The 461,373-nt window shown below is 67.9% G+C and carries 384 protein-coding genes, 5 tRNA genes, 1 other RNA gene, 8 pseudogenes and 1 riboswitch (1 of these 399 only partly in view); of the genes and pseudogenes, 229 read left to right on the plus strand and 169 right to left on the minus strand.

Annotation, left to right across the window (positions count from 1 at the left end; translation table 11 throughout):
- The first annotated feature begins 258 nt into the window (after positions 1 to 258).
- From ASF52_RS15965 to ASF52_RS15975, 3 genes are read left to right on the plus strand one after another with little or no spacing between them, the layout of a single operon-like run.
- Positions 259 to 957, plus strand: coding sequence for a response regulator transcription factor (locus ASF52_RS15965; protein WP_056174931.1), 699 nt, complete (start codon positions 259 to 261; stop codon positions 955 to 957).
- A complete protein-coding gene (locus ASF52_RS15970; protein ID WP_056174182.1) occupies positions 957 to 2,414 on the plus strand; it encodes a HAMP domain-containing sensor histidine kinase in 1,458 nt (485 codons plus the stop codon). The genes ASF52_RS15965 and ASF52_RS15970 overlap by 1 nt, the downstream gene beginning before the upstream one ends.
- On the plus strand, positions 2,411 to 5,311 hold the full coding sequence (locus ASF52_RS15975) for a bifunctional [glutamine synthetase] adenylyltransferase/[glutamine synthetase]-adenylyl-L-tyrosine phosphorylase (RefSeq protein WP_056174183.1): 2,901 nt from the start codon (positions 2,411 to 2,413) through the stop codon (positions 5,309 to 5,311). Before ASF52_RS15970 ends, ASF52_RS15975 begins: the two co-directional genes overlap by 4 nt.
- A 54-nt stretch (positions 5,312 to 5,365) precedes the next feature.
- Here ASF52_RS15975 and ASF52_RS15980 read toward each other — a convergent pair whose 3' ends face one another.
- On the minus strand, positions 5,366 to 7,741 hold the full coding sequence (locus ASF52_RS15980; protein ID WP_056174185.1) for a PAS domain-containing sensor histidine kinase: 2,376 nt from the start codon (positions 7,739 to 7,741) through the stop codon (positions 5,366 to 5,368).
- Positions 7,742 to 7,934: 193 nt separating this feature from the next.
- Positions 7,935 to 10,574, minus strand: a complete 2,640-nt coding sequence (gene pepN / locus ASF52_RS15985; RefSeq protein ID WP_056174188.1) for an aminopeptidase N — start codon at positions 10,572 to 10,574, stop codon at positions 7,935 to 7,937.
- A gap of 165 nt (positions 10,575 to 10,739) precedes the next feature.
- Between pepN and ASF52_RS15990 the strand changes: the two genes are divergently transcribed.
- Entirely contained in the window at positions 10,740 to 11,180 is a 441-nt protein-coding gene (locus tag ASF52_RS15990; RefSeq protein ID WP_056174190.1) for a VOC family protein, read from the plus strand.
- A 44-nt stretch (positions 11,181 to 11,224) separates the two neighbouring features.
- Here the strand turns inward: ASF52_RS15990 and ASF52_RS23000 are convergent, their stop codons facing one another.
- On the minus strand, positions 11,225 to 11,401 hold the full coding sequence (locus ASF52_RS23000; RefSeq protein ID WP_200937406.1) for a hypothetical protein: 177 nt from the start codon (positions 11,399 to 11,401) through the stop codon (positions 11,225 to 11,227).
- 185 nt (positions 11,402 to 11,586) lie between these two features.
- Between ASF52_RS23000 and rnpB the strand changes: the two genes are divergently transcribed.
- From rnpB to ASF52_RS16070, 16 genes are all read left to right on the plus strand, one after another.
- An RNA gene (gene rnpB / locus ASF52_RS18375) (RNase P RNA component class A) lies at positions 11,587 to 11,989 on the plus strand.
- 378 nt (positions 11,990 to 12,367) lie between these two features.
- The gene (rsmH, locus tag ASF52_RS16000; protein WP_056174194.1) at positions 12,368 to 13,411 is read left to right on the plus strand and encodes a 16S rRNA (cytosine(1402)-N(4))-methyltransferase RsmH; all 1,044 of its coding nucleotides are present in this window, start codon (positions 12,368 to 12,370) and stop codon (positions 13,409 to 13,411) included.
- Complete coding sequence (ftsL, locus tag ASF52_RS16005) at positions 13,408 to 13,839, plus strand: cell division protein FtsL (RefSeq protein WP_056174196.1); 432 nt, start codon at positions 13,408 to 13,410, stop codon at positions 13,837 to 13,839. Before rsmH ends, ftsL begins: the two co-directional genes overlap by 4 nt.
- Before the next feature lie 53 nt (positions 13,840 to 13,892).
- Positions 13,893 to 15,716: a peptidoglycan D,D-transpeptidase FtsI family protein gene (locus tag ASF52_RS16010; protein ID WP_244472939.1), complete on the plus strand. Its 1,824-nt coding sequence runs from the start codon at positions 13,893 to 13,895 to the stop codon at positions 15,714 to 15,716.
- Entirely contained in the window at positions 15,713 to 17,182 is a 1,470-nt protein-coding gene (locus ASF52_RS16015; protein ID WP_056174198.1) for a UDP-N-acetylmuramoyl-L-alanyl-D-glutamate--2,6-diaminopimelate ligase, read from the plus strand. The genes ASF52_RS16010 and ASF52_RS16015 overlap by 4 nt, the downstream gene beginning before the upstream one ends.
- Before the next feature lie 8 nt (positions 17,183 to 17,190).
- Entirely contained in the window at positions 17,191 to 18,651 is a 1,461-nt protein-coding gene (locus ASF52_RS16020; protein ID WP_056174936.1) for a UDP-N-acetylmuramoylalanyl-D-glutamyl-2,6-diaminopimelate--D-alanyl-D-alanine ligase, read from the plus strand.
- Positions 18,652 to 18,734: 83 nt separating this feature from the next.
- Positions 18,735 to 19,820: a phospho-N-acetylmuramoyl-pentapeptide-transferase gene (gene mraY, locus ASF52_RS16025; RefSeq protein ID WP_056094024.1), complete on the plus strand. Its 1,086-nt coding sequence runs from the start codon at positions 18,735 to 18,737 to the stop codon at positions 19,818 to 19,820.
- Positions 19,820 to 21,181, plus strand: coding sequence for a UDP-N-acetylmuramoyl-L-alanine--D-glutamate ligase (gene murD, locus ASF52_RS16030; protein WP_056174200.1), 1,362 nt, complete (start codon positions 19,820 to 19,822; stop codon positions 21,179 to 21,181). The genes mraY and murD overlap by 1 nt, the downstream gene beginning before the upstream one ends.
- A gap of 92 nt (positions 21,182 to 21,273) precedes the next feature.
- The gene (locus ASF52_RS16035) at positions 21,274 to 22,377 is read left to right on the plus strand and encodes an acyltransferase family protein (protein WP_056174201.1); all 1,104 of its coding nucleotides are present in this window, start codon (positions 21,274 to 21,276) and stop codon (positions 22,375 to 22,377) included.
- A gap of 116 nt (positions 22,378 to 22,493) precedes the next feature.
- Positions 22,494 to 23,777, plus strand: a complete 1,284-nt coding sequence (locus ASF52_RS16040) for an O-antigen ligase family protein (RefSeq protein ID WP_082515352.1) — start codon at positions 22,494 to 22,496, stop codon at positions 23,775 to 23,777.
- A 334-nt stretch (positions 23,778 to 24,111) separates the two neighbouring features.
- The gene (locus tag ASF52_RS16045; RefSeq protein WP_056174203.1) at positions 24,112 to 26,259 is read left to right on the plus strand and encodes a sodium-translocating pyrophosphatase; all 2,148 of its coding nucleotides are present in this window, start codon (positions 24,112 to 24,114) and stop codon (positions 26,257 to 26,259) included.
- Positions 26,260 to 26,496: 237 nt separating this feature from the next.
- Positions 26,497 to 27,588, plus strand: a complete 1,092-nt coding sequence (locus ASF52_RS16050; protein WP_056174206.1) for an alkene reductase — start codon at positions 26,497 to 26,499, stop codon at positions 27,586 to 27,588.
- Between the two features lie 187 nt (positions 27,589 to 27,775).
- On the plus strand, positions 27,776 to 29,674 hold the full coding sequence (locus ASF52_RS16055) for a PAS domain S-box protein (protein ID WP_056174208.1): 1,899 nt from the start codon (positions 27,776 to 27,778) through the stop codon (positions 29,672 to 29,674).
- Complete coding sequence (locus tag ASF52_RS16060) at positions 29,671 to 30,318, plus strand: HAD hydrolase-like protein (RefSeq protein WP_056174210.1); 648 nt, start codon at positions 29,671 to 29,673, stop codon at positions 30,316 to 30,318. The genes ASF52_RS16055 and ASF52_RS16060 overlap by 4 nt, the downstream gene beginning before the upstream one ends.
- A gap of 100 nt (positions 30,319 to 30,418) precedes the next feature.
- Positions 30,419 to 30,643 carry a hypothetical protein gene (locus ASF52_RS16065; protein WP_056174213.1) on the plus strand — a complete coding sequence of 75 codons (225 nt, stop codon included), beginning with the start codon at positions 30,419 to 30,421 and terminating at the stop codon, positions 30,641 to 30,643.
- A 219-nt stretch (positions 30,644 to 30,862) separates the two neighbouring features.
- Positions 30,863 to 31,960, plus strand: a complete 1,098-nt coding sequence (locus ASF52_RS16070; protein ID WP_056174215.1) for a GGDEF domain-containing protein — start codon at positions 30,863 to 30,865, stop codon at positions 31,958 to 31,960.
- A gap of 112 nt (positions 31,961 to 32,072) precedes the next feature.
- On the opposite strand, the gene ASF52_RS16075 is transcribed toward ASF52_RS16070, so the two are convergent.
- Complete coding sequence (locus ASF52_RS16075; RefSeq protein WP_056174216.1) at positions 32,073 to 32,570, minus strand: outer membrane protein assembly factor BamE; 498 nt, start codon at positions 32,568 to 32,570, stop codon at positions 32,073 to 32,075.
- Positions 32,571 to 32,779: 209 nt separating this feature from the next.
- Here ASF52_RS16075 and ASF52_RS16080 point away from each other — a divergent pair, with 209 nt between their 5' ends.
- The 10 genes from ASF52_RS16080 to ASF52_RS16125 all read left to right on the plus strand — a co-directional run bounded on the left by ASF52_RS16080 (position 32,780) and on the right by ASF52_RS16125 (position 42,797).
- Positions 32,780 to 33,349 carry a ubiquinol-cytochrome C chaperone family protein gene (locus tag ASF52_RS16080; protein WP_056174218.1) on the plus strand — a complete coding sequence of 190 codons (570 nt, stop codon included), beginning with the start codon at positions 32,780 to 32,782 and terminating at the stop codon, positions 33,347 to 33,349.
- Positions 33,346 to 33,855, plus strand: a complete 510-nt coding sequence (locus ASF52_RS16085) for a YceD family protein (protein WP_056174220.1) — start codon at positions 33,346 to 33,348, stop codon at positions 33,853 to 33,855. Before ASF52_RS16080 ends, ASF52_RS16085 begins: the two co-directional genes overlap by 4 nt.
- Before the next feature lie 167 nt (positions 33,856 to 34,022).
- Positions 34,023 to 35,057, plus strand: coding sequence for a phosphate acyltransferase PlsX (gene plsX, locus ASF52_RS16090; protein WP_056174222.1), 1,035 nt, complete (start codon positions 34,023 to 34,025; stop codon positions 35,055 to 35,057).
- 28 nt (positions 35,058 to 35,085) lie between these two features.
- A complete protein-coding gene (locus ASF52_RS16095; RefSeq protein ID WP_056174224.1) occupies positions 35,086 to 36,063 on the plus strand; it encodes a beta-ketoacyl-ACP synthase III in 978 nt (325 codons plus the stop codon).
- A gap of 95 nt (positions 36,064 to 36,158) precedes the next feature.
- Positions 36,159 to 36,482, plus strand: coding sequence for an integration host factor subunit alpha (locus ASF52_RS16100; RefSeq protein ID WP_056174941.1), 324 nt, complete (start codon positions 36,159 to 36,161; stop codon positions 36,480 to 36,482).
- A gap of 8 nt (positions 36,483 to 36,490) precedes the next feature.
- The gene (locus ASF52_RS16105; protein ID WP_056174226.1) at positions 36,491 to 37,015 is read left to right on the plus strand and encodes a MerR family transcriptional regulator; all 525 of its coding nucleotides are present in this window, start codon (positions 36,491 to 36,493) and stop codon (positions 37,013 to 37,015) included.
- A gap of 143 nt (positions 37,016 to 37,158) precedes the next feature.
- Entirely contained in the window at positions 37,159 to 37,602 is a 444-nt protein-coding gene (locus ASF52_RS16110) for a hypothetical protein (RefSeq protein WP_056174944.1), read from the plus strand.
- Positions 37,603 to 37,804: 202 nt separating this feature from the next.
- Positions 37,805 to 39,757 (plus strand): PrkA family serine protein kinase, encoded by a 1,953-nt coding sequence (locus ASF52_RS16115; RefSeq protein WP_056174228.1) that lies wholly within the window; start codon positions 37,805 to 37,807, stop codon positions 39,755 to 39,757.
- Positions 39,758 to 39,850: 93 nt separating this feature from the next.
- Positions 39,851 to 41,152, plus strand: a complete 1,302-nt coding sequence (locus ASF52_RS16120; RefSeq protein ID WP_056174231.1) for a YeaH/YhbH family protein — start codon at positions 39,851 to 39,853, stop codon at positions 41,150 to 41,152.
- A 73-nt stretch (positions 41,153 to 41,225) separates the two neighbouring features.
- Positions 41,226 to 42,797, plus strand: a complete 1,572-nt coding sequence (locus ASF52_RS16125) for a SpoVR family protein (RefSeq protein ID WP_056174233.1) — start codon at positions 41,226 to 41,228, stop codon at positions 42,795 to 42,797.
- Positions 42,798 to 42,933: 136 nt separating this feature from the next.
- On the opposite strand, the gene ASF52_RS16130 is transcribed toward ASF52_RS16125, so the two are convergent.
- The 5 genes from ASF52_RS16130 to ASF52_RS16150 form a co-directional block, all read right to left on the minus strand.
- Positions 42,934 to 43,010 (minus strand) — tRNA-Pro (locus tag ASF52_RS16130).
- 196 nt (positions 43,011 to 43,206) lie between these two features.
- Positions 43,207 to 46,416: an efflux RND transporter permease subunit gene (locus tag ASF52_RS16135; protein ID WP_056174235.1), complete on the minus strand. Its 3,210-nt coding sequence runs from the start codon at positions 46,414 to 46,416 to the stop codon at positions 43,207 to 43,209.
- A gap of 292 nt (positions 46,417 to 46,708) precedes the next feature.
- On the minus strand, positions 46,709 to 47,863 hold the full coding sequence (locus ASF52_RS16140) for an efflux RND transporter periplasmic adaptor subunit (RefSeq protein ID WP_056174237.1): 1,155 nt from the start codon (positions 47,861 to 47,863) through the stop codon (positions 46,709 to 46,711).
- Positions 47,864 to 48,000: 137 nt separating this feature from the next.
- Positions 48,001 to 48,324: a rhodanese-like domain-containing protein gene (locus ASF52_RS16145; RefSeq protein ID WP_056174239.1), complete on the minus strand. Its 324-nt coding sequence runs from the start codon at positions 48,322 to 48,324 to the stop codon at positions 48,001 to 48,003.
- A gap of 29 nt (positions 48,325 to 48,353) precedes the next feature.
- Positions 48,354 to 49,658 (minus strand): glycosyltransferase family 4 protein, encoded by a 1,305-nt coding sequence (locus ASF52_RS16150; protein WP_056174241.1) that lies wholly within the window; start codon positions 49,656 to 49,658, stop codon positions 48,354 to 48,356.
- Between the two features lie 191 nt (positions 49,659 to 49,849).
- Here ASF52_RS16150 and ASF52_RS16155 point away from each other — a divergent pair, with 191 nt between their 5' ends.
- Positions 49,850 to 50,719, plus strand: coding sequence for an MBL fold metallo-hydrolase (locus tag ASF52_RS16155; protein ID WP_056174243.1), 870 nt, complete (start codon positions 49,850 to 49,852; stop codon positions 50,717 to 50,719).
- Between the two features lie 3 nt (positions 50,720 to 50,722).
- On the opposite strand, the gene ASF52_RS16160 is transcribed toward ASF52_RS16155, so the two are convergent.
- Together ASF52_RS16160 and ASF52_RS23545 are read right to left on the minus strand one after the other, a co-directional pair.
- Positions 50,723 to 51,427 carry a glutathione S-transferase N-terminal domain-containing protein gene (locus ASF52_RS16160; RefSeq protein ID WP_056174245.1) on the minus strand — a complete coding sequence of 235 codons (705 nt, stop codon included), beginning with the start codon at positions 51,425 to 51,427 and terminating at the stop codon, positions 50,723 to 50,725.
- Between the two features lie 108 nt (positions 51,428 to 51,535).
- On the minus strand, positions 51,536 to 52,093 hold the full coding sequence (locus tag ASF52_RS23545; RefSeq protein WP_274533801.1) for an ATP-binding protein: 558 nt from the start codon (positions 52,091 to 52,093) through the stop codon (positions 51,536 to 51,538).
- A gap of 448 nt (positions 52,094 to 52,541) precedes the next feature.
- Between ASF52_RS23545 and ASF52_RS16165 the strand changes: the two genes are divergently transcribed.
- Complete coding sequence (locus ASF52_RS16165) at positions 52,542 to 53,708, plus strand: YncE family protein (protein WP_056174247.1); 1,167 nt, start codon at positions 52,542 to 52,544, stop codon at positions 53,706 to 53,708.
- Between the two features lie 49 nt (positions 53,709 to 53,757).
- On the opposite strand, the gene ASF52_RS16170 is transcribed toward ASF52_RS16165, so the two are convergent.
- A complete protein-coding gene (locus ASF52_RS16170; protein ID WP_156467603.1) occupies positions 53,758 to 54,003 on the minus strand; it encodes a hypothetical protein in 246 nt (81 codons plus the stop codon).
- A gap of 465 nt (positions 54,004 to 54,468) precedes the next feature.
- Here ASF52_RS16170 and ASF52_RS16175 point away from each other — a divergent pair, with 465 nt between their 5' ends.
- The 8 genes from ASF52_RS16175 (at position 54,469) to ASF52_RS23005 (ending at position 63,266) form a co-directional block, all read left to right on the plus strand.
- Positions 54,469 to 54,558: a K(+)-transporting ATPase subunit F gene (locus tag ASF52_RS16175; RefSeq protein WP_056174250.1), complete on the plus strand. Its 90-nt coding sequence runs from the start codon at positions 54,469 to 54,471 to the stop codon at positions 54,556 to 54,558.
- 14 nt (positions 54,559 to 54,572) lie between these two features.
- Complete coding sequence (gene kdpA, locus ASF52_RS16180; protein WP_056174252.1) at positions 54,573 to 56,288, plus strand: potassium-transporting ATPase subunit KdpA; 1,716 nt, start codon at positions 54,573 to 54,575, stop codon at positions 56,286 to 56,288.
- A 1-nt stretch (position 56,289) separates the two neighbouring features.
- Positions 56,290 to 56,514, plus strand: a complete 225-nt coding sequence (locus ASF52_RS16185) for a hypothetical protein (protein ID WP_056174253.1) — start codon at positions 56,290 to 56,292, stop codon at positions 56,512 to 56,514.
- A 67-nt stretch (positions 56,515 to 56,581) separates the two neighbouring features.
- Positions 56,582 to 58,675, plus strand: coding sequence for a potassium-transporting ATPase subunit KdpB (kdpB, locus tag ASF52_RS16190; RefSeq protein ID WP_056174256.1), 2,094 nt, complete (start codon positions 56,582 to 56,584; stop codon positions 58,673 to 58,675).
- A gap of 34 nt (positions 58,676 to 58,709) precedes the next feature.
- A complete protein-coding gene (locus ASF52_RS16195; RefSeq protein ID WP_056174258.1) occupies positions 58,710 to 59,315 on the plus strand; it encodes a K(+)-transporting ATPase subunit C in 606 nt (201 codons plus the stop codon).
- A gap of 10 nt (positions 59,316 to 59,325) precedes the next feature.
- On the plus strand, positions 59,326 to 62,055 hold the full coding sequence (locus ASF52_RS16200) for a sensor histidine kinase (RefSeq protein ID WP_056174261.1): 2,730 nt from the start codon (positions 59,326 to 59,328) through the stop codon (positions 62,053 to 62,055).
- The gene (locus ASF52_RS16205) at positions 62,052 to 62,741 is read left to right on the plus strand and encodes a response regulator (RefSeq protein WP_056174263.1); all 690 of its coding nucleotides are present in this window, start codon (positions 62,052 to 62,054) and stop codon (positions 62,739 to 62,741) included. Before ASF52_RS16200 ends, ASF52_RS16205 begins: the two co-directional genes overlap by 4 nt.
- 183 nt (positions 62,742 to 62,924) lie before the next feature.
- The gene (locus tag ASF52_RS23005; protein ID WP_200937407.1) at positions 62,925 to 63,266 is read left to right on the plus strand and encodes a hypothetical protein; all 342 of its coding nucleotides are present in this window, start codon (positions 62,925 to 62,927) and stop codon (positions 63,264 to 63,266) included.
- A gap of 194 nt (positions 63,267 to 63,460) precedes the next feature.
- Here the strand turns inward: ASF52_RS23005 and ASF52_RS16210 are convergent, their stop codons facing one another.
- Genes ASF52_RS16210 through ASF52_RS16220 form a run of 3 tightly spaced genes read right to left on the minus strand, consistent with a single transcriptional unit; the run spans position 63,461 to position 68,716 of the window.
- The gene (locus tag ASF52_RS16210; RefSeq protein WP_056174264.1) at positions 63,461 to 63,820 is read right to left on the minus strand and encodes a hypothetical protein; all 360 of its coding nucleotides are present in this window, start codon (positions 63,818 to 63,820) and stop codon (positions 63,461 to 63,463) included.
- A gap of 32 nt (positions 63,821 to 63,852) precedes the next feature.
- A complete protein-coding gene (locus ASF52_RS16215; RefSeq protein ID WP_056174266.1) occupies positions 63,853 to 66,993 on the minus strand; it encodes an efflux RND transporter permease subunit in 3,141 nt (1,046 codons plus the stop codon).
- Positions 66,994 to 67,006: 13 nt separating this feature from the next.
- Positions 67,007 to 68,716, minus strand: coding sequence for an efflux RND transporter periplasmic adaptor subunit (locus ASF52_RS16220; RefSeq protein ID WP_056174947.1), 1,710 nt, complete (start codon positions 68,714 to 68,716; stop codon positions 67,007 to 67,009).
- Between the two features lie 792 nt (positions 68,717 to 69,508).
- Here ASF52_RS16220 and ASF52_RS16225 point away from each other — a divergent pair.
- A pseudogene (locus ASF52_RS16225) lies at positions 69,509 to 69,748 on the plus strand (transcriptional regulator); the annotation flags it as partial.
- 21 nt (positions 69,749 to 69,769) lie between these two features.
- Here ASF52_RS16225 and ASF52_RS16230 read toward each other — a convergent pair.
- Complete coding sequence (locus ASF52_RS16230) at positions 69,770 to 70,903, minus strand: aldo/keto reductase (RefSeq protein ID WP_056174269.1); 1,134 nt, start codon at positions 70,901 to 70,903, stop codon at positions 69,770 to 69,772.
- Positions 70,904 to 71,001: 98 nt separating this feature from the next.
- Between ASF52_RS16230 and ASF52_RS16235 the strand changes: the two genes are divergently transcribed.
- Positions 71,002 to 71,904 carry a LysR family transcriptional regulator gene (locus ASF52_RS16235; protein WP_056174271.1) on the plus strand — a complete coding sequence of 301 codons (903 nt, stop codon included), beginning with the start codon at positions 71,002 to 71,004 and terminating at the stop codon, positions 71,902 to 71,904.
- 115 nt (positions 71,905 to 72,019) lie between these two features.
- Here ASF52_RS16235 and ASF52_RS16240 read toward each other — a convergent pair whose 3' ends face one another.
- Positions 72,020 to 72,877: an alpha/beta fold hydrolase gene (locus ASF52_RS16240; RefSeq protein ID WP_056174272.1), complete on the minus strand. Its 858-nt coding sequence runs from the start codon at positions 72,875 to 72,877 to the stop codon at positions 72,020 to 72,022.
- A 245-nt stretch (positions 72,878 to 73,122) separates the two neighbouring features.
- On the opposite strand from ASF52_RS16240, the gene ASF52_RS16245 reads away from it, so the two are divergent.
- From ASF52_RS16245 to ASF52_RS16255, 3 genes are all read left to right on the plus strand, one after another.
- On the plus strand, positions 73,123 to 74,091 hold the full coding sequence (locus tag ASF52_RS16245) for a LysR family transcriptional regulator (RefSeq protein WP_056174274.1): 969 nt from the start codon (positions 73,123 to 73,125) through the stop codon (positions 74,089 to 74,091).
- A 90-nt stretch (positions 74,092 to 74,181) separates the two neighbouring features.
- Positions 74,182 to 74,652 (plus strand): (2Fe-2S)-binding protein, encoded by a 471-nt coding sequence (locus ASF52_RS16250; RefSeq protein WP_056174276.1) that lies wholly within the window; start codon positions 74,182 to 74,184, stop codon positions 74,650 to 74,652.
- Positions 74,653 to 74,667: 15 nt separating this feature from the next.
- Positions 74,668 to 76,917 carry a xanthine dehydrogenase family protein molybdopterin-binding subunit gene (locus ASF52_RS16255; RefSeq protein ID WP_056174278.1) on the plus strand — a complete coding sequence of 750 codons (2,250 nt, stop codon included), beginning with the start codon at positions 74,668 to 74,670 and terminating at the stop codon, positions 76,915 to 76,917.
- A gap of 19 nt (positions 76,918 to 76,936) precedes the next feature.
- On the opposite strand, the gene ASF52_RS16260 is transcribed toward ASF52_RS16255, so the two are convergent.
- Both ASF52_RS16260 and ASF52_RS22170 read right to left on the minus strand, forming a co-directional pair.
- Positions 76,937 to 78,616: a methyl-accepting chemotaxis protein gene (locus ASF52_RS16260; protein ID WP_056174280.1), complete on the minus strand. Its 1,680-nt coding sequence runs from the start codon at positions 78,614 to 78,616 to the stop codon at positions 76,937 to 76,939.
- Positions 78,617 to 78,995: 379 nt separating this feature from the next.
- Positions 78,996 to 79,950 (minus strand): IS630 family transposase gene (locus tag ASF52_RS22170; protein ID WP_156630183.1). Its coding sequence is split into 2 segments (ribosomal slippage): positions 78,996 to 79,611 and positions 79,610 to 79,950, totalling 957 coding nucleotides; the frame shifts between segments, so codons are not numbered across the junction.
- 377 nt (positions 79,951 to 80,327) lie between these two features.
- Here ASF52_RS22170 and ASF52_RS16275 point away from each other — a divergent pair.
- Positions 80,328 to 81,755: pseudogene (locus ASF52_RS16275) on the plus strand (IS1182 family transposase); the annotation flags it as partial.
- A gap of 333 nt (positions 81,756 to 82,088) precedes the next feature.
- A complete protein-coding gene (locus tag ASF52_RS23760; RefSeq protein ID WP_443136689.1) occupies positions 82,089 to 82,307 on the plus strand; it encodes a DUF6538 domain-containing protein in 219 nt (72 codons plus the stop codon).
- Here the strand turns inward: ASF52_RS23760 and ASF52_RS16280 are convergent.
- The 3 genes from ASF52_RS16280 to ASF52_RS16290 are packed head-to-tail and all read right to left on the minus strand — an operon-like array spanning position 82,274 to position 84,953.
- Positions 82,274 to 83,710, minus strand: coding sequence for a TadE/TadG family type IV pilus assembly protein (locus ASF52_RS16280; protein WP_056174285.1), 1,437 nt, complete (start codon positions 83,708 to 83,710; stop codon positions 82,274 to 82,276). The genes ASF52_RS23760 and ASF52_RS16280 overlap by 34 nt on opposite strands.
- Positions 83,692 to 84,408, minus strand: coding sequence for a TadE/TadG family type IV pilus assembly protein (locus ASF52_RS16285; RefSeq protein ID WP_056174287.1), 717 nt, complete (start codon positions 84,406 to 84,408; stop codon positions 83,692 to 83,694). The genes ASF52_RS16280 and ASF52_RS16285 overlap by 19 nt, the downstream gene beginning before the upstream one ends.
- Positions 84,408 to 84,953: a TadE/TadG family type IV pilus assembly protein gene (locus ASF52_RS16290; RefSeq protein ID WP_056174289.1), complete on the minus strand. Its 546-nt coding sequence runs from the start codon at positions 84,951 to 84,953 to the stop codon at positions 84,408 to 84,410. The genes ASF52_RS16285 and ASF52_RS16290 overlap by 1 nt, the downstream gene beginning before the upstream one ends.
- A gap of 197 nt (positions 84,954 to 85,150) precedes the next feature.
- Between ASF52_RS16290 and ASF52_RS16295 the strand changes: the two genes are divergently transcribed.
- Positions 85,151 to 91,060, plus strand: a complete 5,910-nt coding sequence (locus tag ASF52_RS16295; RefSeq protein WP_056174291.1) for a DUF3320 domain-containing protein — start codon at positions 85,151 to 85,153, stop codon at positions 91,058 to 91,060.
- Positions 91,061 to 91,079: 19 nt separating this feature from the next.
- On the opposite strand, the gene ASF52_RS16300 is transcribed toward ASF52_RS16295, so the two are convergent.
- Positions 91,080 to 92,153 carry a DUF808 domain-containing protein gene (locus ASF52_RS16300; protein WP_056174951.1) on the minus strand — a complete coding sequence of 358 codons (1,074 nt, stop codon included), beginning with the start codon at positions 92,151 to 92,153 and terminating at the stop codon, positions 91,080 to 91,082.
- A gap of 142 nt (positions 92,154 to 92,295) precedes the next feature.
- A complete protein-coding gene (locus tag ASF52_RS16305; protein ID WP_056174294.1) occupies positions 92,296 to 93,642 on the minus strand; it encodes an L-serine ammonia-lyase in 1,347 nt (448 codons plus the stop codon).
- 373 nt (positions 93,643 to 94,015) lie between these two features.
- Here ASF52_RS16305 and ASF52_RS16310 point away from each other — a divergent pair, with 373 nt between their 5' ends.
- Entirely contained in the window at positions 94,016 to 95,050 is a 1,035-nt protein-coding gene (locus tag ASF52_RS16310; RefSeq protein ID WP_056174296.1) for a cysteine synthase A, read from the plus strand.
- A 127-nt stretch (positions 95,051 to 95,177) separates the two neighbouring features.
- Positions 95,178 to 95,702, plus strand: a complete 525-nt coding sequence (locus ASF52_RS16315; protein ID WP_056174297.1) for a hypothetical protein — start codon at positions 95,178 to 95,180, stop codon at positions 95,700 to 95,702.
- 496 nt (positions 95,703 to 96,198) lie between these two features.
- Here the strand turns inward: ASF52_RS16315 and ASF52_RS22175 are convergent, their stop codons facing one another.
- The 16 genes from ASF52_RS22175 to ASF52_RS16395 all read right to left on the minus strand — a co-directional run bounded on the left by ASF52_RS22175 (position 96,199) and on the right by ASF52_RS16395 (position 113,629).
- Entirely contained in the window at positions 96,199 to 96,933 is a 735-nt protein-coding gene (locus ASF52_RS22175) for a Crp/Fnr family transcriptional regulator (protein WP_082479408.1), read from the minus strand.
- 639 nt (positions 96,934 to 97,572) lie between these two features.
- Positions 97,573 to 97,833 (minus strand): hypothetical protein, encoded by a 261-nt coding sequence (locus ASF52_RS16325; protein WP_056174301.1) that lies wholly within the window; start codon positions 97,831 to 97,833, stop codon positions 97,573 to 97,575.
- Positions 97,834 to 98,217: 384 nt separating this feature from the next.
- The gene (locus ASF52_RS16330) at positions 98,218 to 99,474 is read right to left on the minus strand and encodes a Zn-dependent hydrolase (protein ID WP_056174302.1); all 1,257 of its coding nucleotides are present in this window, start codon (positions 99,472 to 99,474) and stop codon (positions 98,218 to 98,220) included.
- Between the two features lie 93 nt (positions 99,475 to 99,567).
- Positions 99,568 to 100,596 (minus strand): ABC transporter ATP-binding protein, encoded by a 1,029-nt coding sequence (locus ASF52_RS16335; protein ID WP_056174304.1) that lies wholly within the window; start codon positions 100,594 to 100,596, stop codon positions 99,568 to 99,570.
- 175 nt (positions 100,597 to 100,771) lie between these two features.
- On the minus strand, positions 100,772 to 101,827 hold the full coding sequence (locus ASF52_RS16340; RefSeq protein ID WP_056174307.1) for an ABC transporter ATP-binding protein: 1,056 nt from the start codon (positions 101,825 to 101,827) through the stop codon (positions 100,772 to 100,774).
- Positions 101,824 to 102,744, minus strand: coding sequence for an ABC transporter permease (locus ASF52_RS16345; protein WP_056174309.1), 921 nt, complete (start codon positions 102,742 to 102,744; stop codon positions 101,824 to 101,826). Before ASF52_RS16345 ends, ASF52_RS16340 begins: the two co-directional genes overlap by 4 nt.
- A complete protein-coding gene (locus tag ASF52_RS16350) occupies positions 102,744 to 103,697 on the minus strand; it encodes an ABC transporter permease (RefSeq protein ID WP_056174311.1) in 954 nt (317 codons plus the stop codon). Before ASF52_RS16350 ends, ASF52_RS16345 begins: the two co-directional genes overlap by 1 nt.
- 184 nt (positions 103,698 to 103,881) lie before the next feature.
- Positions 103,882 to 105,432, minus strand: coding sequence for an ABC transporter substrate-binding protein (locus ASF52_RS16355; RefSeq protein WP_244473862.1), 1,551 nt, complete (start codon positions 105,430 to 105,432; stop codon positions 103,882 to 103,884).
- A gap of 364 nt (positions 105,433 to 105,796) precedes the next feature.
- Entirely contained in the window at positions 105,797 to 108,886 is a 3,090-nt protein-coding gene (locus tag ASF52_RS16360) for an efflux RND transporter permease subunit (RefSeq protein WP_056174314.1), read from the minus strand.
- A gap of 81 nt (positions 108,887 to 108,967) precedes the next feature.
- A complete protein-coding gene (locus tag ASF52_RS16365; protein WP_056174317.1) occupies positions 108,968 to 110,194 on the minus strand; it encodes an efflux RND transporter periplasmic adaptor subunit in 1,227 nt (408 codons plus the stop codon).
- Positions 110,194 to 110,823: a TetR/AcrR family transcriptional regulator gene (locus ASF52_RS16370; RefSeq protein ID WP_056174319.1), complete on the minus strand. Its 630-nt coding sequence runs from the start codon at positions 110,821 to 110,823 to the stop codon at positions 110,194 to 110,196. The genes ASF52_RS16365 and ASF52_RS16370 overlap by 1 nt, the downstream gene beginning before the upstream one ends.
- Entirely contained in the window at positions 110,820 to 111,083 is a 264-nt protein-coding gene (locus ASF52_RS16375) for a hypothetical protein (protein WP_156630184.1), read from the minus strand. Before ASF52_RS16375 ends, ASF52_RS16370 begins: the two co-directional genes overlap by 4 nt.
- A 108-nt stretch (positions 111,084 to 111,191) precedes the next feature.
- Complete coding sequence (locus ASF52_RS16380; RefSeq protein WP_056174320.1) at positions 111,192 to 111,839, minus strand: DUF938 domain-containing protein; 648 nt, start codon at positions 111,837 to 111,839, stop codon at positions 111,192 to 111,194.
- 222 nt (positions 111,840 to 112,061) lie between these two features.
- Complete coding sequence (locus ASF52_RS16385; RefSeq protein WP_056174322.1) at positions 112,062 to 112,793, minus strand: alpha/beta hydrolase; 732 nt, start codon at positions 112,791 to 112,793, stop codon at positions 112,062 to 112,064.
- Positions 112,790 to 113,167: a YybH family protein gene (locus tag ASF52_RS16390; RefSeq protein ID WP_056174324.1), complete on the minus strand. Its 378-nt coding sequence runs from the start codon at positions 113,165 to 113,167 to the stop codon at positions 112,790 to 112,792. The genes ASF52_RS16385 and ASF52_RS16390 overlap by 4 nt, the downstream gene beginning before the upstream one ends.
- 36 nt (positions 113,168 to 113,203) lie before the next feature.
- Positions 113,204 to 113,629 carry an OsmC family protein gene (locus ASF52_RS16395; RefSeq protein WP_056174957.1) on the minus strand — a complete coding sequence of 142 codons (426 nt, stop codon included), beginning with the start codon at positions 113,627 to 113,629 and terminating at the stop codon, positions 113,204 to 113,206.
- 368 nt (positions 113,630 to 113,997) lie between these two features.
- Here ASF52_RS16395 and ASF52_RS16400 point away from each other — a divergent pair, with 368 nt between their 5' ends.
- The 3 genes from ASF52_RS16400 (at position 113,998) to ASF52_RS16410 (ending at position 117,162) form a co-directional block, all read left to right on the plus strand.
- Positions 113,998 to 114,471, plus strand: coding sequence for a PAS domain-containing protein (locus ASF52_RS16400; RefSeq protein WP_056174326.1), 474 nt, complete (start codon positions 113,998 to 114,000; stop codon positions 114,469 to 114,471).
- Between the two features lie 100 nt (positions 114,472 to 114,571).
- Positions 114,572 to 115,822: a formyl-CoA transferase gene (frc, locus tag ASF52_RS16405; protein WP_056174328.1), complete on the plus strand. Its 1,251-nt coding sequence runs from the start codon at positions 114,572 to 114,574 to the stop codon at positions 115,820 to 115,822.
- 161 nt (positions 115,823 to 115,983) lie between these two features.
- A complete protein-coding gene (locus tag ASF52_RS16410) occupies positions 115,984 to 117,162 on the plus strand; it encodes an HPP family protein (RefSeq protein ID WP_056174330.1) in 1,179 nt (392 codons plus the stop codon).
- A gap of 283 nt (positions 117,163 to 117,445) precedes the next feature.
- Here ASF52_RS16410 and ASF52_RS16415 read toward each other — a convergent pair whose 3' ends face one another.
- Positions 117,446 to 121,174 (minus strand): vitamin B12-dependent ribonucleotide reductase, encoded by a 3,729-nt coding sequence (locus tag ASF52_RS16415; RefSeq protein ID WP_056174332.1) that lies wholly within the window; start codon positions 121,172 to 121,174, stop codon positions 117,446 to 117,448.
- Between the two features lie 474 nt (positions 121,175 to 121,648).
- On the opposite strand from ASF52_RS16415, the gene ASF52_RS16420 reads away from it, so the two are divergent.
- Together ASF52_RS16420 and ASF52_RS16425 are read left to right on the plus strand one after the other, a co-directional pair.
- Positions 121,649 to 122,065 carry an NADH:ubiquinone oxidoreductase subunit NDUFA12 gene (locus ASF52_RS16420; RefSeq protein ID WP_056174334.1) on the plus strand — a complete coding sequence of 139 codons (417 nt, stop codon included), beginning with the start codon at positions 121,649 to 121,651 and terminating at the stop codon, positions 122,063 to 122,065.
- Positions 122,066 to 122,165: 100 nt separating this feature from the next.
- Positions 122,166 to 122,843, plus strand: coding sequence for a DUF2155 domain-containing protein (locus tag ASF52_RS16425; RefSeq protein ID WP_082483538.1), 678 nt, complete (start codon positions 122,166 to 122,168; stop codon positions 122,841 to 122,843).
- A gap of 386 nt (positions 122,844 to 123,229) precedes the next feature.
- Here ASF52_RS16425 and ASF52_RS22180 read toward each other — a convergent pair.
- The 3 pseudogenes from ASF52_RS22180 to ASF52_RS16435 all read right to left on the minus strand — a co-directional run.
- Positions 123,230 to 123,861: pseudogene (locus tag ASF52_RS22180) on the minus strand (IS3 family transposase); the annotation flags it as partial.
- A 1-nt stretch (position 123,862) separates the two neighbouring features.
- Positions 123,863 to 124,063: pseudogene (locus tag ASF52_RS23325) on the minus strand (transposase); the annotation flags it as partial.
- Between the two features lie 67 nt (positions 124,064 to 124,130).
- Positions 124,131 to 124,753: pseudogene (locus tag ASF52_RS16435) on the minus strand (aldehyde dehydrogenase family protein); the annotation flags it as partial.
- A 387-nt stretch (positions 124,754 to 125,140) separates the two neighbouring features.
- Here ASF52_RS16435 and ASF52_RS22185 point away from each other — a divergent pair.
- A complete protein-coding gene (locus ASF52_RS22185; RefSeq protein WP_443136690.1) occupies positions 125,141 to 127,864 on the plus strand; it encodes a PAS domain-containing protein in 2,724 nt (907 codons plus the stop codon).
- An 85-nt stretch (positions 127,865 to 127,949) separates the two neighbouring features.
- Here the strand turns inward: ASF52_RS22185 and ASF52_RS16450 are convergent, their stop codons facing one another.
- Genes ASF52_RS16450 through ASF52_RS16460 form a run of 3 tightly spaced genes read right to left on the minus strand, consistent with a single transcriptional unit; the run spans position 127,950 to position 132,396 of the window.
- Positions 127,950 to 130,085 (minus strand): peptidase domain-containing ABC transporter, encoded by a 2,136-nt coding sequence (locus ASF52_RS16450; RefSeq protein ID WP_056174338.1) that lies wholly within the window; start codon positions 130,083 to 130,085, stop codon positions 127,950 to 127,952.
- Positions 130,085 to 131,512, minus strand: a complete 1,428-nt coding sequence (locus tag ASF52_RS16455; RefSeq protein ID WP_056174340.1) for an HlyD family efflux transporter periplasmic adaptor subunit — start codon at positions 131,510 to 131,512, stop codon at positions 130,085 to 130,087. Before ASF52_RS16455 ends, ASF52_RS16450 begins: the two co-directional genes overlap by 1 nt.
- Positions 131,509 to 132,396, minus strand: coding sequence for an LpxL/LpxP family acyltransferase (locus ASF52_RS16460; RefSeq protein ID WP_056174342.1), 888 nt, complete (start codon positions 132,394 to 132,396; stop codon positions 131,509 to 131,511). The genes ASF52_RS16455 and ASF52_RS16460 overlap by 4 nt, the downstream gene beginning before the upstream one ends.
- Positions 132,397 to 133,065: 669 nt before the next feature.
- Between ASF52_RS16460 and ASF52_RS16465 the strand changes: the two genes are divergently transcribed.
- The 7 genes from ASF52_RS16465 to ASF52_RS16495 all read left to right on the plus strand — a co-directional run bounded on the left by ASF52_RS16465 (position 133,066) and on the right by ASF52_RS16495 (position 141,338).
- Positions 133,066 to 133,461, plus strand: a complete 396-nt coding sequence (locus tag ASF52_RS16465; RefSeq protein WP_244473837.1) for an acyl carrier protein — start codon at positions 133,066 to 133,068, stop codon at positions 133,459 to 133,461.
- A complete protein-coding gene (locus ASF52_RS16470; RefSeq protein ID WP_056174343.1) occupies positions 133,458 to 134,651 on the plus strand; it encodes a beta-ketoacyl-[acyl-carrier-protein] synthase family protein in 1,194 nt (397 codons plus the stop codon). Before ASF52_RS16465 ends, ASF52_RS16470 begins: the two co-directional genes overlap by 4 nt.
- A gap of 30 nt (positions 134,652 to 134,681) precedes the next feature.
- The gene (locus ASF52_RS16475) at positions 134,682 to 135,206 is read left to right on the plus strand and encodes a MaoC family dehydratase (RefSeq protein WP_056174345.1); all 525 of its coding nucleotides are present in this window, start codon (positions 134,682 to 134,684) and stop codon (positions 135,204 to 135,206) included.
- Between the two features lie 263 nt (positions 135,207 to 135,469).
- Positions 135,470 to 136,822, plus strand: coding sequence for a TolC family protein (locus tag ASF52_RS16480; RefSeq protein WP_082503017.1), 1,353 nt, complete (start codon positions 135,470 to 135,472; stop codon positions 136,820 to 136,822).
- 203 nt (positions 136,823 to 137,025) lie between these two features.
- A complete protein-coding gene (locus ASF52_RS16485) occupies positions 137,026 to 137,421 on the plus strand; it encodes a hypothetical protein (RefSeq protein WP_244473838.1) in 396 nt (131 codons plus the stop codon).
- A 144-nt stretch (positions 137,422 to 137,565) separates the two neighbouring features.
- Entirely contained in the window at positions 137,566 to 139,098 is a 1,533-nt protein-coding gene (locus ASF52_RS16490; protein ID WP_082515356.1) for a DUF2252 domain-containing protein, read from the plus strand.
- A gap of 77 nt (positions 139,099 to 139,175) precedes the next feature.
- Positions 139,176 to 141,338, plus strand: a complete 2,163-nt coding sequence (locus ASF52_RS16495; protein WP_056174350.1) for a helicase-related protein — start codon at positions 139,176 to 139,178, stop codon at positions 141,336 to 141,338.
- On the opposite strand, the gene ASF52_RS16500 is transcribed toward ASF52_RS16495, so the two are convergent.
- The 4 genes from ASF52_RS16500 to hemB form a co-directional block, all read right to left on the minus strand.
- A complete protein-coding gene (locus ASF52_RS16500; protein ID WP_056174352.1) occupies positions 141,307 to 142,053 on the minus strand; it encodes an arginyltransferase in 747 nt (248 codons plus the stop codon). The genes ASF52_RS16495 and ASF52_RS16500 overlap by 32 nt on opposite strands.
- A gap of 107 nt (positions 142,054 to 142,160) precedes the next feature.
- A complete protein-coding gene (locus ASF52_RS16505) occupies positions 142,161 to 142,643 on the minus strand; it encodes an RDD family protein (protein WP_056174354.1) in 483 nt (160 codons plus the stop codon).
- A gap of 89 nt (positions 142,644 to 142,732) precedes the next feature.
- On the minus strand, positions 142,733 to 143,107 hold the full coding sequence (locus ASF52_RS16510; RefSeq protein WP_056174356.1) for a hypothetical protein: 375 nt from the start codon (positions 143,105 to 143,107) through the stop codon (positions 142,733 to 142,735).
- Positions 143,104 to 144,162 (minus strand): porphobilinogen synthase, encoded by a 1,059-nt coding sequence (gene hemB, locus ASF52_RS16515; protein WP_056174358.1) that lies wholly within the window; start codon positions 144,160 to 144,162, stop codon positions 143,104 to 143,106. The genes ASF52_RS16510 and hemB overlap by 4 nt, the downstream gene beginning before the upstream one ends.
- Before the next feature lie 194 nt (positions 144,163 to 144,356).
- Here hemB and ASF52_RS16520 point away from each other — a divergent pair, with 194 nt between their 5' ends.
- The 3 genes from ASF52_RS16520 to ldtR all read left to right on the plus strand — a co-directional run bounded on the left by ASF52_RS16520 (position 144,357) and on the right by ldtR (position 146,579).
- Positions 144,357 to 145,421: an enoyl-CoA hydratase/isomerase family protein gene (locus ASF52_RS16520; protein ID WP_056174360.1), complete on the plus strand. Its 1,065-nt coding sequence runs from the start codon at positions 144,357 to 144,359 to the stop codon at positions 145,419 to 145,421.
- A gap of 13 nt (positions 145,422 to 145,434) precedes the next feature.
- Entirely contained in the window at positions 145,435 to 145,902 is a 468-nt protein-coding gene (locus tag ASF52_RS16525; protein WP_056174363.1) for a DUF6163 family protein, read from the plus strand.
- Positions 145,903 to 146,066: 164 nt separating this feature from the next.
- Entirely contained in the window at positions 146,067 to 146,579 is a 513-nt protein-coding gene (gene ldtR, locus ASF52_RS16530) for a transcriptional regulator LdtR (protein WP_056174365.1), read from the plus strand.
- 139 nt (positions 146,580 to 146,718) lie between these two features.
- On the opposite strand, the gene pqqA (ASF52_RS16535) is transcribed toward ldtR, so the two are convergent.
- Together pqqA (ASF52_RS16535) and pqqA (ASF52_RS16540) are read right to left on the minus strand one after the other, a co-directional pair.
- Entirely contained in the window at positions 146,719 to 146,808 is a 90-nt protein-coding gene (pqqA, locus tag ASF52_RS16535) for a pyrroloquinoline quinone precursor peptide PqqA (RefSeq protein WP_056092902.1), read from the minus strand.
- 60 nt (positions 146,809 to 146,868) lie between these two features.
- Positions 146,869 to 146,958 carry a pyrroloquinoline quinone precursor peptide PqqA gene (gene pqqA / locus ASF52_RS16540; protein WP_055952695.1) on the minus strand — a complete coding sequence of 30 codons (90 nt, stop codon included), beginning with the start codon at positions 146,956 to 146,958 and terminating at the stop codon, positions 146,869 to 146,871.
- Positions 146,959 to 147,481: 523 nt separating this feature from the next.
- On the opposite strand from pqqA (ASF52_RS16540), the gene mgtE reads away from it, so the two are divergent.
- The 13 genes from mgtE to ASF52_RS16605 all read left to right on the plus strand — a co-directional run bounded on the left by mgtE (position 147,482) and on the right by ASF52_RS16605 (position 159,236).
- Complete coding sequence (mgtE, locus tag ASF52_RS16545) at positions 147,482 to 148,852, plus strand: magnesium transporter (protein ID WP_056174367.1); 1,371 nt, start codon at positions 147,482 to 147,484, stop codon at positions 148,850 to 148,852.
- 241 nt (positions 148,853 to 149,093) lie between these two features.
- Entirely contained in the window at positions 149,094 to 149,636 is a 543-nt protein-coding gene (gene petA, locus ASF52_RS16550) for a ubiquinol-cytochrome c reductase iron-sulfur subunit (RefSeq protein ID WP_056174967.1), read from the plus strand.
- Between the two features lie 48 nt (positions 149,637 to 149,684).
- Entirely contained in the window at positions 149,685 to 150,971 is a 1,287-nt protein-coding gene (locus ASF52_RS16555) for a cytochrome b (protein WP_056174369.1), read from the plus strand.
- Positions 150,972 to 150,993: 22 nt separating this feature from the next.
- Positions 150,994 to 151,890, plus strand: coding sequence for a cytochrome c1 (locus tag ASF52_RS16560; RefSeq protein WP_056174371.1), 897 nt, complete (start codon positions 150,994 to 150,996; stop codon positions 151,888 to 151,890).
- Between the two features lie 107 nt (positions 151,891 to 151,997).
- Complete coding sequence (locus ASF52_RS16565) at positions 151,998 to 152,873, plus strand: S-methyl-5'-thioadenosine phosphorylase (RefSeq protein WP_056174373.1); 876 nt, start codon at positions 151,998 to 152,000, stop codon at positions 152,871 to 152,873.
- Positions 152,874 to 153,010: 137 nt separating this feature from the next.
- Positions 153,011 to 153,598: an imidazoleglycerol-phosphate dehydratase HisB gene (hisB, locus tag ASF52_RS16570; protein WP_056174374.1), complete on the plus strand. Its 588-nt coding sequence runs from the start codon at positions 153,011 to 153,013 to the stop codon at positions 153,596 to 153,598.
- A gap of 28 nt (positions 153,599 to 153,626) precedes the next feature.
- Positions 153,627 to 154,112, plus strand: a complete 486-nt coding sequence (locus ASF52_RS16575; RefSeq protein ID WP_056174377.1) for a DUF2628 domain-containing protein — start codon at positions 153,627 to 153,629, stop codon at positions 154,110 to 154,112.
- Positions 154,109 to 154,771, plus strand: coding sequence for an imidazole glycerol phosphate synthase subunit HisH (gene hisH / locus ASF52_RS16580; RefSeq protein ID WP_056174379.1), 663 nt, complete (start codon positions 154,109 to 154,111; stop codon positions 154,769 to 154,771). The genes ASF52_RS16575 and hisH overlap by 4 nt, the downstream gene beginning before the upstream one ends.
- A 47-nt stretch (positions 154,772 to 154,818) precedes the next feature.
- Entirely contained in the window at positions 154,819 to 155,565 is a 747-nt protein-coding gene (hisA, locus tag ASF52_RS16585; protein WP_056174970.1) for a 1-(5-phosphoribosyl)-5-[(5-phosphoribosylamino)methylideneamino]imidazole-4-carboxamide isomerase, read from the plus strand.
- 23 nt (positions 155,566 to 155,588) lie between these two features.
- Positions 155,589 to 156,365 carry an imidazole glycerol phosphate synthase subunit HisF gene (gene hisF, locus ASF52_RS16590; protein WP_056174381.1) on the plus strand — a complete coding sequence of 259 codons (777 nt, stop codon included), beginning with the start codon at positions 155,589 to 155,591 and terminating at the stop codon, positions 156,363 to 156,365.
- Between the two features lie 97 nt (positions 156,366 to 156,462).
- Positions 156,463 to 156,786 carry a phosphoribosyl-ATP diphosphatase gene (locus ASF52_RS16595; protein ID WP_056174383.1) on the plus strand — a complete coding sequence of 108 codons (324 nt, stop codon included), beginning with the start codon at positions 156,463 to 156,465 and terminating at the stop codon, positions 156,784 to 156,786.
- Positions 156,783 to 157,802, plus strand: a complete 1,020-nt coding sequence (coaA, locus tag ASF52_RS16600) for a type I pantothenate kinase (RefSeq protein ID WP_056174385.1) — start codon at positions 156,783 to 156,785, stop codon at positions 157,800 to 157,802. The genes ASF52_RS16595 and coaA overlap by 4 nt, the downstream gene beginning before the upstream one ends.
- Positions 157,803 to 157,976: 174 nt before the next feature.
- Positions 157,977 to 159,236: a hemolysin family protein gene (locus ASF52_RS16605; protein ID WP_056174972.1), complete on the plus strand. Its 1,260-nt coding sequence runs from the start codon at positions 157,977 to 157,979 to the stop codon at positions 159,234 to 159,236.
- Between the two features lie 12 nt (positions 159,237 to 159,248).
- Here the strand turns inward: ASF52_RS16605 and thpR are convergent, their stop codons facing one another.
- Together thpR and ASF52_RS16615 are read right to left on the minus strand one after the other, a co-directional pair.
- Positions 159,249 to 159,791 (minus strand): RNA 2',3'-cyclic phosphodiesterase, encoded by a 543-nt coding sequence (gene thpR / locus ASF52_RS16610; RefSeq protein WP_056174387.1) that lies wholly within the window; start codon positions 159,789 to 159,791, stop codon positions 159,249 to 159,251.
- Entirely contained in the window at positions 159,791 to 160,420 is a 630-nt protein-coding gene (locus ASF52_RS16615; RefSeq protein WP_056174975.1) for an arylesterase, read from the minus strand. Before ASF52_RS16615 ends, thpR begins: the two co-directional genes overlap by 1 nt.
- A gap of 182 nt (positions 160,421 to 160,602) precedes the next feature.
- Here ASF52_RS16615 and ASF52_RS16620 point away from each other — a divergent pair, with 182 nt between their 5' ends.
- The 3 genes from ASF52_RS16620 to ASF52_RS16630 all read left to right on the plus strand — a co-directional run bounded on the left by ASF52_RS16620 (position 160,603) and on the right by ASF52_RS16630 (position 164,879).
- On the plus strand, positions 160,603 to 161,322 hold the full coding sequence (locus ASF52_RS16620) for an ABC transporter ATP-binding protein (RefSeq protein ID WP_056174979.1): 720 nt from the start codon (positions 160,603 to 160,605) through the stop codon (positions 161,320 to 161,322).
- A 2-nt stretch (positions 161,323 to 161,324) separates the two neighbouring features.
- Entirely contained in the window at positions 161,325 to 163,907 is a 2,583-nt protein-coding gene (locus tag ASF52_RS16625) for an ABC transporter permease (protein WP_056174389.1), read from the plus strand.
- 204 nt (positions 163,908 to 164,111) lie between these two features.
- Complete coding sequence (locus ASF52_RS16630; RefSeq protein WP_056174391.1) at positions 164,112 to 164,879, plus strand: Bax inhibitor-1/YccA family protein; 768 nt, start codon at positions 164,112 to 164,114, stop codon at positions 164,877 to 164,879.
- Positions 164,880 to 164,953: 74 nt separating this feature from the next.
- On the opposite strand, the gene ASF52_RS16635 is transcribed toward ASF52_RS16630, so the two are convergent.
- Positions 164,954 to 165,328 carry a DUF2794 domain-containing protein gene (locus ASF52_RS16635; RefSeq protein ID WP_056174393.1) on the minus strand — a complete coding sequence of 125 codons (375 nt, stop codon included), beginning with the start codon at positions 165,326 to 165,328 and terminating at the stop codon, positions 164,954 to 164,956.
- Between the two features lie 442 nt (positions 165,329 to 165,770).
- On the opposite strand from ASF52_RS16635, the gene bluB reads away from it, so the two are divergent.
- Together bluB and ASF52_RS16645 are read left to right on the plus strand one after the other, a co-directional pair.
- Positions 165,771 to 166,403 (plus strand): 5,6-dimethylbenzimidazole synthase, encoded by a 633-nt coding sequence (gene bluB, locus ASF52_RS16640; protein ID WP_244473125.1) that lies wholly within the window; start codon positions 165,771 to 165,773, stop codon positions 166,401 to 166,403.
- A 246-nt stretch (positions 166,404 to 166,649) separates the two neighbouring features.
- Positions 166,650 to 167,099: a L,D-transpeptidase gene (locus ASF52_RS16645; protein ID WP_443136696.1), complete on the plus strand. Its 450-nt coding sequence runs from the start codon at positions 166,650 to 166,652 to the stop codon at positions 167,097 to 167,099.
- A gap of 18 nt (positions 167,100 to 167,117) precedes the next feature.
- Here the strand turns inward: ASF52_RS16645 and ASF52_RS16650 are convergent, their stop codons facing one another.
- Entirely contained in the window at positions 167,118 to 167,345 is a 228-nt protein-coding gene (locus ASF52_RS16650) for a DUF1674 domain-containing protein (RefSeq protein WP_244473839.1), read from the minus strand.
- 88 nt (positions 167,346 to 167,433) lie between these two features.
- Here ASF52_RS16650 and ASF52_RS16655 point away from each other — a divergent pair, with 88 nt between their 5' ends.
- The 4 genes from ASF52_RS16655 to ASF52_RS16670 all read left to right on the plus strand — a co-directional run bounded on the left by ASF52_RS16655 (position 167,434) and on the right by ASF52_RS16670 (position 172,944).
- Complete coding sequence (locus ASF52_RS16655) at positions 167,434 to 168,804, plus strand: RsmB/NOP family class I SAM-dependent RNA methyltransferase (protein WP_056174398.1); 1,371 nt, start codon at positions 167,434 to 167,436, stop codon at positions 168,802 to 168,804.
- 254 nt (positions 168,805 to 169,058) lie between these two features.
- On the plus strand, positions 169,059 to 170,597 hold the full coding sequence (locus tag ASF52_RS16660; protein ID WP_056174399.1) for a DUF4153 domain-containing protein: 1,539 nt from the start codon (positions 169,059 to 169,061) through the stop codon (positions 170,595 to 170,597).
- A 38-nt stretch (positions 170,598 to 170,635) separates the two neighbouring features.
- Positions 170,636 to 171,337 carry a response regulator transcription factor gene (locus ASF52_RS16665; RefSeq protein ID WP_056174982.1) on the plus strand — a complete coding sequence of 234 codons (702 nt, stop codon included), beginning with the start codon at positions 170,636 to 170,638 and terminating at the stop codon, positions 171,335 to 171,337.
- The gene (locus tag ASF52_RS16670) at positions 171,334 to 172,944 is read left to right on the plus strand and encodes a sensor histidine kinase (protein ID WP_244473840.1); all 1,611 of its coding nucleotides are present in this window, start codon (positions 171,334 to 171,336) and stop codon (positions 172,942 to 172,944) included. Before ASF52_RS16665 ends, ASF52_RS16670 begins: the two co-directional genes overlap by 4 nt.
- Positions 172,945 to 173,069: 125 nt before the next feature.
- On the opposite strand, the gene ASF52_RS16675 is transcribed toward ASF52_RS16670, so the two are convergent.
- Positions 173,070 to 173,145: transfer RNA gene (locus tag ASF52_RS16675), tRNA-Ala, on the minus strand.
- Between the two features lie 122 nt (positions 173,146 to 173,267).
- Between ASF52_RS16675 and ASF52_RS16680 the strand changes: the two genes are divergently transcribed.
- Positions 173,268 to 173,570, plus strand: coding sequence for a YggT family protein (locus ASF52_RS16680; protein WP_056174402.1), 303 nt, complete (start codon positions 173,268 to 173,270; stop codon positions 173,568 to 173,570).
- A gap of 133 nt (positions 173,571 to 173,703) precedes the next feature.
- A complete protein-coding gene (locus tag ASF52_RS16685; protein ID WP_056174404.1) occupies positions 173,704 to 174,750 on the plus strand; it encodes a MaoC family dehydratase in 1,047 nt (348 codons plus the stop codon).
- A gap of 15 nt (positions 174,751 to 174,765) precedes the next feature.
- Here ASF52_RS16685 and ASF52_RS16690 read toward each other — a convergent pair whose 3' ends face one another.
- Together ASF52_RS16690 and ASF52_RS16695 are read right to left on the minus strand one after the other, a co-directional pair.
- Positions 174,766 to 175,569 (minus strand): TSUP family transporter, encoded by an 804-nt coding sequence (locus ASF52_RS16690; protein WP_056174405.1) that lies wholly within the window; start codon positions 175,567 to 175,569, stop codon positions 174,766 to 174,768.
- Between the two features lie 99 nt (positions 175,570 to 175,668).
- Positions 175,669 to 176,238: a L,D-transpeptidase gene (locus tag ASF52_RS16695; protein WP_056174407.1), complete on the minus strand. Its 570-nt coding sequence runs from the start codon at positions 176,236 to 176,238 to the stop codon at positions 175,669 to 175,671.
- A 1,143-nt stretch (positions 176,239 to 177,381) separates the two neighbouring features.
- Between ASF52_RS16695 and ASF52_RS16705 the strand changes: the two genes are divergently transcribed.
- Together ASF52_RS16705 and ASF52_RS16710 are read left to right on the plus strand one after the other, a co-directional pair.
- Complete coding sequence (locus ASF52_RS16705; protein ID WP_443136697.1) at positions 177,382 to 178,647, plus strand: efflux RND transporter periplasmic adaptor subunit; 1,266 nt, start codon at positions 177,382 to 177,384, stop codon at positions 178,645 to 178,647.
- A gap of 3 nt (positions 178,648 to 178,650) precedes the next feature.
- Entirely contained in the window at positions 178,651 to 181,815 is a 3,165-nt protein-coding gene (locus ASF52_RS16710; protein ID WP_056174411.1) for a multidrug efflux RND transporter permease subunit, read from the plus strand.
- A 75-nt stretch (positions 181,816 to 181,890) separates the two neighbouring features.
- Here the strand turns inward: ASF52_RS16710 and ASF52_RS16715 are convergent, their stop codons facing one another.
- The 7 genes from ASF52_RS16715 to ASF52_RS16745 form a co-directional block, all read right to left on the minus strand.
- Positions 181,891 to 182,694 (minus strand): succinate dehydrogenase iron-sulfur subunit, encoded by an 804-nt coding sequence (locus tag ASF52_RS16715; protein WP_056094958.1) that lies wholly within the window; start codon positions 182,692 to 182,694, stop codon positions 181,891 to 181,893.
- 64 nt (positions 182,695 to 182,758) lie between these two features.
- Positions 182,759 to 184,573, minus strand: coding sequence for a succinate dehydrogenase flavoprotein subunit (sdhA, locus tag ASF52_RS16720; RefSeq protein WP_056174413.1), 1,815 nt, complete (start codon positions 184,571 to 184,573; stop codon positions 182,759 to 182,761).
- A gap of 31 nt (positions 184,574 to 184,604) precedes the next feature.
- On the minus strand, positions 184,605 to 185,009 hold the full coding sequence (sdhD, locus tag ASF52_RS16725; protein WP_056174415.1) for a succinate dehydrogenase, hydrophobic membrane anchor protein: 405 nt from the start codon (positions 185,007 to 185,009) through the stop codon (positions 184,605 to 184,607).
- Positions 185,010 to 185,020: 11 nt separating this feature from the next.
- Positions 185,021 to 185,422, minus strand: coding sequence for a succinate dehydrogenase, cytochrome b556 subunit (gene sdhC, locus ASF52_RS16730; protein ID WP_056174417.1), 402 nt, complete (start codon positions 185,420 to 185,422; stop codon positions 185,021 to 185,023).
- A gap of 169 nt (positions 185,423 to 185,591) precedes the next feature.
- Positions 185,592 to 186,911 carry an SLC13 family permease gene (locus tag ASF52_RS16735; protein ID WP_056174419.1) on the minus strand — a complete coding sequence of 440 codons (1,320 nt, stop codon included), beginning with the start codon at positions 186,909 to 186,911 and terminating at the stop codon, positions 185,592 to 185,594.
- 126 nt (positions 186,912 to 187,037) lie between these two features.
- Entirely contained in the window at positions 187,038 to 189,260 is a 2,223-nt protein-coding gene (locus ASF52_RS16740) for a glycosyltransferase family 2 protein (protein WP_244473842.1), read from the minus strand.
- 71 nt (positions 189,261 to 189,331) lie between these two features.
- A complete protein-coding gene (locus tag ASF52_RS16745) occupies positions 189,332 to 189,832 on the minus strand; it encodes a hypothetical protein (RefSeq protein WP_056174421.1) in 501 nt (166 codons plus the stop codon).
- A gap of 195 nt (positions 189,833 to 190,027) precedes the next feature.
- Between ASF52_RS16745 and argC the strand changes: the two genes are divergently transcribed.
- Together argC and ASF52_RS16755 are read left to right on the plus strand one after the other, a co-directional pair.
- Positions 190,028 to 190,966, plus strand: coding sequence for an N-acetyl-gamma-glutamyl-phosphate reductase (gene argC, locus ASF52_RS16750; RefSeq protein ID WP_056174423.1), 939 nt, complete (start codon positions 190,028 to 190,030; stop codon positions 190,964 to 190,966).
- A gap of 89 nt (positions 190,967 to 191,055) precedes the next feature.
- Positions 191,056 to 192,099 carry a cytochrome-c peroxidase gene (locus ASF52_RS16755; RefSeq protein WP_056174425.1) on the plus strand — a complete coding sequence of 348 codons (1,044 nt, stop codon included), beginning with the start codon at positions 191,056 to 191,058 and terminating at the stop codon, positions 192,097 to 192,099.
- 102 nt (positions 192,100 to 192,201) lie between these two features.
- Here ASF52_RS16755 and ASF52_RS23010 read toward each other — a convergent pair whose 3' ends face one another.
- Positions 192,202 to 192,363 (minus strand): hypothetical protein, encoded by a 162-nt coding sequence (locus ASF52_RS23010; RefSeq protein ID WP_200927171.1) that lies wholly within the window; start codon positions 192,361 to 192,363, stop codon positions 192,202 to 192,204.
- Between the two features lie 290 nt (positions 192,364 to 192,653).
- On the opposite strand from ASF52_RS23010, the gene ASF52_RS16760 reads away from it, so the two are divergent.
- Entirely contained in the window at positions 192,654 to 193,691 is a 1,038-nt protein-coding gene (locus ASF52_RS16760) for a hypothetical protein (protein WP_056174427.1), read from the plus strand.
- Between the two features lie 61 nt (positions 193,692 to 193,752).
- On the opposite strand, the gene ASF52_RS16765 is transcribed toward ASF52_RS16760, so the two are convergent.
- Positions 193,753 to 194,094: a hypothetical protein gene (locus ASF52_RS16765; RefSeq protein ID WP_056174429.1), complete on the minus strand. Its 342-nt coding sequence runs from the start codon at positions 194,092 to 194,094 to the stop codon at positions 193,753 to 193,755.
- 207 nt (positions 194,095 to 194,301) lie between these two features.
- On the opposite strand from ASF52_RS16765, the gene ASF52_RS16770 reads away from it, so the two are divergent.
- Positions 194,302 to 197,169, plus strand: coding sequence for an EAL domain-containing protein (locus ASF52_RS16770; protein WP_082483954.1), 2,868 nt, complete (start codon positions 194,302 to 194,304; stop codon positions 197,167 to 197,169).
- Between the two features lie 16 nt (positions 197,170 to 197,185).
- Positions 197,186 to 199,192, plus strand: a complete 2,007-nt coding sequence (locus tag ASF52_RS16775; protein ID WP_056174433.1) for a matrixin family metalloprotease — start codon at positions 197,186 to 197,188, stop codon at positions 199,190 to 199,192.
- A 59-nt stretch (positions 199,193 to 199,251) separates the two neighbouring features.
- Here the strand turns inward: ASF52_RS16775 and ASF52_RS16780 are convergent, their stop codons facing one another.
- Positions 199,252 to 200,091: a glycosyltransferase family 2 protein gene (locus tag ASF52_RS16780; protein WP_056174434.1), complete on the minus strand. Its 840-nt coding sequence runs from the start codon at positions 200,089 to 200,091 to the stop codon at positions 199,252 to 199,254.
- A 326-nt stretch (positions 200,092 to 200,417) separates the two neighbouring features.
- Here ASF52_RS16780 and ASF52_RS22190 point away from each other — a divergent pair, with 326 nt between their 5' ends.
- The 3 genes from ASF52_RS22190 (at position 200,418) to ASF52_RS22195 (ending at position 203,533) form a co-directional block, all read left to right on the plus strand.
- Positions 200,418 to 201,548 (plus strand): glycosyltransferase family 61 protein, encoded by a 1,131-nt coding sequence (locus ASF52_RS22190; protein WP_082515380.1) that lies wholly within the window; start codon positions 200,418 to 200,420, stop codon positions 201,546 to 201,548.
- A 111-nt stretch (positions 201,549 to 201,659) separates the two neighbouring features.
- The gene (locus tag ASF52_RS22710; RefSeq protein ID WP_156630185.1) at positions 201,660 to 202,544 is read left to right on the plus strand and encodes an acyltransferase; all 885 of its coding nucleotides are present in this window, start codon (positions 201,660 to 201,662) and stop codon (positions 202,542 to 202,544) included.
- A 299-nt stretch (positions 202,545 to 202,843) separates the two neighbouring features.
- The gene (locus tag ASF52_RS22195; RefSeq protein ID WP_244473843.1) at positions 202,844 to 203,533 is read left to right on the plus strand and encodes a class I SAM-dependent methyltransferase; all 690 of its coding nucleotides are present in this window, start codon (positions 202,844 to 202,846) and stop codon (positions 203,531 to 203,533) included.
- A 14-nt stretch (positions 203,534 to 203,547) separates the two neighbouring features.
- Here the strand turns inward: ASF52_RS22195 and ASF52_RS16785 are convergent.
- A tRNA-Thr gene (locus ASF52_RS16785) sits at positions 203,548 to 203,623 on the minus strand.
- Between the two features lie 221 nt (positions 203,624 to 203,844).
- Between ASF52_RS16785 and ASF52_RS16790 the strand changes: the two genes are divergently transcribed.
- Genes ASF52_RS16790 through ASF52_RS16800 form a run of 3 tightly spaced genes read left to right on the plus strand, consistent with a single transcriptional unit; the run spans position 203,845 to position 205,435 of the window.
- Positions 203,845 to 204,312 carry a tellurite resistance TerB family protein gene (locus tag ASF52_RS16790; protein ID WP_056174436.1) on the plus strand — a complete coding sequence of 156 codons (468 nt, stop codon included), beginning with the start codon at positions 203,845 to 203,847 and terminating at the stop codon, positions 204,310 to 204,312.
- Between the two features lie 14 nt (positions 204,313 to 204,326).
- Positions 204,327 to 204,722, plus strand: a complete 396-nt coding sequence (locus tag ASF52_RS16795; RefSeq protein ID WP_056174438.1) for a CidA/LrgA family protein — start codon at positions 204,327 to 204,329, stop codon at positions 204,720 to 204,722.
- Positions 204,719 to 205,435, plus strand: a complete 717-nt coding sequence (locus ASF52_RS16800) for an LrgB family protein (RefSeq protein WP_056174440.1) — start codon at positions 204,719 to 204,721, stop codon at positions 205,433 to 205,435. The genes ASF52_RS16795 and ASF52_RS16800 overlap by 4 nt, the downstream gene beginning before the upstream one ends.
- A gap of 7 nt (positions 205,436 to 205,442) precedes the next feature.
- Here the strand turns inward: ASF52_RS16800 and ASF52_RS16805 are convergent, their stop codons facing one another.
- Both ASF52_RS16805 and ASF52_RS16810 read right to left on the minus strand, forming a co-directional pair.
- Complete coding sequence (locus ASF52_RS16805; protein ID WP_443136691.1) at positions 205,443 to 207,593, minus strand: ABC transporter ATP-binding protein/permease; 2,151 nt, start codon at positions 207,591 to 207,593, stop codon at positions 205,443 to 205,445.
- Positions 207,594 to 207,678: 85 nt separating this feature from the next.
- A complete protein-coding gene (locus tag ASF52_RS16810; protein ID WP_056174442.1) occupies positions 207,679 to 208,017 on the minus strand; it encodes a hypothetical protein in 339 nt (112 codons plus the stop codon).
- A gap of 132 nt (positions 208,018 to 208,149) precedes the next feature.
- Between ASF52_RS16810 and ASF52_RS16815 the strand changes: the two genes are divergently transcribed.
- A complete protein-coding gene (locus tag ASF52_RS16815) occupies positions 208,150 to 208,782 on the plus strand; it encodes a 2OG-Fe(II) oxygenase (protein ID WP_056174444.1) in 633 nt (210 codons plus the stop codon).
- A 263-nt stretch (positions 208,783 to 209,045) separates the two neighbouring features.
- Here ASF52_RS16815 and groL read toward each other — a convergent pair whose 3' ends face one another.
- Positions 209,046 to 210,701, minus strand: a complete 1,656-nt coding sequence (gene groL / locus ASF52_RS16820) for a chaperonin GroEL (protein ID WP_056174446.1) — start codon at positions 210,699 to 210,701, stop codon at positions 209,046 to 209,048.
- Between the two features lie 99 nt (positions 210,702 to 210,800).
- Positions 210,801 to 211,088 carry a co-chaperone GroES gene (gene groES / locus ASF52_RS16825; RefSeq protein ID WP_056094907.1) on the minus strand — a complete coding sequence of 96 codons (288 nt, stop codon included), beginning with the start codon at positions 211,086 to 211,088 and terminating at the stop codon, positions 210,801 to 210,803.
- 213 nt (positions 211,089 to 211,301) lie between these two features.
- On the opposite strand from groES, the gene ASF52_RS16830 reads away from it, so the two are divergent.
- The 4 genes from ASF52_RS16830 (at position 211,302) to ASF52_RS16845 (ending at position 216,717) form a co-directional block, all read left to right on the plus strand.
- Entirely contained in the window at positions 211,302 to 212,312 is a 1,011-nt protein-coding gene (locus ASF52_RS16830; RefSeq protein ID WP_056174448.1) for a magnesium transporter CorA family protein, read from the plus strand.
- Between the two features lie 103 nt (positions 212,313 to 212,415).
- On the plus strand, positions 212,416 to 213,906 hold the full coding sequence (locus ASF52_RS16835) for a lipopolysaccharide biosynthesis protein (protein WP_056174450.1): 1,491 nt from the start codon (positions 212,416 to 212,418) through the stop codon (positions 213,904 to 213,906).
- A 59-nt stretch (positions 213,907 to 213,965) separates the two neighbouring features.
- A complete protein-coding gene (locus tag ASF52_RS16840; protein WP_056174451.1) occupies positions 213,966 to 215,168 on the plus strand; it encodes an FAD-binding protein in 1,203 nt (400 codons plus the stop codon).
- A gap of 193 nt (positions 215,169 to 215,361) precedes the next feature.
- A complete protein-coding gene (locus tag ASF52_RS16845) occupies positions 215,362 to 216,717 on the plus strand; it encodes a heterodisulfide reductase-related iron-sulfur binding cluster (protein ID WP_056174453.1) in 1,356 nt (451 codons plus the stop codon).
- Between the two features lie 9 nt (positions 216,718 to 216,726).
- On the opposite strand, the gene ASF52_RS16850 is transcribed toward ASF52_RS16845, so the two are convergent.
- Positions 216,727 to 217,704 (minus strand): MBL fold metallo-hydrolase, encoded by a 978-nt coding sequence (locus ASF52_RS16850; RefSeq protein ID WP_443136692.1) that lies wholly within the window; start codon positions 217,702 to 217,704, stop codon positions 216,727 to 216,729.
- A gap of 82 nt (positions 217,705 to 217,786) precedes the next feature.
- Between ASF52_RS16850 and ASF52_RS16855 the strand changes: the two genes are divergently transcribed.
- Entirely contained in the window at positions 217,787 to 218,545 is a 759-nt protein-coding gene (locus ASF52_RS16855) for a helix-turn-helix domain-containing protein (RefSeq protein WP_056174455.1), read from the plus strand.
- Between the two features lie 5 nt (positions 218,546 to 218,550).
- On the opposite strand, the gene ASF52_RS16860 is transcribed toward ASF52_RS16855, so the two are convergent.
- From ASF52_RS16860 to fumC, 3 genes are read right to left on the minus strand one after another with little or no spacing between them, the layout of a single operon-like run.
- Entirely contained in the window at positions 218,551 to 218,775 is a 225-nt protein-coding gene (locus tag ASF52_RS16860) for a ribbon-helix-helix domain-containing protein (protein WP_056174456.1), read from the minus strand.
- 13 nt (positions 218,776 to 218,788) lie between these two features.
- Positions 218,789 to 218,977 (minus strand): DUF4169 family protein, encoded by a 189-nt coding sequence (locus ASF52_RS16865; RefSeq protein WP_056174459.1) that lies wholly within the window; start codon positions 218,975 to 218,977, stop codon positions 218,789 to 218,791.
- 11 nt (positions 218,978 to 218,988) lie between these two features.
- The gene (fumC, locus tag ASF52_RS16870) at positions 218,989 to 220,416 is read right to left on the minus strand and encodes a class II fumarate hydratase (RefSeq protein ID WP_056174461.1); all 1,428 of its coding nucleotides are present in this window, start codon (positions 220,414 to 220,416) and stop codon (positions 218,989 to 218,991) included.
- 139 nt (positions 220,417 to 220,555) lie between these two features.
- On the opposite strand from fumC, the gene ASF52_RS16875 reads away from it, so the two are divergent.
- Positions 220,556 to 221,953 (plus strand): cytochrome P450, encoded by a 1,398-nt coding sequence (locus ASF52_RS16875; RefSeq protein ID WP_056174463.1) that lies wholly within the window; start codon positions 220,556 to 220,558, stop codon positions 221,951 to 221,953.
- A 52-nt stretch (positions 221,954 to 222,005) separates the two neighbouring features.
- Here ASF52_RS16875 and ASF52_RS16880 read toward each other — a convergent pair whose 3' ends face one another.
- On the minus strand, positions 222,006 to 222,680 hold the full coding sequence (locus ASF52_RS16880) for an SspB family protein (protein WP_056174465.1): 675 nt from the start codon (positions 222,678 to 222,680) through the stop codon (positions 222,006 to 222,008).
- Between the two features lie 299 nt (positions 222,681 to 222,979).
- On the opposite strand from ASF52_RS16880, the gene ASF52_RS16885 reads away from it, so the two are divergent.
- The 6 genes from ASF52_RS16885 to ASF52_RS16910 all read left to right on the plus strand — a co-directional run bounded on the left by ASF52_RS16885 (position 222,980) and on the right by ASF52_RS16910 (position 229,313).
- Positions 222,980 to 223,789: a CPBP family intramembrane glutamic endopeptidase gene (locus ASF52_RS16885; protein ID WP_244473844.1), complete on the plus strand. Its 810-nt coding sequence runs from the start codon at positions 222,980 to 222,982 to the stop codon at positions 223,787 to 223,789.
- 90 nt (positions 223,790 to 223,879) lie between these two features.
- On the plus strand, positions 223,880 to 224,674 hold the full coding sequence (locus ASF52_RS16890) for a thymidylate synthase (protein WP_056174467.1): 795 nt from the start codon (positions 223,880 to 223,882) through the stop codon (positions 224,672 to 224,674).
- Complete coding sequence (locus ASF52_RS16895; RefSeq protein WP_056174469.1) at positions 224,674 to 225,171, plus strand: dihydrofolate reductase; 498 nt, start codon at positions 224,674 to 224,676, stop codon at positions 225,169 to 225,171. Before ASF52_RS16890 ends, ASF52_RS16895 begins: the two co-directional genes overlap by 1 nt.
- Before the next feature lie 374 nt (positions 225,172 to 225,545).
- Positions 225,546 to 226,706 (plus strand): FtsH protease activity modulator HflK, encoded by a 1,161-nt coding sequence (hflK, locus tag ASF52_RS16900; RefSeq protein WP_056174470.1) that lies wholly within the window; start codon positions 225,546 to 225,548, stop codon positions 226,704 to 226,706.
- On the plus strand, positions 226,703 to 227,650 hold the full coding sequence (gene hflC / locus ASF52_RS16905) for a protease modulator HflC (protein WP_056174472.1): 948 nt from the start codon (positions 226,703 to 226,705) through the stop codon (positions 227,648 to 227,650). Before hflK ends, hflC begins: the two co-directional genes overlap by 4 nt.
- Before the next feature lie 136 nt (positions 227,651 to 227,786).
- A complete protein-coding gene (locus ASF52_RS16910) occupies positions 227,787 to 229,313 on the plus strand; it encodes a DegQ family serine endoprotease (protein WP_082515360.1) in 1,527 nt (508 codons plus the stop codon).
- Between the two features lie 58 nt (positions 229,314 to 229,371).
- On the opposite strand, the gene serB is transcribed toward ASF52_RS16910, so the two are convergent.
- Entirely contained in the window at positions 229,372 to 230,268 is an 897-nt protein-coding gene (gene serB / locus ASF52_RS16915) for a phosphoserine phosphatase SerB (protein ID WP_056174473.1), read from the minus strand.
- Between the two features lie 17 nt (positions 230,269 to 230,285).
- Between serB and miaA the strand changes: the two genes are divergently transcribed.
- Positions 230,286 to 231,248, plus strand: coding sequence for a tRNA (adenosine(37)-N6)-dimethylallyltransferase MiaA (miaA, locus tag ASF52_RS16920; protein WP_056174475.1), 963 nt, complete (start codon positions 230,286 to 230,288; stop codon positions 231,246 to 231,248).
- Here the strand turns inward: miaA and ASF52_RS16925 are convergent.
- Both ASF52_RS16925 and moaA read right to left on the minus strand, forming a co-directional pair.
- The gene (locus tag ASF52_RS16925) at positions 231,226 to 232,092 is read right to left on the minus strand and encodes an NAD(P)-dependent oxidoreductase (RefSeq protein WP_056174477.1); all 867 of its coding nucleotides are present in this window, start codon (positions 232,090 to 232,092) and stop codon (positions 231,226 to 231,228) included. The two genes, miaA and ASF52_RS16925, sit on opposite strands and share 23 nt — an antisense overlap.
- Before the next feature lie 77 nt (positions 232,093 to 232,169).
- The gene (moaA, locus tag ASF52_RS16930; RefSeq protein ID WP_056174478.1) at positions 232,170 to 233,249 is read right to left on the minus strand and encodes a GTP 3',8-cyclase MoaA; all 1,080 of its coding nucleotides are present in this window, start codon (positions 233,247 to 233,249) and stop codon (positions 232,170 to 232,172) included.
- Positions 233,250 to 233,408: 159 nt separating this feature from the next.
- On the opposite strand from moaA, the gene ASF52_RS16935 reads away from it, so the two are divergent.
- The 7 genes from ASF52_RS16935 (at position 233,409) to ASF52_RS16965 (ending at position 239,099) form a co-directional block, all read left to right on the plus strand.
- Complete coding sequence (locus ASF52_RS16935) at positions 233,409 to 233,900, plus strand: gamma-butyrobetaine hydroxylase-like domain-containing protein (protein ID WP_056174480.1); 492 nt, start codon at positions 233,409 to 233,411, stop codon at positions 233,898 to 233,900.
- Positions 233,901 to 233,924: 24 nt separating this feature from the next.
- Complete coding sequence (locus ASF52_RS16940) at positions 233,925 to 235,301, plus strand: MATE family efflux transporter (protein ID WP_056175004.1); 1,377 nt, start codon at positions 233,925 to 233,927, stop codon at positions 235,299 to 235,301.
- 198 nt (positions 235,302 to 235,499) lie between these two features.
- Positions 235,500 to 236,072: an iron transporter gene (locus tag ASF52_RS16945; RefSeq protein WP_056175007.1), complete on the plus strand. Its 573-nt coding sequence runs from the start codon at positions 235,500 to 235,502 to the stop codon at positions 236,070 to 236,072.
- Positions 236,073 to 236,074: 2 nt separating this feature from the next.
- Complete coding sequence (locus ASF52_RS16950; RefSeq protein WP_443136693.1) at positions 236,075 to 236,416, plus strand: cupredoxin domain-containing protein; 342 nt, start codon at positions 236,075 to 236,077, stop codon at positions 236,414 to 236,416.
- Positions 236,417 to 236,445: 29 nt separating this feature from the next.
- Positions 236,446 to 237,846, plus strand: a complete 1,401-nt coding sequence (locus ASF52_RS16955) for a 4Fe-4S binding protein (RefSeq protein ID WP_056175014.1) — start codon at positions 236,446 to 236,448, stop codon at positions 237,844 to 237,846.
- A 40-nt stretch (positions 237,847 to 237,886) separates the two neighbouring features.
- Entirely contained in the window at positions 237,887 to 238,711 is an 825-nt protein-coding gene (locus ASF52_RS16960; RefSeq protein WP_056174482.1) for an FTR1 family iron permease, read from the plus strand.
- 16 nt (positions 238,712 to 238,727) lie between these two features.
- Complete coding sequence (locus tag ASF52_RS16965; protein ID WP_056174485.1) at positions 238,728 to 239,099, plus strand: tRNA-binding protein; 372 nt, start codon at positions 238,728 to 238,730, stop codon at positions 239,097 to 239,099.
- 1 nt (position 239,100) lies between these two features.
- Here ASF52_RS16965 and ASF52_RS16970 read toward each other — a convergent pair whose 3' ends face one another.
- Both ASF52_RS16970 and ASF52_RS16975 read right to left on the minus strand, forming a co-directional pair.
- A complete protein-coding gene (locus ASF52_RS16970; RefSeq protein WP_056174486.1) occupies positions 239,101 to 239,436 on the minus strand; it encodes a DUF167 domain-containing protein in 336 nt (111 codons plus the stop codon).
- On the minus strand, positions 239,433 to 239,822 hold the full coding sequence (locus ASF52_RS16975; protein ID WP_056174488.1) for a tautomerase family protein: 390 nt from the start codon (positions 239,820 to 239,822) through the stop codon (positions 239,433 to 239,435). The genes ASF52_RS16970 and ASF52_RS16975 overlap by 4 nt, the downstream gene beginning before the upstream one ends.
- A gap of 202 nt (positions 239,823 to 240,024) precedes the next feature.
- Between ASF52_RS16975 and ASF52_RS16980 the strand changes: the two genes are divergently transcribed.
- The gene (locus ASF52_RS16980; protein WP_056174490.1) at positions 240,025 to 240,909 is read left to right on the plus strand and encodes an HpcH/HpaI aldolase/citrate lyase family protein; all 885 of its coding nucleotides are present in this window, start codon (positions 240,025 to 240,027) and stop codon (positions 240,907 to 240,909) included.
- A gap of 25 nt (positions 240,910 to 240,934) precedes the next feature.
- Here the strand turns inward: ASF52_RS16980 and ASF52_RS16985 are convergent, their stop codons facing one another.
- Positions 240,935 to 241,240, minus strand: coding sequence for a hypothetical protein (locus ASF52_RS16985; RefSeq protein WP_056174491.1), 306 nt, complete (start codon positions 241,238 to 241,240; stop codon positions 240,935 to 240,937).
- Positions 241,237 to 243,534 (minus strand): FdhF/YdeP family oxidoreductase, encoded by a 2,298-nt coding sequence (locus ASF52_RS16990; RefSeq protein ID WP_056174493.1) that lies wholly within the window; start codon positions 243,532 to 243,534, stop codon positions 241,237 to 241,239. Before ASF52_RS16990 ends, ASF52_RS16985 begins: the two co-directional genes overlap by 4 nt.
- A gap of 237 nt (positions 243,535 to 243,771) precedes the next feature.
- Here ASF52_RS16990 and ASF52_RS16995 point away from each other — a divergent pair, with 237 nt between their 5' ends.
- Positions 243,772 to 244,062, plus strand: a complete 291-nt coding sequence (locus tag ASF52_RS16995) for a hypothetical protein (protein WP_056174495.1) — start codon at positions 243,772 to 243,774, stop codon at positions 244,060 to 244,062.
- Here ASF52_RS16995 and ASF52_RS17000 read toward each other — a convergent pair.
- A complete protein-coding gene (locus ASF52_RS17000) occupies positions 244,059 to 245,138 on the minus strand; it encodes a quinone-dependent dihydroorotate dehydrogenase (RefSeq protein ID WP_056174497.1) in 1,080 nt (359 codons plus the stop codon). The genes ASF52_RS16995 and ASF52_RS17000 overlap by 4 nt on opposite strands.
- Positions 245,135 to 245,488, minus strand: coding sequence for a DUF952 domain-containing protein (locus ASF52_RS17005; RefSeq protein ID WP_056174499.1), 354 nt, complete (start codon positions 245,486 to 245,488; stop codon positions 245,135 to 245,137). Before ASF52_RS17005 ends, ASF52_RS17000 begins: the two co-directional genes overlap by 4 nt.
- A gap of 212 nt (positions 245,489 to 245,700) precedes the next feature.
- On the opposite strand from ASF52_RS17005, the gene ASF52_RS17010 reads away from it, so the two are divergent.
- The 4 genes from ASF52_RS17010 to ASF52_RS17025 all read left to right on the plus strand — a co-directional run bounded on the left by ASF52_RS17010 (position 245,701) and on the right by ASF52_RS17025 (position 251,612).
- The gene (locus ASF52_RS17010; RefSeq protein ID WP_056174501.1) at positions 245,701 to 246,333 is read left to right on the plus strand and encodes a S24 family peptidase; all 633 of its coding nucleotides are present in this window, start codon (positions 245,701 to 245,703) and stop codon (positions 246,331 to 246,333) included.
- Between the two features lie 170 nt (positions 246,334 to 246,503).
- On the plus strand, positions 246,504 to 247,619 hold the full coding sequence (locus tag ASF52_RS17015) for an ATP-binding protein (protein ID WP_056174503.1): 1,116 nt from the start codon (positions 246,504 to 246,506) through the stop codon (positions 247,617 to 247,619).
- A 112-nt stretch (positions 247,620 to 247,731) separates the two neighbouring features.
- A complete protein-coding gene (locus ASF52_RS17020) occupies positions 247,732 to 248,766 on the plus strand; it encodes a TIM44-like domain-containing protein (RefSeq protein WP_056174505.1) in 1,035 nt (344 codons plus the stop codon).
- 527 nt (positions 248,767 to 249,293) lie between these two features.
- Positions 249,294 to 251,612, plus strand: a complete 2,319-nt coding sequence (locus ASF52_RS17025; protein ID WP_244473845.1) for a bifunctional diguanylate cyclase/phosphodiesterase — start codon at positions 249,294 to 249,296, stop codon at positions 251,610 to 251,612.
- Between the two features lie 35 nt (positions 251,613 to 251,647).
- Here ASF52_RS17025 and rsmA read toward each other — a convergent pair whose 3' ends face one another.
- The 5 genes from rsmA to lptF all read right to left on the minus strand — a co-directional run bounded on the left by rsmA (position 251,648) and on the right by lptF (position 258,530).
- Positions 251,648 to 252,523 (minus strand): 16S rRNA (adenine(1518)-N(6)/adenine(1519)-N(6))-dimethyltransferase RsmA, encoded by an 876-nt coding sequence (rsmA, locus tag ASF52_RS17030; protein ID WP_056174509.1) that lies wholly within the window; start codon positions 252,521 to 252,523, stop codon positions 251,648 to 251,650.
- A complete protein-coding gene (gene pdxA / locus ASF52_RS17035) occupies positions 252,520 to 253,542 on the minus strand; it encodes a 4-hydroxythreonine-4-phosphate dehydrogenase PdxA (RefSeq protein ID WP_056174510.1) in 1,023 nt (340 codons plus the stop codon). The genes rsmA and pdxA overlap by 4 nt, the downstream gene beginning before the upstream one ends.
- Positions 253,543 to 253,614: 72 nt before the next feature.
- The gene (locus ASF52_RS17040) at positions 253,615 to 256,287 is read right to left on the minus strand and encodes an LPS-assembly protein LptD (protein WP_056174512.1); all 2,673 of its coding nucleotides are present in this window, start codon (positions 256,285 to 256,287) and stop codon (positions 253,615 to 253,617) included.
- Complete coding sequence (lptG, locus tag ASF52_RS17045) at positions 256,287 to 257,381, minus strand: LPS export ABC transporter permease LptG (RefSeq protein ID WP_056174513.1); 1,095 nt, start codon at positions 257,379 to 257,381, stop codon at positions 256,287 to 256,289. Before lptG ends, ASF52_RS17040 begins: the two co-directional genes overlap by 1 nt.
- A 3-nt stretch (positions 257,382 to 257,384) precedes the next feature.
- Positions 257,385 to 258,530: an LPS export ABC transporter permease LptF gene (gene lptF / locus ASF52_RS17050; protein ID WP_056174515.1), complete on the minus strand. Its 1,146-nt coding sequence runs from the start codon at positions 258,528 to 258,530 to the stop codon at positions 257,385 to 257,387.
- Between the two features lie 272 nt (positions 258,531 to 258,802).
- On the opposite strand from lptF, the gene ASF52_RS17055 reads away from it, so the two are divergent.
- From ASF52_RS17055 to msrP, 4 genes are all read left to right on the plus strand, one after another.
- Positions 258,803 to 260,296 (plus strand): leucyl aminopeptidase, encoded by a 1,494-nt coding sequence (locus tag ASF52_RS17055; RefSeq protein ID WP_056174517.1) that lies wholly within the window; start codon positions 258,803 to 258,805, stop codon positions 260,294 to 260,296.
- A complete protein-coding gene (locus ASF52_RS17060) occupies positions 260,293 to 261,009 on the plus strand; it encodes a hypothetical protein (RefSeq protein WP_056174519.1) in 717 nt (238 codons plus the stop codon). Before ASF52_RS17055 ends, ASF52_RS17060 begins: the two co-directional genes overlap by 4 nt.
- Before the next feature lie 85 nt (positions 261,010 to 261,094).
- Complete coding sequence (locus ASF52_RS17065; RefSeq protein ID WP_244473846.1) at positions 261,095 to 262,804, plus strand: AMP-binding protein; 1,710 nt, start codon at positions 261,095 to 261,097, stop codon at positions 262,802 to 262,804.
- A gap of 122 nt (positions 262,805 to 262,926) precedes the next feature.
- A complete protein-coding gene (gene msrP, locus ASF52_RS17070; RefSeq protein ID WP_056174521.1) occupies positions 262,927 to 263,877 on the plus strand; it encodes a protein-methionine-sulfoxide reductase catalytic subunit MsrP in 951 nt (316 codons plus the stop codon).
- A gap of 19 nt (positions 263,878 to 263,896) precedes the next feature.
- Here msrP and ASF52_RS17075 read toward each other — a convergent pair whose 3' ends face one another.
- The 6 genes from ASF52_RS17075 to carB all read right to left on the minus strand — a co-directional run bounded on the left by ASF52_RS17075 (position 263,897) and on the right by carB (position 271,687).
- A complete protein-coding gene (locus tag ASF52_RS17075; protein WP_056175021.1) occupies positions 263,897 to 264,787 on the minus strand; it encodes a LysR family transcriptional regulator in 891 nt (296 codons plus the stop codon).
- A gap of 206 nt (positions 264,788 to 264,993) precedes the next feature.
- Positions 264,994 to 265,968: a thioredoxin-disulfide reductase gene (trxB, locus tag ASF52_RS17080; protein WP_056174523.1), complete on the minus strand. Its 975-nt coding sequence runs from the start codon at positions 265,966 to 265,968 to the stop codon at positions 264,994 to 264,996.
- A 14-nt stretch (positions 265,969 to 265,982) separates the two neighbouring features.
- A complete protein-coding gene (locus ASF52_RS17085) occupies positions 265,983 to 267,017 on the minus strand; it encodes a mitochondrial fission ELM1 family protein (protein WP_056174525.1) in 1,035 nt (344 codons plus the stop codon).
- 60 nt (positions 267,018 to 267,077) lie between these two features.
- A complete protein-coding gene (locus ASF52_RS17090) occupies positions 267,078 to 267,578 on the minus strand; it encodes a hypothetical protein (RefSeq protein WP_056175024.1) in 501 nt (166 codons plus the stop codon).
- 20 nt (positions 267,579 to 267,598) lie between these two features.
- Positions 267,599 to 268,075 carry a transcription elongation factor GreA gene (gene greA / locus ASF52_RS17095; RefSeq protein WP_187272944.1) on the minus strand — a complete coding sequence of 159 codons (477 nt, stop codon included), beginning with the start codon at positions 268,073 to 268,075 and terminating at the stop codon, positions 267,599 to 267,601.
- A 126-nt stretch (positions 268,076 to 268,201) separates the two neighbouring features.
- A complete protein-coding gene (gene carB / locus ASF52_RS17100) occupies positions 268,202 to 271,687 on the minus strand; it encodes a carbamoyl-phosphate synthase large subunit (protein WP_056174528.1) in 3,486 nt (1,161 codons plus the stop codon).
- Positions 271,688 to 272,005: 318 nt separating this feature from the next.
- Between carB and ASF52_RS17105 the strand changes: the two are divergent.
- Positions 272,006 to 272,451, plus strand: a pseudogene (locus ASF52_RS17105) (pseudoazurin).
- A gap of 51 nt (positions 272,452 to 272,502) precedes the next feature.
- Here the strand turns inward: ASF52_RS17105 and ASF52_RS17110 are convergent.
- Together ASF52_RS17110 and carA are read right to left on the minus strand one after the other, a co-directional pair.
- Positions 272,503 to 272,880: a hypothetical protein gene (locus ASF52_RS17110; protein WP_056174531.1), complete on the minus strand. Its 378-nt coding sequence runs from the start codon at positions 272,878 to 272,880 to the stop codon at positions 272,503 to 272,505.
- Positions 272,881 to 273,071: 191 nt separating this feature from the next.
- The gene (gene carA, locus ASF52_RS17115; RefSeq protein ID WP_056174533.1) at positions 273,072 to 274,319 is read right to left on the minus strand and encodes a glutamine-hydrolyzing carbamoyl-phosphate synthase small subunit; all 1,248 of its coding nucleotides are present in this window, start codon (positions 274,317 to 274,319) and stop codon (positions 273,072 to 273,074) included.
- Between the two features lie 203 nt (positions 274,320 to 274,522).
- Between carA and ASF52_RS17120 the strand changes: the two genes are divergently transcribed.
- The 3 genes from ASF52_RS17120 (at position 274,523) to rpoD (ending at position 279,189) form a co-directional block, all read left to right on the plus strand.
- Complete coding sequence (locus ASF52_RS17120; RefSeq protein ID WP_056174535.1) at positions 274,523 to 274,984, plus strand: GatB/YqeY domain-containing protein; 462 nt, start codon at positions 274,523 to 274,525, stop codon at positions 274,982 to 274,984.
- An 80-nt stretch (positions 274,985 to 275,064) separates the two neighbouring features.
- Positions 275,065 to 276,990 (plus strand): DNA primase, encoded by a 1,926-nt coding sequence (dnaG, locus tag ASF52_RS17125; protein WP_056174537.1) that lies wholly within the window; start codon positions 275,065 to 275,067, stop codon positions 276,988 to 276,990.
- Positions 276,991 to 277,188: 198 nt separating this feature from the next.
- Positions 277,189 to 279,189: an RNA polymerase sigma factor RpoD gene (rpoD, locus tag ASF52_RS17130; RefSeq protein ID WP_056174540.1), complete on the plus strand. Its 2,001-nt coding sequence runs from the start codon at positions 277,189 to 277,191 to the stop codon at positions 279,187 to 279,189.
- 103 nt (positions 279,190 to 279,292) lie between these two features.
- Here rpoD and ASF52_RS17135 read toward each other — a convergent pair whose 3' ends face one another.
- Complete coding sequence (locus ASF52_RS17135) at positions 279,293 to 280,429, minus strand: hypothetical protein (RefSeq protein ID WP_056174541.1); 1,137 nt, start codon at positions 280,427 to 280,429, stop codon at positions 279,293 to 279,295.
- Positions 280,430 to 280,733: 304 nt separating this feature from the next.
- Between ASF52_RS17135 and ASF52_RS17140 the strand changes: the two genes are divergently transcribed.
- The 5 genes from ASF52_RS17140 (at position 280,734) to ASF52_RS17160 (ending at position 285,068) form a co-directional block, all read left to right on the plus strand.
- Positions 280,734 to 281,984: an adenylate/guanylate cyclase domain-containing protein gene (locus tag ASF52_RS17140; protein ID WP_056174543.1), complete on the plus strand. Its 1,251-nt coding sequence runs from the start codon at positions 280,734 to 280,736 to the stop codon at positions 281,982 to 281,984.
- 47 nt (positions 281,985 to 282,031) lie between these two features.
- A riboswitch (TPP riboswitch) is annotated at positions 282,032 to 282,161 on the plus strand.
- A gap of 76 nt (positions 282,162 to 282,237) precedes the next feature.
- Complete coding sequence (thiO, locus tag ASF52_RS17145; RefSeq protein ID WP_056174544.1) at positions 282,238 to 283,446, plus strand: glycine oxidase ThiO; 1,209 nt, start codon at positions 282,238 to 282,240, stop codon at positions 283,444 to 283,446.
- Positions 283,443 to 283,655: a sulfur carrier protein ThiS gene (gene thiS, locus ASF52_RS17150; RefSeq protein WP_056174546.1), complete on the plus strand. Its 213-nt coding sequence runs from the start codon at positions 283,443 to 283,445 to the stop codon at positions 283,653 to 283,655. Before thiO ends, thiS begins: the two co-directional genes overlap by 4 nt.
- A 4-nt stretch (positions 283,656 to 283,659) precedes the next feature.
- On the plus strand, positions 283,660 to 284,439 hold the full coding sequence (locus ASF52_RS17155; RefSeq protein ID WP_056174548.1) for a thiazole synthase: 780 nt from the start codon (positions 283,660 to 283,662) through the stop codon (positions 284,437 to 284,439).
- Positions 284,436 to 285,068 (plus strand): thiamine phosphate synthase, encoded by a 633-nt coding sequence (locus ASF52_RS17160; protein WP_056174550.1) that lies wholly within the window; start codon positions 284,436 to 284,438, stop codon positions 285,066 to 285,068. The genes ASF52_RS17155 and ASF52_RS17160 overlap by 4 nt, the downstream gene beginning before the upstream one ends.
- Before the next feature lie 67 nt (positions 285,069 to 285,135).
- Here the strand turns inward: ASF52_RS17160 and ASF52_RS17165 are convergent, their stop codons facing one another.
- From ASF52_RS17165 to map, 6 genes are all read right to left on the minus strand, one after another.
- On the minus strand, positions 285,136 to 285,891 hold the full coding sequence (locus ASF52_RS17165) for a hypothetical protein (RefSeq protein WP_056174552.1): 756 nt from the start codon (positions 285,889 to 285,891) through the stop codon (positions 285,136 to 285,138).
- Positions 285,892 to 285,928: 37 nt separating this feature from the next.
- Entirely contained in the window at positions 285,929 to 286,756 is an 828-nt protein-coding gene (locus tag ASF52_RS17170) for a transglutaminase family protein (RefSeq protein ID WP_056175029.1), read from the minus strand.
- A gap of 143 nt (positions 286,757 to 286,899) precedes the next feature.
- Entirely contained in the window at positions 286,900 to 287,844 is a 945-nt protein-coding gene (locus tag ASF52_RS17175) for an alpha-E domain-containing protein (RefSeq protein WP_056174553.1), read from the minus strand.
- A 127-nt stretch (positions 287,845 to 287,971) separates the two neighbouring features.
- The gene (locus ASF52_RS17180) at positions 287,972 to 289,426 is read right to left on the minus strand and encodes a circularly permuted type 2 ATP-grasp protein (protein WP_056174555.1); all 1,455 of its coding nucleotides are present in this window, start codon (positions 289,424 to 289,426) and stop codon (positions 287,972 to 287,974) included.
- A gap of 181 nt (positions 289,427 to 289,607) precedes the next feature.
- Complete coding sequence (radC, locus tag ASF52_RS17185) at positions 289,608 to 290,345, minus strand: RadC family protein (protein ID WP_082503035.1); 738 nt, start codon at positions 290,343 to 290,345, stop codon at positions 289,608 to 289,610.
- A gap of 9 nt (positions 290,346 to 290,354) precedes the next feature.
- Positions 290,355 to 291,185 (minus strand): type I methionyl aminopeptidase, encoded by an 831-nt coding sequence (map, locus tag ASF52_RS17190; RefSeq protein ID WP_056174557.1) that lies wholly within the window; start codon positions 291,183 to 291,185, stop codon positions 290,355 to 290,357.
- A gap of 240 nt (positions 291,186 to 291,425) precedes the next feature.
- On the opposite strand from map, the gene ASF52_RS17195 reads away from it, so the two are divergent.
- From ASF52_RS17195 to ASF52_RS17205, 3 genes are all read left to right on the plus strand, one after another.
- Complete coding sequence (locus ASF52_RS17195) at positions 291,426 to 291,680, plus strand: zinc-finger domain-containing protein (protein WP_056174559.1); 255 nt, start codon at positions 291,426 to 291,428, stop codon at positions 291,678 to 291,680.
- Between the two features lie 5 nt (positions 291,681 to 291,685).
- Positions 291,686 to 292,873 (plus strand): FAD-dependent monooxygenase, encoded by a 1,188-nt coding sequence (locus ASF52_RS17200; RefSeq protein ID WP_056175033.1) that lies wholly within the window; start codon positions 291,686 to 291,688, stop codon positions 292,871 to 292,873.
- 52 nt (positions 292,874 to 292,925) lie between these two features.
- Positions 292,926 to 293,012: transfer RNA gene (locus tag ASF52_RS17205), tRNA-Leu, on the plus strand.
- A gap of 234 nt (positions 293,013 to 293,246) precedes the next feature.
- Here the strand turns inward: ASF52_RS17205 and ASF52_RS17210 are convergent.
- The 7 genes from ASF52_RS17210 to ASF52_RS17235 form a co-directional block, all read right to left on the minus strand.
- A complete protein-coding gene (locus ASF52_RS17210; RefSeq protein ID WP_338011713.1) occupies positions 293,247 to 294,116 on the minus strand; it encodes a DUF4336 domain-containing protein in 870 nt (289 codons plus the stop codon).
- A gap of 94 nt (positions 294,117 to 294,210) precedes the next feature.
- The gene (locus ASF52_RS17215; protein WP_082515361.1) at positions 294,211 to 295,038 is read right to left on the minus strand and encodes a WecB/TagA/CpsF family glycosyltransferase; all 828 of its coding nucleotides are present in this window, start codon (positions 295,036 to 295,038) and stop codon (positions 294,211 to 294,213) included.
- A gap of 83 nt (positions 295,039 to 295,121) precedes the next feature.
- Positions 295,122 to 296,609, minus strand: a complete 1,488-nt coding sequence (locus ASF52_RS17220; RefSeq protein WP_162241031.1) for a GumC family protein — start codon at positions 296,607 to 296,609, stop codon at positions 295,122 to 295,124.
- A gap of 269 nt (positions 296,610 to 296,878) precedes the next feature.
- Positions 296,879 to 297,721 carry a polysaccharide deacetylase family protein gene (locus ASF52_RS17225; protein ID WP_056174564.1) on the minus strand — a complete coding sequence of 281 codons (843 nt, stop codon included), beginning with the start codon at positions 297,719 to 297,721 and terminating at the stop codon, positions 296,879 to 296,881.
- Positions 297,708 to 297,857 carry a hypothetical protein gene (locus ASF52_RS22885; protein WP_162238659.1) on the minus strand — a complete coding sequence of 50 codons (150 nt, stop codon included), beginning with the start codon at positions 297,855 to 297,857 and terminating at the stop codon, positions 297,708 to 297,710. Before ASF52_RS22885 ends, ASF52_RS17225 begins: the two co-directional genes overlap by 14 nt.
- 201 nt (positions 297,858 to 298,058) lie before the next feature.
- Positions 298,059 to 299,015, minus strand: coding sequence for a DUF6492 family protein (locus ASF52_RS17230; RefSeq protein ID WP_056174566.1), 957 nt, complete (start codon positions 299,013 to 299,015; stop codon positions 298,059 to 298,061).
- Positions 299,016 to 299,092: 77 nt separating this feature from the next.
- A complete protein-coding gene (locus ASF52_RS17235; protein ID WP_056174568.1) occupies positions 299,093 to 300,454 on the minus strand; it encodes a lipopolysaccharide biosynthesis protein in 1,362 nt (453 codons plus the stop codon).
- Between the two features lie 248 nt (positions 300,455 to 300,702).
- Here ASF52_RS17235 and ASF52_RS17240 point away from each other — a divergent pair, with 248 nt between their 5' ends.
- Genes ASF52_RS17240 through ASF52_RS17250 form a run of 3 tightly spaced genes read left to right on the plus strand, consistent with a single transcriptional unit; the run spans position 300,703 to position 304,132 of the window.
- Complete coding sequence (locus tag ASF52_RS17240; protein ID WP_244473848.1) at positions 300,703 to 301,764, plus strand: endo-1,4-beta-xylanase; 1,062 nt, start codon at positions 300,703 to 300,705, stop codon at positions 301,762 to 301,764.
- The gene (locus ASF52_RS17245; RefSeq protein WP_056174571.1) at positions 301,761 to 302,717 is read left to right on the plus strand and encodes a glycosyltransferase family 2 protein; all 957 of its coding nucleotides are present in this window, start codon (positions 301,761 to 301,763) and stop codon (positions 302,715 to 302,717) included. The genes ASF52_RS17240 and ASF52_RS17245 overlap by 4 nt, the downstream gene beginning before the upstream one ends.
- On the plus strand, positions 302,714 to 304,132 hold the full coding sequence (locus ASF52_RS17250) for an O-antigen ligase family protein (protein WP_244473849.1): 1,419 nt from the start codon (positions 302,714 to 302,716) through the stop codon (positions 304,130 to 304,132). Before ASF52_RS17245 ends, ASF52_RS17250 begins: the two co-directional genes overlap by 4 nt.
- Positions 304,133 to 304,247: 115 nt before the next feature.
- On the opposite strand, the gene ASF52_RS17255 is transcribed toward ASF52_RS17250, so the two are convergent.
- From ASF52_RS17255 to ASF52_RS17265, 4 genes are all read right to left on the minus strand, one after another.
- The gene (locus tag ASF52_RS17255; protein WP_244473850.1) at positions 304,248 to 305,435 is read right to left on the minus strand and encodes a hypothetical protein; all 1,188 of its coding nucleotides are present in this window, start codon (positions 305,433 to 305,435) and stop codon (positions 304,248 to 304,250) included.
- A gap of 53 nt (positions 305,436 to 305,488) precedes the next feature.
- Positions 305,489 to 306,442, minus strand: a complete 954-nt coding sequence (locus ASF52_RS17260; RefSeq protein ID WP_244473851.1) for a hypothetical protein — start codon at positions 306,440 to 306,442, stop codon at positions 305,489 to 305,491.
- 557 nt (positions 306,443 to 306,999) lie between these two features.
- Entirely contained in the window at positions 307,000 to 307,455 is a 456-nt protein-coding gene (locus ASF52_RS22715; protein ID WP_156630189.1) for a hypothetical protein, read from the minus strand.
- 270 nt (positions 307,456 to 307,725) lie between these two features.
- Positions 307,726 to 308,145 (minus strand): hypothetical protein, encoded by a 420-nt coding sequence (locus ASF52_RS17265; RefSeq protein WP_056174573.1) that lies wholly within the window; start codon positions 308,143 to 308,145, stop codon positions 307,726 to 307,728.
- 182 nt (positions 308,146 to 308,327) lie between these two features.
- Between ASF52_RS17265 and ASF52_RS17270 the strand changes: the two genes are divergently transcribed.
- The 3 genes from ASF52_RS17270 to ASF52_RS17280 all read left to right on the plus strand — a co-directional run bounded on the left by ASF52_RS17270 (position 308,328) and on the right by ASF52_RS17280 (position 310,353).
- The gene (locus ASF52_RS17270) at positions 308,328 to 309,443 is read left to right on the plus strand and encodes a sensor histidine kinase (RefSeq protein WP_056174575.1); all 1,116 of its coding nucleotides are present in this window, start codon (positions 308,328 to 308,330) and stop codon (positions 309,441 to 309,443) included.
- The gene (locus ASF52_RS17275) at positions 309,440 to 309,913 is read left to right on the plus strand and encodes a response regulator (protein WP_056174577.1); all 474 of its coding nucleotides are present in this window, start codon (positions 309,440 to 309,442) and stop codon (positions 309,911 to 309,913) included. The genes ASF52_RS17270 and ASF52_RS17275 overlap by 4 nt, the downstream gene beginning before the upstream one ends.
- Positions 309,914 to 310,077: 164 nt before the next feature.
- Positions 310,078 to 310,353 (plus strand): hypothetical protein, encoded by a 276-nt coding sequence (locus ASF52_RS17280; RefSeq protein ID WP_156398822.1) that lies wholly within the window; start codon positions 310,078 to 310,080, stop codon positions 310,351 to 310,353.
- A gap of 54 nt (positions 310,354 to 310,407) precedes the next feature.
- Here ASF52_RS17280 and ASF52_RS17285 read toward each other — a convergent pair whose 3' ends face one another.
- The 4 genes and pseudogenes from ASF52_RS17285 to ASF52_RS23330 all read right to left on the minus strand — a co-directional run bounded on the left by ASF52_RS17285 (position 310,408) and on the right by ASF52_RS23330 (position 314,873).
- Complete coding sequence (locus ASF52_RS17285; protein WP_056174581.1) at positions 310,408 to 312,186, minus strand: ABC transporter ATP-binding protein; 1,779 nt, start codon at positions 312,184 to 312,186, stop codon at positions 310,408 to 310,410.
- A gap of 315 nt (positions 312,187 to 312,501) precedes the next feature.
- Positions 312,502 to 312,945, minus strand: a complete 444-nt coding sequence (locus ASF52_RS17290; protein WP_056174583.1) for a hypothetical protein — start codon at positions 312,943 to 312,945, stop codon at positions 312,502 to 312,504.
- A 98-nt stretch (positions 312,946 to 313,043) separates the two neighbouring features.
- Positions 313,044 to 313,553, minus strand: coding sequence for a CinA family protein (locus ASF52_RS17295; protein WP_056174589.1), 510 nt, complete (start codon positions 313,551 to 313,553; stop codon positions 313,044 to 313,046).
- Positions 313,550 to 314,873: pseudogene (locus ASF52_RS23330) on the minus strand (bifunctional 2-C-methyl-D-erythritol 4-phosphate cytidylyltransferase/2-C-methyl-D-erythritol 2,4-cyclodiphosphate synthase). Before ASF52_RS23330 ends, ASF52_RS17295 begins: the two are co-directional and overlap by 4 nt.
- Before the next feature lie 142 nt (positions 314,874 to 315,015).
- Here ASF52_RS23330 and dusB point away from each other — a divergent pair.
- The 6 genes from dusB (at position 315,016) to ASF52_RS23550 (ending at position 320,768) form a co-directional block, all read left to right on the plus strand.
- The gene (gene dusB, locus ASF52_RS17310) at positions 315,016 to 316,092 is read left to right on the plus strand and encodes a tRNA dihydrouridine synthase DusB (protein ID WP_056174595.1); all 1,077 of its coding nucleotides are present in this window, start codon (positions 315,016 to 315,018) and stop codon (positions 316,090 to 316,092) included.
- Positions 316,089 to 317,228 (plus strand): two-component system sensor histidine kinase NtrB, encoded by a 1,140-nt coding sequence (locus tag ASF52_RS17315; protein WP_056174596.1) that lies wholly within the window; start codon positions 316,089 to 316,091, stop codon positions 317,226 to 317,228. Before dusB ends, ASF52_RS17315 begins: the two co-directional genes overlap by 4 nt.
- Positions 317,229 to 317,237: 9 nt before the next feature.
- Positions 317,238 to 318,698 (plus strand): nitrogen regulation protein NR(I), encoded by a 1,461-nt coding sequence (gene ntrC / locus ASF52_RS17320; protein WP_056174598.1) that lies wholly within the window; start codon positions 317,238 to 317,240, stop codon positions 318,696 to 318,698.
- A gap of 198 nt (positions 318,699 to 318,896) precedes the next feature.
- The gene (locus ASF52_RS17325) at positions 318,897 to 320,243 is read left to right on the plus strand and encodes an adenylate/guanylate cyclase domain-containing protein (protein ID WP_082515366.1); all 1,347 of its coding nucleotides are present in this window, start codon (positions 318,897 to 318,899) and stop codon (positions 320,241 to 320,243) included.
- Positions 320,244 to 320,388: 145 nt separating this feature from the next.
- Positions 320,389 to 320,646 carry a hypothetical protein gene (locus ASF52_RS17330; protein WP_056174601.1) on the plus strand — a complete coding sequence of 86 codons (258 nt, stop codon included), beginning with the start codon at positions 320,389 to 320,391 and terminating at the stop codon, positions 320,644 to 320,646.
- Entirely contained in the window at positions 320,640 to 320,768 is a 129-nt protein-coding gene (locus ASF52_RS23550; protein WP_274533802.1) for a hypothetical protein, read from the plus strand. The genes ASF52_RS17330 and ASF52_RS23550 overlap by 7 nt, the downstream gene beginning before the upstream one ends.
- Positions 320,769 to 320,852: 84 nt before the next feature.
- Here ASF52_RS23550 and oxlT read toward each other — a convergent pair whose 3' ends face one another.
- From oxlT to ASF52_RS17345, 3 genes are all read right to left on the minus strand, one after another.
- Positions 320,853 to 322,127 (minus strand): oxalate/formate MFS antiporter, encoded by a 1,275-nt coding sequence (gene oxlT / locus ASF52_RS17335; protein WP_056174602.1) that lies wholly within the window; start codon positions 322,125 to 322,127, stop codon positions 320,853 to 320,855.
- A 73-nt stretch (positions 322,128 to 322,200) separates the two neighbouring features.
- The gene (locus ASF52_RS17340) at positions 322,201 to 323,073 is read right to left on the minus strand and encodes a class I SAM-dependent methyltransferase (RefSeq protein ID WP_056174604.1); all 873 of its coding nucleotides are present in this window, start codon (positions 323,071 to 323,073) and stop codon (positions 322,201 to 322,203) included.
- Between the two features lie 58 nt (positions 323,074 to 323,131).
- Positions 323,132 to 324,730, minus strand: a complete 1,599-nt coding sequence (locus ASF52_RS17345; RefSeq protein ID WP_056174607.1) for a gamma-glutamyltransferase family protein — start codon at positions 324,728 to 324,730, stop codon at positions 323,132 to 323,134.
- Between the two features lie 131 nt (positions 324,731 to 324,861).
- On the opposite strand from ASF52_RS17345, the gene ASF52_RS23765 reads away from it, so the two are divergent.
- The 6 genes from ASF52_RS23765 (at position 324,862) to hflX (ending at position 331,655) form a co-directional block, all read left to right on the plus strand.
- Positions 324,862 to 325,128 (plus strand): FitA-like ribbon-helix-helix domain-containing protein, encoded by a 267-nt coding sequence (locus ASF52_RS23765; protein ID WP_056174609.1) that lies wholly within the window; start codon positions 324,862 to 324,864, stop codon positions 325,126 to 325,128.
- The gene (locus tag ASF52_RS17355) at positions 325,125 to 325,547 is read left to right on the plus strand and encodes a type II toxin-antitoxin system VapC family toxin (RefSeq protein ID WP_082515367.1); all 423 of its coding nucleotides are present in this window, start codon (positions 325,125 to 325,127) and stop codon (positions 325,545 to 325,547) included. Before ASF52_RS23765 ends, ASF52_RS17355 begins: the two co-directional genes overlap by 4 nt.
- Before the next feature lie 118 nt (positions 325,548 to 325,665).
- Positions 325,666 to 328,014 (plus strand): sensor histidine kinase NtrY-like, encoded by a 2,349-nt coding sequence (locus ASF52_RS17360; RefSeq protein WP_056174611.1) that lies wholly within the window; start codon positions 325,666 to 325,668, stop codon positions 328,012 to 328,014.
- On the plus strand, positions 328,011 to 329,381 hold the full coding sequence (ntrX, locus tag ASF52_RS17365) for a nitrogen assimilation response regulator NtrX (protein WP_056174613.1): 1,371 nt from the start codon (positions 328,011 to 328,013) through the stop codon (positions 329,379 to 329,381). Before ASF52_RS17360 ends, ntrX begins: the two co-directional genes overlap by 4 nt.
- Positions 329,382 to 329,631: 250 nt before the next feature.
- Positions 329,632 to 329,895: an RNA chaperone Hfq gene (hfq, locus tag ASF52_RS17370; RefSeq protein WP_056174614.1), complete on the plus strand. Its 264-nt coding sequence runs from the start codon at positions 329,632 to 329,634 to the stop codon at positions 329,893 to 329,895.
- Positions 329,896 to 330,242: 347 nt separating this feature from the next.
- The gene (gene hflX, locus ASF52_RS17375) at positions 330,243 to 331,655 is read left to right on the plus strand and encodes a GTPase HflX (protein ID WP_056174616.1); all 1,413 of its coding nucleotides are present in this window, start codon (positions 330,243 to 330,245) and stop codon (positions 331,653 to 331,655) included.
- A gap of 32 nt (positions 331,656 to 331,687) precedes the next feature.
- Here hflX and ASF52_RS17380 read toward each other — a convergent pair whose 3' ends face one another.
- The 3 genes from ASF52_RS17380 to uvrA form a co-directional block, all read right to left on the minus strand.
- The gene (locus ASF52_RS17380) at positions 331,688 to 333,970 is read right to left on the minus strand and encodes a fused MFS/spermidine synthase (RefSeq protein ID WP_443136698.1); all 2,283 of its coding nucleotides are present in this window, start codon (positions 333,968 to 333,970) and stop codon (positions 331,688 to 331,690) included.
- Between the two features lie 243 nt (positions 333,971 to 334,213).
- Entirely contained in the window at positions 334,214 to 335,185 is a 972-nt protein-coding gene (locus ASF52_RS17385; protein WP_056174619.1) for a transporter, read from the minus strand.
- A gap of 529 nt (positions 335,186 to 335,714) precedes the next feature.
- Positions 335,715 to 338,693, minus strand: a complete 2,979-nt coding sequence (gene uvrA, locus ASF52_RS17390) for an excinuclease ABC subunit UvrA (RefSeq protein ID WP_056174621.1) — start codon at positions 338,691 to 338,693, stop codon at positions 335,715 to 335,717.
- 428 nt (positions 338,694 to 339,121) lie between these two features.
- Here uvrA and ASF52_RS17395 point away from each other — a divergent pair, with 428 nt between their 5' ends.
- The 5 genes from ASF52_RS17395 to ASF52_RS17410 all read left to right on the plus strand — a co-directional run bounded on the left by ASF52_RS17395 (position 339,122) and on the right by ASF52_RS17410 (position 343,598).
- A complete protein-coding gene (locus ASF52_RS17395; protein ID WP_056174622.1) occupies positions 339,122 to 340,279 on the plus strand; it encodes a Gfo/Idh/MocA family protein in 1,158 nt (385 codons plus the stop codon).
- 22 nt (positions 340,280 to 340,301) lie between these two features.
- Positions 340,302 to 342,164, plus strand: a complete 1,863-nt coding sequence (locus ASF52_RS17400) for a glycoside hydrolase family 15 protein (protein ID WP_082515368.1) — start codon at positions 340,302 to 340,304, stop codon at positions 342,162 to 342,164.
- Positions 342,165 to 342,339: 175 nt separating this feature from the next.
- Positions 342,340 to 342,837, plus strand: coding sequence for a YciE/YciF ferroxidase family protein (locus ASF52_RS17405; RefSeq protein WP_056174624.1), 498 nt, complete (start codon positions 342,340 to 342,342; stop codon positions 342,835 to 342,837).
- 178 nt (positions 342,838 to 343,015) lie between these two features.
- Positions 343,016 to 343,165 (plus strand): hypothetical protein, encoded by a 150-nt coding sequence (locus ASF52_RS22720; RefSeq protein WP_156368854.1) that lies wholly within the window; start codon positions 343,016 to 343,018, stop codon positions 343,163 to 343,165.
- 31 nt (positions 343,166 to 343,196) lie between these two features.
- Positions 343,197 to 343,598 (plus strand): STAS/SEC14 domain-containing protein, encoded by a 402-nt coding sequence (locus tag ASF52_RS17410; RefSeq protein ID WP_056174626.1) that lies wholly within the window; start codon positions 343,197 to 343,199, stop codon positions 343,596 to 343,598.
- 54 nt (positions 343,599 to 343,652) lie between these two features.
- Here the strand turns inward: ASF52_RS17410 and ASF52_RS17415 are convergent, their stop codons facing one another.
- Positions 343,653 to 343,901 (minus strand): hypothetical protein, encoded by a 249-nt coding sequence (locus ASF52_RS17415; protein ID WP_056174627.1) that lies wholly within the window; start codon positions 343,899 to 343,901, stop codon positions 343,653 to 343,655.
- A gap of 713 nt (positions 343,902 to 344,614) precedes the next feature.
- Here ASF52_RS17415 and ASF52_RS17420 point away from each other — a divergent pair.
- Positions 344,615 to 346,666, plus strand: a complete 2,052-nt coding sequence (locus tag ASF52_RS17420) for a methyl-accepting chemotaxis protein (RefSeq protein WP_056174628.1) — start codon at positions 344,615 to 344,617, stop codon at positions 346,664 to 346,666.
- Positions 346,667 to 346,926: 260 nt separating this feature from the next.
- Here ASF52_RS17420 and ASF52_RS17425 read toward each other — a convergent pair whose 3' ends face one another.
- From ASF52_RS17425 to ASF52_RS17440, 4 genes are all read right to left on the minus strand, one after another.
- Positions 346,927 to 347,889: a hypothetical protein gene (locus tag ASF52_RS17425; protein WP_156630193.1), complete on the minus strand. Its 963-nt coding sequence runs from the start codon at positions 347,887 to 347,889 to the stop codon at positions 346,927 to 346,929.
- A gap of 303 nt (positions 347,890 to 348,192) precedes the next feature.
- A complete protein-coding gene (locus tag ASF52_RS17430) occupies positions 348,193 to 349,074 on the minus strand; it encodes a hypothetical protein (RefSeq protein ID WP_056174630.1) in 882 nt (293 codons plus the stop codon).
- Positions 349,052 to 349,846, minus strand: coding sequence for a 2OG-Fe(II) oxygenase (locus ASF52_RS17435; RefSeq protein WP_056174632.1), 795 nt, complete (start codon positions 349,844 to 349,846; stop codon positions 349,052 to 349,054). Before ASF52_RS17435 ends, ASF52_RS17430 begins: the two co-directional genes overlap by 23 nt.
- Positions 349,847 to 349,912: 66 nt before the next feature.
- Complete coding sequence (locus ASF52_RS17440; protein WP_156630195.1) at positions 349,913 to 351,106, minus strand: glycosyltransferase; 1,194 nt, start codon at positions 351,104 to 351,106, stop codon at positions 349,913 to 349,915.
- A 177-nt stretch (positions 351,107 to 351,283) separates the two neighbouring features.
- Here ASF52_RS17440 and ASF52_RS17445 point away from each other — a divergent pair, with 177 nt between their 5' ends.
- From ASF52_RS17445 to ASF52_RS17465, 5 genes are all read left to right on the plus strand, one after another.
- Positions 351,284 to 352,261, plus strand: a complete 978-nt coding sequence (locus ASF52_RS17445) for a hypothetical protein (RefSeq protein ID WP_156630197.1) — start codon at positions 351,284 to 351,286, stop codon at positions 352,259 to 352,261.
- Between the two features lie 271 nt (positions 352,262 to 352,532).
- Positions 352,533 to 354,437: a beta strand repeat-containing protein gene (locus ASF52_RS17450; protein ID WP_056174637.1), complete on the plus strand. Its 1,905-nt coding sequence runs from the start codon at positions 352,533 to 352,535 to the stop codon at positions 354,435 to 354,437.
- A gap of 195 nt (positions 354,438 to 354,632) precedes the next feature.
- Entirely contained in the window at positions 354,633 to 356,372 is a 1,740-nt protein-coding gene (locus tag ASF52_RS17455; protein WP_056174639.1) for a type I secretion system permease/ATPase, read from the plus strand.
- Between the two features lie 220 nt (positions 356,373 to 356,592).
- On the plus strand, positions 356,593 to 358,020 hold the full coding sequence (locus tag ASF52_RS17460; protein WP_056174641.1) for an HlyD family type I secretion periplasmic adaptor subunit: 1,428 nt from the start codon (positions 356,593 to 356,595) through the stop codon (positions 358,018 to 358,020).
- Between the two features lie 138 nt (positions 358,021 to 358,158).
- Positions 358,159 to 359,109, plus strand: coding sequence for an FkbM family methyltransferase (locus ASF52_RS17465; protein WP_162241033.1), 951 nt, complete (start codon positions 358,159 to 358,161; stop codon positions 359,107 to 359,109).
- 92 nt (positions 359,110 to 359,201) lie between these two features.
- Here ASF52_RS17465 and ASF52_RS22200 read toward each other — a convergent pair whose 3' ends face one another.
- Together ASF52_RS22200 and ASF52_RS17475 are read right to left on the minus strand one after the other, a co-directional pair.
- Positions 359,202 to 360,140 carry a glycosyltransferase family 61 protein gene (locus ASF52_RS22200; RefSeq protein ID WP_162241034.1) on the minus strand — a complete coding sequence of 313 codons (939 nt, stop codon included), beginning with the start codon at positions 360,138 to 360,140 and terminating at the stop codon, positions 359,202 to 359,204.
- A gap of 81 nt (positions 360,141 to 360,221) precedes the next feature.
- Positions 360,222 to 360,887 carry a class I SAM-dependent methyltransferase gene (locus tag ASF52_RS17475; RefSeq protein WP_056175053.1) on the minus strand — a complete coding sequence of 222 codons (666 nt, stop codon included), beginning with the start codon at positions 360,885 to 360,887 and terminating at the stop codon, positions 360,222 to 360,224.
- A 685-nt stretch (positions 360,888 to 361,572) separates the two neighbouring features.
- Between ASF52_RS17475 and ASF52_RS17480 the strand changes: the two genes are divergently transcribed.
- A complete protein-coding gene (locus ASF52_RS17480) occupies positions 361,573 to 365,406 on the plus strand; it encodes a glycosyltransferase (protein WP_082515372.1) in 3,834 nt (1,277 codons plus the stop codon).
- Positions 365,407 to 365,641: 235 nt separating this feature from the next.
- Here ASF52_RS17480 and ASF52_RS17485 read toward each other — a convergent pair whose 3' ends face one another.
- The 6 genes and pseudogenes from ASF52_RS17485 to ASF52_RS22725 all read right to left on the minus strand — a co-directional run bounded on the left by ASF52_RS17485 (position 365,642) and on the right by ASF52_RS22725 (position 376,503).
- Positions 365,642 to 366,802, minus strand: coding sequence for a sulfotransferase family protein (locus ASF52_RS17485; RefSeq protein ID WP_056174647.1), 1,161 nt, complete (start codon positions 366,800 to 366,802; stop codon positions 365,642 to 365,644).
- A 192-nt stretch (positions 366,803 to 366,994) separates the two neighbouring features.
- Positions 366,995 to 367,510, minus strand: a pseudogene (locus ASF52_RS17490) (IS3 family transposase); the annotation flags it as partial.
- A 246-nt stretch (positions 367,511 to 367,756) separates the two neighbouring features.
- Positions 367,757 to 368,899 (minus strand): GNAT family N-acetyltransferase, encoded by a 1,143-nt coding sequence (locus tag ASF52_RS17495; protein WP_056174649.1) that lies wholly within the window; start codon positions 368,897 to 368,899, stop codon positions 367,757 to 367,759.
- A gap of 575 nt (positions 368,900 to 369,474) precedes the next feature.
- On the minus strand, positions 369,475 to 375,369 hold the full coding sequence (locus ASF52_RS22205; protein ID WP_210166787.1) for a glycosyltransferase: 5,895 nt from the start codon (positions 375,367 to 375,369) through the stop codon (positions 369,475 to 369,477).
- Between the two features lie 244 nt (positions 375,370 to 375,613).
- Positions 375,614 to 375,904, minus strand: a complete 291-nt coding sequence (locus ASF52_RS17515) for a hypothetical protein (RefSeq protein ID WP_056174657.1) — start codon at positions 375,902 to 375,904, stop codon at positions 375,614 to 375,616.
- A 245-nt stretch (positions 375,905 to 376,149) separates the two neighbouring features.
- Positions 376,150 to 376,503: a hypothetical protein gene (locus ASF52_RS22725; protein ID WP_156368857.1), complete on the minus strand. Its 354-nt coding sequence runs from the start codon at positions 376,501 to 376,503 to the stop codon at positions 376,150 to 376,152.
- A gap of 217 nt (positions 376,504 to 376,720) precedes the next feature.
- On the opposite strand from ASF52_RS22725, the gene ASF52_RS17520 reads away from it, so the two are divergent.
- From ASF52_RS17520 to ASF52_RS17535, 4 genes are all read left to right on the plus strand, one after another.
- Positions 376,721 to 378,172, plus strand: coding sequence for a flagellar hook protein FlgE (locus ASF52_RS17520; protein ID WP_056174658.1), 1,452 nt, complete (start codon positions 376,721 to 376,723; stop codon positions 378,170 to 378,172).
- 183 nt (positions 378,173 to 378,355) lie between these two features.
- Complete coding sequence (flgK, locus tag ASF52_RS17525; RefSeq protein WP_056174661.1) at positions 378,356 to 380,212, plus strand: flagellar hook-associated protein FlgK; 1,857 nt, start codon at positions 378,356 to 378,358, stop codon at positions 380,210 to 380,212.
- Between the two features lie 50 nt (positions 380,213 to 380,262).
- Positions 380,263 to 382,293: a hypothetical protein gene (locus tag ASF52_RS17530; protein WP_056174663.1), complete on the plus strand. Its 2,031-nt coding sequence runs from the start codon at positions 380,263 to 380,265 to the stop codon at positions 382,291 to 382,293.
- A 573-nt stretch (positions 382,294 to 382,866) separates the two neighbouring features.
- Positions 382,867 to 384,483 (plus strand): FAD-dependent oxidoreductase, encoded by a 1,617-nt coding sequence (locus tag ASF52_RS17535; protein WP_056174664.1) that lies wholly within the window; start codon positions 382,867 to 382,869, stop codon positions 384,481 to 384,483.
- Positions 384,484 to 384,820: 337 nt separating this feature from the next.
- On the opposite strand, the gene ASF52_RS17540 is transcribed toward ASF52_RS17535, so the two are convergent.
- Positions 384,821 to 385,141: a DMT family transporter gene (locus ASF52_RS17540; RefSeq protein WP_056174667.1), complete on the minus strand. Its 321-nt coding sequence runs from the start codon at positions 385,139 to 385,141 to the stop codon at positions 384,821 to 384,823.
- A 643-nt stretch (positions 385,142 to 385,784) separates the two neighbouring features.
- Between ASF52_RS17540 and ASF52_RS17545 the strand changes: the two genes are divergently transcribed.
- The 3 genes from ASF52_RS17545 to ASF52_RS17555 form a co-directional block, all read left to right on the plus strand.
- The coding region (locus tag ASF52_RS17545; RefSeq protein ID WP_244473852.1) for a Crp/Fnr family transcriptional regulator at positions 385,785 to 386,429 on the plus strand (645 nt) is incomplete at its 3' end.
- Positions 386,430 to 386,443: 14 nt separating this feature from the next.
- Entirely contained in the window at positions 386,444 to 386,743 is a 300-nt protein-coding gene (locus tag ASF52_RS22730) for a Crp/Fnr family transcriptional regulator (RefSeq protein ID WP_056174669.1), read from the plus strand.
- A 117-nt stretch (positions 386,744 to 386,860) separates the two neighbouring features.
- Positions 386,861 to 387,097, plus strand: a complete 237-nt coding sequence (locus ASF52_RS17555; RefSeq protein WP_338011716.1) for a hypothetical protein — start codon at positions 386,861 to 386,863, stop codon at positions 387,095 to 387,097.
- A 119-nt stretch (positions 387,098 to 387,216) separates the two neighbouring features.
- Here the strand turns inward: ASF52_RS17555 and ASF52_RS17560 are convergent, their stop codons facing one another.
- Complete coding sequence (locus ASF52_RS17560) at positions 387,217 to 387,789, minus strand: sigma-70 family RNA polymerase sigma factor (RefSeq protein ID WP_244473853.1); 573 nt, start codon at positions 387,787 to 387,789, stop codon at positions 387,217 to 387,219.
- Between the two features lie 307 nt (positions 387,790 to 388,096).
- Between ASF52_RS17560 and ASF52_RS17565 the strand changes: the two genes are divergently transcribed.
- From ASF52_RS17565 to ASF52_RS17605, 10 genes are all read left to right on the plus strand, one after another.
- Positions 388,097 to 389,557: a helix-turn-helix transcriptional regulator gene (locus tag ASF52_RS17565; protein WP_056174675.1), complete on the plus strand. Its 1,461-nt coding sequence runs from the start codon at positions 388,097 to 388,099 to the stop codon at positions 389,555 to 389,557.
- Between the two features lie 305 nt (positions 389,558 to 389,862).
- On the plus strand, positions 389,863 to 390,366 hold the full coding sequence (locus ASF52_RS17570; RefSeq protein WP_056174677.1) for a CsbD family protein: 504 nt from the start codon (positions 389,863 to 389,865) through the stop codon (positions 390,364 to 390,366).
- Positions 390,367 to 390,494: 128 nt separating this feature from the next.
- Positions 390,495 to 391,415 carry a hypothetical protein gene (locus ASF52_RS17575; protein ID WP_056174679.1) on the plus strand — a complete coding sequence of 307 codons (921 nt, stop codon included), beginning with the start codon at positions 390,495 to 390,497 and terminating at the stop codon, positions 391,413 to 391,415.
- A 68-nt stretch (positions 391,416 to 391,483) separates the two neighbouring features.
- Entirely contained in the window at positions 391,484 to 391,687 is a 204-nt protein-coding gene (locus tag ASF52_RS17580; RefSeq protein ID WP_056174681.1) for a CsbD family protein, read from the plus strand.
- A gap of 67 nt (positions 391,688 to 391,754) precedes the next feature.
- Positions 391,755 to 392,138 carry a CsbD family protein gene (locus ASF52_RS17585; protein WP_056174683.1) on the plus strand — a complete coding sequence of 128 codons (384 nt, stop codon included), beginning with the start codon at positions 391,755 to 391,757 and terminating at the stop codon, positions 392,136 to 392,138.
- 194 nt (positions 392,139 to 392,332) lie between these two features.
- Positions 392,333 to 392,779, plus strand: a complete 447-nt coding sequence (locus ASF52_RS17590; RefSeq protein ID WP_056174685.1) for a BA14K family protein — start codon at positions 392,333 to 392,335, stop codon at positions 392,777 to 392,779.
- Between the two features lie 230 nt (positions 392,780 to 393,009).
- Complete coding sequence (locus tag ASF52_RS17595; RefSeq protein ID WP_082478809.1) at positions 393,010 to 393,288, plus strand: hypothetical protein; 279 nt, start codon at positions 393,010 to 393,012, stop codon at positions 393,286 to 393,288.
- A gap of 730 nt (positions 393,289 to 394,018) precedes the next feature.
- Positions 394,019 to 394,264: a hypothetical protein gene (locus ASF52_RS22735; protein ID WP_156630199.1), complete on the plus strand. Its 246-nt coding sequence runs from the start codon at positions 394,019 to 394,021 to the stop codon at positions 394,262 to 394,264.
- Positions 394,265 to 395,332: 1,068 nt separating this feature from the next.
- A complete protein-coding gene (locus ASF52_RS17600) occupies positions 395,333 to 395,632 on the plus strand; it encodes a hypothetical protein (protein ID WP_056174689.1) in 300 nt (99 codons plus the stop codon).
- A 1-nt stretch (position 395,633) separates the two neighbouring features.
- Positions 395,634 to 396,917 (plus strand): App1 family protein, encoded by a 1,284-nt coding sequence (locus tag ASF52_RS17605; RefSeq protein ID WP_056174691.1) that lies wholly within the window; start codon positions 395,634 to 395,636, stop codon positions 396,915 to 396,917.
- A 255-nt stretch (positions 396,918 to 397,172) separates the two neighbouring features.
- Here the strand turns inward: ASF52_RS17605 and ASF52_RS17610 are convergent.
- A tRNA-Glu gene (locus ASF52_RS17610) sits at positions 397,173 to 397,247 on the minus strand.
- A gap of 336 nt (positions 397,248 to 397,583) precedes the next feature.
- Between ASF52_RS17610 and rlmB the strand changes: the two genes are divergently transcribed.
- A complete protein-coding gene (rlmB, locus tag ASF52_RS17615; protein WP_056174693.1) occupies positions 397,584 to 398,381 on the plus strand; it encodes a 23S rRNA (guanosine(2251)-2'-O)-methyltransferase RlmB in 798 nt (265 codons plus the stop codon).
- A gap of 10 nt (positions 398,382 to 398,391) precedes the next feature.
- Here the strand turns inward: rlmB and ASF52_RS17620 are convergent, their stop codons facing one another.
- A complete protein-coding gene (locus ASF52_RS17620) occupies positions 398,392 to 399,945 on the minus strand; it encodes a CYTH and CHAD domain-containing protein (protein WP_056174695.1) in 1,554 nt (517 codons plus the stop codon).
- Positions 399,946 to 400,189: 244 nt separating this feature from the next.
- On the opposite strand from ASF52_RS17620, the gene ASF52_RS17625 reads away from it, so the two are divergent.
- From ASF52_RS17625 to ASF52_RS17670, 10 genes are all read left to right on the plus strand, one after another.
- Positions 400,190 to 400,936, plus strand: coding sequence for a TlyA family RNA methyltransferase (locus tag ASF52_RS17625; RefSeq protein WP_056174697.1), 747 nt, complete (start codon positions 400,190 to 400,192; stop codon positions 400,934 to 400,936).
- The gene (locus ASF52_RS17630) at positions 400,933 to 402,195 is read left to right on the plus strand and encodes a class I SAM-dependent RNA methyltransferase (RefSeq protein WP_056174699.1); all 1,263 of its coding nucleotides are present in this window, start codon (positions 400,933 to 400,935) and stop codon (positions 402,193 to 402,195) included. Before ASF52_RS17625 ends, ASF52_RS17630 begins: the two co-directional genes overlap by 4 nt.
- A gap of 41 nt (positions 402,196 to 402,236) precedes the next feature.
- Positions 402,237 to 402,683 carry a hypothetical protein gene (locus ASF52_RS17635; protein ID WP_056174701.1) on the plus strand — a complete coding sequence of 149 codons (447 nt, stop codon included), beginning with the start codon at positions 402,237 to 402,239 and terminating at the stop codon, positions 402,681 to 402,683.
- 236 nt (positions 402,684 to 402,919) lie between these two features.
- Positions 402,920 to 403,324 (plus strand): hypothetical protein, encoded by a 405-nt coding sequence (locus tag ASF52_RS17640; RefSeq protein ID WP_056174703.1) that lies wholly within the window; start codon positions 402,920 to 402,922, stop codon positions 403,322 to 403,324.
- Positions 403,321 to 403,725: a hypothetical protein gene (locus tag ASF52_RS17645; protein ID WP_056174705.1), complete on the plus strand. Its 405-nt coding sequence runs from the start codon at positions 403,321 to 403,323 to the stop codon at positions 403,723 to 403,725. Before ASF52_RS17640 ends, ASF52_RS17645 begins: the two co-directional genes overlap by 4 nt.
- A 47-nt stretch (positions 403,726 to 403,772) precedes the next feature.
- Positions 403,773 to 404,033 carry a hypothetical protein gene (locus tag ASF52_RS17650; protein ID WP_056174707.1) on the plus strand — a complete coding sequence of 87 codons (261 nt, stop codon included), beginning with the start codon at positions 403,773 to 403,775 and terminating at the stop codon, positions 404,031 to 404,033.
- Between the two features lie 73 nt (positions 404,034 to 404,106).
- Complete coding sequence (locus tag ASF52_RS17655; RefSeq protein WP_056174709.1) at positions 404,107 to 404,586, plus strand: DUF2934 domain-containing protein; 480 nt, start codon at positions 404,107 to 404,109, stop codon at positions 404,584 to 404,586.
- A 197-nt stretch (positions 404,587 to 404,783) separates the two neighbouring features.
- Positions 404,784 to 405,068 (plus strand): hypothetical protein, encoded by a 285-nt coding sequence (locus ASF52_RS17660; RefSeq protein ID WP_056175060.1) that lies wholly within the window; start codon positions 404,784 to 404,786, stop codon positions 405,066 to 405,068.
- Positions 405,069 to 405,190: 122 nt separating this feature from the next.
- The gene (locus ASF52_RS17665) at positions 405,191 to 405,865 is read left to right on the plus strand and encodes an HAD family hydrolase (RefSeq protein WP_056174711.1); all 675 of its coding nucleotides are present in this window, start codon (positions 405,191 to 405,193) and stop codon (positions 405,863 to 405,865) included.
- Between the two features lie 190 nt (positions 405,866 to 406,055).
- Positions 406,056 to 406,265 carry a hypothetical protein gene (locus tag ASF52_RS17670; RefSeq protein WP_056174713.1) on the plus strand — a complete coding sequence of 70 codons (210 nt, stop codon included), beginning with the start codon at positions 406,056 to 406,058 and terminating at the stop codon, positions 406,263 to 406,265.
- Positions 406,266 to 406,329: 64 nt separating this feature from the next.
- On the opposite strand, the gene ASF52_RS17675 is transcribed toward ASF52_RS17670, so the two are convergent.
- The 4 genes from ASF52_RS17675 to ASF52_RS17690 all read right to left on the minus strand — a co-directional run bounded on the left by ASF52_RS17675 (position 406,330) and on the right by ASF52_RS17690 (position 407,990).
- Positions 406,330 to 406,572, minus strand: a complete 243-nt coding sequence (locus tag ASF52_RS17675) for a hypothetical protein (protein WP_056174715.1) — start codon at positions 406,570 to 406,572, stop codon at positions 406,330 to 406,332.
- 115 nt (positions 406,573 to 406,687) lie between these two features.
- Entirely contained in the window at positions 406,688 to 406,990 is a 303-nt protein-coding gene (locus ASF52_RS17680; protein ID WP_056174717.1) for a hypothetical protein, read from the minus strand.
- Positions 406,987 to 407,448, minus strand: a complete 462-nt coding sequence (locus ASF52_RS23015; protein ID WP_200918686.1) for a hypothetical protein — start codon at positions 407,446 to 407,448, stop codon at positions 406,987 to 406,989. The genes ASF52_RS17680 and ASF52_RS23015 overlap by 4 nt, the downstream gene beginning before the upstream one ends.
- A gap of 44 nt (positions 407,449 to 407,492) precedes the next feature.
- Positions 407,493 to 407,990, minus strand: a complete 498-nt coding sequence (locus ASF52_RS17690; protein ID WP_056174719.1) for a peptide deformylase — start codon at positions 407,988 to 407,990, stop codon at positions 407,493 to 407,495.
- A 149-nt stretch (positions 407,991 to 408,139) separates the two neighbouring features.
- Between ASF52_RS17690 and ASF52_RS17695 the strand changes: the two genes are divergently transcribed.
- Positions 408,140 to 408,328, plus strand: a complete 189-nt coding sequence (locus tag ASF52_RS17695; RefSeq protein ID WP_056174721.1) for a hypothetical protein — start codon at positions 408,140 to 408,142, stop codon at positions 408,326 to 408,328.
- Positions 408,329 to 408,350: 22 nt separating this feature from the next.
- On the opposite strand, the gene ASF52_RS17700 is transcribed toward ASF52_RS17695, so the two are convergent.
- Positions 408,351 to 412,718, minus strand: coding sequence for a translocation/assembly module TamB domain-containing protein (locus tag ASF52_RS17700; RefSeq protein ID WP_056174723.1), 4,368 nt, complete (start codon positions 412,716 to 412,718; stop codon positions 408,351 to 408,353).
- Positions 412,718 to 414,655 carry an autotransporter assembly complex protein TamA gene (locus tag ASF52_RS17705; protein ID WP_244473854.1) on the minus strand — a complete coding sequence of 646 codons (1,938 nt, stop codon included), beginning with the start codon at positions 414,653 to 414,655 and terminating at the stop codon, positions 412,718 to 412,720. The genes ASF52_RS17700 and ASF52_RS17705 overlap by 1 nt, the downstream gene beginning before the upstream one ends.
- A gap of 791 nt (positions 414,656 to 415,446) precedes the next feature.
- Here ASF52_RS17705 and ASF52_RS17710 point away from each other — a divergent pair.
- Both ASF52_RS17710 and ASF52_RS17715 read left to right on the plus strand, forming a co-directional pair.
- Positions 415,447 to 415,656, plus strand: coding sequence for a cold-shock protein (locus tag ASF52_RS17710; RefSeq protein WP_056174725.1), 210 nt, complete (start codon positions 415,447 to 415,449; stop codon positions 415,654 to 415,656).
- Positions 415,657 to 415,861: 205 nt separating this feature from the next.
- Positions 415,862 to 416,236, plus strand: a complete 375-nt coding sequence (locus ASF52_RS17715) for a DUF6481 family protein (RefSeq protein ID WP_056174727.1) — start codon at positions 415,862 to 415,864, stop codon at positions 416,234 to 416,236.
- Between the two features lie 76 nt (positions 416,237 to 416,312).
- Here the strand turns inward: ASF52_RS17715 and ASF52_RS17720 are convergent, their stop codons facing one another.
- Positions 416,313 to 416,564: a hypothetical protein gene (locus ASF52_RS17720; protein ID WP_056174729.1), complete on the minus strand. Its 252-nt coding sequence runs from the start codon at positions 416,562 to 416,564 to the stop codon at positions 416,313 to 416,315.
- Between the two features lie 175 nt (positions 416,565 to 416,739).
- Here ASF52_RS17720 and ASF52_RS17725 point away from each other — a divergent pair, with 175 nt between their 5' ends.
- Entirely contained in the window at positions 416,740 to 416,913 is a 174-nt protein-coding gene (locus ASF52_RS17725; protein WP_056094491.1) for a metallothionein, read from the plus strand.
- A 31-nt stretch (positions 416,914 to 416,944) separates the two neighbouring features.
- Here the strand turns inward: ASF52_RS17725 and ASF52_RS17730 are convergent, their stop codons facing one another.
- Positions 416,945 to 418,822 carry a cation:proton antiporter domain-containing protein gene (locus ASF52_RS17730; RefSeq protein WP_056174731.1) on the minus strand — a complete coding sequence of 626 codons (1,878 nt, stop codon included), beginning with the start codon at positions 418,820 to 418,822 and terminating at the stop codon, positions 416,945 to 416,947.
- Positions 418,823 to 419,069: 247 nt separating this feature from the next.
- On the opposite strand from ASF52_RS17730, the gene ASF52_RS17735 reads away from it, so the two are divergent.
- Both ASF52_RS17735 and ASF52_RS17740 read left to right on the plus strand, forming a co-directional pair.
- Positions 419,070 to 420,290: a hypothetical protein gene (locus tag ASF52_RS17735; RefSeq protein WP_056174733.1), complete on the plus strand. Its 1,221-nt coding sequence runs from the start codon at positions 419,070 to 419,072 to the stop codon at positions 420,288 to 420,290.
- The gene (locus ASF52_RS17740) at positions 420,287 to 420,937 is read left to right on the plus strand and encodes a hypothetical protein (RefSeq protein WP_056174735.1); all 651 of its coding nucleotides are present in this window, start codon (positions 420,287 to 420,289) and stop codon (positions 420,935 to 420,937) included. The genes ASF52_RS17735 and ASF52_RS17740 overlap by 4 nt, the downstream gene beginning before the upstream one ends.
- 6 nt (positions 420,938 to 420,943) lie before the next feature.
- Here ASF52_RS17740 and ASF52_RS17745 read toward each other — a convergent pair whose 3' ends face one another.
- Together ASF52_RS17745 and ASF52_RS17750 are read right to left on the minus strand one after the other, a co-directional pair.
- Entirely contained in the window at positions 420,944 to 421,390 is a 447-nt protein-coding gene (locus tag ASF52_RS17745) for a PIN domain-containing protein (RefSeq protein ID WP_056174737.1), read from the minus strand.
- Positions 421,387 to 421,689 (minus strand): hypothetical protein, encoded by a 303-nt coding sequence (locus tag ASF52_RS17750; RefSeq protein WP_056174739.1) that lies wholly within the window; start codon positions 421,687 to 421,689, stop codon positions 421,387 to 421,389. Before ASF52_RS17750 ends, ASF52_RS17745 begins: the two co-directional genes overlap by 4 nt.
- Positions 421,690 to 421,804: 115 nt before the next feature.
- Between ASF52_RS17750 and ASF52_RS17755 the strand changes: the two genes are divergently transcribed.
- The 8 genes from ASF52_RS17755 (at position 421,805) to ASF52_RS17790 (ending at position 428,875) form a co-directional block, all read left to right on the plus strand.
- Positions 421,805 to 422,656 carry an AAA family ATPase gene (locus tag ASF52_RS17755; RefSeq protein WP_056174741.1) on the plus strand — a complete coding sequence of 284 codons (852 nt, stop codon included), beginning with the start codon at positions 421,805 to 421,807 and terminating at the stop codon, positions 422,654 to 422,656.
- A 50-nt stretch (positions 422,657 to 422,706) separates the two neighbouring features.
- Positions 422,707 to 423,036: a ribbon-helix-helix domain-containing protein gene (locus tag ASF52_RS17760; RefSeq protein WP_056174743.1), complete on the plus strand. Its 330-nt coding sequence runs from the start codon at positions 422,707 to 422,709 to the stop codon at positions 423,034 to 423,036.
- Positions 423,026 to 423,373 carry a type II toxin-antitoxin system RelE/ParE family toxin gene (locus tag ASF52_RS17765; protein WP_156630201.1) on the plus strand — a complete coding sequence of 116 codons (348 nt, stop codon included), beginning with the start codon at positions 423,026 to 423,028 and terminating at the stop codon, positions 423,371 to 423,373. Before ASF52_RS17760 ends, ASF52_RS17765 begins: the two co-directional genes overlap by 11 nt.
- A gap of 42 nt (positions 423,374 to 423,415) precedes the next feature.
- Positions 423,416 to 424,396, plus strand: coding sequence for an aldo/keto reductase (locus tag ASF52_RS17770; RefSeq protein WP_056174745.1), 981 nt, complete (start codon positions 423,416 to 423,418; stop codon positions 424,394 to 424,396).
- A 10-nt stretch (positions 424,397 to 424,406) separates the two neighbouring features.
- On the plus strand, positions 424,407 to 424,931 hold the full coding sequence (locus tag ASF52_RS17775; RefSeq protein WP_056174747.1) for a SixA phosphatase family protein: 525 nt from the start codon (positions 424,407 to 424,409) through the stop codon (positions 424,929 to 424,931).
- Positions 424,932 to 425,009: 78 nt separating this feature from the next.
- Positions 425,010 to 426,269 (plus strand): hypothetical protein, encoded by a 1,260-nt coding sequence (locus ASF52_RS17780; RefSeq protein WP_056174749.1) that lies wholly within the window; start codon positions 425,010 to 425,012, stop codon positions 426,267 to 426,269.
- Positions 426,270 to 426,369: 100 nt separating this feature from the next.
- A complete protein-coding gene (locus ASF52_RS17785) occupies positions 426,370 to 427,809 on the plus strand; it encodes a YcjX family protein (RefSeq protein WP_056174750.1) in 1,440 nt (479 codons plus the stop codon).
- A gap of 7 nt (positions 427,810 to 427,816) precedes the next feature.
- Entirely contained in the window at positions 427,817 to 428,875 is a 1,059-nt protein-coding gene (locus tag ASF52_RS17790) for a YcjF family protein (RefSeq protein ID WP_056174753.1), read from the plus strand.
- On the opposite strand, the gene ASF52_RS17795 is transcribed toward ASF52_RS17790, so the two are convergent.
- From ASF52_RS17795 to ASF52_RS17825, 7 genes are all read right to left on the minus strand, one after another.
- On the minus strand, positions 428,859 to 429,410 hold the full coding sequence (locus tag ASF52_RS17795) for an RBBP9/YdeN family alpha/beta hydrolase (protein ID WP_056174755.1): 552 nt from the start codon (positions 429,408 to 429,410) through the stop codon (positions 428,859 to 428,861). The genes ASF52_RS17790 and ASF52_RS17795 overlap by 17 nt on opposite strands.
- Before the next feature lie 40 nt (positions 429,411 to 429,450).
- Positions 429,451 to 430,500 (minus strand): biotin-dependent carboxyltransferase family protein, encoded by a 1,050-nt coding sequence (locus ASF52_RS17800; RefSeq protein WP_056174756.1) that lies wholly within the window; start codon positions 430,498 to 430,500, stop codon positions 429,451 to 429,453.
- On the minus strand, positions 430,497 to 431,219 hold the full coding sequence (gene pxpB / locus ASF52_RS17805) for a 5-oxoprolinase subunit PxpB (RefSeq protein ID WP_056174758.1): 723 nt from the start codon (positions 431,217 to 431,219) through the stop codon (positions 430,497 to 430,499). The genes ASF52_RS17800 and pxpB overlap by 4 nt, the downstream gene beginning before the upstream one ends.
- A gap of 100 nt (positions 431,220 to 431,319) precedes the next feature.
- The gene (locus ASF52_RS17810) at positions 431,320 to 432,018 is read right to left on the minus strand and encodes a DUF883 family protein (protein WP_082515377.1); all 699 of its coding nucleotides are present in this window, start codon (positions 432,016 to 432,018) and stop codon (positions 431,320 to 431,322) included.
- A gap of 46 nt (positions 432,019 to 432,064) precedes the next feature.
- Positions 432,065 to 432,460 (minus strand): DUF3618 domain-containing protein, encoded by a 396-nt coding sequence (locus ASF52_RS17815; RefSeq protein ID WP_056174760.1) that lies wholly within the window; start codon positions 432,458 to 432,460, stop codon positions 432,065 to 432,067.
- Positions 432,457 to 432,852, minus strand: coding sequence for a phage holin family protein (locus ASF52_RS17820; protein ID WP_056174762.1), 396 nt, complete (start codon positions 432,850 to 432,852; stop codon positions 432,457 to 432,459). Before ASF52_RS17820 ends, ASF52_RS17815 begins: the two co-directional genes overlap by 4 nt.
- Positions 432,853 to 432,862: 10 nt before the next feature.
- A complete protein-coding gene (locus ASF52_RS17825; protein WP_443136699.1) occupies positions 432,863 to 433,441 on the minus strand; it encodes a hypothetical protein in 579 nt (192 codons plus the stop codon).
- Positions 433,442 to 433,823: 382 nt separating this feature from the next.
- Between ASF52_RS17825 and ASF52_RS17830 the strand changes: the two genes are divergently transcribed.
- The 7 genes from ASF52_RS17830 (at position 433,824) to glgB (ending at position 453,601) form a co-directional block, all read left to right on the plus strand.
- A complete protein-coding gene (locus tag ASF52_RS17830; protein ID WP_056174763.1) occupies positions 433,824 to 435,245 on the plus strand; it encodes an alpha,alpha-trehalose-phosphate synthase (UDP-forming) in 1,422 nt (473 codons plus the stop codon).
- A gap of 76 nt (positions 435,246 to 435,321) precedes the next feature.
- On the plus strand, positions 435,322 to 437,418 hold the full coding sequence (gene glgX / locus ASF52_RS17835) for a glycogen debranching protein GlgX (protein ID WP_056174765.1): 2,097 nt from the start codon (positions 435,322 to 435,324) through the stop codon (positions 437,416 to 437,418).
- A 185-nt stretch (positions 437,419 to 437,603) separates the two neighbouring features.
- Positions 437,604 to 439,415, plus strand: a complete 1,812-nt coding sequence (gene treZ / locus ASF52_RS17840) for a malto-oligosyltrehalose trehalohydrolase (protein ID WP_056174767.1) — start codon at positions 437,604 to 437,606, stop codon at positions 439,413 to 439,415.
- Positions 439,415 to 444,322, plus strand: a complete 4,908-nt coding sequence (locus tag ASF52_RS17845; RefSeq protein ID WP_056174769.1) for a malto-oligosyltrehalose synthase — start codon at positions 439,415 to 439,417, stop codon at positions 444,320 to 444,322. The genes treZ and ASF52_RS17845 overlap by 1 nt, the downstream gene beginning before the upstream one ends.
- A gap of 170 nt (positions 444,323 to 444,492) precedes the next feature.
- Entirely contained in the window at positions 444,493 to 447,876 is a 3,384-nt protein-coding gene (locus ASF52_RS17850; protein WP_056174771.1) for a maltotransferase domain-containing protein, read from the plus strand.
- A 169-nt stretch (positions 447,877 to 448,045) separates the two neighbouring features.
- Entirely contained in the window at positions 448,046 to 451,303 is a 3,258-nt protein-coding gene (gene treS, locus ASF52_RS17855; protein WP_056174773.1) for a maltose alpha-D-glucosyltransferase, read from the plus strand.
- Positions 451,304 to 453,601, plus strand: coding sequence for a 1,4-alpha-glucan branching protein GlgB (gene glgB, locus ASF52_RS17860; protein WP_056174775.1), 2,298 nt, complete (start codon positions 451,304 to 451,306; stop codon positions 453,599 to 453,601). It begins immediately after the preceding gene.
- A 75-nt stretch (positions 453,602 to 453,676) separates the two neighbouring features.
- Here the strand turns inward: glgB and ASF52_RS22740 are convergent, their stop codons facing one another.
- From ASF52_RS22740 to ASF52_RS17880, 5 genes are all read right to left on the minus strand, one after another.
- Positions 453,677 to 454,369: a hypothetical protein gene (locus tag ASF52_RS22740; protein ID WP_156368858.1), complete on the minus strand. Its 693-nt coding sequence runs from the start codon at positions 454,367 to 454,369 to the stop codon at positions 453,677 to 453,679.
- Positions 454,370 to 454,433: 64 nt separating this feature from the next.
- Positions 454,434 to 454,730: a hypothetical protein gene (locus ASF52_RS22745; RefSeq protein WP_156630203.1), complete on the minus strand. Its 297-nt coding sequence runs from the start codon at positions 454,728 to 454,730 to the stop codon at positions 454,434 to 454,436.
- Positions 454,731 to 454,797: 67 nt separating this feature from the next.
- On the minus strand, positions 454,798 to 455,295 hold the full coding sequence (locus ASF52_RS17870; RefSeq protein ID WP_156630205.1) for a hypothetical protein: 498 nt from the start codon (positions 455,293 to 455,295) through the stop codon (positions 454,798 to 454,800).
- Positions 455,296 to 455,596: 301 nt separating this feature from the next.
- A complete protein-coding gene (locus ASF52_RS17875; protein ID WP_056174782.1) occupies positions 455,597 to 456,628 on the minus strand; it encodes an aspartate-semialdehyde dehydrogenase in 1,032 nt (343 codons plus the stop codon).
- 246 nt (positions 456,629 to 456,874) lie between these two features.
- Positions 456,875 to 457,885, minus strand: coding sequence for an LLM class flavin-dependent oxidoreductase (locus ASF52_RS17880; RefSeq protein ID WP_056174783.1), 1,011 nt, complete (start codon positions 457,883 to 457,885; stop codon positions 456,875 to 456,877).
- 265 nt (positions 457,886 to 458,150) lie between these two features.
- Between ASF52_RS17880 and ASF52_RS17885 the strand changes: the two genes are divergently transcribed.
- The 4 genes from ASF52_RS17885 to ASF52_RS17900 form a co-directional block, all read left to right on the plus strand.
- Positions 458,151 to 459,023 (plus strand): hypothetical protein, encoded by an 873-nt coding sequence (locus ASF52_RS17885; RefSeq protein ID WP_244473856.1) that lies wholly within the window; start codon positions 458,151 to 458,153, stop codon positions 459,021 to 459,023.
- Positions 459,024 to 459,128: 105 nt separating this feature from the next.
- Positions 459,129 to 459,530: a hypothetical protein gene (locus ASF52_RS17890; protein WP_056174784.1), complete on the plus strand. Its 402-nt coding sequence runs from the start codon at positions 459,129 to 459,131 to the stop codon at positions 459,528 to 459,530.
- 172 nt (positions 459,531 to 459,702) lie between these two features.
- The gene (locus ASF52_RS17895; protein ID WP_056174785.1) at positions 459,703 to 460,536 is read left to right on the plus strand and encodes a TVP38/TMEM64 family protein; all 834 of its coding nucleotides are present in this window, start codon (positions 459,703 to 459,705) and stop codon (positions 460,534 to 460,536) included.
- A 347-nt stretch (positions 460,537 to 460,883) separates the two neighbouring features.
- Positions 460,884 to 461,373, plus strand: the start of a protein-coding gene (locus ASF52_RS17900) for a sensor histidine kinase (RefSeq protein WP_082515378.1). Its footprint extends 959 nt past the window's final position; 490 of the gene's 1,449 nt are visible here — the first part of the coding sequence; it begins with the start codon at positions 460,884 to 460,886; the stop codon falls past the right edge of the window.

Raw genomic sequence — 461,373 nt, forward strand, 5'->3', positions numbered from 1 at the left:
ATGGTACTGTGTCTCAAGACACGGGAGAGTCGGTCGCCGCCAGACCTGCACAGCACATCATCATCCCCTCTCAACGATCACCCCGAATAGGCCGCCCCACAAAAGGGCGGCCTGTTCGCGTTCGCGGGGCGGTCGATGACCAAATCGTCCTGCAGGCGCCAAAATCCGCTCATGGGTGCCATCCTCTCCTCAATCGAAGAGGGTAGGGGCATGGGATACGCTTCACCGTCGCATCGCGAGACCGTATCGTTCGACGCCATGCGACTGCTCATCATCGAGGACGACCGCGAGGCAGCGTCCTATCTTGTCAAAGCCTTTCGGGAAGCCGGTCACATGCCGGATCTTGCCCACGACGGCCTTGACGGCTACGCCCTTGCCCGCGAGGGCGATTACGATATGCTCATCGTCGATCGGATGCTTCCAAAGCTCGACGGTCTGTCCCTGATCCGGTCCCTGCGCGAACAAGCCGTGACGACGCCGGTGCTGATTCTCTCGGCCCTCGGTCAGGTCGATGATCGGGTGAAGGGCCTGCGGGCCGGCGGCGACGATTACCTTCCCAAGCCCTACGCATTCTCCGAACTCCTCGCCCGCGCCGAGATCCTGGCACGTCGTCGATCGGCGCCGGCCGGAGCCGTCGAGGTCACTCATTACCGGGTCGGCGATCTCGAACTCGATCGCCTGTCGCATCGCGTCGCCCGCGCCGGTCAGGAAATCATCCTACAACCGCGTGAATTCCGGCTGCTCGAGTACCTCATGCGCCATGCCGGTCAGGTGGTGACCCGGACGATGCTGCTCGAACATGTCTGGGACTATCACTTCGATCCGCAGACCAACGTCATTGATGTTCACATCTCGCGCCTGCGCGCCAAGATCGACAAGGATTTCGACCGGCCCATCCTCCACACCGTACGCGGCGCCGGCTACGTCGTGCGTGCCGACGAGGCACGCGGCGCCTGATGGCGGATGACGTGGCACGGTCCGGGTGTTCGGCCGGGCGGCGCGACCATGGCCGGCTCCAGAACCTATTCCGGACCACGGCCTTCAAGCTGTCCTTCGCCTACCTGCTCATCTTCACCACTTTCGCCTTTCTGGCTCTCGGCTACGTCGCCTGGAACGCCAGCCGGGTTCTCGACGATCAGATGGTGTCGACCATCGAAGCCGAGATCAGCGGCCTTTCCGAGCAGTATAAGTCCGGTGGATTGCGGCGCTTGATCTCGGTGGTCGAGCGCCGCGCCGGCGAGCCGGGGGCTTCCCTCTACCTCGTGACGACGCCCGCCGGGGAGCATGTGGCCGGTAACGTCGGTGCCTTGCCGGCTGGTCTCCTCGCCGAACCCGGGCAGACCGAAGCGGCCTACGCCCGTGGTGGCTCATCCAGCCTCGATCACCGCGCGATCATGCGGATCTTCACCCTGCCGGGGGGCTTTCGCTTGGTCGTCGGTCGCGATGTCGAGGAGCGTGACCGCCTGCGCTCGGTCATCGGCGGCACCTTCGGAACCTCGCTTCTGCTGGTGATCCTTCTCGGTGTCGTCGGTGGCTGGTTCGTGGCGAGCCGCGTGCTAAAGCGCGTCGACGCCATGACGGAGACCACCCGGCGGATCATGGCCGGCGACCTCGGCGGTCGCTTGGCGGTGGCCGGCAACGGTGATGAACTCGACCGTCTGGCTCGCAACCTCAACGAAATGCTCGAGCGGATCGGCGAGCTGATGCGGGGCCTCCGCGAGGTCTCCGACAACATCGCCCACGATCTCAAGACGCCCTTGACCCGCCTACGCAACCGCGCCGACGAGGCGCTGCGTTCGCCCGCGAGCGCCGCGGACCTGCGTCTCGCCATGGAGGGCGTGATCGAGGACAGTGACGGCCTGATCAGGGTTTTCAACGCCCTGCTGATGATCGCCCGCCTCGAGGGCGTTTCCGCCCACGAACTCATGGCCGAGTTCGACGTCGGCACGACGGCCCGCGAAGTCGGGGAACTCTACGAGGCCGTGGCCGCCGACGAGGGCCTGTCCCTCGACATCGTCACGACGGGGGACTTGCGGCTCATGGGCAGCCGCGAACTCATCGGGCAAGCCCTCGCGAATCTCATCGACAATGCGGTCAAGTATGGAGCGATGAAGGAATCGGTTCCGAACCGGGATGGCGGGTGCATCCGCATCTCCGCGGAGCGCATCGGCTGTGCGATTCGCGTTGTCGTCGCCGACCGAGGGCCAGGCATCCCGGCGGAGGCGCGCGGCCGCGTCCTCGATCGCTTCGTCCGCCTGGAGGATGCGCGGTCCCGGCCCGGATTCGGCCTCGGGCTCAGCCTCGTCGCTGCCATCGTGCGCCTGCATCAAGGGACGCTGGTGCTCAACGACAATGCCCCCGGCCTCGCCGTCGTGGTAACGCTTCCGGCCCTCGCCGTGGGAGACCCCGCATGACCGAGCCTGGCAGCCTCCATCATCGCTTGCGACGGGCGCCGCCCTTGATCGACCCGGAGGCCGCCGCCGGGCGCCTCGCCGATATCGAGGACGCGTTTCCGGCCGGATTCCTCGACGTGCCCCTGCGGGCCCTCGTCCTCGCGCTCGCCGAACAATCCCCGTTCCTGTGGCAGGCCGTGGCGCGTGACCCGGTCCGGTTCGCCGATCTGGTGTCGCGGGCGCCCGAGGCCGCGAATTCCGATCTCGTCGCCCGCCAGCGCGCCGCCGGTGACGGCGGCGACCTCGCCGCCATCGCCCGCGCCCTGCGGGTGAACCGCACCGAGCACGCCCTCCTCGTGGCATTGGCCGATCTCGGCGGGCTCTGGCCCCTCGCCACGGTGACGGCGGCGTTGTCCGACTTCGCCGACGCGTCGGTCTTGGCCGCCACCGATGCGCTCCTCGCTGAGGCGGCGGCCGCCGGGCGCTTCCTGCCCATCGATCCGGGCGACCTCCAGGCCGGGTCCGGCCTCGTCATCCTGGCGCTCGGCAAGCACGGCGCGGGCGAGCTGAACTACTCGAGCGACATCGACCTCGTGGTGTTCTTCGATCCCACCGTCGCCCCTCTCATGGGAGGGCTCGCGCCGACGTCGTTCTTCACCAAGCTGGCACAGGGCATCGCCAGGCTCCTGCAGGAGCGCACGGCCGATGGCTATGTGCACCGCGTCGATTACCGCCTGCGCCCCGATCCGGGCTCGACGCCGACGGCCGTATCCCTCAACGCGGCGTACCTCTACTACGAGAACCTCGGGCAGAACTGGGAGCGGGCGGCCTACATCAAGGCCCGGCCCATCGCCGGCGACCTCGCCCTGGGCCAGCGCTTCCTCGACGACCTGCGCCCATTCGTCTGGCGAAAGTACTTCGACTTCGCCTCCATCGCCGACGTCCACGCCATGAAGCGCCAGATCCACGCCGTGCGCGGGTACGACACCCTCGCGGTGGCCGGGCACGACATCAAGCTCGGGCGGGGCGGCATCCGCGAGATCGAGTTCTTCGTCCAGACTCAGCAACTCGTCTTCGGCGGACGCCGGCCTGCCTTGCGCGGGCGGCGTACGGTCGAGATGCTCAGGGTCCTCACCGACGAGGGCTGGATCGACGCCACCGCCCGCGACGAGCTCGCGGAGGCCTATGAGTTCCTGCGTACCGTCGAGCACCGCATCCAAATGGTGCGTGACGAGCAGACTCAACGCCTGCCGTCGGAGCCCGGCGAACTCGAAAGCTTCGCGCGCTTTGCCGGGTTCGCGACGCTCGCGGGCTTCGAAGCGTCGCTGCTGCATCATGCCCGCCGGGTCCAGGCCCATTACGCCTTGCTGTTCGAGGCCGAACCAGACCTGTCGTCGGCGGTGGGCGATCTCGTGTTCAGCGGAACGGGCGACGATCCCGCCACCCTCGCGACTCTGCGCGCCCTCGGGTTCCGCGGGCCCGAACGCGCCGTCGAAACCGTACGCGGCTGGCATTTCGGGCGGCGGCCGGCCGTGCGTACCGCCCGGGCCCGCGAAGTCCTGACCGAGCTTGTGCCGGCGCTGATGCAGGCGCTCGGTGGAACGACCGATCCGGATCTGGCCCTCGATACCCTGGACCGGGCCTTCGCCCGTATGCCTGCGGCGCTCGAACTCCTCACCATCCTACGCTCCAACGAACGCTTGCGCCTCCTGTTCGCCGATCTCCTCGGCACCGCACCGCGCTTGGCCGAGACCGTCTCGTTCAGTCCGCATGTGCTCGATGCCGTGCTGGAGCAGGATTTCTCGGCGCCACCGCCTGAGCCTGGCGGCATCGCCGCGCATTTTCGGACCTTGCTCGGGCAGCCGAGCGACCACGAGGATTTCCTCGATCGCAGCCGAGATGCGGCGCGGCACCTGCGCTTCCTCACCGGCGCGCGTCTCCTCTCCGGCATTCTCGCGCCGGTGGAGGCGGGACGGGCCTACACCGCCATCGCCGACACGGTGGTGGGGACTGCGTTCGACCGGGTGTCGCAAGCCTTCTTCGCCGAGCACGGGGCGGTACCAGGGGGACGCCTCGCCGTGTTGGGGCTTGGGCGCCTCGGGTCGTGTCAGCTCACGGCGGAATCCGACCTCGACCTCGTCGTGGTCTATGACTTCGACCCCGAGTCCCGCATGAGCGCCGGGCCGCGCCCCCTCGATGCGGCGGTCGCCTACAATCGGCTGACGCAACGCCTCGTCGCCGCGCTCACCGTGCCGACCCGGCGCGGACATCTCTACGAGGTCGACCTTCGTCTGCGGCCCGGTGGCGGGCAGGGGCCGGTGGCGGTGCAGCTGCGCAGCATCCGGGGCTACTACGATACCGAAGCTGAGCTTTGGGAGCACATGGCCCTGACCCGTGCCAGGATGATCGCGGGTGATGCCGAACTCGGCGCAGAGTTGATCGCGATGATCCGATCCATGGTGACACGGCCGCGGGATCCGTCCGAAGTTTTTGGCGCCGTGCGATCCATGCGGTGGCTCGTGGCCGAGGAGAAAGGTGATGCGGGGCCCCTCGATCTCAAGCTCGCCCCGGGTGGCCTGCTCGACCTCGACTTCCTGGCCCAGGCCCTCGTCCTTGCGCACGGCAGCCGGTTTCCGGATCTCGCCGGCCCCGCTGCAGGCGATGTGCTGGTGCTGGCAGCGGGGCATGGCCTTCTGAAGCAGGCCGAGGCCGAGCGCCTGCGGACCGCCTACCGCCAGTTCGACGATGTCCTGCATTGGCAGAGGCTGATGGTGGCGGGCGACCCGGCCCAGGGTTCCGGGGTCGCCCTGACGCGCCTGGCCGTGGCGCTGGGCATGCCGGACGCCGCACATCTGATGGTTCAGCTCGACGAGCGGCGCGCCGATGTGCGCAACCTCTTCGATCGGCTTCTCGCCTGACGCAGAGGCCCGAGGCGTAGCCGCGATCGTCGAACGACGCGCGCCCTCAATGGGTCAGCTCGCGGCTGGCTCCATCCAGCCCCGGCGCGGCGTCGCCCCCGCAGCGTCCCGCAAGGATGCGACCGTTTCCTGCGAAGCTTCGAAGGCCACATCGCGTAGGCGCTCGGGCGTCGGCATGGGCAGGCGCACGAACACGATGGTGCCGAGACCCTCCTGGGAGCGCAGGCGAAGGGAACCCCCGTGCAACTCGGCCATGGACCGGGCGATGGCGAGGCCGAGGCCCGAGCCCTTGTAGGTGCGGGTCAGGTTCGTCTCGACCTGCTGGAACGGAGCGCCGAGGCGGCGCAGGGCTGCCTTGGGGATGCCGATGCCCGTATCCTCGATGAAGATGTTCACGGCATCCCCCATCGGCCGGGCCTTCACGACGATCCGCCCATCGCCTTCCGGCGTGAACTTCACCGCGTTCTGAACGAGGTTGAGCAGGATCTGGTGCAGGGCGCGCTCGTCGGCCAGCACCGAGAGGCCCTCGACCAGGTCGACATGGATGCTGAGGGATTTCGCCCGCGCCGGCTCGGCCACGAGCTTCAGGGCCGCCTCGATGGCACCCGGCAAGCCGATCTCGCGGCGTACCAGTTTCACCCGGTGCGATTCGATGCGCGACATGTTCAGGATGTCGTCGATGACCGACAGGAGGTAATCTCCACTCGCACGGATGTCCTGGCAGTAATCCGTGTAACGCGACGAGCCAAGGGCTCCGTACACCCCGGTTTCCATGAGTTCGGCGAAGCCCATGATCGCGTTGAGCGGTGTGCGAAGCTCGTGGCTCATATTGGCGAGGAACTCGGATTTCGCCTGGTTGGCCGTCTCGGCCTGGGCCTTCTGATCGAGGTAGCGCTCGGCGAGGTCGGCGAGTTGCTGAGTCTGGAGTTCGAGGGTGCGGCGCGACCGCTTGAGGTCCTTCACGGTCGCGATGAGTTCGCGCTCGGAGGCCACGAGTTGTTCCTGGTGGCGCTTCAGACTGGTGATGTCCGTACCGACGGAGACGTAGCCGCCATCCTTGGTGCGGCGTTCGCTGATCTGGAGCCAACGGCCGTCCGTGAGTTCGGCCTCGAAGGTACGGGCGGTTGCGCCCGAATGCTCGAGTTCGCGCATCTCGCGACGGATCGGCGGAAGCACACCGCGGCCCATGATCTCGGCGTAGCGCCGCCCCGGAACAGCATCCTCGTGACTCAGGGCATGGAGATCGCGGAACTTCGAATTGCACAGGACGAGACGGTTGCCGGTGTCCCAGAGGACGAACGCCTCGGAAATGGCCTCGACGGCGTCGCGCAGGCGCATATCCGCGGTGGCGTTCAGTTCAGCCAGGTTGCGTTGCTCGGTGACGTCGAGGGCGATGCCGACGAGATGGCGACCGCCGGCCACCGTGTCCGGTACGATCTCGGCCCGCATCCGCATCCAAGTCCAGACGCCCGAGGCGGACCGGATCCGGAACTCGTGGTCGACGGTGGACTGGCTCGCGGCGAGGTGGCGCGCCAAGCTGTACAGGTCACCGTCATCGGGATGGACCAGGGCATTGACGTCGCCGAAGGACAGGAACTCGCGCTCGCGGCGATAACCCAGCAGGGCGTACATCGAGTCCGACCAGTAGATCCGCCCACGGGGGATGTCCCAGTCCCACAATCCGCACCGGCCGCGTCCGAGCGCCGTATCGAGGCGTTGCTTGATCTGCTCGCACACTCGATCGACCGCATAGGCCCGCCGAGTCTGCAGGACGTATGCGATGCCGGTCCCGACGATGACCAGGGCCGCCGCCCCAAGCAGAATCACGTGGTTGCGCATCCTGGCGTTCCAGGCCGCGGTCACCGCTGCGATGGGTTGCAGGACGGCGACCTGACCGCGTCCGTTCGGCAGACTGCGAAGCGCAGCGAGGGCCGGGGCGCGGTCGGCGAGATCCACCGTCATCACCCCCGCCCGCTCCCCGAGGGTCGTGAGCGCCTGCATCTCTCCGAGGTGCTCCGTGAGCGTGCGGCTTCCGGCCCAGGGGGGGGCGGACGCGACGATGCTGTCGTCGGTGCCGACGATGAGGATCTGTCGGCCGAGCGGCAGGAGATGCGGCGGCAGAAGTGCTGCGAGACGACCCTTCATCGCGGCCTCGTCCGTGTCGCCCTGGCCGAGGGACGCCGCGACAAGCCGGGTCAGTGCGTCGATCTCAGTGACCGCACGCCCGAGAGTATCCTGGCGCTGTGCATTGAGATGGAGGCATTCCACCGTCGCCAGGCAAGCGAGGAAAGCCGCCAGCAGGGCCGGAAGGGCGACACGCAGCCAGGTTTCCGCCCGCACGAACCGGATGTGCGTCGTGGTCTGTGGGCGATGGATGCCGAGGATCGTATCCGCACGCGCGGAGAGGGAAGCGGAATCCGCCTCCAGCATGATATGTCTCCGCAGCTATGGTGAAACGTCTGGGAAGCGTGACCGTGTCGCGCTTCGAATCGCATTCATAACACCATTTTCACGGCCGAGTTGTCCACGCTTTTTTATGCTTCTGTTAATCCTGACAGGGGACGCATCTGCGTGCAGAGAAGCTTGGTAAGTACTGGAATACCTGTTTCCCTACAACGGCTTGTCAGTTGTCAAGCATCCGGCCGACGATGTCGGAAACATCGCGGGACAGGTTGGCAAGTGAGCCGATTGCCGCAAGCGAGCGTTCCGCCTTGGCGTGGCGTTCCGGTTCCAGCATTCGCCAGGAGCCGAAGCCTGTGAGCAGCTTCGCCGCGATCTGCGGATTGGTCGCATCGAGGGTTTCGACCACCTCGGCCAGGAACGCATAGCCGGCCCCGTCCGGCCGGTTGAACTGGGTCGGATTGCCGACGCTGAAGCTGCCGACGAGGGAGCGCACCCTGTTGGGATTGGTCATGGCGAAAGTCGGGTGCGCCTGCAGGCGGCGGACCCGTTCCAGCGTGGTGTCCTCGGGGATCATCGCCTGGATCGCGAACCACTTGTCGAGCACCAGGGGCTCGTTCCGGTAGCGCTCGGCGAAGGCCGCGAATGCGTCCTCCCGAGCCGAGCCTGGGATCAGCGCCAGCACGGAGAGGGCGGCGAGGCGGTCGGTCATGGTCGTCGCGGCCTCGATCTGGGCCTGCGCGAGGCCGATCCCGGACTGCGGGTCGGCGACCGAGATGAGGTCGAGGGCGACGTTGCGCAGGGCCCGGCGTCCGGCTGAGACCGCATCCGGTGAGAACGGCGTACCGGCCGGGTCAGCGAGCGCGTCGCGCAGGCTTGTCAGGTGCGGGTACAGGCCCTGCCCGAGCTGCAGCCGCAGGGCCGTCCGCGCCCGGTGGATCGCATCCGGGTCGATGGCTTCGCCGATTGCGTTGGCGATGTCGCCCTCGCTCGGCACGGTGAGCACGAGGGCCGCATAGGCCGGATCGGTCAGGGCTTCCCCGTCGAGGAAGGCGGCGAGGGCCGCGACGAGACCATCCTGCTCCGGCGGCGGCACCGGGGAGTCGGCCCGTGCGTCGGCGACGAGGCGAGCCATGGCGACATCTTGCGCCGCCTGCCACCGGTTGAACGGGTCGGTGTCGTGCGCGAGCAGAACGAGGCGGTCCGCATCGGTGATAGTCTGAACCAACCGCACGGGTGCGGAAAAGCCTCGGAACAGGGACGGAACCGGAGCCTCCGACACACCCGTGACGGTAAGACTGTCGTCGGCTCGCTCCAGGATGAAGACCCCGTTCTGGACGCGGTCGCAGGCCGCCGTGTCGAGGGGGCCGCCAGCTCCGACCAAGCCCAGCGCCACCGGAATGACGAGCGGTGGGCCCTCGCGGTCGCCGCGGAGTTCCTGCCGGAACCTTAGGGTGTAACTGCGGGCTGCCGCGTCGTAGGAGCCCTCGACGGTCACCACTGGGGTGCCGGGCCGATCGTACCAGCGCGCGAAGGCGCTGAGGTCGCGTCCAGAGACCGTCGCGAAGGCGCCGAGGAAATCTTCCACCGTCGCCGCGGTGCCGTCGCACGCCGCGAAGTAGTGATCCATCCCCTGGGCGAACGTATCCGTGCCAAGCAGCGTGCGCAGCATCCGCACGATCTCCGCACCCTTCTCGTAGACGGTGGCCGTGTAGAAGTTGTTGATCTCGGCGTAAGCTTGCGGGCGCACGGGGTGGGCGAGCGGTCCGGCATCCTCGGGAAACTGCCGGGCCCGCAGGGTGCGGACCTCGCCGATGCGGTGCACCGCCCGCGAGCGCATGTCCGACGAGAATTCCTGATCACGGAAGACCGTCAGGCCCTCCTTGAGGCAGAGCTGGAACCAGTCCCGGCAGGTGATGCGGTTGCCTGACCAGTTGTGGAAGTACTCGTGCGCGATGATCGCCTCGATGGCGGCGTAATCCGCGTCGGTGGCGGTCTCGGGGCTGGCGAGAACGTAGCGATCGTTGAAGATGTTGAGGCCCTTGTTCTCCATGGCGCCCATGTTGAAGTCCGACACGGCGACGACGTTGAACACATCGAGATCGTAGGCACGGCCGAACGCCGTCTCGTCCCAGGCCATGGAGCGGATGACGGCATCGAGGGCGTAGGCGGCGCGGTCCGCCTTGCCGGGCTCGACATAGATTCCGAGGTCGACGGTCCGGCCCTCGCTGGTCGTGAACCGGCCGCCGAGCCGGTCGAGGCGTCCGCCGACGAGGGCGAACAGGTAGGCGGGCTTGCGGTGGGGATCGTGCCAGACGGCGTAGTGCCGACCCAGTCCCGCTTCCCCGGCCTCGATGGGGTTGCCGTTGCCGAGCAGCACGGGCGCGTCGACCCGGTCAGCTTCGATTCGGGTTGTGTAGACCGCCATCACGTCGGGGCGGTCGAGGAAATAGGTGATCCGCCGGAAGCCGTCGGCTTCGCATTGCGTGCAGTAGACGCCGTTCGATCGATAGAGACCCATGAGCCGGGTGTTGGCGGTCGGATCGATCCGCGTGCGGATCGTCAGGGTGAAGGGTTCCTGCGGCGGCTGCGCCAGGATCAGGGCGGTTTCCGTTATCCGGTACGCGTCCGGCGCGAGGGCGACCCCGTCGAGATCGAGGGACAGCAGCGTCAGATCCTCGCCGTCGAGCACCAGTTCGGCCCCTGCTCGGCCGGCCGGGTTGGGCCGGAGCGCAAGGGTCGCCCGAACCTCCGTCGCGTGGGGGTGCAGGAGGATGTCGAGGCCGACCCGGTCGATGAGGTGATCGCTCGGCCTGTAGTCGGCGAGCCGGATCGGGATCGGGATCGGGGTTTCGGTGCGCATGGAAGCCTCGCCTGTCGCAGGCCTCCCTCTTGAATCGCTTCCGTCCCGGGCGCAACGCGCGGTCGGTGCAAAGAACCGTTGCGCGAGAGACCAACGCAGATGCGTGGCGTTGACGGGACTCGCACGGCCACCACATAGGCCGCACCCTCAGGAGAATTCACGACGATGCGTTTTCTGCACACCATGGTCCGCGTTGCGGACCTCGACCAGGCGCTCGCCTTCTACGTCGATACGTTCGGCCTCACGGAGGTCCGCCGCGTGGACAACGAGAAGGGACGCTTCACCCTCGTCTTCCTTGCAGCGCCCGGCGACGCGGCGACAGCCCGCGAGACCCAGGCACCGGTGATCGAACTGACCCACAACTGGGACCCGGAGACCTATTCGGGGGGGCGCAACTTCGGCCACCTCGCCTACGAGGTCGACGACATCTACGCCTTCTGCACCAAGCTGCAGGAGGCGGGGATCACCATCAACCGGCCGCCGCGCGACGGCAACATGGCTTTCGTGAAGTCCCCCGATGGGATTTCCATCGAGCTGCTGCAGAAGGGTGACGCCAAGCCGCCGCAGGAGCCATGGGTCTCCATGGAGAACACCGGGTCCTGGTAGGTCCCGGAAGCCCGCGAGGCCGATGGCCTCGCGGCACCCCGATGTCAGTCGGCGCCTGCCTCGGGGGCGGGCGTAATACCGAGTTCGGCGAGTTTGGCCGACACGGTTTCGATGGGCCGCTTAAGCCTGAGGCTGATCACCGAGATCGGCACGCGTTCTTGGGCCAGACTCCGCAATTCCTGAACCTTCTCCAGTGTCCAGGCCGTCTCGTCGGTCGCCATGGTCACCTCCATCTGGTGAAGCCAAGTGGTCCGGGGCCGGCCGCGCGGAGGCGGCGAGCGCCTGTCTTGGGATTTAGCGCCCGCGTCCGGATGCGCAACCGCTCCCCGTAAATCCAAAGTCGGCGTTCCCGAATGCCGCCGGGCGCTTGACCTCATGACGGTCCGCGGCGCACATCCGCCTCGGATCAGTCGGCCGGGCGGCCGCTCCGGACCTCGCGTCCGGGGAGGAAAGTCCGGGCTCCATGGAGAGACGGTGCCGGATAACGTCCGGCGGGGGCGACCCCAGGGACAGTGCCACAGAGAGCAGACCGCCCTGTTTCACACAGGGTAAGGGTGAAAGGGTGCGGTAAGAGCGCACCGCGGACGCGGCAACGCGGACGGCACGGCAAACCCCACCGGGAGCAAGACCGAATAGGGGCGACACGATGGGCTTTGCGGCCCGTCAGGCTTCTCTCCAGGCCCGTCGCCCGGGTTGGTTGCTCGAGGCGCATCGGCAACGATCGTCCCAGAGGAATGGCCGCCACGTCAGGGGGACCCTCACGGGTCGTCCGGGCCCTACAGAACCCGGCTTAAAGGCCGACTGATCCACGCTGGTTCTGAGTTGTGGCACCCGGCAAAACACGAACACGCGGCAACGAAAAACTTACCGTCGGTTAACCTTGCTGAGGTCTGATCGGACAGGGCCAATGCGTTGCGGCCCCGTTCGTTGACGGCGCTCAGAGGCCCATGGTACCCCGATTCATCCCGTCAACGGCGATTTTCGGATCGACGGACGCAACCCGAGACTTTCGGGGCGGCGTCCCTGCAAGCGGTCGCGCTGCGCGCCGATCCGGCGATGTCCCGTCTCTCCGCGCCGCTTCACGGCGGCTCAGACTCTTGGAAGGGACGCATGCGCGGCCTCATCCCCGTCGCGTCTTCGACGCCCCCGTTTCCCGTGCTCCGCACGTTGGTCGAAGAGGCCGGGCGATGAAGCGCATGCGCGAACCCAGACCTCCCAACGACGGGACGCCCCACGTCCCGGTGCTGCTCGCCGAAGTGCTCGCCGCCCTCGATCTGGCGGACCGGGCACTCGCGGTGGACGGCACCTTCGGGGCCGGCGGCTACACACGCGCCATGCTGGAGGCCGATCCGTCGGTTCACGTGCTTGCCATCGACCGCGATCCCGGCGCCATCGCGGACGGAGCGCCCCTGGTGGCTTCCTCGGGAGGGCGCCTGACCCTGGTGCCGGGCCGCTTCGGCACCCTCGATGGGAGTGTTCGTGATGCCGGTTGGGGGCAGGCCGATGCCGTCGTCCTCGATATCGGCGTCTCGTCCATGCAGATCGATCAGGCCGAGCGCGGCTTCTCGTTCCGCCACGACGGTCCCCTCGACATGCGGATGGAGCGCACCGGGCGCAGCGCCTCCGACATCGTCAACGACGCCGAGGAAGCCGATCTCGCCGACATCATCTACCATTACGGCGAGGAGCGCCGCTCCCGCGCCGTCGCCCGTGCCATCGTCGAGGCGCGTCGCAAGGGGCGGATCGAGACCACCGCAGCCCTGGCCGAAGTGGTCGCCAGCGTGGTCTGGGCCGATCCGGCGAGCGGCATCAACCCGGCGACGCGGACCTTTCAGGGCCTGCGCATCGCGGTGAACGACGAACTCGGCGAACTCGTCCAGGCGCTGCACGCCGCCGAGCGCATCCTGCGCCCCGGCGGGCGCCTCGCCGTGGTCACCTTCCATTCCCTTGAAGACCGCATCGTCAAGCAGTTCTTCTCCGCTCGCAGCGGTCGGGCGGCACAAGGCTCGCGCCACCTGCCGAGCCTGGAGGTGCCGGCACCCCGCAGTTTCATGGCCGTGACCAAGGGCCCTGTGCTGCCTTCCGATTCCGAAATCCATGCCAACCCGCGCGCCCGTTCGGCCAAGCTGCGCGCGGTGGAACGCACGGACGCGCCTGCGCCCGCGCCCCTGGCCGCCATCGAGGCCCTCGCTTCCCTGCCGGAGCGGACAGTCAGGAGCGCACGCCGGTGATCCGTCTGCTGAACGTCATGGCGGTCCTCGGGCTCATCGGCTCGGCGATCTACGCCTACTCGATCAAGTACGACACCCTGTATCAGGCCGGGCAGGTCTCCAAGGCCCGCAGCCAGCTCCACCGCGAGCGCCAGGCCATCGCGGTCCTGCGGGCCGAGTGGCAGTTGCTGACCCGGCCCGACCGGCTTCAGGCGGCGGTGGCGCGCCATCTGGCGCTGGAGCCCATCGGCACGTCCCATCTCGGGCGCCTGTCGGACCTCCCGGCGCGTCCCGAGCGCGGCGACGAGATCGGTCGCCTGCTCGCGGCGACCGCGACGCCGAAGGAGAAGCCCGGCCTGAACGAGCCGCGCACCACCGGCTCGATTACGACCCGCACCGTGACCACCCGTACGACGACGACCAGAACCCCGACAACGGCTTCGAGGTAGCACCCGTGTCGCAAGACGTTATTCCGGACGCCGCTCCGCCCGAGGCCGAGTCGATGCGAGAGCACGAGTCGCTGCCAGGGGCCCTGGTCGAAGTCCCCGTGGCGGAGCCGCCTCCTCCAGCGCCGCGCGGAAACCGCGTCGTCGCCCTGGCGCGGGCGATGTTCCATCTCGCCATCGAGCGGAGCTATGCCCGCGTCGGTCTCGTCGGCCTCGGCTTCGCCGCCGTGTTCGCGACCATCGGCGTGCGCCTCGTCTATCTCGCGGCGTTCCCGGAGACGGACAACTCGGACAAGCGCGTCGCCGCCTCCGCCACCACGGCGATCCGGCCCGACATCGTCGACCGCAACGGCGAAATCCTGGCCACCGATATCCGCACGGTGTCGGTCTTCGCCGAGCCGCGCAACATCGTCGACAAGGACGAGGCGGTGGAACTGCTCACCGCCGTCCTGCCCCAACTCAACGCCAACGACCTGCGTACCAAGCTCTCGGCCCGCGTCGGATCGACCGGCAAGGAGAAGGGCTTCGTCTGGGTCAAGCGCGAGATCACCCCGAAGCAGCAGGCCGAGGTCCACCGCCTCGGCATCCCCGGCATCGGCTTCCTGCCCGACCACAAGCGTGTCTACCCCAACGGGGTCGCGGCGGCCCACATCATCGGCATCACCAACCTCGACAACCTCGGCATCGCGGGCATCGAGAAATACATCGATACGCAGGGCAACAAGGCGCTCAACGAGTTCGGCCTCGTAGCGAAACAGACCGACCTCAAGCCGGTGCAGCTCTCCATCGATCTGCGGGCGCAGTTTGCCCTGCGCGACGAGCTCGCCTGGGGTGTCGATCACTTCAAGGCCAAGGCTGCCGCCGGCATGATCCTGGATGTCACCACCGGCGAGGTGATCGCGCTGGCATCGCTCCCGGATTTCGACCCCAACGACCCGGCAGACGCCCTGTCGTCCGACCGCATCAACCGCATGAATGTCGGCGTCTACGAGATGGGGTCGACCTTCAAGGCGATGACCCTGGCCATGGCGCTCGATTCGGGCAAATACAACGTGAATTCGACCTTCGACACCCGGGGCGGCGTACTGACCTGGGGCCGGCAGAAGATCCACGAATATCACGGCACCAACCGCACCATCACCATGCCGGAGGTGTTCACGCACTCGTCGAACATCGGCTCGGCCAAGATGGCCCTCGGCGTCGGCGTGCCCGGTCACAGAGCGTTCCTGAAGAAGATGGGTCTCACCGACCGTATGCGGACGGAACTGCCGGAGAGCGCCGAACCCATCGTTCCCCAGCGCTGGACCGAGATCAACACCATCACCATCGCGTTCGGCCACGGCCTCGCGGTGGCGCCGCTCCAAGCGGCCGCGGCGGTGGGTGCCATCACCAATGGCGGCAACCTCATCGTGCCGACCTTCCTCAAGACCACCGAAGCCGAGGCCCTGAAGAAGGCGACCCGGGTGCTGAAGCCCGAGACCAGCGAGGCCATGCGCTTCATCATGCGCCTCAATGCTGTCGAAGGTTCGGCCAAGAAGGCCTCGATTCCGCTGTACTACGTCGGCGGTAAGACCGGCACCGCCGAGAAGGTCATCCACGGGCGCTACGTGAAGAACCGCCTGTTCACCACCTTCATGGCCGCCGCGCCCATGAACGCTCCGAAATACCTCTTCGTGACCATCATGGACGAGCCCCAGGGCCTCCCGGAATCGGGCGGCTACGCCACCGCCGCCTGGAACTCTGGCGTGGTCACGGGCCGCGTCATCGAGCGCGTTGCCCCGATCCTCGGCCTGCCGCCGCAATTCGATCCGCCGGTGAAGCCGTTCCCCCTGATGGTCAAGCTCGGTGCCTATCACGCCACCCAGGTGGACGGACGATGACAGGGGCCACCCTCGGCAGCCTGTTCCCCGAAGCGGCCGGCGATGCAACGCCGGTCTCCGGAGTGACGGCGGATTCCCGCAAGGTCGAACCAGGCTTCGTGTTCGTGGCCGTGCCCGGCACGGTGGCCGATGGACGTCGCTTCGTCGCCGGCGCCGTCGCGGCGGGCGCCGTCGCGGTGGTAGGGGAGGGCGACCGCCCGGCCGGTCTCGACCTGGCCTGTCCTTACGTCGCCGTCGACGACGTGCGGCGGAGCCTGGCCCTTGCGGCGCGCAACTTCTCCGGCCAGCAGCCGACCCGCATCGTGGCCGTCACCGGCACCAGCGGCAAGAGTTCGGTCACGGACTTCGTCCGTCAGATCCTGTCGCGGCTCGGATGTGAATCGGCCAGCCTCGGCACGGTGGGCATCGTCACCAACCGGGGCGCCACCTACGGCTCCCTGACGACGCCGGACCCCGTGACCCTGCAGGCGACGCTGGCGCGGCTGGCGGCCGACGGCATCACGGACCTCGCCGTGGAGGCCTCCTCCCACGGTATCGAGCAGCGCCGCCTCGACGGCGTCGAACTCTCCGCCGTCGCGTTCACCAATCTCGGGCGCGACCATCTCGATTATCACGCCACCCTCGACGATTACCTCGCGGCCAAGCTGCGGCTGTTCACGACACTTGCCCAGCCCGGCATTCCGGCGGTGGTCAACGCCGACGGCGCCTACGCCAAGGTGGTCATCGCGGCCGCCCTGGCGCGGGGCTTGAGCCTGCGCACGACCGGACGGGCCGGCGAATCCGTTCGGCTCCTCGCCGCGCGGACGGAGGGCTTCTGCCAGCACCTCGACGTGCTCGCTCCAGGCCTTGGCGGACAGACTCAGTATGCGGTGCGCCTTCCCCTTGTCGGAGGGTTTCAGGTCGAGAACGCCCTCCTCGCCGCCGGTCTCGCCCTGGCGACCCCGGCCGGCGAGGCCGATCCGGCCGGCGTGATCGCAGCGCTGGAACATCTCACGGGCGTGCCCGGCCGCATGGAGCGGATCGGCGAGGCGAACGGCGCCCTCTGCCTCGTCGACTACGCCCACAAGCCGGAAGCCCTCGAAGGCGTCCTCACGGCGTTGCGTCCGTTCGCGACGGGGCGCCTCGTCTGTGTGTTCGGCTGTGGCGGAGACCGCGACCGGGGCAAGCGCCCGATCATGGGCGCCATCGCGGCCAAGGGCGCCGACTGGACCATAGTGACCGACGACAACCCGCGCTCCGAGGATCCGGCTGCGATCCGCGCCGAGATCCTGGCGGCTGCGTCCGACGCGACGGAGATCGGCGACCGCGCCGAGGCGATCCGTACGGCCGTCCGGGGTCTGTCGCCCGGCGACGTCCTCGTGGTGGCCGGCAAGGGCCATGAAACCGGCCAGATCGTCGGCACAACCGTCCTGCCGTTCTCGGACCACGACGTGCTCCGGGCAGCCATCGCGGAGCGTGCGGCATGAATTCCTCCCTGTCCGACGTGCCCCTCTGGACGGGGCAAGCCCTCGAGGCCGCCACCGGCGGGACCCTGCACGGTGACCCGAAGCCCATCACGGGCGCCTCCATCGACACGCGCAGCCTGCAGCCGGGCGACCTGTTCTTCGCCATTCGTGGGGAGGCCCGCGACGGCCACGACTTCGTGCGCGATGCCCTGTCGCGCGGGGCCGCCGCCGCCGTGGTCGCGGCCGACCGCGCGGCGGAATTCGGCGGAGCCGGTGCGGTGCTGGCCGTCTCGGGCGCGAGCGACGACCCCGTCCTCGACGCCATGCGGGCGCTCGGCCTCGCCGGCCGCGCCCGTACCAAAGCCGGTATCGTCGCGGTGACGGGGTCGGTGGGCAAGACCGGCACCAAGGAGGCCCTGCGCCACGTGCTGTCGGCGCAGGGGCGCACCCATGCCTCCATTGCGTCCTACAACAACCACTGGGGCGTGCCCCTGACGCTCACACGCATGCCGGTCGACGCCGATTACGGCGTGTTCGAGATCGGCATGAACCACCCCCGGGAGATCGTGCCGCTCGCCGCCATGGTCCGGCCGGACATCGCCCTGGTGACCACCGTGGAGCCCGTGCACATCGAGCACTTCGCCTCGCTGTCGGCCATCGCCGACGCCAAGGGCGAGATCTTTTCCGGGCTGCGCGCCGGCGGCACCGCGATCCTCAACCGCGACAACCCGAGCTTTTCGCGATTGCTGGCGCACGCGCAGGCGTCCGATGCCGGCCGGGTCGTCAGCTTCGGCGAGCACCCCGAGGCCGATGTCCGGGCGCTCCGCATCGTCCTGCGGCCCGACCTCTCCGTGGTCGACGCCGTGGTGATGGGGATTCCGGTGACCTACCAACTCGGCACCCCGGGACGGCACACGGCGATGAATTCGCTGGGCGTCATGGCGGTGGTCCACGCGCTCGGGGCCGACCTCGCCATGGCCGCCCTGTCGCTGGCGGCACTCCGGCCGCCCGTGGGGCGCGGCGAACGCACGGCCTTACGGATCGGGGAAGGCGAGGCCTTCCTTGTCGATGAGAGCTACAACGCCAATCCGGCCTCCATCCGGGCGGCTCTGGCCACCCTTTCGGCCATCGAGACCGGCCCGCGCGGACGCCGCATCGCTGTTCTGGGCGACATGCTGGAACTCGGGCCCGCCGGGGCGGACCATCACCGCGACCTCGCCGACGCCGTCGAGAAAGCGAACGTCGACCTCGTCTTCACCGCCGGCCCGCTCATGCGTCACCTGTTCGAGGCGCTTCCCTTGAGCCGACGCGGCACCTGCGCGGCGACCTCGGGCGAACTCCTCGATTCCGTGCTCGGCATCCTGCGGACCGGAGACGCCGTGATGGTGAAGGGATCCAACAGCATCCGCATGGGCCGGATTGTCGAAGCTCTCAAAGCCCGGTACGCGAACCCCGGACAAGCTGCGACGGCTCAGACGATCGCTCGCTGAGACCCCCGCTCACGGCCGGGAGGGCGGGGTCCGCGGCCCCGCCTGTCCGGAATTGATCCTCGAAAACCGCGGCCAGGTGCTGGATGCTGTATCTTCTGTCGGACTTGAGCGGCACCCTGTCGCCGCTCAACGTCTTCCGCTACATCACCTTCCGCACCGGCGGCGCGCTGTTCACGGCGGGCCTGTTCGTGTTCTGGTTCGGGCCGCTCATCATCTCGCTCCTGCGCCTGCGCCAGGGCAAGGGCCAGCCCATCCGCGAGGATGGACCGCAATCGCACCTGCTGACGAAGCGCGGCACGCCCACCATGGGCGGTTTGATGATCCTGGCCGGCGCCATCGTGGCGATCCTGCTCTGGGCCAACCCGCGCAACCACTACGTCTGGGTGGTGCTGGCCGTGACCCTGGGGTTCGGCGCCATCGGCTTCTACGACGATTACCTCAAGGTGACGAAGCAGTCGCACAAAGGTTTCTCGGGCCGCTTCCGCCTGCTGCTGGAAGCGGCCATCGCGCTCGCCGCCTGCACGGTCATCGCGGTGTACTCGCCGGCCGCCCTGCAGAACCACCTCGCGTTTCCGGTGTTCAAGGACGCGCTGCTGAACCTCGGCTGGTTCTACGTGCTGTTCGCCGCCTTCGTCATCGTGGGCGCGGGCAATGCCGTGAACATGACCGATGGCCTCGACGGCCTCGCCATCGTGCCGGTGATGATCGCCTGCGGCACCTTCGGGGTCATCGCCTACCTCGTCGGCAACGTCTTCACCGCCGGATACCTCCAAGTGAACTACGTCCGCGACACCGGCGAACTCGCGGTGGTCTGCGGTGCGGTGATCGGGGCGGGCCTCGGCTTCCTGTGGTTCAACGCGCCGCCGGCCCAGATCTTCATGGGCGATACCGGCTCGCTGGCGCTCGGCGGTCTGCTCGGCACCGTGGCGGTCGCCACCAAGCACGAGATCGTCCTCGCCATCGTGGGTGGCCTGTTCGTCCTCGAGATGATGTCGGTGATCATCCAGGTCGCGTCGTTCAAGCTCACCGGTAAGCGGGTCTTCCGCATGGCGCCGATCCATCACCATTTCGAGCAGAAGGGCTGGAAGGAGCCGCAGGTCGTGATCCGGTTCTGGATCATCGCCGTGATCCTGGCACTCGCCGGTCTCGCTACCCTGAAGCTGCGCTGATGACGCCCGCCTTCTGCTTCGCCGGCCGCAAGGTCGCCCTGTTCGGCCTCGGTGGCTCCGGCCTCGCCACCCTGCGGGCTCTGCGGTCCGGCGGGGCCGATGTGCTGGCCTGGGACGACAGCCCGGAAAGTGCGGCGCGGGCTCGCGAACAAGGGTTCTCCGTCTCGGACCTGCACGCGGCCGACTGGACGGAGTTCGCGGCCCTCATTCTCGCTCCCGGCGTACCCCTGACCCATCCGGTCCCGCACTGGACCGTGGACAAGGCGCAGGCCGCCGGCATCGAGATCATCGGCGACATCGAGCTGTTTTGCCGCGAGCGGGCCCGGATCGCACCCGCCGCTCCCTTCGTGGCCATCACGGGCACGAACGGCAAATCGACGACCACGGCTCTCATCGCGCACATCCTCGGCCGAGCCGGCCGGGACGTGCAGATGGGCGGCAACATCGGCACCGCCATCCTGTCTCTTGCGCCGCCCGCGCCGGACCGCATTCACGTCATCGAGCTGTCCTCGTTCCAGATCGACCTGACGCCGTCGCTGAATCCCGGCATCGGCGTGCTCCTCAACGTCACCCCCGACCACCTCGACCGCCACGGGACCCTGGAGCTCTACGCCGCCATCAAGGCACGCCTGATCGCCGGCTCGGCCCTCGCCGTCGTCGGCATCGACGACGCCCCGAGCCGGGCCATCGCCGATGGGGTCACGGGCGCTATCGTGCGGGTGCACGTGGGGGAGGGGATGCCGGAAGGAAGCCTCGCAGCCCGCGACGGATGCGTGTTCGGGGCGGACGGCACGGTCCTCGCCGATCTCGACGGGATCGGCACCCTGCGCGGCGCCCACAATTGGCAGAACGCCGCCGTGGCCATCGCCGTGGTCCAAGCCCTCGGCCTCGACGCCGAGGCCATCCTGGCTGGTTTGAAGACCTTCCCGGGCCTGCCCCACCGCATGGAGGAGGTCGGCCGCCGCGGTCGGGCGCTGTTCGTCAACGATTCCAAGGCAACCAACGCCGACTCGACGGAAAAGGCGCTCACCGCCTTTCACGACATTCACTGGATCCTCGGCGGCAAGGCCAAGGCGGGGGGCATCGAACCGCTCGTGCCGCTGTTCGGCCGGGTCGCCCACGCCTACCTCATCGGCGCGGCGAGCGACGCCTTCGCCGCCACCCTGGAGGGGCGGGTGCCCTACACCCGCTGCGGCACCCTCGACGTCGCCACCGCGAAGGCTGCGGACGCGGCAGCGGCGTCCGAGGCGGCCGAACCCGTGGTGCTGCTCTCCCCGGCCTGCGCCTCCTACGACCAGTTCAGGAGCTTCGAGGATCGGGGCGACCAGTTCCGGGATCTCGTGCGCCGCCTCACCCAGTAGAAGGACGGCGTTCGGCTTTATCGAGGCTTAACCGCTGCGGTCGCATGGTCCATCTCCAGTCGGCATCCTGCCGCCTTCGAGACCGCGCCAAGATGAAGCAGATCGTCTCCGTGCAGGTTCTGCGGGGTCTCGCCGCCCTCATGGTCGTCTTCGGACATACTCAGCATCACGCCTTCGTGCAGAGCGGGAAGCTCGGCGGATCCTTCGAGCGCGTGCACCTGCTCCCCTGGGGCGCGGGCGTCGACATCTTCTTCGTCATCTCGGGCTTCATCATGGTCTACGCCTCCGAGAAGCTGTTCGGACGGCAGGGGGCTGCGATCGAGTTCCTCGGCCGGCGTGTGGCCAGGATCGTCCCGCTCTACTGGATCTTCACCACCCTCTACGTGGCGGTTGTTAGCATCGGACTTGCCGGCACCACCAAGGAGGCCGCTGGTCCCACCACCATCCTGGCGTCGTTCGGCTTCTGGCCGGCCTACGCGCCCGGACAATCCGTTCCGTTGCCGGTCCTGGAACTCGGATGGACCCTCAATTACGAGATGTTCTTCTACCTCCTGTTCGCCGTGTTCATCGGTCTGCGGCGCGAGCGGGCGGTGATGGCGGCCGCAGCCACTCTCGGCGCCCTCGTTGTCGTGGGGCTGGTGATGCAGCCGAGCGCGGCGGCGCCGTTCTTCTGGACGCGCCCGATCATCCTCGAGTTCGGGTTCGGAATGGGCCTCGCCCTCCTGCTTCGCACCGGCGTCTTGCTTTCGGGCCTCGCCCGGAGCGTCCTGCTCGCCGGCGGCTTCGCGATCCTGTTCGTCGACCCCATCGACTCGGCCCATCAAGCCATGGGATGGACGACACCGAACGATATCGCACGGGTGATCGGCTGGGGTCTCCCCGCCGCCCTCATCGTCGCCGCCGCCGTGCTCGGTCGCCAAGCCGGTCCGTCGCCGCTGGCGAGGCTCGGCCTTCTCCTCGGCGATGCCTCCTACGTGCTGTACCTCAGCCACCCCTTCGTGATCGTCGGAACCCGCAAGGCGGCGCAAGCGGCCGGCCTGGAAGAGCCATCAACCCTTTGGCCCATCGTCGCCGTCACGCTCGTGGCGTCCTGCGTCGTCGCGGTGATGATCCATCGCTGGATCGAAAGGCCGGTGACCGGCTTCGTTCAAGGGCTCCTCGTCCGCCGAGGGGCGCCGACGCCACTCACCGCCTGAGGCACGGGACGATTATCGCGGAAAAATCCGGACGGGCGCGTCCTTAAGGCTTCGCTGACACGCCTGTTCCATACTGAGGGGCAGCCGCACGCCTCGCGGCGGATTGGACGAAGACGATGGCAGCGGGCTGGGCAGGGAGCACGTTCGATGGCGGCGCGGCGACGCCAGCGCGCCACGCCATATCGGCTCCCCTCGAGTCCCTCGGTTACCTCCTCTTCGCGCTGTTCATCTTCTTCACGTGCTTCACGTTCATGAAGCCGTCGCCCTATGATTTTCTTGCGCCGCCGACCATTCTGCTCTGGTTTCTGCTGGATATCAGGCTCTATCGCGCAACGATCATCATTGTTGCGCTGCTTCTGATCTATCTCGCCGCGATCCTCGTCTCGCTGATCCCCTATCTCGATGAAGCCCTTCCGGTCGAGTGGACCTATCAGACCGTCTATCTCGGGATCACGGGCATCTTCTTCGTGATGTTCTTCTCGGACGACACCGCCAAGCGCGTGACGTTCGGGCTCAAAGCGTATCTGGCCGGCTGCCTGTTCGCCGCGATCTGCGGCATCCTCAGCTATTTCGACATTATCGGCGAAGCCATCCTGTACAAGATGGACGGTCGGGCCTCAGGGGTCTTCCAGGATCCAAACCTCCTGGGGTCGTTCCTCATCCTGTCGGCTCTGTATCTCATCCGCGGATTGCTGGTCGGAGAAACGCGACGGGTCTTCCTGTCCGTGGCGGCCCTGCTGGTCATTCTCGCCTGTGTCTTCCTCTCGTTCTCGCGCGGGTCCTGGGGCGCTTGTGTCATCGGCATCGCGCTGACCGTCGGGCTGACCTGGGCGACTACCCCTTCCCGGATCGTCCGTCGGCGCATTGCACGCCTGTCGGCCCTGGCGATGGTCGTCGGCGCCCTACTGATCGGGGGCCTCCTCTCCGTCGACAGCATTGCCGAACGCTTCACCGACCGGGCCCAGGTCACGAAGAGCTACGACGAAGGCGAGACCGGGCGGTTCGGCAATCAGCGCCGGGGCATCCCGATGCTCATCGACCGTCCCCTCGGCTTCGGTCCCCTGCGGTGGCGGCTGGTCTTCGATCTCGACCCGCACAACACCTATATCGGCGGGTTCGCCAACGGAGGCTGGATCGGCGGATTCGCCTTCCTGGGCATCGTATTGACGACGACGTTCGTCGGGTTTCGCCTTTGCCTCCAGCCCTCGCCATATCAGGGGCTGGGCCAGGTCGTATTTCCGGCGCTCCTGATGTTCTTCCTCCAGGCGTTCCAGATCGACATCGAGAAGTGGCGCCACGTCTACATGATGCTCGGGATGGTGTGGGGCCTCGAAGCCGCCCGCCTGGCCTGGCGTGCCGGCCGCCACGACGCCGACGCGCAGCTTCCCGGAGTTTCATAAGTTTCATGCCCCGAACACAGCCCGCGCGGACCAGCAGCAAGGCTTGAAACCTGCCGAATGCAGGTGATCCTGCACGAAATCTTCGCGCAATGGTGCGATGCACAAATATCCGTAGCTTAAAACGTGATCGGACGTTTGCGCTTCACGGCGAAGTTTGGCACTCAGGGAGAGCAATTCCGGGGAGGAATGCGATCACACCATCGGGCGTCACGTCCCATGCGCGCCAATCACGAGGCAAGCCAGGACGACGAACCAGGACCACACGGCAAGCCAAGCCCATAAACCGCGCCCGACGGCTGAGGGATCATCTCGCGATCACCCAAGGACGGTACGAATGACCGCATTGCTGCTGATCATCCTGGGCGGGCTCTGCGCCGTCGCCTACGGCATCGTCACGATCAACGACGTCCTGCGCCGAGACGCCGGCACCCAGCGCATGCAGGAGATCGCCGGTGCCATCGCGGAGGGCGCCCAGGCCTACCTGCGCCGGCAATACGCCACCATCGCTGCCGTCGGTCTCGTACTGTTCGTCGCCCTGGCTTTCTTCCTCGGCCTCAAGGTCGCGATCGGCTTCCTCATCGGCGCGGTGCTCTCGGGCGCCGCCGGCTTCATCGGCATGAACGTGTCCGTGCGCGCCAACGTCCGCACGGCCCAGGCCGCCTCGACCTCGCTCGGGGCGGGCCTCGACGTGGCGTTCAAGTCGGGCGCCGTCACCGGGATGTTCGTCGCCGGCCTCGCGCTCCTCGGGGTCGCCCTGTACTACGGCTACCTCACCCGCATCGCCGGGCTGGCGCCCGCCAGCCGAGAGGTCATCGACGCCCTGGTGGCCCTCGGCTTCGGCGCCTCGCTCATCTCGATCTTCGCGCGCCTCGGCGGCGGCATCTTCACCAAGGGCGCCGACGTCGGCGGCGACCTCGTCGGCAAGGTCGAGGCCGGGATTCCGGAAGACGACCCGCGCAACCCCGCCACCATTGCCGACAACGTCGGGGACAATGTCGGCGATTGCGCCGGGATGGCCGCCGACCTGTTCGAGACCTACGCAGTGACCGTGGTCGCCACCATGGTGCTGGCGGCGATCTTCTTCGCCGGGCAGACCGACGTCGCCGGCCGCAACGTCCTGGAGGCGATGCTGCTCTATCCCCTGGCCATCGGCTCGGCCTGTATCCTCACCTCTATCGCGGGCACCTACGCGGTCCGGCTCGGCGCCAACCAGTCGATCATGGGCGCCCTCTACAAGGGCCTGATCACCGCCGGCGCCCTCTCCATCGGCGCCATCGCGCTCGTGAACTTAGCCCTGTTCGGCAGCTTCTCCACCACCTTCACCACCAATGCGGGGGTGAGCTTCACCTCCGGCGGCCTGCTCGGCTGCGCCGTCATCGGCCTCGTCATCACGGCGCTCATCGTGGTGATCACCGAGTACTACACCGGCACCAACTTCCGGCCGGTCAAATCCATCGCCGATGCCTCGGTGACGGGCCACGGCACCAACGTGATCCAGGGCCTGGCGGTCTCGCTCGAATCCACCGCCCTGCCGGCCCTCGTCATCGTGGCGGGCATCATCGGCACCTACTCGCTCGCGGGCCTGTTCGGCATCGCCATCGCGGTCACCGCCATGCTGGCGCTCGCCGGCTTCATCGTGGCGCTCGACGCCTTCGGACCCGTGACCGACAATGCCGGCGGCATCGCCGAGATGGCGGGCCTGCCCCCGGAGGTCAGGAAATCCACGGACGCCCTCGACGCGGTCGGCAACACCACCAAGGCGGTGACCAAGGGCTACGCCATCGGCTCGGCCGGTCTCGGCGCCCTGGTGCTGTTCGCCGCCTACACCTCGGACCTGAACTACTTCATCGCCAACGCGAGCCCGACCCAGTACCGCTTCTTCCAAGGCGTCACCGTCGATTTCTCGCTCTCAAACCCCTACGTCGTCGTCGGCCTGCTGCTCGGCGGCCTGATTCCGTTCCTGTTCAGCGGCATGGCGATGACGGCGGTGGGCCGTGCCGCCGGCGCCGTGGTGGAGGAGGTCCGCCGCCAGTTCCGCGAGAAGCCCGGCATCATGCTCGGGACTGACCGGCCGGATTACGGCCGGGCCGTCGATATGCTCACCCGGGCGGCGATCAAGGAGATGATCCTGCCCTCGCTCCTCCCGGTGCTGTCCCCCATCGTCCTGTTCTTCGCGATCCAGGCCATCGCCGGCAAGAGCCAGGCTTTCGCCACCGTTGGCGCCTCGCTCCTCGGCGTGATCCTCACGGGCCTCTACGTCGCCATCTCGATGACGTCGGGCGGCGGCGCCTGGGACAACGCCAAGAAGTACATCGAGGACGGGCACCACGGCGGCAAGGGTTCGGAGGCCCACAAGGCGGCGGTGACGGGCGACACCGTCGGCGACCCCTACAAGGACACCGCCGGCCCCGCCGTGAACCCGGCGATCAAGATCACCAACATCATCGCCCTCCTGCTCCTGGCTGTGCTGGCGCATTACTGACGGCCCCACCGGCCGCGAATCATCAGAGGGGGTCGGTGCCGCAGGGTTCCGGCCCCTTCGTCCATCGCGAGTGGTGTCGCGATCCGGCGTGTGCGATGCCGCACCGGCGCGGTGGGCCGTCGTCGCGCCACCCCTGACATCGTATCGCGCGCAATCCAATTACGGGTCTCGAAGCCTCGACATCTTACGGGATGCTGTCCGCTTCCGTTCGTCCTTGAAACAACGCGAGAGCCTGCAATGCCGAGCCTGTCCGACCCGATCCGCATCGGCGCGATCGAAGCCAAGAATCGCGTCTTCATGGCCCCGCTCACCCGCGGCCGCGCCACCCGCGCCCACGTGCCGACGCCCATCATGGTGGAGTATTACACCCAGCGCGCCGCGGCCGGCCTCATCATCACCGAAGCCACCGGCATCAGCCAGGAAGGCCTCGGCTGGCCCTACGCTCCGGGCATCTGGTCGGACGAGCAGGTCGCGGCCTGGAAACCGATCGTGAAGGCCGTGCACGAGGCCGGCGGCCGTATCGTCTGCCAGCTCTGGCACATGGGCCGCATCGTCCACCCCGACTTCCTCGGCGGTGCCAAGCCGATCTCGGCCTCGGCCACGACGGCGCCGGATGCCGCCCACACCTATTCGGGCAAGAAGCCCTATGCCGAGGCGCGCCCGCTGCCCGTCGAGGAGATTCCGCGCCTCCTGGCCGATTACGACCGCGCTGCTCGCAACGCCATCGCGGCCGGCTTCGACGGCGTGCAGATCCATGCGGCCAACGGCTACCTCATCGACCAATTCCTGCGCGACGGCTCCAACTTCCGTGACGACCGTTACGGCGGCTCCATCGAGAACCGTATCCGCCTGCTGACCGAGGTGACCCGCACCGTTGCCGATGCCATTGGGGCCGACCGCACCGGCGTACGCCTGTCGCCCAACGGTGCCATCCAGGGTGTGGACGATTCCGACCCCGACACCCTGTTCGCCGCCGCCGCCGCGGCCCTGTCGGAGATCGGCATCGCCTTCCTCGAACTGCGTGAGCCGGGCCCCGAAGGGACCTTCGGCAAGGCAAATCATCCCCCTGTCGCCCCGACCATCAAGGCGGCCTTCGGGGGCCCGCTTGTGCTGAATTCCGATTACGACGGCCCCAAGGGGCAAGCCGTGCTCGATGCCGGGCACGCCGACGCCATCGCGTTCGGGCGACCGTTCATCGCCAACCCGGATCTGCCCGCCCGTATTGCCGAAGGCGCTCCCCTCACCAAGGACGAGCAGAAGACCTGGTACAGCCAGGGCCCCGAGGGCTACGTCGATTACCCGATCCGGTCCGGTGCGAAGGCCGCCTGACGCGCGAAGGCTCTGAGATACGGGCGGCCTGCCGACATGGCCGCCCGACGCGACGTTCGGTGCCAGATCTCCGATCGGGCGCCGGATGTGACACGGACGGGGAAGGAAGCGCGGCCATCGTTCCGAAACGAGCTTTGACGGATCTCTTAGGCGCCCTATCTGAAGACGCTGACGAGGACGCTCCCTTTTGACCGTAATCACCTCCTGCGATGGCCCGGGTACCGACTGGACCGAGGCCGAACGGCTCGAAGCCCTGCGTGATACGACCATCCTCGATAGCGGCCAGGATCCGGCCTACGACGATCTCGTTCGCATCGCCGCGATCGTCTGCGCCGCTCCCGTCGTCCTGATCAGCCTCGTCGATGAGACGCGCCAATGGTTCAAGGCGCGCCTCGGCTTCGAACCAACGGAGACGCCGCGTACCCTGTCGATTTGCGCCCACGCAATCCAGAATGGTCCGCTTCTGGTGATCCCCGACCTGACGGCCGATCCGCGTACCGCGGACAATGCCCTTGTTCAGGGCGAGCATCGCCTGCGCTTCTATGCCGGTGCGGTGATCCGTTCCAAGGGTGGTCTTCCGCTGGGAAGCCTGTGCGTTCTCGACAAAGTCGCTCGGCCGGACGGCTTGACCTCGCTTCAGACCGAGACCCTCGAGGCCCTGGCGCGTCAGGTCGCGACCTTGATCGAACTGCGACAGGCCCGGGAGGCGGTCGCCGTGCGCGAAGCGGACCTCGCCGCGAGCGAGCGTCGGTTCCGTGTCATGACCGCCGCCATGCCCCAGATGGTGTGGACCACGCAGCCGGACGGATTCCACGATTTCTACAACGACCGCTGGTACGAGTTCACCGGCGTGCCCTACGGCTCCACCGATGGCGAAGGCTGGAACGGCATGTTCCATCCCGACGATCAGGCCCGAGCCTGGACGCGCTGGCGGCACAGCTTGGCCACCGGAGACCCCTACGAGGTGGAGTACCGCCTCCGACACAAATCGGGCGTCTACCGCTGGACCCTCGGCCGCGCGATGCCCCTGCGCGATGCGGAAGGTCGCATCGAGCGTTGGTTCGGGACCTGCACGGATATCGAAGATCTGAAGCGCGCCGAGGAAGAGGCGCGCAAGCTCGCGGCCATCGTCGAGCATTCCAAGGACTTCATTGGCATCGCCGACGAGGACGGCCAGGTCCTCCATATCAACGCGGCCGGCCGGCGGCTCGTCGGCCTCGCCGATGCCGATGCGGTTCTTAGGACCGCCGTACCCGACTACTTCGTCCCGGAATGCCAAACGACCGTGACGGAAACCGTTTTACCGGCCGTGCGGCGGGACGGGTGGTGGGAGGGGGAGCTCACCTTCCGTCATTTCGCGACGGGGGAGGGAATCCCCGTGCTGTATAGCGTTTTCCCCGTGAGCGACACGCGTGGTGCCCTCATCGGCTATGCGACCGTGACCCGCGACCTGCGCGAGCGCAAACGGGCCGAGGAAGCCCGCGATCTGCTGATCAAGGAACTCTCCCACCGCATCAAGAACATCTTCGCCGTGGTCGAGGGGATCGCAGCCCTCTCGGCCCGGACCGATCCGGCGGCCCGTCCCTTCGTCGCGGCCTTCCGCCAGCGCCTCGGTGCCCTCGCCAACGCACACGAGTACGTGCGCCCGCACTCGCCTGCGAGCGCGCCGAAGGTGAAGGGCCAGACCCTGTTCGGCCTCATGCGCCTCATCATGGCGGCCTACGTCCAGGACGGCCGCGCGCGCATCGTGCTGCAAGGCGACGATATCGCCGTCGGCGACCGGGCAGCGACCGCGTTCGCCCTGATCATGCACGAGCAGGCCACCAACGCGATGAAGTACGGTGGCCTGTCCACGGAAGCAGGCACCGTGCGGCTCACCGGACGCCGCGACGGCGACACGTATGAACTCGTCTGGGCCGAATCCGACGGCCCACCCGTCTCCGGGCCACCGACGCGCCGCGGGTTCGGCACCGTGCTGGCCGAGCGCAGCGTCGCGGGGCAACTCGACGGCACCCTCGAGCACGCGTGGAACAGCGACGGACTCGTGATGCGCCTTACCGTGCCGGCCGCCAACCTGACTACATGAGCCGCGGCCCCTATCGGCTCGTCGTCTTCGACTTCGATGGGACCCTCGCCGATAGTTTCCCGTGGTTTGCCCGTGTCATCAACGATGTGGCCGATCGCTATCGCTTCCGGCGGATCGCTCCGCATGAGACCGAGGTCCTGCGCGGCCTCGATGCCGCGGGTATCGTCCGCCATCTCGGAATCGCCCCGTGGAAACTCCCGTTCATCAGCCGTCACATGCACGCGTTGGCGGCCCGTGACATCGCTGAGATCTCGCTGTTTCGCGGTATTCGGACGATGCTGGCCGACCTCGCTGCGGCGGGTATGCCGCTCGCGATCGTCAGTTCCAACACCCGGGCCAATATCGAGGCAGTACTCGGGCCGGATGCCCGGCGCTTCCGGCGCTACGCCTGCGGTGCGTCGCTGTTCGGAAAGGCCAAGCGCCTGAGAGCCCTGGTCCGCGACGCAGGTTTTACCCCCGGTTCGACCCTCTACGTCGGCGATGAGATCCGTGACCACGATGCGGCCCGGTCGGTCGGATGCGACTTTGCCGCCGTGGCTTGGGGCTACACCCGTATCGAAGCCTTGCGGGCCACGGGTCCGGTGCTGATGCTGACTCATCCGAGTGCCATCGTACCCGCCGTCGTTGGGCGCGTGTCTGCATAGACACATAGCGTCCGAAAGTAGATCGAACCGAGTGCGGCGGATTGCGCGCGCTGTCTCAGGCGCGCACGACTCGCCCCCGGATATTGAATGCGGAATCGCCATGTCGATGCAGAGTCAACGCGGTGGCGGGGATGGGATGTCCCACCTTTCTCAAGAGACCGCCTACGGCTCCAGGCCGGACCCGCAGGGACTATCTCCCAATATCGTCGCCAGTCTCGCCTGCGGCTTGCGGGCCGTCTACGAAGCCCGGCCGGAGACCGATGTTGCGGATGCTTTCGCCGATCTACTCATGCGGATCGAGGCCGCCGAGCGCGCACGGGGCTGAGACCGTCGGACGGCGTACGCGCGGGCCGAGCCGGCCTTTCGCCGACATCGTGTCCAAGCTCCCCAGTCCGACACCGTAGAGCGATGGTTTCCTCCGGCATGCATATGCCGCATCGGGGTGTTCGAGACGCGGGTCGCCACAGGTCTGCCGTTCGCCCACACAATCCGTAAGGCTTTCGCGGTAGCATCTCGGGCCTGCGCTCGCCTCCAAGTCGATCCGATGCTCTCGATCCCCGACGTGCCGACCCTTCGTCTCTGCAGCATTTTGGCGAGCGCGGCGTTCGTTGTCGTCTATCTGTCCCTGTGGCGTGCGAGAACCGGCCAATCCTATCTGCTGGATTGGGCGGCGAGTTTCGCCCTCTACGTGGTGACGCTTCTGGGATATGCGCGCTTCGGATACCACCCGGTCATCGCGGGGATCCTGTGCGGCCTCCTCGGCCTCGGCAACGTTCTCATCCTGACCGGGGTGTACCGGTTCGACGGCGTGAAACCGTTCCGGCCCTGGATGGCCCTGGTGATCCTCCTGCCCTGCGCCGGCTATCTCGGTCCCGCCCTCCTGGGGTATCCGGTGGCCGCCCAGATCGGTGCGACGCTCGGCCTCGTCTTCGACATGCTCGCCGTCGGCACGATCCTGATCGGCGGCCGGAAACTGACCTCGACCGGAGGACGACGCATCGCCGGATTCGCGCTGCTCGGCTACGTTCCGGGGTACGTCGTTGCGATCCTCATCCTGGCGACCGACGGCGCGATTCCCGATGTCGTGGGGCTCGTGCCGATGCTGTCGGACCAGATGCTGCTGGCGATCCTGAATCTGGGGCTCACCGCCATGCCGGGTGAGCGCGCTCAGAGCGCCCTGCGCCGGATCGCCCTGCGCGACGCTCTCACGGGTGCCCTGAACCGCGCCGGCCTCACGGCCCATGGCCCCACGACCGTGTCCGCGGACACCGCCGTGGTCGCCATCGATATCGATCACTTCAAGGCCATCAACGATCGGTACGGGCATGCGGCCGGCGACGCGGTCCTGGTGCACCTGGCGACCGTCGCCATGCGCCGCGTCTCGGGGCGCGACCTCGTGGTGCGTCTCGGCGGGGACGAGTTCGTCGTCGTTCTGGCCTACGCCACCCGGGGTACCGCCTTGGCGTTCGCCGACGATCTACGGCGGAGCTTCGGAACGGTCCCCGATCTGCCCGCCTGGACCGCAAGCATGGGGGTCGCGATGGTCGCATCCGGAGAAACCAGCCTCCTCCCGGCCCTCGCACGGGCCGACCGGGCGCTGTACGACGCCAAGGCCTCGGGCCGCGATCGCGCCGCCGCCTGAGCCGATTCTCGCGCAACGCTCCGCCGCCCCTTCGTTCAGTCCAGCGAAAAGGCCGCCTCCGTGGTGCGGAAGCGGCCTCGATGGAAGCGTGACAGCGAGGTCGAAGGCGCTCTTACTGCCCGGCGCGTGCGCCCGGGACGACGCTGGCGCCCTTCCCGCTGCCGAAGGGCTCGTACCGGGTCAGACCGCGGAAGAGTTGCGAGATGAAGGCTCGGTCGGCACCGCTCGTCGGGGTCGAGCGCTCGATGAAGTCGAACACCTTGCCGTCCTGCAAACCGTAGAGCGCCACGCGCTCGACTTTGAAGGCCGGGGTGAAATACACGGCCGTGACCTTCTGGTCCTCGATCTGCTCGCCGAGGAACAGCACCGTACGGCGGGTGTTCTGGCTGATGTAGTACCAGCTCTTGTTGCCCACCGTGGACACCGTGGAGGGGGTACCGAGGATCGTCAGCACCTGCTCGGCGCTCATGCCGGGCTTCACCGTCGCCAGGGCGGCCTGATCGATCTGATAGCCGTGGCGCAGATCCTCGCCGATGCAGCCGGCGAGCCCGGTACCGATGAGGCCCAGGACGGCAAGGCGCGCGAGCGACGGAACGAAACGGCGCGACATCGACCACCCTTGATCTTGCTGAAGAACTGAACGCGTCTGCGGCCTCGAGCCCGACACGGCGACGGATCGCCCGCGGAAGCCGCAAGACGGTTGCACCTTGACCATGCGTTGCCGTACCCCGGGGTTATGGTTTTGACAAGGCAAGCGGGGCCACACCCGGCCCTTCCGCAGCGTCCGCGGCGCGCTGTCCACACGGGAAGGGGAGGCGCATGATCGGCCGTCTGTTCGGGCGAACCAGCCCCCGCGAACGCATGATCCGTGACCTTCACGTGCGCATCAACGCCGCCGCGCGGGTTCCAGCCCTCTACACCGCCCTTGGCGTGCCCGACACGGTAGAGGGGCGCTTCGAGTGCTTGAGCCTGCACGTGATCCTGGTGCTGCGGCGGCTCAACCGGCTGCCCGAGCCCGCGGCGGACGTGGCGCAGGACCTCATCAACGCGATCTTCCTCCAGCTCGATTCGTCCTTGCGGGAGAGCGGGATCGGTGATTTCGGAGTGCCCAAGCGCATGAAGAAGCTCGGTGCCGCCTTCTACGGCCGAGCGGCCGGCTACGATGCGGCCCTCGATGCGGGCGATGGGGACGCTCTCGCGGGGGCACTGGCCCGCAACGTCCTCGGTGGTGCTGCACCGGCTGACGCCGCGGACCTCGCACGCTACGTGACGGCGAGCGACCGGCTGCTCGCGAGCCTCGACCTCGACGCCCTCGTGGACGCCGGGCCACGCTTCGCCGCCATCGAATCCGCCGCCCAACCGGCGAACCAATCGGGAGTTTCGCGATGACACGGGATCAGGCGGTCGGACCGCTTTCACGCTCGATCCGGGTCGACCGCATGGCGCGCGCCCAGGGCGACTTCATCGTGACGGCGACGCCGGAGGAATGCGCGGCGCTCGCCGCCGATTTCGGTATCCCGGGGATCCGCGACCTCGTCGGACGCTTCCGCGTCGGCGGCACCCTGGAGAACCTGTCGGTGACGGGTTCCGTCGAGGCAGTGGTGACCCAGATCTGCACGGTGAGCCTCGACGAGTTCGAAGCGCCCGTGCACGAAACCGTCGATGTGGCGTTCACCGATGGCGAGATCCCGACGGGACACGACGCCGAGGAGATCGACGTGCCCGATCCGATCGTCAACGGACGCGTCGATTTCGGGCTGCTGACCGCCGAGTTCCTGGCCATGAGTCTCGATCCGTATCCGCGGAAACCCGGTGTCACGTTCGCCGAACCCGAGCCCGACGCCGACGGAGCGCCGCTCGCGGGCCTGCGGGCCCTGCAGGGCGGCAAGGACTGAGCAGTCCTTTAGGCGGCTCAATCGACCGCTTTGCCTCCATCGGGGCAGATTTCGTTTGCCCGGCGGGCGCGAGTCGCTATTTTCCGCCGCGCCGTGACCGAGGCCGCCCCGATCCGGCCCTCGTCCGCGCGCGCTTTCTCGTTCACGAGGCCTTCGGCGAACTTCATATGTCTCAGAGAGTGTGCATCTCGCTCGACGCCATGGGCGGCGACCACGGCCCAACCACGGTGGTACCGGGCGCCGCCATCGCCCGCGAGCGCCATCCGGAGATGACGTTCCTGATGTTCGGCGACGAGGCGATCCTGGCCCCCCTCGTCGAAGCCGAGCCGCGCCTGAAGGGCGCCGTCGAGATCCGTCACACGGCCCTGGCGATTGCGATGGACGAGAAGCCGAGCCAGGCCGTGCGCACCGGGCGTGGAAAATCCTCCATGTGGAAGGCGATCCAGGCGGTGAAGGACGGCGAGGCCGATGCCGCCGTCTCGGCCGGCAACACCGGCGCCCTCATGGCCATGTCGAAGATCTGCCTCAAGACGCTCGCCGGCATCGAGCGCCCGGCCATCGCCTGCCTGTGGCCCACCGTGCGCGGCGAGAGCGTGGTGCTCGACGTCGGCGCCACCATCGGGACGGATGCCGACCACCTCGTGGAGATGGCCCTGATGGGCTCGGCCATGGCCCGCATCGTCTTCGATATCGACCGGCCCACCGTCGGCCTTCTCAACGTCGGCACGGAGGAGATGAAGGGCAACGAGGCGGTGAAGGAAGCGGCCCGCCGCCTGCGCGAGGCCGACCTGCCGAATCTGAGCTATCACGGCTTCGTCGAGGGCAACGATCTCGGCCGCGGCACCGTCGACGTGGTGGTGACGGAGGGCTTCACCGGCAACATCGCCCTGAAGACCGCCGAGGGCACGGCCAAACAGATCGGCACCTACCTGCGTGCGGCCATGAGCCGGACCCTGTCGGCCAAGATCGGATACTTCTTCGCCCGCCAAGCGTTTAAGGCTCTGCGCGAGAAGATGAACCCGAGCCGGGCCAATGGCGGCGTGTTCCTCGGCCTGGAGGGCATCGTGATCAAGAGCCACGGTTCGGAGGACGCGCACGGCTTCGCGGCCGCCGTCGACCTCGCCCACGACATGGCCCGGCACGACCTCATGCGGACCATCCGCGACATGCTCGAACTGACACCGGCGGGGGCCTCGGCATGAGGCTTCTCGGGTGGTCGAGGACACAGCGATGACGTGCCTGCGCTCCGTCGTGGTCGGCTGCGGCTCCGCCCTGCCGGCCCGATGCGTCACCAACGACGAGCTCGCCAAAACCGTCGAGACCTCGGATGACTGGATCGTCCAGCGCACGGGCATCCGCCAGCGCTACCTGTCGGACGCGTCAGAGACGACCTCGCTGCTCGGCACCCGCGCGGCGCAGGCGGCCCTGGACGACGCCGGTCTCACGGCGGCCGACATCGACCTCGTGATCTGCGCCACCTCGACGCCGGACCACACCTTCCCGTCGACGGCCACGCAGATCCAGGCCGGCCTCGGCATGACGGGCGGCGTCGCCTTCGATCTCCAGGCCGTGTGCGCCGGCTTCGTCTACGCCGTCACCACGGCCGACAAGTTTCTCGTCACCGGCGCGGCCCGCCGTGCCCTCGTGGTCGGGGCCGAGACCTTTTCGCGCCTACTGGATTGGGAAGACCGCACCACCTGCGTGCTGTTCGGCGACGGTGCCGGCGCCGCGGTCCTCGAAGCCCGCGAAGGCGAGGGCACCAGCGCCGACCGCGGGGTACTCACCGCCAGTCTGCGTTCCGACGGACGCCATCGTGAAAAGCTCTACGTCGATGGCGGCCCCGGCTCGACGGGCACCACCGGGCACCTCCGCATGACCGGCAAGGAGGTGTTCCGTTTCGCCGTGGGTTCCGTCACGGATGTCATCGACGACGCGTTCCGGGCGTCCGGCACAACGGCCGAGGACCTCGACTGGTTCGTGCCGCACCAGGCCAACCGGCGGATCATCGAGGCGTCGGCCGACAAGCTCGGTATCGCCCGCGACAAGGTGGTGCTCACCGTCGACCGGCACGGCAACACCTCGGCAGCCTCGATACCCCTCGCCCTCGACGTCGCCCGCAAGGATGGGCGGATCAAGGATGGCGACCTCGTGATGATCGAGGCCATCGGCGGCGGCTTCACCTGGGGTGCGGCCCTGATCCGCTGGTGAATCACCCGCACGGTTGACCCCGGCACCAACGCCGATTAGCGTGCCCTCTCAGACAGATAAGCAATAAAACACGAATCGATGCCGGGGGTATGCGCATGTCGGGAAAGACGGTCACACGCGCCGATTTGAGCGAGGCCGTCTATCAGCAGGTCGGCCTCTCGCGCACGGAATCCTCGGCTTTGGTCGAGACGGTGCTGTCTGAAATCTGCACGTGTCTTGCCAGTGGCGAGACGGTGAAGCTGTCGTCGTTCGGGTCCTTTGTGGTTCGCAGCAAAGGGCGGCGTGTCGGCCGCAATCCGAAAACCGGTGTCGAGGTGGCCATCGAGCCGCGTCAGGTCATGGTGTTCAAGCCGTCGAACGTGCTCAAAGCCCGCATCAACGGGCTGAATGGCGCCGGTGATCACGACGACGACGAATGAGGACTCCGATGTCGTTGGCCGCCGCCGACCCCCGCGACACGCCGGACCGGGCCGCTCAGGAGAAGAGTGCGACCGCCTTCCGCACGATCAAGGAAGCGGCCGACGAGCTCGAAGTTCCTCAGCACGTTCTACGCTTCTGGGAGACGCGGTTCGCGCAGGTCCGCCCGGTCAAGCGGGCCGGCGGACGGCGCTACTACCGACCCGACGACATCGACCTCCTGAAAGGCATCCGCAGCCTGCTCCACGGGCAGGGCTACACCATCAAGGGGGCTCAGGCGATCCTACGCGAGAAGGGGCTCCGCTTCGTCCAGAGCGTCGGGCGTGGCGAGGCCGAAATCGCTGCGGCGTCCCCACCCGAGAACGACGGACCCGAGGAGCTGGATGCGCCTGGGATCGACGGATTGCCCGATGATGCCCGTCCGGTTCTCGAAGCCGTCCTCGACGACCTCTATGCCTGCCGGTCGATCCTGAACGATCTGCAACGCCTATCCGACATGGACGCGTCGACCGACGAGCCGGGGCCCCACCCCTGACGGCCCGCGACGGTCCCGGGACGGACACTGCCAAGTCCGATCGGGACCCTCGACGCGTCGCCTCCGCATCCCCACATCGCATGGACGCGTTCGCCCGCCCGATGCCCTCGCACGGGGACGCGGTCCGCGCCGGAGTGTTCTCGATGCTGCTTGCCCGTTCGACCGCCGCCCTCGTCGCCGGTCTGTTTCTCACCGCACCCGCCTTCGCGCAGACGACCGTGACCCGCAGCGAGACGGCCGCGCCCGGCAAGTCCGTGCGTCTCGCCATCGTGCCGAACCTGAAGAAGGACTGCACGGCCGGGCCGATGCCGGAGATCCGCGTCAGTGGTGCGCCGAAGAACGGGTCTCTCATCACCAAGGTCGGCAAGATCAAGACCCCGGCCAAGTACCGCTGCCCCGGCAAGGAAGCGGCCGTGCAGGCGCTCTTCTACCAGAGCAAGGACGGCTACACCGGTACCGACGAGGTGACCGTGGACGTCAAGGATTCCGACGGAAACGTGCAGACCCAGAACATCCGCATCACCGTCGACGGGTCGAAGAAGGATGCGCCCGCCAAGGATGCGACGAAGGCCGGCACCGACCTCTGAGGCGGACGGAACGCCCACGAGCCGCGCCGTCGCGCATGGTCTGGCTCGGGATCGCCGGGCGCTCGACGATCCCCTGGAACGAGCGGCGTGACACGCGACACAGGCTGGCCCCGTGCGATGATCGCACTGCGACAAAACTGGGCCTGTCAGTTGCATCTCAGCCGAGACAGGATGAAGCTGTCGCTGTCGTGAGGGGATCGGAATGCCTATGCCGTCGACGAACGACCTGTTCCAGAGCTTCGCCCGTGGTTACGAGGCGCGCCGCGATACGGAGATGAGCCTCTCCGAATTTCTCGAAGCGTGCCGCGACGAACCGCTGATGTACGCTACGGCGGCCGAGCGCATCCTCGATGCGATCGGCAAGCCGGAATTCGTGGACACCGCCAAGGACCCGCGCCTCGGCCGGGTGTTCATGAACCGCACGATCCGGGTCTACCCGGCCTTCTCCGAGTTCTACGGCATGGAGGAGACCATCGAGCGGATCGTCTCGTTCTTCCGGCACGCCGCACAGGGCTTGGAGGAGCGCAAGCAGATCCTCTACCTCCTCGGCCCCGTGGGTGGCGGCAAATCCTCCCTCGCCGAGCGTCTGAAAGCCCTGATGGAGGTTCACCCCATCTATGTGCTGAAGGCCGGCAATGAGGTGTCGCCGGTGTTCGAGAGCCCGCTGGGGCTGTTCGACCCCGAGGTGATGGGGGCCGAGATCCAGGAACGCTACGGCATCCCGCGCCGTCGTCTCACCGGGCTCATGAGCCCCTGGGCGCTGAAGCGCCTGGACGAGTTCAACGGCGACATCTCGCAGTTCAAGGTGATTAAGGTTCGGCCCTCGCGCCTGCGCCAGATCGGTATCGCCAAGACCGAACCAGGCGACGAGAACAACCAGGACATCTCCAGCCTCGTCGGCAAGGTCGATATCCGGCGCCTGGAGACCCTGAGCCAGGCCGATCCCGATGCCTACTCGTATTCCGGCGGCCTCAACCGCGCCAACCAGGGCGTCCTCGAATTCGTTGAGATGTTCAAGGCGCCGATCAAGATGCTGCACCCGTTGCTCACGGCGACGCAGGAGGGCAATTACGTCGGCACCGAGAATATCGGCGCAATCCCGTTTACGGGCATTATTCTGGCCCACTCGAACGAATCCGAGTGGCAGACCTTCAAGGGCAACAAGAACAACGAAGCCTTCATCGACCGCATCTACGTCATCAAAGTGCCGTACTGCCTGCGGGTAACGGAAGAACAGCGGATCTACGAGAAGCTAGTCTCCGGCTCCGAGCTGTCGCAGGCCGCCTGCGCGCCCGGCACCCTCGAGATGCTGGCCCGGTTCTCGGTACTCTCGCGCTTGCGCGAGCACGCCAACTCCAACGCCTTCTCGAAGATGCGGGTCTACGACGGCGAGAGCTTGCGCGAGGTCGATCCCAGAGCCCGCTCGATGCAGGAGTACAAGGATTCGGCCGGCGTCGACGAGGGCATGGACGGGATCTCGACCCGCTTCGCCTTCAAGGTGATGGCCGCGACTTTCAACCACGACACCACGGAAGTCTCCGCCGACCCCGTGCACCTCATGTACGTGCTGGAGCAGGCCCTGCGCCGCGAGCAACTCCCGCCCGAGACCGAGAAGCGCTACCTCGAATTCATCAAGACCGAGCTGGCGCCGCGCTACGCCGAGTTTATCGGCCACGAGATCCAAAAAGCCTACCTCGAATCGTATCACGATTACGGTCAGAACCTGTTCGACCGCTATATCGACTATGCTGATGCATGGATCGAGGATCAAGACTTCAAGGATTCCGAGACGGGCCAATTGTTGAACCGTGAGCTTCTCAATCAGGAGCTTACGAAGATCGAAAAGCCGGCCGGCATCGCCAATCCCAAGGACTTCCGCAACGAGGTGGTGAAGTTCGCCCTCCGGTCCCGGGCGCAGCATGGTGGTCGCAACCCGTCGTGGACGTCTTACGAAAAACTGCGGGAAGTCATTGAGCGGCGGATGTTCTCCCAGGTCGAGGAGCTGCTGCCCGTCATCTCCTTCGGTTCGAAGAAGGATGGCGACACCGAGAAGAAACACGGTGAGTTCGTCGATCGGATGGTGGCGCGCGGCTACACCGAGCGGCAGGTTCGCCGACTGGTCGAATGGTACATGCGGGTGAAGCAGGCCGGATAGGACGATCCCGCGACGAAGGCGGCCGCCGTCAGGCGGCCGCTTCCGGCCCGTCGAAACCCGCGAGACTCTTGAGGGCGAAGGCAAACACACCGGATGCACATCGTCGACCGTCGCTTGAATCCCGGGGGCAAAAGCCTCGCTAACCGCCAGCGCTTCCTGCGCCGCGTGAAGGACATGGCCCAGCGCGCCGTGCGGGAATCCGCCCGCGAGAAGGACATCAAGGATCTCGGCAAGGACGGGCGCGTGTCGGTGCCCCTGGACGGGGTGCGGGAGCCGCGCTTTACACGCCAGGCCGGCACGGGACTGCATGACCACATCCTGCCCGGCAACAAGACCTACGTGGAGGGAGACCGCATCGAGCGCCCGCCCGGCGGCGGGGGCGGCAGGGGCTCCGGCGAGGGCGGGGAGGGCCAGGAGAACAGCGAGGACGCGTTCCGCTTCGTCCTCACCCGCGACGAATTCCTCGAACTTTTCCTCGAAGACCTCGAACTGCCGGATCTGGCCAAGCGCCGCCTCTCGGTGGTGGAGACGGAAGGGTTGCGGAGGGCCGGCTACACCGTGTCGGGCTCGCCCGCGAACCTCGCGCTCACCCGCACGCTGCGCAATTCCATGTCCCGGCGCATCGCCCTCAAGCGCCCGAAGCCCGATGAACTGGCGGCGTTGGAAGCGCGCATCGCCGAGACGCCGTCGAGCCATCCCGACCTGCCCGACCTGCTCCTGGCCCTGGCGGCCATGCGCGAGCGCACCAAGCGCATTCCCTACGTCGACCCGCTCGATCTGCGCTACCGCCGCTTCGAGGCCTATCCGCGCCCCGTGGCGCAGGCGGTGATGTTCTGCCTCATGGATGTGTCCGGCTCCATGACGGAGCACATGAAGGATCTGGCCAAGCGCTTCTACATCCTGCTGCACATCTTCCTGACCCGGCGCTACCGCCACGTCGAGATCGTCTTCATCCGCCATACCGACAAGGCGACGGAAGTGGACGAGGAGACGTTCTTCGGCTCGCGCGAGACCGGGGGCACCCTGGTCTCGTCGGCGCTGGTGGAGATGAAGCGCGTCATCACCGAGCGCTACGACCCCAACGACTGGAACATCTACGCGGCGCAGGCCTCGGACGGCGACAACGTCTCGTCGGACGGGCCGACCGCCACGGAGTTGCTCCGTGCCCATATCCTGCCCGCCTGCCAACACTTCGCCTATCTCGAGGTCGGCGACGAGAACGGTCCCCGCGCCGGCTTCGTCGAGCACCGCACCACCCTGTGGCGCACCTACGAGGGCTTGGCCAAATCCGGCGGCGCCATCGCCATGCGGAAGGTCAACCACCGGCGCGACATCTATCCGGTGTTCCGCGAGCTGTTCGGGCGCAAGGACGCGCGGGCGGAAGCGGAAGCCTGAGGCGACGACGGCTTTCTCCTCCCCGTCGCGGGGAGGGGAGGCGAGACGAACCGCTTGGGATCAGAGGACGACCATGGTCGGCAGCATCACCCGCCCCACGTTCGATCCGGTGCCGGGCGCCCGGACGCCCCTTTTCACCGGCAACGACTGGGACTTCGACACGATCAAACGAATCCACGACGCCTGCGAGGCCGAGGCGCGTGAACTCGGCCTCTCGTGGTACCCGAACCAGATCGAGATCATCACCGCCGAGCAGATGCTCGATGCCTATGCCTCCATCGGCATGCCGCTGTTCTACAAGCACTGGTCGTTCGGCAAGCACTTCGCCCAGCACGAGGCCAGCTACCGCCGCGGCATGATGGGGCTCGCCTACGAGATCGTCATCAATTCCAACCCGTGCATCTCCTACGTGATGGAGGAGAATACGGCGACGATGCAGACCCTGGTGATCGCCCACGCGGCGTTCGGCCATAATCACTTCTTCAAGAACAACTACCTGTTCAAGCAATGGACCGACGCCGACGGCATCCTCGACTACCTCGATTTCGCTAAGGGCTTCATCACCCGATGCGAGGAGCGCTACGGCCACGGGGCGGTGGAATCGGTTCTCGATGCCGCCCACGCCCTCATGAACCAGGGTGTCCACCGCTACCCGCGTAAGAAGCGGCCCGATCTGGCGTCCGAGCAGCGGCGCGAACGGGAACGGGCCGAGCACGGCGAGCAGGTCTACAACGACCTCTGGCGCACGCTGCCACAGAAGATCGCCGGCGTGCGCCCCGACCTCGCCGTCGAGCGCCGCAAGGCGCTCCTCGAACTGCCCCAGGAGAATCTGCTCTACTTCCTCGAGAAGGCCGCCCCACGCCTCAGGCCGTGGCAGCGCGAGATCCTGCGCATCGTGCGCCTGGTGGCGCAGTACTTCTACCCGCAGCGCCAGACCAAGGTGATGAACGAGGGCTGCGCCACCTACTGCCACTATCGGATCATGAATTCCCTCTCGCAGAGGGGCCTCATCGGGGAGGCGGCGTACCTCGAATTCTTGACCTCGCACACCAACGTCATCCGCCAGCCGAACTACAACGAGCGCGGCTACGGCGGCCACAACCCCTACGCCATCGGGTTCGCCATGATGCAGGACATCGCCCGCATCGTGGAGCAGCCCACCGAGGAGGACCGGGCCTGGTTCCCCGACATCGCCGGCACGGGCGACGCCATGGCGACCCTGCGCGACATCTGGGCGAACTACCGCGACGAGAGCTTCATCGCGCAGTTCCTGTCTCCGAGGCTCATGCGCGAGATGCGGCTGTTCCATGTGGTCGACGATCCCGACGAGGCGGAACTGCGCGTCGAGGCGATCCACGATGAGCGCGGCTACCGCAAGATGCGTCGCTCCTTCGCCCGCCAGTACGACGTCGCCTGGCTCGATCCGGATATCGAGGTGATGGATGTGGATCTCGAAGGCGACCGCCGCCTCATCGTGCACCACAAGGCGCTCAACCGCATCACTCTGCAGAAGGACGACGCACGGCGGGTGCTCCAGCACCTTGCCGACCTGTGGGGCTATGACGCCATCCTCAGGGAGATCGATCCGGCAACGGACGACGTGCTGGCCGAGCACCACGCCAGCGCCCGGCCGACCTTCTTCTGATCGACCCGTTGCCGCGCGCATTGGCGGCGGGCGGCGGTGAAACGAGAGACGCGACATGAAAAAGGCCGAGGTGCGATGCACCTCGGCCTTTTCTCGGAGCGGCAGATCCAGCCTTCGGCTGTTTCCGTGCTTTGATTGGTCGGAGTAGCAGGACTTGAACCTGCGACCCCCTGTCCCCCAGACAGGTGCGCTACCGGGCTGCGCTATACTCCGTCAGATCGCTCCGAAATACGCCGTTCCCCTCTCCCGAACCCATAACACGCATCTCTGGGGGAGGTGCGATCGACCGGGCCGGTGGCGAGTGCGACGCCCCTTGCGGGGTGGAGGCGTCTTAGCTTTCCGCCCTCCGGGACGCAACCCCTAAGGTGGCTTCGAACGTCGGATGAGGGCGTTCGAAGCCATAGGTTTCTCAGGCGTGCGACGGGGTCGCGTGGGGATCGTGCTTATCGGGCGTGGTGTTGTCCGGGTTCTTGCCACGCTTCTTTGCGATCCAAATCAACAGGTTCCGGATCACGACATAGAACACCGGGGTGAGGAACAGGCCGAACAGGGTCGCGCCGATCATGCCGAAGCACACGGCGGTTCCGAGGGCCTGACGCATCTCGGCGCCCGGACCGGTGGCGATCACCAGGGGCACCGTGCCGAGGATGAACGCGAACGCCGTCATCAGAATCGGGCGTAGGCGCAGGCGGCAGGCCTCGACGGCGGCCGCCACCGGCCCCTTGTGCTCCGTCTCCTCGAGCTGATGGGCGAACTCGACGATCAGGATGGCGTTCTTGGCCGCCAAGCCGACGAGAACGATCAGCCCGATCTGCGTCAGGATGTTGTTGTCCTGGCCGCGGAACTGCACCGCCGCGAGGGCGGCGAGCACGCCTGTCGGCACCACCAGGATGATGGCGAGCGGCAACGCCCAGGATTCGTACTGGGCGGCCAGCACGAGGAACACGAGGAGCACGCCGAGCGCGAAGACATAGACGGCCGTGTTGCCCGTGGCCTTCTGCTGGAACGCGATCTCGGTCCAGTCGTAGGAATACCCCTCCGGCATGGTCTGGGCGATCTTCTCCATGGCCTCCAGAGCCTGTCCGGTGGAGATCCCCGGCTTGGCGTCGCCCTGGATCGGCACCGAGTAGAACAGGTTGAAGCGCTGGACGATCTGCGGTCCGCTGATCTCGCGGATGGAGGCCAGCGTTCCCATGGGCACCAGGGCGCCCGTGGACGAGCGGACCTTCAGTTGCTCGATGTCGCGCTTCTCCAGGCGGAACGCCGCGTCGGCCTGCATCCGGACCTGGTAGATACGGCCGAAGGCGTTGAAGTCGTTGACGTAGGCACCGCCGAGATTGGATTGCAGGGTCGCGAACACCGACGCCAGGGGTACGTTCAACATCCGCGCCATGGTGCGGTCGATGTCGATGAAGAGCTGGGGCGTGTCGTTGCCGAAGGTGGTGAAGACGCGCTGCACCTCCTTGCTCTGGTTGGCCTGGGCCAGAACCTCGTTGGCGGCCGCCAGCAGCGGGCCGATGGCCGAGCTCTGCCGGCTCTCGATCTGCATCTTGAACCCGCCGCCGTTGCCGAGGCCGCGTACGGGGGGGGGCGGGATGAACAGGACGCGGGCTTCCTGGATACCGGCCGTGGCCTTGAACACGTCGCCGGTGATGACGGCGGCGGTGCGTCCCGTCGCGGCCCGCTCCTTGGCTCCCTTCAGGGTGAGGAACATCACCGCGCCGTTGGTTGTGTTGGTGAAGGTCGCGCCGTCGAAGCCCGAGATGATGACGGCGTTGGCGACGCCATCGACCTTGCGGGCGAGTTCGGCGGCATGCCGCACCACCGCCGTCGTCCGCTCGAGGGCGGAGCCGGCGGGAAGCTGGACCACGCCGATGAGGTAGCCCTGGTCCTGCTGCGGGATGAAGCCCGTCGGAACGGTGGTGACGAGGTGGAGCGTACCGGCGAGCACGCAGCCGTAGACGATCAGCATGCCGATGAGGCCGATCACCCGCCCGGTCAGGAACTGGATGATCCGGGCGTAGCCGTTCGACAGAGCGTCGAAGCCGCGATTGAAGGTGTTGGCGCACCACGCGATGAAGCGCGCGAGGAAGAACTTCGGCGGCTTGTGCTCGTGGTGGGGCTTGAGGAGCAGCTTGCAGAGCGCGGGGGATAGGGTGAGCGAGTTGAACATCGAGATGATGGTCGACGCCGCGATGGTGAGGGCGAACTGCTTGTAGAACTGCCCCGAGATGCCTGGGATGAACGCGGTGGGGATGAACACCGCCGACAGCACGAGGGCAATGGCGACCACGGCGCCGCCGACCTCGTCCATGGTCTTGTGAGCGGCGTCGCCGGGCGAGAGCCCCTCGGCCATGTTGCGCTCGACGTTCTCCACCACAACGATGGCGTCGTCGACCACGATGCCGATGGCGAGCACGAGGCCGAACAGGGTGAGGTTGTTCACCGAGAAGCCGAAGGCCGCCATGGCCGCGAAGGTACCGATGAGCGACACGGGAATCGCGATCACCGGGATCAGCGCCGTGCGCCAGCTCTGGAGGAACACCAGCACCACGATGACCACGAGGAGGACGGCCTCGAACAGGGTCTTGTAGACCTCGTGGACGGATTCCTCGATGAACTCCGTCGGGTTGTAGGCGATCTTGTACTCGACGCCGGGGGGGAAGTTCTTGGCGATGACGTCCATGGTCTGGCGCACCTGGCTCGCCGCCTCGAGGGCATTGGTCCCGGGCCGCTGGAACACGCCGACGCCCACCGCCGGAGTCGCGTTGAGGAAGGACTGGGTGGTGTAGTCCTTCTGGCCCATTTCCGTGCGGCCGATGTCCTTGATACGCACGAGGCGGCCGTCGGCGGCCTTGACGATGACCTCCGTGAACTCCTCAGGGGTCTGGAACCGTCCCTGGGACTGAACCACGAGCTGGAACGCGTTCGACGCCGGAGCTGGGGGCGCGCCGAGGGCGCCGGAGGCGACCTGCACGTTCTGCTCCTGCAGCGAGGTCAGCACGTCGGTGGTCGAGAGGCCATAGGCGGCGAGCTTGTTGGGGTCGAGCCAGATGCGCAGGGCGTACTCGCTGCCGCCGAACACCGTGATGTCGCCGACGCCGTCGAGGCGCAGCAGCTCGTCGCGTATCCGCAGATAGATGTAGTTCGAGAGGTAGTTCTGGTCGTAGGTGTTGTCGGGCGAGAGCACGTGCACGACGAGCATCAGGTCGGGCGAGGCCTTGCGGACGGTGACGCCGAGGTTGCGTACGTCCGGCGGCAGGCGCGGCTGGGCCACCGAGAGGCGATTCTGCACCAGCACGTTGGCGATATCGAGGTTGGTGCCGACCTTGAAGGTGACGGTGAGCTGCATGTTGCCGTCGTTGGTCGACAGCGACGTCATGTAGAGCATGTTGTCGACGCCGTTCACCTCCTGCTCGATGGGGGTGGCGATGGTGGCGGCGACCGTCTCGGCATTGGCGCCCGGATAGGAGGCGCGCACCACCACGGTGGGCGGTACGATCTCAGGGTACTGCGAGACCGGCAGGGAGGCGTACGAGACGTAGCCGATGATCAGGAACAGGATCGACGTCACGGACGCGAAGATCGGTCGATCGACGAAGAAGTGGGCAAAACGCATGGGGTGAACCTCTCGCCGCTCCAGGGTGGTTCACCCCGGACGGGACCGTCTTGTCGTCAGCGGACGGGCGCACGGATCACGGACGATCCGGGTGCACGCTCTCCTCAGGTCTTACCGGCGATGGGCCGGACGTTCGTCTCGCGAGGCACCTTGCCCCCACCCGGCGCGCCGCGAAACGGGCGTGTCGTGCGACGACCCGGGGGCCGCGGCACGACACGTGATCTTGCCGGTGCCCGTCGATCCTGCGCAAGCGGACCGGTCGACGGACACGGGAACGGGGAATCGCTGTCCGTCAGCTCTTGCGGGGCGGCAGCGTCGACGATTCGGCCGTGACCTTGGCGCCGGGGCGCACGCGGGACAGGCCGTTGACCACGACGTTCTCGTCGCCCTTCAGCCCGTCGCGGATCACCCGGTAGCCGTCGACCTTCGGACCGAGTTTGACTTCGCGCGAGGCGACCGAGCCGTCGTCCGCCACAAGGTAGACCACACGCTTGTCCTGGTTGGCCGAGACCGCGTCGTCCGGCAACAGAATGCCCTGGTACGGCTTTGTCGCGGGCAGCGACACGATACCGAACAGGCCCGGCTTGATGAAACCGTCGGGGTTCTCGACGGTGGCGCGCAGGAGCACGGTTCCGGTGGCGTTATCGACGCGGTTGTCGACGAAGTCGAGGACGCCCTTGCGGGTCGGCTTCTCTTCGCCCGTGAGCGCAATGAGGATCGGAACGCCCTTGCCCCGCTGGGTCTGACCCATGCCGATCCCGAGGGATCCCTGGTACTTCAGGAACGAGCGCTCATCGACTGTGAAGCCGAAGAAGATCGGGTCGAGGGACACGATGGTGGTCAGCAGGGTCTGGTCGGTGATGACGATGTTGCCCTCGGTGACGAGGCGCCTGCTGATGCGGCCCGAGATCGGGGCCTTCACCTCGGTGAAGTCGTAGTTGAGCTGGGCCTGGCGCAGCTGCGCGTCGGCGCTGTCGACATCGGCCTGCGCGGTCTGCGAAGCTTGGCGGCGCTGGTCCGTGACCTGCTCGGAGATGTTGCCCGAGCGGCTCAAGGTCTGGGCGCGATCGAGGTCGGTCTGCGAGAAGTTCAGCCGCGCCTTGGCGGAGACCAGGGCGGCCTGGGCCTGATCGAGGGCGGCCTTGTAGGGGCGCCGGTCGATGACGAAGAGCAGGTCGCCCTTCTTCACGTTGGCGCCGTCCTGAAAGTTGAGCTTCTCCAGGTAGCCCGTGACCCGGGCACGGACATCGACGATCTCCACGGGATCGAACCGGCCCGTGTACATGTCGGTCTCGACGATCTCGCGAACCACGGGCTTGGCCGTGGTCACCTTCGGCGGTGGACCGCCCGGCGCCTGGGCCAGGACCGGAAGGCCCGCCCCAACTGGAAGCCCAGCCAGGGCGAGACCGAGGGCCGGAAGAAAACGGAAGAGCGGACGCCTGCGCATATCGATAATCCCTATGCCCTTCGAGCTAGAGGTACGGTGCCGCCCATGGAGTGCGCTGCCGCACATGGTCGCTCGTCCGCCTGAAACCGAACGCGGTGTTCGCGAATACGGCCTGATCCGGTGGTCGAGCCGCGAGGCTATCGCGTGATCGGCTCGCCGGCGCCGTACCAATCCTTGAAGCCGCCGATGTAATGGGCGTCGATGGCGAGCCCCGCCCGCTGTGCGGCCGCCAGGGCGTGCACGGAGCGGACGCCGGCAGCGCAGGAGAACACCGGACGCCTGCCATCCTCCGACACCAGGGCGGCGATGGCGTCCGGATCGAAGGTCGAGAGCGGGTGCGTGACCGAGCCCGGGATGTGGCCGCTGGCATATTCATGCGGCTCGCGCACGTCGATAAGCAGGATCGTCCCGTCGGCGAGCCCCGTCTTGACCGTATCCCGGTCGAGATCGACCACGTTCATTGATCCATCCTCGTTCGTCCGCTGTTGTTTTAAGCGCGTGGGGAGGTGGCCGCAACGCGCTCGGCCAGAACCGCGTCGACGCCGGCGAAATGCCCTGTCCAGTCGGGCGGTGCGTAGCCGTCGAGGCGCGACTTCAGGTCCGCCCGCAGGGGGGAGGCGGGAGCGCTCAGCGCCTCGATGGCTTCGCGCCAGCCCGGACCGTCGAGGGGGTCGAGGAGGTGGGCGAAGCCGCTTCCGATCTCGCGATGCACGGCAAGATCCGAGGCGACGACGGGCAGGCCGCAGGCTGCGGCTTCCACAACCGGCAGGCCGTACCCTTCTGCGAAGGAGGGCATCAGGAGTGCGGTGGCCCCCTGAAGCAGGCGGGCGAGGCCGTGGCTCGATAGACCGCCGACCTCGATCACGTGCGCCCGCATGGCCGGGCAGCGCTCCAGCATGTCGATGATGTTCTCCGCCTCCCAGCCCCGGCGTCCGACGAGGACGAGGCGCGGCGTCGCCGGGCCGTGGCGCTGGGCGAGGTCGCGCCAGAGGTTGAGCAGGCCGAGATGGTTCTTACGCGGCTCTATGGTGCCGCAGGCCACGAAGGTCGGACGGTCGGGCACCAAGTTCGGGGCGCCTGAGGCCGGCTGGAACACCGGTTCGACGCCGAGCCAGGCCACGGTCGTCGGGCGTTGGGGAAGGCCACGGGCCGCGAGATACCCCGAGAGATGCGCCGCGACGTCGGCCGAGTTCACGAGGATATGGGCCGCATGGGCCGCGATGGTCCCCATTCGGGTGGCGTGGCGCTCGGCTTCGCCGGGTCGGCCGTATTCCGGATAGGCGATGGGGATGAGGTCGTGGACGAAGAACACCGGGCGGATGTCGCGGCGGTCGTAGAGCCAGTCGAACCGCTCCGGCCTGTCGAGGCGCAGGTGCGAGGTGTGGAGGTAGACCGTCCCCTTCGGCAGGCGGTCTGGGCCGCGTGCGCGCAGCACCGTCCAGGCCGTGCGGGCCTGGAGGCGTCGGCGTGCGGCGGTGTCCGGGCGCCGCGGCGGGCTCGATGTCTCGCGCACGGGTGAGCCGAGGGCTCCGGCAAGGCGGCGATAGACCGGATCGTCCTCCGCCGCGCGATCTTCGACCCAGCCCGCCGCCACAGCCTCGACGATCGCGGCGGCCTCGGCCCGATCCAGCACCTTCGGGCCGAGAGCCGTGGATACGAGGCCGAAGCGTGCGCCCGTCTGCCCCAGGACATGACGGGCGTAGGCGAGGTCGACCCGGTCGATTCCGCTCGGCGAGGCGTGACGAAGCCGGGTGATGAGGCGGGTGAGGTCGAAGGCGATCGAGGAGACGGGCATGATCCTCCGGTTGCGTTCAGGCGCGGCGCCGTATCGAGGCGCTTGTCTCGGCATCGACTTTTCCGAAAGCCGGCAACCACCTTTCGGGCCGATGCCCTATATGCGTGCCACAGCCCCGCGCCGATCCCTTAGTTAAAGGGATCGATCAACGCCACCCGCAACGCCGTCTGGCCAACCCGAGCAACGCCCCCGTGTCTCCCGGTTACCTGCCCTTCGCGGGCGCCCTCGATCTGCCCGCCTACACCTGCGACAATTGCGGGTTCTGGCAGCGCCACTTCACCGCTCCGGCCGGTTGCCCCATGTGCCTCGACGCGCGCCACGTGGTGCCGCAGAACGGATGGCAGTTCTGGACGGAGGCGGAGGCGCAGGCGCGCTTTCCCTGCCACTGGGAGGAGCTGGAGCCGGGTGTCTGGCGGTTCTGGAACGACCCGGTCTCGGGAATCGGGCCGAGCGCGTATCTGATTCAGACGCCACACGGCAACATGGGCTTCGAGGCCTGCCCGGTCTTCAGCGAAGCGGCGCTCAAGCACATCGCGAACCTCGGCGGCATGCAGGTGCTGTCGTCGTCCCACCCGCACGCCTACGGCGCTCTGGTGCAACTGCAGGACCGGTTCGACCCGGAATTGTGCCTGCCGGCCGCCGACTTCGTGTGGAGCGCAGCGCTGCAGGTGTCGTGGCCCTACGACGATTTTCTCGAGCCCCTGCCGGGACTCGAACTCCACCGCACCGCCGGTCATTTCGACGGCCACGCCGTGCTGTTCGACCGATCGCGAAAAATCCTGTTCTGCGGCGACGCCCTGAAGTTCGAGCTCGACCCGAAGGATTTCCGCCGGGCCGTCACGATCTCGGCTCACAAGGCGTTCGTGCGCGGGGTGCCGCTCACCACGAACGAGTTGCGGCGCTACCGCGACGTGTTCGCCCAGCTCGACTTCACCCAGACCTGGACGCCGTTCGAGCCGGCCGCCAATTGCGGCCGGGCCGAGGTTCTGGCGCTCCTCGACGGCATGCTGGCGACCCGCCCGCATGCCGCCCCGGTCGCCCTCGATTCGCTCCGCGGTTGAGGATCAGGCACGCCCCTTGGCGGTCTGACCGAACATCACCTTCTTGGCGTCCTCGCTCATGGTCTTGCCGAAATCCGGGTTGACCTCCGGTGCACGGGCATAGGCCGCCTTTGTGGCCGGGCGCTCCGCGATGGTCGTGAACCATCGCGCGAGGTTCGGGAAATCCGAAAGGGTCTGGCCCTGCTTCTCGTAGGGCACGATCCACGGATAGGCGGCCATGTCGGCGATGGAATAATCCGCACCGGCCACGAACGCGCGGTCGGCGAGGCGCCGGTCGAGGACGCCGTAGAGCCGATTGGTCTCGTTGACGTAGCGGGTGATGGCGTACGGGACCTTTTCTGGGGCGTACTGGGTGAAATGATGGTTCTGGCCGAGCATGGGCCCGAGGCCGCCCATCTGCCAGAATAGCCATTGCAGCACCTCGGCGCGGCCACCCAGGTCTCGCGCGATGAACCGACCGGTCTTCTCGGCGAGGTACAGCAGGATCGCGCCGGACTCGAAAAGCGACACCGGTTCGCCACCGCCCTCGGGCGCGTGATCGACGATGGCCGGCATACGGTTGTTGGGGGAGATGGCAAGGAAGTCGGGCTTGAACTGCTCGCCGGTGCCGATGTTCACGGGCTTGATCGTGTAAGGCAGACCGGTCTCTTCGAGGAACAGCGTCACCTTGTGGGCGTTCGGCGTTGGCCAGTAATACAGGTCGATCATGGAGCATCCTTGATTCGTGCGCGAAGGCGATGGGCGCAACGCACGGGTACGCGCGCCGACCGTCGAACGGTTCACGCAGGCCCCATTGATCCCAGGACATGCCGGCGATCAATGGGTTTGCGGTTCGCCGGGATTCGGCTGCGATGCCCAACCGATTTGGCCGGGATCTCTTGCGGGTACAGATCGGCGCGCGTCAGCGTCATGGGAAGATCGAGGGTGATGACGGCTCCCACCGGCGGTCCTGGCAATCTCGATCTGCCCCTGTACGCTCGTTGCGACGAGGCTGAAGACAATGTGTAGGCCGAGGCCGCCCTGGTCGCGCCCCGTCGTAAAGAACGGATCGAACACCGTCCCGAGGTTCTCAGACGGGATACCGGCGCCGTTGTCGGAGCGGGATGATCGACGATGGTCAACAGAATGGTCCCCGAGACCGGCAAACGAACGATCGGGTTGAACATCGTCTGTCGCCCAACGCGACCGTCCGGTACCGTCGCCCTCGACAGCCTGTCTGCGTTGGCCAAGCAGAGCCCCCCGAAAGCGCTGGTCGTTCGCATGACGGACTGCGCTGTCACACGCGATCAGGACCGGCCGCAGCCGGATGCCTCGCCGTCCGGCCAAGGGGAATTGAGCTGGCGTGTCCGCTCGCGGCCCGGCCGCTCGCCGCACGGGGTGCAGCTTCGCGCTTCGGCCTCACGCACGAGGCGCTCGGCCATGGCCCGCACCGCGTCCTCGCTGTCGGCGACATGACCGAAGGTGACTTGTCGAATTTAAAGACGTGGTCGGGGCCATAGCGGAAGCCCTTGGGCCTGAGACCGAGCAAGTGATCGAGCGGTGACGATCAGGAGGCCAAAGCCGTAACCTACGTTAGCTCTTGATGCCAACCAGACCTGAGAAATAGTTTAATCACATGATAAAATCAACATAGATGACTTGCTTAAGGTTGGAATTGGTCGTGATGCAACACTGAATTATTTTCAAATACATGAGGGTGGCTTCCTCGGCCCTATGCACGAGGGGCAACGACGGAAACGGCCAGGCGTCGCAGGACGGGGCCGGCCGCAAAGCGGCGTTGCAACGGACGGGCTTTCCGGCTGATGTCCCCTATGTCGGGGTCATGAGACGAACCCTCACAAACGCCGTCCGGGCGATCGCGCTTCTCGTCGTCACCAGCGCATCCGCGGCCGGGGCGCCACCCTTCATCCTTGTCGGCCTCGACGGTAAGACCTTCTTCGATCCCGCAGGCGGCCGCAACGGCCCGAATGGCCACGATTCCGTCGGCATCCTCGATGTCAGCGACGAGGCAAGACCTCGCCTCGTTCATACCCTGCCCCTCGACAATTCCGTCTACGGACCACCGACCAACCTCGGAATCACCCCGAACGGTCGGCTCGGCCTCGTCGCGAGTTCCGTCCTGATGCGGCAGGAGGGGACCGCCTGGTACGCGCAGCCCGACGACCGGCTCCATGTCATCGATCTCGCTGCCGTGCCGCCCCGTCTTGTCGAGACGGTCAAGGTCGGTCGTCAGCCATCCGGGATCGCCATCGACAGGTCCGGCGGCCTGGCATTGGTCGCCAACCGCGAGGGTCGCAGCGTCACCGTCCTGACCATTGCCGGGACCACGGTGCGCACGGTCGCCACCATCGATGTCGGCGACGAAGCGGCGGCGGTGGCCTTCGCGCCGGACGGGCGCCGGGCCTTCGTCGCGAAGAACAAGGCCGCCAAGCTCGGTGTCCTGTCCATCGACGGAACGCAGGTGCGCTCCGAAACCAGACTCGATCTGCCCGTCGGCCCCGGCGTCTACGGTCTCGCCGTCACGCCGGACGGGGCCGTCGCCCTCACGGCCAATACCGGGCCCGAGCCAAGCGACGGCCATGCCGACACCGTGAGCGTGATCCGTGCCGATGGGACTCGTCCCGTCGTGATCGATCATCTCGGCATCGGCGACACGCCCGAAGCCCTGGCCATCGCCCCTGACGGACGCCACGCCGCCGTCTCGGTCGTACGCGGGGCGAGCGCACCGCACGGCAGTCCGGGCTACACGCCAAACGGGGCCGTGGCGCTGCTTTCCATCGCGCCCGACGGTCAGGTCCGGCGCGTCGCCGAAGCCCCAGCCGGGGCTGTGACGCAGGGCATCGTCTTCAGTCCGTCCGGTGATTACGTCTACGTCGGCAACTACGTCGACCGGACGCTCGGCGTCTACCGAGTCGTGGGGGATACCCTCACGGACACCGGCCACCGGGTGACCCTTCCGGGACAACCGGCCTCCCTCGGCGGGCGATAGGCGGCCCTCCAGCTACTCTCGGGCGACGCCCGTCGGCGGCGGGTCCGCCTCAATCGCCCATCGGGAAGTGCTCGATGAAGCGCACGCCCTGCCAGAGCTCGATGGCGTGGCCATCGACGAGCGCTTTCGCACGTGCGCAGGCCTCTTCGTCGTTCCGCGAGTCGAGGCGGACCGACCCGACGAGCGAGCCATCCTTCCCGAGAACCAGAGCGCGGTAAGCGGGCTCGATCTCCGGGTTCGTCTTGCCGCGGCTTCCCGAGCTATTCTTCGCCATAGGGATGTAGGGCTCCGGCATGGAAGAAGGCAGCCGTCACCGCGGCGCAACCCGACCGCTCGCGCGAGGTCGGCGTCCTTTCTCGGCGTGTGGATCGACGGCGTAATTAACTTGGATCAATTGGCTGTAAAAAGGTGTCTCGTGCACCCGGATCGGACTCCGGGCGGCCGGTGCCCGTTGGGTTCGGCCCTTCGCGCTGCGGACGGCTCTCGGCGCGTAATCCTCAGGGGGCTTCCCCTCGAACGAGCACGACACACAGTCTGGCGATCCTGATGGGATCCTTATGAAATCGCCCGCGCTTCCATCTCGAACCCTCATGCGGAACGCGTCCACAAGGGTCAACGAGCACGGCCAGTCCCGACACCGGCTCGCCGAACCGCAACGGACGCACCATGCCGGACATCACGTTCATCGCCCTCGGGCTCGCTTTCTTCGGCCTGGCCGCCGGCTACGCCGCGCTCTGCGAACGCCTCTGAGCCCCGCGCCATGACCCTCGACCTGACACTCGGCGCCCTCACGGCCCTAGGGCTGTTCGGATATCTCACCTACGCCCTCGTCCGCCCCGAGCGGTTCTGACGGAAACCCTCCCCATGACCCTCAATGGCTGGATTCAGATCGCGTTGTTCTGCGCGGTCGTGGTGGCGCTTGCCCGCCCCCTCGGTGGCTACATGACCCGCGTCTTCGCGGGGAAGCACACCCTCCTGTCGCCCGCGCTCGGCCCCATCGAGCGCGGCCTCTACCGCGCCGCCGGCATCGATGCGCGGCAGGAACAGCACTGGCTGGCCTATGGGCTATCGATGCTGACCTTCCACGTCCTCGGCTTCCTCGCCCTCTATGCGCTCCTGCGCATCCAGGCCGCGCTGCCGCTGAATCCGGACGGCCAGACGGCGGTCGCGCCGGACCTCGCCTTCAACACCGCCGCGAGCTTCGTCACGAACACGAACTGGCAATCCTATGGCGGCGAGACGACGTTGTCGTACCTCACGCAGATGCTGGGCCTGACCCACCAGAACTTCCTCTCGGCGGCCACCGGCATCGCCCTGGCGGTGGGGCTGGTGCGCGGGTTCAGCCGGGCTTCGAGCCGCACGATCGGCTCGTTCTGGGTCGATCTCACACGCACCACCCTCTACGTGCTGCTGCCGCTCTGCATCGTCTACACGCTGTTCCTGGTGTCACAGGGGATTCCCCAGACCCTCGGGGCGGCCGTGGAGGCGACGACCCTGGAGGGCGCCAAGCAGACCCTCGCGGTCGGCCCCGTGGCGAGCCAAGTCGCCATCAAGATGCTCGGCACCAACGGCGGCGGGTTCTTCAACGCCAACGCCGCGCATCCGTTCGAGAACCCGACGGCCCTCGCGAACTTCGTCCAGATGGTCTCGATCTTCGCCCTTGGCGCGGCGATGACCAACGTGTTCGGCCGGATGGTCGGCGACGAGCGCCAGGGCTGGGCCATCCTCGCCGCCATGGCCGTTCTGTTCCTCGCCGGTACCGCCATCGTCTACGGAGCCGAGAGCGCGGGCAGCCCCGTCCTCAACGGACTCGGGCTGACCGGCGGCAATATGGAAGGCAAGGAGGTCCGGTTCGGGATCCTGGCCTCTGCGTTGTTCGCCACCATCACCACGGCGGCGTCCTGCGGCGCGGTCAACGCCATGCACGACAGCTTCACAGCGCTGGGCGGCATGGTTCCGCTCATCAACATGCAGCTCGGCGAGATCATCGTCGGCGGCGTCGGGGCGGGCCTCTACGGCATCCTGGTCTTCGTCATCGTGACGATCTTCGTCGCCGGCCTGATGGTCGGACGCACCCCCGAATACCTCGGCAAGAAGATCGAGGGCCGCGAGGTCAAGATGGCGATGCTCGCGATCCTGTGCCTGCCACTGATGATGCTCGGCTTCACGGCCCTGGCGACGGTGGTCGCGGCCGGCCTCGCCGGACCCGCCAATGCCGGCCCGCACGGCTTCTCGGAAATCCTCTACGCCTTCACCTCGGCGGCGGCGAACAACGGGTCGGCCTTCGGGGGCCTGACGGCGAACACGGCCTTCTACAACACCACGCTTGGCCTCGGAATGCTGTTCGGCCGCTTCTTCGTCATTGTCCCGGCGCTCGCCATCGCGGGTTCGCTCGCGGCGAAGAAGACCGTGCCGGCCTCGGCCGGGACATTCCCGACGGACAGCGGCCTGTTCGTCGGGCTCCTCGTCGGCGTGATCCTCATCGTCGGCGGCCTGACGTTCTTTCCGGCACTGGCGTTGGGTCCCATCGTCGAGCACCTCGCCGGCGGCCTGGGCCAGACCTTCCCGTCGGGCGGCTGAGATGCGTCACATCACGCTGCCCCGCCGCACGCCGACCCGCCGCACGCCGACCCGGCGCGCCCTCGCCAAGCACCGGCCCCGCCCGCGGACGTGGAGCCGGGTCGACCGGCACCGATCCGCCCTTCGCATCTCGGACGTCGTCCTCGTCCTCCTGGGGCTGGCCCTGCTCGGCGCCCTCTGCCTCGGGGCAGCGGTGACTCTGCTCGGGCGAGCGCTCGCACCCTGACTGTCCCGATCCGCGCGGCGCTCCGGCGCTTCGGCCTCCTCAGAATCCCCCGCTCCGGATAGACGCCATGACTCGCCCAAACGCCACAAGCCTGTTTCAGGCCGCCCTCGTCGGGCCGGCCCTCGTCGGCGCCCTGACCAAGCTCGACCCCCGTACGATGGTCCGGAACCCGGTCATGTTCGTGGTCGAGGTGGTCGCCGTCCTGACCACGATCCTGTTCGTCCGGGACGTCGTCACGGGCGGCGCCAACCTCGCCTTCTCGGCCCAGATCGTCCTGTGGCTCTGGTTCACCCTTCTGTTCGCCAACTTCGCCGAGGCCATCGCCGAGGGACGCGGCAAGGCCCAGGCCGACAGTCTCCGGCGCTCCCGCACCGAGACCATGGCGAAGCGCCTCACCGGACCCGGACGGGATCACGAGATGGTGCCGGGGAACAGCCTCACGGTCGGCGACGTGGTGCTGGTCGAGGCGGGCGACATCATCCCTTCCGACGGAGAGGTCATCCTCGGCGTGGCCTCCGTGAACGAGGCCGCCATCACCGGCGAATCCGCCCCCGTCATCCGCGAATCCGGCGGCGACCGCTCGGCCGTCACCGGCGGCACCCAGGTGCTGTCCGACGAGATCCGGGTGCGGATCACGGCCGCCGCCGGCTCGACCTTCGTCGATCGGATGATCGCCCTCGTGGAGGGCGCGGCGCGGCAGAAGACCCCGAACGAGATCGCCCTCAACATCCTGCTCGCGGGGCTCACCCTCGTCTTCGTCTTCGCCGTCGCCTCGATCCCGAGCTTTGCCGCCTATGCGGGCGGCACGATTCCCGTCATCGTCCTCGTTGCCCTGTTCGTGACCCTGATCCCGACCACCATCGGAGCGCTCCTCTCCGCCATCGGCATCGCCGGCATGGACAGGCTGGTGCGCTTCAATGTCCTCGCCATGTCGGGCCGCGCCGTGGAAGCCGCCGGCGACGTCGATACGCTCCTTCTCGACAAGACCGGCACCATCACGCTCGGCAACCGGCAGGCGACGGAGTTCCGCCCCGTGCGCGGCGTGTCGGAGCGGGATCTGGCCGACGCCGCCCAGTTGGCATCCTTGGCCGACGAGACCCCCGAGGGTCGGTCCATCGTAATCCTGGCCAAGGACCGCTACGGGATCCGGGCCCGCGACATGGCGAGCCTGAGCGCGACCTTCGTGCCGTTCACGGCGCAGACCCGAATGAGCGGCGTCGACCTCGACGGATCCTCCATCCGCAAGGGTGCCGTGGAATCGATCATCGAGTCGGTGAACCGGCAGCCCATGGCGACCCACGGCTCGAGCGTCGCCCTGGACTACGGCCCGGGCGCGGCCCCGGAGACGATCCGAGAGATCCAAGCCATCGCCGAGGACGTCGCCAAGGCCGGCGGCACGCCCCTCGCCGTCTCCCGCGACGGCCGACTGCTCGGCGTGATCTATCTCAAGGACATCGTGAAGGGTGGCATCCGCGAACGTTTCGCCGAGCTGCGCCGGATGGGCATCCGCACGGTGATGATCACCGGCGACAATCCCATGACCGCGGCCGCCATCGCCGCCGAGGCCGGTGTCGACGACTTCCTCGCCCAGGCGACCCCGGAGGACAAGCTCGCGCTGATCCGCCGGGAGCAAGCTCAGGGCAAGCTCGTCGCCATGTGCGGCGACGGCACCAACGACGCCCCGGCCCTGGCCCAGGCCGATGTGGGCGTCGCCATGAACACCGGCACCGTGGCGGCCCGCGAGGCCGGCAACATGGTCGACCTCGACAGCGATCCGACCAAGCTCATCGAGATCGTTGGCATCGGCAAACAGCTTCTCATGACGCGGGGCGCCCTGACCACGTTCTCCATTGCCAACGATGTCGCCAAATACTTCGCGATCATCCCGGCGATGTTCCTCGGGCTCTATCCTCAGCTCCAAGGCCTCAACGTCATGGGGCTCGCCTCTCCCGAAAGCGCGATCCTATCGGCCATCGTCTTCAACGCCCTGATCATCGTCGCGCTGATCCCCCTGGCCCTGCGCGGCGTGTCCTACCGGGCGGTCGGGGCGGGCGCTCTGCTCGGCCGGAACCTCGCCGTCTATGGGGTCGGCGGCATCCTTGTGCCGTTCGTGGGCATCAAGGCCATCGATCTGACGATCACCGCCCTGCACCTCGTCTGAGCCGCGCCTCCCTGCTACCGTCGAGAACTCCGTCATGTTGAATCAGCTTCGCCCCGCCCTCGTGCTCCTCATCGCCCTCGGGGTGATCACCGGGCTCGCCTATCCCCTGGCGATGACCGGCCTCGCGGGCGCCCTCTTCCCGGCGCAGGCCGCCGGGAGCCTGATCGAGCGCGACGGACGGATCGTCGGCTCCCACCTGATCGGGCAAGCCTTCACCACCGAGCGCTACTTCCAGGGCCGTCCGTCTGCGACCAGCGCCGCCGACCCGGCCGATGCGGGCAAGACCGTCCCGTCGCCCTACAATGCGGCGAACTCCTCGGGCTCGAACCTCGGCCCGACCAGCGCCGCCCTGGCCGAGCGCGTGCGCGCCGACCTTGCGGCGCGCCGGGCCGAGAACCCGGGAAGGAGCGTGCCCGTCGACCTCGTCACTGCGAGCGGTTCCGGCCTCGATCCGGACCTTTCCCCGGACGCTGCCCTGTTCCAGGTGCCGCGCGTCGCGCGGGCGCGCCGCCTGCCCGAGGACCGGGTTCGGGATCTCGTGCAGGCCCGCGTCCAGGGTCGCCTGGTCGGAATCTTGGGCGAGCCGCGGGTGAACGTGCTCGCCCTCAACCTCGCCCTCGACGACCTGAGGCCGGAGTGACCAGAGCCGGATGAGCCGCCCCCCGAAGAAGGTCCCCCCGCGCGACCCCGACCGGCCCTGGCCCGACGCACTGCTGGAAGCCGCGCGCCGGGAGGAGGGCCGCCGCGGCCGCCTCAAGATCTTCCTCGGGGCGGCGCCCGGCGTCGGCAAGACCTACGAGATGCTCACCGTCGGTCGCGCCCGGCTCAGGGCCGGTACCGACGTCGTCGTCGGCCTCGTCGAGGCACATGGACGGGCCGAGACCGAAGCCCTCGTGGCGGGCTTCGAGGTGGTGGCGCGCCGGGCGGTCCCGTATCACCGCACGGTCCTGAAGGAGCTGGATCTCGACGCACTCCTCGCGCGCCGGCCGGGCCTCGCCCTCGTGGACGAGCTCGCCCACACCAACGCGCCGGGTTCGCGCCACCCGAAGCGCTACCAGGACGTGGAGGAACTCCTCGATGCCGGGATCGATGTCTACACCACCCTCAACATCCAGCACGTCGAAAGCCTGAACGACGTCGTCGCTCAGATCACCCGCATCCGCGTCCGAGAGACGGTGCCCGACGGCATTCTCGACCGCGCCAACGACATCGAGGTCATCGATCTCAATCCGGACGACCTCATTCAGCGCCTGAAGGACGGCAAGGTCTACGTGAAGGCCAACGCCGAGCGCGCCCTGCGCCACTACTTCTCCCGCGGCAACCTCACGGCCCTGCGCGAGCTGGCACTGCGCCGCACCGCCGACCGGGTCGACGACGAGCTTCTCAACCACATGCGGGCCAACGCCATCGCGGGTCCGTGGGGGGCGGGCGAACGGGTGCTCGTCTGCGTCAGCGAGGATCCGCGCTCCGCCGGCCTCGTGCGCCACGCCAGGCGCCTGGCCGACCGGCTGCACGCCCCCTGGACCGCCCTCACGGTGGAAGGTCCGCGGAGCCTTGCCCTCGACGAAGCGGCGCGCGACCGCATCGCCGACACCCTGCGGCTGGCCGACCGCCTCGGGGGCGAGACCGTGACCCTACCGGGCGGACGCCGGATCGCCGACAGCATCCTCGCCCATGCGCGCTCCGCCAACGTCAATCACATCATCCTCGGCAAGTCCGACCGCTCGCCACTGTTCGAACTCCTCAACGGCTCGGTGGTGCACGACCTCGTCCGACGCTCCGGGACCATCAGCATCCACGTCATCGCGGGCGAAGCGGCCGCGCCGGTTCCGGTCACGACCGTCGCAACTGAACCGACGAAGCGCCCGTTCGAGTTCGTGCCCTACGGAGTCGGGCTCCTCGCGACCGCCGCGTCCCTCGCCCTCGCGCTCGTGGTCGAGCCGTATCTCGGCGTGGAGAACGCCGACCTGATCCTGCTCACCGCCATCGTCGCCGTCGCCGTACGCTTCGGACTCGGGCCCTCCCTCGCCGCCGTCGTCGCCGCCTCACTGTCGTACAACTTCTTCTTCCTGCCGCCGGTCTACACCCTCACCATCGCGGACCCGACCAACATCGCCGCGTTCCTGCTGTTCACTGTAGTCGCCGTGGTGGTCTCGAACCTCGCCTCCCGTTCGCGGCGGGACGCCCTGGTCTCGCAGGGGCGGGCCCGCGCCACGGAGCGCCTCTACGGCTTCAGCCGCACGCTCGCGGGCTGCGGCACCCTCGACGACGTGCTATGGGCGACGTCGGCCCAGGTGGCGGCGATACTGAAGGTCCGGGTCGTCATCCTGCTACCCCAGGACGGGGCGGTCACGGTCCGGGCCGGCTTTCCGCCCGAGGATACCCTCGATGCGGCCGATCTCGGCGCCGCGACCTGGGCCTTCGACAACGAACGCCCGGCGGGCCGGGGCGCGGATACTTTGCCGGGCGCGCGACGGCTGTTCCTGCCCATGCGCACCGGCCGCGGCGGCATCGGGGTGATCGGGCTCGACGCCGATGGCGGCGGGCCGATCCTTTCGCCCGAGGGACGGCGACTGTTCGATGCCCTCGCCGACATGGCGGCCCTCGCCATCGAGCGCGTCCGGCTGGTGGAGAGCCTCGACCGGGCCGAGCGCGCCGCGGAGACCGACCGGCTGCGCCATGCCCTGCTGACCTCCATCTCGCACGACCTCCGCACGCCGCTCGCCTCGGTGCTCGGAGCGGCCACGACCCTGCGCGACCTCGACGATGCGCTCCCGCGCGACGCCAAGGCGGACCTTCTCGAAACCATCATTGCCGAATCAGAGCGACTGAACCGCTTCATCGTCAACCTGCTCGACATGACCCGCCTGGAAGCCGGGGCGGTGGCCGCGAGCCTGACGCAGCAGGACCTCGGCGAACTCGTCGACACCGCCCTGCGCAGGCTCGGGCTGACCCTGGCCGGACACCGCGTGATGCTCGATGTGCCAGCCGCCCTGCCTGCCCTCCGGCTCGATCCCGTCCTGTTCGAGCAGGTGATGGTAAACCTCCTCGACAATGCCGCCAAATACGCACCGGAAGGGTCCGCGATCACGGTCGCGGGTTCGGTCGAAGGGGAACGGGTGCGCCTCCAAATCCTCGACGAAGGCGACGGCATGCCCGAGGCCGAGGTCGAACGGGTCTTCGACAAATTCTACAGGGTCCGGAAATCCGACAGTGTCCGGGCCGGAACGGGGCTCGGACTCGCCATCGCACGCGGCTTCGTCGAAGCGATGGGTGGGACGCTGACGGCCGCCAACCGGCGCGACCGGCTCGGCGCCGCCTTCACCATCCTGCTGCCCGTTCTACCGTCGGACCGCGCGAAGGACGACCACCCGGCATGAGCGTGAACATCCTGGTCATCGACGACGAACCGCCGATCCGGAAGCTCCTGCGCATGGGCTTGGCGACGCAAGGGTACGCCATCTGCGAGGCGCCGAACGCCCGTACCGCCCTCGACATCCTGGCCCGCGAGACGGTGGACCTGATCATCCTCGACCTCGGCCTGCCCGACATGCGGGGGCACGATCTGCTCCGGACCATTCGCAAGGATCACCGCGATCTGCCCGTCGTGGTTCTTTCGAGCCGCGACGACGAGGGTGGCAAGGTCGAAGCCCTCGATCTCGGCGCCGACGATTACGTGACGAAGCCCTTCGGCATGGGCGAGTTGCTCGCACGCATCCGTGCGGCCCTGCGCCACCAGCTCGCCGTCCAGGGCGAGCGCGCCGTGTTCGAAATCGATGGCCTCAGCGTCGACCTCGTGCGCCGCATCGTCCGCGTGGGGGGCGCGGAGGTGAAGCTGACGCCGCGCGAGTACGATTTCCTGCGGGTCCTGGTTCAGCATGCCGGCAAGGCACTGACCCACGCCCAGCTCATGAACGCGGTCTCGACCTCATCCGACCCGCAATATCTGCGCGTCTACATCCGCCAGCTTCGCCAGAAGCTGGAGGCCGATCCCGAGCGGCCACGCATCCTTCTGACCGAGACCGGCGTCGGCTACCGCCTGCGGGCCCCCGATGATTCCGCCTGACGATTCCGATGCGCGTCCCCCTCCCTGTCCGCATCGCCTCGGTCCGTGGCGGGTGGGTGTCGGCGGTGAAGTGCCGGTGCCGGTTCGCGCTATCGCAGACGCAGCGATCCCTGCCTCGACACGGCCGCCCGGCACTTCGGTGCTTCTTCGGCGTCGGCTGAAGGAGGCATGAGGACGACTGCGATGTCCAAGCTCGAAAGAGCGGATCGGGAGACGTTGCCCGAAAAGAAAATCGCTCTGCCGGACGAGCGCAAATATCCGCTTGAGGACAGGTATCTGATCGAGGACAAGACCCACGCGCGGAACGTCAAGGCTTGTGCGGCTCAGCAGGAAAAGTGCGGCAACCTCTCGGTCGCCGGCCATAGGCGGGTCTATGCGAGGGGCGACGCGGTGCTCGGCCAAGGAGTAGCGCGGCGAGTGGCCGGCTCTCGTCTGGCCTTCCGGTGGTCATCGCAGTCGCAACAATGGGGGCGCTTCAAACCATCGTGTCGCGCGAACTCGCCATACCCGATGGCGCGGTCGTGACGGTTGGATCGATACAGGGCGGCCCCCAACAGCACATAGTTCCGAAAGAGGGCCCAACGCCCGCCCGCCATGCGTCGCTTCGTCGATGGGGTGCTTGTGTCGGTGAGACGCGTCGTCGGTGGCGGGGCGACGAGCTTCGGTACCCTGAAGCCCCCTCATCCGCAGGATTGAACGCCGTCGATGCGATCGCGCCGCTATTTCTCGAAGCGTGCCTGCAGGTTGTGGCCATGCAGCTTTGCCGACAGGGTGACTTTCGCGCCGGCCGCCAGGGGGGCCGTCAGAGGGCCTATGAGTTTGTTCGGCGCGGCTCCCTTCAGCGTCACGGTCTCGGTCTTGCCGCTCCGCAGCACGAAAGCCTTGGCCGTCAGGCCCGCCGTGTCCACGGGCCTGCCGTCTTCGTCCGAGATGAAGAAGGTCAGATCCGTGTCGGAACTGACGAACTCGATGGGGTGGCCGTCCACGACGGTGGTGGGTCCCCCGTTCGGACCGGCGGCCCGTGCGGGGAGGGAAACGGCCAGGAGCGCGGCAAAGGTCGTGGCGATGAGGGGGCGCATGAAGTTCTCGCTGTCTCGTGGAGGTGGCGGATTCAGAAGGCCTCGACCGGCTTACCCCGGGGGGCGACCGTGGAACTCCGTGCGGCATGGGCTTCGGCACGCAGGCGTTCCAGCGGCTTACGGCCGAAGGTCAGGAACAGGATCGGGGTCAGGATCGTGTCGAGCAGGGTAGCGCTGATCAGGCCGCCGAAGATCGTGACGGCGACCGGATGCAGGATTTCCTTGCCCGGCGCATCCGCACCGATGAGGAGCGGCGCCAGCGCGACCCCTGCGGAGAGCGCGGTCATGAGCACCGGCGTGAGCCGCTCAAGGCTGCCGCGGATGACGAGGTCCGGCCCGAAGGGCAGTCCCTCCTGGATCGCCAGGTTGAGCCAGTGGCTGATCTTCAGGATGCCGTTGCGCGTCGCGATACCCGTGAGGGTGATGAACCCGATCATCGAGGCGACCGACAGGGGCTGCCCGGCAATCCAGAGGGCGGCCACCGAACCGATCAGGGCGAGCGGAATGCTGCCCAGGATGATCAGCGTAAGGACGACGGAGCGATAGCGGCTGAACAGGAGCGTGAAGACCAGCGCCAGCGAGAGCAGCGAGAGCAGGCCGATGGTGCGGCTCGCCTCCGCCTGGGCCTGGAACGAGCCTTCGAGATGGGTGACGTAACCGTCGGGCAGGTTGGCGGCACCGATCTGCTCCCGGATGCCGGCAACGACCTTGCCCATGTCGGCGCCGTCCGCCGTGTTGGCCTGCACGACGATGCGGCGGCGCGCATTCTCGCGCAGGATCTGGTTCGGTCCGTCCGTCTCGCGGATATCGGCGATCTGCCGCGCCGGGACCCAGCCGGACGGGGTCTCGATGAGGAGATCGCCGAGGCGCTGGGTGGTGCGCTGCGTGTCGGACAGGCGCATCACCACGTCGAAGCGGCGATAGCCGTCGACGACCCGCGAGACGACCTGGCCGTTCGACAGGCGGCTCAGCTGCTCCACCAGGGCCGCGGGCTGCACCCCGTAGAGGGCGGCCCGGGCGTAGTCGACGCGGATTTCCAGCTGCGGGATCAGCACCTGCTTCTCGACCTGCAGGTCGGCAATGCCGGGGATGCCGGACATTCGCCGGCGCAGGTCTTCGGCGACCGTGCGAAGGGTGTCGAGGTCCTCTCCGAACACCTTGAGGGCGATCTCCGCCCGTACCCCGGAGAGCATGTGGTCGAGGCGATGCGAGATCGGTTGACCGACATTGACGTTGACCGGCAGGACCGCGAGCCGGTTGCGGATATCGGCGACGAGCTCCGACTTCGAACGGGCACCGGGCTTCAGGTCGATCTCGAGATCCGACGAATGGACGCCCTCGGCATGTTCGTCGAGCTCGGCCCGGCCGGTGCGCCGGCCAACGGAGAGCACGTCCGGAATGTCCAGGAGCATGCGTTCGGCCAGGAGCCCGACCCGGTTGCTCTCGGTGAGCGAGATGCCCGGGTTGAAGGTCATGTTGACGGTGAACGAGCCTTCGTTGAACGGAGGCAGGAAGGCCCGGGGCAGGAACGTCGCGGCAATTCCGGACAACGCCACGGCGAGGGCCGCGAGGACCATGATCGGGCGGCCGTTGCCCAAGGCCGGGCGGAGCAAAGCGGCGACGCCGCGCTTGAGACCCCGGATCAGGCCGCTCTCGTGTTCGTCGAGGCGCTTCAGCCCCGGGAGCAGGTAATAGGCCATCACGGGCGTCAGGGTGATGGAGACGACGAGGCTCGCGAGAATCGAGATGATGTAGGCTTGGCCCAGCGGCGCGAACAGACGCCCCTCGATGCCCGACAGGGCGAATAGGGGCACGAACACCAGCACGATGACCATCGTCGCGTAGACGATGCCCGAGCGCACCTCCTGCGAGGCCGAGACCACCACGTCGAACACCGAGCGCGGGTTGCCCTCGGCCCGGTTCTCCCGAAGGCGCCGGAAGATGTTCTCGACATCGACCACGGCGTCGTCGACGAGTTCGCCGATGGCGATGGCGAGTCCGCCCAGCGTCATCGTGTTGATGGACAGCCCGGCGAAGTGAAAGATCACCGCGGTGGCGAGAATCGAGACCGGGATCGCCGTGAGAGAGATCGCCGTGGTCCGGACGTTGAGCAGGAAGGCGAACAGCACCAGAGCCACCACGACGATGGCCTCCATCAGGACCGTTTCGACGTTGCGGATCGAGGTCTCGATGAAGTTCGCCTGCCGGAAGATGAGCCGGTCGGCCCGTACGCCCTTGGGCAGGGAGGCGGTGATATCCTTCAATGCGCTCTCCACGGAAGCGGTCAGCTGCACGGTGTCGACACCGGGCTGCTTCTCGACGGAGACCACGACGGCGGGGGCACCCATGTAGCCGGCGTCCCCGCGCTTCACCTTGGCGGCGAACGACACGTCGGCGACCTGGCGGAGGAAGACCGGCTTCTTCTCGACCGTCGCCACGACCATGTTGCGCAGGTCGTCGAGGTTCATCGTCCGGCTGAGGTTGCGGATGAGATATTCGCGGGCGTACTGGTCGGTGAAGCCACCGCCTGTGTTGATTCCGAACTGAGCGAGCGCCGTCTCGAGCTGGCCGTGAGTGACTCCGAGCGCTCGCAGGGCCGTTGGCTGGGGTGCGACCCGGAACTGACGTACCTCGCCGCCCATCGGGATGACTTGAGCGACACCCGGAATGGACAGGATGCGCGGCCGGATCGTGAAGTCGGCGATCTCGCGCAGCTGCATGGCCGACACGGTGTCGCCCGTCACCGCCACCATCACGATCTGCCCCATGATGGACGAGATCGGACCCATCATCGGATTGACCGTAGGCGGCAGCTGGGTCCGCGCCATCGCGAGGCGTTCCGAGACCTGCTGGCGATTGCGATAGATGTCCGTGTTCCAGTCGAACTCGACGTAGATGACCGACAGGCCGACCCCGGAGACGGAGCGGACGCGGGCGACGCCCGGAAGCCCGTTCATCTGCGTCTCCAGCGGGAAGGTGACGAGTTGCTCGACTTCCTGCGGGGCGAGGCCTTCCGCCTCGGTCATGATGGTGACGGTCGGACGGTTGAGGTCCGGGAAGACGTCGACGGGAAGCCGGATCGCGGTGAACGCGCCGTAGACGACCAGCACGGCGGCGACGGCCAGAACGACCAGGCGGTTTCGCAGGGATTGCGTGACGAGGAAGGTGAACATGGCGCCGGCTCCTTCAACGAACCTGATTGAGGAGTTCGGCGCCCTGGGTCACGATCCGCTTGCCCGGACCCACCCCCGACACCACCAGCAGGCGGGTGGCGTCGAGGGGCTCGACCTGGACCTCACGCGGCTCGAATCGCTCGGGCTGCGTGTGCTCGTAGACGATGTTCTGCCCGTTCGAGCCACGGACGACGCTGGCGCGGGGCAGCGCCAAGCCCTTCTGCTGCGTATCCGTCGCCGCCAGCACCGTCACGAACTGGCCCGTGCGCAGTTCGGCCGGCGCATTCTGAACGGCGAAGTGCATGGGCACCGCCTGACTGCGGTCGGCAAGTCCTGCGCCCATGTATTTCAGCGTCAGAACCCGGCCGTCCGCGAGGCGGGCCGTGGCGTCCTGGGTGCTCGCGAGGGCGTCGAAGCTCAGCGCTTCGACCCAGAGCCGCGCGGGATCGACGATATGGAACACCATCGCGCCCGGGCTCGCCATCTGCCCGGCGACGGCATTGGCTTCCGCGACGACGCCGGAGACCGGCGCCACCAGCGCCTCGGGCTGCTGACGGACGCCGTCGAGGGCGACGCGGCGGTCCGTCAATCCCTTCAGTTCGGCCTGCGCGTCGTCGAGCTGAACCTGTGAGACCGAGCCGCCCGGCGCCAGCTTGCGGAAGCGATCGACCCGCCGTTCCATGATGGTGATCTGCTGATCGAGTTCGCCCTGACGCTGGCGCATGTCGGAGACGTCGACCGCCTGGACCGGCGGGGTCACGGTCGCCAGCACCTCGCCCTTCTTCACCCGCGTGCCGAGACGCGGAAAGGCCTCCGAGGCCGGCGGCGACAGGCGGCCCCCGACGGACGACTGGACCACGCCGCTGCCGTTCGGATCGGCGATGATCCGACCGGGCAGCTCGGTCGTCCGGGCCAGGAGGTCGGAGGCCGTGACGATGGTCCGGACGGTCAGGATGCGCTGGGTGGGTTTGGGCACGAACACCGAGCCGTCGGGCATGCGCTGGGCCAGATCCTGGGCGCCGGCCGACGCCATGGGCATCCCGGTCGCGGCGCTCTCGCCATGGTCGTGCCCCTCATGCGCGAAGGCCGGCGGACCGAACAGCAGACCGGCTGCCAGCACGAGGATGCCGAGGGCCGGAGCGAGCCGCCGGCCTCGGACCAAGAGAGTCACCACCACGCCGAGGAGGAACCCGGCGCCGCCGATGATCATGGGGAGTGGATCGGCCTGCCCGAGGTGCTGGCGAAAATCGTGAGCCACGGCGAGCCCCGCCGCCCAGGCCGGGGTGCCTGCACCGGCCGGGGGGACCGGCGGTACGGGAACGGTCAGGGTGACGGGGAAGATGTCCGAGGCACCGTTCGTCGTGACGGTGAACGGGACATCGTACTCGCCCGGCTTCTCGCTCCAATGCGCGTCGAGGCGGTAGCTCCCATCGGCAGCGGCCGTCACCGTCGCGGTTCCCTCCGGAGTCTCCGCCGTCACCGAAGCGTCCGTCACCGGCTCGTTGGTCGACACCCGGTCGACGAACACGGTCACGGTGCCGTTTCGGGCAACCGCGACCAGCTCGAGGCCATCCGTCGATGAGGTGCCGCGGGGCGCCTGGGCGGCGGGCGCGGACTTTCCCGCATCGCCGTGGTCGTGCCCCTCATGTGCCCGGGGCGTCGCCGACCAAAGGCCGAACGTCAGAACCGCCGCCCCGAGGGCAGCCGGAAGCCGAATTGTCATCGTGTCGAAACCTTGCAGGATGGGACGGTCGCCGCGCCCCAAAGGGAGGCGGCGTCAGGCGCGTCTCACACGAAGGATCGAGGTGGTTCCGCCAGAGCCTCCAGCACCGCGCTGGGATGCGCCCGATCCGTTGCCGGCATCACGCGCCCTGACTTTCCCCAGACGCCATCCACCGTGCCGGAGGCTTGAACAGCCAGGACCGGGCAGGAACAGCAGCCCGGGCAGGTCTCCGGCGCCGCGGCTTTGCCTTCGTGCCCGGCCGCCGGAATTTCGGACGAAGCGTGGTGCCGGGTCGGGTGATCCGGATCAGCCTGTCCTAAGCCTACGGCGGATGCCGCCGCACTTGCCCCGCCCGGCGGATGGGTGTGTCCGGCATGGCCCAGGACCATACCCATCACCATGACGGCGAGAACCGCGACCCGAAGGATCGTGGTGAGCAGCCGCGAGGGGAGTGAAGGAAGGTGCATGGCGGAAGGAGGCTAGCACATCGCGTTCTTGGACACAGCTCCCGTGTCGACGGATCACGCGATGGTCGGCAGACGCCTCTTCAGAAATCCGCGTGATGCGGGTTGGAATGCGAAAGCCGATGATCGGATCGGCACCCGCGAGACCGAATTTTCGCGGACCCGCGGCCGACGCCCGGCATATGGGCTGGCCTAGCGCATCGGGGCGGCCTTGGCGGCCTCCATTTACCAGGGCCCATCGCGGTGATGCCGGCATCCGGGTTCCGTCATCGTCTTCGATCAGGAGATATGCGTCGCGGCGGGTGGCCGGACATCTTCGATCGGCCCGGGGTGCGTGGAGGCCTGCTCCGCCGTCTCCGCGGTGGGAAATCGCGTCGTTCCGCGCTCATCGCTGTCCAATCACTTCAAGGTGCTCCGCGAGGTAGGCGTGATCCGCAGCGAGCGTCACGACGTCGAGATGCGGGGTCACTCGCGCTGGCGCGAAGTCGAGGCGCGATTTCCCGGATTGCTCGCCGCCCTCATCAACGCCTACGCCGCCGAGGGGGGACCAAGCCTGACCGGCGCGTGACCGGGAACGTGCGCGATTTCGTCAGTCCCGTCGCAACGTCGCTTCGGTCGATCCCTCGACGCGGCTCCCGCCGAAGATCACCTGCTGCCGGAGCGGGGGCCGTGCCAAGCGATAGATCAGGCGCGGCTCAGCAGGCGCACTCACGGCATCGAGACCGGCGCGATGCTCGGAGGACAGCGCGAGTTCGAGGGCCGCTATATTGTCGGCGACCTGAGCCGCCCGGCCGACGCCCATCAGGGTCGAAGTGACGCCGGGCCGGCCCACGACCCAGGCCAGGGCGACCCGCGCGGGTGATTGGTCGATTTCGTTCGCCACCCGGCGCACCGCCTCGACGATCTCCCAGTTGCGAGGCGTGAACAGGCTGTCGCCGAACGGGTTGGCACCATCGAGGCGCCTGTCGTCGGCCGGACGGACTTCTCCCGCCTTCGCCGCGTCCCTGGGCAGGCCAGACCCACGCGATGACGCCGCAGCGACGGTTGCGCGATCGTATTTGCCCGTCAGGAGCCCGTAGGCGAGGGGCGACCAGGGCACCATGCCCATGCCGAACTCGGCCGCGAGGGGAATATGCTCGTCCTCGACGTCCCGGTTCACCAGGGAATAGAAGTACTGGAGCCCGATCGGCCCGGGGAGGCCACGCACGGAAGCGAGTGTCGCGAGCTTGGCTGCGTACCAGGCGGGGGTGTTCGACACGCCCCAGTGGCGGATCTTGCCCACCCGAATGAGGCCACTCATCGTCTCCAGCAGTTCCTCGGCCGGCGTGATCCCATCCCACACGTGGACCCAGTACAGGTCGATGAAATCCGTCTCGAGACGTCGTAGGGACCCATCGATCGCCGTGTGGATGTGTTTGGCTCCGCAACCCCCCGCATGCGGTCCGTTTCCCGCAGCGAATCCGAACTTGGTCGCAACGACGATTCGGTCGCGCAGGCGGCGCTCCTTGACGAAGCGACCGACCATCGCCTCGCTGGTGCCGTTCGCGTAGACGTCGGCCGTATCCACGAAATTGCCGCCCGCCTGGACATAGGCATCGAACACGGCGCGGCTGCTGTTCTCGTCGAGGCCCCATCGCGCGGTTCCGAAGGTCATGGTGCCCAGCGCCAGCGGGCTCACTGCCAGCCCCGATCGACCGAGTGCCCGGTAATGCGTCAGATCCATTTTTATGCTCCCCCGATGAAGTCACCGAGCATTAGCGCCACGTCGTGGGGGGCGATAAGCCGGATCGAACGGCATGGGTCTGTGAACGGGATGCAGCAATGCGACGCGGTGAACTCGATGATCTCGCGGCCTTCGCGGCAGTGGCGCGCACCCGCAGTTTCACCCGGGCGGCGGCCGAGATCGGGCTGTCGCCCTCCGCCCTCAGTCATGCGATGCGCGGACTGGAAACGCGTCTCGGCCTACGCTTGCTCGCACGGACGACACGCAGCGTCGCTCCGACGCCCGCGGGCGAACGATTGCTGCGCTCCCTCGGGCCGGCATTGGATGAGGTCGCGCGCGGCCTCGCGGCCCTGGCCGACTGGCGTGGTGAGCCGTCCGGCACTCTCCGATTGACCACGTTCGCCTTCGGCGCCCGAACGGTGCTCGAACCGTCCCTTCCCGGCTTTCTCCTCGCCTATCCGGCGGTCTCCGTCGAAGTGGTCGTCGATGATCGTCTCGCGGATCTCGTCGCGACGGGCTTCGACGCCGGAATTCGTTTTGGGGATTCGGTGGAGCGCGACATGGTCGCGGTCCGCGTCGGCCCGGACCTGCGCACGGTCGTGGTCGGAACACCTGCCTACTTTGCGGATCACGCCCGCCCTGCGGTCCCGTCCGACCTCGAGGCGCATCGTTGCGTCAACTACCGGCTCGTCGGCGGCGGCGGCCTCTTGCCGTGGGAGTTCACCCAAGGCGGACGCGAGGTCCGCGTGCGCGCCGGCGGACAGTTCGTCGGGAACGACGGTGCGCTGGCCGGCGCGGTGGTGCGGGCGGGCGCAGGCCTCGGCTACATGCTGGAATGCGACGTGGCCGCCGATCTCGCCTCCGGCGACCTCGTGCAGGTGCTGGACGATTACTGCCCGCCGTTTCCCGGCTGCCATCTCTACTACCCGAACCGGCAAGTGACGCCTGCCCTGCGTGCTCTGGTCGAGACACTCCGCTGGACGGGCGAAACATCCGCTTAAGCGAAGTCGGGGGGCGTGCGAACGGGGCCTGCGCGTCGGTTCGCCCCGGCAAGACGGGATCAGACGATCGTCTCCGCCGAACCACGGTACGTTTCGGCAAACGGTAACCCGGGCGTCAAATCACCCGGCGCGCGAGGAAATCCAGCATCAGCGATGCGACTTCGCGGTGGTGCGTCTCCAATGCAAAATGCCCCGTGTCGAGCAAGTGGATCTCGGCATCGGGCAGGTCGCGTCGGTAAGCCTCCGCGCCGGCAGCCAGGAAGAACGGGTCGTTGCGGCCCCAAACCGCCAGGAGCGGCGGCCTGTGGGTGCGAAAATACGCCTGGAACGCCGGGTAGAGCACGACGTTCGTGCGGTAATCCAGAATCAGATCGAGCTGGATCTCCTCCGCACCGGGGCGTCGCATGTAGTGCAGATCGAGGGTCAGACCGTCGGGACCGATGCGACCGGCCGGCGTACCGTGCTCGTACTGCATATGGATCGCTGCTTCCTCGAGGGCGGCGCGGCACGCGATGCGGTTCGCCGGGCTCGGATCCCGCCAATAGGCCTGCCAAGGTTCCCACGCCGCGCTCAGACCCTCCGCATAGGCGTTGCCGTTTTGGGTGATGATGGCGCTGATCCGTTCCGGGTGATCCATCGCCAGACGCAGACCGGTCGGCGCCCCATAGTCGAAGATGTAGAGAGCATAGCGGGTCAGCCCCAACGCAGTGACGAACCCCTCCATGATCTCGGCCAGGTGGTCGAACGTGTAGGCGAATGTGGCGCGGGACGGGGCGACCGTGTTGCCGAAGCCGGGCAGGTCTGGGGCGACGATCCGATAGCGATCGGACAGGAGCGGGATGAGATCGCGGAACATGTGACTCGCGGTTGGGAAACCGTGAAGCAGGAGCAGCACGGGTGCGTCCCCAGGGCCCGCTTCGCGGTAGAACACCTCGACGTCCCCGACTTGTTGCTTACCGTAGCGTACCGACATTCGATCCTCCTGCCTGCCGAGTTCAGGAAAAGCCCGAATGCGGCCGAGAGGGCAGGGGCGGCCCGCTACGGCGCCCATGACGAGCCCCGATCCGAACCGCTTGACCATGCTGCATCGGTTCCGTGCCCGTCCGCAGCTTCGACAGCGCCGCTGGCATCCGTGCTTTTCCTGTCGAAGAGGTAGCGTCCATCGCCTGCCGGAATAATATCGGATCTCTGCAAAGCTGTGTTTCAGGATCTGCAACGATGGATCGCCTCGATGCCATGGCGCTGTTCCTCGGCGTCGTCGACGCCGGCTCGTTCGCGCGCGCGGCCCGCCATTCGGGCGTCTCACCGGCCAGCGTGACGCGCGCGGTCGCGATGCTGGAGGAGCGCCTCGGCGATCGCCTCCTGCACCGCTCGACCCGGGGACTTCGCCTCACGGAGGTCGGCGAGCGTCAGGCCGTCGTGTACCGGAGCGTGCTGGCAGAGCTGGCGGAAGCTGAGGGAACGGCCAGGATAGCGGACCGGTTGGAAGGCAGGATCACCCTCACCGCGCCGGAGCTCTTCGGCCGTGAAAAGCTGATGCCCGTCGTCGAAGACTTCCTCGCCATGCATCCGGGCGTGGCGATGCGTGTGCTCCTGGTCAATCGCGTGGTCAACCTGACCGAGGAGGGGATCGACGCGGCCCTGCGCCTCGCGGACCTGCCCGATTCGGGCCTTACAGCGGTAGGTCTCGGCGCCATGCGCCGGCTCGTCTGTGCAGCGCCCGCCTACCTGGCTGCGCTAGGCCAACCCGCCCGTCCCGAGGATCTTCGGACGCACCGCTGTCTCGGCGCGGAGGGGACGGAGCACGAACTCTGGCACTTCACCGAGCGGAATCCCGCGCGGTCTCGTCCCATCACGGTGGCGCTGGAGCCACGTCTGGTCCTGAACAGCGCCAGGGCCTCCATCGATGCCGCGGTCCGCAGTCATGGCGTCTGCCGGGCCATGGCCTACCAGGTGGTCGAACATCTGGCGCACGGGCGCCTCGTTCCGGTACTCGCAGCGTTCGAGCCACCGCCGAATCCGGTTCACCTCGTCTTCCATCCCATCCCCCGCCGGAACGCGGCGCTGCGGGCCTTCGTCGATCACGCGGTGCCGAGGCTGAGGGCTGCGGTCGCGGCCGTTTCAATCGCCATGGAGTCGGCGCATGCCGCGCTCCACCCATCATCCGCGACCGAGGCACGATCCTGATGCGGGACCCCGTGTCCGGTTGACCGGCTCGGCGAAAGGTTGATACCCCTGCACTAGAACGGTTCCAAAAAATACAATTCGAGGCACGCCATGGCGCAACCGGTCTCCCTCCACGTCAACAGGCGCGCGGTGAGTGTGCGAGTCGACGATCCCGAGACGCCGCTGCTCTACGTGCTGCGCAACGATCTGGAACTGCACGGGCCACGCTTCGGCTGCGGGCTCGGACAATGCGGCGCCTGTACGGTGCACATCGACGGGGCGGCCGTCCGCTCCTGCATCACCCCACTCTCCAGCCTGAAACCCGGCCAGGCCATCGTCACCCTGGAAGGGCTCGGCTCGCCGGAGGGGCCGCACCCGGTGCAGGCGGCCTTCATCGCCGAGCAGGCGGCGCAATGCGGTTACTGCATCAACGGCATGGTGATGCAATCGGCGGCACTCCTGAGCCGGAACGCGAAACCGAGCGACGCCGAGATCAAGCAGGAACTCAGCGCCAACCTGTGCCGCTGCGGCACCCATGCCCGGATCGTACGCGCCGTGAAGCGCGCCGCGTCCGCGATCTGACCCGGGAGGCTGCCCATGTCCCGCATCACGACGCCCGATACGACGCTGTCCCGCCGCGCGCTGCTCCAGGGCGGCGGTGCCCTGGTGGTGAGCTTCGCGCTTCCGCCGCGAGACGCCTCGGCGCAGACACCGCCGCCGATTCCGCCCGCGCTCCCAACCAAGGGATTCGCCAAGTCCGTGGCCGGCGACGAGGTCGACGGGTTTGTCGCCATCGGCGCGGACGGCCGCGTGACGGTGTTCTCCGGCAAGGTCGATCTCGGCACCGGGGTGCGCACGGCGCTGACGCAGATGGCAGCCGAGGAACTCGACCTGCCCCTCGAGTCCGTCACGGTGATCCAGGGCGATACCGGCGTGACGCCGGACCAGGGCCCGACCTACGGCAGTCTGTCGATCCAGAACGGCGGTGCCCAGATCCGCCAGGCCGCGGCCACCGCCCGCCAAGCCCTGATCGGACTCGCGGCCGAGCGCCTCGGGGTGACCCCGGGATCGCTTCTGGTCAAGAACGGCACCATCCAGGCGAAGACGGGCGGTCCGGGCATCGCCTTCGGCGACCTCCTCAGGGAGAAGCGTTTCGCCCTCAAGGTCGACAAGGACGCCAAGCCCAAGGATCCGGCCCTCTACACCCTCGTCGGGACATCGGTGGCGCGCCTCGACCTGCCGGCCAAGATCACCGGGACCTTCACCTACATGCAGGATTTCCGGGTTCCCGGAATGGTGCACGGACGGGTGGTTCGCCCGCCCGCCATCGGGGCGACCCTGGAGGGGGTGGACGATGCCGATGCCCTTTCGCTGCCCGGCGTGATCAAGGTGGTTCGGGAGGGCAACTTCCTCGCCGTGGTGGCGGAGACCGAGTGGGGCGCCGTCAAGGCCGCCGCGGCCCTGAAGCCGCGCTGGTCGCCCTCAGCGACCCTGCCGGACCAGGCCCGGCTCTGGCAGCACGTGCGCGGCTCGAAGGTCAGCAAGGACGACGTCACGAGCAACGTCGGCGATGCCGCCGCGTCCCTGAAGGGAGCGGCCCGGGTGCTCGCGGCGACCTACGATTTCGCGATCCACACCCACGGCTCCATCGGTCCCTCCTGTTCCGTGGCGGAGTTCAAGGATGGGGCGCTCACCTGCTGGACCGCCTCGCAGATGACCCACGCCCTCCGGCGGCAGCTCGCGGCGATGACCCGGATGTCCACGGAGGACGTGCGTTGCGTCTATCTCGAAGGCTCGGGCTGCTACGGCCGAAACGGGCACGAGGATGCGGCGGCGGATGCGACGCTGCTCGCCCGTGCCGTGGGCCGGCCGGTCCGGGTGCAATGGTCGCGCGCCGACGAGCACGGCTGGGACCCCAAGGGGCCGCCGACTCTCATCGACCTCGAAGCCGGCCTCGATACGGACGGCGCGGTGGTGGCCTGGTCGTCGCAGTTCTTCGTCCCCGAAGGGGGTGCCGGCAACGTGCCGCTCGTGGCCGCCGATCTCGCCAACCTGCCGCACGAGACGGCGCTCGCACCCGGCAACATCGTTCAGAATTCGGCGATTCCCTACACGATCGCCAACGTGCGGACGGTCTGCCACCGCTTGGCCGACACGCCCCTCCGGCCGTCCTGGATCAGAACGCCGGGCCGGATGCAGAACACCTACGCCAATGAGGCCTTCCTCGACGAACTCGCCGCCGCGGCCGGCGTGGATCCGGCGGCGTATCGCCTGCGGGCGCTCAAGGACCCGCGCGGGACGGAGGTGATCGAGCGTGTGATGGCGCTGGCGAAGTGGGAGAACCGCCCGTCCCCCAAGGCCGAGCGGGACGGCGACGTCCTGCGCGGGCGCGGAATTTCCTACGTGCGCTACGAACTCTACCGGACCTATGTTGCCGGTATCGCCGAGGTGGAGGTCGAGCGCAGGACGGGAGCGATCCGGGTTCCCCGCTTCTTCGTGGTCCAGGATTGCGGGCAGATCATCAACCCGGACGGGGTGCGCAGCCAGATCGAGGGCAACGTGATTCAGACGGTCAGCCGCGTGCTCAAGGAAGAGGTGACCTTCGACCGCAGCGCGGTGACGAGCCTGGACTGGGCGAGCTATCCGATCCTCACCTTTCCCGAAATCCCCGAGGTGGTGATGGAGTTGATCGACCGACCCACCGAGAAGCCCTGGGGCGCTGGCGAGCCCTCCGCGGCCATCGTGCCGTCCGCGATCTCCAATGCGGTCTTCGACGCCACCGGTGTGCGGATGCGCTCGGTGCCGTTTTCACCGGTGAAGATGCAGGCCGGCCTGCAGGCGACCTGAGACAAACCGTGCGGGCCGGTCAGGCCGCCCGCACGGTCGCGAGGAAGTGGGCGACCTCGGCACTCAGGTGTTCGGATTGGCGCGACAGCTCGGAGGCTGCCCCGAGCACCTGACTCGCTGCGGCGCCGGTCTCCTCGGCGGCCCCGGCCACGCCCGCGATGTTGCCGGTGACTTCGCCCGTGCCCGCTGCCGCCTGAGCGACGTTGCGGACGATCTCCTGCGTTGCCGCCCCCTGCTGCTCCACCGCCGCGGCGATGGAAGTGGCGACGGTGCTGATCTCGCGGATGCGTCCGGTGATGCCGCCGATCGAGTCGACCGCCTGGCCCGTCGAGGCCTGGATCCGCAGGATCTGGCCCGAGATCTCGTTCGTCGCCTTGGCGGTCTGTTCGGCCAGGGCCTTCACTTCGGCAGCGACGACGGCGAAGCCCTTGCCGGCCGTACCCGCACGGGCTGCCTCGATGGTGGCATTGAGGGCGAGAAGGTTCGTCTGTCCGGCGATGTTCGAGATCAGCCCGACGACATCGCCGATCCGGGCGACGGCGGCGCTGAGCTCCCGCACCAGCGCACCGGCCTGATCGGCTTCGGCGACGGCGTGGCGCGCGAGGTCCGCCGAGCCGTCGACCTGCCGGCCGATCTCCTGCACCGACGAGCCGAGTTCCTCGGCCGCCGCCGCGACGGTGTTGACGTTCGTGGCGGCCTCCTCGGCCGCGGCTGCCACGGCGGAGGATTGCAGGGCGGTCTCCGCCGCCGTGCCGCTCATCGCACCCGCCGTCGCCTGCAACTCGGTCGCGGACGACGAGACCATGCCGATGACGCCGCCGACGGCCGCCTCGAACCCATCCGCCAGTTCGCGCATCGTGCGCTTGCGCTGTTCCTCGGCGGAGGCCCGCGCGAGTGCGGTCTCCTCTTCGAGCCGACGGGTGCGGATGAGGTTGTCCTTGAACACCTGGACGGCGGCGGCCATCGCACCGATCTCGCTGCGCTCGCCCGCGTTGGGCACGGCGATCGCGGTGTCGTTGTCTGCCACGCGCTTCATCACTCCGGCCATGCGCTGGACGGGCGCCGAAATCGTGAACACGGACATCCAGCCGATCGCCAGCGTGGTCAGGACGACGACCGCGAGCACCGCGGCGATCCCCAGCCGAGCACTGTCGCCGAGCGCACTCGCGATCTGGACGCTCTCCTTGCCATGGATGTCGTTGAAGTCGAGATCGGCCTTGAGGGCCGTGCGGGCGGCGTTGAGCGCCGGCAGCATCCCATCGAGAAGATAATCGGTGGCGGCCTTCATGTCGCCGGCCTGCATGCGCTGCAGGAACTCTTCGCCCATGGCCGAGTACGCCGGGACGGTCTTCTTGATCGCCTCCCAAAGCGCCTCCTCGCCGTTGCTCACATAGGCGACGTAATCCTTCAGATCGGCCTCGATGTCGGCCATGCTGGCCCGCAGGCGGGGAAGGGATTGCGGACGGCGTTCCTCGCGGGAGACGAGATAGGCGAGTTGCCGGCTCCGGAGGGTCTCGAAGTTCGTGGCCAGGCGTCCGATGATCCGTGTCGACGGGAGGGCATTGCCGCCGAGCGTAGCCGTCGCTGCCGTCAAGGCAGACAAGCGCCCGTAACAGAAGGCACCCAACCCGAGATTGAGGGCGAGCAGCAGCAGGAGAGAGCTGATCAGGCGGGTTCGAATAGATAGATTGGCGATCAACTTGATCTCTCCGACATAGTAATATTATTCGAGAGAGACTTAAGCTCAAATTCGTTAAGCGATCCCGACTGCTGTGTCAGTGTACGCCGCCCCTGCGGCCGATCGGGGCAGGAGCAGACTGAATTTACATCTTTCGGTTGTGTTCGATTCAGATTCCTAACTCGCGATCGCCACCAATACCGAGCGCGGACGTCCGGTCACTGGTCGGGATACGCACCATCTGCGCGGGTCGATCCGAACCCCAGGAAGGCCGGTCGAAGGCCACCCCGCGTGTAGGGGGTGCAACCGCCCAAGCTACTCTGGCCCGAGCATGCCGGCATGATCGTACAGGAATGCCGATGCGAATCGCCCTTTCGCTTCCGCCTTGAGCGGCATCCGATCAGATGGGATCGAAGGTTTCGTAGCCTGCGGCCACGAGGTGGTTGCGGCACTCATTCGGTGTGAAGCGCCCGAAGGCCTGTTTGAGCGTGTCGTAGTCGTCCACAAGCGTGCGGGCGCCCTGGGCTCGCAGACGGACCTTGAGCTTGGCAGAGGCAAGTTCGATCGGATTGAAGTCGGGCGAGTAGGCCGGCAGGTAGAGCAGGCGGGCGCCGGCCGCCTCGATGCGCTCGCGGATGCCGCTGACCTTGTGAGCGGGCAGGTTGTCGAGCACGACCGCGTCACCCTGCTTCAGGGTCGGCACCAGGGTCTCCTCGACATAGCGGCGGAAGCGGATCCCAGTCATGGGGCCGTGGAAGAGCGCGGTCGCCGTCAGGCCGCTGGCCCGCAGTCCCGCCGTGACCGTGATGGTCTTCCAGTGCCCGAACGGCACGACCACCCGGCAGCGTTCGCTACGCGGCGCCCATCCGTAGCGACGCGCCATCTTCGTGTTGGTCGCGGTCTCGTCCAGGAACACGAGCCTGCCCGGATCGAGGTCGGGCTGGCGCTCGAACCAGGCCAGGCGCGCCGCCTTTACATCCTCCCGATCCTGCTCGGCGGCGTGCCTAGTGTTTTTTACGCGTGATGCCGTGGCGCTTGAAGAAGCGGGACAGGCGGCTGACCCCGACCTTCAAGCCGTATTCGGCGAGTTGCGCGCGCAACTCGTGCAGGAACAGTTCGGGCCTGGCCTCGTCGGTCTGACGGATCAGGTCGGCCTGGGCCTCGCTGAGGTGTGAATGCTGATCGCTGCCCATCGGCTTGGCCCATGTGCGTCCTTCCCGCACGAAGGCCTCGTACCGGCGCACGGCGCTGGCAAGGCTGACCTTGAACCGTCTGGCGGCTTCCCGGCGTGAGGCGCCTGCCTCGATCGCCACCACGACGCGTTCACGCAGATCGGCTGACAGGCCTGAGGGCATCCAGCTCTCCTCCTTGGAAAGCCGCGCATCGAATTACATCTGCGCCGCCCTCGAAACCCCAGTCGATCCAAGCCGATCGGACACCGCTCTAGAAGCTGCCACCCATCCCGCGAAAGCGGGTTCGTTGACCGAACGAGGCTGTGTGAAAAGCGGACGCCACGCTGCGGCTGTCCGGCCGTTTCGGAGAGCGGCGGACAGGCTTTTTTGACCACCTCCATCCTGGTCGTTGCAAGATCGCAAGGAAGCTCAATGAAACCTGCGTCGTTGCTCGTTCGACCTCTTACGCTCAAACATCGAACGATGATCAGCGATTTCTAGCTATATAAATTTGATCTGATGCGCTTCGTCTTAGACTTATTCTCCAACGGAGACTTGGGATAACACGCTTTTTCGAAGCTGCAGATCGTCACAAAGTTGACCGACTTCCTGATTGCCTGGACGATTACGTCACGCACGATAACCCGACCCGCGTCATCGATGCGTTTGTCGACGAATTGGATCTCGCAGCCCTCGGCTTTGCCGGCGTGAGGCCCGCCGCGACCGGCCGACCGGGCTATCATCCCGCGACGCTGTCGAAGCTCGACCTGTACGGTACCTGGACCAGATCCCGTCGAGCCGGCGCTTGGAGAGGGAGGCCGGCCGCAATGTCGAGCTGATGTGGCTGATCGGCCGCCTTGCACCCGACTTCGATGCGATCGCGGACTTCCGGCGCGAGAACGGGGACGCGCTTCGCGCCACCTGTCGGCACTTCGTGATGTTCTGCCGGCAGGTCGGCCTTCTGGCCGGAGGCGCCGTGGCCGTTGACGGCAGTCGGTTCAAGGCCGTGAACACGCGCGACCGAAATTTCACCCCGGCCGCGGTCTGAAGGCCCTTCGAGCAGGTCGAGACGCGCATCGTGCGCAACCTTGCGGCCCTCGATACCACCCACCGTCAGGAGGCCGATGTGGCGCAGATTCGAACCCCAGGCCTGAAGGAGCGGCTTCCCGCACTCCGGGATCGGTTGCGCACGCTGCAGGCGATGGAGACGCTCGTGGAGGTCGCGCCGGACCGACAGATCCCGCTGACCGACCCCGATGCGCGGGCCATGGCGGCGAACGGCAAGGGCACCGGGCTCGTCGGCTACAACGTTCAGGCCGCGGTGGACACGAGGCATCACCTCGTCGTCGCCCATGAGGTGACGAACGTCGGCCACGACCGCATCCAACTCGCCAACATGGCAGGCCAGGCGCAGAGCGCCATCGACCAGGAAACCGTCCAGGTCCTGGCGGATCGCCGGTACTTCTCCGGCGAGGAGATCCTGGCCTGCGACCGAGCGGGGATCGCGGTCACGCTGCCAAAGCCGATGACATGCGTGCGAAGGCCGAGGGCCGCTTCAGCAAGCAGGACTTCGTCTACCGGGCGAGCGACGACACATACCGCTGTCCGGCAGACCAGACGCTGACCTGCCACTTCGAGGGGATTGAGAACGGGATGACCCTGCGGCGCTACTGGATGTCGGCCTGTCCTGCTTGCCCGATCGAAAACCTTTGTACACCCGCCGAGCAGCGGCGCGTCACACGTTGGGACCATGAGCACGTGCTGGAAGCCTTCCAGCGCCGGCTCGACGAGAACCCGAACGCGATGCGTGACCGGCGCCAGACGGTCGAGCGCGTCTTCGGCACCCTCAAAGCCTGGATGGGGGCGACCCGCTTCCTGACCCGGGGGCTGAAGAACGTGGCGGTGAGATGAGCCTGCAGGTTCTCGCCTACAACATGAAGCGAGTGATCGCGATCCTCGGTGCCGGTCCGCTCATCGCGACCATCCGGGGGAAAGCCCGGCTTCTCTGCGGAACGGGTGGTCAGGTCCTTCCCGACCTCCGATGCGTTCTCACACAGCCTCCAGCCCGAATGGACGCTCATGACAACACACGAACTGAGGCACCACCCCGCCTTGAAGACGGCGCCCTGATTGGTATTTTACATATGAACGTAGCCAGTAATGGCGTGTGGAACGTTCGCGAGAGGGCGTACGGCCTGTTTTCGAAAAATGTGGTGGATTACCCACCCTTTCCGCCGGTTTCGATAAAAGGTCAGTAATTACGGTAGGTTGCTGACACGCAACGGCTTCGTACGCCCCGGCTGGTACATATGCCTCCACCAATGGCTCGTCCCTGGAAGAATCACAGCAGCGATGTCTACTACGTTCGGAACGCTGTACCGGCCCGGCTGCGTGGCCTCGTGGGCAAATCACGCGAAAAGGTTAGCCTCGGGACACACTATCCGGGGGAGGCCCGTCGGCGTCATACTGAGGCCGTCTTCGAGATCGAACGGCGGTCGCTCAATAATCAACGGGTCAGGCGGGCGACCTGGAGAGCTTGATCGAACATGGCGTTGAGCGACGCCGTGATGTCAGCGGGGGTGTTCGCCGTGTAGAAGAATCCGGGAGACGCGCAGCTCCGCAATGGTGTCGCGAGACCAGGGCTGAATCCGTTCACTAGATTGTTTTCTCTGGCGACATCTCCTCCGAAGTCCTGGAACTTGATGATATTGTACGGAATATAGAGCACCGACACGGTCGCGCCGGCATTCTTCAAGTCGGTGCACTTCGATGGGTCGATCTGCTTCGGCTTCGATCCATCCCAACGTGCATTGGGATACAGGAGAAATTTTGACGGATCGCCAGGGTAATAACGCTTGATTCCAAGCAGCAGGGAGTGGTTCTGATCATTCTGCATTCCATCCGTGATCAGGAACACAAACGGTTTGCGAGAGGTCGCTGCCGTGCCGTCGCCGAATGTCGCGATCGTGGATTTCATTTGGGGCAACACCGTTTCGAAATGCGTTCCCCCGCTCCCAGTCCCCGTGCTCGGATCTCCGTTAATGAACAGTTGCGTGCTGCCAGTGTCGAGAAGGTTCGTCAGAGCGAGAGGCCAGGGTTTACTGCATTGAGCGGTTGTGCTGAGGGTCGCAAGGTCGCTCGTAACCCCTGCCAACGTCGCCATTTGATTGATGAACGGATACAGGCCGACCCGGTACTGGTTGGGAACGAGGGGTAGGGCGGCTCTCCTGATGAGTGAACAAACGGCATCGTTGACCGCGTCAGAGCGCAGCTGAATCTTGCCCGCGGCAAGATCCCATCCGACACGGCCAGGAAAGTGGCAGGCGAATTGGCAGCCCTGCCTGTAGTTGTCTTCCTTCAGGTCGTTGTTTTTGAGTGCTAGCTTTTCCATTCCCTCGTCCGAGGTCGGCAACCCCATCGAGCCGGACACATCAAGGAGCAGGTAGAAATCGAGATAGCTCGCGATATCCGCCGAGGCCGTCACCGTGTTTGAAATCAGCGTCGTAGGCGTCCCAAAAATCGGCCCGATGGTATTCTTGACGGTGGCCGAATAGCTCACCACTGCGGTCAGGGTTTGCGCATTGCGGCTTACCTGAGGTGTTGCAAGTGTGACTTGACCGAAGGTGATATTGCCCATGTTGGCGTTGAATGCGTTGACCGCTTTGGTGGTGCCGGCTGCGAGTGCGTTGGCCGAGACATTGGTCTGGCCGGCATTGCTGGAAATGTAGGCCTTGGCCGTGACGACCGCCGCGATGGCGGCGGCGTCGGCGGCCATGTCGAGCTTGGTCTTGTTGCTGGTTGCGATCCCGTAATCGACTCCAAGACCGATCATGCCGATGATGGGGATCAGGCTGAGGCCGAACAGAACCGGGATACTGCCTCGACGCGAAGCAACGAGGGCCGCTCCGTGACCGCGAAGCCTGTTCACAGGAAGCCAGGACATTTCACAGCGATCCCATCGTCATTCGTGATGTCGTACTTGATCTGCGTGGCGTAGCGCGGCTGCAGATAAATGGAGCGTGCAATGCGCACAGGCGCGATGAACGTGGCGCCGAACGTCGGGCGGAATAGAAACACGACGTCGACGGCGATGATGGAATCGGGTCCGAAGACGGATCGCGGAAGAGAGGTCCTCGAGGGCGCTGCGGCATCGGCGGCGGGACTCTGCGGAATCGCGCAGGGGCGATAATTCCCGCCGGCGGTCCCCATGCTCGTCCAGGCGACATTGGCCTGATAGCAGACGGTCGGATCGGAATTCGCCAAGCACGTCAGGATTTTCGGCGTGAAGACGATGCTGGCGAAGTTGATCGAGATATCCTGCCACCATTCCAGATTTTGCTGAGGTGCATCCGTCATGAGATAGGGAAACAGGACCAGTGCCGCGTCGAAGCTGAAGTGCAGGTCGAGGCTGTTCACGGTGGCGATCGTCGACCCTTGGGGTGGGGCGGTCTGAGCGATCATCTGGCTGATCGAACTCGCGATCAGGTCGATCTTTCGTGATGCGTTCACATAGGTGATCAGCTGGATGCCGCCGGCCATGATGGCCAGGAAAACCGGCAGGATGAGTGCGAATTCGATGGCCGAGACAGCGCGCCGGTCACCCAGGAAGCGCCGCGTGGCGTGGAGTGGCCCGCGGCTCATCAGAATTGCTCGTTGCGGAACGCCGCCGATGAGACGGCGAGATAGGCCGGCGCGCCCCTGTAGACCGTCCCCCCGCTCAGCCAGGAGATGACCGCGACGGTGGGGAGCGTGATCGGATAGATAACCTGAAGATACTGAAAGTCGCCCCGAACACCGAGGGTGTAATTACCAGAACCGCTGGACAAATCGGGGATCAGCAAACCGCTCTTGTCCGGCTTCACGAAGGTATAATAGCCCGCTGGGCCGCCGGCCTTCGGAACCACATACAAATTGATGACGATGTTCTCGCAAGGAATCGGCTTCGGGAGATAGCTGCACAAGCTGGTCCGGAATGCCGAACTGCCCATCGATTGGGCCTGCGCAGAACCGGTTATGATCTGCCGGCTCGCCTGAGCCGTCGCGTAGTCGAGGACTTGGTTGAGATAAAGCACAAGGGCCGCACTCAGGATGAAGACGATCACCAGAATTGCGATAAGCGATACGATGGCGAACTCGACTGCCGTCGCGCCACGTTCGTCATACAGATATTGCTTCACCGTCCGCATGCGAGATTCTGGACTTACATATGTGAAGATCCGGTGAAAACCGTCGGCATCCGCCCCGCATCGTGCCCAATCCGCTTTTGAAACGCAGCGAAGCCGCGTGATCTTCTAAACCGCCCCTTCACCGAGAACGGTGTAAGGTACCGCTTGCACAACCTCAGGATGAGCCCCAAAAGACGTTTCCGAGGAGGGAGCGGACGGTGTCTGACGGGTTCATCGAGATCGGATGCGAGGGCGCAGAGCACGTCAGCCTTGCCGCTCATGCGAACGCGATCCCCGTGCTGCGGGAGATCGTCGTCCGCAACGGCCTTGCGGCGGATCTGAGCGAGATCGCGCTGCGGATCGAGAGTCGTCCGCCGGTTGTGCGACCCCTGATCCTGAGAATCGACCGGGTCGCGGCTGGCGCCAGCCACACTGTTTCGACATCCGACATGCGTCTCGACGCGGCCGCCCTCGCCGGCTTCACCGAGGCGAGCCACTTCGATCTTGTCGTGAGCCTGACGGAGGCCGGCGGCGCCGTGGCCGAGACCGTGCGGACCCTGCGTTTACTGCCGCCGACCCATTGGGGCGGCGCGGCCAGCGCCCCGGAGCTCCTCGCCGCCTTCGTCCGTCCCAACGACCCGGCCGTCGACGGAATCTTACGGGACGCCGCGACGAAGCTCCGGGCGGCCGGCCGCGACCCTGCGCTGAACGGTTACGCGGATGGCACGAAGGCGCGGGTCTGGGAAATGGCGGAGTCGATCTGGGCGGCGCTGGCCGACCGGCGCCTCGCCTACGTGCTGCCGCCGGCGAGTTTCGAGCAGACCGGGCAGAAGGTTCGGGGGCCATCCGACATTCTGGAGCGCCGGGTCGGCACCTGTCTCGACCTGTCGCTCCTCTACGCGGCGTGCCTGGAACAAGCCGGCCTCGGCCCCCTCGTCGTCCTGACGACGGGGCACGCCCTGGTGGGCCTGTGGCTGACGGATACGGCGCTGCCGGGCGCCGTCCTCGACGACATGCAGACCTTGCGCAAACGGCGGGATCTCGAGGACATGATCCTCGTGGAGCTCACCCTGCTGACCCGAACGCCGCCGGCTCGGTTCGAGGCGGCCGTGAAGCATGGCGCTGGCCAGGCGGAGGAGGGCGCGCCCGCCGACCTCGATGTCGCTCTCGACATCAGGCGCTGCCGCCGACACGGCATCCGTCCCCTCGATCTCGGCGGCGCCCGGCCGATCGATCCGCCGCCCGTCGAATTCGCGTCCCTGGACAGGGGGCTGTCCGATCCGCCGCCGTTCCGGGACGAGGAGATCCGCCGGGTCGAACCTACGCCCGCCGGGCCCGTCGACCGCCTCGAACTCTGGAAGCGCCGGCTCCTCGACCTCACCCTGCGCAACAAGCTCCTGAACTTCAGACCCGGCAAGGCTTCCGTCACCCTCGCATGCCCGGATGCGGACACACTGGAAGATCGCCTCGCCGCCGGGCACGCCCTTCGGTTCATGCCCGCGCCCGGGCCCCCCGAGGGTCAAAGCACGAATGCGGCGCCGAGGTTTCGGTCGGACGACGCCCAGCGCCAGGAGGTTGCCACGGCCCTCGCCGGCGACGATGTCCACACGACGTTAACGGCGGACGAACTCGATCGGCGTCTCCTCGATCTCTATCGCCTTGCCCGCAACGGCTTCGAGGAAGGCGGGGCCAATGTTCTGTTCCTCGCCGCGGGCTTCCTGTCCTGGACGCGCAAACCCGGCGAGGCGGCTCACCGCGCGCCCCTGCTTCTCATCCCCGTCGCCCTCCAGCGGTCGAGCGCGCGGGCAGGGTTACGCCTTACACTGCATGACGACGAGATTCGCATCAATCCAACGCTGATCGAATTGCTGCGCCAGGATTTCCGTCTGTCGCTGCCCGAACTTGAGGACGACCTGCCGCGCGACGGCGCCGGCATCGATGTCGCCGCGATCATCCGAACCGTGCGCGGCCACGTCCGTGACCTCAAGGGCTGGGAGGTCGTGCCGGACGTCGTCCTGTCGACCTTCTCGTTCACCAAATTCCTGATGTGGAAGGATCTCGTCGACCGAGCCGACCTCCTCAAACGCAACCCGGTCGTGCGCCACCTCCTCGAGACACCGAAGCACGCCTATGGCGACGGTACACCGTTCCCAGAGCCGGGTCGCCTCGACGCCGAGCACCCGCCCGATACGGTGTTCGCGCCGCTCTCAGCGGATTCCTCGCAGCTGTCCGCCGTGATCGCGGCGGGCCAGGGCAAGGATTTCGTGCTGTTCGGCCCGCCCGGCACCGGCAAAAGCCAGACCATCGGCAACATGATCGCCCATTGTCTGGCACAGGGGCGCACGGTGTTGTTCGTCTCGCAGAAGACCGCCGCCCTGGAGGTGGTGCGCCGCCGCCTGCAGGAGATCGGGCTCGGCGATCACTGCCTCGAAGTTCATTCGACCAAGGCGCAAAAATCCAGCGTGCTCGCGCAGTTGCGAAAGGCCTGGCACGAGCGCGCGGCGCCGTCCCGGGCCGAGTGGGGCGCCGCCACGGGCGAACTCGGCATCCTGCGTACCGAACTCAATCGCCTCGTCACTGCGCTGCATCGTCGGCGCGAGAACGGAATGAGCGCCTACGAGGCCTTCGGCCGGGTCGTCTCCATGGGAACCACCGCCCCGCCCGTCACCCTGGCGTGGCCCGAGCACCGTGCTCACGATGCCACCACCCTCGCGCAGCTTCGGACCGCCTGCCGCGACCTGCGGCCCGTCCTGGCCGCCCTCGGTTCGCCCGTCGGCCATCCCCTGCTGGGCCTCGCGGCGAAGGACTGGTCGCCGGCCTGGCGGGATGCCACCGCGGCGGCGATCATAGCGCATTCGGACGCCCTGATCGCCCTACGGGCCAGTGGCCAAACCTTCGCGCGAGACCTCGGCCTGTCGGAGCTGCTGTCTACGGTAGCCGGAACGCGGGGTCTCGTCGTCCTCGGCGCTTATCTCGTTCGCCCGGAGGCGGCGTGCGGCGTCGCCTTCCTGGCCGATGCCACGGGCGACCTGCGCCGGGCCGTCGCCGCGCGCGCACGGTTCCAAGCCGCACGGGACGCGGGGCTGGCGCGGCTCACGGCCCACTACCGCACGGGCCTCCTCGACGCAGACCTGCCGGCGCTCCTCGACGATTGGGTAGCGGCAGAGGGCGCCAACTTCCTCATGCGCGGCGGCCGGCTCAGGCGCGTCGAGGCGCGGGTGAAGCCGTACGTGGATGGTCCGATGCCGACCGATCTCGGCGCCGACCTCGCCGGCCTCATCGCCGTCGCCCGCCATTTCCGGGCCGGGTGCCCAGAGGACGCTCAGCTTGCCGGCCTCGAGCCTCCCTGGAACCGGCCCGAGACCAACGCGGACGCGTTTCAGGCGCCCCTCGATTGGGCGGAGAAGATCGAGAAGCTCGTGGCGGTTCTCGGTCCGCAGACTCTCGGACCGCAGACCGCCGGGCGCGATGCCCTGCGCGACCACCTTGTGCGGTTCGTTCGGGGCGAGGGGCGGGGGCTTGCCGAGGGGGGCGGCATCGCCCGGGCTTACCGGGCGTTCGGCCGCGACCGGGCTGCCGTCACGCGGACCGGAGCCGCACTGGCACGCCTCGCCGGCCGCAACGACCCCCAGGAGCCCATCGAGCCGGGGCCGAACTGGATCGACGCCACCCTGAGGCGGATCTCGAATTGGGCCGGTGGGCTCGGCCGAGCGCAGGCGTGGTGCGCGTGGCAGGCCGCCTCCGCGACCGCCCGTGCCGCCGGCCTCGCCCCGCTCGTCGATGGACTGGAAACCGGCCGGCTCACGCCCGACGCGGCCGAGCCGGCGTTCGAGGCCGCCTACGCGCGCTGGTGGATCGACCGGGTGGTCTCCGATGATCCCGTCCTCGCCCGTTTCCTACCCGAGCGCCACGAGGATGCCATCGCACGCTTCCGCGCCGCCGACATCCGGGTGGCCGATCTCGCCAAGCGCGTGGTCCGCGCCCGGCTCGCCGACGGCGTCCCGGCCCCCACTGCCTTCGGCGCGGATCCCGAATGGGGCACCCTCTCGCGCGAGCTGACGAAGAAGGCGCAGCACATGCCCCTGCGCAAGCTGTTCGCGAAGATGCCCAGGGCGCTGACCCGGCTGACTCCCTGCGTGATGATGAGCCCGCTCTCCATCGCCCAGTACTGGCCGCCGGATTCGACGCCGTTCGACGTGGTGATCTTCGACGAGGCCTCGCAGATCGCACCCTGGGACGCCATCGGGGCCATCGCGCGCGGCCGGCAGGCGGTGATCGTCGGCGATCCCGAGCAATTGCCGCCGACCAACGTCGGCGACCGGGGCGTCGACACCATCGAGGACGGGTCCGACGTCGCCGACCAGGAATCGATCCTCGACGAGTGCCTCGCCGCCAACATCCCGCGGCGTAACCTCGACTGGCACTACCGCAGCCGTCACGAGAGCCTCATCGCGTTCTCCAACGCCCGCTATTACAGCGGGCGGCTCGTCACCTTCCCAACGCCCGTCACCGACGATCGTGCGGTTCGCCTCACCCTGGTGCCGGATGGACTCTACGAGCGCGGCGGAGCTCGTGTGAACCGGCCCGAGGCGCGGGCCGTCGTCGCCGAGATCGTCCGGCGCCTGCGCGAGCCAGCCTTCGCCGTCGAGCGCCGGTCGCTCGGCATCGTCACCTTCAACGGCGAGCAGCAGCGCCTCATCGAGAACCTGCTGGACGAGCAGCGCCGGGCGCACCCCGACCTCGAACCGTACTTCGACCGTGACCACTGGCACGAGCCGGTCTTCGTGAAGAACCTCGAGAATGTGCAGGGCGACGAGCGCGACGCGATCCTGTTCTCCTTGGCCGTGGGACCCGATGCGACCGGCCGGGTCGGCAGTACCGTTTCCTCCCTCAACCGGGAGGGCGGGCACCGGCGCCTCAACGTCGCGATCACCCGGGCGCGCCGCGAACTCGTGGTCTTCGCATCCCTTCGTCCCGAGCAGATCGATCTCGGCCGCAGCGGTGCGCGCGGGGTGCGCGACTTCAAGCATTTCCTCGAATTCGCCGAGCGGGGCCCAAGGGCGCTCGCCGAGGCGTTCGCCCCGACCGGCGGCGACGTGGAATCGCCCTTCGAGGCCGCCGTGATGGCGGCGCTGGCGGCCAGGGGCTGGACCGTCCACACCCAGATCGGAGTCTCGGGCTTCCGGATCGACCTCGGCGTCGTCCACCCCGACGCGCCGGGCCGCTATCTCGCCGGCATCGAGTGCGACGGCGCCACCTATCACCGCTCGGCAACGGCGCGGGACCGGGACCGTCTGCGCGAGCAGGTGCTCGTCGACCTCGGCTGGCGCATCCGCCGGGTCTGGAGCACGGATTGGTGGATGGATGCGGGCGGCGCCCTCGAAAAGCTCCACGCACGCCTGACGGACGATCTCAGTGCCGACCGCCGGCAGGCCGCCGAGGTTGCGGCGGCCGCCGAACCGCCCGTTCCCACGGTTTCCGAACCCTCGAGTCCTTCGCCGGCCGAGGCGTCGACCGGTGGCTCCGCCGATGCCTCGCTGCCCGAATCCGACGATGCTCCACCGGCGCGGCTCTATGCCGACCGCGCGACTTCGCCCGACCCGGCGCCATCGACCCAAGTGAGCTATCGCCTCGCCGATCCGGCCGCTATCGGCGTGCCCATCGAACCGGCCCGATTCCACGAACTCGCCTACCGGCCAGTCCTGGCAGCGGCGATCGCGCACGTCCTCGCCGTCGAAGCACCGATCTACGAGGATGTCCTCGTGCGCCGCGTCAGTCGCGCCCATGGGATCGCCCGCGTCAGCCCGCCCGTCCGCGACGCGATCCTCGATGGCATCGACCGAGCCATCGCCCGCACGGACGACGAGGGCCGCGCCCTGCTGTGGCCACCGGGCGAGGCGCCAAGCGTGAGCCGGCCCCATCGTCCGGCCGATCCGGCCGTGCGCGGCCATTCCGAGACGCCGATGCCCGAGCTCGTCGGCCTCGCCGAAGCCGTGCCCGTCGGGACCCCGGACACCGACCGAGTCCGCCTCATGGCGCGCGCCCACGGCCTCTCCCGGGTCGAGGCCACGACGCGCGCCCGCTTCGAGCGGGCCATCGCGTTCATCGAACGCCCTACGCCCGACTGAGGCCGGTTGGAGCCTCGCCTCAATGCCCAGCCGACGCCGGCTCCGTCTTGCCCGACCCGAACAGAGCGCGGACCCACCGGACGAGGGGTGCCAGGACGAACTGCGCCACGGGAATCGTCAGGCCCCCGGCAACGAGACCGATCAGGCCCGACAGGGTTGCGGTGGTGAGCCATTCTGCGGCGGCGGCAACGCTCGGAACCGCTGTGGCCATCCACTTCGCCGCATCGTGGACGAGGTGGGCGGGGGCGGTGACGCCGAAATGCTCCAGGCCGTGTAGCAGGATGCCGCCGCCGACCCACAGCATCGCGGCGGTACCGAGGATGGCAAGGCCGCTGAGGAAGTACGGCATCCCGACCACGAGGGCGCGCCCGAACCCGCGTGTCACCGGTCGCAGGGCGCGGTCCGGGCCGGAGGCGGCCCCCGGTCCCGCGTCGCGCAGGCCCAGCAGCGTCGAGGCCGGGCGGTCGTTGGCGGCCAGCGCCACGCCCGCATCGTCCGCCTTCACGATGAGGGCGACGGCGCCGTAGACGAGGAGGGTCACGCCGATGCCCACCACGGCGAGGATCGCCGCCTGAGTCACCGTCGATTCCGTGGTGAGGGAGGCCAGCGTGAGGGCCATCACCTCGGCCGAGAGGATGAAGTCGGTCTGGATCGCGCCGCGCACGCGCTGGTCTTCCTGCGCCTGAGCATCCTGCGGGCCGGTGGCGACCGCCGCCGCGGGGGCATGATCGGAGGCCGGCACGAAGGCATGGAGGATCTTCTCGGCGCCCTCGTAGCAGAGGTAGAGTCCACCCAGCATGAGCAGGGGCGTGATCACCCACGGCACGAGGTAGCTGAGCAGCAGGGCGCCCGGCAGCAGGAACAGGAGCTTGTTCTTGAGTGACCCCACGGCGATGCGCCAGACGATGGGCAACTCGCGCGCGGCGGCGAAGCCCACGACGTAGCGCGGCGTCACGGCGGCATCGTCGATGACGATGCCGAGCGCCTTGGTGCCGGCCTTGCCGGCCTGGGCGACCACGTCGTCGAGGGAGGCCGCCGCCACCCGGGCCAGGGCCGCAACGTCGTCGAGTAATGCCAGAAGTCCGAAGCTCACGGTCGTCCATCCCCGGTCCGGCGCCATCCGCGTCGCGCCCCGGACAGAGGCATGACACGGATCGTCGCATCCGCAAGCCGAAGCGTGCCGATCGCAACCGACAAAGCACTGTATCCTTCCGCAACCGGCGGGTGGCCCGACCTCAACAGGCCGCGACGTTCACCGCGAGGCCCCCCAGGGACGTCTCCTTGTACTTGTCCTGCATGTCGGCACCGGTCTGGCGCATGGTCTCGATGACCTCGTCGAGGGAGACGCGGTGGATACCGTCGCCCCGTAGGGCCAGGGAGGCGGCCACCACGGCCTTGTTGGCCCCGAAGGCGTTGCGCTCGATGCAGGGGATCTGGACCAGACCGCCGATGGGATCGCAGGTCATGCCGAGATGGTGTTCCATGGCGATCTCGGCGGCGTTTTCGACCTGCTCCGGCGACCCGCCGAGGAAAGCCGCGAACCCGGCGGCCGCCATGGCGGCGGCGGAGCCGACCTCGCCTTGGCACCCGACCTCCGCGCCGGAGATCGACGCACGGGTCTTGATCAGCCCGCCGACAGCCGCGGCCGTCAGCAGATAGTCGCGCCCCCGTGCCTCCGACCAGTCGGGGCAGAAATCGCGGGCGTAGCGAAGGACGGCCGGCACGATGCCGGCCGCCCCGTTGGTGGGTGCCGTGACCACGCGACCGCCCGAGGCGTTCTCCTCGTTCACCGCGAGGGCGAACAGGCTGATCCAGTCGACGATCTCATGGGCCGGGCGCAGGTTGCGCAGGCGCCCGGCCGTCAGGTCCTCGTGCAGGCGTCGCGCCCGGCGCCGGACCTTGAGGCCGCCGGGCAGTTCACCGCCCTGGCGCAGGCCGCGCTCGATGCAGGCGAACATGGCCTCCGCGATGGCATCCAGGCCCTGATCCACGGCTTCGGGCGAGCGGGTCGCGCCCTCGTTGGCCCGCTGCACGGCGGCGATGGACAGGCCGGTGCGGGAACAGACCGCCAGGAGTTCCGCCGCACTGGCGTAGGGCAGGGGAAAGGCCGCCTCCGGTCCCGGCTCGGGCCCGGCTTCGGACACCACGAAGCCGCCGCCCACGGAATAGAACACCTGGGCGAGGCGGGAATCGTCCGCCGCATCGAGGGCCGTGAACCGCATCCCGTTGGTGTGGAGCGGAAGCACTTCGGTGAAATTGAACACGAGGTCGTGGGCGGGATCGAAGGCCGGGCCGCCGAGCCACAGGCGCTTGTCCCGGGCCAGATCCGCCACGAGACCCGCAACGGCGTCGGGATCGATCCGGTCCGGCGCATGCCCGAGGAGGCCGAGGGCCACGGCCACGTCGGTGCCATGGCCGCGCCCGGTCCAGGCCAGGGACCCGAACAGTTCGGCCCGGATGCGCGCGACGTTCGTCATGCCCCGGACGCGCTCGCGGAACCGCAGGGCCGCCACCATGGGGCCGACCGTGTGCGAGCTCGACGGGCCGATGCCGATCTTGAAAAGGTCGAAGGCACTGATCATCGGCGTGGGAATCCGGGTGGGTGACGGGGGCCGATGCGCGCGTCCTACGCCGTTTCGCGGACCCTCACAAAGCGAGACGGCGAGGCGGGGAGCAGGAAACGGGCCGCTCGCACGCCCGGCGCGGATCGTGGGCACGGAACGTATCTTCCCCGGGCGGCCGGGATCGGAGAACGGCCGCCTCCCGCCGCGGCGCCGGGACGGTCATTCCTCCAAAGATGAAATGCCGCCCGGGAAAGACCGCCCCGGCGCTTGAGATCGGGGCGGGAATCCTCGATTCCTTCCCATGCGCGCGTCGCGCCGGCCGGCTGTCGTGGGCGAGGGCGGATGGCGGCGAGTCGACGCGCGACGGATCTCCTACGGAACGGCACGCCCCATGACGCGGCATCAAGACATCCTCTCGGCCATCGGCGGCACGCCGCTGATCCGGCTGGCGCGCGCTTCCGAGGAGACCGGGTGCACGATCCTCGGCAAGGCCGAGTTCCTGAATCCAGGCCTGTCGGTGAAGGACCGCGCCGCCCTCTCCATCGTGCGGGACGCGGAGGCGCGCGGGCTCGTCCGCCCCGGCGGCACCATCGTGGAGGGCACCGCCGGCAACACCGGCATCGGGCTCGCCCTCGTCGCATCCGTGCGCGGCTACCGCACGGTGATCGTGATTCCCGAGACGCAATCGGCCGAGAAGAAGGAAACCTTGCGGCTCGCGGGCGCCCGTCTCGTCGAGGTGCCGGCGGTGCCGTTCTCGAACCCGAACAACTACGTCCACGCCGCGCGCCGCCTCGCCGAGGCGCTCAGTGCCACCGAGCCGGCAGGCGCGTTCTTCGCCGACCAGTTCGACAACGTCGCCAACCGGCAGGCCCATGTAGAGACCACCGGCCCGGAAATCTTCGCCGCCACGGACGGCGCCGTCGACGGATTCGTCTGCGCGGCCGGCACCGGCGGGACCCTGGCCGGCACGGCGCAGGCCCTGCGCGCCCTGAAGCCCAGCATCCGCATCGCGCTCGCGGACCCGGAGGGCTCGGCGCTGCACGCCTACTACACCGACGGCACCCTGAAGGCCGAGGGCTCCTCCATCACAGAGGGCATCGGCCAGGGCCGGGTGACCCGCAACCTCGAAGGTTTTCGGCCGGACCATTCATTCCGCATCCCCGACCGCGAGGCCCTCGACCACGTCTTCGGCCTCATGCGCGAGGAGGGCCTCAGTCTCGGGGGCTCATCGGGGATCAACGTCGCGGGAGCGATCCGGCTGGCGCGGGAACTCGGTCCGGGCCACACCATCGTGACGATCCTGTGCGACGGTGCCGCCCGGTACGCCTCGAAGCTGTTCAACCCAGGCTTCCTGAGAGAGCGCGGCCTGCCGATCCCGGGCTGGCTCGAAGGGACGCCCGAAGCGCTCCCGGATTGGCGGGCGTAGGAATTCTTCGAGCGCGTCGTCCCTTCAAGAGCGCCGAACAGAACCGTCTGCTCTAAGCCGGAGCTGAAGGGACCTACCGAAGGCGAGCCGTGATGCCGGACCGTCGGTAGAAAGAAAGAGGTGTAGCATGGTGGATCGCAGATCGTGGCTCCGGGCCGGCGCGTTGTCGATCGTTGCGCTATGGACCTGCTTGCCGGCCTTCCCGGCGACGGCACAGGGGATCAGCCTGCCCGACGGCGCCGAGGCCGCGGCAAGGCTTCCTCCGGGCGACGTGATGGCGAAGGCGCAGGCCCTTCTCGAGGTGGGTCGCGGAGACGAGGCGGCATTCTGGTTCTATGCTGGACAGTTGCGCTATCGTAGCTATCTGGCAGCGCATCGCGATCTTGATCCGACGGGGCACCCGGCTCTTTTCGCCGCGCTTATCGAGACGATTGGGCGGCCGGTGAACGAGTACGCCTTCGGCGACGTCACGAAGCTGGCAAGTACGATCTCGATGGTTCTGGAATGGGATCGGCGCTACCCCGATCCGTCGCTGGCTGGCGCTGGGCACGAAAAGACGCGAAACGGTCTCGAAGGCCTTCGAGAGCAGATCATGGCCCAGGCCGATAGCATCCGCCGCGAGCGGCAGCAGCGGGGATTGCCAAACCGGTAGGAGCCGCCGACGGGGCCACAGCGATGCCGTTCTGTCAGGCATTCTAAGCTTGGCGGACTTCATCGGGCCAGCGCGACCAATCCGATCGTGACGCGCCGACCTCGGACGCCCGACCTCGAAACGTCCGCCAACAGGTTTGCATTCACGCCGTCACAACCTCGCCCGAGGCGGCCACACGAATTCGGGGGATGGAACACACCTGCGAACCGGCGCATCCCTTGCCCCGGAGCGCCGAGTGTTGACCACGACACCACCATTCCCAACCGGTGACGGCGAAAAAGGTGGACGCATGAGCGGCCACGACTGGTCGGGCTCGCCGCTCCGACCTCCCGAGACTTGGCCCGTGCCCTCGGTGTGGTCGCCGGCCTGATGTTGGGATCGGCCTTTCCCGTGTTCGCCGCGTGGGAAGCGGCTGTCGAGTTCTTCGCCGAAAGCGGAACCCACGGGTTCGAATTGTTGCACAAGTCGTGTTGTGTCGAGGCTCCGGCGCGAACCCTCAAGCGGCGCGCGCCTCCGACACGCCCGGCATGACGTCGGCGTACACGGATTCGGGTAGCCCGTACGCACCCGCTGCCGTGCCGAGCAGTAGGGCGCGATCGCGGATCACGATCATGCCGCGATGGATCGCGACGGCTCCCCGGGCTACGAGGCCGTGCAGAGCCATCGTCACGCCGGCGCGGCGCACGCCGAGGATCAGGGACAGGAACTCGTGCGTCAGTGTGATGTCCTCGCGACCGAGGCGGTCGTGGCTCATGAGCAACCAACGGGCCAGGCGCTGTTCGATGGGAAAGCGCCCGTTGCACAGAGCCGTCTGCGCCACTTGGATCGAAAAGGCATAGGCGTAGCGCAGCAGATGCAGATGCAGGATGCGGTTCGCGGCCAAAGCCTCCTGAAAGTCTGAGGCCGGGATACGTAGAACCCGACATGGGATCTGCACGAAAGCATCGTACGGCGCCTGCTCGACTCCGTAAAGAAGCGGAAGGCCCGTCATACCCTCCGGGCCAACCAAACCCGTTTCCATTCCGATATCGCCTGGCGTTCGAGCGACAATAGAAATGATACCCGGGCCAGGAAAACACACATGCGAGATCGTCTCGAGGGACGTTTCGACGACATGATGCTGGTCCAGCGATACGGACGTGAGATGTGGAGCGAGCGCCTCGAATAGATCCGGCCGCAGATTGGCCAGAAGTCTATTCTGTAAACCGGTTTGATCGAGATGCGGGGGCATGGCGGGGCCTGTATCGAAAGGACTGTTTCATTTGCCTGTCGGGTACTGGGTTTGACCGTTTGAGCCAGATTCGGTATCCTTACTTAGATACAATTTAGAAAATTAATTCAAGTTAGAAAGTAGGAGGAATTTCATAGTAATTATTTCTTATTGAAAGGCTCGGTCCCGCAGCCTTGCAATGGAAATTGTCCACGTTTTACGCGCTTGCTGAACTTCCTACGCGAAATCTTGACGCTACTTGCCGCGCTGCGTGTGTGAGTGATCCGAACCGTACAAATGACGTTCGGCGATTGGACGCGGGCGTTCAGCCAGTCACGCGGAAAGATTCTATCGCGGGCGAATTCAGTCGATCGGAGAGGTCCGAGTCGCGAGGCCACCGGCGCCGCTCCGTCGCATGGAATGCGATCCGCACCATCGAAGCCGCACAGCTTTCGTTAAACCGACGATGCGGGTGCAGGGCAGAGATGAGCACCCGCAGAGGCGACGCTCCAATCCAATGAGGCGAAACCGATTCGATGGAAACCCCGCCGGCCACGTGGCCCGGCTTCATCGATGCCTCCTCCACAGGCTTACTTCGCCAGTGGCTGGACTTCCGGATACTGGTTAGCCTTTCTGAAGCCCGTAAACTCCTGCGTGCGGTCAATTGCAGCCGATGCAGATGCCCTTGGTGATCTCGTTGTCTTTCTTCTGCTGATTCGTGAGCCGATCGGCATTCCGGTCGACTTCTCCACCCGCTGCGGCGCTGGGAGGCTTGGTCTGGCCGACCGAGGTGGTGTTGGCGGCGCGCGATGTCGTCGTGACATCCCCGCCAGTACCAGTTTCGGCCGGAGATTGTGCCACGGCGGCGCTGACGGTTCCGAAGGAGAGGATGAGGGCGCCGACGAGGAGTTTCGGTGTCACGGGCGTGGTCCTTGGCGAGGTGGAGCTGCTCCCTTCCAACGGGTACGGCGCAGGCCGGTTCACGAGCGTATGCGCGTTTCCGTGTGACACCACACACGGACCGATTGCATTTCCGGATCTAGCCCGAGGAAGGCAGGCAATGCTGTCGCGGCTACGATGCCACGACCGTAGTCGGATCGCTACCGACCCCAGTGATCCGCGCTAGTAATCGCTGTCAGCGCGATCGCCCCCTAACGCAATTACGCCGGATCGGCCCGGGGGAGCGACGGCACGAACTGCCGGGGTTAGAAGCTGGCGCTTGTCAATCTGCACCTTGGAGCTTCGGCACGCGGCAGGGGGCGGCGGAGGGAAAGCGCGCCGCCGGTTCGTCGGTCCTCCAAGGCGTCAAGGCGCCGCCGGTGAACTCGCGAGGGTCAGAACCGTCTGGAGCAGGAGGTCGGCCCCGGCGGTACAGTCGGCCTGCGTCGCCGACTCGGACTCGTTGTGACTGATGCCATCCTTGCACGGCACGAAGATCATCGCGGTGGGCACCCGGAGAGCGAGGTTGCAGGCGTCGTGCGAGGCGCCCGAGACCATGCGGCGGTGGGGCAGGCCGAGGCTCTCGGCGCCCCGCTCCACGAGGGCGACGAGGCGGGGATCGAACGGCACCGGCTCCTGGCGCCACACGGCGTCGAGGGTGATGGCGAGGTTGCGGCGTGCGGCGATCTCGGCGAGCGCCGCGCGCAGATCCGTGTCGATGGCGTCGAGGGTCGCGGCATGGGGATCACGCACATCGAGGGTGAAGCGGACCCGGCCGGGGATCACGTTGCGGGACGGCGCGCCGATCACCGCTTCGCCCATGGTCGCGACAGCGCTCGGGCCGTGCGCGTGGGCGATGCGCTCGACGGCCAAGGCCACTTCGGCGAGGCCGGTAAGCGCGTCGCGTCGGCGTGGCATCGGCGTGGTGCCCGCATGGCTCTCGAATCCCGTCACCGTGCCGTCGAACCAGATGATGCCCTGGCCGCCCTCCACCACCCCGATGGTCTTCTGCTCCGCCTCCAGGATCGGCCCCTGTTCGATGTGAAGCTCGACGAAAGCGCCGATGGCCCGTGACCCCGTAGGTTCCGTGGCGACGATGCCGAGGCGGGCCAGGGCCTCCGCCACGGTGGTCCCATCCGCATCCGCCCGGGCGAGGATGTCGGCCACCGTGAAGGTGCCCACATGGGCGGCCGACGCCATGGTGGCGGGGGCGTAGCGGGAGCCCTCCTCGTTGGTCCAGTTGACGAGCAGAATCGGCGCCTCCGTCTCGATACCCGCATCGTTGAGGGTGCGGACCATCTCCAGCCCCGCCAGGGTGCCGAGGATGCCGTCGAAGCGCCCGCCCGTCGGCTGGGTGTCGAGGTGCGAGCCCGTGGCGATGGGCCGCCGGCTCATGTCCCGGCCCGGCCTGAGGGCGAACTGGGTGCCGAGTTCGTCGGTGCCGACGGTCAGCCCGGCGGCCTCGCAGGCGTTGCGGAACCAGTCGCGGACCTGCCCGTCCTCCAGCGACAGGGTGAGGCGGTTGATGCCGCCCGCCGGGGTTCCGCCGAACGCCGCCGTCTCCATGAGGGTGGACCAGAGGCGCGCGCCGTCCACGCGCAGGTTGTGCCGTGCCGTGCCCATGCGGGCTCCTTGTTCGCTGATCGATGAGGGCTCCCCCACGAAGGGAGACGCGCGCACCCGTGGCCCCCGTCCGAAGGCCAAGGACCGGCCGGTCTAGTGAGCCACTTCGAGGACCCGTGCCCGGTCGCCCTGGAACGCGGCCTGCGCCGTGTCCGTACGCCAGCACGCCGCCCGGTGTCCCGGCGCGACGGCAACGTCCGGGGGGGCGTCGACGTGGCATCTTTCCTCCGCGAGGAAGCAGCGCGGGGCGAAGGGGCAGCCAGGCGGGCGGTTGGCGAGATCCGGGGGCGAGCCCGGGATCGTCTTCAGACGCGAGCCCTTGGCGAGCGCCCCGTCGGCGCGGCTGCGCAGGAGGCCGATGGTGTAGGGGTGGTGGGGGTTGAGCACCACGTCGCGGGCGGAGCCCTCCTCGACGATCCGGCCGGCATACATCACGGCGATGCGGTCGGCGACCTCCACGGCGGCGCCGAGGTCGTGGGTGACGAAGAGCGTCGAGAGGCCGAGTTCGGCCTGCAGCTCGCGCAGGAGCAGCAGGATCTGGATCTGCACCGTGGCGTCCAGCGCCGTGGTCGGCTCGTCGGCGAGCAGCACCTGCGGCCGGCAGGCGAGCGCGAGGGCGATCATAGCGCGCTGGCGCATGCCGCCCGACATCTCGTGCGGATAGGCGTCGAGGCGCCGTTCCGGGGACGGAATGCGGACGCGTTCGAACAGCTCGAGGGCCCGCCGGCGTGCGGCCTCGGCACCGATGGTCTCGTGCTGGCGGATCGCCTCGGTGATCTGCTTCCCCACCGTGTAGACCGGATCGAGGGCGAGGAGCGGCTCCTGGAAGATCATCGCCACCGCGCGTCCCCGCAGGGCGCGGAGCGCTTTCGGGGACAGCCTCATGACATCATGGCCGGAGACCAGGATCTCCCCTTCGATCCGCGTCTTGCGTTCGGGGTTGAGCCGCATGATGGCACGCAGGGTCACGCTCTTGCCGGAGCCCGATTCGCCGATCAGCGCCACGGCCTGGCCGCGCTCCAGGGTGAGATCGACCCCGTCCACGGCCTCGACCACGCCGCCGAACACCACGCGGAGGCCCCGGATGGCGACGGCGGGCTCCTTTGCGAGTCCGCTGCTCATGGGCGAGCCCTCCGGGCTATCGTGCGGTGCAACCGGCTCCCTCTCCTGGAAGGAGAGGGTTGGGATGCGGTGTGAGCCATCTCCGAAGAGGTCACACACCTCACCCTGTCCCTCTCCTTGCAGGAGAGGGGACCCGCGCTCGATCCGGTCAGTCTTCGGTGATGAGGAGGCCGGCTCATGCGGCCACCGACAGGGTGGGGGCGGCGGAGTGGCCGGAGCCCGGCTGGCGGGCGAGGCAGGCAACGCGGTGCTGGGGATCGACGGGGGCGAGGGACGGTGGTCGCGTCCGGCACACCTCCTCCAACAGGGTGCAGCGCGGGTGGAAGCGGCAGCCCGGCGGCGGATCGATGGGGTTGGGCGGGTCGCCAGCCAGCGGTGCCACCTCGGTGCGCGCGTCCGGGTCCATGGAGGGCATCGAGGACAGGAGGGCCGCCGTGTAGGGATGGGCCGGGTCGGCCAGAACGGTGTCGGCGGGGCCGATCTCCACCACCTGACCGAGATACATCACCGCCACCCGGTCGCAGATGAAGCGCACGACGTTGAGGTCGTGGGAGATGAACAGGTAGGTGAGGGCGAATTCCTGCTTAAGATCCATGAGCAGGTTCAGCACCTGCGCCTCCACGGACTTGTCGAGGGCCGAGACCGCCTCGTCGAGGACCACGAGGCGCGGCTCCAGGGCCAGCGCGCGGGCGATGTTCACGCGCTGGCGCTGCCCTCCGGAAAGTTCGTGCGGATAGCGCGCGGCGAAGCGCGAGGGCTCCAGGCCGACGCGGGCGAGGAGCGAGCGCGCCCGCTCGATGGCCTGGCGTTTCGGCACGCCGTGCACCCGCGGCCCGAACGCCACGGAGCCCTCGATGGTCATGCGCGGGTTGAGGGAGGCGTAGCTGTCCTGGAACACCATCTGGGTCTGGGCGCGGAACTCCCGCCAGGGGAGGGCGCGCCCGCCGATGCGCTCGCCGTCGAACAGCAACTCGCCGGCATCGTGCGGCATCAGCCCCATGATGAGCCGCGCCGTCGTTGACTTGCCGCAGCCGGATTCGCCGACGATCCCGAGGGTCTCCCCTTTCAGGATGTTGAAATCGACGCCGTCTACGGCGCGGACCACAGCCTTCTTGCCGCCGATCCCCTTCTTGACGGGGAAGTGCTTCACCAGCCCGTCGATGGAGAGCAGGGGCTGGGCCGGGCCGCCCCGGTCGCGGTCGTGCGGAACGGTGCCTGTCAGGACGCTCACGACTTCACCTCCATGGCGGACCTGAGCCCGTCCGAGAACAGGTTGAACGAGATCGACACGATGAAGATGGCGAGCCCCGGCAGCGCCGCGACCAGGGGGTTCACGTAGATCGCCGTGCGCAAGGTGTTCAGCATCAGGCCCCATTCGGGCTCCGGCGGCTTCACCCCGAGGCCGAGGAACGACAGGCCGGAAGCGAGGATCATCGACACGCTGATGAGGCTGGTGGCGTAGACGAAGATCGGCCCCAGCACGTTGCCGAGCACCTGCACCCGGAGGATCGTGAACGTCGAGGCACCCGACAGCCGGGCGGCATCGACGTAGTCGCGCGAGCGGATCTGCGTGGTCACGCTCTCGGCCACGCGGGCGATCTGGGGCACGAACACGCAGGTCAGCGAGACGATGGAGTTGAACACACCGGCCCCCAGCGCGCCCGAGAGCGCGATGGCGAGGAGCACGGACGGGAACGCGAAGAACACGTCGACGGTCCGCATCAACACGGTATTGACCCAGCCGCCGACGTAGCCGGCGAGGATCCCGATCCCCGAGCCGATGACGAAGGCCAAGATGACCGGGGTGACGCCGATGAACAGCGACAGGCGCCCGCCCATCATCAGGCGGCTCAGCATGTCGCGGCCGAGCTCGTCCGAACCGAGGATGTAGGTGGCGTCGCCGATGGGCTTGAGCCGGCGCAGCATCGAGCCGCGATACGGATCCATGGGGGTGATCCACGGCGACAGGATCGCCACGGCCACGATGGCGAGGATGATGCAGGCCGCCACCATCGCCACGGGATCGCGGACGAGCTTGTGGCCGACCTGCCCCCAGAAACCCCGCGAGGCCACGAAGGCGTCGGGGGTGGACGAGGCGGGAGAAGCCCCGCCTGCGATGTCGATGGCCGGTGCGATCGTGTGTGCCATCAGCCCCTCTCGATGCGCGGGTCGAGCGCCGTCTGCACGACGTCGACGATGAGGTTGAGGGCGACGAAGAACATCGCCAGGACGAGGATCGAGCCCTGCAGCAGGGGCAGGTCGCGCTGGAAGATCGCGGCGTTGAGGAGGAAGCCCGTGCCCGGCCAGGCGAACACCGTCTCGATGAGGATCGAACCGCCGAGCAGGTAGCCGAGCTGCAGGCCCATGATGGCCAGCGCCGTGGGGGCCGCGTTCTTGACGACGTGCCGGAACACGCCGAACTCGCTCATGCCTTTGGCCCGCAGCGCCCCGACGAAATCCTGGGCCAGGATGTCGCCCACCAGGGCCCGGACCGTGCGGGCGATGACCCCCATGGGGATCACCGACATGGTGAGGGCCGGCAGGATGATGTAGCGCAAATGCTCGAAATCGGGCCGCCAGTTGCCCGAGCCGTCCGGGCCGGCGCCGGTGGGCGGCAGCCAGCCGAGCTGGGCCGAGAACACGATCACCAGCACCATGCCGAGCCAGTAATGCGGCACGCTGACCCCGAATACCGACACGGCGGAGGCGAAGCGGTCGAGGATCGAGTTGCGGAAGTATCCGGCGACGAAGCCGAAGACCATGCCGAAGGTGAAGCCGATGAGCGTCGCAACGGAGGCGAGGATCAGGCTGTTGACCACGGCGCGGCCGACCTCCTGTGCCACGGGCCGCCCGGTGGCGATGGAGATGCCGAGATCCCCCTGGAGCACGTGCCAGAGCCAGATCACGTACTGGACGGGCAGCGGTTTGTCGTAGCCGTAGGCCGCCCGCATGGCGTCGATGGTCTCCTGCGTGGCGTCCACCGGAAGCACGGCGCTCAACGGGTCGCCGGGGGCGAGGTGGACGAGGAGGAAGCACACCACGCTGACGCCCAGCGCCACGGGCGTGACGGTGAGGAGGCGCTGGAGGATGAATCTCAGCATGGGGACACCTCAGTGAGTGGGCCGTCCCGCCCGTAGCCCTCATCCCGAGGTGACCGCGAAGCGGGCCTCGAAGGATGGTTCCAATAGCCTCGGCAGAGGCTGGAGGCCTCCTTCGAGGCCTCCGCTTCGCTCCGGCGCCTCAGGATGAGGTGATCGGGTGGGGGCGACATGGATGCGCCTCCGGTCACTTGCCCATGGAGATCGGCGAGAAATCCTGGAACCAGTTCTGCGCCTGGACGAAGCCCTTCACCTTCGGACTCATGGCCCGGGGATTGGTGTCGTGCGCCACCATCAGGAACAGGGCCTCGTCGACGTACTTCTCGTGGACCTTCTCCAGAACCTTGGTCTGCTCTGCCGGATCGAAGGTGGTGCGCACCGCGTCGAACAGCTTGTCCATCTCGGGGTCGCAGTAATGGCCCCAGTTGGTGCCGTTGGGCGCAGCAAGATTACATTGGAGATGGCGGATGAACCCCGTGAAGGGGTCCTGGATGAAGTACGAAAAATTCATGCCCGTGGCGTTGCGGGACATGTCCGCCTTCGCGCCGCCGCGCCACAGGTTGATGAGGGTGTTCCACTCCACCACCTCGAACTCGACCTTGATGCCGATATCGGCGAGATTCTGCTGGATGAGTTCGTTCATCGGCAGGGGCTGCATCTGGCCCGATCCGGACGGCGCGATGAGGATCTTCGTGACGATGGGCTTCTTCGGCCCGTAGCCGGCCTCCGCCAGGAGCTTCTTGGCGGCTTCCGGATCATAGCCCGGTTTGAAGGTCGGCTTGCCGAACCAGGCCGAGCCCGGCGGCATGAAGCCCTGCGCCGGGATCATCAGGCCGTTGAGCATCTCCTTCATGCCTTCGCGGTCGACGGCGAGGTTGGCGGCCTTGCGCACGCGGATGTCGTTCCACGGCGAGCCCTCGACGCGCGACAGATGCCAGGTCCAGTTGTGCGGATAGGCGTTGGTGACGATGGAAAAGCCGGCGCCTTTCAGCGACGCCACGGCGTCGGGCGGCGGCGCCTCGATCCAATCGACCTGGCCCGAGCGGAGCGCGGCCACGCGGGCGTTGGCTTCCGGCAGGGGCACCAGCACGAGCTTGTCGAGCTTGGGCACCCGCGCCGTGTCCCAGTACGCCTTGTTCGGCACCATCTCGGCGCGCTCGCGCGGCGCGAACAATGTCATTTTCCACGGACCGGTTCCAGATGGGGCCTTGGCGAAGGCATCCCAGCTCTTGCCCAGCTTCTCCCACTGGGCCGGCGACGAGATCATGATCCAGGCGATCTGGTAGGGCAGGGTGGCATCGGGATTCTTGGTGATCACCTCGAGGGTGGTCGGATCGACGGCGCGGTAGCCTGCCACCGCCGGGATGCGGGAGCGCCCCTGCGCGGATTGGCGCGGATCGAAGTGCGGCGCGTCTGTCTTGAGGAGCTTGTCGAGGTTCCACACCACCGATTCGGCGGTGAAGGGCGAGCCGTCGTGGAAGGTCACGCCCTCCCGCAGCTTGAACGTCCACTTGGTCTTGTCGACCGGGTCCACGGTCCAGCTCGTGGCGAGGCCCGGCGCCAGCACCGAGGGCTTCGTCGCCGAGGACAGGTCCCAGTTGATGAGGCCGTCATAGACCGTATAGCCGGTGAACCGCATACCCTCGCCGCCATTGTCGGCCTGACCGGTGGTCAGCGGAATGTCGGAGGCGGTCATCCCGATCTTGAGGACGCCCTGCGCGAGGGCCGCCGGCATCATCAGACCCGACAGCAGGGTGATCGCGAGAAGGCGTCCTTTGGCGTGGGCGGGCGTGGTCCGACGCGTCGTTGAATCGATCATGCGCACACAGGTTCCTTCGGTGGGCCGAGCCCGGACGAGAAACTGTATGCAAACTGTCGGCCAGCCCGACCGGACTGGAGAAAGGAATCCCCCCAGTCGGCGCTGACCTATCCGAACGGTCTCTTTCCGAGAATCGCAACCACCGGCGTGGTGAACCGCCGCGCTCCCGCTCCTGACAGCGGGAGGAACCCGCGCCACTCGTGCGAGGGTTCATGCCGAAGGCGAGCGGGGCGAGGAACCCCGCGAAGGCGCGTTGTTCGTTCGAGACGCGTCGTCCGTCTCCTCACACCCCGTGGGAGACGGAGCTGTCCGGGGCCTCGTCGCGGGCCCCGACGATACGGCCAAGGAGGCGGCCGAGGACGTTGCCGAGGCTGTCCATGAGCAGGAACACCGCCGGCACGAACACCAGGGACAGCAGGGTCGAGACGATCAGCCCCGAGATCACCGCTACCGCCATGGGCGCGCGGAACTCGCCGCCGACGCCGAGGGCCATGGCGGAGGGCACCATGCCGGCCGCCATGGCGAGGGTCGTCATGATGATTGGGCGGGCGCGCTTGCGGCCGGCATCGACGATGGCGGTGACCCGGTCGACGCCCCGGGCCATCTCCTCGACGGCGAAGTCCACGAGCATGATGGCGTTCTTCGTCACCAGACCCATGAGCATCAGGATGCCGATGACCACCGGCATGGAGATGGGCATGTTGAGCAGGAGCAGGCCCAGGATGGCGCCCCCGATGGAGAGCGGCAGGGAGAACAGGATGGTGAGGGGCTGCAGGAACGAGCCGAACAGCAGCACGAGGACGGCGTAGACCATCATGATTCCGGCGCCCATGGCCATGAGAAACCCCGAGAACACCTCGCCCATGATCTCGGCGTCGCCCGTCTGGCGGATGGTCACGCCGGGCGGGAGGTTCTTCGCCGTCGGGGTATCGAGAGCCTGGGCGATGAGGGAGCCCAGCGCATCCGACCCCTCCATGTTGGCCTCCACGGCGACGCGGACCACGCGGTCGTAGCGGTCGATGGCGCCCGGCCCCTGGCCGAGTTCGATGTCGGCGACGGCCGCCAGGGGCACGGCGGCGTTGTTCTTGGCCGGAACCTTGAGGGTCTCCAGGCGCGCGACGGTGCCGCGCGCGCTCTCGGGCAGTTGCACCCGGATCGGCACCTGCCGGTCGGCGGCGTTGAACTTCGCGAGGTTCAGGCCGATGTCCCCGATGGTTCCCACCCGCACGGTCTCCGCTATGGCATCGGTGGAGACGCCGAGATCGGCGGCAGAGCCCTCCTTCGGGCGGATGCGGACCTCTGTGCGGTTGAGGGGCGCCGTCGACATCACCGAGACGAGGTGGGGGATCGCCGCCATGTCGCGCTGCAGCCGGGCGGCGACCTCCGAGACCACCGCCGTGTCGGGGCCGCCGACCACGAGGGCGAGATCGCGCTGGCCCGAATCGCGAAGCACCCACGAGCGGATGTCCGGCTCCTCGGCGATGAGGGCCGAGATCTCGGCCTCCACGGCGCCCTGCTTCTTCGTGCGCTGGTTCTTCGGCGTCAGGTTGACGATGAAGGTCGCGAGGCGCGTCTCCTTCTTACCGCCGACCTGCCGCCCGCCGTCGACGAAGACCGAGACCACCTCCGGCAGGGCGCGGATGCGCGCCGCCACCCGGTCGGAGGCCGCGATGGTGTCGGCGAGGCGCGCGCCGGGGGCGAGTTCGACCATGAGCAGGGTGCGGGCCATGTCCTGCTTCGGCACGAACCCGGAGGGCAGCAGGCCCGTGGAGGCGAGGGAGCCGGCGAACAGGGCCAGACCGACGATCAGGGTGATGAAGCGGTGGCGCACGGACCAGCCGACGAGGCGGCCGTAGGCCCGCATCACCGGGCCCTCCGCTTCCTCCGCATGGCCATGATCGCGCAAAAGATAGGCAGCCAACATCGGCGTGATCAGGCGTGCCACCAAAAGCGACATGAAGACCGACACCGCGATGGTGAGGCCGAACTGGATGAAGTAGCGTCCGGCGATGCCGCCCATGAACGAGACCGGCGCGAACACCGCGATGAGGGTCGCCGTGATGGCGATGACCGCGAGGCCGATCTCGTCGGCGCCGTCGATGGCGGCGCGGTAGGGCGATTTACCGAGCCGCATGTGCCGGACGATGTTCTCGATCTCCACGATGGCATCGTCGACGAGGATGCCGGTGACCAGGGTGATGGCCAGCAGGGAGATGCCGTTGAGGGTGAACCCCATGGCGTCCATGGCCCAGAAGGTCGGGAACACCGAGAGCGGCAGGGCAACGGCCGCGATGAGCGTCGCGCGCCAGTCGCGCAGGAACAGGAACACCACGATGACGGCGAGCACCGCGCCCTCGATGAGGGTGTGCATGGCCGAATCGTAGGAGCCGATGGTGGCCGAGACCGAGGAATCGATCTGCTCGAACACGAGGTCGGGGTAGGTGGTGGCGAATTCGGCGATCTTCTTCTCCACCGCCGCCGCCACCTCGGCGTCGCTGGCGCCCGAACCGCGCGAGACCGTGAACGCCACCACGGGATTGCCGTTGAAGCGCGCGAAGGTGCGCGGCTCCTCGTTGGAATCCTCCACGGTGGCGAGGTCGTCGAGGCGCACCTTGCGGCCGCCGGGCAGGACGATGGAGGTGGCCTTGAGGTCTCGCAGGGTGCGGGAGGCGGCAAGCGTCCGGATCGATTGTTCACGTCCGCCGACCTCGCCGCGCCCGCCCGCCATGTCGGCGGAGGTGATGCGCAGCTGCCGATTCACGTCCGCCGCCGTGATGCCCAACGCCAAGAGCCGGTCGGGCTGGAGCACCACGCGCATCTCGCGGGCGACGCCACCGACGCGCTCGACGCCGCCGACCCCCTTCACCCCCTGGAGGGTGCGGGCGATCTTGTCCTCCACCAGCCAGGACAGGTCGGCCGGCAGCATGGCGGGGGCGGTGACGCCGTAGACCAGGATCGGCAGACCGGCGATCTCGACGCGACTGATCACCGGCTCGTCGATGGTGCGCGGCAGGTTGATGCGGATCTTGGAGATCGCGTCCTTGACGTCGTTGACGGCCCGGTCGGTGTTCACCTCGAGGCGGAACTCGACGGTGGTGACGGACGAGCCCTCGGTGATCGACGAGGTGATGTGCTTGACCCCGCGCACGCCCGCGATGGAATCCTCGACCCACTTCGTCACCTGAGTCTGCAGCTCGGAGGGCGCCGCGCCGGCCTGCGTGATCGCCACGGAGACGATGGGTACGTCGACGTTGGGCATGCGCGTGACGGCGAGGCCTCGGAAGCTGAAGAGGCCGAGGACGATGAGCACGAGGAACAGGACAAGGGGGCCGATGGGCTTGCGGATCGCGTAAGCCGAGATGTTCAGGCGCATCGGTCAGGGTGCTTCTGCGAGAGAATACGGCATGCGTTCAGGCAGGTTCGTGTTCGCAGGCCGGATCGAGGTATTGCGACCCTACGGAACGCCGGCCTCAGCGGTGGCCAGCGGCGAAGGCGTCGCCGCCACGAAGGCGGCCGGGCCGGCGACCGCGATGGGGCGCACGCGGTCGCCGTCTCGCAGGAAGGAGCCGGCGCGGGCGACCACCTGCTCGCCTTCTGCGAGGCCCTGGCGGACCTCGATGCTGTCGTCGTCGGACAGGCCCGTGCGGACCAGGCGGGACTCGACCCGGTCGCCAGTCACGACCAGCACGGTACTGCGCCGATCGGCGCCGTAAAGGATGGAGGCCTGGGGCACGGTGACGTCGCGGGTGCGGGCGAGTTCGACGCCGCCGCGCGCGAAGGTGCCGATGCGCAGGCGCGAGTCGGCGTCGAGGCGCACCCGAACCTTGCCGAGCCGGCTCGCCTTGTCGACCTCCGGATAGATGGCGCGCACGCTGCCCTCCACCCGCTCGCCGTCGCCGAGTACGATCCAAGCGGGCTTGCCCTCCAGGATCTGCGGCAGCCTGGTCTCGATGACCTCGCCCTCGAGCTCGATCTCGCCGCGGGCGATGAGGCGGAACAGGGGCTCGGCCGTCCCCGAGGCTGCCATGCCGACGCGGGCCGTACGACGGCTGACGATGCCGGCCTCCGGGGCACGGATTTCCGTTCGGGCAAGGCGCAGCTCGAGCTCGTCGCGCACGGCCTGCGCCTGGGCGAGTTCGGCCTTGGCGATGATGAGGCCGTTGCGGGCGAACGCGAGCTTGCCCTCCGCCTGGCGCAGCACGGAGGTGCGGCCTTCCAGGATCACGGCGGTGCCATTGCCCGTCTGGAGCAATTGGCGGGCGCGGTCGTGGGACAGGCGGGCCTCCGTCTCGGCGGCCTTGGCCTGCTCGATGGTGCTCTGGGCCTGGGGCACGGAGGCCGCCGCCTTGTCGATGAGCGCCTTCTGCTGGGCGAGTTGCCGGTCGATGAGGTCGCGGGACAGGCGTGCCAGGACCTGGCCGCGCTCGACCCGCATGCCTTCCTCCGCGAGCACTTCGGTGATGCGGGTGCCGTCGATCTCCGGCGTCACCAGGATTTCGTCGCGCGGGACCAGAGTTCCGGTGACCGTCACGGTCTCGACGATCTCGCGACGCTGGGCCTCGACCACACTGACGGCGGGGAGGGGCGGGGCCTTCACGGGGGCCACGTCGGCGGATGCCGGGCCGGCAGCGGACAACGACAGGAGGACGGCGCCGAGGGTCCGTGCGCGCAACGGGATCATCAGGTCGGCTCCGAGGGGGATGGGGCAGGGAGGCGGCCGGCAAGACCGGCCTCGATGGTGGCCCGGAGATGCGCCGCCGCAGCGGCCGTATCGAAGCCCGGGATCAGGGCCCGGCTGACGACGAGCCCCTTCATCAGGGGATCGAGGATTGCGTAGACCGCGTGCGGATCGAAGGCCGGGTCAGTGGCCAGCGCCGCAAGGGTTTCGATGAACCAGTCGCGGGCCTCGGCGTCGGCGCTCTTCGTCATGGCGGCGATGGCCGGGTTGCGCGTTGCTTCCGACCAGATGTCGAGGCGCAGCACCGCCGCTTCGCGCGTGATCCGCTGGAAATACTGCGTGATGACGCCCAGGAAGGCCGCGCGCCGGTCGCCCGCCCGCTCCAGGTTCTCGACCAGGACGACGCCGCGCTCGCGCTCGCGCTCGGCCCACCCGAGGATCAACGCCTCCTTGGATTCGAAGTAGCGGTAGAAGTTGCCCGGGCTCATGGCCGCCTCGCGGGCCAAATCCTGCATGGTGGTGCGGTGGAAGCCATTGCGAACGAAGCAGGCTTCCGCCGCGTCGAGGATGTGCTCGCGCCGCGCCGCCTGACCGCTCCTCGCGTCGATGACGGTGCCGAGGGCCGCGCTCACGAGGCCGTCCCGGAGGACTGAACCATGGCGCAGGCGCGGGGCTGAAGGTCGAGGTCGGCGCAGACACGGGCCTGCCAGCTGTCCGGCCCGGCGCCGGTCCAGCCGATGAGGGCGAGCCAGCCGAAGGCCAGGGTGCCCATCACCACGAGGTTCGCCGGGGTGAAGACCGCGCGGAGGAGCGCCACGGGGCGCCCGGAGGACGGGGCCTCGGTCTCCACGGCGTCGAATTCCGGCCAGCGGCCACGATGGGGAAGGACCATCACCAACTCCTGCTTGTCCCATCTGTATAATGAACGTTCATTCTCACGTCAATGAACGTTCATTCTACCTCGAGGGCGAGGGTGCGATCCGGCACGTATCCAGGCGCTTCATCGCGCCGGATCAGCCTTGCGAAACACCACGAACAGGTTGTTGGCCGGCATGGCGACATGCTGGGAGGGGGCGAGGCCGTGGGCTTCGGCAGCACGGATCACGGCCGAAAGGTCGCGCAGCCCCCAGGCCGGATCGCGGGCGCGCAGGTCTGCGTCGAAGGCGGCGTTGCTGTCCGCGAGCCGTACTCCGTGCTCTCGGAACGGACCGTACAGGACCAGTACCCCGCCCGGCGGCAGCAAGCGGACGGCGCCGGCCATCAACCCTGGCGTCGCGGCCCAGGGTGCGATGTGAATCATGTTGATGCACACGATGGCATCGGCGCGGGGTATCGGCCAATGCGGCATGGACACGTCGAGGTCCAGCGGGGGACGGAGATTGGCGAATGCCGCCGCGCGGGTGTGGGCGACGATGCTGCGCCGTGCCACCGGGTCCGGATCGCTCGGCTGCCAGATCAGATGGGGAAACGTCGCCGCCCAGTGGAGGGCATGCTCACCCGTGCCGCTCGCCACTTCCAGCACGGTGCCGAAGCGCGGCAGAACGCTAGCCAAAGCCGCGCCGATGGGCTCCCGGTTGCGTGGGACCGCTGGCGCATACAGTGCATCGTCATCCGACATCGCCAAACCTCCCATGACGCCGCCGATCATGCGCGTCTGGTCTCAGCATCGCCTGACACCGCTGCTGAAATGAATCTCCTATTTGAAATGATATAACAGTCGATCTAGAAGTCGTATGTTATACGTTGGTGTTCTGCCGTCCCGACCCGGCTCCCTTCCCCGAGCCGCTCGATGCCGTCGCACCAGCCGACCTCGCCGGCCTACGGGCGGAGGAGGCCGTTTCACGGTTGCGGTCCTGACGAGCCTAGCAGCTCAAGTTTCCACCGTTGCGCGAAGGAAAGCCACCGCCTGGGCGACGATCTCCGGCTGGTGGGCGTGCGGGCCGTCATACTCGACCGCCGTCACGGCGTAGCCGGCGGCACGCAGGCGTGCGACGTGGACGCGGGCGCTGCGGTCGATGGGGATCTGTTCGTCGCGTGTGCCGTGGGAAACGAAGATCCGGGGCGCACCGACCTGCAGGTGTACGGACAGGAACCCGGCCGAGGATGCGACGACGTGGGTGACCACGTCGCCGTTGGCGAGGCCGAGGGACAGGGCGTAGCTGCCGCCGTCGGAATGCCCCGCGAAGACGAGCCGCGCCGGATCGAGGGGAAACCGCGCCGCCACCGCCGCCAGGGCCACGGACAGGCGCTCCCGATCCGGGCCGTGGCCGCCGATCACGAGATCCCAGGTCGGGAACAGCGATTGGGGCGCCAGCAGCAGGAACCCCTCCGCCGCCGCATGGGCCTCAAGCATCGGCAGGATCCGCTCCGCGCTGCCGCCGCCGCCGTGGAACAGCACCACCAACGGCACGGGTCGGCCGGGCGCCAACCCCTCGGGCACCACTAGGACAGCGTCACGATTGTCGAACAGGCCGAGGGCGTGCCGGCCGGGCGGCAGGGGCGTCGTCGTCGGCAGGCGATGGGCGAAGCCGAGTCGCCCTGTGAGCTCCGGCGCGAGGGCGACGGCGTCGGGTTCCGTCGGGCCGGCGAGAGTCCGGGTCATGCGGCGTCCGCCGGGGTGAAGGGTTTGATCTTGAGCTGGTCGATCACCCAGAGCCAGCCGCCATCGGCCTGCAAGCGCGCCGTCTCCACGGAGATCTGCCCATTGGGCAGGCGCGCGAAGGTCATGGCGAGGTCGCCGTTGCGCAGAGCCGGCAGGGCCTCGACGGCCGGAAAGTTCGATTTGCGCGCAAGCAGGTCGGCGTAGAACGTCCGGATCTCGGCATGGCCCGTGGCCACGACGGCGCCGGCCGCCACGACGGCCTCGGGTTCGTAGAGGGCGACCAGACCCTCGACATCACCCGCATTGGCGCGGGCATGGAAGAGGCGGGCGAGGTCTTCGGGTGCCTCGGCGCGTGAGCGGTCGGTCTCGGGCATCGCTGATGTTCCCTTCGCTGTGATCTCGATTCGGTGTCAGCGCAGGCGCCGCCCGGTGCCGTCCGCGACGGTCACCGCCACGGGAATTCCGGCCTCGACGCTCTGCGACACGGTGCAGAAGCGCTCGAACTGCTCCAGCACCCGGTCGAGGCGAGGCATAGCCTCGGCCGATGCGCCCAGCGCGATGGCGACCTCGATTCCGCCGATCCGCAGGCGCCCTTCGGCGTTTCGCACGATCCGGCAATGGGCATCCGCCGTCACGCCGCCCGCCTCCTGGCGGAACTTGCCGAGGGCGAACACCATGGAGGCGCACAGGCAGTTCGAGACCGCCGCCACGAGGAGCTGTTCCGGGCAAGGACCGAACCCCTCACCGGCGGGGGGCGCCTCGTCGACGGACAGGACCGCGGCGAGGCCGCCGAAATCCACGGTGAAGCGATAGGCCGCGTCCTGGGTGATCCGAATGCCTGGACCACGGCCGGCCGCCGCGTCGACGGCGGCCGAACCCGCTGACGCTGCCGGACCGAGCGGCGCTTTGGCGCCCGCGAGTGGCGGAGAGCAGGACAGCTCCTCCGAGGCGGGCAGGCTGGTCGGTTGACAGTCCGAAATGCTTGGCATACCAAATACCAACAACGGGCGGACAGAAAAAGCAAGTCCTCGTCACGCCCAGGAGACTGGCGTTGCGGCTCTCGTTGCCGTCGATGTCGAATCAAAGCCCGGAGGAAGCGATCATGCGCGTGACGATCCCTCGACGCCACTTCGTTCCGTCCTTGCTGCACTTGCGAACGTCTGTGGTGCTGCGCAGCGAAGACACCCTGAGCACGCGCTGAACGATGGTTGATCCCGGTGGAGCCCCCGCACAGGCGTTCGACGTCCTCGGTCTGGTGGAAGCCATCGGCGATGCCGTGGTGGTGTCCGATCCGTCGGGCGCCATCGTGGTCTGGAACGCCGCCGCCACGCGTATCTTCGGCCACACGGCCGCGGAGGCGATGGGCCAGTCCCTCGATCTCATCACCCCGGAGCGCCAGCGCCGGCGCCATTGGGACGGCTACTTCGAGACCATGCGGACCGGCATCACCAAGTACGGCGCCGACGTTCTGCGGGTTCCGGCGATCCACAAGGACGGCCATGCGCTCTCCATCGCCTTCACGGTGGGGCTGTTGCACCGCCCCGACGGCGCGGTGACGGGCATCGCCGCCATCATCCGCGACGAGACGCGGCGCTGGACCGAGGAGCGCGACCTGCGCCGCCGCGTCGCCGAACTGGAATCCCGTGTCCTGCCCCAGGGCGCGGTGGAGACGGCCTGACCGGGCCACAAGCCGCCAAGGCCAACACCAGACCCGCAGCAAAGCGGGCCTTTCAACAGACCAGCGTGTCCGTCACCGACCGATCAGGGAGAACGCCACCATGAGCAAGCCGCTCGAGGGTATCAAGATCATCGACTTCACCCACGTCCAGGCCGGACCCGCCTGCACGCAATTGCTCGCCTGGTTCGGCGCCGACGTGATCAAGGTCGAGCGGCCGGGCTCCGGCGACGTGACCCGCACGCAGTTACGCCACGTCGAGGATGCCGACGCCCTCTACTTCACCATGCTGAATTCGAACAAGCGTTCGCTCACCCTCGACACCAAGACGCCCGAGGGCAAGGAAGTCCTGGAGACGCTGATCCGGCAGTCGGACGTGATGGTCGAGAATTTCGGCCCCGGTGCCCTCGATCGCATGGGCTTTTCCTGGGCGCGCATTCAGGAACTGAACCCGGGCATGATCCTCGCCTCGGTGAAGGGCTTCTCGGACGGTCACCATTACGAGGACCTCAAGGTCTACGAGAACGTGGCGCAGTGCGCCGGGGGTGCTGCCTCCACCACGGGCTTCTGGGATGGGCCGCCCACCGTCAGCGCCGCCGCGCTCGGCGATTCCAACACCGGCATGCATCTCGCCATCGGCATCCTCACGGCGCTCCACCACAAGAACAAGACCGGCACCGGCCAGAAGGTCGCCGTGTCGATGCAGGATTCGGTGCTCAACCTCTGCCGGGTGAAGCTGCGCGACCAGCAGCGCCTCGATGCCCTGGGCTACCTCGAGGAATACCCGCAATATCCCCACGGCGAATTCACCGACGTGGTGCCGCGCGGCGGCAACGCCGGCGGCGGCGGCCAGCCCGGCTGGGTGCTCAAGTGCAAGGGCTGGGAGACCGACCCCAACGCCTACATCTACTTCACCATCCAGGGTCATGCCTGGGCGCCGATCTGCAAGGCCATCGGCAAGGAGGAGTGGATCGATGATCCGGCCTACAACACCGCCCGCGCCCGCCAGGACAAGATTTTCGACGTGTTCGCGGTCATCGAGGCCTGGCTCGCCGACAAGACCAAGTTCGAGGCCGTCGACATCCTGCGCAAGTTCGATATCCCGTGCTCGCCAGTCCTGTCGATGAAGGAACTGTCCGTCGATCCGTCGCTCCGCGCCAGCGGCACCGTCGTCGAGGTGCAGCACCCGAAGCTCGGCTCGTACCTGACCGTCGGCAGCCCGATCAAGTTCTCGGACATGAGTGTCGACATCAAGGCCTCGCCGCTGCTCGGCGAGCACACCGACGAAGTGCTGCTCGACCTCGGCTACACCCAGCAGCAGATCGAGCACCTGCATCAGGCTCGCGCCGTCTAGGATCGGCCTCCGCCTGACAACCAATCGGCGCGCCCCGGGGCGCGCCGTGCGCGTCGTGATCACACCGGTCACGCTCGGCCCCGATTGCCGCGCCACGCTCTCCTGCTACGAATCGGTCGGCAGCCTTCCGCCTAAATAGAACGCCGAGGCCCGCTCCGACGATGCGACTGTTCCTGCGTCAGCTCCTGCCGGACACTCCGCCGCCGAGCCGGCGCGAGCGCCTGCGTGCGGCGGCAGGTGCCCTCGTCGGCATCCTGGTCACGGGGCTGATCGCCCGCCTCGCCCTGGGAGCCGACGCGGTGCTGCCGGTGCTCATCGCCCCCATGGGCGCTTCGGCGGTTCTGCTCTTCGCCGTCCCGGCGAGCCCGCTCGCCCAACCCTGGTCGATCCTCGGCGGCAACGGCGTCGCGGCCCTCGTCGGCGTCACGGCCGCGGCCGCGATCCCGGATCCCCTCGCGGCGGCGTCGGTGGCGATCGGCACTGCCATCGCCCTGATGACGACCCTGCGCTGCCTTCACCCGCCGAGCGGCGCCGTCGCCCTCACGGCGGTACTCGGCGGCCCGGCCATCCACGACCTCGGCTACGGTTTCGTCCTATGGCCCGTGGGCGCCAATTCGGTCGCGATCCTCGCCGTCGCGATCGTGTTCAACAACCTCACCGGACGGGCCTATCCGCACCGGGCCGCCCCCGGGCACGGCACCGCCGATCCAGCGCCGTCCACCCGGAGCGTCACCCACGCAGATCTGGACGCGGTCCTCGCCGCGTATGATGGCGTCCTGGATGTGGCACGCGACGACCTCGCGGCGATCCTGGGGCGAGTTCAGCTCGAAGGGTATCGGAGGCGTGCCGCCGGCCCGATCACCTGCGCGGCCATCATGTCCCGCAACGTCATCGCCGTGGCGCCGCAAGCGCCCCTGCACGAAGCCCTCGGCCTCCTGCGCCACCACCGCGTCAAAGCGCTGCCGGTGACCGACGAAGGCGCTCGCATCCTCGGGATCGTCACGCAGACGGACCTCCTCGACAAGACCGTGTGGGAGCGGCCCGGCCCGCGGCTCGGGGTCGCGCGGCGCCTCGCCCTCACCCTGGCCCGTGGCCGCGCCCCGCACGGCAGCGTCGAGGACATCATGACCAGCCCCGTCCGGTCCGTCCGCGCCGACACGCCTATCGCCGACCTCGTGCCGTGGATGTCCGATGACGGCCTATCACACCTGCCTGTCGTCGGTCCGGACGATCGGCTCGTCGGCATCGTCTCCCAGGCCGACCTCGTGGCCGAACTGCTGGCGGAGGCCGTGGGCGTACGCGACCGGGCTGTGACCGCATCCGAACCTGCCCTCACGTGAGAGCTGAGGGCTGAAGGCATCGCACGCCTCCCTCAGACGCCGATCCCCTGAATCACACCCGAACCACACCGCCTACCCCAAACGATCGAACCCGAGAGGGCACTGTTCCGATATTGGTCTCGGCGGTGTTTGGACTCACACGTTTCCCATTCAGGCCGTCCGACCCGGACGGCCTGCCTTGTCATGGTTGCAGCGGACACACATCGCTCACCGTCGCTGACACCGTTCCTGGTAACGCGGACGAACATCGATTCCTTCCGCACCAGTCATGTCCGTCATGACGTCACGAGCAACCCGTGGTCGAGCCGCACGTGTCGCATTTGAGGCAGGTTCCGTTTCGCACGAGGGTGAAGTTCGCGCATTCGGGGCAGGCCTCGCCGACATAACCCTTCATTTTCGCCTCCGCGCGGCGGTCGGAGACCGTACGCTCCGGTTTGGCGAAGGGTAGTGCCTCGACCAATGTCTCTGCGATGCCGGCCGGGATCGGTTCGGACTTCAACGCCGTGGCACCGCGCATTGCATGGACCACGCCGCCTGCCGGAGTTGTGACGCCGGCCGAGGACGCTCCCACCCCGACCGCGCCGCCGGCCGGACCGCCCTGGATCAGGGTGAGCCGATCGGCCGATCCACGCAGGAGGCCTCGGGAGACCACGTTGGCCGCGACGGCGTCGGGCTTGTCGCCGCGCGCACCCTCGCCCTCGCCCTTGCCCATGACCGTGTTGCCGATCTCGGACGGGTCGACATGGGCGAGATCCATGCGGCCGAGATACGAGATGGCGAGCTCGCGGAAGACGTAGTCGAGGATCGAAGTGGCGTTCTTGATGGCGTCGTTGCCCTGCACGAAGCCCGCCGGCTCGAATCGGGTGAAGGTGAAGGCGTCGACGTATTCTTCCATGGGCACGCCGTACTGGAGGCCGATGGAGATCGCGATGGCGAAATTGTTCATCAACGAGCGGAAGGCGGCGCCCTCCTTGTGCATGTCGATGAAGATCTCGCCGATGCGGCCGTCATGATACTCGCCAGTGCGCAGATAGACCTTGTGGCCGCCGACCACCGCCTTCTGGGTGTAGCCCTTGCGACGGTCGGGCAGCTTTTCGCGCGACCGGATGCGCTCGACGCGCTCGATGACCCGCTCGACGATCTTCTCCGCGAGCTGCGCGGCCTTCGCCGTAGCCGGCTGGGCGACGAGCGCTTCGATCACCTCCTCAGCATCCTCCTCCTCGTCGGCGATGAGGGCCGAGTTCAGGGGCTGGGACAGCTTGGAACCGTCGCGGTAGAGGGCGTTGGCCTTCAGGGCCAGGGTCCAGGACAGCTTGTAGGCGTTCTTGCAATCCTCGACGGTGGCGTCGTTCGGCATGTTGATGGTCTTGGAGATGGCGCCCGAGATGAAGGGCTGCGCCGCCGCCATCATGCGGATGTGGCTCTCCACGGAGAGGTAGCGCTTGCCGATGCGGCCGCACGGGTTGGCGCAATCGAACACCGCGTAGTGCTCGACCTTGAGGAACGGGGCGCCCTCCAGGGTCATGGCACCGCAGATATGGGTGTTGGCCGCCTCGATGTCCTTCTTCGAATAGCCGAGGAACGGCAGGATCTCGAAGGTCGGGTCGGAGAGCTTATCAGCCGGGACCTCAAGCACGTCGGTGAGGAAAACGTCGCCCAGCGTCCAACGGTTGAACACGAACTTGATGTCGAAGGCCTGCTTCAGCCCCGCCTCTATGGCCGAGAGCTTCTCGTCGGTGAAGCCCTTGGCGCGCAAGCTGCCCGGGTTGATGGCCGGGGCCTGGCCCATGGAGCCGTGGCCGACGGCGTAGGCCTCGATCTCGGCAATCTCGGATTCGCGGTAGCCCAGGGTCCGCAAGGCGTCCGGCACGGCGCGGTTGATGATCTTGAAGTAGCCGCCGCCGGCGAGCTTCTTGAACTTCACGAGGGCGAAGTCGGGCTCGATGCCCGTCGTGTCGCAATCCATGACGAGGCCGATGGTGCCGGTGGGCGCGATCACCGTCGCCTGCGCGTTCCGATACCCATGCTCCTCGCCGAGCTTGAGGGCGCGGTCCCAGGCGTGGCGGGCACGCTCCGCAAGATCGGCTTGGGGGATGTTGGCGAGATCCAGGGGCACCGGGGCGATCGACAGGAACTCGTAGCCCTCGGCCTCGCCGTAGGCGGCGCGGCGATGGTTGCGGATCACCTTGAGCATGGCGTCGGCGTTCTCCTCGTAGGCCGGGAAGGCCCCGAGTTCGCCGGCCATCTCGGCCGAGGTCGCGTAGGATACACCCGTCATGATCGCGGTGAGCGACCCGGCGAGCGCCCGGCCCTTATCCGAGTCGTAGGGCAGGCCCATGCTCATCAGCAGGCCACCGATATTGGCGTAGCCCAGACCCAGCGTCCGGTAGCGGAACGAGAGCTCGGCGATTTCCTTCGAGGGGAACTGCGCCATCATCACGGAGATCTCGAGGACCACCGTCCAGAGGCGGTTGAGATGCTCGAAGGCGGCAACGTCGAAGTGGTTCGTGGCGCGGTCGTACATCGTCAGCAGGTTGGCCGAGGCCAGGTTGCAGGCGGTGTCGTCGAGGAACATGTACTCCGAGCACGGGTTCGAGGCGCGGATGCGCCCGCCCGCCGGGCAGGTGTGCCAGTCGTTCATGGTGGTGTTGAAGTGCAGGCCCGGGTCGGCGGAGGCCCAGGCGGCCTCGCCGATCTTGTCCCACAGCTCACGCGCCGGCAGGGTTTTCGTGGTCTTTCCCGTCGTGCGGGCCTTCAACTCCCAAGGGGCATCCGCTTCAACCGCGCGCAAAAAGTCGTCGGTGAGGGAGACGGAGTTGTTCGAGTTCTGGCCGGCCACCGTGAGGTAGGCCTCCGAGTCCCAATCGGTGTCGTAGACGGGGAACTCGATCTTGGTGAAGCCTTGGCGGGCGAACTGGATCACCCGCTTGGTGTAGGAATCCGGCACCATGTCCTTGCGGGCGGCCCTCACGGCCTTCTTCAGGACCGGGTTGCGCTCGGGATCGAAGCAGGCGTCGCCCTCGGCCTCGCACTGGGTGCAGGCCTTCATCACCGCGGTGAGGTGCTTGGAGACGATCTTGGAGCCGGTCACCAAGGCGGCGACCTTCTGCTCCTCCTTCACCTTCCAGTCGATGTAGGTCTCGATATCCGGGTGGTCGATGTCGACGATGACCATCTTGGCCGCGCGCCGCGTGGTGCCGCCGGACTTGATGGCGCCGGCCGCCCGGTCGCCGATCTTCAGGAACGACATCAGGCCCGACGACTTGCCGCCGCCGCCGAGCTTCTCGTTCTCGCCGCGCAGCATGGAGAAGTTCGAGCCGGTGCCGGAGCCGTACTTGAACAAGCGGGCTTCGCGGACCCACAGGTCCATGATCCCGCCCTCGTTGACGAGGTCGTCCTGCACGCCCTGGATGAAGCAGGCGTGCGGCTGCGGATGCTCGTAAGACGAGGCGGATTTCGTCAGCTCACCGGTGCGATAATCGACGTAATAATGACCCTGCGCCGGACCATCGATGCCGTAGGCCCAATGCAGGCCGGTGTTGAACCATTGCGGCGAGTTCGGCGCCACCATCTGGCGGGCGAGCATGAAACGCAGCTCATCGAGAAACGCGGAGGCGTCCTCTTCGGAGGTGAAGTAGCCGCCCTTCCAGCCCCAATAGGTCCAGCAGCCGGCGAGGCGATCGAAGACCTGCGTCGACGACACTTCCGTGACGTAGCGCTCGGCCTCGGGCACCTCGGTCAAAGCCGCCTCGTCGGCCACGGAACGCCATAGGAAGGACGGGACGTCGTTCTCCTCGACCTTTTTCAGGCGAGCCGGCACGCCGGCCTTGCGGAAGTACTTTTGAGCCAGCACGTCGCTGGCGACCTGGCTCCAGCTCTCGGGCACCTCGATGCCCTCCAGGCGGAACACCACCGAGCCGTCCGGATTGCGGATCTCGCTCAGGGTCTTGCGGAATGGAATCGTGGAGTAGGGGGATTGCCCGGCCGTGGTGAGGCGACGCTCGAACCGCATGAAACCTGTCTCCCGCCAAGCGCGCGATGGCGCCAGGGTTGTGATGCTGGGCTGGCGAGGACAAGCGACCGCGAACGCCCGCGCCACGCTGTTCAAACCAGACAAAATCGATGAACCGCCGAGGGACCGGATCGCTTCGGCGACATCCGAAAGCTAGCGCGTCGAGGACCCTCACGTCAACAACTTGTGTGCGTCGGCTATGTTCCTGACTAGATGTTGTGTCCGCACCCTAAATCCTGTGGATATCCGCGGCTTTCGGATAAGTGCTCTTTGGCGCTCGCGGAATCGCCGCGAGGATTCTGATGGCGCACAGGTTGGGACGAGCCGGGCCGGGCATACGCAATGGTTAACGCCGCCGGGGTGTGACAATCCGGGCGCAGGCGGGTACCCCGACTGGACTTGGGGGCAGCGCCTCACCATAGTCCCGCGCGAATGACGGACCGGCGGCCCCTAAGGCCCTTTCAGGCGAACGCGATGGCTCTCAAGGACACGCTCCTGCGGATTTTCACCTGGTGGAACGGGCAGACCATGTCGCTTGCCCTCTACACGGCACGCAAAGGGCAGTTCGTCGGCACGGACGAAGGCGGCAACACCTATTACCGGGCGCTTGGGCCCCTCATCGACCGGTCGGTGGGGCCGGAGCGGCGCTGGGTGGTCTATAACGGCTACGCCGACGCCTCGAAGGTGCCCCCCGGCTGGCGCTCGTGGCTGTGCCACAACGCCGACGTGCCGCCGAGCGAGGAGGCCTACACTCCGCGCGAATGGCAGAAGCTGCATGTCGAGAACCTCACGGGGACGCTCGGCGCCTACCGCCCGAAGGGCTCGCAACTTAGTACCGGCCAGCGCCCTCCGGCCACCGGTGATTACGCACCCTGGAATCCGGGCGCGTGAGCTTCGGGCCGGACACGGCCCTTTTTCCACCAATGTTGCACGCTTAACCGCGGGTCGCGTCGTCATCGCCTCGTGGCGCGCCGTCACAAGGGAGCGAGCCGTGAGCCGCAGCACCGCACGCGTTTCGCGATCCGGCCTCCTCGCCGCGCTCTTCGCCATTCCGGCCCTGACCTTCTCCGCGCTCCCGGCCGGGGCCGACAAGATCAAGAACCCGACCGCGGTGTTCTCGGGCCTCGACAAGATCACCGGCCGCATCGTGTCGTTCGAGGTGGCGGTGGACGAGACCGTGCAGTTCGGCGCGCTCCAGCTCACCCCGCGCGTCTGCTACAGCCGGCCGCCGACGGAAAGCCCGAAGACCACGGGCTTCCTCGAAGTCGACGAGGTCACCCTGGACAGCAAGTACCGCCGCATCTTCACCGGCTGGATGTTTGCGGCGAGCCCCGGCCTGCACGCCATCGAGCACCCGATCTACGACGTCTGGCTCGTGGATTGTAAAGGCGGCTCCGACGTGATCGCCGAGGCGAAGGAGCAGGAGGATACGCCAGTTCTGGCGTCGAAACCTGAAAAATCCCGGCGCCAGCGCGGTGGTCAGGACGCGACGCGGACGGCCCAGCAGGTCAACCCCAACGGTCAGGTGGACGTCGAAGCGCCGCGCGGCGTGCCGGTCCAGCCGAAGCAGAAGCCCTCGCGAAAGTTCTTCCCATCGAACGAAGGCCCGGCACCGGCCCCCCCGTCGCCGCCGCCGCCACAGAACCTGTTCGACGCACTGTTCCGGTAGGGTGAGACGGAATGGCGTGAGGGGCCGCCCCCTCCACCGGAGCGCTAACGCTGCATCCTATTCGAACGGGCGGATAGCTCACTGCGTGCGGTTCGGAAGGTCTTTGATCCCGCGATTTGGCGATACGGTCGAGCACCCTATCGCGAGGGATAGGCTGTGGGGGCGGGTTTTCCATGGAAGCGCCACCGCCACGGCGGCAGTCCGCTGCGCGATTCAGACACGTGCAGAGAGCGTAAGGGCGCTGGCGCGGCGCAAAGACGTCTGCCCGATGACGGTGCTGCGCGGCGCAAGCGGACGAGCACAGCCCTCGCGGCGCCAGTGATCCTCCCCCGTTTCGACGGACGTGGGTTTATCTCGCGTTCCGCTCGGCCTGCTCGGGTGTGGTCGGTGATGTCCGCCAGCCAGACCGTGTTGGGCAGGGCAGCCGAGAAGAGCTGCTTCAGGAGGTCGGGTGCGACCGGCAGATCGTGACGGCTGTCGGTCGTGCAGGGCCGGAACCGACGCCCAGCCAAGGCCCGGATGCCTTGGCGGCGCATGAGGCGCTCCACGCGTCCGCGACTGGCTGTTCGGCCCTCCGCGCGCAAGGCAGCGTGCACCCGAGGTGAGCCGTAGCGCCTATGATGCTCGGCATGGATCCGCCGGACGTCGTCGAGGAGTTGATGGTTCGACGTTGACGGTTCGACACCGACCGGGCGCTCTCGGGGCGTGACCGCCAGCCGTAGTCGCCGCTGGGGGAGACTTCGAGCACGCGGCACATGAGACGCACTGGCCAGGTGCTCGCATGCTGCTCGATGAGGGCAAACGTCACTTGGGCATCTGCGCGAAGATGCCGATCGCTTTTTTTAGGACGTCGCGCTCCATGCGCGTCCGGTCGAGTTCACGCCGCAGACGGGCGATCTCAGCGGCTTGGTCGGAGGGGGACGCCACCGGGCTCGCAGGCGCGGCTCCCGGTGACCCTGCTCTCCGCGGTGGTGGGGAGCCACCCATCAGCGCCGAGCGCCACGGCCTCAGCATCGAGNCGCAGGCGCGGCTCCCGGTGACCCTGCTCTCCGCGGTGGTGGGGAGCCACCCATCAGCGCCGAGCGCCACGGCCTCAGCATCGAGGGTTGGATCCCGAACTCGGCTGCGATCTGCATCTGCGGCCGGCTGCTACTTTCCAGCAGGGCCACCGCCGCGCGTTTGAACTCGGGGGTGAACTCGCGTCTCGTCTTGGCCCTCAAACACCTTCCCAGCCCGCAAGGAGCGTATCAGAGGTGTCCGTGAAAGCGGGGGAGGATCAAACTCGGTCTCCATGTCGCCGTGGACGACGGAGAACACACCGTCCGGCAAGCCCGCCTCCTTGAGCCAGGCGGCGACCAGGAGTGCCAGTGAGGGATCGCGCTCGGAGGGCTTCAGCACGAAGCGATTGCCGCAGGCGAGCGCGCCGGGAACATCCACATCGGTACCATGACGGGGAAGTTGAACGGGGTGATGCCGGCGACCACGCCGAGGGGCTGGCGCAGGGAATGACTGTCGACGCGGGTGCCGACATTCTCCGTCACTTCGCCCTTGAGGAGCTGTGGCGCTGCGGTGGCGAACTCAACCACTTCGAGCCCGCGCTGGATCTCGCCCTCGGCGTCGGACAATACCTTGCCGTGCTCTGCGGTGATGAGGGCCGCGAGCTCGTCGATGCGCTCCTCGGCGATGCGCAGGAATGCGTTGAGGATGCGCGCCCGGCGAAGCGGCGTGGTATGGGCCCAGTCGCGGGCGACCGCCTTCGCGGCCGCCACCGCATCGTTCACATCCGCCGCGTCGGCCAGCGCGACCCGGCCGGTCTCCTCGCCGGTGGCGGGATTGTAGACGGGGGCGGTTCGCGTACCGGTGCCGGGAACGGTCCGGCCGCCGACGAAGCGGTGGATTGCGGTGGGCATGGCTGTCTGGTGTCCTGTTCCTGGGAGATACGCGAACCGGCGGATCGAGAGCAAAGGGAATGCCTTCGACGGAACGTCGCGACATCCGCGTCAGGAAATGTTCATGTCCCTGCGCGGCCGCGGGGCAGGCGGCGTGCCGAAGACGGTTGCCACGGACCGAAACGGGTGGCGGTGGTTTCCGCTCGTGGGCGTGCCGAGCTTTCCCTCCCCCGATGGCTACCGCCGCGAGGCGGCGGAGTTCACCCCGGGCGATTCCAAGCGGCGGCGTCGCCAGAATGTCATGGCTCGCATCATCGCCGGTAATCGTGCCGGACGCCCTCGCCCATAACACAATCACCGGCTAACCCGGTCCGCATGCAGGCCCTATCCCTTCCGGACCCCGAAACCTTGTCCCGCGGGCAGCTCGAAGCCGAAGTGCGCCTGCTGCGTGCCCAGTCGGGCTCGCTCGCACAGATGTTCGAGCAGGCCCCGAGCTTCATCGCCCTGCTCAGTGGCCCGGAGCACCGCTTCACCCTCACCAACGCCGCCTATCAGCGGGCCATCGACCACCGCGACGTGGTCGGTCGCACGGTGGCCGAGGCCTTGCCGGACGCGGCGGCGCAGGGCTACGTCGATCTCCTCGACGACGTGTTCCGCACCGGCCGGATACACAAGGCGACGGGCGCGCGGTTCGATGTCCAGGCCACGGCCGACGGTCCGGTCAACGAACGCTACCTCGACTTCGTCTACCAGCCGATCACCGACGCGCAGGGCACCGTCGTCGGCATCTTCGTCGAGGGGCACGACGTCACCGAGCGCACCTTGGCGGAGACCGCCTTGCGGGCGAGCGAGGCGCGCTACCGGACCCTGTTCGAGAGCATCGAGGTCGGCTTCTGCATCGTCGCGATGAAGTTCGCGGGCACCCACGCCGTCGATTACCGAATCGTCGAAGCCAATCCCGCCTTCGTTCGGCAGACGGGGGCCGATGTCGCCGGCCGGTGGGTGAGCGAGTTCGCCCCCGACCTGGAACGCCACTGGTTCGACACCTACGGCCGCGTCGCCCTCACGGGCGAGCCAGAGCATTTCGAGCATTACGCGGACGTGTTCGGACGCTGGTTCGACGTGCGCGCCCTGCGGACCGGCGATCCGGCCGCACACCACGTTGCCATCTTCTTCTCCGACATCACGGAGCGCCGGAACGTCGAGACCCGCGCGGAAGCCGGTGAACGCGAATTGCGTCTCATCACCGACGCGCTGCCGGTCCTGATCTCCTTCATCGGCGCGGACCACGTCTATCGCTTCGCCAACCGGGCATACGAAGACTGGTTCTCGATGCCGGCGGGGGACGTGGTCGGACGGGACGTCAGGGACCTCCTCGGACCGGACGCCTATGCCACCCGCAAGCCCTACATGGACCGGGCGCTGGGCGGCGAATCGGTGACCTTCGAACTCGACTGGCCGCAACGCGACGGGCGGCATCGCGTCGCCGAGATCCGCTACCTGCCGCGGTGGGACCCGGCCGGCACCGTCGACGGTTTCCACGTGTTCGTGCACGACGTGACCGCACGCAAGCAGACGGAATCCGAACTCGCGCGCCAGGTCGCGCTGCGGACCGCGGAGCGCGATCAGGTCTGGCAGGCCTCCTCGGACCTGCTCTGCGTCGCCACCCTCGACGGGTACTTCGTCAGCCTCAACCCGGCCTGGCCACGGACGCTGGGATGGAGCGAGGCCGAGATGAAGGCGCGCCCGTTCCTCGACTTCGTGCATCCGGACGACGTGGCATCCACCCTCGCGGCGGCAGCCGGCTTGGCGCGCGGCGAGCCGCAACTCACCTTCGAGAATCGCTACCGCCACCGGGACGGCACGGACGTGTGGCTGTCCTGGAACGCGGTGCCTCGCGACGGCCTGATCTACGCCTCCGTGCGCGACGTGTCCGAGGCCAAACGTCAGGCCGAGATCCTGGAACGAACCGAGGAGGCTCTCCGGCAATCGCAGAAGATGGAGGCGGTCGGCCAACTCACCGGCGGCTTGGCACACGACTTCAACAACCTGCTCGCAGGTATCTCCGGCTCCCTGGAGCTGATGCAGACCCGGATGGCACAGGGGCGGCTCACCGAGGTCGATCGGTACATGACGGTGGCGCAGGGAGCCGCCAAGCGCGCCGCCGCGCTCACCCACCGGCTCCTCGCCTTCTCCCGGCGCCAGACCCTCGACCCGAAGCCGACGAGCGTGAACCGTCTCGTCAGCGACATGGAGGAACTCGTCCGGCGCACGGTCGGCCCCGCGATCCAACTCGAGGTCGTGGGTCTCGCGGGCCTATGGCCGGCGCTGATCGACCCGGGCCAGTTGGAGAATGCGTTGCTCAACCTGTGCATCAACGCCCGGGACGCGATGCCGGACGGCGGCCGCATCACCATCGAGACCGCCAACAAATGGATGGACGAGGCCGGGGCCCGCCAGCACGACATGCCGCCGGGTCAGTATCTCAGCGTCTGCGTGACGGACACCGGAAGCGGCATGTCCGCCGACCTCATGGCCAAGGTGTTCGAACCCTTCTTCACCACCAAGCCCATGGGGGAGGGCACCGGGCTCGGCCTGTCGATGGTGTACGGCTTCGCCCGCCAGTCCGGCGGACAGGTCCGGCTCTATTCGGAGGTCGGACAGGGCACGACGGTCTGCCTCTACCTGCCGCGCCACTACGGTGAGGCCGACGAGGCCGACGTCACGCGACGCCCCCCCGAAATCGAGCGTGCGGGCCAGGGCGAGACCGTGCTGATCGTCGACGACGAGCCGTCGGTGCGCATGCTGGTCACGGAGGTGCTGGAAGATCTCGGCTACACCGCCATCGAGGCCGGCGACAGCATCGCCGGTCTGAAGATCCTGCAGTCGGATGTCCGGATCGACCTGCTGGTGACGGATGTCGGGCTACCGGGTGGCATGAACGGGCGCCAGATGGCGGACGCGGCCCGTGATCGGCGGCCCGACCTGAAGGTGCTGTTCATCACCGGCTACGCCGAGAACGCGGTCCTGGGAAACGGATACCTTCGCCCGGGAATGCAGGTTTTGACAAAGCCGTTCGTACTGGAGACGCTTGCATCCCGCATCAGGGATCTCATCGCCAGGACCGTCTGACCCCGGGCATTTCACGATGCCATGCGCAGCACCCGCCGGAGATTCCATTAGGTCCCGGGGGGGCAAGCCGTGCGGGCGTTCGGCGTCACGCCGCCCGCTTCAACCCATCGATCTGCTGCAGCCGCCCGTCCTTCACCTGCAGGATGCGGTCGGCGAACGGCAGCAGGTGAGCGCTGTGGGTCACGAAGACCTTCGACACCGGGATCGCCATCAGGGCGCGGATCAGGGCCTCTTCCGACACGGGATCGAGGTTGGCCGTGACCTCGTCGAGGAGGAGCAGCCGGGGCTGGCGGCACAAGGCGCGGGCGAGGATGAGCCGTCGGCGCTGGCCGGTGGAGAGCAGGGGGCTCTCGTCGGAGAGGAGCGTGGCGAAGCCCTGGGGGAGGGACTGGATCTCCTCCAGCAGCCCCACCACCGACAGCGCGGCCTTCATCTGCTTGTGGGTGACGTCGGGCGAGAACAGGGACAGGTTCTCGATCACGGTGCCGGCAAGCACGCGGTCGTCGGCGAAGACGCAGCCGATATTGGCGCGATACTCGTGGATGCCGAACTCCTCCAGGGGGCTGCCATCCACCATCATCCGGCCGGTCGCACGGACGTTCAGGCTGGACAGGACCTTGAGCAGGGACGACTTCCCGCAGCCCGACGGCCCCACGATGGCGATGGTCTCGGGCTTGTCGATGCGGATGGTCAGATCGAACGGTTCGATGAGCGGCCGGCCGCGGCGGCCGAACTGGATCGACACCTCCTCGAGGCTGACGCTGCGCCGGATCAGACGGTCGATGCGCAGGCCGGCGCTCGCCGGTTCCGGGCTCTCGTTCAGCACGTCGTCCAGGCGGGCGAAGTGGACCCGCATCACCGAAATCTGCAGCAGGCTCATGATCAGAGTGTTCATGGCGGTGAAGAACGACGCCCGCAGGGCGAAGAACGCGTACAGCACACCCACCGACAGGGTACTCTTCATCACCTCGGTCACGCCCATGAACAGGGTCGCGACGGTGCCGAGCATGAAGATCAGGTGCAGGAACAGATCCGCGTCGATGGAGAGCTTTTTCGCGCGGTAGCCGTAATTGGCGAACCGCGTGAAGTTCTCCAGCCATTTCAAGCCGAAGAAGTTCGTGGTGTTGCCGACCTTGAGGGCGCGGATCTGGGCGAGGCCGTCGAGCAGGCGGGCCTGCTCCTCGGAGCGAGATTCGAGGGTGAGCGCCGTGCTACGGGCGATACCCGGATAGGTGGCGAAGCGCACGAGGATGGCGGCCGCCAGGGTCACCACGGAAGCGAACGCCATAGCGGGCGAGTAGTAGTACATCATCCCGACGAGCAGGATCGACATCGTCCCGTCGGCGATGGACGAGACGAAACCGCCGACGAGGAAAGTCTTGATCTGGTCCACCGACGAGACGCGGGTGACGAAGTCTCCGGGATGCCGGGCCTCGAAGAACGTCATCGGCAGGCGAAAGGCGTGGGAGACGATGTTGCGGGTGAAGTGAATCTCGAACAGCGTCGCCGAGCGCAGGGCCACGAGGTCGCGAAGCCAGCGCGACAGGGCATCGAGGGCGCTGAAGAGGATGAGGCCGATGACCACGACGGTGAGGAGGTCGAGGTCGTATTGCGGGATCACGCTGTCGACGGCGGTCTGCAGGAAGATCGGCGTCGCCAGGGCGAACAGGGTCGCGGAGAACGACAGCACCGTGATGAGGGCCAGGGTGTGCTCGATGCCCCGACACGAGCGCAGGACCGCCCAGAACAGGGACTTTCGCGACGTCTTCACCGCCTCGAAATCGACCCGCCGCTCGAACTCGAGGGCGATGCCGCCGAAATGGTGCTCCATGTCCTCGCGGGCGTAGAGCCGCTCGCCGAAGGCCGGATCGTGAACGTGGAACGTGCCGCGCACCACCTTCTCGAGCACCACGAAGTGGTTGCCGTTCCAGTGCAGGATCGCCGGGCAGGCGAGCTTCGACAACTCGCCGGTGTTGGAAATGGCCAAGCCCTGCGCGTCGAGCCCGATCTGGCCGGCGACTTCGACGATCTCCGCGAACGTCATGCCCTCCTGCGACGGCGGGAACAGCGCACGCAGGTAGGGCAGGTCGATGTCGTGGCGGTGCGCGTTGGCGACCATCGCCAGGCAGGCGAGCCCGCATTCCATGGTTTCGTTCTGCAGAACGGTCCGGACGGCGCGTTTGCGCTCGCCGAACCCGCCGAACACCGATTGGCCGAACATCAGCGTCCCCTCAAGGCTCGGATCGGATCGAGGACCCAATCGAGCAGGCGGCGGCGCTCCACCACGATATCGGCCGAAAGAGTCGAGCCGATCTTCACGGGAATGCGCTCGCCATAGGCGTCCACGTCGGGCCGGTCGGGCCGGATCTCGATGCGGTAGGCGGATTGGCGCTCCACTGGGCGCGGATCCAGGCCGATATCGGGCTTGTCCTCGCCCGCGAGGCCGCGCACGGCGGCGGTGGAGATGTAGGTGATGGTCCCGTGCTGGATGCCGAAGGTCTTGAACGGGAAGGCATCGTACTTGATGATCACCCGCTGACCGACCTTGGCGAGGCCGACGGCGCGGGCCGGGGCCTCGACGACGACGAGGGGGGCGGCGTTCGGCTCGCCGGTGGCGGCCACGAACTGGCCGGGCTTGACCGAATCCCCGACCTTGGCGGCGAGCGCCAGCACGGCGCCCGCGCTCTGGGCCTGAACCTCGACGGCGGTCTCCGTGCGCAGCATCGCGAGCCGGCTGTCGGTGGATTCGATCTGGTTCTGGGCGCTCGCCTTCTGCGACACCTTGGTGGCGACGAGGAGGTCGAACTCGCGGCGCCGCTCCGAATCCTGGCGCTGCACTTCGAGGCGCTTCAGGCGCAGGTCGGAGAGCTGGCGCTCCAGGTCGAAGGTTCCGCGCTCGTGCGATTCGAGCATGTCGCGGGTGGCGTAGCCGTCGCGCATGTAGGCGGCGATCCGGCGCACCACGGCGCGGCTCTTCTCCGTCGCGGCGGCATGGCGCTGCGCCTGCTCGGCGAGGCCGGCATAGAACACCTCCTGGTCGGCCGCGATCTGCGCCTGCTGCTTCGTCGCGCGGGCAATGAACGCGTCGGCCCGCTCCACCTCGTCCTGCAGGCCCTTGCGGGAGAGTTGGAGGTTGCGCATCTCGGCCTCCACGGCCGATTCCCCACCGGAACTCGCAGAGCCGATGCGCAGGGCGTAGACCGCTTGGCCCGCTTTCACGGGATCGCCCTGGTTGAGGAAGATCCTGGTGATCACGCCGGCCCGGGGCGCGTCGAGGCGGGCGAAACCGCCCGTGGCCGCGACCGTGCCGCGCACGGTTTCGGTCTGGGCGAAGTGACCGAACCACAGGCCGCCGATCACCGTGCACACCGTCAGCGCCACGAGCCCCGTCGCCAGAGTCGCGGTTCGGTTCTGACGCAGATCGATGGTCTGGACGATGCGGGGATTCTGGGCGATGCCGGGCATCGGCCCGTCATCGGGATTCCCGGAGGTCTCCTCCGGCTGTGCCTCCGGCGGATCATCGTCGACGGAACGCGCATCGGACTCGGCCCGGACCATATGGCGGGCGGCAGCGGCCTCGACGCTCCGAGCCGGGGATTGCGTCGTGTCGTCCTCGGGTGGGCCGGCCCGGGTCACGTCGAAGGTCATGCCTGTCCGCCCTCGTGGAGAAACTCGTGCAGGCGCGGCCACATGAACCATTGGGCGGGGGCCGTCAGCACCGAGGTCTCGATGTGGCGGCGAACCAGACTCGTCACCCGTGCCTTGGTCTCCGGACCGCTATCGGCGACCTCGAAGGGCTGCCCGCAACGAACCGTGTCGCCAGCGCAATCCGACGTGATGGAGAGCGGCAGGACCGCCGCCTCCGTCAGGCGGGCGAGGCTGTCGATGCCCATGGCGAGGCGGATCGGTCGGCCGAACAGGGTGGTCTCGACGGGTCCACCGTAGCTCGCCGGCAGGTCGACGAACGACACGATGACGGACCCGGTGCGGGCGAACCGGATCGCATCGATGTAATCCTGCTTGTCGCGGACGTTCAGGAACCGCATCTCCATGCCCATCTCGGAGATGCGCTGCATGACGCGGGTCTCGACGGCGCGGTCCTCGCGCGCCCGCAGGATCAGCATCCGCCGATCGCGGAAGAAGTCGTGGATCAGGCGAGCGAAGGGCAGGGCGAAGCAGCCCATGTGGAGCGGCGCCAGGATCACCGGCTTCCCGCTCGACGCCACCCGGCGGATGAGCTCCGGATCGGCGAACCGCACCGATTGCCAGTCGGCGACGATGTCGGCGTGCGAGCGGGTCACCAGGGACAGCCACTCGAGGCCGTAGAGGTCGTCCGAAAACGCGGTTTCGGCATCGAGGCGACTGGCTTCGGCCCGGGGCAGGCGCAAGGTCTGGCGTAGGATCGGCGCGACGCCGCGTGCGGGCAGCCGGCGCGTCACCCGCTGGGCGAGCCACAGGGTCCGAAGGGCGCGGCGGCGCAGCCTCAGCGGCAGGGCGGCGACCCGCAACTGTAGAGGGGTGACGTCGTTCATCGCCGGGTCCAGTCCATCCACGGGCAATAGACTGATTTGCGTTGACAGTTCTTTAAGTGCGAACGCCGCCCGGGCATCCCGGGCGGCGTTCCATCAATATTCGTGATCGAGGCTTCGGCGGCGAGGCCCGATTTGATCCCGACCGAGACCGGTCCGAGCCGCCCTTACGAGCAGTCTGCGCCCTTGGACGGCGGGCAGTTCGGGGCCGGGGCCGGCTTGCAGTCGACGGGCTTGGTACCGCCGGAGACCTTCTTGAGATCAGTGAGAGCGAGCTTCTTCATGGGATGCATGTCCTGAATGAGAGGGTAGCGAAGTCAGTCGACCGGGCGGGCCGGCGAGTCGGCTTAGGAGCAGTCGGCGCCCTTGGACGGCGGGCAGTTCGGGGCCGGGGCCGGCTTGCAGTCGACGGGCTTGGTACCGCCGGAGACCTTCTTGAGATCGGCGAGATTGAGCTTCTTCATGGGGCTACTCCAGATCGAACCCGGCCTGACCTTGAGGCTGCCGGCTGGCTGCTGTTCAGCCATGGACAAACCGTACCCAGCACCCGGGGCCGCATCAATGCAGTCAAACTACGGTGCCGGGCCAATGGTTACCACCCGAGACTATTTCCGGAATTTACCATCAAGAGGGATAGATTTTGTAGAATACGAACCGCGACTTGCGGATTGAATGACCGGATTGATATTTGAGCCTCCTTCAGAGTTGCGAGGCCCACCAATGGTAACGCAGTTATCCACCCCCGCCGCTGCCCAAGACGAGATCGAGACCACCCTGCTCGAAATCTTCCGCACCCATTTGAAGACCGAAGGAACAGGTTGGGACGCCAACACCACCATGGCGGAAGCTCAGGTCGACTCCTTCGATCTGGTCGAATTGGTCTTCGAGATCGAGGACCGGTTCGGAATCGAAGTCAGCTTCAACGCCAATTCGGGCGAGACCGGTACGCTCACCGTCGGACACGTCGCCGAGATGATCCGGGCCGGACTGGCGGCGAAGAAATCCCAGGCCGCCAAATCCACCACCGCCGCCGACATCGCTCCGATGTCCAAGGTCCAGCTGGCATGACCGCCGTCGTGGTCTCGGGCCTCGGGGTCGCGGCCCCCGGCGGGCTCGATACGGAAACGTTCTGGACGAGCCTCGTCTCGGGACAGAACGTGTTCTCGGCGAGCCGCGCCCTGCCGGATTCGGGGATCGTGGTCGCGCAGATCGACGAGACCGCGGATTTCTCCCGCCTGCCGCTCGCCTCGCAGGCGGCCTGCGACCGCAGCGCGATCCTCGCCGTCGCTGCCGCACAGGCCGCGATGGCGGACGCGAAGCTGAGCCTCGACGCGGTGGCGCCGGAACGCGTCGCCGTCATCCTCGGCAATGGCGGCGGCGGCCTGACCAGCCTCGACGCGCAATACTCGCGCCTGTTCAAGGACGGCAAGCGCCCGCACCCGTTTTCCGTGGTGCGGGCGATGACGAGTTCTTCGGCGAGTTGGGTCTCCCTCGCCTTCGGCGCCAAGGGACCGTGCTTCGTCATCGCCAGTGCCTGCGCGTCGGCAACCCACGCCATTGGGCTCGCGGCGCAGATGATCCGCGCCGGCATCGTCGACATCGCCATCACGGGCGGGACAGAGGCGCCGCTGTCGCACGGCACCCTGATGGCCTGGGATGCCATGAAGATCATGAGCCGGACCCGGTGCCGCCCGTTCTCGCGTGGCCGCGACGGCCTCGTCGTCGGGGAGGGAGCGGGGATCCTCGTTCTGGAGCGCGCCGACCACGCCCGTGCGCGGGGGATCACCCGATCGGTCGCGCTCGCGGGTTTCGCCTCCAACGCCGATGCGGGCGACATCGTCGCGCCGACCGTCGATGGAATGGCCCGAGCCATGCGCTCCGCCCTCGCGGATGCCGGCCTCGCGCCAGACGACGTCGCCTACATCAACGCCCACGGAACGGGCACGCGCGCCAACGATCTCACCGAAGGCAACGCCATGGCGGACGTGTTCGGGCCGGGGCGCATCCCGCCGGTCTCGTCGACCAAAGGCGCCACAGGACACGCCCTCGGTGCGGCCGGGGCCCTGGAGGCCGTCGCCACGATCCTGGCCATGGAACGCGGGATCGCGCCGCCGACGGCGAACCTCGTCGAACTCGACCCGGCGCTGGATTTCGACGCCATCCCATGTGTGGCCCGGCCGATGCCCATCCCCGTCGCCATGTCGAATTCCTTCGCCTTCGGAGGTCTCAACGCCAGCCTGATCTTCCGGACGGCCTGAGCCTTTCGCCCGCCATCGGACCAGACAGCCATGAACGCGCACGTGACTCCGCCGGAAACGCTTTCACCCGACCCTGCGGCCTACCTCGACGCCCTGAGGGCGCGGGTCAAAACAACCATCGGCATCTCCGACTGGGTGGTGATCGACCAGACGCGGATCGACCGGTTCGCCGAGGCGACGGGGGATTTCCAGTTCGTCCATGTCGATCCCGTCCGGGCCGCCGCAGAGACGCCGTTCGGCGGCACCATTGCGCATGGCTACCTGACCCTCGCCATGGTGGGGACGTTCGCGGCGGCGGCACTTCCACCCCATCCGGCGGTGCGCCTCATGATCAACCTCGGTGCCGACAAGGTTCGCCTGCTGGCCCCCGTCCGGGTCGACCACGCGATTCGCGGCGTGTTCACCCTCGCGGGTGTCAGCGTCCTACCGGAGGGAAGGGCCGCCCTGCGGATCACGGTCGCCATCGAGTGCCGGCTGCCGGGTCCCTCTGCGACCGATCCGGTATTCGCACTGACCGCCGACCTGTCCATCATGCTGATACTCAACGAGGCATGATGGACAGTCGAAAAATCATCTTGTCCACTTGTCGACCGGACGAGACTTCAGCCCGACCACCGGTAGAAAACCGCTTCTGCGCAGGGACAATTTCTAGAACGAAATTACTTTATATCTTTCACAGTATGATTTTTATGAAAAGACTTAGTTGATTATCTTGACTGGATTACGCGCCTGTGAACGGTATGAGTTTCATCGCCGGTTAACCTTGACGGTCTATTCACGACCGACACGCAGCGCATGTCGGGCGACTGGATTTCAACATGGATCGGACGGAGCGGGCAGGGGCGGACGGCGGCCCGTGCGGCACCCATGGTGGCGGGGTGCGCCGCTCAGTGCGGTACGGCATGCTCGGCGTTCTGCTCCTCGCCGGTCCGGCGCCCGCGGAAACCCTCGACACATCGATGCACTGGGCCCTGCGCGACAGCTACGACCGCAAGGCCGACGATGCGCGTCAGGCAGCGGCGGAGGCCCGGGTTCTCGGCGGCTACGAAGCCTTCCTGCCGACGGCGGCCTACGTCGTCACCCACCGCCTCGACAGCAACATCCGGTACTCGCCGGACTTCACCAGCACGCCCGAAGCGCCCATCGGGATCGACACGGTGCCGCGGCGCCAGCCCGAGGTCGAGGCGTTCCAGCTTTCCCTGCCCCTGTTCGACGGCCTGCGACGCTACCACGATCTCGAGTCCGCACGAAGCGCTGCCGCCGCCGGCCGGGAGCTCCAGAACGACAAGACTCAGCAGATCCTGTACGACACGGCGAGCGCGTATCTCGCCGTCCTGCGTGACCGCACCATCCTGCGTCTGCGCCAAGTCGCCATCGCGGACGTGGCAAAGGTCGCCAAGAGCGTCGCCGTGAAGCTAGAGGTCCACGACGCCACCCTGGCGGACTCGGCCCTGGCCGAATCGCGGGTCACCGCCGCCATCGCTGCGCACGAACAGGCGAAAGCCAACCTGCTCGCCTCGGAACTCGCCCTGGCGCGCCTCGCCGGTCCGACGGCGAACCCGTCGGGCCTGCCTCGCATCCCGAGCGCGTTGCTGCCCCGGTCCCTCGATGAGTTGCGCGACACCCTGCTGCAGACGAATCCGCGGCTGCTCGCTGCCCGTCTCAATGCGGATTCGGCTGCCTCCAGCGCCAAGGTCGCCTATGCGCGCTTCTCGCCGCAACTGAACTTCGTCTTCGCGCATACGCGCCAGGGCGCCGTCTCGAACTATCCCTACAAGGTCCGTGATACGTCGGCGATGCTGCAGGCGCGCATCCCGATCTACGACCCCGGTGAGTTCGCCGACGTGGCGCGCGGCCACGCCCTCGCCGATCAGAGGTCCTTCGAAGCCCTCGATCTCGAGCGGACCGTCCTGACCCAGGCCTCCACCGCCTTCGTCCAGCGCACCTCGTTGATCGTCCAGACGAAGCTTGCGGCCAAACGCGTGCGCAGAATCGAGGACGCCGTGCTCGGCCGGAAGATGGAGCTCCGCCTCGGCTCCATGACCATCGTCGATCTGTTGAACACCCTGGCGGAATTGACCGAAGCCAATGTCGCCAAGATCAACATCGAATTCGAGCGCGACAGGATCACGTATTCCCTCGCCTCCGCCATGAACCGGCTTCGGGTTTAACGACTGCGGGCGCGAGACGCGCGGGCGCAGGATTCGCGCCGCAGAACCTGGGCCACGCGGCCCCGGCGGGAAGGCGTCGCCAGAGAGGGCCGGGCTCTTCCGGCGCGTGGACCTCGGTGTATCCTCGCTCGGCGGACGAAGCGGAGCCGGGAGATCGAATGCGGGGGCGCGAGCAGGTCGGGACGGGTCGTTCGGTCCGACGCGTGACACGGGAGTTGCGCCGCCTGGAGGCGCTGGCGGCCCGCCGGCGCCTACGGGTCCGACTCCTGCGCGGCCTGCGCGGCACCCTCGGGACGGGAGCGACCCTCGTGGCCCTGTTCAAGTTCAAGCTCGCGGCCTCCCTTGGTCTCAAGGTCGCGCTTGCCGTCCTCGTGGGAATCGGCCTCGCCTGGCCCGTCCTCGTCTTGGCGGTCCTGACCCTCATCGGCCTGGTTCTGGCCCTTGTCAGCGTCTTCGAGGGTGGTCATGCCGGGTCCCTCGATTGCCCCGATGGCTCGGGCTGCGAACGCCGGGAGAAGCGTGCCGAACGGCTCAAGCATCTCATCGCGACGCGAAGGGAATGGCTCGACGCTCAGGCCGTGCCGCCGACACCACCCTGATCTGTGCCGTCGAAGCGATACCCCTACGGATGCGACATCGCGGACGGCCACCCATACGGATTGCGGCCGCGCTTTAATCCCCCTGGGGGCAACGATGTGCCGAGGCTCCGGTTGTCCTCGGCACAGCGAGTACGGGTTGCGAACATGGAACGGTCGAACGACTTCATCGAGCGGCATCACCCGCAGGCCGAAGCCTTCGCAGGGCCCGAAGTCCGGGCGGCGGAAGAGCGCGTGCCCGACGCGGAAGCGGCCGAGGATGTCGTCCTCGAACCCCTGGCCGACTACCCCCGGATCGATCTGCGCGGTGCCGGCGAGCCCTGGGAGAAGCGTCGTGCCGCCGGCAAGGTCCTGCGGGATAACGTGCCGCACGAGAGCCATGCACCGCTCTTCCTCCCGGAGAATCGGCCCGATCCCGTGGCCCTCATCGAGGCCGCGCACGAGGGGCGCCAGCCCCATCTCGTCCCCTTGCGCGTGGCGCGCATGGCGAGCTCGCCGTTCGCCTTCCTGCGCGGGGCCGCGCACGTGATGGCCTGGGATCTCGCCCAGTCGCCTCGCAGCGGCATCATGGTGGCGATGAACGGCGACGCCCACATCTCGAATTTCGGTCTGTTCGGCACGCCCCAGCGCGACGTGGTGCTCGACCTCAACGATTTCGACGAAGTCACCATCGGCCCGTGGGAATGGGACCTGAAGCGCCTCGTCGCCAGCATCGAGGTGGCGGCCCGCGGCGATCACGTGGCCCCGGCCGAGCGCCGCGCCGCGGTCGTGGCGGCGGTGGGCGGGTACCAGCACACCATGACGGAATTGGCGCCCCAGGGCCCCCTCGACGTCTGGCAGCACGCCGCACGCGCCGACAACCTCGACTTCTCGGGCATCCGCATCGACGGCGAATCGCAGGGTGTCGTGCGCAAGGCCGTGGAGAAAGCCCGCAAGCGCACCAACCAGACCCTGCTCGCACGGGTCGGCGAGCGCCGCGTCGATGGCGGCTGGCGGTTCCGCGAGGACCCGCCGATCCTCACCCGCGTCGACGACGAGACCCGCGAGGCGATCATCAGCGGGCTCGAGCACTACGCCGACACCCTACCGCGCGAGCGCCGGTTCATGCTGAGCCGCTACCACGTGGTCGACGTCGCCCACCGGGTGGTGGGCGTCGGCAGCGTCGGCACCCGCGCCTACGTGGCCCTGCTGTGTGGCAACTCGGACCAGGACGTGCTCTTTCTGCAGGTGAAGGAGGCCGTGCGCCCGGCGCATGCCCCCTACTTGCCCGGCATGCCCGAGCCCTATGCCAGCCACGAGGGCGAGCGGGTGATCTACGGCCAGCGCCTGCTCCAGGCGGTGGGCGACCCATTGCTCGGCTGGACCAGTATCGCCGACCGGCCGTTCTACGTGCGGCAGATGAAGAACATGAAGGGCGAGATTCCGGTGTCGTGCATGACCGGTCAGCCGCTCCTGTACTTCTCCTGGGCCTACGGCGCGCTCCTCGCCCGCGCCCATGCCCGGACTGGGGATGCCGCCGCCATCGCGGGTTATTGCGGCAAGGACCGCCACGCCGACCTGCGCGAGGCCTTGGCCGACTGGGCCAGCGCCTACGGCGAGCGCAACCAGGCCGACTACGAGACTTTTCTCGCGGCCATCGCGGACGGCCGCCTCGAGGCGGCACCCGATCCGCATCTGTGACGATCCGTCGGGCTTTAGCGGTGGGCGGGGCGGTACGGAGCGCTTGATTCTCGGGCGCCCCGCCGGAAGGGTGGAGCATGGCGCGCCGCATTCACCGGACCACTGACTTTCTCGCCGACGCCCTGCACCGGCTCGGCATCGCGGCGGGCGCCGTGGACCGGGAGGCCCTGCGCGAGCGCCTCGGCCTGCCCGAACGCGGCGGCGTCTGCGAAGACGCGGCCGTCGCCCATGCCCTCCAGGCGTCCGATGCGCGCCGGACCTTCGCCCGCGAAGGCGTGCCGCGCCTGACTCAGGCGATCCCGGCCCTGCGCGCGGAGGCTGATCCGGACGGAGCCCTGCGCTGGCGGATACGGGTGTTGTGCCCGCTCCTCGACGACAACCGCCTGGATCTGCGAATCGACACGGCGCCGGATGCCGCGGCCGCCGAGATCCTCGACGAGATGGCCCTCGGGAACGATCCGGATTGGGCGCTCGACACCCTGCGCGCACAGGTGACCCAGGTCGCCGGCCGTACCCGTGGGGCACTGAACCGGACCATCCTGCGCCTGCGCGACCAGATCCGCGCCGACATGACGGAGACCGGGGCCGACGCCGTCACCTACATCGCCCATCTCGACCGGTCCCTGCGCTCGCGGGTCTTCGCCGATGGGCCGGATGTGGCGTCCCACATCCTCGACACCCTGAAGGTCGTGCGGGCCCGCGGGCGGGTAGTGGCGCAGGAAGCCTCCGGGACCCGGCGCCTGCGCGACCGGGCGGGCTTCGGCTCCTACATCGACAAGTTCGCCGCCGCCCGGCGTCTCGGCCGCCGCATCGTCTTCCACATGGGGCCGACGAATTCCGGCAAGACCTACGCGGCCCTGGAGGCTCTCACGAAAGCCGCAACCGGTACCTACCTCGCACCCCTCCGGCTCCTGGCCCTGGAGAATTACGAGGCCCTCGCGGCGCGCGGCCTGCGCGCCGGCATGGTGACGGGCGAAGAGATCCTGGGTGAATCCGACCCGACCCATACGGCACGCACCATCGAGACCGCGGATCTCCGCCGGCCCATCGAAGTGGCGGTGATCGATGAGATCCAGATGCTGTCCGACCCCGACCGTGGCTGGGCCTGGACGAACGCCCTGTTCGGCATCCCCGCCCGCCTCGTCATCGTCTGCGGCGCTGAAGACGCCCTCTCGGCCGTGCGCCGAGCGGCGGAGGCGGCCGGCGAATCCCTCGACGTGGTCACCTTCACGCGCAAGACGCCGCTGGTCGCCCTCGACGCGCCCGTACCCCTGGAAGCCGTCGAACCGGGTGACGCCGTCGTGGCGTTCTCGCGCCGGGCCGTGCACGAGAACCGGGAGATCCTGGTGGCCGCCGGGCGGTCCGTCGCGACCATCTACGGCGCCCTGTCGCCGGAGGTGCGCCGCGCCGAGGCCGGGCGCTTTCGCGATGGCGAGGCCGAGGTGCTGGTCACCACGGATGCCATCGGGATGGGCCTCAACCTCGGCCCCCTGAAGCGCGTGATCTTCGCGTCCGTCCGCAAGTGGGACGGCACCGAGGAGCGTGCTCTGACCAACGCCGAGATCCGCCAGATCGCCGGCCGCGCCGGCCGCTTCGGCCATCAGGAGGCAGGCTACGTCGCCGCCACCGACGAGGACGGCCTCGGACCGATCCGCGATGCCCTGTCGGGAGCGCCGACGGCCCCGGCCGCCGACACCCGCTTCTTCGTGCGGCCGGATCTCGCCGCCATCGAAGCCGCGGCCAGCGAACTCGGCACCGATTCCTTGAGCGCCGTGATGGCGCATTTCTCCCGCGCGACGTTCTACGACGGTTCGCCGTTCCAGCCCTCGGCGTTCGAAGAGTTCCTGGGCGCGGTTGAGGCGGTGGATCGCGCCGCACTCCCGATCCGCGAGAAGTTTGCCTTCGCGGTGACGCCCATAGACCGGCGCGACCCCATCGCCGTGGGGGTCGTCGAGCGCTGGGTTCAGGCCCGAACCTTGAACGCCACGGTGCCGGCCCTGCGTGCCGACCCGCACGGGGACCTCGCCTATCAGGAACGCACCGTGCGGCTCGCCAGCGCCTACCTGTGGCTCGCCCGGCGCTTTCCCGAGACCTTCGACGATGGTGCCGCCATTCGCGGCGTGCGCGAGCGTGCGAATGCGTCCATCGAGCGGACATTGCGGGAGACGGCGACCTTGAAGGTCACGCAGCGCGCGCAGAACAAGGCGCTCAGTCCACCCGCTGCCAGCCAGGGCCGGTGAGGCGTTCCTGGGGCAGGAACTTCGCCTTGTAGTCCATCTTGCGCGAGCCCTCGACCCAGTAGCCGAGGTAGAGGTAGGGCAGGCCGAGGTCCCGGGCGCGGCGGATGTGGTCGAGGATCATGAAGGTGCCCAGCGACCGCGGCGCCTCCTGCGGATCGTAGAACGAGTAGACCATCGACAGACCGTCGGAGAGCACGTCCGTGAGACAGAGGGCGACGGTGGGGCCGATGCCGCGCCCGTTGATCGCCGTGTCGGGCCCGCGTCGGCGATAGGCCACCAGGTGGGTGTCGACGTGGCTGTCCTCGATCATCATGGCGTAGTCGAGGACGGTCATGTCCACCATGCCTCCATCGCCGTGACGGGCATCGAGGTAGCGCCGAAACAAGGCGTATTGCTCGGACGCCGGGCGATTCGGCTCCGGGGTCCCGACGAGGTCGGCGTTGCGCTGGAGAATGCGGCGCTGGCTCGCCGAGGGGGTGAAATCGTCCACCACCACCCGAACCGAGATACAGGCGCGGCAGGTCTCGCAGGCCGGGCGATAGGCGATGGTCTGCGAGCGACGGAAGCCGCCCTGGGTCAGGATTTCATTGAGATCGCGGGCGCGGCGCCCGACGAGGTGCGTGAACACCTTCCGTTCCTCCTGCCCCGGCAGGTAGGGGCAGGCGGACGGCGCCGTCAGGTAGAATTGCGGTGTGTCGCGGGAATGACTCGTCACGCTGTGGGTCGCTCGCGGCCTCGCGGCGCGTCATGCGCCCCGAACGTCGAGTGTATCGACAACATCGGCCGGCTCAACACCCGGAAACGCTCCCGCGCGGAATTTCCTCAGGCCGGACGCACCACGGCGAGGCCGAGGAGGATGTCATGGCCGAGCCGGCGGTCGGGACGCACCAGACCGACGACGATGTCGAGGGCCCAGAGCAGAAAGGTCGAGATCGCCACGTAGAACAGCAGGGCATGGATCGCCGCCGTGATCATATCCACCCGCGTGCCCGTCTGGTTGACCACGCGCAGGCCCATCATCCGCATGCCCCAGGTGCCCTGGCCGGCGCCGCCGACCGTCACGGCGCTGTAGAGGATGCCGCTCGCCGGCAGCACCGCGAACAAGGTCCAGCCGAGGCCGAACGTGAGGGCGCCCACGACGGTGATCAGGAGGGTCAGGAGGGCCGTGAACCCGAAGATGAACAGGATGTCGAGCAGGTAGGCGACCGCGCGTGCGCCGAGGCTCGCCCGCACCACAGGCAGAGCCATGGGTGAGCCATAGGGGGTCTCGGGGCGGGTGGCGTAACCGGTGGGGGAGTCAAGCATGAGGCGCTCCTCGGGCGGGGCGGCGTTCGGTGATTTCCAAGTGGGCGCGGGACTACCGAATCTCAAGATCAACCGGTCCGAGAGACGTGTCAGGGAGCCGACGCCCCTGGATCGGCGGCGGCGGCCTCCGGCGTGTTCAAGTAATACTGCTTCAGCAGGTAGAGCGCTGCGCCGTTCAGGGGTCCATGCTCGGTGATGACGGTCAGGAGTTCGGCCCCCTGTCCGAAGCCGCACACGATCCAGCGCTGGCGCGCGGCCTGGGTGGCCTGCCCGGTGACGGCGTAATCGACCCGGAGATCGGCGGGCGTCGGCCCGCTGCCGACCCGCAGGATCTTCGGAACGGTGCCCTGTGGCGCCAGGGCCGGGACCGCCCGGCGGCAGAGGGTGGCCCGCTGCCGGTCGACGGAACTCTCGCAGGCCGCGAGAAGAGCGAGAGCGGCGAGTCCGAAGCCGACCCGTCTCACGCCCCGGCGCGCAGCCGCTCGGCCACGCGGGGCGCGTAATACGTCAGCACGCCATCGGCACCCGCGCGCTTGAACGCCAGCAGGCTCTCGACCATGGCGCGCTCGCCGTCGAGCCAGCCGTTGCGGGCCGCAGCCTCGATCATCGCGTACTCGCCCGACACCTGATAGGCGAAGGTGGGCACCCCAAATTCGTCCTTCACCCGCCGGATGATGTCGAGGTAGGGCAGACCGGGCTTCACCATCACCGAATCGGCCCCCTCCGCGAGATCGAGGGCGACCTCGCGTAGCGCCTCGGACGAGTTGCCCGGATCCATCTGGTAGGTACGCTTGTCGCCGATCAGGGCCGCCTGGGTGCCGATGGCATCGCGGAAGGGGCCGTAGAAGGCGGAGGCGTATTTCGCCGCGTAGGCCATGATCTGAACATCGCGGAATCCCGCCCGGTCGAGACCGGCCCGGATGGCGCCGACGCGCCCGTCCATCATGTCGGACGGTGCGATGATGTCCGCCCCCGCCTCCGCTTGGATCAGGCTTTGCTCGACGAGGAGCGCCACGGTCTCGTCGTTGAGGATGGCGCCGTCCTGAAGGAGGCCGTCGTGACCGTGGCTTGTGTAGGGATCGAGGGCGACATCGGTCATCAGGCCGAGCTCGGGCACCGCCTTCTTGACCGCCCGCACGGCCCGGCACACGAGGTTGTCCCGGTTGAGGGATTCGGACCCCGTGGGGTCGCGCAGGCTCGGCTCGGTGTAGGGAAAGAACGAGATCGCCGGGATGCCGAGCCGCGCGGCCCCCTCGGCCGCGCGCACGATCTCGTCGACGCTGAGCCGCTCGACGCCCGGCATCGACGCGATGGGCTCGCGCCGGCCGGAGCCTTCGATGACGAAGAGCGGCCAGATCAGGTCGTCCACCGTGAGGGTATGTTCGCGCACGAGGCGGCGCGACCACGCGGCCTTGCGGTTGCGGCGCGGGCGCTGGGTGATGCCGAGGCCCGTGGGGCGGGCGCTCTCCGCCGCGGCTTCGACGGCGAGGGGACGCGGGGTCGGCAATTCGTCGGGCATGGGCTTTGGAACTCGGGCTTTGCAACTCGCGGCGTCGCCGGAACGCGGGGTCAGCCGGACTACCACATCCGCAAAAGCCTCCGAAACCCGGCCCATTGCCACAAGCGCGATCGGCACGCGGTTTCACCCGGCGATTGACGCACAGGGCCGAAACTCCGTTAAAGCGACCCGACCGGAAACAGAGAAGGCGGACGATGGCGGGCGAAGGCGAGGCGGACATTCTGTTCGAGCGGCACGGGGCGGTAGGCCTCGTGACCCTGAATCGACCGCGCGCCCTCAATGCCCTGACGCTCGACATGATCCGGGCGATGCATGCGCAGTTGAGCGTCTGGGAGACCGACGACGCCGTCACCAGGATCGTCCTGCGCGGCGCCGGCAAACGCGCTTTCTGTGCCGGCGGCGACGTACGCGCCGTCTACACCTCCGCCAAAGCCGGGGGACACACGGAGGTCGATGCCTTCTGGCACGGCGAGTACGGCCTCGACGGCTTCATCCAATCCTACCCGAAGCCCATCGTCTCCCTCATCGGGGGACTCGTCATGGGCGGCGGCAACGGGCTTTCCGTCCATGGCAGCCACCGGGTCGCTTCGGACGGGTACGGCTTCGCCATGCCGGAAGTCGGCATCGGCTTCTTCCCCGATGTCGGCATGACCTACGTTCTGCCGCGCCTGCCCGGCCGGACCGGAACCTACCTTGCGCTCACCGGAGCGACCATCGGGGCTGGCGACGCCCTCGCCCTCGGCCTCGCCACCCACCATGTCCGCGCGGACGGGTTCGATGCCATCGTGTCAGCGCTCGGCGAGGGAGACAGTATCGATGCGGTCCTCGGGGCGCACGCGGATGCGCCGCCTCCCACGGGACCGATGGTCGTCGAGCGCGCCCTCATCGACGCCTGCTTTGGCGCACCGAGCGTGGCCGATATCCTCGCCCGTCTCGACGGTGCGGCGGCACAGGGCTCGACCTTCGCGGCGGACACTGCCGCTCTGCTGCGGAGCCGTTCCCCCACCAGCCTGTGCATCGCCCATGCGCAGATGCGGCGCGGCGCGACCCTGAGCTTTGCCGAGTGCATCGCCGCGGAGACCCGGCTCGCCGCGTTCCTGATGCACGGACACGACTTCTTCGAAGGCGTACGCGCCGCTCTCATCGACAAGGACGGCGCGCCGGCCTGGCAGCCGGCCAGCCTCGACGCCGTCGATCACGCGGCCATCGCGCGCGCGTTTGACCCTACCGGCGGCCCTGCGCCGCGAACCGAACCATAGGGATAGACCGGCCGTGCGGAGCTTGACGAAGGTAGGCGCGACGCGGGATGGCCGTGGGCGCGCGAGCGAGGTCGGCGGCGACCGGATCGAGCGTTCGCCGCGCCCGCACCAGACCGGATGGGACGTGGTGCTGGTGTGGTTCATGCGCTTGACCGCCCTGGTCTGGCTCGCAAAGGCGGTGGCGACCTGGGCGTCGATCCTCGACGTGCTGCCGGGCGCGCGGCCCTTCGAGGCCGAGCCGGTGACCCGCCAGACGGTGATCGTCTACTTCGCCGTCATCGACGCCATGGCGGCGGTGGGCCTGTGGCTGACGAGCGCGTGGGGCGGCGTGGTGTGGCTACTCGCGGCCAGCAGTGCCCTGACGCTCGCAATCCTCACACCGCATCTACTGCCGATGTCGGTGCCTTATCTTGGACTTCAGGCAAGCATCGTGGTGATCTACTTCATCTTGTCCTGGCTGGCCGCGCGGGAAATCCGGTAAACGAGACCTTACGACAATCACTTCATCTTGCATTTACCGACAGAGGTAAATCGCAAATTCATCCTATCGCTTAAACCGTCTTTCATCCGTGGCGCCTAGGTTGGGTTCATGAGCGGTGGCAACGAACACCGGCCCTGCACCCCGAACATCTGACGAGGCCCGCGATGAAGTCCCAGGCAGCCAAGGTTATCGACACCAATACTGCTTCCGAAGCCGGCTCCGTCCACGGCTCGTACCTCGAAGCCCTCCACCTCGTCGAGCGCCTGCACCGCCGCCTCCTCGACGTGATCAAGGACGAGTTCGAGCGCCGCGATCGTGAGGACGTCAACAGCGTCCAGGCCCTGTTGCTCTACAACATCGGCGACAAGGAGCTCACCGCGAGCGAGCTGCGCACCAAGGGCTACTACCTCGGCTCCAACGTCTCCTACAACGTCAAGAAACTCGTCGAGGCCGGCTACCTCCACCATGCCCGCTCGACCACGGACCGCCGCTCCGTTCGCATCAGCCTGACCGACAAGGGCCGGCAGATCCACGACATCATCCAGAGCCTCTACGACAAGCACGCCCGCACCATCCAGCCCATCGGCGGCATCTCGGACGACGATTTCGGCCGGATGAACGTGGCTCTGAGCCGGCTCGAGCGTTTCTGGACCGACCAGATCCGCTACCGCCTCTAGGCGAGACCCCGCGGACGCTGCAAGAGACACGAAAAGGCCCGGACCGCATACGGTCCGGGCCTTTTCGTCATGGCGTCCGACGCAATGAAAAAGGGGTGCCGCTTTCTCGAGCGGCACCCCCTTCCGGGCGACGACCTTCTTAGTTGAAGGTGTCGATCTCGGCGGACTCGTAGCTGGTGACTTCCATGCCGACGCAGATTTCCTGGACGATGGGGGCAGACCACTTCATGGTGTTTCTCCTAGTTGAGGTTGGGCGGGTTTAGCTGACACCCCGAGGGGCGCCGATCCCTCAGTTGAAGGGATCGATTTCTGCCGACTCGTAGCTGGTGACTTCCATGCCGACGCAGATCTCTTGAACGACGGGGGCGGACCACTTCATGGCTGAACTCCTTCGTGTTCGACGCCCTTGATATGCCGTTACATTGGGCGCAATACAAGTGGGCGCTACACTTATATTTCTCATAGATCGAGACCGGGAGCCCTGGGATCGCCCAGCCCGCCGGCGAAGCGGCAGCCCCGGCGATATGGTGCCACAATGATGCGCGTCCCTGTCCGCGATCCGCGGCCAAATCGCATCGCAACCGGTTCCGGTGAGATTGTATCTCGGTCGAAAGTGTTGGAGCGCCTCGCATCTTCGGCTTGACGGCTGGGGCTCGCGGGCGCACTCACGCGCCGCCCACCGGTCGTGCCGGGACGCGCGACTCGTCGCATCCCGGCCGAGCTGATCGGGCACTCCTTCAAGCCAGCCAATGCCCAGCGACACTCCACGACGATCTTCCGCGCCCTGCGCGGCCGCGAGCGGGGTCTCCCCAGAATCCTGAACGGGATCCGGGGCGGCTCACCGACCCTGGTCGTCCAGGGCTGTGTGCCCTTGGCCGTGCGCCCCCGCGCGAGGTGAGCCCATGAACGCGATCCTTTTCGCTCCACCCAACGTCGACCCCTCGGTGCTCGCCGCCCGCCTGTCCGACGAGCGCGCGCCCGACATCGTCGAGGCCCTGAACGAAGAGGCGCCCGAAGTCGCCGCCGCGATTCTGTTGGGGCTGCCGCACGACCGCGCCGTCGAGGTTCTCGATCAACCCGAACTCGACTGCGCCGCCGACATCATCGAGATGCTGCCGCGCGACCGCGTCGCCTCCTACCTCTCGGGCATGTCGGCCGACCGCATCACCGACATCTTCCGCGAGATCGAGGAGCCCGGACGCTCGGACCTGCGCGCGCGTCTCGACGCAGAGACGCGCGGCGCCGTCGACCGCCTCAGTGCCTACGGCGAGGAGAGCGTCGGCTCGCTGATGACCACCGAATTCGTCACCGTGCCGGGCGACTGGACGATCGGGCAGACCCTCGACCACGTTCGCCACGTCGAGAAGACCCGCGAGACCATCTACGCGATCTTCGTCCTCGATCCGCGCACCCGCGCGCTGACCAAAGCGGTGCCCCTGCGCCGTCTCATCTCGGGCGATCCGCAGGACAATGTGCTGTCCGTCGCCCCTGATCGGCGCCCACTCGCGGTCTCACCAACGGCAAGCCGCGAAGAGGCGGCCCGCCTGATCTCCAAATACGATCTGCTCGCGCTACCCGTCATCGACGCGGTGGGCCACCTTATCGGCATCGTCACCGTGGACGACATGATCGACGCCATGGTCGAGAAGCAGACACAGGACGTGCAGCGCTTCGGCGGCATGGAAGCCCTGCCCGAGCCCTACATGGATATCGGCTTCTTCACGATGATCCGGAAACGGGCCGGCTGGCTCTGTGCCCTGTTCCTCGGCGAGATGATGACCGCCACCGCCATGCAGGGCTTCGAGGGCGAACTCGAGAAGGCCATCGTCCTGACCCTGTTCATCCCCCTCATCATGAGTTCGGGCGGCAATTCGGGCAGTCAGGCGACCTCGCTCCTCATCCGCGCGCTGGCTCTCCGTGAGATCCGCCTGCGCGACTGGTGGCGGGTGGCGGCCCGCGAGTTGCCGACGGGCCTCGTCCTCGGGGCGATCCTCGGCCTCATCGGTATCGTCCGAATCGTCGTGTGGCAGAAGACCGGCCTTTACGATTACGGCGTGCATTGGCCCCTCGTGGCCGCCACCGTCGGCGCGGCGCTGGTCGGCATCGTCACCTTCGGATCGCTGACGGGCTCGATGCTGCCGTTCCTGCTCCAGCGCCTCGGCTTCGACCCGGCGACGGCCTCCGCCCCCTTCGTCGCCACCCTCGTGGATGTGACCGGACTGGTCATCTACTTCTCGATGGCGATGCTGATCCTCAAGGGCACGCTTCTGTGACAAATCCCGTCCGGTGAACTTCCGGTGACGCGGGGTCGCATTGCAAAAAATTGCCGGAGGGTGCTTGCCTCCGGCGGGCTGACTTTCCTTCGAAAGCCTCTAATGTCCCGGCCGGCCAGGGTCCGCTCAACGGGCGGTGGCCGCACCCGTATCCTTGCTCGGAGTCCGACACTTGGCGAACCACTCGGCGACCCCCTTGGCGAACCCCTCGGCGAACCCGGTCGTCAATGCCGACGGGACCGTGCCGGGGACGGACGGCACGCGGCGCGACTTCATGTTCCTCGCTACCGGCGCGGCCCTTGCCGTCGGCGCCGGCGCCCTGGCCTGGCCCTTCGTCGCCTCCATGGCGCCCGATGCGGAGACCATCGCGGCCGGCGCCCCCCTCGAAGTCGACCTGTCGCCGATCCAGGAGGGCCAGATCGTCAACGTATTCTGGCGCGGCAAGCTCATCTTCGTGCGTCACCGGACGGAGAAGGAGATCAAGGAGGCCGCCGCCGTGCCGATGGCCGATCTCATCGATCCGCAGGCCGACGCCGCCCGGGTCAAGGAGGGTCACGCCAAGTGGCTCGTGGTCTACGGCAACTGCACTCATCTGGGTTGCGTGCCGATCGGCCATCAGGGCCAGTACGAGGGTTGGTCGTGCCCCTGCCACGGGTCCCTCTACGACACCTCCGGCCGCGTCCGCCGCGGTCCCGCTCCGACGAACCTGCCGGTCCCGCCCTACGCCTTCGAGACGGACGCGAAGATCCGGATCGGCGAAGAGGGTGGCAAAGCTGCGGCCTGACGAAGGGCGACGGAATTTCATGCAACAGTTTTCGAAGCGGGTAGCCCCATGAGCGCACACGCCAACACCTACGTTCCGAAGAGCCGCGTGGCGAAGTGGTTCGAATCGCGGCTCCCCCTGGTCGGGCTGGTGCATTCGTCGTTCGTCGCCTTCCCGGTGCCACGCAACCTCAACTATTTCTGGACCTTCGGCGCGATCCTCATCGCCATGCTGATGTCGCAGATCGTCACCGGCATCTGGCTGGCGATGCACTACGATCCGTCGGCCGCCAACGCCTTCAATTCCGTCGAGCACATCATGCGTGACGTGAATTACGGCTGGCTCCTGCGCTACATGCACGCCAACGGCGCGTCGATGTTCTTCGTCGCGGTCTACATCCACATGTTCCGGGCGCTGTACTACGGCTCGTACAAGGCCCCGCGCGAGATCCTCTACATCCTCGGCGTGATCATCTATCTGCTGATGATGGCCACCGCCTTCCTCGGCTACACCCTGCCGTGGGGCCAGATGAGCTTCTGGGGCGCCACCGTCATCACCAGCATCCTCGGCGCGATTCCGATCGTCGGCGAGACGGTGCAGAGCCTGCTCTGGGGCGGCTACTCGGTCGGTAGCCCGACCCTCAACCGCTTCTTCTCGCTACACTACCTTCTGCCGTTCATGATCCTCGGCGTCGTCGTGCTCCACGTCTGGGCGCTGCATGTCACCGGACAGAACAATCCCGCCGGCATCCCGATCAAGTCGAGCAAGGATGCGGTCCCGTTCACGCCCTACGCCACCGTGAAGGATGTGTTCGCCACCGTGGTGTTCGGCATCTTCTTCGCCTACTGGATCTTCTACCAGCCGAACTACCTCGGCCACGCCGACAACTACGTCCCGGCCAACGCCGCCGTGACCCCGGCCCACATCGTGCCGGAATGGTACTTCCTGCCGTTCTACGCGATCCTGCGCGCGGTGCCGGACAAGCTCGGCGGCGTGATCCTGATGTTCAGCGCGGTGATCATCCTGGCCTTCGCGCCGTGGCTCGACACCTCGCGGGTGCGCTCGGCCAATTACCGTCCGATCTACCGTCAGTTCTTCTGGCTGTTCGTGGTGGTCACGATCCTGCTCGGCTGGCTCGGCGCCAAGCCGCCGGAGGGTGGCTACGTCATCGCCGCACGCCTGTGCACGGCCTACTACTTCCTTCACTTCCTGGTCGTGATGCCCCTCGTCGGCCTCTTCGAGACACCCGACCGACTGCCGGACTCGATCCTCGAGAGCGTCACCGGTCCGGGCAAGCAGGTCTCCGGGTCCGGCATGCCGGCCGGGGCCACGGCCGCACCGTCGTCCAAGGGTTGAGGGCAGGGGACTTTTGAGAACCATGAAAACGACCCGCCTCCTCGCCGCGACCCTCGTCGCGGCCACCCTCGGCATCACCATGGCTTCGGCGGAAGAGGAGCATGGCGCTCCGCAGCCGGCGCGTCAGACGTGGAGCTTCGCCGGCATGTTCGGCCGGTTCGATCAGGCGCAGTTGCAGCGCGGCTTCCAGGTCTACCGTGAAGTCTGTTCGAGCTGCCACGGCATGAGCCTCGTACGGTTCCGCAACCTTGCGGAGCCGGGCGGACCGGGCTTCAGCGCCAGCCAGGTCAAGGCGCTGGCGGCTGAGTACAAGGTCAAGGAACAGAACGATTCCGGTGAGGATGCCGAGCGCCCCGCCCGGGCCGCCGATGCCTTCCCGTCGCCGTTCCCCAACGAGAAGGCGGCCGCGGCCGCCAATGGCGGCAAGGCGCCGCCGGATTTCTCGGTGCTCGCCAAGGCCCGCACCTTCGAGCGCGGCTTCCCGAAGTTCCTCACCGATGCTCTGCCCGTCGTCGGCTACACCGAACACGGCGTCGACTACATCCATGCCGTGCTCGACGGCTACGAGGACCCGCCGGCCGGCAAGGAAGTTCCGGCGGGCACGTACTACAACAAGTACTATCCTGGACATCTCATCGCGATGCCGAAGCCGTTAAGCGACGGGCAGGTCACCTACGCGAAGACCGACAAGGGCGAGCCGGTGGTACCCGAGACGGTCAGCCAGTACGCCACGGACGTCGCCGCGTTCATGGCCTGGACCGCCGAGCCGCACATGATGGCGCGCAAGGCACTGGGTCTACGGGTGATCCTGTTCCTTATCGTGCTTTCCGGCCTGCTCTACTACGTCAAAAAGAAGATCTGGGCGAAGGTCGGCGGCGAGGTTCACGGCCTCCAGCCGGAACTGCACAAGACCTACTAGCCACGCGCGCCGACCGGGGCTCGACACGAGCCTCGTTCCCACCGAAACACCACAGCGCCGGCGTCCCCCTGGGGGGCGACCGGCGCTCGCTGTATGGAGCCATGAGAATGTCGCAAGCGGTACTCGGCGTGATGGGCGGGTCCGGGGTCTATGATCTGCCGGGTCTGGAAGACGTGCGCGAAGAGGCGGTGCAATCCCCCTGGGGCGAGCCCTCTGATGCGCTCCGCATCGGCCGGATCGGCGAGACCCAGGTGGTGTTCCTCGCCCGCCACGGACGCGGCCACCGCCTGTCGCCCTCCGGCATCAACTACCGCGCCAACATCGACGCCATGAAGCGCGCCGGCGTCACCGACCTCGTGTCGCTCTCGGCCTGCGGCTCGTTCCGCAGCGAACTCCACCCGGGGTTGTTCGTCCTGGTCGACCAGTTCGTCGACCGTACCCATGGCCGCGCGTCCTCGTTCTTCGGTAACGGCTGCGTCGCCCACGTGTCCCTGGCCCACCCCGTCGGCCCGGCCTTGCAGAACCGCATCGCGGAGGCGGCGCAGGCGGAAGAGATCGCGGTCCATCGCGGCGGTACCTACGTCTGCATGGAAGGCCCGCAATTCTCGTCCTACGCCGAATCCACCACCTACAAGGCGCAGGGCTACGACGTGATCGGCATGACCAACATGCCGGAAGCCAAGCTCGCTCGTGAGGCGGAGATCACCTATGCGACCATCGCCATGGTGACGGATTTTGACTGCTGGCATCCGAGCCATGATGCCGTGGACGTCGCTGCCGTGGTCGCCGTCGCGCGTGCCAACGCGGACAAGGCCGCCCGCCTCGTCGCGCGGCTCGCCCGCGACTTTCCACAGGAGCGCGAGGCCTGCCCCATGGGCTCCGACCATGCCCTCGACGGAGCCATCATGACCGCACCGGCCCAGCGCGATCCGGCCCTGCTCGCCAAACTCGACGCCGTCGCGGGCCGGGTATTGAACGGCTGATCCGCCCTCGGGTCCGGGGCGCATTCGATCGAATCGCCCGATGAATCGCGAGCCCGCTCCCTTCACAGGCGGGCCTCGTTGGCTCTAGAAGGCGGGTTCGTTCCCAAGATCCGACGTCACAAGAGCAAATTTCAGGCATGCGCGCCGCCAGTATCGACCGCCGCACGGCGGAGACCGACGTCCACGTCGCGGTCAATCTCGACGGGACCGGCCGCGCCACCATCGCGACGGGCGTCGGCTTTCTCGATCACATGCTAGAATTGCTGGCGCGCCACGCCCTGTTCGACATCGAGGTCCGTGTGACGGGCGACCTCCATGTCGACCAGCACCACACCACCGAGGATGCCGGCATCGCCCTCGGACAGGCCTTCGCCCAGGCGCTCGCCGACAAGCGCGGCATCGCGCGCTACGCGGACATCCACCTGCCCATGGACGAAGCGCTGACACGGGTCGCCGTGGACATCTCCGGGCGGCCGTTCCTCGTCTTCCGCACCGCCTTCCGGGTCGAGAAGATCGGCCAGTTCGACACCGAACTCGTGCGTGAGTGGTTCCAGGCCTTCGCCATGAATGCCGGCATCACCCTCCACATCGAAACGCTGTACGGCGACAACGCCCATCACATCGCCGAAAGCTGCTTCAAGGGTCTGGCCCGCGCCTTGCGGCAGGCCGTCTCCATCGATCCGCGCGAGGGCGGCCGCGTCCCCTCGACCAAGGGCTCGCTCTGACCGGTCAGGTCGCAGGAGAGGACACGCCATGCGCACCTACACGCTGCACCTTGACCGGGACGCCCAGACGGGTGAGGCCCATGGTCTCGAGCGCGCGCATCTCGTGCCCGATGGCTTCTCGTGGACGGCCTTCGCCTTCGGACCGCTGTGGTTTCTGTTTCATCGGCTGTGGCTGGCGGCGCTCGGCGTCTTGGTCCTCCTCGTCGCCACGGCCTATCTCGGCCGCATGGCCGCCCTGAACCCATTCGCCGGCCTGGTGGTCACCCTGCTGGTGCTGCTTCTGATCGGGCTGGAAGCCTCGTCCCTCCGTCGCTGGACCTACGCCCGCAGGGGCCGACCCGTGCGTGACGCCGTCCTGGCCGCAAGCTTGGAAGAGGCCGAGATGAAGGCCGCGAACCGTTGGTTCGACGGTGTCGTCCCGCCGCGTCCGGCGCCGGTCCCTTACGCGAACGTCACCTCCCGCCCGAGCGAGGTCGCCATCGGGATGTTCCCCACGAGTGAGGGCCGGCGGTGAGCGGACAAACCGTCGCGATCATCGATTACGGCTCGGGCAACCTGCATTCGGCGGCGAAGGCCTTCGAACGCGCCGCCCGAGAAGCTGGCCTCGACGACACCCGCATCGTGTTGACCTCGCAAGCCGAGATCGTCGCGGGCGCCGACCGCGTCGTGCTGCCGGGCGTGGGCGCCTATGCCGATTGCCGCGCCGGCCTCGACGCCGTGCCGGGCATGGTCGATGCCATGACACATGCGGCCAAGGTCCGCGCCCGACCGTTCCTCGGTATATGCGTCGGCATGCAGCTCTTGGCGACACGGGGGCTCGAATACGCCACCACGCCCGGGCTCGATTGGATCTCCGGCGATGTCGGCCCGATCCGCCCGTCCGATCCGGCGCTGAAGGTGCCGCACATGGGTTGGAACACCTTGGCGCCCGACCGCGACCACCCCCTGCTGTCCGGTATTCCCCTCGGCGAGAACGGCCTGCACGCCTATTTCGTCCACAGCTTCGCATTGCATCCGGCGCAGGCGTCCGACACCGTCGCCCACAGTGATTACGGCGGCCCGGTGACCGCCATGGTGGCACGGGACAACATCGCCGGCACCCAGTTCCATCCCGAGAAGAGCCAGCACCTCGGCCTTGCCCTTCTGGCGAACTTTCTGGCGTGGCGTCCCTGATCGGGGACCGCCCTCATCCACCGAACGATTCGAAAGCGAACCGACGCGTGATCCTGTTTCCGGCCATCGATCTCAAGGAAGGGCGCTGCGTTCGCCTCGTACAGGGCGACATGGCCCAGGCCATCGTGTTCAGCGACGATCCGGCCGCCCAGGCGGCCGTCTTCGAGGAGCAGGGTTTCCCATGGCTCCACGTGGTCGACCTCGACGGGGCGTTCGCCGGCGCGCCGATGAACGCCGACGCCGTGGATGCGATCCTCGCCCGGACCAAGCTGCCTGTGCAGCTCGGCGGCGGCATCCGCGAAATGAAGACCCTGGAGGCCTGGCTCGCCAAGGGCGTCAGCCGGGTCATCATCGGAACGGCGGCCGTGCGCGATCCCGCTTTCGTCCATGAGGCGGCCCGGCTCTATCCGGGCAGGATCGCCGTCGGCATCGACGCCAAGGACGGCCGCGTCGCCGTCGAGGGGTGGGCCACCACCTCCAGCATGACCGCGGAGGAACTCGGGCGCCGGTTCGAGGATGCCGGCGTCGCGGCGCTCATCTACACGGACATCGCCCGCGACGGCATCCTCAAGGGCCTCAACATCGAGATGACCCTCGGCCTTGCCCGCGCCGTGACGATTCCGGTGATCGCCTCCGGAGGCCTCGCCTCCATCGACGATGTCCACCGCATCCTCGAGCCGGATTGCGCTCTGCTCGCGGGGGCCATCACCGGCCGTGCGCTCTACGATGGCCGGATCGACCCGCGCGAGGCCCTGGCCGCCATCGCGAAGGCCAAGGGAAGATCGGCGGCCTGACCGCACCGTCAGGAGGGACGCCCATGCTCAAGACCCGCATCATCCCCTGCCTCGACGTCAAGGACGGCCGGGTGGTGAAGGGCGTCCAGTTCCTCGAACTGCGCGACGCCGGCGATCCCGTCGAAGCGGCGAAGGCCTATGATGCGGCCGGAGCCGACGAGCTCTGCTTCCTCGACATCACCGCGAGCCATGAGGATCGGGGCACGCTCCTCGACGTCGTCAGCCGCACGGCCGAAGCCTGCTTCATGCCCCTCACCGTCGGCGGCGGCATCCGCACGGTGACCGACATCCGCACCCTGCTGCTGGCCGGGGCCGACAAGGTCTCCATCAACACGGCCGCCGTCAACGACCCCGATTTCGTCGCACGCGGGGCGGAAAAATTCGGCAGCCAGTGCATCGTCGTCGCCATCGACGCCAAGCGTACGTCGGCTCCAGGCGAACCCGACGCCTGGCAGATCTTCACCCATGGCGGCCGCAAGCCCACGGGGCTCGACGCCATCGCGTTCGCCCGCACGGTGACGGCCCTCGGGGCCGGCGAACTCCTGGTCACCTCCATGGACCGCGATGGGATGCGCTCGGGCTACGATCTCGCCCTGACCCGTGCCATCGCGGATGCCGTGAGCGTGCCGGTGATCGCGTCCGGCGGCGTCGGCAGCCTCGACGACCTCGTGGCCGGAGTGCGCGACGGCCATGCCAGCGCGGTCCTGGCCGCTTCGATCTTCCATTTCGGGCAGCACAGCGTCGGTGAGGCCAAGGCCCATATGGCGGCGGCAGGTCTTTCCATGCGCCGCGACGCTTGACGCGAGGCCTGGAAGCGGCTCTTGCCGCATGATCAGGAATGCAACCGCCCGCCGTCGGGTGGAACGATAAGTCCGGCCCGCCGGAATCCAGGACCGTATGACCCAGTTCACCCTCGCCGATCTGGACGCCCTCGTCGCGGCCCGCGCCGCGGCCCCGGCCGACCAATCCTACACCGCCAAGCTCCTCGCTGGCGGGCCGGCCAAGCCCGCCAAGAAACTCGGCGAGGAAGCCGTCGAGGCGGCCATCGCTGCGGTGCAGGGCGACCACGCCGGTCTCGTGAGCGAGGCGGCGGACGTGCTCTATCACCTCGTCGTGCTGCTGCGGGCCGGTGGCGTCGCCCTCGACGAAGTCATGGCCGAGCTGGAACGGCGCACCGCACAGAGCGGGATCGCCGAGAAGGCGGCCCGGAGGCACACGTGAGCGAGAATGCTGCCGTGGGGCCCTCGCCTGAGCGTGATCCGGCCGTTGGGCAGGACCCCGTCACCGGCTTCGGTCCCGAGCGGCTCTCGCCCTACCGCCTCTTCACCCGCGAGGAATGGGCGCAGCTGCGCGCCGACACGCCCCTCACACTCACCGCCGAGGACGTGACCCGCCTGCAATCCCTCAACGATCCGATCTCGGTGGAGGAGGTCGAGGCGATCTACCTGCCGCTGTCGCGCCTGCTCTCCCTCTACGTCGCGGCGACGCAAGGCCTGTTCAAGGCGACCCAGCGCTTCCTCATGGCCGAGCGCGAGGCCAAGGTCCCGTACATCATCGGGGTCGCCGGTTCGGTCGCGGTCGGCAAGTCCACCACCGCCCGGGTGCTGAAAGCCCTGCTGGCACGCTGGCCCAATACGCCGAAGGTCGACCTCATCACCACCGACGGCTTCCTGCTGCCCAACGCCGAGCTGAAGGCCATGGGCGCCATGGAGCGCAAGGGCTTCCCGGAGAGCTACGACACCGCAGCACTCCTGCGCTTCCTCACGGATATCAAGGCGGGCAAGAAACGTGTCGCCGCCCCGCTCTACTCGCACCTCGTCTATGACGTCGTACCGGGCGAGGAACGGGTTGTGGAATCCCCCGACATCCTCATCGTCGAGGGCCTCAACGTCCTCCAACCGGCGCGCCTGCCCCGCGACGGCACCGCGATTCCGTTCGTCTCCGACTTCTTCGACTTCTCGATCTACCTCGACGGCCACGAGGACGACCTCCACCGCTGGTACGTCAACCGCTTCCTGCGCCTACGCCAGACCGCGTTCCGCGATCCACTGTCCTACTTCCGGCGCTACGCCGAGGTTACGGAGGCCGAAGCCCTGGAGATCGCCGACAATCTCTGGACGACCATCAATTTGCCGAATCTCCGCGACAATATCCTTCCGACCCGCCAGCGTGCGAGCCTGATCCTCGCCAAGGGCGCCAGCCACCGCATCGAGACCGTGGCACTGCGCCGCCTGTAGGGTCGGCACCCGGGGGAGCTACCGTGCCTCATATTGCTGCGGGTGGACTGTCCGGGGCGATTGGCCCCGTGCGGCACAAATGTTAGATCTCCCGCCACGACCCGAGCGGTGGAGACGACGATTTCCGATCAAGTGTGGGCAACCGGCCTCGGCCTTGTTGCCGTCCTCGTCCTCGTGCTGGCCAACGGGTTCTTCGTGGCCGCCGAGTTCGCCCTCGTTTCCGTCCGCAGGAGCAGGGTGACTGAACTGGTCACCGAGCGCCGGACCAACGCCACCGCCCTGCAGCGCGCCACCGATCAGCTCGATGCGCATCTGGCCGCGACGCAGCTCGGCATCACCATCTCGTCCCTGGCGCTCGGCTGGGTCGGCGAGCCGGCGTTGGCCCACCTCATCGAACCCGCTCTGTTCTGGCTGCCGGACTCCGTAAGCGCGGTGGCCGCCCACACCATCGCGGTCGCGATCTCGTTCGTCATCATCACCGCGCTGCACATCGTTCTCGGCGAACTCGCTCCGAAGAGCCTCGCCCTTCAGCGCAGCGAGCGCACGGCGCTGGCCGTGGTGCGGCCCCTCAGCCTGTTCCTGTTCATCTTCCGTCCGGCGATCCTGTTCCTCAACGGGCTCGGCAACGGCGTCGTGCGCCTGTGCGGCCTCAAGGCCGGGCATGGCGAGGGGTCGCTGCATTCGACGGCGGAACTGAACCTCCTGATCCAGGCGAGCCAGGAGGCGGGCCTCATCCGCGAGGCGCAGCAGGAGGCGGTGGAGCGCATCTTCTCCATCGGCGAGCGCAAGGTGCGGGACATCATCACCCCCCGTCACGAGGTCGAATGGGTCGATGCCGACGACGACCGCGAGGCGATCCTGAAGGCCGTGCGCGAGTGCGACCACGCCCAGATCGTGGTCAGCCGAACGCAGGTCGACGAGATCGTCGGTGTGGTGCGCAAGCAGGACCTCCTCAATCAGGTTCTCGATGGGAACGCCATCGACGTTCTGGCCGCGACCCAGCCGCCCATCGTGGTGCACGAGAGCCTGTCGATCCTGGCGGTCCTGGAGATCTTCCAGGCCCAGCCCGTCCGCATGGCCATCGTGGTGGACGAGTACGGCAGCCTGGAGGGCATCGTCACGCAGACCGACCTCCTGGAGGCCATCGCGGGCGACATCCCGGAGATCGGCGACGAGCCGGCGGTGGTCGAGCGCGAGGACGGCTCGCTCCTCATCGACGGGATGATGCCGGCAGGGCAGGCTTTCGAGCGGCTTGCCTTCGCCGAACACCCGGACACAGAGGATTTCGCCACCCTGGCGGGCTTCGTGATCTTCCAGCTCGGGCGCATTCCGTCGGCCGGCGATCATTTCGAAGCCCATGGCTGGCGATTCGAAGTGGTCGACATGGATGGCCGACGCATCGATAAGGTGCTGGCGACACCCCGCCCGGCCTGACCGGCCGGACGATCATCCGTCGAGGGGGTAGGCCGCCTCAACGAGGTAGGGTCCGCCGCCCTTGGAGGCGCGGGCCGAGAACAGAGCCACCCGCTTCACGGTGAAGCGAAGGGGCGGGAAACCGCCCGTTTCCGTCAGATACTGCGCCACCGCGAACGCATCCGCCTGCCGGTTGAGGCGAGCCAATGTCACGTGTGGCGTAAACCGCCGGGTGTCGGGCGCTGCATCCGCATCCCGGGCGATTCGTTCATGCTCGGCCTGAAGTTCAGCAAGGTCCGGATTCGCTGCGACATTCGCCAGGATCGAACGGGGTTTCGCGCCCCCGAACACCCCGAGCCCATCGAGGACGAGATCGAGGGGCGGGCGCGCCCGGGCTTCGACGAGGCCATCGTGGAAGGCTTCCGCCACGGTCTCGTCCACGTCGCCAAGGAACCGAAGGGTGATGTGATAGTCGCCCGGCTCGATCCAGCGTGAGCCCGGCAGGGCGGCGCGCCGCAGGGCCAGCGTTTCGGCGATGTCGGCCGGGATTTCCAGACCGGTGAACAGCCGCGGCATCAGCGGCCCGCGGCCTGTACCCGGTCGAGAAAGGTCTCGACGCTCGGCAGGATGCCGGTGACGATGGTCTCGACACCCTTCGCGTTGGGGTGGAGCTTGTCCTCAAGGTTGTAGGCCTTGTCGCCGGCGATGCCGGCAAGGAAGAACGGGTAAAGGACGAGACCGTGATCCCGGGCGAGGTCCGGATAGATCGCGTCGAAGCGCGCGACGTAGTCCGGCCCGAGATTCGGCGAGGCCCGCATGCCCGCGAGCATCACCGGAATGTTGCGCGCCCTCAGCCGCGTGATGATGGTCTCCAGGGCCTTGCGGGTCACGGCCGGGTCGGTGCCGCGCAGCATGTCGTTGGCGCCGAGCTCCAGGATCACCCCATCAGTTCCGTCGGGCACGGACCAGTCGAGGCGATCGAGACCGCCTGTGGTGGTGTCGCCGGAGACCCCTGCATTGGCGACGGTGACGGCGCGGCCCTTGGCCTGCAACGCCCGCTCCAGCACGGCGGGAAACGCGGCCGAGCCGGGCAGCCGGTAGCCTGCCGTGAGACTGTCGCCGAACGCCACGAGAGTGACGGGCCGCTCGGCCGGGGCGGTCCGTGCCGGGGCTCCAGCCAGTCCGAGTGCGGCAAAGAGTGTCATCAGGACGACCTGCAGAGGGCGGATGTGGCGCCGCGCGACCCAACGGACCATATCGGCGAAACGTGACCGCTCGGCTCCGGGAGCCATTTCGGTGGTACGTGACAATGAGCACCGACGCATTCCGGCTGAACCTCGACCCTGACGCTTTCGACCCCAACTCCCTACAGATCGGTTTCCCATCGATGTCCGGCAAGGCCGACCCCGTCCGCGACCCGCACGCCATCGCCCATGCCATTTCACTGGCTGACCTCGATCTCAGCCTCGGACGCGGCGCGGCGCGCGTCCATGTCCTGCGCGGCATCTCCCTCGATGTCGCAAAGGGCGAGGCGGTGGGCCTCGTCGGTCCCTCGGGTTCCGGCAAGTCGACCCTTCTCATGGTGATGGCGGGCCTCGAACGGCCGGATTCCGGCTCCATCGTGGTGGAGGGCACCGATCTCGGACGGCTCGACGAGGACGCCCTGGCGCGGTTTCGCGGCCGGCGCATCGGCATCGTGTTCCAGGCCTTCCACCTCGTTCCCACCATGACGGCCCTGGAGAACGTGGCCCTGCCCCTCGAACTGGCCGACAAGCCGGACGCCCATGCACGCGCCAAGGCCGAACTCGAGGCGGTCGGCCTTGGCCACCGGCTTCACCATTACCCGGCGCAGCTCTCGGGCGGCGAGCAGCAGCGCGTCGCCATTGCCCGCGCCATCGCGCCGGACCCCGCGATCCTCGTCGCCGACGAACCCACGGGCAACCTCGACGAGGCGACCGGCCGCCAGATCGTCGACCTGCTGTTCGCCCTGAAGCGCGACCGGGGCGCCACCCTGGTCCTCGTCACCCACGATCCGGGCCTGGCCCGACTGTGCGACCGGACCGTGAGCCTGCGCTCTGGCCGGGTCGAAGCGGCCCTGGCGGCCTGACCATGCACGGAACCCTCGTCCCCGCGCAGCCCGCGAAGCGCAATTCCGGCTTGGCCTTTCCTCTGACCCTGCGGCTCGCACTGCGCGAATTGCGCGGCGGTCTCGCGGGCTTTGCCGTGTTCCTCGCCTGTATCGCGCTCGGTGTCGCCGCCATCGCGGGCGTCGCCTCCATCGCCCGGTCTCTCACGGACGGGCTCGGGCGCGAGGGCGCGCGGATCCTCGGCGGGGATCTGACCTACAGCTTGATCAACCGCGAGGCGACGCCGGCCGAGCGCGACGCGTTGACAGCGCAGGGCCGCGTCAGCGTGGTGACGACGCTGCGGGCCATGGCGCTCGCCGGCGACAAGGGCGCGGCGCTGGTTGAACTCAAGGCCGTCGACGACGACTACCCGGCCACTGGGGAACTCGTCACAGATCCAGTCGCTCCCCTGGCCAGCCTGGTGGCCCAGGGGGAGGGGGCCTACGGCGCCGTGGTCGATCCGGTGCTGCTCACCCGCCTCGACCTCAAGATCGGCGACCGTATCACCGTGGCGGGAACGCCCATCGTGCTCCGTGCGACCCTGGTTTCCGAGCCGGACCGCATCGCCAACGGTATCGGCTTCGGCCCCCGGATGCTGGTCTCCCGCGCGGCCCTCGATGCCACGGGCCTGATCCAGCCTGGCAGCCTCAACCGGTGGAGCTACCGCCTTCAGTTGCCGGACGCGAGCGATGCCGACATCGAGCGCCGGGCCGCCGACATCGCGGCCGCCGCGCCCGAGGCCGGCTGGGAGATGCGGGCGCGGTCCAACGCCGATCCGCGTTTCGCCAAGAGCATCGAGCGCTTCACCCAGTTCCTCACCCTGGTGGGTCTCACCGCCCTCATCGTCGGCGGTGTCGGTGTCGCCAACGCGGTGGCGGCCTTCGTCGAGCGCAAGCGCGGTTCCATCGCCACCCTCAAGAGCGTCGGTGCGCCGGGCGGGCAGGTGGTCGCCCTGTACCTGACCCAGGTGATGCTCATCGCCGGCCTCGGCACAGCCATCGGCCTCGGCCTCGGCGCGGGTCTGCCCTTCGTCATCGATGCCCTGTTCCACACGTCCTTGCCACTGCCCCTCAACCCCACTTTGGCGCCGGGCGAACTCGTGCTCGCGGCCGCCTATGGTCTGCTGACCGCACTCACCTTCGCGATCCTGCCCCTGGGTCGCGCCCACGATATCCCGGTCTCCGGGCTGTTCCGCGACGTGGTCGATCCCGGCTCGGTGAAGACACGCCGGCGTTACAAGCTGATCCTCGCTGCGGCCCTCGCGGGACTCGTCGGGCTGGCACTCGCCACGGCCTTCGACCGGCGCCTCGCCCTCATCTTCATCGCCGCGGCCGCCATCGCGTTCGGCCTCCTGCGCATCGTCGCCTTCGGTCTGATGGCGCTGGCCCGGCGTTTGCCGCGCCCGCGCTCGGCCGCGCCCCGGATGGCGCTCGCCAACCTGCACCGGCCCGGCGCGCTCACGCCCGCTATCGTCCTGTCCCTCGGACTCGGAGTGACGCTGCTCGTCACCCTGAGCCTCATCGACGCCAATGTCCGCAACACCCTCAGCAACTCTTTGCCGGCGCGGGCCCCGAACCTGTTCTTCCTCGACATTCCAGCGGCCGATTCGGAGGGTTTCCACGCCTTCCTCGGAACCCAGGCACCGGGGGCCAAGATCGAGCGCGTGCCGATGATGCGCGGGCGCATCACCGCCATCGACGGCGTCCCCGCCGCATCGATCAAGCCGCCGGAGGACGCCGCCTGGGTTCTCGACGGCGACCGGGGCATCACCTACGCGGAGGATATCCCGGAAGGCTCCCGCCTCGTCGCCGGAACCTGGTGGAATGCCGAGGATGCCCGCACGCCGCTGGTCTCTTTCGACGCCGAACTCGCCCGCAGCCTCAACCTCGCCGTCGGCGGCACCGTCACGGTCAACGTGTTGGGCCGGACCCTGACGGCCAAGGTCGCGAACCTGCGCAAGGTCGAGTGGCGGTCCCTCGGCATCAACTTCGTCATGGTGTTCTCGCCCGGCACCTTCCGGGGCGCGCCGCACTCGGACCTCGCCACCCTCACCCTGGCGGGTGGTCCGGACATGAAGGCCGAGGCAATCATCCTGCGCGATGTCGCGCGCGCCTACCCGTCGGTGACCAGCATCCGGGTCAAGGAGGCCCTGGAGGCGGTCAACGATGTCGTGGGCAAGCTCGTGCTCGCCATTCGCGGCGCCAGCGGCATTGCCGTGGTGGCGAGCCTGTTCGTCCTCGCCGGCGCCCTCGCGGCCGGCCACCGCGCCCGGCTCTACGACGCCGTCGTCCTGAAGACCCTCGGTGCCACCCGCGGGCGCCTGCTCGCCGCCTACACTCTGGAATACGGAGCGCTCGGTTTCGCCACGGCGGTGTTCGGGCTGCTGGCCGGTACGCTCGCCGGTTGGGTCATCGTCACCCGAGTGATGAAGCTCGAATTCACCCTCGACCTTACGGGCGCGCTCGTCGCGGCCGCACTCGCCGTGGTGTTCGCCGTCGTGCTCGGGCTTGCCGGCACCTGGCGCATCCTCGGGCAGAAGCCGGCGCCCTATCTACGCCAGTTCTGACGAGCTTGGTTTTAATCCCGAAAAACGCAAATAAAATCAGCCCCCCGGGGGTCGAGATTCCCACGGGTGAAGCTCAGCCGGCCTCTTGTGCGAAGCGGGAGGACGGAACATATTTGTGTCCGAGGCACTCATGGTGCCAGAGGTCCCGTGCGTGAGCCTCCTTCTTGAAATCACACGCTGAGAGAGCTTCCAAAGGAAACTCCCATGGCATTCGACAACAGCCCCTTTCGGGTCGGCGCCCAGCCGACAGGGTATACCGGCACCCAGGTCGACATCGACCAGGGCCTGCGTACCTTCATGCTCGGCGTCTACAACAACATGGTCATCGGCCTCGGGATCTCCGGTCTCGTGGCGCTCGGCCTCAACATGGCCGCCGTCGCGCAGACGGCGACGGGCCGCGTAGCCCTGACCCCGTTCGGTCAGCTTCTCTACACGAGCCCGCTCAAGTGGGTGATCATGCTGGCGCCCCTCGCCTTCATCTTCATTTTCTCCATGCGTATGGACCGCATGTCGGCGGCCTCCGCCCGCATGACCTTCTTCGCCTTCGCGGCGGTGATGGGGGCGTCCATGTCGTCGCTGCTTCTCGTCTTCACGGGCGCCAGCGTGGTGCGGGTTTTCTTCATCACGGCGGCCACCTTCGGCGGACTCAGCCTCTACGGCTACACGACGAAGCGTAGCCTGTCGGGCATGGGCTCGTTCCTGATCATGGGCCTCATCGGCCTGATCATCGCGTCGGTGGTCAACATCTTCATGGCCTCGTCGGCCCTGCAGTTCGCGATCTCGGTGCTCGGCGTGCTGATCTTCGCAGGCCTCACCGCCTACGACACGCAGAAGCTCAAGGAGATGTTCCTTTACAGCGGCCTCGACGCCGAGGGTGCAGCCAAGATGTCCGTCAACGGCGCCCTGACCCTGTACCTGGACTTCATCAACATGTTCCAGATGCTGCTCTCGTTGCTCGGCGACCGCCGCTAAGTCGAGTGGATCGAGCATAAGGAAGGCCCCGGCGGGTAACCGCCGGGGCCTTTTTGTTGCGGGCCTCCAGCCCCCTATACGGCGCGCAGGGGCGGTTCCAGCACGGCGAGCACGCGGGCGAGGTCCTGGCCGCGCTTCAAAACCAGCCCGGACGCCGACAACACCGCGTAGGCGCCCTGGCGCCGGGCGAGCTTGGGGTCCTTCTCGACCCGATAGAGGGGCATCTCGGAGCTGCGCCGGTAGATCGAGAACACCGCCTTGTCGCGCCGGAAGTCGAGGGCGTAGTCGCGCCACTCGCCCGCCGACACCATGCGGCCGTAGAGATTGAACAGCACGCGCAACTCCGCCCGGTCGAACGCGATCTGAGGAGGGACGGGCGCCGAGGGAAAAGGGACGACCCGGGCCGCAGGCTCGGACGATCTGGGTTCGGCGCTTGTCCTCTCGCTCATCGTCGCTCCTGTTTCCGGCTGGCCCAAACCCCGATGATGGTCCTGCGTCCGTGCTCCCGCAAGAGTCGCGGCACCATCATCGGGGTCCGGGTAAACCGGCAGAGCGGACGGGACCCGACGTCACGCCCGATGCCATGCCGAACTTGCCGCAGTACGGTGCGCCGGCGCACCACCACCATTCCGCCGCGAAGATGCCCTGCCCATGCCGCGTTGGAAGGGCAGACCTGTTGCCGAACCTCGTCGCATCCGCCGGTCGACGCGGTACCCGAAACTTACGCTCCCCAGCGCTCGGGTACCGCCCGACCTCCGCGAATCGACACTCCAGAGGTTTCGAGACCCAAGGACTTCAGGCCGCCTCTCCGGAGCGCGGCCTTTTTTTCGCCCGTCCTCCGGTTGCCCGGTCTATGACGGACCCACGCACTCCGCCGTGGGACGATCGGTCGTGGTCCAGTTCGATGCCGATTTCCGTCAGACCCTCGCGGACCTGTTCGCGTGGCGCCGCGACGTGCGCCGCTTCCGAACCGATCCGGTGGACGACGCCGTCCTGCGCCGCTGCCTCGATCTCGCGGCCCTGAGCCCGTCGGTTGGCAACAGTCAGCCCTGGCGGTTCGTCCGGGTGGCGGACCCGGCCCGGCGCGGAGCCGTTACGGCGAGCTTCGAGCGCTGCAATGCGGCGGCGGCGACGGACTACGCCGCCGAGCGGCGCGACGCCTATATCCGCCTCAAACTCGCCGGGCTCACCGAAGCGCCGGTGCACCTCGCGGTATTCTGCGACGAGGGAACCGAGACAGGCCACGGCCTCGGCCGGGCCACCATGCCCGAGATGCTGCGCTACTCGGTGGTGAGCGCCGTGCAGACGTTCTGGCTCGCCGCTCGCGCCCACGGCCTCGGGGTGGGATGGGTGTCGATCCTGGAACCCGAAACCGTGTGTACGGTCCTCGACGTGCCCTGCGCCTGGCACCTCGTCGCCTACTTGTGCGTCGGGTTCCCCGTCGAAGAGCATGCCGATCCCGAACTCGTCCGCCACGGCTGGCAGGATCGGATCGCGACGGCGGCGGATCTTATCGAGCGCTGAATTCGTCAAGGTTGATCGAACCTTGCGAGAGCCCGTTGCTTCGCGTCGAAACGGCAGGAACGATCCTTTACCGTGACGGCAAGTCCTTCGCAGTTATCCCCCAGCGCTGGCAGGCGTTAAGCGGAACGGCAACCTTGGCCGTCGATTGTCGTCGTCAGCAAAGTCAAGCTGACGGGGACGAGATTCATGATCGGATTCGAAAAGGTTGTATTCGGGGTGCTGGCCGTGGCCGGTGCGCTCGCGGCGATGCCGGCCGCGGCACGGGAAGTCGTGGCGTTCGACGAAGGCATGAGTCCCGGCACCGTCGTGGTCCGCACGGCCGAGCGCCGGCTCTACCTCGTCAACGGCGACGGGACGGCGATCCGCTACCCCGTGGCCGTGGGCAAGCCGGGCAAGCAATGGACCGGCGCGCGCCAAATCGACGGCAAGTACGTGGAGCCGGCCTGGTCGCCGCCCCGCGAGGTCAAGCGCGACAACCCGCGCCTGCCCGACGTCATCGCCGGCGGCTCGCCCCACAACCCCATGGGTTCGGCGGCCCTGACCCTCTCGGGCGGGGAGTACGCCATCCACGGCACCAACCGGCCGAACTCCATCGGCTCCTACGCCTCGTATGGCTGCATCCGCATGTACAATCAGGACGTGGTCGATCTCTACAGCCGCGTTTCCGTCGGTACGCCGGTCTACGTGGTTCGCTGATCCGGCCTTCCGGATCGCTTAGAAGTCGACCGCGATGCCCTTGATCTCCCAATCGTCGTAGCGAACCGGCTCCAGACCGCCGCGGCCCTGGCGCTCGCGCGCGACGGCGATCTCGGCGGCTCGCGCGTCGATGTCCTTCCGACGCGCTTCGGCCTCGGCCAGGGCCCGGCGAGCGGCGGGGGAGAGGGGCGGGCGCGGCGCCGGATTCGGGGTTTCCGGCTCTCCCTGCATCGGCAAAACTGGCATCACGACTTGCATCTCGGCGGTGAGGGGTGAAAGGGCTGTCTCGAAGATACCCGGCCGGGCCGGGCACCGTGTTGGGAAAGTGGGACTCATGGCGATACGCCGCAATGCGGAGGGGCCGACGACGGCCATCGATCGCACCGTCGCGGGCCTCGCCGCCCGGCAAGTCGCCCACGGCGCCGTGGCCGATCTCCTGGCGAACACCCACGCCTTCGCCCTCGAAGACGCCCTGGCCCAGGCCGGGCGCCACGCCGAACTCGACGCCGCCGACACGGCCCTGGCCCGGGCCATCGCCACCGCCACCTTCCGTCGCCTCGGCTTCCTGCGGACGATCCTCGCCGCGCGTCTGTCGCAGGGCCTGCCGGAGGACCAGCCGCGCCTCGTTGCCCTGCTGGCGACGGGGGCGGCCCAGATCCTCGACCTCAACGTGCCGGACCACGCCGCCGTCGATCTCGGCGTCCGCATCGCCAAGGGCGACCCGCAACTCCTGCACCTGTCCGGCCTCGTGAACGCGGTCCTGCGCCGGATCGTGCGCGAGCGGGCCGAGATCCAGGCCGAGATGAGCGATCCCCTGGCGCAGAACACGCCGGCCTGGCTCGCCGGCCGTTGGCGGGACGCCTACGGCGAGGACACGGCGCGGGCCATCGCCGCCGCCCATCTGGCGGGCGCGTCCCTCGACATCACCGTGAAAGGCGCGGCGGCCGAATGGGCGGACCGCCTCGGCGGCGTCGTGCTGCCGACGGGCAGCGTGCGCCTGCATGATATCCGCTCCCCCGTCGCCGACCTGCCCGGCTACGCCGAGGGCGCGTGGTGGGTGCAGGATGCCGCGGCGGCGATTCCCGCTCGGCTCCTCGCCGTGAAATCCGGCGAGCGGGTGGCGGATCTCTGCGCCGCGCCGGGGGGCAAGACCGCGCAGCTCGGCGCAGCCGGTGCGGACGTGGTCGCCGTCGACCGGTCCGTCCCCCGCCTGGAACGCCTGCGCGAAAACCTCGGGCGCCTTGGCTTGGAGGCGGAGATTCGCGTCGGCAACGCCCTCGAAGTGGACGAGCCGGGTGGGTTCGACGCCGTGCTGCTCGACGCGCCGTGTTCGGCGACCGGCACCCTGCGCCGGCACCCGGACGTGGCTTGGACCAAGGCCGGCAACGACATCCTGCGCCTTGCCGCCCTGCAGCGCCGCCTGTTCGACCGGGCCGCGATGCTGGTGAAGCCCGGCGGCCGGATCGTCTACTGCACCTGCTCCCTGGAGCCGGAGGAGGGTGAGCGCCAGGTACGGGATTTCCTCAAGCGCACCGACGAGTTCGAGCGCGTGCCTGTCACCCCTGAAGAACTCGGCGGCTTGTCCGAGCCCATCGACGCCCAGGGCGACCTGCGCACGCTGCCCTCGCACCTCGATGGCACCACCCCCGAGCAGCGGGGGGGCCTCGACGGCTTTTTCGCGACACGTCTGCGCCGGAAGATCTGACGGAGGCCTACGGCGCTTGCGAGAGTGTGTCGTCGCGCCAGCGGGCCGGGCACGATCTGCAGAGATTCTGCACGCGATTCCTGATCGGCTGCACAGGCTGCCCCTCGGGGCTGCACCGTACCGGTTCAGCTTGCGCAGATGAGCACGAACGGGTCCGATCCCGGCGGCCCGGTCTTCCGGATCGCCGGGGCTGGCGCGGCGGCTCTGTCGTGGGTGCGCCAGCCCCGCGGCGGCTCCCACCGGGAATCCTGCCCATGGCTGAGATACGCTCGCCCACCTCGTCCGTCCCCGACATCCTCTGGGCCGATGCCCCCCCCGCCGTGGCGCATCCGGCCCCGAAGCTCCTCCTCGCCGCCCTCGTCGCAATCGTCGGCGACCAGCTGCTCTATGAGCGCAACCTCGGCATCTCCGTCGCGCTCTTTCTCGGACTCCTCGGCCTCGCCGTGGCGGTTGCCAATCCTTTGCGCGCCCCGCTGCGCGACCGGTGCGGCGCCATCCTGATCCTGCTTGCCGGGATGCTGCCTCTCGTCGAGGGTGTCGGGCTCCTGTCGGTCACGTCCGGCATCTTCGGAACGGCGCTGTTCGCTGCGGGGATACGAGGCGCATTCAGCCAGGGCGTCCGATCCACAGGGCTGACGGTCGGGAATCTCCTCGTGGTCGGGCCGTTCCGCCTCATTCCGGATCTCGCCACGATTTCGCAGCGGATCCCGCTGCGGCGCCTGACGGAGCGCCTCCAGGCCTCGCTGTTGGGCTGGCTCGTGCCGCTGCTGCTCTGCTGCCTCTTCGCGAGCCTGTTCGCCTCGGCCAACCCGATCATCGACGCGTGGCTGGCGGACCTGGAATGGTCGATCCCCGCCGCCGACCTCGATACGCTGCGCCTGCTTGCCTGGGGTATCCTGCTCTCGGTGGCGTGGGCCTTCGTCACCGCCCGCCGCGTCATGGCTCGTGGACAGGGGCCTGGAAATTTCGTCCCGGCTTTGCCCCCGACGGTTGCGACGGGTCTGAACCGGTGGATCGACGCGTCCCTCGTCCTGCGCAGCCTGATCCTGTTCAACCTGCTGTTTGCCCTCCAGAGCGGCCTCGACCTCGCCTACCTCTGGGGCGGCGTCGCCCTACCGTCCGGCATCACCTACGCGTCCTATGCCCATCGCGGGGCCTACCCGCTGATTCTCACGGCGCTGCTCGCCGCCGGCTTCGTCCTCGTGGCCCTCCGTCCGGGCGGTCCCGGCGAGGGGTCCCGCACGATCCGCGGCCTGGTCTATCTCTGGATCGGACAGAACGTGCTGCTCGTGGTCTCGGCGCTCCTGCGCCTCGACCTTTACGTCGCGACCTACTCGCTCACCCTGCCGCGCGCCGCCGCCTTCGTGTGGATGGGGCTGGTCGGGGCCGGGCTGATCCTCATCCTCGCCCGCATCGCCCTGCGTCGCACGAACACCTGGCTGATCGCCGCCAATGGCCTGATCCTGGCCGCGACCCTCTACGCCTGCGCCTTCGTCAACGTCGTCGGGTTCGTCGCCGACTACAACCTCGCTCACAGCCGACGGGCGGGAACGCCGTTCGACGCGTACTACGCCTTGAGCCTCGGTCCCCAGGCGATCCCGGCCGTCGACCGCTGGCTCGTGGATGAGACAACGCGGCAGAACGGTGTAGTCGCCTGGCGCAACGAACTCGCAGCGGCACAGATCGGCCGGATGGCGGATTGGCGCGCCTGGACGTTCCGCGACGGACGCCTTCTGGGCTATCTACAGGGGCACCGGTACGCCCCCACCCCCGGGGGCGCCGGCACGCCGTGATACGCGACCGAAGCGACCCGGCTGAAATGAGCGAGGCGATGACCCCCAGTATTCTCGTCGTCGACGACGACCCCCACATCCGCGAGGTGATCTGCTTCGCCCTCGGCAAGGCGGGGCACGTGACGCGGGTCGCGGGCGACGGGGAGGAGGCCCTCGCCCGGATCGCCGAGGACGCGCCCCGCCTCGTCGTCCTCGATGTCGGGCTGCCTGGGATCGACGGCCTCGAAGTGTGCCGGCGCGTCCGCCGGACCTCGGAGGTCCCGATCCTGTTCCTGTCATCCCGGGACGAAGAGATCGACCGGGTGCTCGGCCTCGAGATCGGGGGCGACGATTACGTCACCAAGCCCTTCAGCCCGCGCGAACTCGTGGCCCGGGTCGGGATCATCCTGCGCCGGATGGAGCAGCGCCCGATCGCGGCAACGGAGCCGGACGTCCTACGGCAGGGCGGCCTCGTGCTGGACCCGCCGCGCCGCGCCGCCGCTTTCGCCGGAGCGGCCGTGCAACTGACGGCGGTGGAATTCGCGATCCTGCGGGGTCTCGCGGTCCGGCCCGGCATCGTCCTCACCCGCGATCAGCTCATGGACGCGGCCCATGGCGGACGCGTCCACGTCTCGGATCGGACCATCGACAGCCACGTCCGCAACATCCGGGCGAAGCTCGCCGTCGCCGGATGCTCCGACGCCGTCGAGACCGTACACGGCGTCGGTTTCCGGCTCGGCCCGTGCAGGCCCCCGTCGTGAGCGCACGCCGTGGCTCCCGGAAATGGCGGCCGACCCTCGGCCTCGTCGTCCTGACGATGCTGGCGACCGTCGCGGCGCTGCCGCTCCTCGGCCTATCTTTCGTGCGCCTCTACGAGAACCAACTGGTACGCCAGACCGAGGGCGAATTGATCGCCCAGAGCGCCGTTGTGGCCGCCTTCGTCGCCCGTGACCTCGAAACCGATCCGGCCCGGGCCGATCTGCTCGGCGCCGCGGCACCGGACGCATCGCTCCCGATCATCGAGCCGGCCCTCGACCTCACCGTCGACCACAGCCTCGACAGGCGGCCCGACGCCCAGGAGGCCGCGAAGGCCGCGAGTCCCACCGCCCTGGCCCTCGGCGAGCGGCTCGCCCCCGTGCTGGCGCGGGTGAAGGCGACAACCCTCGCGGGCTTCCGGATCGTCGACCGGGACGGGACGATCATCGCGGGCGGCGATGAAGTCGGCCGCTCCCTCGCCGGGGTCGAGGAAGTCGCCGATGCCCTGCGGGGCCGCTTCCGAGCCGTGTTGCGCGCCCGCGTCTCGAAGCACGCCGTGCCGCCGCTCTACTCCCTCAGCCGCGGCACCAGCGTGCGGGTATTCACTGCGCTGCCGATCCTCGTGGATGGCCGCGTCGCCGGAGCCGTCTACGCCTCGCGGACGCCGAACAACGTCATGCGCCAGCTCTACGGAGAGGGGGGCAAGGTCGCGACGGCCGTGCTCGTGGTGCTGGTGGCCACCCTCGGCATCGCTCTCGTCTTCACCCGCGCCATCGCCCGGCCGATCCACGCGCTGGTGGCCCGCGCCGTCGCGCTCGGTCAGGGCGCGCCCGTCGACCCGGACCCCGATGCGCGGTTCGGGACGCGGGAGATCGCGCTCCTCGGACTCAGTCTCGACGCCATGGCCTTGCAGTTGCGGGAGCGATCCGACTACGTCGCGACCTTCGCGAGCCACGTCTCCCACGAATTGAAGACGCCGCTAACGGCGATCCGGGGAGCGGCCGAACTCCTGCGGGACGATGGCCTCGAGCCCGGCGCAGCCATGAGCGCGGCGGAGCGGAGGCGCTTCCTCGACAACATCGTCGCCGACACGGCGCGGCTATCCGCCCTGCTGGGGCGGCTGCGCGAACTCGCCCGCGCGGAGCGTCCGGGGGCCGTCGGCATCGCGTCGCTCGCCGCAATCGTGTCGGACCTTCGCCTCAGGTTTCCCGATCTCGATGTTCGAACCGAGAATGCCGACGCGTGGACTCTGGGCCTGTCCGACGAGAAGGCCGGCATCGTGTTCGGGCATCTGGCCGACAACGCCACTCGTCACGGTGCGGCTGTGCTGCAGATCACCGCCAGGGCCACGGCCGGGCATCTGCACGTCCATGTCGTCGACGACGGCACGGGCATCGCCGAGCGGGATCGGGCGCGAGTGCTCGAGCCGTTCTTCACCACCCGCCGCGTGGAGGGCGGCACCGGCATGGGCCTGGGTATCGTCCAGGCGGTCCTGCGCGCCCAGGGCGGCACCCTCGAACTCGCGGCGGCCGGTGGCGTGTCGAGCCTCGGCGGCGCCCGGTTCGAGATCACCCTGCCCCTGGCGAGGGAGGGTGAAACGGAGCACGCGTGAGCGGCGACCATCACAGGATTGTTGGGGATCTGGTCCGGATACCACCCTGGTCCCGTCGGGACCCACTCAGGGCGATGGACCTGATAAACTCTTGACCTCACACACCAATTCCAAGCGGGAAGTGGTGGTGGAGCTGAGCGGGATCGAACCGCTGACCTCCGCAGTGCGATTGCGGCGCTCTCCCATCTGAGCTACAGCCCCGTTCCGGGGTGCGGGCCTTTTAGGCGTGCGCACGCCGGCCTGTCAATTCCGGAAATCCTGCTGCTTTGCGTGCGCGTGACCCGTGCCCGAGGCGCTGGACCACGAGGACATCGATCCCGCGCATGAATGCCTTCATCTGGCTCTTCGACACCGTCGTCCAGCTCTACATCTACGTGCTCATCGCCAGCGCCGTCCTGAGCTGGCTGGTGGCGTTCAACGTCGTGAACGTCCGCAATCCCATCGTCTCCCAGATCGGCGAAGTGCTCTACCGGCTCACCGAGCCGGTGCTGCGGCCGATCCGCAACATCCTGCCGAACCTCGGCGGCGTCGACCTGTCGCCCATCGTGCTGGTGCTGCTGCTTCTGTTCGCAAGCCGCCTGCTCCACGAATTCGTGCCGGTGCAGCCCACGGTCTACGTGCGCTGAGCGCTCCATCTACCGGGCCGTCTCGTGTCGGTGAGCCGCCGTGGGACAGCCCGGATCTCCGATGCCTCACGGAGGCGCGCGCGCCAACCTGAGCGCCCTCCCGCGAACCCCGATGCGAGGACGATTCGCGCCCATGAAGACCAATCCCGGCCGCTTCTTCGAGGATTATCGCCTCGGCGAGACCATCCGCCATGCCACCCCCCGCACGGTCACCACCGGCGACGTGGCCCTGTACACGGCGCTCTATGGACCGCGTTTCGCCGTGCAGGCGTCCGACGCCTTTGCCAAAGCGCTGGGCTATCCCCAGAGCCCGCTGGACGACCTGCTCACCTTCCACGTGGTGTTCGGCAAGACCGTCCCGGACATCTCGCTCAACGCGCTGGCGAACCTCGGCTACGCCGAGGGTGGCTTCCGCCGGCCGGTCTATCCGGGCGAGACCCTCTCGACGGTCTCGGAGGTGATCGGTCTCAAGGAGAGCTCCAACCGCCAGACGGGAGTCGTCTACGTCCGCTCCACCGGATCGGACGCCAACGGCGAGACCGTGCTGAGCTATTGCCGCTGGGTGCTCGTGAAGAAGCGCGACCCCGAGGCGAAGATCGAGCAGGAGCACGTGCCGACCTTCGCCAAGGTGGTGAACCCGGCCGACCTCGCCGGCGCCCTGCCGCCCCTCGATGTCGGCGCCTACGACCTCGAACTCGCCGGCTCGCCGCACCGCTTCGGCGACTACGTGGTGGGTGAGAAGATCGACCACGTCGACGGCATGACCGTGGAGGAGGCCGAGCACCAGATCGCCACGCGCCTCTACCAGAACACAGCCAAGGTACATTTCGACGGGTACGCGGCGAAGGACACCCGCTTCGGCCGCCGGCTCATCTATGGCGGGGTGGTCATCTCGCTGGCCCGTGCGCTCAGCTTCAACGGCCTGGGCAACGCCTTCGCGCTCGCGGGCATCAATGCCGGACGCCACGTCGCTCCGCTGTTCGCCGGAGACACGGTCTACGCCTGGAGCGAGGTGCTGGAGACGGCCGAACTGCCGGGCCGGTCCGATGTCGGCCTCCTGCGCCTACGCACGGTGGCGACGAAGAACCAGCCGTGCGGCGCACACCCGGACAAGGCCGGTGAAGGCTACGATCCGTCGGTCATCCTCGACCTCGACTACTGGGCGTTCATGCCCCGCTGACATTTGCCCCGGTGATCAGGGGCCGACGAAGAGACGGACCACGGCGTGCCGAAGCGGGTTCGCCGGGTCGGAGAGCAGGCGGATCGCCATGGCGCATGCGATGGTGACCAGCAGCGGGCGGATGAGGCGCGCCCCGAGGCGGATGGCGAGGCGAGCGCCGATCTGCGCCCCCAGGATCGCGCCCACGGCCATGACGAGGCCGATCGCCCAGACAACGTGCCCCCCGAGCGCGAACAGGGCGAGGCTGCCGAGGTTGCTCGCCGCGTTGGCGAGCTTGGTGTGGGCTGTCGCCCGCACCACGCCGAGCCCCAGCAGGGTCACGAACCCGATCATGTAGAACGCGCCCGCACCGGGCCCGAACACCCCGTCGTAGAAGCCCACCGCCGGCGCCCAGGTCAGGGCGAACAGTGCCGGCGTCATCCGTGCCGTGGCGTCCTCGGCACTCATGCGCCGGGCCGTGGCGAAGTACACGGCGATGCCGATGAGCAGGATCGGCACGCCGGCATCGAGGACGGGGCGCGGCAGCAGGCTGACGCACAGGGCACCGGCAATGGACGCGATCCCGGCCGAGACGGCGATCTTCCAGGCTGCCGGCCAATGGATCAGGCCGCGCCGCGCGAATGCCACGGTGGACGAAACCGCACCGGCAGAGCCCTGGAGCTTGTTTGTCGCGATGGCGCTCACCGGATCGAGGCCGGCCAGCAGAAGCGTCGGGAGGGTGAGAAGCCCGCCACCGCCCGCGATGGCGTCGACGCAGCCCGCCGCGACCGCCACGGCGAACAGGCCCGCAAGCAGGCCGGGATCGACACCGAAGATCATAGGCCCTCTGGCGGTTGGATCAGATCAAGCCAACCAGAGGCGGGCAGGGGAAGTCGGGCGGTGCGCGCGAGCTCGCGGCGCGCAACGGCCCGGAGGGGGTCAGTTGCGGACGACGACCTTGGTGCCGACCTTCACCCGGTCGTAGAGGTCGACGACGTCCTTGTTGGTCATGCGGATGCAGCCCGACGAGACCGCGGCGCCCATGGTCTCGGGTTCGTTCGATCCGTGGATGCGGTAGAGCGTGGAACCGAGATACATGGCGCGAGCCCCGAGCGGGTTGTCCTGGCCGCCGGCCATGAAGCGTGGCAGGTCCGGCCGGCGCGCCAGCATCTGGGCCGGGGGGCGCCAATCCGGCCATTCCTTCTTCGCGGTGACGGCCTTCTGGCCGGACCAGGAGAAGCCTTGGCGCCCGACGCCGACGCCGTAGCGCACGGCCTGCCCACCGGGGAGCACGTAGAACAGGCGCCGCTGGCTCGTCGAGACCACGACCGTGCCGGGCTTCTCCGCGCCCTTCCACGCCACCGTCTCGCGCGGGATCGCCTGCTCGCGGAAGATGTTCATGAAATCGGCGATGGGGCCGCTGTCGAACGGGTTGCCGGCCTGGGCACCGGGCGCCGTCGCGAGGGTGAGGGCGATCGCGAAAGCGGATGCGGCGAAGCGCGTCTGCATGATGTGGTCCTTCAGCCGAGGCGAGCCCCGTGCCTGCGCGGCGCCGGGTCCGATGGGCAGTTGGTCGAACGGGGGGCCGTGAATCCTCGGATTCGCGATCCCCGAAATCGAAGGGCCGAGCCTTGGCCGCCCGGGATGGACCGGTCAACGGGCGCGAGACCGATGGGGATACCCCTGTGTGATCCCGGCAACGCCCAAGGGACTGCCTCCACCGGGATGGGAGCGAAAGCGCGGAGGACGGCAGAATGCCGCAGGAACTTGTCACGCGCTCCCTGAAACACCAGTCTTGGTGGTGTGAGAGGTTCCGCACAGCACCCGAAGTCGCCCGTGGGCGTAGACGAGACGCGCTCCCGCGGGCGCGCCCTTGGGTCGCTGCCCGGTCGGAATTGGCTCTCTGCCCTGCCGTGCCTTCTCCATCTCATGGTGATGCTTCTGATCTCCTGGCCGTCCGTGACGGACCCGGGACCGAAGATGCCGGCGGCGTCCTTCGCAGAGCACTCCGCGTACGCTTCCGGCGACAGCGCGGCCTCCTCCGACGTTCCGAAGGTGGTACGGGTCGGCAATGACGCCGACGACCTGCGCGAGGACCTTGTAGTGGCCAGCCCCCGGCTGCTGCCGATTTCGCACGCCTCGGCGGCGGTTGCTCTCACTGGCGCCGGCAAGCCGGATACCCGCGACGATCATCCACCGGACCGGCCTCCAAGGCTTGGCGCCTGAGACTATCGCACGAAGCGATCGCCGCATCGGGGGCCGGTCGAAAGAGCCGGCGTCGATCGTGAGCTTCGTCGGGCGCGTCGAGCTGGTCACGCCTTCACGGTTTCTTGTGTCGTGTGCTCCAGGCTAGCGGCCGAGGCGAGGTCCGTCCCGATTGTTGGGTTGTCGTCGGATCGCCAAGATCGTCCGTCAGACAGCCCTGATGACAGCCAAGCCGTCCGGCCCTCCGCCGCTGTTCCCATCGATGCCCTGCGCATCTCTCCGTCCGGGCGTGCTCTCCGTGGCCCGGCGCTTGCCGCGCGATCCCTCCGTTCCACGGGGCGGGCCGGCGTGGTCCTTTGAACACAGCGAGAGCGGTCCGCCCCTGGCGGCCGCCCATCGACCGAATTCCGCAGGAGCGAAGTGATCGTGACGTCCCCCTCCCTACGCGTGTTCTGGGCTCGGCCGGCTTCCGTTGCCGTCGGCATCGTCCTCGTCACCCTGTCGGCTTGCAATCAGAAGCAGCAGGCGGCAGCGCCGGTGCCCGTCCCGCCGCCGGAGGTGAGCATCGTCACCGTGCGCGAGCAACCGATTCCCTACGTGCGGGATCTTCCCGGTCGCGTCGCGCCCATGCGGATCGCCGAGGTGCGCTCGCGGGTCTCGGGCCTCGTCATCAAGCGGACCTTCGAGCAGGGCAGCTTGGTCAAGGAAGGCGACATTCTCTACAAGATCGACCCGGCGCCGTTCGAGGTGGAATTGCAGAGTGCCGAGGCGGTGCTCGCGCGCACGGAGGCCGCTCAGGTCCTGGCCGGCCAGCAGGCCGACCGCCTGGAGCAGCTCCTGACACGCCAGACAGCGAGCCAGGCCCAGTACGACAGCGCCTACGCGGCCCTGAAGCAGGCCGAGGCCGAAGTCGCAGGCGCCAAGGCCGCTCGCAACCGGGCACGGCTGAACCTCGGCTACACCGATGTCCGCGCTCCGATCTCGGGCCGCATCGGCCGGGCCCTCCTCACGGAAGGAACCCTGGTGGAGCAGGGCGCCACCTCGAACCTCGCGACCATCCAGCAGCTCGATCCGATCTACGTCGACATCACCCAGTCGGTGGGCGAGCTGAACAAGCTGCGCCGGGATCTCGCCAGCGGCGAACTTTCGCGCCTGTCCGGCGATACCGCCAACGTGCACCTCATCATGGACGACGGGTCGCTCTACGGTTCGGCGGGCCGGCTCCTGTTCTCGGACGTCACCGCCGATCCGAGCACCGGGCAGGTGACCCTGCGCGTTCAGTTCCCGAACCCGCACGACGAGTTGTTCCCCGGCATGTACGTGCGCGCCCGCATCAAGCAAGGCATCGATTCCGACGCCCTCGCCGTTCCGCAGCAGGCGATCCAGCGCACCAGCGACGGCAAGCCCGAGGTCTGGGTGGTGCGCGAGGACGACAAGGTCATGCTCCAGCCCATCGAGGTCGGTCCCGTGGTCGACAGCCAGTGGATCGTTCGCGAGGGTCTGAAGGTCGGTGACCGCGTGGTCGTCGAGGGCGTGCAGAAGATCTCCGCCGGCCAGCAAGTGAAGACCGTCGAACTCCATCCGGTCTCGGCGGACACGACGCCGAAGCCCCGCGACACCGATGTGGTCGAGCCGGCTCCGAAGGTGGACGCGAGAGCGGAGACGAAGCCGGAGGCCAAGCCTACGCCCCGCTCCGCCGCGCAGGTGCGCTGACCCATGGCTCGTTTCTTCATCGACCGGCCGGTTTTCGCCTGGGTCGTCGCCCTGTTCATTATCCTGGGCGGCGTGCTCTCGATCCCGATGCTGCCGGTGGCGCAGTACCCGGTGATCGCGCCCCCCTCCATCGCCCTGTCGACGGCTTTCCCGGGCGCGTCGGTGGAGAGTCTCTACACCGGCACGACGCGGCTCATCGAGGATGAGCTCAACGGTGCCGCCAACATCATGAGTTTCGAATCCACCACGGATTCGTTCGGCTCCATCAACATCACGGCGACCTTCCAGCCGGGCACGGACCCAGCGCTCGCCTCCGTCGAGGTGCAGAACCGCCTCAAGCGCGTCGAGGCGCGTCTGCCGGCGGAGGTGCGCCAGCAGGGCATCCTCGTCGAGGAAGCCTCGGCCGCGACCCTGAACATCATCACCCTCATCTCCACCGACGGCAAGATGGACGAGATCGGGCTCGGCGACTTCCTGATCCGCAACGTCATCAACGAGATCCGGCGCGTGCCGGGGGTCGGACGCGCGACGCTCTACTCGACGGAGCGGTCGCTTCGCGTCTGGGTCGACCCCGACAAGCTGCGCGGCCTGTCGCTCAGCCCCGACGACGTCGCCGACGCCATCCGCGCCCAGAACGTCCAGATCGCTTCGGGCGCCGTCGGCGCGCAGCCGAGCCCGGTGAAGAACGCCGTGTTCGCCCCGATCATCGTCAAGGGTCAGCTCAACACCGTCGAGGATTTCGGCGCCATCGTCCTGCGGGCGAATTCCGACGGCTCGAACGTGCGCCTGCGCGACGTCTCGCGGATCGAACTCGGCGGCGACGCCTACCAGTTCTCGACCCGGCTCAACGGCGGCGAGGCGGCCGGCATCTCGGTGACCCTGGCCCCCGACGGCAACGCCCTCGAGACCGCCCAGGCGATCCGCGCCAAGATGGAGGAGCTGTCGCAGTTCTTCCCGCCCGGCCTGAAGTGGGACATTCCCTACGATATCACCCCGGCGGTGCAGGCCTCGATCAAGAAGGTCCTGATGACCCTCGTGGAGGCGGTGATCCTCGTCTTCGTGGTGATGTTCCTGTTCCTGCAGAACATCCGCTACACCCTGATCCCCACCATCGTCGTGCCCATCGCCCTCCTGGGAACGGTGACGGTGATGCTGCTCGCGGGCTTCTCCATCAACGTGCTGACCATGTTCGGCATGGTGCTGGCCATCGGCATCCTCGTCGACGACGCCATCGTGGTGGTGGAGAACGTCGAGCGCATCATGAACGAGGAGGGGCTGCCGCCGAAGGAAGCCACCGCCAAGGCCATGGAGCAGATCACCGGCGCCATCATCGGCATCACCCTGGTGCTGGTGGCCGTGTTCATCCCGATGGCGTTCTTCCCCGGTTCGGTCGGCATCATCTACCGACAGTTCTCCATCGCCATGGTGACCTCCATCGGCTTTTCGGCGCTGCTCGCCCTATCCCTGACCCCGGCCCTGTGCGCGACCCTGCTGAAGCCCGTCGAGAAGGGCCATGCCCACGCCAAGGGTGGGTTCTTCGGCTGGTTCAATCGCATCGTCGACCGGGAGACCGCCCGCTACGGACGCGGCGTCGCCTGGTTCATCAAGGCGTCCGGCCGGATCATGGTGGTCTACCTCGCCCTGCTGGCGGGCGTGGCCTTCGCCTTCATGCGCCTGCCCGAAGGCTTCCTGCCCATCGAGGATCAGGGCTTCTTCACCGTCGACATCCAGACGCCCCCGGGCGCTTCGTTCAACCGCACGCAGACCACGGTCCGCAAGGTCGAGGAACATCTGCTGGCCCAGCCGGGCGTCGCCACGGTGACGATGCTCAACGGCTTTTCGTTCTCGGGCCAGGGTGCGAACCTGAGTCAGGCCTTCGTCACGCTGAAGCCGTGGAGCGAGCGCGACGCGTCGAGTTCCGCCGCTGCCCTCGTGGCGGGCACGAACACGGCGCTCGCGGGCTACCGCGACGCCATCGTCGACGCCCAGGAGCCGCCCCCGGTGGACAACCTCGGCAACGCGGCGGGCTTCTCGTTCCGCCTGCAGGACCGGGCGCAGCGAGGCTACTCCGCCCTCACCGCGGCGGAAGCCCAGCTTCTGTCGCTCTCCAGGAAGAGCCCGATTCTCCAGAAGATGAAGATCGAGGGTCTGCCGCCGGCGCCCCAGGCGGAACTGATCATCGACCGGGAGAAGGCCGCCGCCCTCGGAGTGAAGTTCGAGGACATCAATACGACGATCCAGGTCAACCTCGGTTCGGTCTACACCAACGACTTCCCAAACCAGGGCAAGATGCAGCGCGTCTACGTCCAGGCGGAGCAGCTCCAGCGCATGCAGGCCACCGACCTCCTGAGCTATGCCGTGAAGAACGCGCAGGGGGCGATGGTGCCGATGTCCTCCTTCGCCGATCTGAAGTGGGGCATGGGACCGAGCCAGATCGTCGGCTTCAACGGCTACCAGTCCGTGCGCATCACCGGCGAGCCGAACCCGGGCTACACCTCGGGCGATGCCATCGCCGAGATGGAACGCCTGATGCAGCAGCTGCCCAAGGGCTTCGGCTACACCTGGACCGGGCAATCGCTCCAGGAGAAGCTCGCCGGCAGCCAGGCGAGCCTGCTCCTCGCCCTGTCGGTGATCATCGTGTTCCTGTGCCTCGCCGCCCTGTACGAGAGCTGGACGATCCCGCTCTCCGTGCTCCTCGTGATCCCGCTCGGCGTGATCGGGTCCGTGGCGGCGGTGTATCTCCGGGGGCTCCCCAACGACGTCTACTTCAAGATCGGCCTCATCACGATCATCGGACTGTCCGCGAAGAACGCGATCCTCATCGTGGAATTCGCCAAGGACCTGTGGAAGCCTGGCAAGAGCCTCGTCGATGCCACCATCGAGGCTTCGACCCTGCGGTTCCGCCCCATCGTGATGACGTCGCTCGCGTTCATCCTCGGCGTGGTGCCGCTCGCCATCGCCACCGGTGCCGCCTCGAAGAGCCAGCAGGCCATCGGCACGGGCGTGCTGGGCGGCATGATCTCGGCGACCATCCTGGCGGTGCTGTTCGTGCCGGTGTTCTTCGTCGTCGTGATGCGCCTGTTCCGGCGCAAGGACGCGACGGAGGGCATCCAGCCCGAAAACAAGGTCGCCGCCCCCGTGGCGCACCATCCCGCGCCGGCCGAATAGGCCGGCCGGCCCACGAAAAAGGGGCGCGCGGTTCACACCGCGCGCCCCTTTTTCGTTTGGTTCGGTCGGAAGTCCTCAGACTTCGCGGGCGACCATCATCTTCTTGATCTCGGCGATCGCCTTGGCCGGGTTCAGGCTTTTCGGGCAGGCGTTGGCGCAGTTCATGATCGTGTGGCAGCGGTACAGGCGGAACGGGTCGTGCAGAGCGTCGAGGCGCTCGCCGGTGTTCTCGTCACGGCTGTCGATCAGCCAGCGGTAGGCCTGGAGCAGGGCGGCCGGGCCGAGGAAGCGGTCGCCGTTCCACCAATAGCTCGGGCACGAGGTGGTGCAGCAGGCGCACAGGATGCATTCGTAGAGGCCATCGAGCTGGGCCCGGTCCTCCGGGGTCTGCTTCCACTCGCCTTCCGGCGCCGGGGTCTCGGTCTGAAGCCAGGGTTCGATGGAGGCGTGCTGGGCAAAAAAATTCGTCAGGTCGGGGACGAGGTCCTTCAGCACCGGCATGTGCGGCAGCGGGTAGATCCGCACCGCGCCGGTCTTCTTGCCCTTTGCGTGCTCCTGGCACTCGTCGATGCCCATGGTGCAGGCGAGCGCGTTCTGGCCCTCGATGTTCATGGCGCAGGAGCCGCAGATGCCCTCGCGGCAGGAGCGGCGGAACACCAGGGTCGAGTCGACCTTGCTCTTGATCCACAGCAGGGCGTCGAGGACCATCGGTCCGCAATCGTCGCGATCGACCTGATAGACGTCGACGCGCGGGTTCTTCCCGTCATCCGGGTTCCAGCGATAGATCCGGAATTCCTGTAGGTTATTGGCGCCGACCGGACGGGGCCAAGTCTTGCCCTCGGTCATTTGAGAGTTCTTGGGAAGATTGAACTGAGCCATGATTTGGCGTGCCTAATTCCGTCTCAAGAGAATCATCATCGAAAGCAAGTCTGCGACTGCCTCCTCAATACACACGCGCCTTCGGCTCGATGTACTGGATCTCGTTCGACATGGTGTAGGTGTGGACCGGACGATAATCGATGCTGACCTGCTTGGACGTGTCATCCATCCAGGCGAGTGTGTGCTTCATCCACTCCTTGTCGTCGCGATCGGGGAAGTCCTCTCGGGCGTGGGCGCCGCGGCTCTCCTTGCGGTTGGCCGCCGATTCCATGGTGACGACGGCCTGGCCAATGAGGTTGTCGAATTCCAGGGTCTCGAGCAGATCGGTGTTCCAGATCAGCGAGCGATCGTTGACGTGAATGTCAGCGACGCCAGAGGCGACCTTGTGGATCAGGGCCTTGCCCTCTTCCAGAACTTCGCCCGTGCGGAACACCGCGCAGTTGTTCTGCATGGTCTTCTGCATCTCGGCGCGCAGCTCCGAGGTCGGGGTTCCGCCATCGGCATAACGGAACCGGTCGAGGCGGCTCAGGGCCTTGTCGGCGGAGTCCTTGGGCAGATCCATCTGGCGGCGGCCCGGCTCGACGATCTCGGCACAACGGAGACCGGCGGCCCGGCCGAACACCACGAGGTCGATGAGTGAGTTGGAGCCGAGTCGGTTGGCGCCGTGCACCGAGACGCAGGCCGCCTCGCCGAGCGCCATCAAACCCGGTACCACCGTGTCGGGGTTGCCGTTCTTCAGGGTCAGCACCTCGCCATGATAGTTCGTCGGGATGCCGCCCATGTTGTAGTGCACCGTCGGCAGCACCGGGATCGGCTCCTTGGTGACGTCGACGCCCGCGAAGATCTTGGCGGATTCCGAGATGCCCGGAAGGCGCTGGTGAAGGATCGCCGGGTCGAGGTGGTCGAGGTGCAGGTAGATGTGATCGTTGCCCTTGCCGACGCCGCGCCCGGCCCGGATCTCCATGGTCATGGACCGCGAGACCACGTCGCGGGAGGCCAGGTCCTTCGCCGAGGGGGCGTAGCGCTCCATGAAGCGCTCACCCTCGGAATTCGTCAGGTAGCCGCCCTCGCCGCGCGCGCCCTCGGTGATGAGGCAGCCGGCGCCGTAGATGCCCGTGGGGTGGAACTGCACGAACTCCATGTCCTGCAGGGGCAGGCCGGCGCGCAGCACCATGGCGTTGCCATCGCCCGTGCAGGTGTGGGCGGAGGTGGCGGAGAAGTAGGAGCGGCCGTAGCCGCCCGTGGCCAGGATCGTCTGCTGGGCACGGAAGCGGTGGATCTCGCCGGTGGCCTGGTCGATGGCGATGACGCCGAGGCAGCGGCCGTCCTCATCCATGATGAGATCGAGGGCGAAGTACTCGATGAAGAAGTTGGTGTTGTTCTTCACCGCCTGCCCGTAGAGCGTATGCAGCATGGCGTGGCCGGTGCGGTCGGCGGCGGCGCAGGTGCGCTGGGCGGTGCCCTTGCCGTAATCGGTGGTCATGCCGCCGAAGGGCCGCTGGTAGATCTTGCCCTCTTCCGTCCGGGAGAAGGGCACGCCCCAGTGCTCGAGTTCGTAGACGGCGGCCGGCGCGTTGCGGACGAGGTACTCGATGGCGTCCTGGTCGCCGAGCCAGTCCGAGCCCTTCACGGTGTCGTACATGTGCCAGCGCCAGTCGTCGGGGCCCATGTTGCCGAGCGAGGCCGAGATGCCGCCCTGCGCCGCGACCGTGTGCGAGCGGGTCGGGAACACCTTCGAGATACAGGCCGTACGCAGGCCCGCCTGGCTGCAGCCGACCGTGGCGCGCAGGCCCGCGCCGCCGGCTCCGACGATGACCACGTCGAAGGTGTGGTCGTTTATGGTGTAGGCGGGCGCGCCGTTCGATCCGTTGCTGGCCATGGACGATGTCCTTATCGGTTTGCGGATGCGGTCAGACGAGGCGGGCGAGGCTCACGCGCAGGATCGCGTAGAGACACGCCACCGCGACGGCGACGGCGTAGGTCGTGTTGGCGAACAGGGCCGCGAACTTCAGGCCCTTGTCGTGGACGTAATCCTCGATGACGACCTGCATGCCGATGCGCATGTGCAGGGTCACCGAGATCACGCCGCCGATGAGGATGAGGGCCGCGGCCGGATGCGACACGAGGGCAATGGCCTCGGGGTAGGGCCGCCCGGCCATCAGGGCGATGATGACGATGAAGCCGATCATCAGCGGCACGTTGGCGGCGGCGGTGACGCGCTGCTGCCACCAGTGTCCGGCCCCGTGCCCGGAGGCGCCGAGCCCCTTCACGCGGGAGCGGGCGGTGCGGAGCGAAGTCTTTGCGGTCTGGGCCATGGGTTCGGTCCTCAGCGCACGAGAAGGGCGACGGCCCAGATCGCGACGGTGGCGATCACGGAAGCGATGAGGGTTCCGCGCGCCAGCCACATCCGCCGCTCGCGGTCGAACCCGTGGCCGACATCCCACACGAAGTGGCGCAGGCCCCCGAGCATGTGGTGCATCAGGATCCAGGTGTAGACGAACAGGACGAGCCTCCCGATGAGGGAGCCGAAGAACCACGCCACCCAGCCGTAAGCCGCCGGGCCGGACGCCAGGGCTACGAGCCAGATCGCCACGAGGGCGGTGCCGCCGTACAGCGCCGTGCCGGTGATGCGGTGGAACACCGACATCGCCATGGTCCAGGTCCAGCGGTAGATCTGGAGATGGGGCGAGAGGGGCGCTGTGACCGTGGGTCGGACGGTGGGAGCCATCGTGTTCCGAATTCCTCGATGGTGGGTTGAGGCGCCGCCTTGGCGCTGCAGTGCAAAAAGATTTTGGATCGTCTCTAATCTGCCCGCGGCCCGGCGCCAATGCGCAACCCGCGACGGCGGAACGGGAGTGGCGACATTGTCCTCGGATCGTAAGTCGGGCGCGAAGCCCTCATGGCAACCTCCCGAGGGCCCGCCACCAGAGGTAATCCAGCGGTGCGACGATGAGCAGCGATACAACCCCGAGCGTAAGGGTCAGCTTCGTCGCGGCGCGCAGGGGCACCCGGCCGAGATCCATCGCCACCACGATGGGCGGTGCCTGGTACGGCAGGAACAGGGTCGCGTAGCCGATCACCTGGATCATCACCACGCTGTAGAGATCGAGGCCGCTGACGCGCGACATCTCGCCGGCCAGAGCGGTGTAGAGGGCCGGTGCGCCGTTGGCCGTGACCACCAGGGCCAGAGCCGCGCTGATGCCGGTCAGGATGCCGAAATTGTAAGCGGGCGCGTCGGGCGCCAGGGGCGCCACGGCCAGGAGCGCATGGCCGAGGCTGTCTCCAAGGCCGGTGGCATTCACCGTGGCGACGAGACCGAGCAGCGCCGCGACGTAGAAGCAGGTGCGCAGGTTCACGGAAGCGAAGGCTTCGGCCGGCATCACGCCGATCCGCGGCATCAGGCAGATCACCGCCGCCGTGAGACCGATCCAGGCCGGCGCGATGTGGTGCAGGCTGTCCGTGACCCAGAAGCCGAGGGTGGCGAGGAGAATGACGGCGAGGCGTCGCGCCTCCGGCGTCATCGGTGCGACGGCGAGGGCACCGGCATCCACGGCCGTGAGCCGATCCGGAAACAGCCGAACGATACAGGCGACCAGGATCGCGCCCTTTACCAGGGCCAGCACCGGGGCGTGCAGGAGGAGGTAGGGCAGGTAGGCGAGGTGCAGGCCGTATTGGGCCTCGGCCGTCCCGGCCATGACGAGGTTCGGCACGTTGGCCGGCAGGATCGCGGCGGACAGGATCGGCGTCGCGACGCCGACGGCCAGAACCGCGCCGTGGCGTCCGGGCCGCCCGGGACCGAGGCCGTAGGCATCGCACAGCGCGAGCACCACCGGGACCAGCAGGGCGACGCGTCCGAGATTGGACGGCATGACGAACGCGATCCCGAAGGCGAGCGCCACGAGGCCTGCGATGAAGCCGGTGTAGGATCCCGACAGGTGTCCCGAGAGGCTTCGCGCCAGACGATCCCCGAGGCCGGTACGGGTCATGGCGAGGCCCACCACCATGCCGCCAAGCACGAGCCAGAACGCGGAGGAGGCGAAGCCCGAGAACACCACGTTCGGGGGCGCCAGGCGGAACAGCATCGCCAAGGCGAAGAACAGCAGGGCGGTGACGATCTCGGCCACGCGACCGGTGGCCCATAGGCCCATGCAGATCACGAGCAGGGCGCCGGTCAGCCAGACCGTCGCATCGCCCCCCAGGGTGTGAAGTATCTGCATGCCGAACTTCCGGTGGCGGGACGCACGCCACGCGTCGCCAGCCGGCGAACAGAACCGCGAATTAGACTGGTTCGCAATTCGGGAGTCCGGGACCGAGCCTTCGCGCCAGCCGAAGGCCAAACGCAGTCAGAACCGTGCTGGGTCCAGCTCGAAGGTCGGCGGCAGCGCCTCGAACCACGGGCTGTAGAACGGATCCTGCGGGATCTTTCTCGCCCAGCGGGTGCGAAACCGTTCGTGCTCGGCCGGATCGACGGTGCGGGCGCGATTGCGGCTCTCGTAATGGTAGAGTTCGGCCTGAGCGCAGTACACGATCCGCCGGCCCTGCTCCCACAGGCGAAGGCACAGATCGATGTCGTTGTAATTGACGGCGTAGGCCTCATCGAAGCCGCCGAGCCCCGCGAACGCATCCTGCCGCACCATCAGGCACGCGCCCGTCACCGCGAGGTAGTTGCGGTTGCCCACCGTCGAGAAGAAGTGCCCGGGATCGTCGCCAGGGTAACCGCGACGGACATGGTCGGGCGTGGCGTCGACGATGGAAACGCCGGCGTGCTGGATCTCGCCGGTCTCGAACAGCAGCTTCGGTCCCACCGCGCCGACGCCGTCGATCTGGAGCAGCGCCAGCATCGCTTCGATCCAGTCGGGGGTGATCACCGCGACGTCGTCGTTGAGAAACACGAGGATTTCCCCCGTGGCGACGCTGGCCCCGAGGTTCATCTTCGCCGCGACGTTGAAGCCGGGCTCCGCGTAGGTGATCCGCCGCGCGTCGTACCGCTGCAGGGCCGCCAGGGTCGCGGGGCGAAGGTCGCCGTTGTCCACGACCACGATTTCGATGTCGCCGTAGGTGCTCGTTCGGCGGATGCTGGCGAGACATTCGGCCAGGAGATCGACGCTGCGGCCGCCGACGGTACTGTCGCGCCCGGCGCTCGGGATCACGAGGGAGACGCGCGGCGCGCCGACGATCTTGCGGCGCAGGAAGAAGCAGCCGGCATAGGGGGAGGGGCGGACGTGATCGAGGGTGCCGGTGCGGCGCGCCCGGTCTTCGAGACCGCGCACGGCCGCCGCGATGACGTAGTCCTTGTTGTCCATGGTCTGGGCGGTGGAGCCCGGAATGGCGCGCCAATGGTAGAGCACCTTCGGCACATGACGGACGTTTCGGACGTGTTCGGTGTAGCGCAGTGCGAAGTCGTAATCCTGGGCGCCGTTGCACTCGTCGCGGAACCCGCCGATGCGCCCGACGATGTCCATGCGGTAGAGGGCGAGGTGTGCCGTGTACATGCACGCCTCCAGGGCCTCGGGCGACCAGTCGGGCTTGAAGAAGGGATCGTAGCGGACGCCCTCGACGGAGATCTTGTCCTCGTCGGAGTAGAGGAAGTCCACGCTCGGGTCCTCGTTGAGGACGCAGACGAACTCGTAGAGCGCGTTGTCGGGGATCGCGTCGTCGTGGTCCATGAGCGTCATGTACGCGCCCGTCGCCAGGGCCATGGCGTCGTTGGAGGCCGCCGCGATGCGCCCGTTGTACCGGCGCCGGTGGAGCTTGATCCTGGGATCGGCGTCGGCGAAGGCCTGCAGCATCGGCCAGACGTGCGCGCTCGGCGAATTGTCGTCGCAGAGGCAGAGTTCCCAGTTCTCGTAGGCCTGCGCCCGCACGGAGGCGATGGCGGCTTCGAGCCAGACCTTCGGTGTGTCGTAGACCGGCATGACGATGGAGATGCGTGGTGCGAACCCGAACCCGGTGACGGCCGCCCGCATGGCGGGCACGGACAGGCGACTCGGCGTCTCGACCGCCTCGATCCAGGCGGCGTAGGAGGCCGGCACCGGGCGCGGCTTCGCGCTGTCGAGGAAATCGCGCCACAGGGCACGGGCCGGGCGGCGCCGGATCAGTTCCACGACGCGGGCGACGAGGCGGGGGAGGGGACGCTCGGCGGCCGGCAGACGGGCCACGAGACGCCGGATGATCTCCGCGTAGGCGGCCGGCACGCCGAGGTGGTCGAAGGTCACATGGCCGAGGGTGAATCCGCCGGCCCCGCTCAGGGGGTCGAGACGCAGGCCGCGCACTCGGCGCGGCAGCCGCACGAGGTTGTCGATCCCGGCCTCGCCCCGCTCGAGGGGAATGGTCAGGCTTTCCCGAAATCCCTTGCCGTCGTCGACATAGAGGAGCGGCACGAGCTTGGTACGGCCCAGCGGAGCGAGGTCGGCCCGGATGCGGACCCAACCGCCGCGATGGCGACGCCGGCCGGCGGGGGGCAGGATGCGAAAGTAAGGGTCCGAGCCGACAGCACGCCACGCCCCGGCCGCGTCGGACACGATCTGATGGACGGGGTCGAGGCGGCAGCGCACCGGTCGCGACACGTGAGGAGCCTTTCCGCGGGCGATGAAATCGCCCGTGGTCTAGGCGCCGCATGCCGGTACGGCAATCGGGCTCAGGCGTGGAGCGCCCGCGCGAGTTCGTCCTTCGACATCTTGGAGCGACCGGGGATGTTCTTGTCCCGGGCCTTTGCGAGGAGATCGGCCTTGGTGTGCCCGCCGGCGTCACGCGCCGTCGCGGCCTTCTTCGCCACGTCGGCGGGCTGCTTCGAGTGCTGCCGGCCTTTCGCCGAGTCCGCGCGCTTCTTCTCCGTCGACCGGGCGTACTCGCCGTCCGACAGCTTTTCCCGGGCCGCCTTCGGCAGGTAGCGCTCGCCGGTCTCGCCGCTCTTCCTGCCGGATTTCGTGTCCCACTCCTCCTCGGTCCACTCCTTGAGATGGTTGTCCGACGATTTCTTGCCGGCATAGCCGCCGCCGGCGTCCTTGTAGGCTTTCGTTGCGGCCTGAGCCTTGCGGGCCGACCATTGGCCCGGCTTGCCGCCCTTGTCGGATTCGGTGACCTCTTTCTTCACCTTTTCCCACAGGGCGGGATCGGTCTTCTTGGCGGTGGCGGACATGGTCGCATTCCGAATGACTGGATTCCGAAAACCAACCGGATGGGCAGCCTTGCGTTCCGTGCAGGGCAGCGCATCCACAACTGTCATGAAACCGTCCTTTGGCCCGGCGATAGCATCGCCTCGACAAGGCGGCCGCCAAGTCGCATCACGCGTGGCGACGGACCGGACGGACCGACGGTGAGGAACGAGACGGCAATGAGCGAGCGCGGCGCGGAGCACAAACCCACGGTCTTCATCGACGGCGAGGCTGGCACCACCGGTCTCGGCATCCGCGAACGCCTGGAGCGCGAGGGCCGCGTCGCCCTGAAGAGCATTCCGCACGAGAGCCGGAAGGACATCGCCGTCAAGCGCGCGCTGATGGAAGCCGTCGACCTCGTCGTGCTGTGCCTGCCCGACGACGCGGCGCGCGAGACCGTGGCGCTGGCCGATGCCATGCCGAGCGGCGGACCGCGCATCCTCGATGCCAGTACCGCCCACCGGGTCGATCCGGCCTGGGCCTACGGGTTTGCCGAACTCACCCCCGACCAGCCTGCGCTGATCCGGCGATCCCGCCGGGTGGCGAATCCCGGCTGTTATCCCACGGGCGCCATCGCGCTGATCCGGCCCCTGGTGGAGGCCGGACTGATTCCCTCCGACACGCCCCTGAGCATCAATGCGGTCAGCGGCTACAGCGGCGGCGGCAAGGGCATGATCGAGACCTACGAGGCGGGGGAGGGCGCGGCGTTCCAGCTCTACGGACTCGGCTTCGCGCACAAGCACCTGCCGGAGACGCAACGCTACGGTGGACTGACCCGGCGGCCGATCTTCATTCCGTCCGTCGGCAATTTCCGCCAGGGCATGCTGGTGAGCATCCCGCTCCACCTCGACACGATCCCCGGCAAGCCGCGGGCGGCTGCCCTCGAGGCGGCGCTTCAAACCTACTACGCCGGATCCGACTTGGTCACGGTGATCCCGGGGCCTCATGCCGAACGCCTGGAGCCGGAAGACCTCAACGACACCGATCGTCTCGAATTGCGAGTGTTCGGCGCCGAAGCCCATGCACACGCGGTCCTCGTCGCGCGCCTCGACAATCTCGGCAAGGGTGCGTCCGGCGCCGCGGTCCAGAACATCGGGCTGATGCTGGGGCTCGACTGAGATCGGCCCCCGAGACAACGGCTGGCGGCCAACCGGAGACGTTTTGTTTACTTCCGCGCGGTAGCCTGTCGCGGGCTCAGGAGATTCCAATGCGTTGGAAGGTCGGCGGTGCCTGCGCGGTCGCGGCGCTGGCCGCCTATATGGTGAATCAGGCGACGGGCACAATTCCCGTGCCGGCCCAGGCCGTTGCGGCCCCGGCGGATGCGCGCGCTGCGTTCCAGACCCGGGAGGCAGTGGTTTTCCCCGCCTCCAATCCGTACAGCGCCGAGAAGGCTGCCCTCGGCCAGCGCCTGTTCTTCGATCCGATGCTGTCCGGCGCCGGATCGATGTCCTGCGCCTCGTGTCACGATCCGCAGAAGGCGTGGGGCGAGAACCGGCCGCGCGGGATTGGCGAGGTCGGCATGCCGATGAAGCTGCGGACGCCAACCCTGCTGCACGTGGCGACGGCGCCAATTCTCGGTTGGGACGGAAAATTCCGCTCCCTGGAGAACGTCACGTTCACGCCGATCAGTTCGCCCGTGGTGATGAATTTGCCTGAAAGCGTCCTGATCCAGCGCCTGCGCGGCGACGCCGGTTACGTACAGGACTTCGCAGCGGCCTTCCCCAATGGGGCGATCACCCGCGCCACCATCGAGCAGGCCCTGGCCACCTACCAGCGCACGATCCAGCCCGGCCTCTCGGCCTTCGATCGCTGGATCGCCGGGGATGCGCGCGCGATCTCGCTCCGGGCCCAGGACGGGTTCCGGCTCTTCACCGGTAAGGCGCGCTGCGCCGAGTGCCATAGCGGGCCGGCCTTCACCGATGCATCGTTCCACGATATCGGCGTCGGTCAGGGTGAGGATATCGGACGCGGCGCCTTCTTTCCGTCGTCGCGCATGCTGCGCTACGCCTTCAAGACGCCGACCCTCCGGGATGTCGCCATCCGCGCGCCCTATATGCACGACGGCTCGGTGGCGACCCTCGAAGCTGTGATCGACCTCTACGACCGCGGCGGCATCGATCGGCCGAGCCGGGCGGCCGATGTTCGGCCCCTCAACCTGACGGCGTCCGAAAAGGCCGATCTGCTCGCCTTCCTCAAGACGCTGACGAGCACCGACCCGGCCCCGAAGTTCGAGCCTTCCCCCCGCAACTGATCCGCCCGCCGTGGATCGATCCCACGAGCCTCGCGTCGGCCCGTCGGGTACGACCATGCCTGTGTGAGCGCGCGCCGGCGGGAGAGCATGGGTGAGCGTGCGTCAGCGCGCGAGCGGTAGACCCGATCCGATCAGAACGAGGCCCGCGAGCAACAAGCGACCGCTCCACAGTTCGTAATGGTCCGTCCGGTCGGGCGTCCGGGTGGACGCGTAGGACAGGGCTCCCCCGGCGAACAGGCTCGCGGCACTCAGGATGGCGATCATCGGCAGGGGTCTCCGGCTGTCACGACCCCGACACGCTGAACCAGGGCCGGTTACCGAACCTTAACGGCCAAGCTCCGTTCCCAAAAGCATCGTCACGAATGGTTTCCGAGTCACCCCGGAACGTCTGTCGATTCTCCACCGAATACCGGCGGCGGCGTTAACCAATGGGTCATGTTTATTAACAAAATCCTTCCACCCTCCATCGAAACTACGTAAGTTCGCTCTTGCCGGGGCCGACCTCCCCCGTGCCCTTCCTTAACTTCCCATATTGTTCGCAAGGGTGTTTCTCCATGCGTATTGCGAGTGCACGGTTGCCGCGCCCGGCAGCCTGGACGGCTGCATTTTGTCTGAGTCTGACGGGCGTCGGCGCGGCCGAGGCGCACGTGAAGTGGTTCTGTGCCTACGACGTCGTCGGAGCACCGCGCGGCCTCGAGACGGTTCTGTGCGAGAATTTCGAGAAGCTCGCGGCTCTCTCCATCCTCGCCCTCGTGGTGGGGGGCCTTTTCGAGGGCACCGTTCTCGGGGCGGCCCTGACCCGTTCCCTCGACCGGGTCACGGCCTGGGCGCGAGCGAACACCGAATTGATGTTCCGGGCGGTGGGCGGTGGGTTCTTCGTTGCCCTCTGGGCCCTGGGCGGCATCATTCTGACGCCTGAACTCACGACCACGAATCCGATGCTGTCGTGGCTGCAACTAGCCATCGCGGTAGGTTTCCTGTGGCGCGCCACCCTGCCGTTCTCGGCCGCCGGCATCGTTGCGCTGTTTGTCATCGCGGCGAGCCAGTACGGCGCGTTCCACCTCGCCGATTATCCGGTCTTCCTCGGGTTCGCGGCCTATCTCGCCCTCACGGCCTTTCAGCGCGATCTGTTCGGCCTGCGCCCCCTCGACGTCCTGCGCTACGCCGCCGCCATCACCCTGATGTGGGCGTCCGTCGAGAAGTGGGCCTATCCCCACTGGACCTTCCCGCTCTTCATCGAGCACCCGGCCATGACCATGGGTTTCGACGGCGAGTTCTTCATGAAGGCCGCCGGCGCGGTGGAATTCGTCCTCGCCTTCGCGCTGATCTGCACACCCCTCGTGCGCCGGATTTCCGCGATCCTGCTGGCCGCAGCCTTCGTCTCGGCAATCTTCGAGTTCGGCAAGATCGACGCCATCGGGCACGCCCCGATCATCGTCGCCATGGTCGCCATCGCCGCCGACAACGTGACCGCCCCCCAACGCCTGCGCAACCTGGTGATCATGCCGGTGGGCTACGCCGCTGCCCTCGCGGGTTTCATCGGACTCTATTACGGCGCTCACGCCGTCCTCTACGGATCGACCATCCTCTGAAGCACTGACACTGCCCGAACGACATCGTGCCGGCGCCTTTCCTCAGGCGTCGGCCTCGGCGTCAATCGACCTGCACCGTGAGTTTCATCTTCGGATGGATGCCGCATAGAACCGCAAAGGTTCCGGCGACGGGAAACACGATCCTGGCCTTCTCGCCGGGCTCCTGGTCGCCGGAGTCGAAGGTGAACTCGGGCGAATCGACATAAGCGTGATGGAGTAGGTCGGCGTCGTCGTTGAGGACTTGTACGGTCTCGCCGCGCTTGATCACGAGGGCGGCCGGCTGGAAGGCGCGCCCCTTCTGCGACACCTCGTGGACGCGCGCACCGATAGCCGTGACCGCGATCGCAGTCGTCCCCACGCCGACCATGGCCATTATTGCAGCCAAGCGAAGCAGTGCGTGCATAAGGTCTCCGATCAAGCAGGCGGCAAACCGCTAGAAAAAACGGGCATTGGGAAGTGGAAAGTGAAGCAGCACACTCCCACGGGGGCGGTAAAAACGCGGTTAAGAATTTAAGCGAAACGGATCTTCGCAAGGTGACCTTAACCTGTGGCTGCCAGAGCTTCAGTCTCCATGCCGAGACCCGTAACTTCGGCGACCGGAAACCTGTCGATGAGTCCCCCTCCGAACGCTTCTGCTCACCGGCGCGTCCGGTCGCCCCGAGCCGCATTCGAACGCGTCGGGCAGATGCTCGGGACCATCCGTGGCCGCATCACCGTCGCGTTCATCATCACCAGTACGATCACGGCGGTCCTCGGCCTGTCCGCCGCGTCCAGTATCCGGCGCGCGGACGAACTGGTCACCCGGACCTTCGACAACTCGCTCATGTCGATCAACTATGCACGCGCCGCCGCCGCGGACTTCGCCGGGATGCGTGCTGCGGATGCGCGCCGCTGGACGACAACCGATGTCGCCATGCGCAACGCCCTTAATCAGCGCGTCGCCGCCCTTCGACAATCCTACACGGAAAGCCTCGAGATCGCCGTGGACCGGGCCCAGTCGGTCCGCGCGAGCCGGGCCGCCGTCGCGGTGGCGGGCGCCGTCGAGGAATGGCTCGACGCGCGCCTGAAACTCTCGGACGGTCCGGGACAGACGATGGCTTGGGCGACCCTCGATCGGCACGCCGTGGCGGCGGAAGAGAACTTCGATCTCCTCATCAACTACACCGCCGGCGATGGCTTCACCTATCGGCAGGAGGCCCGGGCCGTCGTCGCGCGCGAGACGATGCTCAACCTCATCGGGACCTTCATCGCCATCCTGTTGTCCGGGACGGTCTCCTATGCCTTGGGCCGTCGCATCATCCGTCCCCTCGCCGACGCATCCCAGGTCGCATCCCGCATCGCGGCGGGCGATCTCAGCGGTGCCATTCCCGCCGGCAGCGCCGACGAGGTCGGTCGTCTCCTCGCCTCCATGGGCGTGATGCGCGACAACATCCGAAGCGCCATGGAGCAGGAGGTCGCCCAGCGCCTGACCGCCGAAGCCCATCTCGCCGATGCGCTCGAAACCTCGAAGGAGGGGATCGTGGTGGTCGATGCGGACGGGCGCGTCACCCTCACCAACGGTCAAGCGGAATCGTATCTCGGCGTCGCGCCCGGTTCGCTCCCGCCCGGCACAACCGTGGCGCAGCTCGCCGCGGCATCCCCGGACCCGGCCAACCTCGCCCGCGCCTTGCTGCATCCCTCAGACGAACACGGCGAGCACCGCCTCGGCGACGGCCGCTGGCTGCGGATCGGCCGAAGCCGGACCCTGGACGGCGGATTCATGGCCGTACTCAGCGACATCACCCTGCTCAAGGATCAGGAATCCCGCCTCGTCTCGACGAACCTACGCCTGGATACGGCTCTCGACAACATGTCGCATGGCCTGTGCATGTTCGACGCCGACGGGCGGCTGACGGTGGTCAACCGCCGCTATTGCGAGATCTTCGATCTGCCTCAGGATGCCGCGATCCTCGGCCTCCGGCACGAGGCCCTCGTCGCCCTGGGCGGCGTCGCCGCCCTCGGTCAGGAAAGCGCACTGAGCAGCGAGGTCGGGACGATCCGGGGGAGGGATCTGAAGCATCTCAAGAACGGCCGGATCATCGCGATCTCGCACAAGGCCGTCGCCGGCGGCGGGATCGTTGCGACCTACGAGGATGTGACCGAGCGTCGTCAGGCGGAAGCGCGCATCGCCTTCATGGCCCGTCACGATGTGCTAACAGGCCTGCCGAACCGTTCGGTCTTCGTCGAACGCATCGACGAAGCCCTGGCCCATCTCGGACGCGGCAGCCGATTCTCCGTGCTCTGCCTCGACCTCGACCGGTTCAAGGAGGTCAACGATACTCTCGGGCATCCGGTGGGCGACGCGCTTCTGCGTGCCGTCGCCGAGCGCTTGAGCGCCTGCGTGCGCGAGGTCGACACGGTGGCGCGCCTCGGCGGCGACGAGTTCGCCATCATCCTCTGCGACATCCGTCGCCCGGACGATGCGACGATCCTTGCCCGCCGCATCGTCGAGGTGCTCAGCGCACCCTACACCCTCGACGGGCATCAGGTCAGCGTCGGCGTCAGCATCGGCATCTGCTTCGCACCGGGCGACGGCACCACCTGCGACAAGCTCCTGAAGAACGCCGATGTCGCCCTGTACCGCGCCAAGGCCGATGGCCGGGGGACGTGGCGGTTCTTCGAGATCGACATGGACATCCGCCTCCAGGCGCGGCGGGCCCTCGAACTCGACCTACGCGAAGCCCTGGCCAACGGCGAGTTCCAGCTGCACTACCAGCCGATCTACGATTTCCGGGCCGGGCGCATCGGCGGGTTCGAAGCCCTGGTGCGCTGGATCCATCCGACGCGCGGCCTCGTCTCCCCGGGCGAATTCATCACGATCGCCGAGGAGATCGGTCTCATCGTGCCGCTCGGCGCCTGGTGCCTGAAGACCGCCTGCGAGGAGGCCATGCGCTGGCCCGACGGCATCAAGGTCGCGGTCAACGTCTCGGCGGTGCAGTTCCGCGACGAGATCGTCGTCGCCTCCGTGCGCGAGGCTCTGACCGCAAGCCGGCTTCCCCCGGCGCGCCTCGAACTCGAGATCACCGAATCGGTCCTGCTCAAGGACAACGTCGCGACGCTGGCGACCCTGCACGCCCTGCGCCGCCTCGGCGTGCGCATCGCCATGGACGATTTCGGGACCGGCTACTCGTCCCTGAGCTACCTGCGCAGTTTCCCCTTCGACAAGATCAAGATCGACCAGTCCTTCGTGCGCGACATCACCCCCGATTCCGATTCCGGCCTCATTGTCAGGGCAGTGATCGGGCTCGGCGCGAGTCTCGGCATGCGCACGACCGGCGAAGGCATCGAAACGCAGACGCAGTTCGATCGCCTCAAGGCTGAAGGGTGCGACGAGGGACAGGGTTACCTCATCGCCAAGCCCGGCCCGGCCGCCACCGTGCCCGAGGTGATTGCGCGATGGTCGGATACACGCTCGCGCTCCGCTCGGGCCGTGGCCTGAGGCGAGACGGGACGAGATGGCGAACTATGTGCTCGAAGGGCCGAAATTCGGCTCGCCCACCCTCGGGACGACGGGCGGGACGGTGACCTGGGCGGTGGATGCCACCGTGCCCGCCGCCTTCGTCGAGACGCTGACCCGGGCCTTCGCGGACTGGTCGGCCTACGCCAACATCCGGTTCACCCAAGTCGCCTCCGTGGCGAGCGCCACCATCGACGTCGGCTTTGCCGCCATCGACGGTCTGTCCAACGTTCTCGGCGACGCGAACTACAGCTTTCGCGGGCCCCAGATGCTCTCGGCCGCGATCCGCTTCGACAGCGGCGAGGGGTGGCACGCCAGCGGAAGCGGCGTCGTCAGTCAGAGCAACGTCAGCTTCTTCGTCGTCGCGGTCCACGAGATCGGCCACGCCATCGGGCTCGGCCACTCCGACGCGACGCCGTCGATCATGAACACCTACGTGAATCGCACGGTCGCGGACCTGCAGGCCTCCGACATCGACGGCATTCGGGCACTCTACGGCCCGGCGGGCCGGGTCTTCGACGGGACCGCCTCCATGACGGTTGCCCGCGACGAGCCCGTCACCCTGGCGGTGAGCCCCGGAACCTTCGTCGCCGCCACGGAGGCGGGCGGCGCCGTGACCCTGACCTTCGCGGAGGGCCGAACCCTCACGGTGGGCGGCACGAGCCTCGTCCCGGCGGGCCTGGCCGAACTCGCCTTCGCCGACGGCGACGTGCGCGTCGGCGGCGATGGGGTCGCGGTGAGCAGCGGCAAGGCGAATGCCCTGATTCTCGGTGGCGCCGGCGGCGGATCGATCAGCAACGTCGTCGATCCGGCCCTGGCGCCCGGCACGCACATCCTCTTCGGCGGCTTCGGCTTGGCCGACCCGAACGACGGGGCCGACACCATCACGTTCGGCGGCAAGGGCTCCTGGGGGGTCTTCGGCAATGCCGGGGCCGACAGCCTGCAGCAGGGCTCGGCCGCCTTCGATGCGCAGAGCTACGTCTCGGTCTTCGGCGGGCGCGACGACGACACCCTCCGCGTCGCCGACACCCGCAACCTCGACGCCAAGATGGCGATCTACGGCGGCGAGGGCACCGACACGATCCGGGTCTTCAACACCGGGGCCAACGCCGCCACCGCCATCTTCGGCGGGCAGGGCGCGGCCGACCCCACGGACGCGGCCGACACCATTGCGTTCGCGGGCGGCGGCCGCGTCACGATCTTCGGCAATGGCGGCGACGATTCCATCACCGTCGGAACGGGCGCCGACCTCGACACCACCACCGTGGCGGCGGTCTACGGCGGTGCCGGAACCGACACCCTCGTGTACGATGCCGGCCAGACCCGCACCGTGGCCTCGCTGTTCGGCGGTGAGGGCGGCGACGGGATCCGGGTGCACAACACCGGCACCACGGTGATCTACGGCGACACCGCCGCCGCCGACCCGGCCGGCGGCAACGACACCATCGCGTTCACGGGTTCGGGGATCGTGACGATCTACGCCACCGGCGGCGACGACACCGTGGCGGTTTCGGTCGAGCGCGCCGACGCGGCCAACGCCTTCGCCATCCACGGCGGCTCCGGCAACGACAGCCTCAGCCTCGCGGCCGCCGCGCCCGGCAGCCTCGCGCAGGGGAGCTTCACCCTCGCGACGGGCGCCGGCGCCGATACCGTCACGCTGCGCACGGACGTGACCGCCGGCGCGGGTGCCATCGTGACCATCGCCGACTTCACCCTCGGCGAAGACCGCCTCGTCCTCATCGGTGCCGGTGCGGCTGGCCCCCTGCACGTGTCCCTCACGCTGCCGGGCTCCCTCCAGGACGCCCTCGACCGCGCCGCCGCAGCGGCGTCGGCCAACGGCGCGAGCGCCAACGGTTTTGGGGTGGTCGTCTATGCCGGCGACGCGTATCTCGTGCACAACGTTGCCGCCGACACGCGCTTCACCGTATCGGTCGATCAGGTGATCCGCCTGATCGGGGTGACGGACCTGCCGGGGCTGGCGGGTGCGACGAGTATCGCGGCGTGATCTGATCTGCCTGCCTTAGCCGACTGAGGTTGGCGGGGCCGGATCACCGGCTCCGGCTTTCAGGCAGGCAGATGGGCCTGAACAGTCCTGGCGCGCGCCATGATCTCGCGAACAGCGGGCGCGAAACGTAGCGCGCTGTCATCGAAGACTTCATTACGATCGTGCGCCGCGAACATGCTCTGGAAGCGTTGCTCGGAGGCCAACTTCTCATCGTCGACTCCAAAGTAACCCCGTCCCGCTTTCACCCGATACTCCGCTGCCGAGCGTGTATGGTAATGGTTGATCCGCAGGCGGGTGTGACTCGCCGTCTTGTGCTCGAAAAAGCCGTAGGGCGGATCGAGATGGAGAGGACACTTCGCGTCGTCGACCATTCCGGCAGCCGGCGCCACGAGATGGGAGGAGTAGACCTTGACGATCTTCGCCGCGCGGACGACGCTCTTGATATGCCGGTTGAATGTAAAGTTGTCTTCCGCCCGGCGCTGATAGGCCTCGATCACGAGCCCCGGTTGGCCCTCGATATGCCCTGACGAACCGTAGATGTGCCAATGCACGCCGATCCCATCGACATCCGGCATCGCCGCCAGCGTCTCGCGCAAGTCCATTCCGTCAGTGGGGTACAGGAACTCATCGGCATCGATGAAAGCCAGCCACTCGGTGCGGTCGCGGTATCGGGTGGCCACATGCTCGTACATCGCCACCTGCGTGCCGGGGCCGGGCCAATCGATCAGATCGACCTTGTCGGCCGCCCCAAACCCCCGGATTATGTCCGCGGTCCCATCCGTGCTGCCGTTGTCGATGATCACCAACCGATCGAAGCCCGCCGCAATGTGGAAGGCCATCCACTCATGGATGATGGGCGCCTCATCCTTTACGGTGCAGCAGGCGGTGAGGTAATCCATCGAGCAGGCTCCGAAGGCGCCCTTATGGCGCTCAATCCAGTACGCCGACCATAGCCCGCACTTGGCCGATTGTCAGGCCTTGAAAGACGCTTCGCTTAGATAAAGCTGGGTCGCAAAGAGCTGATAAATGTGATCCCGCATGAGATCGAAAGCTTAAAGGAGATATTTTGTTATTTTCGAAGTTGATACGCTCCTGGCAGAAAAAACTCGTCGATGACCACAGAAAGCATGTTTGGGTCCGCTATGTAACTTCCTCCTTACCCGCCAATCAATTATCATAGGCAATCAGCGACGCCTTTCTACGTAGTTTGAAAGTTTTCCATACGATGTCCGCCTTAAGTAAATGCAGCGCCATTCACGGCAATATTTTCTACTCTGCAATAAATCCTCTTGCGGTTGCCTTCGAAAACGCGCTCGTTTCTCCAAGAAACCCGTTAATTTCATTTGACGACGACCATAAATGGGGCGTCTATACGAGTAGTGGCGCCAATATATCATTAGCAGCTTACCGTCGAGGCCCCCATCAAGATAGAGTTGGACAATCACAGACGATCAATTTGGCCGCCGAATCAACTGTCAATACCGGTGAATGTATGCATATCTACATCGGTCCACAAATATTTCACCATGGGCATTTTTTATTAACAAGTCTATCTAGACTTTGGCCTTTATTAAAAATTCCGCATAGAAATTTCAAGCTGATTTATCATGGTGATCATGACATAAAGACAATTTGCGATCACATACCAATTGCAAATGCAACCCTAAAAGCGTTTGGCCTAAGTCCAGAACATTTCATTCGACCTATAGCACCAACCGTCTTTGAGCAGCTATTCATTCCAGCGCCGAGCTTTGAAGAAACAAATAGTGCTCATCAAATTCATAGTGATGTGGGTACAAAAATTGGCAAATTTCTCAAATCTGGCCAGTCACTTCGAGCATTCATGCGTCCAGTCATGCTGTCAAAAACAAAATTAGCGTCTGGTGTTGGGAGATTTTCGAATGAAGATGAAATCACCAATGTTCTTTCGCGAAAAGGCGTAGAAATTATTTATCCAGAAACTCTTTCATTAGCCGAACAAATAAATGTTTTTGAAACGGCGCCTGCGGTAGTATCCTATGCAGGGTCAGCGTTACACACATCCTTATTAACTGAAAAATCCGCAACAATTATTGGTTTGAATTTAGGTGAAGTTATGGGATCGAGCCAAATTCTAGTCGATGCTCTTAAAGGAAACAATGCCGAATATTTTTATCCAACTCATACGAGGAAATCTTTCTCCGGGACGACCTTCGCCGCAACGCTACGGGTGGATGATCCGATCGGTGTCGCAGACGCAATTTTGCGCGAAATTGATCTGAAAACTAATTGGCGAGCGCGTCTGAAAAATTTCAATCGTAAACTCGATCCATTAAAAAGCCTGGCTTACCCAGGCGTTCAATCTTTATGGCCATGAATTTGTCTTCGAGTTAGAACATGAGAAGCAGGATCGCAAACCAGGAACACTGCTAAGCGACCAAATAGCAGTCGCAAGCTCGTTGAACAAAGAGGATGTGAGGTTGTTAAAGTGAAAGTCGAAGACGTTATCAAACGACATACAAAAGTAAAAATGATTGGATCTCCGGGATTTCCCCTCCCATTGGGAGAGTACGTTGAGTACTCATCAGAAAAAACCGAAGATCTTGAAGCGTTGAGATCCCTCGGGATCAATGTTTCTGGATCTGGCGGTCACAACACCGTATGGGTAGAGAGCGGCTTTCGAACAAATTCGTTTGAAATAGGGTTTCACAGTAATTCTGAAAATTACATCGTCATTGGGTCAGGATTCACCCTTGGCGGCAGGATAGATTTTCTGTGCAATCGGAGCACTGCCTTTATTGGAGGCGGAAATGTGCAGCGTATCACTATACTATGCGATGGAAGCGATTCTGTATTCTACTGTGGACCAAACTCGTATATTGGCGACATGACGTGTTGGATTCAGGGACAGTACCGAACTTTGTCGATTGGAGAAGATTGTATGTTTGGATGGAAGATAGCCATCCGAACTGGTGACTTTCACGGAATGTATGATTTAGAAACAAAAAAAATACTAAACCCCCCCGATGATACAACTATAGGGCCACATGTATGGCTTACAAACAGTATTCAAATCATGAAGGGAATTACCATTGGTTCTGGCGCCGTAATAGGTGCGGGTTCGATTGTAACAAAAAACATTGCGGGATCATGCCTCGCTGCCGGATCTCCGGTGAAAATACTACGCCGGAACATTGGCTGGTCGCGTGATGCAAACCCGTCGCTTGATTATATGGCCGAGCTTGGATCCCGCCTATACATGGTTACTGCAAAACAGAGTGAAACGACTAAGTTAGCTCGTCCGCTTGGCGTAACAAAGATTATTGCTGCTTTGAAGAAACTTGCTTTTTTTAGAAAAACAGACGTGGCCTAAAATCACTTATTGCTATATCAGACCTATCAAACTAAATAAATTTTACTAAGAACAAGAATGATATAAAATACCACGCAAAAGTAAGCTGTCCAATATTCTCAGACAGAAATTTCATATGAAATAAGTCAACACACATTTTCTTCATAAGCACGCGCTTGAACGCGCTCATGCAGCAACCGTTAAACGGTAAATTTTCGAAGGCAAGCGAGGTTGCCTTATCATTCAAAATCGACTGAGATGTCGGACAGTCGCAACGATATGCGGCAGGTTCTGTGAATTGTCTATTTCAAGGAAACTTCATGTCCGAAAAGCCGGCAAATATGCGTCAGCATTTAATCGATACTCTTTGGCGTGGCCAGGATCCATTCGCTGGTTTTCCTCGGCGTCTGTATGCAGATACACCTAACGAGTTGGCTCATGGTCCGCATCCCTATCTCTTGGAAGCTATCGACAACGCCAAGCCAACGGTTGCAGTTGAAATCGGCGTCTGGAAGGGCGCTTCCTCAATCGCAATGGCAAAACGTATGAAGGAGATTGGACTAGTTGGCGGAGTAATGCTGTCTATTGATACTTGGCTCGGTGCCTGGGATCACTGGTTCAACGACGATTGGTATCCTGGACTTGCTTTTGAGCATGGGCAGCCCATGCTTATGCGAACTTTTATGGCAAACGTTCTAGCAACAAATACCGAGGACGTGATTCTTCCGATTCCACTCGATAGCGTCAATGCAAATGAAGTTTTTCGGCGCTCAAATCTTCAGGTAGATGTCATCCATATTGATGGCGGCCATGATTATCGAGCTGTGATGTCCGATCTGGAGGCTTGGTGGCCATTAGTACGCCCCGGCGGTTGGGTAGTCGGAGACGACTACGTTCACGACGGAAACTGGCCCGGGGTACGGCAAGCCTTCGATGAATTCTACGAAAAGAGGGGGTTGTTTCCATTTGAGCACGGCGGCGCCAAATGTCGAATACAAAAGCCAGTTTGAAAAAGAGAAATTAGTGGTGCCGCAAGAGGGATTCGAACCCCCGACCCCCTCATTACGAATGAGGTGCTCTACCAGCTGAGCTATTGCGGCACGAGGCGGTGCGGACCTGAGGGCCGGCGCGGCGTCGTTGAGAGGGGTCATATCCGGCCGGTCCCGGATTGGCAAGACGCTCCGTCTCGCATGGCGCACGCCGCCGCGACGCGATGCAGGGGCGCCACGGTGGGGCGGCATCGTCGTCCGGGGGGAGCGGCGTTGCTTGACGGGGGCGGAGGCGACCTCGAAGGGTGGCGCATCGTGTCCGAAGGATCGTCATGTCGCTCATCGCCCGCCTGCGTGCCTATGCCGCCGACGCCTTCGGGCTCGGGCAGCCCGCCGATGCCGCGGAAGGGGCCGACGAGCGCCTCGCGGCCATCGCCCTTCTCGTCCATGTCGCGCGCGCCGACGGCATCCTGGCCCCGGAGGAAACCGAGCGCCTCGCGCATCTCGTCGAAGGGCGCTTCGCGCAGACGCGGGCCGAGGCACAAGCCCTGATCGCGCGGGCGGCCGCCTTCGACGCCCAGACCCGGGACATGGCGGCCCTGGTGGAGATGATCGGCCACGAGGCCGGTCGGGAACAGAAGGCGCGCCTCCTCGCCATGGCGTGGTCGGTGGCCGGGGCGGATGGCGACGTCCACGAGTTCGAGGAGGCCCTGGTGTGGCGTCTCGGCGGGCTCCTCGGGATCGACGAGGCCGGCATCGTCCTCGCCCGCGCCGGCGATCCCCTGGCGACCGTTCCGTAGCACCGGGTCCGCCCATGATCATCGGTCTGACGCTGATCCTCGCGGCGCAGCTTCTCGGCGAGGCCCTGGCCCGCGCCTCCGGAATCCCGGTGCCGGGGCCGGTGATCGGGATGGCGCTGCTCCTGGTGTTCCTCGTGGTGCGCGACCGCTACGCCCGTGCCGCCGCCCGTGTCCTGCCGCCGCCCCTCGTGAACGGGCAGCTCGAGGGGGCGGGGCGCGGCCTCCTCGCCAACCTCTCCCTCATGTTCGTGCCGGCGGGCGCCGGCATCGTCGGGCGCCTCGATGTGCTCGCGGCGCACGGGGCGGCTCTGGGCGTCATCGTGGTGGTCTCGACCGTGACGACGCTCGCCGCGACGGCCCTCACCTTCGTCGCCGTGTCGCGCTGGCTGCGCGCGGGCGAGGGGGCATGACCGGCGATTTCGCCGTCTGGGTCTACCTGTCCCGCACCCCGCTCCTGTGGCTCACCGTGACCCTGGTCGCCTACGCGGTCGCCGACCGGATCGCCACGGCGACGAACCGCCACCCGCTGGCGAACCCGGTGCTCGTCGCTATCACGATCACGGCCGCGGTGCTGGAGGTGACGCGCACGCCTTACGCGACGTACTTCGAGGGCGCGCAATTCGTGCATTTCCTCCTCGGGCCGGCCACCGTCGCCCTGGCGTTCCCGCTCTACGAGTACCGCGCCACGGTCCTGCGCGCGCTCGCGCCGATGCTGGCCGCCCTCGTCGTCGGCTCCGTGGTCGCCCTGTCGTCGGCCCTCACCCTCGGGCATCTGCTCGGGGTGCCGCGCGACGTCATCGTGTCCCTGGCGCCGAAATCCGTGACCACCGGCGTCGCCATGGGTATCGCCCAGACCCTCGGCGGCGATCCGACGCTCGCCGCCGTCATCGTCATGCTCACCGGCATGACGGGGGGCATCCTGGTCACGCCCCTCATGAACATCCTGCGCATCCGCGACATGCGGGCGCGGGGCTTCGCCGCCGGCCTCGCCGCCCACGGCGTCGGCACGGCCCGCGCCTTCCAGGTCGATGTGGTTGCGGGCGCCTTCGCGGGCATCGCGCTCGGGCTCAACGCGTTCCTCACGGCGATGCTCGCCCCCATCGCCGTGAGTTTCCTGCGGTAGGTTCGACCTACCCGGCCGCCACGGGCGTCGGTACGAAGCGGCCGTCGGGGCCGGGCTTCATGTCGATGCGCCGGTCGTGCAGGGCGTGCAGGGTCGAGCGGTGGCCGATGGAGACGATGGTGGTCTCCGGCAGGCGCTCGCGCAGCATGCGGTACAGGGCGGCCTCGCTCGGCTCGTCGAGGGCGGCGGTGGACTCGTCGAGGAACAGCCACTGGGGTTTCGCCAGCACCGCGCGGGCGATGGCCAGGCGCTGCTGCTCGCCGCCCGAAAGGCGCTGGTCCCAGGCATCGACCTCGTCGAGGCGGTCGGCCAGCTGCGGCAGCTGCGCCGCCACCAGGGCCTCGCGGATCGCCTCGTCCGAGAACTGGTCGGTGGTGGCCGGATAGACCACGGCGCCCCGCAGGGTACCGAGCGGAATGTAGGGCCGCTGCGGCAGCACCAGGGCCGACTGACCCGGCGGCACCGCGATGCGCCCCTTGCCGAACGGCCAGATGCCGGCGATGGCCCGGAACAGGGTGGACTTGCCGGAGCCCGACGGGCCGGTGACCAGAGTGGCGCCGCCGCGCGTGAGGGTGAACCGGTCGGCACTGACGATCTCGCGGCCGTCCGGCAGGGCGAGGGTGATGTTCTCGGCGGTGACGTCGCGGCCCGAGGCGTCGGACTGAGCGAGGCCGTAGCCGGCGCCCGCCATGGCCTCGGCCTTGGTCATCGCCCGCTTGAACGACGACAGGCGGTTGGTGTTGGCCTTGTAGGCCGCGATGGTGGTGTAGGCGCTGATGAAGAACGACAGCGACGACTGCACGTTGCTGAAGGCGTTCACGGTCTGCTGCAGGGCGCCGAAGCTGAGCTTCTTCGCGAAGTACGAGGGTGCGGCGATGACGAGCGGCACCATGGTGCTCGCCTGGGAATAGCCGAACGAGAAGGCGATGAGCTTGATGCGCCGGAAGATGATCTGCACATAGTTCGCGATGATCTCGTCGAACAGCGACCGGAGGCGCACGGTCTCGGCACGCTCGCCGCGCAGGAGCGCGATCTGCTCGCCGTAGATGCGGCTGCGGGCGAGCGAGAACCGGAAATCCGCCTCCACCCGCTCCTGGCGGAAATCGAGGCCGATGAGCGGGCGGCCGATGAGGTGGGCGAGCCAGGTGCCGACGACCGCGTAGGTTATCACGGCCCAGACGAGGAAGCCCGGCACCACCGTGTCGGTGAACGGCAGCACGAAATCCCGCGACAGGGTCCACAGGATGACCATGAACGAGACGAGCTGGGCCGCCTGCGACAGCAGCCGGATCGACAGGCTCGCCGTCTGCGAGATGAAGGCGTTGACGTCGGCCTGGATGCGCTGATCCGGGTTGTCGGCGTGCTCGTCCGTGAAGGGAATGCGGTAATGCGTGCCGTCCCCGAGCCAGCGCTGGTAGAAGCTCCGGGTCAGCCACGTGCGCCAGCGGATGTGCAGGGACTGGTCGACGAACAGGTCGAACATGCCGATGCAGACGTTGAGGATCGCGAGGGGCACGAAGACCCAAAGGATCTGGTACCAGAATACATCGAGATTGTATTCCTGGATCGCGTTGTAGAGATCGCGGTACCAGAAGTTGAACCGTAAGGTCAGGGCGACATCGGCGAAGCTGACGAAGATCGACAGCGCGACGAGGCGCTGACCGATCTTGCCCTCCGTCCGGCCGAACCAGCGGAACAGGCCGATCTCGCGGGTCGGCTCGTCACGGTTCGCGAAGTAGGGATCGGCGATGAGGGTGATCGCCCGAATCGGCTTCAGGTGCGAAATGCCGAGCACGATGGCGGCGAACACCACGGCACCCGTGGCGGCGAAGGCCGGCGGCAGCAGGGCGGCGAGCGTCGGGGGCAGCGCGCCCAAGGCCGCCAGCAGCTTGGCCCCGGAGAACAGGAGATAGCCGACGCCGTAGACCGAGATGAAGATCTTCAGGTAGGCCGAGATCTTGCCGGAGGCGAGCAGGATGCCCGCCATGGCGAGCCCGCTCAGGGACACGTAGAGGGGCGGTGCGGCCTCGCCGGGAAATGCCAGCAGGACGAGGGCGAACAGCGCCGTCACGGCGGCTTGCAGGCCGAGGCCCGTCCTCAATACGGCCACGTGCGTCTTCTCCCCGTGCTGATCGTCGAGGCACCGCTTCCGCGGCATGCCGGAGCCCGGGAGTGACGGCGGGTCGTGGCGAGATCGTGGCCGGACGGGTGCCTGAGCGGACGAAAATCCTGGCCCGCGTGTTCTATTGCCAATCCCAGTCGCCGTAGCCCGGCTCGCGGCAGCGATAGCCGATGGGGCATTCCGGGTTGTCGCGGGTCGGCACGAAACGCAGGTCGGCGATCTCCGAGAGCTCGCAGAAGCTGCGGTCGCGCACGAAGCGCTGGAAGGTCTGGTTGCCGGTGTCGAGGAGGATCGCCCCCTGGCGCTTCACCAGCGCCATGGCGTCGGCGCAGGCCATGCGGGCGGTCGTCCCGGTGGTCTGGGCGCTCGCCGGCGTCGCCAGGACGACGCAGAGGGCGAGGGCGAAACATCTCGTCACGATGGCGGGGCGCCGTTCCGGTGATTTGCTGAGCCCAAGCATGGCAGTTTCCGCCGGGCGCGAAAAGGGCCGCGCCCCGCCTTGCCGTCCGGTTGCCGCAATCGGGCGCTCTATCCACCGCTGTTGCGCCGGAGCGCGCGCCGATCATCGGACGGAACGGGTACAGAGGCAGCCATGTCGGGACTTTCGATCCTCAACCTCGAAGCCGTGCGCGCCGCGCCCGTGTCGCGCGAGCCCTACACGTTCTTCCTCGGCAACGACGTCCTCGACCGCGCGGCCATCGACGAAATCCGGCAGGACTTCCCGGCGATTGCCAAGCCGGGTTACCTCACCGTGGACGAGGTGGCGCTCAAGGGCCGGTTCAAGGCGCTCATCGACGAATTGGAGAGCGACGAGTTCTCCCGCATCATGGGCGAGAAGTTCGGCATCGACCTCGTCTCGTGCCCGCGCCTCACCACCATCATGAAGAAGAGCCAGCCGAAATACGGATCGATCCACACCGACGGGCCGTCGAAGGTGATGACGATGCTGATCTACATGAACGATGCCTGGGACGCGCCCGCCGCCGGGCGCCTGCGGGTGCTCTACGACGGCCGGAACTACGAACCCTTCGCCGTCGAGGTGCCGCCCACCATGGGCACGATGTTCGCCTTCCTCCGGTCCGACAATTCCTGGCACGGCCACGAGCCGTTCGAGGGCGAACGCCGGGTGGTACAAGTCGCCTGGGTCAAGGACGCGGCCGAACTCGAGCGCAAGAAGAAGCGCAACCGGACGGCGCAGTTCCTGAAGGGCATCTTCGGGCGCTGAAACCCGGGCGGCCGGACACCGGTCGCATCGGACATCGTCTTCCTGGCTCGGACCGCTTCAGGGCGATCCGGGCCATTTTCATGGGTAGGGGGGGATCGGCGATACGACAGCCGACGTCGCCCCGCGATCACCATGCTCCCGGCGTGGGGGCGGAGTGGCGACGCCCGAGACTACCAAGGGTGTGTCCCACGCTCTCGGCCACGAAAAAGGGGCCGCCTCTCGGCGACCCCCTCTATCAAGTTCGGCTCAAAAGGCTCGGACTTTTAGAAGTCCATGCCGCCCATGCCGCCGCCCATGCCGCCGCCGCCCGGCATACCGCCGCCGGCGCTGTCCTTCTTCGGAGCATCGGCGATCATGGCTTCCGTGGTCACCAGCAGGCCGGCGATGGAGGAGGCGTCCTGCAGGGCGGTCCGCACGACCTTGGCCGGGTCGACGATGCCGGCCTGGATCATGTCCACGTACTCTTCGGTCTGGGCATTGAAGCCGTAGGTGATCGAAGAGGTGTTGTCGGTGATCTTGCCGACGACGATGGAGCCTTCGACGCCGGAGTTGGCAGCGATCTGACGGATCGGCGCCTCGAGGGCCTTCAGCACGATCTTGATGCCGGCCTGGACGTCCGGGTTGTCGCTCTTGAGGGCGCGGACGGCCTCGCGGGCGCGGAGGAGGGCGGTGCCGCCGCCGGGGACGATGCCCTCTTCCACCGCAGCGCGGGTGGCGTTGAGCGCGTCGTCGACGCGGTCCTTCTTCTCCTTGACCTCGACCTCGGTCGCGCCGCCGACGCGGATGACCGCGACGCCGCCGGCGAGCTTGGCCAGACGCTCCTGGAGCTTCTCACGGTCGTAGTCCGAGGTGGTCTCCTCGATCTGCGCCTTGATCTGGGCGACGCGGGCCTCGATGTCCGACTTCTCGCCGAGACCGTCGATGATCGTGGTGGTCTCCTTCTCGATGCGGATGCGCTTGGCGCGGCCGAGCATCGGCAGGGTGACATTCTCGAGCTTGATGCCGAGGTCCTCGGCGATCATCTGGCCCTGGGTCAGGATCGCGATGTCCTCGAGCATGGCCTTGCGGCGATCGCCGAAGCCCGGAGCCTTGACGGCCGCGACCTTGAGGCCGCCGCGCAGCTTGTTCACCACGAGGGTGGCGAGCGCCTCGCCCTCGATGTCCTCGGCGATGATGACGAGGGGCTTGCCCGTCTGCACCACGGCCTCGAGAACCGGCAGCATCGCCTGGAGCGACGAGAGCTTCTTCTCGTGGATGAGGATGTAGGGGTCCTCGAGCTCGGCGACCATCTTCTCCGCGTTGGTGATGAAGTACGGGGAGAGGTAGCCGCGGTCGAACTGCATGCCCTCGACGACGTCGAGTTCGGTCTCGGCGGTCTTGGCCTCCTCGACGGTGATGACACCCTCGTTGCCGACCTTCTGCATGGCATGGGCGATCATCTCGCCGATTTCCTTGTCGCCATTGGCCGAGATGGTGCCGACCTGGGCGACTTCCTCGGACGAGGCGACCTTCTTGGCGCGGCTCGTGATGTCCTCGACGGCGGCCTTCGTCGCGAGGTCGATGCCGCGCTTGAGGTCCATCGGGTTCATGCCGGCGGCGACGTACTTGGCGCCTTCCCGGACGATGGCCTGGGCCAGGACGGTGGCGGTGGTGGTGCCGTCGCCCGCGATGTCGTTGGTCTTCGAGGCCACTTCGCGCACCATCTGGGCGCCCATGTTCTCGAACTTGTCGGAAAGCTCGATCTCCTTGGCGACGGTGACGCCGTCCTTGGTGATGCGCGGCGCACCGAAGCTCTTCTCGATGACGACGTTACGACCCTTGGGGCCGAGGGTCACCTTCACTGCGTCGGCCAGGATATCGACGCCGCGCAGCATCTTCTCGCGGGCGTCGGAGCCGAAACGGACTTCTTTCGCTGCCATGTTCAAATCCTCATGCGGTGGGAAGCCCCGAGGCGCTCAGAATAGAAGCGCGCTCAAAGGGCTCGGGTAGGGGGACGAAGGAAGAGGGCAGATCGCCGTTCAGGCGACGACGCCCATGATGTCGGATTCCTTCATGATCAGGAGATCCTGACCGTCGATCTTGACCTCGGTACCGGACCACTTGCCGAACAGCACGCGGTCGCCGGCCTTGACGTCGAGGGGGTTGATGCGGCCGGCCTCGTCGCGGGCGCCGGGGCCGACGGCGACGATCTCGCCCTCTTGCGGCTTCTCCTTGGCGGTGTCGGGGATGATGATGCCCCCCTTGGTCTTCTCTTCGCCTTCGATACGGCGAACGACGACACGGTCGTGCAGCGGACGGAACTTCATGAGCTGCCCTCTTGCTCTAAATTCATGGATGGCGTTGATGCGGCGCGGCAGCGCGCTCAACCCAGGCCGTTAGCACTCTCGATCGGTGAGTGCCAACGATGCCGCGGAGGTAGGCGCATGCCTTGCGTGAGTCAAGACTGTCGCAGGTCGGCGCGACGGTTGCGCGACGGCAATTCTCTCTCGATCCGCTCCGCCACGGACCAATCATCCCCGATGATCAGCCTTCATGGACCACAGGGTGCGGTCGGGTCCCCCGCCACCGACGGCGCCGGACCGATGCCTGCCGCCACGGTGTGGATCGACCTCGACGACCCGAGCGCCGAGGAGGCGCAGCGCATCGAGGACGCGACGGGCATCCGCGTCCCATCGCGAAAAGCCCTCAGCGAGGTGGAGAATTCGAGCCGGCTGCGGCGTCTCAAGAACGGCTTCTCGCTGTCGACGCCGATGATCACCTTCGACAAGGTCGATTCGTTGTTGAAGCCCCTGGGGTTCGTCCTGACCAAGGACCACCTCGTCACCGTGCGGTTCCACGATCTGCGCGCGTTCGCGGAGGTGAAGAAGCGCATCGCCGAGGGCGACGGCCCGTCCACCACGAGCACGGAGATCTTCCTCCTGCTCATGGAGGAGTTGGTCGACAGCCTCGCCGATTCCCTGGAGGACATGGGCGCCGATCTCGATGCCCTCTCGACCCGGATCTTCGACTTCGACGTGCGGGGCGGCGCGCCCGCCAGCGACGACAAGCTCAAGACCCAGACGCCGCGACGGCGCGATCTGGCGCTCCGCCGGATCCTGCGCGGCATCGGCCGGCGCGGCAAGGCGCTCGGCAAGATCCGGTCCAGCCTGCTGGGTCTCGAACGCATCGTCCCCTTCGTCGCCAACGAGTGCGAGCACCTGCTCGGCGCCGAGCAGGTGCCGCGCTTCGAGGCCGTGCGACGGGACATCGCCTCCCTCGACGAGTTCGAGATCCGTCAATCGGAGAACGTCCAGTTCCTCCTCGACGCCACCCTCGGCCTCATCAACATGGAGCAGAACAACACCTTCCGGGTGCTGACCGTGGTCTCGGTCGTGGGCATTCCGCCGACCCTCGTGACCTCACTCTACGGCATGAATTTCAAGCACATGCCCGAACTCGATTGGGCCTACGGCTATCCCTACGGCCTCGCCCTCGTGGTTCTCAGCGCCCTCGTGCCGATCGTGTTCTTCCGCATGCGGGGGTGGTTCTGAGGATCGTCACGCCGGGCGGTTGACGGATTCTTTGCGCACCTCCGCTTAGGGTCCAGCCAAAGGCGCGAGCGCCCCGCTCGGCGCAAGGCTGCCCGTTCCCACCATGGCCGTGATCTGCGCCTTCGTCCTCAACGCCGGGCTGAACTTCGTGCTCGGCCTGCTCATCGCGAAGCTGCTGGGCCCGGCGGATTTCGGTCTGTTCGCGCTGGCCACCGCCGGCGCCATCGTGGCCAACACGGTGCTGTTCGAATGGCTGCGCCTGTCGGCGACGCGGTTCTACTCGGCCCGCGTCCGCGATCAGGAGCCGTGGATCCGCCAGGGTCTCGACCGGGCCTACGCCGTACTCGGCGCCGGGCTCCTCGCCGCCGCCCTGGTCTGCGCCGGATTCGGCGTGGAGGCGGGGCCCGAGAGCCGCGCGGCCATCACGGCGGGCGCGGGCGTGGCCGCCTTCGGGATCGGAGTGTTCGACTACCACGCGGCGCTCGCCCGCGCCCGCTTCGACGGTGGCCTCTATTTCCGGCTGGTGGCGATCAAAAACGCCTTGGCCTTCGTGCTCATGGCCGGCACGGCGTGGCTCCTGCCCCAGCCGGCCTGGGTGCTCGCCGCGGCGGGCCTGAGCCAGTTCCTCGCCGCCGCGATCCTATGGCGGCCCATGCGCGATCCCGTGAGCCCGCGCCTGCGCGTGCGCCTCGCCGAGACCTGGCGGCTGTTCCTCGCCTACGGCCTGCCCTTGATCGCCGCCAACGCCATCTATCAGCTGCTGCCGTTCCTCAATCGCGGCACCATCGCGGCCCAGGCCGGGCTGGCCGAGGCCGGCTACTTCGCCCTCGCGGCCGACGTCACCACGCGCAGCATCGGCACGCTGGGCACCGCCCTCGACCTCCTGCTGTTCCAGCTCGCCGTGCGCGTCGAGGAGGAGGAGGGCCGCGCGGCCGCCGAGGCCCAGGTCGGGCGCAATGTCGGCGTGGTGGTCGCCCTGCTGCTGCCCTGCGCCGTCGGGTTCTGGGCGATCCTTCCCGCCCTCCAGGCCCTGGTGGTGCCGGAGGCCTATCGCGGCCCATTCGCGAGCTATGCCGGGCTGATGATCCCGGGCTTCTTCTGCCTCGCCATGATGAACTTCGCCCTCAATCCGATCTTCCAGATCCGCCGCAGGACCCTGCCGGTGATCGCCGCCGCCCTGGTGGGCCTCGCCGTCGACGCCCTCGGCCTGTGGCTGCTGCCGCCGCTCATGGGACCGGAAGGCATCGCGGCGGCGCAGACGGCGGGTCTCGCCGCCGCCACCGGGTTCCTGGCGCTCCGGGCGCTCACGGGGCCGCAGCGCCTGCGCCTGCCGTGGCGCGATCTCCTGATGGCCGGTATCGCCTGTGCGGCCATGGCCCTGTGCCTCGTACCCCTGCGCCATCTCGAGCCCGTGCGGGCCCTCGCGGTCAGCCTGCCCCTCGGCTTCCTCGTCGTCGGAGGGTTCACCTGGGTCCTGGACATCGCCGGCCTGCGCACCCTCATCGCAGCCCGCTTGGCGGCGCGGCGCGCAGGACCGTCGAAAGCGGGAACCGGACGCACCGGACCGGATGCAATCGCGAACGATTCTCATTAGGATCGGAGCACAAAACACGAAGACGGACCGGGCGCGCCGCCCGGCCAGGGCGGGAAACGATGCGGTCATACGAGCCTCACGACGCGGATGCGGCGGCGGACATCGTCCGCGCGGCCGCCGACCGGACGGAGCGCCTGCGCCTCGTCGGCGGCGGCACCAAGGCCGGGATCGGCCGCCCGGCCGGGAATCCCGCATCCGAGGACGAGGCGACGCTGTCCACCGCCGGATTGTCGGGCATCACCCTCTACGAACCGGCCGAGATGGTGGTCTCGGCGCTCGCCGGCACACCGCTCGCCGAGGTGCAGGCCCTGCTCGCCGGGCGCGGCCAGATGCTGCCCTTCGAGCCCATGGACCATCGCGGCCTGATGGGGACGCACGGCACGCCGACCTTCGGCGCGGTGGCATCCACGAACAATTCCGGCCCCCGCCGCATCAATGCCGGGGCGGCCCGCGACAGCCTCATCGGCGTGCGCTTCGTCAACGGACGCGGCGAGATCATCAAGTCCGGCGGTCGGGTGATGAAGAACGTCACCGGCCTCGATCTCGTGAAGCTCATGGCCGGCGCCTGGGGCACCCTCGGGCTGCTCACGGAGGTCACCTTCAAGGTGCTGCCGGTGCAGGAGCGAGTGTCGACCCTGGTGTTCGCAGGCCTCGACGATGACCGGGCCGTCGCCGCCCTCTCGGCCGCCCTCGGCTCGCCGTTCGAGCTCACCGGCGCCGCCCACCTGCCGGCCGGGATCGGCGGCCCCGAAGCCCGCACCGCCATGCGGGTCGAGGGGTTTTCGGATTCGGTCGCCTATCGGCTCGGTGAACTGACGAAGCTGCTCAAGCGCTTCGGTGCGCCCGAGATCGTCGAGGGCGACACCGGCACCGCCCTGTGGACCGGTATCCGCGACGCCGCCCTCCTGGCCGAGCCGGCGGATGCCGCCATCTGGCGTCTCTCCACGGCTCCGACCCACGGCCCCGCCCTGGCAGCCGCCATCGCGGCGGAGCGCGACGCGCGGTGGTTCTACGATTGGGGCGGCGGCCTCATCTGGCTCGCGACCGCGGCCGAGGGCGATGCCGGGGCTGCGACCGTGCGGGCGGCGGTGAAGGCGCAGGGCGGCCACGCCACCCTGGTGCGCGCGCCCGACGCCGTGCGCGCCGCCGTGCCGGTGTTCGAGCCTTTGTCCGAGCCGCTGATGCGGATCACGGCGGGTCTCAAGGCGGCGCACGACCCAATGGGCGTGTTCAATCCGGGCCGGATGTACGCGGGGATCTGACGTCGCCGCGACATTCTTACCCGCAGGCATCGGCCTCGGGTTCCGACTATCAAGAACCCGCCGGCCAGTATTTGGAGCAGTTCCAAAGGCTCGGCAGACCGCCCGTTCCGCTCTAAGGTCCGGGCGAAGACGACGGGGCCGCCATGCCGATGGTGTGAAGCGGCACCGCGATGGGTGGATTCAGGAACACGCCGTGCAGACCAGTTTCAGCCTGACGCAGCTCGCCGATCCCGCCATGGCGGCCTCGGAAAAGATTTTGCGGACCTGCGTCCATTGCGGTTTCTGCACCGCCACCTGCCCGACCTATCTGCTGCTGGGCGACGAACTCGACAGCCCGCGTGGCCGCATCTACCTCATCAAGGACATGCTGGAGGGCAACAAGCCCGCCGTGCCCGAGGTGGTCAAGCACATCGACCGCTGCCTGTCGTGCCTGTCCTGCATGACGACATGCCCCTCGGGCGTGCACTACATGCACCTCGTCGATCACGCGCGCGCGCATATCGAGGAAACCTATACGCGGCCCTTCGGGGACCGGGCGCTCCGGGCGGTGCTGGCCTTCGTGCTGCCCTATCCCAACCGTTTCCGACTGGCTTTGCTCGGCGCCAAGCTCGGGAGCCCGTTCCGCCCCCTGGTGGCGCGGGTGCCCGGCCTCGGCAACCGGCTCGCCGCCATGCTGGATCTCGCCCCGGCCGAATTGCCGAACCGCAACCGCACCGACCGGCCCGGCACCTTTCCGGCCGAGACCCGTGCGCTGGAGGCCAGCGCCGCCCTTCAGGGCACCACGGCCCCGGCCCGCACGGGCCGCGTCGCGCTGCTGCGCGGCTGCGCCCAGAGCGTCCTGCGGCCCGACTTCAACGAGGCGGCGATCCGGCTGCTGACCCGCCACGGCGTCGAGGTGGTGCAGGCCAGGGGGGAGGGCTGCTGCGGCGCGCTCACCCACCATATGGGCAAAGCCGAATCCTCCCATGCCCAGGCCAAGCGCACCATCGACGCCTGGATCGCCGAAATGGACGGCGAAGGCCTCGACGCCATCGTGGTCACGGCGTCGGGCTGCGGCACCACCATCAAGGATTACGGCTTCATGTTCCGCGACGACCCGGCCTACGCCGAGAAGGCCGCGCGGGTTTCGGGGATCGCCAAGGACGTGACCGAGTACATGGCCGGTCTCGGCCTGATGCCGACGCTCATCGAGAGCGACCTCGTGGTCGCCTACCACTCCGCCTGCTCGATGCAGCACGGCCAGGGCATCCGCACGGAGCCGAAGAACCTCCTGAAGCGTGCGGGCTTCGCTGTGAAGGACGTACCCGAGGGGCATATCTGCTGCGGCTCGGCCGGCACCTACAACATCCTCCAGCCCGAGATCGCCGGCCGCCTCCGGGACCGCAAGGTCGCCAACATCGAGCGGATGCGCCCCGACGTCATCGCCACGGGCAACATCGGCTGTGCGACGCAGATCGGGAAGGGCACCGCCATCCCCATCGTCCACACGGTGGAGTTGCTCGACTGGGCCACGGGGGGCCCGAAGCCGGCGGCGCTGGCGTCGGCCTGACGCCCCGGCTCACGGATCGAGTTGGTCGGTGAGGGGGATCCAGCGATAGCCGCTCCCCTGCCGCACCACGTAGCCGAGCGACGGGAAGGCGGCGTGATAGGCCGACACGAGGATCCCGTCCGTGGCGGCCATGTCGTAGATGTGCCGGCGCGTGGCGGCCCCTTGCGCCTTGTCCATGTCGAAGACGGCGTGCCACTCCGGGTGGGCCAGGGACGCGACCTCGTGGTGGGCGCAATCCCCCCAGACCAGCATGCGCTGGCCGGCGCTCTCCAGATGGAAGGCGAGATGTCCCGGTGTATGCCCGAAGGCCGCGAGGGCGGTGATCCCAGGCGCCACCGCATCGCCGGGTTTCACGAAGCGGGTGCGGTCGGCGAGGGGAAGCAGGTGGCTGCGAAACACCCGGGCCGATCGGGCCTCGTTGCTCTCCATCGGCGCCGATAGGCGCGACCCGTCGCGCCAGAACGAATCTTCGGTGACACCGACCACGTAGCGCGCCCGCGTGAAGACCGGTCGCCCGTCCTCCATGAGGCCACCGATGTGGTCGGTGTGGCAGTGGGTCAGCACGACGACGTCGATGGTGTCCGGTGCGAGGCCGGCGCGGGCCAGAAGGTGGGCGAGTTGCCCGCCGGCGGGCCTGGGCACGAACCCGACCGCGCCATTGCCGGTATCGAACAGGATGGTTTCACGGCCGGTCTGCACCAGGGTGGGGGTGAAGCCGGGCTTGAACCGGTTCGGACGCAGGCGATTCTCCCGCATCAGGGCTTCGACCGCGGCTTGCGGGCGATCCTCCCCGACGATGGGCCAGGGGCCGTCGATCGTCGCGCTCGCATCGAGCAGGGTCGTCACCGTGAAATGCCCGAGCCGGATCCGGTGAATCACGGACTGGGCATCCTCCGGGCAAACCTGCGCTGTGGCGGAGCCGGGCAGCGCCAACGCGAGGGTGGCGGCCGCGAGACTGCGGCGGGTGAGATCGGTCATGATGGGCATTCCCCCGCCGGGCCCAATGCGCCAGGATGTTCCCGGGTCGCCGGCTGCAGGGCAGGGCTAGCATCGTGACGGAGGGCGGCGCTTGAACGAACCTGCTACGCTCGGCCCGCTCTGGCACGTGGAGGGCCCGCAGACGTTCTTCGCCGGGCCGCTCGCCTACAATGCCAGCCACCAGCACGGCGCGCCGGTCTATCTCGCGGGGCTCTACGGTCGCTTCCGGATCCGCTTCCCGGACACGGACTGGATCACCTGCCGAACCGCCTTCGTGCCGGCCGGCCTGGCGCACGAACTCGATTGCGGCGGCGACCCCCTGGCGGTGCTCTACCTCGAACCCGAGGTGTCGCCGCAGGCCCTGACGGGTCTAATGCGGGGCGCATGCTCCATCGTGGGCGCTCGCGTCGGGGCAGGCGGCGAGATCAACGCCCTGCGGGCCCTCTACGAGGATCGCGAAGCCTGCGCCTGGGCCGGCGCGGCTCTGGCCGATCTCGCACGGTTCTCCCTCCGGCGTGCCGACGAGACGCTGGACCGCCGCATCGCCGCAATCGTCTCGCGCCTCGGGACCCACCCGCATCCCGAGCTGTCGGCCGGCACGCTGGCGTGCTCCGTGGGCCTGTCCTCGTCGCGGCTGCAGCACCTGTTCACCCAAGAGATCGGCGTGCCGTTCCGGCGCTACCGCGCCTGGCTCCGCATGCGGCGGGCCATCGCCACCATCGTGGCGGGTGCGAACTTCACGGGCGCCGCCCACGCGGCGGGCTTCGCCGATCAGGCCCACTTCGCCAATGCCTTTCGCCGAACGTTCGGGGCGCCGGCCTCGCGCAGCCTCCTGGGCGTTCGCCGCTGAGCGGCTCAGGTGGGCGCGGACGGACGCAATGCCGCCAGCACGAACACCCGGATCGCGGACGACAGGTTCTGCCCGTCCCGGCCCGCATCGATGTCACCGATCAGCGCCTGCACCGACTTGCCACGCGCTTCTGCGATCTCCCGTAGGGCGTCCCAGAACGGGTCCTCCAGGGACACGCTGGTGCGGTGCCCGGCGATCATCACCGAGCGCTTGGTGATGCCGCCGGTCACGGGTTGCGCCCCTTCACTCCGAGTCCGGCCCCATGAGCTTGTGGCCCTCGTGGCGCGAGACCTCGATGGCCTTCTTGGCGTCCGCCAGGGTCCTGGCCTTCTTCGGGCGGCCGAAGGCGATGCGGTTGTCCGCCGCCTTCGCCTCCTTCTCGGACCGCGCCTTCGCCTTGCGGGCGTCGCGCAGGTTGATGATCTCCGCCATGCGCGTCCCCGTCAGTCGGCGCTGGGTGCCAGCATGGTCTCCGGGCGCACCACGCGCTCGAACTCCTCTTGCGTGACGTAGCCGAGCCGCAGGGCCTCCACCTTCAGGGTGGTGCCGTTCTTGTGCGCGGTCTTCGCGATCTCGGCGGCCTTGTCGTAGCCGATGGAGGGGGCGAGCGCCGTCACCAGCATCAGCGACCGGCTCATGAGGTCGGCGATGCGGTCCTCGTTGGCCTTGATGCCCACCACGCAATTGTCAGCGAAGCTCACGGCCGCGTCGGCGAGGAGCCGGACCGATTGCAGCACCGCGTTGGCGATGACGGGCTTGAACACGTTCAACTCGAAATGGCCCTGGCTGCCGGCGAAGCTCACGGTGGTGCCGTTGCCGATCACCTGGGCGCAGACCATGGTCAGCGCCTCGCACTGGGTCGGATTGACCTTGCCGGGCATGATCGAGGAGCCGGGCTCGTTCTCGGGCAGCGACAGCTCACCGAGGCCGGAGCGCGGTCCGGACGCCAGCAGGCGGATGTCCTGCGCGATCTTGAACAGGCCGGCGGCGAGCGCCGACAGCGCCCCTTGGGTGAACACCAGGGCGTCGTGGGTGGCCAACGCCTCGAACTTGTTCTCGGCCGAGGTGAACGGCAGGCCCGTCAGCTCGGCGACCTTGGCGGCGAATTTCTCCGCGAAATCCGGGTGCGCGTTGAGGCCGGTGCCGACCGCGGTGCCGCCCTGGGCCAGGGCCAGCACGCCCGGTACGGTCGCCTGGACGCGGGCGCTGCCCAAAGCCACCTGCGCGACGTACCCCGAAAATTCCTGACCGAGGGACACCGGCGTCGCGTCCTGCAGGTGGGTGCGGCCGATCTTGACGATGTCGGCGAAGGCCGTCGCCTTGGCGTCGAGGGCGTCGTGCAGGTGCTTCAGGGCCGGCATCAGCCGGTCGTTGATCTCGCGCGACACCGCGATGTGCATGGCGGTGGGGAACACGTCGTTGGACGACTGGCCCCGGTTGCAATGGTCGTTGGGGTGCACCGGCGACTTGCCGCCGCGCTTAGCCCCCAGCAACTCGTTGGCGAGGCTGGCGATCACCTCGTTGGCATTCATGTTGGACTGGGTGCCGGACCCCGTCTGCCACACCACCAGGGGGAATTCCTGGTCGTGCTCGCCCGCGACGACCTCGGCGGCCGACGCCGCGATGGCCTGGGCGACCTTCGGGTCGAGGCCGCCGAGATCCTGGTTCACCAGGGCGGCGGCCTGCTTGACGAGGCCGAGCGCGTGGACGAGGGGCGCCGGCATCCGCTCGGTGCCGATCTTGAAGTTCTGGATCGAGCGCTGGGTCTGAGCCCCCCAGTAGCGATGCGCCGGAACCTCGATGGGGCCGAACGTGTCGGATTCCGTGCGGGTGGCGGGGGTCTCTTCGCTGTGCGTCTCGGTCGGCGACATCGTGGCCTCTTCGTGTGGCTGCGGCGCACCCTACTTAGACCGGGCGGGTCGAAACCGCGATGGTGCCGCGTGACGGTGCCGTGGATGTCTCAACGCTTTTCGAGCGACCGGCCCCGGACCGAGGATCGATGACACGCCGATGATGGATGCCGCCGCCCCGTGCCCGCCCGACGCCCCCGCGCGCTTCCGCCCGGCCGTGCCGCGCCCCCTGCGCCGGCCCATGGGCCTCCTCGCCTTCCTGAAGGCGGCGCGGGCCAACCCGATCACCACCTGGCTCGACGACCATTTCGAGAAGCCCGTGATGGCCGGTGACGGCGCCTTGGGCCGCGTCACCGTGGTGAGCGACCCGGCGCTGATCCGCTATCTCTACGTCGAGAACGCCGCCAACTACCGCAAGGACGACCTGCAGCGCCGGGTGCTGGCGCCGGGCCTCGGCAACGGCCTGCTGACGGCTGAGGACGAGGAGTGGAAGCTTCAGCGCCGCACCCTGGCGCCGATCTTCTCCGCCCGCCACGTGCTCGGCTTCGCCGAACCCATGAACGCGGCCGGCGCTCGCATCGCCCGGCGGCTCGCGCGCCGGGACGGGACCACCATCGACGCCGCCCTGGAGATGACCCGCGTCACCCTCGACGTGCTGGAGCGGACGATCTTCACCCAAGGCCTCGCGAGCGACCCGGATGCGTTGGGCCGGGCGATCACGCGGTTTCTCGAAGCCGTCGGGCCCATCGATCCCCTCGACGTGTTCGGGATCCCGAGCTTCGTGCCGCGCATCGGGCGCCTGCGGGCACGCCCCGCCGTGCGGTTCTTCGCCGAGGTGGTGGACGCGCTCATCGACAAGCGCCGCGCCCTCATCGCGGCCGATCGTGCGCCGGCGGACCTCCTGACCCTGCTGCTGAAGGCGCAGGACCCGGAGACCGGTAAGGGCCTGACGGACCTCGAAGTGAAGGCTAACATCGTCACGTTCATCGCGGCCGGCCACGAAACCACCGCCAATGCCCTGACCTGGGCGCTCTACTGCCTGTCACAGGACGACGGTGCGCGGGCGCGAATCGAGGCCGAGGTCGATGCCGTGCCGGCGGGCGAAGGATTCGATGCCGAGGCGCTACCCTTCACCAAGGCGGTCATGGAGGAGACCATGCGGCTGTTCCCGCCGGTGCCGTTCCTCAGCCGCCAGGCCATCGCGGAGGATCGTATCGGCCGGGTGAAGATTCCCCGGGGCTCCCTCGTGATGGTGGCACCCTACGTGCTTCACCGTCACCGCACCTTGTGGGACGATCCCGCCGCGTTCGTGCCGGATCGGTTCCTCGGCGAGGCCCGCAAGGACATCCCGCGCTTCGCCTACCTGCCGTTCGGGGCCGGGCCGCGCGTGTGCATCGGCCAGAGCTTCTCCGTGCAGGAAGCGGTGATCGTCCTCGCTCACATCATCCGGGCCGTGCGCCTGCGGATGGCGGCGGATCACCCGCCGGTCACGCCCCTGCATCGGGTCACCCTGCGGCCGGAGCATGGCCTTCGCATGGGCGTGGAACGGCGAGCCTGAATGCAGCACCGACGGAAAACACCGGCCTCCGAAAGGCCGGCATTCCGGTGGTTCAGCTCTTCTTGCGGAACGCGTCGAGGCTGACGACCTCGGCGCTGGCCTCGGTGCCCTCACCCTCGGCCTTCTTCGAAGCGGACGCCTTGCCGACGGACAGCTTGGCGGCGGGCTTGTCGGCTTCGTCCGCGTCCTTGTCGCTCTGCGCCGGCGCGGTGGCGGGACCGATCTTCGGCACGCTGGAGCCGATGGCCGCCAGACCCGTGCCCTTGGGCTTCAGCTCGCTCGGCTCGGAAGCGGCGCCGCGCGGGGCGGTCTTGCCGGTGGCGAGCGGTGTGACGTCGTCGTCGACGGCCTCGACGGCCTCCTCCATGCCCTCGGTCAGGTCGAACTTCAGGCCGAACTGGACGGAGGGGTCGAAGAAGCCCGAGAGCGCGTCGAACGGCACCAGTAGACGCTCGGGCACGCCCGAGAACGACAGCCCGACCTCGAAGGTGTGCTCGTTGACGCCCAGATCCCAGAACTGGTGCTGGAGCACGATGGTCATGTCCTGCGGGTACTTCTCGCGCAGGCGCTGCGACATCCGCACGCCGGGCGCTTCCGTCCGGAAGGACACGTAGAAATGATGCTCGCCCGCGAGCCCGTCCCGGGCCGCGTCGGTGAGCACCTTGCGCACGACGCCGCGCAGGGCGTCCTGCACCAGAAGATCGTAACGGATCAGATCGTCTGCCATCTGCGGTCGCTTATACCCGGTGCCTGGCCGCCGTCGCGCGCCCAAAAGCGCACCGGGGTCGGATGAAAATCGAGCGGAGCGCCGTTGCCGGGTCACTCCGATAATGCCTGTACCCCTCGACCTTCCGCTGGAACCCGGAGCCTGTCCAGACCGCATGCGATGCGTCCAAAGGCCCATGGTTCTGATGGAGGGTGGCGGGTACCGTCGCGCGGTCGGAACGCCCCTCCGACACGGGGACCACGGCGCGCCATCGCTGACGCGTCGTCTGTCCCCTGAACATAGAGAGAGTCAGGCCGCTTTTGAAGCCCGATCCGCGCGTCCTCGCCGAACCCGACGACCCGGCCGCCATCGGGCGGTGGCTGGCGATCGGGCGGGCCGGGCTCGCGATCGCCGCCATGGTGCTGTGGGTCGCCTTCCTCCTCGGCGCCGCGAGCGTGATCGCCCTGGTGATCGTCCGGGTCGGCGCCGATTGGATCGACGGGCTCGATCCGTTCTCGGCCGCCGGACGCAGTCCCCTGCGCCCGCGCCAGTTCGCCGTCCGGGCCCTCGCCCTCGATGCGGTCCGCCAGGGCATCCTCGCCCTCCTCGTCCTCGCCGCCGCCCGCTGGGCAGCCGGCCCCGACTGGCGCCGGATCCTGGCCCTGTCGGCCCCGCGCGATGCGCGCCTGCCGCGGCGGACCTTCGGGTGGCTCCTCGTCGCCTGGCCCATCGTCCATATCACCTGGGTCACGGGCACCGGGGCGCTGTTCGGCGCGCCGGTGGCCCGCCACGCCACCCTGTCGCCGTCCCTGCTCGCCGTGGGCATCGTCCTGTGGCTCGCCACCGTGGTGGTGGTGGCGCCCGTGGCGGAGGAACTGCTGATGCGGGGCTTCGTCTTCGCCCGCGGTCTGACCCGCGCCGGTCCGGTCCTCACCATCCTCACAACCGCCGGGCTGTTCGCGGGTGCGCACATCAACGGTTTCGGCCTCGCCCGGCCGATCTCGCTCCTGCCGCTGGCGCTGATACTGGGCTGGCTGCGCTGGCGTGGCGGCCGGCTGTGGCCGTGCATCCTCCTCCACGCCTGGAGCAACCTCGCCATGATCGCCTGGGTGCTCTGGCCCGAGGGATGAGAATCGTTAGGGACAATCCGCGCGGACGGCGCGGATGATCTCGCCTCGACGACCGGGACCCGTTATTCGAGAACCACAGTCGGAGCCGCGATGCACGCCTATCACCAGCTTCTCCAGCGCATCCTCGACGAGGGCGTCCGCAAGGACGACCGCACGGGCACCGGAACCCTTTCGGTGTTCGGCCATCAGATGCGGTTCGCTCTCGCGGACGGCTTCCCCCTGGTGACGACGAAGCAGCTGCACCTGCGCTCCATCATCCACGAATTGCTGTGGTTCCTCACGGGCGACACCAACGTGCGGGCGCTTCAGGCCAATGGCGTCACCATCTGGGACGAGTGGGCCGATGCGCAGGGCGACCTCGGTCCAGTCTACGGCCGGCAATGGCGGTCCTGGGCCAAACCCGACGGGGGCAGCGTCGACCAGATCGCCTGGGTGCTCGACGAAATCCGCCGCAACCCGGATTCGCGCCGCCTCGTCGTCTCGGCCTGGAACCCGGCGGACCTCGACCGGATGGCGCTGGCGCCCTGCCACTGCCTGTTCCAGTTCTACGTCGCGGAGGGGCGGCTCTCGTGCCAGCTCTATCAGCGCTCGGCCGACGTGTTCCTCGGTGTCCCGTTCAACATCGCCAGCTACGCCCTGCTGACCGCGATGATCGCCCGGGTCACGGGACTGGAGCCCGGCGACTTCATCCATACGCTGGGCGACGCCCACCTCTACGTGAACCACCTCGATCAGGCCCGCCTGCAGCTCACCCGCGAGGAACGCCCCCTGCCACGCCTCGTGCTGAACCCGGAGGTGACCAGCCTGTTCGATTTCCGCTTCGACGACATCGCCATCGAAGGCTATGCGCCGCACCCCGCCATTCGTGCGCCGGTGGCGGTCTGATGGCGCGGCCCCGCATCACCCTCCTGGCCGCGGTCGCGGAAAACGGTGTCATCGGCCGCGACAACGCCTTGATCTGGCGCCTGCGCAGCGACCTTCAGCGGTTCAAGGCGCTCACCCTCGGCAAGCCCGTGGTGATGGGCCGCAAGACCTACGAGTCCATCGGCCGCCCCCTGCCGGGCCGGCGCATCCTGGTGCTCACCCGCGATCCGGGCTTCACCGCACCCGGCATCGAAACCGTGGGGAGCTGGGAGGAGGCCGTGGACGCCGCCGTCCCGGCCGGGGAACTGATGGTGGCCGGGGGCGGCGAGATCTACCGGCTCGCCCTGCCGCAGGCCGACCGCATCCACCTGACGGAAGTCGCCCTGGCGCCGGAGGGCGACACGGTGTTTCCGCCCTTCGACCGCGCCGCCTTTCGCGAGACCCTGCGCGAGGCGCATCCGACGGGCACGCACGACGCCTGCGCCTTCAGCTTCGTCGATCTGGAACGGATCGCGTGAGGCCGGCGGACCGGATCTCGCCCCGCAAAGGCCCGCGATCCCAGACCCCGAGCCCCGCGACCCCGAGCCTCGCGACCCGCGACCCGCGACCCAATGCGCAAAGGTTCCCCCGGCGGTTGTCTTTCGGATCGGCGATGCCCAAGTGCCGTAGAGGTCCGTAACGGCATCGTTCGACCGCCTTCGGTCCAACCTTGACAGGACGGCGGGCGGGCTCGCAGGTGGTGCGGGTCGATCGGGGCCGTCCGACACTCCTGTCCACGCGATGGAGTAGAGTTCGCGCTGGGTGACAGTGTGAACGAACGGCGCGAGTGGGCTTCGTGCCAGGTGAGCTTTGTGCGGCGAACACGCTGCTGGAACGGGAGATATCGGCGAGCATGCCTTGGAGCAATCAGAGCGGCGGCGGTAGCGGCAACGGGGGAGGGCCCTGGGGCCGGGGCAGCGGCGGCAATGGCGGCGGGGGTGGCCCGTGGGGAAGCGGCGGCGGGGGCGGCGGCGGCAAGACGCCCCAGGACCTCGAGGAGTTGCTCCGGCGCGGCCAGGATCGCCTGCGCGGCGTGTTGCCGGGTGGTTCGATGGGTGGCGGACGCGGCATTCTCATCGCGGCCGGACTCGTTGCAGCGGCATGGCTCGTCACGGGCTTTTACACGGTGGCCCCACAGCAGGTCGGCATCGAAACCATGTTCGGGCGCTATACCGGCACCACCGGTCAGGGCCTGAACTACGTATTTCCCTATCCCATCGGGGCCGTGACCAAGCCGAATGTCGGACAGGTCAACAGCATTCAGATCGGTTACCGGGCCGGCCCGCAGGGTCGCAGCACCGATAAGGCCGACGAGAGCCTGATGCTCACCGGCGACGAGAACATCGTCGACCTCGACTTCGAGGTGCAGTGGCGGATCAATCCGCTGAAAGCCTCTGACTTCGTGTTCAACCTCGAAAACCCCGAGGGCACCATCAAGGCCATCGCGGAAAGCGCCATGCGCGAGGTCATCGGCCGCCGCAACATCCAGGCGATCCTGACGAACGAGCAGTCGAGCGTCGCCCAGGAGGTCAAGGAGCTGACCCAGAAGGCGCTGGACGAGTACGGGGCCGGCGTGCGCATCGAGGTGGTGCAGCTCGTGGCCGTGAACCCGCCGCCGGAAGTGCGTCCCGCCTTCATCGACGTCAACGCCGCTCAGCAGGACGCCGAGCGCGCCCAGAACGAGGCCCGCACCTACGCGAGCCGCGAGCTGCCGCAGGCCAAGGGTAAGGCCGCGCAGATCGTCCAGGCCGCCGAGGCCTACAAGACCCAGGCCACCGCCGAGGCGACCGGTCAGGCCGCCCGCTTCCAGCAGGTCTACGATTCCTACAAGGTCGCCCCGGTCATCAGCCGCGAGCGCATCTTCCTCGAAACGATGGAGCGGGTCCTGGGCTCGGTCAACAAGGTGATCATCGATCAGAACGGCACCGGCGTGAACAATGCCGGCGCCGGCGTCGTCCCCGTCCTGCCGCTCACCGAGTTCGGCGCCCGCAGCACCGGTGGAGCCGCACGATGAACAACCCCGCAATCCGCACCGGCCTCATGATCGCGGCGGCGGCCGTCTTCGTCCTGCTCTACGCCTCGGTCTTCACCGTGGGCCAGATGCAGCAGGCCCTCGTGCTTCAGTTCGGCCGCGTGCGCGCCGTGCTGAACCAGACCGGCACCGACAAGCCGGGCCTGTATTTCAAGGTGCCGTTCTTCGACAACGTCGTCCTGTTCGACAAGCGGGTCCTCGACCTCGACCTGCCCGTGCAGACCCTCCTCACGGCCGATCGCCAGAACCTCGAAGTGGACGCCTTCGCCCGCTACCGGATCATCGATCCGCTCAAGTTCTACCAGTCGGCCAACAACATCCTGCGCGCCAACACCCTGCTCGCCAGCTTTACCAACTCGGCCCTGCGCAACGTGCTCGCCCGCTCGACCCGGGACGCCATCGTGCGGACCCAGCGTTCGGACCTGATGAACCAGATCCAGGGCGACGTGAACCGGCAGGCCAAGGAGCTCGGCGTCGAAATCGTGGATCTGCGCATGACCCGCGTCGATCTGCCGGCGCAGAACAGCACGGCCGTCTATCGGCGCATGACGACGGAGCGCAACCGCGAGGCCGCCGACATCCGCGCCAACGGCGACCAGATCGCCGCGACCATCAAGGCCAAGGCCGACCGCGACGTGACCGTGCTGATCTCCGAAGCCAACCAGACTTCCGAGACCCTGCGAGGCCAGGGCGACGCCGACAAGAACCGCATCCTCGCCGCCGCCTACGGCAAGGACGCCGACTTCTTCAGCTTCTACCGGTCGATGCAGGCCTACGAGACCGGGCTGAAGGGCTCCGACACCCGCCTCGTGATCTCGCCGTCCTCGGACTTCTTCCGCTACTTCAGCGATCCGCAGGGGCGGTCCCCGGCCACCGCCGCGCGTGGTGCGACCGATGCGGGCGCGACGGGTTCGGTCGGGCGCTGAGCCTGCCGATCTCTCGTCAAAGAACCATCGAGCGGCCGGCACCTCAGTGCCGGCCGTTTTCGCAAGGGCACAAGCCCCCTTGATCGTCGGGTCCGGGGGACGATCTAAGAGCAACGTTTCAGCCAAGAGGTCGATCATGGATTCCGTCGCGCGCGCTGCTCCCGCGCCCCGCCTGCGAGCGCTGCGCCGCTTCCTGTGCTCGGTCCTCGTCGCCGTCAGCCTGGCGACCCCGCTCGGCGTCACCGGCCTGTCCCAACCCGCCTATGCCAAGGGCCCCGAATCCCTGGCCGACCTCGCCGACCAAGTGACGGACGCCGTGGTGAACATTTCGGCCTCCACCACCGTCGAGGCCCGGCCCAACACCCGCAGCGGCCCGCAACTCCCGCCCGGAACCCCGTTCGAGGACCTGTTCGAGGAGTTCTTCAGCAAGCGCGGCGGTCGCGGTGGTGACGGAGAGGCGCCGCGCCAGCAATCGCGCAAGTCGAACTCGCTCGGCTCCGGCTTCATCATCGACGCGTCTGGTATCGTGGTGACGAACAACCACGTCATCGGCGACGCCAACGACATCCAGGTGATCCTGCACAACGGCACCAAGTTGAAGGCCGAGATCATCGGCAAGGACCCGAAGATCGATCTCGCGGTACTCCGGGTGAAGCCCGATGCCGACAAGCCCCTGAAGGCCGTGCCTTTCGGTGATTCCGAGAAGATGCGGCCGGGCGACTGGGTCATCGCCATCGGCAACCCGTTCGGCCTCGGCGGCTCGGTCTCGGCCGGCATCGTCTCGGCGCGCGGACGCAACATCGAGTCCGGTCCGTACGACAATTACATCCAGACCGACGCGGCCATCAACAAGGGCAATTCCGGCGGACCGCTGTTCAACATGAACGGCGAGGTCATCGGCATCAACACGGCGATCCTGTCGCCCACGGGCGGCTCCGTCGGCATCGGCTTCGCCGTGCCCTCGGCCACGGCGTCCCAGGTCATCGATCAGCTGCGCGAGTTCGGCGAGGTCCGGCGCGGCTGGCTCGGGGTGCGCATCCAGAACGTGGACGACGCCACCGCGGAGGCCCTCGGCCTCAAGGGCGGCGCCCGCGGCGCCCTCATCGCCGGCGTCGACGAGAAGGGACCGGCGAAGGTCTCGGGCCTCGAAGTCGGCGACGTGATCACCAAGTTCAACGGCACGGCGGTGAAGTCGTCGAGCGATCTGCCGCGCATCGTCGCCGCGACCCCCGTCGGCAAGGTCGTCGAGGTGATCGTGGTGCGCAAGGGCGCCGAGACGACGAAGTCCGTCACCCTCGGCCGCCTGGAGGACAACGAGAAGCCGCAGCTCGCCAATGCCCGCCAACCCGAGGCCGAGAGCGCCGTGCGTCAGGCGCTCGGACTGAACCTCTCGAACCTCACCGACGATCTGCGCCGCCGCTACGGCATCAAGGACAGCCTCAAGGGCGTCGTCGTGATGCGGGTCGATCCGAATTCGACCGCCGCCGACAAGCAGATCAAGCCCGGCGAACTCATCGTCGAGGTCGGTCAGGAGCCGGTGAACAGTCCGGCCGAGGTGACGAAGCGCGTCGAGCAGCTGCGCAAGGAGAACCGGAAGTCGGTCCTCCTCATGGTGGCGAGCGCGTCCGGCGACGTTCGCTTCGTGGCCCTCGGCCTCGAATAACCCTCGACGCGGCAAGCCCTCCGAGAGAGGCCGTCGTCCCCCCGGACGGCGGCCTTTTTCAGTTCACGAACTCGCTCGCACCATACCCTTGCAGGTACAGGAGGGCGGTGAGGTCGCCGTGGTCGATGCGGACATGAGCCGCGGCCGCGACGGCGGGCTTCGCCCGGAACGCGACCCCAAGACCCGCCTCGCCGAGCATGTCGAGGTCGTTTGCGCCGTCCCCCACGGCCAGGGTTTCGGCCGGGTCGAGGCCGAAGCGGCTGCGCAAGTTGATAAGGGTGGCCCGCTTCGTCGCCTTGTCGACGATGGGCTCTTGGACGGAACCCGTGAGCCGGCCGTCCGCGACACCGAGCGTCGTCGCATGGGCCTCGTCGAACCCGATTTTTTCCGAGATCGGCCCGGTGAACAGGGTGAAGCCGCCAGAGACGAGGCAGGTGTGGGTGCCGTGCGCCTTGCACGTCTGCACCAGGGTCCGGGCGCCGGGCATGAGGGTGATGTGCTCGGCGATCAGGCTGTCGATGACACCGACCGGCAGATCCCGCAGGAGCGCGACCCGCTCGCGCAGGGCCGGGGCGAAGTCGATCTCCCCCCGCATGGCCCGTTCGGTGATGGCCGACACCTGATCCCGCAGGCCCACGGTGTCGGCGAGTTCGTCGATGCATTCCTGCTGGATCATGGTGGAATCCATGTCCGCGAGGAACAGGCGCTTACGCCGGTGCGGGCCGGCGGGCAGGACCGCGACGTCGAAGGGCTCGGACGCGAAGGCCGCACGCAGGCGCCGGGCGAGGGCGGGCGCATCGGCGGCGGCGCCCGGCACCAGCACCTCGGCGGCGACCTCACCGTGGAGGATGCGCGGCTGATGTTCCGTGCGCAGCACCCGGCGGGTCTCGGCCAGGACCGCATCGGTGATGGCGGGACGCGCCGCGTTTGCTATCAGGATCGCGACGAGGGACATCCGGGAGCTTCCACGCCTTGCCGCCGGTCACGGACACAACACACGCGCACGGCCGGCCGGCGGCCATCCTCATCGCAGGGCCGACCGCCTCCGGCAAGTCGGGCCTCGCCACCGCCCTGGCGCGCCGGTTCCGGGGCGTGGTGATCAACACCGATTCCATGCAGGTCTATGGCGATCTCAGGCGCCTCTCGGCCCGGCCGAGCGAGGCGGAGGCGGCCCTGGCGCCCCACCGCCTCTACGGCCATGTCGATGGCGCGACCAACTATTCGGCCGGACATTTCGCCAGGGAGGCGGCCGCGATTTTCCGTGCGGTGTGGGCGGAAGACCGCCTGCCGATCTTCGTCGGCGGCACCGGACTGTACTTCCGCGCCCTGGAAGAGGGGCTGTCGGAGTTGCCGGCCGTGCCCGACGCCGTGCGGACCGCGATCCGGGTCGAAGCCGAGGGCCGGGCGACCGAGGCCCTGCACGCGGATCTCGCCGCCGGCGATCCCGTCGGCGCCGAAGCCCTGCGGCCGAGCGACCGGGCCCGGATCATGCGGGCCCTCGAAATCCTCGCCGCCACGGGAAAACCCATCGCCAGCTTCCAGGGCAGCCGAACGCCCGGTCCGCTGGCGGGCCTGCCGCTCCTGAAGCTGTTCCTCGCCCCCGAGCGCGCGGCGCTCCGCGCGGCCATCGACGCCCGGTTCGCCGCGATGCTCGCGGACGGCGCCCTCGACGAGGTCGCGGCGTTGCGAGAACGCCGCCTCGACCCGCTCCTGCCGATCATGCGTGCTCACGGCGTACCGGGCCTGATCGCCCACCTCGACGGGGTCATCGACCGGGCCGAGGCGATCCGGCGCGGACAAGCCGACACGAGGCGCTACGCCAAGCGTCAGTTCACCTGGTTCCGCCACCAGATGGGACCGGACTGGGACTGGACTGCCCCGGAGGCGGCCCTGCCCCACGCCGAGGCACGGCTTACTTTTCCAGACGGGCGATGAGGCTCGACGTGTCCCAGCGGTTGCCGCCCATGCCCTGGACGTCGGCGTAGAACTGGTCCACCAGGGCCGTCACCGGCAGCTTCGCGCCGTTGCGGCGCGCCTCGGCCAGCAGGATGCCGAGATCCTTGCGCATCCAGTCCACGGCGAAGCCGAAATCGAATTTCTCCGCGTTCATGGTCCGGCCGCGATTCTCCATCTGCCAAGAGCCGGCGGCGCCCTTGGAGATCACGTCGAGGACGGCGTCGACGTCGAGTTCGGCGCGCTTGGCGAAGTGGATCGCCTCCGACAGCCCCTGCACCACGCCCGCGATGGCGATCTGATTGACCATCTTGGTGAGTTGGCCCGAGCCCGACGGGCCCATGAGGCGGCTCGCCTTGGCAAAGCACAGGATCGCGGCCTCGACGCGGGCGTAGGTCGCGGCGTCGCCGCCGCACATCACCGTGAGGGCCGCGTTCTCGGCTCCCGCCTGACCGCCGGACACGGGAGCGTCGATGAAATGAAGGCCGGCGGCGCTGGCGATCTCGGCGAGTTCACGGGCGACTTCGGCGGAGGCCGTGGTGTGGTCGACGAAGACCGCGCCCTTCGTCATGCCGGCGAACGCGCCGTCGTTCCCGAGGGTCACGCCGCGCAGGTCGTCGTCGTTGCCGACGCAGGCGAAGACCACCTCCTGGCCCTCGGCAGCCTGACGCGGGGTCGGCGCCGCCGCACCGCCATGGGCCTTCACCCAGGCTTCCGCCTTCGATGCCGTCCGGTTGTAGACGGTGACGTGATGGCCATGCCGGGCGAGGTGCCCCGCCATCGGGCCGCCCATCACACCGAGGCCCAGGAACGCGACCTTCGCCATCAACCGTCTCCACCGTTCGAACGCACGCTGGACGGGGGTCTAAGTGGGCGGGGGCGAGGGGTCAAACCCGTCTGTCTTCAGCCGCCGGTGACGCTCATGTGGCGCGGCACCGCCGCCGGCCGCGCGCGCTCGATGACGAAGTCGTGGCCCTTCGACTTGCGGGCGATGGCATCCACCACAGCCTGCGTGACGAGGGCATCGTCCGGAGAGGCGCGGAGCGCCGCGCGGAGATCCGCCGCGTCCTCCTGGCCGAGACACATGTAGAGCTGACCGGTGCAGGTCAGGCGTACGCGGTTGCAGCTCTCGCAGAAATTATGGGTGAGGGGCGTGATGAAGCCGAGGCGCCCACCGGTCTCCTCCACGCGCACGTAGCGCGCCGGACCACCGGTGCGGTCCGGCAGGGGGGTCAGGGTGTAGCGATTCTCGAGGCGCGCACGGGCCACCGACAGGGGCAGGAACTGATCGGTGCGGTCGCCCTCGATCTCGCCCAGCGGCATGACCTCGATCAGGGTCATGTCCATGCCGTCGCCGTGCGCCCAGGCGATCATATCGGCGATCTCGTCCTCATTGACGCCCTTGAGCGCCACGGCGTTGATCTTGACCTTGATGCCGGCGCGCCGGGCCGTCGCGATGCCGTCGAGCACCACCTTGAGATCGCCGCGACGGGTCACGGCCTTGAACTTGGCGGGATCGAGGGTGTCGAGGGAGACGTTGACGCGCTTGACCCCGAGGTCGGCGAGTTCGGGCGCGAAGCGGCCGAGCTGCGTTCCGTTCGTGGTCATGGTCAGCTCCTCCAGCGCGCCCGTGCCGAGATGGCGGGACAGGCGGCGGAACAGATGCATGATGTCACGCCGCACCAGGGGCTCGCCCCCGGTGATGCGCAGCTTCCTCACCCCGCGCCCGATGAACACCGCGCACAGGCGATCGAGCTCCTCGAGGCTGAGAAGGTCGCGTTTCGGCAAGAAGCTCATGTCGTCGGACATGCAGTAGACGCAGCGCAGGTCGCAGCGATCCGTCACCGAAATGCGCAGGTAGGTGATCGCCCGCTGGAACGGGTCGATCAAGGGCGCGGGCGCGGACAAGGGCGCAGACGCAGGCTTGGACAAGGGCGCGAGGACAGGCGTCACAGGCGCGTCGTCGGTGCGTGGACCCCACATGCGAAACTCTGAACCCTGGTCTGGGGAAGGCACTGGCGTTTGGTCGCGTGACGAACCTAGCATGAAGAAGCATATGAGGTCTTGCACCCGCGCGGGCAAGCGCGCACCGGGGCGACGTGTCCGCACGTGGAACCACCTCTTCCACAAGGAGACTGCCACATGGACCAGCAGACCCCCGATCAACGAACCCCCGCACCCGCTCCGGCCGCATTGGAGCGCTGGCCGACGGAGATCCGGCTGTCGGGCGACAAGCGCAGCCTCATCGTCGCCTTCGAGGATGGCGGGCGCTTCACCCTGCCGGCGGAATACCTGCGGGTGTCGAGCCCGTCGGCCGAGGTCCAGGGCCACTCCCCGGCGGAGCGCAAGGTGATCGGCGGCAAGCGCGAGGTCGCGATCCTCAAGGTCGAGCCCATCGGCAACTACGCCGTGAAGCTCACCTTCGACGACATGCACGACACCGGCCTGTTCGGCTGGGGCTACCTCTACGACCTCGGCCGTGAGTACCGGAACCGCTGGGCCACCTACCTGTCGGAGCTGGACGAGCGAGGCCTGACGCGCGATCCCGCCATGCGGCCGGCGAAGAAGCCGGCCGGGACTCCGACGGAGAGTTCGGGTGGCGGCAGTTGCGGCACCGGGTGCGGCTGTCATTGAGAGCATATCGATGAGGGCATGCCGATGAGCGTCCGCGGAGCCCATCCCGCACCCGCCACGAACCGGCGCGTCCTGTCCCTCGCCCTGCCGATGACGGTCGCCAACGTCACGACGCCGCTCCTCGGCTTCGTCGGTGCGGCGGTGATCGGGCGGCTCGGCGATGCGGCCCTGCTCGGCGCCATGGCGCTCGGCGCCGTGATCTTCGACGCGATCTTCTGGTCGTTCGGCTCACTGCGCATGGCGACCGCCGGCCTGACGGCGCAGGCGGTGGGCGCCCGCGACGGCGCGGAGGTCGACCGCACCCTGGCGCGGGCGCTCGCCGCAGGTCTCCTCGTCGGCCTCGTCATCGTGATCCTGCAAGGGCCCATCGGCCAGGGCGCCTTCGCCATCAGCGGCGCGAGCCCGGCGGTGATCGCCGGCCTGTCGGACTATTTCCATATCCGCATCTTCGCGGCGCCCTTCACCCTGGCGAACTACGCCATCCTGGGGTCCGTGCTCGGCCGCGGCCGTACGGATCTCGGGCTCGTGCTCCAGATCGCCATCAACCTCGTCAACATCGCCCTGACCCTCGCCCTCGTGCTCGGCGCGGGCATGAGCGTCGCGGGCGCGGGCCTCGCCACCCTGGTGGCCGAGGCGGTCGGAACCGGGCTGGGGCTCCTCGTCCTCGCCCGACTCGGCTCCTATCCGTTCGGCGTGCCATGGCGGATCGTCGCCGATCCCCTGGCGCTCGCCCGGATGCTCAGCGTCAACGCCGACGTCATGATCCGCACCCTCCTGCTCGTCGCCTGCATCGCGGCGTTCTCGGCCCTCGGCGCACGCTCCGGCGACGTGGTGCTCGCCGCCAACGCCGTCCTGTGGAATCTCTTCATGATCGGCGGCTTCTTCCTCGACGGCTTCGCCACCGCCGCCGAGACCCTGTGCGGACAGGCCGTGGGCGCCCGCGACGAGGCGGGCTTCCGCCGCGCCGCGCGCCTGAGCCTCGCCTGGTGCCTCGCCTTCGGGGCCGCCATCGCGGGCCTGTTCCTCGTGACGGGTGGGGCTTTCATCGACGCGGTGACGACGAACCCCGAGGTCCGCGAGACGGCGCGGACCTACCTCGTCCCGGCGGCCCTGGCGCCCCTCGTCGCCGCGCTCCCCTTCGCCTTCGACGGCATCTACATCGGCGCCACCTGGACCCGCGCCATGCGCAACCTGATGATCGGGGCCAGCGTCACCTATGGCCTCGCCCTGCTGGCGTTCCACGCGCTGGATCTCGGCAATGCCGGCTTGTGGGCCGCGTTCCTACTGCTGCTGGGCGGCCGTGGCGTCGGTCAGGCCCTGGCCTATTCGGGCCTGACGGCGCGGACGTTTTCCCCAGCGGTCAAGCCGGGACTGCCCGCGCCGGTACGGCAGGTTGCGTGACCGTAATCGCCCCTCGGGCTGAAAGACCAGGAACCAATAGATCGGACGCGAGCACCCACTTTGTTTCGAAAAGATCCAACCACCGTCGAATTAGAATGATTCCGATGTAACAATGTGACGAAGAAGCCTCTTTGCTTGCTTGTGTGGCTGGTCTACGCGCTCGATACCCTGCGCGAAGCTCCGATGTGCGAGAGATCCATGACCGCCCGCTCCATCACCGCCCGATGCTTGCCGTCCCTCCTCGTCGCCGGCTTCCTCGCCGCCGGTGCGGTCCTTCCCGCTCACGCGAAGGAGACGCCCATCGGTCCGCACGTGATCCAGAACGGGCTCGAAGTCGCCGCCGTCTACCTCCAGCCCATCGAGATGGACCCGCCGGACATGATGCGCGCCGCCGCGCAATCCGACCTGCATCTCGAAGCCGACATCCGCGCCGCCAAGGACAACCGCAACGGCTTCGCGGAGGGGGATTGGGTGCCTTCGCTCGCCGTCTCGTTCGAGCTGACGAAGCTCGACGGCGAGGCCGCCACGGGGCCGAAGGTGTCCGGCACCCTCATGCCCATGGTGGCCAACGACGGCCCGCATTACGGCGACAACGTCAAGCTGTCCGGGCCCGGCCGCTACCGCCTCAAGCTCACGGTGGCGCCCCCCGGGGCCGGTCAGCATTTCGGCCGCCACGTCGACAAGGAGACCGGGGTCGCCGAATGGTTCAAGCCGTTCGACCTGATCCAGGACTTCACCTTCGCGGGCATCGGCAAGAAGGGCGCGTACTGACCGTGGCCCGGCTGCCGAACCTCCTCGCCGCCGCAGCAACGGCCACCACCCTCGCGCTCGGGCATCCGGCCCGCGCCGAGGACCTGCCGGTCATCAAGGTCGAGATGCGCGACGGGGCGATCATCCCCGAAATCATCGAGGTGCCGGCCAACACCCGGTTCAAGCTCGAGATCACCAACACGGGCAAGAGCCCCGTCGAGTTCGAGAGCACCGAACTGAAGCGCGAGAAGGCGCTCGCCGCCGGCGCCACCTCGTCCATCGTGTTCCGCACCATCGATCCCGGTCGCTACGACGTGTTCGACGACTTCCACCCGGATTCCAAAGCCACTCTCGTGGCGAAGTAGGCAGCGAAACGGACCGAATGGCGAACCCCATGGCGGCATCGGCCTCCATTTCACCGGGCGAGGCCTGGGTCGATGCCAAGCTGGCCGGCCTCGGCCAGTGGCTCCAGCGCAACGGCGGCATCATCCGCACGATCCAATGGGTCGTCGTGGCGATCTACCTCGTCCTCGTCGCGGTCCCGGCCTTCCTGCCGCTCCCTGGACGCACGGCGCACCTGTGGAACGACCTCACGGTGTTCGCCCAGTTCGCGTTCTGGGGCATCTGGTGGCCGTTCGTGCTGGTCAGCATGGTGGTGGTCGGGCGCGCGTGGTGCGGCATCCTCTGCCCCGAAGGCGCCCTCACGGAATTCGCCAGCCGGTGGAGCCTCGGCCGCGCCGTGCCGCGCTGGCTCACCTGGGGCGGCTGGCCGTTCGTGGCGTTCGCCGGCACCACGGTCTACGGCCAGATGGTCAGCGTCTACGGCTACCCGAAACCGGTATTGGCCGTGCTCGGCGGTTCCACGGTGGCGGCCATCGCCGTCGGCCTGCTCTACGGCCGCAACAAGCGGGTGTGGTGCCGCTACCTCTGCCCCGTCAACGGCGTCTTCGCGGTCCTTGCCAAGCTCGCGCCGGTGAGCTTCCAGGTCGATCACGCGGCGTGGAGCGCATCGCCGAAGCCGAAGGGCGAGAGCTTCAACTGCGCGCCCCTGGTCCCGGTCAAGACCATGAACGGCGCCGGCGCCTGCCACATGTGCGGACGCTGCAGCGGCTATCGCGGGGCCGTGCGCCTCGCCCGGCGGTCGCCCACCCACGAGATCGTCAACGTCGCCGGCAACGAGCCGAGCCTCGACCAGACCGCCCTCATCCTGTTCGGCATGATGGGCCTCGCGGTGGGCGCGTTCCAGTGGTCGTCGAGCCCGTGGTTCATCGACGCCAAGCAATGGCTCGCCACGATCCTGATCGAGCGCGGCATCTCCTGGCCCCTGGAGACGACACTGCCGTGGTTCGTCCTCACCAACTACCCCGAGCACAACGACGTGCTCAGCCTCCTCGACGGCGTGCTGCTGCTCGCCTACATCGTCGCCTCGGCCCTCATCCTCGGATCGTCCCTGTCGGGCTTCGTGGCCCTCGGCACCCGCGCCCTCGGGGCGTGGTCGACCCAGCGGTTCCACCACCTCACCCAGACGCTGATACCGGTCGCCGGCTGCGGCGTCTTCCTCGGCCTCTCGGCCCTCACCGTGACGTTCCTGCGCGGCGACGGTCTCGTCATCCCCTATGTCTCCGAATTGCGCGGCGGTCTCCTCCTCGGCAGCAGCCTGTGGAGCACCTGGCTCGCCTGGCGGGTGTCGGGGCTCTACGCGGCCGGCGCGCGCCGGATCGCCGCCACCCTTGCCATCGCGGCGGCCTGCGGCCTCTCGGTGTTCGGCTGGGTGCTGCTGTTCTGGATCTGGTAACCCGCGCGGCCCTTCGGCGCGCACACAAGGATATCCCCGCATGATCGGCGCTTTCGTCATCGCCTTCCGCGAGGTCATCGAGGCCGGCCTCATCGTCGGCATCGTGCTCGCCGCGACACGCGGGATCAGTGGGCGCGGCCGCTGGATCGCCCTGGGTATCGTCGGGGGACTGGCCGGCGCCGCCCTCATCGCGCTGTTCGCGGAAAAAATCTCCGACGCCTTCGAGGGCGCGGGCCAGGACATCCTCAACGCCGCCGTGCTCATCGTCGCCGTGCTCATGCTGATCTGGCACAACACCTGGATGAGCAAGCACGGTCGCGAACTCGCCGGGGAGCTCCGCGCGGCCGGCGACAGGGTCCGCACCGGACAGACCACGGCGGCCGCCCTGGCCCTCGTGGTCGGCGCCGCGATCCTGCGCGAGGGCGCCGAGCTCGTGCTGTTCCTTTACGGCCTCGTCGCATCCGGCACCTCCGGGATCGACATCCAGCTCGGGGCGCTCGCGGGCGTCGCCACTGGGGCCGCCCTGTCGGGGGTGAGCTATTTCGGTCTCGCCGCCATCCCGACCCGCTACGTCTTCTCGGTGACGAGCGCGCTGATCATCTTCCTCGCCGCCGGCCTCGCCTCGCAGGCCGCTCAGTTCCTGGTGAACGCGGGCGTCGTCACCGTGCTCGATCGCCCCCTGTGGAACACCACCGCGATCCTGCGGGAGGACAGCCTCGCGGGCCGCGTGCTCCACGCCCTCGTGGGCTACACCGACCGGCCGAGCGTCCTCCAGGGCCTCGTCTACCTCGGCACCATCCTGGTCATGGTCGCCCTGATGCAATGGTCGTCGGCGGACAAGCGCCGGCAGGTCCGCACGGCCTGAGGCGCCCGAGGTCGTCATGCACGTCAGCCCCACGCCCGACGCCCCGGCGGCCGAGACCATCGGATTCGACGCGTTCCTCGCCGTAGATATCCGGGTCGGCACCATCGTGTCGGCCGAGCCGTTCCCGGAGGCTCACAAAGCCGCCCTGAAGCTCGTCATCGATTTCGGCGGCAGCATCGGCCGGAAGCGGTCGAGCGCCCAGATCACCGAGCATTACCGGGCCGAGGACCTGCCCGGCCGTCAGGTCGCCGCCGTGGTGAATTTTCCACCCCGGCAGATCGGGCCGTTCCGGTCCGAGGTGCTGACCCTGGGCTTTCCCGACGCCGACGGGGCGGTGGTGTTGTTCGCGCCGGACAAACCCGTGCCGAACGGCGGGCGCCTGTTCTGACTTATCGGCGCAGGGGCGCGGCCGCGATCCACTCGCCGATGCGGCCGCTCAGAACGACGGGATCGCCCGCGAGCGCCACCACCTTCCGACGAGCCGTCTCGCCCGAGACGATGCGGATCTCGCTGCGCCGCAGCTCCAGGACCTCGGCAAGGTAGCCGATCAAGGCCGCGTTGGCGGCGCCCTCCATCGGCGGAGCAGCGACGCGCAGCTGCACGGCAATCCGTCTGTCAGCCCCGGCGACGAGACCGTCGAGGCCGGACCGCGCGGCGCGGGGGGTGAGCCGGACGGCGAGGCGCACGCCGTCCGCATGGGCGGTATAGGGGAGGGCCGGCGTCACAGCTCGCCCGTGAGGAACTGCGCCCGGCCGTGGCCGAACGACCAATCGGCGTCGCTGTTGACCATGCAGGACACCATCACGTCGGCCGGAGCGATGCCGCAGGCGGCCTCCAACTTCTCCGTGAGCAGGCGATAGAAATCCTGCTTCATCTCCTGCGAACGCGGGCGGGTGAACACCTGCACCACAACCACGTCCTTCGTGCGCGGGATGCCGAGGCCGGTATCCTCGACGATCATCCGCGACGTCTTGTGCTCGGTGACGATCTGGTAGCGGTCGCCGGCCGGCACCCGGAAGGCTTCCAGCATGGCCTCGTGGGCCGCATCGAGCAGGGTCTTCAGCTCGGCCTCGGTACGGCCTTCGATGAGATCGAAGCGGATCAACGGCATGGCACTCTCACTCTTCGGGATCGACGAGCCGCGGCAGAACGGCTGCCTTGCTTGGTTTCGTCGGCGACGTCGGGCGAGATCATAGCAGTCCCTGTCCGCCCGCGTCCCGATTCGGGGAAGGAACTGCCATTCGCGGGGCCGTGCGGGGTGCCCAGGCGCCGATGTTGCATTAAGGTGCGCGGCGATTTCACAGGAACCCGCGATGTCCGACCTCCGCCTCCGCCGCAGCGTGCTGTATATGCCCGGTTCGAACCAGCGTGCTTTGGAAAAGGCCCGGACCCTCGCCGCCGATTCGCTCATCCTCGACCTCGAGGACGCGGTGGCGCCCGACGCCAAGGAACTCGCGCGCGAGCAGGTCTGCGCGGCGGTCAAGGAAGGCGGCTACGGCAAACGCGAGATCGTCATCCGGGTCAACGCGCCCCAGACGCCCTGGGGTGAATCCGACCTCAAGGCGGCGATCCAGGCTCGACCCGACGCGATCCTGATGCCGAAGGTCTCCTCGCCCGCCGTGCTGGAGAGCATCGCCAACCACCTCGAAGCCCTGGAGGCGCCCGACAGCATCGCCGTCTGGGCCATGATCGAGACTCCGGCGGCCATCCTCAACATTCAGGACATCGCGAAAGCCCGGCGCGACCGGCGCACCCGGCTCACCGGTTTCGTGCTCGGCACCAACGATCTCGCCAAGGACACCTGGGCCCAACTCGTGCCCGGCCGCGTGCCGATGCTGCCGTGGATGATGTTCACCCTCGCGGCCGCCCGCGCCGAGGGTCTGATCATCCTCGACGGCGTCTGGAACGACATCGGCGATGTGGACGGCTGCCGCGCCGAGTGCCAGCAGGCGCGCGACCTCGGCTTCGACGGCAAGACCCTGATCCACCCCAACCAGATCGAGCCGGCCAACACCTGCTTCGCCCCCACGGAGGAGGAGGTGCGCCGCGCCCGCATCGTCATCGAGGCGTTCGACAAGCCCGAGAACCTCAAGCGCGGCGCCATCAAGATCGAGGGCCGCATGTACGAGCGGCAGCATATCGGCATGGCCCGCCGGGCGGTGAACTGGTCGGAGGCCATCGCGGCCAAGGGGCAGTAGGGGCGCCTCGCGACGGCCGGGCCACTCAACCGTGAAGGTGGTCGAGGAGCGCCCGGCCCGCTTCGGTGACCGCGTAGTGCGTGCGCTGGGTGCGGGGGGCGCGCTCGATCACCGTCAGCAGCGCCGCCTCGCCGACCAGGACTTCGACGGCCCGCAGCACGAGGGCGTGCTCGACGCCGAACACGCGCGAAAAGCTGCGGCTGTCGGCGGCGAGGGCGAGGTGCAGGGCCGCGAGCACGCCCGCTTCCAGGGTCGAGAGCCCAGGCTGCAGGGCGGCGAGGGAATCCGTCACCGCCAGGAAGGTTTCGGCGTCGGCCGGGGGTTCGCTCACGCGGCGGCCGGCGCGCGGAGGTGGACGAGCACCGACTTCGAGGTCGGCGTGTCGCTGCCCTCGCCGAAGGTCGAGAGCGGCACGAGGACGTTGAGCTCAGGGTAATAGCCCGCGAGCGAGCCGCGCGGCATGTCGAAGGGCACGAGGCGGAAGCTCTCCGCCACCCGGGTCACGCCGTCGTCGTGGTTGCCGACGATATCGACCCGGTCGCCCATGCGCGCGCGGATCTCCGCGAGGTCGTCGGGATGGGCGAAGACCACCCGGCGTTCGCCGTAGACGCCGCGATAGCGGTCGTCGAGGCCGTAGATGGTGGTGTTGTACTGGTCGTGGCTGCGGAAGGTCTGCAGCACGAAGGTGCCGGGCGTCGTGCTGGCGCGCTGGTGCTCCGTCGTCTCCGGCAGCACGTCGGCCGAGAAGTTGGCGAGCCCCGTCTCGGTCTCGAAGTTGCGCTCGGCGGCGAGGTTTCGGAGCATGAAGCCGCGCGGACGCCGCACCCGGACGTTGTAGCCCGCGAACCCCGGGATCGTGCGTTCGATGAGATCGCGAATCCGGTCGTAATCCTCCGTGAGCGACGCCCAGTCGACCCGCTCCGAACCGACGGTCGCCGCCGCCATGCCGGCGATGATGGCGATCTCGGACAGAAGCTCCTTCGAGGCCGGCTTGTTGATGCCGCCCGAGCCGTGGACCATGCTCATGGAATCCTCGACCGTCACGATCTGGGTCTTGCCCCGGGCGTTGCGGTCGATCTCCGTGCGGCCGAGGCACGGCAGCAGGTAGGCGACGCGGCCCGGCACGAGGTGCGAGTGATTGAGCTTCGTCGCGATATGGACGGTGAGCTCGCACGATGCGAGGGCCTTCGCGACGAGGGCCGTGTCCGGCGTGGCGCGGGCGAAGTTGCCGCCGAGCCCGATGAACGCCTTCGACGAGCCGTCCAGCATGGCGCCGATGGCGCCGATGACGTTGTGGCCGTGACGGCGCGGCGCGGTGAAGCCGAACGTGGTCTCCAGGGCGTCGAGGAGGGCGGCGGAGGGCTTTTCGTTGATGCCCACCGTGCGGTCGCCCTGCACGTTGGAATGGCCGCGCACGGGGCACAGGCCGGTGCCGGGCCGCCCGACATGGCCGCGCAGGAACAGCACGTTGGCGAGTTCGCGAACCGTTGCGACGGAATGGCGGTGCTGGGTCACGCCCATCGCCCAGGTGCAGATCACCTTGTCGGCCCCGAGATAGACCTGCGCCGCGACCTCGATGTCGGCACGGGACAGGCCGGACTGATCCTCGATGGCCTCCCAGGTGGTGGCGTCGACGACGGCCCGGTATGCGTCGAGCCCGGCGGTGTGATGGGTGAGGAATGCGCGGTCGAGGACGGACGGCTTGCCGGCGTCGAGCGCCGCGTCGTCGGCGGCGAACACCGCCTTGGCGATGCCCCGGAAGGCCGCCATGTCGCCGCCGAGGCGCGGCTGGTAATAGTGGCTCGCCACGGGCGCGCTCGCGCCGCGCAGCATCTCGACGGTGTTCTGCGGATCGGCGAAGCGCTCGAGGCCGCGCTCGCGCACGGGGTTGAACACCACCACGCGGGTGCCGCGCTGGGCGGCCTTGCGCAGGTCCCCGAGCATGCGCGGATGGTTGGTGCCGGGGTTCTGGCCAACGACGAAGATCGCGTCGGCCTTCTCGAAATCTTCCAGCAGCACGGTGCCCTTGCCGATGCCGATGGCCGCCTGGAGGGCGATGCCGCTGGCCTCGTGGCACATGTTCGAGCAGTCGGGGAAGTTGTTGGTGCCGTAATGCCGGGCGAACAACTGGTAGAGATACGCGGCCTCGTTGGAGGCGCGGCCGGAGGTGTAGAACTCGGCCCGATCGGGTTGGTCGAGGGCGTTGAGAGCAGCGCCGATGGCCGCGAAGGCCTCGGGCCAGGTGGTCGGTACGTAGCGGTCGCTGGTGGCGTCGTAGCGCATGGGATGGGTGAGCCGGCCCTCGCCCTCGAGGGCGTAGTCGGTCCAGCCGCGCAGCTCGCTCACGGTGTGCTTGGCGAAGAACTTCGGCGGGGTGCGCTTGTCGGTGGCTTCCCACGACACCGCCTTGACGCCGTTCTCGCAGAACTCGAACGAGGAGCCGTGCGCCGGGTCACCCCAGGCGCAGCCCGGACAATCGAACCCATCGGGCTGGTTGGCCTTCAGCATGGCGCGGGCGCCCGAGAGCGGTGCGCGGCTGCCGAGGAGATGCTTGCCACAGCTTTTCAGCGCACCCCAGCCGCCGGCGGCGGACGAACGCTTGGGAGACGCGACCGGGTGATCCATGGACGATCCTGATGGGAAAGCTTCTGAGGTCGTATCGACCTGCTTGCGTGAGGGATTACCGCACCGCACAGCGGCGCCTCAATCGGTCAAAAACGCAGGCCTGTCATGCGCTTGCACGGGGAAAGGTTTTACCCGGCTGGGTTTCGCCCGGGTTAAGGCACTGCGCTGCCGCACGCAGGTGGGGTATGCGTCGGCGAGGGGGCCTGCGGGCCTGGAACGGGCGAGGAGATCACCAGGATGCGAACCCCCGTACGGGTCAGCGCGGCCGTCGTCGTGGGCATCGTCGTCGCCGTCGCGATGATGGCGCACGATCGCCAGATGGACGCCGAATGGGCGATCTCGCCGGCGCAGATCGCGGACGCGCGAGGGGCGGGCAAGCCCGGCGTCGAGACCGCCCCGGGCCGGTTCGCGCGCCAGCCCGTGGCGAGCGAGGGCGCCGACCTCCTGCCGGTGAAATGGGGGCTGATCGGCCTGTTCGCCGCCTGCGTGGTCCTGGCCGGAACCGGCCGGCGGCGGTCGCGTCCCTAACCCGGCAGCGCCGCGAGAGCTTCGGCGTCCCGCCCGACGAACCCGGCCAAGCTGCCCGCGCCCTCGGCCGCCATCCGGGCGACGAGGCCGGCCTTGATCGACCCGATCAGGGCCGGCCCCTGATAGACCAGGGCGGAGTAGAGTTGGAGCAGGCTCGCACCCGCCAGGATCTTGGTCCAGGCCGCCTCGGCCGAATCGATGCCGCCGACACCCACGAGGGGGATCCGGCCGCCGACGCGCAGGTAGGTCTGCGCGAGCAGCCGCGTCGCGGGCTTGAACAGGGGTCGGCCGGAAAGGCCGCCGGTCTCGCGGGCGAGCGCCGTCTCGGCGAGGGTCGCGGGTCGCGCGATGGTGGTGTTGGAGACGACGAGGGCCTGCACGCCACGCTTCAGGGCGGTGGCCGTCATGGCGTCGAGGGCCGCGAGGGTGATGTCGGGGGCGATCTTGAGCAGGATCGCCGTACCGGGATGGACCGCGTCGCGGGCTTCCACAACCCGCGCCAGCAGGTCGTCGAGGAAGGCCTCGCCCTGAAGGTCGCGCAGGCCCGGGGTGTTGGGGGACGACACGTTGACGGTGACGAAATCGACGAGGGGCGCGAGGGCGCGGGTGCAGGCGACATAATCGGCGAGGCGGTCCGTCGCCTCCTTGTTGGCCCCGATGTTGACGCCGATCCGGCCGGGCTTGTCCCGCCGGGCCGCGAGCCGGCGACGCACCGTGTCGAGGCCTTCGCTGTTGAGGCCGAACCGGTTGATCACGGCACCGTCGGCCTTCAGGCGAAACACGCGCGGGGTGGGATTGCCCGCCTGCGCCTTCGGCACCACGCCGCCGACCTCGACGAAACCGAAGCCAAGGCCGAGGAGCGCGTCGGGCACCTGGGCGCCCTTGTCGTAGCCGGCGGCGAGGCCGACGGGGTTGGGGAAACTGCGGCCGAGGATCTCCACGGCGAGGCGTGGATCGTCGGGCGGCGGGCGGCGCGGCGGCAGCAGGGACAGGCCCCGGATCGTGAGGTTGTGGGCCGCCTCGGCATCGAGACTGTGCAGCAGGGGTTTGGCGAGGGGAAACAGCGCGCCGATCATGCGGCGTCTCCGAAACGTTCCGGGAAGATGTGGTTGCCGTCGGGCCCGACCGGCAGGTCGTGAACCGCCCGCACGGCCCCGAGTGGGAGGTCGCCGTAGAGGTGCGGGAACAGGTCGCCGCCGCGCGAGGGCTCGAAGCGGAGCGCCGCCCCCAGGGCCTCGGTGTCGACGGCGACGAGTAGGAGGTCGTGCACGCCGGAGAAATGCCGCGTCGCCGTCTCGGCCGCCTGGGGCGCGGTGGAGAAGTGGATGAAGCCGTCGGCGACGTCCACGGGCGCGCCGGTGAAACGTCCTTGCGCCTCCGCCGTCGCCCAGAGATCGCGCGGGCAGATCTTGTAGACGAGGGGCATCGGGTCTCCTTCGCGCGAGGGTCGCTCGCGTCCGGCGATAGAGCGCAGGCCGGCCCGCCGCAACCGAATCCGCTCGGCCGCCCCCGATCCTTCGGCGGCTCGAGGGCGGGGCGAAACCCGCGGGGGACCATGCCGTTGCTTTCTGGGTATTTTAGTTCTACTTTCCTACACGTAGGCTGAGCGTCTTACACACTTTCCGTCGCGAGCCTCTCATGCTGTCGCACGAGCAGATCTGGACCGCCATCGATCGATTGGCCGAGCGCCACGGCTTCTCGGCCTCCGGCCTCGCGCGCCGTGCCGGCCTCGACGCGACAAGCTTCAACCGCTCGAAGCGCATCGGCCCGGACGGGCGCAAGCGCTGGCCCTCCACCGAATCCATCGCCAAGGTCCTGACCGCCACGGGCGCCAGCCTCGACGAGTTCCTGCGCCTCATCGAAGTCCGGACCGGACCGACCCGATCGATGATCCCCCTCGTGGGCATGACCCAGGCGGGGTCCGGACGGCTCTTCACCGACGAGGGCATGCCCACCGGCGGTCCCGGCTGGGAGGAGATCGAGTTTCCCGATCTCGCCGACGACCGGGCGTTCGCCCTGGAAGTGCAGGGCGATTCCATGGCGCCGCTCTACCGCGACGGCGACGTGCTCATCGTCTCGCCCTCGGCCAGCGTACGCAAGGGCGACCGCGTCGTGGTGCGCCTGAGCGCAGGAGAAGTCCTGGCCAAGGAACTCAAGCGCCGCACCGCCCGCACCATCGAACTCGTATCGCTCAATCCCGACCATGCCGACCGGGTCGTCAACGTGGCCGAGATCGCCTGGATCGGCCGGGTGATGTGGGTGCGGCAGTAGCGGCCCGTACGAAGCTTTGCCGCTCCGCCGGATCGGTTTATGCCTGAGATCCCGAAGGCGGAACGTGCCTCGCGGAACGCCCGGTCACCCGCGGTTCTCGTGTCGAACCCCGATGGGCCGAGGGCGTTTCGTGAAGAGGCGCCGAGAAGCCTCGCACGCGCGGACAGGCCATGGCATCGCCCCCACCGGACGATCAGGCGCCGGACGACCGGCCGGATGCGGCCCCGCAGGCCTACCTCGCGGCGTCGCGGGTGCCGGCACTGCTCGTCGAGGCCGGCCCGGACGGCGAACGGATCGTCTTCGCCAACCCGGCGTTCCTGACGCTCACCGGCTACGGCGCCGAGGCGGTGACCGGCCGCAGCACCCATTTCCTCCTCGGACCGGATACGGACCGGGCGGCGCGGATCGCCCTCGCGACGGCGCTCACCGATACGCCGCCCGAGGGCGTCGAGTTCCTGGCCTATACCCGCGCCGGAGCCGCGTTCTGGGCGCAGATCCTGGTGGCGCCGGTGCCCGGCACCGATCGGCGGCTCGTCCAGATCGTCGACGTCTCCCGCCGTCGCGATGCCGAAGGGGCCCTCAGCCTGTCGCGCCAGCGCGAGGCGCTCGGCCTCCTCACCAACAGCGTGGCGCACGAGTTCAACAATTTCCTCCAGATCCTCATCGGCTACATCGACGGCCTGAAACGGCGTCTGAGCGACCGCGACGAGCCCTTCATCCAGCGCGCCATCCTGCGCTCCACGGATGCGGCGGAGCGGGCGACGATCCTGACACGCCAGCTCCTCGCGTTCTCGCGTCGGATCGCCCCGGACGTCCGGCCCGTGGACCTCAACGCCCTGATCACCGAGTTCGGCGCACGCATGGGTCCGAGTCTGCCGGTGCGGATCAGCCTCGACATTCGCACCACGCCGGGCCTCGCCTGCGGCCTGAGCAACCCGCGCCAGGTGGAACTCGCCCTCAACCACATCGTGGCCAACGCGTGCGAGGCGATGCCGGGAGCGGGCCGCATCACCATCGCGACCTTCGCGGTACCGGTGGGGGATCGCGCCCTGCAGCGCCCCGGGGACGGCGCCGTCGGCATCACGGTGACGGATACCGGCCACGGCATGTCGCCCGAGATGGCGGCGCGCGCGCTCGCTCCGTTCATCACCAGCCGTGAGGCCGGGCGCGGCACCGGCCTCGCCATCGTCCATGGTCTGGTCAAGCGCCAGAACGGCACGGTGAACCTCGAGAGCAAACCCGGCGAAGGCACCGTGGTCCGCCTCGTCTTCCCGGCCGTGGCTTGAGGACGGAAAAAAAGCGCGGGGCGAGATGGACTAAAACCGCGCCTCGCCCGTCACCATATAGTGACTGGCGCTTCCGCCAGACTCTCAAACGAACCGCATCAGGGGCGAATCCATGCTCACCACCCCCACGCGCCGCAAGCGCGCGGCCACCATCCTCACGCTCGCCGCCACGCTGGCACTGGCGGCGCCCTTGGCGGAGGCACGTCCGGGCGGCAGCAGCGGCGGCATGGGTTCGCGCGGCTCGCGCACTCACGATGCCCCCTCGGCCACCACCACGGCCCCCTCGACCGCAGCGCCGATCCAGCGCACGCAGACCCAGCCCGGTCCGGCCATGGGCAATCCCGGCATGAACCCGGCTGCGGCCCAGCGCCCGCGCTTCGGTGGCGGCTTCATGGCGGGCCTTCTCGGCGCCGGCCTCCTCGGCGCGCTCCTCGGCAGCGGCTTCTCGGGCGGGCTCGGCGGCATCGCGTCGTTCATCGGCCTCCTGCTCCAGGTCGGCCTCCTCGTCCTCATCGTCTCCTTCGCCGTGCGTTGGTTCCGCCGTCGCCAGGCGAGTCCGGCCGCGGCCGGTCACGCTCGCTCGGACCTGAGCGGCAACGGTGCGAACGGGACCGGCGCGAATGGGACCGGGATGGGTGGGACCGGCATGGGCGGTGGCCTCGGCGGCAATGCCGGCCGCGGCCCCGTGGGTGGCGCTCTCGGCGGAATGGGTCGCGGTCCTGCGCCCGTGCAGCCGGTGCAGGCGCGTCCGGTCCAGATCGGACCGGGTGACTTCGAGAGCTTCGAGATCGCCCTGAACGGGGTTCAGGACGCCTACGGCCGTGAGGACGTGCCCGCCCTGCGCAACCTCGCGACCCCCGAGATGGCCGGCTACTTCGTCGAGGAGCTCCGTGCCAACGAGGCCAAGGGTGTCGTCAACCGCATCTCCGACGTGAAGCTCCTTCAGGGCGACCTGTCGGAATCGTGGGGCGAGGGCAACGCCGAGTACGCCACCGTGGCCATGCGCTACGCCATCAAGGACGTCACCCTGGACCGTCGCACCAACCGCGTCGTCGAGACTGGTGCACCCGAGGCCGTAGAGCTCTGGACCTTCGTGCGCGAGCGCGGCGGTCGCTGGGTACTCTCGGCGATCCAGCAGGGTCACTGAAGCCTTCACCATCCGAATGAAAAGCGAGGGCCGCCCGGGAAACCAGGCGGCCCATTTCGTTTGGATCGATGGGTCCCGGACGCCGAACGGGTACGTCGGTCCATCGTCGTGGCATCACGCTTTGACGGACGCACAAGACTTACAGGGTCTCATTATGGATTTAATATGCAGGTCAATACTCGCGAATTGCTGATTCCTATATGCCCGAATTTTGGCGGGCCTCGATATTTGCGTCGCGACGCTAAAACCTACAAATAAAAACAAGACATTTGTAATTTATACAGAGCCCTATAGGCTAAAAGCAAACATGTAAATTCGTTAACCATCCTATTAAGCCACGGGTTTGTGAAGAAACGCCGTTTCGACTTGGAAATAATTATCGCAGATCAAGAAAGGACGCAGCTGGAACTCGCTTGGTCATCGCAATGCTGACAACTCAAGGTTGCATATTCTACGAGCATGACTATCGCCTCGTCGGATTGTCCGCCGTCATTTGTATCCTCGGTTGTTTTGCTGCGACGACGACGATGGCTCAGGTGGAACTGTCGGGTCAGCGCGCCTTCTCGCGCTGGATGCTCGCCTCGGCGGCCGTCTTCGGCTGTAGCGTGTGGTCGCTGCACTTCGTCGCCATGCTGGCGTTCACACCCGCGACCGAGATCGCCTACGAACTCGGCCTTACGGGCGCGTCGATCCTGGTGTCCGTCCTCGGAACCTTGCTCGCGCTCCTCGTGCGGCACCGCCTGCTCGGCACCCCCATGGCCGCAGCGCTCCCCGGAACGATCCTGGGTCTGAGCGTCGCCGGCATGCATTACCTCGGCGTCAGTGCGATGCGGGCCTCCAGCCTCGTCGTGCTCGATCCTTCCTACGTCATCGCCTCGGTGGCGCTCAGCGTGGGGTTCGGGATCGTTGCCCTGACCCGAGCCCAGGCGCTTCTCAGCCTCGCGCGGCGCGTCGAGGTGGCGATCTGGCTCACCCTCGCGATCTGTGGCCTACACTTCACCGGTATGGCCGCCGTGTCGATCACCCCCCTGGAGCCCCTGGAGGGGGCCGACCTTCTTCTCGGGTCGACGCAGCTCGGCTTCGCGGTCGGGTCCATCAGCCTGCTCGTCCTCGTCGCCGGCCTGACGGCCCTGCTGCTGCAGCAGCACCTGTCGCGTCGCAACCTCGACGAGATCAGCCGGATGCGGTTGCTCAGCAACCTGGCCTACGAGGTCCTGCTCATTCATCGTGACGGAAAGGTACTTGAGGTCAACAGCGCCGGAACGCGCCTGTTAGGCATGCCGGTCGAGGACATCATCGGCAAGCCGGTCCTCGATCTCTTCTCCCGGTCCGACGCCCCAGCCCTGATCCGGCGCGCGACCCGGCGGTTGGAGGACCTGCATCCCGAGGAGTTCGAGGCGCGTACGGGGGCGGGCGTCCTCGTTCCCGTGGAACTGTCGTGCCGCATCATCGAGTTCGGCGGTCGACCGGCGACCGCGGTCGCCCTGCGCGATCTCACGGCGCTCAGGCGTGACGAAGCCCGCATCCGTCACCTCGCCCTGCACGATGCCCTGACGGATCTGCCCAACCGCTACCTGATGGAGCAGCGCATCGATCACGCGATCGCGACCGCGGCACAGGTCGGGAGCGGTCTGGCGGTGCTCTATCTCGACCTCGATCGTTTCAAGCCGATCAACGACCTGTACGGACATGCGGCGGGCGACGAGCTGCTGGTTCAGGTGTCCCGGCGTCTCCTCGGCGAGCTGCGCCCGACCGACACCCTCGCGCGGATCGGCGGTGACGAGTTCATCGTCGTCCTACCCCAGGCCGCGACGCCGGCGCATGTCTCGGAGGTGGCGACCCAGCTCCTCGCCGAACTCGCCCGGCCGTTCCGGATCGATAGCCACACCGTCGAGATCGGTGTCTCGGTAGGCATCGCGCTCTACCCGGACGACGGTACCACGGTGGAGAGCCTGCTGCGCGCCGCCGACACGGCGCTGTACCGGGTCAAGGACGAGGGACGCGGTGGCCTGCGCTTCTTCGAAGCGTCCATGGATGCGCAGCTCCACGCCCGGCGCACCCTCGAGCACGAACTGAGCGGCGCCCTCGCCCGCGACGAGTTGCAGCTGTTCTACCAGCCCATCGTGAACGCCCGCACCGGCGAGATCGAGACCTTCGAAGCCCTGATCCGCTGGCAGCACCCGGAGCGCGGCCTCGTCTCACCGGCCGAATTCATTCCCCTGGCCGAGCAGGCCGACCTCATCGCGTCGATCGGGCGGTGGGTGATCGACACGGCCTGCGCCACGGCGGCGACCTGGCCGAAAGCGTGGCGCGTCGCCGTCAACGTCTCTCCGAGCCAGTTCCGGCAATCGGACGTGCCGGCCATCGTCGCCGCGGCCCTCGACCGGAATGCCCTCGACGCGAGCCGCCTCGTCGTCGAGATCACCGAGAGCGTCTTCATTCAGGACGCAACGAACGCGGTGGACGTACTCTCGCGCCTGCGCCAGCAGGGCGTTCGCCTGGCCCTCGACGATTTCGGATCGGGCTATTCGAGCCTGAGCTACCTGCAACAGTTCAAGTTCGACAAGATCAAGATCGACCAATCCTTCGTGCGCCGGCTCGGGCAGGACGCCGACACCCTGACGATCATCGGCGCCATCGTGAATCTCGGGCACAACCTCGGCCTCCACGTCACCGTCGAGGGGGTGGAGACGGCCGATCAGCTCGAAATTCTGCGGGGCCTCGGCTGCGACCAGATGCAGGGCTACCTGTTCGCGCGGCCATCCCCCACGATCACCGGCCGCGAGCTGGAACAGGCCCGTTTGCGCGCGATGTTCGCGGAGACGTTCGTCAGGGCGCGCGCCTGAACGGCGTGCGCCGGCGGGACTACACGCCCGCGGGACTAGGTGCCCGACGCCAGGGCCTGCGCCATGGCGACGAACCCGGCCACCGGCACCTCCTCGGCCCGCGCGGTCTCGGGAATGCCCGCGGCCGCCAGCAGGCGTGCGGGATCGGGGGTCGCGGCCTTGAGGCTCTGGCGCAGCATCTTCCGGCGCTGGCCGAAGGCCGCGCGGGTGACGCGCTCCAGGGTCTCGACGGCGCAGGGCAGGGGAGAGAGCCTGGGCGTCAGCCGCACCACGCTCGACGTCACCTTGGGCGGCGGCACGAAGGCGGACGGGGCGACGTCGAACAGGATGTGGGCTTCCGTGCGCCAGCCGCACAGGACGCCCAGGCGACCGTAATTCGCGCGGTCGGATTCGTCCGCCACGATGCGCTCGGCGACCTCGCGCTGGAACATCAGGGTGAGGCTGTCCCACCACGGCGGCCACACCGGCGCGGTGAGCCAGCCCGTCAGCAGGGGCGTTCCGATATTGTAGGGAAGGTTGGCGACGATCCGCACGGGCCCGGTGCCCAGACCCGCTCCAATGAGGGGCACGGGATCGAAGGTGAGGGCGTCGGCATCCACCACGTCGAGGCGGCCCGGGTAATGCGCGGCGATCTCGGCCAGCGCCGGCAGGGCGCGCGGATCGCGCTCGACGGCGATCACCCGGGCGGCGCCGGCACTCAGGAGCGCGCGGGTGAGGCCGCCGGGGCCGGGGCCGATCTCCACCACGGTGACGCCCTCGAGGGGGCCGGCCGACCGGGCGATGCGACCCGTGAGATTGAGATCGAACAGGAAGTTCTGGCCGAGCGCCTTCTTCGGCTCCAGGCCGTGCGCGCGCACGACGTCGCGCAGGGGCGGCAAGCCGTCGTCGGCGCGGTGGTCGATATCGCTCATGACTTGGGGCTTTTCGCGAGGCGGGCGGCGAGGCGCAGGGCCGCCATCAGGCTGTCCGGACGGGCGATGCCCCTTCCGGCGATGTCGAAGGCGGTGCCGTGGTCCGGCGAGGTCCGGATGAACGGCAATCCCAGGGTCACGTTGACCCCGTCGTCGAACGCGATGGTCTTGATCGGGATCAGGGCCTGGTCGTGGGTCGGGGTCAGGGCCACGTCGTAGGTCGCTCGCGCCCGCGGGTGGAACAGGGTGTCGGCCGGAAGCGGACCGCGGATGTCGATGCCCTCGCCCTGGAGCTGCGCCACCGCCGGCTCCAGCACGTCGCGATCTTCCAGGCCCATGGTGCCGTTCTCGCCCGCGTGCGGATTGAGGCCCGACAGGACGAGGCGGGGGTTCACGAGGCCGAAGCGATGGCGCAGGTCGTGGGCGACGATGCGGGCGGTGGCGACGACGAGCTCCCGCGTGAGCAGCTCGGGAACCCGGCGCAGGGCCACGTGGATGGTCACCGGCACCACCGCGAGGGTCTCGCTCCACAGCATCATCACCGGAAGCGGTACCGCCTCGCCGGGCTCGACGCTCAGCGCCGCGAGGAACTCGGTATGCCCCGGATGGGCGAAGCCGACCTGGGTCAGGACGTACTTGGCGATGGGGTTGGTCACGAGCGCCGTGGCGATCCCGGCGCGCACCAGGGCGACGCCCGCGGTGATGGATTCGAGGGTCGCGCCGGCGTTGGCCGAGTCCGGACGGCCCGCCACGGCGCCGATGCGGGCGCCGCTCGGCAGGGGCATCACCGGGAGCGCGCGGGGAAACACCTCGGTGGCGTAATCCGGGCCGACCTCCGCGATGGGGATCGAGAACCCGAGTTCGCTCGCGCGCCGCTCGACGAAATCCGGGTCGCCGATGAGGAAGAACGGCGGCAGACCGGGGCCTTCGTCGCGGTCCCGCCACGCCATCAGGGCGAGTTCCGGCCCGATCCCGGCCGGATCGCCGAGGGTGAGGGCGATCGGTTGGTGATCGGTCACGCGGCGGTCCGTCCTTGCGCTGTCATACCGACCGCGTCGCAGGTCGGGGCCGACAAGGCAAGGCGGCCGGGCTCACCGGATGGTGGCGATCCCGTCGGACGTGGTGGCGGTGCCGAGGTTCTGGCGCAGGTCCGCCTCGCCGAGGGTCTTGAGTTCGACGCGCAGCAGCACCGTGCGGTTGCGCTCCGCCGTGCCCAGCGCCGTGGCGATGGGCGAAACGATGTAGTTCAGGGACACCGTGGTGCACTCGTCCTGATAGCCGGCCCCGAGGCTGATGCCCGAGAGGTAGGACTTGCCGGGATTCACATAGATCGGCGACGGGCCGACGGGGTTCTGCAGATAGGCGGTGTAGGCGTCGGCGAAGTTGTCGCGCACGTCGAGGTAGTGGCTGAGGTCCACCAGGGCCGAGCCGGTGACGAACCAGTTCGGCGTTACATGGTAGGTGGCGGACGCGGTCACGCCCTCGCGCCGATGTACGAAGCCGAGGGCCGGCTGGGCCTCGTAGTAGGAATAGAACACCGACAGGTCGAGGGGCAGGAACGGGGCGAAGCGGGCCGTCACGCCCGTCTCGAACCGGTTGACGGCAAAATCCCGCTGGTCGAACCGCGCCCGCGAAATGAAGCTGATGTTCTGGTTCGGCGAGAGCTGGAACCGGCCGACGAAGTCGGACCGGCGGTTCTCCAGGCCCGAATCGAGGCCCACATTGGCGATGTCGCCGCGGCGGAACGAGTTGACGCCGGCGATCTGGATCGACTCGCCGAACATCACGTTCGCGTACCAGCCGGCGGGCGTGACAACGGAATATTGCCCGCCGATGTTGGTCCGCAGGCCGCCCTCGACCCGGTCGTACCCTGAGAACTTGTCCCACTGGAACAGGGAGGTGTCGTCGAAGACGAGGCTCTGCGCGTCCTCGTTGGGCAGGCGGCCGATGCGGGTCTCGCTCGGGCGGGCGATGACCTGGACGATGGGCTCCAGGGTGTGGACGCCCAGCGGCCCGAAATTCGAGACGAACGGGTAGCGGTAATCGAGGCCGATGGCCGGCATCACCCGGCCGGAAATGTCGGAATCCTGGGTCGTCAGGTTCTGCGCCAGGGCGTTCTGGTAGCCGGAATTGCGCGGGTCGACGAAGAACGCGTCGGTGCGCAGGTAGGCGAACGGGGTGAACACCTGACCGGCGTCGTCGATGAAGGTCCGGCGCCACGACACCTGCGCCGAGGCGCGGGTCGTCGTGCCGGCCAGGCCCCGGATCAGGCAGGTGCTGCGGGTGAAGGTCAGGCAGGTCTCGTAGAGCGGGAAGCTCTGGCCGTTGGCGCTCGGGCTCAGCAGGTACGCGCCCGTGCGGGGAATGCCCTGGAAGTCCGTGGCCTCGCGGGTCAGGCTGGTGATGTTGGATTCGAATCGGACCTCGCCGCCGAGCGGGGCCGGCCCGTTGATGCGCTTGTCGTAGTCGATGACCGGCGCAACGATGGGCTGTTCCTTCTGCCAGTCGAAGCTCGACAGGCCCTTGAAGTAGTAGCCCCGCGCCTCGAACCACGAGCGGTCGCCCTGTCCGATGAGGTAGGCCGTCGAGACCGCCTCGCGGAAATAGTCCGTCGTGATGCTCTGGTTGCGGATGCGGTAGTTGTCCAGGAACCACTTGTCGGTGACGCCGACGAGGTCCCAGCCCGTGCGCCAGCGGTCGTTGATGTAGAACTGGCCCTTCGACTCGACGGCGCCGCGGAAATCGCGGTCCCCGGCGCCCAGCGGCCCGGGCAGGAACGCGCTCGGCGTCGTCTGGAAGATGCCCGAGAGACGCAGGTTGTATGAACCCGTCTCGAGGCGCTGGCGGAACTCGGCCTGGCCCAGCACACCCTGGTTGCTGAGGAAAGCCGGCGACAGGGTCAGGTCGTAATCCGGCGCGAGATTGAAGAAGTACGGCACGGCGAGGCCGCTGCCGAGCGCCGTGGACGAAATGAAACGCGGCGTGAGGAAGCCGGATTTGCGCTTCACGCTCGGATCGGCCGTCTCGAAATACGGCAGGTAGGCGAGCGGGATGCCGGCGATCTCGAGGGTCGATTCCTCGAACGCGATGGTATGGGTCTCGTTGTTGTGGATGATCTTGGTGGCGCGGATCTGCCACAGCGGCGGCGTCTCCGGGTTGTTCTTGCACGGCTCGCAGGCCGTGTAGGTGCCGTACTCGAAGCTCGTGCGGTCGCCCTCGATCCGCTCGGCGCGGGGCGCCGAGAACCGGGTGCGGACGGGCTGGCCCTTCACCTCGATGGTCTGCTGGATGCGCAGGGCGTCGATGAAGCCGTTCTTGAAGTCGTCCGTCAGCTCCATCTTCGCGCCGGTCAGCACCGCCCCGGTCTCGTCGGTGAGGCGGACGTTGCCCTCGGCGAAGACCCGGCTGGTGTTGCGGTCGTAGAGGACGCGGTCGGCCTGCAGGGTGCGCGGACCGTAATGCAGCTCGGCGTTGCCGCGCGCCGCGACGGTGTTCTTGTCGTTGTCGTAGACGAGCTCGGCCGCCTCCACGAGAAGGCGCTCGGCGGGCTTGTTCGAGGCGGGCTTGCCCGAAGCCGGCTTCGCCTTGGCGTCCGTCGTCTTGGCGTCCGTTTGCGCAGCCGGACGGGCATCGGCCGCGGTGGAGACCACGGCCGGGAGCAGCGCCAGCAGACCGGCGGCGAGTGCGATGTCGGCGACCTTACGCAACGCGAGTCCCAACTCCTGCCACGACCCCACCCCGTTTCCCGATCCGGAGATCAGCATCAGCCGTCCTCCTGGTAGAGAAGCGTGAGCGTACCGAGAAGACTTCCTACCACAGCCGGGAACCACGCCGCCACCGCCGGCGTCACGATCCCGGACGCACCCAGTCCCTCGAGGAGCTGCCGGGCGACGTAGAGCGCGAACCCGGCCGCCACGCCGCCGAGCACGAGCTTTCCCACGCCACCAAAGCGGAAGAACCTTAAGGAAACGCTGGCCGCCACGAGCACCATGGCGACGAAGAGAACGGGGCGCGCCATGAGCACGTCATACTGGAGACGGTAGCGCGTGGCATCCAACCCCGCCCGCTCGTTGCGTGCGATGGTCTCGGGAAGTTGCCAGAAAGGCACAGATTCCGGGGGTGTGAAGCGCTGGCGCACCTGTCCGGGGTCGAGGGTGGAGGCGATGAGATATGTGGAAAAGCCCTCCGGCGGCGCGTCCGGGGTGAGGAGGCGGGCCTCCTGCAGCTCCCAGTACCCGTCTTGGAGGATCGCCCGCGCGGCATCGATCTCCGACACGAACGCCCCGGCCTCGTCGAAGGTATAGGCCGAGACGCCCGCCAGCGTCGTGGTGCCCTCAATGGCCGTCTCGGCCCGCAGGATCGCCTGCCCGTCGACGCTGCGCTGGCGGATCCAGATGTCCTTGCCCGAGCCCGCCTTGGTGGAGCGCGCGAAGATCTTCGCCTCGATCTCGGTGGAGCGCTGCTTCAGCAGGGCCGAGACCGGATTGTATACGCCCACCGTGAAGGCCCCGATGGCGAGCGCCACGAACAGTCCGGGCTGGAGGAACTGCCACGCCGAGATCCCGGCGGCCCGCGCCACCACGAGTTCCAACTTGCGCGAGAGCTGCAGCAGCGAGGCCATCGATCCGAACAGGATCGCGAAGGGCAGCACGCCCTCGGCCACCGCCGGGGTGCGGAACAGGGCGAGCTGGGCCATCAACCCCGTGGACGCGCCCTCGGCGTCGCCGGCGCGGCGCAGGAGCTCGACGAAATCGAGGGTGTAGACCAGGGTGAAGACCGTGAGGAACACGCCCAGGATGGTGCGCAGGAACCGCAGCGCGAAGTAGCGCCCGAGGGTGAGGCCGATGAGTGCGCTCACGGCTCAGGCCCGTCCGAGGCGTCGGCGGCGCAGCAGCCCGGCGAGGCGCGCGTTCCAGGCCCGGACCGCGGGCCCGTGGAAGATCACGACGCTGGACAGCGCGATGGCCAGCAGCGGCACGGCGTAGATCGCCACGACGGCGCCCTGGCTGCGGGTGGCGGCACTGGTGGCGGCGAACCCTGCGATGCGCAGCACCACCACCGCCAGCACCGCCCCGGCGACGGCGAGCCCCCGGCCCTGGCGGGTGGTGCGGGGATCGCCGAGCGCCGCGAAGGCGATGAAGGTGAGCGCCAGCGGATAGAGCCACGACGACAGGCGGTCGTGCAGCTCGGAGCGGAAGCGGCCCTTCTGGAGCTGGTAGTAGCCCTCCGCCCGATCGGGAAAGAACAGCTGCGTCGTCGAGCGCTCGCGCGGCTTGTAGGTCACCTCCGAATCCGGAGGCGTGAAGGCGGCCAGATCCACGGTGTAGCGCTCGAAGGTGATGATCGAGGAGTCGCGCGAATCCTTCTGCTGCCGGTGCACGCTGCCCTTCTCCAGGGCGAGGTAGCTCTGGCCGCCGTAATCCACCGCCTGGCCGCGCTCGGCGAGGTAGACCACGCTTTTTCCCGCCTCGCGCTTGTCCTGGATGAAGATGCCGAGCAGCGATCCGCCCGGTCCACGCTCGCGGAAATGGAAGGTGATGCCGCTGTCGAGGCTGGTGAACTGGCCTTCCTTGACCACGTTGGCGATGAAGTCGCCCCGCACCCGGGTAAGCACGTCGCGCAGTTCCTGGAACGAGGACGGCATCACCTGGATCGTCAGGAACGCCACGGCCAAGCTGACGGCGAGGCCGAGGGTAAGGAACGGGCGCAGTATGCGGCGTGGCTTCATCCCCGCCGCCGACATGACGATGAGCTCGGAATCGCCGTTGAGCTTGTTCAGGGCGTAGACCACGGCGATGAACAGGGCCACCGGCGAGATCACGGTGACCAGGGTCGGCAGGGACAGGCCGGTGATGAGGAAGAAGATCACCAGGGTCTGGCCCTTGGCGGTGATGAGGTCGAGTTCCCGTAGGGCCTGCGTCACCCAGATCGTACCCGTGAGGCCGACGAGGCAGGCGAGGAAGGCTCCGAACGCGATTCGGAAGATGTAGCGCTCGATCTGCGTCATCGGTTCTCGCGGACGGATCTCCCGGGGGACGTTTGGCCGGGTCACCGATGCGGCGACCCGCCGATGTAGCGCAGGCCCGCAGGTCGCGTCGAGCCACCCCTGAAGCGCACCAAACCGGGCGGTTTGACGGCGTTTTCCGCCGCCGCGCCATCGCGTTGCGTTCTGACGCTCGTCGGGTACACAGGAAACCGATCCGGCGCCGCCCGTCCTTCGCGTGCCGCGCCGCACACACTCGACGCGCGACCTTGGCGCGCCCATGGAAAGCTGCAGGCATGGCGGACGGTATCACGATCGCATTCGAGGCCCTCGGACCGGTGGGCCGGGGCGACCTCGTCGTCTTCGTCGGCGACGATCTCGCCCTCTCACCCGAGGTAGCCCAGGCCGTCGGGCGCGGTGCCGCCGACCTCGTCGCCCGCGCCGCCGCGAGCGAGCGCTTCAAGGGCAAGTCCCTCTCGGCCCTCACCCTGCCGGCCCCCGCCGGCCTCGACGTGGACCGCCTGGTGGTGGTCGGCCTCGGCTCCGAGAAGGACCGGGCCAAGCTCGACTGGCCGGCGCTCGGCGGCTTTGCCGCCAGCAAGGTCACGGGCCGCACCGCCACCCTGGCGCTGGTGCTCCCGGGCGTGACGGTGACGCCCGAGAACGCCGCCGACATCGCGCTGGGCGCCCGCCTGCGTCACTACAGCTTCGACCGCTACAAGACCAAGAAGAAGCCCGAGGGCGAGGAGACCCGCGGCACGACGCTCACCCTCATGGTGACCGATCCGGCCGCCGCCGAGGCCGCCGTCAGGACCACCGATGCGGTGGCCGAGGGCGTGATCCTGGCGCGTGAACTCGTCAACGAGCCGCCGAACGTCCTCTTCCCGGCGGAGTTCGCCCGCCGCGCCGAGGACCTGACGAAGCTCGGCGTCGAGGTCGAGGTGCTCGGCCCCGGCAAGCTCGAAGCCCTCGGCATGGGCGCACTCCTCGCCGTGGCCCGCGGCTCGGTGCGCGAGCCCCGCGTGGTGATCATGCGCTGGAACGGCGGAGCGGCGGACGAGGCCCCCATCGCCCTCGTCGGCAAGGGCGTGTGCTTCGATTCCGGCGGTATCTCCATCAAGGGGGCGGCCGGCATGGAGGATATGAAGGGCGACATGGGGGGTGCGGCCTGCGTCGTCGGCACCCTGCACGCCCTGGCGTCCCGCAAGGCGAAGGTGAACGTGGTAGGTGCCATCGGCATCGTGGAGAACATGCCCGACGGCGACGCCTTCCGCCCCGGCGACATCGTTACCTCCATGTCGGGCCAGACCATCGAGATCATCAACACCGACGCGGAGGGACGCCTCGTGCTCGCCGACGTGGTCTGGCACGTCCAGGGCGCCTACAAGCCGAAGTTCATCATCGACCTCGCCACCCTCACGGGCGCGATCATCGTGGCGCTCGGCCAGGACATCGCCGGCCTGTTCTCCACCGACGACGACCTCGCCGCCAAGCTCACCGCCGCCGGCGAGGCGACCGGCGAGGCCGTGTGGCGGATGCCGCTGATCCCGGCCTACGATAAGGCCATCGACTCAAAGTTCGCCGACATGAAGAACACCGGCGGTCGCCACGGGGGTGCGGCCACCGCCGCGTCCTTCATCAAGCGCTACACCAACGACGTGCCGTGGGCGCATCTCGACATCGCGGGCGTCGCCATGTCGTCCTCGTCGTCGGAGATCAACCGGAGCTGGGGTGCGGGCTGGGGCGTGCGCCTCCTCGATCGCCTCGTGCGCGACAACTACGAGGCGTGAGCCGCGTATCCGCCACCGCCTGGGCGCTGGCCCCGGCGGCGGCCGCGATCCTCGGCGTGGGCCTGGCCTGGGCGACGGGGTTCAGCCAGCGCACGGTCCTGCCGGGGGTGGTCGAGGCGCGATTCTACGGCTTCTTCCTCGACCGGTACCCGCTGTTCGCAGCCGCCATCCTATACGGGCTCGCCGCCCTCCTCGTGACGATGATCCGGCCGGGGCCGGGCCGACCCGTCCGGCGCCTCGCCGGCGGCGCGGTCGCGGTCGCGATGCTGCTCGTCGCCGGCCTGTATCCGACTTTCGGCGGCCCAACCCTGCGGTCGGGCTTCGCCACGGGCGGCGTCGCCTTCCTCAACGGGCAGACCATGACGGTGGCCTACGGCCTCGGCGCGGCCTCGGCCGCGTTCGTGTTCGGCCTCGCCTTCGGTTTCGGCAGCCTGCTCATGGCCGGCACCGTCCGAAGGGGTGGAGGCTGGGGCCGATGGCTCCTGGCGGCGGGCGGGCGCGTGCTGGTGCGATACCTGTCGCTCTGGTTCGCCCTCGCGATGCTCGGCCTCGCCCACGCCGCCGGGCTCGGCGCCTGGCCGCGCCGCCCGCTCACGGGCGGGGAGGCGGCCCTCGCCGCCGCCCTCGTCCTCCTCGCCTTCCTGCCCCATTCGGCGCTCGCCTGGCTCGACAACCGGGCGCGCCATCGGCCACCATCCGGCGCGGTGGCTTGATCCGGGCCGGCAAATCCGAAAAGATGGTTCAGATGTGAACGAAAGCGGCACCAAGCCGCTGCGCCGCATCACAGGGAGGTTCGCAATGCCCCAGGATCGGGTGGCCCCTCGTCGTGGCGCCGAGCGTCCGTGGCTGTCCGCCTACCCGCGGGGAATGCCGGCGGAGATCGACGTGGCGGCCCTCGGCACCCTCGTCGACCTGTTCGAGGACACCCTGCGGCGCCATCCCGACCGGCCGGCGGTGCAGTGCTTCGGCTCCCGCATCACCTACGGCGCGCTCGGCGAATCCGCGCGGGCGGTGGCGGCGTGGCTCGCGGCGCAGGGCTACGGCAAGGGCGACCGCATCGCGATCATGATGCCCAACGTGCCGGCCTACCCGGTGGCGATCCTCGGGGTGTTGCTCGCCGGCTGCACCGTCGTCAACGTCAACCCGCTGTACACGCCGCGCGAACTTACCGCGCAGCTCGCCGATTCCGGCGCGCGCGCCCTCTTCGTCCTCGAGAATTTCGCCCACACGGTGGAGACGTCCCTTGCCGAGGTAAGCCTGGAGCGCATCGTCGTCGCCGGGCCGGGCGACGGCCTCGGCCTCAAGGGGCGGGCCATCGGCTGGGCCAGCCGCACCCTGAAGAAAGCGGTGCCGGCCTATGCCCTGCCGCCCGAGCGGACGGTCCGGTTCGAGCAGGTCCAGCGCCTCGGCCGGACCCTGCCGCGCCCGGTCGTCGCCCTCGCCCCCGACGACCTCGCCTTCCTGCAATACACCGGCGGCACCACGGGGGTCGCCAAGGCGGCGATGCTGACCCACCGCAACATCGTCGCCAACGTCGCCCAGTGTCAGACCTGGTTCTGCATCGACGGCGACGACGGCCGCGAGCGGGTGATGATCACGGCCCTGCCGCTCTACCACATCTTCGCCCTGACCTGCTGTTTCTTCCTGTTTGTGAAGCTCGGCGGGTGCTGTCTGCTGATCCCAAACCCGCGCGACGCCGACGGCTTCGTGAAGACCCTCAAGGGCAACCGCTTCACCCACCTTTCCGGGGTCAACACCCTGTTCAACCTGCTGGTGAATCATCCGGGCATCGGGGCGGTGAATTTCGGCCACGTCGATTTCGTCATCGCCGGCGGCATGGCGGTGCAGGCCCCCGTGGCGGCCAAGTGGAAGACCATCACCGGCACCACCATCGTCGAGGGCTACGGCCTGTCCGAGACCTCGCCCGTGGTCTGCGTGAACCCGCCGAGCCTCGTCGAATGGTCCGGCACCATCGGCTTCCCGCTTCCGTCGACGGACGTCGCCATCCGCACCGTGGACGGGCGGAGCGCCGGCCCCGGCGAGCCCGGTGAATTGTGCGTGCGCGGGCCCCAGGTCATGGCCGGCTACTGGAGGCGCCCCGACGAGACCGCGCGGGCCACCACGCCGGACGGATACTTCCGCACGGGCGACGTCGCGGTGTTCGAGCCCGACGGGCAGGTCCGCATCGTCGACCGGATGAAGGACATGATCCTGGTCTCGGGGTTCAACGTCTACCCCAACGAGATCGAGGAGGTTCTGGCCGGCCATCCCGGCGTCCTCGAATGCGCCGTGGTGGGCGCGCGCCACGACGAGACCGGCGAGATGGTGGTGGCCCACGTCGTCCGGCGAACCGACGAGACCACGCCCGATCTCCTGCGGGCCTTCGCCCGGACCCAGCTCACGGGCTACAAGGTGCCGCGCCGGGTGGTGTTCCACGAGGCCCTGCCGAAGACCAATGTCGGCAAGGTCCTGCGCCGGGCCCTGCGCGACGATCCGCCCGCTTCGTGAGATCGCGCCGCGTGTAACCAAACGGGCCGCCGGTCCGTATGGTGGGCATCGGGCGGATGCCGAGAATCGACGCCGGGCGTCGAAGTGAAGCGTTCCGGCCGGCATCTGCGAAGGAGCCTCACATGCACATCAAGCGTCCGCGCGGCTGGGAAATCCCGGAGCACCTCGCGACCCCCGAGAGCGTCTTCCTCGACCGCCGCGCCCTGCTCGGTGCCGGGGCCGGTCTGGCTGCATCGGCGCTCCTGGGCGCCCGCGGCGCGCACGCCGCCGCCGAGCCCGGCCTGTACCCGGCGCCCCGCAACGAGGCCTACGCCCTCGACCGCGCCGTCACGGCGGAGAAGTACAGCGGCGACTACAACAACTTCTACGAATTCGGCATGTCGAAGAGCGTGCTGCCGGCGGCCAACGCCCTCAAGACCAAGCCCTGGACCATCAAGATCGACGGCCTCGTCGAGAAGCCGTTCGAGATCGGCTTCGAGGACCTCCTGCGCAAGGTGACCCTGGAGGAGCGGCTCTACCGCCACCGCTGCGTCGAGGCGTGGTCCATGGCCGTGCCGTGGACGGGGTTTCCCCTCTCGAAGCTGGTGGCGCTCGCCAAACCCGCCTCGGGTGCGAAGTACATCCAGATGCAGACCTTCCTCGACCCCGCCATGGCGCCGGGCCAGCGCTCGTTCCTGTACCCCTGGCCGTACATCGAGGGGCTGACCATGGCGGAGGCGGCCAACGACCTCGCCTTCGTGGTCACGGGCATCTACGGCAAGGCCCTGCCGAACCAGTTCGGCGCGCCGATCCGCCTCGCGGTGCCGTGGAAGTACGGCTTCAAGTCGGTGAAATCGATCACCAAGATCTCGTTCGTCGCCGAGCGGCCCAAGACCTTCTGGGAAGGCCTGCAATCGGCCGAGTACGGCTTCTGGGCCAACGTCAATCCGGCCGTCTCGCACCCACGCTGGAGCCAGGCGACGGAGCGGGTGCTGGGCACCGACCAGCGCGTGCCGACCCTGATCTACAACGGCTACGGCGAGCAGGTCGCGGGTCTCTACAAGGGCCTGGAGAAGGAACGCCTGTTCGTGTGACGGAGCCCAGGCGCGGCGCTCAGTAGATCCAGCGCTGCGCCTTGGCGACGAGGAAGTCCCGGAACGCCTGCACGCGGGCCACGGTGCGCATCTCCTCGGCGTAGACGAGGTAGCTCTCCATGTGCGGCATCTCGCTGTCGCGCATGACCTGGACGAGGCCGGTGCCGCTCTCGACGGCGTAGTCGGGCAGGATGCCGATGCCGGCGCCCGTCTCCATGGCCTGCTGCAGGGCCGTGATGTTGTTCACCGTGAAGTGGATCGGCCGGCGCTCCTGGCCCTCGCGCCCGACGGTGGCGAGCCAGTGGGTGGCGAGCAGGTAGGACGGCTCGTTGCCGCCGAACGAGATCAGCCGGTGGTTGTCGAGGTCGGCGATGCTCTTGGGCTCGCCGAAGCGCTTGACGTAGTCGGCCGCCGCGTAGGCGTGGTAATGCACCGTGAACAGCCGCCGCTGGATCAGGTCGGGCTGGGCCGGCCGCCGCATGCGGATCGCGACGTCGGCCTCCCGCATGGCGAGGTCGAGTTCCTCGTTGGTGAGGATCATCTCGACGCGGACGTCGGGGTAGAGGTCGAGGAACTCGGCCACGCGCTGAGCGAGCCACGAGGTGCCGAGCCCCACGGTGGTGGTCACCTTGAGGTCGCCGGACGGGCGCTCGCTGGTTTCGACGAGGCGCGCGCGGGTGTTCTCCAGGCGCAGCTTCATGTCCCGCGCGGCGCGGAACAGCAGGTCGCCCTGCTCGGTGAGGATGAGCCCCCTGGCGTGGCGGTGGAACAGAGGTGCCTTCAACTCGCGCTCGAGGGCGCTGATCTGGCGGCTGACGGCCGATTGGCTCAGGCCGATGTCGTCGCCGGCGCGCGTGAAGCTGCCGGCCTCGGCGACGTTGAGGAAGATGCGGATCTTGTCCCAGTCCACGGCGTCCACTCCCGTACGCACCCCGGTGTCGTCCCGTTCGCCGTTGCCGGCCCGGACCCTGACACGCGCCGCGCGGTGACCCACGGATCACAGTGTGGGTCGTCCATGCGAGAAGCGCCGACGGCCCATGCCGTCAGCGCTCAGGTTAGGACTTCGATCTTGCGATTGTGTTGCGGCCGGGCGCAAGCCGCGGCGGACAAAAATCGCTATTCGGCCGCAGCTTGCTGTGGGGTCTCGCCGACTTCGAGGGCGGCGATGAACTTTTCGGCGTCGAGGGCCGCCATGCAGCCCATGCCGGCCGCCGTGATCGCCTGGCGGTAGATGTCGTCGGTGACGTCGCCGGCGGCATAGACGCCGGGAATCGCCGTGTGGGTCGTCCCCGGCTTGGTCTCGATGTAGCCGCCGTCGCGCATGGCGAGCTGACCCTCGAAGATCGCCGTCGCGGGCTGGTGCCCGATGGCGATGAACACGCCGTCGGTCTTGCGTTCGACGATCTCGCCCGAGCGCACGTCCTTGAGGCGCAGGTGCGTCACCGACGGGGGCTTCTGCGTGCCGCAGACTTCCTCGACGGCGTGGTGCCACAGCACCTCGACGTTGGGATGCTTGAACAGGCGCTCCTGCAGGATGCGCTCGGCCCGAAACTCGCCCCTGCGGTGGACCACCGTCACCTTGGAGGCGAGGTTGGCGAGATAGAGCGCCTCCTCCACGGCGGTGTTGCCGCCGCCGACCACCACGACCTCCTTGCCCCGGAAGAAGAAGCCGTCGCAGGTGGCGCAGGCCGAGACGCCGAAGCCCTGGAACGCCGCTTCGGAGGGCAGGCCGAGCCACTTCGCCTGGGCGCCCGTGGCGATGACGAGGGCGTCGCACGAGTAGGTCTCGCCGGAATCGGCTTCCAGCCGGAACGGCCGGACCTTGAGATCGACCTTGGTGATGTACTCGGACACGATTCTGGTGCCGACATGCTCGGCCTGGGCGCGCATCTGCTCCATGAGCCACGGCCCCTGGATCGCTTGCGCGAAGCCCGGATAGTTCTCCACATCCGTGGTGATCATGAGCTGGCCGCCGGGCTGGAAGCCGGAGATCATCAGGGGCTCGACCATGGCGCGGGCGGCGTAGATGGCGGCGGTGTAGCCGGCCGGCCCCGAGCCGATGATGACGAGCTTGGAATGGGTGTGCGCCATCGGATTCGTCTCCTTCAGGATGGGTCGGCGGAGGCCAGGCGCGCGACATGCGCGTCGTAGGCCCGCGCCATCGCCTGCGCGATGGCCGGCGTCGCGTCGAGGGGTTCGTAGCGCAAGGTCTCCAAACGACCGATGAAGGGCTTCAACGCGCCCGCCATGGCGAGGCCCGCGAACAGCCGCCTGTGACGGATATAGGTCTTCGGCAGGTCGAACAGGAGGACCGGGGCGCCCGTGCTCACGGCCTCGCCGACCATGTTCGCCGAATCCGACGTGACCACGATGGACTCGGCGAGCGCCAGCATGGCGACGTAGGGGTTCTCGCCCGTCCCGTCCCAGAAGAACCCGCCCTTGGCCGCGACCAGGGCCTCGAGGGCGTCGCGCAGGTCCGGCGGGGTGCGGCGCGAGACCGTCAACATCAGCGAGCAGCCACCCTCCGAGAGCTTGGTCAGATCGCGCACGAGGCGGCGCATGTCGGCGTTGCGGTAGGTGAGATGCCGGCTGTCGCCGCCGATGAGCACGGCGATGCGCGGCCAGGGCAGGCCGGCGAGGCGCGGATCGGGCCGGGCGCGCGCGGCGGCGAGGCGCTTGGCGGACACCTGATGCGGCGCGGTGAGGGTGGTGAAGACGTTCTCCCCCCGCAGGTCGTCGTAATCCGGCACCCAGACGAAGTTGGCGGTCTGCGGTCCCGTGCGCGGGTCCTTGAGGAACGCTGTGAAGGTTCGTCCCCCCGAGGCTTCGCGGACGGCCCGCAGGTACGGTACCGACCGCCGACCCGAGGCGACGAGGATGTCGGGCAGCGGCCCCGACAGGGCGCCGCGCGCCCGGCCCGGCCGATCGCCCGGGTCCACCGGCCCCCACGGCGCCATCCAGCCGAAGGGCGGGCGCGGCGTGATGCGCCGGGTCTCGAAGGCGAGGCCGAGGGTCTCGGCGAGGCCGAGGCACTGGTTCTCGTCGCCGGCCTTGCCGTCGGTGACGATCCAGGTCCTGGCCTGGGCGATCTCGCGCGGAGGGGAGGGGGTCGTTGCCGGACGGCCGGACGGTGCATGCATCCGGGACGCTTTCGACATCGGCGCCGCCACGTCAATCCCGCCGGTCGGTTCGCCCGACGATCACTGCGACGGCAGGGCCCGCCGAAGCCAGCCGGCGTAATGCGCCGCGATGGCGGTCACCCGCCGACGCTCCGATTCGGGATCGTACCAGGCCCCCCCGGAACTCGCCGGGACGACGGACAGCTGGGGATGCCGGGCCAGCACCTCGCCACGGCGACCGACGAGGAGGGCCTCCCCGTCGAGATAGTCGGAATCCATGCTGCCGCCGAAGCCGCTCCGGCCCTGGTTGCCGACATAGGGGTTCATCGACAGGCTGCGCAGGCGCACCACCAGGGTCGGGCCGCGCCCACCGGAAACATCGGCGAACTCGGCGCGCAGGGCCTGGGTAAGATCGTCCTGAAGCGCCCGGGCGCGGGGACCGTCCCCCTGGGCGAGGAGGGGTCCGACATCGACGCGGATGCCGGACAGCCGCTCGCCCCCGAGGCTCGGCAGACCCTGGGCCGAAGCCGGGGCGGCGAGGGAGAGGAGGCCGAGAAGGCCTCCCGTCCCGGCCCAGCGCAACAGGCGGCGCACGACGACGCTCAGGCGCCGTACTGGACGGCGACGACCTCGTAGGACTTGCCGCCGCCGGGCGTCGTCACTTCGACGGTGTCGCCCACACCCTTGCCGATGAGGGCGCGGGCGATGGGGGAGGTGATGGACACGAGGCCCGAGCGCACGTCGGCCTCCGGCTCGCCGACGAGCTGGTAGGTCTTCTCTTCCTCGGTGTCCTCGTCGACGAGCTTCACCGTGGCGCCGAACTTGATCTTGGTCCCGGAGAGCTTGGTGACGTCGATCACCTCGGCGCGCGCGATCATGCTTTCGAGTTCCATGACGCGGCCCTCGTTGTGGGACTGCGCCTCCTTGGCGGCATGGTACTCGGCGTTCTCCGATAGGTCGCCGAGGGCTCGTGCCTCGGAGATCGCCTGGATGATGCGCTGGCGCTCCACCTGCTGGCGGTGCTTCAACTCCTGCTCCAGCGCCGCGTAGCCGCGCACCGTCATCGGAACCTTGTCTATGGTCATCGTCTCGCGCCACAATGAAGAGGCCCGAAGGGAGCGCAATCGCTCCCCCCGGGCCAGAATAAGATCGTCCAGAACCTAATGCGTCGCGGCCGTGACGCAAGTCACCCGCAACGCGATGATTCAGGCCGCGAAGTATTCCTGCAAGGCGCGGACTTGGAGATCGCCTTCCAGATAGGCCTTGATCCCCTCGGCCGCCGCCATCGCACCCGCGAGAGTGGTGTAGTACGGCACTTTATGCAAGAGGGCCGCGCGGCGGAGCGAGCGGGAGTCGGAGAGCGCACCCGCCCCCTCGGTGGTGTTGAACACGAGCTGGATGTCGCCGTTCTTGATGGAATCGACCACGTGCGGCCGGCCTTCCAGAACCTTGTTCACCCGCTCCGTCGGTACGCCCTGTTCCGCGAGATAGCGCTGGGTGCCGCTGGTGGCGATGATGGTGAAGCCGAGTTCCGCGAGCAGGCGGATCGCCGGCAGGATCCGGGCCTTGTCGGCATCGCGCACGGAGACGAACACCGCCCCGCCCTTCGGCACCTGGGTGCCGGATCCGAGCTGGCTTTTCGCAAAGGCGACGCCGAAGCTCGAATCGAGGCCGATGACCTCGCCGGTGGAGCGCATCTCGGGGCCGAGCAGCACATCGACGCCGGGGAAGCGCGCGAACGGGAACACCGCTTCCTTGACGGCGATGTGATCGAGCACCTTGGCCTTGAGGCCGAAGCTCGCCAGCGGCTCTCCGGCCATGACGCGGGCGGCGATCTTGGCGATGGGCTCGCCGATCACCTTCGCCACGAACGGCACCGTGCGCGAGGCGCGGGGGTTCACCTCCAGCACGTAGATGGCGCCGTCCTTGATGGCGTACTGCACGTTCATCAGGCCGCCGACCTTGAGCGCCAGGGCCATGGCCTTCGTCTGCCGCTCCAACTCCGAAATGATCTCGGGCGAGAGCGAGCGCGACGGCAGCGAGCAGGCCGAATCGCCCGAATGGATGCCCGCCTCCTCGATGTGCTCCATGATGCCGGCAATGAACACGTCCGTGCCGTCGCAGATGGCATCGACGTCGATCTCGGTGGCGTCCGACAGGTAGCGGTCGAACAGGAGCGGGTTCTTGCCCAGCACCGTGTTGATCTGCCCCGTCTTGTCGTTGGGGTAGCGCGCCTTGACGTCGGAGGGGATCAGGCTCGGCAGGGTGTCGAGGAGATAATCCGCGAACTGGGTCTCGTCGCGGATGATCGCCATGGCGCGCCCGCCGAGCACGTAGCTCGGCCGCACCACGAAGGGCAGGCCGAGATCGGCGGCCACCAGCCGGCTCTGCTCGACCGAATAGGCGATGCCGTTCTTCGGCTGCTTCATCCCGAGCTTGTCGAGGAGGCGCTTGAACTGGTCGCGGTCCTCGGCGAGGTCGATGGCGTCGGGCGAAGTGCCGAGGATCGGCACCCCGGCGGCCTCCAGGGCGCGGGCGAGCTTGAGCGGGGTCTGGCCGCCGAACTGCACGATGACGCCGTGCAGCGTCCCGGCCTGACGCTCGGTCTCGATGATCTCGAGCACGTCCTCCTCGGTCAGGGGCTCGAAGTAGAGCCGGTCGGAGGTGTCGTAATCCGTCGAGACCGTCTCGGGGTTGCAGTTGACCATGATGGTCTCGTAGCCGGCCTGGGTCAGCGCGAAGCAGGCGTGACAGCAGCAATAGTCGAACTCGATGCCCTGGCCGATGCGGTTCGGGCCACCGCCGAGGATGATGACCTTCTTCGCCTCCGTCGGCTGGGCCTCGTCGACGACCGTCCCGGCGAAGGGCGCGACATAGGTCGAGTACATGTAGGCAGTGGGCGCCTTGAACTCGGCCGCGCAAGTGTCGATGCGCTTGAACACCGGGCGGACGCCCAGCGCCCGGCGGTTCCTACGCACCGACTCCTCGTCGGTCTTCGCCAGCACGGCGAGGCGCGCGTCGGAGAAGCCGGCGGCCTTGAGCTGGCGCAGCGCTCCCGGCGTCGTCGGGATGCCGTGCGCCTTGACCCGGTTCTCGAGGTCGATGATCGCCTGGAGTTGCTCCAGGAACCACGGATCGATCTTGCACGAGGCGTGGACCTCCGCGTGGCTGACGCCGAGGCGCAGGGCCTGGCCGACCTTGAGGAGCCGGTCCGGGGTCGGGGTGCCGAGGGCCGCCTTAATGGCGTTGTGGTCGTCGCCCTTGCCGAGGCCTTCGATCTCGATCTCGTCGAGGCCGGTGAGGCCGGTCTCGAGGGAGCGCAGGGCCTTCTGCAGGGATTCGGCGAAGCACCGGCCGATGGCCATGGCCTCGCCCACCGACTTCATGGCGGTGGTGAGCGTCGGCTCGGCGCCGGGGAACTTCTCGAAGGCGAAGCGCGGAATCTTGGTGACGACGTAGTCGATGGTCGGCTCGAACGAAGCCGGGGTCGCCCCGCCCGTGATGTCGTTTGCGATCTCGTCGAGGGTGTAGCCGACGGCGAGCTTGGCCGCGACCTTGGCGATGGGAAAGCCCGTGGCCTTCGACGCGAGCGCCGATGAGCGCGAGACGCGCGGGTTCATCTCGATGACGATCATCCGGCCGGTGGCCGGGTCGATGGCGAACTGGACGTTGGAGCCGCCGGTCTCGACGCCGATCTCGCGAAGCACCGCGAGCGACGCGTCGCGCATCACCTGATATTCCTTGTCGGTCAGCGTGAGCGCCGGAGCGACGGTGATGGAATCGCCCGTGTGGACGCCCATTGGGTCGATGTTCTCGATGGAGCAGACGATGATGCAGTTGTCGTTCCTGTCGCGGACGACCTCCATCTCGTACTCCTTCCAGCCGAGCACGCTCTCCTCGATCAGGACCTCGTTTGTGGGCGAGGCATCGATGCCGCGCTCGACGATGTCGAGGAACTCCTCCCGGTTGTAGGCGATGCCGCCACCCGTGCCGCCCATGGTGAAGGACGGCCGGATGATCGCCGGCAGGCCGACATCGGCGAGCGCGATGAGCGCTTGCCCGATGGCGTGCTCGCCGTAGCGCTTGCGCCGGTCGGATTCGCCCCGGTGCCAGGTCTTTTCGAACGCGGCCAGCGCGGGCGCGCGGGCGTCGCCCTCGGTGGCGGTCTCGATCCGGGCGATCTCGGCGAGGTACTTCTCGCGGTCGACCTTCTTGGCCGCCGACGCGTTGGCCACCGCCGATTTCGGCGTCTCCAGGCCGATCTTGGTCATGGCGTCGCGAAACAGCTGGCGGTCCTCGGCCTTGTCGATGGCCTCGGCGGTGGCGCCGATCATCTGGACGTCAAACTTTTCGAGGATGCCCATCTTCTTGAGGGACAGGGCGCAGTTCAGCGCGGTCTGGCCGCCCATGGTCGGCAGCAGGGCGAAGCCCCCCGGCACCACGTGACGCTCCTTCTCGATGATCTTGGCGACGATCTCCGGGGTGATCGGCTCGACATAGGTGGCGTCGGCCATGTCCGGGTCGGTCATGATCGTGGCCGGGTTCGAATTGACCAGCACGATCCGGTAGCCCTCCTCGCGGAGCGCCTTGCAGGCCTGGGTGCCAGAATAGTCGAACTCGCACGCCTGTCCGATGACGATCGGGCCCGCACCGATGATGAGGATCGTGGAGAGATCGGTGCGTTTCGGCATCGGGGGCCCTGGCTTGCGGGCACGCGCCCAGGCACACGCGGCGCCACCATCGGGGGCTGCCGTGTGCGGGCGCGAGCGGCGTGGATTGTCGTTAGGCTTCGCGTCTACACGCCGCCGCCCGGTTTTGGAAGGGCGGAGCGGTGGGCGCCGTCAGCCATACGCAGGAACCATGCCCGCCGCCGGCCCCCAAGATCTTCTTACGAATAGAACTGTTTGAATTCGTAAGTATCGGCGAATTTGCCCGACATTGTGCGTTGCTATATTTGCGCAAGATCGACGAAACGCGTCGATATTCTTCAGAATCATTCGAGGAAACGCATGACGAAGCTCACCCTGCTCGCCGGAACGGTCACCCTGTGCGCGACCCTCGGCACGGCCGCGATGGCGGCCGAGTTCACGGTCAAGACCCTCGACAGCGGCGCGGACGGCATGATGGTGTTCGAGCCCGCCCTGGTGAAGCTGCCGGCGGGCGACAGCATCCGCTTCACCCCAACGGACAAGGGGCACAACGCCGAGCTGATCAAGGGCATGGCGCCCGAGGGCGCGGCGACGTTCAAGACCGTGGTCGTCAAGGAGGAGGAGAGGTGGTGACCTTCGACAAGCCGGGCGTCTACGGCATCAAGTGCGCGCCGCACTACATCATGGGGATGATCGGCCTGGTGGTGGTGGGGGACCAGACGGCGAACCTCGACGCCGCCAAGGCCGTTCCGCATGACATAATCGCAACGAAGCGGTTCGAGCCGCTGTTCGCGAAGGTGCAATAGGCACGCTCGCGGGCCGGAGGTGATCGTCCGCCTCCGGCAGGTTCGCTGAACTTAAAGGCCGGCGTAGAGTGCGGCCACAGCCCGGTCGATGGACAGGGTGAACACCCCGAAGGCCACGACGGCGGCGGCGGCGAATTCCAGGGCGGCGCTGGATAGCGTCTGGCTGCGGCGCAGGAGTTCGCGGCCGAAGAACAGGCTCACCCAGGCGATGGTGAGAACCGCCGGCAGGACGAACAGGAAGGACAGGGTGCTCTCGACGCGGTCGAGCCCGGCGGCGGGGTCGATGAGGGCCCGGATGTTGCGCACCCACGGCGCGTAGCAAGCCGCGTACAGGGTGGTCATCCAAGACAGGCCGACACCGACGCCGAGATGGAAAGTGAAGAGGCGATGCAGGCGCGAGAAGTCGTCGCGCGCGTCGTCGAAGGTCATGTGGAGATCCCCGCCATCGGTCCGGTTCGGGCCCGCGCGACGAAGCTTCGAGCGTCGTCCTTAGCGGGCCGTTAACGGTGCGGGGATGCCCGGCAATGCCGGACATTTTGTGACGCGCTCCGGTCCATATCGGGGCAGGTGGCTCGCACAGACCGGACTGGAGCGACCCCCGACGCGGCCGGCCGCCGACCTCACTCCGCCACGGCGTGGAGCGTCTCGGGCTTGCCCGCCCGCATCAGGGCGACGAAGCGCTCGAACAGGTAGTGGCTGTCGCGCGGCCCCGGCGAGGCCTCGGGGTGATGCTGCACCGAGAAGGCCGGGCGGTCGGTGAGCGAAAGGCCGCAATTCGAGCCGTCGAACAGCGACACGTGGGTCTCCACCGCGGTTGCCGGCAGGCTCCCCGGATCGACGGCGAAGCCGTGGTTCATCGACACGATCTCGACCTTGCCGGTGGTCTTGTCCTTCACCGGATGGTTGGCGCCGTGGTGGCCTTGCGCCATCTTCACCGTGCGGCCACCGAGCGCCAGGCCCATGAGCTGGTGCCCGAGGCAGATGCCGAAGGTCGGCACCTTCTCGGACAGGAGTTCGCGGATCACCGGCACGGCGTATTCGCCCGTCGCCGCCGGGTCGCCGGGGCCGTTCGACAGGAACACGCCGTCGGGCTTCATCGCCATGATCTCGGCCGCACTCGTGGTGGCGGGCACGACGGTGACGTCGCAGCCGGCTTGCGCCAGCAGGCGCAGGATGTTGCGCTTCACGCCGTAATCGATGGCCACGACCTTCAGGCCCTGGCCGGCCGGGCGGTCGCCGTAGCCGGTCTTCACGCCCCAGGTGGTCTGCGACCAGGCGGAGGTCTCGCGGCTGGTCACCGGCGGCACGAGGTCGAGGCCCTCCATGGGGGCCAAGGCGGCGGCGCGCGCCTTCAGCGCCTCGCGGTCGAAGCTGCCGTCCGGAGCGTTGGCGATGACGGCGTTGGGCATGCCATGGTCGCGGATCAGGGCGGTGAGCGCGCGGGTGTCCACCCCGGTGATGCCCACGATGCCGCGCGCCTTCAGCCAGGCGTCGAGGTGGCTCGACGAGCGCCAGCTCGACGGGTTGGTCACCGCCGAGGCGATGACGGCGCCGCGCACGCCCGAGGCCGGGGCGGCGTCGAGGCTTTCCAGATCCTCGTCGTTGGTGCCGGTGTTGCCGATATGGGGAAACGTGAAGGTGACGATCTGTCCGGCATAGGACGGGTCGGTCAGGATCTCCTGATAGCCGGTCATCGCCGTGTTGAAGCAGACCTCGCCGTCGGCGGCCCCGGTCTGGCCGATGCCGAACCCTTCGAGGATCGTGCCGTCGGCGAGAACCAGGAGGGCGGTGGCGACGGGCTCGGCCCAGGGGGCCGGGGAGGGTGCGGCGGTGGCGGGGTGCGCGCGGGCGCCTTCATCTTGCAGCATCGGCGTGATCTCGCTTATGTCCGGCCGATCCCGGCGCCGTGCGACACGGCGCAAGCCGTGCGACACGGCACACGCGGGTGGCTTGTCGTGCGGCGCTCATACCGAGCGGGCGGCGATGGGGTCAATGTGGCCCCACGCACCCACCGGCTCAAGACGCGCGATCCACTCAGCAATTCACAGACCAGCCCGATCAGGAGACTTCCATGCTGCGCGCCCGCCTCACCACCGAGATGAAAGAGGCCATGAAGGCCGGCGACAAGGCGAAACTCGCCACCGTGCGGATGATCCAGGCCGCCCTGAAGGACAAGGACATCGAGGCGCGAGGGCTGGGCAAGGAACAGCCCACCGACGAGGAGATCCTCGCGCTCCTCCAGAAGATGATCAAGCAGCGCAACGAATCGGCCGGCGTCTACGATCAGGGCGGCCGCCCGGAACTCGCCGAGAACGAGCGCGCCGAGGCTGCGATCATTGCCGGGTACCTGCCCCAGCAGATGGACGAGGCCGAAACCCGCGCCGCCATCGAAGCCGCCGTCGCCGAGACGGGCGCCGCCGGCCCCAAGGACATGGGCAAGGTCATCGCGTCCCTGAAGGCGGCCTATGCCGGCCGGATGGATTTCGGCAAGGCGAGCGGGCTGGTGAAAGAGGTGCTGAACGCCAAGGCGTGAGGCGAGGCGGCAGGCCGCGACGCTCGGCGTTCGGGACTCCTTAAGTCCCTTCGGCTAAACTGGACGGCCGCAGAGGTCCCATGCGCTATCCGCCCCACATCCTCGAAGAGATCCGCGCGCGCCTGCCCGCCTCCGACGTGGTCGGGCGCCGCGTCCGGCTGAAGAAGGCGGGGCGCGAGTGGCGCGGCCTGTCGCCGTTCAACGCCGAGAAATCGCCGTCGTTCTACGTCAACGACCAGAAGCAGTTCTACCACTGCTTCTCGAGCGGAAAACACGGCGACGTGTTCACCTTCCTGATGGAGACGGAAGGGCTGAGCTTTCCCGAGGCCGTCGAGCGCCTGGCCTCGGAGGCCGGCGTCAGCCTGCCGACCCCGAGTGCCGACACCCGGGAAATGGAGACGAAGCGCGCCGGCGCCCTCGACATCATGGAGATGGCGGCCGCGTTCTACGAGGCGCAGCTCGCCGGGAGCGCCGGGATCGAGGCCCGGGCCTATCTCGACCGGCGCCAGCTCGGACTCGACACCCGCGCGCGGTTCCGCCTCGGCTACGCGCCGAACGACCGCTACGCTCTTCGCGATCATCTGGCCGCCAAGGAGGTGTCCAAGGAAATGATGGCCGAGCTCGGCCTGATCGTGACCGGCGACGACATCAAGGTGCCGTACGACAAGTTTCGCGACCGGGTGATGTTTCCCATCACCGATTCGCGCGGACGCGTCATCGCCTTCGGCGGCCGGGCGATGCAGAAGGACGCCAAGGCGAAGTACATGAACTCGCCGGAGACGCCGCTCTTCCACAAGGGCCAGCTCCTCTACAACCTGCACGGCGCGCGGAAGGCGGCCCACGATCGCGGTACCATCATCGCCGTCGAGGGCTACGTCGACGTCATCGCCATGACGCTGGCGGGCCACCCGAACGCCGTGGCGGGCCTCGGCACCGCGCTGACGGAGGAGCAGGTCGCGCTGCTGTGGCGCCACGGCGACGAGCCGATCCTGTGTTTCGACGGGGACGGCGCCGGTCAGCGCGCCGCCTTTCGGGCGCTGGACGTCGCCCTGCCGGGCCTGACGCCGGGCAAATCCCTGCGCTTCGCCATGCTGCCCGAGGGGCAGGACCCCGACGACCTCCTGCGCTCCGAGGGCAAGGCCGCCATCGACCGGGTGCTGGAGGGCGCGCGCCCCCTGGTGGAAGTGCTGTGGTCGCGGGCGACCGAGGGCGCGCCCCTCGACACGCCCGAGCGCCGGGCAGGCCTCGCCAAGATCCTGCGCGAGATGGTGGCGGGCATCCGCGACGAGACCGTGCGGGGGTTCTACCGCGACGAGATCGAGGGCCGCCTGCGCGCGCTCTCACCCCAGTCGAACCAGGGCCGACGCGGCCCGTGGGAGCCCCGACAGGGCGGCGGCGGGGGCCGGCCGGCCTACCAGCGGACCCCGCGCCCGGGCGATCCGCCGCCGTCGCCGCGCATCACCACCAAGTTCAACCCGCTCTATGCGGGCGAGACCAACGCCGCCGGCCCCGTGGCGTTTCGCGACCGCGAGGCGATGATCGTGTCGAGCCTCCTCGTCCACCCGGAACTCCTCGGCATCGAGGCGGAGGATCTCGCCGAACTCGAACTCGGCGATTCCGACGCGCAGGCCCTGCGCTCGCTGCTCCTCGACAGCCACGCCGATGCCGGACAGCCCGGCGTCGAGGTCCTGGAGGCCCGCCTGCGGCGCACCGGACTGGTCGAGGCGTCGGAACGACTGGCCACTCATGTGCGCCCCGGGGACCGATGGACCCTTGACGCGCATGCCGATCCCGTGCGTCTCGAAGACGCATTGCGTCAGGCCGTGATCTTGCACCGCAAGTCCGGCGCGCTAAATAGCGAACTTCGCTTGGCGGAACACGCCCTGGCCGAGGACTTCACGGAGGCGAACTTCGCTTGGCTGTGTGACGTGAAGCAACGTATGGCCGTGGTCGCCGGAGCGGAGGCGGAGGAGGACGGGTCCGACGCCGATGCGGCAGCGGGCTAGGCCTTCGAAGGAATGGAATTCTCGCGCCGAAGGCGGCGCATGGTTAACAATCGGTCAAGCGTCTCGCTTGCATACCGGGATCTGAGATCGACGCGGGCGCTTTTCGGCGTTCCGCACACCATATGCATTGCAACGTCGTAGACGCGGAGTGAGCCACACACTCCCGCGCGACATTGCCACGACAACCATAGGCGGACCATGGCGACGAAGGCAACGGAACGGGACGAGACGGATGCTGCCCCCGAGGCACAGACGGACGGGCCGCTTCTCGATCTGACGGATGCCTCCGTCAAGCGGATGGTGAAGCTCGCCAAGAAGCGCGGCTACATCACCTACGAGGAGATCAACGAGGTCCTGCCCGACGGCCAGTCCGATCCCGACCAGATCGAGGACGTACTGTCCCAGCTCTCCGAGATGGGCATCAACGTCGTCGAGGCGGAGGAGACCGAGGAGACCGCCGGCGAGACCAAGGCCAACGGCGAGGCCGGCGAGGACGAGGACGGCGCGGAGGGGACCGAGGTCGCCGAGATCGCGCCGACCAAGGCGCCGGCCGTGCGCGAGACCACGACCAAGGAGCCCACCGACCGTACGGACGATCCCGTGCGGATGTACCTGCGCGAGATGGGCTCCGTGGAGCTGCTGTCGCGCGAGGGCGAAATCGCCATCGCCAAGCGCATCGAGGCGGGCCGCGAGGCGATGATCGCCGGACTGTGCGAGAGCCCACTGACCTTCCAGGCCATCATCATCTGGCGCGACGAACTCGTCGACGGACGGGTGCTCCTGCGCGAGATCATCGACCTCGAAGCCACCTACGCGGGTCCCGACGCCAAAAACGCGATGCAGATCGCGGAAGGCGGCGAGGAAGCCGAGGAGACCGAGGCCGAAACTCCGGCGGCGCCCGAGGGCGACGACGAGGACGACATGGAGAACAACGTCTCCCTGGCGGCCATGGAGACCGAGATCAAGCCGCGCGTCCTCGAGACGTTCGACAACATCGCGAACAACTACAAGAAGCTGCGCAAGCTGCAGAGCGAGCACGCCGAGGTGAAGGCCTCGGGCGGGACCCTGACGGAGGCGCAGGCCGCCAAGCGCGACGAGTTGAAGGACATCGTCGTCACCGACGTGAAGTCCCTCTCGCTCAACGCCAACCGCATCGAGGCCCTGGTCGAGCAGCTCTACGACATCAACAAGCGCCTCATCTCGCATGAGGGCCGCCTGATGCGCTACGCCGAGACCCACGGCGTCGCCCGCGACGAGTTCCTGCGCCACTACCAGGGCTGGGAGCTCGACCCGAACTGGATGGAACGCGTCGGCAGCCTCGGCGGCCGCGGCTGGAAGAACCTCGTCGAGAAGGGCCAGAAGGAGGTCGTGCGCCTGCGCGAGCAGATCCTGACGCTCGCCTCCGAGACGGGCCTGGAGATCGGCGAGTACCGCAAGATCGTCAACATGGTCCAGAAGGGCGAGCGCGAAGCCCGTCAGGCCAAGAAGGAGATGATCGAAGCGAACCTCCGCCTCGTGATCTCCATCGCCAAGAAGTACACCAACCGCGGCCTGCAGTTCCTGGACCTGATCCAGGAGGGCAACATCGGTTTGATGAAGGCGGTGGACAAGTTCGAGTACCGTCGCGGCTACAAGTTCTCGACCTACGCCACCTGGTGGATTCGCCAGGCGATCACCCGCTCCATCGCCGATCAGGCGCGTACCATCCGCATCCCGGTGCACATGATCGAGACGATCAACAAGATCGTCCGCACCTCGCGCCAGATGCTGCACGAGATCGGCCGCGAGCCGACCCCCGAGGAACTGGCCGAGAAATTGGCCATGCCCCTGGAGAAGGTGCGCAAGGTCCTGAAGATCGCCAAGGAGCCGATCTCCCTCGAAACCCCCATCGGCGACGAGGAGGACAGCCACCTCGGCGACTTCATCGAGGACAAGAACGTCGTCCTGCCCATCGACGCGGCGATCCAGAGCAATCTGCGCGAGACCACGACGCGCGTCCTCGCCTCGCTGACCCCGCGCGAGGAGCGCGTATTGCGCATGCGCTTCGGCATCGGCATGAACACCGATCACACCCTCGAGGAGGTCGGCCAGCAATTCTCGGTGACCCGCGAGCGCATCCGCCAGATCGAGGCCAAGGCCCTGCGCAAGCTCAAGCACCCGAGCCGGTCGCGCAAACTGCGCAGCTTCCTCGACAACTGAAGTCGTAAAAAGGCGGCCCGGTAGGCCGCCTTTTTCGATTCAATGCATCGCCGTACGTTCAGTCAGCGGCCTTCGGCATGTTGCGCCAAGTCGAACTGTCTCGTCATGCTTTCCGGATGTAACTGATGGCGGCGACCACTCCGCCACGCGGTTCGTTCACCGAGGATTGCAGGAAGTAACCGTCCTTAGTGACTTGCATCGATACTTTCCGGGCATCGTAGAGTCCGCGGAAAACGCTTTCTGGCGTCACGTCGCCGATAACGTCCATGTTTGTTCCATTGTCGTTCGTATAGGGGCTCGCGAAGAACAGGGCTATCCGCTTCTTTGTCACCGAGGTGCTGAAAACCATGACGCCCTCGGCGCCGCGTAGCCCGAATTTCTTGTCCGAAAAGTAGATCCCGGCGGAAATGAAATTGTCCGGGTCGTCCTTGCCGAAGATGGTGCGATGATTGACCTGCACTTCGGGTGAACTCAAGCCCGACGGATGGTCGGCCATGAAGCTCTTCATGTCGCCATGCGCCATGTAGAGATCGCCTTGGTTGGCACCGGTCAGACCATCGCGCCACTTGTTAACCGTCAGGTTCTCGTCCGTATCGTTCATGACGATTCCGAGGACCTTCTTCGGGTTTTCCAGAAACAGGAACAGGAGCAAACCGACGAGTGCGAAGACGATGACCGAGATGGCAGTCTTCATGCCGAGGCCGGCGATTCCCGCTCGTGCAGCACCGAGGAACGTCGTCCCACCGGCACGATAGGCGTCGATAGCGAGCTTCGTGGCTGCGAGACCGACGCTGAGCACGCCGCCGCCGATGATTTCACCGGCCGCCTGCCCGGGCGTCTTCGCGTTCGAGGCGTTCTCGAACCGCTTCGTCAGCATATAGACATAATCTTTGACGTCGTTCCCCCTGTAACTCAGGATTGTGGGGACGTCCGTGGGTACGATTGTGAAGTTGGGCTCGATGTCCACGTCACTCGCGAGCATCGCGTCCAGGAGCGCGTCTTCGGCTTCGCGGTTGGGGCTGCCCTGATGCCAATCCTCAAGGTAGCCCTCACGCTTCGCCTTATCGAAGATCGCATCGAGCAGTGCCCCGGCGGCACGCTTCTTCTTCTCGGCATATGGGAGATGCGAACGAAGGATAGGTGCGAGGTCGACGTTGAACTGCTTTCGCAGATTGCCGATGACCTCCTCGGCGAACGCAACTTCAGAGAGTTCGAGTAAACGGCTTTCCAATCGAATCATCACACGCTTCCTTACGTTGAGGTTGCGCTATCGAGATGCAATACAACCTGAAAGAAAACAATCTTAGATTTCATTTCACGTGAGGATTCGACACCGTCGTGATTCGAGGCCTTTCGGGATCGTGCCCATCTCCCCCACCGGAGGTCCTGGGGGAGGCGAGGCGCGGAATTCGAATGGAATTGCAACCGGGGTCCGCAGATTTCACGTTGATCCAACCATCGTTTCCCGGTTGATGGCGGTTCGGAGAGCCGCGCAAAGCGAGCGTCCGGTTGCCGAAGCGCGATCCTTGACCCAACTAGGCCATATGCTCGATCGAGGTCCGCCCCAGTCGCCGCCCACCGCCGAAGCCGACGGATCGGAAGCGAACGACGTTCCGTTCGGCGCCCTGCAGCAATGCGTGGCCCTGCGCGACTGGCTGCTGAGCGAGGGCGCCCGGATGCCCAACGCCGAGGACCTCCTGGCGGGGTTGGCCGAGCGGCTCATCGACCTCGGGGTGCCGGTGGACCGGGCGACCACGGCCATCGACGCCCTGCATTCCGAGTATTCCGGCGTCGGCCGTTTCTGGACCCGCGAATCGGGCTCGACGGTGCGGCTGTTCCCCCACGGCGACGCCTCCGACAAGGCCTACCGCGAGAGCCCGTTCCAGACGGTCCACGAGACCGGGGAGTGGCTGATCCTCGATCTTTCCGAGACGCCGTCCGACGCCTACGCGGTGATTCCCGACCTGAAGGCCGAGGGCTACCGCCACTACATCGTGGCGCCGCTGTTCTTCACCAACGGCACCCGCAACGGCATCACGTTCGCCACACGCAGCGCGGATGGATTTCGCGATGAGGACGTGGCGATCCTGCGCTTCGTCATCCCGACGCTCGCCGCCGTGATGGAGATGCGCAGCATCAACAAGCAGCTCGACCACGTGCTGCGGATCTATGTCGGCGACGAACCGCACAAGGCGATCCTGGCCGGATCGATCCGGCGCGGCCACGTTCAGCGCATCCGCTCGGCGATCCTGTTCGCCGACATGCGCGACTACACCCGCATCTCCGCCGAGATGACCCCGGAAGAAGCGGTGGACCTCCTCAACATCTTCTTCGACTGCCTCGTGCCGGCCATTGAGCGCGAGGGCGGCGAGGTGCTGAAGTATCTCGGTGACGGCCTGCTGGCGATCTTTCGCGAACGCGGCGACGACCTCGGCGGGGCGGCCAAGGGGGCGTTGACGGCGGCCCAGAGCGCGCTCGCGGCCCTCGACGAGGCCAACGGCCTCGGGCGCTTCGCCCAGCCCGTGGCGGCCGGCATCGCGCTCCATCACGGCGAGGCCGCCTACGGCAATGTCGGCTCGGGCGCGCGCCTCGACTTCACGGTCATCGGCCGCGACGTCAACCTCGCGAGCCGCCTCGCCCGCCTCAACAGGACGCTCGGCGAGCCCCTGCTGATGTCCAAGCCCTTCGTGGATTTCCTCTGGGGCGATCCGGTCTCCCTCGGCACCCACGCCCTCGACGGGTTCGCCGAGCCCATGGGGGTGTTCCGCCCCGGACGGCCGGCCGCGACGGTGTGACGAGGCGCGCGGGGTGTTGACCGGAGGGCCGTCCCGGCCCACATCGGTGGTGTTCCAGGGAGATCCCCGGCAAGGGGCTGAGAAACCGATGAGCGGCCTGCGTGCGGGCGGCGGCGCGGAAATCCTTCGAACCTGAACCGGTTCATACCGGCGTAGGGATTGGACCGCCGTGTTTGCCCGCCCGAGTTCGGCGGGCTCCGCTCAGAAGCGCACAGGCCCCACACCCCCTGCGTCCGTCGCGGAGGTTGTCCAGGTGCTCGATCCCAGCCGACCCATCGATCTCAGGCGCTCACCCGCCGCCGCCCGGGCGCAATCCGCCCTGCCGGCCCGCTGCGATGTCGCCATCGTCGGCGGCGGCCTCATCGGCCTGTCCATCGCCTGGCGCCTCGTGGAACGCGGACGCGCCGTCACCGTCGTCGAGCGCGAGACCGTCGGCGCGGGGGCGAGCCTCGCCGCCACCGGCATGCTGGCGCCGGCCGCCGAGCACGAACCCGGCTCCGACCCGCTGCTGCCCTTGGCCCTGGAGAGCCTGTCGCGCTGGCCGGGGTTTCGCGACGCCCTGCAGGCGGCGTCGGGCGTCGACATCGACTACCGGGAGGAGGGCACCCTGGTGCTCGCCATCGGCCGCGACGAGGTCGAGCGCTTGCGCTTTCGCCACGACCTGCAGGTCCGCTCGGGCCTCGAGGCCACGTGGCTGTCCGGGCCGCAGGTGAGGGCCCGCGAGCCGGCCCTGCGCCCGGCCGTCACCGCCGGCCTCTACTGTCCCCACGATCATCAGGTCGATCCGAGCCGGGTCATGGCCGCCCTGGTGCGGGCCTGCACGGCCGCGGGCGTCACCATCGTGGAGAATTGCTCCGTCGAAGCCCTGGACTGGGCGGGCGACCGGGTCACGGGGCTCCTGACCGGCCAGGGCCGGCTCGCGGCCGAGACTGTGATCCTCGCCGCCGGCGCCTGGAGCGGGCAGACCGGGCTGCTCCCCGATGCCCTAGCGCTGCCGGTGCGTCCCCTGAAGGGCCAGTCGCTGGCGCTGCGCACCACCGCCCGCACCGGAACCCTCACCCACATGGTCTGGACCGAGCAGGTCCACATGGCCCCGAAGAGCGACGGCCACCTCATCGTCGGGGCGACGGTGGAGGATTGCGGCTTCACCCCCGGCGTCACGGCGGGCGGCCTCTACGCGCTGCTGGAAGGGGCGCGCCGTGTCCTGCCCGGTATCGAGGAGATGGCCGTCGAGGCCGTGTGGAGCGGCTACCGCCCGACCTCCGACGACGACGCGCCGATCATCGACACCCTGGCCCCCGGCCTCGTCGCGGCGACGGGCCACCACCGCAACGGCTACCTCCTGGCGCCCGCCACCGCCGACGCCGTCGCGGCCCTGCTGACGGACGGCGCCGTGCCGGACTACGCCAGCGCCTTCGGCCGCGCCCGCTTCGCCCCGGCCGAGACGAGGGCGCGCGCATGAAACTCATCCTCAACGGCCGGCCCCACGAGAGCGCGGCGCGCGACCTCGACGCCCTGTTCCGGATCGAGGCCGAGGAGACCGGGATCGAGAGCCCACAGGGCATCGCCATCGCCCTCAACGGCGCGGTTATCCGCCGCCGGGACTGGGAAACGACGCAACTCGAAGAGGGCGACCGCGTCGAGATCGTCCGCGCCATGCAGGGAGGCTGAAACCATGACCGAACCCCACGACGATCCCCTCGTCATCGCCGGCATCACCCTGGGCTCGCGCCTGTTCATCGGTACGGCGGGCTATCCCACCCAATCCATCATGGCCGAATCCGTGGCGGCGTCGGGCGCCGAAGTGGTGACCGCCTCGATCCGCCGGGTCTCGCTCCAGGGCCACGGCTCGGACACGGTCAGCAAGCTCAAGGGCTACCGCTTCCTGCCCAACACCGCCGGCTGCGAGACGGCGCGCGACGCGATCATGACCGCCGAACTCGCCCGCGAGGCCCTCGACACGACGTGGATCAAGGTCGAGGTCATCGGCGACCGCGAGACCCTGTACCCGGACGTCGCTGAATTGCTGGAGGCCTGCCGCCACCTCGTGGAGGACGGCTTCACGGTGCTTCCCTATTGCAACGACGATCCGGTGGTGTGCCAGCGCCTGGCCGACATCGGCTGCGCCGCCGTGATGCCCATGGGCTCGCTCATCGGCTCCGGCATGGGTGTGGCGAACCCGGCCAACCTCGAACTGATCTGTCGGCGCTCGCCCGTGCCCGTCATCGTCGATGCCGGCATCGGCACGGCGTCGGACGCCGTCATCGCCATGGAGCTCGGGGCCGCCGGCTGCCTCCTCAACACGGCGGTGGCGAAGGCCGACGATCCCGTGCGCATGGCCCGCGCCATGGGCCACGCCGTCGCGGCCGGCCGCCTCGCGCACCGCGCCGGCCGCATTCCTCGGCGCGGCCGGGCCGAACCGTCGAGCCCGCAGCTCGGCCTCGTCGGCTCGTGAGGGCGCTGCCGTCGCCGCTCCTCGTGGTGACGGACCGGACCCTGGTCCTTGGTGGGGAGCAGGACCTCGTCGCCCGGATCGACGCGCTTCTCGCGGGCGGCGCCCGCTGGGTCTGGTTTCGCGAGCGCGACCTGGCGCCGGCCCCGCGCGAAACCCTGGCGCGCACGCTGCTGGAGCGGGTGCGCGCCCGGGGCGGTGTCCTGAGCATCGGCGCAAGCGCGGCCCTCGCGGCGGGTCTCGGGGCGGACGGCGTCCACCTGCCCGGCGGGGCGACACCGGCCGATTTCGCGGCGGCGCGGGGTCGGTTGCCCGACGGCTTGATCGGAGTCTCGGCCCATTCGATCGGGGAGGTCGAGGTGGCCGCGCGGCATGGCGCGGACTACGCCACCCTGAGCCCGATCTTCGCGACGTCGAGCAAGCCCGGCTACGGCCCGGCCCTGGGGCCGGAGGCCATGCGGGCGGCGAAAGCGTGCGGGCTGCCGGTCATCGCCCTCGGGGGTATCATGGGCGAGAGGGTCAGGCCCTGCCGGGCGGCAGGGGCCGCCGGGATCGCCGTCATGGGCGGCCTGATGCGCAGCCGCGACCCGGCGGGCGACGTGGGCGCTTTGCTCGGAGCCTGGAAGACCTGACGCGTCGGGGAGCGTCTCCCACCCCCTCGTGGGGGAGGGCCGAACGCGATGCGAAACTCGAAAAAATCTACTTCGGGTCGGCGGCCGGGCCGTAGGGCGGACGCGGGATCGCCCGGTGAGCGGCGCGCAGGGCCGCCGACCAGCGTTCGCGCAGATCGTGGAAGTAGCCTTCGCCCGCCTCGATGCGGTGGTTGACCTCGAGGGTGAGGGCGTCGCGGCGGACCAGGGCGATGTCGATGGGCAAGCCGACGCCGAGGTTGGACCGCATGGTCGAATCCATCGAGACGAGGCCGACCTTGAGGGCGTCGTAGAGATCGGTCTCGTATTTCACCGCCCGGTCGAGGATCGGCTTGCCGTACTTGTGCTCGCCGATCTGCAGGAACGGCGCGTCGCCGCTGCATTCGATGAAATTTCCGGCGGCGTAGATGAGGTACAGCTTCATCGGGTCGGTGCCGATCTGGCCGCCGAACAGCAGCGAAACGGAGAAGCGCAGGTTCGCCGCCTCGAACCCGGCCTTCTCGATCTCGCGCACCCGGCGGATGGCGCGGCCGACGAGCTGGGCGGCCTGGAACATGGTCGGCGCTTCGACGAGCTTCATCTTAGCCTCGCCGGCATCGCCCTCGACGCCCTCGGAGAGCAGGCTCAGAACCGACTGGGTGATGGAGAGGTTGCCGGCGGACGCGAGCATCATCACCCGCTCGCCCGGCACGTTGAAGTGGTGGAGCTTGCGATAGGTGGAGATGTCGTCGAGGCCCGCGTTGGTGCGGGTATCGGCGATCATCACCAGGCCGTCCTCGACCAGGACACCGACGCAGTAGGTCATCGTTTCAGCTTTCTTCGTGCCCGAACGCCCCGTATCGTCAGGACTGGACCGTCGCCTGTGATTGCTCGACGCGGAGCTTCACGTCGAGGGTTTCCGTACCGCCACCCATGCGGCTGCCGCGGATCGGAGCCGCGCCGAGGTAGTCGAGCCCCACGGCGACGCGGATATGCGCCTCCGTGGTGGCGATGCCGTGGGCGGGGTCGAAGCCGACCCAGCCGAGGTTCGGCACTAGGGACTCGACCCAGGAATGACCCGCCTCCTGGTCGACCATCCCGTCGTCCCGGTGGAAGTAACCCGAGACGTAGCGGGTCGGGATCTCGAGGTGGCGTGCCGCGGCGATGAAGATGTGCGTCAGATCCTGGCAGACGCCCTTCGCCTGCTCGAACGACTGCGCCGCCGTGGTGCTGGCGCTGGTCGGGCCGGGCTCGAACACCACCTTTTCGTGCACGGCGGCGAGCAGGCGGTGGAGGCAGGGCAGGGGCGAGGCGTCGCCCGCCTCCCGGACCGCACGGGCGAAGGCCTGGATCGGCTCGCTCGCCAGGGCGAGATCGGAATCGCGCAGGTAGAACTCGTCGGGCAGGCGCTCGACGGTGCCGCGCACCACGCCGTGCATCTCGTTGGTGTCGACCTCGCCGGTGACCCGGATGGTGAGGGATTCGGCCGGCTCGTCGGCGGTGAACCAATGGACCACGTTGCCGAATCCGTCCTCGCGCTCGCTGATCCGGCCGTCGATGGACGGCTCGATGCGCCAGCGCCGGACATATTGGCCGTCATGGTCGCGCGGCCGCAGGCGCAGGACCTGGATCAGGTTCCGGGCGGGATGCTCGTAGGTGTAGTTGGTCTCATGAAAGACGCGGATTCGCATGAGGGCGGCCTTTGCGCGGGTCCGGGCAGAGCCCGCCACCCCTAAGCATCATTCCCCGACGTGTCACACGGTTCGAGGCGAACCGGGATAAGTCGACGGATTTCGAGGCGGGTGTCACGTCGGCGGCGCCACGTGACACCCGCTCAGACGAGATATTGCTCGATCACCGCCGCGCCGAGGCGGTTGTTCTCGGCGATAAACGCCGTGACGAATTCGTGCAGCCCCGACGTGAAGATCCGGTCGATGTTCTCGCCCTCCAGCCGCGCCAGGGTGTTGCTGGCGAAACGTTGGCTGGCCCCGCGCCGCCCGTAGGCGTCGGCGATGAGGTCGAGGTGTTCCACGAGCATGCCGTAGCAGTTGTGCAGCGAGCGCGGCATCTGGCGGTTGAGGATGAGGAGATCGGCCACCAACAGGGGCTTCACGCTCTCGCGGTAGACCCAGTGATAGGCGTTGAAGGCCGAGACCTCGCGCAGGATCGTGGTCCACTGGAAGTAGTCGAGGCTGCCGCCGACGCGCTCGGTGGCGGGCAGGAGGATCCGGTACTTCACGTCGAGGATGCGGGCGGTGTTGTCGGCCCGCTCGATGGCGGTGCCGAGGCGGGTGAACCAGTAGGCGTCGTTGCGCAGCATGGTGCGGTAGGCCGAACCGTCGAAGGCCAGGGACACGCCCTTCACCCATTCGAGGAAGCGGGAGAACTCGTCGCGGTTGAGGTCGCGCCCCTCGTAGTTGCGCAGCTCCAGCCAGGCGCCGTTGATGGCGTCCCACATCTCGGTGGTCAGGGCCGTGCGGACGCTGCGGGCGTTCTCGCGCGCCGTCTCGATGCAGGAGCGGATCGAGGACGGGTTGTGCGGACTGAAGGCGAGGAAGTCGCAGACCGTGGCCTCGGTGACGCCGTCGTAGAGCGGCTTGAACACTTCCGGATCGCCGGCCGACGCCAGGGCCGAGGCCCATTCGTTGGTCTCGCCGCCGCCGTAGCTCGACGGCAGGGCCGCGAGCCGATGCGCCGCGTCGAGGATGCGGGCGACGAACTCGGCCCGCTCGACGTAGCGCGAGAGCCAGTACAGGTTGTCTGCGGTCCGGGAGAGCATGGGCTTCCGTTGAGGCGCGGCCACCCGCGACGCGCGCGGGAACCGTTGGGCTGAGGGGACTATGCGGAGGCGATGACGGGTTGGGAAGCGCGCAGGACCCGCGCCGTATTCGGACGGGAGGGGATTGTCAGGCGTCGAGGACCCAGGTGTCCTTGGTGCCGCCGCCCTGGCTCGAATTGACCACGAGGGACCCTTCCTTCAGGGCGACGCGGGTGAGGCCGCCGGGCACGATGCGGATCTCGTCGGAGCCGCACAGCACGAACGGGCGCAGGTCGACGTGGCGCGGCGCGACCCCGGAGGCGACGAAGGTCGGGCAGGTGGAGAGGGCGAGGGTCGGCTGGGCGATGAAGCCGTCGGGTGCGTGCTTCAACTTGCGCCCGAACTCCTCGATCTCGCGCTTCGTCGCGTGCGGGCCGACGAGCATGCCGTAGCCGCCCGAGCCGTTGACCTCCTTCACCACGAGGTCCTTGAGGTTGTCCATGACGTAGGCGAACGCCTCCTTCTCGCGGCAGCGATAGGTCGGCACGTTGTGCAGGATCGGCTCCTCGCCGGTGAAGAACCGCACGATCTCGGGCATGTAGCTGTAGACCGCCTTGTCGTCGGCGATGCCGGTGCCGACGGCGTTGGCCAGCGTCACGGTCCCGCGCTCGTAGGCGTTCATGAGGCCGGGCACGCCGAGCACCGAGTCGGGGCGGAACACCAGGGGGTCGAGGAAGTCGTCGTCGAGGCGGCGGTAGAGCACGTCGACCCGGCGCGGCCCCTCGGTGGTGCGCATGTAGACCACGTCGTCCTTGGTGAAGAGGTCGGAGGCCTCCACCAGATCGACGCCGAGCTTGTCGGCGAGGAACGAGTGTTCGTAGAACGCCGAATTGTAGCGGCCGGGCGTCAGCAGGGCGACGGTGGGGTCCCGCGTCGCGGTGGACGGCGCCAGGGACCGCAGGGTCGCCAGCAGGGCGTCGGGATAGTTCTCCACGGGGGCCACGCGGTGGCGTGAGAACAGCTCCGGGAACAGCCGCAGCATCACCTCGCGGTTCTCCAGCATGTAGGAGACGCCGGACGGCGTGCGGGCGTTGTCCTCCAGCACGAAGAAGTCGTTCTCGCCGGTGCGGACGATGTCGATGCCGGCGATGTGGACGTAGAGGTCGTGCGGCACCTTGAAGGCGCGCATCTCCATCCGGTAGTGCGGGTTGCGGTAGACGAGATCGGCCGGGATGATGCCGGCCTTGATGCATTCCTGGGCGCCGTAGATGTCCTTCAGGAACGCGTTGATGGCGGTGACGCGCTGCTTGAGGCCGCGTTCGAGGAAGCTCCACTCCGGCTTGGTGATGACCCGGGGGATGATGTCGAACGGGATCAGCCGCTCGGTGGATTCGTTGGCACCGTAGACCGCGAAGGTGATGCCGATGCGGCGGAACAGCATCTCCGCCTGGCTGCGACGGGTGTTGAAATGCTCCGGCGGCGTGGTGTCGAGCCACGATTTCAGGCTGTTGTACGCCTCGCGCACGGCCGCATCGTTGAGCGTCCCTTCCTTCAGGATCCCGTCCGGGAACCCGGTCATCTCGTCGAACGCAGCGAGCGCCATGTGCGCCTCCCCTTAAACGCCAAGTTCCAGGCAAGAGGCGCGCCAGGGGCGGACCGACCGGCCGTTCGAGGTCTCGACGGACCCCTTCGAGGGTACGCTAACACGCGGAACGCGAGGCGGCACGGTGTCTCTCATGAAACGTGAAGGCGTCGAGGGCCGGATGTTTCGCGGGGGGTGACGGTCAGATCAGCTTCAGGCCCTTGAAGCTCGCGTGGCCCTCGCGCCCGAGGATCACGTGGTCGTGAACCACGATCCCGAGGGGATCGAGCACGCCGACGATTTCGCGGGTCATGCGGATGTCCGCCGCCGACGGGGTCGGGTCGCCGGAGGGATGGTTGTGGGCGAGGATGATGGCGGTGGCGGAGAGTTCCAGGGCGCGCCGCGCCACCTCGCGGGGATAGACCGGCGTGTGGTCGACGGTGCCGCGCCCCTGGACCTCGTCGGCGAGGAGGTGGTTGCGCCGGTCGAGGAACAGCACACGGAACTGCTCGCGCGCCGCGAACGCCATGGTGGCCCGGCAATATTCGAGCACGGCGCTCCACGACGACAGCAGCGGCCGGGCCGCGATGGCGCCCCGCGCCAGCCGATGGCCCGCCGCTTCGATGAGCTTCAGGTCGGCGATGACCCCGGCGCCGATGCCTTCGATTTCGGCAAGCCGGGCCGGTTCGGCCGAGATCACCTCGGCGAAGCTGCCGAACCGGCGGATCAGCGCCTTCGCCAGGGGCTTCACGTCGCGCCGGGGAATGGCGCGAAACAAGGCAAGTTCGAGGAGCTCGTAATCCGGCAGCGCGTCGGCGCCCCCTTGGGCGAAGCGGGCGCGCAGGCGGTCGCGGTGCCCGAGGTAATGCGGCTCGGCCGCCTCGGTCCCGGTCGCCTCGCCGGCCGGCAGGGGAGGGTCGGACGGTCGGCGGGCGCTCACGGGACCGGCTCAGGCCGCCGGATTGACCGGCTGGTGCAGGCCCTTCGGCGAGAAGGTGAAGATCTCGGCCCCCGTCTCCGTCACCGCCACCGTGTGCTCGAACTGGGCCGAGAGCAAGCGGTCCCGCGTCACCGCCGTCCACCCGTCGGACAGCACCTTCACGGCGGGGCGGCCGAGGTTGATCATCGGCTCCACGGTGAAGAACTGGCCGGGCTTGAACGTCACGTCGTAGCTCGGCTCGGCGTAGTGCAGGATGGTGGGCGCGTCGTGGTAGGTGCGCCCCAGCCCGTGGCCGCAGAAGTCGCGCACCACGGAGCAGCGCTCGGCCTCGGCATAGCTCTGGATCGCCCGGCCGATATCCGTGGTCGAGCCGCCGGGCTTGATCGCCGCGATGCCGCGCATGAGGCATTCGTGGGTGATCTCGCACAGGCGCTGGGCCTTGCGCGACACCTCGCCGACATAGGCCATGCGGCTCGAATCGCCGTGCCAGCCGTCGACGATGAGGCAGATGTCGAGGTTGACGATGTCGCCTTCGCGCAGGGGCTTGTCGTTGGGAATGCCGTGGCAGACCACGTGGTTGATCGAGGTGCAGATCGATTTCGGGTAGCCGCGGTACAGCAGGGAGGCCGGGTAGGCGCCGTGGTCCATGGCGAAGGTGTAGGCGAGGTCGTCGAGGGCCTCCGTGGTCACGCCCGGCGCCACGGCCTCCATCAGCACGTCGAGGGCTTCCGCCGTCAGGCGCCCGGCCTTGCGCATGCCCGCGAACCCCTCCGGCCCGTGGATGGGCGGCTCGGGCGAACGTCGTCCGGTCTCGGAGACGGCCTGATCGTTCTGCGTCATGGGCGGGCGTTTCGTGGCTGGCCGGGAAAGATCCTCTGTACGACCCCGCGCTCGCGAGGCCAACCCTTGCGCCAGGCCAACCCTTGCGCGAGGCCAACCCTCGCGCGAGGCCAACCCCGCCCCGAAGGAAGACCGGCGTTCGGGGCGGGCTAGGCGCCGGGCCGGGGAGGGGCTAGACACCGTGTCTCCACGAACGGGCGCCCGGACGGGTTTCGACGGGCCGGCAGGCAGGACGGGACGATGGCTGACAAGGCGGTGCCGCACTTCCACAACGACCTCGGGGTCGCGGTGATCCATGTCGGGTCGCGGGAGTTCATGTGCATCGGCGCGCGCCCGCCCTTCGACCATCCGCACGTGTTCCTCGACATGGGCACGGACGACGAGATCATCTGCCAGTACTGCTCGACGCTCTATCGCCACCGTCCGGGCCTGAAGGCCGGTACCGCCGACCCGGCGGCCTGCGTGTGGGACGACCGGACCCCGGCCGCCGCCTGAGCGCCGTGTCCTCCGTCGGTCCGAGTCGGATCGCCATCGTCGGCGCCGGGATCGGCGGCCTCACGGCGGCCCTCGCCCTGGACGCGGCCGGCCACGAGGTCACCCTCGTGGAGCGCCGTACCGGATTCAGCGAGGTCGGCGCCGGCCTCCAGCTCTCGCCCAACGCCAGCCGCGTGCTCATCGGCCTCGGCCTCGGAGCGGCCCTGCGCCGGGCCGCGAGCGAGCCGCCGGGCGTGGTGGTGCGGGCGCTCGCGGACGGGCGCCAGCTCGGCGCGATCCCCCTCGGCCCCGCGCATCGTGAAAGTTTCGGCGCGCCCTACTACGTGATCCATCGGGCCGACCTGCAGACCCTGCTCCTAGATGCCGTGCGGGGTCGTGCCGGCATCCGCCTGCTCATGGGCCGCGACGTCACCGGCCTCGTCGAGACCCGGGACGGCGTCAGCCTCACCCTGGAAAGCCACCAGGGCGCCCGCTCCGAGACCTACGTGGCCGACCTCGCGGTGGGCGCAGACGGGGTGCGCTCGCGCCTGCGCGGCCACCTCGACGCGGTTCCCCTGCGCCCGTGGCGCGCCGCCGCCTGGCGGGCCCTGGTGCCGCGCGAGGCGGTGCCGCCCGAACTCGCCGCCGACGCCACCGGGCTGTGGCTCGGCCGCGACCGCCACGTGGTGCACTATCCGATCCGCGGCGGCAGCCACCTCAACGTCGTCGCCGTGGTGCCGGAGCGCGCCGGGACCGACGATTGGGGCCAGCTCGGCGAACCGGCGGTCCTGCGCGCCCGCTTCCCCGATGCGGCGCCTGCGCTGGCCGCGCTCCTCGGCGTGCCGGATTCGTGGCTGGTGTGGTCGCTCGTCGACCGTACGCCAGCCAAGCCCCTGGCGCGCGGACGCGTCGCGCTCCTGGGCGATGCCGGCCATCCGATCCTGCCGTTCCTGGCGCAGGGTGCGGCGCTCGCCATCGAGGATGCGGCGATCCTGGCGGCCTGCCTCGGCACGGCCCCGGTGCCGGAGGCACTCGCCGCCTACGCCAAGGCGCGCCGGGCCCGGGTGCGCAAGGTCCGCGCGGCGGCCCGCGCCAACGGCCGCAGCTACCATGCCGGTCCCCTCGTCGGCCGCGTGCGCAACATGGTGATGCGCCGCCTCGGTCCCGCCGGCATGACCCGCCGCTACCGCTGGCTCTACGGCTGGACGCCGTGAGGGTGAATGTCTTGATCTCGGACGCCCGCCCCGCTACCGCAGGAACCGGTATGCGGACGTGGCGAAACCGGTAGACGCACGAGACTTAAAATCTTGCGGCCGCAAGGCTGTGCGGGTTCGAGTCCCGCCGTCCGCACCATTTCGTAGATATCGAGACAGCCACTCTGGGAAGCCAGGCTGACGCAGGTCGCGGGACGATGACGTCCGACGATCCTTGTTTGGACGGAGACCTCAGGGTCGTACGAGCGTCGAGACACGAAGTCGATCCGTGTTCGTTGTACGGGCGGCGCGACGACGTTCCACCCATCGCGCGTCGGGAACATGCGCGGGGTGTCAGGTGGACGAACGGGCGTCGTCGCGGCGATCGACCAGCTCAGCGACGCCTGCGGTCCGCATAGACCAGCGCGGCGATCATCCCGACGACGGCGACGCTCGCAAGGACCGTGGAGATCCTCGGTGCGGGGCTGTGCGCTGCGGGGGAGCCGGAAGTCCGCGCCGGGTCGCTCGCCGGGCCGAGGGCCCATCGCAGTGAACGCCGCAAATCCCCTGCCGCGTCGTGGCGGAACCACTGCCCGTGCGCGAAGATCACCCGGTCCGGTTCGAAGGCCACGAGCCGCTGGGCGGCCCGCGCCACCGCGCGGCGGTTCGCGCCGAGAAGCAGCCTGAGGTAGAGCGGCGCCCGGCCATCCGGCGCCACGATCCGCAGGGCATGGGCGAGGGGGCGCACCGGGATCGGGAGTAGATCGGCCTCCAGGTTGATCACGAGGTCGGTCAGAAGCAGCGTCCGGCTCGGACGGTGGAACAAGCAGATCTCCCGGAACACCGGCCCGGCGACCAGGACCTGGTCGATTTCGCCCGCCCAGACACGGGGTGGGAAGTTCGACAGATCGGCATCGATCCGGACGCCGGAGCGGCGAACCTGGCCCCGGTCCCGGAGGCCGGGCACTGCCCAGGTGATGGCGTTGGGGCACGCCGCCTGCCAGTTTTGAAGGAACATCCAGTGGCCGACGCTCGGGGCGACAAGATGTCCGATGCGCCCGAGCCGTTCCAAGGCGCGCTGGAGGAGCGGATCGTGGGGAACCGGCGAATGCAGCAGCAGCTCACCGCCTGCGAGGCGCAGCACCGTCATGCGGATCGGCAGCGGCATGCCCCCCGGATGGACGGGCGGCGCGTCGACGATCCAGACGCCTTCGGCGACCTGTTTGGGCGTGTTCAGCGGCGGATAGCTGATTTCGTGCGCCACGCGTCAAGACTGCCGTCGACGTTCCCGGTCCCGAAGAAACGTGGGCTCGCGCCGATGGCTCCGCCAAGCGGCGAAACCCGGCAACGAAACCCGGTCAGGGAACGCGCCCGAGGCTCGGTATGCGGGCGATCACGGCGCGATACAGGCCCGTGCGCGCCCGCAGGAACGGCCGGCTGTGCGCGATCATCAGGAAGATCGCGTGCGGGTTCGTGGTGACGTAGCGCCAGAAAAGCCGCGACGGCTCCTCCTTGATTCGCCAGAGCCATTCCAGGCTCCAGCGCTGCATCCAGTGTGGCGCGCGCGTGCGGCTCCCCGACAGGAAGTTGAACAGCCCCCCGGAGGTCTTGATCATCCCGACATGGATGAGCAGCGGGCTGAACTCGTAGACGAAAAGCTGCTCGCGCGGCACCCCGAGGGCGAGCCAGAGGATGTCCGGCCTGAGGGCGTCGATCTCGCGGACCTTGTCGCGGAGCGCTTCGCCATGGAGATACCCGTGCGAATGTCCGACGATGCGGATGCCGGGATGGCGACGCCGGACGTTCTCGACGGCGCGTTGGTTCTCAGCCTCGCTCGATCCGAACAGGTAGAAGGTCAGGTTCCGGCGGATCGCGCCCTCGGCGACGCTGTGGAAGAGATCCGTCGTCGCCACCCGCTCCGGGAGGGCATGCGTCCCGATGAAGCGGGACGCCACCACCATGGGCTGGCCGTCGGCATTGACGAGATCGGCCTGCGCCATGATGCGGGCGAAGTCGCGATCCCGGGCGAAGCGCGACAGGACCTCGCCGTTGGCCGAGGTCAGAAAAAGCGGAAGGTTCGGGCGCGGGCGTCCCTCGGCGGCGGTGAGCATCAGCTCGGCCGTTTCCGCCATGCTGAGGACGGCGATCGGCATGCCGCCCAGGGGGGTCGTCTGCACCACTTTCATGGGATCCGTCGCCAGATCCGCTGGTGGGTCGTCGGACAAACCGGGGGCCGGGCCGGTTGCGTACTGTGCCACGGGATCGGATCTCACGGGTGACCTCCGACCGCAGCGGACAGCCGCTTCGTACCGGTGTCGGTGATCGCCCGCGCCGTCGGCGGACGCTGCCGCGCGGCCGTGATCGCGTCGAGCGTACCCGGTTCGGCCTCGGCGGGCGGGCGCATCTCGCCCTTCAGCCATTCTCCCCCGAGGGTGAGGGCGACGCCGACGAGAAGCCCCGCGACGAGCCCGAACAGCGCGAGGGTGATGGCCGGCGGCGGATAGCTTCGGTAGATCGGCTTGACGGCCTGCGTGATCACGCGGGCATTGCCTGCATCGAGTCGGGCCTGCTGGCCGATTTCCCGCGCGCGCAGCAGGAATGCCTCGTAGACCGCGCGGCTGGCTTCGACCTCGCGGTCGAGTTCGCGCAGCCGGATCGATGCCTGGGCGAGGCCCACGGTGTTGCCCTTGGCCGCATCGAAGCTCCTCTCCAAGGCGGTCACCGTCGCGAGGGCGCGGGCGAGATCGGTGCGGGCGGCCTGTCCGTATCGGGTGATCTCCTGTTCGATGAGCTGGCGCGACAGCCGGATCTGCGAGGCGATGGAGGTGACCTGGGGGTGACGGGGCCCGAGGTCGTTGGCGAGTTCGGCCTGCTTGCGCGAGAGTTCCGCATACTGGGCACGCAGGGCGGCGATGGCCGGGGAGGCGAGGGCGGCTTCCGTCGCGCCGGCGTCGATACGGGCTTCCTTCATGCGCTGGACCCCGTCGACGCGGGCCTGGGCGTCGGCGGCGCGCACGCGGGCCCCGGCGAGCTGGGCGTTGAGCTGCGTCAGCTGCTGGTCGGTCACCAGCACGTCGCGGGTGCCGATCAGGCCGTTCTCGGCCTTGTAGGCCTGGACCCGGCTCTCGGCCCGGTTGACGTCCTCGCGCAGTTCCACGAGCCGGGCCGAGAGGCCGGCGGTGGCGCGGTTGGCCGCCTCGGCGCGGTTCGCGGCGCCCACGGCCAGGTAGGACTCGACCACGGCGTTCGCGATCAGGGCCGCCTTGGCGGCCTCGCGCGACGTGGCCTCGACGTCGACGATGAAGGTCTTGCCGGTGCGACGCACGGCGATGCGCTTCGTCAGGGCAGCGAGGGCGGGCGTGGCCCCGGTCTCCGCCTCCGGAGGGAGCGGGGAAGACAGCCCGAGGCCCTCGATCAGAGATCCGAACAAGCCGGGTGCCTTGCTGGTCCCACCGAATTCGGGATCGTTGTCGAGATCGAGCTTCTCGACGACACGGCCGAGCACGCTGCTCGACGTGATCACCTGTGCCTGGCTCTCGACGATGGTGAGGAGCCCGGCGGAATCCTGCCCGACCGTCGTCAATTCCTTGTCCATTAGGCGCAGTTCGCGCGGGTCGATGTAGATCTGCGCCACCGCGGTGAAGCGGGGCGTCGCCGCCTTGCCGACCGCGAAGGCGAGCAGGGCGCAGACCAGAGCGCAGCCGGCGATCGCCAACGCCCTCCGGCGCAGCAGGGCGTAGACGTGACGGACGGACAACGGACGGCCACCTGCGTTGCCGGCTTGGCTTCGCAGCGCAGGCCGGCGGTCGCTCGGATGATCTTCGTCGTAGACCAGCATCGAAGGGCTCCGTCGAGACCGGCCGCGGAACATGTCCCGCACCGGATTGCCGGTGTCATTCCCGGACCGATCCGACCCATTCCGGGACGGAAGCCGTTCTCGGGGGATGTCTCACCGAAGAGGTCGCAACCGGCGCACCATCGGATGGAAAGGAGGGCGGCCGGCCCGACCATCGTACCTCGGCCCGGTTAACGGGTCGGGTGCGTGGGGCGCGGGGATCGGTCGGCGGGCGAAGGGGCGGGGAGGGCGCGGCGCAACCCCTCCGCGACGGTGACGCAGGGGATGCCGCGATCCCCGGCGAGGCGCAGGGCTGCCGAGAGGAGGCCCGGCGTGCATCCGTAGGGACTGGGACGGTCGACGACGTCGTGTCCGTAGAAGATCAGCCAGGCACGGCGGGCCAGAGCCGCATCCATCAACCCGGCGATCCGCGCCGGATCGGTCCAGACCTCCATGAGCGGGTTCGCGCGCAGGAACTGCAGGTCCGTGCGACCGACGTTGAGGCCCGGCACGATGCCCCGGCTCGAGCGGTAGAGGCCCGCCAGGGTACGCTTGGCCGTCACCGATCCGAATCCGTAGGGGAACGCGAAGCTCTCCAGGGGCAGGCCCGGCACGGTGGCCCGCAGCCGATCGCGGTTGCGGCGGGATTCGGCGACGAGCGCGGCGCGGTCCAGGCCCGGCACGAAGGCGTGACCGTAGGTGTGGCTGCCGATCTCATGGCCGTTCGTGTGCAAAGCCGCGATCTCGGCGTCGTCCGCCACGGTCCAGTACCGGTCGCGCTGGCCTATCAGCCCGCCCGAGATGTAGTAGGTGCCCTTGGCGCCATGGTCGTCGAGCATCGCCGCCCCGGTGGTGCAGGCGCAGGTCGGGGCGTCGTCGAAGGTGAAGCTCACCAGCGGCATATCTGGGGCGACCAGGGCCGGGGCCGTCCGCAGATGCCGTGCGAGGCGCTGCTGCAGACGCGTGCGCACGCTGGCGACGGGTTCGACGGTCCCATCGGGCAGAACCGAAAGCATGGCGCTAGACCGCCGCATGCGGACCGCCCTGCCTGCGCAGGACGAAATCGTCATCGCCGTATCGCGCATTCGTCGGATTCAGGATTTCGGTATCGAAGGAGAGGTCACAGGCGGCAAGTCGTGCTTCGCCTGCCGCCGCCATGATTTGATTCACCGTCCCCTCCGTCCGTCGTACAAAGCCTGCCCTGGAATAGGACGACTCCAGGGCCGCCGCGTCCCGTTCCGGACAGATGCCCCACCGTCATTCTTTCCAACGGGGTAGTCGTACCCTAAAGGTGCCCAACGGGATTATGCACGACTCGTGGGATAGTTTTACAACTCTCTTTTCTCTCTGACTGATTCAGGGATATTTTACTCACACTTCGACGCTGTTATGCTTAATATCGTTCTGTTTTTCCGTCGCCTCGGCATAGAACGTACTCAGTGCCGCTCGAATCGTCGCAATCGGTGTCGAGCCGAACGACTGTATACAGAACGCCCGCTCGCGCGGGGTCGAAGTCCGCAGCATTGCGAGGATGTCGGGAAGGCTCAGTTCATCGGCTTCCCAGTGGGTCCGCGTGAAACTCTCGTGCGTGACCGCGTGGCGCGATCCGGCGATGGCCGACGCCGCGACGAAGGCGCCGTAGATCATGTACTCCGAGAAATCCCGGTCCCGGCACATGGCCGCCACCCAATCGCGGCCCGACACCGTCTCGATCCGGGCGGTCATGTCCCGAACGGTGGCCTGATCCCAGACGATGATCTGATCGATGTAGTCGTTGGCGGGCAAGGCGGGCACCGGCGTCGCCAGGAGGCGGGCGGCGGTGGCGACCCACAGCTTGTGCCGAGGCCGATTCTCCGTAACTCCGCCTGCATGGACATGGAACGGCGTCGGGTTCGGATGCGCGATCCGGCCGAGGTCGAAATCCTTGAAGAAGCAGACATCGGAATCGATGATGCAGAAGCGTGCCTCAGGGAGCGAGCGTGCTGCCTCGATCTTCACGAATTGTTGGACGTGCCAGCCACTGACCGGCCGACCGTGGAGGGACCACCAGTAGCGGCGCCCGCGCCAGCGCAGGCCGAAGATCGGCCGCAGCCAGGAGGGCATGAACTGCGATTTGGGCAGGATCTGCCGATCGGCGCGGGCACAGGGCGCAAAGAGCTGCAGGTCCTCGTCATCGACGATGACGTAGTGCCGGCCGCGTCGCGGCATATGACGGTCGATGCTGTCGAAGAGCACGGTGCAGCGATCGAGATCCCCGCGGTGGCTGATGGTGATCAAGCCGACCGATTCGGGCCGTCCGGGAATGGCGACTTCGCCTTGGTCGCGCATATGTGCCTCCGTCGAACCCGCCCTGCAACCTCGGGCTGGCCCCGTCTCGGAGACCGGGGGCCTCCTGCTCGCGCTCATCATGCGGCGTTCCGAGTCAACAAGCCGTACACGGCGAGGAACGAGAGCCCGTAAATCAGCGCGGAGGCCGCATTCAGCCCCAGGGTCCAGGATTCGGGGGCCGGGAACAGGGTGATGAGGGCCGCAACAGAGAGGGCCTTGATCAGCACGAGGGTGCCGGTGATGGCCGCGCGCAGCCCGAGATTGCCGAAGCCGAACAGAAGTTCGCTGTGGAACTCAAGAAGGTTGCGCACTGCCGGTACCACCAGGACGACCGTGAGCATTCCGTAGGCGGCCGAGACGTTGGTGCCGAGAATGTTCGGCCAGATCGACAATAGGGCGATGAGGGCGAGGAGGCCGCCGGTGGAAATGCCGGCGATCACCACCTCGATCCGCATGCTCTCCCGCAGCAGGGCCTTGGTGACCCGACCGGCCTGAATGAGCTTGCGCGAGTACATCATGTACATCGGACGTAGCGGCACCGCGGTGAGATCGATGAGCCGGATGGTGATGGCGTAGATGCCGGCCATGCGCTCGCCCGCCAGGGACAGGATGATGATCTTGTCGATCTCGCCCTGGGAGAGGAACAGGAAGTGCGACAGGGTATAGTACAGCCCGTCGCGGAGCTTGCCCCGCACCAGCTTGGGCCGCAGGCGCATCCGGACGCGCGGATGGAAAACCACCACCAGCACGACGACTGCGACGAGGTTGCCGACGAGATAGTACAGGCTCCACCTCTCGGCATCGCCGCCGCCCATGGCCCAGAACGCCACCGCCGCGGCGGCGCGAAAGCCGACCGGCAGGGACACCAGGGTCGAGGCGGCCCCGAATCGGCCCAGACCGCTGTTGACCTGGACGAGGAGCTCGATCTCGCGCCACAGGGCGATCTCGACCACGATGATCGCGAGATAGCCCGGCAGCGCGATCACCTCGCGGAAGAGCACGAGGTAGAGCAGGCCCGCCAGCGCCAGCATGATCGGCAGGGCGAGGGCGGAGCAGGCGTAATAGGCGGCGAGATAGCCGCCGAGGGACGAACGCCGTCGGGCCGCCGCGCGCATCACCGCGGATTGGAAACCGAAGCCGGCGAGGCATCCGATCAGAACGCCCGCCGCCGAGACGGTGGCGAACACCCCCATGTCGGCGAGACTGAGGGTGTTGGCGAGCAGGAAGAAGTACAGCACCTGCAGGACGAGGCGGCCGCCGGAGCCCGCCAGCAGCTGGAAGTAGCCGAGAACGGCACCCCGGTGCGTCGCGAACCGGGACAGTGCGCGACGTCCAGATCCGGGACCCTGCCCCGGAATGGGATTTTGTCCCGGGATGGGACGGCCAGGCGGTACGGCGGGCCCGGCCAGTGTCGGATTGTGAGACAGGGTGGCGGTCATGGGCCGGATGTCCGCAGGCGCCGTGCCAGGATATCTCTGCTCCGATCGAGCGCGTGCCGGGTACCGCGGGGAGGGGTGGCCGCCCCGGCTCGACATTCCCCGCCTGATTTCCCCCGCCTGATTTCCCCCGCCTGATTTCCCCCGCCTGATTTCCCCGGCACGACGTCTCGGACCCGAACTTGCAGTTCCGTCGGCTTGGAAGCCACCGAGGTTTCACGATGACACAGTTCCGTCCCACACGGCGGACGATGATCGCTGGCGCATTGGCCGGATCGGGCCTGCTCGCCCGCGATCCGTCGGCCCGCGCGGCCCCGGGGGGGCCAGCCCGCATCGAATCGGTGCGCGCCACTTACGGGGCCGCCGTACGGGGCGATGCGCTGGCGAACGACCCGGCCTATGCCCAGGCCCTCGCCGAGCGGTGCCGCCTGATCGTGCCGGAAGGCAGCTTGAAATGGCCGGTGATCCGACCGAACCGCGAGACCTTCGACTTCGCCGATGCCGACCGCATCGCGGCGTTCGCGAGCCGGCTCGGCATCGGACTGCGCGGACACACCCTCGCATGGTACGGCGCCATGCCGGCTTGGACCGACGCGATCACCTCCCGGGCCGAAGCCGAGCGGGTGCTGACGCAGCACATCGAGCGGGTGGTCTCGCGCTACGCCGGACTGATCACCTCCTGGGACGTGGTGAACGAGGCGGTTCCGGACGACCCCGCCGCGGCCGGCGACCTGCGCCCCTTCGTCTGGAGCAACACTTTGGGGGCGGATTACATCCCCATCGCGTTCCGCGCCGCCGCCGCGGCCGATCCGGCCGCCCGCCTCGTCCTCAACGAGTACGATCTTGAATACGTCGGGGCGCGCTTCGAGGGCCGGCGCGCCGCCCTGCTGCGAATCGCGCGCCGCCTGGTCGAGTCCGGCGTGCCGCTCCACGCCATCGGTCTCCAGGCGCACCTCTTCGCCGATCGCCGGATCGACCGGGACGGACTGCAAGCTTTTCTTCGTGAGATCCGTGCCATGAACCTCGATGTTCTCGTGACGGAGCTCGACGTGATCGACGCCAGCCTTCCCGGCGACGTGGAAACCCGCGACCGGCGCGTAGCCGAGACGGCCCGGACGTTCCTCGCCGCGGTGCACGAGGTCGTGCCGCCGAGCGCGATCCTCACCTGGGGCATCAGCGACCGCTACACCTGGGTGCCGAGCTACTTCACCCGGTCCGACGGATTGCCGAACCGGCCGCTCCCCCTCGACGCGACCATGCGGCCGAAGCCCTTGATGGCCGTCCTCGAAGACTTCACCCGGAGTGCCGCGTGAGCCCGAACCGCGCCGTGGATACCGCCATCGACATCGTCGTGTGCGTTCCGACCTTCCGTCGCCCGGACTGGCTCGCACGGACCCTCGATTCCCTGGTCGCGCAGACCACCCGTCGCCCCTTCGCCGTCGTCGTCGTCGAGAACGACGCCGGGGCGCGGCAGGGGGCTGACGTGGCGGAGGCGTACTTCGCGTCCGGCCGCCTGCGCGGGCTCGCTCTGGTCGAACACGCGCAAGGCAATTGCCACGCGATCAACGCGGCCTTCGGCACCGCCCTCGGGGCCTACCCGGCGGCCCGGTTCTTTCTGATGATCGACGACGACGAATGGGCCGAGCCGACCTGGCTCGAAGCCATGGTGGCGACCGCCGAGCGCACCGGCGCGGGCGTCGTCGGCGGTCCGGTCATGCCGCAGATCGCGCAGGGCGGCCCGCCCGCCCTCGCGCGCCATCCGGCCTTTCGCCCGGCCTTCGACACCAGCGGCCCGGTCCCTGTGATCTACGGCAGCGGCAACTGCCTGATCGCCCGCTCGACTTTCGTGCGGCTCGGGCTGCCGGCCTTCGACGTCGCCTACAATTTCCTCGGTGGCGGCGACACCGACTTCTTCATGCGGGCCCGGCGAGCCGGTATCCAATTCCAATGGGAGCAGGAGGCCGTGATCAGCGAGACCGTCCCCGTCGCCCGTACGACCTTGCGATGGCTCGCGGCGCGGGGCCTCCGAATCGGTGCGATCAACTACAGGATCGACCGCAAGCACAGGCTGGGCGGGATCGGAGGGGTCGTCATCGCGATGAAATCCGCGGTGATCCTGAGCCTTTCGGTGGGGCGTAGCCTTCGCATCCTTGCCAAGACCCGCCAGCTGACCTTCGCACTTCATCCCATTGCCGTTGCGGTGGGGCGATGCCTCGCCAGCATCGGCATCGAGCCTCAGCCCTATCGCGCGGCCACGCCCAAATGAACGTTACGCGGCCCGCATTCGGCCAGCGTGACGCGTCCGAGGGGCGCCGCGGGTGCGACACTCACCACGCCCGGGCCGATGCGGCCGTGCCCGGCGAGGCGGCGGTGTCGGCGTCCGACATGGCCAAGCACCTGCACGAGCGCATCGCGAATCTCTCCGTGCCGCGCCTGCTCCGCCAAACGGTGTTCCTGGCGACGCTCCTGCTCGCCTGGATCACGCTGAAGCCGTTCGCGGACCTGTCGCGCCTCGACGCGGCGGACCTCGTGACCGGGCAGGAGACCGTCACCTACGCCACCTACGGCCTCCTGGCCCTCGCGGGCTTCCTGCTCGTGGTACGCGACCACGGCCGGGCACTGGCCTCGCTGGTCCTGCCGACGCACGTCGCCCTCGTCGGTTGGCTGGCCCTGAGCGTGATCCTGTCCCAGGATCCCACCACCTCGATGAAACGACTGGCGCTGACCGCGGCGGTGATGCTGCTGACCGCGAGCCTTCCGCTCCTGGCGCAGACCCGGGCGGAGTTCCGCACGCTCCTGGCCGTCGCGACCCTCGGCCTCCTCACGGTCTGCTACGTCGGATTGGTGGTCGCCCCCGATCTCGCGATCCACCAGCCGCGCGACCTCATGGAACCCGCCCTCGTCGGCAACTGGCGCGGCGCCTTCGGCCACAAGAACGCCGCGGCCGCCGTGATGGCGATGTTGCTGTTCGTCGGCCTCGCGGTGATGCGGACCGGAGGGCGCGTCTCCGGTCTCGCGATCCTCGGCCTTGCCTGCGTGTTCCTGGTGGGCTCGGAGGGCAAGAGCGCCTTCGCGCTCAGCCTCCTGGTGTTCGTGCTGACCGGGGCCTTCGCGGCGATTCGGAGCTTTCGCGGGCGCCTGCTGATCACGGTCGGACCGATCGTGCTGATGAACCTGTTCACCGTCGGGACGGTGATGAGCGATGCCATCGCGTCGATCGTTGGCGCATTGCCCATCGACGCGACCTTCACGGGCCGGACGGACATCTGGCGGTTCGTTATCGAGAGTATCGCTGCGCGCCCCATAGCCGGCCACGGCTTCGCGGCATTCTGGGGCACCCAGACCCTGCGCGACCTCTCGGACGACGGCGCCACCTGGGCCGGGTACGCCAGCCACAGCCACAACGGCTACCTCGACACCACCCTGACCCTCGGCGCCATCGGCCTCGTGCTTCTAGTGCTGGTCTTCGTGATCGGCCCGCTGCGCAACTATCACCGGCTGCAGACGGAAACCGGAAATGCCGGGCCGTTCGCCACGATGTTCCTGCAGATCTGGTTGTTCGGGCTGCTGCTTTCGACCATGGAAAGCTTCTTCTTCGATCGTGGCGACCCGATCTGGCTCATGTTCCTGTTCGCGGTGTTCGGGCTTCACTATCTGGCCCGCTTCCGAACGCGCCGGTGAACGCGGAGCCGGCGCCAGCCGGGTCCTTGGATATCAGGATCCCGCGATCCCAAGATTGCAACACGATACTAAGCCAGGCGTCCTCGCGGCCGGTCTCGTCGTAGGGCCCTGAGCATCAGGTCTCCGGCGCGCCGAGCCGCCGGCGGCCACGGTCCGGCATTCGCGCCCGCAGGCCGTCCGCCGCGTCCCGGAACCAGGCGGCGCGGTCGATCTCCGGCAATCGGGTCGGACGGGCGCGCCCCCCGAGCACCGCCTCCGCGTAGGCCTCCGCCGGCGCCCCGCGCGGGACAGGCAGGATCGCGCCCGCCGCGAGGAGTTCACGGTAGCGGGGATGATGATCGAACTCGTCGGCGCGCATCGGTGCCGTGACGACCACGGGCCGGCCGGCCTGGACGCAGGCGAGCACGCTGGCGCGCCGCGCCGTCAGCCCCTCGGGCAGGACGTACGCGAAGGCGTCGACGGTCTCGAACAGGCCGAACAGTTCCTCCGCCGAGGCGACGTAGCCCGAGACGACGACCGCGTCCTCCAGCCCGAGTGCGGCGACCTTGGCATCGAAGACGCCCTCGATGCCGTCCGAGGCCTTGATGAAGGATCCGATGAACACGAGGAGGGGGTCTTCGCCCCGCGCCGCGAGGGCCGCCGCGATGTCGAGGACCGCCTCCGGCTGCTTGCCCGGGTAGATCGACCCGAAATGGCCGAGGACGACGCGGCCCGCCCGCCGGGCGGCGAGGAGGCGCTGGCGCAGGGGGCTGTCGGCGATGCCGGCCGGGCGGCTCAGATTCGGCGGCACCGGCATCAGGGCGGCGCGCCGCGCCAGGAACCCCACGAGGGGATCGGCGGCGAGCTCCTCGCGCACCTGCGGCGAGACGAGGAAGATCGTGTCGGACAGGAGCAGCAGCGGCCGGAGCACCAGGCGGCGCAGCCGGTGCAGTCCGGCCCATTCGTGCAGGATCGTGAGGCAGGCGCGCCGGCGCAGCTTGGCCAGGGCGTAGACCGCGAGGGGCCCGAACAAGGCCCGCTTCCAGGCGACGACGGGGAAATTCGTCACCACCGCATCCGCGCGGTCGATGGCGGCCCAGGTTTCGGCGAGCCGGAACTGGCGGGGCTCGATGGTCAGAGCGTTGTGCACGCCGGGCTCGGCCGCCCGCAGCGTGTCGAGGAGAAGCTGGCTGAAATCACCGATGCCGCAGGGCGGGTGTCCCGCTCCGAGCAGGTGCAGGCTCGCGACCGGTGTGGCCGACCGATGGGGCACAGGCTCGGACGACGCCGCGAAGGCATCGGCGGGCGACGGAGGCAGGGTCACGGATCGCTCGCGGTTGGGGGTTGAACCGTGCCCGATGGGGCGGGGGGCCGCGCTCACGCGCCGAACAGCACGCGCTCGGTGTAGCTCAGGTCGCCGATCGGAACGGGGTGCGGCCCGCGGGCGTAGCGGGGTTCGCGCCCGTGAAGGTAGCGGCCGACCACGCCCGGCAGCGGGCCGTTGGCATCGAGCATCACGAACAGGACGCCGTGCCGAAGCAACAGGTACCGCCCGATCGCGCCGAGCCATGCCGCCAGCGTGTCCGGCTCGGGCGCAAAGACGATCTGATAACACGCCAGGGTCGGGCTCGCGGGCCAGCGTGGCACGGCCTTGATTCGATGCGGCTGCAGGACGACGGCCCGCGCCGTCGTGGCGTCGCGGCACACGAGGACGAGGGAGCCGTAGCCGGCATGGTCCAGTGCGAGTCCGCGCTCCCGGGGCGACAGGATTCCCGCATGGCCCTCGGAGAAAAGCTCCACCCGTCGCCCCCGCTGCGAGCGGCTCAGGCTGGGCATCGCCAGCAGCTGCCCGCGCACGAAGGCCCGGAAGCCGCGCGCCTCGTGGATCGCACGCGTGTGCACGGACGCGGAGATGTTGAGATAGGTCACCGACTTGTCCTGCATCGCCCGCCCGTCGAGGAGCGTCGCCGCCGCGCGGAACTTCGGATCGACGTACCAGCTCGACAGGTTGCAGCGCAGGTGGGAGCCGGTCGCATCGGCGATGCGCGTGTAGAGCGTCAGCAGCACGCCGACCGCCACCCCGTCGTGATCGAGGAGATACCCGTAGCGCGGAACCCCGTCCGGCACGCCCCGCGCGACGTGACGGGCGAGGCCGTCGCGCCAGTACGCCTGCGTCCGTTCGGGAAAGCCGGCCGCGAGCAAACCGACCACGGTGTCGAGATCGGTTTCCTCGATGGGGCGGCAGCGCAGAGCACCCGGACGCGGCGCCACCGGTACGGAACCCGCGCCCGGACCCGGCGCGGGTTCCGATTCCGGGGAGGACGAAGTCATGGCCGTGCTTCCTTTTCGAAAGGATCTGCCACGTTGGATGATCCTCCCTTAGAATACCGGTCGCTAACACTTGGTTAGGGCGGGCGTCGCGCCGATGGCGGCGTCATACCCGGCCAAGCCAACTGGGACGCCCCGGACCCGAAGGCAGCGCGGGACCGGTCCGGGCCCTTGGCGAAGCGGTTCGATCGGACGAAGACCCTGCCTATCGAAGGTTTGCCGCGGCCCCTATCGCCGATCGCGGCAAACTCTCCCGGCGTTCCGGCCCGCGATCATTGAATCCGGACACCGCGCGGACGTGTCGGAGCGCGTCGGACCGTCGACAAACGGTCCGACGGTGCAGCCTTCGCGGAGGTGGCTTGAGGGGGGCAGCGAACGATCAGGGGGAATGCCGCATGGGGCGGGGTCCGCGGCGCAACGCCGGCCACGATGGGATCGTGCGCGATCATGGGAGGCGTTGGCCGAGACCTGTTTACCTCATCGTCACCGGGATATCCTTGCGTGCCCAACCGAGTACCCAGGCCAAATTCCGAATATCCGGTGGAACGCCTGGAAAGCTGTCAGGATGCATCGGTGTGCGTGTCGACGAAAAATCCCTGATCTTCTTCGATGAGAATGGGCAGGACATACGTTTCGATCACACGATCGGTGGCTTCGATGACTAGAAAAATCAAAACCGAGACCAACGAAGCAACGGATAGAACGATAAGAAGACAAACCAACGAAAAACTTGCTTTGATTCCCCAGGCATGAGCGCGGCTGTCCTGGTTCATTTTTTCGGCACCTGCCACAGGAAATATTCGTCGCGTCGAAATGCTCACATTTTTATGCTCGAAACAACATCGCATTGAGAGGAATTTTCTACTTAGGCCAGGATACCCACAGCGCGCCATCGTACGCCTTTCGGTGAAGACTATACTTCCGGGCGTCAGCCTTGAAAGAAAAAACAAATAGTCGTCATCGAGTGAACCAACACCGTGCAGGGTGGGCCAGACACGATCGTGTCTCAGTGCCATCAGGTTCGATAGGCGTTGTAAAGCGAACGTATTCGTACCCTTGCGTCAGACGCCTATTTGCATGACGGCTTGCGTTCCAGCGAACCCAACGGTCTGAGCACAGAGCCCGTCTACAGGACAACGTTCGCGCTGGATCGCACGACGCTCGCCACACCATTGCGTGCAGGTTGCCGTCCCGCGGCACTGCCTCGGCCGGTCGAACCCATCAACCCGTAACGAAAAAAGGGCCGCCTTTCGGCGACCCCCCTTTCATGGAATGTTGTCGGACGTTCAGTAGCCGTAATAGCCACCGCCGCCGTAGCCGTAGGCCGGAGCGTAGCCATAGGCGGGGGCGTAGCCGTAACCGACCGCGCGCGGGCCGCCGTAGGAATACCCGCCATAGGCCGGGTAACCGTAGCCGCCGCCATACCCGCCGCCGTAGGCGCCCGCCGCAATGGCGCCCGCTGCGAGACCGGCGATGCCGAGGCCCACGGCCGCGCCGGTTCCGATGCCGCGCCGTCCGTAACCACGGCCATAGCCGCCACCGTAGCGACCGTAGCCGCCGCCATATCCACGGCCATAACCGCCGCCGTGACCGTAACCGCCGTGACCGTAGCCACCACCGTAACCGTAGCCGCGGGCTTCGGCGGGGGCGGCGGCGAGGAGGCCGAGACCGAGGACGGCCGTCGCGGCGAGTGCGAGCTTGCGCATGCGAGAGTTCCCAGAGTTGTGAGGATTGATGCAACAACCCGCCAGACGCGAGACCGTTCCGTCCCGCCTGTGGCGCCGGATGGCGAAGCTGCGGGAGGCGGGTCCCGGAACACGCGCAGCGTTGACGCGAACCATCCGGCAGTGCACGGCGTTGGCACCCGTTCCGTGCGAAGGATCCAGCCGTGCCGCAATCCCGGCAGCCCCTGCAATCGTCCGCCCTGGCTGCGGCTTCGCTCGCGACCCTGCGGCGCGGCGACCAGTTGTTCGAGACGGAGCGCCGGCTGAATGCGGTGCTCAACAACGCCTCGGTGTCGATCTTCCTCATGGATGACCGCCAACACTGCGTCTACATGAACCGCGCCGCCGAGCAGTTGACCGGCTTCACCCTGGCCGAGGTGCTCGCGCGCGATTGCCCGCTTCACGACATCGTGCACCACACCTATCCAGACGGCCGGCCGTTCCCCCTCGCGGAATGCGCCATCGACCGGGCGTTCCCCCAGAACAACCACGAGCGGGGCGAGGAGGTGTTCGTCCACGCCGACGGGCATTTCTATCCCGTCGGCTTCACCGCCAGCCCGATCCGCGACGACTCGGCGAACATCATCGGCACCATCATCGAGGTGCGCGACATCAGCGAGGAGAAGGCGGCGGCCGAGCGCCAGCGCCTGCTCCTCAACGAGCTCAACCACCGGGTGAAGAACACCCTGGCGACGGTGCAGTCCATCGCCGCGCAGACGTTCCGGGGCCTGGCCGAGGTCGGCGCCCGCACGGTGTTCGACGCCCGGATGGCGGCCCTGTCCACGGCCCACAACGTCCTCGTGGCGGACAATTGGGAGAGCGCCAGCCTGCGCAGCGTGGTCACGCGCGCCCTAGCGCCCCATCTTCTCGCCGAGGTCGACGTTGACCGGTTTCGGATGGACGGGCCGGATGCCCGGCTTCATCCGAAGGTGGCGGTGACCCTGTCCATGGCCCTGCACGAACTGATGACCAATGCGGCGAAGTACGGCGCGCTGTCGGTTCCCGAGGGCCGCGTCCACGTCACCTGGTCCCTCGAACCCATGGCGGACGACCGACAACGACTCGACCTGCTGTGGGAGGAACAGGGCGGCCCCGAAGTCGCGGCCCCGGCCCGCAAGGGCTTCGGCTCGCGGCTGATCGAGCGCCAATTGCCCCTTGAATTCGATGGGCGGGCCGAGATCGAGTATCGTGTCGCAGGGGTGGTGTGCAGGCTCGAAGTGCCCCTGACCGCGTTGGGGTGGATGGGACAGGACGTGATCACCGGGCAGACCGCCCCATGACGGTGCTGAATGGACGCCGCGTCCTTCTGGTCGAGGACGAAAGCCTCGTCGCCATGCTGGCCGAGGACATGCTGATGGACCTCGGCTGCGAGGTCGTTCTCGCCATGCGCCTCGACAAGGCCCTGGCGCTCGCCCGCACCGAGACGTTCGATGCCGCCGTGCTCGACGTGAACCTCGGCGAGGCCCGGAGCTACCCCATCGCCGACGTGCTGTTCGAGCGCAGCCTGCCGTTCCTGTTCGCCACGGGCTACGGCACGCAGGGGCTGGAGCGGGCCTACCAGGGTGTCCCGGTCCTGCAGAAGCCCTACCAGCAGGGTCCGATGGAACACCTGCTGCATCGTCTGCTGATTTGCGGCGAGCTGGCACAGAAGGGGTCCGAGCCCTGTATGCGGCCCGGCTGCACCTGCCAGGCCTCCCTGCGCTCGCCGTCCGGCAAAGGGACGGGGTTCCAGGCCGACAGCCCGGCCTGAGCCCTCCCCGGCGGATGCGATCGCCAGCGGGGGCCCGACCGCTCGACTGCCCGCTGCTTCCCATGGTCGCCTGCCAACATCCGTGCGAACCGCTATGGTCGGGGGCCTGACCGCACGCGACGCCGAAGGGCGACGTCCCGCGCGTGCCACGCATGAGTGCCCCCATGAGTGCCACCCTCCTCGGGCTCACGACCCTCGCCTTCCTGTTCCCCGCCCCGGCGGAGCGGCCGGCCTTTCCCGATCCGCCGCGCGGAACCGGATGGGCCATCGCGGCGGTGGCGGTGTTCCTCGGCCTCGTGACCCTGGTGCCCCTCAGCCTCGCCTTGGCCGACAAGTGGGTGATGGACGCCCGGGCGGCCGAGTGCCGGGCGACGGGCGGCCGGATCGCCTACGTCTCGGCCGAGGGCCGTGCCCATCGCTGCGAACACCCGGACAAGTGACCGCCGATCCGCAGGCCGGGGCATCGCCCGTCGCCGTAAGGTGAGGCACCGTCCTCACGCACGCACGGCCGCTTGGGTCTCGAACAGCGCGCGGTACCGGCCCTCCGGCTCATGGATCAGGTCGTCGTGGGGACCGTCCTCGACGATGCGGCCGCGGTCGAACACCAGGATGCGGTCGAGGGACCGGACCGTGGAGAGCCGGTGGGCGATGACGATGGCGGTGCGCCCGCGCATGAGCCGCTCCATCGCCTGCTGGATCAGGGCCTCCGATTCCGAATCGAGGCTCGAGGTCGCCTCGTCGAGGATGAGGATCGGCGCATCGGCCAGGAAGGCGCGGGCCAGCGCCACCCGCTGGCGCTCGCCGCCCGACAGCTTCACGCCGCGCTCGCCGACCAGGGTGCCGTAGCCCTTCGGCAACCGGGCGATGAAGTCGTGCGCGTTGGCGAGCCGCGCCGCCCGCTCGATGGCCTCGGCGGAAGCGCCCGGCCGCGCGTAGGCGATGTTCTCGGAAAGCGACCGGTGGAACAGCACCGGCTCCTGCGGCACGATGGCGATATTCTCGCGCAACGAGGCTTGGGTGACATCGGCGATGTCGATGCCGTCGATGCGGATCCGCCCGCCGGTGACGTCGTAGAGCCGCTGCACCAACTTGACGAAAGTGGTCTTGCCCGATCCCGAGCGCCCCACCAGACCGACCCGCTGTCCGGGGGGAATCGTCACCGAGAGGTCGCGGTAGAGCGGCGCGGCGTGCCCGGCATAGTGGAACGTCACCGCCTCGAACCGCAGCGCCCCGCCCGTCACCGAGAGCCCCGTCGCGCCGGGCCGGTCGGCGACGCCGTAGGGCTCTGAATCGAGGGCGACGAGTTCCTCCATTTCGTTCACCGCCCGCTGGAGGTGGTTGATGTGCTGGCCGATGTCGCCGAGGTAGCCGTGCACCACGAAGTAGGTGGTGAGCACGTAGGCGACATCGCCGGGCGTGGCGGCCTTCGTCCACCACAGCCACAGGGCGACGCCCACGATGGCGGTGCGCAGGGCGAGCAGAAGGCCGAGTTGCGCGGTGACGCTCCAGGTCACCCGCATCCAGGTGCGGCGGGTGCGCTTGTGCCACTTGCCCAGGATGTGCGCGAGGCGCGCATCCTCCCGGCCCTCGGCGCCGAAGGCCTTCACCACGGCGTTGTTCCCGATGGCGTCGGACAGGGTGCCGCCGAGCCGGGTGTCCCAGCCGTTGGAGAGTTGCGCCGCCGGGGCGATCACTTTGGTGGCGAGGCCGATGGCGGTGCCGACATAGGCCAGGGTGCCGAGCCCGATGACCGCCCCCATGGCGGGCCAGTGCCAGCCGAGGAGCACCATGGTGCCGAGCAGCACCACCACGGAGGGCAGCAGGGCGAGTAGCAGGGTGTCGTTGAGCCCGTCGAGGGCCCACATCCCCCGCGAGATCTTGCGGACCGTCGAGCCGGAGAAGCTGTTGGCGTGCCAGTCCGTCGACAGGCGCTGGACCCGGTGGAAGCCGGCCCGCGCCACGTCCGCCATGGTGCCGAGGGTGAGCGGCACCACGAGGGCCCATGCGACGTGGCGCAGGCCGATATGGACCGCACCCAGGGCCGCCATGGCGGCGAAGGCCGGCAACGCCGCCGCGAGGGCCGCGTCGCGGTCGTCCCCCGCGAGGGCATCGACGAGGCGACCGGCGTAGAGCGGCAGGAACACGTCCGCGAGGGTGGCACAGGTGATGGCCGCGACGAGGCCGGCGACGAGGCCGAGCCGCGCGCGCCATCGGCGGAACACGAAGGCGAGGACCGCCCGATAGGCGCTTTCGCGCTGGTGACGAACAGACATGGGAACCTCGCGACGCGGATCGCGCGTCGTTCCGGAGGCCGCGGCACGGTGCGAAACCGGCGGCGGACAAAAGGATCAGAGAAGGGGCGACAGACGGAAGCGGGGCGCCCTCGGGCGCGCGGCTGACGTCAGATCTGGCAGCCGAAGCGGCTGGCGCCGGCACGGACGGGAATCGCTACGATACGCATGCGGCCTCCCTCGTCGGCGCGGGAACAATCGGGCGGTGGGTTGAGCATGGCGCGCGGTGATTCGCAAGCCGACCCGAAGGGGCGACACGCGGATGGAGGCAGGGTGCGTCCCTCACCACCGAGGGCTTCAGGCGGTATTGACGAGACCTTGGAGCAGCGTCCGGTTCGCCGCGACGAGATCCCATAGGATGCGGGTGTTGCGATCGTCGTTCGCGTCCATCCACGCGTCCACGGCCGTCAAGGCGGACGGCGTGCGCCAGTCGCGCATGCCGGTCTCGTAGGTCTGCCGGAATTCAGGGTGTGCCGCGTCGGCCTGCAGGATCGCCAGCATCGCGTTCTGACACGGAAGGGGCGTGGCTTCGAAGTAGGTCCACACGCCGGAGCGGACGCCCTGGGCGAACCACGCGAGACGCTCGACGAGACCGAACGCGACCTCCGGCAAGCCGTAGGTCGGCGCCTCGGGATCGTAGCGGCTGCACCCGGCGAGAATGCCGGCGATCCAGACGAGATCCTCGTAGGCCGGCGCCGCGAGCATCCGATCCAGGGTCGCGGACGAGAGAATGATCGGCATGGTCTACCTCGGCGAGGGTATCTGCCTCAGCGAGGGTACTTGCCTGGATCGCGCCTCGGAACCCTGTCGTCGCGGACACGATGCTCGGTGCCAACCCGTCAGGGCGCCGGCATCGGGCCGACGAGCCCTTCGAGCAACCCCAGCGCGTCCCCCACGGCCAGACGCCGGATCTCGCCCCGGCCGAGATCGCCGTAGCGCCGCTCCAGATGACGCGTCGGTTCGCCCGTGAGGGCCAGCCCGAAATGCACCAGTCCCACGGGCTTGTCCGCGCTGCCGCCGCCCGGGCCGGCGATGCCGGTGATCGCCACCGCCACATCGGCGCGGGCATGGGCGAGGGCGCCCTCCGCCATGGCGCGGGCCGTCGCTTGGCTGACGGCGCCGTGGGCGGCGATCAGCGCGGTCGGCACGCCGAGGGATTCGGACTTGGCGTCGTTCGAATAGGTGACGAAGCCGCGTTCAAGCACCGCCGAGGAGCCCGGCACGGCGGTGAGCAGTCCGGCGACGAGGCCGCCGGTGCAGGATTCCGCCGTGGCGATTCTCCGCCCCGCCGCCGCGAAGGCGGCGACCAGCGCCTCCGCGCGGGCGAGCAGGGCGGTGTCTGCGATCAAGACCGACGCTCGGACGTCTCGGAGGCGGTGTCGAGGTCGATCTCCGGCAGGCGCACGGTGGCGGCGGCCTGGGCGGCGAGGCCCTCGGCCCGGCCGACGAAGCCGAGCTTCTCCGTGGTCGTCGCCTTGATGGAGACGGAGGTCAGCGGCACGCCAGCGATCTCGGCGATGCGGGCGCGGATGGCTTCGCGGTGGGCGCCGATGCGCGGGGCCTCGGCCAGCACGGTGATGTCGAGGTGATCGATCTTGCCGCCGCGCGCGCGGACGAGATCGCAGGCATGCGCCAGGAAGCGGTCCGAGGAGGCACCGCGCCACTGCTCGTCGGAGGGCGGGAAGTGAGTGCCGATGTCACCGTCCGCGATGGCGCCGAGCAGGGCGTCGGTGAGGGCGTGGAGCGCCACGTCGCCGTCCGAATGGGCGAGCACGCCCCGGTCGGCCGGGATCTTGATGCCGCCGAGCCAGACGTGATCGCCCTCCGTGAAGGCATGGACGTCGAAGCCGGTGCCGAGGCGGGTGAGGTAGGTGGTCATGCGGGCTCCAGGCTGAGCGGGTTTCGTGAAAGCGGCCGACGCACGTCTCGCCTCAAAGGGAGACGGGGCCGGAAAAGTCGCGGTCGGCGTCGATGAGGTCGGAAGGCTGGGTGATCTTGCGGTTGCGCGGGTCGCCCTCGAACACCACCACGGGGAGACCGGCCCATTCGGCGAGCGCCCCGTCGTCGGTGAAGCCGTCTAGGTTCTCCGCGCGCGCGGCGCGATGCGCATCCAGCAGCAGGCGGAAGGCGAAGGCCTGGGGCGTCTGCACGGCGCGCAGGGTTTCGCGGGCCGGCGTCTCGACCACACGGCCGATCCCAGGCGCGATGGTCTCGACGCGCTTGATGGTGTCGGTGACGGCAAGGCCCGGCACGGCGGCGCCGTAGGCGCGCCCGGCCGCCAGGGCGCGGTCGATGAGGGCGGTGTCGACATGCGGGCGGGCGGCGTCGTGCACGAGGACGAGATCCGGCGTCGCCCCCGTCGCCAAGGCTTCGAGCCCGGCGCGGACGGAGAGCTGGCGCGTGGCCCCGCCCGGTACCGGCGCCCGGAGTTTCTCGCGGTGGGCCGGGTCGAGATCGGCGACGCACTCGTGATAGAACGCCTCCGCGTCGACCGCGATGACGGGCTGGATGCAGGTGATGGACTCGTGCGCGGCAAGCGCCGCCAGGGTCCGGGTCAACACCGCCTGGCCGCCGACCCGGCGATACTGCTTGGGCACATCGCCGCCGATGCGGATGCCGCGGCCGGCCGCGACCACCACTGCCGCCGCCTCGAACGCGGTGCCGGCCATGAAAACGCTCCCACCATCGCGTTGCAAGGCCTTGCGGATTGTAAGGGCTTGAACGAGCCCAGCGTTTAAGCGGGGCATGGCGTGAAATCAAATCGCCGGGAGCGCTTGCGCCCGCCGCGGTTTTGACTATTCCTTGAGCACAATGATCCATGATGATTATTTGAGCGTTCTGCGCTCTCCCTCTTCCCCGTCGTCCGCCGTCCCCGGGTCCATCCCGGCGCTGGGCGGTTCCGGCTGGCCGCTGCCAGTCCTGCTGGCGCCGCTCTCGGGCATCACCGACGTGCACATGCGCCGGATCGCCCGGGCCTGCGGTGCCAGCGCCGTGGTCTCCGAGATGGTGGCGGCGGCCGAGTTCGCGCGCGGCAGCGTCGAGGCCACCCTGCGGGCCGAGGGCGGGGGCATCGAGCCCCACGTCGTCCAGCTCGCCGGCTGCGCGCCCGAGCCCATGGGTTTGGCCGCGCGGATCGCCGAAGAGAACGGCGCCGACGCGATCGACATCAACATGGGCTGCCCGGCCAAGGTCGTGACCGGCGGCGCCTCCGGCTCGGCCCTCATGCGCGACCTCGACGGGGCCACACGCATCCTAGCCGCCGTGCGCGCCGCCGTGTCGATTCCGGTCACGGTGAAGATGCGCCTCGGCTGGGACCATGCCAGCCTCAACGCCGCCAGCCTCGCCCGGCGCGCCGAGGGGCTCGGGCTCAACGCCGTCACGGTCCACGGCCGCACCCGCCAGCAATTCTACAAGGGCAATGCCGATTGGGACGCCATCCGCAGCGTCGTCGAGGCGGTGTCGATCCCGGTCATCGCCAACGGCGACATCACCACCCTCGACGCGGCCCGGACCTGCCTCGCCCGCTCAGGTGCGGCCGGGGTGATGATCGGGCGCGCCGCCGTGGGCCGGCCCTGGCTCGTCGGCGAGATCGCGGCCGGGCTCGCGGGCCGGGCGGGCCCGACCCTGACGAACGCCCGCAAGGCCGCCTTCGCCATCGCCCATTACGAGGGGATCCTCGCCCTCTACGGCGTCCGCATGGGCGTGCGCCATGCCCGCAAGCACCTCGCCGCCTATGCCGAGGCCGGCGGCGGCCTGTCGGCGGACGGGCGCACGCGGCTCCTCACCACCACCGACCCCGCCGTGGTGATCGCCCTGCTGGCTTCGGCGTTCGACGGGGAAGCCCGCGGCGGGGCGACGACGGACGCGGCGATGGAGAAGGCGGCATGACGGCCCCTGACGAGTCCCGCGGCCCGACCGTCGCGGCCCCCACCAGCGAAGCGGTGATCAACGCCCTGCCGCTGCCGGTGCTCACCATCGGGGTCGACGACCGCATCCTCCACGTGAACCATGCCGGCGAATCGTTCTTCGACCATTCCGCCCGGCTGATGCAGCGCCGGCGTCTCGCCGACATCATCCCGTTCGCCTCGCCCATCTCGGCCCTCGTCACAGAGGTCCGGCGCCGCCGGGCCAGCGTCAGCGAGTACGGGGTCGAACTCGTGCATCCGCGCTCGGGGCAGGAGCGCAGCGTCGACGTGTTCGCGACGCCGCTGGGCGACGACGGCGAGGCCGTGGTGCTCATGCTGCAGGAGCGCACCATCGCCGACAAGATGAACCGCCAGCTCACCCACCGGGGGGCGGCCCGCTCCATGGTGGCGCTCGGCGCCATGCTGGCCCACGAGATCAAGAACCCGCTGGCCGGTATCCGGGGGGCGGCCCAGCTCCTCGAGCAATCGGCCGACGACGAGGACCGCCTCCTCACCCGACTCATCTGCGACGAGTCCGACCGGATCGTCCGCATCGTCGAGCGCATGGAGCTGTTCGGCGACGAGCGCCCGGTGGAGCGCGTCTCCGTCAACGTCCACGGCGTGCTCGATCAGGTGAAGCGCTCGGCCCAGTCGGGCTTCGCCCGCCACATCCGCTTCGTCGAGACCTACGATCCGTCGCTGCCGCCGGTGCTCGGCAACCGCGACCAGCTGATCCAGGTGATCCTCAACCTCGTGAAGAACGCCGCCGAGGCCATCGGCGCCGACACGGTGGACGGCGAGATCACCCTGTCGACGGCCTTCCGCACGGGCCTGCGCCTGCAGATCCCGGGCTCGCGCGAACGCGTCAGCCTGCCCATCGAGGTGGCGGTGCGCGACAACGGACCCGGCGTCACCGCCGATCTGCTGCCGGACCTGTTCGACCCGTTCGTGACCACGAAGGCGCAGGGGTCCGGCCTGGGACTTGCTTTGGTGGCCAAGATCGTCGGCGACCACGGCGGCATCGTCGAATGCGATCCCGCGCCGCGCCGCACCACCTTCCGCCTTCTCCTTCCCATGTCGAGCGCCCGTGACGGGCGCGAGTCGAGCGCGGAGCTGTAGAGTCGCTGCATGCCCAACGGCCACATCATCGTCGCGGACGACGACGCCGCCATCCGCACCGTCCTGAACCAGGCGCTGTCGCGGGCCGGCTACGAGGTCCGCACCACCGGCAATTGCGCCACCCTCTGGCGCTGGGTCGCCGAAGGGGAGGGCGACCTCGTCATCACCGACGTGGTGATGCCCGACGAGAACGTGTTCGACCTGCTGCCCCGCATCAAGCGGGTGCGGCCGGAGCTGCCGATCATCGTCATGAGCGCGCAGAACACCTTCATGACGGCGATCCGCGCTTCGGAGCGCGGGGCCTACGAATACCTGCCCAAACCCTTCGACCTGAAGGAGCTCATCGCCATCGTGGGGCGCGCGCTGTCGCGGCCGCGCGGCACGCCGGCCCCCGGCGCCGACCCCGGCAACGAGGATATTCCCCTGGTCGGGCGCTCGCCCGCCATGCAGGAGATCTACCGGGCGCTGGCCCGCCTGATGCCGACCGATCTCACGGTGATGATCACGGGCGAGTCCGGCACCGGCAAGGAGCTGGTCGCCCGCGCCCTGCACGATTACGGGCGTCGGCGCACGGGCCCGTTCGTGCCCGTCAACATGGCGGCGATCCCGCGCGACCTCATCGAGTCGGAACTGTTCGGCCACGAGAAGGGCGCCTTCACGGGGGCGCTGTCGCGCTCGGCCGGCCGGTTCGAGCAGGCCGAGGGCGGCACCCTGTTCCTCGACGAGATCGGCGACATGCCGATGGAGGCCCAGACCCGGCTGCTGCGCGTGCTGCAGCAGGGCGAGTACACCACCGTCGGCGGCCGGGTGCCGATCAAGACCAACGTCCGCATCATCGCGGCCACGAACAAGGACCTGCGGGTCTCGATCCAGCAGGGCATCTTTCGCGAGGACCTGTTCTTCCGCCTCAACGTCGTGCCGCTGCGCCTGCCGGCCCTGCGCGAGCGCTCGGAGGACGTGCCCGACCTCATCCGGCACTTCTTCGTCATGGTGGAGCGCGAGGGCCTGAGCCGCAAGCAGCTCGACGGCGAGGCCATGGAGCGATTGAAGCGCTACCGCTGGCCCGGCAACGTCCGCGAACTGGAGAACCTCGTCCGGCGCCTCGCCGCCCTCTACCCGCAGGAGACCATCACCGGGCCGGTGATCGAGGCGGAGCTCGACACCCTGCCGCTCGCCCAGAGCGCGCCCGCCAACGGCACGGCCCGCAAGGCCGCCGGGGAGGGCGAGACCCTGTCGGGTGCCGTGGAGCGGCACCTGGCCGAGTATTTCGGCAATTATCGCGATACCCTGCCGCCGCCGGGCCTCTATCACCGCATCCTGCGCGAGATCGAAGGCCCGCTCATCGGCGCGGCGCTGGCGGCCACGCGCGGCAACCAGATCCGCGCGGCGGAGCTGCTCGGGGTCAACCGCAACACCCTGCGCAAGAAGGTGCGCGACCTCGACCTGCAGGTGTTCCGCAACGCCCGGTGACGCCGGCACGGGGGGCGGGACGGGGGACCGGGACTTAACGATGGCGTGAGGGAGGGCCGCGCGGCGGATGATCGGGGCACCTGCATGCGTTCACGACGCATGCGCCCACGACATCGCTCGCGTCGTCATGCGGCGTTGGCCGGGTCCGCGCCCCGTGGCCTAAGACCGGCCAGCCCGAATCCCTCCCGCCGGAGTCTCATGCCCCCGTTCACACGCCGCCCGCCCCACGGCGACCCGACAGTCATGCGCCTCATCCAGACCGCTTCGGGGCGGCGCTCCCTCGTGCTGCACCTCGTGATCGTGCTGGTGCTGCTGGCCACCGCCAAGGGCTTCGACGGATCGAGCCACACCGCCAACCACTGGATCGTGCTCGTCGTCTACGCCGTCTGCTCCGTCTGCCTCGGCCTCGCCGACTGGCGCGAGGCCCATCGCGGCCGCCGCCGGGAATACGGCGGCACCGATCCGGACAAAGCGGCCGACACGGAATGGCTCGCCTGGACGGCGACGCTCCTCAATGCCGGCGTCGCCCTGTTCCTCGTGGTCGAGCACATGCTCGTCGGCGCGGTGGAAACCGAGGAGACCGCGACGGCGGTGAGCCGGCTCCCCGCCTTCCTGCTCCTGCTCCAGACGGGCTTGAGCATGCGGGTCCTGCACACGGCGGTGTTCGCGGGCCTCGTCAGCCTCGCCTGGGGCAGCACCATCCTGTTCGCCTTCGCATACCCCGAGAGCGCCCTGCTCGGCCCGCACGTCACCCTCGACGAGGAGGTGCCGGGCCTGCTCACCTTCATGGCCGCGAGCCTCGTGGTGATCGACGGGGTGCGGCGCCTGCGCTCGGCCGTGACCACCGCCCTGCGGATGGAGCGCGAGCGCACCACCCTGGCGCGGTTCGTCCCCACCCGGGTGGTCGGCGAACTCGCGAGCGCGGGCCTCGAAGCCGTGCGCTCGCGCCATGCCTGCCTGTTCGCCCTCGACCTGCGCGGCTTCTCGGCCTTCACCCGCGAGCACGCGCAGGAGGAGGTGGTGCGCGCCCTCCTGGATGTCCGCGCCCTGACCCACGTGGCGGTGACGGAGCACGGCGGCATCGTCGACAAGTACGTGGGCGACGGAATCCTGGCGCAGTTCGTCGTCGGGCGCCCGCAGGCCCAGGCCCATGCGGCGCTGGCCTGCGGGCGCGCCATCGTCGCGCGCCTCGCGGCCCTCAACGCCGAGCGGGCCCGCGAAGGGCGGCCGACCCTGCGCATCACCATGGCGCTCCATTGCGGCGAGGTGCTCGTCGGGGTGTTCGACGACGGCCACCGGGCAGAGTTCACGGTGCTCGGCCAAGCGATGAACACCCTCGCGCGGATCGAGGCGCGGGCCAAGGCAGCGGACCTGACCCTAACCGCGTCGGACGCCTTCCGGCGCCTCCTCGGCCCGGCGATCCGCTCGGGCCTGACCCTTTCGGCCATGCCGCCCTCGGAGTGCCGCGACACCCGCGACCTGGCGCTCTACGCGGTGGCGTGGGCCGACGCGCCGGCAGAAACCGCACTGAATCCGGCCGCGTGACGCGAGAGAAGCGTCTGTGCTTAATCCGCGATGCCGCGTGCGTCGCGACACGTCGTATCCGGCAAAGGCACCCTATATCAGTATCAGACGCAACGGAAACAGACCGGACCGCCGGACTGTACTGATCAGGAGCTAGTAGACCATTATGATGACCCGTATCGCCGCCGCCACTGCCGCCCTGGTACTTGGTGTTGCTTCGATCTCGTCCGCGATGGCCTTCGATCGCCCGGCCCGCTACACCGGGTTCGCCAACGACACCGAGACGACCGGCACGCTCTACGGCAACCCGCAATCCCGCTCGCCCGCGAATTGTCCGGTGAGCTCCGCCGCCGAGGGCAACGCCAACCAGCAGAACTTCCCGGTCAAGCAGTACGGCCAGACCGCGGGTGGCAACCGTTGCTGAACCGGTCCCTCAAGGCGGTCTCGCTGATCTGGAACGGGTTCTCCTACGCCATGGCGGTCGCCTTCGTGGGCGGCCTGGTCTTGACCCTCATCGGCGCATCCCAGGCCCTGCTCGGCCTGTAGACGCCCCGGGGCGATGGGAAACGAAGAACGGCGGGGCTCGGGGCCCCGCCGTCTTTCGTTCTCGTTCCGCGACTGCCCGCGGGCTCACGCCAGGGCGGGCTTGCCCACGGCCACGGGCGCGCCGCCGAGCCCGAGCCACTCGCGCCGCATGGGACGCAGGACGAACCAGGCGAGGGCGGCGGTGAGGAGGTCGAGGCCGATGGCGATGCCGAACACCGGGATCCACGACCCTTGCGCGGCGTAGATCATCGCCGCGACGGGGCCGCCCAACAGCGAGCCCACGCCCTGCGCCATGTACAGGAAGCCGTAATTCGTGGTGGCGTGCTTGGTGCCGAAGGTGTCGGTGAGGAGCGACGGGAACAGGGAGAAGATCTCGCCCCAGGCGAAGAACACGACGCCCGACAGCAGGGCGAACGCGTAGGCGTTCTCGCGGAACACCAGCATCAGCGCGATGGCGACGGCCTCGGCCGCGAACGCGATGGCCATGGTCTTCTCCCGGCCGATCCGGTCCGAGACCCAGCCGAAGAACGGGCGGGTGAGGCCGTTGGTGATCCGGTCGAACGTCAGGGCGAAGGGCAGGGCGGCAAAGCCGAACACGATGGCGTCGGCGACCCCGAAGTCGCGGGCGAAGTAGGCGAACTGCGCCACCACCATCAGGCCGCCCGTGGACATCATCGTCATCATCACGAACATCAACCAGAACAGCGGCGTGCGCAGCATCTCCTTCGGCGCCGTGTCGTGGGTGCAGGTCGAGAGGTTGCGGGCCGGCGCCGGCAGGGCCTCGCCGGGGCGCGGGGCGCGCAGGCCGAGGGCCGCCAGCACGCCGACGATGCCGAGCACGATGCCGAAGGTGTTCAGGGTCTCGCGGTAGCCCGAGGCCGCCATCATGTTGGTGATGGGGAAGGTGGTGAGCAGGGCGCCCATGCCGTAGCCGGCCGCAACCACGCCGACGGCGAAGCCCCGCCGGTCGGGAAACCATTTCACCATCAGGCCGACGATGCCGACATAGACGATGCCGGTACCGAGACCGCAGAACAGGCCGTAGGTGGCGTAGAGGCCCCACAGGCTGTCGATCCGGGCGGCGAGCACCCAGCCGAGGCCCGAGAGCGCGGCGCCCAGCGCGATCATCACCTTCGGGCTGAACCGGTCGATGAGGTAGCCCTGCACGGGCGAGAAGAACGTCTGCAGGACGATGACGATGGTGAAGGTGACCTGGATGGCGGCCAGCGTCGCGCCGGTGGTCGCCATCAGCGGCTTGGTGAAGAGGGTCCAGACATACTGGGGACTGGAGATCGCCATCATGGCGACGAGGCCGAGGCCGAGTTGCAGCCAGCGCTGGCGGGAGACGATCGTATCCATAATTCACTCCTGAGGCGGAGCGCCCGAAGCATACGCCGTGCCAGGATGTCCGGTGTCGTCTGGTCGTTCGGCGTTAACGCACGGCCGTGACCAGCCAGCACGCCGCTCCGAGCCGCAGGGCTCCGTTCGAGACCCTCTCCGCGAAGTCGCGCAGGACGATCGCGTGGGCGCGGCTGCGGATCTCGGGGGTCTGATCGCGGACGAGGCGGGAAGCCGGGCCGAGGTCGAGGGCGAAGTTCGCCGCCGCCTCGGCCGCTTCCCGGGGGTCGCCGGCCTCGGAGTGACCGAGCACGAGGGGCTCGTCCACGGGCATGAGGGCGATGTCGCGGAACCCGGCGGCGGCCAGGATGCCGGGCAGCCGGGCCGGATCGGCGAACCGGAACGGGCCGGCGGCGTCGAAGGGCGTCGGCTCTGGCTCCGGCACCAGGGCGCGGACGAGGCCGAACGGGTGGTCGATCCAGGCGTTCTCGGCTTGGGCTCGCCAGCACAGCATCGTCAGCCGGCCCTCCGGCCGCAGGGCGCGGTGGAGGTTGGCGAAGGCGGCGATCGAGTCGTCGAAGAACATGATCCCGAAGCGCGAGATCAGGTGCGTGAACGCCGCGTCCGCGAAGGCGTGCGTCTGCGCATCGGCCTCCACCAGGGCGATGGGGGCGCCGCCGGGCGGCCGGGATGCGGCCCGGCGCGCGGTGACGGCGAGGAGGGGCGCCGAGACGTCGGCGGCGGTGACGCGGCCGGACGGACCGACGATGTCGGCGGCCCGCAGGGCGGTGGCACCGGCACCGCACCCGACATCGAGCACGGCGTCTCCGGGGCGCAGGGCGGCGCCTGCGAACAGGCGTTCGGTCAGCGGCGCGAACACCCGATCGAAGGTCGCCTGATGGCGGGCCCAGCGGGCGCCCGCGTCGCCGTTCCAATAATCGCTCTGGGTCTGGTCGGATGCCGCCATGGAGTCTGAACCGCTCTGTGCCTGATGCTCTGGCGCGCGAAACGCGCCGGGCCGGCTTCTACAGCCCTTCGGACCCGCCGTCCGAGCGCGGATCGTGCACCGCCTCGATGCGGCCGTTGCCGGGGTGACGGATCAGCATGCCGGCATGGCCCAGCGAATCGATGTAGGCGCCGCCGAGTTCCTCCACCGTGTGCCCCATGGCGCCGAGGGCGGCGATGCAGGCGGGGTCGAACCGGTCCTCGACCTTGACGGTGAGGGATTCCGCTCCCCAGGTCCGGCCGTAGAGCAGGCGCGGCGCGTCCACCGCGGCGGCCGGGCTCATGCCGTAATCGGCGTAGCGGGCGAAGATCTGAGCCTGGAACTGGGGCTGGCCGTCGCCCCCCATGGAACCGTAGGCCATCACCCGGCCGTCGTCGAAGGCGGCAAGCGCCGGGATCAGGGTGTGGAACGGGCGCCGGCCCGGCTCCAGGGGATTGACGGCGTTGGGGTCGAGGGAGAACGACGTGCCGCGGTTCTGCCAGTGGATGCCGGTCTTCGGCAGCACCACGCCGGAGCCGTACTCCCAGTAGATCGACTGGATGTAAGAGACGGCGAGGCCGTCCCTATCGATCGCCCCCATCCACACGGTGTCGCCCTCGCCGGGATTGCGCAGGGGCAGGGTGGCGGCGCGGCGCATGTCGATGGCGGCGGCCTCGCGGTCGAGGCGGGCGGGGTCGAGGAAGCGCGCGGGATCGACGCTGAGGCGGTCGAAATCCGTGACGATGCGGTCACGGATGGCGAAGGCGCGCTTCGTCGCCTCGATGAGCCCGTGATAATGCGCCGTCGTCTCGGGCCGGGTGACGCCGAGGCGGTCGAAGATCCCGAGGATCAGCAGGGCGGCGATGCCTTGGGTCGGGGGCGGGAAGTTGTAGAGGGTGGCGTCGCGCCGGCGCAGGCTGAGGGCCTGGCGCTCGCGCGGCGCGTAGGCTTCGAGATCGGCCCGGGTCACGGGCGACCCGAGATCGGCGAGGTCGGCGGCGATCTCGCGGCCGAGATCGCCCCGGTAGAAATCGTCGAGGCCCGCATGGGCGAGCTGCGCCAGGGTGTCGGCGAGGCCCGGCAGGCGCCGGATCGCACCGGCCGCATACGGCTTGCCGTCGTCGAGGAAGGTTTTGGAGAAATTCGGCTGGTCGTGGAGGGTGTCGATCTCCTTCGGCACGTAGCGCGCCTCCGAGGGCGAGACGGCGACGCCGTCGCGGGCATGCCCGATGGCGTCGGCCAGGAGGGTCTCCAAGGGCAGGCGCCCGCCCAGCGCCTTGGCGAGATCGAGGGCGAGCCTCCAGCCGCCGATGGCACCCGCCACGGTCAGGGCCGCGTCGGCGCCGCGCGACGGCAGCACGTCGTAGCCCTTGCCGCGGTAGCGGGGAATCGTGGCCAGCGCGCCGGCCGGGCCGCAGGCTTCGATGCCGCGCACCCGGCCGCCGCGCTCGCGGACCAGCCAGAACCCGTCGCCGCCGATCCCGTTCATGTGCGGGTAGACCACCGCGATGGTCGCCGCCATGGCCGCCATGGCCTCGATGGCGTTGCCGCCCTGCGCCAGGACGTGCTGGCCGGCGCGGGCGGCGAGCCGATGGGGCGCGGCCACGGCGGCGGTCGCGAAGACGGGTGTGTCGGGCATGGGGGTCTCTTGACTGGGATGGCGCGAGGATAATGAATTTTGGTCACGGGTCGATGGCGGGGCGCAAGGCAGGGTTCGTGCCCTGCCCAAACCAGCTTGCTCGATCCATCGATGTTGACGAGACTGATCGAATGCCACTGCGTTCCTCTCAGGACAGCCTCACGATTCGCAACCTAGATCCGGGGTTGAAGGAACGGCTACGCGTCCGCGCCGCCCGGAATGGGCAATCCATGCAAGCCGAGGCCCGCCATATCCTCGAAGGCGCCCTCGGCGAATCCAATGACCGTCAGGCCGGCAATCTCTACGAGCGCATACGGGCGCGGTTCGCTCCCCTGGGAAGCATCGAGATCGACGTGCCCGCACGCGGGCCGCCCCGCGATCCGCCCGTGCTCGAGTGAAATTTCTCCTGGATACCAACGTCCTGTCCGCCATGATGACAGGCAGGGGCACTCCGGAGGTGGCGGCGTGGATTGCGATCCGCAGCACAGAGAGCCTGTTCACGGCGTCCATCTGCGAAGCCGAGATTCTCGCCGGTTTGGCCATCATGCCTGACGGGCGCCGGCGTTCGGCGCTTGAATTGTCCGCCCACGCCATGTTCGCGGAGGATTTTCGTGGACGGGTCTGGGCCTTCGACGCTGAGGCCGCACGAAGCTATACCGGCATTTTCGCGGCGCGGCGGCGAACGGGCAGGCCCATTGCGACGATGGACCTGATGATTGCAGCCATCGCGCGCACGAGAGACGCTGTCGTCGTCACACGCAACGTGGCGGATTTCCTCAATTGTGGGCTGACGATCGAGAACCCATGGTTGCCCTGACGTTGACCGATCGCTCGCCCGCCCTCGTCGTCGGCGCCATGACCATCCGCCGCTTCGACGGCTCTTCCCGGCCCAATTCGTATTAATTTCGCCACACTGTTGTGGCGATGCATCACGCATGGCGTGGCTGCGGCGTTTCAAGGCATCGAAGGGTTCTGGGGAGGCGTCCGGTCCGGCCGGAACGCCATTGGATTCCGATGCGGCCCCGTTGAAGCCGCCGCCGCGCGGACCCGGCTGGGTCGGGGCCCTGGTGGTGGTCACCGCCCTCGTCTCGGCCATCGCCACCTTCCTGATCCTGGCCGGGGTGATCCGGGTGACGCCGACGCCCACCGTCGGGCTGACGCTGCTCGGCATCAACGTCGTCCTCGTGCTCGGTCTCATCGTCATCATCGCCTGGGAGGCGCGGGTCTTCCTGCACGCGCGCCGCACCAACGCGGCGGTGGCCCGGCTCCACACCCGCATCGTCGGCCTGTTCTCCCTCATCGCCATCCTGCCCACCGTGCTGCTCGCCGTGGTAGCGGCCGTGACCATCGACCGGGGCCTGTCGCTGGGCTTCACCGACCGGGTCCGCGACGTGGTGCTGAAATCCGTCGAGGTGGCGGACGCCTATCAGGAAAACCAGTGCCAGAGCCTCGCCCGCGAGATCCGGATTCTGGCCGACGACCTCACCCGAGCACGGCCGAACTTCGACGTGAACCGGCAATGGTTCGAGAGCTTCCTCACCACCCGCGCCACGGCCCTCGGCCTGCCCGTCGCCGAGATCATGCGCGGCCCCGATTCCGTGGTGGCGCGCGCGCAGATCGATCCCTTGAAGGACCGGCGCCTGCCCTCGGCCGCCGCCTTCGAGGACGCGGCGAAATCCACCGACCCCATCTGCCTCGTGCCGAGCGAGGGCCGGATCTTCGCCGCCCTGTTTCGGATGACCGCCTATGACGGCGCCGTGCTGCTGGTACAGCGCGAGGTCAGCCAGCTCGCCGTCGAGTTCCCCGGCGTGTCGCGGGCGGCGGCGGCCGAGTACCTCACCTACGATTCCCTGAAGCGCTCGATCCAGATCAGCTTCGCCTCCGTCTTCGTGCTCATCGCCCTCATCGCCCTGCTGTCGGCGGTATGGTTCGGGTTGAACTTCGCCAACCGCTTCGTGGCGCCCATCCGTCGGCTCATCAACGCCGCCGATCAGGTCGCGTCGGGCAACTTCTACGCCCAGGTCCCGGCCCGGAAGAGCGACGGCGACCTCGCGCACCTGTCCGAGAGCTTCAACAAGATGACGCAGGAGCTCAGGCGCCAGCACGACGGGTTGATGGCGGCGAGCGACCTCATCGACCGGCGCCGGCGCTTCACCGAGGCCGTGCTGTCGGGCGTCTCGCCGGGCGTCATCGGCGTCGATGCGGGGGGACGCGTCACCATCGCCAACCCCTCCGTGGAGCGCACCCTCGGGCTGACGGCGGACGCCATCGTGGGCCAGCCCCTGATCCAGGCCGTGCCCGAGTTGGCGCCGCTGTTCCCCGAGGGAGGCGAGGGCCGTCAGCGCGCCCTTCAGCAGCAGATCCAGCTCACCCGCGACGGGCGCGAGCGCACGGTGACGGTCCGGGTCACCAGCGAGCAGGCGCAAGGCGGCGCCCGCGGTTTCGTGGTGACGCTCGACGACATCACCGACCTCGTCTCGGCCCAACGCACCTCGGCCTGGGCCGATGTGGCCCGCCGCATCGCCCACGAGATCAAGAACCCGCTGACGCCGATCCAGCTCTCGGCCGAGCGCATCCGGCGCAAATACGGAAAAGTGATCGTCGCGGACAAGGACGTGTTCGACCAGTGCACGGCGACGATCATCCGCCAGGTCGACGAGATCAAACGCATGGTCGACGAGTTCTCGTCCTTCGCCCGGATGCCGAAGCCGGCCATCGCCCAGAACGATCTCAGCGAGATCACCCGCCAGAACCTGTTCATGATGCGCGTGGCCCATCCGGACATGGAGTTCGGCTTCTCGGAAGCCGGAACCGAGCGGGTGCTCGCGGCCTTCGACATCCGGCTTTTGTCCCAGGCCATCACCAACATCCTCAAGAACGCCGTCGAGGCGGTGCAGGCGGTGCCGGAGGCCGATCTGGGCAAGGGGAAAGTCGATGTGCGCCTCATCCTCGAGGAGGGCTTCGCCGTCATCGAGGTCACCGACAACGGCAAGGGATTTCCCGCCGAGGGGCGCCAGCGCCTGCTCGAGCCCTATATGACCACCCGCGAGGGCGGGACGGGACTCGGCCTCGCCATCGTCAGCAAGGTGCTGGAAGAGCACGGCGGCGGGATCGAACTCAACGACAACCCCGAGGGACGGGGCGGACGCGTGCGGATGCGCGTGCCGCAAGTTCCGCAGGAGAAGGCCCCCCCGGGGCAGACGACGCCGGAGGGCCAACCCTCCGCGCAGGATGAGAAGGGCGCCGCGCGGACGGCCCCCCCAATCGCGGAGATGCAGTCATGAGCGCCGATATCCTGATCGTCGACGACGAGGCCGACATCCGCGACCTCGTCGCCGGCATCCTTGACGACGAGGGCCACCGCACCCGCACGGCCGGCGGCTCCGACGAGGCCCTGGCGGCCATCGAATCGCGCCGGCCCCACCTCGTCTTCCTCGACATCTGGCTCCAGGGCTCGCGCCTCGACGGGCTGCAGGTGCTGGATCAGATCAAGGCGGGCCACCCCGATCTGCCCGTCGTGATGATCTCGGGCCACGGCAACATCGAGACCGCCGTGGCGGCCATCAAGGCGGGTGCCTACGACTTCATCGAGAAGCCGTTCAAGGCGGACCGGCTCATCCTCGTCGCCGAGCGCGCCCTGGAGGCGTCCCGCCTCAAGCGCGAGGTGCGCGACCTCAAGACCCGCTCGGGGCAGGCGAGCCGCCTCGTCGGTGCCTCCGTGGTGTGCAACCAGTTGCGCCAGACCGTGGAGCGCGTGGCGCCCACCAACGCCCGGGTGATGATCCTCGGGGCGCCGGGCTCCGGCAAGGAGCTCTCGGCCCGCACCCTGCACGCCACGTCGACCCGGGCCAACGGCCCGTTCGTGGTGATCAACGCCGCCACCATCACCCCCGACACCATGGAGGCCGAGCTGTTCGGCGTCGAGGCGGGGGAGGGGCGGGCGCGCCGGGTCGGTGCCCTGGAGGAGGCCCATGGCGGCTCCCTCTATATCGACGAAGTCGCCGACATGCCGCGCGAGACCCAGAACCGCATCCTGCGGGTCCTCGTCGACCAGAACTTCCAGCGCGTCGGCGGCACCACTCGGGTGCACGTCGATGTCCGCATCATCTCGTCGTCGTCGCGCGATCTCGCCGAGGAGATCGCCGCCGGCCGCTTCCGCGAGGACCTGTTCCACCGCCTCTCCGTGGTGCCGATCCGGGTGCCGGCCCTGTCCGAGCGCCGCGAGGACGTGCCCGAGCTGATCACGTTCTTCATGGAGCAGATCTCGGGCGCCACCGGCCTGCCGCGCCGGCGCATCGCCGACGACGCCATGGCGGTGCTGCAATCGCACGACTGGCCCGGCAACGTGCGTCAGCTGCGCAACAACGTCGAACGCCTGATGATCCTCACCCACACCGACCCGGAGCAGGAGGTCACCTCCGAGATGCTCCCGACCGAGATCGGGGCCCTGGTGCCGACGACGCCCAACGGCTCGGGCGGCGAGAAGCTCATGAGCCTCGCGCTCCGCGAAGCCCGCGAGATCTTCGAGCGCGAGTACCTCGTGGCGCAGATCGCCCGATTCTCGGGCAATATCTCGCGCACGGCCGAGTTCATCGGCATGGAGCGTTCGGCCCTGCACAGGAAACTGAAGTCCCTCGGCATCGGCCCCTGAGGCGCGGCACGGACGATGCCGGGCGCATGGCCGGAAGACGGGCCTGCCAAGACGGGCTTGCCAACACGGGCTTGCCGAGCCTGACTTTCGGAGCCGGACTCTCCGAGCCGGACTTGCATCGCTGCGCCGATGCACGTGTAATGGTGCCTGCGGGGGGCACCGGATCAAGTCGTCGCTCCGAACACCCCGCACCCGACTGATGAGAACCCGTCATTCGCGGCGGGCGGCAGTTTGATCAAGGATAAGAACAATGGCGGGCGAACGCGCTCAAAACCTGCAGGACACGTTCCTGAACCACGTTCGTAAGAACAAGATCCCGCTCACCATCTTCCTCGTCAACGGCGTCAAGCTTCAGGGCGTGGTGACGTGGTTCGACAATTTCTGCGTCCTGCTGCGGCGCGACGGCCATTCCCAGCTCGTTTACAAGCACGCCATCTCGACCATCATGCCGGGCCATCCTGTGCAATTGTTCGAGCCGGACGAGACCGCCCCGACGGAGAAGGCGCTGGCCTGAGCGATTGCGGGGACGCTTGAGGAAACGGGCGTCTCCTGCGCCGTGTCATCCCGGGGCCGCGCAGCGGAACCCGGGATCCAGAAACACAGGGTCCGCCGAGTTTTCCCGCAATCGGCAGCTCTGGATTGAACGCCTCCGGCGCGGCCGTCCGGGTTGCCTCAGCGCGCGCCCGGGAACGACGGCGGTGTGGCCTGTGATCGCTTCGATCTCCTCCGATGGAAGGGGGTTCGCTTGATCCGCGGAGAGTCGAAGGCCCCGTTTCCCCGGATTAGCACCCTGCGCCCTTGTCTGGCGTGTCCGCGCGCCCAATGTCCTGAAATCACAGGACAGGGTCTGACGCGCAACCCATGACGGAAACCATGACGCCCGGCGAAGCCCGGCTCCAGGCGATGGCCGCCCCCGAGGGCGATATCGCGGCCGCGACCCACACCCTCGTGGTCGGGCCGTATCTCGGCCGGGTCGCGCAGCGCAGTGTCGGGGGCGTCCACAACACCGAGATGCTGCGCTCCAACGAGGCGCGCCTCGACGAAGCCTCGGGCCTCGCCGCCGCCATCGAGCTCGACGTGGTCGAGGCGATCTTCGCGCCGGTGCAGCGAATCCGGCCCTCGACCTATCTCGGCAAGGGCCGCGTCGAGGAGCTCGCCGGCATGATCAAGGCGCGCGAGATCGGCCTCGTGGTGATGGATTGCGCCCTCTCCCCGGTCCAGCAGCGCAACCTGGAGAAGGAGTTCGGCTGCAAGGTCATCGACCGCACCGGCCTCATCCTCGAGATCTTCGGGCGCCGCGCCTCCACGCGCGAGGGCACGCTGCAGGTCGAGCACGCGCATCTGGCCTACCAGCGCAGCCGCCTCGTGCGGTCCTGGACCCACCTGGAGCGCCAGCGCGGCGGCTTCGGCTTCCTCGGCGGCCCCGGCGAGACCCAGATCGAGGCCGACCGCCGCATGATCCAGGAGCGGATGACGAAGATCGAGCGCGAACTCGACGGCGTCACCCGCACGCGCGGCCTGCACCGGCAGGGCCGGGCGCGGGTGCCGTATCCCATCGTCGCCCTCGTCGGCTACACCAATGCCGGCAAGTCGACCCTCTTCAACGCCCTCACCAAAGCCCAGGTGATGGCGCAGGACATGCTGTTCGCCACCCTCGACCCGACGGCGCGCGCCACCAAGCTTCCCCACGGCGAGACGGTGATCCTGTCCGACACGGTGGGTTTCATCTCCGAGCTGCCGACCTCCCTCATCGCGGCCTTCCGGGCCACGTTGGAGGACGTGATCGAGGCCGACATCCTGCTCCACGTCCGCGACGTGTCGCACGGCGACAGCGAGGCCCAGGCCGAGGATGTCGGCGCGGTCCTGCGCGAACTCGGGATCGAGACCAGCGCCACCCGGATCATCGAGGTCTGGAACAAGGCCGACCTCCTGGATCCGGCCGAGCGCACGCGCCTGCTCAACCTCAGCGCGCAGGGGCGTACGGACCGGGACAGCGACGCGCCGGTCCTCGTCTCGGCCCTCACGGGGGAGGGGCTCACGGCGCTCACCAGCCGGATAGAGGCCCGCATCGCGCGCCAGCGCTCCACCTTCGCGGTGGTGCTGCCGCCCGAGGACGGGGCGTCCCTGCACTGGCTCTACGAGAACGGCGAGGTTCTGGACCGGCGCGAGGAGGAGGGCGGCACCATGCACCTCGCTTTCCGCATCGCCCCCGAGAAGGAACCGCGATTCCTCAACCGGTTCGCCGGCGCGCGCCGGCTTAACCGGGTCGGTTAGCGGCCCCGCTCACGCACCCCGCGCCGCCGGCATCAATCCCGCAGCGGCGCGGCCTTCGTGTGCCCGAGCTTGTCGAAGAACGCTTCGAGGACGTTGGCGTAGTCGTCGGTCCAGGGCCGGCGCGTCATGTCGGGGGCGACGGGCGTCCAGCCCAGCCGCACGGCTTCCCGTTCGACCACCGGATCGCGGGTGGCGATGACCACCAGGGCGGGCGCGCGGTAGTGGGCCTCGAAGGGCTCGTCGAGCCGGTCGAGGCGCTGGAGGAGGGTCAGGCCCTGCTCGGCGGCGGCGCGCGCCAGGGCCGGCCGCAGGTCGAAATGGCGGTTGGAGATGTGGAGCGCGAGGACGCCCTGCGCATCGAGACGGCTGCGGTAGAGCGCCAGGGCCTCACCCGTGAGCAGGTGCATCGGGATCGCGTCGGACGAGAACGCGTCGACGATGAGCACGCGTACCGAACCGGTCTCGGCGGCGAGGGTCAGGCGGGCGTCGCCCTGGACGATCCGGGCCGAGGGCGTGCATTCCTGGAGGAAGCGGAACCGGGCGGGGTCGGTGGCGAGGCGGATGACCACGGGATCGATCTCGTAGAACGTCCAGGCTTCCCCGGGTTCGGACTGGCAGGCGAGGCTGCCGGCGCCGAGGCCGACCACGGCCACCGCCGGCAGGGGCCCGTGCGCCGCGCGGCCGACCGCGAGGACATCCGCGATGGCGTTGCCGGGCGCGTAGTAGGTGGTGGATTCGGGCCGCCCGAGGGCGGGCCCGCCATCGTCCGCGCGGATGCGGATGGCGCCGTGCAGCGTGGTGCCGTGCGTGAGCAGGCGGAAGCGGCCCGACGCATCGGTCTCGATGCGATGGACCCCGAAGAAGCTGCGCCGGCTCTCGTAGTCCCGGGCGACGAGGTGCGGCATCGCCAGGCCGAGGGCGCAGAGCAGCGCGGCAAAGCCGACGACCCGCCGCGGCGCGCGCCAGCTCACCAGAAGCCCGGCCATCAGCACGATCATCGCCAGGTGGGGCGTGAGGCCCGGGACGCACCATCCCAACACCCCGACGATTCCCACGAACGCGCCGGCGAGCAGGGCCGGGCGCAGCCGGTGCCGCAGGTCGGGGCGCACGCGGCGCAGGCCCGCGAAGGTGCCGGGGCGGCAGGCCAGGGCCGCGACGAGGAGCAGCGGATATTCCGCCACCGTCGGGAACAGCCGCGGGGCGATGAGCGCCGCGAACAGGCCCCCGAGCATGCCGCCGAGCGACGTGAACAGGTAGAACTCGGTCAGGCGTCGTGCGGACGGCCGCAGCCCGTAGACGGCCCGGTGGGCGACGAGGCTCGCGACGAAGCCGAGCCCGAGGCTCAAGGGCAGATCGATCAGGAACGGCAGGCGCCCGATGACGGCGACGCCCAGGACCACGGCCGTCCCGGCCGTCAGCAGGACGGCGAGGGGGCGCTCCGGCCAGGTGGCGAGGGGCCGGAAGGTGATGACGAAGGTCAGGAGATAGAGGGCCAGCGGGATGACCCACATGAGGGGGATCGCCGCCACATCGGTGGTGATGTGGGCCGTGACCGCGACGAGCAGGCCCGACGGCACGGCCGAGAGGCCGATCCAGGCCAAGCGCCGAGATGGGCCGATGGGCTCGGCCTCGGCCTCGGCCGCGCGAACCGGCCCGCGCGCCGCCCGCATCACCGAGAGGGCGCAGGCTGCCAGTGCGCAGGCCCCGAGGCCGTAGCCGACCGACCACAGCCGCGTCTGCTCGGCGAGGCCCAGCATCGGCTCGATGGCGAGGGGATAGGCGAGGAGGGCCGCGAACGATCCGAGGTTCGAGGCCCGGTAGAGGAAGTACGGGTCCGCCGCCGCGGGGTCGTCCGAGCGGGCGAACCAGGCCTGAAGCAGGGGCGCGCTCGCGGAGAGGGCGAAGAACGGCGCGCCGACGGAGGCGAGGAAGAGGCCGACCAGCCACAGGGCCTCGTCGCCCGTGCCGACGCTCCCGTATCTGGCGGCGATCCCGATGGGCAGGAACGCAGCGCCGCCGAGCAGAACGGCGCCGTGCACGGTCGCGGCAATCCGGAACGGCAGCCACCGGGTCAGGGCGTGGGCGTAGGCGTAGCCCGCGAGCAGCAGGGCCTGGAAGAACACCATGGCGACGGACCACACCCCCGGCGTGCCGCCGAGGACGGGCAGGATCCGCTTGGTGAAGATCGGCTGCAGGCTGAACAGCAGGAAAGCCGCTAGCAGCAGGGTGCCGGAGAACAGCGCCACCTGCGTCAGGCCGCGGCCGGGCAATCCGCGCTCCGGACATGACACCCGGGCGGATCCGTCGGGTCCCATCGCGCCGGTCTCGCTGGCTTGCATCGGTCGGGTCTCGCGTCGTTCGAGCGGACACCTTCGACCAGGAGACTTAAGGAGTGGCTGACGGCCCCCCGCGGTGACCCGAGTTTCGCGCGAGCCTCCGGCGGTCGACGCCAGCCCCGAGGGCGCCAAAAACGAAAAACCGTCCCTCCCGGGGGAGGAACGGCGTGTTGTGTCCGGGGACCCTGCGGACCCGGAGGTCCGCGATCAGTCCTTGTCGGATCAGTACTTGCGGATGATCGGAGCCGGCGCAGCAGCGGCAACGGCGGTGGGCGAGTACAGCGGAACGATCAGGCGGAACCAACCTTCGACCGTGTCGGTGCGACGGTTGACGTTGGCATTGGCGACCGTGGTGGCGACGTAGGCCTGGGCGGTGACGGGCCCGAAGTCGTAGCCGATGAGACCACCGACCGAGAAGTTGCCACGGTTGCCGGCGGCGAGGCTGGCAGCGCTGATGTCGAAGTTCATCGTGCCGTAACCGATGACACCGATCTCGAACTTGCCGAACTTCTTGGTCGCGGTCAGGTCGAGGTTGAGCGAGTCGGAGATGATGAACGGACCGCGGGTGCCGAAGGTATTGTTGCCACCGAACGAGGCCGGCGAGTCGTAGATGTTCGCGGTCAGGTTGGCGGTGAGGTTGTAACCATCGCCGGTGTAGCTGGCGGCGACGCCCATACGGTAGGTATTGGAGGCGAGGAACGGCAGGACCGGCGAGCTGGCCGTGGTGCCGGCATTGTTCACGAGGACGCCGCGACCGGCATTGAGCTCGTTGAGGTACACGCCGCCGAGCAAGCTGACGCCGAAGTTGTTGCCGAGATCGAAGGCCCAGATGCCGCCGACGAAGGTGCCGACGTTGATGGACAGGTCACGCGAGCCGTTGGCGCCGCCGTTCTTGCCGAAGGCGAACACGGTCGGGGGAGCGACGAGGAGCTCGACGCGGCCGCCGAACGGCACGAACGGGGTCGACCAGACGAGCACGGGGACGTTGACGGCGACGTCGACGGCGCCGGGGCCGGTGTTCTCGTTGCTGCGGTAGACGAAGGTGTTGAGGGCGTAGATGCCCTCGGGCAGCGGCGCGCCGGTGGCGAGGCCGACCTGCTCACCGGGAACCGTGGTCGTCTGGGCGAAGGCGGCGGTGGCGGACATGCCAACCGAAAGCGCCACCGCTCCGGCGGCGAGCCAGTTCTTCATCATGTGTCTGTCCTTCCCAAGGATTTCAGGCGGGCGCCGCGTAGCCTTCCGCACCATTCTGCCGGTCCGCTGCTTTGGAGCAGCGTGTTCCCGTTGGTTTGGAAGGCCCCCCTTGCGGCCCGAATTCGTGTCTCAACGAGGGGAACTATTCTACAGCTTGGCCCGGAAGGACAGCGCGTTGCACTGAAACGGGGCAGTTCCAAACTGACCGTTGCGCAAAAGCCGCAATCTTGCCGCGGTGCAACAGCGCGGTTCGTTAACCATTGTGGCGCGGCGCACGCGGGTCCGTTCGGACGAACTGGAACGATATCGCTGACGGCGCAAGCGTTTGCCGCCCCCGCACGGACCGGGCAAAACCGGAAAGACGCCTCCGGCGATTGCGCAAGCATTAACCTTTGGCGCCGGGGGCCTTCGACCGCTTCCGCGATGCGGCGCCGCCCGAAGACGCCAGAATGCCTTGGCGGCCCCGCGAATCACCCCCGAAATGCCGCCGATCCGCGTCCGAGGGCCGGTTCGTAGGGCCGCCCGATCCCTAAACGGCGGCCTTGCGGCCTTTGGCGACGACGGGCGCGGGCGGCCGGCGAGCGAGGACGTCGCGCAGGAAGCGCCCGGTATGGCTCTTCTTCGATTGGGCGATCTGCTCGGGCGTCCCCTCGGCCACGACCACGCCGCCGCCGTCGCCGCCCTCGGGGCCCATGTCGATGACCCAGTCGGCGGTCTTGATGACTTCGAGGTTGTGCTCGATCACCACCACGGTGTTGCCCTGGTCGACGAGCTCGTGGAGAACCTCCATGAGCTTGGCGACGTCGTGGAAGTGCAACCCGGTGGTCGGCTCGTCGAGGATGTAGAGGGTCCGGCCGGTGGCCCGCTTCGACAGCTCCTTCGACAGCTTCACCCGCTGGGCCTCGCCGCCCGACAGGGTGGTGGCCTGCTGGCCGACCTTGACGTAGCCGAGCCCGACGCGGGCCAGGGTCTCCATCTTCTCCCGGATGGTCGGCACCGCCTTGAACAGGTCGGCGGCCTCCTCGACGGTCATGTCGAGGACGTCCGCGATGGAGCGGTCGCGGTACTTCACCTCCAGGGTCTCGCGGTCGTAGCGGCGACCCTTGCACACGTCGCAGGTGACGTAGACGTCGGGCAGGAAGTGCATCTCGATCTTGATGACGCCGTCGCCGGAGCAGGCCTCGCAGCGCCCGCCCTTGACGTTGAAGGAGAAGCGCCCGGCCTGGTAGCCCCGCGCCTTGGCCTCGGGCAGGCCGGCGAACCAGTCGCGGATCGGCGTGAACGCGCCCGTGTACGTGGCCGGGTTCGAGCGCGGGGTCCGCCCGATGGGCGACTGGTCGATGTCGATGACCTTGTCGAGGTTCTCCAGGCCGTCGAGGCGCTCGAACGGGGCCGGGTGCTCGTGCGCGCCGTTCAAGGTCTTCGCCACAGACTTGTAGAGCGTATCGATGATGAGGGTCGACTTGCCGCCGCCCGAGACCCCCGAGACGCAGGTGAAGGTGCCGAGCGGGATATCCACCGAGACGTTCTTGAGGTTGTTGCCCCGCGCGCCCACGAGGCTGAGCTTGCCCTTCTTCGGCTTCCTCCGGGCGGTGGGCACCCGCACGCTCATCTCGCCGGTGAGGTACTTGGCGGTCAGCGAGGCGGGGTTCTTCAGCACCTCCGCGGGCGTGCCCTGCGCGATGATCCGCCCGCCATGGATGCCGGCCCCGGGGCCGACATCCACCACGTAATCGGCCTGCAGGATCGCGTCCTCGTCGTGCTCGACGACGATGACCGAGTTGCCGAGATCGCGCAGGCGCTTGAGGGTGCCGAGCAGACGCTCGTTGTCGCGCTGGTGCAGGCCGATGGAGGGCTCGTCCAGCACGTAGAGCACGCCCGTCAGCCCGGAGCCGATCTGGGAGGCGAGCCGGATGCGCTGGCTCTCGCCGCCCGACAGGGAGCCCGAGCCCCGCCCCAGGGTGAGGTAGTCGAGGCCGACATCGATGAGGAAGGTGAGCCGGTCGCGGATCTCCTTGAGGATGCGGAAGGCGATCTCGTTCTGCTTGTCCGTGAGTTTTTCCGGGAGGTCGGAGAACCACTTGTGCGCGTCGCGCACGGAGAGCGACGTGATCGCGCCGATGTCCTCCATGGCGATCTTCACGCACAGCGCCTCGATCTTGAGGCGCTTGCCGGTGCAGGTGGCGCACGGCGTGGCGCTCATGAACCGGGCGATCTCCTCGCGGGCGGTGTCGCTCTCCGTCTCCTTGTAGCGCCGCTCCAGGTTCGGAATCACGCCCTCGAACGGCTTGTTGACCTCGTAGGCGCGCATGCCGTCGTCGTAGGCGAAGCGCACGGAGTCCCGGCCGGTGCCCTGCAGGATCACAGTGCGCGCCGTCTCGGGCAGCTCGGCCCACGGCACGGTGGTCTTGAACTTGTAGTGCCGGGCCAGGGCATCCAGGGTCTGGCCGTAATAGGGCGAGGTCGATTTCGCCCACGGGCCGACGGCGCCGCGCTTGAGGCTGAGCTTGGCGTCCGAGATCACGAGTTCGGGGTCGATGCGCATCTCGTGGCCGATGCCGCCGCAGGTGGGGCAGGCGCCGAACGGGTTGTTGAACGAGAACAGCCGCGGCTCGATCTCCGCGATGGTGAAGCCCGAGACGGGGCAGGCGAACCGCGACGAGAAGGTGATGGGCTCGCGCGCGGCCTCGCCCTCGGGGGTGTCGGCGAATTCGATCAGCGCGATGCCGTCGGCGAGATCGAGGGCGGTCTCGAAGGAATCGGCGAGGCGCGCGGCGATGTCGGCCCGCACGACGATGCGGTCCACCACCACGTCGATGTCGTGCTTCACCTTCTTGTCGAGGGCCGGCACGTCGTCGATGGCGCAGTACTCGCCGTCGACGCGCAGGCGCTGAAACCCCTTCTTCTGGAACTCGGCGATCTCCTTGCGGTACTCGCCCTTGCGGCCGCGCACCACGGGCGCGAGCAGGTAGAGCCGGCTCTTCTCCGGCAGGGCGAGCACCCGGTCGACCATCTGGCTCACGGTCTGGCTCTCGATGGGCAGGCCGGTGGCGGGCGAGTACGGAATGCCGACCCGCGCCCACAGCAGACGCATGTAATCGTAGATCTCGGTGACGGTGCCGACGGTGGAGCGCGGGTTCTTCGAAGTGGTCTTCTGTTCGATGGAGATCGCCGGCGAGAGCCCGTCGATCTGGTCGACGTCGGGCTTGCCCATCATTTCGAGGAACTGGCGGGCATAGGCCGAGAGCGACTCGACGTAGCGGCGCTGGCCCTCGGCGTAGATGGTGTCGAAGGCGAGCGACGACTTGCCCGAGCCCGACAGCCCGGTGAACACCACGAGCCGGTCGCGCGGGATCGTCAGGTCGATGTTCTTGAGGTTGTGCTCACGCGCGCCGCGCACGGAAATCACGCGGGCGTCCCGGGCGCCGTCGAACAGCTTCTCGATGTCGGCCTCGACCTTCTCGACTTCCGCTTGCCGGGCGGCGGCTCTGGCTTTGGCTTTGGCCATGGAATCTCTTCACGCTTCGGGTCGGTTCGACAGGCTTCGCATCCGCCGGCCACCCGCATGTCGGGCGTCGGGTGTCCAAGACAAGGTGCCGCCACCGGCCGTGCAAGTCCGGCCGGTGGCGGGCTGGACGGGCAGAAACGCCGACCGACATCGGCTTCCACGATATCATTCGGAACAAACTGAGTACACGGACGATGTGGGGCATCAACGCCTGCGATCGCGACGGGCGTATCGGATCGCGGCGTCGCTACGGCCGCCGCGCTCGTCGGGTCCGGCCGGACGGATCGTCACCTGAGGCGGATCGTATCCCCCAGCAACGATCGAGGAGGGCCTCCGTTGACTGCCCGTGCGCCGCCTCCTGCGGCCCGGGTGCGACGCCCCGCCCGGCTCGATCCCCACGCTTCGCTCGCCCTCGTTTGGAGACCCGCATGAGCATCGCCTCGGCCCTCGGTCTGACCTCCGGCAAAAAGGTCCGCTACGCCTTCGTCGCTCTTGGTGACATCACCCAGGAAGCCATGCTGCCCGGCGTTGCCCACACGGGCAATTCCGAGGTGGTGGCCTTCGTCACCGGCGACCCCGAAAAGGCGTCCGGCGTCGGCAAGCAGTACGGCGTCACCGCTTCCTACACGTACGACCAGTTCGACGAACTCCTCGCCTCTGGGACCATCGACGCGATCTACCTCGCGACGCCGAACTGGCGCCATGCGGAGTTTGCGATCCCGGCCCTCAAAGCCGGTATCCATGTGCTCGCCGAGAAGCCCCTGGAAGTGTCGACGGAGAAGTGCCGCGCGATCCTCAACGTCGCCGAGACCTCGCCGGCCAAGCTGATGGTGGCGTACCGCCTGCATTTCGAGCCCGCCACCCTGGCGACCATCGATCTCATCCGCTCCGGCAAGCTCGGCGACCTCCTTACCTTCTCCTCGACCTTCACCCAGATGGTCTCGCCGGAGAACCACCGGGCCCGGAACGGCGTCGAGGCCGGCCCGATCTTCGACATGGGGCCGTATCCCGTGAACGCCGCCCGCTACGTCTTCGGCGACGAGCCGACGGAGGTGGTCTCGGCGGTGGGCGTCCGGCACCCGGATGCGGGCATGGGCGATTTCGATGACACCGTGGCGGTCACCCTGCGCTTTCCCGGCAACCGCCTCGCACAATTCGTCCTGTCCTATTACGGCAACACCCTCGACACCTACGCGGTTGTCGGCACGAAGGGCAGCGTCGAGGTCAATCCCGCCTACATGTACGGCAAGCCCCTGGAACACACCGTGACCCTGGGCGAATCGAAGAGCCACGCAAGCTTCAAGAACACCGACCATTTCGGCGGGGAGCTGAAGTACTTCTCCGACTGCATCCTCGAGGATCGCGAGCCGGAGCCGGACGGCGAGGAGGGCTACGCCGACGTGCGCGTGCTGGAGGGCATCGTCCAGGCCCTGAAGACCGGCGGCCCCGTGGCCCTCGAACCGTTCACCCGCACCAAGCGCATCGATACGAAGGCACAGGAAGAGACCTTGCGCGCCCAGAAATCACCGGCGCTCGTCAACACCTCGAACCCGGGCAAGGGCAAGGACAAAGTCCCGAAGAACTGACCGCCCCCGCCGGACCCCGACGATGACTCTGGAACGCGATTCGACCATGCACGAGGGAACGAGCGGCGACCCGGACCGCGCGGATAAATCAGGGCGGAGTTCCGGCGCTGAGGTTCCGATCCAGGACTACGCCGCCCTCGGCGACGGCCGGTCCGTGGTCCTCGTGGCGCCGGACGGGACCGTCGCGTGGTGGTGCGTGCCCGAGATGGACTCGCCGCCGCTGTTCGACAGCCTGCTCGACCCGGAGGCCGGGGGCTACTTCCAGATCACTCCCGAGGGCGCGACCCGCGTCGCGCGGCATTACCGCCAGGACAGCAACGTACTGGAGACGGTGTTCGCCTCCGACACGGGCCGGGCGCGGCTCACCGAGTCGCTCAACAGTTCCACGGCCGGACGCCTGCCCTGGTGCGAGCTCGCCCGCCGCATCGAGGTGCTCTCAGGCACGATGACCTTCCGCATCCGCGCGGTGTTCGGCACCCGCGGCGACACCGCCTCGCCGTGGCTGCAGCCGACCCCCAACGGCTGCGTGTTCCATGTCGGCCCGGTCCTCGGCCTGTTCCGGTGCAGCGACAACGTCACGATCACCGAGGAGGCGGACCGCACCATCGCGGCGACCGTGACCCTGACGGCGGGCGAGCGCGCCACGGTGGCGCTGCTCGCCGGCGAGGACGAGCCCCTGGGCGTGCCGGCGATGGACGAGATCGACCGGCGCATCGACATCAGCGACGGTGCCTGGCGGGCCTGGGCCGAGAGCCTGCGCTACGCGGGTCCGTACCGCGACGCGGTCCGGCGCAGCGCGCTCGCGCTCAAGCTGCTGCTGTACTCGCCGAGCGGCGCCATCGCGGCGGCGGCCACCACCTCGCTGCCCGAGCGCATCGGCGGCCCGAAGAACTACGATTACCGCTACGCCTGGATCCGCGATGCCGGCTACGCGGTGAACGCCTTCCTGCGGGTGGGCGCGATGCCGGAGGCCAAGGCGGCGTTCTCGTGGCTGATGAACCGCCTCGATCGGCACGGCCCGCAGGTTCTCTACACCCTGTGCGGAGATGTCGGCCCCGAGGAACAGACCCTCGACCTGCCCGGCTATCGCGGCTCCCGTCCGGTACGGGTCGGCAACGGCGCCGCGCTCCAGCACCAGCACGGGATCTACGGCGACATCTTCGAGACGGCGGCCCTGTTCGTCGCCGACGGCAACATCCTCGACCAGCGCAGCGCCATGGTTCTGTCCGGGCTCGCCGACCAGAGCGCCGATCGCTGGCGGCAGAAGGATGCGGGCATCTGGGAACTGCACGAGCCGCAGCACTACACCATGTCGAAGATCAGCGCCTGGCAGGGGCTGGCGCGCGCCGTCGAGCTCGCCGAGGCCGGGCACCTCCCCTCGACCTGCGTGCCGCGCTGGAAGCGCGAGCGCGACCGCATCGCCGCCTGGGTCGAGGCGCATTGCTGGTCGGAGACGCGGGGCGCCTACACGTTCTATCCCGGAACCGAGCGCCTCGACGCCTCCATCGCCCTGGCCGTGCGCTTCGGCTTCGACGGGCGCGACCGGCTGTCGACCACCCTCGACGCCGTGCGGGCCGAACTCGGGCATGGCCCGTTCCTCTACCGCTACTCCGGGGCGGAGCGGGAGGAGGGGGCGTTCCTCGCGTGCTCGTTCTGGGTGGCGGAGGCCCTGGCCGAACTCGGGCGCCAGGACGAGGCCGAAGTCGCCTTCGCGGCCGTCCTGGGGGCCCTGCCGCCCGGCGTCGGCATCCTGAGTGAGATGGTCGACCCGGTGACGGGGGACGGCCTCGGCAACACGCCCCAGGGCCTGAGCCATCTCGCGCTGATCCACGCCGCTTGCACCCTCGGGGGCGACCGGGCGGACCCGGTCCGGTTCCGCCTGTGAGGCATCCGGATGCAGGACAAATTCACTTAGACATAGGTTAAATCAGGCAAGAAAGGCTTTATCGATCCGCGGCGTCGAACAACGCAGCAATCAAAACACGTTGGAGGAGGCCGTTTATTGCCCGGAACGTTCGCGGACCGGTGCGGTTGATGGAGGAAACCAAGGGAGATTCCTCATGTCGGCACCCAGCAGCTTGAAAGACGTCTATCTCGACGAATTGAAGGACAGCTGGTCGGCGAACGACCAGATGGTCCGTGTCGTCCAGCAGCTCAGCCAGAAGGCCAGCGACGGGACGCTGAAGCAGATGCTGGACGGGTCGGTCGACGGCATCAACAAGCACACGGGCATTCTCAAAGCGCTCATCGAGCAATGCGGCGGAACCGTCGAGCCCGAGCATTGCAAGGGCATGGAGGGTCTGGTCAGCGAGGCGCGCAAGCACGCCGGCGAGGAGGCGCCGCAGGACGGCAAGCTGCGCGATATCGTGATCATCGCGCAGTATCAGCGCATGGCCCATTACGGCCTCGCTGGTTTCGGGTCCGCCGCCGCCTACGCCAAGGCGCTGGGCAAGTCCGACGACGAGGCCAAGCTCAAGCAGGCCGTTTCGGAGATCTACAAGGGCGACGCCTTCGCGAGCCACCTTGCCGAGAGCTTGCAGGGGGTCGCGACCGCCTGACGATCACCGTCGCGGTCGCCGGGGTCCTACGTCACGAATGGGGTCGGGCCCGGCGCCCGGCCCTTCCGGCGCCCGGCCCTTCCGGCGTTCAGCCCCTGCCGTGTCGGTCACAGGCGAAAGCCGGGAACACACCCGAGCGTCGCGGCTTGGTCTCTGCATTTCAGCGGGAGAGAGCACCATGAGCCCAGGCGAGACCCACGACGCGTCCGAGACGAAGTCGGACCAGACGCAGCCCACCCCCCAGCAGCCCCCCAAGGGCGAGCCGCATCCGGCGATCCCGCAGGAGGACGATCCGGAGATCGAGAAGACCGAAGAACAGCCGAGCTGACGCCCCCCGCCCGAGAGACGAGGCAGAGTTCATGAACAGTGCACCGGACGGTTCGGTGATCCGGCGTGAATCACCGCGCCCGGATCTTCTGGCTTTCGAGATCAAGGACCGGATCACAAAGCCGGATATCGAGTGGATGTCGGCCGTCACCGACGAGGCCATGAAGAGCCTCGACACCATCGACATGCTGATCGTGATGTCGAACTACGAGGGCTCCGACCTCGGCGCGACCTTCGACGGCTACGCGGCGAGCGTGAAGGCGCGCTCGCTGGCGCACATCCGGCGCTACGTCGTCGTGGGTGCGCCGGCCTTCGCAAAGGCGATGATCGACCTGTCAGGCTTCGTCATGCCGGTGGAGACGAAAACCTTCGATCTCGCGGACGAGGGGGCGGCTTGGGCCTGGCTCGCGAACGCGCCGACGACCAAGGCTTAGACGCTGCCCCTCAGACCCGTCCGGTGCGCGTCGGACCGCGCATCGGATGGGATTTTAGCGAGCGGCGGTCGCCTCGGCATCCGCCACGATCTGAATGGTGCGCGCGGCGTTGAGGGGCTTTGCCACGACCACGAGGTTCGGCGTGGTGGTGAGGTCGCTGACACGACGCACCTTCTGGGTGTCGCGGGCCTGCTCGCGGAAGAGCGGCGGGGTCAGGTACGTCGCCTCGCCGGCAACGGCGGCGCCCGACACGAAAGCGGCCGACACGAGGGTGGCGAGGGTGAGGGCGGTCATGGCGCGCATGGGAAAATCTCCGTTTGAGCAGCTCGATGCCGCCCGATGGAGTGATTAGACCACGCTTTTGTGCGGTGCGGTATGCTGTTTTTGCAGCGCACTATAGCGCCGAGCCGGGTTCGCGGATCAACTATAGCGCCGATCCTATATTGCAGAGCACAGGAGAGATTGGCTTGAGCCATGCTCCCCGCGCATTCCCCAGGGTTTCGTTAATTTTCAATGCAAAAATAACTTGGTCGAGGCGAAAGTTTTTCTTCTCAGAGGCGGCAAATCCCAGACTCCGGTAACCCGATCGGCATTTTCGGGCCGGTCGACCGGACCGACGGGTCGGGCCACTGGCACGCGTCTCCACCATCGCCGGTCGCGGCGACGTCTGCCCCGGGAGGCACGCTGCGATGGTCCGATCGGCCACGCTCGGTCCGCACGGCCCCGTGGGTGGTCCTCCTCGGACCTTGGCCGCACGCCATCCGCGAGTCGCGGGCCATCCCCACCCGCACGGCTACCAAGGTTCATCACTGAAACCGCACCGCACGCAATCATGTAGCGAGTCAAATCCGTGGATCACAACCAAAACGAAGCATCGGTTCGCAGTATTGTTCGCCTCGACGTGCGATGAAGTTTGCATCAATTAGGATTAAAAATTAGGCATTTCATCGTGCGCAAACACGACGTTTACATTCGTAATGCAGTCAGAGCGGGATTTCTTCTCCTGGGTTGCTCCGATGCTCGGTTCCGTTCTCTCGTCCCTCCGCGGCCGAATTCTCCTCGTCGCCCTGGCGCCGTGCCTCGCCTTCGCCGTGGTGGCGAGCATTGCGCTCTCCGGGCGAATCGAAGAGCGCGGCCGCATGGTCGAGGTGGAGCGCCTTCTCGGCCTCGCGGGTCATGCCGGCGGTTTCGTGCACGAGGCCCAGCGCGAACGCGGCGCCTCCAGCCTGTATCTCGGATCGAAGGGTACCCGGTTCCGCGCCGAACTCGACACCCAGCGCGGCCGAACGGATGCAAGCCGCGAGCGTCTCATGACGAGCTACGGCTCGATGGAGACGGGCGCCGCCGGCGGACTCGCCCCAAGGGGCAGAACCCTCGCCACCGCCCTTGAGGGTCTCGCCGCGCACCGTCAGGCGGTGGACACCCTCGCCCGCAGCCCGGCCCAGAACCTCGCGGCCTACACCGATCTCATCGGCAAGGCCCTCGACCTCGTTCGGGACATGTCCCAGGTCGCGGACGACGCCGCCCTGAGCGCACGGGTCTCGGCCTACTCGTCGTTCCTGTCCCTGAAGGAGCTCGCCGGCCAGGAGCGCGCGACCGGGGCCGCCATCATCGGCAGCGGCCAGCTCGATCTGCCGGGGTTCTCAAGGCTGACGGCCCTCGGCGCCGGTCAGGCGATCCACGAATCCCTGTTCCGCCTCGCCGCCGATCGCGCGCAGGCCGAACTCCTCGACGCCGTCGCCACGAGCCCGGCGGCCCGGGAGGTCGAGCGCCAGCGGGCGATCGTCCTGGCGACGATCCCGGGCCAACCCCTCGGCATCACCGATGCACCGGGCTGGTTCACCGCCGCGACGCAGCGCATCGACGCGCTCAAGGGGATCGAGGATCGACTCGTCGACGATCTCGGGCGCGCCGCGGCAGCGGCACGTTCGGGCGTGGAGCGTAGCGCCGTCCTGTGGTTGAGCGCCAGCTTGGCGACCCTCGCCCTGTCCTGCCTCGTCGCCTTCGGCTTCGGCACCGCCATCGCCCGTCCGCTCACCCGGATCGCCGATGCCCTGTCGGCCATCGGGCGCGGCGCGGATGCCGGCCCGCTTCCCACGAAAGGCCCCCGCGAGGTCATGGCCATCGCTCGCGCGGCCGCCGAGTTCCGCGACAGCCTGAGCGAGGGCCGGCGCATCCGTGCGGAGTCCGAGCAGCTGACGCACGCTTCGGCGACCGAGCGGCGCCAGGCGATGCTCGCCCTCGCCGACGGGTTCGAGGCGCGGGCCGGCGGCATCGTCGAAGCGGTCTCGGCGGCCTCGGCCCAGCTCGAAGCCGCGGCCTACGCCCTGTCACAGGCCGCCAACGACACCTCGACCTTGAGCGGCGCCGTCGCCAGCACCTCGCGGAATGCGGCGCTCAGCGCCGATACGGTGGCGGCGGCGACGGAGGAACTCAGCGCCTCCGTGCGCGAGATCGGCACTCGCGTCGAGACTTCCGCCACGGTGGCGGCCCAGGCCGAGCGCGACACCGCCCGCATGGGCGAGGACGTGCGCCGCCTCGCGGCGGCGGCCGGCAGCATCGGCGAGATCGTCGGGCTCATCTCCAGCATCGCCGGCCAGACCAACCTGCTCGCCCTCAACGCCACCATCGAGGCCGCGCGGGCCGGCGACGCCGGCCGAGGTTTCGCGGTAGTCGCCGCCGAGGTGAAGGAACTCGCCAACCAGACCACCCGGGCGACCGAGGAGATCGCCGCCAAGGTCCAGGAGATCACCGCCTCCACCTCGGCGTCCGTCGAGACCATCGGGGGCATCGCCACGGTGATCCAACGCCTCAGCACCCTGTCGCAGGACATCGCCGCGGCGGTCCAGCAGCAGGACGCGGCCACCCAGGAGATCGCCCGCACAACAATCCTCACCTCTGACGGCACCCGCCAGGTCTCGACCCACATCGCCGGCGTCAGCGAGGCGGCGGAGTCCGCCCGCTCGGGCTCGGACCAGGTGCTGACCGCCGCCAGCGACCTCGCCCGCCAGGCCACGAGCCTGCGCGCCGAGGTCGACGGGTTCCTCGCCACCGTGCGGGCGGCGTGAACCGAACGGGAACGATACGCTTTCCGCTTGATCAGTTCGGCAGGGTGGTGAAACGCGGGTCCCCTCTCCTGGAAGGAGAGGGAGCACCGACGCGACCGTTCGATCCGAGATGACCAACCGGAGGCGGTATGAGACCCCGTGCCGAGAATTGGCTGCTCGGGAGCTCTCGATCGACGTCCCGATCCTTCGATACCCCAGATCGGGGGCCTTCGGCACGTCGAGGGCCGAGACCCAGGATCGATCCGGGTCTCAGGTCCGCGTCAAGGGGCCTGGAAGACTTCTTCGACCCATCCTGTGCGGAGCCAGGCCGGCATGCGGGCGTGGCAGCGGAACCCACGGTCGCGGGCGAGGTCCGCGACGACATTCTGGCGGTGGTCGCCGTTCTGGACGGCGGATTCCTGATTGATGCTGAGGAACAGGCCGCCGGGGCGGATACGGTCGAGGTAGCGTCCGGCATCCGCCGGCGCCATCTCGGGCATGCTGTCGATGTTGATCACCACATCCCAATCGGCAAACCGGTCTGCGCCTCCCGCGTAGGCGTTCACCAGGGCGATACCGGGCTCGCTTCGGTGGCCGAAGCCGACCACGTCCGCTCCGAACGCGGTGGCGAGCAGGATGTATTGCGGCACGAGGACCGGCGGCAGGTCGATGATGGCGAACCGCTCGCAGCCCATCCGCCGGGCGTAATAGGCAAGGTGGCCGGAGCCGCCACCGATCTCGAGGAGTGCAGGGGACCGAATCCCGAAATCGCGGGCGATCCGGTGGGCGCGCAAAGCCCCATAGATCCCGTCGAAGTGCCGATCGGAAAACGTGCCCTTGGCGAGTTGGACGCCGAACAGTTCGCCGGCCTGGCGGGGCGGGGTCAGGTCGCTCCCGATCCGATCCTCGATGGCTGCGAACAGGGCATCGAGTCCGTCGAGGACGAACTGCGTCTGGCCGTGCTCACGGCTCTGGACCCGCCCGGCACCGACGGCCTCCGAGAGGCGTACGAGCCGATCGAGGATGATCCGTCCGACATGGAGGCGCGCCGCCGGATTGGACGTGAGGGATTCGTGGACCATGTGGCCCTGGAGGAAACCATGGGTCAGGGGCGTCGCGTAGAGCCGTTCCTCCACACGCGCCGCACGCACGGGGTCGTCGCCGGCGAGGTCGGCGAGACTCTCGCCGTAGAGTTCGGCATAGTCGCTCCAGAGCGAGGCATCGAGGCGCGCGGCCGGTGCCAAGCTCCGAACGTACGACCGAAGTCGCGCCTGCGGACCCGGATCGAGGCTGACACCGGTGCCGAATCCGAAGAGCTCGTCGCACAATCCCGTCCAATCGGGACGCCGGGAAAACGGATGCGACACGCGGGGGCTACTCCTGTTGCCCCGTTCTACAACCCCAGAGCAGAACGGCCAAGCCTTGGCGGTCGAGCCTCGGGGGCCACGTCGTGATGGCCGCTCCGATCCGCTCGAGGGGACGGGCTGATCCGAGAGAGGCCGAACCATCTCACAGAGGCCAGGTCACCTTACAAAGGCCAAGTCACCTCATAGAGGCCAAATCATCCGGTCCTCGGCCGCGTGACCGCCGATGCTCAAGGCCGGACGCGTCGCGCCGGGCTGGCGCAGGGGGTGGTCGAGGACGTGGAGGCCGTACATCTGTTCGAGCCAGGGCTCGTCGACGAAGGGCCGCCGGTAGCGAAGGGTGCGTAAGGTATCGATCTTTCGCGATGCCGAGGCGCCCTGGTTGAACTCGTCGATGGCGAGCAATTGCCCGCACCAGCGGTTACGGAACAGGCTGCCGATGCGGGCCGGGCCGCCGATGGTGTCGTCGAAATAGGCCGGCACCACGGGGAGCAGGCAATCGGCCTTCGCCCCCGAGAACAAGGTCAGGCAGTCGACGCTGGAGCGGTAGATGTCGACATCGACGCTGACGAAGCCCACCGGCATCGCAGGCGTCAGCCCCGCGATGAAGCCCGGCAGGGTCTCGGCGATGTCGCCCCACACCATGGTGGCGTGCTCCGACAGCGCCTCGGGGTCGCGGGTCGGGAAGTCGCCCGCCTGCCAAATCTCGGGATGGTCGCGCACATCGACCAGGGACGGCAGGCCCGCTCCGGTGTCGAAGCCGAAGATGGTGAATCGGACGCCCGTCACCGCCGTCACCTTTGCGGCGAGCTCCGACAGGGCGCGCAGGCCTGCGCCCTCGGCGACGCCGAACTCAATGGCCGCCACGTGGTCTATTCCTGAAAAGCGCGCGACATCCGCCGCCGTCAGCAGGCCGAATAGGTAGAACGGCCGCGTCTCGACGTCGTAGCGGGCCCGCTCGCGCAAGTCCGTGGAAACGGCGGCGCGGGCGCGCTCGGCCAGAAGGAACTCCGGATAGCGCCCCGTGAGCGGCGGCAGGGCCTCAGACAGGGGTCGCCTCCTCAAGCTTCTTCCACTGCACCGTGCGGGGCGTGGCATCGCCCTCTTCGGGATGACGGGAGTAGTAGAAGAACGCGAGCGACTTGCGGGTGCGCCCCTCGGGGCAGGCCAGCGGCTCGGGGTGGCCGTGATGCGAGGTCGACAGGGTACTGAACACCGCGAGCCGGTTGAAGTGCGGCATCACCCGGGCCTCGCACTTGGTGGCGTCGCGGTTCCAGAGCTGGAGGTCGCCGCCCCAGGATTCGTCCCAGTCCTTGTTGAGATAGAGGATGGCGTTGAGCTTCCGGTAGAGCCCGAACGGCTCGATCATGTTGAAGTCCGCGTGCACCCGGAGTTTCCCGCCCGGCAGGATCTGGTGCATGCCGCCGCCGTTGAGGCACGGGTCGGAGATGAGGTCCTTCAGGCCCGTCAGCGTCTCCAGGAAGTGCAGGAACGTGTAGGAATTGAACGCGTAGCACATGTTATGGATGAGCGGCGGCGCGCCCTCCATCCGCGAGGCGTGGCGCACCCCGAGCTTCTTCGGCTGATTGACCGTATCGCCCGCCTTCCAGTCGAACCACACCGGATCGTCCACCCCCGGATAGGCGGCGTGGATGCGCTCGGCCACGTCGGCGGGCAGGAAGTCGTCGATCACCACGTGCGGGAATGGGTGCGCGCCGTTGTAGCCGGCGGCGTAATGCGCTGCCTTCTCCTGGAGGAACGCGTCCTCGAACTTGAAGAAGGGCTCGCCCACAGGGGGGAGGGGAGCCGGGGCCGCTCGCTTGAAGAGGTTCAGCATCGACGCGATGTCTCGAAAGGGTGGGGCAAGCGATGTCGGTCCGCGCCGTGGCGGAATCGTGGCGGCTTACAGGAGGGAGGCGATGAGCGCCTTCTGGCGCGGCAGGCAGTGGCCGTGGAGGTCGTAGCGCTCCAGGATGGTGCGGCGCGCCTCCAGCCGGATGGCGTCGTAGTCGCGCGGGCGCTCCAGCACGGCGCGGACCCGCTCGGCCAGGGCGTGGGCATCGTGGAAATCGACGAGCAGGCCGTTGTGGCCGTCGACGATCACCTCCTCCACCGGGGGCGTGCGCGAGCCGATCACCAGGCACTCGGCCGCCATGGCCTCCAGCATCGACCAGGACAGGAAGTACGGGTACGTCAGATAGATGTGCGCCGAACTCACGTAGAGCACGTCGAGGAAGGTGGTGTAGGGCACCCGCCCGAGGAAGTGGACGCGGGTCGCATCGATCTCCAGCTCGGCGAGCAGGCGCTGCCGGTGGGTCTCGCCGTTGGGCAGCGGGTTGCCGTAGGCCGGCTCGTCGGCCCCGATGATCACGAAATGCGCCTTCGGCCGGGTCTTGCACAGCTCGGCGATGGCCCGGATGGCGGTGGGGAAGCCGCGCAGGGGCTCCAACCCGCGCCCCACATAGGTCACCACCTCGTCCGCGCTCGTCAGCACGCGCCCGTCGGGGAGGGTGAGCTTGCCCCGGGCCGGGCGGCGGATCGACACCGTGTCGATCCCGTCGTGGATCACGTTGAGCTTCTTCTGGATCGAGGCCGGATAGCTCGCGTACTGATAGTGCATCGGCGTCAGGCCGGCGTCGCACAGCTCGGCCGACATCACGTTGGCGGTGTTCTTCATCCGGAACACGAACGGCGCGTCGCGGTCCACGGGCTCGGTCGGTTCGAAGTCGGCCAGGGGCTTCGCGCGAAGATACCACTCGAAATAGCCGAGCACCGGCACCTTCGGGTAGAGGTCCTTGACGTAGAGGAGCTCGCCCCAGCCCACGTGGCCGATGATGAGGTCCGGCACCACCTTGAGCTCGGTCTGGAGGTGGAGGAGCGCCTTCGTCACCTTCTGCGCGTAGGTGAAGTGCGCCATCACCGGCAGCTCGTTCTTCACGTCGATCTGGTACTGGACCCGCTTCGTCCCCATCGATTCGCCCTGCCCGGCGGTGATGAAGTAGACGTCGTTCCCCGCCGCCGCCATCGCGGGGGCGAGGTTGCGGAACTGCGCCGGAATGTTCTGATGCACGAAGGCGATCACGGGCTTTTTCGACACGCGCGGAACTTTCAGCGGCTCAACAATCGACGCGCCCTATAGCGCACCGCCACATTCTCGGCCATTGCGCCCTGTAGCGACGGGGACCGAACGAGGGACCGAGGACCGATGCAACACCTGTTTTCGCGTTTCCTCGCGAAACCCGCGGCGAAGTTGGTCCCGGCGGAGGCCCCCGGAGTGGCCCCGCAGGCCGCCGTCGCCCTGCCGCCCCTCAACATCCGGTATTACACCGACTACCCCACCTGCAACCTCGCCTGCTCCTATTGCGTCGCCGGCCACGGCACCACGTTCCAGAAGCCGCCGACCTCGAAGTGGGACCCCGCGCGCTACCGCCGCGTCATGCACAACATCGCCCAGCTGCCCTACGCGGTGAACATCCGCATCGGCGTCGGCGGCGAGTTCTTCGTCTCCAAGGATCTGGTGGACGGCGCCCGCACCCTGTCGCAGAGCCCGAACCTCCACGCCCTCAACCTCATCACCAACCTCACCCTGTCGGTGCCGCAGTTCGAGAAGACTTTTGTCGGCTTCGACGAGGCGAAGATCGCCATGGTGGCGAGCTTCCACCCCGAGCAGATCAAGGACCACGAGGCGTGGTTCGACAAGGCGGCCGAGTTCAACCGCCGCTACGATTTCGCCGTCATCATGGTGGCCTTCCCCGAGGCGCTCGACGTGCTGGCCGACTACAAGGCCCGCCTCAATGCGCGGGGCGTCGACGTGTTCATCCAGCCCTTCGTCGGCCCCCACCAGGAGAAGTGGTACCCGCAGGCGTATTCGGACGCGGAGCGCGCGCAGATCAAGGCGATGATCTACTCGCGGCACGATTACGAATACCTGCTCAACGCCAAGCGCCCCGGCGCCTGCAACGCCGGCTACCGGGCGATCTTCATCGACCCCATGGGCGTCGTCACCCCCTGCGGCATGGGCAAGTACCACGGCTCGCTCGGCAACCTCGCCGAATCACCCGAGATCACCCTGCGCGATGGGCCCGCCCCCTGTCCGTTCTCCTCGTGCCAGTGCGATACGGAGAACGTGAACACCGTCGAGTTCCACACGCACTACGAGAAGAGCGGCGCCAACCAGCACCGCTACCGCTACCGCTTCGAGGACCTCGCGGCCCTCGACGAGCGCTACGACGAGTGGAAAATCCATTACTGAGAAAAAACAAGCCGGCTCATGGGCTTGTTCATTGCCTGAACGTCCCATTCAGGTGGAACTCTGTGATACTTCCACAACACGAATTTGAGGATTTCAGAGGCCTGTGCGGTTAACCCAAAATCCGGTTGCACCGCGCTCGGTTCTCTGAAAAAAGAGCCCAACCTTAAACGGAACACCCCTCTCGAAGGGGTCCCCGCGGTGGGTGTCACGGCACTGGCAAGAATAGCCGGGCTGCGAAGCGAATTTTTGTCTGAGACCCCAGGAGAGCTTTATGGCCACCTTTATTTTCGACGGTTCGTCGAACCAGACCGCGCTCAAGACCGATACCGTAGTCATCTCTGCAAACCCCGCTCTCTTCCGCGGCGTGTCTGAGGTGAACGGCAATTCCGTTTTCACCTACACCAACGGCAACACTCTCACGATCACGGGCACCCCGGTCGCCGAGGGCAACTTCCCGAACGTTTCGCTTGCTAACGGTCTCTTCTCCGTCGCCAGCAGCGCAACGGTCAACCAGAGCGCAGCGAATGCGCTCGTGTTTGCTCCGACCGGCACCGTTGATGTGTCGGCCGGCAGCGTTGCTGGCGGTGTGAAGACGGTCTTCGGCGGCGTTGGCATTTCCGATCCGTCCGATGGCATTGACAACATTGCTATCGGTGGTGCTGGCAGCTTCCTCGTTTACGGCAACGCCGGTGCTGACGTCATCACCCAGAACGGCGCGTTCGATTCCTCGAGCTTCGTCACTGTGTTCGGTGGCAAGAACGCTGTCGGAAACGATTCGATCACGCTGAATGCCGCCGGTAACGCCACCAGTGGCGCTAAGATGGCCATCTATGGCGGTGAGAACACCGACTCTATCAACATCGTGAATGGTGGTACGGGCGCTGTTACGACGATCTTCGGTGGTCAGGGCGCTGCTGATCCCAACGATGGTAACGACAGCATCACCTTCAACGGTGGTGGAACGGTCAACATCTTCGGCAACGCTGGAGACGATAGCATCATCGTTGGTGGCACGACCGGCCTGGCCTCGTCCTCCGTCGCTACCGTCTATGGCGGTCTCGGCAAGGATAGCATCGCTATCAACGTCGCTAACGTCAAAGCAACGGTTTCCGTCTTCGGTGGCGAGAACAACGCCGGCACCAGCAACGAAGATTCGATCACTGTGACCGGCAACACCGGCACCACGGTCATCTACGGCGGCACTGCTGCTGCTGACGCGGCTGATAATGCCGATGTGATCAGCTACACTGGCCAGGGCACTGCGACCATCTACGCCGCTGGTGGCAATGACTCGATCACGCTGAACGGTGGCTTCGGCGTCACCGCTGACTCGACCAGCACCGTTACGCTGTTTGGCGGCAATGGTGATGACACGGTCAACGTGCTCAACACGCAGGCTGCGACTGGCATCACCACCATCACGCTCGGCGCTGGCGCTGACATCGTGAATGTTGGCTTGTCGAACGCTGCCACGACGGCTGCAACCACGGCCGCTGTTCCGGCCGTGACCCAGGTTACGAACGGTGCCGGTGCTGCATTTGAGGTCGACACTGTTGCTTTCAAGGCTCTGATTGCAGGTGATGCAGTCACGGCTGGTGGTCTTACGTTCACCGCAGCGCAAGATCTCACGGCAACACAGGTTGCTACTGCGTTTGCAGGTGTTGCCGCTAACGGTGTTGGTACCGCTTCAACCGCCCAAGGCGCTTATACCGGCACTCTGACTGGGTTCGCCAGCAGCGCTACCACGGCTGGCAATGTCGTCACGTTCACCGGTACGGTTGCTGGTACTACGACCGACATCACCACCTCGGCTGCGCTGGGCAAAAACAGCATCGTCGGTAGCGGCTCGGGAACCATTGTCATCTCCGACTTCCTCGTCGGCGCTGGTAATGACACCCTGAACGTTTCGGACGGCATCACCGGTACGCCGACCAAGTTCACCATCGTCGACGCATCGACCGCTCAGACGCTCGCAAGTGCTCTGAACCTCGCGTCGGCTAACAATGGCGGTCCCACGACTGCTGGTGTTGTGACCGGTATCCTCTACGACAAGAGCGCCTACATCGTTGTCAACAACGACGGCAATGGTACCTTCAATGCGAGCTCTGATCTCGCGATCAAGCTGACCGGCGTGACGGATATCGCCGCGCTCCAGACCGCCACGACCCTGATCTAAAACTCAGATAATTGGCGAATGAGAAGGGCGGCTTAGGCCGCCCTTTTTTTGCATTTCGATTCTTGGTTATTGGGGATATGGCAGACGGCACGCCCTAATTTCGACGCACCAAAAAGCTAATCGCTGCACAAATACCACTCCTTCAAATCTCTCCAAAAGTTTCGTGAGTATACTTCAACTCACGCAGGAACTGGCATGACTGACATTCGCCGCAACCTGCTCGACCAAGCGTTGAGGTCGTCAGTTCGACCCCTTGGTTATGCTTTTCTTTTTAGCTTTTGTATCAACATACTATACTTAGCTTTGCCGCTTTATATGGTTCAACTCTATGGGCGGGTGTTTGCGAGCCAAAGCATCGCGACCCTTCTGATAATGGCTTTTAGCGTAACTGGTGCATTTATAGTTTCTGCTGTTCTTGATCATTATCGTAGCAGCGTTCTGATCCACTTTGGTGTGCTTTTTGACCGCCTTTTGGCTCAGCACGTCTTCGGCGCACTCTTTTCTGGAGAATTAAAAGAGAATACTGGCCAGAGCCAGGCTGTTCGTGACCTCGATGTTTTTCGTCAAACATTGACGGGCAGCGGCATGGCAGTGTTCTTTGACCTACCGTGGATGCCCATATTTATGGGCGCACTATTTATTATAGATCCTTGGGTGGGCTTACTTTGTCTCGTTGGTGGCTTTATCCTGCTGGGCCTTGCAGTCTTACAGGATCGGGTTTCCCGCAGGGCAATCACCCGCGTGAACAGCGCTGCGATTCGAGGCTATCAGTTTACCGACATGGCGCTCCGCAATGCGGAAGTTGTGCGCGCACTTGGAATGCTTCCTGCATTGACCAAGCGTTGGCAAGTTGATCGGCTGACTCTTATTAACGGTCAAGCTCATGCCAGCGAACAGGCTGGTAAGATCGGCGAGCTCATCAAGTTTACCCGCATGCTGATCCAGATCATGGTCTTAGCCCTCGGCGCCTTTCTGGTTCTCAAACAGGTTATTGGGCCCGGCGTTCTTTTTGCAAACATGATCCTGTCTTCGAAGGCGTTAGCACCTTTCGAACGGGTTGCCGGTTCATGGCAGAGCCTTGTCGAGGCCGGACAGATTTACAAGCGCCTTGGTAAACTCATGGATGGGTACGAACCCAATCCTGTCGCGACGGCTATGCCACGCCCCAACGGCTTGATCGAAGTTCAGAATGTCACCTTTCAATTGCCCACCATGAAGGAGCCGGTTCTCAAGAACATTACGTTCTCCCTGAAGGCCGGCGAGGCCCTCGGCATCATCGGCCCCTCGGGCGCCGGCAAGTCGACCCTGACCCGAATGCTCATCGGCATCTGGAAGCCGACGGAGGGGCATGTCCGCCTCGACGGCATGGAGGTCCATGCCTGGGACCGCGCCGCCTTCGGCCGGCATGTGGGTTACCTGCCCCAGGACACGGAGCTGTTCACCGGTACCGTACGCGACAACATCGCCCGGTTCCGCACCGACGTCTCCGACGAGGCCGTGACCCGCGCCGCCCAAGACGCCGGCATCCACGACCTCATCGTCCGCCTGGAGAAGGGCTACGAGAGCGAGCTCGGCGCCAGCGGCACCACGGTGTTCTCCGTCGGCCAGCGCCAGCGCCTCGGCCTCGCCCGGGCGCTGCTCGGCGACCCCAGCCTCGTGGTTCTGGACGAGCCCAACGCCAACCTCGACACCGAGGGCGAGGCCGCGCTCCTCGACGTGCTCGGCGCCCTCAAGGCCCGCGGCGTCACCGTGGTCATCGTCTCCCACCGGGCGTCCGTGTTCCGGCACGTGGACAAGATCCTGTTCGTGCGCGGCGGCGAGGTCCAATCCTTCGGCGACCGCGACGTGATCCTGGGCCAGCTCATGCAGCCCGCCGGCGTCCCCGGCACCGCCGAGACCCGCGCCGCCCCGCCGCCGGCCGTGGCGCAGGGGTAGGGCCGAGACTGCCTCTCCCACCCACCCACCTCATCCTGAGGTGCCGAAGCGCAGCGGAGGCCTCGAAGGAGGGTTCCAGATCGCGCTCCGGGGCCTGGAACCCTCCTTCGAGGCTCGCTGCGCGAGCACCTCAGGATGAGGTCGGGAGTAGGATGCCCAACATCGGCCGCAGAGCGGCCCCACCACACGGTTCAGACCGATCGCCCGAAAAGGCACTCCGATGAAACTCCCCGCCAATCTCGGCCAGACCGTGGGCACCGCCATCGGGCGGATCGTCCCCGTGAAGATGCCGGCCTTCGCCCTGGCGCCGGCCGCCCCCATCCCGCATTCCGCCGACGAGGCGGAGATCCTGCGCGAACTCGAAGCCCGGGTGAAGAAGCCCATCGTCGCCGGCATGGCCGTGGTGGTGGTGTTCGTGCTCGGCACCTTCGTCTGGTCGGCGGTGGCGAGCCTGCACGGCGCCATCGTCACCCCCGGCTACCTCCGGGTCGAATCCAGCCGCAAGACCATCAAGCACCGCGACGGCGGCGTGGTCCGGGAGATCCTGGTCAAAGAGGGCGCCGTGGTGAAGCAGGGCGACGTGCTGATCCGCATGGACGACGCCACGCCGCGCGCCCAGGCCGAGGTGCTGGCGTCGGGCCTCGACGGCCTGCTGGTCCAGCGCGCCCGCCTCTACGCCGAGCGCGACGGGGCCGACAGCATCACCCTGCCGAAGGAGATCGTCGCCCGCGCGTCCGAGCCCGACATCGCCATGATGATCCGCGACCAGGAGAATCTTTTCAAGACCCGCAAGGCCTCGATGGAGAGCCAGTTCGACGTGTTGCGCAAGCGCATGGACCAGTCGCAGACGCGCCTCGCCGGCCTCGACGCCACGATCAAGTCCATCGAGAGCCAGTCCGCCCTGATCCAGGACGAACTCGTGGGCGTGCAGTCGTTGTACGAAAAAGCCCTGGTGCCGAAGGCCCGGGTGCGCCAGCTCGAGCGCTCGGCCGCCGAACTCGTCGGCAACCGCGGCGCCCAGATCTCCGAGGTCGCCCGCACCAAGGAACTGATGTCCGAATCCGAGTTCCAGATCGCCAGCATGCGCCAGACCCGCTACGCCGAGGTGGCCGAAGCGCTCCGCGACGTCCAGGCCAAGATCAACGACACGCTGCCCCGCCTCCACGCCGCCCGCGAGACCCTCGACATGGTCGAGGTCCGCGCCCCCGACGACGGCTACGTGCTGAACCTGACCCAGTTCACCAAGAACGGCGTCGTCACCCCCGGCGAGCGCCTCATGGACCTCGTGCCGACCGACGCCCCCCTGGTGGTGGAAGCCAAGCTCAAGCCCGATGAGGCCTACGAGGTCACCCAAGGCATGAAGGCGCACATCCAGCTCGCCACCTACGAGGCGCGCCAGCTGCCGCCGATCCCCGCCACGGTCACCAAGGTCTCGGCCGACCGCCAGCAGGACCAGCGCACCGGCGAGCCGTACTTCACCGTGGAACTCTCCATCGAGCCCGAGGCCCTCAAGGACCTCGTCAAGCACATTCGCCTCTACCCCGGCATGTCGGCCACCGCGATGATCGGCACCGGCGAGCGCACGGTCCTCGACTACGTCACCAGCCCGGTCCGCGATTCGCTGAAGGGCGCCCTCAAGGAGCGCTAGGCGTTCCGCCCTGGCGCAAGGCACCATTCCGACTTTCGCGGTTCGTCGAAGGTTTATCGGTGCGAGACCGCCTCGGGTGATTTCCGTCCGCTACAACTTTAGGGGCACCTGATGCCATCGGAAACGCGCGCCGACGCCATGGCGGGACTGAACGCACGTTCTCTGGCTGCGAGGCCATGGGTCCAGCCGGGCTACCGTTACCGTCCCGCCAGCCAGCATGATCAGGCGGGACACGACTTTCGCGGCACGCATCCCTACTTCGGGTGGACACACGTGCAGGTCGACGAGATCGACCTGACGATGTTTTCGAGCAACGACGACGGCGTTGCCATGGTCTACCACGCGTTCGGACCGGACGCCTATGAAGCGGCCAGCGTCGCTGCGTGGCTGGCCATCGCGAAACATTCGGCAGCCGTGGCCGATGTCGGATCATTCACGGGCTTGTTCGGCATGTTGGCGCAGGTCGCTGCCCCCAATGCATCGGTGATCGCCATCGAACCCAATCCGGCCGTGCGTGCGCGCTTGTTCATGAATCTCGTGGCGAATGGTTGCTACCCGAAACTGAAAGTTGCCCCCTACGCCGTCTCGAACGCGCTCGGTACGCTGTCCCTGCATGTCGCCTGGGGGCCAGACATCCTTGATACGGGATCGTCATTGAACGCTCCGCAGAACCGGCCGGACTGGCTCCCAATAAGGATGGAGATCGTGACGGCGGCGCCGCTCGACGTGATCCTGGCGGAACACGGATTTGCGAAGCTCGATCTGATCAAAATCGACGTCGAAGGCGTTGAGGCTATGGCTTTAGCCGGAGCTCGCAAGACATTGGCAGCTCAGCCCACCCTGTTTCTGGAGGTTCAAGGGCATGAGAACTTCGCCGCCTGCTATGCAATTCTGGCAGCGCACGGCTACCGTGTCTCTGCAATCGATGACGAGAACCTGCGGCTAATCCCGTACCAGGGATCGTCTGCGGCTGAATGGTTCTCGGAGAACGTTGGTGCACGGGTGATGAACTATCTCTGCGTTGCCCGTTCGGAGCATGAGGAAATGGTCCGCCATGGTCTCGCTCGCATACAAGCAAAGAACAGATAGTCTGCACAACCGAATATCATCGTAAGGTCAGCAATAATTACAACAAGATCACCAGTCAAACCCGCATATACTAAGCCTGATTACTTTGGGCTCTAGTTTATAAGCTCCAGCATTTCCCGAGCAACATCAGAAGCGTCGGGTAGATATCGCAGGGTGAGGAAATTGGCCTGCTGCTCCAAAACCTGCAGGGCCGGGGGATAATGGTAGGTCGAGGTGTTTCCAGCCAATCCATCAATGAGCAAGTAGTTGGTATTGATCTGCTCCGTAACATTGAGGCATGTGATACGACGGTTGGGGCAGAAGATACTGGCATGCAAGAATGAACCTGCAGACCCCATGATACGCTCGCGTGACGACATCAAGCGAATTTGATCAACGAAACTCAAGGTCTCCGGATAGATGATTTCGACACCTGCCTGATCGAGAACCGTCTCGATTTCGTGCTCATTGGTGATCCGGCCTACCGCTGACATTAGCCTGGTCTTCGAATAGTAAATCGGTGTGGGGTTTTGATTAACAGAACTCGTGGCCCGTATACGGGCACCCATCTTGCGGCACATGTCGCCATAGACCTGATAGCCCGCGGATTGTTCCTCCAAGCTCGTACTTGGAATGACGACAGAGCGGACGCGTGTAGGTTCGTGAAAATTTACGAAGTCCCGCGGCGATAGACCGAGCAGACCGAAGGCGGCGGCAATGAAAGGCACGCCGAACCATTCAGCCGGCGTTCCAGGTCCATGACACAGGATCGGAGTCCGGGGCGAACGAATGCGCGCCATGGCCCAGAAACGCGGGAGGGTGTTGATCAAAAAATGCCCAAAATGCGGGTTGATACGTCCACCGTAGATGTATGCTCCATGGGGGGCCTCACACGCGATGTCTTCCGCGGTGAGGCTGGTCTCCAAACGTTGATCCGGCGGGATATGCGTGCGTTCACGGTAATCCGTCGCCGCGGCGATGGGGGTTCCGTCCTGTGCGAACAACCCCCAAGCCTGACCATGGGTGTAAGGTAAGTAGAATCCGTCCTGCACGACGGAGACGTCCGGTTCGAGGCCGCGAATTTCCGCGGTACCCCATAAGCTCGTGCAGGATCGGAGGAGGCTCATGGGGACTCAATAGTTGACGCGAAGCGATTCGTTGCCGATCATTTTCATAAATTTATTAATCATTGGCGCGCGCTCGAAAACAAGAATGCTGTCGTAGGCAGTCATTGCGATTGTTTGTCGCGTAAAGGCACTTGGGGCCACGGTACCGTCCTTGACGTGATCCGCATTGAGATCGTCGATAAGCCCTTTGAAACGTTCGACCATGGACCGCGGATCGTTACGACCGCCGCCGTAATCCGGCCAGTATGCGGTATGCATATCCTCGATCATGTAGATACCATTGGCGGCGATACGCTCGTAGAGAAACTCGAACGTCGCCGTGACATGCGCCATGTGATGGCTGCCATCATCGAGTACGGCATCGAAAACACCGAACTCATCGATCAACGATTGCAGGAAAGCGGGGTCGGACTGATCACCGATCCTTACGGCGACTTGCTCGTCACCGTACTGTCGACAAACATCATTGATGTCGATGGTGACGATACGTGCAAGCGGCCCGAGCCAACGTTTCCACATCTGCGACGAACCGCCATTCCCGGCGCCGATCTCAAGAAATGTTACAGGCTGGCCGACATAGCGACCGAAATGGCGCTCATAGGCGAAGAAGTAGTGCCCCGATTTGTGGATTGGTCGACCGGTATTGGAGAGAAAGATTTCGTACAAGGACATGTGGCGTTCGGGCTCCGGCTGTATCATGGACTCGTACGCTCGTTCGGGCACTGCGCGAGCGGGTCGTCCGTCAGTAGTTTGTTTGTCGTCGAATCCCCGCCTCTTCTGTTGATGGGGAACGCGGTTTATCGAATTTATACCCGTTTGCTCGTGGCAGATCGGAGCAATTTCAGGGCCGGGCCGATTTCGTCCTCGGGCCTGGAACCGCAATGCCCTGCGGCGGGATTGCTCAAACACCGGGAGCTGATGGTACGAAGCGTGCCTTCGACGCCATGCGCCTCCCTTCCCCCTATCGCTTGTGAACCCAATTCCTATGGTCTCGCTCGGTACCCGGTGTTAGGCCAACGTGCTACAGGAATCGACGATAGAGCGAACGAAGCCGATACCCTGATCCATGCGGTATGTGGGTGATTGGTCCGGCGTCACATGATAGGGATGGCAATGTAAGGACAGCAAACCGCCCTCAAGTCAGCTCTTAGACACGCCCGGAAAATATTGCATGTTCGTTAGGCGGCTATTTCGCAAAAATTCTCGGGTCGGCAAAACCAATTCAAAAAGTTTCGATCATAAGTTTTACCGTATATATTATTCGGATCTATCGAATGTTTCGACCCCTCGTGCGTTGCTAAAGCACTACACGGCGCATGGTCGTCGGGAGGGACGTTACCCGCATGCATCCGCTCTCATGGACGCCTTGAGTTCTGAGCTTGGGCAACTACCTACTGATTTCCATGCTGAACGCTATCGTCAGCTCAATGGTGATCTTTCTCATATACGAGAGGACTGGGCGCTCGCGGAACACTACCTGCGTTTTGGTCGCGGGGAGGGTCGGGCGTACGGCCTCCCAGACGACTTCGACGCGGCATTCTATCAGCGCTACTACCACGACCTATCCGAGATTCCGGATGGCGGCCTGATCGAGCATTTCTTACAGTTCGGTCACCTGGAGGGGCGAGCGCCGAACCCGCGCGTGCTCATCAGACGACTCGAAGAAGAATTCGGGCGGCTTCCGGGCGATTTCATTCCGAGCCATTACCGCCGGCTCTACGGAGACCTCTTCGATAAGGTCGCACCCTGGGAACTGCAGGAGCATTTTCTGCGCCATGGTCGGTCTGAGGGCCGCCCCTATCGCCGTCGGCGCAACGAGGCCGGCGAGCGGGATCTTGCCAATATCCGCGGGGCCGCCGCCGCAACCGGTGTTTTGCCCGAGCCCGTGCTTGACCATTTCATGCTCTACGAATTTTCCATCCTGAATGCGAGCTGGCTTCCCCATCGCCCGGCTTCACGCTTGGAGGGTATCCACTTGTTCCTGGAACAGGGGGTCGAACGATTGGCACCCATGTCCATGAAGGCCAAGTTCGATCCACAATTCTACCGCTCGCAGTTTCCCGACAAGGCGTCCTTGAGTGATGTCGAACTCTATCGCGATTGGCTGAGTTTCGGGATCGTCGATGACGTTCCAGGCAGCGAAGGAAGCGCCCTGGCTCAACTGATCGGTGAGGACACGTTCCCCGACTGCTTCGATGACGTAGCCTATGATGCCAGCCAAGCTTTCAGCGAGAAGCCTTTTCCCGCGGGTCGGTTCGCTGCCCTCGCACATTTCGTCGCCGGCGGCTTTGTCGAGCATCATCGAGTCGTGCGCGGGGCCGGTGCAGCTCGCCTGTTTGGACAGATCGCCAACTATCATCTCATCCGCAACGATCACGATAGGACCCTGACGGCCGCCGGGCACGGACTTGCCGCCGCTCCCTCGGACCCATTGCTCCTACACCAACGCGCCGAAGCGCTGCGAGCACTTGGCCGCGATGGTGAAGCGACAGCCGACTATGCCGTAGCGGCCAATCTCCCTGGGGCGGGCTTGTGGACCCATATTCACGCCGCTTTGGGGCTGGCTGCCAAGCCTGGTGCATCCGAGGAGGCACTCGACCGGATCGAACGATCGGCCAGAACCTTCCGTGGTGCACCAGAATGGCGGATCGCTGCGCATCAGACCGTCGCGCTTGTCTTCGCCAGCATCAGCCGGGACGCAAAAGCCCTTTATGCGCTCGGCCGGCGACAGGAGGCCGACGATCGCCTTACCGCCTGTCTCGACCGGTTGACGGGGGTCATTGCAACCGTCGACCCCTTACCGGGGCGACTTCCGCCACTTCGCAACGGCCGGATCGTGGTCGTTGCCAATCGCGACCTCCCCCAGTGCGACCACTACCGCGTGGTGCAGAAATGTCGGCAGCTCGAGCATGGCGGATGGACCGTCGAACTTTTCAAGCAGGACGAGGCGGATCGATGCCGATCGAGCCTCGACTCTGCGTCTGCGGTGATCTTCTATCGAGTCGCAGCCTTCCCCGCGGTTTTGCATGCAATTCTTTACGCAAAGGCGCTTGGGCTACCGACGTTTTATGAAATCGACGATCTGCTGTTCGACCCGCGACATTATCCTGATCCGTTCGACAGTTTCGAGGGGCAGATCACCGAACAGGATTACATCGAACTACAGTATGGCGTACCGCTGTTCCGTTACGCCCTAGGCTTGTGCGACGCCGGATTTGCGTCGACACCTGCCCTGGCGGACGCCATGCGGCCGCATCTTCCTCAAGGATCCTGTCACGTTCTGCGCAATGGGCTCGACCAGCGCAACGAACCCTTCCTCGCACATCGGGCGGCCCCCTTCTCCGAGGGCTCCGTGACGCTCTTCTACGGATCGGGGACGAAAGCCCATAACCGGGATTTCACCGTCCTCCTTGCCCCCGCCCTGTTGGAAATTTTAGCCCGCCATCAGCATGTGCGGCTCGTGATCGCCGGCTACCTCCACCTCGACGCACGGTTTGACGCGTTTGCGGGCCAAGTTCGACAACTCGGCTTTTGTGGGGACGTGGCGTCCTATTGGGACGTCCTTTCCGCCACCGATATCAATCTTGCGGTGCTCATGCGCAGCCCCATGGCGGACGCCAAGAGCGAGATCAAATGGTTGGAGGCCGCCATGTGCGGGGTTCCGTCGATCGTTTCCGGGACGCGCACCTACCGGGAATTGCTCAGCGATGGGGTCGACGCGGTGCTCGCCGATACGTCCGAAGATTGGCTTCAGGCCCTCGACCGGTTGATCGTCGATCATACTCTGCGGCGGGCAATCGGAGAGCGGGCTCGTCTGAAAGCGTTGCGCGAGTACGGATTGGATCAGGCCGTCGCGGTTCTTACCCATGCACTGCCGCCGCCGCGGCCTGAGTCCCCCAATCTTATGGGAACCGCTCAGCCTCGCCCGAGAACCTACCGGCCGGTCGCTGGGCGAAAGCCGCGTGTTCTCATTCTGAATGTCTATTTTCCCCCGCAACTCGTGGGTGGGGCGACGCGCGTCGTTCGGGACAACCTGGATCACTTTCTCGATCATGCCGCTGACCGTTTCGAATTCGCGGTCGCGGCGGCTGACGATGGCGCTCACCCGGCCTACAGCACGCGCATCGACCATTACCGTGGCGCACCGGTGTACCGGATCGCGCCACTTCAGAGTGAGCATGGTGGTTGGCAACCGTTCGACACGCGCATGCGCGAGCCCTTCGACGAACTCTTGGATCGCTTCGATCCCGATCTCGTCCACGTTCACTGCGTGCAGCACCTCACCGGTACCGTGGTGGAAGCCGTTCGGGCGCGTGGCATTCCCTATGTTGTCACGCTCCACGACGCGTGGTGGATCTCGGATTTTCAGTTTCTCGTCGATGCGGATGGACGCGTTCATGCGCCCTCGGCAGATCCGTTGATGGACGCCACGAACGGCTCCCTCGACCCGATCGCTTCTTTGAGTCGGCGCAGGAAGCTCGGAGACCTGCTCGATGCTGCACACGCTCTCATCGCCGTCTCGGAGAGTTTCGCCGGTCTTTATCGTGCGGCCGGACATCCCCGAACGGTCGCTGTGTCGAACGGGGTCCCGGTGATGGCTTTTGTACCGCGGCGTCCGGGTCCGGCGGGACGCGTGCGCCTCGGACAGATTGGTGGTCGGACAACGCACAAGGGCGCAACCTTGATCGAATCCGTCCTGCGGACCGGAGCCTTTCCAAACCTTGATCTCACGCTTGTCGATCACGCGCGAGCGCCTGGGGAAACGTCCACGGAGATCTGGGGGAGCACACCGGTTCGTCTCATCGGGCGACAGCCGCAGGACTCCATCGCCGAGCTCTACGCCGAGCTCGACGTCTTACTCGCGCCTTCCTTGTGGCCGGAAAGCTATGGCCTTGTGACCCGAGAAGCGCGTGCTGCCGGACTTTGGGTCGTTGCGAGCGATAGGGGTGCCATTGGAGCGGATCTGACCGACAAGGTCGACGGGTTCCGTATCGATGTCGAATCGCCTGACTCCCTGCGTGACGTCCTAGTCTGCATCAACAACGATCCCGTGCGCTTCAGCCAAAGCCCGTCGGCCGTTCGCAGTTCGGAACGGACCACGGCGGATCAAGGAAACGACTTGCTGAAGCTATACGAACGCATCGTCGTTTCGGAGGTAGGCGCTCAAATTATTACAACGCCTAAAAACTAAACATGATTCAAAACTAGGGCATCTAACGATAGAATTAAATAGTATTCAATACTGTAGATTAACTATAGTGATCGATTTTATAGAAGTTCAACGAATTATTCTCCACTGCCCCACATACACAAAACCTCAGGTTTTATATGCTCATCTACATGTGCCTGATAAACTTAGGGCGCTAAACATGGCGCTTGTCCAATCCCCCTCATAGGCAACATTTTGGGCGTGCTAAAAGAACGCATCAGTTGCGTTGCCACCACCGCCGCGGGGGGGCGTCCTTGGATTTGGCTTGCTGAATCGCCGATTCCAATCGACCAATCTGATCGTTTTTGGCCTGTAACGCCGCTCGCAATTCGGCGACCTCAGCGCCCTCAATGAGCAGGGCTGCGATCCGGGCGTCTGCTTCGGCCCACTTCGCGTTTGCGCTGCGAGCCAAGTCTTGTGCCGCATCGCGCTCCGCCTGGAGGCCAGGGATCAACATATTTCGGCCCTGGGCGTCCTCGAACCCTTTATTCGTTGCGTGCAAAGCCGGTACGAACGCGGCGCAGGCTGTTGCAAAGGCTGCATGGGTCTGATCCAGAACCACGGAGACCGGCTGCTGCCCAGCTCGTTCGTGCGCTGGTGTCAGCTCCCGCACGTAGGATGTCACGGCGTCCTGAAGCCATGGGTGGAGATGGTCGATGCTCCCGCACCCGGCCCGGCTCCGCCTGAGATCAGGATCGATGAACCTATCAAGCGCGGCGAGGTCTGCTTCCGACAAACGGGGGAGGGGCAATTGCAGGGTGTCGACCACCCGTCGCATCACCGACCGGCCGTCCGCCAGAAGATCCTCGTAACGGAGGAAAACCCGGCGCATCCCACGGCTCTCACGCTCCGCCTCGAGGACGTAGCGCAGCCATGTCATCAGGGTGTTGGGCAAGGGAAAACCATCCCGGGCGTGCAGCGAACGCGCCACCTCGTCGGGGTGGCGGAACGGTAGGACAGCCACGGCGTCGAGGTCGAGGATCGCCGCAACGCGCCGCCATAGGGGCATCAGCTTGCAGGTGCGCGGATCCTTGACGACGAAAACCGGGGCGTCCCCGAATTCCGCTCGCACAATGTCGACAAGTTCATCGATGAATTCCTGCGCGGCCGGGGAATCGTACCAAGCGTCGGGAAACCTGTCCCAATCCCACCAATGCATGCCAGCCGATGCCAGCACCCGGTCGTGCAGGGCGACGATTTCCTTCGGTTCGAAATGCCCCTTTGGATTGTCGTCTGAGAGACCAAGCCCTTTGGCCGGCATAGTCGCTCCGAGCACGCCGAGCGCTCCCGCCACGGTGGACGTCCCGCTGCGATGCATCCCGATCACGAGGACGAGGGTCCGCCGCGGGCGCTCAGATCCGGATCCCGTCACGCTCATTCCACACTCACCTCACCATCCCGGGTTGGGATCCTGTTCACCGATACCAGTGCTCTTGAACGATCCCAAGCGCCTGCCCGAACTGAGCCAAGGCTCAGACGGTGGCAGGCCAAACGCCACTGCACCGCTCCGGGTTTCCCGGAGGCCATTTGGTTTGGGTCAGGCGGCCAAGGCTTGTGCCTCGGCCTTGGTCTAGTAGCGCGCTTCTGCCTCGGCGGGAGGCACGTTGCCGATCGGTTCGAGCAGCCTGCGGTGATTGAACCAATTCACCCATTCGAGGGTGGCATACTCGACGGCCTCGAATGATCGCCATGGTCCGCGCCGATGGATCACCTCGGCCTTGAACGGGCCGATTACCGTCTCGGCGAGCGCATTATCGTAGGAATCTCCGGCGCTACCGACGGCGGATTCGCTGCCGGCCTCGGCAAAGCGCTCTGTGTAGCGGATGCTCACGTATTGCGAGCCGCGATCCGAATGACCGACAAGGCCGCTACCGGTGGAGGGGCGACGCTCGTGCAGGGCCGGCACCAAGGCATCGAGCACGAAGTCGGCCCGGGCGGAGCGCGATACACGCCAGCCTACGATTCGGCGCGCGAAGACGTCGATGACGAAGGCCACGTAGACGAAACCGCCCCAGGTTACCAGGTAGGTAAAATCCGCGACCCACGATCTGTTCGGGCACGCGGCCTTGAACTGCCGGTTTGGCCTGCCCCGTGAAAAGTGGTCCTCCCCGAGGTATGGCTCTGCGCCATGTGGAGGGTGTCATCATGGGACGGAAGAAGCATACGGCTGAAGAGATTGTTGCCAAGCTGAGGCGATGAAATCCTTCGATCGGGGTTCCAGGAAGGGTCGTCGCCCGCCGGGTGTCGGGCCAGATCAGCCTCCGGCCCAGGGCGCCACCCCGGGCCAATCACAGGGGCCTACCCTCCGCATCCCGGATCGTATCGAAGCCGGTCATGCGAGCGGCCGGCCCGCCAACCAGCGCACGATCCTGCGGAGCCACGCGACCTGCGTGGCGCGGGCTCGCAATCTGTCGCGCGCTGTCATCAGGACCGTTGCGAAGCGACCACGGGCGGTAATGGCCTCGTCGTAGCGGACCAGCGGCATCAGGGCGTTGGCCCAATCGTCCTTGTAGGCCTCTTCGCCGACGGTAAAGTCGAAAACCCGCAGGCCTTCGTCGAAGGCCTGGCGCAGCAGAGTCTCGGTCATGAGGCGTCCGGTACTGAAACGGCGCCAGCCGTCCGCCTCCCATCCGATCAGGAGGAGGTAGAAGCGGCTGCGATAGACGAGGCCGAGATGCGCTGCCACGGCCGTGCCCGAGACGTTGAGCGAACTCCCGTGGATTCGCCCCTCCGGAAGGTCGATCCGGGCCATGGCGTCGTAGAAATCGGAGAAGGCCGGGACGGCGAACCAATCCTTGGAGTGGGTCTCACGCCATCGCCGCGACTTCATCCGCTTCAGCGAGACGATAAGCGCCCGCATGCCGGCGTCATCGTCGGCGACGACGAAGGCAATGGGCCCCACTTCGGCGAGTCGGCGGCGACAGCGCTGCGTGTCGGCCCAGAATCTCGGGCGCAGGGTCCCTGTCAGCGCTTCGTATCTGTCCGGGAACGTCACGCTTCGCGCTTGCCCGGCAGCGTTGACGCCCGGCAAAAGGGCGAGGGGATTGGGCACCCGCTCCCCGACCGCTCCCTCGGGCGGGTCCAGGGTCACGGGCATCCGTGTCAGGCAAACGACGTCGTGGGACGGCAGGGCGGCAGTGATCCGGCGCCACAGAGCTTGCACGGCCGTGGCGTCGAGGCTGCGGGCGAAGTCGGGATCGATAGCGGGCGCGTTGTAGTCGGTGACGATCCCACCGAGAAATTCCAACGTGCGCAAGCCGTTCCGCCGAGTGATGCCGAGGGGCAGGACCATTTGGATGCGCACACCCGCCATCACGACGATGGCGGGTTCTATGTGAGCCTGCGCGCCGAAGGTATCGGCCCAGGCCTGGAGCCAAGCGTGACGCGCGAAGGCGTAGCCCGCCAGGCCGGGCGTCTCGAGATCCGGGGCAGCGGCGCGCACCGACGGATAGATGCGGAGGGTCAACTCGTCCATCAGCGATGCCCCTTCGGCATTGTCCATCAAAGCAGCTTGCCGGCGACCTGCGCGACCTTGAGCCGGCGCGCGCCCGTATCGGGAGCGTTGCGCAGGCGCGCGACCGTCCAGAGGGCGGCGACCAGCCTGAGTTGCACCAGACCATGCGGCGACCGGGGCGGTCGCGGCGCACGTACAGGTCGTAATCCTCGCCCCCCGAGCGACTGAGGCGCGGATCGAACGGGTCGGCCTCGGGGAGACAGGTATTGCGCCGCAGAAGCGAGTTGCCGGTGCCGATCCAGCGGTCGCTCGCCTGCGCGTCGTAGCCGATACCCAAGGCGGTGCCGCTGGGCTGAGGGGGCCGGCGTTCGTAGGTGCGGCCGCCAGCCGTCAGGCGGCGGACTTTTGCTCCCCCCAATGCCGATATCCATCGACGATCACTGATGCTCCGCCTCGCGAAAAGGCGTCCTGCTGATCGACGGTTTTGCCGTAACAGCAGGAACGCTGGCGGCGATGGATTCATCGGATGGGCCTGACCGACAGACGCCCGACCGCAGACTGATCGCAACGCCGCACGCGATCGTGGGCCCGCATGTTCAGCACCTCCAACGTTCGGGCTCGATCCCATAGGGGCGCTCGGGACTGAGCCGTGAATCGTACCAACGGCTAGCAAGCAGTCGCTCCTCGAGCCCAGCCAACAGGCCTGTCCGGTCGACTGGAAGAATGAGGCCGGGTGCCGGTTTCCACACCGTTCGTAGGTAAGGCGTGACCGCAACGAACCGGGCGTTGTGGACCGCGTCGAGTCCGAGACGAATCATGAGCTCGTCGGAGGTCAGGGCGTCGCCGCTCGTGCGGAGGACCCGTTGCAGGGCCGAGATCCGGATGACGACGTTGGTCGGTGCGGCAACGTCGACACAGCGCTGGGTATGGATCTGCCCGTGATAGGAGCCGTCGAACGTCCGGCCGAGATTTGGGTCGAGCACCGTCCCGTCCGGGCAAAAGAACGCCCCGGACCACGTGATGAGGGTTCCCGTGGCATCGGTGAGCAGACCCGAGGCGACGTCGAGGCGCTCGTCCCACAGGGCGAGGGCCGAGAGCTCCAGCAGATCGGCCTCAACGGGCGACGCCCCGGTATGCAGGTACAGCCATTCGGCGTCCGTGCTCGCAGCGGCCCGCAACACAGCCCCGCCGTCTCGCCAAGCCTCCTCGACACGGAGATTCATGACGCTGTCGAGGGTGCGCCGTGGTCTCAGCGACCACATGCCGGTGTGCTGGCCGCTCTCGTTCGAACGCACGGCGACATCGCCCGACCGCCCCCGTGCCTCGACCAACCGATCGAGGACGAACTTCTGTGAGGCCACCGCTGCAGGCTTGTCCCCGGTCTCCGCCGAGGCCGTCGACCCGGGATTGATCCGCCAGGCGTAGAGCAGTTCCGGCACATGCACGGGCTCATGCCCGACGGCCCAGGCACGACCGATGGCATCCCAATCGTGGCACCAGGTCGCGCGATCATCGCTGTACGCGTCGATCTCGACGAGGAAGTCGCGCCGCCAAGCCATGAGATGGGTCTGATAGCAGCAGTTCGCAGACAGAAACGGATCGAAGGCGGGTTTGAAGAACGGGCTCGCCTTGGCGGAGGCGGGATTGGACTTGAACTCGTCCGAGTAGAACACCCGTGCCTCGGGGAAGCGCTCGATCCAGTGCGCCATCACCTGGAGCGCGTCGATGGTGAGGTAGTCGTCGGCGTCGAGGGGTACGAGGATCTCGCCCTCGGCCGCGGCGAGCCAGGTCCGGTTGGCGCCGGCGATGCCGGTGTTCGCCTCGTGCCGGATCACCCGGGCATGGCCCGCGGCCTCGACCTTGGCGAGCCAAATCAAGGTATCCTGCCGGGTCGATCCGTCGTCGACGATGACGATCTCGCGGTTGGTGTAGGTCTGCAATAGGCAGGATTGCAGCATTTCCTCCAGGAAGGCGGCCGGCTGGTCGTAGACTGGCACGCAGAGCGTGAACCGGATCGCGCCGGAGGTTGGGTAATGTCGGATGCGCCAGGCGATATGGCGATCAAGCCAATTCTCGAACGCGGCCGGGTCCGTCTCGACGGGGGCCCGCTCGGGCCGAAGCAGCACACGGTAGGTCGGATCGCGCTGGTCGAAGCCTGGGTTGAAGTACGGGTCGCGCAAGCCCGGCCAGCGGGCGTAGAGCGCTTCCTTTTCGCAGCGATAGGTGCCGGTCTTCGAGGCACTCTCGTAATGATAGACCCGCACGCCCGGATCGACGACGCAGGTGCGGCCGGATTCGCGCATGCGCAAGCAGAAATCGACGTCGTTGTAATTGAGCGGGAAGCGCTCGTCGAAGCCGCCGAGCGCCTGATAATCGGCGCGGCGCACGATGGCCATGGCCCCGGTGACGCCGAACACCTCGCGCCGACACTGCAGGAGATTGCCCGTGGCGCCGGCATGGCTCGGGGCGACGAACAGCCCCGCGTGTGAGGGCCCCTGTTCGAGGAGGATAACCCCGTTGTGCTGAACGGTGCCGTTCTCGAACAGGCAAAGGGGGCCGATCATGCCGACGTCCGGATGGGCGAGCAGGAAGGCGACGAGTTCCTCGCCGCCGCGCGCCGTCATGGCCTCGACGTCGTCGTTCAGCAGGCAAACGAATTCACCCGCGGCGGCTGCGACGCCGATGTTGAGTTTCCGCGCGATGTTGAGGGAGCGGTCCTCGTAGTGCACCAAGCGAATACCCGGCGTCTCGGCGAGTTGCGCGTTCTGCTCATCGGAAAGATCGCCGTTATGGACGATCACGTATTCCCGGTTCGGATAGAACTCCGTGTTCTCGAAGCTCCGAACGCAGTTCAGGATCAGATTGATGCGTCGGTCCCGCACCATCCTGGACCCCGCCCCCGTGGGAATCACGTAGGACAGGAGCGGTGCCGCGGCCGGCAGGGTGTAGTGCGTGCGCCAGAATCCATCGCCGAAGCCGGGCGAGACGGACGCGTCCGGATCGCGCTGCCGGGCGAATTCGAGGAGCGACGCCTCCTGGCGCCCGACGCTGTAGGATTTCGTCGTCATCGACGTCGCCGTCGAGGTCGGCGACGCGCGCCAGACGTAGCCGATCACCGGCACGTGGATCGCCTTCTCGACATGGCGGGAGGCGCGCAGGACGAAGTCGTAATCCTGAGTGCCGTCGAAGTCCGGCCGAAACGCGCCCACGGTCGCGAGAAAGTCCCGGCGGTAGACGGAAAGGTGAGAGAGATACATGGTGTTCTCAAGAAGAACCGGCGACCAGCCGGGCTTCAGAACCACGTCGTAGAGTTCGCCCGTGTCCGAGATCTTGCACTCGTCGGTGTAGACGAGGTCCGCATCGGGCTCGGCTTCGATCGCCTTCCAGATCGCCTCGAACACGGTACGCGGCAGCAGGTCGTCGTGGTCGACAAGCGCGACGTGCGTCCCGTCGGCCTCGGCGATGGCGCGATTCGTGCCGCCGGCAATGCCGAGGTTGCGCTCGGCGAACACCACGGTGACGCGGGGATCCGCGGCCGCGATCCGGCGCAGGGTTCGCAGCGTATCGGGCCGCTCGGATCCGTTGTCGACGATGATCCAGCGCCAGCCGACGTAGCTCTGATTCAGCAGGGTCTGAAAGAGTTCCTGGAGATAGGAAGGCTCGGTGTTGAAGGCCGGCGTCACCACGCTGGGGCGAAACGCCGGGTCCGACAGGCCGGCGGTGGCCTCTGAACGGGTGGGCTCGCACAGGTCGCGCAGACTGAGTTGCTGACCGATCCCGCGGGGGTTCAGGGGCGCCTCACGTCCCTCAAGGGTTCCTGTCCGCAACCAATGCACGAGGGGATTGATCGCGCTGGCGCGGACATCGGGGTAGCGCTCCAGGTAGGTTTGGCCGTGGAAGAACAGCGACGGTTCGCGCTCCTGGAGGTGCCCGCTCGTGAGGTAATGGGCAATGGGATCCATGCCGTCGGCGGCGACGTCGGGATAGGTGCGCAGATAATAGCCGACATCGAACAGGCCGCTTCGGGCGACGAGTTCATAATCGGAGGCGATACCAGCACCGGGCGGTAGGGCGCCGCGCAATGGTGGCCGCCGCCCCTCGACGAGGCCGACGCGTACCCAATGCACCAGGGGTGCGGTATCCACAGCATCGGGATAACGGGCGTGGTAGCCACGTCCATCGAAGAATTCCGACGGCTCGCGTCCCTCACGAAAACCCGAAGTGACGTAATGTGCCACCGGATCGAACCCAGCCGCGGCGACGTCAGGATTTTCGCGTAAGTAGTAGGACCGGTCGAACAATCCGCTGCGCACTGCAACGTCATAGTCCGAGCCGATCCCGGCTCCGACGTCGGTCAGGGCGCGGATCGGTGCGTCGCGACCTTCACCCAACCCGATACGCAACCAGTGAATCAGGGGCGCGATATCGGCGAGGCCTACGTCAGGGTAGCGCGCGCGGTAACCACGTCCGTCGAAGTACCCCGATGGCTCACGATTCTCGCGAAAGCCCGAAGTTAAGTAATGTGCGACGGGATCGAGGCCAGCCTCCGCCACATCTCGATTCTCCCGTAAGTAGTACGCTCGATCGAACAAACCACTTCGGATCGCGATGTAGTAATCGGAGCCGCCTTCCGGCTCGGCTATCCCGCTGTGGAATGGAGCATCGCGGCCTTCGGCCAAACCGATGCGCAACCAATGAATCAGGGGCGCAGTGTCTGCGAGCCCAACGTCGGGGTAGCGGGCGCTGTAACCACACCCGTCGAAGAACCCAGACGGCTCTCGGTTCTCTCGAAAACCGGAAGCGAGGTAGTGAACCACCGGATCGAGACCGGCTTCGGCAACATCCTTGTTCTGCGAAAGATAGTATGCACGATCGAACAGCCCACTTCCGTTTGCCAGGGCATAATCGGAGTCGTGACCTGGGCTCGGTAGGACGTGGATCGGTGGATGACGCCCCTCCGTACGACCGATACGAAGCCAATGGACGAGCGGGGCCATGGCTCCCGCCGCCACATCGGGGTAGCGTGCACTATAGCCACGTCCGTCGAAGAACGCGGACGGCTCACGATTCTCGCGATAACCTCCCGTCAGGTAGTGCGCCACCGGATCCAAACCGGCCTCGGCAACGTCGGCGTTCTGCGTGAAATAGTGTGCCTCATCGAACCAGCCGCTGCGGGCCACAAGATCATAATCGGACCCAGGACCGTGCTGTCCTGACGGGCCAACGGCTACGGGTGCGGAACGGCCTTCGTCGTGACCAACTCGCAACCAATGCACCAGTGGATTCACGCCGGCCGCTGCGATCTCGGGATGCCGGGCGAGATACGCGGCGCCGTCGAAGAATGCCGAGGGCTGAAGCCCATCCGCATTGTCGCTACGCAGGTAGTGAGCGACGGGATCCAACCCGGCTGCGGCCACTTCCGGATAGGTTCTTAAGTAGAACGCGGCATCGAACAGGCCGCTACGGGCGACAAGATCGTAATCGGTCCCGGGACTGACGCCCTCGCTACTTCGGATCGGTGCAAAACGGCCTTCGTGAAGTCCAACGCGCATCCAATGGACGAGCGGGGCGAGATTGCTTGAGCGGACGTCAGGATAACGTTCAGCATAGGTCTGGCCGTCAAAAAATTCAGACGGCTCCCGTCCTTCAGAGAAGCCGTTAGTGATGTAATGGAGGATCGGATCCATGCCGCTGTCCGCGACATCGGGATTCGCCCTCCGATAGTAGCCGACGTCGAACATCCCGCTCTGGGCAACGAGCGCGTAATCGGTACCCGGCCGCGCAAGGGTCGGAGCGGTGCGGACGGGCGCTACGCGTCCCTCGGCGCTACCGAGGCGCAACCAATGGACCAGAGGATTGATGCGCGCGTCGCGAACGTCTCCGTTCTCGGTGCGATAGCGGGTTCCATCGAAGAATGCCGATGGTTCGCGTCCGTCGAGATATCCGAATTGGAGATAATGGACGATGGGATCTTCCCCGGAGGCAGCAACGTCCGGATTGGCCGCGAGATAGTAGCCAATATCGAAAAGACCGCTGCGGGCGACCAAGGCGTAATCCGACCGGACTTCACCAGAGATCGGTGACCGACCCATGCGTACGGGGGCCGGCCTCCCTTCAGCTGCACCCGAGCGCAACCAATGGACGAGAGGGTTGATACCCTCGCTCTTGATCGCGGGGTCCGCCTCCCGGTAACCCGTACCATCGAAGAACGCTGAGGGTTCACGCCCCTCGACGAAGCCGATGGTGAGATAATGATGGATCGGATCCGCCCCATTCTCGGCGACATCCGGGTTCTCACGGAGATAGTAGCCCCGATCAAATAACCCGCTGCGTGCAAGAAGATCGTAGTCGGATTGAATCGAGAGGTCGCTGTCGTGCCGCGTGCGGGTGCCGAACAAGGCTTTGATTGATTTCATTACGTCAGAATGTCCAGCAGTCGCACGGTTGAACTTCCAGCCGCCGGGACCCGCCTGCCCCCGAACAACCAGCAATGACGATACCCCTACGGCATCGTTACGATTCCGCGGGATGGGATGGCACCCCCGCGCGGATCGATCCCACATCCTACCCCAAGCGGGCGTGGCCGCAGCCTAATGCATAGGCATTTTTCATCGTCCGTTGGTTGTCAAGCAGAACGCGGCGCTCACTTCTCTGGGGGTACAGGGTGGGTCACGCCAGAATCAATGGCCTTATGACCATACAGTCACGTAGCCGACCTTGCATCGGTCACCTCGGTCAACGATTTTCGCCATCGCGCATATCGAGGATACGCGTGCGGCCGTCATCCACAGACGCATCGTGCGATCGCCTGTCCGCGACGGAGACCGTGTCGGCCTTCGGCAGAACGGGCGCAGAGGGCGGTGCGAGATCCAGCCCGAGGAAGTAGCGGGCGAAACCGATCCGAGCGGCTTCCGCGTCGGGAAACGGGCCGAGCGCACCGAGCCCACCAATCTCTTCGATGATCACATAGAGCCCATCGGCACGCTGTTCGTGACGCCAGTTCTCGTGAAACAGATCACCTGCCATCGCCCCAACCCTTTCGGCCCTCACGCGGCGCAGCCTCCCTACAGGTTCGAAGATCCCTGCTCCTCACCTCAAAAGGCAGAGAAAAGGACCGAGGCGGCTGCGCCTCCGCCCCTGCATACAGGGTGGTCATATCGGTATCCGTTCGCTCGGCACGGCGCCGGGCAAGACCATTCGTCCTGAGACCCATGCCGGTCCACCGAGATCGAGGTGGGCAGCGATGACGCCCCACAGCGTCAACGGTAAACTCAGTCCGGCATCGGCGGCGCTTCCGCGGGATCGAACATCGGATCGCGCGGTTCCGGCGCTGCCTGCTCGCGAACACGACGACGCGGAGTCGGACCCGTCGTACAATTGCTGCAGATGGACGAGGTCGCGCGACGAACGCGATCGTCGAAGGCCTTCTCGCGGACCTTGCGCTCCGCCTCGGCGCGATCACGCCGCGCCTGCGCTTCCTCGGATGACGTGGACGGCGCGTCCGGCGTGGCGGTTTCGAGCCGAGGCGCGGACGGCCTCGGCTTATGAGGACTCGGATCGGGTTGCGCCGAAGCACCCAAGGGTAAGCCTGTCAGCAGGCCCGCGACCAGAAGGACAGCACGCATTTCCGTAAACCTCACGCTGCCGGGACCCGTAGCATATCGGACATTCGACGTCGCCGAGAGGCCGGCATAAACCGCCGCGCATCGGCAAGACTTGCCGGGGCGCAGCGCCGCCCGGGACGAACGATACGACCTAAGCCCTTGATTTTCCGAGACAACACCGACGGCATACGGATTGCTGACTTAGGTATGACCGATCTCGCGGACCCCAAGGCCGACCATGGACATTTTCAGTGCGCTACAAACCGCGGTGTCGGGCCTCCAGGCCCAGTCGTACTCGCTGAACAACATCTCGGGCAACATCGCCAACTCGCAGACAACCGGGTTCAAGCGGGTCGACACGAACTTCGTCGACATGATCGCCGAGCAGCCGCTGAACAAGCAGGTCTCCGGCTCCGTCGGCGCTTTCTCTCGGTTGACCAACACCATCCAGGGCGGCTTGGTTTCCACCGGGATCGACACCAACATGGCCCTGAGCGGGCAGGGGTTCTTCACGGTTCAGACGAAGACCGGCGACGCGGCGGGTCAGGCCAGTTTTTCCGCAGCCCAGTACTTCACCCGCCGGGGCGATTTCAAATCCGACAACCAGGGTTATCTCGTCAACGGGGCCGGCGGTTACCTGACCGGCCAGAGTCTCGACCCCCGAACCGGACAGACCACCGGGACCGGCCCCATCAAGATCTCGACGGCATCGCTTGCCGCCAAACCGACGACGAGCATTGCCTACGGCGCCAATCTGCCGATGACGCCGTCGACCAAGAATGCCGTCGCGGGCAATGCCGACTCGGCACTGCTCAAGACCCTGACCTCAGGGGCCTACACCCCCGTTCTCACCGATCCGGCGGCCCCCGCCCTGGGAACGCCGATCAAGGGAAGCGATGCCACGAAATTCCTCAACGACACCCTCTCCGGGGGATCGCTCACCGCCTATACCGATTCCGGCGCTCCGATGACCGTTCAGATGCGTTGGGCCAAGGTCCAGAACGGAGGCGCGGCCACCGCCGCCGTGTCGGCCGATCCGACGGCGACGCCACCCATCGCCGCTGCGCCGGCCAAGCCCGCAACCGATGACGTGTGGAACCTGTTCTACCTCGGAAACTCGAATGCCGGCGCAGCGGACGACGCCTGGCAGAACGTCGGCCAAGCGTTCACCTTCAAGAGCGGCCAGCTCACGTCGCCGACCGCCCCGATCATCCCCGATCTTACCGTCGACGGGGTCAAACTCAGCAACGTCGGCCTCAACATCGCCGCAGGCGCCCTGACCCAGTACGCCACCAGCGAAGGAAGCGTCCGCACCGACACGGTGCAGCAGGACGGCTACGCGTCGGGTACCCTGACCTCGCTCTCGGTCACCAGCGACGGCAAGATCACCGGCACCTATTCCAACGGCAACTCGGCGGCCCTCGCCCAGGTCGGGATCGTGCAGTTCAAGAACGCCGACGCCCTCAAGGGCGACACCAACGGGACCTACACCCAGACCCTCGATTCCGGCGCGCCGATCTCCGGCCTCAACGGATCGTCCGTCGTGGGTGGCGAGATCGAACAGTCGAACACCGACATCGCGGCCGAATTCTCGAAAATGATCGTCACGCAGCAGGCCTACTCAGCCAACACCCGCGTGATGTCGACGGCGCAGACCATGATGAGCGACCTGATCAATATCATTCGCTAACATCGATATTAAGATGAAAACGAAACATCAACCATCCAAGTCATCTTTCTAGGAACGCCGCCCCTGCGAACGTTTTCTGCCTCAGTTTCCGGAGCAGATTAGGAACGCAGGGGGCACCCGGCCGCAGGACGAACAACCTGCACGCCCGCTTCAGGACCTCGCGCGAGGGGAAGGCCCGAATCGATGTCGCTGAACGCGATCAACACCGCCACGGCCGGCCTGCAGGCGATGCAGGCGCAGATCGGCGTCGTTTCGCAGAACATCGCCAACGTCAACACGGTCGGCTACGTCAAGCGTGTCCAGTCACCCGTCGCCCAGAACGACGGAACGGGCATCAACAGCGGCGATGTCTCGCGAATTCTCAACGCCACGTCGCAGAAGCAACTGCGGTTGGAGAGTTCCGGCGCGGCCTATACGAACATTGCCGCCAACGTGGCGACGCAGCTCGATGCGCTCTACGGCGTTCCCGGTTCGAGCACATCCCTCGATGGGGTCCTCAACGGATACACGCAGTCCCTCCAGGCACTCGCCAACGATCCCACGGTGAGCTCCGTTCGCGCCACCGTAGCCAGCAACGCTGCGGCCCTCGCGAGCCGGATCGGCACCATCGCCAGCGGCATCCAGACCTTGCGCACGGGAATGGAATCGCAGATCGCCAGCGACGTGAAGAGTGCCGGTTCCCTGCTCAAGTCCATTGCACAGCTCAACGTGAAGATCGTCGCCGCCAACGGCATCGGCGCCAGTCCCGATCTTCTCGATCAACGCGACCAGGCCATCAACCAGCTCGCCCAATACATGGACGTGCAGGCGACCCAGGTGGGCGACGGTTCGATCACGGTGATGACCCAGTCGGGCGTCACCCTGGTCGATCACGGCGTTTCCGCATCGCTCGGCTTCGACAGCCGCGCGGTGTTGAGCCCCGAGGCCCTCTATTCCACGGAGGCGGGCAAGAGCGGCGTCGGCACGATCACCGCAACGACACCCGGTGGCGCTCGGATCGATCTCATCGCCACGGGCGCCTTGCGCTCAGGCTCCCTCGCGGCCGCCGTGACCGCCCGCGACGACACCCTGGTTCAGGCACAGCGCCAGATCGACGAACTGGCGGCCGGGCTGGCACAATCGACCACGGACAGGACCGTTAGTGCCGCTGCGAGCACAGGCATCGACCTAAACGGGTTGAAGGCAGGCAATCGGATCACACTGGGTCTCGCGAACGGTTCTCAGATCGTTCTCGTCGCCTCGGACACCGGGACTGCTACCTTCCGAACTGGCGATATCGATGGTTCCGCGCCTATCGCCTTCCGAATGCCCGGTGCCCAACCCATTGGTACGATCAACGGCGATGCGACACTGGCAGCGAATATCACAGCCGCCCTGCAACCGAATTATGTCGCGTCCGTCACGGCGGGCAAACTCACGATTGCGCTTGGCACAACGCCGGTGGCAGGCACGGCATCCGTGACCACACTTGGCGCGACCCTCACCATCCCGTCCGCCGCGAGCGAAACGAAAGCTCCCAGCAACAATCCCGAGATCGCTCTGTTCGTCGATTCCGGCCGGGCCAACGGCCTCTACACAGGCAGCTTTGACGGCGGCTCCCAGCTGACGGGCTTTGCCCAGCGCATCGCCCTCAACCCGGCGATCAAGGCCGACACCAGCGCCCTGGTGCTGTCCTCGGCGACGACCCAGTCCGGCGACGCAACGCGTCCGCAACGGATTTTGGACGGGCTGATCACCCGCCCCTACACCTTCTCGGCCGCTTCCGGCATCGGCGGCGTGCGGGCGCCCTTCACCACCAACGTGGCCGACTTCGCCTTGCGCATCATCGACGCGCAGGGAGCGAACGCGGCGTCGAGCCAGAGCCTGGACGAAGGGCAGCAGATCGCCCTCGCGACGGCGCAGAGCCGCTTCTCCAGCGAATCCGGGGTCAAGATCGACGAGGAGATGGCCAACTTGATCCAGCTCCAGACCGCCTACGGTGCCAACGCGCGGGTGCTCACGGCCGCCCGCGACATGCTCGACACGCTCCTGCGGATCTGAGCCGTGGTCCCGCCCAACGTCGTCCGTCCTCCGTTCCCGGGATCGCGCCCATGACCATCACGCCCTTCGCGGCCGGCAGCTACACCACCACCTTGAACACGCAGCGCCTGCTCGCGACCAAGGACAAGCTCGACACGCTCACCACCCAGCTGACCACGGGCCGGGTGGCGGAGACCTATGGCGGCTTGGGTGCCTCCCGTACCACGAGCTTGAGCGCACACGCCCAGGTCGCGCGCCTCGATGGGTACGCCGCCAGCATCACCGGCGCCCTCAACCGCATCACGCTCGGTTCGGCCAGCCTGCAGAATCTGTCCAAGGTCACGTCGACAACGGTGAGCGGCATCGCCGAGGGATTGACCAACACGAGTTCGTCCTCGGCCCGCGACACCACCCGCCAGACGGCTGTGGCCAACCTCGACCTGTTCGTCGATACCCTGAACCAGAACTACGCCGGAACCTACCTGTTCGGAGGGCGCGCCACCGATACGCCACCCGTCATCTCAGCCGACGAGATCCTCAACGGCGACGGCACCAAGGCCGGCCTCAACGCCATGATCGCCGAGCGCAAGGCCGCCGACGGGATCACCGGGACGGGAAACCTCAGCATTCCGGCCACCGGGACGGCGGCGGTCACGGTCTCCGAGGGAGCGAGCGCGATCGGACGCGCGAATTTCGGGTTCACCCTGCTGGGCATCGACAGCTCCAATAAGGCCGCGTTCAGCGAAAATCTGGACGCGGCCAGTGCGCCGAGGGTGGCTCTCGGTTTCGGCACGCAGCCGACGGACGGCGATGTCGTGCGGCTCAGCGTCAACCAGCCCGATGGCAGTCAAGCCTTCGTCGATTACACGGCGCGGACAGGCCCCGCCCTCGGAGCCAACGAATTCCTGATCGGCACCGATAGCGGCTCCAAGCTGAAGTTGGCACTCGGGCAGAGCCAGATGGCGGCTCCCGCAAGTCTCGCCGCGCAACCCGTCGACGGCGCGTCGGTCCCGGTGACCATCGTGCAGCCCGATGGTACTCGAACCGTCGTAACCTACACGGCACGCACGGTCGCAACGGGCGCGGCCAACGAGTTCGTGATCGGGCAAGACGCGGCCGGAAGCTTCGCCAGCCTGACGATGGCCGTCGGGGAAAGGGGGATCGCCGCCGCCCAGAGCAAATCTCCCCCGGGCGTGACCCTGGCCCTCTCGGGCGGTACCCCTGCCAGCGCCTCCCTGACGGTCAGCGCCGTCACGCCGCCCAAGGACGGCGACACCATCACGCTGACCCTCGGCCTGCGCGACGGCACCCCGACGACGATCACGCTGACGGCCAGAACCGTCGCGGACAGCAAGGATCCTTCGGTTTTCGCCATCGGCGCCAGCCCGGAGGCGACGGCCCTGAACATCCAGAAGGCGCTTTCCGACACGGTGAAGACGAGCGCCGGCACGACGCTCGCGGCCTCGTCCGCCGTCCTGGCCTCCAAGGACTTCTTCGCGGGCTCGAAGTCGGACGCGTTCGCCCCGCGCCGGGTCGACACCGCCACCGGCGGCTTCTCCACCAATCCGGCTCGCAAGACGGTGATCTGGTACACGGGCGACGAGAGCCTCGCCGATCCGCGTGGCACGGCAACCGTCCAGGTCAGCAGCGGCCAATCCATCGGCATCGGCGCGCAGGCCAACGAGGCCGGCATCCGCAACGCGCTGGCGGGCATCGCCGCCCTGGCGAGCGAGAGCTTCGCCAGCACCAAGGAACCGAACGACACCACCCTTTCAGCCGCGGACCGGACCTTGGCGTTGAGCGAACGGAGCCGTTACACCGCCTTGACCGACCGTGTCCGCACCGTTCTCACATCCAAACAGGACGATCAGGGCATCGCCCAGATCGCCACCGAACTCAGCCTCGCCGCGGCCCAGATCACCAACGCCAAGGCACAGAACGGCGCCACCAAGGCGCAACTGCAGAACACCCTCGCGGGCACGGATTCGATCTCCACCGAAGAAGTCGCATCCAAACTTTTGGCCATGCAGAACCAGTTGCAGGCGAGCTATCAGGTGACCTCGATGCTCTCGAAACTGACGCTGGTGAACTACCTGTCGTGAGCGACTGGGTCGGGCCGGCCTTTCTGGCAGGCTTGGTTCGCTTCGGCATTCACGGCTCGGGTCGCAGGACTCGCCCCGTCCATCGGGCCCTTGCGGTATCGCGGGCTTCCGGTCCGGTTCGCGCGATCCCGGCGTCGATCGTTCTGGACCCGGACGGCGTTCACATCGGAGTTCGCAACAGGCCGCACCTTACCGGGGCTTCGGATCCAAGGGTGGAAACGGGCGCGGTCGCGCCGCGTATCGTCGTTGTGGCTGCGTCACTCGCCCCGACAAGACCGGTTTGCGCAAAGCGCGATCCTGCATCCATGCCTCCGGTCGGAAACACGACGCAGTCGTGACCCGTCGCACCCAACGCCGAGATGGGCGCGACGGGCATCCCTCCTGGATGGTCGCGGGGAGGTCGTAGAGCGCCTCGGACTGACGGAGGCTGTCCGGTCGACCGAACGACGCCTGCATCCGTATCATCGGCGGCGCGGCGCAACATCGGACCTCCTGCAGGAGCCGTCCCTTGCCTGGTGGGCTCGAGTGATCGACTCTGCGCCGCACCTCGATGATGGGCAGGGAGAACGAGAGATGGAATCGATCGGACGGGACCTCGCCGAAATGCAGCGGGTTCCCCTCGCGGCATCGCATATCGCAGCCCTTCGGGCCGTTGGGGTGGAGCGGCATTACCCGGCCGGGAGGTTCCTGGCACGTGCTGGCGAGCCCGCTGATCGATTCGTCTACGTCGAAACGGGCGAAGTCGAAGTGGTGAACCCATTCACGGACGAGCGCCATCTTCCGTCGACACTCGGGCCGACGCAGTTCATGGGCGAGATCGCGTTCCTGAATGGCGGCAACTGGTCGATGCCGATGCGGGCGGTGCGGGATACCAGCGTGATCGAGGTGCCGCGACTGGACATGCTGCGGCTGATGTCCGAGATCCCCGAAATGTCGGACATCGTGATCACGGTGCTCGCCGCGCGCCGTCGGCGGCAACTCGACACGCGGGACGGCACCTTGGTCCTCCTCGGCGAGGACGACGACCGGGCGGTTCGGCGGATTGCGGAATTCATGAGCCGCAACCGCCTGCCCTACAGGTCCTACGCGCTGGCAAGCCCGGAGGCCGATGCCGTGGCACGAAGCTGTTCGATTGCCGTCGACAGGCCTGCCGTGATCTTCGGTCGCGACATCGTCGTGACGGAACCCACATCCGACAAGGTCGCGCATCTGCTGGGCCTCAACCACGACCTCGTCGACGACGAGGCTTTCGACGTGCTCATCGTCGGCGGTGGCCCCGCCGGCGTTGCGGCCGGCGTCTATGCGGGCGCCGAGGGGCTGCACAGCCTGGTGATCGAGGATGTCGCGATCGGCGGCCAAGCCGGGACATCGAGCCGCATCGAGAACTACATGGGATTTCCGACCGGGATCTCCGGCGCCGATCTGGTCTGGCGCGGCGAGGTCCAGGCGATGAAGTTCGGGACGCGGTTCGCCATGCCGCGCCGGGTCACCAGACTGGATCAGCTCGAAGACGGAGCGTTCTGCGCCACGTTCGAGAACGATCAACGGGTTCGCGGCCGTGCCGTGGTCGTTGCGACCGGTGTACAGTACCGGCGCCTGCCGATCGATCGGCTCGAAGCGTTCGAGGGCGCCGGCGTCTACTACGCGGCAACGGAAATCGAAGCGCGTTACTGCCGGAATGCCGAGGTCATCATCATCGGCGGCGGCAATTCAGCCGGTCAAGCGGCGATGTTTCTCAGTCGGTCGGCCAAGCATGTTCGCCTCCTGGTGCGCGGACCGTCGCTCGCGGCCTCGATGTCGCACTACCTTTCGAGCCGTCTGGAAGCGGACCCGGCGATCACGATCGACTACGGCACCGAAGTCAGCGCTCTCCATGGCGAGCACCGTCTCGAAGCGGTCACGACCCGCAGCGTTGTCGATGGAACCCTTCGGACGAGCCCGGTCTGCGCCGTCTTCGTGATGGTGGGGGCCGCACCCAACACCGGATGGCTCTCGGGCCTCATCGAACTGGATGGCCACGGCTTCGTGCTGACCGGAGAGGCGATCGGGGCAGGATCACCTTACGCGACGTCACATCCCGGAATCTTCGCGGTGGGCGACGTCCGCGCAGGCTCGGTCAAGCGTGTGGCCTCGTCCGTGGGCGAAGGCTCGGTCGTGATCTCCAAGGTCTGGGAGTATGTCCGGCACTGACGGCGCAGAGCTTCTCAATGGGAATGAAACATCGACGGCTCAGCGACGCCCCGGAACGTGGCGCTGCGACGAACCCACCGGCCAGGAAAGCTGGCTCGCCTATCCGCATTCGGTCGCGCGATGGGGTCTCGGGAGGTCGCATGCCTCAGCACGGGCCGATCGCATCGTTCGCTCGACCGGGTGCCTGGATGGAGGGACCGAGCACCGGCAGAGCGACCTCATTCCGAAGGCGCCCGATGTCGTTCACCCGCAAGCATTGTCGCCTGAGAAGCTGTCGTCTCCCGGTCCCGTGCTGGAAGGCTTCAAGCGAACCGCCATAGCCCCCATGAGCGATCGACTACACTTGAGCGAAAAACTTCGTGCCGGCCACACCCGTGATGGTGAGGGCGATGAAGGCCATCTGGGTCGCATTCACTTTCTCGCCGAAGACCAGCGCGCCGAACACGACCACCCCGACGGCACCGAGGCCGGTCCACACTGCATAGGCCGTCCCGGCCGGCAGACCACGCATGGCAAGAGCCAACAGGCCCATATTGACGAAACTCAGGACGATCGGGACCGACGAGGTCGCCCAATCTCCCCGCACAGCCGCCCATTTGAGGCTCAAGGCCCAAGCGATTTCCGTGGCCACCGCCACGCTCAGAATAACCCACGCCATGGGGTGACTCTCCGATGCGGGCTCGAAAGAAAACGCTGCAGCCGGAAACCCGGAAGAGGCCGAACAGCTCCGCCGAGCACCGGGGCCCGACCCATCGAAGGCGAAAGTTTTAGTGCACCGCAACATTCCTGTCGATGCCGCAAATCGAGGCATCGCACCTCACCCCGTTGCCGCATGGTTGGGCAATCGAGCGTCTTCAAACGCTGCGTCGGTTGACGGCCCGAATGCCGATCCGCGGTAGGACGCCGGATTAATCCATTCTGGTCTGAAGCCACGTTGTGCCCCTGCGCCTTGCGAGAAACCTTCCATCGACGGCTGCAGGCGACCGATCGAGCGTCTCGCCACCCCGGGATCTCGCGCGACACATCGTCGAGCGAAGCAACGAGAGTCATCGGACCCACGGCCCATGCCTCCCGTTCTATCGATCGCCCGACCACTACCGAGCGGCGAAAAGGTCGCGTAACGCATCGGGCGCGCGGGGGATTTCAAATTATCATATGATAATGCATCGGTATCACGCACATCTAGAAACGCTTCCGGCGTCGGCGGAGCAATAAGAGAGGCGGGTGCCTTGAAGAGCAGAGCGCTCGCGCCACAAGTGAAAGGCGAAGTTGCTATGCACCCGGTTTCCAACAACGCTCCCATGACCATGCTGCTGCGCAAGCTCGACAGCATCGCCACCCTCTCGGATGAGGAGCAGGAAGCCGTTCGCAATTTGCCGGCGCGGACGCGGACCCTCGAGCCCGGGCAGGATATCGTGCGGGAAGGCGACAAGCCCTCGCAATGCTGCCTGGTCCTCGAAGGCTGGCTGTGCCGCTACAAGATCCTCGGCGAGGGTCGCCGCCAGATCTTCTCGTTCCACATTCCCGGCGACACCCCCGATCTGCAGAGCCTCCACCTGCCGGTGATGGATCACAGCCTCGGCACCGTGACCGTGGCCACGGTCGCGTTCATCCCGCACGACAGCGTCCGTGACCTGACCCTGCGCTTCCCGCGCCTCGGGGCGGTGCTGTGGCGCGACACCCTGATCGACGCGGCGATCTTTCGGGAATGGATGACCGGCATGGGCCGCAAGTCGGCCTATGGCCGGATCGCCCACCTGTTCTGCGAGATGTACCTCAAGCTCGAAGCGGTGGGCCTCGCCGGCGAGGAGGCGGCTTCGAAGGAGGCGGCGCCCAAGAAGTCGCGCGAGTTGCCACCCCTCGTGGTCGCCCGCGTCTCGGCCGATCCGGTGCCCACGCTCCGGACGGCCGGGCCGGTGAGATCGTGGTCATCGGCCATTCCTCTTNATGGATGACCGGCATGGGCCGCAAGTCGGCCTATGGCCGGATCGCCCACCTGTTCTGCGAGATGTACCTCAAGCTCGAAGCGGTGGGCCTCGCCGGCGATCACCGCTGCCCCCTGCCGATCACCCAGACCGAACTCGGCGATGCGCTCGGCCTCACCACCGTGCACGTGAACCGCACCCTGCAGGAGATGCGGGGCCAGGGGCTGATCACCCTGCGCAGCAGCACCCTGGTGGTCAACGCCTGGAACGACCTGTGCCGCTCCGCGGAGTTCGATCCCACCTACCTCCATCTGAAGAAGCAGGCTGACGGATGAGCCTCCACCTCCAGCCTGTGCAGGTCGCGACGGGCAGCAACGATACCGAGAGCCATCTCGTGTTCGACGATGGGTTCCTCGTGGCGATCCTGGTTCACCTGTGCGAGCAGCACGGCTGTGCAGGTCGCGACGGGCAGCAACGATACCGAGAGCCATCTCGTGTTCGACGATGGGTTCCTCGTGGCGATCCTGGTTCACCTGTGCGAGCAGCACGGCGACGACGCCGGCCGGTGGTTCCTCGAAGCCGGATTCGGCCGCGTCGACCATCCGAACCCGCCGACCTTCGCCAGTCTCGGCGCCGCCCAGGACTGGATCACGCACCGCCTCGCCACCACCGACGATACGACCTCCTAACTCGGGAAAAACGAGCGTTGTTCGGCCCCTCGAACGCCCGGAAGACAACGGGTCATCGGGCGCTGAACGCAAGACCCACAAGGTGAAAGCCCTGGTTGGCCCCGAAGTGTCCGACGGTGTCATCCCGATAGGCCGAGGGCGAGGGCGAGACGTTCGCGTGCCCGGCTCACCCGGCTCTTCACGGTACCGACCTGACACCCGAGCACCATCGCGGCCTCCGTGTGGAGCAGGCCGTCGACCATCACGAGCAACAGGGTCTCGCGTTGCTCCGGCGGGAGGTCGTTCAAGGCGAACTGTAGCTCGGCGAGGGCAACGCGGTGTTCCTGCTCGGGCGGCGCGGAGACCGAACCGGCGATGACGCCGTCGACGTCCTCGACCTCCCGGCGGAAACGCTTGCGCTGGTTCAGATGGATGTTGCGCAGGATCGTGAACAGCCACGCGACGAGGTTGGTCCCAGTGCGGAACTGGGATCGGTGCTCCCAAGCCCGCATGAGGGTCGCCTGAACCATGTCGTCTGCCTCTGCCGAATTGCCGGTACGGAGAAGAGCGAAGCGTCGGAGACGTGGCACCACGGCGATGAGTTCGTCGCCGAACGCCTTCGTGATCTGACGTTCGGCCTCGGCGTCGAGCAGGGCGGCTCGCAGACGTAGCAGAACTCGGCCGAGCCTCGTATCGGCATCGACCGTGTCCACGCTGGGAATGAGTTCGTTCAGCCGTGCCCCGATCTGATCTTGGACATGACGGGGCAATCCTTCGCTCGGCGAAGGTTCGTCGGTGACGATGCTTGTCAGCATTGTGGGGAGGAGTCCTTGTTCGGGATATCAGCCCTGAGAGGCTGCCCCTCTACGGTAGATTCTACCGGGCCGGTTCTGGATGATCGTTCACATTCACGTCAATGATCCAGATATACCGGTCTACGGACCTCCCGGCCCGGAACCGTCCGTCCACGAGCGCTGTTACGGCCTGGCTTGAATCGAGCGGTACGGAAGGCGGTGGGACGTGGTGGTTGCCGTCGACAGGCATGAGCTTCGGCAGATCATCGCCGGCCTCAGCGAGGGCGTGATCCTGGTCGAGCCCGACCAGACCATTGCCTATGCCAACGAGGCGGCCCTCGCGATGCATGGCGCGGAAACCATCGGCGAACTCGGCGAGACCGTGGACGATTATCGTGGGCGCTTCACACTGCGCTACCGCAACAACCACGCTCCGAACCAATACCCCATGGAGCGCGTCGTCTCGGGAGAACGTTTCCACGACGTCATCGTCGAGGTGACCCGAACGGACCGGCCAGAGGTCGATTTCGTGCACTCTCTACGCAGCCTCGTCGCCACCGACCGGGAGGGTAATCCGAGCTGTCTGGCACTCATCCTCAAGGACGTCTCGGAGCAGTTCGAGGCAGAGGAGCGCTTTGAAGCCACCTTCAACGCCAATCCGGCACCTGCAGTGATCTGCCGGCTGTCGGACCTGCGTCACGTCAAGGTGAACCACGGTTTTCTGGAGATGACTGGTTATACCCGCGACGCCGTGATCGGCCGCAGCGTCTACGAGGTCGACGTGCTGGCAGGCGCCCGCAGCCGGGATCTGGCGATCGCCCGGCTCAATACCGGCGCCACCATCCCGCAAATGGAGGCTTGCCTCGATCTGCCCGATGGCAGTTCGCGCTTCGTCATCGTCGCCGGCCAGCCCATCGAGTTCGGCGACGAGCCCTGCATGCTCTTCACCTTCGCCGACCTGGAACTGCGCCGCAAGGCGGAGAAGGCCCTTCGTCAGAGCGAGGAGCGCTTCGCCAAGGCGTTCCACCTCACTCCCGTGCCGACCCTGCTGGCACGGGCCGAGGGATTCTCCATCACCGGCGTCAACGAGGCCTTCACCCGGGTGTTCGGTTACAGCGCCGACAAGGTCACGGGACGTACGCCCGCGGAACTTGGTCTCTGGGTGCACGACGCCGCACGAACCCGGTTCGAGACGGCGGTGGCGCGCACCGGCTATGTCCTCGGCCTGGAGGTCTGCCTCCGGCACGAAGACGGCACCAACTTCGATTGCCTCGTCTCGGCCGAGCGCGTGGAGATCGGCGACCAGACCTTCGCCCTTCTGGTGCTGCAGGACATCACCGAGCGCAAGCGCACCGAGCGGGAGCTTTTCGAAGCCATCGAAACCGTCATGGCCGACACCTCCTGGTTCAGCCGCGGGCTCATCGAGAAGCTCACGACCCTTCGCCGGCCGGCGAGCGAGACCCGTGACGCCGTCGTTCCGAACGTGACGGGTCGCGAGCGCCAGATCCTCGACCTCATCTGCCGAGGACTGGACGACGATGGCATTGCACAGAGATTGGGGCTTTCGCGCAACACAGTCCGGAACCACGCCGCATCGCTCTACCGGAAGCTCGCCGTCCACAAGCGCTCGGAAGCCATCGTATGGGGTCGCAACAACGGGTTCCCGATTTCGGAGGCTAGCAAATAAAAACTGCCTTACCAGTATATTTGCACCATTGCTCACGGGCCACGCCGGACCACTTGAGGGACGGGTTCGCACCGGACTTCGCGAAGCCAGTGCATGCGGAAGGCGATCTAGATTTCTTCGTAGCTGGAAGGCTCGGAGAACGAAGCCGTCGGAGCATCGGCGCTCATGTCCGAAGTCGTGGGCGAGAAACCTCTCAGTAGTCACTACCGAAGCTCGAACTGAAACCGAACGTGGCCGTTCAAACGTAGCTTCGCTCACACGTTACAGCCGACGAACATCATCGAAACGAGAACAGGAACACCATCATGGTCGACACGAATCGGATCACCGGCGCCGCGAAGGAACTCGGCGGCAAGGTGCAGGGCGCGGTGGGCGACCTCACGGGCTCGAACCGGGACTCGGTCGAGGGCCGCGCCCGCGAGGCGCAGGGTGCCGCCGAGAACCTGTACGGCCAAGCCAAGGACACCGCGCGCGATGCGGCCGACCACGTTGCCGAGACAGCCCGCGAGATCGGCGGCAAAGTTCGCGACACCGTCGGCAATCTGATCGGGTCCGGCGATGTCGAGGACCGCGCACGCCGGGCGCAGGGTGCCGCCAGCGATACCTACGAGCGCGCCGAGCGTTCCGTCCGCAGTGCAGGCCGCGAAGCGTACGACCGGGCGGAAGACGCCTACGAGACCGGTGCCCGTTCCCTTCGTCGGAACGGCAACGATGCCGCCAGCCAGATCGCGGAGCACCCCGTTGCCGCCCTCCTGGTTGCCGGCCTCGTCGGCTACGGCCTCGGCCTCCTCATCCACGGCCGCGATTGATCCGCAGAGCCGGCATCGATCGGTCCGACCGCGCCGCGACGGCTCGGTCGGACCGTTGAGTTCCAACCCAGACTGCCCCCTCGAACGACCGAACTTTTCGGACGACCGACGACCCGGAGTACCTGTACGTGTCCACTTCCCCCCTTCTCGCGACCTCGACCACCACGGCCTCTGCCGACACTCGCACCGTTCTGCTGAACCAAGTTTCGTGGGGCGCCATCTTCGCCGGCGCCGTCACCGCCCTGGTGACCCAGGTCATCCTGAACATGGTCGGCGTCGGCGTCGGCCTGTCGAGCGTCGGCCCCGTGGCCGCCGACAATCCCGCCGCTTCCACCCTGTCGATGAGTGCCGGCGTCTGGTTCGTCGGCTCGGGCATCGTCGCAGCGCTGGCCGGCGGCTTCATCGCCGGTCGCCTGTCGGGCAAGCCCGTCACGGGTGCCGCCGGCCTGCACGGCCTCGTCTCGTGGGCCGTGACCACCCTCGTGGTTCTGTACCTGCTGACCTCGGCGGCCGGCGGCCTCATCGGCGGCGCCTTCTCGGGCGTGACCAGCACGCTCGGCGGCGCCGGCTCCCTCGTCGGCGGCACGGTGCAGACAGCGACCCAGGCTGCCGCCCCGTCGCTGTCGAAGATCTCGAACCCCTTCGACGGGATCGAGCAGTCGGTTCGGAACCAGGCCGCCGGTCAGGACCCGCAGGCCGCCAAGGATGCAGCCGTCGCCGCGATCCGCGCCCTGTTCACCGGTGACCCGGCCCAGAAGGCCCAGGCCGAGAACCGTGCCGCCGACGCGCTGGCCAAGGCTCAGGGCATCCCGGTCGATCAGGCCAAGACGCAGATCCAAGACTACAAGAAGCAGTACGACGAGACCATCGCCACCGCCAAGGTGAAGGCCGAAGCCGCGGCCGTCGCCGCCAAGTCGGCTGCCACCCAGGGCGCCTTCTACGGTGCGCTCGCCCTGATCCTCGGTGCGCTCGCCGGCTTCTTCGGTGGCCGCCTCGGCGCCCCGAAGCTCCACACCCTCGCCGACAGCTACGACGCCCGTCGCGTCTGAGACGATCCCCGGTCGGTCACCGCGACCGGCCGGCCTCCCGTTCATCCTCGAATCGAAGGATCCATCCCATGAGCAGCACCACGGACAAGCTGAAGGGCCTCGCCAACGAGGCGGCCGGCAACGTCAAGCAGGCCGCAGGCAAAGTCACGGGCAACGACAAGCTCGTCGTCGAAGGCAAGGCCCAGGAACTCAAGGGCGAGGCCCAGCGCACCGTCGGCGAGGCCAAGGACGGCGTCGCCTCGCTCGTCGACAAGGTCACCGGCAAGCACTGATCCCATACGGGCGGCCGGTGCACCGACCGGGTCCCGCCGCCCCACCATTCGAACCCAGGAGTATCCCATGAACGGTGACCAGTTCCGCGGCGCGTCCCGCCACCTCAAGGGTCGCGCGCAGACCGCCGTCGGCGGCCTCACCGGTGATCCGGCCCGGCAGGTGCGTGGCGCCGTCAACCAGATGGCCGGCGGTGCGCAATACGCCTACGGCCGCGCCCGCGATCGGGCCGAAGATTACGTCCACGACGGACGGGATCTCGCGCGTGAAGTCCGGAGCCGGGCCGCTCATCTCATCGAGGAGGGACGCGGCGTCGCTCGCGACGCCCGCGAGCGCGGTACGGCCTATGGCCGCCAAGCCGCCCGCTACACCGACGACCATCGCGCCTCCGCCCTGCTCGGCCTCGCCGCCATCGCGTTCGCGGTCGGTTGGCTGTCCCGTTCCAGGCACTGAATTTCGCGCCGTGACGCACCCCAACCCCGGAGACCACCCATGATCCGCAAGCTGCTGACCGCGTTCGTGCTTCCGAAGATCATCGCCTACGTCAGCCGCCGCTTTCGCGGTCGGACCTCCGCTCCGTCGAACCGCCGGGGCTACTGACGTCGATCGATAGGACCAATCCTCACTCGATAGGTAACGACGTTCACATGAGACTGATTCTCGCCTTCGCGACCACCGTCGTCGCCGCTCTGGTCGGGCTACCGGCCCAAGCTTCTCAGGCAACCGCCGCGCCGATCGCGGCGCTCGAGCGAGGCGATCTGCCGACCACGTACGCTCAGTACCGGCGGTTCGGTCCTCGCCACGGTTGGCGCGGTGGACGCGGGTATGGCCGAGGCTACGGCTATCGGCGCGGCTACGGCCATCGGCGTGGTCCGGGCGTCGGCGCTGCGGTGGGGGCGGGCGTAGCCGGCTTGGCCGCGGGCGCCATCATCGGTGGCGCCATCGCCAACGCGCAGGCGCAAGCCGCTCCGGTGGTGGTGCAGGGAGGACCCAATCCCGAGGCCGTCGCAGCCTGCGCTCGCCGCTTTCGTTCCTACGATGCGGCCAGCGGGACCTATCTGGGCAACGACGGCGACCGTCACGCTTGCCCCTGACACGGTCGCGCCCGATCCCAGCCTACATCGGGCCCGCCTTGATGGCGGCCCCGGTCTCGCGACGGCGGGGTTTCCGGAGCCCGATGCTTTCGCGAACGCTGCGCACCGCGGACACGTGCCGGCCCCCAAGGCCTCGGTGTAGATCATCGCATGCCCGAGCCGTGCAAGGCGGACCTCCACGTGGCTCCGCGTGGAACGCCCTCGGACTCAAGGCAAACAGAGAACCTGAAATGAACCTTCGTAAAATGGCCCTGCAGGCACTGACGCTCGCGGGAGCACTCGCCTTGCCCCCATCAGCGGTCGTAGCGCAGGAAGGGCCTGAGATGGAGGCCATGCGCGCGAGTTGTGGCGGTGATTACCTCCGTCTGTGCGCGGGTATGAAACCGGGCGGCCCCGAGGTGAAAGCCTGCTTCAAGCGCAATCGTCCGAACCTGTCGGAGGGATGCTCCCGGGCCATCGCCGCTTATGAACGATCGCATGGCGGCCCGTCCGACGAAGCGGACGACTGACTCCACAAGGAGCGATCCAGGGTCCGCACGGGCGCGCCATCACGAACTCCGGCACCGACCAGCGCCGGAGCCTGAACTTACCCGACCCTGTCCGCGCGCCGCCGAACGAAGGCAAACCGCCGGGCGGGCGACCCAGGTCATACGGCCGAAGAGACGGGAATCATGACCAAGTTCACCAAGATCATCACCTATCTGGTCGCCACGGCGGCCTTCGCCACGCTGATCCTCGTGGTTCTTCAATCGACGCGGATGCTCGCAAGTTCTTAGGGGCCGCCCCTTTACACGTATTCCGGAACCATTGGATCTTCCATGATCCGCTTTGCCGACATGGGAAACCACCGCTTACTCTATCTTTCTATCGTTCGACTGACATTTTGGTGATGGAACGTCGTTTCTGCGTGCTTGTTTCCAGCGTCATCGTCACCTGGAGGCATACATGCGAATCGTGGCATCGGCCTTCTTGGTGTTCCGGGAACGCCGCAGGTCCGATCGTTTTCCGGTCAGCGGATTGCTGTCCGCAACGCCACCGCCGGATCGGCCAGGAAATCAACCGAGCGCTTATCCGAGCGGGCAACGCTATCGATGGGGTGATCCGCCGACAGTATCCCACGGCTTTGCACCTGCGATCGGCTATGATGCTTACCTCGGCGGTAGTGATCCTCCCCCGGTGGCTCTGCGATCCACGAAAGCCGTTAAGGGGCTGTGCAGCATATGACCGTAAAAGCGGCGCATGCGTTACGCCCTCGTTGTCCTCCTCGTCGCCTCCGCCTCCGCTGCTTCGGCGGGGCCATTCGAATTTCTTGGCGGCATTCCTGATGCGCCCGGGGTGGTGCATGGCGGATCGTTCGGGCTGACCGGACACGACTATTACGGTTCTTCGCAGACGGCAGGCGCCGGTCGTACGGAACAGGCGACCCGGCACGCCAAGGCACGCTTGCGTCATCCCGCCCCGGAGAAGCGGCTGCCCAAGTCGTGACATGAAAAGCCCGCCGCGGATTGCTCCGGGCGGGTGAAGGTTGGGTCTCGTTGGGACTGGAGAACGGCCCAGCATCCGCGGGGTTCCACCCTACCCGGTTTTCATCCCGAAGCGCTGGACCAGCCCCCTCTCGCTCCAAAGGTCGGTGCAGACATCCGCGCCGGGCTCGGTCACGATCCGGATCGCCTCCTCGTCGCTGTCCGCCTGGATGTCTCGCACATGGATAATGCACCCGTCGTTGTGGCGGGTGATGGCACGGTAGGATCGCAGCGGGCGACGGTGATGTCCCGCGGCGAAAGACTTGGTTCTCGACAATACGGTCTCCCTGCCGCGCCATCGCGAGGTGATGGGAGGTACGAGCAGCAGGCCCCGGGAGTTTCACGCAACAACGAATGACCCACCGCCGAAGCCGGACGGTTCGAGGCCGGGCTCTGAATGGGAAGCGCGATTTCGGGCATTCGATCGGGGGTCGGCGATCGCATGGGTTGCTCTTGCCACACCATCGGCTCGACGTCCGGACCAGCAATCCCGCAAACCCCGCGCGTCGGACGCACCCGTACGTCGCATCGCCCGTCTCGCGGTGCTCTCACCGTCGGTCTTCGGAGGGAGCTGCTCATCCACGATGACGGCACCCCAAGGAGGGGCGCTGGATCGTGGCGATCAGCGAGCCCGAAGCCCGGCGGGTGATTCAACCTGCACCGTAGCCACCCTCCTCGTTCGTCGGGTGGCGGCTCGGTGAATGATCGTCGTATCCGCCCGTTTCCGGGCCCGGATCATCCGCCGGCGCGACGTGCCCTGGCGATGTCGGTCCGGCTTCCGCCGGGTCCTCGGTGATCCTGGGCTCGACCAGGGATTTTCCCTTGGCGGGTACGTCGAGGCCGGCTGGCGGTGTCTTGTCCTGAGAGACCATTGCGCTCTTCCCAAAATCCGTTCTCGGAAGTGAATCGTGGGCGGTGCGACCGGGTTCCGCGTCATGCCCCATGCGTCGGGGAAGCATCCTCGACGGCCTCCCGTGCCGGCCAGCAGGGTTCTCCTCGACAACGACCGGCTTGCGGCTATCCTGTGGGGATGCGTTCCACCTCGGCCGCCTTCGCTCTGCTTCTTGTCGCCGGCAGCGCCTTCGGGCAGCCGATGCCGACGGTGCGTGACCTGCTCGCCGCCGAAACCAAGGCGACGCAAGGCTGTGAAGGAAGCGGCGATCCTGCGGCGATCCGCGAGCAGTGCGTGCTGCGCGACCGTCTGAGTGGTCGCCTGGCCCAGGCCGGCTATTGCTGGGGCAGGAAGGGACAGACCGACGCGAAGAAGGCGTGGCACCCGTGCGGGCCGGATTCGATCTACATCGACGACGTCGAGGCGGTGCGCCGCTGACATGGAGAGCCCCACCACGACGAAGCCCACTTGGCGAACGGCTGTCGTCCGCCTGTTGGCCCTCGCGGCCCGTCCCGTACGCAAGGCGCAGGGCCGGGGCGGAACGGTCGTCGAGGCTTACCGCGGCTACGGAACGAGCCGGGAGATCTTCCTGATCGGCCGCGTGTTCCGGCAATCGCACCCCGATCGAACGGCGAACGCCGACGATCTCCGGGCGAGCTTGCGTGACATCGCGCGCCGCATCCGCCGTCGAAAGATCGCCGGAGCTACCGTGACGGCACGCTTCGGCGGGGCGGAGGTTCGCGTCGCGACCGACCGGGACGGGTACTTTCGTGTCCACCTCCGCCCACGCGAGGCACTTCCCGGCGGGATCGCCTGGCATCCAGTCGCACTCACCCTCGAGGCCGATCCACCGGTGATCGCACAGGGGCAGGTCTACATCCCGCCGACGGGGTGCCGGTTCGTCGTCATCAGCGATATCGACGACACCATCATGCACACGGGCGTCGCCAACAAGTTCAAGATGCTCTGGCGCCTCTTCGTGGCCGACGCCGAGAACCGCGTGGCGTTTCCGGGCGCCGCCGCCCTCTGTCGCGCGTTCCACGACGGCGCGAGCGGCCATGAGGCCAACCCGATGCTCTACGTGTCCCGGGCGCCATGGGGCATCTACGAAATGCTGGGCGAGTTCTTCCGCCAGCATGCGATCCCCGTGGGACCGGTACTGTTCCTGCGGGAATGGGGGCTGTCCTGGCGGCATCCCCTGCCGCGGAAGGCCGAGCATCACAAGCGCGAGCTCATCGGCCACATGCTGGCACTCTACCGCGACCTGCCCGTCGTCCTGCTCGGCGACAGCGGTCAGCACGACCCGGAGGTCTACGCGCAGGTCGTGGCGGATCACCCGGGGCGTGTGCTCGCCGTCTACATCCGCAACGTCTCGCGCGGCGAGAGCCGCATCGTCGAGATCGAACGCCTCGCCGTCGCGGTCAGTGCCGCCGGAAGCAGCCTCGTCCTCGCAGCCGACAGTGCCGTCATGGCCGATCATGCGATCGGTCTCGGCCTGATTGCGCCCGAGAGCGGTGGAGCGGTGTCCTCCGAGCGTGAAACCGCGAGCGATACCGAAACCGGGACCCACCGCGTCGGCGGATCAGGACCCGCGAACATCACGCAAACGGTCGCCGATGGGCATCTGAGAAGCCTCCTCGGGTCCGGGTCCGACATCCCGCCGAACATCGTCGTCGAACCGGCGGATCGGAACGGCCGGAGCACGCGTCAGGATCCGGGCTGATCGCGCACGCAGCGTTCGACACGATCCAGGACCCGGCCGCGGCGGTTCCGATGCAGTGTCTTACGCACCTCCGAGGGCTAACGCTGAAGGTGGCGACCGAGAATGACCCGGCGAGATGTTTCCCGGGTTTGAACGGTAATGGCTCGCTCTACAGAGGGCGACCCCATCTTTCAGTGCGGAAAACCACGCCCTACCGTCGATAAACAAAGGCTCGATTGAGCTCTGCGGCAGCTGCCATGGGGTTTGATACTGTATTGGCGCGCCTACGGGGAGTCGAACCCCGCTCTGATCCTTGAAAGGGACCTGTCCTAACCGATAGACGATAGGCGCTTTGGTTCACCAATACCAGTTTTCTACGTTCGCACAGCCGGGCAGTCAACCGTCTGTACCGGCCGAGAAGCATCCTTCGTTGACAGACCTCGGATGCCTACCATGCCTGACCCTCGCAACCACGTACTTGGTAGGATGGTAGGGGAATAGAGGCGTCCTGGACCGCTAGACGAAGGGCGCTGGTCGGAGCGAGGCCTCTATAGGCGGGATCGGAGGCGGGGGCAACGGGCGTTTCCGGACAAGTTTGCCGCTTGACGAAAACGCCGGTGGCCGGTTTGTCGCGCAGGACAGCGGCGGGCGTTCCCCGGCCCCGCCCGGCACGAGCGGACAGCCCCCATGACCACGCGACGCGACGGCCCGCCGAACCGGCAGGCGAGACGGCCCGGCCCCGGCGGCGATCGCTTCCGCCCCCGCCCGGCAGGGCCGGAGGGCGACCACGTGGTGCTCTACGGCTGGCATCCGGTTGCCCAGGCGCTGGCCAACGAGGGCCGGCGCCTGCACCGGCTCCTCGCCACGGAGAACGCCATGCTGCGCCTCACCGAGGAGATCGGGCAGCTTCGCATCGATCCCGAGCTGGTGCGGCCGAGCGCCATCAATGCGCTTCTCGGGGCCGATGCCGTGCACCAGGGCCTCTATCTCGAAGCCGATCCGCTGCCGGGCCCGGACCTCGAAGACCTGCCCGACGATGCCCTGCTGCTGGCGCTGGATCAGATCACCGATCCGCACAATGTCGGGGCCATCGTCCGTACGGCCGCCGCCTTCGGGGTCGCCGGCATCATCACCACGGCCCGGCACTCGCCGACCGCCACCGGCGTCCTCGCCAAATCGGCGTCGGGTGGCCTCGAGCACGTGCCCCTGGTCATCGTCCGCAATTTGTCGGAGGCGCTCATCGATCTCGGCGAGCGCGGCTTCACCCGCATCGGCCTCGATTCCGAGGCCGGGACCGATCTCGACACCATCGCTGCCAAGCGTCCGGCGGTGATCGTGCTGGGTGCCGAGGGCAAGGGCCTGCGCCAGCGGACCCGCGACAATTGCGACGTGCTCGCGCGGATCCCGTTCCGGGGCGAGATCCGCAGCATCAACGTCTCGAACGCCGCGGCCATCACCCTCTACGCCCTCAGCGTCGGACGCTGAGGCGAGCCCTTCAGCGCCAGAACGGCTTGAGATCGACGAGATCGGCATGGGCGTCCGCCGCCTTGGCGAGCAGGGCTTTGGTCTCGGCCTCGTTGTCCCCCGCCGTGAGGCCGGCGGCGAACAGCGTCTCGGCCGGGACCCCGTCACCCGCGGTGGCGAGGCTCGACAACACCTCGTGGGCGGTCGCCATGTCGTTCAGGGCCCCGAGATGGTCCTGGAGATCCGACACCGCCGAAACGAAGGCCTTGTGGCGCTTGTGGGCTTTCTTGTCCGTGTACAGGCTGGCGAAGAACTCGGCGCCGTAGCGCAACTTCTTACCCTCGATGCGCACCCGATGGCGCGCCTCAGGGTCGAGACGTTCGAGGCGGCGGCCGCGCTTGCGGATGCGGCGGCGGATCCGGTCGAGGATGTCGGCGGCGAAATCCTCCGCCGGGGCATCGCGGGCGGGTGTCCCACCCTCCGCGGGTCCTTGCGTTCGCCACGCCCCCGTCTCGATCCAGGCGGCGACATCGAGGATCAGGCTGCGCCAGGCCGGCGATTCGAGGGTGGCGATCACGGCATCGTGCGCTCGATCGCGCTCGGCTTCGAGGCGGGTGCGCAGATCCTGGAGGCCGGCCTCTTCGGGGCGCTTCTGGAGTTCCGCCGGCAAGGTCGTTTCCAGGAAGACATCGAGGTTGCGAGCCCGGCCGAACGGCTCCGTCACGCGCTTGATCTCGTCCCGCAGGTGCGCGGCGGCGGGATCGCTCGTCAGGATCGGCTTGAACAGGGTCAGGGCCGATCGCAGACGCCGGAGCGCCACGCGGATCTGGTGCAAACCCTCCGGGTGGCGTCCGTGCAGGAACACGTCCTCGTTCAGGCGCAGGTGATGCAGGCAGGCCTGGGCGACGGCCCGGAATGCCCCGCCGGCCGTGGCGTCGGGTTCGAGGCGGACGGGACTGGCCTTGCTGGACTTGCGCAACGTCCCGTCGATGAGGCGCCAGCCACGAGCGCTCTTGCTCAGGGCACCGAGGCGCAGAGGAATGGTCTCGGCCAAGGCCTGGGCGAGGCCGAACAGGTCGCCAGGGCTGCCCTCGTCGAGTTCGAGTTCGACTTCGCAGAGCGGTACGGCGCCCTCGGCCGTCTCGATGCGCCCCTGATCGAGGGTCACGGAGATGAGCGAGGCGCCGTGGACCACGAGACGGGTCGTACGATCCACCACGCTGGTGAAGACCGGCACGAGGGAGGGATCGGCCGCGTCGCCCAGGAGGGCCGGGACGGGCGTCTCGGCGAACGCCTCGGCGTCCGGCACCTCCCCGAAGATCTCGGCCTCCCATTCCGCCCGGTCGAACAGGCCCACGCTCGCGGAAGCGGCTTTGACGGTCTGGATGCGGCGGTCGCCCTCGCGGCGCACGCGAAGGGTCAGTCCGCCCTTGCGCAGGTCGCCCTTTGCCGTGTCGAAGTAGGTCGAGCTGAGAACCACCGCCTCCGGCGTCCCGTCCGCCCGCAACAGGGGGTGGTTCGCGAGCGCGGCGAGGTCGGCGACCCCGCATTCCAGCTTCAACTCGATCTCGCGCGGCGTGGCCATGGTTCGTCCTGTTGTCGCGGTCGGGGCTGAGGGAACGGCCGACTTGCGCGATCTCAAAGCCGTCGCCCGGCATCCGTTCCCCCGGGGCAGAGCGGGCCTCGGGGTTCCTGTATGCGACAGGCGGCGCCGTCGACGCGAGCCGAACACGCACGATTTTTCGTTCGCGCGCGCCACTTTGTAGTGTAGCGGAGGGGAATTCGCGCCGGCCTGCGGGCAGCCGGGCGCCGAAGTTTTGAGTTTGGGAATGACGCGGGACCGGATCAGGGCCGATCGCCTCCTGGTCGAGCGTGGCCATTTCGAGAGCCGGGCGCGGGCGCAGGGCGCCATCGCGGCCGGTCTGGTGCGGGCCGATGGCCGGGTGGTGGCGCGGCCTTCCGACCTGATCGCGCCGGGCGCGCGGATCGAGGCGCAGGCCCCGCATCCCTTCGTCTCCCGCGGCGGGCTCAAGCTCGTGGCGGCCCTCGACGCCTTCGGGTTCGATCCCGCCGGCCTGACCTGCCTCGATATCGGCGCCTCGACGGGCGGCTTCACCGATGCGCTCCTCGGGCGCGGGGCCGCCCATGTCTACGCCGTCGATGTCGGGCACGATCAGTTGCATGCCTCGCTGCGCACGCATCCCCGGGTCACGAGCCTGGAGGGGCACGACGCGCGTGCCCTCGACCGGACGACGATCCCGGTGGCCCCGATGTTCGTCGCCATCGACGTGAGCTTCATCTCCCTCAGACTGGTGGTGCCACCCATCGCGGCCCTCATGGGGGAGGGGGCGGCCCTGGCCGCCCTGGTCAAACCGCAATTCGAGGCGGGCCGAGACCGGATCGGACGCGGCGGCATCGTCCGCGACGCGGCCGTGCACGAAGCGGTCTGCGCCGAGATCCACACCTTCATCGCGGGCGCGGGCTTCACCGGCCTCGACCTGATCCCGTCGCCCGTCACCGGCGGCGACGGCAATCGCGAGTTCCTCATCGGAGCGCGCCGGAAAGCAGTTCCATGACCGATTCCCCCGACATCGTTACCATCGCCAAACTCGGTGCGCGTGGCGACGGGATGGCGACCGACGGCGCGGCCGTCGCCTACGCCCTGCCGGGCGAGCGCGTCGCCATCCGGCGCGAAGGCGGTCGCGGCCAACTCGTCTCCGTCGAGACCGCCTCGCCGGACCGGATCGACCCGTTCTGCCCGTATTTCGGAACCTGCGGCGGCTGCGCCGTCCAGCATTGGGCGCATGAGCCTTACGCTGCCTGGAAGCGGGCCCTCGTCGGCCAGGCCCTGTCGCAGGCCGGCCTCGATGCCGATCCGGCGGCGCTGCAGGACGCCCACGGCGAGGGCCGCCGACGCCTGACGCTGCATGTCCGGGCCGGGGAGGCGGGGGCCAGGGCGGGCCTGATGGCGGCTCGCAGCCACGACCTCGTGGCCATCGACCATTGCCCGATCACCGTGGAAGCGCTCCACCGGGCCCCCACGGTGGCGACAGCCCTCAGCGCGCCCCTCGGGCACGGGCGAAAACCCCTCGATGTCGCCTTCACCTCGACCGATGCCGGGCTCGACGTCGACATCCGGGGCCACGGCCCCGTGGCCGAAGGGGTAAGGGCCGTCCTCGTGCGCCTCGCGGACGACCTCGACCTCGCGCGCCTTTCCCTGCACGGCGAGATCCTCGTCGAGCGCCGCCTACCCGTGATCGAGACCGACGGCATTCGCCTCAGCCCGCCGCCGGGCGGCTTCCTCCAGGCGACGCAGGCCGGCGAGTCGGCCCTCACGGCCCTGGTGCTCGCCGCCCTCGACAAGAAGACGAAGCGCGTCGTCGATCTCTTCGCCGGCAGCGGACCGTTCAGCCTCGCGCTGGCCAAACGCTGCGATGTCCATGCCGTCGAGGGTGAAGCCGCGGCGCTGGCGAGCCTCGACCGGGCCGTGCGCGCGACGCCGTCCCTGCGCCGGGTGACGACGGAGCGGCGCGACCTGTTCCGGCGCCCCCTCCTGCCGATCGAGCTCGACCTCTACGACGCCGTGGTGTTCGATCCGCCCCGGGCCGGCGCCCAGGCGCAGGCGGCGCGCATCGCCGAAAGCAAGGTCCCCCTGGTGGTAGGCGTCGCCTGCGATGCCGGAACCTTCGCGCGCGATGCCGCCACCCTGGTGGCGGGCGGCTACCGGCTGGAGAGCGTGACGCCCGTGGACCAGTTCAAGTATTCGAGCCACGTCGAGGTGGTGGGTGTGTTCCGTCGAACGGTGGTGCGCCGCCGGCGGGCATCCCTCGCGTGAGCCCGCTCGACAAGTGCCGGCCTTCCCCTAGCTGAGAAGCCATGCGCACCTCCCTGATGCTCCTCGGCCTATCCCTCGCCCTTGCGACACCGGCGCGGGCGGATCGCTGCGGCGATCTCATCGATCGCGTGACGGCGGCGACGCAGGCGACCCTCGTCCGGCGCACCGTCGATTTCGCGGAATTCTCGGCGGGGGAGGGCATCGGCCTGACCCTGGCCTGTGGCGACCTCTCGGCCGTAGGTGCCCAATTCAAGGGGGCGACCCTGCCGACGGGCTACTTCCCGCTGTTCGGACGGGCCGGGCAGGCGGTCAACGGCCTTCCCGCCGACACCCTCGCGGAGGCCGGGCGCACGGCGCGGACCAGTGCGGAAACCAAGCGACACAGCAAGGTCGACGCGGGCAGGGCCCTGGTCACGTGCTCGGTCGCGAATTCCGGCAGCGATCTGGTGACGATCTGCGCGGCCATCGACAAGGACGACCGGACCTGAGGCGGGCCGGTCCCGATGCGGTCATGACCGCATGGCAAAGACCATGTAACCGGAATAGGTAACGGCCGCAGCCATCCAGAGCCAGATTGTGGTGTCCATGCCGCAACGTTAAGACCATGCTGCAGTGCAGTCGATCGGGCGGGTTGCCGCTGCGTCACCACCCAGCGCGTCGCGGTAGGTCCTTGTTAACCATAGGGTGGCGATCGTCCGCCCTCACAGCCGCCGACGGGGAGCCGATGCGCCGTTCGATCCTCGCCCGCTTCACCCTCCTGGCGACCGGAAGCATCGGTCTCGTCGCGGCGATCCCGCCTGCGGCCGCGCAGGAAGCGCTCGACGCCCGGGAGCAGGCGCCGCTGCTTCTCCGGATCCGACCGCCCGGCGAGGCGCCGCGCCATCTCGGCGCGGGATCGGGACCGATGACGGACGAGGAGGTCCGACAGGCCCGGGCCCGCAACGAGGCGGTATGGGCGCGGGCCGATCAGCGCGCCCGTATCGCCATCGCGTCGGTCTGCACCGGCTGCCTCGCCCCGGTTCGCCCGCCCGCCGCACCACCTTCTCCGACCCCCGTCGAGGCAACCCCGGCTCCCGTCGCGGCGGCCCCGGCCACGTCTTCCCCCTTCGCACAGACAGGTGCTCCATGACGCAATCCCATCCCACCAGCGGTCCCGTCGCGGATCCGGCCTGCCCGGTCTCCCTCGACCTTCTCGGCGAGGTCTATCGGGCCGACGCCGACGATCTGCCCGAACTGCTCGCCACAATCGCCGAACCGACACGCTCCAAGCTCGCCGTCTACCTCTACGGCAAGAGCCACATGCACCAGCTCGGCCTGACCGTGGCCCGGGCCTGCGAGCGTGAGGATCTCGTGCGCGTCGCCGGCGAGATCGGCTCCGTGGTCTACGGCCAGTCACGCATGAAGCCGGCGCGTCCGGCCGTCCCAACGGAGGCCGCCCCCGCGCCCGCCCGCAAGATCAGCCTCGCCGGATCGCCCCCGAAGAAGATCAGCCTCGGCGGCTCCGCCGCGAAGGGCCGTTCGTTCGACTGAAACCCGGAGCGGCTCTCGCCGCCGAAGACTTGACTGGGGTGGGTGGCATGTTCGGCGCTTGGTGGAAACTCGGTCTCGACGCGACCCTGCTGGCGATGGAATCCCAGCAGGTGATCGGCCTTCGGCTGGCCAAGCTCGCTGCGGGTGGGAATTCCGCTCAGGTGGAAGCGCATCGCATGGTCAGCGAGAAGATCACGGCCGCGAACGAGGCGGCGCTGCTGCTGGCTCGCGGTGGTTCGACGGCCAAGGTGATGGCCGGGTATCGGCGGAAGGTCCGGGCCAATGCCCGGCGCTTGGCCAAGGGGTGAGGCGCGCCGCACGGTTAACCCGGCGTTAACCGTGCCCTTTCATCGTTCTCGTCGAATCCACGAGGAGAACGCGATGCATCCTTTCGAGCAGCAGGTGCGCGAGCGCGCCTACTTCATCTGGGAGGGCGAGGGCCGGGTTTACGGCCACGCCACCGATCATTGGCTCCGGGCGGAGCGTGAACTCGTCGCCGACAGGCCCGTCCAGGTTCGTCCGGTTGCCGCCGAGATCAGCCTCGCTCCGAGCCCCGCCCGCGCCCTGAAGCCCAAGACCGGCACCCGCAGCGCCGCCGCCAAGGCAGTCGAGACGGCAAAGCCGGCGAAGGCCCCCGCCGCCAAGGTCGCCAAGGCACCCGGCAAGGAGACCGCTTCGACCAAACCGGCTTCCACCAAGACGGCAGCGACGAAGACGGCCTCCGCCAAGGTCGCGGCCGCTCGGACCGCCGCGCCGAAGACCACCGCCCCGAAGACCACCGCCCCGAAGACCACCACGTCCAAGGTGGCGGCGGCCCGCTCCAAGGCGTTCAGCGCCGAAACCAGCGTGGTCATGCACTAACGACGCGTCTTCATGTCGGCATCGGCCCGTGCCGAGAACCGGCCCCCATTCCCGACATCCTCGAAGCCCGCTGCCCGACCAGGGTGGCGGGCTTCGCCGTTTCACCGACTCGGGAACACCGGGATCAAGCGTGGCGTTGAGCCCTCGAACAATCCTTGGCCGGGCTCCAGGCCACGGCCCGGCATGCGAGGTCGATCATGAAGGCTCTGCTGTCCACCCTCGTCGCCGCGGCGATCGTCGTCCCGGTGGCGGCGCAGGCGACGCCGTATGGCTACGGCACCGCCCCGATCCCCGGCGAGGTCGAAACCGTGGCGGGCGTCGGCGGTCGCGCGCCGTGGAGCCGGCCCTACGAATACGACTCGGGCAGCGACAACGACCGTCGTCCCGAGCTGCCCTACTATCAGCAGGGCCGTGGCCAGCAGACCGGGGGGCCGGCCCGCAACCTCCTGCCGGATGACGGCCTGCACATCGTCCCGCGCTGAAACGGTCGATCTTCGCGTCGCGACGGAACGTCGGCCCACGCCAGCCGTTCGGCTGCATCGACGGCTCGGCCGGCGCGTCCCGCTCGGATGCGCGCCCTGCCGATCGTTTGAGGGCAGAATAGATGGCGTCGGCGGTCAAGGCGGTGATCTTCGATATCGACGGGACGCTTCTCGATAGCGTCGATCTCCACGCCCAGGCCTGGGTCGAGGCTTTCGCCCATTTCGGCATCGAGACGGAGCACGCGAAGGTCCGAGCCCAGATCGGCAAGGGCGGCGATCAGCTTCTCCCGATGTTCGTCGATCGGAACCGGGTGAAGCGCGAGGGCGAAGCCATGGAGGCCTATCGGTCCGACCTGTTCAAGCGCGCGTTCCTCGACAAGGTCCGGCCGTTTCCGGGCGTCCGCCCATTGTTCGAGCGGATCAGGGCCGAAGGTCAGACCATCGCGCTGGCGTCGTCGGGAAAGGCGGACGAGGTGGCGCATTACAAGGATCTGCTCGGGATTGCCGATCTCGTTTCCGTAACCACCACCTCCGACGACGCCGAACGCTCGAAGCCGTTTCCGGACATCTTTGCGTCGGCGCTCGCCAAGCTCGCTCCCCTGAACGCCTGGCAGAGCATGGTGGTGGGCGACACGGCCTACGATGTTCAGGCCGCCGCAAAGGCCGGCCTGCCCACCATCGGCGTCCTGTGCGGTGGTGTCTCCGAGGCCGAGCTACGTGCGTCGGGCTGCATCGCCGTCGCATCCGATCCGCAGAACCTCTGCGATCGCTACGCCGAATCGCCCCTGGCGCGGTGAGGCGGGCGGACGGGGTTCGCGTGCTTTCCCACACATGGATATCCACGGATTTCACGCGTGTACGGGTGTGCGCGCCCGAAATTCCATGCCGGCTATGGATAGGCGGCAAAAAGGGGGTGGCGCCGCACCGCATCATGGCGTAGCGAGCCGCGCGGGATTAGCCTGATCACAGCGACGGATTCGTGGACCCATGCTCCAGTCGGCCCTTTCGAGCGAGACCACCCAATTTCCCTGCGAGCAAACGCCGCTGCAGGACCTCATCGCTGCGGCGGTCGAGGATCGTTCGACGCCCATCAGCCGCCTCCTGCGTCTGATGTCCGCCCTCGACGCCGACGCGACGGCGAACCAGAATCTGCGTCATCAGCTCCGCGCCCGCATCGGTGCCCCCTTGAGCGCCTGATCGATTCGATCCGGGTCCGCGCCATTCTGCGGCGCGGCCGAGCCGTCCCGGATACAGTCCACTCCTAGCGTCTGCGATCACGCACGCGCCGCGTGGCGGCGGGTTGCAGGCGCCGCATGCACGACATGTAGATCTGGCGGCCGATGGCGTAGAGACCGAGTCCCTTCGGGTCCGGCGTCACGAACACCTTCGCCCGGGCCTCGTTGCGACACGCCGCATCCTGCGGGCTCTGGATCGGCGTGGACGCCCCCTGGGCGAGGGCTGGATGCCCCGATCCGGCAAATCCGCCGAGAATGGCCGCAGCCATCACGATCCCTGCAACACGCCCGCCGATCCTGATCATTGTGAGGGTCCCCCGTCGTTCGGAACGAGCGTAGCAGAACCTTGGCCGCAACCGAGTGCGGATCACTGACACCGCAGGATCAGGGCATCACCCAGGCGCATCGACCCGCGTCCGAAAGTGTCAGGCATTCGAACGGCGCCCCACCGATCATCGCCCTCTGCTCGGCCGCCCCCACTTTGTCGCGCGCGACGAGGCGGCAGCCGGAATGCCGGGGGAGGCGCGTGACGGTCGCCGCATGGTCGGTGCCGCCATCGCCCATCAACAGACGGAGCCCGACCAGGGTCTCGCAGGCGACGACCGGCTGTGCGGGCTCGGGCGCGGCCCGTGCGCTTCCCGCGAGAACCAGCATCAGGCCGCCCATGGCTCCGAGGATTCGTCTCATCGCGGTGCCTTGTCCTGTGTTCCCTTGTCCGTCGCGGTCTTGTCCATCGTGGTCTTGTCCATCGTGGTCTTGCCGGATGCGGCCTTGCCGGTCTCGGATTGGGTCCGGCGGCCCGGACGCGTCGGCTCGGCCGGTGCGACGGACCCGGCGATGGTCCATTGGCACACGCTCGTTCCGCGCACCGTGACGCAGTCGTAGGCGTGTCCGTTGAGGGCGGCATGATCCGCGAGGGCCACCACGGTCTCGCGCCCGAGGATCGCGCACCCGAGGTGATCGGCCTTGTCGTCGGAGAGATGGGCGGCCGCCTTCGCCGGATCGTTGGCGGTCTGCCGCAACAGAATGCGCAAATTCGCGAGCGAGGCGCAGCCGATGACGGCCGGCGCCGCGGGGGCCGCGACGGGGGCGGGAGCCGCAACGGCGGCCGAGCACAGCAGGAGCATCGAAAGGGCGAACCGCATGGCCAACGGCGTATCATGGGCGCGGCGCGGGCGGAACATCGGGATCAGGGCCGCCGAAGCTTGCCGAAGCGCTTCACCGCGCGCTCCCGGCGCAGGCGCGACAGACGGTCGATCCAGAAGATGCCGTCGAGCTGGTCGACCTCGTGCTGGAGGCAGGCGGCGCGGAACCCGGCCGCGCTCTCCTCCTGCTCGGCTCCGTCGAGGTCCCGGTAGCGAAGGCGGACCTGGGTCGCGCGATCGACCAGATCGGTGACGCCCGGCATCGAGACGCTGCCCTCCATCTGCGGCGCGCGCTCGGGCGAAGTCCAGACGATCTCGGGATTCACGTAGGTGGTCGCGGGATCACCGGGCTCCAGTCGAACCACCATCACCCGTTGCGCGCGTCCGAGATGGGGCAGCGTGAGACCGAGCGCCGACACGGCCTTCAGAGCTTCGAACAGATCGGCGGCGGCACTGCGCAGGGAATCGTCGAAGACGCGGACCGGTTCGGCGGGCAGGCGCAGGCGTGGGTCCGGGTAGAACAGGAGGGATCGAGCGGGCACGGCGCGACTCCGGTGCGAGAAGGGGTGCAGGCAGGGCTGATCTCACCTGCCCTCGACGTAGGGATGAGCCGGTGTGATGGCGCGGCCCTTGCGGCGGTATCCGAACGTCACCGCTTCGGACGGTGACGGGGCAACGATGAGGATACCGAATGGCGCGCACCCGGCACGATGCAAAAGCTCCGACGACGAACGGCGTCCGGCCCGGCGCCCACGAGTACGGCGAGGTGATCCTCCTCAGCCTGACCAGCGTGCTCGGGCTGCTCTGGGCCATCGTGCTGGTGACGCATTTCCACGCGCCCTTGAGCGGGTTCGGACAATCGCTCTGGCTGATGCGCTAGCGCCGGCGAGCGACTCCGCCGGTCAGTACTCCCACTCGGCCCCAACGCCGACGGCGGTACGGCCGTCGCTGCCGGCCTCGCCCTGGATCTTGATGCGGCGCGTCACGTCGTAATCGACGGTGGCCGCCGTGTCGGCCGGCTTGGCACCGGCCTTCACGCCGACGCTGAGCCGGTCGCTGAGATAGCGAGAGGCACCGACGGCCGGCCCGCCGCTCGCCCCCGTCGAGATGTCCAGGCTGTCGAGGCCGAGCCCCTTGCGGGCCTGCTCGAACACATCGACGCCGCCGGCGCCCCCCGAGAACTGGGCCACGGCCTGGGCGAGTTGCAGGGCCTGGAACGGCGACAGGCCGCCGGACGCCTTCTTGAACAGCAGGCGCGACAGCACCTCGTCCTGCGGCAGGGTCGGGTCCGAAGTGATGGCGAAGACCGGCTGACTCGCGGGGCCCGTCACGGCAATGCGGGCGGTGATCTCGGCGGCCTTGGTCTCGGCCAGGAAATCCAGATCCGGCTGCGCGATCTCGCCGCCGAAGGTCAGGCGTCCCCGGGTGAAATCGAGGCGCTGGCCGACGACGCTGAGACGGCCGCGCCGCATCTCGAAATCGCCCGTCGCGACGGGGTCGCGGGAGGATCCGGTGAGGCGCAACGCCCCGCCGAGCTCGGCGTCGATGCCGCGTCCCCGCACGAAGATGCGGTTGGGCGCGTTCACCGCCACATCGAGGGTGGCGTCGAAGGGGGGGGCGGCCTTGCCCCGCCGGCGTCCGGCCGCAGCGACGGCGGCCTTGCGGTCGGCCCGGGCGGCGAGGCGGGCGCGGACGTCCGGCGGGGTGTTGACGTGGCGTACCCCCTCCAAGGGCTTCACGCTCGCGGGCAGGCGATCCGGCACCGTGACATCGACGGAGACGAGATCGACGCGGCCGGACACCTTCGGGGTCCTGGCGAGGGGACCGGTGAGGGCGAGGTTGAGGCTCGCCACCGCCGTCATCAGCGGGCTGGAGACAAGTTCGGCCCGTTCGGCATTGAGGCGCAGGCTGACGGGAAAGCCCGCCGCAGGCTGGAGGGCGACGCGTCCATCGGCCCGCAACGTGCCGCCGTTGCGGGTCAGGGCGGTCAGGCGCTCGACCACCAGGGTGTCGCCGCGTCCGGTGACGCGGCCCTCGATGTTGGTGAGCCGGATGCCCTGGAGCGGGTCGGTGAAGGACCCGCCCGTGAGCGTCGCGGTGCCGTCCGCGCGGGGGGCCGCGAGGGTGCCGGACACCCCGGCATCGAGGGCGACGCGACCCGTGACGCGCTGACCGCCGACGCTGAGCATCGAATTGGCGAGGGCGGCCTCCAGGGTGCCGCGGAGCTTCAGCGCGATGGCCTCGCCGGCCGCCACCGGGACAGACCCCGAGACGGTCATCTCGGCGCCGCGCCCGGCCGAGACGCGCCCCTCGATGCCGGCGCGCCCGTCCGAGAGGGTCCCGCTCGCCTTGGCGTCGATGGGAGGCAGGCCGGCCTTGCGGGTCTCGGGCGTCACGAGGCGGGACAGGGTCAGGGCGTAGTGTCCCTCCGGCCGCTGCGACGTGCCCCGGAGATCCGCTTCGCCGTCGAGGGTGCCGGTGAGGGCGAGGCTCGGGGCTGCGATGCGCGCCATGGCGAGCGGTACGGCGCGGAGGCCGAGCTTGAGGTCCAGGCGCGATCCGGCCTGGCCCGACAGGCTGACCCGACCCGACCCGGCGGCGATCACGAGGTTGTCGATGAGCGCGCCGCCGTTCGCGAGGGTGATGGTTGCGGGCCCGGCGAGGGCGAGACGGTCGCCGCCGCGCGTGGCCGAGAAGCGGGCGAGTTCGATCCGGGTCCGATCGGCGGGGACGAGGCGCGCGGCGCCGTCGAGGTCGAAGCCGCGCGCCTTCGCCGTCAAGGTGATATCGCTGGCGCTCGGAGTTCCGACGGCCGCGAGGCGCACGGTGTCGAGGGTCTCGCCGGAGACCACCACCCGGTCGGCGTCGACCCGGCCGTCGACGACGGGGCGGGCGCGAAGGTCACGGCCCGTGAGGTCGGCATCGAGGCGGGCGAGGCCGACGGTGCCCGCCCGGAGCGACGCGGCCTTGGCACGGATCGCGGCATCCTGGCGGCCACCGATGCGCGACAGGCTCACGGCGGCCTCGAGGCTTCCGCCGAGGGCGGTAAGGGCCAGGGGCGAGAGGTCGTCGAGGTTCGCCGCCGTCACGCTGAGGTTTCCTTCCGTGAGAAAGGAGCGTGCATCGACGGTGGCCTTCCCAGCGACGGAAACGGAGCCGAGGCTGAAGGCGAGGCGGTCGAGGGACCAGTCCTGGGGGAGACGGGCGAGGTGGGCGTCGCCGCGCAGGGCCTTTCCGGCGACGTCGCCGTTCAGCTTCACGGTTCCGTCCAGGGCGCCGGTGAGGTCGCGGAGCGTCGCCTCCAGGCGCAGGTCGCGGATGGGCCGCCCCTGTGCGCGCAAATCGTCCCCCGTGACCGTCGCGGTGAGGTCGGGCTTCTCCAGGGTGCCGGTCAGCCGGCCGTCGAGAAGCGCCCGGCCGGACAGGTTGGCATCGACGACGGAGAGGTCCTTGAGATCGACCAGGAGCTTGGCGTCGGCCATCCGGGCGGTGGCGCGGCCGTCGAGGCGCGCGACCATCTCGGCGCCCTCCAGGCGTGCGCCGTCGAAGCTGTAGCCGTCGTAGACCTGGGCGAGGCGGCCGGTGAACCGTGGGGTGCGGCCGAGCAGGCCGTCGAGGGCCGGCACCGAGAGGGCGAGGCGATCGGCCCGGACATCGACATCGGCGGTCACGGCCTTGCGGGCGGGGTCGCCGCCGAGCTTGGCCTGCGCGGTCAGGCTCCCGGCGAGGGAGCGGCCGGCGACCTCGGAGAACGCGGCGAGATCGGAGAGCGTCGCATCGACGGTCCCCGTCAGGGTGTTCTGGCCGACACTGCCCGCATACGTCGCGCGCGCGGTCGGCCCGTCGATCTCGAACCGGGCGACGTCGACGATCCCGCTGGGCTGGAGCGTGCCGCGGAACACGAGGGCGGCGCGCGCTCCGATGGCGCGGCGCAGGGCCGGGTCGGCGAGGGACAGGCCCTCGACCTTCGCGTCGGCGCTGAGGGCGAAGCGCGTCGCCGCGGCATCCGGCCCCGTCGGCGCCATGGCGACGGTTGCGTCGATCCGGTCGAGGGCGTTGCCATCGGCGCGCAGGCCGGCGGCCTTCAGCACGCCGTTGACGGCCGGACGGGCGATCGGCCCCTTCAGGCTGCCGTCGAACACGAGGGTGTCGAGTTCGGCATCCCCCGCCTTTGTAGTGCCCCCCTCCGTCGGCACGGCGCGCGCCGCGACGACGAAATCCGCGATGCGGTCGGGGGTCAGGGACCCGCGCGCTTCGAGGCGCGCCGTGCGCGAGGTGAGATCGAGCCGGTCGATGCCGAAGGCGCCGCTGTCGGAGAAGCGCAGGCCCCCTTCGAGCTTCGTCGTGCCGGAGAACACGGCGGCGGCCGGGCCGGGCAGCAGCCCCTCGATGCGCGAGGCGAGGTCCAGGGCGAGGCGCCGGTCGGTGCCGATGCGCGAGATCCGGGCCGTACCCTTGGCGCCGAGGTCCGGTCCGGCATCGAAATCGAGGCGGGCGTTCCACGAATCGAGGGTCCCGCGCCCGTCGAGGTCGAGGTTGATCGCCGGATGGCCGGGGAGGTTGGCGCCCTTCGAGAGCAGACCGCCCGCCGGCTCGATCAGGGTGGTCTTGAGTTCCAGGGTCTCGCCCTTGGGCACGAACAGCAACCGGGCCGTGAAATCGCCGGCCGCGTCGAGGCGGCGAACCTTCAAATCGAGATCGAGCCCCTCGGACGGGGCGCCGAGCTTGGCCCGTCCGTCGGCGGCGAGGCGCGCCGGCTGGCCGGCCAACGCCTCGCCGAGCACGAGTTCGGCGAGCTTGAACGCCTTCACCTCGACCTTCACCGGCAGGTCGGGCAGCAGCGAGCCGTCCGGCTCCGGCTTGGCCGAGATGGGAGCGGGCAGGGGGCGGCGCAGAACCTCGAGGCGGCCGACCTCGAGGCTGTCGATCTCGAGGCGGCCCGAGAACAGGGCGAGGCGCCGCCAGACCAGGCGCGCCTTGTCGAGCTTCAGCCAGGCGCCGTTGGCGTCGCTGATGACGACATCGCGGATGGTGGCGTCGGAGGACAGGGCGCCGTCGACGGCACCGATCGCGACCTGCGAGCCGGGGGTGGAGAGCGCCTTCGAGAGCAGGCCGCCGAGGACGGATTTTTCGGCTTCGTCCGCGTGGGTCGGAACCGCGGGACCAAGAGTCACGACGGCCACCACCACCAGGACGGCGCGGACCGGTGCTTTTCCGCCGCGCGCGGAACGGGCCGTCGGACGGCCGCGGACTCCCCCGAAAAATCCCATCAGAACGATTGTCCCAGGCTGATGTAGAGGGCCACGGGGCGCTCGCGGTTGCCCTTGATGCGGTCCAGGGGGAAGGCGACGTCGACGCGGATCGGGCCGATGCCGGTGTAGTAGCGCAAGCCGAGCCCCGCCGCGTAGCGGATGCGCTCCTCGAAGTCGGGAACGCTCGACGCGAAGGCGGTGCCGGCATCGAAGAACGGCACCACGCCGATGGTGTCGGTGACCTTGATCCGGGCCTCGAACGAGGCCTCCAACAGGCTGCGGCCGCCGATCGGCAGGTTGAACGGACCGCGCGGGCCGAGCGTCCGGTAGGGGAAGCCGCGCACGGAGCCGCCGCCGCCGGCGAAGAACCGGATGTTGGCGGGAATCTCGTCGAGGTTCGCGCCCGAGATCGAGCCGAAACCGATGCGGCCGGCGAGGATGTAGCGGGCCTCGTCGTCGAGCGCGTAGTAGGTCGAGCCCTGCGCCTTCGCCACGAAGATCGACGGGTCCGAGCCGAGGAAGCCCGCATAGGGCGTCGCCGACGCGATCACGCGAAACCCCTTCGTCGGGTCGAGGAGGTTGTCGGTGGAATCGTAGTTCACCGAGACCGGCACGCCGACGAGGCGGTAGTCGACCTTGCCGAGGGCGTCCTGCGAGCGGCCGGCCTGCCCGTCGATGCCGACCTGGGCGAAGAACGCGTCGGAGAAGCGGTGGCGGATGCCGACGGTGCCGCCGGCCGCGTCGCTGACGTACGATTGCTGCGCCTCGCGGCCGACGAACAGGTTGGCGACGAGGTCGTTGCGGGTGCCCCACAGGGCCGGCTTGACGAAGGTCGCCGAGAGGCGACCGCCGAGGCCGTTGGAATCAATGCCCGCGAGCTTGCGCTGCGTCGCGTAGAGGTCGTTGCCGAGGTAGTAGACGTCGGCGTCGAGCCGCAGGGTCTCGCCGCCACCGAAGAGGTTGCGGTTGGCGTAGTAGGCACGGATGCCCGGACCGTCGACGGTGGAGTAGCGGGCCGCCACACCGATGAGATTGTGGTCGCGCTCGGTCACGTCCACGAAGATCGGCAGGTTGCCGGCGGGATCGAGGGCCTCGCCCTCGCGCACCCGGATCGAGCCCAGGGCCTCGACCTTGGCCACCGACCGGCGGATGTCGGCGATGGCCTTGGGCGAGTAGGGATCGCCCGGCTCGGCATAGATGAACGAGCGCACCACCGCCGGATCGAGGCCCGTGGTGCCCCGCACCGCGACCTCCCCGAGGCCCGCGATGGGACCCGGATCGATGGTGAACCCCACATCCATGACGTGGGCCGTGTCGTCGACCACGGGATCGCGCGAGACCGCCTTGGCGAAGGGGTGACCCAGCGCCCGGAAGCGATCGACGATCTTCGCTTCGCGGGCGAGCACCGTCGCGGAACGCGCCGGTACGTCGCTGTCCACACGGGTGAAACGGGGCGGCAGCACCTCCTCAGGAAAAGACCTGCCGGAGGGATCGCGGGCGCCGACGGTGCGCAGGGTGTAGAGCGGACCGGCCGTGACGGAGATCCGAACCGGCACGAGGGCGCGGGCGCGGGAGCCCTCCGCGGCACCGGCCGCGGCGGCGACGCTCGACTCGCCCGTCAGCGTGACCCCATCGATGCGGATCTGCACCGTGCCCTGATAGTAGCCGTAGCCCGAGAGCACGTCGGCGAGGCGGCGCTGGTCGGCCTCGGCCCGGCGCACCATCCCCTCGCCGTCGGGCGGTGCGTCCTGGCGCAGGCGATAGAGGGTCGAGGTGTCCTGCAGTGCCCGCAGAACGTCGTCGTCGTCGATCCCCTGGAACTTGACCGTGTAGGGCAGGGCACCGGCGCTCGGAACCGGGAGCTCCTCTTCGGATCCGAACAGGCCGAACAGATCGAACGCGGCCGCCGGCCGCGCCGCGATCCCACCGCCGGCGAGTCCGAGCAGAACGGGCAAGGCAGCATACGCCAGCGCGCGCGCAACGGCGGGACGCGAACCGGACCAGACGATTCTCACGAACGGCACATCCCGTTCCGTCTTCCGGTTCGTCCTGCCATGTCGATCGTTTCCCGGACTGGTCTCGGACCGGTCCTGTTCGCTGCCGTCATCCCGCCCCCGCTTCGATGCCGGTCCATACTAACCGTGTCGATCCGTCTCCGCGCGGTTAAACAGGCGCGACATGGCCGTCTCCGCACGATCGTGAAGCATCCTGCTGTGAAGCATCCTGCCCGATCGGTGACGTGCCGCCGATCGTCGTGGTTCCCCGGCAGATACGCCGTTCGGCGCGTCGTCGTGCAGAAGCCATCCAGCGTAGCCATCATGCCACACCGGGGCAACCGCAACGGGAGGCCTCAACTCTGGGGTGGATGGCCACCATCCTCGGGAAGTCATCCTTGGAAGTTCTGCGCGCAACGCCGAGAAACGACGACACGCCATGCGGCCGAGACCAGCCCGAACAATTGTGCGGTCGTGCGGGAAGACCATGAGGCCTCCGTCGGTGGAGGCGAAAACCCGGATCGGTGGGGAACCCGACAAGCCTTCGCGCCTTGTCTGTGCGTCGCAGGCTTCATACATCCGATCTGTCGATCCAAGGCCGTCCCAAAGGGTTCGTGCATTCCTTCGGTCCTTTTCGGACCGTGCGGGGATGCTGCCTCGATCCGCCACAATTCACCGAACCTGCGGTCCGGGTTCCGCGCGTCATCGTGCGGGAAGGGCAGATACGACTTCACTGGACGAAAGGATAAGCCATGAGCACGGGCACCGTGAAATGGTTCAACGAGACCAAAGGCTACGGCTTCATCCAGCCGGATGACGGCAGCAAGGATGTGTTCGTGCACATCTCCGCCGTCGAGCGGGCCGGAATGCGCAACCTGATCGAGGGGCAGAAGATTTCTTACGAGATCGAGAGCGACCGTCGCACCGGCAAGCAATCAGCGGGCAACCTCCAGGCGGCCTGAGGCTCCCGTCGATGCCTCCCGGTGAGGCATCGATTCAACATACCGACGGGAAGCCGCTCGTCACCGGGCGGCTTCTGTTGCTTCCGCACCTGCGTTGGGGCATTGGCACCCCCGATCGACCCGAATTTTCAGCTGTTCTGTTTCACCCTACGGTCGCCCACCCCATGCGGTGCGTCCGGCCGCGACATGCCACGAGAAAGGTCAGATGAGCGCCTTCGACTACAGGAATTTCGACGACCGCCGAAAGAACTCCGCCAGCGCCAAGCAGATGCTGCTGGAAAAATTCAAGGCCCGCACCCCGGCGGATGACCCGGACATGATTGCGAAGGCCGAGGCCCGAGCCGCCGTTGCACGTGCCCGCGAAGAGCGGGCCCGGGAACGCGAAGCCGCCCGGATCGCCGCCGAACGCCAGGCCGCGGAAGAGAAGCGGGCCCGCGAAGAGGCCGAACTCGCGGCGCAGATCGCTCGCGAAGAAGCGGAAGCACTCGCCGCCGCAGAGCGGAAGGCAGCGGAACTGGTCGAGAAGAAGGCCGCGCGCGACGCGCGTTACGCCGCCCGCAAAGCCAAGGCGCGCCGCTGAACGGGGTGCCTCGGACATCGAGAGGAAGGGGTCGATGATGTCATCGGCCCCTTTTTCGTGTCCGATCCGGCGTCGCTCAGGCTTCGGTTTCGGTCTCGGATTCGTTGGTCTCGACGGCTTCGTTCTGACCCTCGGCAACCTCGCCCTTCGGCTCGGTGTCGGCCTCGGGGCGCGGTCCGGCCTTGAACGAACGCCGGGGCGCGTTTCCGCGCTTCATCTGGGCGGGCTTCTCGATGGCGCCGAGCCGCTCCGAGAGGCGTTTCGCGCGCTCGTTGAAATCGTCGGTCGTGCGCGACTGGGATGCACCGCTCTTGAACGCGTTCGCCACTGGGGCCTCATGGAGTTGCCCAGGGCACGGAGTCGTGCGGGGTTGGCCATTCCCTAGCACGCTTCGCCCCATCGGTGGGGACTATCTTCGCGACAGTGGCCGTGCGCGCCTTGCGGCCGGGCGTCCCGTTGGCGAAACTGTCCTCACTCCCCTCAGCGAACGAAGGATTGTTCCCATGGCCGATGCGACCGCCGAGATGGTTCCCTGTGCCTGCGCCGACTGCGTCTGCAAGGTGAAGACCGGCACCGGGATCGAGCGGGACGGAAAGACCTTCTGTTGCGAAGCCTGCGCCGACGGCCATGCGTCCCATGACGGCTGCGGACATTCGGGTTGCGCCTGCCACGGCTGAACGACCGGACGGCGTGGGGCGGGTCGCCGCCCTACGCGCTCCTGATCACGGGGTCGGCCGCCTCCTTCGGCAGGCCGGCCTCGCGGGCCGTCTCCGTTCCTTTCCCGCCCGCCGCGTTGCCGAGGGTTCCCTTGCCCACGGTGCGGCGTGCCCGGAAGGCCGGACGCACCTCCGTCTCCTTGCGCTTGAGCATGGCGCGATACTCGTCGCGTCGCTCGTGGATCGAGGCGATGACCAGGCCCATGGGAACGCCGACATCGACGAGGACGGCCTCCGACAGTTGCAGGGACGCCTCGATGGTCTCCGGCACCGCGTCGTCGACGCCCATCTCGTAGAGGGCGGTGGCGTGGCGCGCGTCGCGGGCGCGGGCCACGATGGTGATGTCGGCCCGCTCCGCCCGCGCCGCCTCGACCACGGCCTCCACCGCACGCGGGTTGTCGAGGGTGACCACGAGGGCGCGCGCATTGGCGATGTCGCAGCGGCGCAGGAGTTCGGCGTTGGCCGAATCGCCGAAATAGACCGGATTGCCGAGGCGGCGGTACTCCGAGACCCGGGCGGCGTCGGCATCGAGGGCCAGGTACGGGATCTTGTGGCGGGCCAGCATCTCGCCGACGAGGCGCCCGACCCGGCCGTAGCCCGCGATGATCACGCGGTTCTGCTGCTTGTCCGGCACCGGCTCGGCCCGCGCCCGCCCGAGTGGGCCGCGCGACATCCGCTTGCCGAGCCGGCGGGCAAGCACGGCGAGCGCCGGGATCGCGATCATCGTCACGGTGGTGACGATGAGGGCGGCCTGCCCGACCTCCTCGGGCACGAGGTTTCCGGCGAGCGCGCCCCCGATGAGCACGAAGGCGAATTCGCCGCCCGGGCCGAGCAGGAGCGCCGCCTCGAGGCCGACGGCGCGCGACAGCCTGAGGAACCGGGCGGCCGCGACGATGATCGCCCCCTTGATCAGGATCAGCCCCAGGGCGAGGCCCAGGATGGCGCCCGGCGCCGACATCAGCTGGGCCGGATCGAGGTTCATGCCGACGGAGACGAAGAACACGCCCAGCAGCAGGCCCTTGAACGGATCGATGGTGGCCTCGATGGCCCGGCGGTACTCGGTCTCGGCGAGCAGCAGGCCGGCCACGAAGGCGCCGAGCGTCATGGACAGGCCGGCGGCGGCAGCGGTCAGGGCCGTCCCGATGATGACGAGGAGGCAGGCCGCCATGAACAGCTCGGGCGAACGCGTGCGCGCCACGAGCTGGAACAGGGGCCGCAGGGCGAGCCGCCCCGCCACCACGATGACCACGAGGGCCACCACCGCCTGACCGAGGGCGAAGGCCAGCGCGGCCCCGACATCGGCGCCGTCGCTGCGCCCGAGCACCGCGATGGCGAAGAGCACGGGGGCGACGGCGAGATCCTGGAACAGCAGGACCGCGAAGCTCGCCCGGCCGGCGGGCGTGTTGAGGCGCTTCTGCTCGGCCAGCACCGGCAGCACCACGGCGGTGGAGGACAGCGCGAGGGCAAGCCCGACGATGATCGTGGCCGCGAGGGGCACGCCGAGGGCGAACAGGATCGCGCCGATCACCACCGCGGACGCCACCACCTGGATCGAGCCGAGACCGAAGACGAGGCGGCGCAGGGTGCGCAGGCGCTCCCACGACAGCTCGACGCCGATCATGAACATGAGGAAGATCACGCCGAACTCGGCCAGATGCGCGATCTCGGCGCGGTTGGCGATGGTGACGGCGGACAGCCACGGCATCGCTTCGGCGAAGCGGCCGAGACCGAACGGACCCAGAAGCGCGCCGGCGCCGATGAAGCCGAGTACGGGCGAGATGCGCAGGCGATGGAACAGCGGCACCACCACGCCAGCGGTGACGAGGAACAGGATCGCTTCCTTGTAGGAACCGGCGTGCATGTCCGTCATGGAGGCTGGGGATTTCCTTGAGCCGTGATGGGTGGCCGGAGGATCGTCGGCCCCGCAGATCATGCGGGGGGAGGGCGCGGACGCGCAATCGGATTGTCCTCCGAATTCGTCGAAACCGACGCCCGGCAGAGTTGCACCGAAGACGCACCCCACAGCGCGGCGCAAAATCGGCACAATGGCCGCTTAGCCGGGGGCGTAACGGAATGTTAAGTCCCACGTTCGTCGCGTTTCGAGACACGAGTGCCCCATGCGAAAGACGCCGCCCAGCCGGGATGTCCAGCGCGAGCGACGCGAATGGCGTCGGGAATCCGACCGGTGGACCCACGAGCGCCACGTCGAGAAGGGCTACCGCATCAAGTGGGGCTACGTCGGCATCGCCTACCTGGTGGAGTTCATGGTCATCGGCGCATCCCTGTGGGGTGCCTGGCTGTTCGCCGGGGTCTACAGCGACGGCGACTCGAAGGCGTTCTACTTCATGCTGCTCGCGCCGCTGGTCTACGCGGCGGTAGAGCTGTGCCGGGTTCCGCTCGGCATCCTGGCGCGGACGCAGCGCTCCTACGCCATCCGGATCATGGCCATCATCGGCATCGTCTTCGCCGCCGGCGTGACCACGAAATCGGTCTCGCAGCTCGGCGAGATGATGTTCCACCCCCGCCTCATGGACGCGGCCAAGGCCAAGACCGCCCTCAAGGACGCGCAGGCCGACCGGGCGACCATCGACGGGCGGATCGCGGCGGCCGATGCCCGGGTGACGCAATACACCACGGAACTCGACCAGATCGAGAAGCGCGCGGCGGAGAACGCCAGCCAGCTCTCGGCCCTGCCGGCCCAGCGCTGCGAGCGGGTCTCCGGCACCAACAGCCGGGGCCAGCGCTACTCGAACCTCAAATGCGTCACCGACCCCCGCACGGCGACCCTCAACGCCAGCGTCGCCAAGGCCGGCAGCGACCGCGCCGGCGTGACGAAGGCCCTGGAGGAGGCCCGGCAGGCCCGCAGCGCCCTCGACCGGGGTGTGGTCGACCGCAAGGTCGCGGATGCGGAGCAGGCCTACCGCAACTCGGTCAACCGCTCGCAGCTGCACTCGTTCACCGCCATGGTGTACGGGGTCGATCCCATCGATGTGACGGATGCGCAGGTTCACGCCTTCCTGCGCATCTTCGTGTTCGTGCCGGCCCTGTGCGCCGCCTTCGCGTCGACGATCCTCGCCCTCTGCGCCGTCTCGGTCCGCAAGACCTTCATGGACGAGGACGACCTCGGCGCCACCGTCGATCCGGCGGCGACGCCCTACATGCTGGACTCCATCACCGACGCCCTGCGGCAGGAGATCGGGTTGGCCCAGCCCAAGCCCCCGCGCGAGGCACCTGAGCCCCAGCGTGAAGCGAACGCCGCCTCCGGCGAAGTCATTCCCATCGACCGGCGTCCGCCGGCGCAGGTGGCCCTGCCGGCCAGCGCGGGAGCGGGCGCATGAGCATCCACACCACCGGCACGCCGGAGAACGTCGTCCTGGCGCAGAACGTCAACGGGCGCCTGCGCGCGGAGACGAAGATCATCGCCGCCCGCGCCTTCCTGTTTCGGTCGCTGGGCTTCGGCGCCTTCTGCGCGCTCGCCGGCATCGGTCTGGGCGCGGCCTCCTACGGCTACGCCACGATGAACCAGTTCGACACGGCGGCGGAAAAGATCGCCGCCGCCATGCAGGCGGCCCTCTCCGACGTGACCCTGAAGACCAAAGGCGAGGTCACCCTCACCGACAACGTCCTCAAGCTCGAAGGCGGGATGCCGAAGCCCGCCGCCACACCGACCCCGACGAAGGCCCAGCTCGGCAACGACGCGGCCCCCGCCTCGAAGGCCATCGTGAACACCACCTTCACGGTGTTCAAGCAGGTGCCCTACATGGACGGCCAGATCGTCACCGGCTGGAACTTCCGGGCCAACGAAGACCAGCCGTTCCAGCAATATTGCTACTTCTCCCGCCGCACCAACGAGGCCAAGGGTCAGGTCGAGATCAAGATCGATCTCGCCATGGACGGCAAGACCCTGCCGCAGCCGCAGAAGTCCGACGTGAACCTCGGCATCCTGGCCTCGAACTGCGTGTGGCACGACGGAAAGACGCTATGAGCGCGATCAGTCGGATTTGTGGGCGTCATTGGCGCGTATCGGATTGAGGAAGGGGAGGTCGGCGAAGTCCCGTTCGTTGTCTGTCACGACAAGGCAGGCATGGACCTCCGCGATGGCGGCGACGATCATGTCGAGGGCGCTGCGGGGCCGGCCTCGACGCCGGCCCTCGGCCATCAGGGCCGCCCAGGCGAGAGCGGCCGCCCCGTCGAACGGCAGGACCCGGCCGGCGAACAAGGCCAGCGGCCCCTCAGGCCCCGCGAACCACGCCTCCAACCCGTCGCGCCGGCGTCCGACCGGCAGTTCGAGGATGCCGCGCCGGATCTCCGCGACGGTCAGGGCGCTGATGAAGAGGGACGTGTCGGGCCGTTCGGCCATCCAGGCGATCAAGGATGTGGACGGGACCGGCTTGACGAGGTTGCTGAGGATGTTGGTATCGAGGAGGTAGCGCGTCACAGGTCGATCCTGCGCCCTTCCTCGTCGGAGCGCGTCAAGTCGAGGTCGAGCCCAACGAGGGGCGAGCGCCGCAGGGCGGCCAGAATCCCACCCGTCTTCGGCGCCGGTTCGTCCAGGACCGCGGACAGCGTGGCGCGCAGCCGGACAGCGGCAGGACCATCCTCCGTGAGGCGACGGGCGAGGGAGCGGATCAGGGCACGGTCGGCCTCGCGACCCATCACCTCGAAGCGGGCGATGCCGCGCTGGGTCAGGCGAGCCCGGTAGGCGCCGAGCGCCCGCTTCTGGGACGTGTTGTCCATGGCCGGTCTCCACTCTATATCCAGATATATATCCGGCACGCCCGAGCGAGACAAGAAGCGGACCCGGCGCCGTTTTCGCCTCCCTCGACCCGCACCATCGCCACGGACCGATCCCATGCGCTTTTCCGGCACCGCCGACTACGTCGCGACCTCCGACCTCACCACGGCCGTCAACGCCGCCATCGTGCTCGAGCGGCCGCTGCTGGTGAAGGGCGAGCCCGGCACCGGCAAGACGGTCCTAGCGGAGGAGATCGCCAAGGGTCTGGGCGCGCCGCTCCTGACCTGGAACGTCAAGTCGACCACCAAGGCCCAGCAGGGGCTCTACGAATACGACGCCGTCTCGCGCCTGCGCGACAGCCAGCTCGGCGACCCGCGCGTGTCCGACATCGGCAACTACATCCGCCGCGGCAAGCTGTGGGAGGCGTTCACCCATCCCGAGCGGCCGGTGCTGCTCATCGACGAGATCGACAAGGCCGACATCGAGTTCCCCAACGACCTCCTGACCGAGCTCGACCGGATGGAGTTCCACGTCTACGAGACCGGGCAGACGATCCGGGCCGAGCGCCGGCCCATCGTCATCATCACCTCGAACAACGAGAAGGAGTTGCCCGATGCGTTCCTGCGCCGGTGCTTCTTCCACTACATCCAGTTCCCGGATGCCGAGACGCTGAAAGCCATCGTCGAAGTCCACTACCCCGGCATCAAGCACCGCCTCGTCGAGGAGGCCTTGCGGGTCTTCCTCGAGACCCGCGCGGTGCCGGGCCTGAAGAAGAAGCCCTCCACGTCCGAGTTGCTGGATTGGCTCAAGCTCCTCGTCTCCGAGGACGTGACGCCAGAGACCCTGCGCGAGCGCGACGGCCGCAAGCTGATCCCGCCGCTCCACGGCGCGCTCCTCAAGAACGAGCAGGACGTGAGCCTGTTCGAGAAACTCGCCTTCATGATGCGGCGGGAAGGGCGGAGCGGCTGAAGGCGCTCGTCTCCGATCGCGTTCGGGATTAAGCTGCCTCCAGCGGACCTATGGCCGTCACCGAGTGGGCGTGCATCGCAATGGCCGAGGGCGAGCGCGTGACGGTCTCGTTTCCCGAACCCCTCGCGACCCAGATTCGTTCGGCCGTGCAGGCTGGCGAGTACGCGTCGATGAGCGACGCCGTGCAGGATGCCGTGCGCCTTTGGTCCGACCGGCGCGTTCGCGGCGAACGGGACGTCGCGGATTTGCGGCGGGCCTGGAATACCGGCAAGGCCGGTGGGACGCACGGCAAGCTGGACTTCGAGGATCTTCGCCGCGAGGCCCGCGACCGGCTCGCGGCCACGCACGCGCAAGGCTTCCGGACGTCCGATGCCGGTTGAGGTCGTTTGGTCGATCCTCGTGCGGCAGGATCTGCTCGACCATTACCTCGCGATCGGCGCCGAGAACCGGCTGGCCGCCGAACGGATCTACGACCGCATCGAACTCCGGTCCCTGCAGTTCATGGACCATCCGCGCATGGGGCCACGCCGACCGGACATTCACCCGTCGACGCGGGTTCTCGTGGAAGCGCCGTTTCTCGTCCTGTACGAGACCTCGCCCGACCGCGACGAGGGACCGGTCGTCACGGGGGAAATCGTCCGCGTCGTGACGGGCGGCGCGATCTCGAACGTCTGTTCTGAGGCAGCCCTTCCGAACACGCCTTCGCGACCCAGATAGCGCCCATCGCCGCGTTCCATCCCCAGCAGCGGACCCGCTTCCATGAAGATGAAGAAACTCGGCCGCACCGGCCTCGACGTCTCGCCGCTCTGCCTCGGCTGCATGACCTACGGCATTCCCGAGCGCGGCCCCCACCCGTGGACCCTGAACGAGGAGGCGAGCCGGCCGCTCCTGCGCAAGGCCGTCGAGATGGGGATCAACTTCTTCGACACGGCGAACTACTATTCGGACGGGACCAGCGAGGAGATCGTCGGCCGGGCGCTGAAGGAATTCGCGCGCCGCGACGACCTCGTCATCGCGACGAAGTGCTATTACGGCCTCAGCGACCGTCCCAATGCCGGCGGCCTGTCGCGCAAGGCGATCTTCGCCGCCGTCGATGCCAGCCTGACGCGCCTCGGCACGGATTACGTCGACCTCCTGCAGATCCACCGCTGGGATTACGCCACGCCCATCGAGGTGACCCTGGAGGCGCTCCACGACGTGGTGAAGGCCGGGAAAGCCCGGTATATCGGCGCCTCGTCGATGTATGCGTGGCAGTTCGCCAAGGCCCTGTTCCTCGCCGACCGCCACGGCTGGACGCGGTTCTCGACCATGCAGAACCACTACAACCTCCTCCACCGCGAGGAGGAGCGCGAGATGCTGCCGCTCTGCGCCGATCAGGACATCGCCGTGCTGCCGTGGAGCCCCCTCGCACGCGGGCGTCTCACCCGCGACTGGGACGTGTCGAGCGCCCGCCAGGAGACGGATCTGGTCGGCAAGCGCCTCTACGACGCGACGGAAGCCGCCGACCGCGCCGTGGTCGAAGCGGTGGCGGCCATCGCCGAGGCGCGCGGCGTTCCCCGGGCGCAGGTGGCGCTGGCCTGGGTCGCCCAGAAATCGCCCGTGACGGTCCCCATCGTCGGCGCCTCGAAGCCCGGGCACCTCGACGATGCCGCGGCGGCCCTCGACCTCGCGCTGACGCCCGAGGAGATGGCGACCCTGGAGCGTCCCTACGTTCCGCACGCCGTGGTGGGCTTCAACTGAGAGATCGACGATGCTCCGTGTCCTGCTCCTGCGCCATGCCAAGTCCGATCGCCCGGCCGGGGTGATCGACCTCGACCGGCCCCTCAACCCCCGCGGCCGGCGGAACGCGCCGCTCATGGCCGGCTATCTCGTGACCGAGAACCTGCGGCCCGACCACGTGGCCGTCTCGCCGGCCCGTCGGACGCGGGAGACCTGGGAACCGGTGCAGGCCGCCCTGGGTGCCCCGGACGCGACCATCGTGCCGGACATCTACGAGGCGCCCGACTCGGCCCTCTTGAAGGTTGTCCGCGCGACGCCCGATTCGGCACGCTGCCTCCTCGTGGTCGGCCACCATCCCGGCCTGCAGGACGTGGCGCTTCGCCTCGTCGGGTCCGGCCCGGCCGCGGCGCGCGACCGCCTCGCCGAGGGGTTCCCCACCGGGGCACTGGCCGTCCTGGATTTCGACGTCGAGACCTGGGCCAAGGTCCGCGCCGGCGCAGGCCGATTGGAGCGCTTCGTGACGCCCCGCGATCTCGATGCCGACGAGGCGGCCTGAACCCGAGCCTCCACCTCTCATTGAACCGTTGCGGCACCGGGCCGTTTCCCCGATCCCCGGTCAAGCTTTTCGCGTGTCGTGCTCCTCGCATCCTTCCTGATCCTGACAAGCTTGGCGTCGTCCATCGCGGGCGGCCTCGAAACCGTGCGTCTAGGTCTGTCCGGACCGGCGCGGGATCGGGCGGCCGTCGCGGCGAAGCCCGTGGAAGCGCCGCGCTTCGTGCCCGAGAGCCGTGCCGTCTCGAACTGGCGGATCGAGGCGGGCGAGGCACTTCGCCCGGTCTCCCTCGCCCTGGCGGCACGCTGGTCCACGACGGAGCCGGCCTTCGTCGCCCGCTGCGTCAAGCTCAACAACTACTGGTGCATCAAGTCGGCGCGCTGGTCCGGGGAGATCGGCGCCGATGCCGAAGGCCATACGGGCTTCGCCACCGCCGCCGACGGCGCGGATGCGGCGGCCGGCCTGCTTCGACGCTATTACCGCGATCTCAACCGGCGCACGGCCCTTTCCATCGTCAGGCGCTGGGCTCCCGCGGAATGCCGGGGCACGCCTGCCGCAAGCCCGCGGGTGTCGGGTCCGGTGGCGCCGCGCGGCCTCGGCGGAACCCTTCGGGCGCGCTTCCTCGCCCGCAACACCCGGGCGGGGATGCCGCGCCGGGCGCTGGCATCACGCGGCGGCCCCCTCAGGGTCCAGCCGTGGTCGCCCCTGGCGCGGATGGGCGGACGGGTGCCGCCGGCACCGGATCGCAAGGCTCAGCCCGCGAGAGGACCGGCTCCGAAAGCCCAGGCTAACGGAGGCCGAAGCTCCAGGGTCCAGGGCTCCATCGCGGCCGGACCGGCCCCCACGCCGCGGCACGGGCTACTGGTCCGCCCCTCCGAACTCCTGGTGAAACAGTCCGTCCTGATTGCCAAGCCGTCGGTGCTCCTCGTCGAACCGAGTGCGGTCCTGGGCAACGCGACCCGTGCGGTGGAGACTGCGACAGCTCAGTTGCAGAAGCGGTTCGTCACGGAATCCGCCGCGCTCCCGCCCATTGCCGCGGGCCTCGGCGCCCTGCGCCCCCTCGATCTCACCGTGCCGGCACCCCTGTGCAGCAACGACGAGACCCGCATCCGCAACTACGCCGCGCGCATCGCCGGCAGTGTCGGCCTGAAGGTCGAGGACGATCTCAAGCTGTTCGGGCCGGACGGGCGCCCGTTGCCCGCCCTGCGCGCGGTGATGCTCGCCATGTCGAACGTCGAGCTCGGCACCCTGCGGGCCGGCCCGGCCCTCGTGGACGCGGCCGTCGCCCGCCTGGATGCCGGAACCCTGGCGGCCATCGGCCCGCCGGCCCCGACGCCGTGAGCCGTGACCTTGCGGGCCGGGTGCCCCGGCGCCACTTCAGCCCTGCCGGATCTTCTGTTGGACTTCCCGCTGTTTCTCCCCGCCCACCATCGAGTCGTTCATGAACAGCTTTGCCGCGCGTGCGGGTTCCGCGGTCAAGGCCTTCGCCGAGGCGTCGAGCGACCTCCTGATCCAGCCGACGCTCCGGCTCGGCGTCACCGGCCTCGCCCGCTCGGGCAAGACCGTGTTCACCACGGCCCTGATCCACCACCTCGTGGAGGCCCATGCCCTGCCGGCCTTCGCCCCGGCCCACGAGGGCCGCCTGCGTCGCGCCCGCCTTGTGCCCCAGCCCGACGACGACCTGCCGCGCTTTCCCTTCGAGGAGCACGTCACGGCCCTGACGCGGGACCGCCTGTGGCCGCGCTCCACCGACCGGATCAGCCAGTTCCGCCTCGCCATCGAGTACGAGCGCAAGGGCGGCTGGCGCTCGGGGCCGGGCACCCTGATGCTCGACGTCGTCGACTATCCCGGCGAATGGCTCCTCGACCTCGCTCTCATCGACCAGAGCTACACGGCGTGGTCCCGCGCCACCATCTCAGGCACCCGCCGCAGCGGTCGCGCCGCCATGGCCGCCCCCTGGCTCGACACCCTGAAGGGCCTCGACCCAAAGGCGCCGCTCGACGAGATGGTGGCCGAGCGCGCCAGCACGGCGTTCAAGGCCTACCTCTCCGCCCTCAGGGCCGGGCCGGAATCCGTGGCGACCACGCCGCCGGGTCGGTTCCTCATGCCGGGGGACCTCGCCGGCTCGCCGGCCCTGACCTTCGCGCCGCTGGACGACCTCACGGATCCCCTCGATCCCGGCAGTCTCGCGGGGCTGATGGAGCGGCGCTTCGAGGCCTACAAGGCCAAGGTGGTCGAGCCGTTCTTCCGCAACCACTTCCAGCGGGTCGATCGGCAGATCGTGCTGGTCGACGTGCTCGCCGCCGTCGATGCCGGCCCGGCCGCCCTGGCGGAGCTCGAGGAGGCGCTGGATTCCGTGCTCCTCAGCTTCCGCATCGGCCGCAACACCATCCTGTCGCGGCTGTTCGCGCCGCGCGCCGAGCGCATCCTGTTCGCCGCGACGAAGGCGGACCATCTCCACCAGACCAGTCACGACCGCCTCGACGCGCTCCTGCGCCTCCTCGTGTCGCGGGCCATGCGCCGGACGGAGGCCGCGGGCGCCCGCGTCGGCACCGTGGCCCTCGCCTCCGTGCGCGCCACCCGCGAGACCACGATCCACGACGGGCCGGAAGTGCTCCGCGCCGTCTCGGGCACGCCGGAGGCCGGTGAATCCGTCGGCGACGAGACCTTCGACGGCTTGAGCGAGGCGGCGATCTTCCCCGGCGAACTCCCCGAGCGACCCGAGGCGGTGCTGGAGGGCGCGGTGCCGCCCGGCTCCCTACGTTTCCCGCGCTTTCGCCCACCCCTGGTGAAGCCCGACGCCCTCGGACGCCCCGGTCACCTGCCGCAGATCCGCCTCGACCGGGCGATGCAATTTCTCCTCGGCGACAAGCTCTCTTGAGGCCCGCATGACCTCCACGCCCCCGCCGAACCGCCCCCGCGCCTTCCGCATCCCCGCCGCTGAACCGGCCGGGGTGGCCGAGGGCTTCGTGCCGCCCTCGGCTTCGCCTGCCCAAGTCCGCATCGTCGAGGAGCCGTTCGAGATCGTCGAGGCCGCCGACGGCACGCCGGTTCCGGTGGCGCCGAAATCCCGCGCACCGTGGCTGTCGATGCTGCTCGTGGCGCTGGGCGGCCTCGTGTCCCTCGGCGTCGGCCTCTCCGTCGAGCGCCTCATCGCCGACCTGTTCAGCGCCGCCCCGTGGCTCGGCGCCGTCGCGCTGGTTCTCCTCGGAGTCGCCGCCCTCGGCCTTCTGGGACTCGTCGTGCGCGAACTGTCCGGGATCTGGCGCGAGCGGCAGATCGAGCGTCTGCGGGCCAGAGCCGTCGAGGCGCTCGCCGCCCGCGACCACAGCGCGGCTCAGGCGGTGGTGCGGGATCTCAGCGCCCTCTATGCTGGACGGGCGGCCCTGGCGGCCGGCCGGACCCGCCTCGACACCCTGAGCGACGCCATCCTCGACGTCGACGACCGCCTCGGGCTCGCCGAACACGAACTTTTGGCCCCCCTCGACCGGCAGGCCCGCCAGGCCATCGCGACGGCGGCGAAGCAGGTCTCGGGCGTCACGGCGCTCAGCCCCCGCGCCATCGTCGACGTGGCGTTCGTGATCTTCGCCGCCGTGCGGCTGCTGCGCCGGATCGCCACCATCTACGGCGGGCGCCCCGGCTTCCTCGGCTTCCTGCGGCTCGCTCGCTCGGCGCTGGCCCACCTCACCGTCACGGGCGGCATGGCGGTGGGCGAGAGCATGATCCAGCAGGCCCTCGGGCTGGGGTTGGCGGCGAAGGTTTCGGCCAAGCTCGGGGAGGGTGTGCTCAACGGCCTGATGACCGCCCGGTTCGGCCTCGCGGCCCTCGCGGTCTGCCGGCCCCTGCCGTTCGTACGCGAGGCGGCGCCGCGCCTGTCCGACGTGGCGGGCTCCCTGTTCAAGTCCGCCGAGGCGGCGGAGGAGGGCGGCGTCAGAGGGTCTTCATGAACCCGGCGAAGCGCATCAGGCCCTCCGGCCAGGGGCCGTGGCCCGAGGCCACGTTGATGTGGCCGGATTCGCCCGCATCCACCACGACGGCGCCCCACGCATAGGCGAAATCCTCGGCCCGCTCGTAGGTGCAGTAGGGATCGTTGCGGCTCGCCACCACCAGGGACGGGAAGGGCAGGGGATCGCGCGGCACCGGCGCGAAGGCGGTGACGCTCGCCGGCAGGTTCGGCGTGGTCTCGACATCGGGAAACGCCACCAGGATCGCGCCCCGCACCACGCCGGGCGGGAAGTCCGGGGCCGCCTGAACGGCCGCCACCACGCCGAGGCTGTGGGCGATGATGAGGACCGGGCGCGTCGCCTCCGCCACGGCGGCGACGATGCGGGCGCGCCAGGCCGGGGCGTCGGGATGGTGCCAATCGTCCTGCTCGACGATGCGGCCGGTGGACAGGCGCTCGGCCCAGCGGGCCTGCCAGTGGCCGTCTTCGGAGCCGGCATAGCCCGGCAGGATGAGGATGTCGCAATCGCCGATCTTCATGGGCATCGCGATACCGCGTCGGTCCAGACCCGTCGAGCCTTCACGGCCCGTCGCACAGGGGATCGGCGAAGGCATCGACGGCCGCCCCAGCGAGGTTGGCCCCCGCGAGCCGATCCCCCGCCGAAGCCGCATGGGCCCGGACCGCCCCGGGGAGGGCGGCCGTGAGGGCGGCCCGCTCGCGCGCCAGGGCGAAGGCCTCCGCCAAGGGGATCGCCCGGAACCGGATCGCTTCGCCCGGCCGGCGCTGGGCGACTCTTCGAAGATCGGCCGAGATCACCGTGGCGATCTTCGGGTAACCGCCGGTGGTCTGCCGATCGGCCATGAGCACGATGGGCCGGCCTCTGCCCGGCACCTGCACGGAGCCCAGCACGGTGGCGTCCGAGACGATGTTGTAACCGTGCGGTCCGTGGGCGAGGGCGGGCCCATCGAGGTGGATGCCCATCCGGTCGGCCCGATGGGAGACGGCGAAGGCCGCATCGGTGAACAGCGCGACGGCTTCGGGGGTGAACCGGTCCGCCTGCGGACCGAGAACCACCCGCACGGGGGCATCCGTTTCGAGGGGCAGGGGATCCAAGGATCCCGGGATGCCGAACGACCCCAGTTCACCGCGGGACGCATTCTCGCCGTCGATGACGTCACCGGTGCGCAGGCCACGGCCATGGAGACCGCCGAGGCCGGCGCGCTGGTGGAGGGCGGCACTGCCGAGGATCGACGGCACGGCGAACCCGCCCGCGCAGGCGAGATAGGCGAACACGCCCCGGCGCGGCGCATCGATGGCGAGGGTCGATCCCTCGCTCAGGGGAAACGCCCGATGGTCGGGCACCGGCACGCCGTCGACCCGCAGGGCGCAGGGCGCGCCGGCGAGCGCCATCCAAAGGTCGCCGCCCTCCAGGCGGAAGCGCCCGCCGCCCAAGCCGAGTTCGAGGGCGACGATCCCCAACGCGTTGCCCACGAGGGCGTTGGCCGCTGCCAGCGCCAGCCTGTCCATGGGACCGGAGCCGGACAGGCCCTGGCGCTGGTAGCCGTGCCGGCCACCATCCTGGAAACTCGAGGCGCCCGTGCAGGCCTCGACGACCAGACGGGCGCTCACCGCTCCACCTCGGCCACGGGTTCGCCGGCCGCCGCCGCACGGTCGAGTTCGTCCCAGCGGGTGGGGTCGGTTGGCACGAACCGGATGCCGTCGCCAGGCTCGAACAGGAACACCGGATCGCGCCCCGGCAGGAAGGCACGCACGGGCGTGCGACCGAGGAGGTGCCATCCGCTCGGCGCCGCGATGCTGGCGACGAGGGCCTGGGCGCCACCGATGGAGATGGTGCCCGCCGGCGTCGTCGGACGCGGGCTCGCTCGGCGCGACAGGGCGAGGCTCGGGTCGAGACCGTCGAGATAGGCGTAGCCCGGCAGGAACCCGATCATCACCACCCGGTACTCGGGCGCGGCATGCCGCTCGACCACGGCGGACGGGCACAAGCCGTGCTGCGCGGCCACGGCGTCGAGGTCGATCCCGAACGCCCCGCCATAGACGACGGGCACGCGCCAGACCCGGGCGGGTGGTCGAATGGGCGCGGGACGTCCGGCCAGATCGAGCAGGGCCGTCTCCAGACTGGCAGGATCCACAGCGAGCGGGTCGAGGTGGATCGTCAGCGACCGGTAGGTCGGCACCGTCTCGACGATGCCGGGCAGGTCCGCGGCCTGTACTCGGGCGTCGAGGGCGAGCACCGCCGCGTTGAGGACTGGATCGATCCGGTCACCGAACTCGACGGTCAGGGCCGTATCGCCGCACCAGAGCAGGCGGATCGCCGGAGGAGTCACGGGTCCACAGCCTCACGCACCGGGGGATCGTCTCAAACGATAGCGGGGTGGCGCCCTTGCGGACACCACCCCGGCCATCGACCTTCGAGGCGAACGCGGGTCAGTGCGGACGTGTTGCCGACCCTTCGCGGGAGGCGGAGGACTCGTTGGACGCCGTCGAACCCTCGGGAGCCGTGGCGCGCTGGGCAGCGGCCTGGAGATTCTCGGGGTCGAGGGCGCTGGCAACGAATTCACGGCCCCGATGGGTCACATCGCGGGCGTAACGCAAGCCCTGGTCGCGAACCTCGTCGGCCCACGGACCGACGGTCTCGTCCTCGCGGCGCGTGCGCGGCAGGAGCGCGCCGATGAGAAGGCCGGCGGCGAGGCCGACGACGCCGACGAGGAGCGGATTCTCCGTGACGAAATCCTCGACCGCCGAACGGCCGTCGCGGAAACGCTCCGTCCCCCGGTCCGTGAGGTCGCCGATGCGGCGGCGGCCGGTGTCGCGGGCGTCCGAAGCCCAGTCCCGGGCATCGCCGTAGGCTCCGGAGGCCCGGTCGCGCAGATCCTGAGCCGTGTCGCTGACCCGTGCGCGTACGTCCCCGGCGATCCCGGCGGCGCGGTTGGTCAGGTCGTCTGCGGTTTCCAGGGCGGCGTCGCGCAGGTCGCCGGCTCGGGACTGCAGGTCGCCGGAGCGAAGGTCGTCGACACCCGACGCGGACGGACGATCGTCGAAGTGGCCGCGGGGCATACCGGCCTTGAGAGCGATGTCGTCGGGCAGCGAGCGGGATTCGTCGCCGGGCTTGGGGGAATGGGTCATGGCAGGTTCCTCGTAGGGTTGGCCGCGTCGGCGGCCCGGATCGGATTCAGATCTGGGTTTCCTGGCCGAGATCCTTGACGGGATGGCGCGTCGGCAGGTCGGGATCGTAGACCCGGTCGGCACCGGTCTGGACGACGGGGAGGCCGTCATCGGCCTGGCGCACCCGGCGTCGGGCCACCACGGCGGAGGCCGCGTCGGACGACATCCGGTGGAGTAGCCAACCCACGCCGGCAGCGATGAGAAGGACCGGCACGGGGTTGCGGCGCACGGCGTCGAGGGCGCCGTCGTAGACCCCGCTCAGGGGCGTGCGGCGCGCGTTGCCGAGCATCTCGTCGACGATGCTCGACACCGAGAGCCGTTCCTGGATCTGGTCGATGGTCTGGTCGAGGCGGGCGCGGCTCGCCTCGATGTCCTTCTCCAGTTCGTTCAACGATCCGCTCATCCGGAGACCCTTTCAGACAACGCACGGGCATCCTGCCGGACCTGACGCGAGGTCCGCACGGGAGCGAGGGTCGAGAGCGACATGGCGTTTCGGCCGACGAGGGCGAGGACCACCGCGACGACGAGGAGCACACCGCCGACGATGAGCGCGGCCAGCGCTTCCGAATGCACCACCGTGGCGAGCCATTTCACCAGGGCGTCCACGAGGACGAACAGGGCGACGACGCCGAACACGGCGGCACCGACGAGGAGCCCGAGCCCGACGAAGAGCGAGCGCACGTTGCTCGTCATCTCGTTGCGGAAGAGGGCGATTTCCTTGCGGGCGAGTTCATTGGTCTCGCGCAGGGCGTCGCCGATGAGGCCCTGGATGCTGGAATTGGGTCCGTTCGACATGCGCGCCGCCTCAGACGCCGTGATCGCGCTGAAGCCCGGGGGCGGGCACGTCGCGGAGGGTTCCGCCACGAAGCGAGCCGTCCCGGATCGGCGCATCGCGCAAACCGAGGTCGCGATCGAGATCACGCACCGCCGACACGCTCGACGACTTGATGAAGCGCGCCACCACGAAGCCGGTCACGAAGGTGGCGACCGCGACGGCCACGGGCGCGCGGCGGGCCAGCGTCTCGGCGTCCTCGTAGAACTCCGAAAAGCTCTTATTCTCGATCTGCGTGCCGAGGTGCTCGAGGCCCTCGGCCGCGCTGTCGAAGAAGGCACGGATGTTGGGACGATCCTCGAACGTCTTGCTCGAATCCCGCACGGTGCGGGCGAGGTCGTTGACCGACTGGGCGGCGTCGCCCTTACGGCGCTCGACATACTCTTCCGCATGGCCGCGCGCGGCGGATACGAAGCCGCGGCCGCGCTCCACCGCCACGTCGGCGATCCCCTCGACATCGCCGCGCAGGGCCTTCCAATCCGCCGTCTCACGATTCGCGGCAGACTCGGCGCCGAGCGGTCCTGTGGCTGGCGATCCTGTGGGTTGATTGATGGTCACGGTGTTACTCCTCGGCGCTGATCGATGCGCTGTTGCCGCAGTTCAACAGCGTGCGCGGAGACAGGGTTCCGAACGGGCGCGGCGGGCGTGTCAGTCTTCGTTCAGCTGCAATTCCCTAAGGGGGCAAAGCTTGACCGGAGAGCATGACAGTGGCGACCGTTCCAACCCCGAGCCCCTGTGGTCGACCCGTCCGGCAGGGCCCCGAAGCCGCGCCTATTTTGCCGTGAGGCGGGAGGGAGTGCCCCTTGACCGCACCGGTCTTAACGCGCTTGGCTGCAACCAACGGATCGCGCTCGGCTTCCGCGCGTTCACCCACTGTATCAGGTTGAGCGTGCGCGATTCCCGCGCAGCGCCCTGAGGACCGGAGCCGGCTTACGTGGCACGTCTCGTCATCGTATCGAACCGCGTCGCAGTCCCCGAGGACGGGGGCAAGGCCGTGGCGGCCGGCGGTCTCGCCGTCGCCGTGAAGGAGGCCTTCACGGCCTATGAGGGGTTGTGGTTCGGCTGGAGCGGCAACGTCGTCGAGAATCCCTCGACGGAGCCGACGCTGATCGACCGGGGACGGGTACAATACGCCGTCGTCGATCTCTCGCCCCAGGATCACCGGGAATATTACAGCGGGTTCGCCAACCGCGCCCTGTGGCCGATCATGCATTATCGGCTCGGCCTCGGCGCCTTCTCCCGTTCGGACTATGCCGGGTACCAGCGCGTCAACCGGATCTTCGCCCGCGCGCTCGCCGACCTGATCCAGCCCGACGACATCATCTGGGTGCACGATTACCACCTGTTGCCGCTCGCCTCCGAGCTGCGCGGCCTCGGCATCGCCAACCCCATCGGCTACTTCCACCACATTCCGTGGCCGGCGGCGGACGTGTTCAACACCCTGCCGGCGAGCAACGACCTCCTGCGCGGGATCGCCGACTACGATCTCATCGGCCTGCAGACCGACCCCGACGTCCACAACCTGACCCGCAATCTCATCGACGAACTGCGGGCCATTCCGCTGGGCGGCGGCTCCCTGATGGTGGACGGACGCCGGACCCGCATCCGCAGCTTTCCCATCGGCATCGATGTGGCGGGCTTCAAGGAGGCGGCGGAGAATGCGGGCGCCAACCGCACCGTGCGCGAGACCATGGCGGGCCTGCGCACCCGCAAGCTCCTCATCGGCGTCGACCGTCTCGATTACTCCAAGGGCGTGCCCGAGCGCATGGAGGCGGTGGAGCGCTTCTTCGCCTCGAACCCGGACCAGCGCGGCAACGTCGTCTACATCCAGATCACGCCGAAATCGCGCACGGAGGTCCCCGAATACGAGGATCTCAGCCGCGAGGTGAACGAGACCGTCGGCGAGATCAACGGGGCGCTCGGCGAGCCGAACTGGACCCCGATCCAGTACGTCACCAAGGCCTATCCGAGGCCGGTCCTGGCCGGTCTCTACCGCGCCGCCCGGGTTGGCCTCGTCACGCCCATGCGCGACGGCATGAACCTCGTCGCCAAGGAATACGTGGTCGCCCAGTCCGACGAGGATCCCGGCGTCCTCGTCCTCTCGAAGTTCGCCGGCGCCGCGCGGCAGCTGCCGGAGGCGCTCCTCGTCAATCCCTACGACCGCTTCGAGGTGGCCGAGGCCATCCGCACGGCCCTCTACATGCCGCGCGGCGAACGCCTGGAGCGGTGGAAGCCGATGGTCGAGCGCATGACGCGCGAGGACGTCGACTGGTGGGCGCGCAACTTCATGACCGAGCTGGAGAATTTTCGCAGCGTCGAGCGTGAGCCGACCCGCACGGCGGCCGCTGCGGAATAAGCCTTGCAGGCCCCCATGACGAGCGGCCGCCGCTCGTCTGGCTCTCCCTATCCCGGACGTCTCTGTGACTGACAGCATGATCGGCCTCGACGACGGCGTTCCTGCGCCGCTCGGGGCGCATTTCGATGGCCGGGGCGTGAACTTCGCGCTGTTCTCGCAGAACGCCACCGCGGTGGACCTGTGCCTGTTCGAACCCGGCGAACGACTCGAGACGCGGCGTATCCGGCTCCCCTGCCGCACGGACGATGTCTGGCACGGACACCTGCGCGGGGTGTTTCCCGGCCAGCTCTACGGCTACCGCGTCCATGGCCCGTGGGACCCGGCGCGTGGGCACAGGTTCAACCCGGCCAAACTTCTCCTCGACCCCTACGCCCGCGAGATCCAGGGCCGGATTCGCTGGCACGACGCCCTCTACGGCCATCGGCGTGGCCTGCAGCGCGAGGACCAGATCGACCGGCGCGACAGCGCGGCCTACATGCCGCGCGGCGTCGTCACCGCGCCGGAGGTGCCCGACCTCGCCATCAACCCCATGCGCCGGCCCTTGTCGCAGACGGTGATCTACGAGGCCCACGTCAAGGCGCTGACGCAGCTCCACCCCGACGTTCCCGAGGCCGCACGCGGCACCTACGCGGCGCTCGCCCATCCGGCGATCATCGAACACCTCCTGAAGCTCGGCGTCACCGCCCTCCAGCTCCTGCCGATCCAGGCCTTCGCCGACGACCGCTTCCTCATCGACAAGGGGCTGGTGAATTTCTGGGGCTACTCGCCGCTGAACTATTTCGCCCTCGATCCGCGCTACCGCGGGCCGGCCGGCATCGGCGGCCTCAAGGCGGCGATCCGCGAGTTGGCGGCCGCCGAGATCGAGGTGTTCCTCGACGTGGTCTACAACCACACGGCCGAGGCCGACCATTCCGGCCCGACCCTGTCGTTCCGCGGCATCGACAACGCGAGCTATTACAAGCTCGACCCGTCCAACCCGCGCCGCGAGATCGACTGTACCGGCTGCGGCAACACCCTCGACCTCGACCATCCCCGGGTGATGCAGCTCACCCTCGATTCCCTGCGCCACTGGGTGACAGCCTACGGCGTCGCCGGCTTCCGCTTCGACCTCGCCACCAGTCTCGGCCGCACGCCCCACGATTTTTCGGCGAAGGCCGCGTTCTTCCAGGCCGTGGCCCAGGATCCGGTTCTCTCGCGGGTCAAGATGATCGCCGAACCCTGGGACATCGGCCAGGGCGGGTACCAGCTCGGGGCCTATCCGCGCGGTTGGAGCGAGTGGAACGACCAGTTCCGTGACAGCGTGCGCGGGTTCTGGCGCGGTGACCCGGGCGTCTTGCCGAAGGTCACGCAGGGGTTGTCGGGCTCGCGCGAGATCTTCGCCGCCTCCGGGCGCACGCCGCTCGCGAGCATCAACTACGCCGCTTCCCACGACGGTTTCACCCTCGCCGACGTCGTCGCCTACGAGGACAAGCACAACCTCGCCAACGGCGAGGACAACCGCGACGGCCACGGCCACAACCTCACGCGCAATTACGGTGTCGAGGGTCCGAGCGACGATCCCGCGATCCTGTCCGTACGCGCCCGCCAGAAGCGCAACATCCTCGCCACGATCTTCCTGGCGCAGGGCGTGCCGATGCTGCTGATGGGCGACGAGCGCTCGCGCAGCCAGAATGGGAACAACAACGCCTACAACCAGGACAACGCCACGAACTGGGTCGATTGGGAGAGCGACCCAGATCCGGCGCTCACGGCCTTCGTCGCGAACCTCACCCGCCTGCGCCGGGAGCAGCCGGCCCTGCGCCGACGCGACTTCCTGACCGGGGGTGCCGTGGGTGAGAGCCCGTTGCGCGACGTGCACTGGCTGTCGCCCTGCGGGGCGGAGATGGATGGCGCGGCCTGGGCCGACGACGGCCGCCAGACTTTCGGCATGCAGATCGGCAACGATCTGCCCGATGCCGACCGCCTCCTGCTCCTCGTCAATGCCGCCGAGTCCCCGTGCGATTTCACCCTCGCGCCGATCATCGACGGACCCTGGAGCCTGATGTTCGACACCACACGGGCGACCGGTGCCGTACCCGAAGGGCAGACCCTGTTTCCGGCCGGCGCGCGCGTGCATCTCGAGCCGCGTGCGCTCTATGTCCTGCGGACACGACCGGCGACGTACGGACGTTAGCGCCACGTCCACCCGGGCGAGGAACCGATCCCGCACCGCACAATTCTCTTGGGGTGGGCGGTTGCCGGAGCGCGGGTCCGCCTTACCTCGAAACGATGGAACCAGAGCGCGGCCCGTAGCCTTTTGAAGGGTCGGCGGCTGCGCCCGCCCGTCGTCCCTCACGTGATCACGAAAGACGAACCGCAATGCGGCGAGCCCATGCGATGGCCTTCGGCGGCGAAGCGGGAAAAGATGGCGTGCGGTTCGCCCTCTGGGCCCCCACGGCACAAAGCGTCGCCCTGGTGGTCGATGGAACGGACCATGACATTCCGGATGCCGGCGAGGGTTGGCGACGCGTCACCCTACCGGGCGTGAAAGCCGGGGCACGCTACGGCTACCGCATCGACAACGATCTCGTGGTGCCCGACCCGGCGTCGCGGTTTCAGCCCGACGACGTGTCCGGCCTGAGCGAGGTGATCGACCCGCGCAGCTTCGACTGGAGCGATTCCGACTGGACCGGACGCCCGTGGGAGGAAACCGTCCTCTACGAACTCCATGTCGGCACGGCGACGCGAGAGGGCACCTACGCGGCCCTCGAAGGCAAGCTCGAAGAGCTGCGCGACCTCGGCGTCACCGCCATCGAGCTGCTGCCGCTGGCCGACTTCAAGGGCACCCGCAACTGGGGCTACGACGGCGTGCTGCCCTACGCGCCGGACGGTGCCTATGGCCGCCCCGACGATCTCAAGCGCCTCGTCGACAAGGCGCATTCGCTCGGCCTGATGGTCTTCCTCGACGCGGTCTACAACCACTTCGGGCCGGCCGGGAACTACCTCCACGCCTATGCCAAGACGTTCTTCACGGAGCGGCACCAGACGCCGTGGGGTGCGGGCATCAACTTCGACGGCGAGACCAGCGGCCGGACGGTGCGGGACTTCTTCATCGAGAATTCCCTGTACTGGCTCGAAGAGTACCACTTCGATGGCCTGCGCTTCGACGCGGTGCACGCCATCCTCGACGATTCCGAGAAACACTTCATCGGTGAGCTCGCCGAGACCATCCGGGCGCGTCTGCCCGGCCGCCACATCCATCTGGTCTTGGAGAACGAGGCCAATCAGGCCAAGTGGCTGGAGCGCAAGGACGACGGCCAGCCCGTCCAGCACACGGCGCAATGGGCCGACGACCTGCACCATTGCTGGCACGTGCTGCTGACGGGCGAAGAAGCCGGCTACTACGAGAGTTTCGCGGACAAACCCGTCGCGCATCTCGCCCGCTGCCTGTCGGAGGGCTTCGCCTACCAGGGCGAGCCGTTCCCGACCCTCGACAACCACCCGCGCGGCGAACCCTCGGCGCATCTGCCGCCGTCGGCCTTCGTCACCTTCCTGCAGAACCACGATCAGGTCGGCAACCGGGCCCTCGGCGAGCGCCTGAGCGCGCTCTCGGACCCGGCCAAGCTGGCCCTCGCCCGCGCCGGCCTGCTGCTCAGCCCGCAGATACCGATGCTGTGGATGGGCGAGGAGTGGTCGGCGACGGCGCCGTTCCTGTTCTTCGTCGATTTCGCGCCGGACGAGGAGTTGAACAAGTCCGTCCGCGAGGGCCGGCGGCGCGAGTTCAAGAGCTTCGCGGCGTTCGCGGACGACACATCGGTGATTCCCGATCCGACGGAGGAGAAGACCTTCACGGATTCGCGGATCGACTGGTCGGAGATCGAGCGTGCGCCGCATCGCGGGGTCTGGGCCGACACCCGCAACCTCCTGCAGATCCGGCATCAGACCGTCGTGCCGCTCACCAAGACCGCCTATCGGGGAGCAACGGCTTCCCTGCCGCGTCCGGACGCCGCGGAGTGCACGTGGCGCTACGAAGGCGGCTGGCTTCGCTTCGTTGCCAACTTCGGCGACGCGCCGCTCCAGACGGCGCGCGGCGGCGGCCAGATCGTCTGGTGCAACGGCGCCGACGTCGTCACCGGGCAGACCATCGAACTCCCGTCCTGGACGGGCATCTTCCTGACGGGTGTGAACTGATGAGCCGCGACCTCGAACGCCTCGCCGATCTCCTCGGCGTCGCCCCCGGCTACACCGACGCCTTCGGGCAGCCCGTCGAGACGAGCCTGGAGACCCGGGCCGGCATGATCGCCGCCCTCGGCTTCCCGGTGGGCACCGATGCCGAGATCGCCGGGAGTCTCGCGGAAGTGACGGCGGTCCGCGAGGGCCTCGTTCCGTCGCTCCTGCCGGTCGAGGCCCGACGGGCCACGCGGGTACCCCTGCGGGCGTCGTCGGCCGGCACCCTGGCGTGGCGCCTCGTCGACGAGCGCGGCCATGTCCGCGAGGGCCGCGTCGCGGTTTCGGCCTCAGGTGACGCCGGCTTCGAGCTTCCGCCGCTCACGCCCGGCTACCACCGTCTGATCGCGACCCTCGGCGAGCACCGCGCCGAGTCCTGGGTCATCGCCGCGCCGCAGCGCTGCTGGCGTCCGCGCGCCTATGCGGACGAGGGTGCGCGCGATTGGGGGCTCGCGGCCCAGCTCTACGGCCTGCGCTCGCCGGACAACCTCGGCATCGGCTCCTACGCGGATGCCGGGCGGGCCGCCCGCGACGCCGGCCTGCGCGGCGCGTCGTTCCTCGGCCTCAGCCCGGTCCACGCCCTGTTCGCCACCGACCGCACCAAGATCTCGCCTTATTCGCCGTCCTCGCGCCTGTTCCTCGAGACCCTGTTCATCGAGCCCGGTGTCCTGCCGGGCTTCGTCGGCTCGAAGGCGTTCGCCCTCCTCGATTCCATGTCCGCGCGCGTCGAGGCCCTGCGCGAATCGAAGCTCGTCGACCACGCCGGTATCTGGGGCGTGCTCTCGCCGGTGCTCCGCGCCCTGTGGCAGGAATCCGCCGTCCGCGACGGCACCGATGCGCGCTTTGCCGCCTTCCGCACCGCCGGGGGGGCCGATCTCGAAGCCCACGGCACGTTCGAGGCGCTGGCCGAACATTTCCAGGGCCAGGGCGCCCAATGGCTCGGCGATTGGCCGGAAGAGTTCCAACGCAACGGCACCGAGGCCGTGCGGGCCTTCGCGGTCGAGCACGCCGAGGCCGTGACCTATCACGTGTGGCTCCAGTACCTCGCCGACCGGCAGCTCGAAGAGGCATCCGAGATCGCGCTGGGCACCGGCATGCGTCTCGGCCTCTACCGCGACCTCGCCGTGGGCGCCGATCGCGGCGGGTCCGAGATCTGGTCCCACCCCGAGCGCTTCGCCAACGGCGTCTCCATCGGCGCCCCGCCCGACCTGCTCGCCCCGAAGGGCCAGGATTGGGGCCTCCCGGCCTTCCATCCGCTGGAACTGGAGCGGGACGGGCTCGCCGCCTTCCGGGCGCTGGTCCAGGCGAACATGCGCCACGCCGGTGCCATCCGCATCGACCACGCGTTCCAGCTCGCCCGCCTGTTCCTGATCCCGCTGGGCGCCACGGCCCAGGCCGGCGCCTACGTGGCGATGCCGTTCGAGCCGATGCTGGCCGTGCTGCGCCTCGAGAGCCACCGGGCGAAGTGCCTCGTCATCGCCGAGGATCTCGGCACGGCACCCGAGGGCTTCTCCGATGCCCTGATGCAGGCCGGAATCCTGAGCTACCGCATCCTCGCCTTCGAGCGCGAGCAGGGCGCCCGCTTCAAGCCGCCGGCCGCCTATCCGCGCGAGGCGCTGACGGCCATCACCACCCACGACCTGCCGACCTTCCTCGGCTGGTGGCGCGGCGTCGACACCGACACCCGCCAGGCGCTCGGCCTCTACGATTCCGAGCGCGCCGACGCCGAGCGGCGCGAGCGCGTTGACGAGCGCACCCGCCTCACCGAGGCGTTGGCCGCCGAGCAGTTGCTGCCGAGCTACGATCCGCCGGAAGCCGCGCCCTTGGAGGCCGCCGCGCGCTACCTCGCCCGCGCGCCGTCGATGCTGACCGCCGTGCAGTACGAGGACGTGGTCTCCGAACTGTCTCAGGCCAACGTGCCGGGCTCGACGGAGGGCTACCCGAACTGGCGGCGCAAGCTCGACCGGACCCTCGAGGCCATCGCGGCCCCGGGCGGGCCGCTGGCCAAGCTCGCTGCCTCCCTGGCGGCCGAGGAACGCGGGCCGCGCTCGGGTGCCGCGCGCCTCGCCTCGGCCCCGCCGCGCGCCACCTATCGCCTGCAGTTCCACAAGGACTTCACCTTCGCGGACGCGGAAAAGATCGTTCCGTACCTGGCGAAACTCGGCATCAGCCACGTCTACGCCTCGCCGATCCAGAAGGCGCGGCCGGGCTCGACCCACGGCTACGACATCGTCGATCACGCCACCATCAACCCGGAGCTCGGCGGGGAAGAGGGCTTCGTGCGCTTCTCCGAGACCCTGCACGCGGCCGGACTGAAGCTGCTCCTCGACATCGTTCCGAACCACATGGGCGTCGGCGGGGCCGACAATCCGTGGTGGCTCTCGGTGCTCGAATGGGGCGGCCTGTCGCCCCACGCGGACGCGTTCGACATCGACTGGTCGCGCCTCGGCGCGAACAACAAGCTCGTGGTGCCGTTCCTCGGCGACCGCTACGGCGAGGCCCTGGAGAAGGGTACGCTCGAACTCAAGTTCGACCCGCAGAAAGGCGCCTTCAGCGTCTGGCACTACGAGCACGAATTCCCGATCTGCCCGCAGCAATATCCGACCATCCTCAACCGCTCGCTGGCGGCGCTGGGCGACATCGAGGACGCTGCGGCCCTCGAAGTGCTGGGGATCTCCGAACGCCTGCGCCTCATGGGCGAGGAGACCAATGCGGAACGCCGCATGGCTTTCCCGGCCGAGGCCGAGGACCTGAAGGAGCGCCTCGTCGAAGCGGTTGCGGCGTCGCCCGCCATCGCGGAGGCCATCGGGCGGACCCTTCGCCTGTTGAACGGCGCCAAGGGCCATCCCGACAGCTTCGGGCCCCTGCACCGCCTGCTGGAACAGCAATCCTACCGGCTCGCCCATTGGCGGGTGGCGGCGAGCGACATCAACTATCGCCGGTTCTTCGACGTGAACGGGCTCGCGGGCCTGCGCGTCGAGAAGTCGGATGTGTTCCAGCGTTCGCACGAGACGGTGTTCCGCCACATCCGCGAGGGCCGCATCGACGGGCTGCGCATCGACCACATCGACGGTCTCGCCGATCCGCAGGGCTACGCCCGCGCCCTGCAGGCCGCCGTCGGCCCCGGCTTCTACGTCGTCGTGGAGAAGATTCTGGAGCCCGGCGAGCGCCTGCGGCCATGGCCCGTCGCCGGCACCACCGGCTACGACGTGCTGAACCAGCTCGACGGCATCCTGGTCGACAAGGGCAAGCAAGCGGCGATCCGCGACCTCTACGAGGCGCGCACGCATTTCGACGAGCCCTACAAGTTCCAGCTTCGCGCGGCCAAGGCCGAGATCCTGGAGATCAGCTTCGCTTCGGAACTCGAGGTGATGACCTCCGACCTCAAGGCCGTGGCCGATGCCGACAGGCGCACCCGCGACTTTTCGGTGAACGCCATCCGTCGGGCGCTCATCGAGATCATCGCGCGTTTCCCCACCTATCGCAGCTATCTGCCGGGTGACCTCGACGAGAGCGACGTCGAGGACGAGGATGTCCGCCTCATCGAGAACGCGGTGAAGAAGGCCAAGCGCTGGAGCGCCCTGCCGGACCGCTCCGTGCACGACTTCGCCGCCGACGCCATGCTGGGCCGCATCGACGTCACCGGACCAGGCCGCCCCGATCCGGCGGTGATCCTGCGCTTCCGCCGCCGCTTCCAGCAGCTCACCGGCCCGGTCATGGCGAAGAGCCTGGAGGACACGCTGTTCTACCGCTTCTCCGAATTGCTGGCGCTGAACGAGGTCGGCGGCGATCCGGGCGAGTACGGCATCGACGCGGAGCATTTCCACGCCCTCCAGGCGGCCCGGGCCCGCGACTGGCCCAACGCCATGATCGCGACGGCGACGCACGACACCAAGCGGGGCGAGGACGCCCGCTCGCGCCTGCTCGCCCTCTCGGAGATGCCCGGGGACTGGGCCGAGGCCTGGACCACGTGGCGGGAATTGGCCGGGCCGCACCTCACCACCATCGACGGCGAGGCGGTGCCGGATGCCAACGACCAATGGATGTTCTTCCAGGCGATCCTGGGCGCGTGGCCGCTGGAATTGCTTGACGACGACGAGCCCGCGGCCATTGAGGATTTCCGCACGCGCCTCGACGCCTATTCCGAAAAAGCCCTGCGCGAGGCGAAGCGCCGGTCGAGCTGGGTCAACGTCGACGAATCCTACGAGGGCGCCGTCCACGCCCTCTTCGCCAAGCTCGTGGTCCCGGGCTCGGAGTTCCTGGCGCGGATGCGGCCCTTCGCCAAGCGTCTGGCGCATCTCGGCATGATCGCGGGCCTCGGCCGCACGGTGCTGAAGGCGACCCTGCCGGGCCTGCCCGACACCTACCAGGGCACGGAGTTCTGGGACTTCTCGTTCGTCGATCCCGACAATCGTCGCCCGGTGGACTATCCGGCGCTGGCCCGGTCCCTCGAACAGGGCGGCGACGTCGCCGACCTCCTGGCGCATTGGAGCGACGGACGGGTGAAGCAGGCGACCCTCGCCCGATTGCTCGCCGACCGCACCGAGCGGCCGGCGTTCTACGCCGAGGCGGACTACCAGGCCGTGGTGCCGACCGGCGGGCGCGCCGCCCATGTCATCGCGTTCACACGTTCGGATGCGACGAGTGGCGCGGGCGACCTTCTGGTGGCCGTGCCGCGCCTCGTTTCCGACCTCGTCGGGGATGCGGTGTGGAGCGGGGCGGGGTTCGCTGGAACATACCTGCCGGTGATGGCTGAAAGTGCCTGGATCGACCTCGTCACCGGGGAGACCGCCGAGGCGACGGACGGACGAATCGAACTCGACCGCCTGTTCGCGCGTCTGCCCTACGCGGTCCTGAAGCGGACGGCTTAAACGCCTTTCACAACCCTCCCCCCTGCGGGGGAGGGTTCCTGCGGAGCAGGCGGGAGAGGGGACGCCCCCTCCGGACACCGCGCTCCCCTCTCCCGACCCGCTTCGCGGGCCACCCTCTCCCGCAGAGGGGAGAGGGAAGGCGCCAGACACCAAACCCCAATGGAGCACGCATGAACGCACCGAGCCCCGCAACGCGTACCGCCCCGCGGACCGACGCCGGCGTGGTGACGCTCCCGCAGAGCCTCGCACCCCGCGCCGAGGGACCGCGCATCTACAACCTGTTCCCCCTCCTCGTCGGACAGGTCTCGGCCTGGACGGCCGAACTGCCGCGCATCGCCGGCCTCGGGTTCGACTGGGTGTACCTCAACCCATTCCACCAGACCGGCGGCTCGCGCAGCCTCTACGCGGTGGCCGACACCGACCGCCTCGACGAGCGCTTCCGCGACCAGGACGGCACCTCCGACGACGAGCAGATCCGCCGCTTCTGCGCCGCAGCCCGCGCTCAGGGCCTTTCGGTGATGACCGACCTGGTGGTCAACCACACCGCCCGCGACGGCGCGCTCGCCCGCGACCGGCCCGACCTGTTCCTGCGCGACGCCGACGGCGAGATCGAGAGCCCCTACGCCGTCGATCCCGACGATCCGAGCAAGCGCACGGTCTGGGGCGACCTCGCCGAGCTCGATTATCACACGGACAAGAGCCGCACGGAGCTGACCGCCCTGTGGTCGGGCTACGTCAACCGCCTGCAGGATCTCGGCGTCGCCGGCTTCCGCTGCGACGCCGCCTACAAGGTGCCGGCCCCCGTGTGGCGCGACCTGATCGGGGCCGCCAAGGCGGTGGAGCCCGGGTGCCTGTTCGCCGCCGAGACCCTCGGCTGCACCTTCGAGGAGGCGCAGGCGACGGCGGGCGCCGGGTTCGACTACCTGTTCAACAGCTTCGCCTGGTGGGACCTCCGGGCTCCCTGGGCCCTGGAACAGTACGACCGCCTGCGCGTCGTCGCCCCTTCCATCGCGTTCCCCGAGAACCACGACATGGCCCGCCTCGCGGCGGATCTCGACGGCGATGCCGAGGCCGTCGCCCGCCACCTCAAGGCCCGCTACGCCCTCGCGGCCTTCTTCTCGGCCGGCGTGCTCATGCCCATCGGGTACGAGTGGGGCTACGCCAAGAGCCTGCACGTGGTCGAGACCACCCCCGAGGCCCGTGAATCCAGCACCGGCATCGATATCTCCACCTATGTCACCGCCATCAACGCCCTGCGGGCCGAGCTCTCGGCCGCCAACGTCGAGGGGGCGCAGGCGCGGATCTCGGCTCCCGACGCGGATTTCGTCGCCCTCCTGCGCTTCGACACCGGCCACGGCGCCTCGGCCCGCAACGCCGTGCTGGTGCTGCACAATCCCGGCGCGACGCCCGTGACGCTGGACGCCGCCCCCCTCGTCGCCCGCACGGGCGGGATGCTCGGTGCCTTCACCGACCGCACGCCGGACGTCGCCCCCATCGCGTTCACGCCCGGCATCAGCATCGACCTGCAGCCCGGCGAAGTCCGCATCCTGAGCGCCACCCGCGACACGGTCGCGAAGGATCCGCCGCTCACCACGCCGACGGGCGAGGGCCGCGTCGTGATCGAGGCGGTGTCGCCCGAGATCGACGGCGGCCGCTCGGCGGTCAAGCGCGTGGTCGGCGAGAGCGTCCACGTCACCGCAGACATCTTCAGCGACGGCCACGAGATCATCGACGCCGAGATCCTGTCCCGCGTCGTCGGCGAGGAGATCTGGGCCTCCGACCCGATGGCGTTCATCGAGAACGACCGCTGGGGCGGGCACTTTCCCCTGGAGCGCAACGGCCGCTACGAGTTCACCATCCGGGCGTGGCGCGACGCCTTCTCGTCCTGGATGCGCGACACCCTGAAGAAGCGCGACGCCGGGGTCGACGTCCAGCTGGAGACCGTCGAGGGCATCGCCTTCGTGGTCGACGCCACCGACGAGGCCGACGGCGCCGATCGCGAACGCCTGAAGGCGCTGGCCACCGCCTTGGACGCCGAGACCACGGGCTCGGCGGCCCAGCTCGACCTCATGCTGGCGCCGGAGAACGCCCGCCTCGTCCGCCGCTACGCACCGCGGGTGAACCTGTCGCGCTATCCCGTCAACGTGCCCGTCATCGCCGACCGCCTCGCAGCCCGGTTCTCGGCCTGGTACGAGATCTTCCCGCGCTCGCAGTCCATGGACGTCAGCCGCCACGGCACCTTCGACGACGTGATCGCTCGCCTGCCCGAGATCCGCGAACTCGGCTTCGACGTGCTGTACTTCACCCCGATCCACCCCATCGGCAAGACCAACCGCAAGGGCAAGAACAACACCCTCAAGGCGCTGGAAGGCGATGTCGGCTCGGTCTACGCCGTCGGCTCGGAGGCGGGCGGGCACGAGGCGGTGCATCCCGACCTCGGCACCCTCGAGGATTTCCGCCGGCTGGTGGCGGCGAGCCACGCCTACGGCATGGAGATCGCCCTCGACTTCGCCATCCAGTGCTCGCCCGATCACCCCTGGATCAAGGACCACCCCGAGTGGTTCGAGTGGCGCCCCGACGGCACGCTCAAGTTCGCCGAGAATCCGCCGAAGAAGTACGAGGACATCTCCAACGTCCACTTCTATGGCGGTGCCATGCCGTCCCTGTGGATCGAGCTGCGCGACATCGTGCTCGGCTGGGCCGCCCTGGGTGCCCGCATCTTCCGCGTTGACAATCCGCACACCAAGCCGATCCCGTTCTGGGAGTGGATGATCGGAGAGGTGAACGGCCGCTACCCGGACGTGATCTTCCTCGCCGAGGCCTTCACCCGGCCCAAGATGATGAAGAAGCTCGCCAAGGCCGGCTACCAGCAGAGCTACACCTACTTCACCTGGCGCGACACCAAGGCCGACCTCATCGCCTACTCCACCGAGCTCGCCGGCGAGATGGGCGAGTATTACCGGCCGAACTTCTTCGCCAACACGCCCGACATCAACCCGATCTACCTGCAGACCAGCGGGCGGGCCGGATTCGTGGTGCGCGCCACCCTCGCCGCGACGCTGTCGAGCGTCTGGGGCATCTACAACGGCTTCGAACTCTGCGAGGCCGCGCCCTATCCCGGTAAGGAAGAGTATCTCAACTCCGAAAAGTACGAGCTGAAGGCCTGGGACTACGACCGGCCCGGCAACATCCGTGAGCACATCGTCAAGCTCAACCGCATCCGCCAGGACAACCCGGCCCTGTGGGATTTCCGCAATGTGGTGTTCACGGGCGCCTACAACGACGAGATCATCGCCTACGCCAAGACGACGCCCGAGGGCGACAACTGCATCTTCACCATGGTCAACCTCGACCCGAAGAACCGCCAGGAATGCACCTACGAGGTGCCGCTCTGGCTTCTCGGCCAACCCGACGACGGCGCCGTCGAGGTCGAGGACCTGTTGCTGGGCTACACGTTCGAACTGCGGGGCAAATCCCACCGCATCGCCTTCGATCCGGCCGAGCGTTCGGCCATCGTCTGGCGCCTTCGGGCCCCGCGCCGGGTTGCGCCTTGAACGCACCCATGTCAGCAGAAACCCCGGCGATCGGACCCGATCGTCGCGGTGTCGCCTCAGTGTCGGCGCCTATCCCTCCGACGGACGCCGCACCCGGCGATCCCCGTACGGGCCCCGGTGCGCACACTCCGACCACGCCCTTGAACTCGATGCATGAGGCAACGACGCGATGATCGATCGCAGCGATCCGCAATGGTACCGTGACGCCATCATCTATCAGATCCACGTCAAGTCGTTCTTCGACTCGAACAACGATGGGATCGGCGATTTCGAGGGCCTGACGCAGAAGCTCGACTACGTCCGCGACCTCGGGGTCACGGCGATCTGGCTGATGCCGTTCTATCCGTCGCCCCTGCGCGACGATGGCTACGACATCGGCGACTACCGTGAGGTCAACGCCTCCTACGGGACCATGGAGGAGTTCCGGAAGTTCGTGGAGGCCGCGCACGAGCGCGGCCTGCGCGTCATCACCGAGCTCGTCATCAACCACACCAGCGACCAGCACCCCTGGTTCCAGCGCGCCCGCGAAGCGCCGGCCGGGTCGCCGGAACGCGACTTCTACGTCTGGTCGGACACCGACACGCCGTATTCCGACACCCGCATCATCTTCCTCGACACCGAGACGTCGAACTGGACCTGGGACCCCGTCGCCAAGCAATATTTCTGGCACCGGTTCTACAGCCACCAGCCGGATCTCAACTTCGACAACCCCGTCGTGCTGGAGGCCGTCATCGAGGTGATGCGCTACTGGCTCGACATGGGTGTCGACGGTCTGCGCCTCGACGCGATCCCCTACCTCATCGAGCGCGACGGCACGAACTGCGAGAACCTGCCCGAGACCCACACGGTCATCAAGGCGATCCGCGCCGCCCTCGACGCGAGCTATCCCGACCGGATGCTGCTGGCGGAAGCCAACCAGTGGCCGGAGGAGACGGCGCAGTATTTCGGCGACGGCGACGAATGCCACATGGCGTTCCACTTCCCCCTGATGCCGCGTATGTACATGGCCATCGCCCGGGAAGACCGGCACCCGATCACCGACATCATGCGCCAGACCCCGGAGATCCCCGAGGGCTGCCAGTGGGCCATCTTCCTGCGCAACCACGACGAGCTGACCCTGGAAATGGTCACCGCCGAGGAGCGTGATTACCTCTGGTCGTTCTACGCCGCCGAGCGCCGCGCCCGCATCAATCTCGGCATCCGGCGCCGCCTCGCGCCGCTCCTCGAGAACGACCGGCGCAAGATCGAACTCATGAAGTCCCTCGTCCTGTCGATGCCGGGCACGCCGGTGTTGTACTACGGCGACGAGATCGGCATGGGCGACAACATCTATCTCGGCGACCGCGACGGCGTACGCACCCCGATGCAGTGGTCGCCCGACCGCAACGGGGGCTTCTCCCGGGCCAATCCGGCGAAGCTGTTCCTGCCCTCCGTGCAGGACCCGATCTACGGGTTCGACGCCATCAACGTCGAGGCGCAGACCCAGTCGCAGACCAGTCTGCTGAACTGGACCCGGCGCATGATCGCCATCCGCAACAACTCCGTCGCCCTCGGGCGCGGCGGCATGCAGTTCCTGTATCCGTCGAACCGCAAGGTGCTGGCCTGGATCCGCGAGTTCGAGGGCGAGCGCGTTCTGTGCGTCGCCAACCTGTCGCGGGCCCCGCAGGCGGTGCAGCTCGACCTGTCGGAACTGCGCAACGCCGTGCCCATCGAGCTTACCGGCGGCTCGGAATTCCCGGCCATCGGCGAGCTGCCCTACCTGCTGACGCTACCGAGCTACGGCTTCTACTGGTTCTCCCTGAGTGCCGCCAACACCGGCAGCATCGGCCCGCAGCCGGAGACGCCGGAACTGTTCACCCTCGTGCTCACCGGCGGCATAGACACCCTGATGGCGGGCCGCGAGCGCACCGCCTTCGAGCGCACCGTGGCGCCGCGCTTCATCGCCACCCGGCGCTGGTTCGGCGCCAAGGGCTCGCGCATCAAGTCCGTGCAGGTCATCGACAGCGTCGCCCTCAAGGACGACACCGGCGAGGCGCGCTTCCTCCTGCCGCGCGTGGCGGTCCACCTCGCCAACGGCGAGCGGCAGGATTACTTCGTGCCCGTGGCCGTCGACGAGGGCCGCGAGGACGAGACCCTTATGCCGTTCGCCGTGGCCCGCGTCCGGCGCGGTCCGCGCACGGGCCTGCTGTTCGGAGCCTCCGCCTCGCCGGCCTTCGCCGTCGCCATGGTGGAAGGCATGCGGGAAGGCCGCGAACTGCCCACCGAGACGGGCAAGCTCGTGTTCTCGACCACCTCCGCCTTCGACCCGGCGATCACGTTCGATGCCGGCGAGGTGCGCAACCTCAGCGCCGAGCAGAGCAACACCTCCATCGCCATCGGCTCCAAGATGATGCTGAAGCTGCTCCGGCGGCTCCAGACCGGCGTGCATCCCGAGATCGAGGTCGGGCGCTTCCTCACGGAGACGGCGCATTTCTCCAACACGCCGGCGCTGCTGGGCGTGGTCGAGCATGTCGATCCCGACGGCGTCCGCACCGCCATCGCCGTTCTGCAGAAGTTCGTCCTCAACCAGGGCGATGCCTGGACCCTGATGCTGGAAGGCCTGCGCCGCGACTTCGACACGGTGGTGCTCGCCCCCGAGAGCGAGGCGCCGACGCCGGACGAGGCCTTCGAATCCCACCTGCGCTGGGCGGTCCTGCTCGGCCGGCGCACGGCCGAGATGCACAACGCCTTCGCGGTGGAGACGGACGACCCGGCCTTTGCGGCCGAGCCGTTCGAGCATGCGGACCTGCAGGCGCTCGGCGAAGACACCCGCCGTCAGGCCGAGCGGGCCTTCCGGGGCCTCGACGCCCTGGCGGGACGGGCGGCCAACGTGGCGAGCACGGAACTCGCCGGCCGCCGCCGCGAGGTCGAGGACGCCATCGAGGCGCTCACGGCCCGGGCACCCGTCGGCGCGATGAAGACCCGCATCCACGGCGATTACCACCTCGGCCAGGTCCTGGCCGCGGAGGACGACCTCATCATCGTCGACTTCGAGGGCGAGCCCTCGCGACCGGCCGACGAACGCCGCCTCAAGTCGACGCCCCTGCGCGACGTCGCCGGGATGATGCGCTCGTTCGCCTACGGCGCCGAGACCGTGACCCGCGAGATCGCCGTGCGCTTCGCCGATTCCGAGGAGCGGGCACGCCGGGCCTCCATCGCCTGGCGCGGCATGATCGATGCAGCCTTCCTCGACGGCTACCGGGAGGCCGTCTCGGTCAGCCGCGCCGCCGTGACGGACGCGGAGACGGAGAGCCGGCTGCTCAAGCTCTGCCTCCTGACCAAGGCCCTCTACGAGGTCGATTACGAGGCCAACAACCGTCCCGACTGGATCGAAATCCCCGCACGTGGGGTTCTGACCATTCTGGACGACATCAAGAAAGGCGTTTGAATGACGGGCATCGACGAGACGTTCGCGGGCCGCACCGGGCACGCATCGGCAACCTCGGGGGCCGCGAACGTAACGCCTGTTGCCACGGGCACGCGGGCGCCTGCTGAGACGCGCGGCGTGCACCCCGACGCGGTCGCCGCCATCATGTCGGCGAACCACGGCGACCCGTTCTCGGTGCTCGGCCCCCACGAGGTCGGGCCGGGCACCTGGGAGGTTCGGGCCGTGCTGCCCGAGGCGAAGGGCGCCACCCTGCTGACGGCGGGCCAGCGCATTCCGTTCGAGCGCAAGCACCCGGACGGCTTCTTCGTCGCCCGGGTCGAATCCCAGGGCCGCCCGCTCTACGAACTCGCCGTCGAGGACTGGGACGGCACCGAGCGCACCCGCCACGACCCCTACGGCTTCGGCTCGTCCCTGGAGCAGCACGACATCGACGCCCTGCGCGAGGTCGGCAGCAACGTCACCTACCGCATCCTCGGAGCCCAGGCGCGCGACGTCGACGGAATCCAGGGCTTCCGCTTCGCCGTATGGGCCCCCAACGCCCGCCGGGTCAGCGTGGTCGGCGACTTCAACGCCTGGGACGGCCGGCGCCACCCCATGCGCCTCTGGCAGAATGGCGGCGTTTGGGAGCTGTTCATCCCCGGTCTGAAGGCCGGCGCGCACTACAAGTTCGAGCTGCGCGGCCCCGACGGTACGGTCCTGCCCCTCAAGGCCGATCCCGTCGCCTTCGCGGCGCAGCACCCGCCGGAGACCGCCTCCGTGCTCCAGGGGACCAGCACCCCGACCTGGAGCGACGCGAAGTGGATGGAGACGCGCGGGGTCAAGGACCCGCGCTACGTGCCGATCTCGATCTACGAGGTCCATCTCGGGTCGTGGGCGCGGGTGGCCGAGGAGGGCAACCGCTACCTCACCTACAAGGAGCTCGGCGACCGGCTCATCCCCTACGTGAAGGAAATGGGCTTCACCCACATCGAGATGCTGCCGATCACGGAATTCCCGTTCGACGGCTCGTGGGGCTATCAGCCGGTCTCGCTGTTCGCGCCGACGAGCCGGTTCGGCACGCCCGACGACTTCGCCGCCTTCGTCGACGCCGCGCACGCGGCCGGCATCGGCGTGATGCTCGACTGGGTGCCGGGCCACTTCCCGCTCGATGCCCACGGTCTCGGCCAGTTCGACGGCACGCACCTCTACGAGCACGCCGACCCGCGCCAGGGCTTCCACCAGGATTGGGGTACCTACATCTACAATTTCGGCCGAACGGAGGTCTCGACCTTCCTCGCCGCCAACGCCCGGTTCTGGCTCGAACACTACCATCTCGACGGCCTGCGCGTGGATGCCGTCGCGTCGATGCTCTACCTCGACTATTCGCGCAGGCAGGGCGAGTGGATCCCCAACCGCTACGGCGGCAACGAGAACCTCGACGCCATCGACTTCCTGCGCAAGACCAACGAGGCCACCTACAGTCACGCCCCCGGCACCCTGACGGTGGCGGAGGAATCGACCTCGTGGCCGGGCGTCTCGCACCCGACCTACACCGGCGGCCTCGGCTTCGGCTTCAAGTGGAACATGGGGTGGATGCACGACACCCTGAACTTCGTCTCGAAGGAGACGATCCACCGGCGCTACCACCACCACGACCTGACCTTCGGCCTGCTCTACGCCTTCTCGGAGAACTTCATCCTGCCCCTGTCCCACGACGAGGTTGTGCACGGCAAAGGTTCGCTGCTCGGCAAGATGACCGGTGACCGCTGGCAGAAATTCGCCAATCTCCGGGCCTATTATGGCTTCATGTGGGGTCACCCCGGCAAGAAGCTGCTCTTCATGGGCTGCGAGTTCGGCCAGGAGAAGGAGTGGAACCACAACCAGTCCCTCGACTGGCACCTCCTCGACGATCCCCACCACCAGGGCGTCAAGGATCTGGTCCGCGATCTCAACCACCTCTACGCCGCCGTGCCGGCCCTCCACACCCGCGACACGGAGGCCGCCGGCTTCCAGTGGCTGGTGGCGGACGACCAGGACAACAGCGTCATCGCCTGGGCCCGCAAGGGCCGCGAGGCCGGCGAGGTCGCCGTGGTGGTCTCGAACTTCACGCCCGTCGTGCGCGAAGGCTACCGGATCGGCGTGCCGGAGGCGGGGTTCTACCGCGAGGCCATCAACTCCGATGCCGAGCGCTACGGCGGCTCCAATGTCGGCAACATGGGCGGGGTCCGAGCCGAAGCCGTGCCGAGCCACGGCCAGAGCCACTCCGTCAGCCTGACCATCCCGCCGCTCGCCACGACGATTTTTGTCCGCGAGGATTGAGGCCAGCCTCCAGGGCGGACGAAAAAGCCGGCGGTGTCCTCGCGACGCCGCCGGCTTTTTCGTAGGCCCATGGCCTCAGCCATCCTCCAGGGGGAACCGCTCGGCGACCCAATAGGGTTCGAGGGGGCTGCCGACGATGTTCTCCGCCTCCCACCGGTGCAGGAGCGCGGCCAACCCCGCCCGATCGTCGGCCATCAAGGGAACGCCGACCTCGCAGAGGCGGTCATACATCGGTTGGCGGCGCGCTTCGTCCAGGATGCGGTCCGGGCGATAGTAGCCGTCGGTCTTCGCCCACATTGCCCGCGCTGCGTCGAGTTCGCCAAGGGCAATGGCGGTGATGAGATGCCAATACGGATGGAGATGCCCAATCGTGGCAGGGCGCGTACGAGCGAAGTTCAGGCACTTGCGTGTCGTATCCAGGGGTCGAAGCGTCGCGATCGCATCGGCTTCGACCCGCGTGACAAAGTCAGCGTACATCGTCGGATCAGACCAAAACCAACCTTGCCCTCCCGCGAAACCAGCCGATCGCCATATCCGGTCACTGCAGCGGCCGAGTCCCTCCCACGACCAAGTACTGGGCATAAAGAACTCGGACAGATGCCACCTGACGACACACCAATCCGGATCGCTGGTTCGGTCGATCAAAACGAGTCGCCCAACCGATCCCACCGGGCGAAGCCAGAGTGTCTGGTGTCCCACGAGGACGAGGTCCGGGTTCCTTTCCAGAAGCGGCTGCACCAGGCTCTTGATCTGACGCTTCGTCGTCATGTCTGCGGCTTGATCTGGTTCATGATGATACCTCGGGACTCAGGATAGTTAAGCTTGGCAGCTCTCACCAGACGCAATGCCCGCTGGGCTCCAGATACGTATTCCCTGTTTTAATATCGTAGATACAAACCATATTTTTTCGAGATAGTTCATAAATATCCAGCCGTATTGTATCCAATCTGCCATATTTCAGCTCTTCTCCATCATCATTCAAAGAAAATTCGACCTTCACGTTAGGATACATTCGAGCAAGGATTGTTCGTCCAGCATCAAGATGGATCATACTCCCAAGTCTGGTATTATCCAGAAGCGGGTTCAGAGCCTTTAACCGCTTGGCCGCTTCGTCCGTCGTCGCCTGCACCTCGCGATTGAGAGGGCACTCTTGGTCGAGGGTCGCCTGGTCGACCCTGCCGACCCAAGCGAGCGGGTTAGTCCTTTCCCGCATACGGTTCGAAATGGTAGCGCATGGCCGTAGTTCCGGGGGCCTTACCGAAACTCGGCCCCCGCGCGGCGAGGTAGGCGAACAGGAACGCCGACGCTTCCAAAGTCGCCGCCACGGCGGGTGCGACGACGAACGGCACGACCGGCAGGAAGACCGGCCGAATCGTCGCCTCGGGCGGGGTCCCCGATCCCGCGAACGTCGCGCGCGAGAGCACCTCGCCGGTCTGTCCGTCGCGGATGGTCTGGACGTCGCCCTCGGTCTCGAACAGGCGGCTCTCGCCGTCGGGCGTGATGACCCGGTGCTGCTCGTCCCAGTCGCCACGTCCGGAGCGGACCCGGATCGACAGGACTTCGCCACCGCCGTCCAGCAACGTCCGCTGCTGCGTCTGCGTCGGTGCACCGCCCCCGCCTCCGGACGGGCTCCACTGCCCGCCGCCGCCCTGGCCCGCCGGAACGCGGGGCTGATTTGGGTCGTACTTCCGCATCAGGTGGCGGACGCGGAGCAGCTTCGTCTACGTGGTCAGAAGGGCGAGGCGAAGCCGCATCGCTTCGAGATCATGGGTCGTCCGGGGATAGGTGGCTCGGTCGCGCGCTGGCATGGCGAACACCTTTGTCCATGAAATGTTCTACCGTAAGATGCACAAAATAGGAAATTATTCAAGATAGATCGGCTCTGCCCGCGCGACCGCTGGCGAGTGCCCGAACGAAAAACGCCGCCCCGGAAACGGGACGGCGTGATGGTAACACTGCAAAGAACCCGGTCCGCGAGGGACCGGAGGAGGGGCCTCAGGCGGCCTGATGGCGCGGAAGCAACTTGCGGTTCACCAGCATCTCGGCGATCTGCACGGTGTTGAGGGCGGCACCCTTGCGCAGGTTGTCCGACACGCACCAGAACGCGAGACCGTTCTCCACGGTGGCGTCCTCGCGGATGCGCGAGATGTAGGTGGCGTCCTCGCCCGCCGCCTCGTGCGGGGTCATGTAGCCGCCCGGCTCGCGCTTATCGACCACGAGGATGCCGGGGGCCGAGCGCAGGATCGCCCGGGCCTCGTCGGCCGACATCGGGCTCTCGAACTCGACGTTGACCGCCTCGGCATGGCCGATGAACACCGGCACCCGCACGCAGGTGGCCGTGAGCTTGATCTTCGGGTCGAGCATCTTCTTCGTCTCGGCCATCATCTTCCACTCTTCCTTCGTGAAGCCGTCTTCCATGAAGACGTCGATCTGAGGGATGACGTTGAAGGCGATGCGCTTCGGAAACTTCTCCTGCACCATCTGACCGGCGGTGAAGACCGAGCGGGTCTGCTGGAACAGCTCGTCCATGGCGTCCTTGCCGGCGCCGGAGACCGACTGGTAGGTCGAGACCACCACGCGGGTGATCTTCGCCACATCGTGCAGGGGCTTCAGGGCGACGACGAGCTGGGCCGTGGAGCAGTTCGGGTTGGCGATGATGTTGAGCTTGGAGAAGCCCAGGATCGCGTCCGGGTTCACCTCGGGCACGATGAGCGGCACGTCCTGATGGTAGCGGAACGCCGACGAGTTATCGATGACGACGCAGCCGGTCTGGCCGATGCGCGGCGACCATTCCTTGGAGGTCTCGCCGCCCGCCGACATCAGGCAGATGTCCGTGTCGGAGAAATCGTAGGAATCGAGCGCCTGCACCTTCAGGATCTTGTCGCCGAATGAGACCTCCTGCCCCATGGAGCGGCGCGAGGCGATGGCCACCACCTCGTCGGCGGGAAACGCCCGCTCGGACAGGATATCCAGCATCTCGCGGCCCACATTGCCCGTGGCACCGACGACGGCGACCTTGTAACCCATGATCCTCACCAATCCGCTCGAAGCGCCCGGCCCGGGGCCGGCGCCCGGCACGAGCGCGGCGGCACCATTCGGGATCGGACGCCGTGTCCAGACCCTCCCCGCCGTGCGCCGCGCCGCCCCTTCGGGTGGTGCGGTCGCCTGCCGGCCGCGGAGGTCACACCGCAGCGCGGCATGATTCGTCAAGGGCGGGAGCAAGACGCCTTGCTCCCGAACCTGTCAAGGGTTCGGAGCCCCGGGGAAGGGCGCCTACGCCACCCGCGCCGGCCGCTGCGCGAGCCCGTCGCGGATCTCGGCCAGGATCGCGTAGGAGCGCCGGCGGGCCGCCGGATCGTGGATCGCGCTCGCGACCATGAGCTCGTCCGCTCCGGTCTCGGCCACCAGATCGACGAGACCCCGCGCGACGGTCTCGGGCGACCCGACGAGGGCGCGGGCGAGCATCCGCGAGGCCTGGGCCTTCTCCGCCGGCGACCAGTAGGTCTCGATGCTGTCGATGGGGGGCTGCAGCAGGCCGCGCGTGCCGCGCAACAGGTGCGTGAACTGCTGCTGGGCCGAGGTGAACAGGCGGCGCGCCTCGGCATCGGTGTTGGCCGCCACCACGTTCACACCGATCATGGCGTGGGGCTTCGGGCACTGCGGGGAGGGGGTGAAGTTGGCGCGATACGTCGCCAGCGCCGGCAGCAGGGCGTCCGGGGCGAAATGCGACGCGAAGGCGTAGGGCAACCCGAAGGCGGCGGCGAGTTGCGCCCCGAACAGGCTCGACCCCAGGATCCACAGGGGCACCTTCAGCCCCGTGCCCGGCACGGCCTGCACCGCCTGACCCGGCTGGAGATCGCCGAACAGCGCCTGGAGTTCACGCACGTCCTGCGGAAAGGTGTCGGCTGCCTCCGGCATGCGGCGCAGGGCCCGCGACGTGCGCGGATCGGTGCCGGGCGCGCGGCCGAGGCCGAGGTCGATCCGGCCGGGATACAGCGCCTCGAGGGTGCCGAACTGCTCGGCGACCACCAGAGGCGCGTGGTTCGGCAGCATGATGCCGCCGGCACCGACGCGGATGCGCTGCGTGCCGCCCGCGAGATAGCCGACCACCACCGCCGTGGCCGCGCTGGCGATGCCGATCATGTTGTGGTGCTCGGCCACCCAGTAGCGCCGGTAGCCGAGATCCTCCGCGTGTCGGGCGAGCGCGAGGGCGTTGCGCAGGGCATCCCCAGGGGTCGAGCCCTCGGGCACCGGGGCGAGGTCGAGGACGGAGAGCGGAATCATAGCGTGTCGGTATCCCTGATCGCGCCCGAGCTCGGACCTGAACGTCCCCCGTTCGAGAGATCGCGACGGGGAAGCGCGGAGACAAGCCGGGGCTCCCATGCGGCCGCCGCATGGGTCGGCGCTCCCGAACTTAAAGGTGCGATTCACCGAGACCGAGAAATCCGCCGCCGATCCTCGCGTGGGAAACCGGATCGTACCGGGTGATCCGCGAGGGTCGACGCCACGGGTCGTCCAGGGGGGCCGCTCGTCCGGCGGAGGGGTGCGGTTGCGGCGGATCACCACGAGCGACGATACGGCGGAGAGACCCGGTTCGACCGGCGGCCAGCGGCATCCCTCGACGGCCCTGCGGATCTCCGCGCGCCTCGCCTGCGCGGCGGCCGCCATCGCAGCGCTCAGCCTGCTCGCCCGCGAGAGTCGCGAGAACGGCAGGACCGGCCCGCCGCCCGGGGCGATGGCGGGCGATGCCCCGACGGTCATGTCCGAGGCGCCGAAGCCGTTCGTGCCGAGCGTGGGCGTCGCCGTCCGGCCGGCCGTACCCACCGCCATGGCAGCGCCGCGTTTCCGCCTCGACGATCCCGATGCCCTGGAGCCGGCCCGTGCCGAGGGAACCCGCATCGATCCCGCCAGCGGGCGTCGCGAGGAGACCCTGAACCAGGGCGCCTTCCCGAACATCGAGGCGCCCTATCTGCGCCTGACCGTCGGCGATACGGGGCAGGGGGACCCCACCCCCGGCCTGTTCGTCACCCTGGTGCGGCGCGCGGCGGACGGGCCGGGCCTGTCGGTGATCCGCACGGGCGAGCGCGGACGCCTCGCGACCAAGTTCGGCCTGATCGAGACCCTGGAGGCGACCTTCAGCGGCCCCCTCGACCGGGTCTGCACCGGTTTTGCCGGATCGGCCGGCGCGGCGCTCCGCTTCGAAGGCTGGCTCTGCGCTCCCCTCGGGCAGGCACCGGAGCCCCGCGCCGTGGCCTGTGCCCTCGACGCCCTGGTGCCCCTGGCGCCAGGCGTTCCCGGCTTCGATGGTCTGCGCGATCCGGCCTGCCGCCCGGCCCCCGACACCCGAACCGGCTCCCTGGCGGTGGTGGGCAAACGAAAAAATGAGGCTCAAGTGCGGCGGAACACGCAAGCGCGGCCATAATTGTGGAACCAGCCCTGGGCTCGCACGTCGTATCCCCATAAGGACGGCCGAGTTTCTTAATCAGTTCGGCCTACACATCCTCCTCTCATCTGAACAAGGTGCATCATGCGCGCTGCCACGATTGCCCTGATGGGCGCCCTGACCCTCTCCGGCGTCGGACTCAACACCGCCGCCGAGGCCCAGGGCCGCTACGCTCCCGCCGGCGTGCGCGTGAGCCAGCCGCTTCCGATCCGCATTCGTCCGCGCAGCTGGCTCGATGCCGGCAACGTCGTCGAAGCCAACAACGGTTCGGTCAGCAACCCGGCCACGAACCCGCAGCTCATCACGGCGAGCTACCTGAACTCCCCGCCCTACGGCCGCAACGATCGTTTCGGCACCGGCATCCTGGCCGATCCGATCACCAACGGTCCCTTCATCGGAGCCCGGTCGAGCGCGATCCGCAACATCGACTTCTCACCGCTCGACCCGATCCTCGATCCGACCTCGCCCCTGGCCGGTCGCTACTGAGCGATCCGATCGCGACGTGAATCGAGCGGCGTCGTCCCCCGGGACGGCGCCGCTTTCGTTCGCCTCGAAGAGCTTTCGTTCGCCTCGAAGACATGTCGAATTCCCGTCGCGTCGCGATTACAACGGCGAATCTCCGGCCGCACCGTCGCCCGCCGGGTGGGACGCGCCGCACATGATCACAGAGGAGACGGCTCGCGACGTGCCCCGAGGGTCTGGCTGGCGCCGAGCCCTGCGCTGGCTGCCGATCGCGTCGCTGGTCACCGTATCGCTGGCGATCCTCGTCTCGGGGGTCGCACACCTCCTCGACCTCGACGCGCTCCTGGCCTCCCGCGCCTGGCTGACCACGGCGGTGGCAGGGAATCCGATCGGCGCCATGGCGGTGGCGGCCCTCGCCTACGTGACTGCGGTGGTCGTCTCCGTCCCCGCGAGCCTGTTTCTCACGGTCCTGTGCGGCTTCTTGTTCGGCATCGTGCCGGGTGCGCTCATCGCCGTGGCCTCGGCGAGCACGGGCGCGGCCATCGTGTTCTCCATCGGCCGGGGGCCCGCCTCGGAACTGCTGCAACGGCGGGCGGGTCCGCGCCTGGCCGGCCTCGCCGAAGGGTTCCGCCGCGACGCCTTCGGCTACGTCGCCTTCCTGCGGCTCCTGCCCATCTTCCCGTTCTGGCTGACCAACCTCGCGCCGGCCGCGTTCGGCGTTCCCCTGCGCACCTTCCTGCTCGCCACGATCGTCGGCCTCAGCCCCGGTGCCCTGGTCTACGCCACCACGGGTGCCGCCATCGAGGAAGTGGTGGCGGCGCACGAGACCGCGAAGGCCGCCTGCATCCTGGCGGACGGCGCGGATTGCGGGCAGACCCTGACCCTGCGCAGCCTGATCACTCCGAAAATGCTCGCCGGCCTCGGTGCCCTGGCGGCCTTCGCGCTCCTGTCCGTCGTGCTGCGCCGCCGCCTGGCCCGACGACCGGGACGGGATCGAGGCGACGACGCGGAAATCGGTTCCGGCATCTGACGCGCGCGGCCGAAAGCGCAGCCCGGTTTTCGTTCATGTAGAATCGTACTAGAAACGGCGTCCAAGCCAACCATATTCCTGTCATGATGCGGGAAAAGCATACCGGCGGGGAGACATCCCGCCAAAACCTGGCCTGTCGCCTCGTATATTTTATTCAGAACGGCGATCCGAGCATCGAATTTCGCGTCGCTGTTCCGATGGACCTTGCTGGGCATGATACGTGATGTTCGATGGATCGAGACTTCGATCCGGAACAACGATCACGATTGAGAGCTTTTCACACGAAATTCCTATTGCCGAGGTTGAAAGTCTTGACCAGGTCTCGCTCCGAATCCGAGACTCTCTCCATGGGCACGCCCGTCACCGCCCCGGCGGCGGACGCGGAACCGGCCCATTCCTGGTGGATCCGCCGGAGGATCGGCCTCTCCGGCCGGGTGTTCCTGCTGACCGTCGCCCTCGTCGGCCTGTGCGAGGTCCTGATCTACGTTCCGACGGTGGCGAACTACCGGGTGATGTGGTTGTCGGACCGGATCGCGGCGGCCCGGGTGGCCGCCCTCGTGGTCGATGTCTCGCCCCGTTCCGGCGTCTCGAACGACCTCACCGAACGCTTGTTGCGCGGCGTCGGCGCCCAGGCGGTGATCGTGTCCGGCAACGACGCCCGCAAGGTCATCGCCCGTGAGCCCCTGCCGGACTCCGTGTCCCGCGTCGTCGATCTCGGAGCCAACAGTTGGGGGCACTCCATCGCGGGCACGTGGTCGACCCTGTTCCTGCCGGCATCAACGCCGATCCGGGTCGTCGGCAAGCCCCAGGAGGGCTTCGATCCGGTGGAGGTCATCC

Source organism: Methylobacterium sp. Leaf112 (assembly GCF_001423295.1).
In the GTDB taxonomy this organism is placed as follows: domain Bacteria; phylum Pseudomonadota; class Alphaproteobacteria; order Rhizobiales; family Beijerinckiaceae; genus Methylobacterium.

Bases quoted from the DNA above. Each gene is read 5' to 3' on its own strand.
- ASF52_RS15965 (WP_056174931.1), top strand. From the start codon at position 259: ATGCGACTGCTCATCATCGAGGACGACCGCGAGGCAGCGTCCTATCTT.
- ASF52_RS15970 (WP_056174182.1), top strand. From the start codon at position 957: ATGGCGGATGACGTGGCACGGTCCGGGTGTTCGGCCGGGCGGCGCGAC.
- ASF52_RS15975 (WP_056174183.1), top strand. From the start codon at position 2,411: ATGACCGAGCCTGGCAGCCTCCATCATCGCTTGCGACGGGCGCCGCCC.
- ASF52_RS15980 (WP_056174185.1), bottom strand. From the start codon at position 7,741: ATGCTGGAGGCGGATTCCGCTTCCCTCTCCGCGCGTGCGGATACGATC.
- pepN (WP_056174188.1), bottom strand. From the start codon at position 10,574: ATGCGCACCGAAACCCCGATCCCGATCCCGATCCGGCTCGCCGACTAC.
- ASF52_RS15990 (WP_056174190.1), top strand. From the start codon at position 10,740: ATGCGTTTTCTGCACACCATGGTCCGCGTTGCGGACCTCGACCAGGCG.
- ASF52_RS23000 (WP_200937406.1), bottom strand. From the start codon at position 11,401: ATGGCGACCGACGAGACGGCCTGGACACTGGAGAAGGTTCAGGAATTG.
- rsmH (WP_056174194.1), top strand. From the start codon at position 12,368: ATGAAGCGCATGCGCGAACCCAGACCTCCCAACGACGGGACGCCCCAC.
- ASF52_RS16010 (WP_244472939.1), top strand. From the start codon at position 13,893: ATGCGAGAGCACGAGTCGCTGCCAGGGGCCCTGGTCGAAGTCCCCGTG.
- ASF52_RS16015 (WP_056174198.1), top strand. From the start codon at position 15,713: ATGACAGGGGCCACCCTCGGCAGCCTGTTCCCCGAAGCGGCCGGCGAT.
- mraY (WP_056094024.1), top strand. From the start codon at position 18,735: ATGCTGTATCTTCTGTCGGACTTGAGCGGCACCCTGTCGCCGCTCAAC.
- murD (WP_056174200.1), top strand. From the start codon at position 19,820: ATGACGCCCGCCTTCTGCTTCGCCGGCCGCAAGGTCGCCCTGTTCGGC.
- ASF52_RS16035 (WP_056174201.1), top strand. From the start codon at position 21,274: ATGAAGCAGATCGTCTCCGTGCAGGTTCTGCGGGGTCTCGCCGCCCTC.
- ASF52_RS16040 (WP_082515352.1), top strand. From the start codon at position 22,494: ATGGCAGCGGGCTGGGCAGGGAGCACGTTCGATGGCGGCGCGGCGACG.
- ASF52_RS16045 (WP_056174203.1), top strand. From the start codon at position 24,112: ATGACCGCATTGCTGCTGATCATCCTGGGCGGGCTCTGCGCCGTCGCC.
- ASF52_RS16050 (WP_056174206.1), top strand. From the start codon at position 26,497: ATGCCGAGCCTGTCCGACCCGATCCGCATCGGCGCGATCGAAGCCAAG.
- ASF52_RS16060 (WP_056174210.1), top strand. From the start codon at position 29,671: ATGAGCCGCGGCCCCTATCGGCTCGTCGTCTTCGACTTCGATGGGACC.
- ASF52_RS16065 (WP_056174213.1), top strand. From the start codon at position 30,419: ATGTCGATGCAGAGTCAACGCGGTGGCGGGGATGGGATGTCCCACCTT.
- ASF52_RS16070 (WP_056174215.1), top strand. From the start codon at position 30,863: ATGCTCTCGATCCCCGACGTGCCGACCCTTCGTCTCTGCAGCATTTTG.
- ASF52_RS16075 (WP_056174216.1), bottom strand. From the start codon at position 32,570: ATGTCGCGCCGTTTCGTTCCGTCGCTCGCGCGCCTTGCCGTCCTGGGC.
- ASF52_RS16080 (WP_056174218.1), top strand. From the start codon at position 32,780: ATGATCGGCCGTCTGTTCGGGCGAACCAGCCCCCGCGAACGCATGATC.
- ASF52_RS16085 (WP_056174220.1), top strand. From the start codon at position 33,346: ATGACACGGGATCAGGCGGTCGGACCGCTTTCACGCTCGATCCGGGTC.
- plsX (WP_056174222.1), top strand. From the start codon at position 34,023: ATGTCTCAGAGAGTGTGCATCTCGCTCGACGCCATGGGCGGCGACCAC.
- ASF52_RS16095 (WP_056174224.1), top strand. From the start codon at position 35,086: ATGACGTGCCTGCGCTCCGTCGTGGTCGGCTGCGGCTCCGCCCTGCCG.
- ASF52_RS16100 (WP_056174941.1), top strand. From the start codon at position 36,159: ATGTCGGGAAAGACGGTCACACGCGCCGATTTGAGCGAGGCCGTCTAT.
- ASF52_RS16105 (WP_056174226.1), top strand. From the start codon at position 36,491: ATGTCGTTGGCCGCCGCCGACCCCCGCGACACGCCGGACCGGGCCGCT.
- ASF52_RS16110 (WP_056174944.1), top strand. From the start codon at position 37,159: ATGCTGCTTGCCCGTTCGACCGCCGCCCTCGTCGCCGGTCTGTTTCTC.
- ASF52_RS16115 (WP_056174228.1), top strand. From the start codon at position 37,805: ATGCCTATGCCGTCGACGAACGACCTGTTCCAGAGCTTCGCCCGTGGT.
- ASF52_RS16120 (WP_056174231.1), top strand. From the start codon at position 39,851: ATGCACATCGTCGACCGTCGCTTGAATCCCGGGGGCAAAAGCCTCGCT.
- ASF52_RS16125 (WP_056174233.1), top strand. From the start codon at position 41,226: ATGGTCGGCAGCATCACCCGCCCCACGTTCGATCCGGTGCCGGGCGCC.
- ASF52_RS16135 (WP_056174235.1), bottom strand. From the start codon at position 46,416: ATGCGTTTTGCCCACTTCTTCGTCGATCGACCGATCTTCGCGTCCGTG.
- ASF52_RS16140 (WP_056174237.1), bottom strand. From the start codon at position 47,863: ATGCGCAGGCGTCCGCTCTTCCGTTTTCTTCCGGCCCTCGGTCTCGCC.
- ASF52_RS16145 (WP_056174239.1), bottom strand. From the start codon at position 48,324: ATGAACGTGGTCGATCTCGACCGGGATACGGTCAAGACGGGGCTCGCC.
- ASF52_RS16150 (WP_056174241.1), bottom strand. From the start codon at position 49,658: ATGCCCGTCTCCTCGATCGCCTTCGACCTCACCCGCCTCATCACCCGG.
- ASF52_RS16160 (WP_056174245.1), bottom strand. From the start codon at position 51,427: ATGATCGACCTGTATTACTGGCCAACGCCGAACGCCCACAAGGTGACG.
- ASF52_RS16165 (WP_056174247.1), top strand. From the start codon at position 52,542: ATGAGACGAACCCTCACAAACGCCGTCCGGGCGATCGCGCTTCTCGTC.
- ASF52_RS16170 (WP_156467603.1), bottom strand. From the start codon at position 54,003: ATGCCGGAGCCCTACATCCCTATGGCGAAGAATAGCTCGGGAAGCCGC.
- ASF52_RS16175 (WP_056174250.1), top strand. From the start codon at position 54,469: ATGACCCTCGACCTGACACTCGGCGCCCTCACGGCCCTAGGGCTGTTC.
- kdpA (WP_056174252.1), top strand. From the start codon at position 54,573: ATGACCCTCAATGGCTGGATTCAGATCGCGTTGTTCTGCGCGGTCGTG.
- ASF52_RS16185 (WP_056174253.1), top strand. From the start codon at position 56,290: ATGCGTCACATCACGCTGCCCCGCCGCACGCCGACCCGCCGCACGCCG.
- kdpB (WP_056174256.1), top strand. From the start codon at position 56,582: ATGACTCGCCCAAACGCCACAAGCCTGTTTCAGGCCGCCCTCGTCGGG.
- ASF52_RS16195 (WP_056174258.1), top strand. From the start codon at position 58,710: ATGTTGAATCAGCTTCGCCCCGCCCTCGTGCTCCTCATCGCCCTCGGG.
- ASF52_RS16200 (WP_056174261.1), top strand. From the start codon at position 59,326: ATGAGCCGCCCCCCGAAGAAGGTCCCCCCGCGCGACCCCGACCGGCCC.
- ASF52_RS16205 (WP_056174263.1), top strand. From the start codon at position 62,052: ATGAGCGTGAACATCCTGGTCATCGACGACGAACCGCCGATCCGGAAG.
- ASF52_RS23005 (WP_200937407.1), top strand. From the start codon at position 62,925: ATGTCCAAGCTCGAAAGAGCGGATCGGGAGACGTTGCCCGAAAAGAAA.
- ASF52_RS16210 (WP_056174264.1), bottom strand. From the start codon at position 63,820: ATGCGCCCCCTCATCGCCACGACCTTTGCCGCGCTCCTGGCCGTTTCC.
- ASF52_RS16215 (WP_056174266.1), bottom strand. From the start codon at position 66,993: ATGTTCACCTTCCTCGTCACGCAATCCCTGCGAAACCGCCTGGTCGTT.
- ASF52_RS16220 (WP_056174947.1), bottom strand. From the start codon at position 68,716: ATGACAATTCGGCTTCCGGCTGCCCTCGGGGCGGCGGTTCTGACGTTC.
- ASF52_RS16230 (WP_056174269.1), bottom strand. From the start codon at position 70,903: ATGGATCTGACGCATTACCGGGCACTCGGTCGATCGGGGCTGGCAGTG.
- ASF52_RS16235 (WP_056174271.1), top strand. From the start codon at position 71,002: ATGCGACGCGGTGAACTCGATGATCTCGCGGCCTTCGCGGCAGTGGCG.
- ASF52_RS16240 (WP_056174272.1), bottom strand. From the start codon at position 72,877: ATGTCGGTACGCTACGGTAAGCAACAAGTCGGGGACGTCGAGGTGTTC.
- ASF52_RS16245 (WP_056174274.1), top strand. From the start codon at position 73,123: ATGGATCGCCTCGATGCCATGGCGCTGTTCCTCGGCGTCGTCGACGCC.
- ASF52_RS16250 (WP_056174276.1), top strand. From the start codon at position 74,182: ATGGCGCAACCGGTCTCCCTCCACGTCAACAGGCGCGCGGTGAGTGTG.
- ASF52_RS16255 (WP_056174278.1), top strand. From the start codon at position 74,668: ATGTCCCGCATCACGACGCCCGATACGACGCTGTCCCGCCGCGCGCTG.
- ASF52_RS23760 (WP_443136689.1), top strand. From the start codon at position 82,089: ATGGCTCGTCCCTGGAAGAATCACAGCAGCGATGTCTACTACGTTCGG.
- ASF52_RS16280 (WP_056174285.1), bottom strand. From the start codon at position 83,710: ATGTCCTGGCTTCCTGTGAACAGGCTTCGCGGTCACGGAGCGGCCCTC.
- ASF52_RS16285 (WP_056174287.1), bottom strand. From the start codon at position 84,408: ATGAGCCGCGGGCCACTCCACGCCACGCGGCGCTTCCTGGGTGACCGG.
- ASF52_RS16290 (WP_056174289.1), bottom strand. From the start codon at position 84,953: ATGCGGACGGTGAAGCAATATCTGTATGACGAACGTGGCGCGACGGCA.
- ASF52_RS16305 (WP_056174294.1), bottom strand. From the start codon at position 93,642: ATGATCAGTGCCTTCGACCTTTTCAAGATCGGCATCGGCCCGTCGAGC.
- ASF52_RS16310 (WP_056174296.1), top strand. From the start codon at position 94,016: ATGACGCGGCATCAAGACATCCTCTCGGCCATCGGCGGCACGCCGCTG.
- ASF52_RS16315 (WP_056174297.1), top strand. From the start codon at position 95,178: ATGGTGGATCGCAGATCGTGGCTCCGGGCCGGCGCGTTGTCGATCGTT.
- ASF52_RS22175 (WP_082479408.1), bottom strand. From the start codon at position 96,933: ATGCCCCCGCATCTCGATCAAACCGGTTTACAGAATAGACTTCTGGCC.
- ASF52_RS16330 (WP_056174302.1), bottom strand. From the start codon at position 99,474: ATGGGCACGGCACGGCACAACCTGCGCGTGGACGGCGCGCGCCTCTGG.
- ASF52_RS16335 (WP_056174304.1), bottom strand. From the start codon at position 100,596: ATGAGCAGCGGACTCGCAAAGGAGCCCGCCGTCGCCATCCGGGGCCTC.
- ASF52_RS16345 (WP_056174309.1), bottom strand. From the start codon at position 102,744: ATGGCACACACGATCGCACCGGCCATCGACATCGCAGGCGGGGCTTCT.
- ASF52_RS16350 (WP_056174311.1), bottom strand. From the start codon at position 103,697: ATGCTGAGATTCATCCTCCAGCGCCTCCTCACCGTCACGCCCGTGGCG.
- ASF52_RS16355 (WP_244473862.1), bottom strand. From the start codon at position 105,432: ATGATGCCGGCGGCCCTCGCGCAGGGCGTCCTCAAGATCGGGATGACC.
- ASF52_RS16360 (WP_056174314.1), bottom strand. From the start codon at position 108,886: ATGCGCCTGAACATCTCGGCTTACGCGATCCGCAAGCCCATCGGCCCC.
- ASF52_RS16365 (WP_056174317.1), bottom strand. From the start codon at position 110,194: ATGATCCCGTTGCGCGCACGGACCCTCGGCGCCGTCCTCCTGTCGTTG.
- ASF52_RS16375 (WP_156630184.1), bottom strand. From the start codon at position 111,083: ATGGTCCTTCCCCATCGTGGCCGCTGGCCGGAATTCGACGCCGTGGAG.
- ASF52_RS16380 (WP_056174320.1), bottom strand. From the start codon at position 111,839: ATGATCGGCGGCGTCATGGGAGGTTTGGCGATGTCGGATGACGATGCA.
- ASF52_RS16385 (WP_056174322.1), bottom strand. From the start codon at position 112,793: ATGACCCGGACTCTCGCCGGCCCGACGGAACCCGACGCCGTCGCCCTC.
- ASF52_RS16390 (WP_056174324.1), bottom strand. From the start codon at position 113,167: ATGCCCGAGACCGACCGCTCACGCGCCGAGGCACCCGAAGACCTCGCC.
- ASF52_RS16400 (WP_056174326.1), top strand. From the start codon at position 113,998: ATGGTTGATCCCGGTGGAGCCCCCGCACAGGCGTTCGACGTCCTCGGT.
- frc (WP_056174328.1), top strand. From the start codon at position 114,572: ATGAGCAAGCCGCTCGAGGGTATCAAGATCATCGACTTCACCCACGTC.
- ASF52_RS16410 (WP_056174330.1), top strand. From the start codon at position 115,984: ATGCGACTGTTCCTGCGTCAGCTCCTGCCGGACACTCCGCCGCCGAGC.
- ASF52_RS16415 (WP_056174332.1), bottom strand. From the start codon at position 121,174: ATGCGGTTCGAGCGTCGCCTCACCACGGCCGGGCAATCCCCCTACTCC.
- ASF52_RS16420 (WP_056174334.1), top strand. From the start codon at position 121,649: ATGGCTCTCAAGGACACGCTCCTGCGGATTTTCACCTGGTGGAACGGG.
- ASF52_RS16450 (WP_056174338.1), bottom strand. From the start codon at position 130,085: ATGTTCGGCCAATCGGTGTTCGGCGGGTTCGGCGAGCGCAAACGCGCC.
- ASF52_RS16455 (WP_056174340.1), bottom strand. From the start codon at position 131,512: ATGACCTTCGACGTGACCCGGGCCGGCCCACCCGAGGACGACACGACG.
- ASF52_RS16460 (WP_056174342.1), bottom strand. From the start codon at position 132,396: ATGAACGACGTCACCCCTCTACAGTTGCGGGTCGCCGCCCTGCCGCTG.
- ASF52_RS16465 (WP_244473837.1), top strand. From the start codon at position 133,066: ATGACCGGATTGATATTTGAGCCTCCTTCAGAGTTGCGAGGCCCACCA.
- ASF52_RS16470 (WP_056174343.1), top strand. From the start codon at position 133,458: ATGACCGCCGTCGTGGTCTCGGGCCTCGGGGTCGCGGCCCCCGGCGGG.
- ASF52_RS16475 (WP_056174345.1), top strand. From the start codon at position 134,682: ATGAACGCGCACGTGACTCCGCCGGAAACGCTTTCACCCGACCCTGCG.
- ASF52_RS16480 (WP_082503017.1), top strand. From the start codon at position 135,470: ATGGATCGGACGGAGCGGGCAGGGGCGGACGGCGGCCCGTGCGGCACC.
- ASF52_RS16490 (WP_082515356.1), top strand. From the start codon at position 137,566: ATGGAACGGTCGAACGACTTCATCGAGCGGCATCACCCGCAGGCCGAA.
- ASF52_RS16495 (WP_056174350.1), top strand. From the start codon at position 139,176: ATGGCGCGCCGCATTCACCGGACCACTGACTTTCTCGCCGACGCCCTG.
- ASF52_RS16505 (WP_056174354.1), bottom strand. From the start codon at position 142,643: ATGCTTGACTCCCCCACCGGTTACGCCACCCGCCCCGAGACCCCCTAT.
- hemB (WP_056174358.1), bottom strand. From the start codon at position 144,162: ATGCCCGACGAATTGCCGACCCCGCGTCCCCTCGCCGTCGAAGCCGCG.
- ASF52_RS16520 (WP_056174360.1), top strand. From the start codon at position 144,357: ATGGCGGGCGAAGGCGAGGCGGACATTCTGTTCGAGCGGCACGGGGCG.
- ldtR (WP_056174365.1), top strand. From the start codon at position 146,067: ATGAAGTCCCAGGCAGCCAAGGTTATCGACACCAATACTGCTTCCGAA.
- pqqA (WP_056092902.1), bottom strand. From the start codon at position 146,808: ATGAAGTGGTCTGCCCCCATCGTCCAGGAAATCTGCGTCGGCATGGAA.
- pqqA (WP_055952695.1), bottom strand. From the start codon at position 146,958: ATGAAGTGGTCCGCCCCCGTCGTTCAAGAGATCTGCGTCGGCATGGAA.
- mgtE (WP_056174367.1), top strand. From the start codon at position 147,482: ATGAACGCGATCCTTTTCGCTCCACCCAACGTCGACCCCTCGGTGCTC.
- ASF52_RS16555 (WP_056174369.1), top strand. From the start codon at position 149,685: ATGAGCGCACACGCCAACACCTACGTTCCGAAGAGCCGCGTGGCGAAG.
- ASF52_RS16560 (WP_056174371.1), top strand. From the start codon at position 150,994: ATGAAAACGACCCGCCTCCTCGCCGCGACCCTCGTCGCGGCCACCCTC.
- ASF52_RS16565 (WP_056174373.1), top strand. From the start codon at position 151,998: ATGTCGCAAGCGGTACTCGGCGTGATGGGCGGGTCCGGGGTCTATGAT.
- hisB (WP_056174374.1), top strand. From the start codon at position 153,011: ATGCGCGCCGCCAGTATCGACCGCCGCACGGCGGAGACCGACGTCCAC.
- ASF52_RS16575 (WP_056174377.1), top strand. From the start codon at position 153,627: ATGCGCACCTACACGCTGCACCTTGACCGGGACGCCCAGACGGGTGAG.
- hisF (WP_056174381.1), top strand. From the start codon at position 155,589: ATGCTCAAGACCCGCATCATCCCCTGCCTCGACGTCAAGGACGGCCGG.
- ASF52_RS16595 (WP_056174383.1), top strand. From the start codon at position 156,463: ATGACCCAGTTCACCCTCGCCGATCTGGACGCCCTCGTCGCGGCCCGC.
- thpR (WP_056174387.1), bottom strand. From the start codon at position 159,791: ATGCCGCGGCTGTTCACCGGTCTGGAAATCCCGGCCGACATCGCCGAA.
- ASF52_RS16615 (WP_056174975.1), bottom strand. From the start codon at position 160,420: ATGACACTCTTTGCCGCACTCGGACTGGCTGGAGCCCCGGCACGGACC.
- ASF52_RS16620 (WP_056174979.1), top strand. From the start codon at position 160,603: ATGTCCGGCAAGGCCGACCCCGTCCGCGACCCGCACGCCATCGCCCAT.
- ASF52_RS16625 (WP_056174389.1), top strand. From the start codon at position 161,325: ATGCACGGAACCCTCGTCCCCGCGCAGCCCGCGAAGCGCAATTCCGGC.
- ASF52_RS16630 (WP_056174391.1), top strand. From the start codon at position 164,112: ATGGCATTCGACAACAGCCCCTTTCGGGTCGGCGCCCAGCCGACAGGG.
- ASF52_RS16635 (WP_056174393.1), bottom strand. From the start codon at position 165,328: ATGAGCGAGAGGACAAGCGCCGAACCCAGATCGTCCGAGCCTGCGGCC.
- ASF52_RS16645 (WP_443136696.1), top strand. From the start codon at position 166,650: ATGCCGGCCGCGGCACGGGAAGTCGTGGCGTTCGACGAAGGCATGAGT.
- ASF52_RS16650 (WP_244473839.1), bottom strand. From the start codon at position 167,345: ATGCCAGTTTTGCCGATGCAGGGAGAGCCGGAAACCCCGAATCCGGCG.
- ASF52_RS16655 (WP_056174398.1), top strand. From the start codon at position 167,434: ATGGCGATACGCCGCAATGCGGAGGGGCCGACGACGGCCATCGATCGC.
- ASF52_RS16660 (WP_056174399.1), top strand. From the start codon at position 169,059: ATGGCTGAGATACGCTCGCCCACCTCGTCCGTCCCCGACATCCTCTGG.
- ASF52_RS16665 (WP_056174982.1), top strand. From the start codon at position 170,636: ATGACCCCCAGTATTCTCGTCGTCGACGACGACCCCCACATCCGCGAG.
- ASF52_RS16680 (WP_056174402.1), top strand. From the start codon at position 173,268: ATGAATGCCTTCATCTGGCTCTTCGACACCGTCGTCCAGCTCTACATC.
- ASF52_RS16685 (WP_056174404.1), top strand. From the start codon at position 173,704: ATGAAGACCAATCCCGGCCGCTTCTTCGAGGATTATCGCCTCGGCGAG.
- ASF52_RS16690 (WP_056174405.1), bottom strand. From the start codon at position 175,569: ATGATCTTCGGTGTCGATCCCGGCCTGCTTGCGGGCCTGTTCGCCGTG.
- ASF52_RS16695 (WP_056174407.1), bottom strand. From the start codon at position 176,238: ATGCAGACGCGCTTCGCCGCATCCGCTTTCGCGATCGCCCTCACCCTC.
- ASF52_RS16710 (WP_056174411.1), top strand. From the start codon at position 178,651: ATGGCTCGTTTCTTCATCGACCGGCCGGTTTTCGCCTGGGTCGTCGCC.
- ASF52_RS16715 (WP_056094958.1), bottom strand. From the start codon at position 182,694: ATGGCTCAGTTCAATCTTCCCAAGAACTCTCAAATGACCGAGGGCAAG.
- sdhA (WP_056174413.1), bottom strand. From the start codon at position 184,573: ATGGCCAGCAACGGATCGAACGGCGCGCCCGCCTACACCATAAACGAC.
- sdhD (WP_056174415.1), bottom strand. From the start codon at position 185,009: ATGGCCCAGACCGCAAAGACTTCGCTCCGCACCGCCCGCTCCCGCGTG.
- sdhC (WP_056174417.1), bottom strand. From the start codon at position 185,422: ATGGCTCCCACCGTCCGACCCACGGTCACAGCGCCCCTCTCGCCCCAT.
- ASF52_RS16735 (WP_056174419.1), bottom strand. From the start codon at position 186,911: ATGCAGATACTTCACACCCTGGGGGGCGATGCGACGGTCTGGCTGACC.
- ASF52_RS16745 (WP_056174421.1), bottom strand. From the start codon at position 189,832: ATGTCCGCCACCGCCAAGAAGACCGATCCCGCCCTGTGGGAAAAGGTG.
- argC (WP_056174423.1), top strand. From the start codon at position 190,028: ATGAGCGAGCGCGGCGCGGAGCACAAACCCACGGTCTTCATCGACGGC.
- ASF52_RS16755 (WP_056174425.1), top strand. From the start codon at position 191,056: ATGCGTTGGAAGGTCGGCGGTGCCTGCGCGGTCGCGGCGCTGGCCGCC.
- ASF52_RS23010 (WP_200927171.1), bottom strand. From the start codon at position 192,363: ATGATCGCCATCCTGAGTGCCGCGAGCCTGTTCGCCGGGGGAGCCCTG.
- ASF52_RS16760 (WP_056174427.1), top strand. From the start codon at position 192,654: ATGCGTATTGCGAGTGCACGGTTGCCGCGCCCGGCAGCCTGGACGGCT.
- ASF52_RS16765 (WP_056174429.1), bottom strand. From the start codon at position 194,094: ATGCACGCACTGCTTCGCTTGGCTGCAATAATGGCCATGGTCGGCGTG.
- ASF52_RS16770 (WP_082483954.1), top strand. From the start codon at position 194,302: ATGAGTCCCCCTCCGAACGCTTCTGCTCACCGGCGCGTCCGGTCGCCC.
- ASF52_RS16775 (WP_056174433.1), top strand. From the start codon at position 197,186: ATGGCGAACTATGTGCTCGAAGGGCCGAAATTCGGCTCGCCCACCCTC.
- ASF52_RS16780 (WP_056174434.1), bottom strand. From the start codon at position 200,091: ATGGATTACCTCACCGCCTGCTGCACCGTAAAGGATGAGGCGCCCATC.
- ASF52_RS22190 (WP_082515380.1), top strand. From the start codon at position 200,418: ATGTCCGCCTTAAGTAAATGCAGCGCCATTCACGGCAATATTTTCTAC.
- ASF52_RS22195 (WP_244473843.1), top strand. From the start codon at position 202,844: ATGTCCGAAAAGCCGGCAAATATGCGTCAGCATTTAATCGATACTCTT.
- ASF52_RS16790 (WP_056174436.1), top strand. From the start codon at position 203,845: ATGTCGCTCATCGCCCGCCTGCGTGCCTATGCCGCCGACGCCTTCGGG.
- ASF52_RS16795 (WP_056174438.1), top strand. From the start codon at position 204,327: ATGATCATCGGTCTGACGCTGATCCTCGCGGCGCAGCTTCTCGGCGAG.
- ASF52_RS16800 (WP_056174440.1), top strand. From the start codon at position 204,719: ATGACCGGCGATTTCGCCGTCTGGGTCTACCTGTCCCGCACCCCGCTC.
- ASF52_RS16805 (WP_443136691.1), bottom strand. From the start codon at position 207,593: ATGCCGCGGAAGCGGTGCCTCGACGATCAGCACGGGGAGAAGACGCAC.
- ASF52_RS16810 (WP_056174442.1), bottom strand. From the start codon at position 208,017: ATGCTTGGGCTCAGCAAATCACCGGAACGGCGCCCCGCCATCGTGACG.
- ASF52_RS16815 (WP_056174444.1), top strand. From the start codon at position 208,150: ATGTCGGGACTTTCGATCCTCAACCTCGAAGCCGTGCGCGCCGCGCCC.
- groL (WP_056174446.1), bottom strand. From the start codon at position 210,701: ATGGCAGCGAAAGAAGTCCGTTTCGGCTCCGACGCCCGCGAGAAGATG.
- groES (WP_056094907.1), bottom strand. From the start codon at position 211,088: ATGAAGTTCCGTCCGCTGCACGACCGTGTCGTCGTTCGCCGTATCGAA.
- ASF52_RS16830 (WP_056174448.1), top strand. From the start codon at position 211,302: ATGATCAGCCTTCATGGACCACAGGGTGCGGTCGGGTCCCCCGCCACC.
- ASF52_RS16835 (WP_056174450.1), top strand. From the start codon at position 212,416: ATGGCCGTGATCTGCGCCTTCGTCCTCAACGCCGGGCTGAACTTCGTG.
- ASF52_RS16840 (WP_056174451.1), top strand. From the start codon at position 213,966: ATGCGGTCATACGAGCCTCACGACGCGGATGCGGCGGCGGACATCGTC.
- ASF52_RS16850 (WP_443136692.1), bottom strand. From the start codon at position 217,704: ATGCCCATCATGACCGATCTCACCCGCCGCAGTCTCGCGGCCGCCACC.
- ASF52_RS16865 (WP_056174459.1), bottom strand. From the start codon at position 218,977: ATGGCGGAGATCATCAACCTGCGCGACGCCCGCAAGGCGAAGGCGCGG.
- fumC (WP_056174461.1), bottom strand. From the start codon at position 220,416: ATGTCGCCGACCGAGACGCACAGCGAAGAGACCCCCGCCACCCGCACG.
- ASF52_RS16875 (WP_056174463.1), top strand. From the start codon at position 220,556: ATGATGGATGCCGCCGCCCCGTGCCCGCCCGACGCCCCCGCGCGCTTC.
- ASF52_RS16880 (WP_056174465.1), bottom strand. From the start codon at position 222,680: ATGGCAGACGATCTGATCCGTTACGATCTTCTGGTGCAGGACGCCCTG.
- ASF52_RS16890 (WP_056174467.1), top strand. From the start codon at position 223,880: ATGCACGCCTATCACCAGCTTCTCCAGCGCATCCTCGACGAGGGCGTC.
- ASF52_RS16895 (WP_056174469.1), top strand. From the start codon at position 224,674: ATGGCGCGGCCCCGCATCACCCTCCTGGCCGCGGTCGCGGAAAACGGT.
- hflK (WP_056174470.1), top strand. From the start codon at position 225,546: ATGCCTTGGAGCAATCAGAGCGGCGGCGGTAGCGGCAACGGGGGAGGG.
- hflC (WP_056174472.1), top strand. From the start codon at position 226,703: ATGAACAACCCCGCAATCCGCACCGGCCTCATGATCGCGGCGGCGGCC.
- ASF52_RS16910 (WP_082515360.1), top strand. From the start codon at position 227,787: ATGGATTCCGTCGCGCGCGCTGCTCCCGCGCCCCGCCTGCGAGCGCTG.
- serB (WP_056174473.1), bottom strand. From the start codon at position 230,268: ATGTCCCTCGTCGCGATCCTGATAGCAAACGCGGCGCGTCCCGCCATC.
- ASF52_RS16925 (WP_056174477.1), bottom strand. From the start codon at position 232,092: ATGGCGAAGGTCGCGTTCCTGGGCCTCGGTGTGATGGGCGGCCCGATG.
- moaA (WP_056174478.1), bottom strand. From the start codon at position 233,249: ATGTGGGGTCCACGCACCGACGACGCGCCTGTGACGCCTGTCCTCGCG.
- ASF52_RS16935 (WP_056174480.1), top strand. From the start codon at position 233,409: ATGGACCAGCAGACCCCCGATCAACGAACCCCCGCACCCGCTCCGGCC.
- ASF52_RS16940 (WP_056175004.1), top strand. From the start codon at position 233,925: ATGAGCGTCCGCGGAGCCCATCCCGCACCCGCCACGAACCGGCGCGTC.
- ASF52_RS16945 (WP_056175007.1), top strand. From the start codon at position 235,500: ATGACCGCCCGCTCCATCACCGCCCGATGCTTGCCGTCCCTCCTCGTC.
- ASF52_RS16955 (WP_056175014.1), top strand. From the start codon at position 236,446: ATGGCGGCATCGGCCTCCATTTCACCGGGCGAGGCCTGGGTCGATGCC.
- ASF52_RS16960 (WP_056174482.1), top strand. From the start codon at position 237,887: ATGATCGGCGCTTTCGTCATCGCCTTCCGCGAGGTCATCGAGGCCGGC.
- ASF52_RS16965 (WP_056174485.1), top strand. From the start codon at position 238,728: ATGCACGTCAGCCCCACGCCCGACGCCCCGGCGGCCGAGACCATCGGA.
- ASF52_RS16975 (WP_056174488.1), bottom strand. From the start codon at position 239,822: ATGCCGTTGATCCGCTTCGATCTCATCGAAGGCCGTACCGAGGCCGAG.
- ASF52_RS16980 (WP_056174490.1), top strand. From the start codon at position 240,025: ATGTCCGACCTCCGCCTCCGCCGCAGCGTGCTGTATATGCCCGGTTCG.
- ASF52_RS16990 (WP_056174493.1), bottom strand. From the start codon at position 243,534: ATGGATCACCCGGTCGCGTCTCCCAAGCGTTCGTCCGCCGCCGGCGGC.
- ASF52_RS16995 (WP_056174495.1), top strand. From the start codon at position 243,772: ATGCGAACCCCCGTACGGGTCAGCGCGGCCGTCGTCGTGGGCATCGTC.
- ASF52_RS17000 (WP_056174497.1), bottom strand. From the start codon at position 245,138: ATGATCGGCGCGCTGTTTCCCCTCGCCAAACCCCTGCTGCACAGTCTC.
- ASF52_RS17005 (WP_056174499.1), bottom strand. From the start codon at position 245,488: ATGCCCCTCGTCTACAAGATCTGCCCGCGCGATCTCTGGGCGACGGCG.
- ASF52_RS17010 (WP_056174501.1), top strand. From the start codon at position 245,701: ATGCTGTCGCACGAGCAGATCTGGACCGCCATCGATCGATTGGCCGAG.
- ASF52_RS17015 (WP_056174503.1), top strand. From the start codon at position 246,504: ATGGCATCGCCCCCACCGGACGATCAGGCGCCGGACGACCGGCCGGAT.
- ASF52_RS17020 (WP_056174505.1), top strand. From the start codon at position 247,732: ATGCTCACCACCCCCACGCGCCGCAAGCGCGCGGCCACCATCCTCACG.
- ASF52_RS17025 (WP_244473845.1), top strand. From the start codon at position 249,294: ATGGCTCAGGTGGAACTGTCGGGTCAGCGCGCCTTCTCGCGCTGGATG.
- rsmA (WP_056174509.1), bottom strand. From the start codon at position 252,523: ATGAGCGATATCGACCACCGCGCCGACGACGGCTTGCCGCCCCTGCGC.
- ASF52_RS17040 (WP_056174512.1), bottom strand. From the start codon at position 256,287: ATGCTGATCTCCGGATCGGGAAACGGGGTGGGGTCGTGGCAGGAGTTG.
- lptF (WP_056174515.1), bottom strand. From the start codon at position 258,530: ATGACGCAGATCGAGCGCTACATCTTCCGAATCGCGTTCGGAGCCTTC.
- ASF52_RS17055 (WP_056174517.1), top strand. From the start codon at position 258,803: ATGGCGGACGGTATCACGATCGCATTCGAGGCCCTCGGACCGGTGGGC.
- ASF52_RS17065 (WP_244473846.1), top strand. From the start codon at position 261,095: ATGCCCCAGGATCGGGTGGCCCCTCGTCGTGGCGCCGAGCGTCCGTGG.
- msrP (WP_056174521.1), top strand. From the start codon at position 262,927: ATGCACATCAAGCGTCCGCGCGGCTGGGAAATCCCGGAGCACCTCGCG.
- trxB (WP_056174523.1), bottom strand. From the start codon at position 265,968: ATGGCGCACACCCATTCCAAGCTCGTCATCATCGGCTCGGGGCCGGCC.
- ASF52_RS17085 (WP_056174525.1), bottom strand. From the start codon at position 267,017: ATGCATGCACCGTCCGGCCGTCCGGCAACGACCCCCTCCCCTCCGCGC.
- carB (WP_056174528.1), bottom strand. From the start codon at position 271,687: ATGCCGAAACGCACCGATCTCTCCACGATCCTCATCATCGGTGCGGGC.
- ASF52_RS17110 (WP_056174531.1), bottom strand. From the start codon at position 272,880: ATGACCTTCGACGACGCGCGCGACGACTTCTCGCGCCTGCATCGCCTC.
- carA (WP_056174533.1), bottom strand. From the start codon at position 274,319: ATGCTGCAAGATGAAGGCGCCCGCGCGCACCCCGCCACCGCCGCACCC.
- ASF52_RS17120 (WP_056174535.1), top strand. From the start codon at position 274,523: ATGCTGCGCGCCCGCCTCACCACCGAGATGAAAGAGGCCATGAAGGCC.
- dnaG (WP_056174537.1), top strand. From the start codon at position 275,065: ATGCGCTATCCGCCCCACATCCTCGAAGAGATCCGCGCGCGCCTGCCC.
- rpoD (WP_056174540.1), top strand. From the start codon at position 277,189: ATGGCGACGAAGGCAACGGAACGGGACGAGACGGATGCTGCCCCCGAG.
- ASF52_RS17135 (WP_056174541.1), bottom strand. From the start codon at position 280,429: ATGATTCGATTGGAAAGCCGTTTACTCGAACTCTCTGAAGTTGCGTTC.
- ASF52_RS17140 (WP_056174543.1), top strand. From the start codon at position 280,734: ATGCTCGATCGAGGTCCGCCCCAGTCGCCGCCCACCGCCGAAGCCGAC.
- thiS (WP_056174546.1), top strand. From the start codon at position 283,443: ATGAAACTCATCCTCAACGGCCGGCCCCACGAGAGCGCGGCGCGCGAC.
- ASF52_RS17155 (WP_056174548.1), top strand. From the start codon at position 283,660: ATGACCGAACCCCACGACGATCCCCTCGTCATCGCCGGCATCACCCTG.
- ASF52_RS17165 (WP_056174552.1), bottom strand. From the start codon at position 285,891: ATGACCTACTGCGTCGGTGTCCTGGTCGAGGACGGCCTGGTGATGATC.
- ASF52_RS17170 (WP_056175029.1), bottom strand. From the start codon at position 286,756: ATGCGAATCCGCGTCTTTCATGAGACCAACTACACCTACGAGCATCCC.
- ASF52_RS17175 (WP_056174553.1), bottom strand. From the start codon at position 287,844: ATGCTCTCCCGGACCGCAGACAACCTGTACTGGCTCTCGCGCTACGTC.
- ASF52_RS17180 (WP_056174555.1), bottom strand. From the start codon at position 289,426: ATGGCGCTCGCTGCGTTCGACGAGATGACCGGGTTCCCGGACGGGATC.
- map (WP_056174557.1), bottom strand. From the start codon at position 291,185: ATGACGCAGAACGATCAGGCCGTCTCCGAGACCGGACGACGTTCGCCC.
- ASF52_RS17195 (WP_056174559.1), top strand. From the start codon at position 291,426: ATGGCTGACAAGGCGGTGCCGCACTTCCACAACGACCTCGGGGTCGCG.
- ASF52_RS17215 (WP_082515361.1), bottom strand. From the start codon at position 295,038: ATGAAAGTGGTGCAGACGACCCCCCTGGGCGGCATGCCGATCGCCGTC.
- ASF52_RS17225 (WP_056174564.1), bottom strand. From the start codon at position 297,721: ATGCGGCGGTCTAGCGCCATGCTTTCGGTTCTGCCCGATGGGACCGTC.
- ASF52_RS17230 (WP_056174566.1), bottom strand. From the start codon at position 299,015: ATGCGCGACCAAGGCGAAGTCGCCATTCCCGGACGGCCCGAATCGGTC.
- ASF52_RS17235 (WP_056174568.1), bottom strand. From the start codon at position 300,454: ATGACCGCCACCCTGTCTCACAATCCGACACTGGCCGGGCCCGCCGTA.
- ASF52_RS17240 (WP_244473848.1), top strand. From the start codon at position 300,703: ATGATCGCTGGCGCATTGGCCGGATCGGGCCTGCTCGCCCGCGATCCG.
- ASF52_RS17250 (WP_244473849.1), top strand. From the start codon at position 302,714: ATGAACGTTACGCGGCCCGCATTCGGCCAGCGTGACGCGTCCGAGGGG.
- ASF52_RS17260 (WP_244473851.1), bottom strand. From the start codon at position 306,442: ATGACTTCGTCCTCCCCGGAATCGGAACCCGCGCCGGGTCCGGGCGCG.
- ASF52_RS22715 (WP_156630189.1), bottom strand. From the start codon at position 307,455: ATGGCACTGAGACACGATCGTGTCTGGCCCACCCTGCACGGTGTTGGT.
- ASF52_RS17265 (WP_056174573.1), bottom strand. From the start codon at position 308,145: ATGCGCAAGCTCGCACTCGCCGCGACGGCCGTCCTCGGTCTCGGCCTC.
- ASF52_RS17275 (WP_056174577.1), top strand. From the start codon at position 309,440: ATGACGGTGCTGAATGGACGCCGCGTCCTTCTGGTCGAGGACGAAAGC.
- ASF52_RS17280 (WP_156398822.1), top strand. From the start codon at position 310,078: ATGAGTGCCACCCTCCTCGGGCTCACGACCCTCGCCTTCCTGTTCCCC.
- ASF52_RS17285 (WP_056174581.1), bottom strand. From the start codon at position 312,186: ATGTCTGTTCGTCACCAGCGCGAAAGCGCCTATCGGGCGGTCCTCGCC.
- ASF52_RS17290 (WP_056174583.1), bottom strand. From the start codon at position 312,945: ATGCCGATCATTCTCTCGTCCGCGACCCTGGATCGGATGCTCGCGGCG.
- dusB (WP_056174595.1), top strand. From the start codon at position 315,016: ATGATCCATGATGATTATTTGAGCGTTCTGCGCTCTCCCTCTTCCCCG.
- ASF52_RS17315 (WP_056174596.1), top strand. From the start codon at position 316,089: ATGACGGCCCCTGACGAGTCCCGCGGCCCGACCGTCGCGGCCCCCACC.
- ntrC (WP_056174598.1), top strand. From the start codon at position 317,238: ATGCCCAACGGCCACATCATCGTCGCGGACGACGACGCCGCCATCCGC.
- ASF52_RS17325 (WP_082515366.1), top strand. From the start codon at position 318,897: ATGCCCCCGTTCACACGCCGCCCGCCCCACGGCGACCCGACAGTCATG.
- ASF52_RS17330 (WP_056174601.1), top strand. From the start codon at position 320,389: ATGATGACCCGTATCGCCGCCGCCACTGCCGCCCTGGTACTTGGTGTT.
- oxlT (WP_056174602.1), bottom strand. From the start codon at position 322,127: ATGGATACGATCGTCTCCCGCCAGCGCTGGCTGCAACTCGGCCTCGGC.
- ASF52_RS17340 (WP_056174604.1), bottom strand. From the start codon at position 323,073: ATGGCGGCATCCGACCAGACCCAGAGCGATTATTGGAACGGCGACGCG.
- ASF52_RS17345 (WP_056174607.1), bottom strand. From the start codon at position 324,730: ATGCCCGACACACCCGTCTTCGCGACCGCCGCCGTGGCCGCGCCCCAT.
- ASF52_RS23765 (WP_056174609.1), top strand. From the start codon at position 324,862: ATGCCACTGCGTTCCTCTCAGGACAGCCTCACGATTCGCAACCTAGAT.
- ASF52_RS17360 (WP_056174611.1), top strand. From the start codon at position 325,666: ATGGCGTGGCTGCGGCGTTTCAAGGCATCGAAGGGTTCTGGGGAGGCG.
- ntrX (WP_056174613.1), top strand. From the start codon at position 328,011: ATGAGCGCCGATATCCTGATCGTCGACGACGAGGCCGACATCCGCGAC.
- hfq (WP_056174614.1), top strand. From the start codon at position 329,632: ATGGCGGGCGAACGCGCTCAAAACCTGCAGGACACGTTCCTGAACCAC.
- hflX (WP_056174616.1), top strand. From the start codon at position 330,243: ATGACGGAAACCATGACGCCCGGCGAAGCCCGGCTCCAGGCGATGGCC.
- ASF52_RS17380 (WP_443136698.1), bottom strand. From the start codon at position 333,970: ATGGGACCCGACGGATCCGCCCGGGTGTCATGTCCGGAGCGCGGATTG.
- ASF52_RS17385 (WP_056174619.1), bottom strand. From the start codon at position 335,185: ATGATGAAGAACTGGCTCGCCGCCGGAGCGGTGGCGCTTTCGGTTGGC.
- uvrA (WP_056174621.1), bottom strand. From the start codon at position 338,693: ATGGCCAAAGCCAAAGCCAGAGCCGCCGCCCGGCAAGCGGAAGTCGAG.
- ASF52_RS17395 (WP_056174622.1), top strand. From the start codon at position 339,122: ATGAGCATCGCCTCGGCCCTCGGTCTGACCTCCGGCAAAAAGGTCCGC.
- ASF52_RS17400 (WP_082515368.1), top strand. From the start codon at position 340,302: ATGACTCTGGAACGCGATTCGACCATGCACGAGGGAACGAGCGGCGAC.
- ASF52_RS17405 (WP_056174624.1), top strand. From the start codon at position 342,340: ATGTCGGCACCCAGCAGCTTGAAAGACGTCTATCTCGACGAATTGAAG.
- ASF52_RS22720 (WP_156368854.1), top strand. From the start codon at position 343,016: ATGAGCCCAGGCGAGACCCACGACGCGTCCGAGACGAAGTCGGACCAG.
- ASF52_RS17410 (WP_056174626.1), top strand. From the start codon at position 343,197: ATGAACAGTGCACCGGACGGTTCGGTGATCCGGCGTGAATCACCGCGC.
- ASF52_RS17415 (WP_056174627.1), bottom strand. From the start codon at position 343,901: ATGCGCGCCATGACCGCCCTCACCCTCGCCACCCTCGTGTCGGCCGCT.
- ASF52_RS17420 (WP_056174628.1), top strand. From the start codon at position 344,615: ATGCTCGGTTCCGTTCTCTCGTCCCTCCGCGGCCGAATTCTCCTCGTC.
- ASF52_RS17435 (WP_056174632.1), bottom strand. From the start codon at position 349,846: ATGCTGAACCTCTTCAAGCGAGCGGCCCCGGCTCCCCTCCCCCCTGTG.
- ASF52_RS17450 (WP_056174637.1), top strand. From the start codon at position 352,533: ATGGCCACCTTTATTTTCGACGGTTCGTCGAACCAGACCGCGCTCAAG.
- ASF52_RS17455 (WP_056174639.1), top strand. From the start codon at position 354,633: ATGACTGACATTCGCCGCAACCTGCTCGACCAAGCGTTGAGGTCGTCA.
- ASF52_RS17460 (WP_056174641.1), top strand. From the start codon at position 356,593: ATGAAACTCCCCGCCAATCTCGGCCAGACCGTGGGCACCGCCATCGGG.
- ASF52_RS17465 (WP_162241033.1), top strand. From the start codon at position 358,159: ATGGCGGGACTGAACGCACGTTCTCTGGCTGCGAGGCCATGGGTCCAG.
- ASF52_RS17475 (WP_056175053.1), bottom strand. From the start codon at position 360,887: ATGTCCTTGTACGAAATCTTTCTCTCCAATACCGGTCGACCAATCCAC.
- ASF52_RS17480 (WP_082515372.1), top strand. From the start codon at position 361,573: ATGGACGCCTTGAGTTCTGAGCTTGGGCAACTACCTACTGATTTCCAT.
- ASF52_RS17485 (WP_056174647.1), bottom strand. From the start codon at position 366,802: ATGAGCGTGACGGGATCCGGATCTGAGCGCCCGCGGCGGACCCTCGTC.
- ASF52_RS17495 (WP_056174649.1), bottom strand. From the start codon at position 368,899: ATGGACGAGTTGACCCTCCGCATCTATCCGTCGGTGCGCGCCGCTGCC.
- ASF52_RS17515 (WP_056174657.1), bottom strand. From the start codon at position 375,904: ATGGCAGGTGATCTGTTTCACGAGAACTGGCGTCACGAACAGCGTGCC.
- ASF52_RS22725 (WP_156368857.1), bottom strand. From the start codon at position 376,503: ATGCGTGCTGTCCTTCTGGTCGCGGGCCTGCTGACAGGCTTACCCTTG.
- ASF52_RS17520 (WP_056174658.1), top strand. From the start codon at position 376,721: ATGGACATTTTCAGTGCGCTACAAACCGCGGTGTCGGGCCTCCAGGCC.
- flgK (WP_056174661.1), top strand. From the start codon at position 378,356: ATGTCGCTGAACGCGATCAACACCGCCACGGCCGGCCTGCAGGCGATG.
- ASF52_RS17530 (WP_056174663.1), top strand. From the start codon at position 380,263: ATGACCATCACGCCCTTCGCGGCCGGCAGCTACACCACCACCTTGAAC.
- ASF52_RS17535 (WP_056174664.1), top strand. From the start codon at position 382,867: ATGGAATCGATCGGACGGGACCTCGCCGAAATGCAGCGGGTTCCCCTC.
- ASF52_RS17540 (WP_056174667.1), bottom strand. From the start codon at position 385,141: ATGGCGTGGGTTATTCTGAGCGTGGCGGTGGCCACGGAAATCGCTTGG.
- ASF52_RS22730 (WP_056174669.1), top strand. From the start codon at position 386,444: ATGGGCCGCAAGTCGGCCTATGGCCGGATCGCCCACCTGTTCTGCGAG.
- ASF52_RS17570 (WP_056174677.1), top strand. From the start codon at position 389,863: ATGGTCGACACGAATCGGATCACCGGCGCCGCGAAGGAACTCGGCGGC.
- ASF52_RS17580 (WP_056174681.1), top strand. From the start codon at position 391,484: ATGAGCAGCACCACGGACAAGCTGAAGGGCCTCGCCAACGAGGCGGCC.
- ASF52_RS17585 (WP_056174683.1), top strand. From the start codon at position 391,755: ATGAACGGTGACCAGTTCCGCGGCGCGTCCCGCCACCTCAAGGGTCGC.
- ASF52_RS17590 (WP_056174685.1), top strand. From the start codon at position 392,333: ATGAGACTGATTCTCGCCTTCGCGACCACCGTCGTCGCCGCTCTGGTC.
- ASF52_RS17595 (WP_082478809.1), top strand. From the start codon at position 393,010: ATGAACCTTCGTAAAATGGCCCTGCAGGCACTGACGCTCGCGGGAGCA.
- ASF52_RS22735 (WP_156630199.1), top strand. From the start codon at position 394,019: ATGCGTTACGCCCTCGTTGTCCTCCTCGTCGCCTCCGCCTCCGCTGCT.
- ASF52_RS17600 (WP_056174689.1), top strand. From the start codon at position 395,333: ATGCGTTCCACCTCGGCCGCCTTCGCTCTGCTTCTTGTCGCCGGCAGC.
- ASF52_RS17605 (WP_056174691.1), top strand. From the start codon at position 395,634: ATGGAGAGCCCCACCACGACGAAGCCCACTTGGCGAACGGCTGTCGTC.
- rlmB (WP_056174693.1), top strand. From the start codon at position 397,584: ATGACCACGCGACGCGACGGCCCGCCGAACCGGCAGGCGAGACGGCCC.
- ASF52_RS17620 (WP_056174695.1), bottom strand. From the start codon at position 399,945: ATGGCCACGCCGCGCGAGATCGAGTTGAAGCTGGAATGCGGGGTCGCC.
- ASF52_RS17625 (WP_056174697.1), top strand. From the start codon at position 400,190: ATGACGCGGGACCGGATCAGGGCCGATCGCCTCCTGGTCGAGCGTGGC.
- ASF52_RS17630 (WP_056174699.1), top strand. From the start codon at position 400,933: ATGACCGATTCCCCCGACATCGTTACCATCGCCAAACTCGGTGCGCGT.
- ASF52_RS17635 (WP_056174701.1), top strand. From the start codon at position 402,237: ATGCGCACCTCCCTGATGCTCCTCGGCCTATCCCTCGCCCTTGCGACA.
- ASF52_RS17640 (WP_056174703.1), top strand. From the start codon at position 402,920: ATGCGCCGTTCGATCCTCGCCCGCTTCACCCTCCTGGCGACCGGAAGC.
- ASF52_RS17645 (WP_056174705.1), top strand. From the start codon at position 403,321: ATGACGCAATCCCATCCCACCAGCGGTCCCGTCGCGGATCCGGCCTGC.
- ASF52_RS17650 (WP_056174707.1), top strand. From the start codon at position 403,773: ATGTTCGGCGCTTGGTGGAAACTCGGTCTCGACGCGACCCTGCTGGCG.
- ASF52_RS17655 (WP_056174709.1), top strand. From the start codon at position 404,107: ATGCATCCTTTCGAGCAGCAGGTGCGCGAGCGCGCCTACTTCATCTGG.
- ASF52_RS17660 (WP_056175060.1), top strand. From the start codon at position 404,784: ATGAAGGCTCTGCTGTCCACCCTCGTCGCCGCGGCGATCGTCGTCCCG.
- ASF52_RS17665 (WP_056174711.1), top strand. From the start codon at position 405,191: ATGGCGTCGGCGGTCAAGGCGGTGATCTTCGATATCGACGGGACGCTT.
- ASF52_RS17670 (WP_056174713.1), top strand. From the start codon at position 406,056: ATGCTCCAGTCGGCCCTTTCGAGCGAGACCACCCAATTTCCCTGCGAG.
- ASF52_RS17675 (WP_056174715.1), bottom strand. From the start codon at position 406,572: ATGGCTGCGGCCATTCTCGGCGGATTTGCCGGATCGGGGCATCCAGCC.
- ASF52_RS17680 (WP_056174717.1), bottom strand. From the start codon at position 406,990: ATGAGACGAATCCTCGGAGCCATGGGCGGCCTGATGCTGGTTCTCGCG.
- ASF52_RS23015 (WP_200918686.1), bottom strand. From the start codon at position 407,448: ATGCGGTTCGCCCTTTCGATGCTCCTGCTGTGCTCGGCCGCCGTTGCG.
- ASF52_RS17695 (WP_056174721.1), top strand. From the start codon at position 408,140: ATGGCGCGCACCCGGCACGATGCAAAAGCTCCGACGACGAACGGCGTC.
- ASF52_RS17700 (WP_056174723.1), bottom strand. From the start codon at position 412,718: ATGGGATTTTTCGGGGGAGTCCGCGGCCGTCCGACGGCCCGTTCCGCG.
- ASF52_RS17710 (WP_056174725.1), top strand. From the start codon at position 415,447: ATGAGCACGGGCACCGTGAAATGGTTCAACGAGACCAAAGGCTACGGC.
- ASF52_RS17715 (WP_056174727.1), top strand. From the start codon at position 415,862: ATGAGCGCCTTCGACTACAGGAATTTCGACGACCGCCGAAAGAACTCC.
- ASF52_RS17725 (WP_056094491.1), top strand. From the start codon at position 416,740: ATGGCCGATGCGACCGCCGAGATGGTTCCCTGTGCCTGCGCCGACTGC.
- ASF52_RS17730 (WP_056174731.1), bottom strand. From the start codon at position 418,822: ATGACGGACATGCACGCCGGTTCCTACAAGGAAGCGATCCTGTTCCTC.
- ASF52_RS17735 (WP_056174733.1), top strand. From the start codon at position 419,070: ATGCGAAAGACGCCGCCCAGCCGGGATGTCCAGCGCGAGCGACGCGAA.
- ASF52_RS17740 (WP_056174735.1), top strand. From the start codon at position 420,287: ATGAGCATCCACACCACCGGCACGCCGGAGAACGTCGTCCTGGCGCAG.
- ASF52_RS17750 (WP_056174739.1), bottom strand. From the start codon at position 421,689: ATGGACAACACGTCCCAGAAGCGGGCGCTCGGCGCCTACCGGGCTCGC.
- ASF52_RS17755 (WP_056174741.1), top strand. From the start codon at position 421,805: ATGCGCTTTTCCGGCACCGCCGACTACGTCGCGACCTCCGACCTCACC.
- ASF52_RS17760 (WP_056174743.1), top strand. From the start codon at position 422,707: ATGGCCGTCACCGAGTGGGCGTGCATCGCAATGGCCGAGGGCGAGCGC.
- ASF52_RS17765 (WP_156630201.1), top strand. From the start codon at position 423,026: ATGCCGGTTGAGGTCGTTTGGTCGATCCTCGTGCGGCAGGATCTGCTC.
- ASF52_RS17770 (WP_056174745.1), top strand. From the start codon at position 423,416: ATGAAGATGAAGAAACTCGGCCGCACCGGCCTCGACGTCTCGCCGCTC.
- ASF52_RS17775 (WP_056174747.1), top strand. From the start codon at position 424,407: ATGCTCCGTGTCCTGCTCCTGCGCCATGCCAAGTCCGATCGCCCGGCC.
- ASF52_RS17785 (WP_056174750.1), top strand. From the start codon at position 426,370: ATGAACAGCTTTGCCGCGCGTGCGGGTTCCGCGGTCAAGGCCTTCGCC.
- ASF52_RS17790 (WP_056174753.1), top strand. From the start codon at position 427,817: ATGACCTCCACGCCCCCGCCGAACCGCCCCCGCGCCTTCCGCATCCCC.
- ASF52_RS17795 (WP_056174755.1), bottom strand. From the start codon at position 429,410: ATGAAGATCGGCGATTGCGACATCCTCATCCTGCCGGGCTATGCCGGC.
- ASF52_RS17810 (WP_082515377.1), bottom strand. From the start codon at position 432,018: ATGACCCATTCCCCCAAGCCCGGCGACGAATCCCGCTCGCTGCCCGAC.
- ASF52_RS17815 (WP_056174760.1), bottom strand. From the start codon at position 432,460: ATGAGCGGATCGTTGAACGAACTGGAGAAGGACATCGAGGCGAGCCGC.
- ASF52_RS17820 (WP_056174762.1), bottom strand. From the start codon at position 432,852: ATGTCGAACGGACCCAATTCCAGCATCCAGGGCCTCATCGGCGACGCC.
- glgX (WP_056174765.1), top strand. From the start codon at position 435,322: ATGATCGGCCTCGACGACGGCGTTCCTGCGCCGCTCGGGGCGCATTTC.
- treZ (WP_056174767.1), top strand. From the start codon at position 437,604: ATGCGGCGAGCCCATGCGATGGCCTTCGGCGGCGAAGCGGGAAAAGAT.
- ASF52_RS17845 (WP_056174769.1), top strand. From the start codon at position 439,415: ATGAGCCGCGACCTCGAACGCCTCGCCGATCTCCTCGGCGTCGCCCCC.
- ASF52_RS17850 (WP_056174771.1), top strand. From the start codon at position 444,493: ATGAACGCACCGAGCCCCGCAACGCGTACCGCCCCGCGGACCGACGCC.
- treS (WP_056174773.1), top strand. From the start codon at position 448,046: ATGATCGATCGCAGCGATCCGCAATGGTACCGTGACGCCATCATCTAT.
- glgB (WP_056174775.1), top strand. From the start codon at position 451,304: ATGACGGGCATCGACGAGACGTTCGCGGGCCGCACCGGGCACGCATCG.
- ASF52_RS22740 (WP_156368858.1), bottom strand. From the start codon at position 454,369: ATGACGACGAAGCGTCAGATCAAGAGCCTGGTGCAGCCGCTTCTGGAA.
- ASF52_RS17870 (WP_156630205.1), bottom strand. From the start codon at position 455,295: ATGCGGAAGTACGACCCAAATCAGCCCCGCGTTCCGGCGGGCCAGGGC.
- ASF52_RS17875 (WP_056174782.1), bottom strand. From the start codon at position 456,628: ATGGGTTACAAGGTCGCCGTCGTCGGTGCCACGGGCAATGTGGGCCGC.
- ASF52_RS17880 (WP_056174783.1), bottom strand. From the start codon at position 457,885: ATGATTCCGCTCTCCGTCCTCGACCTCGCCCCGGTGCCCGAGGGCTCG.
- ASF52_RS17890 (WP_056174784.1), top strand. From the start codon at position 459,129: ATGCGCGCTGCCACGATTGCCCTGATGGGCGCCCTGACCCTCTCCGGC.
- ASF52_RS17895 (WP_056174785.1), top strand. From the start codon at position 459,703: ATGATCACAGAGGAGACGGCTCGCGACGTGCCCCGAGGGTCTGGCTGG.